Genomic DNA, 461,373 nt, shown 5'->3' with positions numbered 1-461,373 from the left:
CTGCATCGCGCCACACGCGCTGCCCGTCGATGCTCAACGCTTCGTGCCGCACGTCGGATGCGGGAATCGGCTTCAGGACCGTACTCATGTCGTCTCCTTCCTGGTGCAGCGTGATCGTGGCCACGCTTTCGGTTAATGCGGCGCGGCCTGGCGCACCACGACCAATCCTTCGTATTCGAGGCAGCGGCACAGCGTCGACCACGCCGACGTAGCGGGCCATGCACGCGCGCCGGCGTCGATGCGAATCGGCTGCCCGAATTCACGCGCCGCGCACGCGAGAAGCGTGTGCGCGATGCCGCTGCGCCGGTAGGCGGGTTCGACGTATAGCCGCATGAGCGACGGCGATCGGCCATCACCGCCACCTGCGTCATCGATGTCGAGTTCTCCGATCGCGTCGCCGTCGCGATACGCGACGAACGTCTTGCCTGCATCGTCGAACACGATGCGGATCACGCGCTCGCAGCGATCCCTGAACACGACGACGTGCATGGCGTCCCTCTCCTTTTCATCACGCTGCAGGCGAACGCGATGCACGCACGCCCTCCTGCGCCCGCGTACCGGGGAGTTATCCGGATCGTCCGGGCGCGACGAGTTGAGTATCGTCTTGCCACGCCGGCGCGCAGTAGTGCCAGACAACACATTTCATTGAGTCCACATCCGCGCCGCGACGCGCGTATTCTCGCGAAACCGCGCCACTCGCGGGCCACGTGCACACCACGCGCACCGCCTCGCGTTTCCCGTACCGATCACAGGAGGAAGCATGTCGAGTCGTACCCCGACCGCCTTATGGGCCCAGCAGTTCCGGCGGTCGTCGGCGTCGAGCCTGCAGGACCAGATCCGGCGGATGCTCGTGGCCGCGATCCTCGACGGCCAGCTCGCCCCCGATGCCGCGCTGCCGTCGAGCCGCGAGCTTGCCGACCAGCTCGGCGTCGCGCGCAACACCGTCGTGCTCGCGTACCAGATGCTCGTCGAAGAGGGCTACCTGATCTCGCGCGAACGCAGCGGGCACTTCGTGAACCCGAAGATGCTCGAAGGCGTGCCCGGCTTCGCGCAGGCCCGGGCCGGCGCGCTGCCCGCCGGTGGCGACGACGTGCCCGGACGCCCCGCCTGGGAAAAGCGCATCACGCATCCGCCGTCGAGGCAGCGCAACATCGTGAAGCCCGCAAACTGGCAGCACTACGAATTTCCGTTCATCTACGGGCAGTTCGACCAGTCGCTGTTTCCGACCAACGACTGGCGCGAATGCTGCCTGAAGGCGCTGTCGGTGATGGAGATCCGCAACTGGGCCCCCGACCTGATCGAACGCGACGACGAATCGCTGATCCAGCAGATCCGCACGCGCGTGCTGCCGCGGCGCGGCGTGTTCGCGATGCCCGACGAGATCGTCGTCACGAACGGCTGCCAGCAGGCGCTTTACCTGATCGCGGACCTGCTGTGCGGCAAGCACACGACGGTCGGTTTCGAGAACCCCGGCTATCCGGATGCGCGCAACATCTTCGAGAACCGCGACGCGCGGCTGCTGCCGCTGCCGGTCGACGGCCACGGGATCGCACCCGATGCGCTCGGCGATACGCTCTCGCGCTGCGACTACGTGTACGTGACGCCGAGCCATCAGTGCCCGACCACCGCGACGATGCCGGTCGAACGCCGCCGCGCGCTGCTCGATTGCGCGCAGCAGCATGACTTCGTGATCATCGAGGACGACTACGAGAGCGAAAACACGTTCTCCGGCACGCCGCATCCGGCATTGAAGAGCCTCGACACGGCCGACCGCGTGATCTACGTCGGCAGCCTGTCGAAGACGTTCGCGCCGGGGCTGCGGCTCGGCTACGTGGTCGGGCCGCGCGAGCTGATCCGCGAGTTGCGGGCGCTGCGGCGGCTGATGGTGCGCCATCCGGTTGCGTATATCCAGCGGGCGTTCGCAACCTTTCTCGCGCTCGGCCATCACGACGCGTTGCTGCGCCGGCTCGCGCATGCGTACAGCGAGCGCTCGCAGGCGCTGATGGCTGCGCTCGACACGCACTTGCCGGAAGCGCGCTACGTGCCGGTGACGGGCGGCGCGTCGTGCTGGGTCGAGGGGCCGCCATGGCTCGACGCGGCGCGGCTCGCGGTGGACGCCCAGGAGGCGGGAATTCTGATCGAGCCTGGCGGCGTGTTCTTCATGAACGACGACAGCAACGCGCGTCGATGCTTCCGGATGGGGTTTTCCGCGATTCCGCTGGAGCGGATCGAGCCGGGCGTGCGGGCACTCGCGCAATGTGTGCGGGGGCAGAAGCCCGATCAGTGAGAGAGGCCCGCGATGTCGCGGGCTTTGTCAGGATGGCGTGTAACGTCAACGCCCGGCAGGGGTGGGGCTCGAGGTTGAGCAACAATGGTCCGGGCATCCCGGACCCACATTGACCTCCACGCGCCGCCCGCTTTGATCGATCTCGGGAACCGGCTGGTAGATTCGACCGATCAATGCGCTTCGCCTGCCTTTGATCGCGAACTGGTCAAGCGCATTCATGACGTTTTCAGCGCGTCGGTACGCCAACTGCTGCGCGTTCCGTTCCGTCGATTCCGAAAGCCCTACAAGCCAGACAACATCGATAATCGGAAAGCGATTGCGTAAATCGCTCGACCATGCTGACAACCGTGCCAGTTCGGTCCTGGACATCTCGCTTGAATCACTTTCAAAGCGAATGTCGATGTATTGACCGGGATGGTTTTTTGGCCCTTCGCACGCAAGCGCTGTCTGCGCAAGGATCAACGCGAGCACGACAGCAGCCAGGAAGTTAGTCGCCATCTACGACGTACCCCGCGATGCTTTCAGCATTGTTGATCGCCAAATCCGGATGTGATCGCCCCCATGCTCGTTGCTGTCGTTGCGACGACGAAGCCTCCCGTCGTCGTCGGGTCGCCGTTTCTGACTGCGCGTCGCGACATAGTCGATTCCTCGAATGAAGTTGGTAAAAGGCCGATCGCACGTCTGCGCTCCCGACTTGATCGGCAGCGCTTTACGTCAACTGAATCGGGCGATGGTCACGCAGACCCAACGAAACATTGAGCGAAGAAACCGCGCGCGGACCAGCAGATACTCAAGCTGTCAGTCGACCAAGCAGCACATTGAATTTCGGATTATTTCGATTTCATTCGATCGAATTCGAACAACTTCGACCCTCCCCTTTAATCCAAAAAATCAATTCTTACTTTTCACATAAAAACGCCTGCCCCCTCTGAAAATCATCTCGACACCTCCGCATACTTTGATACCCAGGGAAATAATCAAAAAGTGTGACGCAAGCCACCCTCTGCCGCCCTGCAGATAAGCATCCGACTCTGGCCCAAGCGAAACCTCCCGACTGGCGCTACCGCCAAAAACGAGCGCTCACTAACGTGTCGATACCGCGTGCCGCATGCGCGCCAGCGCCTTGCGCACCGCCCATCATTCGACAGGAGACACGTTATGTCCGACACGCTCACCGCCCCCGTCACGGCCGCCACGCTCGCGGCATTTTCCGAAGCATTCAACCGGCACGACGCCAACGCGTTGATGGGCTTCATGACCGAGGACTGCGTATTCGACGCGGCCGGCGGCCCCGACATCCACGGCACGCGCTTCGTCGGCCGCGACGCGGTACGCGCCGCGTTCGAAGCCGTGTTCAAGACCTTCCCCGACGCACACTGGGGTCACGGTCGCCACACCGTCGCCGGCGAGCGCGGCGTCTCCGAGTGGGTGTTCACGGGCACGCACGCCGAAGGCTGGCGCATCGAGGCCGAAGGCTGCGACCTGTTCGAATTCCGCGACGGGCTGATCGCCGTCAAGCGCGCGTTCCGCAAGGAACGGCCGAAACAGCCGGCCTGAGCGTGCGCCTCGCGCGCCACTCGGGCCACCGCCCCCCGCGCGCATTTTGAAACGAATCATTTCATTTCATTCCACATTCGCCGACAGCGGGCGGAATGACTTGACCGGCCTTCCCCAGCAAATAGCATCTGGAACAAGACGTTCCGTTAATTGAACAATCGGAGACAACCCATGAGCGAACAATCCACTTCCCTGCGTGCATCGGCCAACGGTCCGCAGGACATGACGCCGTCCGAAGCCTTCGTCGAAACCCTCGCGGCCAACGGCGTGACCGACATGTTCGGCATCATGGGCTCCGCGTTCATGGATGCGATGGACATCTTCGCGCCGGCCGGCATCCGCCTGATCCCGGTCGTGCACGAACAGGGCGCGGGCCACATGGCCGACGGCTACGCGCGCGTGTCGGGCCGCCACGGCGTCGTGATCGGCCAGAACGGCCCCGGCATCAGCAACTGCGTGACCGCGATCGCGGCCGCGTACTGGGCACATAGCCCGGTGGTGATCGTCACGCCGGAAGCCGGCACGATGGGCATCGGCCTCGGCGGCTTCCAGGAAGCGAACCAGCTGCCGATGTTCCAGGAATTCACGAAGTACCAGGGTCACGTCACGCACCCGGCACGGATGGCCGAATTCACCGCGCGCTGCTTCGACCGCGCGCAGGCCGAGATGGGCCCGACGCAGTTGAACATCCCGCGCGACTACTTCTACGGCAAGGTCAAGGTCGAGATTCCGCAACCGCGACGGCTCGACCGCGGCGCCGGCGGCGAACAGAGCCTGGACGACGCGGCCGCGCTGATCGCGCAGGCGAAGTTCCCGGTCATCATCTCGGGCGGCGGCGTCGTGATGGCCGACGCGATCGAGGAATGCAAGGCGCTCGCGGAACGGCTCGGCGCGCCGGTCGTCAACAGCTACCTGCACAACGACTCGTTCCCGGCAAACCATCCGCTGTGGTGCGGCCCGCTCGGCTACCAGGGCTCGAAGGCTGCGATGAAACTGCTGTCGCGCGCCGACGTCGTGATCGCGCTCGGCTCGCGCCTCGGGCCGTTCGGCACGCTGCCGCAGCACGGGATGGACTACTGGCCGAAGGACGCGAAGATCATCCAGATCGACGCGGACCACAAGATGCTCGGCCTCGTGAAGAAGATCTCGGTCGGCATCTGCGGCGACGCGAAGGCCGCGGCGATCGCACTCACGCAACGCCTCGAAGGCCGCACGCTCGTGTGCGATGGCTCGCGCGGCGAGCGCGCCGACCAGATCGCGACGGAAAAGGCCGCGTGGGAAAAGGAACTCGACGACTGGACGCACGAGCGCGACGCATTCAGCCTCGACATGATCGAGGAGCAGAAGCACGAGAAGCCGTTCAGCGGCGGCCAGTACCTGCATCCGCGCCAGGTGCTGCGCGAACTCGAGAAGGCGATGCCCGAGGACGTGATGGTGTCGACCGACATCGGCAACATCAACTCGGTCGCGAACAGCTACCTGCGCTTCAACAAGCCGCGCAGCTTCTTCGCGGCGATGAGCTGGGGCAACTGCGGCTACGCGTTCCCGACGATCATCGGCGCGAAGGTCGCCGCGCCGCACCGTCCGGCCGTGTCGTATGCGGGCGACGGCGCGTGGGGCATGAGCCTGATGGAAACGATGACCTGCGTGCGCCACAACATCCCGGTCACGGCCGTCGTGTTCCACAACCGCCAGTGGGGCGCGGAGAAGAAGAACCAGGTCGACTTCTACAACCGCCGCTTCGTCGCGGGCGAACTCGACAACCAGAGCTTCGCGGCGATCGCGCGTGCGATGGGCGCCGAAGGGATCACGGTCGACCGCCTCGAGGACGTGGGCCCGGCCCTCAAGCGTGCCATCGACATGCAGATGAACGAAGGCAAGACCACGATCATCGAGATCATGTGCACGCGTGAACTCGGCGATCCGTTCCGTCGCGATGCGCTGTCGAAGCCGGTTCGGATGCTCGACAAGTACAAGGACTACGTGTAATGCCGCGTCGCTGACGCACCCCCGTTGCCGGTCGCGCGCCCCTCTCGCGCGGCCGGCCCTCCGGCCGGACGCCGTGCCCCGTGCGGGCCGCCGCATCCGGCCGTTTTTCCTTTCCTATCCGAGCGAACGATGAAAGCCCTCGACCGCATTCTCGAATCCGCGCGCCGCCAGCCGATGCGCATCGCGCTGTGCGAAGCCGACGATCCGCGCGTGCTGCAGGCCGCCGCGCGCGCAACGCGCGACGGCATCGCCCGCATCGTGCTCGTCGGCAACCGTGCGGCGATCCACGCGGCGGCCGCGCGCGACGCGATCGATCTCGACGGCATGACGCTCGTCGATCCGGCCAGCGCCGCCCAATGCGATGCCTATGCGGACGCGCTGCATGCGCTGCGCAAGAGCAAGGGCATGACGGCCGATGCCGCGCGCGACGCGGTGCTCGATCCGCTCTGCCATGCGAACCTGATGGTACGGCTCGGCGATGCGGACGGCTCGGTCGCGGGCGCCGTGCATGCAACGGCCGACGTCGTGCGCGCGGCGATCCAGCTGATCGGTGTCGATCCCGCGTTCCGGATCGTATCGAGTTTCTTCCTGATGATGCTGTGCGAACCGTTTCACACGATCAAGGGCGGACTGATCTTCTCCGACTGTGCGCTGGTCGTCGATCCGGATGCCAATCAGCTCGCCGAGATCGCGATGGCCGCCGCCGACAGCGCGCACGCGCTGCTCGGCGAGGAACCGCGTGTCGCGATGCTGTCGTTCTCGACGAGTGGCAGCGCGCATCACGCGGCGGTCGACAAGGTGACGGCCGCGACCGCGCAGGTACGCGAACTGCGCCCGGCGCTTGCGATCGACGGCGACGTGCAGCTCGACGCGGCGATCGTTGCGGAAATCGCCGAGCGCAAGATCGCGCATTCGCAGGTGGGCGGCCACGCGAACGTGCTCGTGTTCCCGAGCCTCGAAGCCGGCAACATCGGCTACAAGCTCGCCGAGCGGATCGGTCGCGCAAAGGCCGTCGGCCCGCTGCTGCAAGGCTTGCGCCGGCCCGCGAACGACCTGTCGCGCGGCTGCAGCGCCGACGACGTGTATCACGTGATCGCCGCAACCACCGTGCAGGCGCAGGCGGCCGCGCAGCGCGCCGCGACCGGCGAGGCCGCACACGCATGACAGCCGACAAACTGGCGATCCTGATCGCGGTGATCGGCGCCGGCAGCTATTTCCAGACCGTCACCGGCTTCGGGCTCGGGATGATCGTGATGGGCGCGACGAGCGGCTTCGGTCTCGCGCCGCTCGCCACCGTCGCCACGCTGATGAGCGTCGTGTCGCTCGCGAACGGCGCGACCGCGCTGCCCGGCCGGCTGCATCACATCGACTGGCGCGCGGTGGGCGCGGCGACGCTCGGCATCCTGCCGTCGGTCGTCGCGGGCGTGCTGCTGCTCGAATGCCTGAGCCGCTCGGCGGCCGACCTGCTGCAGCTCATTCTCGGCGCAGTCGTGCTGTACGGCGGCCTGAGTGCGGCGCTGCGGCCGGCGCCGCTCACCGAGCGCTCGGACAACCGCAGCTTCTTCGTCAGCGGCCTGTTCGGTGGCTTGCTGAGCGGGATGTTCGGCGTGTCGGGGCCGCCGCTGATCTTCCAGTTCTACCGGCAACCGCTGACGCTCGTGCAGATCCGCTGCGCGCTGATCGTGCTGTTTACGACGACCTCGGCCACTCGCGTGCTGTACAGCGCGTGCGAAGGCCAGCTCGATCGCGACATCTGGCTGCTGGCGGCGATCGCGACGCCGGTCGTGATGCTCACGACGGTGGCCGCGCGCCACTACCCGCCGCCGCTGTCGCCGGTCGCGCTGCGCCGGCTTGCGTTCGGCGTGCTGATGGCGATCGGCATCGGGTTGATCGCGACGTCGCTGCCGCCGCTGCTGCGCGGCGCGTGATGCCGCGCGGCGCATGCCGCAGCGAACCGGCCTGCATACGGCATTCGGTCGAGACGCGTGCGTGTTGCCGCATCCGCCTTGCAGGCCGTCGCCTGCTTCATCGCCGCGCGCCGATCCAGCGCGCGATTTCGACGAGCCGCTTCATGTCCGGCGCTGATGCAAGGTCGATCGCGAGCCGGTGCCGGTAATACGGGCCGAGATCGAGCCCGACGCCGAGCCCGAGCACTTCGACGCGGCCAGCCGCCTCCTGGCGCGCGACCACCTGCTTCAGATGGTTGTCGAGGTAGAACGGATCGTTCGCGAGCGCCGTGGCGCCGTCCATCGGGCTGCCGTCCGAGATCACGACGAGGATCCTGCGCGCCTCCGGCCGCGCCGCAAGCCGCGCGCACGCCCATTCGACCGCTTCGCCGTCGACACCCTCACGGAACAGATCGGCCTTGAACAGCGCGGCGATACCCGTGCGCGCATGCCGCCAGCGCGTGTCCGCATCCTTGAACACCAGGTGGCCGGTTTCGTTGAGCCGGCCCGGATGGCGCGGCCTGCCGCGCGAGAGCCAGTCCTGCCGCGCGCGGCCGCCGTTCCATGCGAGCGTCGTGAAGCCGAGCACTTCGGTCGCGAGACCGGCGGCATCGCCCGCGCGGGCCAGCGTGTCTACCATCAGCGCGACGCCATCGATCCACGTCTTCATCGATCCCGAACAGTCGACCAGGAACGCGAGCGCGCAATCGGCATGCGGCCGCACGCGTTCGAGCCGGAACAGCCGCCGTTCGGCCGGCGAACTGACGAGCTGCGCGAGCCGGCGGCCGTCGAGGCGGCCATGTTCCTCGCCGAACGACCAGCCGTCGGCCTGCGGCACGACGAGCGCCGCACGCAGCACACGTGCGAGCCGCGTGACGTTGATCCGCTGCGCGGTGACCTGGCCGTCGAGCCGGTCGCGGTACTCGCGCAGCAGTGCCGCGCGGATCTGCGCGGCCGGCCGGAGCTCGCGGTCGTAACGCGTCGTATAAGCACGGTAGACGGCATCGCCGCCCTGCAGCACGGCGCTGTCGCCCGTCTCCACGAGGGCCGGCAGGTCGATGCCCGTGTCGTCGAAATCGACCCACAGCGAGAAATTCGTCAGCGCATCGTCCTGCTCGCGCGCGTCTTGCGTCTCCGTTTCCACGACGGCCGCGCGCGCATCGCGAATCATCGATGCAATGCGCTTCGCAAGTGTCAACGCATGTTCCGCGAATGCGCGCTGATCGTGCCGGCACCGCTTGAGCCCCGCGAGCTGCACGCCGATCTCGGGCACGATCGCCGCGCGCGACGCTTCGATCAGGTCTTCCGTCTCCTCGAGCACGGGCCACCCCGTCAGCCGCGACCATGCGATCTGCGCGACCGTGTAAACAAGGATTCCGACATGCGTATCGGCCTGTCCCGACCGATGGAACGCGCGCGACCAGGTGTCGAAACGATGGCGCAGGTTCTGCACGACGCCGCGCATGGCGGGTGGCGCCAGCGATTCGCAGCGCAGTTGCTCGAGCATTTCGAACAGCACGCGTTCGAGCGGATCGTCGCCGGACAACGCGCGATGCAGGTCCGCATCGGAATGCAGGATGCGCAGCGCGGCGCCGTCGGCCGCGCCGCGCCACGACGCGAGATCGTCGTCGGCCGCCTGCGCGCGCAGGTGCGGCGCATGGATCGGCAGTGGCCGCAGGTCGCGACACACGCGGCCCGCACGGTAATGCAGCGCCGCGTCGCGTGTCAGTGCACGCACGGTCGACGCGCCCAGCGCTTCGCGCGCCGATGCGCGGCGCGCGGCGTCGCGATCGGCGCTCACCGCCCCGCTCCCGGCTCGCCGCCGCCGGCACGCGACGCGACCGCCAGCTCCTCGCCGAAACAGCGCTGGTAATACTCGGCGACGACCGGCCGCTCGGCGTCGTCGCACTTGTTCAGGAACGTGAGCCGGAACGCGAGCGCCGGATCGCGGAAGATCTGGCAGTTCTCGGCCCAGTTGATCACCGTGCGCGGCGACATCAGCGTCGACAGGTCGCCGGTCGCGAAGCCGTTGCGCGTCAGCTCCGCGAGGCTCACCATCGATTCGAGCAGCGGGCGGCCGGCTTCGTCCGCGAGTTCCGGCACGCGTGCGCGCACGATGCCGATCTCCTCGTCGCGCGGCAGGTAGTCGAGCGTCGCGACCACGTTCCAGCGATCCATCTGCGCATGGTTGAGCATCTGCGTGCCGTGATAGAGCCCGTTCAGGTTGCCGAGCCCCACCGTGTTCGCGGTCGCGAACAGCCGGAACGACGGATGCGGATGGATCACGCGGTTCTGGTCGAGCAGCGTGAACTTGCCGTCGCGCTCGAGAATCCGCTGGATCACGAACATCACGTCAGGCCGCCCCGCATCGTATTCGTCGAAGATCAGCGCGACCGGACGCTGCAGCGCCCACGGCACGATCCCTTCCTGGAATTCGGTCACCTGCACGTCGTCGCGCACGACGATCGCATCCTTGCCGACGAGATCGAGCCGGCTGATGTGGCCGTCGAGGTTCACGCGCACGCACGGCCAGTTCAGCCGTGCCGCGACCTGCTCGATATGCGTCGACTTGCCGGTGCCGTGCATCCCCTGCACGAGCACGCGGCGATTGCGCGCAAATCCCGCGAGGATCGCGAGCGTGACGTCCGGGTTGAAACGGTAGGCGTCGTCGATATCGGGCACGTGATCGTCGCGCGCGCTGAACGCCGGCACCATCAGGTCCGAATCGAACCCGAAGCGTTCACGGACCGACACCATGCAGTCCGGCTTGTTCGCCACCCCATCCATTGCGTTGCGCTCCTGTCGTTGCTGATCGCGCAGGCATCGATCCTCGCACCCGCGCCAGCCGTGTTTACGGAACGATTCGTTCCGTTGCCGAAAGTTCGGACCGGTTCAACGGGCCCGCTGCCCCGCGCGGCCGGCCTGCCGGGCCGTTCGGTACAATGGCCGCAGTCCAGTTTCCGGAACGCCTGCCATGCTGCCCGCGGATACGCCCACGCTGCGCGCCTTCGCGCTGCTCGAACATCTCGTCCAGGCCGGCGATGCCGTGTCGCTCGCCGATCTCGCGCGCGACGTCGATATCCCGAAGGCATCGCTGCACCGGATGCTTGCGTCGCTCGAAGCCGGCGGCCTCGTGATCCGCGAGCCGGGTCGCAAGAACGCGTACGCGATCGGCCCGCGCCTCGCGCGGCTCGGCACCGGCGTGATGCTGCATGCCGGCGCGCGCCGGCTGCGCCACGCGATCCTCGAACGGCTCGTCGCCGATCTCGGCGAAACCTGCAACCTGACCGCGCTGCACGACACGGAAGTCGTCTATCTCGACCGCGTCGAGGCCGACTGGCCACTGCGGCTCGACCTGAAACCCGGCTCGCGCGTGCCCGCACACTGCAGCGCCAGCGGCAAGCTGCTGCTCGCGCTGCTGCCGCGCGACGAGCGCGCCGCGCTGGTGCGCGCGCTGGCGCTGCCGCGCTACACCCCGAATACGATCTCGGATCCCGAACTGCTCGAAGCCGAACTCGACCGCACCGCACACAAGGGCGTCGCGATCGACAACGAGGAATTCGTCGCGGGCATCGTGTGCATCGCGGCGCCGATCGTCGGCGACAACGGCACGTGCATCGCTGCGGTCGCCGTGCATGCGCCCGTGTCGCGCGCGCCGCTGTCGCGGCTGCTCGACCACGTGCCGCGCCTGCAGGAAGCGGCCGGCGCGCTCGCTCAAACGTTCTAGTTCCCGCACGGCGTGGCGGCGCGCACGCAACGTCATGACGCGCGCTGGTAGTAGATGTTCTGCGGATGCCGCGCATCCGCGAAGAAGAACCAGCGTTCCGCGACCAGCCCCGCATACTGGATCACGAACGCGGCGCCGAGCGCGACGGCCGCCGCGACCGACGTCGGCGCGAGCGCGCCCGCGCCGGTCAGCGCGAACGGCACCGCGAACGCGCCGATCAGGAAGCCGGCCTTCACTGCCCGCAGCGTGCCGTTGCCTTGCCCGTGAAAGAACTCCCGCGTATTGAACGCGCTGGCCGTGAAGCCGCGCGACTTCTGTTCGACCTTCGCATGGCGGATCCCGGTCGCGCTCTGCACGGTCGACTTCGGCCGCAACCGGGCATTGCGCGCAAGCGACGCGAGCCGTGCCACGCCACCGGCGAGCGTCAGTGCGCACGCGGCCACGGCGAGGCGGCCGACCAGCGCCGGCGCGAGCCACGCGGCGCAAGCCGTCGCCAGCGTGCAGCCCGACGCGCAGCCGAGCAGCACGAAGTTCACGAGCGTCAGCGGGCTCGCCCATTCCTGCAGGAACCGCAGGCACGCGTAGATCATCGCGGTGCACACGAACAGCACGACACTTGCGAGCGCGCCCACCGCGCCGATCAGCAACGTGCCGGGCCAGCCGAACAGGTGTGCCGCGCCATACGCGAACGCGCACGCGAGAAACACCGGCAGCGCGATACATTCGCGTGACAGCCACGACGTGCGCCACATCGCGATCGCGCGCCATGCGCGCTCGGGGTGGCCGAGATGGAAGAACGACGCGAACAGGCCGAGCACGCCGAGCACGACCGACAGCGCGGCACCCGTCACGTAGAACGACGCAGCGATATCGACGCCCGCCGCGCGCGCAAGTGCCTCGACGGTCACGAGCGTCAGCAGCAGGCCCTGTGCGGCACCGCACAGCGTGGTGAGGAAAACGACCGAAAAGGCTGGGCGCATGGGAACTCCGTTTTTTCGTATGAATGAAGGGCCTTGCGCTCAGCGCTGCGTCGCGAGCGACACGAGATCGATGTCGCCGCGCGCCGCGCGGGCTTCGAACGACGCGTCCTCGTCACGGCCGTTCGACGCGCTGCCGCATCCGCCGCTACTCCCGCAACCGCACGACGCTTCGGTCTTCACGCGCGGCAGATAATGGTTCGACGGTCGCGTGCCCCATTCGGGCATCAGCGCATAGCCGCCGCGTTCGCGGATCGCACGCGACACGTCCGATTCGGGATCGTGCACATCGCCGAACAGCCGCGCCGACGTCGGGCAGGCGAGCACGCAGGCCGGTTTCCGGTCGCGTTCGGGCAGCGCTTCGTTGTCGATGCGGTCCGCGCACAGCGTGCACTTCGTCATCTCCTTGCGGCCTTCGTCGAGCTCGCGCGCGCCATACGGGCACGCCCACGCGCAGTACTTGCAGCCGATGCACTTGTCGTAGTCGACCAGCACGATCCCGTCCGACTTGCGCTTGTAGCTCGCGCCGGTCGGACAGACGGGCACGCACGGCGGATCCTCGCAGTGCAGGCACGATTTCGGGAAGTGGATCGTGTCGGTCATCGGGAACACACCCGCTTCGTAGGTCTGCACGCGGTTGAAGAACGTGCCGGACGGATCGTCGTCGTACGGGCGCAGATCGGCGAGACTGCCGGCTTCGCCCGACGTGTTCCATTCCTTGCAGCTCGTTACGCAGGCATGGCAGCCGACGCATACGTTCAGGTCGATGACGAGGGCCATCTGGGTCATGGTTGCGCTCCTTCGATCAGCGGTCGTCAGACTGAGGGCCGGCCGACGTCGCGCGCCGCAGCCGCGCGGCGAATGCGCCGGTTCCCGCGAAATATGCCTGCACGCGCTGCAGCACGCGCGGCGTGCCCGGCAGCGCCGGCATCGGCGCGAACTGCGGCAAGGTCGTGGCCGCATCGGCTTCGGCTGGATAGATCCGCACCTGCACGTCGTACCAGCCGGCCTGCCCCGTGACCGGATCGGAGTTCGACAGGCGTGCGCCGTCGCGCGCCGCATCCGGCAACTCGTCAGTAATCACGTGGTTCAACAGGAAGCCGCGCTGCGACTCACCCGCTTGAGGCCCGAGGTTCCACGCGCCGGCTGCCTTGCCGATCGCGTTCCAGGTCCAGACGGTGCCGGGCTCGACGGCCTCGCTGTAGCGCGCGCGACAACGCACCTTGCCCCACGGCGATTCGACGTAGATCCACGCGCCGTCGTCGATCTGCTGCGCGGCGGCCGTCACGGGGTTCACGAACAGATGGTTCTCGCCGTGGATCTGCCGCAGCCACGCGTTCTGCGAATCCCACGAGTGGTACATCGCCATCGGCCGCTGCGTGATCGCCGCGAGCGGATAGCGGCTCGCATCGGTCAGCCCGCTTTCGAGCGAGCGATGCCAGAACGGCAGCGGATCGAAATAGCGTGCGATGCGCTCGCGCAGATGATCGGGCGGCTGGCGGCCCGACGTGCGGCCCTGCGCGGCGAGCCGGAATTTCTGCATCACGTCCGAGTAGAGCTGGATCACGATCGGCACGCCGAACTTGCGCATCCCGTTGTCGACCGCCCACTGCATGTACGGGCCATTGCAGTTGCGCATGTACTGCAGCGGCTCCGGCAACCGGTGGTGGTACACGCAGTTGTTCTCCGCGTAACGCTTCCACTGGTCGGGGTTCGGCTCGCCGACGACGGCCTTGTCGCCGTCCTTGCCGCGCCAGCCGATCAGGAAGCCGGTGCCCGAATCGGGCGCGGTCTGGAAGTTGACGACGAAATCCGGATAGTCGCGGTATTTGCGCTGCCCGTCCGCCGTCGTGAAGGCCGGAAACTTCAGCCGGCTCGCGAGCTCGATCAGCACTTCCTGGAACGGCTTGCATTCGCCGGTCGGCGGCACGACCGGCACGCGTACCGAGTCGACCGGCCCGTCGAATTCGGAGATCGGCCGATCGAGCACCGACATCACGTCATGCCGTTCGAGGTAAGTCGTGTCGGGCAGGATCAGGTCGGCGAACGCCGTCATTTCAGACGCGAACGCATCGCACACGACGAGGAACGGAATCCGGTATTCGCCGTCGTCGCGCTTGTCGACCAGCATCTTGCGCACTTCCGTCGTGTTCATCGACGAATTCCACGCCATGTTGGCCATGAAGATCAGCAGCGTGTCGATCGGATAGGGATCGCCGCGCCATGCATTGGTAATGACCGAATGCATGAGCCCGTGCACCGCGAGCGGGTATTCCCACGAGAACGCCTTGTCGAGCCGCGCGGGCGTGCCGTCCGGATGGACGAACAGGTCCTCGGGGCCAGCGGGCCAGCCGAGCGGGCCCGTGGCAAGCGGCGTGTTCGGCCTGATCTGCGCCGGGTCGTTCGGCGGTTTCGCCGACGGTGGCACCGCGCGCGGATACGGCGCCTTGTGCCGGAAGCCGCCCGGCCGGTCGATCGTGCCGAGCAGCGACATCAGCACGGCGAGCGCGCGGATCGTCTGGAAGCCGTTCGAATGCGCGGCGAGCCCGCGCATCGCATGGAACGCGATCGGCACGCCCTTCACCGACGCGTGCTCCTTGCCCCACGAATCGGTCCAGCGCACCGGCAGCTCGATCGCGTGGTCGCGCGCGACCGTCTCCATCTCGCGGGCGAGGCGGCGGATCGTGTCGGCCGCGATGCCGGTGATGTCGGCCGCCCATTCGGGCGTGCACTCGGCCACCTGTTCGCGCAGCAGCGTGAACGACGGCGCGACGGGCGTGCCGTCGTCGAGCGTATAGCGGCCATCGAGCGCCGGCTCCGCGCCTTCCGTGTGATGCAGCACCGCGCGGTTCGTCTTCGTGTCCCACCACATCCGGTTCTGCGGATACAGCGCGTTGACCTCCGGCGCGCCGGCGTCGCGCACGAACAGCCCGAACGTGTCGGCGCCGTCGCGCTGGTCGACCAGCTCGGCCGCATTCGTGAAGCGCGACACGAATTCGAGGTCGAACGCGTTGCGCGCGATCAGCTCGTGCATCAACGCCATGAACAGCGCACCATCGGTGCCGGGGCGAATCGGAATCCATTCGTCGGCGATCGCCGCGTAGCCGGTGCGCACCGGATTGATCGCGATGAAGCGGCCGCCCGCGCGCTTGAACTTGCCGAGTGCGATCTTCAGCGGATTCGAATGGTGGTCTTCCGCGGTGCCGATCATGAAGAACAGCTTCGCGTAGTCGAGATCGGGGCCGCCGAATTCCCAGAACGAGCCGCCGATCGTGTAGATCATCCCGGCCGCCATGTTCGCCGAGCAGAATCCGCCATGCGCCGCATAGTTCGGCGTACCAAACTGTTTCGCGAACAGGCCGGTGAGTGCCTGCATCTGGTCGCGGCCGGTAAACAGCGCGAATCGCTTCGGGTCGGTAGCGCGCAGGTGCCCGAGGCGCTTTTCGAGCACGTCGAATGCGACGTCCCACGACACCGGCTCGAACTGCGCGTCGCCGCGCTCGGCGCCCGGCTTGCGCATCAGCGGCTGCGTGAGCCGCGCGGGCGAATACTGCTTCATGATGCCCGACGAACCTTTTGCGCAGATGACGCCCTGGTTCAGCGGATGCGCGGGATTGCCGTCGATATAGCGCACCTCACCGTCGCGCAGGTGCACGCGGATGCCGCAGCGGCATGCGCACATGTAGCACGTCGTCGTCTTGATCTCGGCCTGCTCGTCGCGCTCGCGTGCCCGATGTTCCATCGTCTGTCCTCGTTCGCGAATGAGGGCGCGCCCTGCCGGGGCGCCCCCGTGAATCGGTCATTCATGCTATGCCGGCACGCGGCCGACATAAAGTCGCATCCTCTGATCGGTGCTATCGGCAGGCCCGATAGTTGCACCAACAATCCATCGGATCGGGCCGGCAGTCGCATGCGCGAAGGCCCGGCTTGCATGCCGGGCCTTCGGCGTCATGCGTGGCCGCGCATTACCGCGGCGGATAGGCGAGCAGTTCGCTGTCGTCGAGATGCTCGCGGCGGCTGCGGCGCGTCAGCCCGTAGGCGACGACCAGCACACCGAGGCTGGCGACGCCGAGCCACAGCGGCTTGCGCTGGTCCGGGATGAACGCCATCGCGACGAGGATGCCGACCATGCCGATGATCGCAACCCAGGTCAGGTACGGGTACGCCCACATCTTGACGCGCAGCTTGCTGGCGGCCACCGGGTCGAGACGCTTGCGCAGGCGCAGCTGCGAGAACGCGATCAGCACGTACACGAACAGCGCGACGGTGCCGTACGAATTGACGAGGAACGCGAACACGGTATCGGGCGACACGTACGACATCACCACCGACACGTAGCCGAACACCGTGCCGAGCAGGATCGCGCGCACCGGCACGCCGCGCTTGTTGACCTTCGCGAGCGCGGCCGGCGCGTCGCCATGGCGGGTCAGCGCGAACAGCATCCGCGACGCCGCATAGAGGCCCGAGTTGAGGGCGGACAGCACCGCCGTCAGCACGATCGCGTTCATCACGTTGGCCGCGGCCGGCAGGCCCATCACTTCGAGTGCGCTCACGTACGGCGTGGCCATCTGATGCGAATTCCACGGTACCAGCGCGACGACGAGCGCGACCGAGCCGACGTAGAACACCAGCACGCGCGTGATCACCGAATTGGTGGCCTTCGCAACCGCTTTCGCCGGCTCCTTGGCCTCGGCCGCCGCGATCGTGACGATTTCAGCGCCGAAGTAGAACCCGGTGGCCGCGACCGCCCCGCTCATCACCGGCCCGATGCCGAGCGGCATGAAGCCGCCGTGGCCGAGCAGCGTCGGCAGCACGGCCGTCGTGTGCATCGACGCGGGCCACAGGCCGAGCACGTAGAGGCCGCCGAGGAACAGGAACACGATGATCGCGCCGACCTTGATCGACGAGAACCAGAATTCGAATTCGCCGTAGCTGCCGACCGAGATCAGGTTCGTGAGCGTCAGCACGACCAGCAGCGCCAGGCTGATGATCCACGCCGGTGTATCCGGCAGCCAGAACTGGATCAGCTTGGCGCCGGCCACCGCTTCGAGCGCGACGACGATCACCCAGAAATACCAGTACATCCAGCCGGTCAGGAAGCCCGCCATCTTGCCGGGCCCACGCCAGTTGCCGAACGCGAGCCGTGCGTATTCGTAGAACGAACCGACGGCCGGCATCGCGCAGGCCATCTCGCCGAGCATCCGCATCACGAGCACGACGAGCCCGCCCGTGATCAGGAACGACAAGATCGCGGCCGGCCCGGTTTGCTGAATCACCACACCGCTGCCGACGAACAGCCCGGCACCGATCACGCCGCCAAGCGCGATCATCGTCATGTGGCGCTGCTTGAGCCCACACTTCAGGTCACTCTGGTTCGAGGGTTGCATGTCTTCTCCATATCCAGTTGTCCGGACGCCGCCCGCTTGCCACCGTCGGGTGAGCGCGGGCGCCGCCGGCGACGGCGCGTGCAGGGGCGCCTGCAGCCCCGGCCGCACGGATTTCTGTTGCTTTTATTGTGTTGGACAGCCGGGCGCGGGTTACGTCACGCCCGGCGATGAGCACTGCGTTCAGGGCTTTTCGTCATTCCTGAAGTACGACAGGTAGAGCATCCGCTGCCCGATGCGCCGGAACGGCGCGAACGGGTGGCCAGGCAGCGGCGACGTGAAGATCGGCAGCGTCTGGCGTGCCCCCTTCCCCGCGATCTGCTCGGCCAGCCGGCGGCCGGCCTGCTGCGAGTACGACACGCCGTTGCCGCCGTAGCCGAGCGCGTAGTACACCGACTGCCGCGGGTCGGGCTGGCACACGCGCGGCATCATGTCGTGGCTGACGTCGACCCAGCCCCACCATGAATAATCGATCTCCACGCCGCGCAGCGCGGGAAACTTGCGCGCCATCCCTTCCTTCAGCAATTCCAGATGACGCGGGTTCGGCGCATCGTCGCCGGTGATCGCGCTGCGACTGCCGATCTGCAGACGGCGATCGGGCAGGAACCGGTAGTAAAAGCGCAGCGTACGCGTGTCGGTCAGCACCTGCGTCGTGCGGAAATTGCACGCGTCGATCTCCGCGTCGGTGAGCGGGCGCGTGACCATCGAGTTCGACAGGATCGGCATCACCTTGCTGCGCAGCGACGGATGCAGCGTCTGCGCGGTGTACGCGCCGGTCGCGATGCCGACCGCGCGGGCCCGCACGACGCCGCCGGGCGTGCGCAGGTGATGCACGCCATCGATCGTCTCGAAGCCGAGCACGGGGCTGCTTGTATGCACCTTCGCGCCGGCTTCGCGCGCGAGGCGCAGGTAGCCGAACGCGAGCTTCAGCGCATGGATGCCGATGCCTTCCGGCTCGTGCAGCGCGCCGGCCGCCTCGTGGTCGTTGATGAATTCGCGGCGGAAGGTTTCCGCGCTCAGCAGCTCCGACGGATAGCCGAACACGTCCTTCCACACCTTCGCCTCGGCCGCGAGCTTCGCCATGATGCGCGGACGGTGCGCGATCAGGAAATGGCCGCCCGGCTGCGGGTCGCAGTCGATTTCCGACACGAGCGACTTGAAGTGCTCGAAGCCTTCGAGGATCTCGTCGTGCATCTTCAGCGCGACGTCCTTGCCCCAGCGCTCGATCCACTGCGAGCGCGACAGCCGGCCCGACGCGTTCTGCCCCTGCCCGCCGTTGCGGCTGCTGCAGCCCCAGCTCGTGCGGTTGGCTTCGAGCACGACGGCCTTGATGCCGTGGTCCCGCGCGAGGCACAGCGCGGTCGCGAGGCCCGTATAGCCGGCGCCGATGATCGCGACGTCGACATCGAGATCGCGCGTGACGGGGCCGTCGTCGGGCGGCGGGGTGCCGGCCGTCGCGACCCAGTAGGTCGGCGCGTACTGCTTGCCGCACCCGGGCCCCGGCGACACGAGCGGATCGTAGGTCGGGTCGTAACGCGTATCGTTCGGCCGGCCGCCGGCGAAGGCGCTCGCGGTGCGTTCGATGGATGAGGTCGACATGGTCATACCTCCGACGCTGGCGTGCCCGCCGCGCCGCAACGGGCGCACGAGGCGATTCGACTGACTGATGCGGGGCGCGCGCTCGCCGCACGGGCGAATGCTGCCGACTGCGTGTTGGTCATGCCTGTCTCCTGATCGTTCTCTTCGGGTCGATCGTGTGCAGATGCTTCAATGCGGCGATCTGTCGAGGAAAGTGTAGGCAGGCCGATTTTTCACAGGTAGGGCCAGTGGACCGGATTCGCTTGGACCAGCGCGCGGGCGGCCGAGTGGCGGACAACAGCGGGCGACCGGCGGTGGGCGACGATCGGCTGCGGTCGCGGCGCGGGCGCGGCACCGCGAGGCAACCGGGACGCCGAACGGCGTGCCGCATCGGACAACCGGCTGACCGGCCGACGGCAACGGTCAGCGGCACGGACGCGGCACCGACCGACGACCGCGCCGCCGATACGACCCCGCGCCGCACCCCATCCCATCCACCCTGCCCGCCGTCACATCGCGCGCGCCGCGACGCCGGCCACGCCGCCGCGCTTCTCGATCGCCCGCGCGGACACGATCGACAGGAGTGCAGACAACATCACGTAAACCCCGACGAGCCACGGCGCCCCGCCGTTCACGCGCAGCAACGCGGTCGCGACGATCGGCGTGAGGCCGCTCGCGAAGATGCCCGACACCTGGTAGACGAACGAGATGCCCGTGTAACGCACGTTCGCGTCGAACAGCTCCGCGAACAGCGCGGCTTCGGGCCCGTACGCCATCGCGTAGAAGATCCCGAACGGGATCACCAGCGCGAGCCACACGGCGGGCAGGTTCGTCGATTGCGTCTGCAGCAGCCAGAATGCGGGCAGCACCGACAGCCCGCACAGGGTCGCGCCCCACCGGTACACACGCGCGCGGCCGAGCCGGTCCGACAGGCTGCCGAACACGGGGATGAACACGCACATCACCACCGCCGCGCTCATCACGCCGAGCAGCGCGTCGCCGCGCGAGATCGACAGGTTGCGCGTCATGTAGCCGATCGAGAACACCGCGAACACGTTGAAGAACACGCCGTCGACATACCGCGCGCCCATCCCGAGCAGGATCGCCTGCCGATAATTTCCAAGCAGTTCGACGATCGGCAGCTTCGTATCGCGCCGCTGGCGCTTGAGCGCGACGAATTCGGGCGTATCGGCCACGCGCGTGCGGATGTAGAAGCCGACCGCGACGAGCAGCAGCGATGCCGCGAACGCGACGCGCCAGCCCCACGCGAGGAACGCGGCGTCCGGCAACGCACGCGACAGCGCCGCGACCACACCGGCCGCGAGACACAGCCCGATCGCGAGCCCGATCTGCGGCAGGCTCGCATACAGCCCGCGCCGGTGCGGCGGCGCGTACTCGTAGGCCATCAGCACCGCGCCGCCCCACTCGCCGCCCAGGCCGATGCCCTGCAGCACGCGCAGCGTCAGCAGCAGCACCGGCGCCCACATGCCGATCTGCGCGTAGGTCGGCAGGAACGCGACGCCGGCCGTCGACACACCCATGATCAGCATCGTCAGGATCAGCGCGGACTTGCGCCCGACGCGGTCGCCGAGATGGCCGAACAGCAGGCCGCCGAGCGGCCGCGTGACGAAGCCGACCGCGAACGTCGCATACGCGAGCATCGTCGACACGAACGCGTCGCCGGCCGGAAAGTACTGCTTGTCGAACACGATGCCGGCGACCACGCCGTACAGGAAAAAGTCGTACCACTCGACGGTCGCGCCGATCACGCTGGCCGCGGCCACGCGTCGGACGACCCGGGAATCGATTGCCATGCGAGCTTCTCCAGGTAAGGATGCGCCGCAACCTGCCCCGGCGCCGTGCCGGCGGGGGCATCGATAAACGCGCGGCGGCCGTCCGGGCGCAGGAGCACGGGCCGCGCGGGTGGATGGGCGGCGATGCCTTACGCGAGCGCCTCGGCGGCTGGTGCAGCGCTGCGGCCGCGATCGGCCGCGCGTGCATCCTCGAGGATCATGTCGGACGCCTTCTCGGCGACCATCACGATCGGCACGTTGGTATTGCCCGATACGAGGGTCGGCATGATCGAGCAGTCGACCACGCGCAACCCGCGCGTGCCGTACACGCGCAGTCGCTCGTCGACGACCGCGAGCGGATCGCTCGCGACGCCCATTTTCGCGGTGCCGGATGGATGGAAGATCGTCTGGCCATATTCGCGGCAGAACTCGAGCAATTCGTCGTCCGTCTGCGCGTCCGCGCCCGGCCGCACCTCGCGCTTCATCAGCGGTGCCATCGGCTCGGCCGCCGCGACGCGCCGCGCGAAGCGCACGCCGGCCACCGTCGTGCGGCGGTCGCGCTCGGTGTCGAGATAGTTCGGCTGGATCGACGGCGCGTCGCGCGCATCGTCGGTGCGGATTCGCACGGTGCCGCGCGATTCGGGCCGCAGCTGGCAGATCGAATACGTGCAGCCGGGAAACGCATGCACGCTGCCGCCCGCCGAATCGGCCGACAGCGTCGAGAAATGGAACTGGATGTCGGGCGTCACCGATTCGTCCGGCAGCGCACGGCAGAACATGCCGCCCTGGTTGATGCCGATCGCGAGCGGGCCGCCGCGGAACAGCGCCCATTGCAGCCCCATCTTTGCGCGGCCGACCCACGAATGCAGTTCGTCGTTGGTCGTGATCGGCTTCGTTACTTCGTAGATCAGACGAATCTGCAGATGATCCTGCAGGTTCTCGCCAACGCCCGCGCGATCGGCGACGACCGGAATCCCGTGCCGGTTCAGCAGCGCGGCCGGCCCGACGCCCGACACCTGCAGCAGTTGCGGCGATTGCAGCGCGCCGGCCGCGAGGATCACCTCGCGCAACGCACGCACCTCGCGAACCTTGCCATGCTGGACATAGCGCACGCCGGACGCCTGCGCGCCGTCAAACAGCACCTTCAGCGCCTGCGCATCGGTTTCGACATGCAGGTTCGGCCGCCCGCGCGCGGGCTTCAGGTAGGCCACCGCCGTCGAGCAGCGCAGTCCGTTGCGCGTGGTGAGCTGGTAATAGCCGACGCCTTCCTGGTCGCCCGTGTTGAAATCGTCGACCGTGCGCACGCCGAGCCGGTTCGATGCGGCAACGAACGCATCGACGAGTTCGTGACGCTGCCGGATCACGGACGCCCAAAGCGGGCCGCCGGTGCCGCGTGTCGGCCCCTCTCCGAGCGTGTTGTGTTCGAGCCTGCGGAAATACGGCAAGCACTCGCGCCAGCTCCAGCCGCGATTGCCGAGCGCGGCCCAGTGGTCGTAGTCCTGCTGCTGCCCGCGCACGTAGATCAGCCCGTTGATCGAGCTGCAGCCGCCGAGCGTGCGGCCGCGCGGCCAGTACAGGCGGCGGTTGTGCATGTTCGGATCGGGATCGGTGTGGAAGCCCCAGTTGTACACGGGGTGGAACATCGTCTTGCCGTAGCCGATCGGCACGTGGATCCACATGTAGTTGTCGGCGGGACCTGCTTCCAGCAGGCACACCGTATGGCGGCCGCCGTCGGACAGCCGGTTGGCGAGGACGCAACCGGCCGATCCCGCGCCAACCACCACATAGTCGAAGCTGCGTGTCATACGTGTCTCCGTCCCGGGGTATTGGAAAAATCCGGTATGTTTTGTCCAAATTTATTGAGCACACGGAACGCATACAAGCCGATTTATTGTCCACGGCGCGAATGTGGTACAAAAACCGTTCAATTCGTTTCATTTCCATCGCATACCATCCCGGGACGCACGCCGATCCCGACGGAGGAGACACATGCGCGAAACCGCCCCCGCGCCGCCCGACGGCGCGCTCGCCGACGACGCGCGCGTCCTGCGCGCCCTCGCCGTGCTCGAAGCGCTCGCGTCGGCCGGGCAGCCGTACACGCTGTCGCAGCTTGCCGCGCGGCTGCGCATTCCAAAGGCGACGCTGCTGCGCCTGATCGAGTCGCTCGAAACGCGCGGCTACGTGATCCACATGCCCGACTCGCGCGGCCACGACCGCGGCATCGCGCTCGGCCCGCGTGCCGCGCAGTTCGCGCTCGCGGCGCTGTCGAACAACACCTTCACGCGCGGCTGCCGCTCGGTGCTGCGTGCACTCGTCGACGTGCTCGGCGAAACCTGCAACCTCACCGCGCTCGATGGCGACACGGTGCTGTATGTGGAACGCGTCGAGACGACCGAGCCGCTGCGGCTCGAGATGCGGCCCGGCATGCGCGTGCCGCTGCATTGCACGGCGAGCGGCAAGCTGTTCCTGTCGCAGATGAATGCGCTGGAGCGCAACGCGATGCTCGCGCGGCTCACGCTGAAGAAGATGACCTACCGGACGCTGACCGACGCGCAGTTGCTCGCGGCCGAGCTTGACCGGCTCGCGGCGCGCGGCGTCGGGATCGACAACGAGGAATTCGTGCGCGGAATGGTGGCAGTTGCGGTGCCGGTGAAGGATGCCGCAAGCGGTCGCGTGCTCGCGGCGCTCGCCGTGCATGCGCCGACCGCGCGCGCGACACTCAACGATTTACTGGAGAACGTGCCGAAGATGCGGGAGGCGGCTACGCGGCTCGCGCCGCTGTTGCATGCGAGCGATGGCGCGCCGCCGGGTTGACGCGGCTGTGCGCGGTCACGCGGTCACGCGGTCACGCGGTCACGCGGTCACGCGGTCACGCAAGGTGATAACGCAGCCAGAAGGTTTCACGGCATGCGTTGTCGAACGTCATCCGCGTCGGGCCGATCGGTTGCGCATCGGGATGGCGGAGCACGTCGTAGTCGATCCAGCATTCGGCGCACAGCAGATCGGACGGCGCGCGGTCCTGCTCGACCGAGCGGCGCACGATCGCGCCGTTGTCGAAGCGGTATTCGGTTTCGTCGCGCGTGACCTCGACATCGTCGTCGGTCCAGCGCTCGTGCGACGTTGCATGCGACACGATCGACACCGGGCCCGCGAGCCCGTGGATCGCGGCGATATAGGAAATGAGCTTGTCCATGGCGAGGCGGCAACGAAACGGATGGCCGCATCGCGCAACGCATGCCGCGCGATACGGCCCGAGCGGCGAGTATAGCCGCGCGCCGAAGACCTTGCCGCCGGCGGGGTTTCGCGCGCTACGCCTCCAGCGCGAGCACCGCGAACGTCGCGAGCCAGTGCTCGCCCATGTAGTCGCCGGCCACGTGCGCGAGCGCGCTCGCGAGATGCCGGTCGGCCGCATCGAGCAGCTTCGCGCGTCGCGCATCGCCTTCCGGCAGCGCGCCGGCGAGCGAACGCTGGCACCACGCGCGGCTCAGGTTCAGCCCGTCGAGGTGCGCGATCTTGCCGTCGCTGCGATCGCTGACCGTTGCCGGCTCGAACAGCGTCGCCGGCTCGCCGCGCGCAAGATCGGGCAGGAAACGCGCGAACCAGCCGTCGAATTCGGCGGCCGGCAACACGCGCCGCATCAGCTCGGCTTCCATCAGCGCCGGCGACAGGAATTCGTCGCCCGACGGCTCCCACGCCTGGCAGGCGACGTCGTTCAGGTGCCAGCGCTTCGCGGTATCGACGATCAGCGCCGCAAGCCCGTCGCGCTGCGTATCGCGCGCGAAGTCGAGTGCGAGCGCCAGCGCGAACGCGGTGTTGAAGTGCGTGCCGACGCGCAGCGGATAGGTCGCTTTCGGCAGGAAGGTTTCGAAGCGCGCCACGAACAGGTCGGTGAGCGGCGCCATCGTCTTTGCCCAGCGCGCGGCCTGCGGCAGCGCGCCCTTCAGCGCGAGCCGCTCGAGCTGCGCGGCGAGCGCGAGCAGCCACGCCCAGCCGTACGGCCGCTCGAAGCCGGCGTTGTGCGGCAGCGCGAGATACGCGCGCTCGCCGGCGACGTTCGCATCGGTGAAGTGCGCATCGACGATCGCGATGATTCGCTCGGCCTCGGGCAAGGCCCGATAGCGTTCGAGCATGCGCAGCACGAGCCAGTAGCCGTGCACGCACGAGTGCCAGTCGTAGCTGCCGTAGAAGATCGGGTGCAGCGCGCGCGGCGCCTGCACGTCGTGCGGCCCTTCGAGCGAATGCGTGAGCTTGTTCGGGTATTCGCGGGTCAGGTGCGCGAGTGCGAGCGACGCGAATGTCGAGGCGAGTTCGGGTGTGAGTCGGTCGGTCATGAGCATCTCGTCCATCGGGTCAGAAGCGGAGTCACAAGCGGACTCAGAAGCGGAAAGCGAACGCGTACATCAGCAGCGTGTTCACGGCCAGCAGCAGCACGGCCGTCGGCCATTGCGCCTTGATCACGCCGTTCTTGTCCTTCAGCTCGAGCAGCGCCGCCGGCACGATGTTGAAGTTCGCGGCCATCGGCGTCATCAGCGTCCCGCAGAAGCCGCTCAGCATCCCGATCGCGCCGACGATCGCCGGGTTGCCGTGAAACTGGTGGACGATCAGCGGCAGGCCGATGCCGGCCGTCATCACCGGGAACGCAGCGAAGCCGTTGCCCATGATCATCGTGAACAGCGCCATGCCGACCGTGTAGGCCGCGACCACCGCGAACGGCGAATCGATCGGCACCCACTCCTTCACGAGCCCCGACACCACGCCGCCGACGCCCGCGACCGCGAACAGCGCGCCGAGCGCCGCGAGCATCTGCGGCAGGATCGCGGCCCAGCCGACCGCGTCCATCGTGTGGCGAGCCTCCTTCACCGCATGCACCGGCGAATCGCGCAGCATCGCGAGCGCGACGGCGAACGCGACGAGCGTGCCGAGCACGAGCGAGATCAGCGTCACGCTCTTCTGGTCGACGAACGGCACGTGCTTCAGCGCGAAGGTGCCGATCAGCGTGACGACCGGAATCAGCAGCGCGGGCAGGAACAGCTTGTTGCCGAAACGCTGTGCGAGCGTCTCGCGTCGCAGGGCCGCGGCCTCCCCGGCTTCGTCGGACTTGCCGCGCCCGAGCTTGCCCGAGCCGGCAATGACCGCGAGCGCGATCGCGAGGCAGCCCATCACGAAATGCGGCAGCAGCGCACCGAACAGGAACGTGAGCGCGTAGATCGCCCAGAACGCGAAATTGACGACGCGGCGCGGGTTCGTGCGATCGGTCAGGTTGAAGCATGCAAATGCGGCGAACATCAGCCCCGCGAGCGTGTACAGCGATTCGAGGCCGATCATCGCGCGCCCTCCTGCGCCAGCAGGCCGCAGCCGCGCGCCAGCCGGCGGTCGAGCAGCGCGAGGCGCGCGCAGTGGATCAGCAGCGCGGCGATCGCGGTCGGAATCGCCCACACCGACAGGTGCAGCGGCTCGATGGAGATCCCGTTCTGCTCGAGAAAGCCCTTGATCAGCAGGATCGACTGGATCGCGATGAAGATGTCCTCGCCGAAGAACACGGCGACGTTGTCGGCGGCCGACGCGTGTGCGCGGATCTGCTGGCGCACCGACTCCGGCAGCTCGCCGTCCCGGTTGACGGCGGCGGCCTCGGCCATCGGCGCGATCAGCGGCCGCACCATCTGCGCATGGCCGCCGAGCGACGTGAGGCCGAGTGCGGCCGTCACCTGGCGCAGCACGAAGTACAGCATCAGCACGCGGCCCGTGGTGGCCGCCTGCACGCGCGAGATCATCCGCTTCGCCTGCTCCTTGAGCCCGTTGCGCTCGAGCAGCGCGATCACCGGCAGCGTGAGCCAGATCAGCCCCATGTAGCGGTTTTCGGTGAACGCCTTGCCGAACGCGCTGACGATATCGACGAGATTCAGCCCGCCCGCCAGCCCTGTCGCAAGCCCCGCGATCGTGACCACCAGCAGCGCGTTGAAGCGCAGCGCGAAACCGATCACGACGATCGGCACCCCAATCAGCACCAGCATTGCCCCTCCTTGTGATGGATGCGCGGCGCCGTGAAGGCGCGCCGCCCGCCCGGTTTCGACCGGCTTCAGGCGGAAAAATCTAACACGAGACTTTATCGATAAAAAGTCGACAATTTGAGGCTTCGGGTAAACGTTGAAATCAACGCCACGTTGCGTCGCCCGTGTGTCCGGGGTGTTTCGGCGGGACGATTCGCGGCGGGTGGCGGGTGGCGGCAACGCGCGCGCGGCACGCACGATTCCGGCCGGCGTGCCGGGGATGGCCCGCGCCCCGCCGCGTATGGCGGAGCGTCGGTGCGCCGACTACACTGGAAGGCATCGCAACGTTCGGGAGAGCCGCCATGATTGACGTATTCCAGACCATCGGCAGCCGCGCGTTCTCCGCTCATCTGGCGAAGGACGGGATGGTGACGCTGATGGAACAACGCCATGAAGTCGATCGCGTGACGCTCGCGACCGCCTATGCCGCGCTCGTCGAGGAATCGGAGCAGGAAGCCGACCTGCTCGACGCAACGGTCGAAGGGATGATGCGCGCGCTGATCCAGGGGTACGCCCGCAGCCATTGAACGACTGAACGCGCACCGGGCGCGGTGCGCCGGCCTGCTCGCGGCCGGCTCGCCGGTGCCTGCGCGTGCGCCCGTGCCGGGCGCCGCCCCTCCCGCCGTCACGAACGCGTCGGCGACGGATTGCCGCGCGGCCGCATCATCCGGCACATCGCTGTCCGGCGTCCCGGGCGGCAAGAAATGCCACCTGGCCATCGAGGAAAGGGTCGGAACCGACGCAATGCGCAATTTTTTCGATTGCCGCCGCTCGCGCCGCATGACAGCATTCGGGGCGTCGCCAGTCCAAAAGAATTCCGTGCCGTCCGCCCGCCGATGCCGTTCGGCGGCGCCGACCGGCGCTGCCTTTCATGAACCCGGCCCACATCCAACACTACGAACCGACCGGAGTATCCCGCTTGTGAACATCGGCATCGTCAACGACCTCCCGCTTGCCGTCGAGGCGATGCGCCGTGCGCTCGCGCGCCGGCCCGAGCATCGCGTGCTGTGGGTCGCGACCGACGGCGCGCAGGCCGTCGAACTGTGCGCCGCGCAACCGCCCGACGTCGTGCTGATGGACCTGATCATGCCGAAGTTCGACGGCGTCGAGGCGACGCGGCGGATCATGCGTTCCAGCCGCCCGTGCGCGATCCTGATCGTGACGAGCTGCATCGGCGCGAACGCGTGGCGCGTGTTCGAAGCGATGGGAGCCGGCGCGCTCGATGCGGTCGACACGCCGCGCCTCGGCGAAGCCACGGGCGGCGACACCGCGCAGCTGCTGCTCGCGAAGATCGACCAGATCGGCCGGCTGCTCGAGGCGCCCGGCGGTGTCCGCGCGGCCGGCACGGCCTCGCGCGCGAGCGGCGGCCCGCTGATCGCGATCGGCGCGTCCGCCGGCGGCCCCGGCGCGCTCGCGTCGATCCTCGGCAGCCTGCCGGCCGACTTCAGCGCGCCGATCGTGATCGTCCAGCACGTCGACCGCGCGTTCGCCGAAGGAATGGCGCAATGGCTCGACGGCCAGACGCCGCTGACCGTGCGCGTCGCGCACGAAGGCGACCGCCCTCAGCCGGGCGTCGCGCTGCTCGCGGCGACCGACGATCACCTGCGCATCACGCGCACCGGCACGCTCGAATACACGCGCGAACCGGCCGCCACGCCGTACCGGCCGTCGGTCGACGTGTTCTTCAACAGCCTGACCGAGCGCTGGCCGGGCCGCGTGATCGGCGTGCTGCTCACTGGCATGGGACGCGACGGCGCGATCGGCCTGAAGGCGCTGCGAATGAAGGGCTGTCACACGATCGCGCAGGACGAGGCGACCAGCGCCGTCTACGGCATGCCGAAGGCGGCCGCGACGCTCGGCGCCGCGCGCGCGATCCTGCCGCTCGAGCGCATCGCGGGCGAGCTGGTGGCACTCGCGCGGATCTGATCCCGATGAAACCCTGTCACACCCATCGCTGCCCTGGCGCAACCCTGCATCAATCATGACTAGCGACTTCACCCGCGCGCCCAGCGGCCTGCATGCGGCGTTCGACGCCGCGCACGCGACACCCGCGCCGCATGCCGACGCCCCCGCGATGGTCCTGCTGGTCGACGACCAGACGATCGTCGCGGAAGCCGTCCGGCGCGCGCTCGTCGACGAGGACGGCATCGACTTCCACTACTGCCCGCGCTCGGACGACGCGCTGGCGACCGCGATCGAGACGCGACCGACCGTGATCCTGCAGGATCTCGTGATGCCCGGCACCGACGGGCTGAGCCTCGTGAAGGCGTACCGCGCGAATCCGGCGACGCGCGACGTGCCGATCATCGTGCTGTCGACGCAGGAAGAGCCCGTGATCAAGAGCGCCGCGTTCGCGGCCGGCGCGAACGACTACCTCGTGAAACTGCCGGACCGCATCGAGCTGATCGCGCGGATCCGCTATCACTCGCGCTCGTACATGAACCTGCTTCAGCGAGACGAGGCCTATCGCGCGCTGCGGCAATCGCAGCAGCAACTGCTGGAGGCCAATCTCGAGCTGCGGCGCCTCACGCATTCGGACGGCCTCACCGGGCTGTCGAACCGCCGCTATCTCGACGAATATCTGGCCGCCGAATGGCGGCGCGGCACGCGCGAGCGCAGCGAGCTGTCGCTGCTGATGATCGACGTCGACAACTTCAAGCTGTACAACGACACGTACGGCCACGTGTCGGGCGACGGCGTGCTCAAACAGGTCGCGACCACCATCGAACGCTGTCTCGGGCAGTCCGGCGATCTCGCCGCGCGTTTCGGCGGCGAGGAGTTCGCGGTCGTGATGCCGGCCACGTCGCCGGGCGCCGCGCGGCTGCTCGGCGAGAAGATCCGCCTCGCGGTCGAGTCGCTGCGGCTCGAGCACGCGCACTCGTCGACGGGTCGCCACGTGACGATCAGCATCGGCGGCGCGAGCATCGTGCCGGCCGCCAGCCTGCCGACGACGTCGCTGATCGAGGCGGCCGATCGCGCGCTGTACCGCGCGAAGCACGACGGCAAGAATCGCGTCGAGGTCGATGCGCCGCCCGCACCGCCAGCTCCCGCTGCCCCACCGGACGGCGGCGGTTTCGCGTGAACCCCTAGACGGCGACGAGCCGGCGTGCGTAGTCGGCCGGATCGAGCGGCCTGCCGAACAGGTACCCCTGCTGCATGTCGCAGCCGATCTGCTGCAGGAACCACGACTGCGCCTCGGTCTCGACGCCTTCGGCCGTGACCTTCATCCCGAGCGAATGCGCCATCGCGACGACGGCCTGCGTGATCGCGACGGAGTCGCGATGATCGGGCACGCCCGACACGAATGAACGGTCGACCTTCAGGTTGTGCAGCGGAAAACGCTTCAGGTACGCAAGCGACGAATAACCGGTGCCGAAGTCGTCGACCGAGATCCGCACGTTCATGTCCGTGAGCGCCTCGAGCATCGGCAGCACCGTGTCCGTGTCGTTCATCAGCAGTCCTTCGGTAATCTCCAGTTCGAGCGCGCCCGGATCGAGCCGCGTCTGTTCGAGGCAGCGGTCGACCGATTCGACCAGCCCATCGTGGAACTGCCGCGGCGACAGGTTGACCGCCAGCATCAGGTCGGGTGCGATCGTGCGGCGCCATTCGGCGGCCTGCCGGCAGGCCGTTTCGAGCACCCACTGGCCGATCGCGACGATGAGCCCGCTATCTTCCGCAACCGGGATGAATTCCGCAGGCGACATCGGCCCGAGCTCCGGGCTCGTCCAGCGCAGCAGCGCTTCGGCACCGACCGTGCGGCCGCTGCGCGCGTCGACGACCGGCTGGTAGACCAGCCGCAGCGCATCCGAGGCGATCGCGCGCCGCAGCGACTGCTCGATCGCGAAGCGGCGCTGCAGGCGCAGGTTCAACTGCGCGGTGAAGAACGTGAAGTGGTTGCGGCCGCGCTGCTTCGCGTCGTACATCGCGGAATCGGCGTTGCGCATCAGCGTGGCCGCATCGTCGCCGTCGCGCGGCGCGACGCTGATCCCGATCGACACGCCGAGCCAATACTCGTTGTTCGCGATCGCGAACGGCTTCGCGATCGTGTCGATCACCTCGCGCGCGAGCACGGCGAGCGCGTCGGGATCGTCGCAATCGTCGACGAGGATCACGAACTCGTCGCCGCCGACGCGCGTGAGCGAATGACGCCCGCCCCCGCAGGCCGCGAGGCGCGCCGCGACGCTGCGCAGCAGCGTGTCGCCGGCGTCGTGCCCGGCCGTGTCGTTGACCTTCTTGAAGCCGACGAGATCGATGAACAGGATCGCGACACGCGCGGCCCCTGCCGCCGCATCGCGCGCGCCGAACAGCTCGCGCATCCGGTCGGAGAGCCAGCGCCGGTTGTAGAGGCCCGTCAGCGCGTCGCGCGTCGCCAGATAGCGCAGTTGCTGCTGCGCTTCGCGCACGGGGCCGATGTCGTGAAACGACACGAGCACCGATTCGGGCTGCGTCTCGCCCGGCTTCACGATCGGCACCGCGTTGCCGCGCACCCAGATGACGTCGCCGTCGGCGAGCCCGAAGCCGACCGTGTAGTCGAGCTGCGGCATGGCCGTGGTGAACGCGCGCCGGCTCGGCCAGTCGTCGGGCGCGACCGGCGTGCCGTCCTCGTACAGCTTGTACAGGATCACCGTCGACAGGCGGCGGCCGACGAGGTCGCCCTTCACGCGCATCATCCGGTTCGCGCTCGGATTGCTCGCGACCACCACACCGTCGGGCGACACGACGAGAATCCCTTCGTTCAGGCTGTTGACGACCAGGCGGTGATGTTCCTCGCTGCGCACGAGCTGCCGCGCGATCGAGTCCTGATGCACCGCGAGGCCGACGCTGTTGCCGATATCGCGCAACAGGTCGGTTTCCGCGTCGGTGGGCCGCCGCGGCGTGCGGTGATAGACAGCGAACGCGCCGAGCACGGTGCCCGCGTCGTCCAGAAACGGCACCGACCAGCAGGCACGCAGGCCGAGCGGCAACGCGAGCGAACGAAAGTCGGCCCACAGCGGATCGGTTTCGATGTCTTCGACGGCGATCATCCGCCGCTCGTACATCGCCGTGCCGCACGAGCCCGCGGCGGGCCCGATCGATGCCCCGTCGATCGCCGCGCTGTACTGCGCGGGAAGCGACGGCGCGGCACCGACGTGCACGTGCACGCCGTCCGCGTCGAGCAGCAGGATCGTGCACGAGGCGCCGTCGCCGAGCAGTGCCTCGGCGCGCCGGCAGACCTCGACGAGCAGTTCCGGCAGCGGTGTGTTGCGCGTGATCAGCCTCAGCACGCTCTGCTCGGATGCGAGCACTTCCGCCGCGAGGCCGAGGCTGTAGCGAGAACTTTGCGGTTCGGTATTCAAGCTGAATCCTGCCGTCAGTTCGACCGGGTCTGATGCGCCCGATTCGTGAGCGATGCTTCGTGCCGTTTTCCGCGCCGGGCTTAGCGACCCCGGTGCGTCCCCATTCCGGCGCGCCCCTGATGCGCACCAAAATACATTTAACACCAATCCGTGCAGCCCTGCGCGTCGCTGCGCATCAGTGCTTACGCGCGGTCGCGGCCGGCCTGCCGCCGGAACCCGATTCGTCAGATGATTGCGCCGCCGTCAGTCCTTGCGGATATGTTCGGCGAGGAAGTCGATCAGCAACCGCACGCGCGGCAGGAGCCCGCGCCGGGACGGAAACACCGCGTGAATCACGCCGCCCTTCGGCGCCCACCCCGGCAGCACGTCGATCAGCGTGCCGTCGCGCAGGGCGTCCTCGACGACCATGCACGGCAGCTGCACGATGCCGACGCCGTGCATCGCCGCGTCGCGCAACGCGTGCATGTCGTCGGAGATGTAGCGCGGGTGATGGCGCAGTTGCGCCTGCTCGCCGTTCGGCCCGATCAGTTGCCACACATGATGCCGCGGCGGCCCCCAATCAAGGCTCGGTTCGCCGGCCAGCTCGGCCGGTTCGGTCGGCACGGCGCGCCCGTTCAGCCACTGCGGCGCGGCCACCAGCCGCTGCGGGCTGTCGGCGAGGATCCGCATCACGAGGTCGCTGTCCTCCAGCGGCGGGAAACGCACGCGCAGCGCCAGGTCGAAGCCTTCGCTCAACAGGTCGACGCGGCGGTTCGTCGCTTCGAGATGCACGTGCACCGCCGGATGGATCGCCATGAAGCGCGCGATGAGCTCGCTCACGCGATATTCGAGCAGCGCGGTCGGGCAGCTCACCCGGACGATCCCGCGCGGCTCCGCGTGCCGGCGCTCGATCACCTCGCGCGCCGCGTCGGCTTCAACCAGCACCGCGAGGCAGCGCTCGTAGAATTCGCGGCCGGTTTCCGTGACCGTGAAATGACGCGTCGTCCGCTGCAGCAGCCGCACGTCGTATTGCGCTTCCAGCGCGGCGATGCGCCGGCTCAGCGTCGACTTCGGGACATTCAGCACGCGCCCCGCCTGCGTGAATCCGCCGTGCTCGACCACCTTCACGAAATAGTAGAGGTCGTTCAGGTCATCCATGATTGTTCCACCCATAGAACACTGACGGCATTTTAAGGGGCTGGAAACCCGTTTGTTGCGCGAATAGCATCTTTATTCGATGGCCAAGCCGGCAGCATTCGCCCGCCGTGCAACCGCATCGGACGTCTGCGACGGCACGGGCGTACCGCCGCGACGACGATCCCGACGCCACGGCGGCACTCCCCCGGACCGTCGGGATTTCTCCCACTTCCTGCTCTGTCTCTGGAGGCAACCATGGCAAGCGAACCGATTCGCGATCCCGCGAACGACCACCTGCTCACCCCGCAGAACGCGGCGTTCATCGTCATCGATTACCAGCCGGTCCAGGTGAACTCCATCGCGTCGATGGATCGCCAGCTGCTGATCAACAACATCGTCGGCGCATCGAAGGCCGCGGTCGCGTACAACCTGCCGATCGTCCACTCGACCGTCAACGTGAAGACCGGCCTGAACAAGCCGCCGATCCCGCAGTTGCGCGCCGCGCTCGAAGGCTATCCGACCTACGACCGCACCAGCATCAACTCGTGGGAAGACGTCGAGTTCCGCAAGGCCGTCGAGGCCACCGGCCGCAAGAAACTGATCATGACCGCGCTGTGGACCGAGGCATGCCTGACCTTCCCGGCACTCGACGCGCTGAAGGCCGGCTATGAAGTCTATGTGGTCGTCGACGCGGTCGGCGGCACGTCGGTCGCCGCGCACGAAGCCGCGCTGCGTCGCATCGAGCAGGCCGGCGGCCAGATGATCAGCGTCGCGCAGCTGTTCTGCGAGCTGCAGCGCGACTGGGCGCGCAGTGAAACCGTTCCCGCGTTCATGAAACTGTTCATCGAAACCGGCGGCACCGCGGGCATCCAGTTCGCGTACGACAAGAGCTGATTCCGGCGCGGACCCGATACGCGTCGCGGCCGCAAGCGCGCGTTGCGTGACTTGACCCGCCCGAGCCGGTCGGCCCGGGCGGGTAGCGCGCCGACGGGTAAGCCTTCTCCAGCGCGGCCCCGAGATCCGCGTCTGACGCCGTGCCCGCCCTCCCGGGCACCTTCGATGCCGCACCGCGCGCTTCACTCGCGACGACACGGCCAGCCGCGTTCGCGGATACGTGCTTCAATGTCGTTCGAACCGGCGTCGCGCGTTGCCAGCCCGCCGCGCATCGCCTCCCCCGACCGACCTGCACGGAATCCCATGACGAACCCTGCCGACATCAAGGCGCTCGTTTTCGACGTGTTCGGAACGATCGTCGACTGGAGAAACGGCGTCGCGCGCGAAGCCGCCACGTTCCTGGCGCGCCATGCGCCGGATCGCGATCCGTTCGAATTCGCCGATACATGGCGCCGCGAATATTCGCCGTCGATGGAGGAAATCCGCAGCGGGCGCAGGCGCTACGTGCGGCTCGACGTACTGCATCGCGAGAACCTCGTGCGCACGCTCGACCGCTACGGGATCGACGGCGTGCCCGACGCGGAGATCGACGCGCTCAACCTCGCGTGGCACCGGCTCGATCCATGGCCCGATTCCGTCGCCGCGCTGCAGCGGCTGAAACAGCGCTACATGATCGCGCCGCTGTCGAACGGCAACATCCGGCTGATGGTCGACGTCGCGAAACACGGCGGCCTGCCGTGGGACGCGATTCTCGGCGCCGAAGTCGCGCACGCGTACAAGCCGTCGCCGAAGGTCTATACCGAAGCGGTCGAGATTCTCGGCGTCGCGCCGGCCGAGCTGTGCCTGGTCGCCGCGCACAACGGCGATCTGGCCGCCGCGCGGCAACTGGGGCTCGCGACCGCGTTCGTGCTGCGGCCGACCGAACACGGGCCGAACCAGACGACGGATCTGAAAGCCGACGGCGCGTGGGATTTCGACGTCAAGGACCTGCACGAACTCGCGGACCGGCTCGGTTGTCCGGGTTGACGCACGGCCACGTGCCCGGATGGCGTTCGCGACGTGAACGTGCAAGCGTCACCGCGGCCCGGTTACGTTCGTCGTCGTAGCTGATCGACACGGGACGGTTGGCCCGTGACGCACCGCCGCGCTCAATCCCCGATGAATCGCAATTGCTCGGACTCTCCCATCAGCAATGCCCGATTCGCGTCCGCCGCCGCGCGCAGGTAATCCCACAGCGCCGTCACGCGGCGCAGCTTGCGCAGGTCCTCGCGACACGTCAGCCAGAAGCACCGCGTGACCACCACGTCGTCCGGCAGCACCGGCACCAGCGCCGGCTGCGTGGCCGCCATGAAGCACGGCAGGATCGCGAGCGCGCCGCCCTGCAACGCCGCGAACACCTGCGCGATCACGCTCGTCGTGCGCAATCCGGCGGTCGCGCCGGGCACCGCGCGCTCCAGGTACAGCAGCTCGCTGCTGAACGCGAGATCGTCGACGTAGCTGATGAACGCATGGTGCGCGAGATCGTCGGTGCAGGTAATCGGCGCGTGGTTCGCCAGATAGTCGCGCGTCGCATAGAGCCGCAACTGGTAGTCGCACAGCTTCGTGACCACGTAAGGCCCGCGCTCGGGCCGCTCGAGCGTGATCGCCAGGTCGGCCTCGCGCTTCGGCAGGTTGACGAAATGCGGGACCGGCAGCAGATCGACCGTCACGTGCGGGTGCTCGACGCGAAACCGCGCAAGCTGCGGCGCAAGGAAAAAGCAGCCGAACCCTTCGGTCGACCCGATCCGCACGTGGCCCGACAGCGCCTCGCCGGTATTCGCGACCTGGTCGCACGCGGACTGCACGGTCGTCTCCATCGCATCCGCATACGCGACGAGCCGCTGCCCCTCGGCGGTCAGCGTGAAACCGCCGGAGCGTGACTTGTCGAACAGCAGCGTGCCCATCGCCGCCTCGAGCGCGCGAATGCGCCGCGCGACGGTCGTGTAGTCGACGCCGAGACGCTTCGCCGCCCCGCTCGCGCGCTGCGTGCGGGCGACTTCGAGGAAGAAGCGCAGGTCGTCCCAGTTCAGGTTGCCGGAAACCGGCTCGGTGGCGTGTCGCATCTGCGGGAAAAAGGGCAGGAATCTCCGGGCCGGCCGTCGATATGCATAAATGCACATCCAACCGGTTTTCTTGTCGGTACATTGTGGATCTGCGCATAACTATACTCGACCGTGACCTGCGGACCATGAGCCGCGGGCAAAAAATACGGAGACACCATGCAGACACGATCCACCCTCGATGAGCATGCAGCCGTCGCGACGCCGGCCCCCGCCCGCACCGCGAGGCACTACCTGCTGGCCGGCTGGGCCAGCATGGCCGGCACCACGATCGAGTGGTACGACTTCTTCCTCTACGGCACCGCCGCCGCGCTGGTGTTCAACCGCATCTTCTTCCCGTCGCTGGACCCCGTCGTCGGCACGCTCGCCGCGTTCGGTACGTTCGCGGTCGGCTTCATCGGGCGGCCGATGGGCGGCATCGTATTCGGCCACTTCGGCGACCGCATCGGCCGCAAGTCGATGCTCATGATCACGCTGCTGCTGATGGGCGTGCCGAGCATGATCATCGGGCTGATCCCGTCGTACGACCGCATCGGCTACTGGGCCGCCGCCCTGCTGATCGCGATGCGCTTCCTGCAGGGGATGGCGGTCGGCGGCGAATGGGGCGGCGCGGTGCTGATGGCCGTCGAACACGCGCCGAAGGGTCGCAAGGGGCTGTTCGGCAGCCTGCCGCAAACGGGCGTCGGGCTCGGGCTGATCCTCTCGTCGGTCGCGATGGCCGCGGTGGCCGCGCTGCCGGAAGCCGACATGCTGTCGTGGGGCTGGCGCGTGCCGTTCCTCGCGAGCATCGCGCTCGTCGGCCTCGGCTGGTTCATCCGCGCGAAGGTGCCCGAGTCGCCGGACTTCGAGAAGATGCAGCGCCAGGGCAAGGCCGAGAAGTCGCCGGTGACGGCCGCGCTGCGTCGCCATCCGCGCGAGGTGCTGACGATCGTCGGCGCGCGCGCCGCAGAGAACACGTGGTTCTACATGGTCGTCACGTTCGCGCTCGCCTATGCAACGCAGCAGTTGCATCTGCCGAAGGCCGAAATGCTGCACGCGATCACGGCCGGCGCGGCGCTGTCGCTCGTCACGATGCCGCTGTGCGGGCATCTCAGCGACCGCATCGGCCAGCGCCGGATGTTCGCGATCGGCCTCGTGCTGATGTGCGCGTTCGCGGCACCGTTCTTCATGATGCTCGGCACGCAGCAGACGTCGTACGCATGGTGGGCGATCGTGCTCGGCCTCGGCGTCGTGTTCCCGATTCTTTATGCACCGGAGTCGCTGCTGTTCGCGCAGCAGTTCCCCGCGGAGATCCGCTACAGCGGCATCTCGCTGTCGGTGCAGCTCGCCGGCGTGATCGGCGGCGGCTTCGCGCCGATGATCGCGACGTCGCTGCTCAAGGCCGGCGGCGGCCAGCCGCACTACGTGATCGCGTACCTCGTCGGCTTCGGTGTGTTCGCGCTCGTGTGTACCGCACTGATGCGGCCGGCACGTCCCTGACGCATCGACACACGCCGGCCCGTCTTTACCCGGTTTTCCATACGACTTGCCGTCCGCCGTGGCTGCACGCGCGACGGACGCAAGCCACCCCTTTTTCGTCGCACCATCGTTTCCCGGAGAGTTCCATGAACGCCGCAGTTCCCCAGACCACCCTCGCCCTGCCCACCGCCAAGCTGCTGATCGACGGCGCGTTCGTCGATTCGCAAAGCGCCGAATGGGGCGACATCGTCAACCCCGCGACGCAGGAAGTGATCGGCCGCGTGCCGTACGCGACGCTCGACGAGGTCGATGCCGCGATCGCGTCCGCGCAGCGCGCTTTCCAGACCTGGAAGACGACGCCGATCGGCGCGCGGCTGCGCATCATGCTGAAGTTCCAGGATCTGGTGCGCCGCAATCTCGAACGGATCGCGCACACGCTGACGGCCGAGCAGGGCAAGACGCTGCCCGATGCGCAGGGCGACATCTTCCGCGGCCTCGAAGTGGTCGAGCACGCATGCTCGATCGGCACGCTGCAGCAAGGCGAATTCGCGGAGAACGTCGCGGGCGGCGTCGATACCTACACGCTGCGCCAGCCGATCGGCGTGTGCGCGGGCATCACGCCGTTCAACTTCCCCGGCATGATCCCGCTGTGGATGTTCCCGATGGCGATCGTGTGCGGCAACACGTTCGTGCTGAAGCCGTCCGAACAGGATCCGCTGTCGACAATGCAGCTCGTCGAGCTCGCGATCGAGGCCGGCGTGCCGCAAGGTGTACTGAACGTCGTGCACGGCGGCAAGACGGTGGTCGATCGCCTCTGCACGCACCCGGACATCAAGGCGATCTCGTTCGTCGGCTCGACGCGCGTCGGCACGCACGTGTACAACCTCGGCAGCCAGCACGGCAAGCGCGTGCAGTCGATGATGGGCGCGAAGAACCACGCGGTCGTGTTGCCGGATGCGCATCGCGAGCAGTCGATCAACGCGCTGGTCGGCGCGGGCTTCGGCGCGGCCGGTCAGCGCTGCATGGCGACGTCGGTCGTCGTGCTGGTCGGCCGCGCGCGCGACTGGCTGCCCGATCTGGTCGAGAAGGCGAAGGCGCTGAAGGTCAACGCCGGCGCCGAAGCCGGCACGGACGTCGGCCCGGTCGTGTCGAAGGCGGCGAAGGCGCGCGTCCTGTCGCTGATCGACGCGGGCGTGAAGGAAGGCGCGGCGCTGCTGCTCGACGGCCGCGACGTGAAGGTGCCCGGCTACGAGCAAGGCAACTTCGTCGGCCCGACGATCTTCTCGGGCGTGACGACCGACATGTCGATCTACACGGAAGAAATCTTCGGGCCAGTGGTGGTCGTGATGGAAGTCGACACGCTCGACGAAGCGATCGCGCTCGTGAACCGCAACCCGATGGGCAACGGCGTCGGCCTCTTCACGCAGAGCGGCGCGGCCGCGCGCAAGTTCCAGAGCGAGATCGACGTCGGCCAGGTCGGTATCAACATCCCGATCCCGGTGCCGGTCCCCTACTTCAGCTTCACCGGCTCGCGCGGCTCGAAGCTCGGCGATCTCGGCCCGTACGGCAAGCAGGTCGTGCAGTTCTATACGCAGACGAAGACGGTCACCGCGCGCTGGTTCGACGACGACGCGACGGCCGGCGGCGTGAACACGACGATCGCGCTGCGCTGATTGCGAAGCATGGGACCGGGCGAAGCGCTTAAGCGTCTAGTTCGGTCGACCGCGAAGCATGGGACCGGACCAAGCGCTGAAGCGACAAGTCCGGTCGACCGCGAAGCATGGGACCGGGCGAAGCACTTAAGCGCCAAGTCCGGTCGACCGCGAAGCATGGGACCGGACTAGGCGCTAAAGCGCCAAGTCCGGTCGACACTGGAGCCTGTACATGGAAATTGCATTCATCGGACTCGGCAACATGGGCGGCCCCATGGCCGCCAACCTGCTCAAGGCCGGACACGCCCTGACGGTGTTCGACCTCGACGCGAACGCAGTCGACGCCGCGACGCGCGCGGGCGCGACGGCGGCCGCGTCGCCGCGTGAGGCGGCCGCCCGCGCGTCGCTGGTGATCACGATGCTGCCGGCCGCGCAGCACGTGCGCGCGGTTTATCTCGGCGACGACGGCGTCCTGGCCGGCGCGCGCGCCGGCGCAACGTTCGTCGACTGCAGCACGATCGATCCGGGCACCGTGCGCGCAGTGGCCGACGCCGCCGCGCAACGCGACTTCCCGCTCGCCGATGCGCCAGTGTCGGGCGGCACCGGCGGCGCGCAGGCCGGCACGCTGACCTTCATGGTCGGCGCGGAAGGCGCGCTGTTCGAGCGCATCCGCCCGGTACTGCTCGACATGGGGAAGAACGTCGTGCACTGCGGCGGCACCGGCACCGGGCAGATCGCGAAGATCTGCAACAACCTGCTGCTCGGGATCTCGATGATGGGCGTGTCGGAAGCGATGGCGCTCGGCGCCGCGCTCGGCATCGATCCGGCCGTGCTGGCCGGCATCATCAACACGTCGACCGGCCGCTGCTGGAGCTCGGACGCATATAACCCGTACCCGGGCGTGAACGACGCGGCGCCCGCCGCGCGCGGCTACTCGGGCGGTTTCGCCGCAAACCTGATGCTGAAGGATCTCGGGCTCGCGACCGAAGCCGCGCGCAGCGCACGGCAGCCGGTGTGGATGGGCGCGCTCGCGCAGCAGCTTTATCAGTCGATGAGCCAGCAGGGGCTCGGCACGCTCGACTTCTCCGCTTGCGTGAAGCTGTACGAAGCGCACCCCGCGTAACGCGGCCGACGGACGTGCGCCGACCCGCGATGCCCATCAATGGCACCGCGGGTCGATTCACTTCCGGAGCAGCGCGGGCGCGCAGGCCGCGGCCGCACGGGCGACGCAGCGCTTATCCGCGCGGGTTCGACGCCGTCTCGAAGGTCGGATGGCACTCGAACGCGAGTTCCGAGCGCGCGTCGACGCGGCGGCCGCCGGTCACGGACTCCTGCTTCAGGCTCGCGCGCATGCCGCGCTGCGTGCAATAGTTGGTCGCTTCGTTGACGGCTTTTTCATGGGCGTCGGCCCACGTCGTCGACACGCCGAGCGTGCGCGTCGTCACGGTGAAGACGTTCGGGTTCGACGTCGTGGTCACGTCGGAAGCGGTCGAACACGCGGCGAGCAAGCATGCAGCGGCCGCGATGGTCAACCCTCGCAGGGATCGAAAAGGTACAGGGATGGACATGGGAGGCAAGCGCACGTCGATTCGACGGCATTGAGCAACATAGGCGACAGTATGCCTGCCCGATTGCCGGAGATCATGCCCTTTTCGGTGAACACATTGTTTCGAATGGTTAAACGATGGGTGATCCAGGCAAGATTTACGGGCCGCGTCGCGCCTGGCGTTGCCCCGTGAGTCGCTTTTCCCGGCCGCCGTGCGCCTTCTTCACGTGCGCCGGTCAGTGCGAGCGCGCCTGCCGGATTCTCGCCGAGGCCTCCTCCAGGTTTTGCCACGCCGGTTGACCGGGCGCGTAGCGCGCGCGGATATATGCGGCGAGCTCGGCCATCTGCCGGTCGTCGAACGCGTCGCGGAAGCCCGGCATGTAGCCGAGCGCGTCGGTGGCCGGATGGTCGATCCCGTCGTGCAGCACACGCAGCAGGTTGTCGGGCGCCGCCTGGCTGACGCTCGTGTTGAGCCCCATCAGCGGACGCACGCCGAAATGCCCGACCCCGCCCGATTCCGCGTGACACACCGCGCACGCGGCATCGAACGCACGCCGGCCGCTCTCGAGGCCGAGCGTCGCGACGGTTTCCGCACCGTGCGCACGGCGGGTCGCCGCGTCGGCCGCCATGGCCGCATCGACGGGCGGTGACAGCGACGTCAGGTAATGCGCGATCGCCCGAACGTCCGATTCGGGCAGCGCCGCGAGCCCCGCGACGACCGGCGCCATCGGCCCGGCCGCGACGCCGTGCTGGGCGGAGAAACCGGTGCGGAGGTAGTCGAACAACGCGCCTTCGGTCCACGGCACCGGCGACGCCGGCGACGCGATGAGCGGCGGCGCGACCCATCCCTCGGCCTCGCCGCCGGCCAGGTACGCGCGCCCGCCCTGTTCCGCGCCGAGCGCGTTGCGCGGCGTGTGGCACGCGCCGCAGTGCCCGGCGCCGTCGACCAGATACTTGCCGCGATTCCACGTCGCGGAGCGCGCCGGGTCCGGTGCGAACGGCCGCGCATCGTGAAACAACCAGTTCCATCCGGCGACGAGGCGCCGCTGGTCGAGCGGGAACGGCAGCTTCGTCTTCGGCGGTGCATGCGTCACCGGCGGCTGCGACATCAGATAGGCATAGAGCGCGAGCAGGTCCGGCTCGCTCAGCTTCGCGAATGCGGTGTACGGAAATGCCGGATACAGATGCGATCCGTCGCGGCCGATGCCTTCGCGCATCGCACGCGCGAACGCCGGATACGACCATGTGCCGATGCCGGTTTCCAGATCGGGCGTGATGTTGGTCGTGTAGATCGTGCCGAACGGCGTGTCGAGCGCGAGACCACCCGCGTTGGGCGCCCCGCCGGGCGCGGTATGACAGACCGCGCAATCGCCGGCGAGCGCAATCAGGCGGCCGCGTTCGAGCGTCGCCGCGCTCCACATCGCGCTGTCCGCGCCGCCCGTCGCGACCGGCGCAATCGGCGCCGGGCCCGGCAGGATCGCGCACGCGAGCCCGATCAGCCCGCCGACCACCCCGCCCGCGCCGCCACCGGCCAGCCAGCGGCGCCAGCGCGATGACGCACGACGCGGCGTGCCGGAATGGCTCTCACCTGAATCGACCGGCACCGGCCGGGCCAGCGCCTCGCGAATGCGCGCAGCATCGAACGGCGGCGCGCGAAAACGCACGCCCGTCGCGTCATGCAGCGCGTTCGCGATCGCAGCCGCGGCCGGCGCAGCGGCCTGCTCGATCCGTTGCGCATCGTATGCCGACAGCGACCGGATGCGATCCGCGCCCGGTGCGGCGGCGTCGAACGCGACGAGTTCATGCGCGATCGCATCCGGCGCGACATCGCCGCCGGTCTCGTCATGGGCCGGCCGTGCGGACAGCCGTGCGCCCATCACGCGCGAAATCGCCGCCTCGATCTGCCATGCGGGCAAGCCCGCCATCGACGCCTGCCCAGGTTCGCCCGCGCCCTGCCCGGCGACGACGCGGCGCACCGCGACGTCGCCCGTCGCGCGATCGACGTCGAGATCGACGACCCACGCGGACCAGTGGTGGGCGTTGTCACCGCCCGCATCGGTTTGCGGGTTTTCGTCCGCGGACAGCGCATCGGGCGCACCGGCACCGTCGAACGCAAAGCCGCGTCCGCTCAAGCGGTCAGGCATGCGCGCCGTCGCCGGTTCGCCCCACGCGGCGCGTTCGCTGACCATCCGGATAATCTCGCGCGGCCCTGCATCGCGCGACGCATCGAGATGCTGCAGACGCAATGCGACCGGATCGCGCTTCAGCGCACCGGCCAGCTCGTCGACGAACGATTCGCGCGCGAATGCGTGCGCGTGGCCCGGAATCGTGTGGTGGGTGTCGGCCATCTCGATCGACGTCTGCGCATGTCGATAGACGAACGGCGACGATGACGTCGACGCCCCGCCCTCCGCCGTCGTCCGCCGCGCGTCCGCCACCGTGCATGCCTGCGCGTGATAGCGCCACGTCGTCATCCTGCCGTCGGCGGCGGTCCGTGTTTCGACATCGAACGACGCCTGCGCGCGCGCATCGCCGATCGGCCACTCGTAACGCGCGCGATGCGTGCGCGCCGCGTCGTCCGCACGCCGCGCCGAACCCACCGCCACTTCATCGCATCGCACATCGCCTGCATCCGTTTCGGGCTGCGCGAGCACGCTCGGGTCATGCTTCATCGCCGTCGTCCCGCAGATAGCGCGCGGCCCGATGCACCGCGCGGATGATCTCCAGGTGCGTGCCGCAGCGGCAAAGATTGAAGCGCAGCGCGTCGCGGATCGCTGCATCGTCCGGCGACGGATTGCGGTCGAGCAACGCTTTCGTGCTCATGATCATCCCGTTGAGGCAATAGCCGCACTGTGCGGCCTGCTCGTCGATGAACGCGCGCTGGATCGGATGCGGCGCCTCGCGCGCGCCGAGCCCTTCGAGCGTGGTCACGTCGCGCCCGTGCGCGGCGGCGGCCGGCACGACGCACGCGCGTGTGGCCTGCCCGTCGACCAGCACCGTGCACGCGCCGCACTGCCCGAATCCGCAGCCGTACTTCGGGCCGTTGAGCGCGCAGTCGTTGCGCAGGATCAGCAGCAGCGGCGCGTCGGGCGCAGCTGCGTCGAACGTGTGCGGCATGCCGTTCACGCGAAAAGCGAGCGGCCGCGACGGGGAAGCGGGATGGGACATGAATGGGTCCGGAATGGGGGCGCGGGCCGGAAGACCGGCGTGCCAATGCCTGGGGCCGGCGGCGGGCACGGCCGCCGGCTCGCGATGGCCGGCGTCGCGCACCCGCTCACGTATAACACGCCGAAATGCGCGCGTATCGCCGCATCGATCGACGATACGGCGGCGTGGCATCCGGCTCGGACACGGCGCGTGTCAGGCGACGGCCGCCACGTTGCCGCGCGACGGCGACGGCGACACGAGCGGCACGTCGAACACGTCGTAGCCGAACACCCACGACGGATCCTCGTCGGTGCGCAGCCAGGTGTTGTTGTGCGACACGAGCTGCACCTTCGACGCGCGTGCCGCGCGATTCGCCTCGTACAGCGCGAACGCGCCTGCGTGATCGCCGATGCCGACTTCGTCGAGACAGCGCGCGAGCATCGCCGCATCCTCGATCGCCATCGCCGCGCCCTGCGCCATGTGCGGCTTCATCGGATGACACGCATCGCCGAGCAGCACGAGACGGCCTCGGCTCCACAACGGAAGCGGGTCGCGTTCGAGCAGCGGCCACTTGGTGATCGAGGGCGACACGTCGATCAGATGCTGGATGTCGGCATGGAAACCCGCGAACGCTTCGCGCATTTCATCGCGGCTGCTGTCGACCATCGACACGCCTTCCGGCCACTCGGCCTGCGGCACGCCCGTCACGTAGTAGTACTCGTCGCGCTTCTCGGTCACGTAGTAGACCATCATGTGACGATCCTCCGACCACCACTTCACGCACATGTCGTACGGCTTGTTGCCGAGCAGCGATGCCGGGAACACCGCGCGATGCGCAACGTAGCCCGTATAGCGCGGCGGTTCCGCGCCAAGCAGATGCTCGCGAATCCGCGAATTCACGCCGTCCGCGCCGACGACGATGTCGGCCGTCTCGACGCTGCCGTCGGTGAATGTCAGGCGCACCGCGTCTCCGGTGTCCTCCACCGACGCGAGCCGCTTGCCGAAGCGGATCGTGCCGGGCGTCACCGCCTGCGTCATCAACGCATGGAAATCGCCGCGGTGCACGGTCAGGTAGCTCGCGCCATAGGTCGTGCGCGCGTAGTCGCCGAGCGGAATTTTCGACATCACGTCGGCCGTCCGCCAGTCGCGGCTGTACCAGCAATCCGGATGGGAACCCATCTTCTCCAGCGCGTCCTCGCAGCCGATGCGCCGCATGATCTTCATCACGTTCGGGCCGAGATGAATGCCCGCGCCGAGGCGCGAGAACGCCGGCGCCTGCTCGTAAAGCGCGACATCGTAGCCGCGGCGCTGCAGCAGCGCCGCGGCGGCCGTGCCGCCGAGACCGGCGCCGATGATTGCGATACGGGGTTTGCTCATGCGGATCTCCTGATCGTGAGCCCGTCGCCGAACGCGGTACGAGAACGGGCGGATTGAATAGCGTGTATGTAGCGTATACACTCAATTTATTCAGGACAAGCGGATTGTTTTTGGCAATCCCGTTATTCGGGAAAACACCAATAAATTCACGAATTCATACACTCATCAACGATGACGGTCGGACGGAAATCTTTTTGATCCATTGTCATTTTCAAATGTACACACTAGACTTTGCTCGAAACCAGGCGATCTCGCGCCAGCGTGCCGCCCCACTCTTACCGACACGGAGCCTCCCGTCATGAACAAGACCTACCGCATCGGCCAGATCGTGCCGAGTTCCAACACGACGATGGAAACCGAGATTCCCGCGATGTTGCGGTTGCGCGAGGCGATCCGGCCCGAGCGCTTCACGTATCACTCGAGCCGGATGCGGATGAAGAAGGTCGTCAAGGAAGAACTCGCGGCGATGGATGCCGAATCCGACCGCTGCGCGGTGGAGCTGAGCGATGCGCGCGTCGACGTGCTCGGCTACGCGTGCCTCGTCGCGATCATGGCGATGGGCCACGGCTATCACCGCGTGTCTCAGGCGCGCCTCACGAAGCACACGGCGGACAACGGCGCGCAGGCGCCCGTGCTGACGAGCGCGGGCGCGCTCGTCGACGCATTGAAGGTGATCGGTGCGAAGCGCATCGTGGTGGTCGCGCCGTACATGCTGCCGCTGACCGAACTCGTGGTCGACTACATCCGCAACGAAGGCTATGACGTGATCGCGTACCGCGCGCTCGAGATTCCCGACAACCTCGAAGTCGGCCGTCACGACCCGGCACGCCTGCCGGACATCGTGAAGACGCTGCCGTACCAGGACGCCGATGCGATTGTCCTGTCCGCGTGCGTGCAGATGCCGTCGCTGCCGGCGGTCGCGAAGGTCGAGGCGATGACGGGCAAGCCCGTGATCACGGCCGCGATCGCGACGACCTACGCGATGCTGCGCGAACTCGATCTCGAACCGGTCGTACCCGGCGCCGGCGCGCTGCTGTCCGGCGCGTACTGAGCATCCCGCCACTTCGGAGCCTCTCCATGCCCTCGACTTTCCTGTACGGCGCGAACGTCCGCGCGAACGGCATCCGCCAGCACTATCTGCACTACGGCGGCGCGACGGGCGCACGCGCGTCGCGCCCCGCGATCGTGCTGATTCCCGGCATCACGAGCCCCGCGATCACGTGGGGCTTCGTCGGCGACGTGTTCGGCGCGGCGTTCGACACCTATGTGCTCGACGTGCGCGGCCGCGGGCTGTCCGACGCGTCGCCGTCGCTCGACTACGGCCTCGACGCGCAGGCCGACGACGTCGCGGCGCTCGTCGCCGCACTCGGCCTGCCGCGCACGAGCCTCGTCGGCCATTCGATGGGCGCGCGGATCGCCGCGCGCGCGGCGCTGCGCGGCATCGGCGGGCTCGAGTCGGTCGTACTCGTCGATCCCCCGGTGTCGGGCCCGAACCGCCGCGACTATCCGGGCAAGCTGCCGTGGTACATCGACTCGATGGCGCTCGCGCGCGCCGGCACCGACGCCGAAGGGATGCGCGCGTTCTGCCCGACCTGGACCGATGCCGAACTGCAACTGCGCGCCGAATGGCTGCATACCTGCGACGAGCGCGCGGTGCGCACGTCATACGAAGGCTTCCACACCGACGACTTCCACGCGGATGCCGCGCGACTGACCGTGCCGTCGCTGCTGATCACGGCCGAGCGCGGCGACGTGGTGCGCGACGACGACGTCGCCGAACTGCAGCGCGCGACGCCGTCGATGCGGCACGTGCGCGTGCCCGACGCGGGCCACATGATTCCGTGGGACAACGCGGCGGGCTTCTACGCGGCGTTCGGCGATTTCCTCGGCGCGCCGCTCGCGGCCTGATCGCGCGGCGCCCGCCCCTTTCTTTCACGCCTTTACCGGAGCCGACGATGCCAGTCAGCGATACCCAACTGATCGACGCGTGGAAGCAGGTCCTCACGCTGTCGCGCCTCGAACCGGGCCAGACCGTCACGATCCTGACGAGCGCGGCCACCCATCCGCAGACGCTGTCGTGCGCGCTGATCGCGACGCAATCGATGGGCGCGATCGTCAACCGGCTCGACCTGCCGCCCGTCAATGGCGACAAAGCGTTCAGCCGGGACCCGCTCGCGTATCTCGGCACGACGCCGCTGACCGGCAACAAGGCCGCGATCGCCGCGCTGCGCGAGAGCGACCTCGTGCTCGACCTGATGACGCTGCTGTTCTCGCCCGAACAGCACGACATCCTGAAAGCGGGCACGAAGATCCTGCTCGCGGTCGAGCCGCCCGAGGTGCTGGTGCGCATGGTGCCGACGCTGGCCGACCGTACGCGCGTGCTCGCCGCTGCGAAAAAAATCGCTGCCGCGCGCGAGATGCGCGTGACGTCGGCCGCCGGCACCGCGCTGGTATGCCCGCTCGGCGAGTTTCCGCCGACGGCCGAATACGGCTTCGTCGACGCGCCGGGCCGCTGGGACCACTGGCCGAGCGGCTTCGCGCTGACCTACCCGAACGACCGCACCGCGCGCGGCACGATCGTGATCGACCGCGGCGACATCCTGCTGCCTCAGAAGCACTACGTGAGCGAGCCGATCGCGCTGACCGTCGAAGGCGGTTACGCAACGCGCATCGAAGGCGGCGTCGACGCCGACCTGCTGCGCGACTACATGGAAACCTTCGCCGACCCCGAAGGCTATGCGATCTCGCACATCGGCTGGGGGTTGCAGCCGCGCGCCCGCTGGTCGACGCTCGGCCTGTACGACCGCGAGGCGACGATCGGGATGGATGCGCGCGCGTTCGAAGGCAACTTCCTGTTCTCGCTCGGCCCGAACAACGAAGGCGGCGGCAGCCGCACGACGACCTGCCATATCGACATCCCGCTGCGCCGCTGCACGGTCGAGCTCGACGGCGAGACCGTCGTGCGCGAAGGCCGCGTGACCGACCAACCCGCCTGACAGACGAGTGCCCGACACCATGACCGATCTTTCCCACCACGCCGAAGCGAACGTCTACCGCCAGCAGGGTTTCGGCACGCCGCTGCCGCCGCACGGCAACATAGGGCTGCTGATCGTCGACTTCGTGGTCGGCTTCGCCGATCCCGCGACGTTCGGTGGCGGCAACATCGCGCCGGCGATCGCGCGCACGACGCGGGCGCTCGCGCTCGCGCGCGAACGCGGCTGGCCGGTCGCGCACAGCCGCATCGTGTATGCGGACGACGGCAGCGACGACAACGTGTTCTCACTGAAGGTGCCGGGCATGGCGACGCTGACCGAGCACCATCCGAACAGCGCGATCGTGCCCGAACTCGCGCCCGCCGCCGGCGAACTCGTCGTGCGCAAGACCGTGCCGTCGGCGTTCTTCGGCACGCAGCTCGCACCCTGGCTCGCGCAGCGTGCGGTACAAACGCTGCTCGTTGCCGGCGCGGTGACGAGCGGTTGCGTGCGCGCGAGTGTGGTCGACGCGATGTCGCACGGGTTCCGTCCGCTCGTGCTCGCAGATTGCGTCGGCGATCGCGCGATCGCGCCGCATGACGCGAACCTGTTCGACATGCAGCAGAAATACGCGGCCGTGATGCCGCTCGACGATGCGATCGCGGCAATCGATGCCGTGCGTGCGCGCTGAGCCACCGCGCCGCGCGGGCGGCGGCCTGGCCGTCGCCCGCCCCCCCTCACCCGCCCGTGATTGACGCTGAGGTTTTGGCGACCTAGATTGACCGCGTGCGCCGTCGCGCAAGCCCAGGCCGTCACCCCGCGCGCGGCACGCCGCGTCCGCGCACCAAAGCCCGCGCGCCCGCCGACCGCCCCTCCCCGACAGGACACCTCGATCGTGAACCGCTCCGAACTGCTTGCGCGCGACGGCTGCCTGACCGTGATCCGGCCACCCGCGCCGCCCGTCAAGCCGGCGCCCGGCCAACCGGGCAGCCTGTCTTCGTACGTGCCGGCGCTGCCTGAGGTGTTCGTCGCGATTCTCGACGACGGACGCATCCTCGCGTTCAACGGCCACGTCGATCTCGGCACCGGCATTCGCACGTCGCTCGCGCAGATCGTTGCCGAGGAACTCGACGTGCCGCCCGCGCGCGTGACGATGGTGCTCGGAGATACGGCCGCGACACCGAACCAGGGTCCGACCATCGCGAGCGCGACAATCCAGATTTCCGCGACGCCGCTGCGTTGCGCGGCCGCGCAGGCACGGCACGCATTGCTGGCGCTGGCCGCCGAGCGTTTCGCCGTCGACCTCGCGCAGTTGAGCATCGACGACGGAACGATCTCCGCGCCGGCACACGGGCACGCCGCGACGTTCGCCGCGCTCGTCGCGGGGCACCGCGTCACGCTGACGCTCGACCCGGGCGCCCGCACGAAGGACCCCGCCCACTACCGGATCGTCGGCCGATCGTCGCCGCGCGTCGACCTGCCCGCGAAAGCAACGGGCCAGCTCACGTTCGTGCATGACATGCGCGTGCCGGGCATGCTGCATGGCCGCGTCGTGCGGCCGCCGTATGCGGGCCACGACAGCGGCGCGTTCGTCGGCACGTCGCTGGTCGACGTCGATCGCGCGTCGGTCGCCGACGTGCCGGGGCTCGTCGCGGTCGTCGCGATCGGTGATTTCGTCGGCGTCGTCGCCGAGCGCGAGGAACACGCGATCCGCGCGGCGCGCCAGCTGCGCGTCACGTGGCGGCCGCATCCCGCGCTGCCGCCGCTCGATACGCCCGCGGCCGCGATCGCCGCCGCGCCCGCGCAACGCCGCGTGCTGCTCGACGAAGGCGATGTCGACGCGGCACGCACGCAACCCGACACGATCACGGTGTCGCGCACCTATGCATGGCCGTTCCAGATGCACGGCTCGATCGGCCCGTCGTGCGCGCTCGCCGACTATCGCGCGCCGGGCGACGGCCGGATCACCGTATGGTCCGGCACGCAGAACCCCGTATCGCTGCGCTACGACCTCGCGACGCTCGTGGCGCGCGACGAGGCCGATTTCGACATCGTGCGAATGGAAGCAGCCGGCTGCTACGGCCGCAACGGCGCGGACGACGTATGCGGCGACGCGTTGCTGCTGTCGCGCGCGGTCGGCCGTCCGGTGCGCGTGCAACTGTCACGCGCGGACGAACATCTGTGGGAACCGAAGGGCGCCGGGCAATTGATGCGGGTGACGGGCACCGTGACGCGCGACGGCCGCCTGCTGGGCTACGACTTCACGACCCGCTATCCGTCGAACGACGCGCCGCTCCTCGCGACGCTCCTGACCGGCGCGATCGCACCCGAGCCGCGCGTATTCGAGATGGGCGACCGCACGGCCGTGTCGCCGTATGAAAGCCCGAACCGTCGCATAGTCTGCGAGGATCTCGCGCCGCTCGTGCGCGCATCGTGGCTGCGTGGCGTGTCGGCGTTGCCGAACTCGTTCGCGCACGACGCGTTCGTCGACGAATGCGCGGCGCTGGCCGACATCGATCCGCTCGCGTTCCGGCTTCGGCATCTCAAGGACACGCGCGCGAGCGAACTGCTGCAGGCCGTGGCCGATCGCGCGGGCTGGACGCCGCGCGCGGGCCGCAACCATGAACACGACGGATCGCGCGTCGTGCGCGGACGCGGCGTCGCGTATGCGCGCTACGTGCACAGTCGCTTCCCCGGTTTCGGCGCGGCATGGTCCGCATGGATCGTCGACCTGAGCGTCGATCGCGTGTCCGGCGAAATCCGCATCGAACGCGTGACGGTCGGCCAGGACACCGGCACGATGATCAACCCGGACGGCGTGCGCCACCAGATTCACGGCAACGTGATCCAGGTATTGAGCCGCACGCTGAAGGAGCGTGTGCGGTTTGCCGAAGGCAAGGTCGCGTCGCGGGAATGGGCAAGCTATCCGATCCTGACGTTCGACGAAGTGCCGGAGGTCGACGTGGTGCTGATGCCGCGGCAAGGCGAGCCGCCGCTCGGCGCGGGCGAATCGGCGTCGGTGCCGGGGCCCGCCGCCGTCGCGAACGCGCTGTTCGACGCGACCGGCGTGCGCTTCTACGCGCCGCCGTTCACGCCCGAGACGGTGCGCGCCGCGCTTCGCGAGGCCGGCCGGCTTCCCGGTATGAAAGCGCCTGTCGCAGCACGCGCCGTGTAAGGGTGGTATGCGTCGAGGGCTGGACCGCGCCGCGCGTCACGCGTCGCCGTCGGCCTCCATCATCTTGCGCAGCAGGTACTGCAATGCGACGCGCTCGCCCGGATTGAGCGGCCCGTACGTGCGCTCGGTCACCTGCCGCGCGAACGGCACCGTGCGGTCGATCAGCGCGAGGCCTGCCGCGGTCGCGCGCACGATCAGCTTGCGGCCGTCGTTCGGGTCGGGCAGCACCTCGATCAGCGCGCGCGTCTTCAACCGATCGACGACGCCGCGGATCGTCGCCTGGTCGATCGCGGTCGCCTTGACGATGTCGTTCAGCGAACACGCCTGCTTTTCCTTGACCGCGCACAGCGCGACGAACTGCGCTGCCGTCAGGTCCGAATCGGGGATCGCTTCCTGGAAGATCGCAACGTGCCGCTGGTAGGCGCGGCGCAGCAGGTGCCCGACCTGGTCGTGAAAGTCGTAGGAATCCTTGGAAGACGCCATGAAGATGAAGGCCCGCGCGGCATGAATGAGAAAGGCAAGCAGTGTACACCCTCAAATCGGCACGATCGTTCGCGCGCCGGCCGCTTCGTTGCGGTACGTCAGGTTCGTCGCGCCCTTTCCGTCTTTCACCTGACGATTGCCCGACCGTGCAGGCCCGCTCACGAACATCGCACCGCGGGGCCAGCCATTCGCGCCGTTCGGCGGGTCGCCGGATGCACGAAGCCGGGCGCACGTATGCGCAGCGTCAGAGCACTTGCGTGCATACACTTCACTTTTGAGTGCACACGCACGAATTTCGTGCATCCGGACCCGTTCATGACGCTCACGGAGATACGTGCATTTTTCCGAATAATTCCCCGAAAAACATGAGGTTTATCCGGCCCATCGAGCGATTTTCATCCATCCGTTTTCATGCCTGTGCGATTCCGTATTTTCTAGTGTGTACGCTATGTAATTGGCGTGCTATACAGACTCCAGCGCGCGGTGAATCTTCGCTCGCGTCGAACGGCCACCCACTTCATCCGTCACATTCGAACAGGGGCAATCCCATGTCTACCGCACACCCGAGCGCCGCCGTCTCCGCCGACGACACGCTGCACGGCGCGCTCTACCGCAAGGTCACGCTGCGCCTGATCACGCTGTTCTGCCTGTGCTATTTCGCGGCCTATCTCGACCGCATCAACATCGGGCTCGCGAAGCTGCAGATGCTCGACGCGCTGAAGTTCAGCGACACCGTGTACGGGCTCGGCGCCGGCCTGTTCTTCGGCGGCTACATCCTGTTCGAAGTCCCGAGCAACCTGGTGCTGCAGCGCGTCGGCGCGAAACTGTGGATCGCGCGGATCATGATCACGTGGGGCCTGCTGTCGGGCGCGACGATGTTCGTGCAGACGCCGATGCAGTTTTACGTCGTGCGCTTCCTGCTCGGTGCCGCCGAAGCCGGCTTCCTGCCCGGCGTGCTGTTGTACCTGACGCAGTGGTATCCCGATGCGCGCCGCGCGCGGATCGTCGCGCTGTTCATGGTCGGCCTGCCGTTGTCGAGCATGATCGGCAGCCCGATTTCCGGCTGGATCATGCGCGCGTTCGACGGCGCGCACGGGCTCGGCGGCTGGCAGTGGCTGTTCCTGCTCGAGGCATTGCCGTCGGTGCTGCTCGGCTTCGCGGTACTGCGCTGGCTGCCCAACGGCATCGAAACCGCGCACTGGCTGAACGCCGACGAAAAGCGCGCGCTGCGCGCGAACCTCGACGCCGACCCGTCCGGCAACAAGAGCCATGCGCTCGGCCGCGCGTTCACCGACCCGAAGGTGTGGGCGCTCGGCCTCATCGACCTGTGCGTGCTGCTCGGGCTGTATGCGGTGAGCTTCTGGCTGCCGACGATCCTGCGCGACACCGGTGTGAAGGACGCGTATCACATCGGCTGGCTGATGGTGATCCCCAATGCCGCGGCCGTGCTCGCGACGCTATATTGCGGCGCGAGCTCCGACCGTGCGCGTGAGCGCCGCTGGCATATCGTCGTGCCGTTCCTGGTGTCGGCCGTCGCGCTCGCACTTGCCGCCGCGTCGTCGCACGGCACGCTCGCGACCGTGCTGCTGTTCTCGTTGATCAACGCGGGCGCGGCCGCCGCGATGCCGGTCGTCTGGGCGTTGCCGTCCACGTTCCTGAAGGGCTCGGCCGCGGCCGGCGGGATCGCGTTCGCATGCTCGATCGCAAACCTCGGCGGCTTCGGCAGCACTTATTTCATCGGCTGGCTGCGCGACACGTTCCACTCGCAAAGCGCGGGACTGTATGGCTTCGCCGCATGCATGCTGGTCGGTTGCGCACTCGCGCTCGCGTATCCGGCGAAGCTCGTGAATCGCTGATGCACATCACGCGCGCGGCGCCGCCAGGTCGTCGCGCGACTGCACGATTCTCCCCATATCGATGCGCGCGCAACGATACGCGCGAAAATCGTCGCCCGCAGCGCACAACGGTCGACGTTTGAAACGCCCTTGCGGTGCGCGTCGCTCTCTCGCTGGTTGCATCGCCTTTTTACAAGCATGCAACCCGGACTCGCACGATCCGGCACGGCACGCCACTGCACTGCGTGCCACACCTTCGCCATACGGGCGCGCGCACCGATTCCGTCGCGCGGGCACGTCGCTTGCGACATCCGTGCGCCCGCCACCCCGGCGGACGGCAATTCCTTCCTTCAATCCGGCGCTGCGTACCGCGCGATGCCTCGCGCGGCAATACCGCATCGCAATCAGGCTCCCTGAACGAGAGGACGACAATGAAATCCATTCGAACGATAGTGGCCCTGTGCTCGGTCATTTCCGTGCTCGCGGCATGCGGCGGAGACGGCAACGACGTCGGCACCGAACTCGGCATCTCGAAACCGCAGGCGCGCTTCATCAACGCGGTGCCGGCCGGCCCGAATCTCGATTACTACCTGAATGCGAAGGTCGACGCGTCGGGTGTCGCGTACAAGGGCGTGACCCGCTATCACGACATCGACTCGGGAACGACGACCGCAAGCTACGACATCTCGGGCACGACCGCGACGGTCGCGTCGCAATCCTTCGGCGCGGCGAACGGCCATCACTACACCACGATCGCGTTGCCGAGCACGTCGTCGGCGATTTCGGTGATCGACGATCCGTTCGACAAGAAGCTCCTGTCCGACAAGGCGCGCGTGCGCAGCTTCAACGCGTCGCCGAACGCGCAGAACGTCGACGTGTACGTCGTGCCTCCCGGCACCGACATCAACGCGCAAAGCCCGACGCTGGCGGGCGCGGCGTATCAGAACGCCGTGCCGGCCTCCGGACAGGATTCGATCTACCTGAACGGCGGCAGCTACCAGGTGATCGTCACGACGGCCGGCAGCAAGACGCCGATCCTGAAGACCGCGCCCGTGAGCATCAACAACAACGCCGACTGGCTGCTGGTGACGATTCCGTCGGGCGGCATCGGCGACGTGACACCGAACGACGTCCACGTGCTCGTTGCGCAAGGCAACGATGCGGACACGTCCGCGCAGGAACTCGGCCCGCAGTAATGGCCATCGGCGGACCGCCGGCCGGCGGTCCGCCCGGCACCCGTCGATACGTCAGTCGGTCCGCTCGAGGCGGATCACGTGCTCGGCCCGTGTGCTGTCGCCATGCTCGACATCGACGTCGCCGACATACCGGACGCGCCAGCCCGGCCGCGTCGCGATCTGCGGCACGTTACCGCCCGGCCGGCTCTCGATCCCGCCGAGCCCTTCGTCGGGCGTGTCGACCGCGTCGTCGAGCGACGCGTTCGAATAGATCACGTTGTCGTGCCACTCGGTCGCGCCTGCGCGCGCCTCCAGGCCCTTGCCGTCGACGTCGACCGTGTTGTCCGTCATCGCCATGTTGGCGTTGTCCAGCGTGACGATCCGGCCGGCCGCGCGACGCACGGGGTCGCCGCTGTCGACCGCATGTGCGTCGACGTCGATCGGCGGCAGGCCGGTCGGCATTTTCGCCGCGACCGCCTCCGGCGTCAGCGGCCGCTTCGCGACCTCGGCAGCCTGGGTCGCCGCATCCGGCATGTCGCCGGCCGCCGGCGTCTTCACCGGGCTCTTCTCGATCTGTTCTCGCTGCTGTTCCGGGGTTGGATTCGATTCCGCGTTCTGCATCGCACCTCCTGCTCCCGACGGCGTGCGCCGGCATGACGCAGCCGGCGCCGCGCCGGGAATCGCTACAACGGTCCTTGCAAATCTTTCACGCGCGGCGCACTGTCCGCGCGTCCTGGGACGCACGTACCGAGCCGCAATGCCGCCACGGCGGCACACGGGCAACCTGCCCGCGCACGCCGCGCGCACCCGCCGATCAGCCGCCGCTTGCGCCCGTTGGCGCGGATGCCGCGCCCGGCATGCTCGCCTCGCCGCCGGCCGCGCCGCTGCCCGGCATGCCCGACGGTGCGGTGGACGGCGCCGGCGCCATGCCGCCGGTGGCGCTCGTGTCCGAACTCGCGCCGGTGCCCGTGTCGCTCTTTTTCTGACAACCCGCACCCGCTGCCAGACCGGCGATCAGGATGCCGGCGAAGACGGCCCGCGATACGTGACGAATGGAATATCGCTGCATGACACCTCCGCTGATGTCGATGTGGATGGAACCCGCCGATACGCAATTCGCATGCCTCGCCGCCGATCCAGCCCCATTCATTTTTCAAATGACGCCTACCCGAATATTTAATTTCCCATCGCCGTGCCCGCCGCCCATACTCGCGAACAAATCCGAGACATAACGTCCACGGCGGCCGGGCCCGCGCTGCGTGCACACGCTGCCGGTTCGCGCCCCGCACATGGAAGGAGACAAGGCGTGCAACTGGAAGCCACCCACCGCGCGGGCATCGTGCCCGGCGCGGACGACGCATTGCATCGAACCGATACGGCCACGCGCGATCTCGCGCTGAGCCCGCGACTACACAATGCCGACCTTGCGCCCACCAAGGCCGAGGGCCGCACCTGGGGCCGCTACAGCATCTTCGCGCTGTGGACCAACGACGTGCACAACATCGCGAACTACTCGTTCGCGATCGGACTGTTCGCGCTCGGCCTGTCGGGCTGGCAGATGCTCGCGTCGCTCGCGATCGGCGCCGTGCTCGTGTATTGCTTCATGAACCTCACCGGCTACATGGGCCAGAAGACCGGCGTGCCGTTCCCGGTTATCAGCCGGATGAGCTTCGGCATCTACGGCGCGCTCTTGCCCGCGATGATCCGCGCGGTGATCGCGATCGCATGGTTCGGAATCCAGACCTATCTCGCATCGGTCGTGCTGCGCGTGCTGCTCACCGCGATCTGGCCAGGCCTCGCCGCCTTCGACCAGGATGCGATCCTCGGGCTGTCCACGCTCGGCTGGATCACGTTCGTCGCGATCTGGCTGGTGCAGATCGGCATCCTCGCTTACGGGATGGAGATGGTCCGCAAGTACGAGGGGCTCGCCGGCCCGGTCATTCTCGTCACGACGCTGTCGCTTGCCGCATGGATGTTCAGCCGCACCGGCGGCCATCTTGCAATGTCGATCGGCAAGCCGATGACCGGCCTGAAGATGTGGATCGAGGTGTTCGCGGGCGGCTCGCTGTGGCTCGCGATCTACGGCACGCTGGTGCTCAACTTCTGCGATTTCGCGCGCTCGTCGCCGAGTGCGAAGACGGTGCGGGTCGGCAACTTCTGGGGCCTGCCGGTGAACATCCTGGTGTTCGCGGCGATCAGCTTCGTGCTCGCGGGCGCGCAGTTCAAGCTGAACGGCCAGATCATCCACAGCCCGACGGAAATCATCGCGACGGTGCCGAACAAGCTGTTCCTCGTGCTCGGCTGCCTCGCCTTCCTGATCGTGACAGTCGCGGTGAACATCATGGCGAACTTCGTCGCACCGGCCTTCGTGCTGACGAGCCTCGCGCCCCACCGCCTGACGTTCCGCCGCGCAGGCTTGATCAGCGCGACGGTCGCGGTGCTGATCCTGCCGTGGAACCTGTACAACAGCCCGGTCGTGATCGTCTATTTCCTGTCCGGCCTCGGCGCGCTGCTCGGCCCGCTGTACGGCATCATCACGGTCGACTACTGGCTCGTGCGCAAGCAGCGCGTGAACGTGCCGGATCTCTATACCGAAGCGCCGACCGGCGCCTATTTCCATACGCACGGCGTGAACCGCAAGGCGCTTGCGGCCCTCGTGCCGTCCGCGCTGATCTCGATCACGCTCGCCGTCGTGCCGGCCTTCAGCGCGATGACGCCGTTCTCCTGGCTGCTCGGCGCGGCCATCGCGGGCAGCGTGTACTGGCTGACGGCCGATCGCAAACGGCAATACGAGGAGCGCTCGGGCGAACACATCGCGGTCGCCTGCGCCCGACACTGAACGCAGCAGACGGAGTGCACCGATGAGAATCCTGGTAGTCAACGTCAACACGACCGAATCGATCACCGACGCCATCGCCGCGCAGGCGCGCGCCGCCGCATCGCCCGGCACGGAGATCGTCGGGCTGACGCCGCGCTTCGGCGCGGAGTCGGTCGAGGGCAACTTCGAGAGCTACCTCGCGGCGATCGCCGTGATGGACCGCGTGTTGAGCTACGACGAGCCATACGACGCGGTGATCCAGGCCGGCTACGGCGAACACGGCCGCGAAGGGCTGCAGGAACTGCTGACGGTGCCCGTCGTCGACATCACCGAAGCGGCCGCGAGCGTCGCGATGCTGCTCGGCCACCGCTATTCGGTCGTCACGACGCTCGACCGCACGGTGCCGCTGATCGAGGATCGCCTGAAGCTCGCCGGACTCGATGCGCGTTGCGCATCGGTGCGCGCGAGCGGTCTCGCGGTGCTCGAACTCGAGGAAAACCCGGCCCGCGCGATCGAGTCGATCGTCAACCAGGCCGCGCGCGCGGTGAAGGACGATCACGCGGAAGTGATCTGCCTCGGCTGCGGCGGGATGGCCGGCCTCGACCGACAGATCGAGGAATGCACGGGCGTGCCCGTCGTCGACGGCGTGTCGGCCGCGGTCGCCCTCGCCGAGTCGCTGGTGCGCCTGAAGCTGAAGACGTCGAAGGTGCGCACGTATGCGCCGCCGCGTCCGAAGCGGATCGTCGGCTGGCCGGGCACCTTCGCCAGATGACGGGCCGCGCAAACGCGTAGCGACATGCGGGACGCACCGGAGCCGAACGGCCTTGCCCTCGACGCGTCCGACGCAACGGGCGCGCTCGACGTGCTGGACGCGCGGCTGATGCGCATCCTGCTCGTGCTGCTCACCGAGCGCACCGTGTCGCGCGCAGCCGTGCGGCTGAACATGTCGCAGCCGGCGACGAGCGCCGCGCTCAAGCGCCTGCGCACGCTGCTCGGCGATCCGCTGCTGGTGCGCAGCCGCTACGGGATGGTGCCGACCGAGTTCGGCGCGCGGCTGATCGAGCCGCTGCGCAACGCGCTGCGCGTGATCGACTTCATCCGCATCCAGCAGCCGACCTTCGACGCGCGCACGTCGGTGCGCACCTACCGGATCGGCTGCCCCGACTATCTGAACGTGCTGTTCGTGCCGAAGCTCGTCGCGCTGTTGCGCGAACGCGCACCGAACGCGCAGCTCGTGTTCCATCCGCTCGGCGACGGCTTCGACGACGAACGGGCACTCGCCGATGGCGAGCTCGACGTCGTGATCGACAACCGCCCCGCCCGCTCGTCGCGGTTCCGGCAGGACGACCTGTTCGACGATCGCGTCGTGTGCCTGATGCGCGCGACGCATCCGCTCGCGCGGCGCGGCGCGATGACGGCCGCCGAATTCGCGCAGGCGCCGCAGCTGTGCCCGACGCCGTCGTGGCTCGAAGCATCCGGCGCGATCGACCGGCAGCTCGAACGCGTCGGCCTGCAGCGGCGGATCGTCGTCACGCTGCCGCACTTCGAACTCGCCGCGCATGCGCTGGTGCGCTCCGACCTGATCCTGACCACCACGTACCGGCTCGCGCGCCACTACGCGAAGCTGCTGCCGCTCGGCGCGGTTGCGCTGCCGGCCGAGCCGCCCGACATCGTGTACCGGATGACGTGGAACGAATCGGGATCGTGCGTCGACGGCGTGCGCTGGCTGCGCGCACTGATCGCCGAAGCGACGCGCAACTGGCTCGACGCGGAGGCCGCACAGCCGTCCGTTGCGGCGGTCGCCGCGAACGTGGACGCGGATGCGGACGCGCGAACGAACGCGCCGATCGCCGACGCCCCGCCCGAACCGACGCGGCGCACACGCCGCCGGCAGGCGACGCATTGCGGTACATCGCAGCGATCGCGCGTCGCGCGCGCGGCGCGCATCCATCGCCTCGCGACGAAGCCGCGCTGAATCGCACGCTCGATGGCTCGGCGCCGTCGCGTGCAACGGGGGGGCGCGTATCGCAGCATCCGTCACGCGTCGCGCATCGGTTGCGCAAGCAACTTGCATGCAATGGCAGCGGCAGCGAGCGCGAGCACGCCGCTCGCCGTCAGCGCGGCGGCGAATCCGCGCGCAAAGGCCACGGGCGCCGCATTCGCGAGCGTGCGCGCGGCCGACGGCGGCACGTGCGCAAGCGCCTGCGCGAGATCGCCGGCCAGCAGGCTCGACATGAACGGCGCATCGACGAACGCGCGCACGTCCGGTACGGCGGACAGCATCCGGTCGAGTTGCGCGTGCGTGCTGGCGGCCAGCACCGCGCCGAGCACGCCGACGGCCGTCACGATCGCCGAGAAGCGGGTGGTCGTGCTGATGCCCGACGCCATCCCGGTCCGGTTCGGCGGCACGCACGCCATGATCGCCTTCTGCGTGTCGCCGTTCATGATGCCGGCGCCGCAGCCCGTCACGAACATCCCGAGCGCGACGAGCCGGTAGTCGCCGCCGGCCGTCAGCGCCGCCGTCGCGAGATTGCCCGCGCCGATCAGTGCGAGCCCGCCCGTCAGCACGCCACCGGACGACACGCGCGCCGCGAGCATGCCGCCGAGCGACGGTCCCGCGATCATCGCGAACGCGAATGGCAGCATCCCGAGCCCCGCGTCGATCGCGGACATCCCGAACGCGTTCTGCAGGTACAGCGGCAGGAACGTCATCATTACCTGCGCGCACGCCGCATAGCCGAACATCGCGAGCACGGCGCCGACGAAGCGGGGCTGGCGGAACAGCGCGAGATCGATCATCGGCCGCGCCTGCCAGCGCTCCGCGCCGATGAATGCGGCCAGCAGCGCGGCGGCGAGCGCGAACCGGCCGAGCGTCGTGGCCGAAAGCCAGCCGTTCGACGGCGCGCCGATCAGGGCCGCGATCGCGCACGCGAGCGCCGTGCCGAACAGCAGGCTGCCGGCGGTGTCCACCCGTTTCGCATGCGGGTCGCGCGACTCGTCGATCGCGACGTGCGCGCCGACCGCGAGCAGCACGCACACCGGCAGGTTCAGCAGGAACACCCAGCGCCAGCCGATCCACTGCGTGATCGCGCCGCCGACCAGCGGCGCGACGGCCGTCGCGATCCCCATGCACATCCCCCAGATCGCCCACGCGCGGGCCCGTTCGCGCCCGTCCGGAAAGCGGTTCGCGATCACCGCGAGCGCGGCCGTCAGCAACAGCGCGGCCCCGCCGCCCTTCACCGCGCGCGCGGCGATCAGCCAGCCGGCCGACGATGCGATTCCGCACCCGAGCGACGCGAGCGCAAAGAGCGCGAGCCCCGCGCCGAGCATGCGTTTGCGCCCGAAGCGATCCGCGAGCCCGCCGGCCGGCAGCAGGCATGCGGCGAACGCGGTCATGTAGGCGCTCACGACCCACTCGATGTCGGCGAAACTCGCATGGAAGCTGCGCGCGATGCTCGGCAGCGACACGGCGACGACGTTCGTGTCGAGCACGATCAGCGAGCACGTCGCCGAGGCGACCGCGAGCGTCGCGGCGGCCGACCGGCGGGCACGCGCATGCGCGGCGGCGGGCGCGCCCGTGCGCGAGGCGGGAGAAGACTGGGACATCGACGGCTCCGGAGCAAGGGGGATGCGCCGTATGCTAGGCTGGCCCCGTATTGCCTGTCATTGACATACCCATGCAGTTTCATTGACTAAAATCGCAATCATGAATCCGCTCGAATTCCGTCACGTGCGCGCGTTCCTGGCGGTCGCGCAGCACCTGCATTTCGCCCGCGCGGCCGACGCGCTCGACATGGCGCCGCCCGCGCTCACGCGGCGGATCCAGGAAGCCGAGCGGCTGCTCGGCGTGCGGCTGTTCCAGCGGTCGCGCCGAGCGGTCACGCTGACGGCGGCCGGCGAGGCGTTTTTCGCCGAGGCGAGCGCCGCGTTCGCGCATCTGCAGCGCGGCCGCGAACTCGCGACGCTCGCCGAGCGCGGCGAGCTCGGCCGGCTCGAAATCGGCTACGTGTCATCGGCCGTCTATTCGGGCACGCTGCAGCGCACGGTCGGCGCGTTCCGCGCCGCGCATCCGCGCATCGAGCTGAACCTGCGCGAGGTGCCGATGGACGACGTCGCGAAGCAACTCGACGCGGGTGGGCTCGACCTCGCGTACGTGCGCCCGCCGTTACCGTTGCCGGGCGGCCTGCGGATCGTCACGCTACAGCGCGACGTGTTCGTCGCGGCAGTGCCGGCCGATTCGCGCTACGCGGCGATGACCGCCGTTCGAGCCGCCGATCTCGCCGACGCACGCTTCGCGGTGCCCGAACAGGAACGCGGCACGCTCGAAGTCGCACGCCGCGGCCGCTTCGCGCCGGTGATCGCCGCGCGGCCGGGCGGATTGCTTGCCGTGCTCGCGTGCGTATCGGTGAACGGCTGGGTCGCAGTGATCCCGGATGCGCTCGCCGGCTGCGTGTCGTTGCCGGGCGTCGTGTACCGGCCGATCGCCGGCAAGCCGATCACGTCCGAACTCGCGCTCGCGCACCGGCGCTTCGAAAAGGCACCCGCGGTGCGGGCCTTCCTGCGCACCGTTCCGGCCGCGGGTTAGGGCCGTTCGCGCTAACAACGGGCTGCCGCGGACCCTGGACATTCCGGCGCGCCGCCGTCGAGCCTGCACCGTAGCAGCCGCGGCCTTGGCCTCTCCCCGCCGCCATGCACCGCACTCACGCGAATAAACGAATAAGCATTTCGCGATTCGATGTTTGCCGGCGCGAAACCGATTCCGTAACCTGCCCGGCAGCCGCGCGGCGTGCGCGCGGATCACCGAGGACCCGCCGTCGATGACTTCTTCCCCCGCCCCGGCCCGCCGCCGCGCCCTGCTGCGCGTGGCCGCCCTGGCCGCCGCACCGCTGCTCGGCAGCGCCGCACTGCCCGTGCGCGCGGCCGACCCCAACCTGTCGAACGTCACCCTGGTGCTCGGCGATCAGGCCGGCGGCCTGCGCGCGCTGGCCGACGCGTCACGCGTGCTCGACGGCGTGCCGTACCGGTTTCGCTGGGCGAATTTCCAGGGCGCGGCACCGTTGTTCGAAGCGCAGCGCGCGGGCGCGATCGATCTCGCGCCGGCCGGCGACCTGCCCGTCCTGACGGCCGCGCTCGGCGATCCGGCGTTGCGGATCGTCGCGACGCGCGTCGGCTCACCGGCGTCGCTCGGCATCGTCGTGCAGCCCGATTCGCCGGTGCGCACCGTCGCCGACCTGAAGGGGCGCACCGTCGTCGTGTCGTCGGCGCGCGGCAGCATCTCGCAATACCAGCTGTACGGCGCGCTCCGCGAACATGGCCTGGCACCAGGCGACGTCGACGTGCGCTTCGTGCTGCCGGTCGATGCGTTCGCCGCGTTCGAGGCGAAGCAGATCGACATCTGGGCGACCTTCGATCCGTATTACGGGCACGTGGTGCGGCGCGGTGCGCGCATCGTGCGCGACGGCAGCGGGATCAATTCGGGGCTCGCGTTCCTCACGTCGCCGGTCGACACGCTCGACGATCGATCGAAGCGCGCGGCGCTGTCGGACGTGCTTGCGCGACTGGCGCGCGCCGGCCAGTGGGCCTTGTCGCACCCTGTCGATTACGCGGCCGTCTATGCTTCGCTCACGCGCCTGCCGCGCGATGCGGCCGCCGACATCGTGCGCCGGGCGGCGCTCGCGCAGCGCGGCGTCACCGGCGCGGATATCGACGTGCTGCAGCGTGTCGCCGACCGCGCAGCCGCGGACGCGATCCTGCCAAAGCGCGTCGACGTCGCGTCGATCGCGGTACGCAACCTGTCGGCCGCATGACCGGCTTCGCGCGCGCTCAACGCGGCTTCGACATGTCAAGATCCGGCACGTCGTCGCCGAACGTCGACGCGACCAGCGTGCGCATCGCGGCGACCAGCAGCGTCGGCCCCGACTGGTTGAACGTGCAGCGCTCGCCCGCCGCCGGCACGGCCCGATGCAGCACCGCGCGCCACGCGCCGTGCCCGCCGTCGCGCTCGAACGCGCCGAACGGCAAGCGCTCGACCAGCGGGCCGCCGTCCGCCCACGACGACGACGGCGCATACGGCACCGGCATGCCACCCGGTTTGTGAATGACCGTGCACCCCGCGGCGTCGACGCGCGGCGCGCCGAGGTCTTCCGCCATCGCCACCCAGAAATCGAGCGGCGCACCGGCCAGGTCCTGAACCTGCATCGCGCCCTCCAGCGGTCTCGAAAACGTCATCCTAGCGCCACCGCGCGCGATTCGCAGACAACCGCCGTCCGATGTCTTCCCCGGTGAACCAGTCCGGCGCGCAAATCAACCGATACGTGTTACGAATCGGCGATTCCTGCCTACAATGAACGCAACGCCTGTCGTCCGCTACGCAGTGGACGAGCAGGCCGGAACCGACTTCACGCCGAACCGGGCCGCGCGCGTTCGGCAAACGACAACCGGAATCATACGGTGCAGCTCCGGCCGGATCTCTCGGGGGACCGCAGCATGTCCACGCACGCCAGGAAGCCGCTGATATCGCTCGTCGTGCCGTTTCACGACGAAGAGGAAACGATCGACGCATTCTTTGCAGAAACGCTGCCCGTTCTCGAGTCGATCGCCGGGGTCCGCTTCGAGATCGTCTGCATCAACGACGGCAGCCGCGATCGCACGCTCGACCGGCTGGTCACGGTCGCCGGCCGCGACCCGCGCGTGCACGTCGTGGATCTCACGCGCCGCTTCGGCAAGGAAGCGGCGCTCACCGCGGGCCTCGACGAGGCCGCCGGCGCCGCGGTGATCCTGATCGACGCCGACCTGCAGGACCCTCCCGCGCTGATTCCCGCGATGATCGAACACTGGCGCGGCGGCGCCGAAGTCGTCGCCGCGAAACGCACCGACCGGATGTGCGATCCGTACCTGCAGCGCGCGGCGGCGACGCTCTACTATCGCGTGCACAATGCGCTGTCCGAAGTCGAAATGCCGGAAAACGTCGGCGATTTCCGCCTGATGGATCGCGAGGTCGTCGATGCGCTGCGCGCGCTGCCGGAGCGGCGGCGGTTCATGAAGGGGCTGTTCGCGTGGGTCGGCTTTCGCACCGCGATCGTCGAATACACGCGCGCGCCGCGCAGTGGCGGCCGCTCGAAGTTCTCCGGATGGCGCCGCTGGAACTTCGCGCTCGAGGGCATCACGAGCTTCAGCACCGTTCCGCTGCGCGTATGGACCTACGTCGGCCTCACGTTCGCGATGCTGTCACTCGTGTATGGCACCTTCATCGTGGTGCGAACGCTGCTGTTCGGCAATCCGGTGCATGGCTACCCGTCGCTGATTTCCGTCGTGCTGTTCGTCGGCGGCATCCAGCTGATCGGCATCGGCGTGATCGGCGAATACCTCGGCCGGATCTATCACGAGTCCAAGCAGCGCCCCGTCTATCTCGTGAGGCGGCGCTACCGTGCCGAGCGCGATGCCGCCGGGCAGCCGGCATCGAAGCTGCTGCAGTTCCCGATGAAGCGTGCGAACTCGGCACGTCGCCGGACGGCGCTGCCGGCGGCAACCGGCGCCGCCGCTCGCAAAGCGTCGTTCAAGTAGAACCGGGCGGCGGCAATTGGACATTCCCCGGCAATTATTGCGCTCGGCGGAGCGCCCGGTCGTCGCGTGGCTCACACCGCGACGCGTCGTCCTGTACAGCATGCTGATGCTGGCGTTGTCCGCGCTGTTCATCGCGATCTGGATATCCGTCGTGCGTCATGCACACGGCGGCGTCCTGTCACGCGCCGGCGCCGACTTCTCGGTGTTCTGGTCCGCGTCGTACGTCATGCTGCACGGCTCGCCCTCGCAGGCATACGATTTCTCGGTATTCTCGCGGCTGTCGGCCGAGCTGTTCCCCAACCTTCGTCGCGACGCCTTCGCCCCGTGGCTGTACCCGCCCACTTATCTGCTGCTCGTGACGCCGCTGGCGCTGCTGCGCTTCGCACTCGGTTATCCGCTGTTCGTCGCGTTCGGCGTCGCCGTGCTCGGCCTCGCCGCGTGGCGCGTATCCCGTCTCGGCATGATTCCCGGCGCATGGCGCGCCGGCATGGTTGCGCTGCCCGTCGCGCCGTGCGTGTTCGTCACCGCGGCGCTCGGGCAAAACACGTTCCTGACAGCATCGTGCGCGGCGCTGGCCGTCCACTGGGCCGAGCGGCGGCCGATGTTGGCGGGGCTTTGCATCGGACTGCTGTCCGTCAAGCCGCAGATGGCGCTGCTGTTCCCGTTCGTGCTGGTGGCGACACGCGCATGGCGCACGATCGCGTGGGCTGCGCTCGCCACCGGCACGTTCGTCGCGCTGAGCGTCCTGGTCTGCGGGATCGAGTCGTGGCGCCAGTTCGTCGCCAGCGCGGGCCTCGCACGCTCGATCGTTCTCGAACACGGCGTCGTGTTCTGGCTCGCGTCGCCGACGCCGTTCGCGGCGTTCCGGCTCTCGGGCGTGCCGCTCGGCGCCGCGTATGCGGCACATGCGTGCATCGCCGCGATTACGATCGCGGCCGCCTGCATCGCATGGACGCAGTCGCGCGACACCCGCGTGCGCGCGGCCGTGCTGACGGTCGCGACGCTCGTGGCCAACCCGTACCTGTGGCACTACGAACTCACATGGCTCGCCATCGCGATCGCCTGCATGCTGTCGATCGGCTGGCGCGACCGCTGGCTGCGCGGCGAACAGACCGCGATCGCGCTGATGTGGGCGCTGCCGATCGCCGAATACCTGAACCCGTGGCTGCAGCTGCCGCAGATCGGCCCGGCCGTGACGCTCTTCGCGCTGCTCGTGCTGCTGCGCCGCGCGCGCCACGACGCTCACAGCGCGAGCCGCGGCGGCACGTATACACCGTAGTACGGCCCGACGCCCGTCGCGACGCCGGTCATTTTCACGCCGGCGACGAAGTGCCCCTGGATGTACTTGTATGTGCCGCCGAGCGACACGTCGATGTGGAACGCCGCGAACGCGACGATCGGCACGTAGGTGCTGCTCGCCGTCTGCGTAACGACCGGCAGCACGACCGTCGTGCCGACCGGCACCGACGTGTAGAGCGTCGCCTTCACGCCGGTCGCGAGATAAATGCTGTCGCCAATATTGAGCGTCGTCGGATTGCCGGTCACCATCAGGCCGCCCATCGTCGTCGTGTCGCTCGCGGTCGACTGGAACGACGTCCACTGGCCCCCCATGCACAGCGAGCCATAAGTCTGGCCGTTCGTGATCGTAAACTCGTATGGCAAACCCGTCAGCGGATTGATCAGCGGCTGATTGGTCAGCGTGTTCCAGTACTGGTTGTACACGCACTGGTCGATCGCGACCGGAAAGAGCCCACCCGCCGCGACCCCGCCCGGCGCGGCGAGCACCGCGATCGCGGTCGCGCTGCCGGACGCGCCGGCAATGCCGAGCAGCCCGCCGAGCAGCAGCGGAATCGAGCCGCCGTTCACACCCGGCGCGCGCGATACCGTGACCTGCACCGCCGGCACGTCGTACGAGCCGGGCGTGATCGTGGTCGGCTGCATCGTTGCGGGACTGCGCGTCACGTTCCAGTACCCGGTCGTCACCGCGCCGGTCGCCAGCGGTGCGCCGGCCGCCGCGTTCTGCGCGATCACACCGTTCGCAGCCGGCGCGGCCTGCGACCAGTTCAGCGCGCCGCCGCTCGGCGACATCATCGCGTCGGCCGCCGCAAGTGCGGCCGCGTCGGCGGCGTTCTGCAGCTGGTTGCGTACCGTGGCTACCCACGCGATGTCGATCGCCAGCGCGCCGAACGAGAGCAGCGGAATCAGGAACATCAGGAAGAACAGCGCGACGGAACCGCGCTCACGCACTGCGCCGATCCCCGGCGTGTCGGCTGCGTCATTCATAGAGCATCACCGAGCTGGCCGAGATCGTCACCGGGCCGGTCAGCGCACTGAATGCCGAACCCAGCACCAGCCCCGAATATGTGTAGGTCACCGTCACCGTCAGCGCGGTGCCCGACGTCGTGCCGTTCGCCTGTGTCACGGTCACCGTCGGCGTCGTCGCGGTGCCGCCGGTAATCAAGCTGTTCTGCGTGTAGCTCGATGCGACGCTTGCGATCTGTGCCGTGGTCAGCATCGGCACGCGCAGCACGACGCCGGCACGCGCGGCTTCGCGGCTCGCGTTCGTGATGACGGCCTTGTCGCATAGCAGCAGGCTCGTGTCGATGATGCCGATCAGCACCATCAACAGGAACGGCAGCATCAGCACGAATTCAAGCGATACGACGCCGCGCGCGCGGCGCGCGCCCATCGCCCCGCGTGTCATTTTCCGGCCTCCGCGGCGTGCGGCACCGCGCGCGGCTCGAGCGCGGCGCCCGTCGACGGGCGTGCGGCGGCGGACGCAGGGCGCGACGCGAGTTGCGCGCGCACTGCCTGGTACACGCGCAGATTGTCAGCCACCGCCGACGCGGGCAGATCCGCGGACAGCAGCTTCTTCGCCGAATCGGTGTTGCCGAGCACGCCATACGCGAACGCGAGATTCTGGCGCGCCTGCCACGGCGCATCGGGCAGCCCGGCCACGTCGAGCAACACGTTCACACCCTCGCGCGGCCGGTTGCCCAGCACGAGCGAAAGCCCGAGGTCGACGCGCAGCCCCTGCGCGTCCGGATGCGCGCGCAGCGCATCCCGGTACACGGCCTGCGCGTCCTCGTGGCGGCCCTGAAGATCGAGCACCGTGCCGAGCCCTTCCGCCGCGAGCGGAAGGTTCGGCTGCGCGGCCAGCAGGTCACGGTAGCGCCGTGCGGCCTCGTCGAGCCGACGCTGCCGCAACGCGACCCGCGCAAGCCCGATCTGCGGCCCGAGTTCGGCGGGTGCCTGCTGCCGTGCCTGCTCGTAGAGAATTCGCGCGCGCTCCAGATCGCCGGCGCGGTAGTTGACGTCGCCGAGCCCCAGGCGCGCCGGGAGCGAATCGGGATGCCGGGCAAGCACCTTCTCGTACAGCGTCGACGCGAGATCGACGTTGCCGCCGGCAAGCGCGCTATCGGCAATGCGCAATTCGGCCTGCGGGTCGTCGCTCTTGTGCGACAGCGCCGGCCGCGTCTGGATGCCCGGCGCGCAGCCGCCGGCCAGCACCGGCAACGCGGCCGCGAACGCGAACGCACGGAAGACGGATCGTGTCATTTGAATACCTCGAGCAGGCGGATCGCCGCCGGGCCCGCCGCGATCAGGCCGACCGTCGGCAGGATGAACAGCATCATCGGCAGCGTGATCTTCGGCGCGAGCTTCGCGGCCTGTTCCTCGAGCGCGACGATCTGCTCGGTCCGCTCGCTGCGCGACAGCGTCCGCAACGCCTGCGTGATCGGCGTGCCGAATCGCTGCGATTGCGTGAGCGTCGTGGCAAGCGAGCGCGCCGACGCGAAGTCGACGCGCATCGCAAAGTGCGTGAGCGCTTCGGCTACGTTGCCGCTCAGCGTCAGCTCGTCCGCGCACACCTTCAGCTCGTCGGCGAGCGGCGGGCAAATGCGCTCGAGTTCGCGCGCGACACGTCGCACGCCCGATACGAGGCTGTTACCGGCCATCGTGCAGATCACCAGCAGGTCGAGCGCATCCGGAAAGCACGCGGAGATGATGCGCCGGCGCCGTCGGATCATCGCGCCGAGCACGTATTCGGGCACGATCACGCCGATCACGAACGCGGCGACCATCGCCAGCGCCCGGATCACGAAGTATTCGCCGAAGCGTGGAATGTACGGGCTGAACACGATCGCGACGCCCGCGAACAGCACGCCGCAACTCAGCTTGATGCCGATCATCGACGACACCGCACGCCGCTCGCGAAAACCCGCGCGCGTCAGTTGCAGCGCGAGTTTCACGCGCTGCATCGGGTCGAGCACGGGCAGCCGCTCACCGAGCTGCGCGAGCCGCCGCGTCAGGTCCTGACGCACCTCGCCCGGCTGCAGCCGCCCCGACGCCAGCGACAGCGAACGTTGCCCGGCCGCCTGCTGCACACGCTCCGCGATCCGCCGGCGTGTGCCGCCGCCGGGCGGCACGAGCGCCGCCGCGACGCACGCGAGCAACAACAAAAGTTCAAGGCCGCGGGCGGCCAGCATCGACATCGTCATCGCGCGGTATCCAGTTTCGAGATCTTGCGAATCGTCAGCAGTCCGATCGTCAGCAGCACCGCGGCGATCGTCAGCATCACGCGTCCGGCATGCGTGTCGAACAGGAGCATCACATACGCGCGATTCACGAGAAACAGCGCACCGATCATCACGAACGGCACCGCCGAAATGATCTTCGTCGTGATCCGCCCCTCGGCGGTCAACGCACGCGTCTTCAGGCGGATGTCGCGGCGCGTGCGGATGATGCTCGACAACTCGTCGAGCGTTTCGCCGAGACTGCCGCCCGTCTCGCGCTGCAGCAGCAGGTAGACAGTGAAGAACGAGAAGTCCGCGATCATCAGCCGGTCCGCCGCGAGCGTCAGCACGTCCTTCAGATCCGCGCCGACGCGCAGGCTGTCGCCCATCGTGCGGAAGGTCGAGCGCACCGGCTCCGCCGCGCTGTCGCCGACCGTGCTGATCGCCTGCGTGACCGGAATGCCCGCGCGCACCGCCCGCACGATCAGATCGATCGCGTCCGGGAACGCTTCGAGAAAGCGCAGCCGGAACCGCTCGACCAGCGCGCGGTAGCTGGCGCGCATCGTCACCAGCGGCAGCCCGACGTAGATCAGCGGATGAACTACGCGCGGCAGCGCGACGAGCTCCACCACCACGATCGCGGCGATCGCTCCGGCGAGCGTGCCGGCGACGACGATCCGCATCCCGCGTTCGCCGCCGACCGCACGCACGCGCGTCACATAACGCTGCAGCCACGCGCGCGCGCGGCTTTGCCGGCGCGGCAGGTTGAACAGCGCGACGCCGGGCGCCGCGGCCGCACCGGACTCCCGGCCGGCCAGCGATGGTGCAAGGTGCCGCATCCGCGCGCGTATGCGCTGCTCCGGCGTATGGCGCGCACGCTCCAGCAATGCGGACAGCGCGAGGCCCGCCGCGAGGATCACGACGAACGCGCCGATCGCGAACAGATCCGCGGCCCTCATTGCCGGAATACCTCGGAAAGCGCGTCCTCGACACCGTAGTACGCGGCGCGCGGCGCGAACGCCGGCCGCAGCGACGACGCTTCGAACACGCCCTTCACCACGTCCCGCGTCGTGTCGTCTCCCTGACGGAACGCGAACAGATCCTGCGTGATCACCACCTCGCCCTCCATCCCGACGATCTCGGTGATCCGGGTCACGCGGCGCACGCCGTCGCGCATCCGCTCGACCTGCACGAACAGGTGAACGGCGCTCGCGATCTGGCGCCGGATCGACAGCAGTTGCAGGTTCGCGTTCGCCATCATGACCATGCTTTCGAGCCGGCTGATCGCGTCGCGCGGCGAGTTCGCATGGATCGTCGTCATCGAGCCGTCGTGCCCCGTATTCATCGCCTGCAGCACGTCGAACGCCTCCGCGCCGCGGATTTCGCCGAGGATGATGCGATCGGGCCGCATCCGCAGTGCGTTGCGCACGAGGTCGCGCTGCGAGATCCCGCCGAGCCCTTCCGTATTCTCCGGCCGCGTCTCGAGACTGACGACGTGCGGCTGCAGCAGTTGCAGCTCGGCCGCGTCCTCGATCGTCACGATCCGTTCGTGCTCCTCGATATGTTGCGAAAGCGCGTTGAGCAGCGTCGTCTTGCCCGAACCGGTACCGCCCGATATCACGATGTTCAGCCGGCACGCGCACGCGACCTTCAGCACCTGCAGCATTCCGTGCGAGATATTGCCCTGGTGCGCCATGCGCGCGAGCGTGATGTCGCGCTTCGCGAACTTGCGGATCGAGATCGACGCGCCGCGCATCGCGATCGGCGGCAGGACCACGTTCACGCGGCTGCCGTCGGCGAGACGTGCGTCGACCATCGGGCTGCTTTCGTCGACGCGACGCCCGACCGCCGCCGCGATCCGCTGCGCGACACTCGTCACGTGCGCGTTGTCGCGAAACTTCAGCGGCGTGAGTTCGAGCCGGCCTGCGCGCTCGACGTACACCTGGTCGGGTCCGTTCACGAGAATGTCCGAGACGGTGTCGTCGGCGAGCAGCGGTTCGATCGGCCCGACACCGAACATGTCGTTCAGGATCGCGTCGACGATCAGCACCTGCTCGCCCGTCGTGATCTTCAGACGTTCGCGCTCGACGGTGTGCGCGGCCACCTGTTCGATGCCCGCACGCACTTCGTCGCGCGTCTTCATCAGCGCCGCCGACATGTTCATCGACGAGAACACCGCGTTGCGAATCGCATCGAACTTGCCGGAGCGAATGAGCGCCTCCTGGGTTTCGGCCGCAGCGAGCGCGCGCGCGGATGCGGACGCCGGGCTCGCGGTCGGACCCGTGCCTGGGCTCGCGCTTGGGTCCGGTCCGGGCGCGCCGTCGCGCGGCGCGGCGGGCGCTCCTGCCGGCGCAGGGTCCGGCGTCGACTGCTTGCGGGTACCGAACGTCACGATCCCTTTCTCCATTTGACGAAGCGCGCGTACCACGGCTCGGCGACGGCCATCGATTCGCCGGTGATGCCGTTCGCGAGCAACCGGATCTCGTCCAGGAAGCCATGACGTTTCGCGCGCTCGATCGGTTCACCGAGGTTCTCGGCGACTGCGAGCGGCTGCGGCTCGTGCGGCAGCTCGCGCAGCCTCACGCCGCCGAATGCGTCCTCGAAGTCGGTCTGCGCGACGCGCCCCTTGACCGGTTCGAGCGGGTTGTTCAGCATCATCGACAGCAGCCGATCGCCGGGCAGCTCCTTCACGAAGCGCGCAAGCCGCGCGGCTTCGTACGCGGCGTGCACCGAGCGGTCGGCGACGATATAGACGAGATCGGATACCCCCAGCGCGTCCTCGAACAGCTTGCCGGCGCGGATACCCACGTCGAACAGCACGTAGTGAAAGCGGTCCTTCAGCATGTCGACGAGCAACGCGAGCGCGTCGTCGCGCAGCGGCGCGTCCTCGCCGTACGCCAGTTCGGCCGACAGCACGTGCAGGCGGTCGCCCTTCGTGACGAACATGCGGTCGAACAACGCGTCGTCGGGACGCTGCTCCATGTTCAGCAATTCGATCAGCCCGTTGTTGCTCGACAGCCCGAGCATCGAGTTCGCGCCGCCGCCATGCAGGTTGAGATCGACGTACGCGACGCGGCGGCGCTTCTCGCCCGCCAGGCAGCGCGCCAGACTCACCGCGATCGTGGTCGCGCCCACACCGCCGCGCGCGCCGACGAAGGCGACGATCTTGCCGGTGCGCGCCTGCACGACCGATTCCGTCGCGGTCAGCGCGCGCCGCATCAACTCGACGGTCAGCGGCTTCACGATGTAGTCCTGCACACCGATGCCGAGCAGGTTGCGGAACAGCCCGACATCGTTCTGCGTGCCGATCGCGATGACCCTCACCGACGGATCGCACACGTCGGCGAGCCGCATCAGGTCCGATACCGGCAGCACGGAATCCGACACGTCGACGATCAGCTGGCGCGGTGAGCGCTCGTGCTGCTGCAACAGCCGGATCGCGTCGTCGCAGTTGCCCGGCTGCACATGGGCGCGCGTGATCGACAGATCCTGTGCGACGCGCCGGATCACGTCTTCGCTGCCGGCATCGGACACGACCGCGACGAGATCCGCCGCTCCGGCTGCGGCGGCACGCTTGGCGTTCTGGCGGTCGAGGACGTTCATGGGCGGCATCGCGCTTCGCATCGGAAATGGGTCAATGGCCGGGCGAGCCGGTCGTCGTCAACGTCTTGTCGGGTGCGGGCTGCTTCACGCGATCCTCGACGTAGCGGCGCACGGCATCGGCCGCGACTTGCGCGTCCGCGCCGCCGTACGGAACGGGCGCGACGAGGTCCTCCGGGCGCGCGAGCATTGTCGCGAGATTCGTGTAGGTCGCGCAGCCGAACGGCACGCCGGGCCGCCCGAACCCCGCATCGACGAGATGCGACGGCTGCATCAGCTTCGCGCAGTCGGGCGGCACCGCGTGCACGCCGTCGAAGCCGATCGCGCGCGCATCGGGCAGGTTGATCGGCGGCGGCGCCGACAGGCAGCCCGCCAGCGCCGGCGGCAACAGGACGAAGACGATGGTTCGAATTCGCATGCGCGCTCCTCCGGTCAGTACACGAAGCCCGCGGCGCCGACGAGGCGCGGCGTGTCGCCCGACAGCAGGTCGATCCCGAGATTGCGCTGGATCGCGAACTCGAGATCGCTGCTCGGCCGCGCGACGGTGTCGAGCGCCTGCTCGAGCTGGCCGGGGCCCGTCGGCTGCACGATGTACGGCGTCACGATCACGACGACCTCGGTCTTGTTGTCCTGGAAGTTCTTCGACGAAAACAGCCGGCCGATGATCGGCAGCCGGCCGAGCCCCGGGATCTGCGACACGGTATCCGCCGTCTGGCTCTGCAGCAGCCCGCCGATCGCGAAGCTCTGCCCGCTCGACAGCTCGACCGTCGTGTCGACGCGTCGCACGGAGAGTCCCGGCACCGTGACGCCGCCCGTCGTCACGCTGTTGCTCGTATCGATTTCGCTCACCTCCGGCCGCACCTTCAGGCTGATCCGATTGTCGGCGAGCACGGTCGGCGTGAAATCGAGCGACACGCCGAACGGCTTGAACTCGACCGTGATCGCGCCGGTCGTGGTGCCGGCCTGCGCGACCGGAATCGGAATTTCGCCGCCGGCGAGGAAGCTCGCGGTCTGCCCGGACATCGCGGTGAGATTCGGCTCCGCCAGCATCGTGATCAGCCCTTCCTGGTCGAGCGCATCGAGCACGACGTCGATCGACCAGCGCCCCGCGTGGAAACCGCCGAGTATCGAATACGCGCCGGTCGGCGACAGGTTGAACAGCTTGGTCGTCGGATCGATCAGCGTGCGCCCGTTGAACAGTCCGCCGACGAAGTTGCCGGCCGCGCCGAGCGAGCTCCAGTTGATGCCGAGCTGCTGCGTGACGTTGCGGCTCACCTCGGTCACGCGCACGCGCAGGTTCACCTGGATCGGGCGCGACAGCGTGAGCCGGTTGACGATCTTTTCCTTGTCGTTGAGATAAGGCGTGAGCGACTGCATCACGGCGTCCGCGTCGGCTGCGCTCGGCACCTTGCCCGACACCATCAGCGAGCCCGGCGCGCCGGACACCGACAGCTTCAATTGCGGAAAGCGGCTGTCGAGCACCGCCTGCAGCGACGCGGTGTCGACCTGCACGATCACCGTGCGGCGCAGGATCGGTCGATGGTTCGCACCGAGCGCGATCAGCGTGGTGGTGCCGGCCTTCTTCCCGAACACGAACACGGTGCGCGGCGACGGCACCTGGATGTCCGCGATGCTCGGGTCCGCGACGAACATCGCGGTCGCGGGTTCGGGCAGCGACAGCATCTCGCCCTTGCCGGTCGCAATCGACAACGCCGCGCCGGCGTCCGCCGCCTGCGCGCGCTGCGCAAGCGCGACGCCCGGCGCGACGATGCAGGCCAGGCACCAGAAAGCGATCCAACGAACCATGCGCACCATGCGTCTTCCCGTCAAATGCCGGCCGCCGGGCGGCCAGCCCGAATCGTCATCCCGTCACTGCGGCACGGACGCCCGCGGCGCTTGCGCCGTTGCGTCCGCGGCGACATTGCCGCCCGCAGGCGCAGCCGGCGCAACCGGCATGCCTGGCGTGGCTGGCATGCCCGGCCAACCGGACGGCAGCGGCGGCAAGCCCGGCGTGCCGATGCCGCTGCCGCGCGACCCGTCGTCGACCGACGAGCCGCGATAGATCACGACCGTATTGCCCTGCGATGGCGGCCGCGCGCCGCCGTCCGTTCTCCCGGACGGTACCCGCGCCGCGTCGCGGGCCGCGCGCGACACGTCGCCGGCCCACACCGGCGGCGTATCGGGCTCCTGTTCGTCGCCGCCCGCCGCCTGGCGGCGATCGCTCGTCGCAAAGCTGCGCAACGCCAGCGACAGCGAGCCGAGGCGCGTCGCGACCAGCACGACCTGAGCGGTGCGCGGCGCGACCTCGAGCGTGACCGTGCGCGCGCGGACCGGCACGTCCGGCGCGCTCGCGGGCGTCTTCGCACGCTGGAATTCCGAGCCGACCGCGAGCACGCGCGCGCGCCGCACGACCGTCTCCGCTTCGAACGTGCCGGGCGTCGTCGCGGAACCGCCGATCTCCTGCGTGAGCACCACGTCGACGAAGTCGCCCGGCTGGATCAGCCCCGCATTGCCCGACACGTCGTCGACCGGCACCGAGATCGCCCGCATGCCGGGCTGCAGCGCGGCCGCGAGAAAATCCGGCGCGCCGGCCGCAATCACGTTGTCCGCGCGGATCGGCGCACCGGCGTCGACACGGTTGCGCAGCAGCGCGCCTTTCAGGTCCGCGCCCGGTTGCGACTCGACGAACGCACCGGCCGGCACCTGCGTGCGCGGCATGCGCTTCCACGCGAGATCGTTGTCGCGCAGCAGCAGCCCTTCGGGCAGGTCCGCCGCAGCGACGCGCACGCTCACCTCGGCCGCTTCGCCGGGCGCCGACGGCGTGGACGCGGCGACGTACAGCTGGCGCAGGATGAACGCGCCGATCGCGGCGGCGATGATCAGCACGGCCATTCTCAGGGGTTTGGGCATGGCGGCGCGCGTCCCCCGGCCTAGGTAAGCGAAACGGCGTGAGGAAACGGCACCCAGACGGCCAGCGCACCGCCGAGCGCGAGCGCGATGCCATACGGCACGCCGCGCGGCGCGATCGCACGTGCCGGCGCGGTGTGACGCCGCCATGCGACGGCCGCGAGCGCAGCGACGCCGTACAGGGCGCCGCTCGCGGCGACGATCGTCAACACCGGGAACGCGAGCGTCGGGCCGGCCCACAGGAACACCGCCGCCGCCAGCTTCACGTCGCCGCCACCGATCCAGCCCGCATGACGCAGGCCGGCGAACAGCAACAGCATCGCCGCGGCGGTCGCCACGTGACCGGCGAGTTGCGCGAGCCCGTCGCGCGCGAGTGCCGCCGCGATCAGATACAGCATCGCGAACGCCAGCACGGCGCCATTGGACAAGCGCCGCTCGCGCAGGTCCTGCGTCGCGAGCAACGCCAGCACGAGCGTCGCCGCCGACTGTACGAGAAAGAGCATCGGAGAGCCGTCCGTCGGCGCGCCCCGGCTGGATACGTCGTACCGCTGCGGATCCGTGTGTCCGCCGACGGCGCGCGGGTTCAGGAGATCAGATCAACGCCGTGACCTTGTTGATCAGCGCGGTGAACACGGCCGGCAAGCCGCCGGACGTGCTGCTGAGAATCACCCCGACCGCCGCCAGTGCGACAACGACGATGCCGGCCAGAACCGCGTATTCGAGCGAGCTGACACCACGTTCATCGCGCAGCAAGGTCTTGACGTATTGCAGCATGACAACCTCCGTGTGGCGGGGTCGGTGATCGACCGTTGAATGTAATGACGCGGTGTTACACGGGGTGGTGCGCACGGCGTTCCCCCATTCTTGACTCATGCGGCGGCCTCGGCATCGGCCGTGCGCATTCCCCGCAATCCATTCGATCGCTGCACGTGCGGTGTACGGCAACGGCATTGGCCGCTACATTCGCGCGTCTGTCGCAAGGCCGCATTGACACGATGCGGATCACGCCAATTCGTCTAGGGTATAGACAATTTTTTGGATGAATTCAAATAATTTGGCGTCGGAATGCATTTATTGGCGGAGCGCGTCAGCGATGAAATACGCGCACGTCATTTACCGCTTTTTCCTCGTGGAGCGGCAGACCGGTCACGGCTCGAAGTAAGAATGTTAATGCCCGGACGGGTCATTTCTGCCGCCGTGCAATTCGATGATTTTTATTCAGTTTTTCGAAATGCAGCGCGCTCCGCATTTGAGAATTCAGAACAAACTCTCGCGTGCGTTGCCCGGCATTCTTTTCGTGCACGCCAGCACGATCAGGAAAATATTGCACGCCGCGGTCGCACTGAACCGACCTCCGCGCCGACAGCCGGCGCACGCGCGCCGGCTTCCCTTCCTCAATCCAGCCAGACACCGTCGAACCGGTGCCCGCCGAGCGGCGAGAACGTCACCCCGTGCACGCGCTTCGAGATCGGCAGCGACACGATCGATGTCGCGATCGGCGTGAACGGCACCTGATTCTTGAACACGACCTGGGCCTGCTCGTAAAGCGACGTGCGTTTCGCGACGTCCGCGTTCGTGCGTGCCGCACCGACGAGCCGCTCGAAATCCGCATTGCACCACTTCGCGAGGTTGCTGCCGTGCACCGCGTCGCAGCCGAGCAGCGTGCCGAGCCAGTTGTCGGGGTCGCCGTTGTCGCCCGACCAGCCGTACAGGATCGCGTCGTGCTGCCCGTCGCGTTTCGCGCGGCGGTTGTACTCGCCCCACTCGTAGCTGACGATCTTCGCGCGCACGCCGATCCTCGCCCAATCCTGCTGGATCAGTTGCGCCATCAGCTGCGCGTTCGGGTTGTACGGGCGCTGCACCGGCATCGCCCACAGCGTCAGGTCGAAACCGTTCGGGAATCCTGCTTGCGCGAGCAGCGCCTTCGCCGCGGCCGGATCGCGCGGCGCGTCCTTCAGACGCGGGTTGTACGACCATTGCGCGGGCGGCATCGGGTTCGTCGCGATCGTCGCGTCGCCGTTGAATACGGTCTTGATGATCGCCGTCTTGTCGATCGCGATGTCGAGCGCGCGCCGCACGTCGACACGATCGAGCGGCGGATGCTGCGTGTTGTACGCGACGAAGCCGACGTTGAAGCCCGTCCCCGAAAACAGCGTCAGCTTCGGATCACGCCGCACCGTCTCGAGATCGGCCGGCCGCGGGAACACCGACACCTGGCACTCGCCCGCGGTGAGCTTCTGCAACCGCACGGCCGGATCGGGCGTGATCGCGAACACGAGATGCGCGAGCTTCACGTCGTCCGGCTTCCAGTAGTCGGGGTTCGCGTCGTAACGGATCGTCGCGTCCTTCTGGTACGCGCGCAGCTGGAACGGCCCCGTCCCGACCGGGAACTGGTTGATGTCGGCCTCGCGATGGCGCGCCGTCAACTGCGACGCGTATTCGGCCGACAGAATCGACGCGAACGCCATCGCGAGATTGCGCACGAACACGACGTCGGGCGACTTCAGCACGAAGCGCACCGTATCGTCGTCGACTTTCTCGATGCGCTCGATGTTGCGGTCGAATCCGAGATCGCTGAAGTACGGGAAGCTGACCGGATAGGCCTTGCGGAACGGATCATCGGGGTCGAGCATGCGGCGGAACGTGAACACGACGTCGTCCGCCTGGAACGGCCGCGTCGGCTTGAACCACGCGGTCGTCTGGAACTTCACGCCGCGCCGCAGGTGAAACGTGTAGACGCGCTGGTCGGACGACACGTCCCAGCTCGTCGCGAGCGACGGCGCGAGCTCGAGCGTGCCGCGCTTGAACTGCACGAGCCCGTTGTAGACGGTGTACGTGCTCGCGTCGAAATCGGTGCTGGTCGTGTGCTGGCCGGGGTCGAAGCCGGCCGGGCTGCCTTCGCTGCAGAATACGAGCGTCTTGCCGGCCGGCGCCGCGAACGCGTGCGCGACCGCGCCGGCGAGCAGCAGCGACGCGGCCATGCCGCGCAGCGCTCCAACCGCAACGGATGCGGGCCGCGCACGATGCGCGGCGAACGAGACGAATGGAATCTTCATGGTGGCGATCAAAGGACTGTCATGCGAATGACGACCGCCGATCTTCGCGCGCCGCCCGCCGATCGCTTACCAATTAATTCCGCGTTGCTTATCGCAGCGGATGCATCCCGCTGCCGCTGCATGAAGATGTCCGCGCGAGCGTCGAGGACATGCCGGCGGAGTCCGGCTGCCATGCGCCGCCGTTGTGCGTCATGCAGCGACGCCATTCGCGCACGGCCTTCCGGCCCCCTGCAGGTTCTCCGGAATTGGCGCATCGTATCGGCTGGTCAACGCCAGCACCGGCGCGCGGGGATTCGCCCGCGTGCACGTTGCGGCACGGCGTGCCCGTCGGCGCGCCACCCCTTCCTGGAGGACCCACGATGTCGATCAGCCCCGATACGCCCTCTCGTCCGGTGAAGTCTCCGGGCCCCGATCACCCGATCACGATCGAACCGCATCCATCGCGCGTCGTGGTCAAGGTGGCCGGCAAGATCGTCGCCGATACGCGCCACGCGCTGGCGCTGCGCGAAGCCAGCTATCCGGTCGTGCTGTACGTTCCGCGCGAGGACGCCGACATGGCGCTGCTGCAACGCACCGACCATGCGACGTACTGCCCGTACAAGGGCGATTGCGCGTATTACTCGATTCCCGTCGGCGGCGAACGCGCGACCAACGCGGTGTGGACGTACGAGCATCCGAACCCGGCCGTCGAATCGATTCGCGCGCACCTCGCGTTTTACCCTGATCGCGTCGACTCGATCGAGGAAAGCCCGCTCGGCACCGATTGAGTGCGGCGACGCCCTGCCGCCTCGTCGTTCACGTATCGTCCGGCCGCTGATTTGCATATGCGGATTCATTGGTTGGCTGCCGATTCGCGCGGCCGTATCGTCGTGCATCCGGCGCGGGCCGGCCGGCCGCGCGCAGCGCACGCATCCGGCTGCGTCATGTGCCGGTCGCGCCGCAAGTGCGCTTCCGTGAACCCGTCAGCAGGACGCCTCGATGAACGACACACCGTACGCAGATCTTGAAACGACCCCGGCAAATCCGCGACGCCGCCAGTGGCTGCACGGCGCGGCCGCCGGACTGGCCGGGCTCGCGCTCGGCCCGCTCGCGGGCACGCCTGCACTGGCGCAGGGCAGCGACAAGCGGCTGCGCATCGGTTTCCAGAAATACGGCAACTTCGTCGTGCTCAAGGCGCGCGGCACGCTCGAGAAGCGGCTCGCGAGCCAGGGCGTGACGGTCCAATGGCTCGAGTTCCCGGCCGGCCCGCAGTTGCTCGAGGGGCTGAACGCCGGCGCGATCGACGTCGGCACGGTCGGCGAGACGCCGCCGATCTTCGCGCAGGCCGCGGGCGTCGATTTCGTCTATCTCGGCAACGAACCGCCCGCGCCGCACGGCGAGGCGATCGTCGTGCTGCCCGATTCGCCGATCCGAACCGTCGCGCAGCTGCGCGGCAAGAAGGTCGCGTTCAACAAGGGTTCGAACGTCCACTATCTGCTCGTGAAGGCGCTGGAGCATGCGGGCCTCACGTATGCCGACATCCAGCCGATCTATCTGACGCCCGCCGACGCGCGCGCCGCGTTCGTGCAGCGCAGCGTCGACGCGTGGGTGATCTGGGATCCCTACCTGGCGGCCGCCGAACGGCAGCTCGGCGCACGCGTGGTCGCGAACGGCGACGGGCTCGTGCGCAACACACAGTACTACCTCGCCGCGCGCAAGTATGCCGTCGCGCAGCCGCAGGTGCTGCGCACGCTGCTCGACGAAGTCGACGCGGTCGATCGCTGGGGACGCGACCACGTTCAGGAAGTCGCCGCGCAACTGTCGCCGCTCGTCGGCCTCGACGCGCCGACGCTCGAAGTCGCGCTCAAGCGCACCGGCTATGGCGTGCAGCCCGTCACCGATGCGACGCTCGCGTATCAGCAGAACATCGCCGACGCGTTCAGCGCACTGAAGCTGATTCCCGGCAAGGTGACGGTTGCCAACGCACGCTGACGCTGCGTCGCGTCAGGGCGAACACGTCGCGCCGGTCCGCCACCACTCGTCGTAATCGGTAACGAGGCCCGCATCGTCGACGGCGATATCGGCCGCATACGTGCCGCTCTCGTAGCGGTAAACGGGCTCCGCCGTGCGCGTATAGCGCTGCTCGCCGCGCACGATCTCGAACGCCGGAAATCGCAGCCAGGCCGTATGGATGACGGCCGACGCGCCGACCGCCAGCCCGAGACGCCGGATCGGCAGCGTATTGGTCGACGGACTGAAGCCGAGATCGATGTCGGTCGCGCCCGCAAGGGCCGGCGCGTCGACACTGTCGATCGTCCAGCGCCCCGCGTCGCGCTCGATTGCGAATCGCCGGGCCGGCGCTGCGCCGAGCCAGACCGTCACGTGCACCGATCGCGTCAGCCAGTCGGCACCGCACGCGATCGAATAGTCGACGCGAAACGGCGTGCCGTCGATCGCGCCCGCCACCGCGCCCGACAGGTCGATGCCCGCGCGCGTCTCGACGAGCCGGCACCATTCCGCCGCGCGCCAGGTCTGCGTGACCTGCCACGCGACGCATCGCGTGCGCGCTGCTTCGTCCCGTTGCGTCATGTCGTCTCCCGTCGATTGCATGAACCGGATTTTCGCTCACGGTATCGGTGATCTCATGCGCCCTTGGCGCGTGCCGCCGAACCAATACCGAGTATCGGTTCGTCGCGCATCCGCCCGGCACGGTCGACCGCGTGCTGGTGGCCGCCCCCGCCAGTCCCGACCGCTTCGGCCCGATCGCAACGAAGGCCGATCTGGTGGAGCACCCGTTCATCCACGTCAAGTGCATCCTCGCGAACGAGCAGTTGCCGCTGCAGAGCGAAGACAACAAGCTCGAATACGCGCGGACCCGGACGGTGAGGACGACGAGTCATTGGCGTCCGATGTTCGACACGATCCTGGCCTGCGGCGGCATCGGCGTCGTGCAGGCACAGGCCTGCGTCAATGCGCTCGCGCGCGGCAAGTCACACGCGCCGCATCACCATGCCTGCCGATAGATCGCCAGCGCATCGGCTTCCGTGACTTCGCGCGGATTGTTCACGAGCAGGCGCGTCTGCAGCATCGCGTCCGACGCCATCCTCGGCAGGTCGCCCTCGCCGATGCCGACCTCGCGCAGCGTGCGCGGAATGCCCGTCGCGACGATCAGGCGATCGATCTCGTCGATCAGCGCCTGCGTCCTCGCTTCGTCGCTACCGCTCGCCGACGGCGCGACGATCGCCGCGAGCTCCGCATACAGCGGCGCGGCAGCCGGTGCGTTGAAGCGCAGCACATGCGGCAGCACGAGCGCGTTCGACAGCCCGTGCGGCACGTGGAAAATGCCGCCGACCGGATAGGCCAGCGCATGCACGGCCGCGACCGGCGCGTTCGCGAATGCCTGGCCGGCGAACATCGCGCCGACCAGCATCGCTTCGCGCGCGTGCCGATCGCGGCCGTCGTCACAGGCCTTCAGCAGGTTGCGCGACAGCAGCGTCAATCCCTGCACGGCCAGCATGTCGGACACCGGATTCTTGAGCCTCGACGACGTATAGGCCTCGATCGCATGCACCATCGCGTCGATGCCCGTCGCGGCCGTTGCCGCGCGCGGCAGCCCGAGTGTCAACTCGGCGTCGAGGATCGCGACGTCCGCGAACAAGTGCGGCGACACGACGCCCATCTTGCGCGCCTCGCCGACCGTGACGATCGACACGGCCGTCACTTCGGAGCCGGTGCCGGCCGTCGTCGGCATCTGCACGAGCGGCAGCCGCGACGTTGCAACCTTGTCGACGCCGTACATGTCGGCCAGCGCCTGCCGCCCCGGCGCGAGCACCGCGATCAGCTTCGCGACGTCCATCGACGAACCACCGCCGAGGCCGAGCACGATTTCCGCATCGGCCGCCACCGCCCGCGCGGTCGCCTCGAGCACGACGTGCTCGGGCGGATCGGCGATCACGTCGTCGATCACGGTCACCTGCCAGCCGTGCGCGGCGAGGCTCTCCAGCGCGGGCGCAAGCACGCCGCTGCGATGCAGGAACGCGTCCGTGACGACGCATAGCCGCGCGAGCGCCGGAAAGCGTTCGCGCAACAGCGGGCCGAGCCGGCGCGCGGCGCCGAATTCGACGATCTGAGTCGGAACGGTACGGAATTGAAACGGGTTCATCGGGCGTCTCCCGGTGGCGTCGCCGTGCCGGTGTCCGGCTGCACCATGTAGCGCGTCACGTCGCGGCGATCGAGCAGCGGAATGATCGCGCCGACACCGATCCGCTGGAAATGCGGCGTTTCCCGATGAACGTCGAGGCCGTCGGCATCGCTGTAGCGCTCGAGGATCACGATGTGGTCGGGATCGACCGGCGACCGGAAGTACGCATAGTCGAGGTTTTTCGGCTCGGTGCGCGTGGCCGGCGCGAGTTCGGCCAGCAGTTCGATCACGCGGTCGCCGTTGCCGGGTTTCGCGAAGAAATGCGCGATGACCTGCAGGTAAGGTTCGTTCATGCTGCGCTCCGTATTCGCCAGCGGCCCGTCATGACGGGTCGTCATTCCACAATGCGCGGTTGCTCGTCGAAGGTGGCGCTCGGCGGCCCGACACGATGCCGACGCCCAGACGTCGCATTGTATTGAATCGGCGCCGTGCGCGCAGCGCATCGTCACGCACGCGGCGGCAGCGCTTCGCGCGACCGGTTCGCGGTGGGTTCGTCGCATGCCGGCGCGATGCCCTGGCCGGCCGGCTTTGCCCGCGTCACGCGCGCCGCTGCTCCGGCCGCTACCACGGCACGGTGCGCCCCTGGTAATCGAGGTATTCGAGCCCCGCGCGCCGTTGCTTCTCGATCAACACGTTCACGAGGCTCGGCACGCTTTCGTCGATCGTCAATCGCGCATCGGGCCCGCCGAGTTCCGTGCGGACCCAGCCCGGCGCCATCAGCACCATCGCGCGCGGCGTGCCGGCCTGACGCGCCGCGAAACTGCGCATGAACTGGTTCAGCGCGGCCTTGCTGCCGCGGTAGACCTCGCGCATTCCGCTCACGTTGTTCGCGACACTTCCCTGCCCCGACGACATCGCGCCGATCAGGCCGTCCGCGGTCACGAGATCCTGCAGCGCCTCGATCACGCGCATCGGCGCCAGCGCATTCGTGATCATCACGCGCACGAATTCGTCGGTCGTGACTTCGCCGATCGTTTCGTTCGGATCGTTGGTCGTGCCGGCGTTCACGAACAGCATGTCGAAGCGCCGGCCCGACAAGCGCGCGCGCAGCGCGGTCAGCTGTTCCGGCTCGCAGATGTCGAGCGTCTCGACCTCGAGCCGTCCGTCGAAGCGTTCGGCGAGCGCGTGCAGCTGCGTGCGCCCCGATGCCGCGCGCACGGTTCCGGTGACGTGCCAGCCCTTGTTCAGGAACTGTTCCGCCATCGCAAGCCCGAGGCCACGCGAGGCCGCGACGAGCAGGATCGATGGTGTCCTGGGGTTCGATAAAGTCGATTGCATGGATTTCACCTTTGCCGGCGTTCGTCATCCAGCCACTATAGGCGTGCACCTTCACATGCACCAGACGCACCGAACTCAATCAATAGTTGCATTAAACGCCCTGTCACGGCGTGCGATGCCGTATGCTGTCCGGATGGAAGACATCGACCTGAACCTCGTCACCGCGCTCGACGTGCTGCTGACCGAAGGGAGCGTGACCGGCGCCGCGCGCCGGCTCGGACTGAGCACCTCCGCGATGAGCCGCACGCTCACGCGGCTGCGCACCGCCACGGGCGACCCACTGCTCGTGCGCGCCGGACGCCGGCTCGTGCCGACGCCGCACGCATCGGCGTTGCGCGATCGCGTGCATGCCATCGCGAGCGATGCCCGTGCCGTGCTTCGTCCAGCCACGGCCGATCTCGACATGGCCACGCTGTCGTCCACGTTCACCATCCGTGCGGCGGCGTCGTTCATGGACATGCTCGCCGGCCCGGTGGTCGCCGCGATCGGCGAAATCGCACCCGGTGTGCGCGTGCGATTCGTCGCCAGGCTCGACCGCGATCCGGGGCCGCTGCGCGACGGCATGGTCGACCTGGAAATCGGCAAGCGCGGCGACGACGCGCCCGAACTGCACACGCGCGAGCTCTTTCACGACGGACACGTCGCGGTGGCACGCGCCGGGCATCCGCTGTTCGCGGCGGCCCGGATCACGCCCGCGCGCTACGCGGCCTGCCGTCACGTGATCGCATCGCAACTCGGCGACTTCGGCGGGCCGGCGAACGGTCCGGCAGACACGCTCGCGCCCGCCCAAATCGTTCAGGTCGTGGTGCCCGGCTATCCCGATGCGATGCGCGTCGCGGCCGGCACCGACCTGATTGCGCTCGTGCCGCGCTCGAGCCTCGGCAACGCATTCACGCCGGGGCTCGTGGACGCGCTGGGGCTGCGCACCTTCGCGATACCGGTCCGGCTGCCCGAGATCCTGATCTCCGCGCTCTGGCATCCGCGGATGCAGCGCGACCCGGTGCATCGCCGTCTGCGCGATGTCGTCATCGACGTGTGCAAACGCGCGTATCCGGCGGCCCGCGCACCGCGCGCACGGGCGCGCGGCACGCAAACGGGCGCCGCCGACTGAAGCATCACGATCCGCACGCAACGCCCGCGCCTCACACCAGCCGGCCGCCCCCGTCGATGTGCAGGATCTCGGCATTCATGAAACGGTTGCCCAGCAGGAACGCGATCGCTTCCCCGACTTCATCGGCGCGACCGACGCGGCCGCCCGGCAACGACGACGCGGCCCCGCCGAGGATCGCGTCGCGCGCTTGCGGGCCGAATGCGTCGTACAGCGGCGTGTCGACGAAACCGGGCGCGACGACGTTCACGCGAATCGGCCTGAGCTCCAGCGCAAGCGACTGTGCCAGCGCCTCGACGCCGCGCACGGCGGCCGCGATGACCGACGTGCCCTGCCCGGACGGACGGTCCGCCAGTTGCCCGCCAGCTGTCCGCCGGAGCGCCCGCCGGGCCGCACGCGCTGACAAACCGGGGCGGCGCCACGCCCTCGACGACACGGATCCGGCACCGCTTTCCCGAATCCCGACCATTGCATCGCGCCGGGGGCGCCAGCCGGCCCTTCGGCTAAAATGCCGCACTTTCCATCCTGTCCGGCCCGCTCGCCATGCAACCCGCCTCCCCCGCCCGATCTGCCTCCCACGGCACCGACGACGCCGATTCGTCGCGCGACCTCGTTTATGGCCCCAATGACCGGCCCGCGCCGATGGTCGCCTTCGTCGCCGCGCTCCAGCACCTGCTGGCGATCATCGTGCCGATCGTCACGCCCGGCCTGCTGATCTGCCAGGCGCTCGGCGTATCGAGCCGCGATACGACCCTTATCGTGTCGATGTCGCTGGTGATTTCCGGTATCGCGACCTTCGTGCAGTGCAAGCGCTTTGGTCCGCTCGGCGCCGGCCTCCTGATCGTGCAGGGCACCAGCTTCAACTTCGTCGGCCCGCTGATCGCCGGCGGCAGCGTGATGGTCAAGCAGGGCACGCCGGTCGAGACCGTGATGGCCGCGATCTTCGGCGTCGTGATCGCCGGCTCGTTCGTCGAGATGGGCGTGTCGCGCATCCTGCCGTTCGTGAAGCGCCTGATCACGCCGCTCGTCACCGGCATCGTGGTGTTGCTGATCGGCCTCACGCTGATCAAGGTCGGCCTGATCAGCATGGGCGGCGGCTACGGCGCGATGGCCAACGGCACGTTCGCGAGCGCCCAGAACCTGACGCTGTCGTGCCTCGTGCTCGGCACGATCATCCTGCTGAACCGCGTGCCGATCGTGTGGGTGCGCAGCACCGCGCTCGTGATCGCGCTCGTGATCGGCTATGCCGCGGCTGCGGTGCTGGGCCGCCTCGACTTTACCGGCGTGCATCAGGCCGCGCTGTTCCAGGTCCCGACGCCGCTGCACTTCGGCATCGGTTTCTCGTGGTCGCTGTTCGTGCCGATGCTGATCATCTACCTCGTCACGTCGCTCGAGGCGATCGGCGACGTCACCGCCACCAGCAAGATCTCGAAGGAGCCGGTCGAGGGACCGGTGTGGATGCAACGGATCAAGGGCGGCGTGCTCGTAAACGGCGCGAACTCGCTGCTGGCCGGCGTGTTCAACACGTTCCCGAGCTCCGTGTTCGCGCAGAACAACGGCGTGATCCAGATTACCGGCGTCGCAAGCCGCTACGTCGGCATCTGGATCGCGGGCATGCTCGTGGTGCTCGGCCTGTTCCCGGTCGTCGCGGGCGCGCTGCAGGCCGTGCCCGAGCCCGTGCTCGGCGGTGCGGCGATGGTGATGTTCGGCGCGGTGGCCGCATCGGGCATCAACATCCTGTCCGGCATCCATCTCGATCGCCGTGCGCTGCTGATCATCGCGGTGTCGCTCGCGCTCGGCCTCGGCGTGTCGCAAGTGCCGGATATCCTGAACAGCCTGCCGCATGCACTGAAGAACGTGCTGGAATCGGGCGTCGCGACGGGCGGCATCTGCGCGCTCGTGATGAACTGGTTCTTGCCGGAACAGAAGTAACGCTACGGATTCCATCGCAACGCGGCCCGACCGACGGGCCGCGGCGCGCTCGGCGGCTCCCGCTTGGACGGGCGGCCGACTCTCGCTAGAATCGGATCATGCCTCAAGCTCCCGTCCCCACGAATACGCCGGAAGCCAGTGCGGTTCCCGTCAAGGAACGCGCAACCGTCGTCTGCTACCGCGAAGAACAGGTCTTGCTCGTTGCGCGCGTATCGTCGCGCTGGGCGTTGCCCGGCGGCACGATCAAGCGCAGCGAAACGCCGCTCGAGGCTGCACATCGGGAACTGCTGGAAGAAACCGGCATCGTCGGCCAGAATCTCGTCTATTCGATGCAGTTCACCGGGCTCGCGAAGGTGCACCATGTGTTCTTCGCGGAAGTCGGCCCGGAGCATACGGCCCAGGCCAGCAACGAGATCGAGACGTGCAAGTGGTTTCGTATCGACAACGTCGATGCGCTGCGCGCGAGCATCCCGACGAAGCGCATCGTCGAGCTCGTCTACCGGCACGAAATCCTCAAGTAGGTAGACACCCCATCCCCACCGGCTCGCGCGAGCCGATATCATGCGCCCACGGTCCGTCGTCGCGTTCCCTTCCGAGCGAGCTGCAGATGAACAGTGCGTACACCTACCGCGGATACACCATCGATGTCCGCTGCGAATTCCGGCTAGACGAACCGCGCGACCACGCGCCGCCACCCGCCACGCTTCGGTTCGGGTTCGTGGCGGTCGTGCAGGTTCGCGCGGCCGGCTGCGCGCCGCGCCTGCTGGCGCCGGTCCGGCTCGGTGACGATGGCGGCCGCCTGTTCGACGACACCCTCAACGCGTTGCGCGCGGGCCGGGCGGCCGGCGAAATCATCGTCGACGACCTGCTGGTCGATTCCGGCTCCACCGACGGGCGCGCGCATTCCTGAGCCGGCGGTCGGCCTGGAGCGTTCGGCGCGGAGACGGTGCCCCGACGCTCAGTTCAGGCGTTTTCGTCGTAGTTCGTGCGTGGAATAGACGACGAGGAAGATCCCCAGCATCGCGACGCCGGATGCCATGAAGTCGTTTACGGTTCCCATGCTGTTCAGCGATTTCGGGAAAATGCCGAGACTCAGTCCCGCGGCAGCCAGGATTACGCCTGCCGCCACACCCCACACCGGTCCGGTGGTCTTTTCGATTGTGTTTTTCATACAGCATCCGTCTACAGTCGTTACCTGAACGGTGGCGGCGCAGGGCGCACGCGACTACCGTTCGTGCTTCGACTATAGCGGCGAAATAATCGGGGTGGATTCAGTGCTTTCACCGATCAAGTTTTCGCCGATCGCGAAACGGGCCGTGTTCCCGGACGTAATTCATTCGCCGCGAACCGCATTACCGGCCCTTGCATCGCAAATACCGATCGAGAAGCGTCAGTCCTTACGCTCCGACGCAGAATTTACGGTTCGTTTCAAAACTGTCCATACTGTGGGCAATTCCCGACGCTATGCTTCGTTGCACCCACAATAACTTCGGAGGGGGACAAGACAATGAACAAGACGTTCTGGAAGGCCGCACTATGTGCGGCAGCGGTGCCGTTGGCGCTCGCAGGATGCGGCGGCGGCGATGACGGCAGCCCGCAAACCGGCACGCTGCACGTCGCGATGACCGATGCGCCTTCATGCGGCTTCGATCATGTCTTCATAACCGTCTCGCAGGTCCGCGTCAATGCGAATGGGAATGCCTCCGACAACGACGCCGGCTGGTCGACGATCACGCTGGCGACACCACAGAAGATCGACCTGCTGTCGCTGACCAACGGCGTGCTCGCCGATATCGGTCAGACCGCGCTGCCGGCGGGCCAGTATCAACAGGTCCGCCTGGTTCTCGCGCAGAACCAGGGCAATACCCTCGCGAACTCGGTCGTTCCGACCGGCGGCACGGAACAGGCGCTCGCGACGCCGAGCGCAACGCAAAGCGGCTACAAGATCATCCAGCCTTTCACGGTTCAGCCGAACACGCTCGTCGACCTCGTGCTCGACTTCAACGCGTGCAAGTCGATCGTCCAGCGCGGCAACGGCACGTACGCACTGAAGCCGGTCGTCACCGCGATCCCGACCGTCGTGAGCGGTGCGATCTCCGGTTACGTCGCATCGGCCGAAGCAGGCGCGACCGTGTATGCGGAACAAGGCGGCAAGGTGGTCCGCGGCACGGTTGCCGACGGTACCGGGAAGTTCGTGCTGTCGCCGCTGATCCAGAGCTCGACGCAAGGCAACTACGACGTCGTGATCGTGCAGAACAACTTCGCGTCAGGCATCGTGCGCTCGGTTCCTGTCGTCGTGAACACGACCACGGCGGTGTCGGCGTCGAACGCGCCGATCACGCTGCCGGCATCGACGATGAGCACGGTCAGCGGCACGGTGACGGCAAGCGCCGACGCGTTCGTGCGTGCATTGCAGACCGTCGATGCAAACGCGTACGAGATCACGTCGATCAACGCGAACATGGATACGGGCGCCTATGCGCTCAACGTACCCACGGCCGCGCCGATCGTCGGCACTTACTCGGGCTCGCTGCCGGTCGCGCTGGCTGCGTCGCCGGGTGCCGCGGCACAATATACGATCGAGGCGGACGCAGCGTCGGGCGCAACGCAATCGACGAACGTCAACGCAACGACCAGCCAGTCGAACGTCAATTTCAGCTTCTGACGCGTCGGCAGCATCATCGAAAGGGCCTCACGGCCCTTTCCTCAATAAACGGGAGAACGAAGTGAAGAAAGGGGTTATCGCATTGCTTGCAGCGGCGAGCGTGGTCGGCGCGCTCAGCGGGTGCGTCGCATACGTGCCGGGCCCACCGGTGGTCGTTGCGCCGCAAGGCGGACCGGGGAACGGGTTCTGCCCGCCCGGACAGGCAAAGAAAGGCAATTGCTGATTGCACGAGGCCCGCGTATCGCGGGCCTTCGATTTTCAACAGTGCCGCAACGGGTACGCGGCGAACCCGGTCAACGCTGCGCCTGCCACGATCACCATCTCGGCGGCCGTGATCAACCGGCCCCTGACGGTCGCAATCCGGGCGATGCGGAGATCCATCGCGTCGATCTCGCGCCTGAGCCCGGGAAGGACCGTTCCGCCTACGGCCGGCTGCGGCGAGACGATTTCCAAAGTGCTTGTCGTCTGGAGCAAGGACAATGCGCTTTGCTCGCTACGAGTCAGCGCGAATATCGACCGGATCGGCCAGACCGCCTGGACGCGCTCTTCGCCACGAACAACAACCCACCGTCGTGGCCCTTGCGTGTCGAGGACGTCGCGCCGAATCGTCACGACAGCGCTGATGGCAGTATGGTCGTGAAAGCGCTCCTGATCCTCTGGCTCAAAATCCTGGGCGTGCTCATCGTAGCGGAACTGGTCCTTGCCACGACGCTGCAATGGGACAGCGCACGATGCCCTATTCTGCAGCGATTGAATAATTCGCATCGCGGTGCGAGTTGAGTCCCGCCGTTGCTTCGCGTTGCAATACTTCCTATTCTTCAGCACATAGCATCGCTCGGGAGATCAGGAATGAAGCGCCCGAACTATCGGTTACTTACTGTGCCTCTCGTCGGGCAACGAAGAAATTCCGACGGTGAGTGGCTGACGCTCGATAACGGCGACGGCAAAGGCCCGCAACCACATGGAGACATGGCTTGCTGGTACGCAGCCGCGTGCATGGTTTCATATTACTTTCGTCCAGGGCCACGGCTTGGCTTACCGGATGTATGGCGCAAGGATCAGGGGATGGCCCAAGCGTCCATCTCGAAGCTTATCCGTGTCGAGGGCCTCATGCCCCTCGATCCCCCGAAGCCATTCAAAACAGAAGTCACAACGGAGTGGTTGGAAGACGCTCTATGGAGATACGGTCCAATCTGGGCCGGCGGCGCCTTCCACATGGGGCAGCAGCATGCCATCGTCGTGACTGGAGTCAAGGATACAGTTGTCTTTTACAACGACCCTTGGGAGCCGGCCGCAAAGACCATGGATATCAAAATGTTCCGCAGCGCACTGGGCCCCCACGACAATTGCTTATTGGTGAAGGGCTCACTCAAGACGCACTATTAAATACTCCATTCCGCGCAGTCGGGCAACGACGACCCCGTCCACGATACCGATATATTCAGTCGGCTGTTGTCGGCTTTGGGTCGCGTGCATTGGAGCATCATCGCGCGCCTTCTATGAATAATCACCAACGCGTGATATCTCAAGACGAGTTCTGTCGAGGTACCGTCGTCGCTACCGTCAAACTCGATCCAGCGCAATCCGGGCGGAGCCAGCAGACGCCGTTGACCTGAACGCCGGCTGTCTCCTCGTGCCAGTCAGCATGCAACAGGTCCTGCTAACGTTCTGGGAGGAACACAGTGGCCTGCTTCACGCTACTTCCAGGGCAAATAGAAGCCGGTGCACCTCTGCCGCGCGTGGCTGCGGACAGTTCGCTCCTATACCGCTGCATCGCATCGGCCATTGTCTACCCCTGCATGAATGTCCGCATCAGCCGGAGCTGGCGTGCCGACCTGCCTGGGTGATTCACCAAGCATGGCAAGTGCCGTTTCGAAACATTGGCGGCCTCCCCACAGACGGCAATCGCGAATGGCGTACAGGTAGTGACTACGCATGGCGTCGAAGCCCGCATTTGCCGATATGCATATCGCGTCCCCGATGGGTCAATTCAGCGTGGACATCAACAGCGTCGGTCGATTTAGGTGGCGCCGGACTGGATACCGAGTATGCTGGAAGCTCATCAGGAGCACTTCATGACTCCCCACGATGTGATCACTGTTTTCGAACAACTGAACGCCGAAGGAAGAGCGATGATCGACATGGACCACGCCTGCGCAGGCTTTGCTGGTTGGCTGGCAGAGGCATGGAACACATTGAGCGAGGAAGACATCGCCCTGCTGACGTCTATCGGTGCGACTCTGTATCGAGAAGGGTACGCGCGGCGATACTAGGCGAGCTCAAGGGCCAGACTTGAAAGTTCGCCCGGCAAGGATAAAGGGCGTATAAGGATCGTATGGCCACCCCTCCCGTCAATGCCGAATCGATTCTGGCTCTATTCCAGCTAGTTGCAGGGCATGAAGAGTACCGAACGTCCGGCGAGCCGGGAACGATGACGGCGCTACTTGCTCTCGCCGAGCAACTGGCCACCAATCACCAGACGATGTCTGAGGCGAGCTGGGATGCGGCCGTTCGTGTCGGCGGTTTGCTGCTGCGAGCGGAGATGATGAACAACGATGCTGACATGGTAGCGCTCGAGCTTCTAAGTCGGCTGCGGCGCCGGAAATGAAGCGCCCGGCTTGCAGGCACTCCGTCAATCGGATGTCGCTCGCAGTCGCCTCATCATTCGGGAAGTGACCACGCGTCTTGATGATCTTGCGCAGTTGCGTGATCAGACTTTCAATCGCATTCGTAACCGGCATGATATCGCCAGTGCCTCGCGTTCCCTCCGCCTTCGCGCGCTTCGATTAGATCCACCGCCTCGACGTACCCCCACCTGAACGCTGAACACCGACGCACCCGAGTCATCGACGCGTATCTTCCGCGGTCGACGCTGCGCACGCGTGGCGACCTGGATTTTCCGTCAACCGCGCAGTGAAATATCGGTGCCGTATCGAGAGCGCGCAACCTTGATGAGACATGTGCCGACACTATAATTCTTGAAGGTAGATTCGCATTCGAACGGTCATTCCGAACTCATCGAAAAAAAAGGACGCATTGCCCCACCATCCTGTCCGGTCGTCGGATCGGTAAAGTATGATGGTTGCCCCGTCCCGCCAATTCCCGCTGCGCCCATATCGGCCGGATTCTCCATCGTCAGCCGCGCGCGAGCGCAGGAGCCACGCATGCTGGACAACCCGCCCATTACCGAAAATCACCTGCTTGCCGCGCTGCCAGAAGATGAACGAGATCACCTCGCCCCTCACCTGACCCTTGTCGACATGCCGTTGGGAAACGTGCTGTACGAGTCGGGTGGCCAGCTTCATCACGTCTATTTTCCGACCACGTCGATCGTTTCCCTGCTGTATGTGATGGAGGACGGCTCTTCCGCTGAAATCGCGATCGTCGGCCATGAGGGCATGATCGGCGTGGCGCTGTTCATGGGCGGCGAAACGACGCCGAGCCGCGCCGTGGTACAAAGCGCGGGGCAAGCCTACCGGCTCGACGCGCGCATCCTGAAAGAAGAATTCCGGCGCGGCAATTCGATGCAACGCCTGTTGTTGCGCTATACCCAGGCGCTCATCACGCAGATGGCCCAGACCGCGGTGTGCAACCGGCATCACTCGATCGATCAGCAACTGTGCCGCTGGCTGCTGCTCAGCCTCGACCGCCTGCCTTCGAACGAGCTGCGCATGACGCAGGAGCTGATCGCCAACATGCTGGGCGTGCGCAGGTCGGGAGTAACGGAAGCGGCATTGAAGCTGCAAGACGCAGGCCTCATCCGCTACAACTACGGCCATATCGAAGTGCTGGACCGCCCCGGACTCGAAAAGCGCGTGTGCGAATGCTATGGGGTGGTCAAACGCGAATTCGATCGCCTGCTTCCCGACCTGAAGCGACTCTAGCCGCTATCGCACCGCAGATTTCCGTGACGCTCCCGAAGGCGCGAAACCGGAGGATCGACACCTTCGCGCTCTCGACGAAACGGATTACCTACCTTCAGGCTACCCAGTATTCCGGTCACGCAACGCGCCGATCAGCGCCGCGCAACCTGCGCTATCGGTGCTTGATGTGGTGCGACTTCCGGTGATGCTTTCGATGAGCCGGGCGGGAAATCATCCGGGTGACACCGCCGATCGATGGCGGATCACTGGCGGGGAACGTCCCCTCGACCGCCTCGTCGACATTGCGTTCGCTCTTGCCACCGTTCGTATGCTGCTCTCGATACCTGCTGCGCATATCCACCTCCGTGGAGCTGAGTGCCGGATGAGGCTGGCCCGGATTCGACGGGCTGCGTGCTGACAACACGCCAGCGTGGAATGCCGCCGGTCACAACGCCAGCATAGGCCCGATCTGAATATTCCGCCGGGCACGCGCGCGTTACGCCGCAACACACCGGACACCGCGGGACGAACACGCTCGCGGCTTCGCATCGCCGTCGCATCGACCGGGACCTCGACTCAACCGGACCGCGCTGACAAACACACAGCCGGTCCGCGCACGCTCCGGAGCCGCTCCGGTTCTGCTCGTCACGCGCACCGACAAACCGTCGGCATCGGACAGACTGAGCCCGCGCGTAGAGCTATGCCACCTGACCGAATTCACCGCTGCCCCAATGAGGCCCGGTAGCTCATCAACGTGTCAACCCTAACTTATTCGCCGTCCTCATGATAGCGTCAGGTTGGATGTCGCGACATGCCTGCAGGAGGGCCGACCTAGTGCCTCCGTTCGCGCTTTGTACGGTTTCGTACCGCATCGGCCATTCGTCGCGTGTAGCGTTTCAAATATGCCGGCCATCCGAGGGGACGCGCTCGGCAAGAAACGCTCCGCATCAGCGGACGAACGGCTGGATGCCACCGCACGGCAGGCATGTCGGCCGGATCAGCAAAGCGCCGGGCATTGCTCTGGCGAGGACATCATGTTGCGAAGCATCCGAAAGCTGCACGGCGACACGGTTCGAGCGAAGGACGGCGATATCGGGCACATCCGCCAGGCCTACTTCGACGATGACAACTGGTGCATCCGTTACCTCGTCGTCGAGATGGGCGACTGGCTGCACGACAGGCAGGTGCTGATCTCGCCGTATTCCGTCACGCATGCCGAGTTCCGCACGCTATATGTCAACCTGACGCAACAGCAAGTGAGAGATAGCCCGAATCTGGACACGCACAAGCCGGTATCCCGCCAGCACGAAATCGAGATCCTGCGTTACTACAACTACCCGACTTACTGGGGCGGGCCGAACCTTTGGGGAATGGGCGCATACCCGGCTTTCGATCCCGCGGGGCCGTCGCAGGACCCTGAAGCGGGCGATCCGCTTTTCTCGGGCACCGCCCCGTCCGGCGCACCGGCGGATACGCATTTGCATAGCACCGGCGAGGTCGACAGATATCGGCTCGAAGCCACGGACGGACATATCGGCCACGTGTCGGACTTCATTTACGACGACGAAGCGTGGGTGATCCGCTACCTGGCGATCGACACGTCGAGCTGGTGGTCGACCGGCAAGGAAGTGCTGATCGCGACCCACTGGCTCGACCACGTGGACTGGTCAACGAAAACGGTATCGACCACGCTCACGCGCGATGCAATCCGCCGGAGCCCTCTATACGACGATTCGCAGCTCGTTCATCGAAGCTACGAAATCGAGTTGCATGAGTTCTACGGCAAGCATGGTTACTGGAACGCAGACCGATAACACAGACCCGCGCGAGGGGCAGCGAACGCAACCCGACCCCGTGCAGGATATAGCGTAACCGGACGCCAGGGAGCACCCGTATGACCTCAACCCGTTTCCCGTCAACCGAAGATTCGCTACTCGATGCGCTCTGCATGAATACGCTACGCTTCCTGTCGATCGATACCGTGCAGAAAGCGGCGAGCGGCCATCCGGAGCGCAGCCTCACGCGCCGGTTGTCGAAAGGACGATCGGTCCACTCGCCAGCCTCGCAGTCAGCGAGGACGGCGCGACGCCGTGTTCCAGAATCGATTCCAGCGGTAATCGCTAGAAGCCCCAAGGCGAAGGCGCACCGAGCGTGACGCGCGGCGAGCGCGACGCTATCCACGCAGGACATTCAAAGTGACCGAAACGATTGGATGCCTCATCTTCGGGGCCCTGCTGATTTTCATGGGACTCATCGGATCATCGCTCAAGCGCCTGCCGCTGAGCGCGGCCATGGTGTATCTCGGGATCGGCTTTCTGATCGGACCGGCCGGCACCGGCTTCCTGTCGCTGACATTGCCGGACGACGTCACGCATTTGCGCATCGCTGCCGAAATCGGCTTGCTGATCTCGCTGTTCGCGATCGGCCTGAGGCTGCGCGTTCCGCCCGCCGATCGCCGCTGGATGCTGCCGCTGCGGCTTGGCGTCGTCGCGATGATCTTCACCGTCACGGCGATCGCCGCGCTCGGCGTGCTGGCGCTGCATTTGAGTCTCGGCGTCGCGGTACTGCTGGGCGCGATGATCGCGCCGACGGATCCCGTGCTCGCTCATGACGTCGGCGTGCGCGACGCGGGTGACGTCGAACTGGTGCGTTTTTCCTTATCCGGCGAAGGCGGAATCAACGACGGCACCGCCTACCCTTGCGCGGTGATCGGCCTGCTTGTGTGCGGGTCTGGCACGATGTCGGAGCTTCACTTGAGCATGGTCGGCGGCATTGCATGGGGTGTCACCTCCGGCGTGGGCGCCGGCTGGCTGCTGGGCTTTGCCACCGCCCGGCTCGTCGCATTCCTGCGCAGCCGGCACGGCCAGGCCCTCGGCCTCGAAGGGTTCTTCGCGCTGGGCCTGATCATGCTGTCATATGGCGTGGCGCTCGCCATTCATGGCTACGGGTTCCTGGCCGTGTTCGCCGCGGGCGTCGCGATGCGGCGCGTCGAGCATCGCACGAGCGGCCGGAAGACGTCGAAAGAGACGGTCGGCGTCGTGGACAGCGAGGATGTCGAAGCCACCTCCACCGACCCCGACAAAGCTCATGCCTTCGTCGCTGAATCGGTCATGGGATTCACGATCGAGCTGGAACACATCGCCGAAGCCGTGCTGATCCTGCTGATCGGCGCGCTCGTCTCCCGCTATTGGACCGATATGCTCACCTGGACGGGCGCGGCCGTGGTTGCGTCGCTGCTGTTCGTCATCCGGCCGGCCGCCACCTGGCTTGCGCTGATCGGTTCCCGGGCGTCGCGCCACCAGCGCCGGCTGATTGGCTGGTTCGGCATCCGTGGCGTGGGTTCCCTGTATTACCTGATGCTGTCCCTCGAGCAAGGGCCGCGCGCGGAAGTGTTGCCGCTGGTTCCGCTGGTACTGGCCCTGATCGCCGTGTCGATCGTGCTGCACGGCATTTCAGCGACACCGCTCATGCGCCGCTATGCGTGAGATCCGGGCGGACGCCGTGGGGCGCTGCATGCCGGCGTCGAGCGATCCAGTCGCGATGCCCCCGGCGCCGGTTCGTCACGTGCATCGACTCTTTCGATCTCAAGGTGGACGAGCGCGAGCGTGGAGTCTGTCCGGCAAAGTACCGGGCGCACGCGGGTCACGGCGGACATCGCCGAAAAAAGCATCTGCATGAAGATTTGAAGCGACGCTAACCGCCACTGCACGGCATCGTACCGACTCCCCCCTTTTTCTCGCCCATTCTGTGTCTGCACGCATTCGCGGCAGTGGTCGATATCGATACACGGCACGCTCCAGTCAGGAGGATCTATGAAACAACATTCAGGCACACCACTTGATCAACGCGATCAGGCGACCCGGCAAAAGCAGCGGGAAGATCTCGCCCGAGCCGACATCGAGCGGTCCGAAAGGCGCGTCCGTCAGGATGCCGGCATCAATTCGAATGCGAGCAAGTGGCGCTATTTGCGCCCGGACAATCGGGCGAAATGAGCGGCACGTGCACGCGCCATGGCACGCCGGTGTCCTGTATCGCAGGTCGCGGGCGGCCCGGGATAATCACGCATACCGGCGCAGGCGCATCGAGAAATCGGCGATCGCCTTGATGCCGCTCCGCTCCGCGCAACGGCACCAATCCTGCAACTGAACCAGCAATTGCTCGTGCGACGCGTGTGACCACGTCCATAGCTCGAGCAACGCCTCGTACATATCGACGTACACGCGCATTCGCCGGTTGGCATTGGGGCTCGTCAGCGCCCGCAGATCGGGCTTGCCCCGATGGCCCCAGGCCTGGCGCAGCCAGCGTTTCATGGCGAGCGCGAACGCGCGCTTGTCGTCGCGGCTCATGTCCTTGATGCGGCGAAGCTCCCGCCGGCAGGCGGGTTCGAGCATGCGCGCATAGGCGGCCATCACCGCATGCCGGTTGCGGATGACCGCTTGCAGCGTTGCGTCGTCGACCACTGCCTTGTTCGGGAGCAGGCGCGGCTGCGTTGCGACGCGCCGAACGGTCGCCAGTCTCAACGCCGCCAGCAGGCGGATGTACAGCCAGCCGATGTCGAACTCGAACCATCGGTTCGACAGCCTGGCGGACGTCACGTATGCGTGGTGATTGTTATGCAGTTCTTCTCCGCCGATCAGGATGCCTAGCGGGAAGAGGTTGGTGCTCGCATCGGGCGTCGCAAAATTCCGGTAACCGCTGAAGTGGCCGCAACCGTTGATCACGCCGCCGGCCCAGAACGGAATCCACATCATCTGGATCGCCCATGCCGCCACGCCGGGGAGCCCGAACAGCCCGACGTCGATCACGGCGAGCAGCCCGACGCCGAGATTCGGATAGCGGGCATAGACATGACGTTCGAGCCAGTCGTCCGGCGTGCCCGATCCATACCGGCGCAGCGTTCCCTCGTTCCGCACCTCCTCCCGGTACAGTTCCGCGCCGCGAAGCAGCACGGTCGCGAGGCCACGGGTTCGCGGGCTATGCGGATCCTCCGGGGACTCGCTCCTCGCGTGATGCTTGCGATGCACCGCGACCCACTGCATGGTCAGCATGCCGGTCGTCAACCACAGCCAGAACCGGAAGAAGTGGCTGACGCACGGATGCAGATCCAGCGCCCGATGCGCCTGACAACGGTGCAGGTACACGGTCACGCTGATGATGGTGACGTGCGTGAGCGCGAACACGACCCACGCAAGCTGCCACCAGGACAGCCTCAGCCCGCCGTTCAGGAGAAATGCCGACATACCGGTCGCACTCCGGGTCACGCCCGTATCCACGCGCTTCGCCGTGACGGCGAGTGCGCGTACCGATTCCCTACCCTTCGGCCGGCCTATTTCCCGACCTGGTTGCCGACAACGCCGCCGACGGCCGCGCCGCCCACCGTGCCCAACGCACTGCCGCCCGTCAGGACCGCGCCGGCGACGCCACCGACACCCGCCCCGATCACGGTATCCGTTCCGCGGCGGGACATACCGCCGCAACCCGCCAGCACGACAATCGTCAACGTGACTATCGCCATCTCGACTGCCACGGAATGTAGCTTTCTCATGATCATCCCCTCGGGTTGCCGCCGCGCCGTCCGATCCGGCACGACGCACGGAAGCCCATGCGCTGACATCCCGATGAAATTCGGGACGTCGGTTCATGATGGGCGGTACATCGCGCGCAGTCCGTCCGCTAACGTACCGGCCCGGATGCCGACCTGTCGCCTCACAGAAGCACCGCTTGCGCCGCCCCCAGCGTCACGACCACGCGGTGGCGCCGGCCGTCGTCCACGAGTCGTACCGCCACTTCGCCGGCGGCGAGCCGCACACCATCCGCGACGAGGCTGGAGACGCCGCTGCTGACGGCGTCGGGATTCTCGACCACGACGTCGTAGTGCGCCGCCCCGTGACGCAGCGTGGCCCTGAAGCCCGGCCAGGACCGCGGGATGCACGGTTGAACGGACAGCATGTCGCCATGCTTGCGCAGGCCGAGCAGGCCTTCGACGCCCGCGCGATACAGCCAGCCCGCCGAGCCGGTGTACCAGGTCCACCCGCCCCGGCCGACATGCGGCGCGACCGAATAGACGTCGGCCGCAACCACGTATGGTTCCACCCGATAGCGATTCGCGCCGCTGCGCGTGCGACTGCGATTGATCGGATTGAGCAGTGCGAACAGATTCGCGGCACGATCGCCGTCGCCCATTTGCGCGAACGCGAGCACCGACCACGTGGCCGCATGCGTGTACTGGCCGCCGTTTTCCCGGATGCCCGGCGGATAGCCCTTGAGATAGCCGGGATCGACCGGCGAGCGATCGAACGGCGGCGCGAACAGCAACGCCAGGCCATCGTCGCGGCGGATCAGTCGCGCGTCCAGCGCGCCCATCGCCTGCGCGGCGCGCGCCGGGTCCGCCGCGCCCGACAGCACGCTCCACGACTGTGCGATCGAGTCGATCGAACATTCGGCGTTGCCGGCCGCGCCGAGCGGCGTGCCGTCGTCGAAGTAGCCGCGCCGATACCACGCGCCATCCCACCCCGCATCGGCGAGTGCGTCGCGCAACGCGTCGGCGCGCGTCAGCCAGCGCACAGCCAGTTCGCCCGAGCCGCGCGCCGTGGCGAGCGGGGCGAACGCCGTGAGCGTCGCATGCAGGAACCACCCGAGCCAGACACTTTCACCGCGTCCGGCCTCGCCGACCCGATTCATGCCGTCGTTCCAGTCGCCCGTGCCGATCAGAGGCAGACCATGCTCGCCGAAATGCGCCAGACTGCACTCCAACCCGCGCGCGCAATGCTCGAACAGCGACGCGCTCGTCTCCGAGATGCGCGGGATGAAGAACGCGTCGTGCTCGTCGGCGGCCAGCGGTCGTCCGTCGATGAACGGAATCGACGCATCGAGAATCGCCCGGTCGCCGCTGACGTCGACGTAGTACGCAACCGCATGGGCGAGCCAGACCCGGTCGTCGGAGATCCGCGTGCGGACGCCGCTGCCGCTTTCGGGCAGCCACCAGTGCTGCATGTCGCCCTCGGGAAACTGGCGCGCCGCCGCCCGCAGCAGATGCTCGCGCGTCAGGGCCGGGCGGGCGACCGCGAGCGCCATGCCATCCTGCAGCTGGTCGCGAAAACCGTACGCGCCGCTCGCCTGATAGAAGCCCGCACGCGCCCAGATCCGGCACGACAGCGTCTGGTACAGCAGCCAGCGATTCAGCATCAGATCCATCGCACGATCAGGCGTTTCGACCTGAACGGCGCCGAGCGTCTCGTCCCAGAACGCCGTCACGGCGGCGAATATCGCGTCGAGATTCGCCTGACGGTAATGCGCGATCAACTGACGCGCCGTTGCCGCGTCGGCGCCTTCGCCGAGCAGCAAGACGATTTCGACGCTGCCGCCGGGGTCGAGATCGACCGTGGTCTGCAACGCGGCACACGGGTCGAGCCCGGCGCCGACGCGGCCCGACAACGGCGACGCGCCGGCCCTGCCCGGAAAACCGGCGGGATCGCTCAGGACGCCATTACGGCCGATGAACTCGCGCCGGTCGGCGCTCCACGAGGTTTGCAGGCCGCATAGATCGGCGAACGCCACTCTGCCGCGATACACCTGGCTCCAGTCGTTGCGGGCAAACAGCGCGCCGGTGGGCGGATCGATCTCGCTCGCGGTGTGCGGCGCCGAGGCGCTGCGCGACGCACCCATCGCCCACTCCGCATAGATTGCGACGGACAGCCGGCGGGGCCGGTCCGACAGGTTGCGCAGGCTCAGGCGGGAAATCTTGACGGGATCGTCCAGCGGCACGAACTGCAGCAACTCGACGGCGACATCGGCGGCGGAATGCGCAAACCGGCTGTAGCCCTGGCCATGACTCGCCACGAAAGCGCTCGCGCTCGGCGCGTCGTCGCCGATGGAACCCGCCTGCGGCCCCCAGCGCACGCCCGTCTCGTCGTCGCGGATGTAGAACACTTCGCTCGGCGGATCGGTGACCGGGTCGTTCGACCACGGCGTCAGCGGATGCTCTCGGCTGTTCGTCACCCAGGTATAGCCGCCCCCCTCCGCCGATGTCAGGAAGCCGCACGATGGATTCGCGACGACGTTGACCCACGGCATCGGCGTGCATTGACCGGGCTGCAGGATCACGACGTATTCGCGGCCGCCGCGCGCGAAACCGCCGATGCCGTTGAAGTATTCCAGACCGGCGCCGGCCTGTGCGCCCTTCGGTGGGGAAATCGCGGGCGGTGGCAACGGCGGGCTCGCGGCATCCGGGCGTGCGGGCAGCGGCGAAGCCGCGAGGCGCCGCAACTGGTCCACCAGCCGGCCGTTGCGCGCGGCGAGCACGGCCCGCGCAACGGCCGGAAACAGTGCGCGCGCCGCCACCGCCATCAGGTCCTCGCGCAGGACGAAAATATTGCCGCGTCCGGCTTCGCCCGGCGGCTGCCGGGGCCGCACCAGCCCTTCGAGCGCCGCCTGCAAATCCTGCACATACGACGCCGCGCGCTCGTTGATAATGACCAGATCGACCTCGAGCCGCTTCATTCGCCAGTACTCGTGCGCGCGAATCAACTGCCGCACCATGGCGATGTGCTCGATGTCGTCGATCCGGACAAGCAGTATCGGCAGATCCCCCGATACGCCATGCGTCCATAACGGCGACGCGCCCACGCCACCCGCCGCCGATATCGCCGCGGCATGGCGCAGCAGCGCGGCGGAGCCCGGCCGCATCGACGCATCGCTGTAGAGCATGTATCCGGCCAGCTGCTGGAACAACGCGGCCTCGTCGAGGCTCACCGCGCTGTGCCGCAGTTGCACCTGCGCCTGGGTCCACGCGAGCATCGCCGCACGCGCGAACGATTCACCGTCGCGATGCTTGTCGACCAGATCGAGCAACTGCGCGCGCGAATCCGCGACGATGGTCCAGTAGACGATGCTCGCCTTCGCGCCCGGCTCGATCCGCAACTGCCGCCGCAACGTGAACGCCGCGTCCAGCACCGCGCCTTCGGAAGCACTCAGCGCACGCCGTTCGGTCAGCGCAAGCGGCAAGCGAACGCTGCGTCCGCGTCCGATGACACGCAATCGATCGGTATCGAACTCTTCCGCGCCGACGGTTTCGCCGGAGGTCACCGCCAGATGAGCGGCCCACACCTCCGCCTCGTTCGGCGCGCGCTTGCGGCGCGTCGCCAGAATGGCGCCGGACGCCGGCATGTACTCGGTCTCGATGAACAGCTTCGAGAATGCGGGATGCGCGTGATCGGCGGCGGCTGGCGCGAGCACGATTTCCGCGTACGACGTGAATTCGATCACGCGCGGCCGGGTGCCCGTGTTGGCCACCGACACCCGGCGCACCTCTGCATCATCCTCGGCTGATACCACCACCTCGAGCGACGTCGTCAAGGTGCCGTCGCGACGCACGAACTCGGCGCGATCCTCGGTGAACGTCACGTCGTAGCTGTCCGGTACCACGCCAGTGGGCTGCCACGTGGCCGACCAGACGTCGCCGTTCTCGGCGTCTCGCAGATACAGATAGCTGCCCCAATCGTCGCGCGTCGCGTCCTCCCGCCAGCGCGTAACGGCCAGATCGTCGCGACGGCTGTAGCCGGACCCCGCGGCCGTGAGCATCACGGCGTAACGGCCGTTGGACAGCAGATGCGTGACGGGGGTGGGATCGTTCGCGGACAGCAGGCGCCGCGCGACGCCGGCATCGATCCCATGCATCCTGCCGGCGGGGCGCGTGTCGACCCGCGGCCTCCCTGCCGCGACCCGGCCCGGCACCCGCTCCTGCAACAGCAGCTCGGTGGCTCGAACGGCCGGTTCCGCATGGAAGAAGGTGCGAATGCGCCCGCCCAGCAACGCATTGGCGATCGACACGATCGACATGCCCTGGTGATGCGCCATGAACGCCTGCACGATGGCAACCGGCATGCCTTCCGGCACGCGCGCGGGCGTATAGTCGAGCGCTTCGTAGAAGCCGAAGCGCCCACACGCGCCGGCCGTACGCAGCCGTTCGAAGTTGCACGCGGCGGCATGCGGCGCGACCATCGCCGCGAGCGCGGTCGCATAGGGCGCGACCACCAGGTTCTGGTCGAGATCGCGCTTGAGCCCCAGCTCCGGCACGCCGAAGCTCGAATACTGATAGGTCAGCTCGATGTCGCGCGTGTTGTATGCCGACTCGGACATGCCCCACGGCAGGCGCAGCCCGTCACCATAGGCGATCTGCTGTCGCACCACCAGGTGATTGGTGCGTGCAAGCAGGCTGCTGTCCGGCGCGCGCATCACGAGCGACGGCATCAGGTATTCGAACATCGATCCCGACCATGAGATCAACGCCGCGCCGTGCCCGATCGGCGTCGCCAGACGGCCTAGCCGGAACCAGTGGCGCGCCGGAACATCGCCCTTCGCGATCGCGACGAAACTCGCCAGGCGAGCCTCCGACGCCAGCAGATCGTAGTTGCCCGGATCGAGTCGTCCATCGGCCACCGCGTAGCCGATCGACAGCAGGTTGCGCACCGGGTCGAGCAAAAAGCCGAACTCCATTGCATAGGCCATCTGCAACGCAGTATCGGCCAGCACCTGAAGACGCTTGTTCAGCACGTCCGCCTCGTCCGGCGTGCGCGTCGCATCACGGCAATGCCCTTGCACCACGTGCTCCAGCGCCTGCGCCCAGAACAACACGTCGTCGACGTCGCCGCCTCGCACCCGGCCGATCTCGTCCATCAGCGCGCGCGCGACATCGGCGACTGTCGCAGCGAGGATCGTGATCGCGTTCCATTCCGTCGCGGCGAGCATGTCCTCCAGTTCGGTCGCGGCCCGCTCGAATTCGCCGTGCAAGGTCGTGCGGGCGTCGCCATCCCGGCACACGGCCTTGCGCAACAGCGCCAGCGTATCGCCGATCCCTTCATGCGCGGCCTGCCGTCCCACGCCAGCGGGCTGATTCGCCCACGCCCGGCAACCGTTGCCGAGCGCGATCAGGTGCCCGGCGAGATTGCCGCTGTCGACCGTCGACACATACCGCGGCTCGAGAGGCCGCAGGTCGCGCGTGTCGTACCAGTTGTAGAAATGGCCACGATAGCGCGACATCAGCCGCATCGTCGCGAGCGTCGCCTCCAGACGCGACACCGCATCCAGCGTGCCAAGCCAGCCGAACTCGCGGGCGCTGACGACGGACAACAGGTACAGCCCGATATTGGTAGGCGAAGTCCGGTGCGCACAAACGGGCTTCGGGTTCTCCTGGAAATTGTCCAGCGGCAGCATCTGATCATCGGCCGTCACGAACGTCTCGAAATAACGCCAGGTCCGGCGCGCGTCGCGCCGCAGTTGACGCGCATCGTGCGACGTCACCGCCAACTCGCCCGCCGGCCGCGGTGCGCGGCTCAACCAGTAGGCGATCGCGGGCGCCGCGAGCCAGACTAGCGCGAACGGGGCGGTCAGCCACCCCGCATGACGATCGACGCGCCAGCCCACCATCAGACTGGCGGCCGCGCCAAGCAGCGCGAGCGTCAACCCGCCGCGCATCTGCAGATAGGTGGACGCCAGGGTCCGGCGGTCGCGTGCGCCAGCTTCGGCCGCCGTGGTCCACTCGAGCAGGTGGCGATGGCTGATCCCCAAGCGAAACAGCGTGCGCGCGATCGCGTCGCCCATCGACCACGCCTGCTGCGGCAGCATGACGATCGACAGGCCGAACCGCGTCAGCGCGAACTGCAGCTCCGTCGACCACGCATGGAGCACGCTGCGCGTGGTCATCTTCACGTGCGTGCGGCGCCAGCGCGGCACCAGTCCGCTCATTACGGGCAACAGGAACGGCAGCGCGATCGTCACCAGCACGAAGGCACTCCAGCCGAGCGATACGGGGAGCGGCTGCATCCATCCGGCCAGCAGCGCGATCAGCATGGCGGGCGCCGTGAGCGTGCGGCGCAGGTTGTCCAGCATCTTCCAGCGGCCGACCGCCGTCAGCGGTTCGTGGCCGAAGATCAACCACGGCAGGAGTTGCCAATCGCCGCGCGCCCATCGGTGCAGGCGTCCCGCCGCGACGTCGTAGCGCGACGGCGACGCTTCGACGACCTCGACATCCGACGCCAGCCCGGCCCGCGCGAAAATGCCTTCGAACAGATCGTGACTGAGCACCGTGTTCTCCGGCACACGGCCGGCGAGCACCGCCTCGAACGCATCGACGTCGTAAATGCCCTTACCCGCATAGGAGCCTTCGTCGAACAGGTCCTGATAAATGTCCGACACGGCCGACACGTAAGGATCGATGCCGTGCGCGCTCGACGACACGCGCTGAAAAAGCGACCCCTCGTCGCCGTTCGCGAGGGACGACGCAACGCGCGGCTGAAGCACACCGTAGCCTTCGACGATGCACCGGCTCGCCGGGTCGAATACCGGCCGGTTGAGCGGGTGCGCCATCTTGCCGACCAGGCGCCGCACGGTATCGCGCAGCAGCCGCGTATCGGCATCGAGCGTGATCACGTAGCGCACGTCAGGCGGCACGCGCGGCGGTTGGCCTCCCGGCGCGACGAACGTCGTGTCCGACGCCCCGCGCAGCAACCGGTTCAGCTCGTGCAGCTTGCCGCGCTTGCGCTCCCAGCCCATCCAGCAGCGTTCGCCGTCGTTCCACACGCGCTTGCGATGCAGCAGCAGAAAGCGTTCGCTCTCGCCCGGCGCCGGCGGATAAAGGCCATTCAACCGGTCGATACCCGCCATCGCGAATGCCAGCAGCCCGTCATCGCTGTCGGTGTGCGGGGTGGGTGCATCCACCCAGTCGGAGAGCAGTGCGAAGTAAAGCGTGCCATCGGGGCTCGCCAGGTGATGAATTTCCAGTTGCTCGATCTGCTCGGCGAGCGCCGCTTTCGTCGTCAACAGCACCGGCACCGCGACCAGGGTGCGCAGGTCCGGCGGAATGCCGTCAAGCAACGCGAGGCCGGGCAGGATCTTCGCGCCGACATCGCGCATCACGCTGCGATTGACGAGCGCGACCGCCGCATCCAGCGCGGGTAGCAGGCCAGCGACGCCGAGCCAGATCAGCCAGTGACCGGGCGGCTCGATGCGAGTCAGCCACGCCAGCATGGCCGTCAGCAGCAGTGCAGCAATTAGCCCGATACGACCGAGATAGCCGCCGAGACCGGCGCGGCGCGTCAGGCGTCGCAACCACAACGCAACGGGCGGCCGATAGCCGATCTCCGCCTCGAATGCGGCGCGGCCGTCCGCCAGCAGGTAGTAACCTGGATCCGTCTCGCGCCCCGGCACGGCACCGGCGGCCAGCGTGCCGCGCGTCCCCTGCGCCGCCGCATCGGCGACGACGCGGCGGGCAATCTCGAGTTCGCTGACGGGTGCGCCACGGGCAAGCACTTCAACCGCGTCGCGATACAGGTTACGCGTGGGGAAATCCATCTCCGCGAAGCCCGGGTGATTACGCAGCACTTGATCGACCAGGCTGATGCGCTCGAACAAAACGGTCCAGTCCACTTCCGAAATCAGCCGCATGCTGGTGATCACGTTGCGCACGGTCAGACTGGCTGCGCCCTGCTGATGGTTGACGGAGGCGACGATCTGATCCGGCGTCGCGCCGCGTGCCGCCAGGTGCCGATGCAGCCACGCCAGTGCCGGCGCGACGGCCGGATCGGGATCGTGCAGCCGCTGAATCAGCTGCACCGCGAACGCATCGTGCAATACGGCCTGTTCGTAACGGGTGACGAGCGGCTCGGCCTCCACCCGCGCATGCCCGCGTTCGCCCAGCAGGCGATCCGCAAGTGCGTCGGCGTCGAGCCGCGCGCGCCGGTCGTCGATGATCTGATCTGCGAGTCGCCGCAGGTTTTCGATCAGCACGATCCGCAACGTGATCGCCACCGCCCACAGTTCGCCGATCGTCAATGGTTCCACCGCCTGATAGGCAAGCATGAACCGGCATAGCATATCGGGATCGAAACGGCTGTCCGTATGGGCGACGAATGACCAGTTGATCTCGAACACGCGCGGATAACCGGCAAACGGCCCGTTGCCGAGCTTGGGGAGTTGCCGGTAATAGCGCGGGGAAAGATCGTCGCGGATCTGCCGCACCTGCTCCGCGACGAGATAGTAGTTGTCGAGCAGCCACTCCGCTGCCGGCGTGATTTCTTCGCCGCGCGCGTCTGCGGCCACGGTGTTCCGGTACGCCTTCAGCAGATGATCCGCGTTGTCCTTCAGCCGCGTCGCCAGAGACGGGCCAGAGGCCGCCCCGGGAACTACCTTCTGCGCACGCGCCAGAATTCCCGCATGCTGCGCCAGCCGTTCATCGCCGAGGAACTCCTCGCGAATCGGCCGTGCATTGCTCCATGGCGATGTCCGGCGTCGCGAAACACGCGCAACGGGAATCTTCAAGGCCCCTTCTCCCGAATGACCACTCCATCCGCCCAGGCTTCACGCCCGAAGCGTCGCACCGTCAAACCGCTTCCGACAGCGATTTCACGTCGGGTTCGAAACGCACCGCGACGTGCGGTGCAGATCGGTCGGTGGCATTCGCACACGCCATCGACACGAATGCATCGCGAGTCGTGTGCAGCGCGCTCGCCTTCAGGTCGATGTCGCGCACAATGCATTTCGGTAGGCACAGCTCGATCCTCACGGAACTCGAGGTCATGCCGGTCAGGTCGATATCGAAGAACCGCCAGATTCCATCACCCACGTCGATATCCGACGCCTGCAATATCGACATATCCGTGGTCGGCGGCGGTACAAGACGCTCGGAACGGTCATAGTAGGCCCTGACCTGTCGCGCCGCAGCCACCAGCAACTCGTCATACGAGTCACCCTCCACATCGATTTCCGGAAAATCCGGAAGCGCGCCGTGATAGCGAGGATTCCCGCGCCGCGTGATATAGACCGGATATTTCATGACGCGCTCCTGACGGAAAATGCAACGAAAGTCATCATGCATGGCGGGGCTCGACGAATCTGTACGCTGAAGAACAGTCTGCGCGGCGCGTTTGATCGCGCTTGAGGTGCGAGGGACGCGATCCCGCACGCCTGGCCTGTATACGCCGTCGTCCATGTACGGCAGCGTACCGACTGCCGAAGCGGGCAGACGCATGGTGGTAGTTCACGCGCAGATTGGCGATGGACCGTGGACTTCATGACGAGGGGGACGTCGTGATGGACGTAGGCCGTTGCGCCCCCGTTTCGCCTCATATCGTCTGCGCTGTTTGATTCGACTCAAGCAGTACAAGCCTGAACCATGACGCAACGCGATTCCCTGACGGAGCCGTTTGATGAAAGATCACCCGAAGCGAGAAAAAAATACCAAGGACAACCAACAAGAACAGGCTGAAGCGCGCGCAACCGACGACGGCATGCCGGTCGTGAGTCCGCAGCGAAAAAAGCGGTATCCCCTTTTGTGGAAAGCCGTCACGCCCAGACGATATATTTCCGACGCAAGGAAACGTCTCGGCATGGGTTTTCTATCGACCCTGTAACGTTTCCGTAGTCAACCTCCTCGCACTCAAACAGAACGGGGAGCCGCCCCAGCAAGGCGGAACGGGAAGCCGGCCGAAACGCCGGCTTTTTTCCTTTGCACGTCGCCCGTCACGATGAACGGCGCTCGGTCGATTCTGATTCCGAGTTCGATGGTGGACAGCCTGAACCCGGTTCTGGCATTGGCGATTGCCGTGCACGACGTGACCGATTCGACTTCGGTGCCGACGCTCAAGACAGCAGCATAGAAGTGCGACGGCATGTCGACGGCCCTGGCTATCGGAAAACCAGCGGCCGCAGTCGTGTTGCGCCGGATCAATGCGCCGCAAAAAATCGGTAAAACAATTGCTTAATCCATTCCACCGCGACCAAATAGCAGAGCAGCATTACCAGTAGAATCAGGAAGAACTGCGGCGGGGGTGCGACGAAGCCGAAAAGCGCTGCAATCGGCATGAAGGGCAATGCGCCGGCGATCAGCACGACCGCGAGCGAGGTAATTGTCAACACACGGCTTGGCCGACTCTTGAACGGACTGCCCTGCGTTCGAATGATAAATATCACCAGCACCTGAGTGGCAATCGATTCAATGAACCAGCCCGTGTGAAATAGCGCCTCGCCCGCATTGAACACCTTCAGCATGATGAAGAACGTCAAGAAATCGAAGACCGAGCTCACTGGGCCGACCACCCACATGAAATTTCGAATGAACTTCGTATCCCAATGCTTGGGATGAGCAAGAAAATCGTCGTCTACGTTATCCATCGGAATAGGCAATTCCGAAACATCGTAAAGCAGATTGTTGAGGAGAATCTGCGCCGGCAGCATCGGCAAAAAGGCGAGAAACATCGTTGCGCCCGCCATGCTGAACATGTTGCCGAAATTCGAGCTGGTTCCCATCATGATGTACTTCATGATGTTGGCGAAGGTCCGTCGGCCCTCCAGGACGCCAGCACGCAATACGTTCAAGTCTTGCCGCAGCAAGATCATCGCTGCCGCCGCCTTGGCCACGTCTACCGCGCTATCGACCGAAATACCGATATCCGCGGAATGAAGCGAGGGTGCGTCATTGATCCCGTCGCCAAGATAACCGACGGTATGTCCTTGGGCTTTCAGGTTCAGGATGACGCGGTTTTTCTGCGCGGGCGTGACGCGGCAAAGCAGGTTGGCCTTCTTGATCTGCACCGCTAGCGCGGTATCGTCCATTTGCTGCATTTCGTTGCCGGTGAGTACCCCCGTGACTGGTACGCCAAGTTGTGTAAACACGTGTCGGGTGACCAGCTCACTGTCACCGGTGACGATCTTGACGTCCACGCCGATTTCCGCCAACTCCTTGAGCGCCTTGGACGCGCTGGGCTTGGGGGGATCGAGGAAGGCCGCAAAGCCGGCGAAGATCAGCTCGGTTTCGTCACTCAGACCCGCGTGCAAGCAGTCCGACGCGACCGAACGCCACGCGATGCCAAGCACTTTGAAGCCTTCTCGCTCAAGGCTGTCGTGCAATGCCTGGATGGTCGCCAGCGTGGCTTCATCCAGAGGTTGCGTCCCCAGTGCTTCTCCACGCGCGTATTGTGTGGACAGTCTGAGAATATCCTCCGGCGCGCCCTTTACCACCAGCAACCGCTGCTGGGCATCATCGAGCAACACCGACACACGCCTGCGCTCGAAATCGAACGGCACTTCGTCGATCTTGCGCCAATGACCGACCTCGATCTCGGTGTGCTCAAGGATGGCGGCGTCCAGGGGGCTTTTGAGGCCGGTTTCAAAATAGCTATTGAGGTAAGCCAACTGCAGCACCTGCGCGCTGTCTCGCCCTTGCACATCCAGATGCCGTTCCAAATGGATGCGTGCCTCGGTCAGCGTGCCGGTCTTGTCGGTGCACAGCACGTCCATGCTGCCGAGGTTATGAATCGCAGCGAGCTGCTTTACGATGACATGCTGCCGGGCCATGCGCAGTGCGCCACGCGAGAGCGTTACTGTAACCACCATCGGCAGGAGTTCCGGCGTCAGCCCGACCGCAAGCGCGATAGCGAACAGAAACGACTCCAGGAAGGGGCGATGGAAGAGCGCATTGACCAGAAACACAAAAAGCACCAGCAGCACGGTCAGGCGCATGATCAGCATGCCAAAACTATGCGTACCCAGCTCAAAAGCCGTGGGCGGAGCCTTTTCCACCAGCGAATCGGCGATGCTGCCAACGGCGGTATCCGAACCAATCTGGCACACCATCGCCCTTGCCATCCCGCTTATGGCGGACGTTCCCATGAAGACGGCGTTTTCGGCCTGACTGAGGTCGCCCGTCGGCTCAGCGAGGTCGGCTGCATGTTTCTCAACTGGGTAAGATTCGCCTGTCAGCAACGCCTGGTTGACAAAGAAATCCTTAGCCTCGATCAAGCGGCAATCGGCCGGCATGAGATCGCCAGCGGTAAGCAGAACCACATCGCCAGGAACCAGCGTGGCGATCGGCACGTCCTGTGGATGTCCATCGCGTATCACCGTTGCGCGAACGGCAACCGTTTGTTTGAGCTGTTCCGCAGCCTGCCCGGCCCGATACTCCTGAACGAAATCCAGGGTCACGCTGACAAGAACGATGACCCAAATGACCACGAATCCGGTGACCTCGCCAGTCAGCGCCGACACGGCACTGGCGGCGAGCAGGATCATCACGAGGGGATTCCTGAAGTGATTCAGATACTGTAGCAACAGGGACCGTTCACCGCGCGAGCGCAGTGTATTGGGGCCGAAGCGCACTGCCCTTTGGCGTGCTTCCGACTGGCTCAAGCCCTCACCCGATGATGCTAAATCGGCCTGGAGTGCAGCAGAAGGCTGGTTCCAAAAGTAAGATCCCGGCTGATCCATTGCGTACACCTTATGCGGAAACTGCGCGTTCGCGCCAGGCAACCGAAGACTGCTCGAGGTCCAAACGTCAGCACAAGAGGCTGTGACGGCCCCGAGGTTCGCCGTGAGCGGCAGCGTGCCTGTTGCGGTTCTTGTCGATGGATTCCCGGAGATCTATGACTGTTGATTTGTACCAAATCTTGACCCATGGAGGGTCAGGATTCGGTGCAAATCAACAGTCTGCGCCATTTGAGTGATGAGCGCCTGGATGTAGCGCAACAACAGTCGCTGCATCGACGCGCCTTGGCGGAACTCGTCTTTCAGGGCGCGTGCGAAATTTGCACAGGAACTACTTCCGGCAATGCTGCCAGAAAATGATTCTCGATGATGGATTGCTGACCAGACACACGTCACTCGTGATGCGGCCTCTACCACATGCTCCGGCGACGCGAGGCGTTGCGCTTAGGACTCGAGTTCGCGAAGCAGACGTTGCGCGAGGATCTTGGCGTCTTCCAGCGCGAGATCGTACTGCTCTCTGTCAGTATCAGTCTGGTATGGGGAATCATCGTTCGGCCCTTCAGCGGCGCGGCGCAGATACACATATCCCCGGAACGTACCGTGAGCAGATTCCATTACACGAATGCGTGCGCAATGTGTTGTTGTACTGAATATGAGATCGTCCATGATGGCCCTTCATTCATATTTTGTCATCCTATCACTCCGGGCGATCAGGAACATCACCTTGATTCCAGACAGATAGATGCCGAGTCGCTCTCGGCTTCTTTCAGGGCGGGGACCCGTGCGCAAATTTTGCGCCACAATTTATCCGGACGGCAGCCGGTCATTACCGCTGCGGTTTACTGCAGTCGAATTCTCGTCGACGTATTACTCCTGAAATCGGTACAACCAGATACGGCCCCATCAGTTCAACGACGGACTGCCGCCTGCTTTTGCGGAAGAAAAGCTTGACGCAGCATCCGGGATGAGTTGACCGCCACACTTCCTCCGTGGCCCTGTGAAACCGCATGACCTGCGGCCCCTCACCACACTCGCATTGCCATTATCGAACTCAAGAACGATCGTGCATCGCATGGCGGCTCCGCATCTCGACGTTAGCGAGCGATGCGCTTCCACGCGGACGATTCCCGGTCCTTTTAACGGCTTCCGTCAACACCAAGATCCAGCAGCTGGTGACGTAGCGCAAAGCGAACCATGTCTGATTCGTTATTCAGGTCCAGTTTTTCCAGAATGCGCGACTTGTATGTGCTGACTGTCTTGATGCTGAGGTCCAGGCTTCCGGCCATCTGCGAAATCGATTGTCCTGATGCCAGGCCGACCAGGATCTCGAACTCCCGCGCGGTCAGGCGATGATGTGCGAGCGCCTCACTGTCGCCGTTGGTGACTTGCGCCAGCAGATCGCCCACCATCGTGCTCACGTATACCCCACCGTCGGCAAGCTTTCGAACCGCGTCGATCAGGTCCGACCGCGAGCAAGTCTTCGAAAGATATCCCGAAGCCCCGGCCCTGAACGCCCGCACCGCATGGGTCTGTTCGGACTGCGCGGTCAGAACGAGCACCCGAACCTCCTGATGCTCCTTCTTGATTTTCCTGATGAGTTCGACCCCGTGAATGCCGGACATCGCCAATCCGAGCGACAACACGCGCGGCTTCACAGCGCTCACGAGTTCGAGCGTGCCGGCGCCATCTGTGGCTTCACCGGCGACCTCGACGTCGTCAACGTCCGCGAGGACGCTACGCACACCTGCCCGCATGACGGCATGTGCGTCGGAAATCACCATTTTGATCATGGCAAACACCCATTCATTCGGCAAGCGAACCAACCCGCGATGGCGGGCGATTTACTGGCACTGATTTGTTTTAAAGCATGGGATCGGGGATGCGTCTGGTCTGCACGCTGCCGTACAAAGTCCGGCGGCACGGACCGAGCGCCGCGACACGCGCACCTACGGCGACGCAAGGGTCCTTCGAATCCGGTGCGAATATCGAGCGATACCCCGAAGTGGCCCCCCCTTGATCCAGATCAGCACGCAAGGCGGGCAGGTGCCGATGCTGTTCATACGGCGTCAAGAGTGTTCCAGCCTGCCGTACAACGTCATCTATACACACGCCAAAGGAGGTCGCCATGCGCACCGAACGGATAAATGAGCTATGGGCCGAATTTGATGACCTTGCTTCGAAAAGCGAAAGCGAGGATGTTCAATTTCTGATCCGGGCGATCAAGCTGCATGCAGAGCTGGTGAATGCCCGACTCGCCGCGCTCGAGGCGTTGGGCGGCGTCAACGTTCAAACCAAACCGACGTAATGTGCGACCGGTGTCGGGTGGCCGGGCCAGATTCATCCCGGCGCCTGTTTGCTCCGGCGGTGATCCCGCCGGTGCTTGCCGTACGGCCCCCTGCCCCTGGCCGCCACCGCTCGCCTAGCTGCGGCGGTTACCAAAGAGCCGCATCAGCATCAGGAAGAGGTTGAGAAAGTCGAGATAGAGCGCAAGCGCCCCCAGGATCGCCTTCTTGCCGGCGATCTCGTATTCTTCGTCCGCTATGTAGATGCGCTTGATGCGTTGCGTGTCGTACGCGGTGAGTCCCGTGAACACGAGCACGCCGATCACGGAAACGACAAACTGCAGCGCCGACGAAACCAGGAAGAGATTCACGACCCCCGCGATGATGATGCCGATCAGTCCCATGAACAGAAAGGAGCCGAAGCGCGAGAGATCGGCCCGTGTCGTGTAGCCATAGAGGCTCGTTGCACCGAACGTGGCCGCGCTGATGAAGAAAACGCGCGCAATGCTCTCGCCCGTATACACGAGGAAGATGCCGGAAAGGGAGAGCCCGACCAGCGCGGCGTAGGCCCAGAAACTGATCTGCGCCGCGCCGAAGCTGATGTGCTCGATGCGGAAGCTCAGAAACATGACCAGCGCCAGCGGTGCGAGCAGCAGCACCCAGAAGAGGGGTGTTCCGGCGATCGACCGGTAAAACCCGGTTGACGCGCCGAGGTACGCAACGGCACCCGTCAGCGCCAGGCCCCCGGCCATATAGTTGTAGATGCGCCGCACATACTGCCGAAGGCCGACGTCGTCGCCGCTCAATACGCGCTGCGACTCTTCTGCTCGCGCCCCCTGTCGAAAGTCATTTCCCATCGTCGATTCTCCTCGGATCGCAGTCGTGCGGCCGTGCTTCGTCCTGGCCACGCCCATACTCAATCTCGCCCCTCGGGCAACCGAGCACCTTGACTCACATCAAGCCCATCCGGCGCCGTACCCGCATTACAGGGCCTCGCGCGCTTGCGAATTGCAGCAGCGCGATACGGCGTCCTCGAACGTCGACAGAGGTGTCAACCAATCTTCCCAAGGGCTTTTCCATGCAACGCAGCACACAGGATTCGGATCGAGCCGCTCGCCAACGCGTGGCCGGCATCGATCGGGACAGCAGCCGGTTCTATCTGGTCGGCGGCGGCATCGCATCGATGGCGGCGGCAGCCCTTCTGATCCGGGACGGCGCCATGCCGCGCGATGCGGCGCTCGAGCGTCATGCGATGCAGCACTCGAGGTTCGACGACCAGGACGGCATCTGACAGCCGACGGCAGGCGCTTACCCACGCTGGAGCACCCGGGCGACGCCAACGAGGGTTTTCAAGCGCCGTAGCCGTTGTCAGCATCCTCCTACAGCCGTTCTCCAAACCCTACGTGACTTTCCATCCCTGCCGATTTCGGTCTGGCCGCGCGCGAACCATACTGATTCATAGGGAGTTCCGGGCGCCGATCATGCCGTCGCCAGCGTCGCGCGACAATGGCGCAGCACTGTTGTTCCGCGTACCGGATCGCGGCCGTCGCACAGACTAAATCGCCAGATTCCGAACTGTGCACGGCCTGCAAATGACCAGGAACGAATTTTTCGGCCAGATCGACCGCGCCACTGCATGACGCACCATCCATGCAGTGGCGCCGCACCCGACCGAGTGACGAGGAGCAGATCATGCCGACCGCCCAAGCCCACGAAAATGCCCGTCCCGCCGTCGCGTACGGGATGACGCTCGCACTTCATCCCGTCGATCGGGACGAGCGATTGAAGCACCCCGGCGCGCATTGCTCGACCTGCTCGGTCCGTTCGGCGTGCATGCCGGCGGAACTCGACGATGCAGACCTGGCCATCCTCGACGAGGTCGTCTGCACGACCCGCTCGGTCAAGCGGGGCGAGTCGCTGTTCCGCGCGCACGATACGTTCCAGAGCCTCTATTCGGTCCGCACCGGCTCATTCAAGACGATCGTCATGCATCGCGACGGCCAGGAGCAAGTGACCGGATTCCAGATCGTCGGGGAAACGCTCGGTCTCGACGGCGTGTGCAGCGGGCGTCACAACGGCGATGCGATCGCGCTGGAGGACAGCACGGTCTGCATCATCCCGTTCGGCCAGCTGGAGAAGGTTTGCGCCAAGGTGCGGTCGATGCAGCACCATCTCCACAAGATGATGAGCGGCGAGATCGTGCGCGAGTCGGGCCTGATGATGCTGCTTGGCACGATGTCGGCGGAACAGCGAGTCGCGGAGTTCCTGCTGAACCTGTCCGAACGCTTCAAGGCGCGCGGCTATTCGTCGGCGGATTTCAACCTGCGCATGACGCGCGAGGAGATTGGCTGCTATCTCGGCATCAAGCTCGAAACGGTCAGCCGGATGCTGTCGAAATTCCAGCGCGACGGACTGATCGCGCCGCACGGCAAGCAGATCCATATCATCGATCTGGCCGGGCTCGCGCGCGTCTGAGCGCTGGCCGCCGCCTAGCCTCCCGGTTTCGGCCCCGGATACCGGCCCGCAGCGTCCGGCGACCGCATGCGCAGGCTCAGGCGACGGATCGCGAATATCCGCAGGTAATCATGCACGCGGGCATCTTTCGTCAGCGTCGCGATTTCGTCGTCGAGCATCCGTCGCAACGCGTCATCCGAAATCGACAGGTCGCGCGCCAAGGCCGCCAACGACGCGAACAACCGATCCTGGTTCATCACCGCCCTCCCGCAAGGCCAAGGCCTTCATCCACGGTCGTCCTGGCTGAATCCATTGATACGCGCGGCAGCGCCACCGCGCTTGACATGAGTCAACAAGCCCCTGATCGATGCGCGGCCCTGACCGCGGATCCAGCCGGCCGGCGAGGGTGTTCCGGAGTTTGACTTGCGTCAATCGCCGACCTGGGACCACGCATAGACTGGATAACTTGCCGGACACCGCGCGATGGCGAGCGCTCGTGTGACACGCATGCCGGGAGACCTGCCCGCACTCGCGTGGCTCGCGGTTGGGACGGCGTCCGCCAAGGTGCCGGCGCCCGCCGCGCTCGTCGACCCGCATCAATGCATGTTCTGCCACACCGCCGACATGTCGTTCCTCGCACCGTCGTTACACCAGATCGCGGACCGGTATCGGGACACACCGCGTGTCGAGGACTTGCTCGCGAACAAGCTGAGACTGGGCGGCCGCGCGCACTGGGGCGACACCGCGATGCGGCTGCCCGCCGAGCGTGGCGGCTCGCTGTCCTCCTGGCACGCGCATACGTTGACTCGCTGAGTCATGAGCCAGCAAAAACGTCGGCCGACGGTGACGGCGGCCGCCCTCCTTCATCGATTCGGAGCCCATCGTGCGAATCACCCTGCATCTCGATACTTTCGCCTGCGACAACCCTTCCGCCTATGCCATTCTCTGGATCGACACGGCCATGGGCCGCTGGTCGCGCGAAGGTCATGCGGGGATGGACCTGCCCGCGTGGGGGACGCTCGTCCGCGACGGCAGCGCCACCCTGATGACGGGCCCCGACAACGCCGGCGCCCTGTGCTGGCTCGACGATTTCGGCCTCGACACACCGTCCGCGCTGTTCGAAGGCCAGGCCGGCATCGCGCGCTGGCTGCGCGATGCCCGGCAGGCGCCCGTGCCTGGCGAATGGCGGGTGCAGTGTGTCGACGATACGGCGGAGATCCCGGAGCACGAGATATTCACGGGCGACGAAGAAGATTAGCCGGACAGGCGGCGCCGGCTGCGCCGCCCCCGTCGCCCTGGCGGATCGACTCACGCCAGGCGAACCGCGGCGGACCGAAGCGTCGTGCCACGGCGAATCGCGTCCGATGCGCGGAACGTGTCAGCGCGGGTTCTCGTGGGTTTCGGCGGCGGCGGTCCCGGCGAGCTGCCACTCCGCAAGATCGAACGCCCGCTGCAGCGCGTCCAAGGGATCCGCGCCCGTCATATGCGGAATGGGACGGAATTCCCCGTTGCGGGTGATCAGATCGAGTCGTACGTCATACGTCGGCTCGCGGGCCGACATGCCCATGGCCTCGATCGCGAGATGGCAGCCGGCCAGTTGCGTACAGAACGGCTCGAGGCGCATCAGCTGGATGCTCGCTTCCGCCTCCAGCCGAGCCGACCCGGCGAAGCCGAAGTAAGCGATCTGCATCCCGATTCCCATGTTCCGCTCCTGTTGATCGCACCGATTGACGGCGAGAGCCGGTTCTTCATCTTCAGTGTGGTGCGTTCGCAATGCCCGATTTCGTGCATCCATCTTCCGTGGCGCTGGGTTTGCATCGTTGATATGAGTCAAGCGACGGACATCGCCGCACGCTGTCCGCCAACCCGCGCCGGTCTCGAGAAATCGTTGCCGAGCATCCAGCCGGGCGGCGGCGCGTCGGGAACCCGCTGCCGGCGCGTTCAGCTGGAGACAGTGCCGGCATCGGCGATCTGCGCCGGCAACTGCCGCAGGCCCGATCGGTGCGCGGGTCGGACAACCGGACCTTCGGCAACACGCACGGCTGGACCCGCACGAAAGCCGGGGCGGTTTCATCCCGGGCGCCATCAGGCATCCGGCTACAGGCGATCGCGCCGGACCCGCACGACTCGCGGGATCGCCGGCCGCCGCATCGCGATCAATCCCCCGACGCCGGAACAACAGGACAGCATGCCGACATAGAGCGCCCAGCCGTCGTGGGCCAGCATGGCGTGCACCGTTGCGATGAGCCCGGCTTGCGACGCGAAGATCGCAACGTTGGCAAAACACTGGCGAAAATCGGTGGGAAACATGCCGCTCTCCTGGAAAGGGATGACGACTACGACGTTTAAGGCATCCTCATGGGTAGCCCGGGCCGCGGAAATCATCGGCACCGGACAGCCGGCCACGCGCGGGAACCGCACGGCCGCGCTGCCCGGCACTGCGCGCCGGATGCCGCGGCGGCGGCCTGCAAGACGGCAGACCGGGTTCTGCCCCCGCCCGCGCCGCCTGCCGCACGAAACCATCGAACGCGGCAGGCGTAGCCACACGTTCATCTTCGAAGCTTCGGAATCCGCAGCGTTGACTTTTATCAAGCGCTGACACCGTTCCGGCTGTCCGTAGAAAAAACGCGGTGCCGCCCGGATTGCCCGACTGCGCCGTCGACGACTCGCAGCGTCCCCCGTTCACGCCAGGCGATGCCGACCGCCTCGATCGCGCAGTCGACGCCGATCCCGTCGGTCAAGGTCAAGGTCATGATCTCGCCGGCCGTGTCGCCCGCGCGAGCGTCGATGCAGTCGGTTGCGCCGAACCGGCGCGCAACCTCGAGCCGGTTCCAGTCGGGATCGATCATGATGATCCACCCGCTTTGATAAGCATGCCGAATTGACATACCGTGGATGAGGACTCGGTGAAAATCAACACGCGATCTGCATATAGAGGCCACCGCCTCCCCGACCCGCAGCGCGCTGAGTCGATGCAACCGTCGTCCAGCCATGTCGCCCTCCCTACCCACCAACCCACATCGCTACCCGCACTTCGTGAGGAAATCGTGCGGGACGTCAACGGTAGCCGCGAGCACGCCGCCACCCGCAAAACGCTTTGAAATCAGCGATGCAGAGGACGTCACCGGAAGAGATCGGAACAGGCCGGAAGGCCAATGTGGCGGAAGGCAGCAGGAGTCGAACCTACCCGGGAGTGTCTGACACCCCCAACCGGATTTGAAGTCCGGCCGTACCACCGGATACGAATGCCTTCCGTGGGAAAAACAAAAGAACGACGAGCGCCTACGCCTGTATACCCACCCAACCGCTGTCAGGCCGCAGGAAGTGAAGATCGCGGTGGAAGCGAGTATACCCAACCCGATCGAAGAATTCGAGAATCTGGATCGCGCGCTTGCGACCGAGCCCGGTCGCGTCGCGAAACGTCGCCGCATCGAGCCCGCCACCGCGCGTCGGGGCGAGAAGCGCCACCAGCCCGGCCAGCTCGCGCACGATATCCGCGTGATAGAACAGGTCGCGCACGACCTGGTGCACGTCGCCGCGTCGCGCGAGCTTGCGCAGCAGCGTGCGCACGGCATCCTCGGCCGCGCCCGTGTCGCGCGCCAGATCGCGGACCCACGGCGGATCGAAGCGCCCCGCACGAATCAGCGGCAGCAGTTGCCGCGCCAGCGCTTCCTCGCGCGCATCGAAACTCACCGAATGCGACGGCAGATGCAGCCACGGCCCGCTTCGCGCAACCTCCCCGCCATCCACCAGCGCATCGACCAGCGCACGCCACAGCGCATCGCCGACGAGCGGCGCCGCCATTCGCCGCAGGCGCGCCGCATCGAGCCCCTGCTCGTCCGGCATGCGCTCGTGATACGCGCGCAGCGTGTCGATCGCCCGCGCCTGCAGCGTATGCCAGTGTGCGCGCGCGATCACCGCGCCGTCGTTCGACGCGCGCTCGCGCTGGCCGATCGCCAGGGCGTCGTCCGGCAACGCGAGCGCGCCGGGCGCGAAGCCCGTCAGGTGCGTGAGCATCGTGCGTGCGATACCGAGCGGCGCCTGCGCAAGCAGTGCATCGAGCCGCCCTTCGTCGAGCCATGCCGCCAATGCGTCGAGCCATGCGCGACGCGCGGGCGTGCGGCGTTTGCGCGCGGGACCGAACGGGTCGAGCACGCGGCCGCCGCCGACGGTGCGCGTCGCCTGCGGATTGCGGACGATGAAGCGATCGCCCGGCAGCGCGAACACGGGTTCGTCGAACACCAGTTGCACGCGCATCTGCTGGCCGGCCGCGAGCGTATCGCCGTCGAGCAGCGCGATGTGCGCGACGCGATGCAGCGTGCCGAGATGCACGTGCAGCGGCGCCCAGTGCGTCAGCGTGAGCCCCGCATCGGCCAGCAACTTCAGGTCGACGTCGAGACGCGGCGACGTCGCGACGAGCCGCGCGTCCGCGACGGTATCGCCACGCTCGACGTCCGCCTTGTCGATGCCGGCCAGGTTCAGCGCGCAGCGCTCGCCCGCGCGGCCCGTGTCGACCGGCCGGTTCTGCGCATGGATGCTGCGCACGCGCGCGGCGGCGCCGGTGCGCACGATCGCGAGCGTGTCGCCGGTCGCCACGCGGCCCGCGAACGCGGTACCCGTCACGACGGTGCCCAGCCCGGCGAGCGTGAACACGCGATCGACCGCGAGCCGGAACAGGCCGTCGTCGCGGCGTGCACGCCACGCGAGCGCCGCATCGGCGAGATGACGCTTCAATGCGGCGACACCCGGATCGTCCGCGCGCGTCGCGCAGGTTTCGAAGATCGGCGCGCCGTCGAGCGTCGTGCCGTGCAGCCACGCGGCAATCTCGTCGCGCACCGCCGACAGGCGTGCGGCGTCGACGCGATCGCACTTCGTCAGCGCGACCGCGCCATGCGTGATGCCGAGCAGTTGCAGGATCGCGAGATGCTCGCGGGTCTGCGGCATCACGCCGTCGTCGGCGGCGATCACGAGCAACGCGAAGTCGATGCCGCACGCGCCGGCCGCCATCGTATGAATCAGCTTCTCGTGGCCCGGCACGTCGATCAGGCCGAGCACGTCGCCATTCTCGAGCGGCGTATACGCATAACCGAGTTCGATCGAGATGCCGCGCGCCTTCTCTTCCTTCAAGCGATCGGTATCGACGCCCGTCAGCGCGCGCACCAGCGTCGTCTTGCCGTGGTCGATGTGCCCTGCGGTTCCGACGATCATGCAGCCGGCCCCGCGACCTGCACGCATTGCGCGACGAATGCCGCTTCATCTGCCGCTTCGAGGCAGCGCAGGTCGAGCCGCAGCGCATTGTCGGCGATGCGGCCGATCACCGGACGCGGCCATTCGCGCAGTTTCTTTTCGAGTTGCGCGAGCGCCCGGCCGCCGCGCTTGCCGTCCGACGTGCGCACGACGAGCCCGGCGCTCGGCAACTGATCGACCGGCAGCGCACCGCTGCCGATCTGGCTGAACATCGGCTCGACCGTCACGTCGAAACCGCTGTCGAGCGCGGCCTGCAACGCCGGGCGCACACGTTCGGCGGCCTCGGCGATATCGCGCTGCGGCCGCGTCAGCAGGCGCAACGTGGTGAGCCGCTCGCGCAGGAACTCCGGCGCCCGGTAGAGCCGCAGCACGGGTTCAAGCGCGGCGAGCGTCAGCTTGCCGACGCGCAGCGCGCGCTTGAGCGGATGTTTCTTGATCTTCGCGACGAGCGCACGATCGCCGACGATCAGGCCGGCCTGCGGCCCGCCGAGCAGCTTGTCGCCGCTGAACGTGACGAGGTTCGCGCCGGCCGCGACCGTCTCCTGCACTGTCGTCTCGTGCGGCAGGCCCCATTGCGACAGATCGGCGAGCGTGCCGCTGCCGAGATCGACGGCGACGGGCAGCCCGTGCTCGCGCGCGAGCGGCGCGAGTTCGGCCAGCGTCACTTCCTTCGTGAAGCCGCTGATCGCGTAGTTGCTGCAGTGCACCTTCATCAGAAGCGCGGTGCGCGGGCCGATCGCGTCCGCGTAGTCGCGCAGATGGGTGCGGTTGGTGGTGCCGACCTCGCGCAGCCTTGCGCCCGCGCGGCTCATGATGTCGGGGATGCGGAATGCGCCGCCGATCTCGACCAGCTCGCCGCGCGACACGACGACTTCCCGCTTCGTCGCGAGCGCGGACAGCGCCAGCAGCACGGCCGCCGCGTTGTTGTTGACGACGGTCGCGGCTTCCGCGCCCGTCAGTTCGCACAGCAGATCGTCGATCAGGTCGTCGCGATCGCCGCGACGACCCGTGGCCAGATCGAATTCGAGGTTGACCGGCCGAGTGAGCACGTCGACCACCGCGCGCACCGCGTCGTCGGGCAACAGCGCGCGCCCGAGGTTCGTGTGCAGCACGGTGCCGGTCAGGTTGAACACGGTACGCATCGCGCCCGTGCTCTGCGCGGCCAGCGTGCGCGCGACGGCTGCGGCGATGCGCGGCTCGTCGAGCGGTTCGGCGGCCGCCGGATCGTGCTGCGCGGCGGTACGCCAGCGTTCGAGCTCGGCGCGCACTGCGTTCAGCACGCGCGTGCGGCCATAGTCGGCGAGCAGCGGTTGCAGCGGCGCCGACGACAGCACACGCTCGACCGACGGCACGCGCGCCAGCACGGCATTCAGTTCATTCAAACCCGGTTCGGTCACGTCGTGGTGGCTCCAGTCTCATGCTTCGCAGTCGGCCGGCGCCGGCGCTCGCGCACCGCCCCGGCGACTGCCGTCAATCCGCTTCCCGCGAGACGTCCGGCCACAGCAGCGGGTTCGGCGAACTGCGCTGGTAGCCGGCCTCGTTCATCAACAGGTCGAGCGTGAGACTCGCGAGATCGTCCGCCAGCGGCTCGAACTCGTAGTCCTTGTCCTGATAGCCGATCTTGCGATAGGTCTTGCACTCGTCGCACGATTCGGCCTTGACGGCTTCGCTGCCACCCTCGATCCCGTGATACGCGATGCCCTTCGTCGAGTCGCAATGCGAGCACTTCGTGCGCACCATGTGCCATTCGGTCGTGCACAGCCCGCATTGCAGGAAGCGGTAGCCCTGGTACTGGCCGCCGACCCGCACGACGCTCGCGACCGGATGCGTGCCGCACACGGGGCACAGCCCCGGCTGGTCGAGGTACGGAACGTCGGCCGGCGAAACGCGGCTGGCGAGATCCGTCCAGACGACCTGTAGCGCCGCCATCAGGAACGGCGCGGTGGCCGGATCGACTTCGGCGAAGCGCAGCGCGAGGACCGCGTCGGCCTGCGCGTCGAGTTCGGCGGGCGCCATCAGGCGCAGCCGGTCGAGCAGCTTCGCGAGCTGCGGGTTGACCAGCCCGGCGCCTTCTACCCGGTCGAGCAGTTCGTACAGCACGGCGCGCCAGCGCGGGTCGCGCTCGCTGCCGAGCGCCGGCACGAGCGGCATCGAATGCTGCTGAGCACGTGCGATCGCTTCCTTCGACGGCAGCGGCAGCTCCAGCGTCTGCAGCGTCGCGTGCTGCGCATCGGCGACGGTGGCCATCAGCCGCAGGTAGCCGCTGATCGGGTTCAGGTCGGCCAGCTTGCGCAGCCGCGCGGCGCGGGCCGAGAACGCGGTGGCGCGCTCCGGCAGGCGAAAGCGCGGGATGGCCGAATGATCGAGTGCCGAGATCTCGGTCGGTTCGAGAATGCGTTGTGTCACAAAAATGTCTTCCAAATAAACAAGCGCCGACAGGTCGGCGCTTCGGGCGGTTCCGACGGCTGACGGGCCGGCCCGCCGCGATCGGCGAGCCGCCCCGCTCCGGTGCGTTATTTCACGCTTTCACGGAACCACTTCGGGTGATGCTTGCGAGCCCAGCCCAGCGTGACGGTGCCGCGCACCATCGCGCCGATCGAGCCCTTCACCCACAACGCCGCGTAAATGTGCACGATGATGCTCGCGATCAGCACGAAGGCCGCCACGGCATGCACGACAGCGGCCGCGCGGATCACCCCGATCGGGAAGTAGAACGAGAAGTAGCGCCGCCAGATCACCACTCCCGACAACAGCAGCAGCAGCAGGCACGCCACCAACGTAAAGAATAGCAGCTTCTGCCCGGCGTTATAGCGCCCGACAGGCGGCAGCTTGTCTTCCTGGTTGGTCAGCACGTCGCCGATCTGCTTCAGCCACTGCCGGTCGTCCGCGTCGAGCGCATTGTGGTGCCAGAAGCGCACCACCAGGATCGCGAACGACACGAACATCACGAGGCCGACGAACGGATGCAGGATCCGCGTCCACTGGCCGCCGCCGAACAGTGCGGTGAGCCAGAACATCGACGGATGGAACAGCGCGAGCCCGGACAGCGCGAGCAGCACGAACGTGATCGCGGTGATCCAGTGGTTCGTGCGCTCGTTCGCCGAGTAGCGGACGATCAGGTTGGGGTCGTCGTGCTTCATTTTCCGTCCTCCTTGATGCGTCGCGCCTCGTCGCGGGCGGCGGCTTCCTCGTCCTCGCTGACCTCGTTCGGACCGACCCGGGTGTAGTGGAAGAACCCGGCCAGCGCGGTGAGCGCGAGACCGGCGACCGCGAGCGGCTTCGCGATGCCCTTCCACAGCTTCACCATCGGGCTGATCGACGGATTGTCGGGCAGCCCGTGGTACAGCGACGGCTTGTCCGCGTGGTGCAGCACGTACATCACGTGCGTGCCGCCGACGCCCTGCGGGTCATACAGCCCCGCATGCTCGAAGCCGCGCTCCTTCAGGTCCTCGATCCGTTCGGCCGCGTGCTGCTTCATGTCCTCCTTGGTGCCGAACACGATCGCGCCCGTCGGGCAGGTCTTCACGCAGGCCGGTTCCTGGCCGACCGCGACACGGTCGGAACAGAGCGTGCACTTGTACGCGCGATGATCCTTCTTCGAGATCCGCGGGACGTTGAACGGGCAGCCGGTCACGCAATAGCCGCAACCGATGCAGTTCTCCTCGTGGAAATCGACGATCCCGTTGTTGTACTGCACGATCGCGCCCGGCGACGGACACGCCTTCAGGCAGCCCGGATCCTCGCAATGCATGCAGCCGTCCTTGCGGATCAGCCACTCGAGGTCGCCTGCCGGGTTCTCGTATTCGGAGAACCGCATCACCGTCCACGAGTGCTCGGACAGGTCGGCCGGGTTGTCGTACACGCCGACGTTGGTGCCGACCTCGTCGCGCAGGTCGTTCCACTCCATGCATGCCGTCTGGCATGCCTTGCAGCCGATGCACTTCGATACGTCGATCAGCTTCGCGACGCTCCCGGTCACCGGTTCGCGCACCGTGGGCGGTGGCGTCGTGGTGGCCGAGACGCGCTTGATATCCAGCGATTGCAATGCCATCTCGTCCCCCTTACGCCTTTTCGACCTTCACCAGGAACGACTTGAATTCCGGTGTGTACGAGTTGCCGTCGCCTACGGACGGAGTCAGGGTATTGGCGAGATAGCCAGGCTTCGTCAGCCCCTTGAAGCCCCAGTGCAACGGGATGCCGACCGTCTGGACCTTCTTGCCCTCGATCGTCAGCGGCTTGATCCGCTTCGTGACGAGCGCGACCGCGACGATGTAGCCGCGCTTGGACGACACCTTCACGCGATCGCCGTGCGCGACGCCGACTTCCTTCGCGAGATCTTCGCCGATCTCGACGAATTGCTCGGGCTGGATGATCGCATTCAGCCGCGCATGCTTGGTCCAGTAGTGGAAATGCTCGGTCAGCCGGTAAGTCGTCGCGACGTGCGGGAACTCCGACACCTTGCCGAACGACGCGCGGTCGTCCGGGAACACGCGGGCAGCCGGGTTGTTCAGCGCCTGCGGGTTGTCAGGGTGCAGCGGATTCGCCGCGAGCGGCGTCTCGAACGGCTCGTAGTGCTCGGGGAAAGGACCTTCGTTCATCCCCGCGCGGGCGAAGAAGCGCGCGACGCCTTCCGGATTCATGATGAACGGACCCATCCCGTTTTCGGGCGGCTCGTCCGCCTTGAAGTCCGGCACGTCGGCACCCTTCCACGCACTGCCGTTCCAGCCGATCAGCTTGCGGGTCGGGTCGAACGGCTTGCCGGCGACGTCGCACGACGCGCGGTTGTACAGGATCCGCCGGTTGGCCGGCCACGCCCACGCCCAGTTCAGCGTCTGGCCGATGCCGGTCGGGTCCGAGTTGTCGCGCCGCCCCATCTGGTTGCCGGCCTGCGTCCAGGCACCGCAGAAGATCCAGCAGCCGCTCGCGGTCGTGCCGTCGTCCTTCAGCTGCGCGAACGCGGCGAGCTGCTCGCCCTTCTTCACGAGCGTCTTGGTCGGATCCTTCGGGTCGGGCAGATCGGCGAGCGCCTTCCCGTTGAACTCCATCGCGAGCTCCTCGGGCGTCGGGCTTTCCGGGTTCGCATACGGCCAGGTCAGGTTGACGATCGGGTCCGGATACTTGCCGCCGTCCGTCTGGTACATCTTGCGCATGCGCAGGAACAGCCCCGCCATGATCTCGAGGTCGCTCCTCGCCTCGCCCGGCGGCTCCGCGCCCTTCCAGTGCCATTGCAGCACGCGGCTCGAACTGACGAGCGAGCCGTTTTCCTCCGCGAAGCACGTGGTCGGCAGACGGAACACCTCGGTCTGGATCTTCGACGCATCGACGTCGTTGTAGTCGCCGTGATGCTTCCAGAACTCGGAGGTCTCGGTCGCGAGCGGATCCATGATCACGAGCCATTTCAGCTTCGCGAGGCCTGCTGCCGTCTTCACCTTCGACGGCGCCGCCGCGAGCGGGTTGAAGCCCTGGCAGATGTAGCCGTTCATCTTGCCGGCATTCATCAGCTCGATCGCCTGCAGCAGGTCGTACTGCTTGTCCAGCTTCGGCAGGTAGTCGTAGGCCCAGTTGTTCTCGGCAGTCGCCGCATCGCCCCACCACGACTTCATGAAGCTGACGTGGAAAGCCTTGTAGTTCTTCCAGTAGCTGAGCTGGTTCGGCCGCAGCGGCATTTGCACGCGCTTCTTGATGTAGCCGTCGAAATCCTGCTCGGCCTGCATCGGCAGCGTCATGTAGCCCGGCAGCAGGTTCGACATCAGCCCGAGGTCGGTCAACCCCTGGATGTTCGAGTGGCCGCGCAGCGCGTTCATGCCGCCGCCGGCGATGCCGATGTTGCCGAGCAGCAGCTGCACCATCGCGCCGGTGCGGATGATCTGCGCGCCGATCGAATGGTGGGTCCAGCCGAGCGCGTACAGCACCGTGCCGGCGCGGCCGGGAACGGCCGTCGTCGCGAGCATTTCGCACACCTTCAGGAATTTCTCCTTCGGCGTGCCGCACGTCTGCTGGACCATGTCCGGCGTATAGCGCGCGTAGTGCTGCTTCAACAGGTTGTACACGCAGCGCGGATGCTGCAGCGTCGGGTCGACCTTCACGAAGCCGTCATCGCCGCGTTCGTAGTCCCAGGTCGATTTGTCCGGGTACGCGTGTTTCTCCGCGTCGTAGCCGGAATAGATGCCGTCGTTGAACGCGAAATCCTCGCGCACGATGAACGAGAAGTCCGTGTAGTTCTTCACGTACTCATGCTGGATCTTGTCGTTCGTCAGCAGATAGTTGATCACACCGCCCAGGAAGACGATGTCGGTGCCGGTGCGGATCGGCGCGTAGTAGTCGGCCACCGAGGCCGTACGCGTGAAGCGCGGGTCGACGACGATCAGCCGCGCCTTGCGGTGCGCCTTCGCCTCCGTTACCCACTTGAAACCGCACGGATGGGCCTCGGCTGCATTGCCGCCCATCACTAGAATCACGTCCGCGTTCTTGATGTCGACCCAATGGTTCGTCATCGCTCCACGGCCAAACGTCGGGGCAAGACCTGCCACCGTCGGGCCATGTCAGACACGCGCCTGATTGTCGAATGCGAGCATCCCCAGACTGCGGATGGTCTTGTGGGTCAGGTAGCCGACCTCGTTGCTGCCCGCCGACGCGGCCAGCATGCCGGTCGTCAGCCAGCGGTTGACCTTCGCGCCGTCTTCGGTCGTCTCGACGAAGTTCGCGTCGCGGTCCGCCTTCATCAGCTTCGCGATCCGGTCGAGCGCGTCGTTCCACGAGATCGGTTCCCACTTGTCCGAGCCGGGCGCCCGGTATTCGGGATGCGTCAGGCGGCTCGGGCTGTGGATGAAGTCGATCAGGCTCGCGCCCTTCGGGCACAGCGTGCCGCGATTGACGGGATGGTCGGGATCGCCTTCGATATGGATGATGCTCGGCTGTGCATTCTTCGCGCCGTCACCGAGGCTGTACATCAGGATGCCGCAACCCACCGAGCAATACGGGCAGGTGTTGCGCGTTTCGACTGTGCGCGCCAGCTTGTACTGTCGGACCTCGGCGAGCGCTTCCGTCGGAGAAAAGCCCATCAGGGCAAGACTCGATCCGGCAAGCGACGTGGCCGTCACCTTCAGGAACTGGCGCCTGGACATTTGTAGCATGATGGTCTCGGCGTTTTTGTGGGGTGAGGTGAAACTGAAAGGAATTATAGACAGTTCAGGCAACTATGATCGAATCCTCGGATCAATACCGATGTGTCTGATCCCGCCGATGTCCTTGCGTCAAACGCCCAACCGAACCGTCATGAAACGACAGATTACGTCCGAAGCCACCCGTCTCGCACAACAACAGGCCAACTGGGCACTCAACGCGTTCAAGCGCTTCTCGTCCGACCGCTGCTCGGCGATGGCCGCGAGCATCGCGTTCTTCTCCGCGTTTTCGCTCGCGCCGACGCTCGTGATGGTGATCGCCGTGGCCGGCTGGTTCTACGGCGACGACGCCGCACGCGGCCAGGTATTCGAGCAGGCGCATCAGCTGATCGGCGACGACGCGGCGGCCAGCATCCAGACGATCGTGCAGAACGCCCATCGCGCGGGCGAGCGCGGCGGAATCGCGACGCTGATCTCGTTCGCCGCGCTCGCGATCGGCGCGTCGGCGACGTTCGCGTCGCTGAACACCGCGCTGAGCGTGATCTGGCCGAGCACGGAAAGCCGCTGGTCGAGCATGCTCGGGCTCGTGCGCGTGCGGCTGGTTTCGTTCGGGCTCGTGCTCGGCGTCGCGTTCCTGCTGATCGTGTCGCTGGTGCTCGACACCGCGATCACGTTCATCGGCACGTGGCTGCTCGGCGATTCGCCGTACGTCGCGATCACCAACCTGCTGCAGTTCTTCGTCGGCATCGCGGTGCTCGCGGGCGCGTTCGCCGCGCTGATGAAGTTCCTGCCCGATGCGCGCGTCGCATGGCGCGACGCGATGACCGGCGGGATCGTGTCCGCGATCCTGTTCTCGGGCGGCAAGAAGCTGTTCGCGCTGTATCTCGCGCGTGCGGGCACGGCAAGCGCATTCGGCGCGGCCGGATCGTTCGCGGTCCTGCTGATGTGGCTGTACTTCTCCGCGGCCGTGCTGCTGCTCGGCGCGGAATTCGCGGCCGCGCGCGGCGATGCGCATCGGCGCGGCGGCAGCGATGCGGCCGTGTCCGCACAGACGGATCGCGCAAGCGGCGACTGATTCCCCACGTATTGCTTCGCGCGCACCGCGCGCATCGTGTCGCCGCCCTACGCGACCGCCGCCCTTTGCGCAACCACCCGGCCCCGCCGGGCATTCCTGCACGTTGATGCGCTCTTTACATAGGCAGGCGATGCGCGCTGCGAAGGCAAACGTTTGCATACCTCGATTTCCGTGCGCGAACCCGCGAAACTTGCCCTTCTCCTGCCGGGCGCATCACCCGCTGCAACAATCGCAGCGCAGCAATTGTCAACTATTTCAAAAAGAGGAACAGTCCTTGATGTGCTTGATATATATGGACTTTTTCCCGCTGTTACCTTTTCGAGACACTTTATTTTTTAAGCTTTCTTGCATGTATGGCACTGAGCTATTCTCCAATCCGCAACAAATAACGAATGACGATTCATTTGCGTGGAGATACTCAACGATGAAGAAACTCGCACTCTCGACCCTCTCGCTCGCCCTGCTGGGCGCCGCCGGCGCTGCTCACGCTCAGTCGAGCGTCACGCTGTACGGCGTGATCGATACGTCGATCGCATGGGTTCACGGCAACAACGGTCAAGCCAACAACTCGTGGCAAATGCTGTCGGGCAACCTGCAAGGCAGCCGTTGGGGCCTGAAAGGCGCTGAAGACCTCGGCGGTGGCCTGAAGGCGATCTTCCAGTTGGAAAACGGTTTTGATCCGGGCACCGGCCACCTGAACCAGGGCGGTCGCATGTTCGGTCGTCAGGCGTACGTCGGCCTCGAAAGCAACCAATACGGCACGCTGACGCTCGGCCGCCAGTACGACCCGCTGGTCGACCTGGTCCAGGCAGTCACGGCTGACAACTACTTCGGCAGCGTGATGGCAACGCCGGGCGACGTCGACAACAACGACAACTCGCTGCGCGTCAGCAACGCAATCAAGTACACGTCGCCGGTCTGGGCAGGCTTCCAGGTCGAAGGCATGTACGCCCTCGGCGGCGTTGCAGGCAAGACGGGTTCGGGCCAGACGTGGTCGGTCGCAGCTGCATACAACAACGGCCCGGTCGGCGTTGCAGCAGGCTACTTCTACGCAGCCAACCCGTCGCCGACGACGGCTGTCGGCCGCGCAGGCTGGGGTTCGACGACGTCCGACGCGATCTTCGACGGCCCGATCAACTCGGGTTACGCAACGGCGAAGTCGATCGCCATCGCGCAAGTGGCAGGCCAGTATGCTCTCGGCCCGGTGACGTTCGGCCTCGGCTACAGCAACGCACAGTACAAGCCGGACGCATTCTCGGGCTTCGGTTCGACCGAAAAGTACAACACGGGCCGCGCGTTCGTGACGTACCAGGTCACGCCGCCGCTGCTGCTGGGCCTCGGCTACTCGTACACGAAGGCGAGCGGCGACACGTCGGCGAAGTACCACCAAGTCGGCGTTGGCGCAGACTACTCGCTGTCGAAGCGCACGGACGTCTACCTGGTTGGCGCATACCAGCACGCGAGCGGTACGCAGCTCGTCGACGGCGTGCAGCAGAGCGCGCAAGCGTCGATCGCTTCGTACGGCTTCGCCGGCAAGAGCTCGGCCGAGCTGGTCGCGGTCGGCATTCGCCACAAGTTCTAAGAAGTACGTTTCCGGTGTGCATGGCGTCTCCGACGCCATGTCGCCGAACTGCAAAACCAGTCACCGGCTTCGGCCATGGCTGGTTTTTTTTCGTCCGTTGCCGGCGGCGCCGTGGCGGGCGATGGCCGCGGTCGGCACTCTGGTTACGGCAACCGGCCGGGAGCGGTTCCTGAGCCGCCTGTCGCGCGCTGGAAGCCTGTCCGGAGGCATCCGGACACCCCTCGCTGTCCGATGGCTGCATACGGCCGGTCAGGCGCGCGTCACCACGCGGACCATCAGATATCCCTCTTGACGCGTGACAACGGGATCCGGCATCGCAACGGATGCTTGTCCGTGCACCCTTGCCGATTTCGATGCCGTGACGCGAAGCACTATGCTTCGACGTGTCGATTTCGACGGCCTTCGCCCGTCGTATCGATGGCGGCACGCGGATTGCGCCGTCCCTCATCGACATCCGACAGGAGACGCTCCATGACGATTCAGAAGATCACGCCGTTCCTCTGGTACGCGACGGAAGCCGAAGAAGCCGCGGCCTTCTACGCCGGCATTTTCCCGAACTCGCGCGTCGTGCGCGTCACGGCGGTAGCCGGCACCAGCGGCACCCGGATGGTCGAATTCGAGCTGTTCGGCCAGCCGTTCATCGCGATGAGCCACCCGCGCACCGAGACGTTCAACCACGCGATCTCGCTGATGGTCAGTTGCGCCGACCAGACGGAGCTCGACCGCTACTGGAGCGCGTTGCTCGACAACGGCGGCACGGCCGACGGCTGCGGCTGGCTGCGTGACCGCTTCGGCGTCTCATGGCAGATCGTGCCCGACGCGCTGATCCCGATGATGGCCGACCGCGACGAGGCCAAGGCGGCGCGCGTGGCCGCGGCCATGATGCAGATGACGAAGTTCGACGTCGCCACGCTGAAGGCCGCCTACGCCGGCACGGCGGGCTGACGAAGCACGCGCGCTGCGGCCTCCTTCGCGCGGGCATCGGCACGCCTGTGGAGCGCGTGCGATACGCGCATGATCGCGGTCGTCGACGCGGTTGCCTCGCGCCGCGATGCAATCGCGGGCTGCGGCCGTTCGCGCGCTGCTACGCCGACAACATGGCTTCGACGATCCGTCGCACGGAACGCACGAATGCGGCGACCTGTTCGCCCGACAACAGCGTGTCGGCACCCTCACCGCCGCCGCGCAGATAGACGGTGCGCGCGGCCGACAGGACGGGCCGGTACGTGTCGGGCAGGCGCGCCGGCGCTCACGTCGCGGCGACATCCTTCGGCGCGATCCCGCCGGTTGCGGCGCTGTACCGGATGCGTGCGAGCGCGAGCACGATGTTACATTCGTCGCCGCACTAGTCCGGCTCGGCATCCCACTGCGCAACCGTGAAGTCGCTTGCGGGCACCGCGTCGAACCGTGCGGCCGCGCGCGGCCCGCGCAGCGCAACGTCGTGCTGCCGCACCTTGGTCAACAGAATCGCCAGATCGTGATCGACGCACGCCGGCTCGACGATACCCGCGCGACACACGCGCAACGCGTGGCGATGCGCAGCCGCGCGCCGGCACGAACACGACGATCCGGCCATCCGTGCAAGCGGCCCGCAACACCGGATGCGCATCACGTCATGCCGTATCCGCGCCATGCGATGTCAACGCGGCCGCGCGATTTGCGCGGCGCAATAAAAATCCCCGCACGCTTTCGCGTACGGGGACCGTCGGACATCGCAACGGCCGCCGCATTCGGCGACCGTTACGCGGCATTACGCAGCCGCGTCCTTCAGCTTCTTCAGCGCACGTGCCTTCACGCGCACGCTGGCCGGCTTTGCCGGGAACCAGCGCTCTTCGCCCGTGAACGGATCCTTGCCGAAGCGCTTCTTCTTCGCCGGCACGACTTGCGCCGTGATCTTCAGCAGACCCGGCAGCGTGAACTCGCCTGCGCCCTTCTTGTGAACCGAGCCCAGCACGACGTTCTCGAGTGCGACGAGCACTGCCTTGACCGCCTTCACTTCGACAGCTGCGCGCTCAGCGATGTGCGTTGCGAGCGATGCCTTCGTGAACTTGTCCTTCAGCGGCGTCGGAGCAGCCGGTGCTGCCTTCGCGACAGCCTTCTTGGCCACTACTTTCTTCGCGGGCGCAGCCTTTTTGGCAGCCACTTTCTTGGTGGCCGGTGCGGCAGCCTTCTTGGCCACCTTTTTTGCGGAAGTCGCCATGTTTCTCCTACCAGGTGTGGTCGTTGGATACACGAAGCGTGCAACGCGCGCGCTTCAACGCCGGATTCTACAAGCGCCTTGACGCTTCGTGGAGTACTTTTATGCGTTTTCGCGGGGTTTCCCGCAGGTTTTGTTGCGCGCGACCGACTTCGACGGCACGCCAGGGTCTGTTTACGCCTGGAACGCGCATGCGCAAACAGACCCTGGCATCGAAAAACGCCTTCACGTATACGTCCAAACGCGTCCGATCGCGAATTACGTTCGATATTTGCGCACCTATACTGACTTCGCTCAGTGCCCCGGATGCCTTCATGCGCGAAGTCAGATACGTCAAAGGACTCGACGGCCTGCGAGCCATCGCCGTCATCCTCGTTTTCCTGTCCCACAAGGGCCACGTCCTCGCTGTCGACGTGGGCAAGCTCGGTGTGTGGACGTTCTTCTTCATCAGCGGATTCCTGATCGTCGGCGAACTGCATCGCAATCGTCAGGCGATCGAGTGCGGCGCGATGACGCGCCGCCATGCGCTGGCGCTGTTTCTCGCGAAGCGCGCGCTGCGGATCTTTCCCGTCTACTACCTGCTGCTCGCCGCGCTCGCGATCGCGCACGCGCTGTTCTACCAGCGCGGCGTCGATCTCGGGCTCGCGTGGCACGCCACGTTCCTGTCGAATTACTGGATCGGTGCCGTCAAGGACGGCTGGCCGGGCTCCACGTCGCACTTCTGGAGCCTCGCGGTTGAGCAGCAGTTCTATCTGATTGCGCCGCTCACGCTGCTCGCGGTGCCGGCCGCACGCCACGTCGTGCTCGGCGTCGCGGCCGTCGCGCTCTGCGCGTTCGCGCATCTCGCGCTCTACGCCCTCGACGCGTCGCCGGTGCTGATCTACGCGTTTTCCCCGTGGAATTTCGCGCTGATCGCGCTGGGTGGCGTCGGTGCGATGGCGCTCGCCGATCGCGGCCAGGACGTCGTCCGCCGCATTCCGCCCGGCTGGCTAGGCGCCGCCGGCGTCGTGTTCTTCCTCGCACTGCCCGCGTTCACGATGCTGCCGGACGTCGTCACGGGGCTCGCGGATCTCGGCCTGTCCGCGTCACTCGGCGCGCTGATGCTGTGGATCGTCACCGAACCCGACCATCCGGCCGTGGCACTGCTCGACTGGGCACCGCTCGTCTATCTCGGCACGATCAGCTACGGCTTCTATCTGTTCCACAACCTGATTCCGGCACGTTTCGGGGAGATGCCCGCGCTGTTCGCGCACGTGCCGATGCCCGCAATCGTCCGGGACGTGCTGCCCGAACTGCTGCAGTTCGCGCTCGCCGTGCTGCTTGCCCATCTGTCGTGGCGCTATCTGGAAAAGCGCCTGCTCGACTTCAAGAAGCCGATCGCCGCGATGCTGGACCGGTACTTCGTCGCGCGGCCGAGCACGTCGCCGCGCTGAGCGCGATACCGGCTCGGACGCGACGCAGCCGGTAAGCAACCGTCGCTCATCAGGCCGCAAGCGACCGGCGTGTCGGCACCGGTTTCATCGCCGCGATGTCCCGCATCCGGCGCACCATGCAACGCGCTCGAGCCGACGTCACCGTCTGGCGGCATACCAGAATCGTCGCGCACGCACCCGCTGGAATCCGCCCGAAATCAGCATCGCCGCTCACCCGCCGCCGCACGCCCGCGCTTCGTCCACACGCAAAAAAGCCCCGACGCACGAGGCAGCCGGGGCCAACGGAACAACCACCACCTGAAACAACGGAGCAGCGCGGCTGCTTATGCGACAGCAGCCAGCGCGGGCAGACAGGTACGCAGGTACGCCTCGAATTCGCGGCTCACTTCCGGATGCTGGAGTGCGAGTTCGACGGTCGCCTTGAGGTAGCCGATCTTGCTGCCGCAATCGAAACGCGTGCCGTAGTAGCGATACGCGAGCACCTGTTCGTTCGCGAGCAGCGTCTGGACCGCGTCGGTCAGCTGCAACTCGCCGCCGGCGCCCGGCTTGAGCTTGCGCAGGTGATCGAAGATCGTCGGCATGAACACGTAGCGGCCGACCACGCCGAGGTTCGACGGCGCGTCTTCCGGCGCCGGCTTCTCGATGATGCCCGACAGCTTGATGATGTCCTCTTCCCACTCGCGGCCTTCGACGACACCGTACGAGCGGCTGTCCTCGCGCGGGATCGTCTCGACCCCGATCACCGAGCTGTGATAGTGGTCGAACACGTCGACAAGCTGCTTGAGCACCGGCTGTTCGCCGTGCAGCAGGTCGTCGGCGAGAATCACCGCGAACGGCTCGCCGTGCACGAGCTTTTCCGCGCACAGCACCGCGTGGCCGAGACCGAGCGCTTCCGGCTGGCGCACGTAGAAGCAGTTCACATTGCTCGGCTTGATGCCGCGCACGAGTTCGAGCAGCTTTTCCTTGCCGCGCGCCTCGAGTTCGGCCTCGATCTCGTACGACTTGTCGAAGTGATCCTCGATCGCGCGCTTGCTGCGCCCGGTCACGAAGATCATCTCGGTGATACCGGCGTTGATCGCTTCCTCGACCGCGTACTGGATCAGCGGCTTGTCGACGACGGGCAGCATCTCCTTCGGGCTCGCCTTCGTTGCCGGGAGGAACCGCGTGCCGAGACCGGCGACGGGGAACACGGCCTTGGTGACTTTCAACATGTTCGCATCCTGGTTGCGTTGACTGCGCCGCGTCACTGGACGACCCGGCGCGATTGTTTTTCGAACGGCATATCGAGAACCGCAGGCACGGCCAATTCCACTCCGCTCATTTTCGATATGGACCTATTGCCCATGTTTCCGGAAAATGGATAATCCGCGCACCCGGTCGATATTGCCGAACCCAGCGCCGAAACATAAACAAATTACCGATTTTCCGGATACAAATTCTTACGATTCGAATTCCTCGATATACGGGACGCCGCCCCGCTCGAGGCCCGGGCGAATCGGCTCGTTCTTCAGCGCCTCGCGGTACGCCGACAGCACGGCCATGACCAGCAGTACTGCCGCGCTCGCGATCCAATGCATGTCCATCTTGCCGCTCCTTGCATCAATCAACTGGAGCTTCAAACTATCAGAAAAAAATCGGCAAATAATTGTGGCGGCGACGGAACCGCTTTCAGACCGGAATAAAACCACCATCTGAAACATCATTATTTCCCGGCGAGATTTTTTTATTCATTCGATCGAATTCTTGCGCATTACGATTGGACCATCCCCTTCATCCGTCGCAAGGAATCGAATCGCATGCAAGCTTTCAGCGGATCGTCTTTGACCGCGCCACCCGTCGCCGACCACAAGGAACACGTGATCGACGCGATGCGCGGGTTCGCGGCGCTGCTCGTCGCCTATTTCCACTGCCGCCAGGTCGTCTGGGTCGGCATGCAGAGCTTCCATCACGCTTACGGTCATGCGCTGAGCCCGAGCGTGATCGCCGGCTACCTGACCTTTCCGTTCGCGTGGGGCTCCGCCGGCGTGCCGATCTTCTTCGTGATCAGCGGCTACTGCATCCACCGCAACGCGGCGCTCAAGCTCGCGGCCAACCCGGCGTACCGGCTCGACGCGCCGAACTTCTGGGCGCGCCGCTTCGCGCGCATCTACCCGGTGCTGCTCGCCGCGCTGCTGTTCACGCTCGCGATGGACGCGGTCAGCCTGCAGATCGCGCCGGTCAGCCACAAGATCCGCGACGTCGGCCTCACCGCGTTCCTCGTGAACCTGTTCTCGCTGCAGGGCGTCGCCGGCTACACGTACGGGTCGAACGGCGCGCTCTGGACGCTGTCGCTCGAAGTGCAGTTCTATGCGATCTACCCGCTGCTGTTCGCGCTGCGCCGCCGGATCGGCATGCCGGCCATCGTGGCGGCCGTCGCGCTCGTCAACGTCGCGTCGGCGTGGCTGCTCGAACGGCACGACCTGCAGTTCTTCACGTCCTACTGGCTGTCCTGGACGGTCGGCGCGTGGATCGCCGACGTGCGCGCGCAGCCGGCGCGCGGCACGGCCGCCGTGCCGTCGCGCGCCTGGTATCTCGCGGCCGCCGCGCTGCTGGCCGCGGGCTGCGGCGCGTTCCATTTCGGCCAGTACGGCGCGTTCCAGCTGTGGGCTGCCGGCTTCGCGTGCTTCCTGTACCGCGCGCTCGCCTGCCCGCCGCGCCCGACGCCGCTCTTGCGCGTGCTCGGCTGGTTCGGCGACTTCAGCTACTCGCTGTACCTGATCCATCTGCCGCTGTTCGTCTGCCTCGGCTCGGTGCTGTTCCACTCCGAACTGCAACTGTCGATCTGGCCGTCGATCGCGTTCATGGCCGCCGCGATTCCGGTCGCCTACGTGTTCTACCGGCTGTTCGAACGCCCCGCGATGATGTGGTCGGCCAGCCTGAAGCCGACGCGTGCGGCCCGCGTCGTGGCACCGGCACCCGAACGGGCTGTCTGAGCGCGCCATTACCGGCGCTCCCTGCCCCCGCGCGGCCTCAAGTCGTGCGGGGGCATTTTCATGGGCGTGACGCGCGCGGGGGATGCATTTGCGCGTCGGGTGCGGCTGGTATGACGCACCGAAGTGCACATGCGGCGTCACACGCCGCCCGGGCGGCTGCACTACCGTCGCATCGCCCGCCCCCTCGCCGGCCTCACCGCATGGCCTCACGGCGTTCCGTGAAGCAATGCCGATCCAGACGGCGAGGGTTCCCCCAAGGCCCCGTGCGCGAACGCATCACCAGCTCGCCTCCGGCAACCCGCGCCTGACGCGTATCAGGCTCCCGCCCGCCCAAAAAGCGGAACCCTCATGCAGCACACCGCCGCATGAGGGCCCGTTTCCCGGCGCATGGCGTCGATTCGCGCCGCCGCACCGCACCTACCGCTTCTTCGCCTTCGCGGCCTTCGCCGTATCCGCGAGGATCTTCTCGACCCGTTCCACATAGGTCTCGGTGCCGAACCGGCGCACCGCGGTCGCCCGCCCGCTCGCGACGAGCCGCTCACGCAGCGCGGCGTCGTGCCGCAGCCTGCCCAGCGCATCGGCCAGCGCGGCCGCATTGCCCGGCTCGCACAGCAGCCCGTTTTCGCCGTCCTCGATGATCTCGACGACTCCGCCCGCGCGGGCCGCAACCACCGGCCGCCGTGCGAGCATGCCCTCGACGATCACGCGCCCGAACGGCTCCGGCGTGATCGACGTATGCGCGACCACATCGACCGCCTTCATGCACGCGGCCACGTCGCGCTGGAAGCCGAGGAAGTGCACGCGATCGTCCATCCCGTGACGCGCGACGATCTCGTGCAGTTGCGCCGCATATTCGTCCTCGCCGAACAGCGGCGCGCCGACCAGCACCACGTGCATCTCGGGATGACGAGCCGCGGCCTCCAGCAGCAGGTGCTGCCCCTTCCAGTGCGCGAGGCGGCTGAACGAGCCGACCAGCCATGCGTGCTCCGGCAACCCGAAGCGCGCGCGCAGCGCGGCCTGGCTGGTCGTGTCCAGCGCGTCGAACGGTTCGGCCGAAATGCCGTTGAACACGACGTCGACGTGCTGCGGCGTGAAGCCCGTCAGCGCACGGAATGCCTGCGCGGACGCGTCGGAGTTCGCGATCACGCGCGTGACGCCGAACCGCGCGCAGTACTTGATCGCCATCAGCTGCTTGCTGCCGAAATGGTCGCCGCTGACGATGTCGCGCAGGTGCCAGACCACCGGCTTGCGCGCGAGCCGCCCGGCCAGCGCCGCGACCACCATCGCGCGCTGCGTGTTCGCGTAGATCACCTCGGCCCGGCGTGCGCGCCGTGCGACGTCCCGCACGAGCGTGAAAAGCTGCTTCAACGCGCCGGCCGACACGCCGCCCTCCTTGCGTACCCCGGCGAGCGCGCCCTGGTCGAGCACGTCGACGCGCGCGCCGATCTCGTCGAGCGCCGCGCGGAACGGGCCGTCGTCGAACAGCACCACGTCGGCGTTCGCGCGCATGTGCTTCATGATCTCCAGCAGCGACAGCTCCGCGCCGCCGAGCACACCGCTCTGGTCCAGCACGAGCGTCGCCGGGCCGCGCGCGGGCGGCATCGGCGCGACGGCCGTGCCGCGCTGCGCGGTCGAGCCGGGCAGCGCCGCCTCCACGTAATCGAGAAAGCGCCGCCGGAACGTGTCGGCGGAGAAGCGCTCCGCATTCGCGCGGCACGCGTGCGGCGTGAAGCGCTGCGGCGCACGTTCGAAATCGTCGACCGCCGCGACGATCGCGTGCGGCGTCTGTTCGTCGAAGAACAGCCCGGTCGGATTCGCGTGCGAGCACGGTTCGAGCACCGTCTCGAGCGCACCGCCCTTGCCGTATGCGATCACGGGGGTGCCGCATGCCTGCGCCTCGACCACCGAGATCCCGAAATCCTCCTCGGCGGCGAACACGAACGCCTTCGCGCGCCGCATCCGGTCGTGCAGCACCGCGAACGGCTGATAGCCCATGATCTCGACGTTCGGGCCGGCCTTCGCGCGGATCTTCTGCATCTCGGGGCCGTCGCCGATCACCACGAGCTTGCGCTCCGGCGTGCGCGAGAACGCTTCGACGATCAGGTCGATCTTCTTGTACGGCACCATCCGCGACGCGGTCAGGTAGAAATCGTCCTTCGCCTCGTTCAGCGAGAAGCCGTCGACGTCGACCGGCGGGAAGATCACCGCCGCGTCGCGGTGATACACCTTGCGGATGCGTCGCGCTATGAAGGCGGAGTTCGCGACGAAGCCGTCCACCGCGTTCGCGGTGCGCGTGTCCCAGTTACGGATGTAATGCAGGATCATCCGCGCGAGCAGCGACTTCGGCCCGTGCGTGAGGTTCGACTGTTCCAGATACTGGTGCTGCAGGTCCCACGCGTAGCGGATCGGCGAATGCACGTAGCTGATGTGCATCTGGTCCGGCCCGGTCAGCACGCCTTTCGCGACCGCATGGCTGCTGGAGATCACGAGATCGTAGTCCGACACGTCGAGCTGCTCGATCGCGAGCGGCATGAGCGGAAGGTAGCTGCGGTACTTGGTGCGCGCGAACGGCAGTTTCTGGATGAACGAGGTCGTCACCCGCTTGCCGCGCACGAACGCGCGATCATCGAGAAAATCGACGAGGCTGAACAGGTCCGCGTCGGGAAAGCACGCGACGATCTGTTCGAGCACGCGCTCGGCGCCGGCGTACGTGACGAGCCAGTCGTGGACGATCGCCACGCGCAGCGGGCGCGACGCATCGCGTGCGCCCGCCTGTGCGGCCGGTTCGGCCCGGCGCAGCGCGGCGGTGTCGCCGGCTTCGGCCACGGCGGCACCGGCCGTGGCGAGGTTCAGGATGGCGTGTTCCGCCAGATCGCGATTCATACGGTTTTCCTCGCATTGAGACGGACGAACAGGTCGCGCACCAGCGCGCGCAGGGCCGGCGTCATCGTGAACGACCACGCAAGGTTCAGCACCAGCACGACCGCGCAGAGGCCGATCGACTCGCCGAGCCCCGACCACGCTTGCGCGAGAAACAGGCTCGCGAGCAGGAAGGCGAGATGCGCGAGCATGTCGAGCACGATCGCGCGCATCCGGATCGCCGACAGGTAAAGCAGCACACCGTAATCGACCAGCGCGCGGGTCGCGACGACCACCGCCGCGCCGATCAGCCCGAAGTGATGAATGCCGAACCACAGGCCGCCGACGAAGAACGGCATCTCGACGAGCCCGGCGAACGCCGCCCGGGCCGGATTGACCTGCGACTGGATCAGGATCCGCGTGACGCTCGCCTGGCCGACGAGCCATACGCTGATCACCAGCACGCGCCCGACGGGCGCCGAATGCGCGGCGAGATCGGCGCCGACCCACAACGTGAGGAACGGCGCGAGCGCGAAGATCGCGATGATGCCGACCGGCGTGAACACGCCGTTCAGGAATTCGAGCGACTGGCGCGCGAGCGTGTCGGCATGCTCGCGGCCGACTGCCGACAGGCGCGGAAACAGCGTGCGCACCAGCGCGTTCGGCAGCATGTTCAGCCGCGTGACGAGGTTCTGCGGGACCGTGTAATAGGTGACGAACTTCGCGCCCATGCCGGCGCCGAGCATCACGCGATCGAGCGTGTCGGCAATCATGCTCGTCGTGCTCGCGATCAGCATCCAGCCGCCGAAGTTGAACAGCCCTTTCGCGGTGCCCCACTGCGGCGGATCGATGCGCCGGATCCCGAGCACCTTGATGCTTGCGTGACCGAGCATCACCGCCGCGATCAGCCGCGCGACGACGGCCGCGGCCAGCACCGTCTGCAGGTTCGGCGCGATCCACCATGCGGCGCCGAGCGGCAGCAACTGGAACAGGAACGTGCCGATCGTCTGGTTCGTGTTGAACACGCCGAACCGTTCGGCACCGTTGATCGCGCCGGCGAACACCCACGACACGTTCGCGAGCGGAATCGCGAGCGCGAGCCACGGCAACGCGAGATACACCTCGTGCTGCATCGCCGCCGACACCTTCGTGAAATACGCGGTGTAGACGAACGCGCCGAAATAGATCAGCAGGCCGCCAACGATGCCGGTGCCGAGGTTCAGCCAGAACGCGCTCCAGAAGACCCGCGCGCTTTCGTCCGCGTTGCCGCTCGCGAGCGCCTTCGAGATGTGGTTCTGCGCGGCCATGCTCATCCCGAGATCGAGGATCCCGAAATAACCGATCAGCGTCCACACGAGGCTGACGACGCCGTAGCGTTCGACGCCCAGTGCGTGGATATATGCGGGCACCGTCACCAGCGACACGAAGGTCGGCAGGATCAGCCCGATGAAGTTGATCGAAACGTTCTTGAGTATGCCTTTGTCCATGCTTCTGCCTTGTGTGACGCCAACGACGACGGCGCGCCGCCCGTCACGGTTTCCAGCGATACATCAGCACCTTGCCGCGCGCGTCTTCCTCGACGAACACCAGGTATTCGCCGTTCTCGCGCCGGAACGCGCTGATGCCGAACGGCACGTCGACCCAGCCCGACGCCTTGCCGACCTCCGCGCCCGGGCTCATCACGCCGACTTCCTTGCCGGTTTCCTTGTCGTACACGTGGATCTTGCCGACCGGCTCCACCGTGAAGATGTAGCGGCCCTCGACCGTGATGCCGATCAGGTCGAGGATCGGCTTCGCGTCGAGCTGCCACGGCAGCGCGACCGTGTAGCGCACCACCGGCGAGCCGGTCGACCACTTGTCGAAGCGCACCAGCACGCGGCCGACTTCCTTGTTGATGCCCGGCTGCGGCGGCGCGTCGGCCGTGTAGCCCGTCACGTACAGCGTGTCCGTCTGCGGCTCGTAGATCGCGCGGCGCAGCTGCGTGAACGGCTGCGGCATCGGATAGGTCGTGACCTCGTCGTACGAGTAGATCGGGTTGCCGGCCTTGTCGATGCCGCCGTAACTGAAGCGGTGTATGCCGCGCACGTCGCTCGTGCGCCAGATGTCGCCCTTCGTGTCGACCCACCAGCCCCAGCCGCCCGCCTTTGCCTTGCCCGTCGTGTTGGTCGTGAACTCGTCCTCGTCGAGCCGGCCGTTGCCGTTCGCGTCGCGCCAGATCCAGTCGCCGCCCGGCGGCTTGTTCGGCACCTTGTCGACCGGCCGCGCGCGGCCCGCGATCAGGCCCGACGGAATCGCCACCTCGCCGTCGCGCTTCGCATCGAAGCGGTAGATCTTCAGGTGATCGGCGTACATGTCGGTCAGGTACAGGAACGTGCGGCCGTCGACGCGCCGCGCCATCGGCATGCCCGGATACTGGTCCGTGTGGAACACGGGGTCGTCCGGATACTTGAAGCGGTTCGACAGGAATCCGACATATTTCCAGTCCTGGCCCGGCGGCTTCGACAGGTCGAGCTCGAAGCGCTTGTTGCCCGTATACACGCTGTTCGGCCGCGCGGGGTCGAGCCACGCGCCGTCGACGAACAGCAGCCCCTGCACCTGCCAGCGGAGCTTGCCGTCCGGCGTGTAGCTTTCCAGCACCGCGCCCAGCCCCGCGCCGATCGTGTCGTGGCGCGGCCCGATCCCGTTCATCGACACATAGATGTTGCCGGCGCGATCGACGCCCACGCCCGTCAGCCCGTTGAAGCGCTGCGGCCCCGGACGGCCAGGCACCGGGCCCGCGAAGATTCCGCCGCGCTCGCCGAGCGTGCCCGACGGCGCATAGCCCTTGCCGCCTTTCGAGAAAATCAGGATCTGCTGGCGCGGCCCGTTGTCCGCGACGAGCACGCGCCCTTTCGCGTCGACCGCCACGTCCACCGCATCGGTACCTTCCGGCAGCGGCGGCGCGTCATCGAGCTTGCGGCCGTCCGCGCGCACGTGCACGAGATGCGCGGGCCCGCCGATCGTATCGGTGAGCAGCCACAGCGTGCCGTCGCCGGCGAGCGCGATGCGGCCCGGCTCGTGCGCACTCCACGTGGCCTTCTTCTGCATCGTCTCGGCGTCGTACACGTCCACCGCGTCGTGCGACGGATTCGTCGCGAACAGCGTCTTGTCGTCGGCCGCGAGGCCGCCGACTTCCGCCTTCGCCTCGCCCACTTCCGACCGGGCCGGGGCCGGCACCTCGTTGACCATCATGAAGCTGGCGGCCATCCGCGCGCGACCGGCATCGGCACGTCCGCCAGGCGCGACCTGCGGCGCCGCGCGGAACGGCGCCGGCTGCTTCATGTCGCCGATCGTGCGGCGCGAAATGCCGAACCACTGCTTGCCCTTGTCCGGCCAGATGCCGGGCGACTGCAGATGGCCGCGCTCGTTGCCCACGCCGATCGCGACGTACGCATACTTGCCGTTCACCGCGACCGCGTTGCCGCCGAGGTTGCCCCAGCCGTGCGTGCCGCCTGCGAAGCCGAGCATCTTCCCGTCCTGGTAGACGCTCGCCTCGGCGCCGCTCTCGTCCCACGGCGCGTTCGTATACACCTTGCCGTCAGGTGTCACCGCGATCGCGCGAATGTCGATCTGCGTCCAGCTGCCGTCGCCATAGCCGAACGTGTTGCCGATCCACGACGTGGTCGCGGGCAACACGGTTTCAGCCGGTGCGGCGCTCGCGGACAGCGCCGCGCATACCGTCATGCCAACCAGAATCAGACGTCGCAATGCGCTCTCCAGACTCGATACGGAAGCGACCGGCGCCGCGGCATGCTGCCTGGCCTGATGCCCTGTCGCTAAATAGGTTTCAAACGTCGCGATGCAGGTTACAAGCAAAAATAATCACAAGAAATTTGGAAATATTTGGGGATGTTTCGAGCTGAAATATCGAGCCGGAACAACGAGAAATTGGCCCGGCAAAGCGGAAATATCGACCGCCTTTCGCGCGGCGATCCGTAGAAAATGCCGCTCCGGCCCGCGCGCCGGGGCGCGTAGCCTGCAAACCTTTCATGTCGCGATTGAAACAACCGGCATTCGAATGTTTTCAGCCGGATAAATGACATGCGTTTTTTTGCCGATTTCTTTTCCCTAGAATCGATTTCGATTCAATATTTCATTTAAACGCATGCATTACGTTCACGCATCGGATGCGCGGCGCGCCGCGGCATCGGCCGCGCGTCGCGAAGGAGCGGCGCGATGACGGGCATCTCGCGCACCACCGACCTCGCCCCGCCGCAACACGGCCGCATCGTGCAGCTCGACGGGCTGCGCGCGATCGCCGTCGGCGCCGTGTTCCTCCAACACGCGCTGAAGGCGCCGCTATGGATGGGCGTCGACCTGTTCTTCGTGCTGAGCGGCCTGCTGATCACCGGCATCCTGCTCGATCGCAAGGCGCGCGGACAGTCGTACTTCAGCCACTTCTACGCGCGCCGCGTGCGCCGGATCCTGCCGCCGTACGTGCTGCTGCTGATCGTGTCGACGCTGCTGTTCGGCGCGAGCTGGCTGCCGCACTGGCCGTGGTTCGCGTTCTTCTCGACCAACATCGGACTGTCGCTCGGCAGCATCGGCCACGACAGCCTGAACGTGCTGTGGTCGCTCGCCGTCGAGGAGCAGTTCTACATCTTCTGGCCGTTCGTCGTGCTGTGGTGTTCGGAGCGAGCGCTGCTGTGGATCGCCGCCGCGCTGATCGTCGCGGCGCCCGTGCTGCGCGCGATCGCGACGCCGTGGTTCGATTCGTTCTGGCCGATTTACTACCTGACGCCGTTCCGCATGGACCTGCTCGCCGCGGGTGCGCTGCTCGCGATCGTGCTGCGCCGCGACCGGCGCGCGCTGGAGCCGTTCTATCCGCTCGCGATCGTCGGCGCACTCGTGTCGCTCGCGATCCTCGGCTGGCTGCACCTGTCGTTCCCGCGTTTCCGCGCGGCGAACACGCCGCTGTCGAACGCCGCGCTCTACAGCATCTCGCTGCTGCTGTGCACGTCGATCGTCGTGATCGCGCTGCGCGGACGCGGCCTCGTGCAGCGCGTGCTGACGAACCCGCTGCTCGTGTACGTCGGCACCGTCAGCTACACCGTCTACCTGATTCACCTGAGCGTGCTGTACGCGCTGTGGCCGTTGCACCTGAACCGCTTCGTCACGGCCGCGCTCGCCCTCGCCATCACGCTCGCGTACGCCACCGTGAGCTGGTACGGCTTCGAGCGGCGCCTGACGCGCGGCCCCGCACGCACCACGGTGCCCGCCGCCGCGCGCACGACAGCCTGACTTTCTCAATCCATCGATTCGACCAGGACATTGCCATGAGCCAAACTCGCAAGAAGGCCATCATCACGGGGATCACCGGACAGGACGGCGCCTACCTGACCAAGCTGCTGCTCGACAAGGGCTACGAAGTCACGGGCACCTACCGCCGCACCAGCTCGGTGAACTTCTGGCGTATCGCCGAGCTCGGCGTCGATACGCACCCGAACCTGTCGCTCGTCGAGCACGACCTGACGGATGCCGGCTCGAGCCTGCGGCTGCTCGAACGCACGCAGCCCGACGAGCTATACAACCTGGCCGCGCAGAGCTTCGTCGGCGTGTCGTTCGATCAGCCGGCGACGACCGCCGAGGTCACCGGCATCGGCCCGCTGAACCTGCTCGAGGCGATCCGCGTGGTCAGCCCGAAGACGCGCTTCTACCAGGCATCGACGTCCGAGATGTTCGGCAAGGTGCAGGCCATTCCGCAAACGGAAACGACCGCGTTCTACCCGCGCAGCCCGTACGGCGTCGCGAAGCTGTACGCGCACTGGATGACCGTGAACTACCGCGAGTCCTACGACCTGTTCGGCTGCAGCGGCATCCTGTTCAACCACGAATCGCCGCTGCGCGGCCGCGAGTTCGTCACGCGCAAGATCACCGACACCGTCGCGAAGATCAAGCTCGGCAAGGCGACCAAACTCGAGCTCGGCAACCTCGACGCCAAGCGCGACTGGGGCTTCGCGCTCGAATACGTCGAAGGGATGTGGCGAATGCTGCAGGTCGACGAGCCCGACACCTACGTGCTCGCGACCAACCGCACCGAGACCGTCCGCGACTTCGTGCAGATGGCGTTCGCGGCGGCCGGCTACCAGATCGAATGGACCGGCAAGGGCGAACAGGAACGCGGCCTCGACGCGTCGAACGGCAACGTGCTCGTCGAAGTGAATCCGAAGTTCTACCGCCCTGCCGAAGTCGACCTGCTGATCGGCTGCGCGGACAAGGCCAAATCCAAGCTCGGCTGGGCGCCGGAAACGACGCTCGAGCAGCTTTGCCAGATGATGGTGGAAGCGGACCTGACGCGGAATCGTCACCATGACACGTACTGATGCCGGACGCTCGTCGCGCCGGGCATTCGTCACGGGCCTGACGGGCTTCACCGGCCGCTACATGGCGCAGCGCCTCGAGGCGGCCGGCTACGACGTGTGGGGCACCGTGGCGCCCGGCGCGGCGCGGCCGGACGATCCGGCGTTCGCGAACTGCACGCTGCTGCCGGTCGACCTGCTCGACGCGCAGGCGATGCGCGCGGCGGCCACCGATGCGCGACCCGATGCGGTCGTGCATCTGGCTGCGCGCGCACACGTCGCGCAGGACGAGCCGTCGCAGACTTACGCGGTCAACATCGTCGGCACGCGCAACCTGCTGGCCGCGCTCGCGGGTCTCGATCGCCGTCCGTCGGCGGTGCTGCTCGCCAGCAGCGCGAACATCTATGGCAATTCGACGGCCGGCGTGCTCGACGAAACCGTCTCACCCGCCCCCGCGAACGACTATGCGGTCAGCAAGCTCGCGATGGAATACGCGGCGAAGCTGTGGGCCGACCGCCTGCCAATCGTGATCGCGCGGCCGTTCAACTACACCGGCGTCGGCCAGGACGAGGCGTATCTGCTGCCGAAACTCGTGTCGCACTATGCGCACAATGCGCCGCGCATCTCGCTCGGCAATCTCGACGTGAGCCGCGATTTCTCCGACGTGCGCGACGTGACGACCGCCTATCTGAAGCTGCTCGAAACCGCGCCGGCCGGCGAGACGTTCAACGTCTGCTCGGAGCGCGCGTATTCGCTGAAGGAAGTGCTGGCGATGCTGTCGCGGATCGCCGGCTACGTGATCGACGTGACGATCGATCCACGTTTCGTCCGGCACAACGAAGTGAAGCGCCTGAGCGGGTCGCGCGACAAGCTGCGGCGCGCGGTGGGCGAGCTTCCGGTGACGCCGCTCGACGACACGCTGCGCTGGATGATGGAAGCGATGCGTGACGTGCATCGGCCCGCGCAGGCCGGGCACGCCGGCTGATTGCGTCAACGCGCGCGGCGCCGGCCAAAAAACGACGGGCCGCTCGATCAGATCGAGCGGCCCGTCGTCATGTCGGCCCTGTAACCTGCCGCCGCGCTCAGCCCGCGAGACCGCGCGCGAGATCGTTGCGCAAGTCGCCCGCGTTTTCCAGGCCGACCGCGAGGCGGATCAGCCCTTCGGTGATCCCCGCAGCCGCACGCGCTTCCGGCGTGATGCGGGCATGCGTCGTCGTCGCCGGATGCGTGATCGTCGTGCGCGTGTCACCGAGGTTGCCGGTGATCGAGATCAGCTTCGTGCTGTCGATCACGCGCCACGCATTCGCGCGCTGCTGCTCCGGCGTGTCGCCCTTCAGCTCGAACGACACGATCGCGCCGCCCGCCTTCTGCTGGCGCTTCGCGAGCTCGTGCTGCGGATGCGATTCGAGCCCGGGATAAAACACGCGCGCGACGGCCGGGTGCGAATCGAGCCAGCGCGCGATTTCCAGCGCGTTCGCCGACTGCTTCTCGACGCGCAGCGACAGCGTCTCCATCCCCTTCAGCAGCACCCACGCGTTGAACGCCGACAGCGTCGGCCCCGCGCTGCGCACGAACGGGAACACCTTGCCCATGATGAATTCCTTCGAGCCGACCAGCGCGCCGCCGAGCACGCGGCCCTGCCCGTCGAGGAACTTCGTCGCCGAGTGCATCACGACGTCCGCGCCGAGTTTCAGCGGCTGCTGCAGCACCGGGCTGCAGAAACAGTTGTCGACGACGAACAGCGCGTTCGCGGCCTTCGCGATCTTGCCGATCGCCTCGATATCGGCGAGTTCGGTCAACGGGTTCGACGGCGTTTCGAGGAAGAACATCTTCGTCTCGGGCCGTACCGCTTCCTGCCATGCGTTCAGGTCGGTCGGATCGACGAAGGTCGTCGTGATGCCGAACTTGCTGAAGATCTGCGAGAACATCCCGAGCGTCGAGCCGAACAGGCTGCGCGAGCTGACGAGGTGATCGCCCGCCTGCAGGGCGGACATCACGACCGACATGATCGCGGCCATGCCCGACGCCGTCGCGATGCAGGCCTCGCCGCCTTCGAGCGCGGCGAGACGATCCTGGAACATGGTGACGGTCGGGTTCGTGAAGCGCGAATAGGTGAAATAGTCTTCCGAATTCGCGAAGCGCTCGGCCGCCTCGGCCGCGCTCGCGAAGCAGAAGCTCGACGTGAGGAACAGCGCTTCCGAATGCTCGTTGAAGTTGCTGCGCAACGTGCCCGCGCGCACGGCGAGCGTGTCGAAGTTGAGGGAGTCGTCCATGTTCCGTTTTCCGTATTCGAGGGTCGCGTCGCAGGTCATGCGTCGGGCGCGAACCCAGCCACAAAATCAGGCCAAAACAAAAAGCCCGCTATGCGTCGGCATCAGCGGGCTTCGGTGCGGTACGACAGCGATCGACTCGGGCCGACTGCCGCCGGCCTTCGCTTTAGCTGTTTTGGGAAGTCGCCCCGCGTCCGCAAGCTGAATCAAATCGACGCACGGCGACATCCTATCACGCTTCGTCGGAAGCGTGCGGCTGCATCACTCGACCGACAGTTGCAGGTTCATCTGCGAACGCGCGGCATCGCCGGCCGTGTCGCGATCAGCCTGCGACGCCGGTGCGAGACGCGCGCGCTCGATCGCATCGAGGTACTCGGGCGTCACGGCGCCGGTGATGTAGTTGCCGTCGAAGCACGACGCCTCGAATTGCTCGAGCTTCGGGTTGATGTCGCGCACCGCGCGGCGCAGGTCGTCGACGTCCTGGTAGATCAGGTGGTCGGCGCCGATGATCTTCGCGACTTCCTCGTCGGTGCGGCCGTGGGCAACCAGCTCGCCGCGCGTCGGCATGTCGATGCCGTACACGTTCGGGAACTTCACGGGCGGTGCCGCCGACGCGAAGATCACCGACTTCGCGCCCGCATCGCGCGCCATCTGCACGATCTCGTGCGAGGTCGTGCCGCGCACGATCGAGTCGTCGACGATCAGCACGTTCTTGTCCTTGAACTCGATGCTCATCGCATTGAGCTTCTGGCGCACCGACTTCTTGCGCACGGCCTGGCCCGGCATGATGAAGGTGCGGCCGACGTAGCGGTTCTTGAAGAAGCCTTCGCGATACTCGACGCCGAGCTTCGCGGCGACCTGCATCGCGGCCGGACGCGACGAATCGGGAATCGGCATCACGACGTCGATCGGCACGTTCGGCAGCTCGCGCTTGATCTTCTCGGCGAGGTAGTCGCCCATGCGCAGGCGCACGTTGTAGACGGGCACGCCGTCGAGGCACGAATCCGGACGCGCGAGATACACGTATTCGAACATGCACGGATTCAGCGTCGGGTTCTCCGCGCACTGCTGGCTGTGGAAGTTGCCGGCCTTGTCGATGAAGATCGCTTCGCCCGGCTGCACGTCGCGCACGAATTCGAACCCGATGCCTTCGACCGCCACCGACTCAGACGCCACCATCCACTCGGTGCCGTGTTCGGTCTCGAGCTTGCCGATGCAGAGCGGGCGAATGCCGAACGGATCGCGGAACGCGAGCAGGCCGTAGCCGGCGATCAGCGACACGATCGCGTACGAGCCCTGCAGGCGGCGATGCACGCCCGCGACCGCCTTGAACACCGCGGCCGGATCGAGTTCGAGGCCCGTCGTCGACAGCTGCAGCTCGTGCGCGAACACGTTGAGCAGCACTTCACTGTCGGAATTGGTGTTGATGTGCCGGCGGTCGATCCGGAACATCTCGTCCTTCAGCTGTTCCCAGTTCGTCAGGTTGCCGTTGTGCGCGAGGATGATCCCGAACGGCGCGTTCACGTAGAACGGCTGCGCCTCGGCTTCGCTCGACGCCGAGCCCGCCGTCGGATAGCGGACCTGGCCGATGCCGAAGGTGCCGGGCAGGCTGCGCATGTTGCGCGTGCGGAACACGTCGCGCACCATGCCGTTCGCCTTGTACATGTGGAAATTGCTGCCGTCCGCCGTCGCGATGCCCGCTGCGTCCTGACCGCGATGCTGCAGCAGCAGCAGGCTGTCATAGATCAGCTGATTGACCGGGGATTGGGAGATAACGCCTACGATGCCGCACATGGCATGTCCTTCAGAATGACAAAATCGGTTCCGTCCTGCCCGGCCGCGTCGTCACACGCGTACGTACTGGGCCATGCCGTCGGGCAGGAGCTGCTTCAGCTCATGCACGCCCTGTTCGGCGAAAGGACGCAATAGCGCATTGCGCCAGAAATCCTGTTTGGGCAATTCGGTCAGCCCGGCCGCCGCGACCAGCAGCACCACCAGCACGCAGCCGCGGACGAGCCCGAACATCATGCCCAGCGAGCGATCGACTCCGCCGAGGCCCGTCGCCTGCGCGATCCGCGACAACAGCGCGTTCGCGACACCCGCGACGAACACCACGCCGATCACGATCAGCGCGAACGCCAGCACCCACTGTGTCAGCGCGCCGCCCGGCCAGTTCGCCGGGATATATGGCACCACCAGTCCGACATAGCGGGCCGCGATCGCAATCGCCGCGATCCAGCCGATCAGCCCGAAAATCTCCGAGACGAAACCGCGCCACGCGCCACGCAGCGCGGACAACGCGATCACCGCCAATACAGCGTAGTCGAAAGCCGTCAGCATCGCACGTTACTGCGTGAGTCCGGCTTCGCGCACCTTCGCAATCGCGGCGGACGCCGCCGCGCGATCCGCGAACGGGCCGGCACGCAGCAGTGTAGCCGTGCTGCCGTCCGCCTGCTTGCGATGCTCGACATATGCGGGCACCCCCGCCGATTTCAACTTGGTGGCCCACGAACGGGCCGTCGTGTCGTCCTTGAACGAACCGAGCTGCACCGCGAAGCGCGCGCCGGCCGACGGTGCGTCGCCGCTGTCGGCCGCGGCGTCGGCGTTCGCGACCGTCGCGGGCGCCGGCTTCGGCGCGGGTGCGGCCGCGGCCGGCTTCGCAGCGGGCTTCGGCGGCGTCACATTCGCCGTGGTCGCCGGGGCCGTGGTATCGGGCTTCGCGGCCGGCTTGGCCGCATCCTTGGCCGCCGGCGCGGGCACGGCCGCCACGGCGACATCGGATGCCGGAGGCTCGTCATGCGCGACGCCCGCCTGCACGTCGGACGCGTCGTCGTCGCGCGGCGCGACCGCCTGATGCGCGGGCCGGTTCGGGATGTCGATCGCGATGTCGTCCGTCACCGGCTTCGGGTGCGAATCGAGCACCATCGGCAGCACGATCACCGCGGCGACGACGAGCGCGATCGCGCCGACGAGACGCCGGCGGGCGCGTTGCTTTTCTGGAAGGGTCGGATCGAGGAGCAGTGCGTCCGATTCCGGACGCTCGGTGCGGCGCGTGCGTCGCTCGACGCGTTCAGTGCGCTCCGTGCGCACATTCCGGGAGGCCCCGGTACGACCGCCGCGCCGCGGGGGCGCGTCGTCGTCTTTCTTGCCGAACGAGAAAATTCCCATGAATGGCTGAGTCCGAAACTGCCCGTCAGTCAGTGTTGCTGCGATTTCCGGTAGGCCATCACACCTGCCACCGTATGGAAACTGCCGAAAACCACGATTCTATCATTCTCGGATGCTCTTTTTAGTGCATCGCGAAATGCTTCGGCGGGCGACGCGAACCGCGTCACGCTCGAATCGGCCCCCTCCTCCACGCCGACCTTGCGCAGCGCGGCTTCGAGCTGCTCCGCGCTCGCCGCGCGCGGCAGCGGCAGGTCGGTCACGCACCAGTGGTCGACCTCGCCCTTCAGGTGCCGCAACACGCCGTCGATGTCCTTGTCGTGCATTGCACCGAACACCGCGTACGTGTACGGGAAGAAGCCCATGTTGCCGAGATTTTGCTCGAGCACGGCCGCCGCATGGGGGTTGTGCGCGACGTCCAGCACGATCGCCGGCTTGCCGGGCAGCACCTGGAAGCGGCCCGGCAGTTCGACGTTGGCGAGCCCGAGCCGGATGTCCTGCGCGGACACCGGCAGCACCGGGCGCAGCGCCTCGAGCGCGGCCAGCGCGGCCGATGCATTGATCAGCTGATTCGCACCGCGCAGCGCCGGATACGCGAGCGCCGGGTAGCGCTTCTCGCGACCGAGGTAGCTCCACTGCTGGCGCTCGGCGCCCGCTTGCGCCTCGTAGCGGAAATCGCGGCCGACGAGCCACAGGTCGGCGCCGATCGCTTCGGCGTGATCGATCAGCGTTTGCGGCGCGGCCGGATCGCCGCAGATCGCCGGCTTGCCGGCACGGAAGATCCCCGCCTTCTCGAAGGCGATCTTCTCGCGCGTGTCGCCGAGGTATTCGGTGTGATCGATGTCGATGCTCGTGACGATCGCGCAATCGGTATCGATGATGTTGACCGCATCGAGCCGGCCGCCGAGGCCGACTTCGAGGATCACCGCGTCGAGCCCGCGCGACGCGAACAAATGCAGGATCGCGAGCGTCGTGAATTCGAAGTACGTGAGCGACACGGGCTCGGGCAGCGACGTACGCGCTGCCTCGACGGCTTCGAAGTGCGGCAGCAGCTCGGCGTCGCTGACCTGCTGGCCGTTCACGCGCGCGCGCTCGCCGAATTCGAGCAGGTGCGGCGACGTGTGGCAGCCGACCTTGTAGCCCGCGCGCACGAGGATCGTCTCGAGGAACGCGCAGGTCGAGCCCTTGCCGTTCGTGCCGCCGACGGTGATGACGGGGCACGCGAATTCGAGCTGCAGCGCCGCCTTGACCTGCCCGATGCGGGTCAGGCCCATGTCGATGCCGACCGGGTGCGCGCGTTCGAGATGCGAAAGCCACGCGTCGAGAGTGGGAAAAGTGCTCATCGGTTCAAATCTGGATCGGGACCGCCACTACGCCAAAAAACGAAGCGCGCCGCCTGACGCTGAAGCCAGGCGACGCGCAGTGTTCACAACCTCGCGCCAATCAGGCCAGCGCGTCGGCCGGTTGCCGCTGCAGAAGCGCGAGCAGTTGCGCGATCTCGTCGCGCATCTTGCGGCGGTCGACGATCATGTCGATCGCGCCCGTCTTCAGCAGGAATTCCGCGCGCTGGAAGCCTTCCGGCAGTTTCTCGCGAACCGTCTGCTCGATCACGCGCGGGCCGGCGAAGCCGATCAGCGCCTTCGGCTCGGCGATCACGACGTCGCCGAGGAATGCGAAGCTCGCCGACACGCCGCCCATCGTCGGGTCGGTCAGCACCGAGATGAACGGCAGCTTGGCTTCTGCCAGCTTGGTCAGCATCGCGGTGGTCTTGGCCATCTGCATCAGCGACAGCAGGCTTTCCTGCATCCGTGCGCCGCCGGACGCCGTGAAGCAGATGAACGGCACTTGCTGCTCCAGCGCATTCTGCGCGCCGCGCGCGAAACGCTCGCCGACGACCGAGCCCATCGAGCCGCCCATGAACGAAAACTCGAAGCAGGCCGCGACGACGGGCAGCGTATGGATCGCGCCGCCCATCACGACCATCGCGTCGGTCTCGCCCGTTTCGTCCATCGCTTCCTTCAGACGATCGGGGTACTTGCGGCTGTCCTTGAACTTCAGCGAGTCGACCGGAACGATTTCCTGGCCGATTTCATAGCGGCCTTCCGGATCGAGCAGCCCGTCGAGACGCTCGCGCGCACCGATGCGCATGTGGTGATCGCACTTCGGGCACACGTGCAGGTTCGCGTCCACGTCGTTGCGGTACAGCACGGCCTCGCAGGACGGGCACTTGACCCACAGGCCTTCCGGAATGCCCTTGCGGCTTTTCGGATCGGTCTGCTTGATCTTCGGCGGCAACAGTTTGTCGAGCCAGCTCATCGTATGGTTTCCTGTTCCGTGGCGGGGCGGGCCGACCGGCCCGTTCCCGCTTCCTGTGTTGTGTTTATCGCGCCGTCTTGCCGGCGCCGTCCAGGGCGGCGCGCAGCTCGGCGATGAAAGTCTTCAGCGCGGCGACGGCGCCTTCCGGCGCGGCGCTCTCGAGCAGTTGCACCAGCCGGCTGCCGATCACGACGGCGTCCGACACTTCGGCCACCGCGCGCGCCGTTTCGGCGTCGCGGATGCCGAAGCCGACGCCCACCGGAACCGGCACGCGCGACTTGATGGCCGGGATTTTACCCGCAATGCTCGAAACATCCAGATTTCCGGCGCCGGTCACGCCCTTGAGCGACACGTAGTACACGTAGCCGCTCGCGATCTTGCCCACGTCGGCGATGCGTTCGTCGGTCGACGTCGGCGCGAGCAGGAAGATCGGATCGATCTGCGCGGCGCGCATTTTCTCGGCGAACACGCCCGCTTCCTCGGGCGGATAGTCGACGACGAGCACGCCGTCGACGCCGGCCGCCTGCGCCTCGGTCGCGAACGTGTCGACGCCCATCCGCTCGATCGGGTTCGCATAACCCATCAGCACGACGGGGGTTTTCCGGTCGGTCTCGCGGAAGCGCTTCACGTCGGCGAGCACGCTCTTGAGCGTGACGCCGCGCGCGAGCGCTCGCTCCGACGAGCGCTGGATCACCGGGCCGTCGGCCATCGGGTCCGAGAACGGCACGCCGAGCTCGATGACGTCGGCGCCGCCTTCGGCGAGCGCGTGCATGAATTCGACGGTTTTCGCGGGATCGGGGTCGCCGGCCGTGATGAACGGGATCAGGCCCTTGCGGCCTTGTTCGGCGAGTGCGGCGAAGGTCTGCTGGATACGATTCATGGCAATTTTCCTTTGTCGACCGGAGTTAGCGCTTCAGCGCTTACTCCGGTCCCATGCAAAGCAGCGATCGGCACAGCGGCGGCGCGACTCACGCGCACGCCGGCGTGGCGAGCGCGTTCACGCGCTCGTGCGCGATCGCGCAATAACTTTCGTTGATCTCGTAGCCGACGAAGTGGCGCCCCTGCCGTGCGCAGGCCACCGCGGTCGTGCCGCTGCCCATGAACGGATCGAGCACGCGGCCGCCCGGCGGGCAGCTTGCGAGCACCATCCGCTCGATGATTTCCAGCGGCTTCTGGGTCGGATGATCGACGCGCTCCGCGTGCTGCCGGTGCAGGCGCGAGACCGACCAGACGTCCTTCGGGTTGTAGCCCATCTCCAGCCACTTGCTGCCTTCGAACAGCTTGCGCGAGCGGGCCTTCTTCGTGTCGGCGTCGTATGGGATGCGGACCGGATCGAGATCGAAGTAATACGCCTTGGAAACCGCGAAAAAGCCGATGTTGTCGTGCACCGACGTGAAACGGCGCGTCGTGCCGCCCATGCTCGGCACGCGCCGGTCCCAGATGATCTCGTTGACCATCGTGAGCTTCGTCTTCAGGAAGCTGAAGATTTCCGGCGCGTACTGCCACGTGCAGAAGATGTACATCGACCCGCTCGGCTTGAGCTTCGGGATCGCGAGTTCGAGCCACTCGCGCGTCCACGCGAGAAAATCGTCGCCCGAGCGCTTGTCCGAGTCGTTGCCATAGTCCTTGCCGAGCCCGTACGGCGGATCGGCGACGATCAGGTCGATCGACGCATCCGGCAGGCGCGCGGCTTCGGACATGAAATCGCGGTTGTGCAGCTCGATCCCGGACGGCAACGCGCACGGCACGGCGACGGCAGACTGCACCGCCTCCGCTTCGCTCGCGGCGCCGCCGCCCGGTTGTTCGATCAGGTCACGCATCGGTCGGGGTCAGAGCGCGATGCCCGATCGCTCGGCGACCGTGTGCATGTCCTTGTCGCCGCGGCCCGACAGGTTGACGAGGAGGATCTTGTCCTTGGACAACGTCGGCGCGAGCTTCACGGCGTACGCGATCGCGTGGCTCGACTCGAGCGCGGGGATGATCCCCTCGATCCTGCAGCAGTCGTGGAACGCCTTCAGTGCCTCTTCGTCGGTGATGCCGACATACTGCGCGCGGCCGCTGTCTTTCAGCCATGCGTGCTCGGGACCGACGCCCGGATAGTCGAGCCCGGCCGACACCGAATGCGTCTCGATGATCTGGCCGTTGTCGTCCTGCAGCAGGTACGTGCGGTTGCCGTGCAGCACGCCGGGGCTGCCGGCGATCAGCGACGCCGCGTGACGGCCCGTGTCGAGGCCGTCGCCGGCCGCTTCGACGCCGATCAGCTGCACCGACGTGTCGTCGATGTACGGATAGAAGATGCCCATCGCGTTCGAGCCGCCGCCGACGCACGCAATCACCGCGTCCGGCTGCCGGCCGGCGAGTTCCGGCATCTGCACCTTGCACTCGTCGCCGATCACGCGCTGGAAGTCGCGCACCATCGCCGGATACGGGTGCGGGCCCGCGACCGTGCCGATGATGTAGAACGTGCTTTCGATGTTCGTGACCCAGTCGCGCATCGCTTCGTTCAGCGCGTCCTTCAACGTGCGCGAACCCGATTCGACCGGCACGACCGTCGCGCCGAGCAGCTTCATCCGATAGACGTTCGCGGCCTGGCGGCGCACGTCCTCGGCGCCCATGTAGACGATGCACTCCATCCCGAAGCGCGCGCAGATCGTCGCCGTCGCGACGCCGTGCTGGCCGGCGCCCGTCTCGGCGATCACGCGCTTCTTGCCCATCCGCTTCGCGAGCAGCGCCTGGCCGATGACGTTGTTGATCTTGTGCGCGCCGGTGTGGTTCAGGTCCTCGCGCTTCAGGTAGATCTGCGCGCCGCCGAGCATCTCGCTCCAGCGCTGCGCGTGATAGATCGGCGACGGACGACCGACGAAATACTTCAGTTCCCGCTCGTACTCGGCGACGAAATCGGGGTCATGACGGAATTTTTCATACGCCGCGCGCAGTTCGTCCAGCGCGTGAATCAGCGTTTCGGCGACGAACACGCCGCCATACGGGCCGAAGTGGCCGTGATCATCAGGAAGGTTGTACATGGTGTCACTCTCGATCGGTCGGCGCGCCCCGCTGTCGGGGCCGCACCGGCTTGCATCACCCGGCGTCCGCTTCGCGCACCGCGCGTACGAACGCCGCCATCCGGGCGTGATCCTTCACGCCCTTCGCGCCGTCCACTTCGATGCCGCTCGAGACATCGACAGCAAACGGACGCAACTGGCGGATCGCATCACCGACGTTTTGCGCGTTCAAGCCACCACTCAAAACGGCCCGATGCGCGAGCTCTGCGGGAATAAGTGACCAATCGAAGACCTTGCCGCTACCGCCGTAGTCCGGCACCAGGGTGTCGAACAGGAGGCCGCGCGCTTTCGAATAATGAAGAGCCGATTCTACCAAATCGGCCGGCTGCGTCGAGGGGCCGACGCGCACCGCGCGCAACCACGGCAGGCGCGCCGCGCGGCCGAGGGCGTCGCACTGCGCGGGCGTCTCGTCGCCGTGGAATTGCAGCATCGTGAGCGGCACGTCGCGCACGACCGCGTCGATCTCGGCTTCGGTCGCGTTCACGAACAGTCCGACCACCGACACGAACGGCGGGGCGACGCGTGCAAGCTCGGCTGCCTGCGCGATCGACACCGCGCGCGGGCTCTTCGGATAGAACACGAGGCCGATCGCGTCGGCGCCGAGCGCGGCGGCGTGCAGCACGTCCTCGGGGCGCGACAGGCCGCACAGCTTGATGCGCGTACGCGGTGCGAGGCCACCCGCGGCGGGAGTCGAAGAAGACACGGCGTGATTCGTCATGGTTGTGGGTCCAGGTCGGCCCAGACGCTGCTCCACGGCACGCTGCCGAGCTGCGCGGGCGGGACGGCGAATTCCGCCGGGTAGCCGACATGGGCGAGGTACAGCCCGTCGGCCATGAACGTGGGCGCGGCGAGATTGCGGTCGCGCCCGGCCAGCACGTCGGCGAGCCAGTCCGCCGGGTAGCGGCCGCGGCCGACCGCGACGAGGCAGCCCATCAGGTTGCGCACCATGTGGTGAAGGAACGCGTTCGCGCGGAAGCGGAAATGAATGAAGTGGCCCGCACGCCGCACGTCGATCTGGTACAGGTGTTTGACCGGCGTTTTCGACTGGCATTCCGACGACCGGAACGACGAGAAGTCATGCTCGCCGATCAGGTGCGCGGCGGCGGCGCGCATGGCGTCGTCGTCGAGCGGCGTGTGGATCCAGCCCGCCCGGCCAGCCAGCATCGGCGAGCGCACGGGATGTACGTACAGCGCGTAGTAGTAGGTGCGTTCGAACGCCGAGAAACGCGCATGGAACGTGTCCGGCATCGGCTTCGCCCACTGCACGGAAACGGTCGGCGGCAGGAACGCGTTGGTACCGCGCACCCACGAGAAATCCGCGCGGTCGAGGTCCGTGTCGAAATGCGCGACCTGCCCGAGCCCGTGCACGCCCGTATCGGTCCGTCCCGCGACCGTCGTATGCAACGGCACGCACGCGAATTCGCCGAGCGCGCGCTCGAGCGCGTCCTGCACGGTCTTGCCGTGCGGCTGCGCCTGCCAGCCACAGAACGCGGCGCCATCGTACTGAATCCCCAGCGCGATCCGCATCACGCCTCGTCCGCCAGTTTCGCGAGCATCGCGCGCGCATCGTCGCGCGTCGCGGCGTCGTTCGCATCGACGACTTCCTGCAGCAGCGTGCGCGCGCCGGACAGGTCGCCCAGCTCGACGTACTCGGATGCGAGATCCAGCTTGTTGCGCGCGATGCGCGCAAGCTCTTCCGGTGTCAGCGCGGGCAGCACGGCGCCCGGCGCGGACGGCAAGTCGAGATCGAAATCCAGTTTCAACGCACCGAACTGCGCGCCGCCGAGCGGCGGCAGCGACGACGGCGCGGATGCGCCACCCGCGTGCGGCGCGGGCGTTGCCGCATCCGGATCCCAGTCGAACTCGTCGTCCTGGTCGGCCGGGTGTTCCGGTGCCGGATCGTTCGCACCAACGGGCGGGTGCGACGCGGGTTGACCGTTAGTTGCGATTCGATCGCTTTCGGCTTGATCTTCCGGGGCGGCCGGCTCTTCCGCCGTACGCGGCGGCAGCGGCATGTCGAGGCTGTTCAGCGCGCTGATCGCGTTCTGCATCAGCGCCGCGTGCTGCGCGTCGTGCGTCGCCGGCGCGGCAGGTGCTTCGATCGGCTCACCCGGGGGCGTCTCCGCGATGGGCTGCGCGTCGTGCGGTGCCGCCTCTGCAGCGCCCGCCAGCGCGGCAGGCGCTTGCTTTTGATCGTCTTGCGTCGTTGCCGCTTCCGGCGACGAAGGCACGTCGAGATCGCGCGTTTCGGCCACCTCTGCCGCTACCGCGGCGGCCGAAACGAGATTCACATCGGCGGCTGCGTCGCGTGCGACCGGCGTCTCGGGAAGAATCGGCGGCACGGGTTCGACGGACGACGAGGCGCTGGTATCCGAAGCAGCCGCCCCGCCGGATTCCGGAGTGAGCGCATCGGCGCGCCGCGCTTTCCGGCGCTTGCGCCAAGCAAACCCGGCCGCGAGAACGACCACGGCCGCGCCGGCAGCTGCGGCCGGGCGCCAGTCGATCTGTTCGGAACCACGCGCGGACGGCGTCGCCACCACGGGCACGGCCGGCCGCACGGGTGCCGATGCCGGCTGCGCCGCACTGGCGGCCACGCCGGACGCCGCCTCGCTCGCGACGGGCGACGACGCGGCAGCAGATGCGCCGTCATTCGCAGCGGGACGCGGGGCAGCAGGCGCCGGCGCGGGTGCAACGTTGTTCGTCGCGGCCGGCTTGCCAATGCCGTGTTTCTGCAGCTCCATCAGCACGCGGTTCTTCAGCGCGAGCAGTTGCTGCAGGCTCGACGGCCGCGGCTGCGATGCGCCCGCGACGGGTGCCGCCGCGGATGGTTCGTGCATGCCTTGAGCCGGGCCGCCCTGCGCGGGCGGGATGGCGGCATCGCTCGCGGACGACGGAGTCGCGGACTGAATCGCGCCGCTCCACACGTGCGGCCCGCTCGCACCGGCCGCAGGCGCGGCCGGCTGAACCGGTTCGACCGTCGACGCGCCATGCGCGGCGGATGCTGCGGACGCGCCGGTCGAAGCCGACGCCCCTGCCACGACCGCCGCCGCGACGCTTGCGCCGCTGACCGGTGCCGCGTGCGCAGCCGGTGCGGCCGGCGCCGTTTGCACGGCCGACCCCGGATGCGGCGCGGACGCACCATGCTGCGCAGCCGCGACCGTACCCGACGCGGCGGCCACCGCGGACGCTGCCGATGCACCGGAAGCACCGGCCGCCGCGAGCGCCGCGCCCGTCGCGTCGAGCGCCGGCACCGTCAGCGTCGCGCCGACTTTCAGGCGGCTCGGATCGCGCTTCATGAACGCCTGCGGGTTGGCGTCGAACAATGCGCGTCCGGCGCGCGCGAGCACGCCCGGATCGTGCGACTGCGTGGCCGCCTTCGCGAGATCGTTCAACGACTGGCCCGGCTGGACCGTCACGGTAAGCGGCGCGGGACCGCCTGCGGCGGAAGCCGGCAGTTCGACGGCGCCGGTCGCCCAGGCCGACGCGGCCGCGCCGAGTGCCAGGATCGCCAGCGCGCCACGCACGGCGCGCGACAGACGGGACTGACGCGGAAACAAGGAAATTCGGGACATCGTAGACTCAATCGCCGCGCGCGGGCGCGGCTCGGATTCGCGTAGGGAAGCGTCAATAAAATCGCCGCAGAAATGCAAAAGCGTCGCGCAGAACGCGACGCTTTTGGCGACTCCGCGCGTCGTAACCGCATAGTTTACTTCACGCGATCGGGTTCCGGCCGAATTCGTCGCCGGCGGATGCGGCCGTCCATGCCGGCGCATCGGCGCGACCGTTACCCGCACCGCGCCGCCGGCGCGCGAATCGCGCGACGGCCACGCCGATTCTCACCATCAATCGCGCACGGCAGTTTTATCAAAAACGGATCATCAATCAATGAAAATTGTGGCAACCGCATCGCCCCCGACATGAATTCATGTCCGTATGGATCGCGTCCCGTCCCGCTCACAAGCGTCTCGTTTCGCGCGTCTGCCGCGGCGCCAACCAATAAAAAAACGCCTGCCGCCCCGCGAAGGGCTGGCAGGCGTTTCGCGTCGCGCGCCGACGGGGCACGCGCGGCGCAGCCCGATTCTTACTTGTCGAGCAGGATGCGCAGCATGCGGCGCAGCGGCTCGGCCGCGCCCCACAGCAGCTGGTCGCCGACCGTGAACGCCGACAGGTATTCGCCGCCCATCGCGAGCTTGCGCAGGCGACCGACCGGCACCGTCAGCGTGCCGGTGATCTTCGCCGGCGACAGGTCGCGCATCGACGCTTCGCGCTCGTTCGGCACGACCTTCACCCAGTCGTTCGCCGACGCGAGGATGCCGTTGATTTCGTCCAGCGGGACGTCCTTCTTCAGCTTGATCGTCAGCGCCTGCGAATGGCAGCGCATCGCGCCGATCCGCACGCACAGCCCGTCGACCGGGATCGAACCCGGCTCGCCCATGGCCGGCTTGCCGAGGATCTTGTTGGTTTCCGCGCCGCCCTTCCACTCTTCCTTCGACATCCCGTTGCCGAGATCCTTGTCGATCCACGGAATCAGCGAACCCGCGAGCGGCACGCCGAACTGGCTCGTCGGCATTGCGTCGCTGTTCATCGTCGCGAGCACGCGGCGGTCGATGTCGAGAATCGCGGAAGCCGGATCGGCGAGCTGTTCCTGCACCGAACCGTGCAGCGCGCCCATCTGCGACAGCAGTTCACGCATGTTCTGCGCGCCCGCGCCCGATGCGGCCTGGTAGGTCATCGCCGTCATCCAGTCGACGAGGTTCTCGCGGAACAGGCCGCCGAGCGCCATCAGCATCAGGCTGACCGTGCAATTGCCGCCGACGAAGTTCTTCGTGCCCTTGACGAGCGCGTCCTTGATCACGTCGAGGTTGACCGGATCGAGGATGATGACCGCGTCGTCCTGCATCCGCAGCGACGACGCCGCGTCGATCCAGTAGCCGTTCCAGCCTGCCGCGCGCAGCTTCGGGAACACGTCGTTCGTATAGTCGCCGCCCTGGCACGTGATGATCACGTCGCACTTCTTCAGCTCGTCGACGTTGGTCGCGTCCTTGAGCGTAGTCTCGTTTTTCGCGAACGACGGCGCCTTGCCGCCCGTATTGCTGGTGCTGAAAAACACCGGCTCGATCAGGTCGAAATCACCTTCTTCCTGCATGCGCTGCATCAGCACGCTGCCGACCATGCCGCGCCAACCTACGAGACCTACGTTCATGACTAACCCTTTGAATGGAGCTTCCCCGCCATTTCCGCCCCCGGCGTGACCGCGCGGGGAAACAGGCGGGCACGACGGACGATCAGCGTTTAATGATCGTTTTCGTGGTAATGGTTTTCGTGATGACGATGGCGCGCGTACCCACACGGGCAGTGTTGCCGTGGAGTTTCAGGACCGGGGAGATCAGGGAAATCAGCGCCATCGTTCGAGTCTACACAAAGCCGGTTGGCCGCACAACGGCCAACCACGCGCGAACCGGCCGATTTCGCGGCCCGTTCGCGCCCTTTCCACAATTCACTGCATTACTGCATTGCCGTGCGCGTTACAGCGCGGCGACCACCGCGTCGCCCATCGCCGCCGTGCCGACCTGCTTGCAACCCGGCGTCGCGATGTCGCCCGTGCGATAGCCTTGTTCGAGCACCGTTTTCACCGCGTGCTCGATGCGATCAGCCTGCTCCGCGCGATTCAGCGAGTAGCGCAGCAGCATCGCGGCCGACAGGATCGTCGCCAGCGGGTTCGCGATGCCCTTGCCCGCGATGTCCGGCGCCGAACCGTGCGACGGCTCGTACAGGCCCTTGTTGTTCTTGTCGAGCGACGCCGACGGCAGCATGCCGATCGAGCCCGTCAGCATCGACGCTTCATCCGACAGGATGTCGCCGAACATGTTGCCGGTCACGATCACGTCGAACTGCTTCGGCGCCTTCGCGAGCTGCATCGCCGCGTTGTCGACGTACATGTGCGACAGCTCGACGTCAGCGTATTCCTTCGACACGTCGATCATGATGTCGCGCCAGAACTGCGACGTTTCGAGCACGTTCGACTTGTCGACCGACAGCAGCTTCTTCGCACGCTTTCGCGCGGCCTGGAACGCGACGTGCGCGATGCGGCGCACTTCCGGTTCCGAATAGCGCATCGTGTCGAAGCCTTCGCGCTCGCCGGCGAACGGGCCGTCGGGAGCAGCGCGCACGCCGCGCGGCTGGCCGAAGTAGATGTCGCCGTTGAGTTCGCGCACGATCAGGATGTCGAGGCCCGCGACCAGCTCGGGCTTCAGCGGCGACGCGTCGACGAGTTGCGGATAGCAGATCGCCGGACGGAAGTTCGCGAACAGCTCGAGATGCTTGCGCAGCCCGAGGATCGCCTGCTCGGGGCGCAACGCGCGCTCGAGCGAGTCGTACTTCCAGTCGCCGACCGCGCCGAACAGGATCGCGTCGGCTTCCCTCGCGAGTTTCAGCGTCGCGTCCGGCAGCGGATGGCCGCTCGCCTCGTAGCCCGCGCCGCCGACCGGCGCCTGTTCGAGTTCGAACTTCTCGTCGAGGGCGTTCAGCACCTTGACCGCTTCGTTGACGATTTCCGGACCGATGCCGTCGCCGGGCAGCACTGCAATCTTCATGCGTTATTCCTGACTGGGTAGGTATGAATGGCAGGTCGGCGAGCGCGTCATGCGCGCCCGCCCGGAGGCAATCTCAGCCGACCAGCTTGTTGTTGAGCCACGGCTGCTTCGCGAGCCGCTCGGCTTCGAACTGGCGGATCTTGTCCGCGTGACGCAGCGTCAGGCCGATGTCGTCGAAACCGTTCACCAGGCAGTACTTGCGGAACGCGGTGATGTCGAACGCATACTCGCGGCCGTCGCCCGTGCGCACGACCTGCGCGTCGAGGTCGATCGTCAGCTGATAGCCGTTGAACGCGTACGTCTCGTTGAACAGGTGATCAACCTGCTGCTCGGTCAGCACGATCGGCAGCAGCCCGTTCTTGTAGCAGTTGTTGAAGAAAATATCGGCGAAGCTCGGCGCGATGATCGCGCGGAAGCCGTACTGCTGCAGCGCCCACGGCGCGTGCTCGCGCGAGCTGCCGCAGCCGAAGTTCTTGCGTGCGAGCAGCACCGATGCGCCCTGGTAGCGCGGCTGGTTCAGCACGAAATCCGGGTTCAGCGGGCGCTTCGAGTTGTCCTGGCCCGGCTCGCCGTGATCGAGGTAACGCCATTCGTCGAACGCGTTCGGACCGAAGCCCGTGCGCTTGATCGACTTCAGGAACTGCTTCGGGATGATCGCGTCGGTGTCGACGTTCTCGCGATCGAGCGGCGCCACGACGCCGGTATGCACATTGAATTTTTCCATGATCCGTCTATCCGGTTGAGGGCCGGCATTCAGCCGGCGCACATCGACAAATTCTCGGCGGATGTCACTCCGCGGCGCGCTGCAGCGCGTTGCCGGCGGCATTGACGTCCTGGCCGAAGCCTCGGACGGTATTGCAGCCCGCAAGGCCGAAGCCCAGCCCCGCAAGCGCCAGCGCGGCAACCAGCCGCGCGATGAGCTTCGATGCCGTCACGCGTTACCCCAGCTTGCGAATGTCGACGAAATGGCCTTCGATCGCCGCCGCCGCCGCCATCGCGGGGCTCACCAGGTGCGTGCGGCCGCCCGCGCCCTGCCGGCCTTCGAAATTGCGGTTCGACGTCGATGCGCAGCGCTCGCCCGGATCGAGCCGGTCGGCGTTCATCGCGAGGCACATCGAGCAGCCCGGCTCGCGCCATTCGAAGCCCGCATCCGTGAACACCTTGTCGAGGCCTTCGCGCTCGGCCTGCGCCTTCACGAGGCCCGAGCCCGGCACGACCATCGCGAGGCGCACGTTCGATGCGATGCGGCGATTCAGCTTCTTCACGACGTACGCGGCCGCGCGGATGTCCTCGATGCGCGCGTTCGTGCACGAACCGATGAAGATCTTGTCGACCTTGATCGACTCGATGGGCGTGTTCGGCTCGAGCGCCATGTAAGCCAGCGCGCGTTCCATCGCGTCGCGCTTGACCGGATCCTTCTCGCGCTCGGGATCGGGCACGCGACCGTCGATCGACGTGACCATTTCCGGCGACGTGCCCCACGTGACCTGCGGGACGATCTCGGCCGCGTTCAGCTCGACGACGCGGTCGAACTGCGCGCCTTCATCGGACTTGAACTCGCGCCAGTACACGACGGCCTGATCCCATTCCGCGCCGGTCGGCACGAACGGACGGCCCTTCAGGTAGTCGATCGTCGTGTCGTCGACGGCGACCATGCCCGCGCGCGCACCGGCTTCGATCGCCATGTTGCAGACGGTCATCCGGCCTTCCATCGTCAGCGCACGGATCGTCGAGCCGCCGAATTCGATCGCGTAGCCCGTGCCGCCGGCCGTGCCGATCTTGCCGATGATCGCGAGCACGATGTCCTTCGCGGTACACCCGCGCGGCAGGGCACCCTCGACCTTCACGAGCATGTTCTTGCTCTTTTTCTGCAGCAAGGTTTGCGTCGCGAGCACGTGCTCGACTTCCGACGTGCCGATACCGTGCGCGAGCGCGCCGAATGCGCCGTGCGTCGACGTGTGCGAATCGCCGCAGACGATCGTCATGCCCGGCAGCGTCGCGCCCTGCTCCGGCCCGATGATGTGCACGATGCCCTGGCGTACGTCGTTCATCTTGAACTGCGTGATGCCGAAGGCGTCGCAGTTCGCGTCGAGCGTGTCGACCTGCAGCTTCGAGACCGGATCGGCAATGCCGTGGCTGCGATCCGTGGTCGGGACGTTGTGATCCGACACGGCCAGGTTCGCGCTGATGCGCCACACCGGGCGGTGCGCGACGTTCAGCCCTTCGAACGCCTGCGGGCTCGTGACTTCGTGCAGCAGCTGACGGTCGATGTAGAGCAATGCCGTGCCGTCGTCCTCGGTGTGGACGACGTGGGTATTCCACAGTTTGTCGTAGAGAGTCTGTGCCATGGGTATGCGGGGTCGTTGTGACTACAAGCCTTGCGGATGCGGTCGATTATGCCACGCAGAACGCGCCACGGCGCAGGCCAGACGCGAAAAAACCCATTAAAAACAGTGGTTTGGCTGGTAGTGCCAATACCTGTATCGGCATTACCAGCCAAACGGCGGCATCGGACGCCGCGACGCCCCGCGCTCGCGATGTTCGCCTCGAGGCCGGTTCCGGCATACGATGGGACGACGTGCATTCGCACGTCCCAACGGTCAGGACCCGGAGCCCACGACGATGAAGCTCGGCATCAACCCATCGCTTGCCCGCCTGGACGACGAAGGCACGCTGTTCACGACGCTGTTTCGCCACGGCACGCTCGACGTCGAGCTGTACCGTCCGCGCGGCGAGGACCTGCAGACGCCGCATACGCGCGACGAGGTCTACGTGATCGCCGCCGGCACGTCCCGCTTCGTCGTCGACGGGCGCGAATGCAGCGTCGCGACGGGCGACGTGTTGTTCGTCCCCGCATTCGCGTCGCACCGTTTCGTCGGTTTCTCCGACGATTTCTCGACCTGGGTGTTCTTCTACGGCCCCGAAGGCGGCGAACGCGACGAGCGCGGTGCGTGACGCGCGGCAAGCGCCGCGCTTCCCGCACGATCTCCTAGACTGTCTATTCGCAACGGGCGGCGCGGCCGCCCTCCCCGCCATCACGATGCGCGCATCGCCCGGCGCATCGACCGGACAGGAGCACGGCATGCAATACGAACTTTATTACTGGCCAGAGATCCAGGGCCGCGGCGAATACGTGCGGCTCGCGCTCGAGGCGGCCGAGGCCGACTATGTCGACGTGGCGCGCGAATCGGGGCGCGGCATGGGCGTATCGGCAATGATGCGGCTGATGGACAGCACGAAGACCGAATGCGTGCCGTTCGCGCCGCCGTTCCTGAAGGCCGGCGATGTGCTCGTCGGACAGACCGCGAACATCCTGCTGTTTCTCGGCGCGCGGCTCGGGCTCGCGCCCGACGACGAAGCCGGACGCCTGTGGGTGCATCAACTCCAGCTGACCGTCGCCGATTTCGTCACCGAGATCCACGACACGCATCACCCGATCGGCAGCGGCCTGTACTACGAGGACCAGAAAGCCGAGGCCGCCGAGCGCGCGGCCGATTTCCTCGCGCACCGCCTGCCGAAGTTCCTCGGCTACTTCGATCGCGTGCTCGAGCAGAATCCGCACAAAGGCGGCTATATCGCCGGCGGCGCGCTCAGTTATGCGGACCTGTCGATCTTCCAGCTGATCGAAGGGCTGCGCTACGCGTTCCCGAAGGCGATGAAGCGCGCGGAGCGCAAGGTCGAGGGGCTCGTCGGCCTGCACGACCGCGTTGCACGGCATCCGCCCGTCGCGCGCTATCTGGCGTCGGCGCGCCGCATCCCGTTCAACGACATGGGGATCTTCCGGCACTATCCGGAGCTGGACCGGTAGCGCCGGACGCCACGTCAGTCGCCGTAGCGATAGCGGCTACGCATCGCGTCGAGCGGATTGCTGTCGGCGAGCGTCCCGCCGAGACTGCGGATCACCGCGCTCGCCGCGTTGATCGCGGTCTGCACCGCGCCCTCGATCCAGCCGCCCGTGAACGAGCAGCAGCAGCCGGCCAGGTAGATGCCTCGGTCCGACGACGGATCGGCGGCCGTCTGGAACTGATAGAACAGCGCCTGCGAGTGAATGTCCTCGCCCGGATAGTTCAACTTGAATGCCCCGAGCGCATAGCGGTCCGACAACCAGTCGTGGCTCGTGACGTTGCGCGCGTAATCGTCGTCGAGCGGACGCAAGTGTGCGGCGAACGCCGGCGAAACGATGCCGATCTCGGCGACGAGACGCTTGAACCGCTCGACCTTGTCGGTGAGCGACAGGATCTTGTGCGAATCGTCCTCCCACGTGTAGCTGATCAGCACGACGCCGTGCGCGTCGGGATCGTCGGGCGCGTAGTCGAGACAGTAGATGCCGCGCGCCAGCGTGTCCGTCTGAATGTTGTGCGGCAGCCCGTGCTTGAGCCAGAACTTGTCGCGGGTCAGCACGAACAGCTTCGACGAGCTGACCATGTGCGTCTCGTTGATCGCGCGAACGACGTCCGGTGCGAACAGGTTCGCGATGCCGGTGATGCCCATGCCGACCTGCATCGCCCGCGTCGTGGTCGCGACGATCACGCGGTCGAATATGTGCGTCGCGCCGTCGTCGAGCGTGAGCGCAAAGGTGTCGTCCGGCTGCTTCGCCACGTGCCGCACGGCCGCATGGACGATGCAATCGCGCACCCGCACGCCGTGCCCGCCATCGTCGATCAGTCCCTGCGCCAGCGCGAAGATGCCGGCCGGGATAAGCCGCTGGTCGACTTCGAGCTCGTTGACCACGATCCGCAGGATTTCGAGGAACGATGCGCGATAGACCGGCTGGAAGCCGCCCGAGCCGATGCCGAGCGTGCCGAACAGGCGCAGGTCCTCGCCCTTGCGCCAGCGCGCGCCGCCCGGCGGCGTCGCGCCCGTGAAGATCTTGACGATCGCCGAGTAGAACGACTCGTCGCCGAATCGGTCGATGTACTGCTGCCAGCCATGCCGCGCGTCGTCGTAGCGATGCGCGCGCAGCTGCGCTGTCAGTTCGGCCGGGGCGGGCAGCCGCGTGCCGTCGTCGAGCCGCACGCCGTCGCGAATGAACGCGCGCCAGCCGCGGTCGACGCGATCGAACAGCGCGGGAGGCGCATCGCCCGCGGGCCAGCGGTACGCACGGCCCTGATAGTGGATCTCGGTGTCGACGATGCCCGGATCGGGAAACGCGGATGCACTGTCGACGCCGAATCGCTCGAGATAGTGGTAGAGCGCGGCCTGCGACGGCGGGAAACGCATCGCGCCCATTTCGGCGAGCAGGTGCGGATGATCCGGATTGATCGACTGCGACAGCAGGCGCCCGCCCACGCGCGCGCGGTTCGCCTCGAACACGACGACCTGCCGTGCACCTGCGCGCAGCAACTCGCAGGCGGCGACGAGGCCGCCGACGCCCGCGCCGACGATCGCGATCCGCGCGTCGCGTGCGCACTGCGCCGGCAGCGTGCCGAGGTGCCCGCCGGTGCGCGACAGGAAGGCGCCGTAGTCGTACAGCGTGTCGATGTACGGCAACGTTTGCGTCAGGAATTCAGGAGCATTCATGTGGTCGGGAACGAAAAAGGACGTGCTGGCCGCACGCGGTCAGACAGGCAGGTGGATGCTGCCGTGCGGCGCGTCGGCATTGACGAGATCGACACGCTTCACGCGGATGCGCAATGTGTCGTCGCATACCGCAAGTTCGTGCGTGTACCAGCCGGCGAACAGCGTCTGCTCGTCGCGTCGCGTTTCGACGTAGTGAAACGGCGTGCGCAGCACATAGGCGCCGCGCCCGTGGTCGGCCCGATCGACATGCGGCTGCTGGAGCAGATGATGACCGCGACTCGCCGGCTGCTGCGAGAACGTCCGGCGTCCGGCCAGCCGCTCGATGCGGATGCGCAGCAGCAGCAGGTCCTCGTCCATCAGCGCGCCGTGCAGCCCGGTGTCGGGCTGGTCCGGCGACAGCGGCATCCAGTAACGCGCGTCGTCCGCGTAGAGCGCGAGCCATTCCTCATAGCGCCGCTCGTCGAGCAGGCGTGCCTCGCGATAGACGAACGCGACGAGCTCATCGTTTGGAAATGCGCGCATCTGCGGCCTCCTGCGTCGATACGGGCGCGATGTACTGCAGCCATGCCCGGAACTGGTTGCGGATCTGCTGCTCGCTGGTGCCGTTCGTTTCCGACGTCGGCTGCGCGAATTCCTGGGGATCGAACAGCCGCCCGACATGCACCCAGTCGCGCGCCTGCGTGGCGAGGCCGCGCTGTGCCCGTTCGTACATTTCGAGATCGTCGTGCGCGACGATCGACGTCGGCGCGTTGATGAGGCGGTTGTAGGCGAGCGTGCGCTCGAACAGCGAATCGGGCGCGCCGACGAGACGAAACGACCACGACTCCACCAGCGTGCGGTCGACCGCCAGCGGCTTGAATACGCGCAGGATCTGGATCGGCCCTTTCACCATCGCATTCGGAAACAGCACCGTGTTGTGACGCACCTCGCCCAGAATCCGCGCGGCGCGCGCTTCGCCGTAGGCCGCGATCATCTTCTCGTGATAGCCGGGAATCGGCGTGTAGCGCGCGTGAATCGAATCGGCGGTGCCGGTGTGACCATGTCCGTTGGGCCACACGCGCAACCCCATCTGCTCGAAGAACGCGTGCGGCTGGATGAACGGCTCCAGCAGCTCGACCGCCATCGGCTTCGCCTGCTGCGTGCCGTCACGCTCCCACACGCGCACGGCCGTGCCGGCCGACGACTCGTGCGCGACCATCGGATGACAGGTGTCGGTCTGATTCTCGACCAGCATCTTCCAGTTGCATCCGTGCACGTAGCGGAACACGCCGCCCGCCACTTCCACGCGCCCTTCCGGCGAACGATCGACGAGGTTGTCGAGCGACGACAGCGCGTTGCCGAAGTACGCATCGAAATCGACACCGGACTGACTGAGGCGGCAGAACACGAAACCGCGATGCTCATGGCTCGCGCCGACCGCCTGCATGCCCTTGCTCGCCTCGCACGATTCGAAGCCCGTGTTTTCGTAGCCGCGCCGCAGCGGAATCGCGTAGAGGCTGCCGTCGGTCCGGTACGACCATGCGTGGTACGGGCAGCGGAAGAATGTGCCCGTGTTGCCGCAGGCATCCGTTACGAGCTGCGTGCCCTTGTGCGAGCAGCGGTTGTGCAGCACCCGCACCGAACCGTCGACGTGGCGCACCATCACGACCGGCTCGGCGCCGATCGTCGTCGTCACGTAGTCGCCCGTGGCCGGAATCTGGCTGACGTGGCCGACATAGACCCAGGTGTTCCAGAACAGATGGCGCATCTCCAGCTCGAAGATGCGCGGCGACAGATAAAGGTCCTTGTGCACCTCGGTATCGCGCACGAGCGAAGCCACCGCATCGGTGAACGATGGTGCCGTCATGCGCGCCCCCGACTGCGGACGCGATGCGGCCGCGCGTCCTCGCGACGCGCAATGTCGATTGCTTTTATTGTCATCTCTCAGGTTCTGGTTGGTATGCCGCTCGGAGGAGCGTGTGCCTGCCGCCGCGCGACGGGCGGCAGGCGTTACGGGTAACGGTCAGCCCGTCACCGGCGTCTCATGCAGGCGCAGCCAGCCGATGCGGCCATCCGTGTCGCGCTCGAACACGACGGTCGAACGGCGCACGGTTCGCCGCCCTGCTGCGTCGGTCTGCGTCTCGCGATAGGCGATCGTCGCGCCATCCTGCCACGCGCTCACTTCGTGCAGTTCGTCGATCGCGATCCGCAGGCCGGGCCGCGCGCCGAAGCCGCGCGAGAACAGGATGTCGATATCCGCGTAGTCGAGCGCATGCCCGTGCAGCGAGATCATCGAGAAGTCCCGCGAAAAGCGCGCGAGCAGCGGCGCGAGCCCGTCGCGCGCCGCTCTGCCGGACAACCATTGCTCGATGTCGACGTGTGCGTCGACCACTTCCTGGAAAAACGGGTTTGACGAATTCATCTCGAAACTCACGATCGTTGAGAAGCCGCACGCCCGGCGGGCGCACGGTGCGCGGCGAGGCGCGCGACGAACGGCAGCGGCAGCAGCGTCGCCAGGGTGGCCAGGCCGAAACATTGCCGGTACGGCAGCGGCCCGTCGTCTCCGTGCAGCGACAGCAGGAAGTTCAATGCGCTGCCCAGCACCGCGACGCCGAGGCAGAAGCTCAGTTGCCGGTTGATGTTCCAGAGCGCGCTCGCGTCGCCCATTCGCGCGGCGGGGACATCCAGAAACGCCGCGCTTTGCGACGTGCTCGTGCACATGCTGGCGCCGAGCCCCATCGCGACGAACGCGAGCACGCGCCCGGCCTCGAAACCGGCAAGCGGGGTCGCGAGCAACACGATCCCAAGCGCGTCGATCGCGATCCCGCACATGAACAGCGGCTTCGGCCCCCACTTCGGGAAACAGCGGCGCGTCGTCGCGATCGCGACGAACGACGCGATCGCCCATGGCACCATCAGCGCGCCCGTGTGCGTCGCGCTGAGCCCGAGCGCGTTCTGCAGATACAGGGCGGCGACGAGGTTCACGCCGGTGAACACGCCCGGCACGCACAGGTAGACGATCAGCCCGATCCGCAGCAGCGGCTGCGCAACCAGGCGCAGGTCGAGCAGCGGCGCAGCAGCCCGGCGCGCGTGCGCGGCATACGCACCGCCGGCGACGAGCGCGATCGCGAGCGCAACGAACGCGTCGCGACCCGCGCCCGGCTGTCCCGCGAACGTCAGGCCGAGCAGCAGCGCAACGAGCGCCGCGGCGCTCAGCCCGAGGCCGCGCACGTCGAGCGCCGGCGGGCTGCCATCCGGTTCGTCGGCCGGCAGCCACGCGAACGCGAGCATGCTCGTGACCGCGGCGAGCGGCAGCATGCCGAAGAAGATCGCCCGCCACGACACGCGATCCACGACCACGCCGCCCAGCGCCGGCGACAGCGCCGGCACGAGCAGCGCGACCATCATCACGATCGACGTCAGGTGCGCCCGCGCGTCGGGCGGATACGCGCGATAGGCCATCGTCTGCCCGACCGGGATCAGCAATCCGCCGCCGAGCCCCTGGATCAGCCGCCACGCCAGCAGTGCGCCGATCGACGCCGACAGGCCGACGCCGAGGCTGCCGAGCGCGAACAGCAGCAGCGACGCGATCAGCAGCCGGCGCTCGCCGAAGCGTCGCGCGAGCCACGTGCCGAGCGGGATCACGACCGTCAGCCCGAGCACGTACGTGTTGCCGATCCACGCCAGTTGCGCGATCGACGCGTGCAGCTCGCGCTGGATCGTCGGATAGGCGGCGTTGATGACGAACATGTTGGCGAGATCGATCGCGAACCCGAGCAGGTAGACGGCGGCGATTTTCGAGCGATCGGTCATGGCGGCGGAAAACGAACGAAACGCCGCAGTGTAAGGTTCGCCGCGCACGTCGATAAGCCCGGCCGGACGGCAAGACTGGTCGAAAAATTTTGACAATCAGGGCACCATGTCGGTTTTCCGTCTCGTATCCGACACGCCATGGTGAGTCTCGATCGTTTCGCCGTCTTCCGCGCCGTCGTGGAAGCAGGGTCGTTTACGGCCGCCGCTGCCCAGCTGAACCAGGCCCGGGCTGCGGTGAGCTTCAACATCAAGCAACTGGAGGCCGAACTCGGCGTCACCCTGCTCACGCGCACCACGCGGCGCGTCGAGCTGACCGACGCGGGCGAGCGCTTCCTTGCGCGCTGCCTGCGCGTGCTGGAGGAAGCCGAAAGCGCGATCGAGGATGCGCGCAGCGAGCATGGCGGGATGCACGGCGTGCTGCGGGTGACGTCGACCGTCGAGTACGGGACGATGGTCGTCGCCCCCGCGCTGCACACGTTCATGCAGCGGCATCCCGCGCTGCGCGTGCGGCTCGAAACGCATGCGTCGCAGGTCGACCTGGTGCGCGAGCGCGTCGACGTGGCGATCCGGCTCGGTCGCCTCGAACAGTTCCAGGATCTGCCGTACCGCGGCGCGTGCCTCGCGACGTACGAAGTGCGACCCGTTATCGCGCCGTCACTGCTCGCCGCGGCCGGCCTGTCGCACATCGACTCGCCGGACACGCTCGCCCGGCTGCCGCAGCTCGGCCATACGCGGCTCGAGCGCATCGCCACGTGGCCGCTCGCCGATCGCGACGGCAACCCGCACGCGTTCCGGCCCGGCGCCAAGCCGCGCGTCGTGGTCGACAACGCGTCGGTCCTGCGCGTGCTCGCGCGGCAGGGCAGCGGTGTCGCACTGCTGCCCGAATGGCTCGTGCGCGACGATCTCGCGAGCGGCGCGCTGGTCGATGCGCTCCCCGGCTACCGGTTTCCGCCGCAGGCGGTCTATGCGCTGTACCCGTCGACCCCGCACGTGCCGCAGAAAGTACGTGCATGGGTCGACTTCATGAAGGCATATCTCGCCTGAACGCGGCGTGAACGCGGCAGGAGCGCGGCGACTCACGCGCGCGCCGTATCGTCCCGCAGCAGCGCGTCGATCCGCCGGGCGATCGCGAGCAGACGGCGATCACCGCCCCATGGCCCTTCCAGCATCAGCCCGACCGGCAGCGCCGTTTGCGCGGAGCGTCCGGCCGGGATCGAGACGGACGGCACGCCGGCGAGCGTCGCCGGCGAAGTCTGGCGTACGACGCGCGCGAATAGCGCCGCATCCTGCGCAGCGGTCATCGCGGCCGTGTCGTCGAGCGACGGCGGCTCGCCCGGCACCGTGGGCATCGCGATGCAGTCGACCGGCGTACCGAACGCGTCGTCGTACCAGCGCACGAGACGCTGACGGCACGCGATCGCGTCCGCATACGTCTGCGCATCGACCGGCGCGGACACGAACGAACGGAAGATCGCGCGCACGTCGTCGCTCGCGATCCGCTCGACGAACGTGTCGAACGGGATGCCGAGCCGTTCCGCCGCGAAACGGCGCCAGTATCGGTTTGCCTCGTATCCCGCGAGCGGAAAGCCGCATGCTTCGCTGGCGTCGTGCAGCGGCATCGCCGGCAACGGCACGAGCGTCGCGCCGGCCGCCGCGAACGACGCGAGCGCACGCTCGATGCAAGTGGCGACGCCCGGATCGAGCTCGTCGAAGTACGGAGCACCCGGCACACCGATGCGCAACTGCGGCCATTCGGGTGCGGTCGCCGTGCTGTCGTCGCGCGTCAGCACCGCGTCGAGCAGCAGCAGATCGTCGATGCCATGACCGATCGGCCCCACCGTGTCGCGCGTGGGCGACAGCGACAGCACGCCGTGCGCCGAATAGCGCTGCGCGGACGGCCGCAATCCGTAGACACCGCAGAATGCGGCCGGAATCCGCACCGAGCCGCCCGTGTCCGTAACGAGACCGAACGGAATACCGGCCGCGACGGCCGCCGCCGTGCCGCCGCTCGACCCGCCGGCAATATGCCGCGGATCATGCGGATTGCCGACTGCGCCGAAGTGCCGGTTGCCGCTCGTGATGCCGAACGCGAGCTCATGCATGTTCGCCTTGCCGAGCGGCACCGCGCCGGCGTCAAGCAGGCGCCGCACGGTCAGCGCGTCCGCGGCCGCCCGGTAGCCTCGCACCGCCGGGCTCGCGCCGAGCGTCGGCATCCCGGCGGTATCGAGGTTGTCCTTGATCACGAACGGCACGCCGGCAAGCGGCAGCGCGGCGCCTTGAGCGACGCGCGCATCGACGTGCTCGGCCGTGCGGCGCGCGAGTTCGTCATTGACGTGCACCATCGCATTGAGCGGCGCGATCGCCTCAAGACGCGCGAGCGCGTCGTCGGCGAGGTCGACAGCGCGGCGCTCGGCCGTGCGCACGGCATCGGCAAGCTCGTGCACGCAGGCGGCGGAAACGAATGAAGGGGAAGAAACGCGGGTCGGCTGTGTTGTCATGTTGTGTGCTGGACGCGGAATCGATCGGGAAACGCGCAACGTGCCGGAGGCCCTCTCCGACACGCTGCGCGAACGCGATGGTATCCCGGCCCGCGGCCGCACGCACACGATGCGCCGCGCGCCTACCGCTCGCGCGTTTCCTCCGCGTCGCCGACCGGGCGCGTCAGCCACGGCCCGATCTCCATCTCCTCGTACCGCACGAGCCGGCTCTTGCGCGCGCGGCGATACGCCCACCAGATCGCGACGAACAGCGGGATCCATACATAGATCGACAACACTTCCATCCAGTCGATGCGGGCGGCGAAGAACGCCTGGTAATCCTGCCCGAGCGAGATCACGATGCAGATCGCGATCGCGAACAGCGGCCCGAACGGGAACCACTTCGCGCGATACGGCAGTTGATCGAGCCGGTAGCCCTGCTTCAGAAAGCCCTTGCGGAACCGGTAGTGGCAGACCGCGATGCCGAGCCACGCGATGAAGCCGGTGATGCCGACCGTATTGAGCAGCCACAGATAGATGCGCTGGTTGTTGGTCAGCGACGTGAGGAAGCACAGCCCGCCCACCGCCATCGTCGCGTAAAGCGCGTTGCGCGGCACGCCGCCCGGCGACAGCGTCGCGAACATCGCGGGCGCACGGCCTTCCGCCGCGAGGTTGTACAGCATCCGCGTGGCCGCATACGTGCCGGAGTTGCCTGCCGACAGCACGGCCGTCAGGATCACGAGGTTCATCGCGCCCGCGGCGAGCGGAAAGCCCGCATGGCTGAACACGAGCGTGAACGGGCTCACGCCGATGTCGGTCACGTCGCTCTTCAGCAGGTTCGGGTCGGTGTACGGCACCAGCAGGCCGATCACGAAGATCGCGAGCACGTAAAACAGCATGATCCGCCAGAAGATCTGCTTCACCGCGCGCGGGATCGTCTTGCGCGGGTTTTCCGATTCGCCGGCCGTGATCCCGACCAGCTCGGTGCCGAGAAACGAGAAGCCCGCGATCAGCGCGACGCTCATCATCGCGTGCACGCCGCCGACGAACGGCGCATCACCGGTCCTGAAGTTGCGCCAGCCGACCGGATGCCCGTTGCCGAGCAGGCCCGCCGCGATCAGCAACCCCGCCGCGATGAACGCGATCACGGTGACGACCTTGATCAGCGAGAACCAGTATTCGGATTCACCGAAGCCGCGCACGGACAGCGTGTTCAGCAGGAAAATCAGCACCAGGAACCCCGCGCCCCACCAGATGCCCGGCACGGCTGGAAACCAGTAGCGCATCACGATCTGCCCGGCGACGAGTTCGATCGCGATCGTCACTGCCCAGCTGTACCAGTAGGTCCAGCCGAGCGCGACGCCGAAGCCTTCGTCGACGTACTTCTCGCCGTAGATCGCGAACGAGCCCGACACCGGCATCAGCGCCGCCATCTCGCCGAGCCCGGTGACGACGAAGTAGACCATCAGCCCGATCGCGACATACGCGGCGATCGCGCCGCCCGGCCCCGCCTGCGCGACCGACGCGCCCGACGCGACGAACAGCCCCGTGCCGATCGAGCCGCCGATCGCAATCATCGCGATGTGACGGCTCTGCAGCCGGCGCTTCAGCGCCGTCCCGGACGGCGCGGCCGTCTCCACTGCCGCTTGCAAAGCATCCATAGTGTTCACCCTGATTGGATTCGGGCCGCTCCAATTGATTCGGAATACCAATCGATCAGCCCGGTTATTCGCGTCGAAAACCAGTCCTGCACACCGGGCCGCACGGCCGAGTCAGACGACGCTGCGCTTGATCGCCTGCAACTCGGCCGTCGTCACGATCTTCTCGATCCGGAACCGCTGACTCTCCAGCCACATGTTCGCGATCCGCCGGTATTCGTCGAGATCCTCGCATGCGAGCCGCACCAGAAAATCGAACGTGCCGCTGACGAGCCAGCAGTCGAGCACCGCCGGGTTGTTCCGCATCTCGTCCTCGAACGGCGCCTGCGAACGCCCGTGGTCGGCCAGCACGATCTGCGCGATCACGACGATCGGCTTGGTCGCACGCGGCGCCTTGATCACCGCGCGATAGCCTTCGATCACGCCGAGCGCCTCGAGCCGCTCCACGCGGGCCTGGCATGGGCGCGGCGTGAGGTTCACGAGCTCCGACAGCTTCCGGTACGAGATCCGTCCGTCGGTGCGCAGGATGTCGAGGATCCGGAGGTCGATCTTGTCGAGCTGCATCTTCTTGTCGGTCATCGGCGTTCGCTCCGGTCGGGTCGTGGCTGGTGCGCGGAGCATCTCCTCCAGTTCCGCGCGGGGGCCACATTATCCGGCTGAAGCGGCCGCGCGCCAATCGGCTAGAAGCGCAGCGACAGGCAGGTCAGGCCGCCGTCCATCTTGCGGAATTCGCTCGTGTCGATCACATGTAGCGGCAGTCCGAGCGAGCCGATCGCGTCGTGCACGCGCGGATAGCCGGCCGGTGTGATCAGCGTGCCGTTCACGCGCAACGTGTTGCCCGCGTATTCATCGGCGGCCGAGACGGCGATCCGGCGGTAGTCCGCGAACGCCGGATGCTCGGCCAGCGCCTCGGTCACGAGCAGCGTGTCGTCGCCGAGCGCGTTGACCACCGATTTCAGATGCAGGCCGGCGCCGACCGGCACCGCGACAACGGCATAGCCGTAGCGCGACACCAGCGACTCGAACGCGGCGATGCCCTCGGCATCGGTGCGGCCCGTCAGGCCGATGTAGAAGCGCTTGCCGACCTGCATCACGTCGCCGCCGTCGAGGCGGCCCGCCTGCATCGGCAGCAGATCGCGATGCGCGCCGAGCGCTGCTTCGATGTGTGCCGTCTCGCCGCGCCGCGCGGGTGCTCCGGGGCGCGTGATCACCGCGAATTCGGGGGTGACGACGGCGACGTCCTCGACGAAGTGCGAATCGGGGAACGCTTCCAGCGGCGGCAGTTCGGTCAGTTCGACGCCGAGGCCGCGCAGTGCATCGCAGTAAGCGTGGAACTGCGTGAGCGTCTTGTCGTAGTCGGGCGCGCCGAGCGCGGCGGTGGTGAGACCCGCGCCGCAGGACGGCGCGGGACGGCGAACGATCGCTTGCGTGAATTGCATCGACTCCTCCATGGTCACGCTGCCCCCGTGCGGCGCACGGGGCAGCTGCGTTGTGTCCGGACCATTATCGGAAGCCAAATTGCGCAATTCGCGTCGAATTCGGGCGTGCCCGCAGCCGATCGCGTCGAATTGCAGGAGGGACGCAGCGGATTCGGCAGACGGCTGGCGTGCGCGGCGCAAACGCGCCGTACGCGGGTACCGGAGCGGCTGACTCGTCCGCTGCGTCCGTTATGCAGCGACAGGCACGAACCCCATTTGCGCACGCCCCAGCGCCGTCAGATTGCCCTCGCCGCCTCGTCCGTCGAAATCGACCTCGAAATGATCAGCCGGGAAATCGGGCGGGCTGTCGCCGCGCAGGAACGCGAGCCGCTGGCGCTGCAGGTACGCGTCATTCTTCGCGCAACCGGGCGCCGCCGCAATGTACATCACGTTGCTGTCGCCGCTGCCGCGATGCGCATCCTCGACGGCATGCACGACGTCGCCGTGCCAGAACACCGCATCGCCCGGCTCCATGTGCGGGATCGGCACCAGCGCGTCGAGCAGCAGCGCATGCCATTCGGGCAAGATCGACAGCGCGCGCCCCGGACGCGCCCCGCACAGGTCGTCGTCGGCGACGTCGTCCTGCAGCGCACGCAGCACGACGTACGCCATTGCGTTCGAGACCGGGATCAGCTGCAGCGTGCCGTCGCCGGGCCCTTGCGGCGTCAGTGCGGTCCAACCCTGGAACGTGCGGAACATCGAGCACACGGCCGGCGACGGAATTTCCTCGACGTCGGGGCGGAACGCGGCGTCGAACGGATCGTAATCGCGCCAGCGGCCGGCCAGCACGTGGCGATAGACCTGCCGGAAATTCGCGCCGAGCCAGCGTTCGACCGAACCGCCGTCGACGTGCGGCGACAGTCCGAGCGACGTCGAGCCCGGCGGCCGGCGGCGGATCCGGTCCGCGTAGGCCGGCACCTGGTCGGGATCGAAATTCCCGCGCGGGCCGTCTGCATGACGCCACAGGCGGTTCAGGAACACGCGTGCCTGCGTGAGGGCCGGCGACTGGCGCGCGGCCACCTGCGGCTTCGACCAGTAGACGCCGTAGATCTGCGGCTTGCCCGACGCGAGATTGCCGAAATAACGGTCCTCGGCACGCGCATGCAGCCGCTCGGCGAAGCGGTTCGCATCAAGATAGGCGCCGATCTCGTCGTTCCAGTCGCGCGCCTGCTGCGCGTCGAACACACCGCGGATCACCGCCGCGCCATGCGTACGGATCGCGGCGACCGCCTGCGGATCGACGGTGCCGTTCGCGATATCCGCGAATCGCAGCACCGGAATCACGTCGCGGCCTTGCGCGTGCGCGCGGCGGATCGCGTCGACCTGCCGAGCGATGTCACCCTCCAGCTCGCGGAACGTGGCCGCGTAACCGGGCAAATCGGCGCGCAGCGCCCTTTTTGCCGTGCGGATCGCGGCCGGCAGATCGTCAATCGTCAGGTGCATCGTCGTCTCCTCGCTGAATCGTGTGTCGTGGTGAGCATTCAGCGTACGGCCGACGCGTCGCCGTCATCGACACTATCCGGTCAACTATCGATACAATCCTGACAATCACTCGCTACTCGGGACGATGGCAGACCACGCACAGCTTGTTGCCGTCCGGGTCGCGGAAATACGCGCCGTAGTAGTCGGGGTGATAGTGCGGCCGCAGGCCCGGCGGCCCGTCGCAGGTGCCGCCCTGCTGCAGCGCGAGCGCATGACAGCGGTCGACCTGCGCGCGCGTCGGAGCGGCGAACGCGATCGTATGGCCGTTTCCCGGTTCGGGCGCGAGGCCGTCGAGGGGCGGGCCGAAGAAGAACAGCGGCCGGTCGGTATCGGCCGGCATCCAGCCCGACCAGCCGTCCGGCTCGCTGAACTTCAGACGCAGCCCGAGTTCCGCGAACAGCGGCGCGTAGAAGTCGTACGCGCGCGCGGTATCGCTGACGCCTACGCAAACATGTGAAAACATGGCATCGCTCCCGTCGTGACGATCGATCACGATCATGCCACGGCGCGTTGCCTCGCTCGACCGGAGATCGCGATGAAGCCGCAATACGAGCATGTGACGTTCGCCACCGGCTGTTCGATCCGCGTGTATCACCGCCAGCTCGCGCGCATCCCGTTCGAATGGCATCGCCACCCGGAATACGAACTGACGCTGACGCTCAACAGCCGCGGCCAGCGCTTTATCGGCGATCACGTCGCGCGCTACGCGGACGACGATCTGGTGCTCGTGCCGCCGAACCTGCCGCACACCTGGTCGTCAAATGCGCGCATCGATCGCGATGCGCCCGAGGTCGCGCTCGTCGTCTGGTTCGACGGCGACTGGGTGCGACGGCTCGCCGACTGCTGCCCCGAATACGCGCCGCTGCGCTCGCTGCTGCGGCGCGCGGCGCCGGGCCTGCGCTTCGACACCAACACGGCCCGCGCGATGCGCGCACGGCTGCCGCAGCTGCTCGACCCCGCTCCGCGCGTACGACTCGCGGCCGCGCTCGACACGCTCGCCGATCTCGCGGAAGCAGGCGGCGAGCCGCTCGCCACCGCGCATGCGTACGGCCGGCCCGACGGCACGACACCGCGCGCCGACGCGGCCGCACCCGAAGCCGAGCGCCTTGATCGCGTGCTCGATGCGATCGACCGGCGCTTCCACGAACCGCTGCGCATCGATGCGCTCGCCGCCGCCGCGCACATGTCCGAGCGCACGTTGCAGCGCCTGTTTGTCCGGCATCTCGGCGAAAGCGTCGGCCGCTACGTTCAACGGCTCAGGCTTGCGCACGCGTGCCGTCATCTCGTCGGCACCGATTGGCCGATCACGACAGTGGCCGCGCGCTGCGGCATTCCGAATGCCGCGAACTTCAACCGCCAGTTCCTCGCCGCGCGCGGAATGACGCCGGGCGCGTACCGGCAGTTCTTCCTGCAGCACGGCCACGCGCCCGACGAAGACGCGCCGGCGCTCGACACGCGGCCGCCGTCGCTGGAGCGTCGCGCGAATCCGGCGCACAAATGAAAACACCCCGGGGGGATAAACCCACCGGGGTGTCGGGGCGTTGCGATTGCCCGGCGCTAGCGGCCTTGCAGCCGTTCGCGCCGCGCACGACTTAACGTGCGTTGAGCGGCTTCGCTTCGCGCGGCGTGTCGCCGATGAACAGCTGACGCGGACGGCCGATCTTCTGTTCCGGATCCGCGATCATTTCGTTCCACTGTGCGATCCAGCCGACCGTACGTGCCATCGCGAAGATACACGTGAACATCGACGTCGGGATGCCCAGCGCGCGCTGGACGATACCCGAGTAGAAGTCGACGTTCGGGTACAGCTTGCGCGACACGAAGTATTCGTCTTCCAGCGCGATCTTCTCGAGCTGCATCGCGAGCTTGAACAGCGGGTCGTCGTGCAGGCCGAGTTCGTTCAGCACTTCGTAGCACGTTTCGCGCATCAGCTTCGCACGCGGGTCGTAGTTCTTGTACACGCGGTGGCCGAAGCCCATCAGCTTCACGCCCGAATTCTTGTCCTTCACCTGCTTGATGAATTCGGGGATGTTGTCCGGCGAACCGATCTGCTCGAGCATGTTCAGCGCGGCTTCGTTCGCACCACCGTGCGCCGGGCCCCACAGACATGCGATACCGGCAGCGATACACGCGAACGGGTTCGCGCCCGACGAGCCGGCCAGTCGGACCGTCGACGTCGATGCGTTCTGCTCGTGATCGGCGTGCAGGATCAGGATACGGTCGAGTGCGCGGACGAGCACGTCGTTGACCTTGTACTCTTCGCACGGGTTCGAGAACATCATGTGCATGAAGTTCGCGCTGTACGACAGTTCGTTCTTCGGATAAACGAACGGCTGACCAATGCTGAACTTGTACGCCATAGCGACGAGCGTCGGCAGCTTCGCGATCATGCGGATCGCCGACACTTCGCGGTGACGCGGATCGTTGATGTCGAGCGAGTCGTGATAGAACGCCGACAGCGCGCCGACGGCCGCCACCAGCACCGCCATCGGGTGCGCGTCGCGGCGGAAGCCACGGAAGAAGAAGTGCATCTGCTCGTGCACCATCGTGTGCTTCGTGACGGTGTCGACGAATTCCTTCTTCTGCGCCGCGTTCGGCAGTTCGCCCTTCAGCAGCAGGTAGCAGGACTCGAGGAAGTCTGCGTTCTGCGCGAGGTTGTCGATCGGGTAGCCGCGGTACAGCAGTTCGCCCTTGTCGCCGTCGATGTACGTGATCGCCGAATTACAAGCTGCCGTCGACATGAAGCCCGGGTCGTACGTGAACTTACCGGTCTGGCCGTACAGCTTGCGGATGTCGATCACGTCCGGGCCCATCGTACCCTTGTAGATCGGCATTTCGACGCTCGGCGAGTTGTCGCTGAACGATAGCGTGGCTTTAACATCAGACGGAGTCATGGCACATCCTCAATCGAAATAAAGAAACGGGATTCGATAACGGGCGTAACGCGTTACACGTTGCGCAGCATCTCCAACAGCCGGTGAATGTCCGGGCTGTCTAGGTCGCCTTCTGGTTCCTTGCGCGCGAGGAGCAAGTCCATCAGGTCGTTGTCGCTCAGATCGAGCAGGCGCGACAACGCGCCTACGTCTGCATCGGTGAGGTCATGCTCGTATCTGCTGAAGAAACGCTCGAAGATGATGTCGTTTTCCAGCAGACCCCGCCGCGCGCGCCAGCGGAGGCGCGCGCGACGGTGCGGGTCGGATTGATGCGAATCGTCGCTCATCACAAACGTCAAACCGCGCGACGGACCATCAGTTCCTTGATCTTGCCGATCGCCTTCGTCGGGTTCAAGCCCTTCGGGCAAACGTCGACGCAGTTCATGATCGTGTGGCAACGGAACAGACGGTACGGGTCTTCCAGGTTGTCGAGGCGCTCGCCGGTGGCCGTGTCGCGGCTGTCCGCGATGAAGCGGTAAGCCTGCAGCAGGCCGGCCGGGCCGACGAACTTGTCCGGGTTCCACCAGAAGCTCGGGCACGACGTCGAGCAGCTCGCGCACAGAATGCACTCGTACACGCCGTCGAGCTCGTCGCGCTCTTCCGGCGACTGGAGGCGTTCCTTCTCCGGCGGCGGCGCGTCGTTGATCAGGTACGGCTTGATCGAGTGATACTGGTTGAAGAAGTGCGTCATGTCGACGATCAGGTCGCGCACGACGGGCAGGCCCGGCAGCGGACGCAGCACGATCTTCTGCGGCAGGTCGTTCAGGTTCGTCAGGCACGCCAGACCGTTCTTGCCGTTGATGTTCATCGCGTCGGAGCCGCACACGCCTTCGCGGCACGAGCGGCGGAACGACAGCGTCTCGTCCACGGCCTTCAGCTTCACCAGTGCGTCGAGCAGCATGCGCTCATGCTGGATCTCGAGCTCGTACGTCTGCATGCGCGGCGCCGCGTCCTTGTCCGGATCGTAGCGGTAGACTTCAAAAATGCGTTTTGCCATTTCGGATTCCTTTGACTCGGCTTAGAACGTGCGCGGCTTCGGCGGCACGGAGTCGACCGTCAGCGGCTTCATTTGAACCGGCTTGTAGTCGAGGCGATCGCCTTCGCTGTACCACAGCGTGTGGCGCAGCCAGTTGTCGTCGTCGCGGTGTTCGTAATCGCTGTGGGCGTGCGCGCCGCGGCTTTCCTTGCGCGCTTCCGCCGACACCATCGTCGCGCGCGCGACTTCGATCAGGTTCTCCAGCTCGAGCGCTTCGACGCGCGCGGTGTTGAACACCTTCGACTTGTCCTTCAGGTGGATGCTTTCCACGCGCGCCTTCAGGCCGGCCATCTGATCGACGCCTTCCTTCAGCAGTGCCGACGTGCGGAACACGCCTGCGTGCTTCTGCATCGTCGCGCGGATGTCGTTGGCGACGTCCTGCGTGTACTCGCCCGAGGCCGACTTGTCGAGCTTGTTCAGACGCGCCAGCGAGAATTCGCCTGCATCGGCCGGCAGCGGCTTGTGTTCCTTCTGGTTCTTCACGTGCTCGACGATGTGGTTGCCGGCCGCACGGCCGAACACCACGAGGTCCAGCAGCGAGTTCGTGCCGAGGCGGTTCGCGCCGTGCACGGACACGCACGAGCATTCGCCCACTGCGTAGAAGCCGTTGACCGGTTCCTTGTGATCGCGCGACGTGCCGACGACCTGACCATGGATGTTGGTCGGGATGCCGCCCATCTGGTAGTGGATCGTCGGAACGACCGGGATCGGTTCCTTGATCGCATCGACGTTCGCGAACTTCAGCGCGATTTCGCGGATCGACGGCAGACGCTTCATGATCGTCTCGGCGCCGATGTGCGACAGGTCGAGCAGCACGTGGTCCTTGTTCGGACCGACGCCGCGGCCTTCCTTGATTTCCTGGTCCATCGAACGCGACACGAAGTCACGCGGCGCCAGATCCTTCAGCGTCGGGGCGTAGCGTTCCATGAAGCGCTCGCCGTTCGCGTTGCGCAGGATGCCGCCTTCGCCGCGCACGCCTTCGGTGATCAGCACGCCCGCGCCGGCCACGCCGGTCGGGTGGAACTGCCAGAACTCCATGTCCTGCAGCGCGATGCCCGAGCGCGCGGCCATGCCGAGGCCGTCGCCGGTGTTGATGAACGCGTTGGTCGATGCCGCGAAGATCCGGCCTGCGCCGCCCGTCGCGAACAGCGTCGTCTTGCCTTCCATGATGTAGACGTCGCCCGTCTCCATCTCGAGGGCCGTCACGCCGAGCACGTCGCCTTCCGCGTCGCGGATCAGGTCGAGCGCCATCCATTCGACGAAGAACTGCGTCTTCGCCTCGACGTTCTGCTGGTACAGCGTGTGCAGCAGCGCGTGACCGGTACGGTCGGCGGCCGCGCACGCGCGCTGGACCGGCTTCTCGCCGTAGTTCGCGGTGTGGCCGCCGAACGGACGCTGGTAGATCGTGCCGTCCGCGTTACGGTCGAACGGCATGCCGAAGTGTTCCAGTTCATACACGACGTTCGGTGCTTCACGGCACATGAACTCGATCGCGTCCTGGTCGCCGAGCCAGTCGGAACCCTTGATCGTGTCGTAGAAGTGGAAGTGCCAGTTGTCTTCGCTCATGTTGCCGAGCGACGCGCCGATGCCGCCCTGTGCGGCCACCGTGTGCGAACGGGTCGGGAACACCTTCGACAGCACGCCGACCGACAGGCCCGCACGCGACAGTTGCAGCGCTGCGCGCAAGCCCGAGCCGCCCGCGCCGACGATCACCACGTCGAACTTGCGGCGCGGCAGGGAAGTTTTGATTGCAGCCATTCTTTACACTCTCCAGAGAATCTGCGCGGCGTAGCCCGCACATGCGAGCAGCCAGACGATGGTCAGCGATTGCAGCAGCAGGCGCACACCGACGGGCTTCACGTAGTCCATCCAGATGTCGCGCACGCCGACCCATGCGTGGTAGAAGAGGGAAAGCAGCGTCACGAAGGTCGCGAGCTTCATCCATTGCGCGGAGAAGATCGATGCCCAGCCTTCGTACGAGAAGTCGTGCGCGCCGAAGAACAGGACGAGCAGAATGACCGTGTAGACCGCCATGATCGTGGCGGTGACGCGCTGCGCGAGCCAGTCGCGCAGGCCGTAGTGAGCGCCGACGACGAGGCGCTTCGAGCCGATTCGGTTATTGGCTGCCATTTTCTTAGAATGCTCCGAACAGTTTGAGTGCCATGGCGATCGTCAGGGCGATCGAGACGACAAAGACGACGACGGCCGTCCGCTTGCCGCCTTCCTTCGAGACGGCGTCATGGTTGACGTCCATCAGCAGGTGGCGAATGCCGGCGCAGAAATGGTGGAGGAACGCCCAGGACAGCGCGAGGACGATCAGCTTGACGACGATGTTGGAGAGGAAAGCCTTGAAGACTTCGAAGCTGAGCTCGGAGGTGAGACTCTGATCGAAGAGGAACAGCAGGAACGGCAGGAACAGGAACAGCAGCGCGCCGCTGACTCGATGGAGGATCGACAATATCGCCGCCAAGGGCATGCGATATTTCATCGTGATATCGCCGAATCCGATGTTCCGGTATTCCGGCCTCGGCTTTCTTACTGCGTCAGTCATGCTAGACCCCTACTATGTTGTCACACTAATCCGCGATTTTAGCGCCTTTTTATATCGCGCTGCAGCGAAAGTCTGCTCTGGATCATTACGCGAACGGGAATAAAGGCGGCCCGAAACGTGCTACGCGAACATGGGGAGTACGCGCACACGCTGCTTGTGCCGATACGTCGTCAGCTCAAGTCATTCTGATAGTAATACCCGGTTGTGACATACCAGCCGCGTCGCACTTCCACCGGCCGGTCTCCGTATGTATAGGACACGCGCTCGACCGATAGCAAAGGAAAACCGGCCGGCACGTGCAGCAGGTCGGCCACCGCCGGCTCCGCCGCCACCGCGCGAATCTTCTCCGTCGCGCGGATCATCCGCGTGCCGAATTCCGTCTCGAACATCGCGTAGAGCGGCCCCTTGTACTCGCTCAGCCGCTCGAACGTGAGCCCGCGGAACATCGCGCCCGGCAGCCAGATCTCGTCCAGCACCGTCACTTCGTTCTCGAACTCCAGCAGGCGGCGCACCTGCACGACGGGGTCGGCCGGCTTCAGCTCGAGCTGCCGCGCGATCTCGGCCGGCGCGCGCAGGCGCCGGCATTCGAGCAGGCGGCTCACGTGCGGATGCTCGGCACCGTCGTCGGCCAGCAGACGCAGGAAGCGGAACTGCGCGCGATCTTCGTTGTGCGTCGCAACAAAAGTGCCCTTGCCCTGCCGCCGGACCACGAGGTTTTCCGCGGCCAGTTCGTCGATCGCCTTGCGAACGGTGCCCTGGCTGACCTTGTAACGGGCCGCGAGCTCCACTTCGCTCGGAATGATTTCGCCCGGCTTCCACTCGCCGGACTCCAGGCTTTGCGTGATCAATGACTTGATCTGCTGGTATAACGGGCTGAAGGTCGGCGACGGCGACGCGACAGGCGCCGGCACGGAATCGGCCGCGCCCGGCTGCCCTGGGCCGCCTGCGCCGGTCGGATTCGCGTTGTTCGCCTGGTTCGATGTCATGGCGCGCATTTCATCACAAACCGCGCTTTTCCGTCCACTCAAATTCCGCAAAACATCTGTCTTATATAAGACATATGATACCGTTTGACTTTGGGCCCGTCGGCTCCTACACTCCGGGGCGAGCAAGGGTTCGCGGGTGCAAAACGCGTCCCCGGCTACGTGCCACGGCCGTCTCCAGGTTCACCGCGTCTGCCTTTCGCGAGTCCTCCGCCCTGCTTCAATGCAACGCTACGCGTAACGCGCATAGAATGGCGTTTTGCCTAGCGTCCACCGCTTCACCCGTCCTGGAGATTTTCAATGGCTAAGCCCGCAAAGCGCGTTGCCGTCACCGGCGCCGCAGGTCAAATCGCTTACTCCCTGCTGTTCCGCATCGCGAACGGCGACCTGCTCGGCAAGGACCAGCCGGTCATCCTGCAACTGCTCGACCTCCCGCAAGCCCAAGCCGCCGTCAAAGGCGTCGTGATGGAACTCGACGATTGCGCGTTCCCGCTGCTCGCGGGCGTCGTGATCACCGACGATCCGAAGGTTGCATTCAAGGATGCAGACGTCGCGCTGCTGGTCGGTGCACGTCCGCGCTCGAAGGGCATGGAGCGCAAGGACCTGCTGTCGGCAAACGCCGAGATCTTCACGGTCCAGGGCGCCGCGCTGAACGAAGTCGCGAGCCGCGACGTGAAGGTGCTGGTCGTCGGCAACCCGGCGAACACCAACGCGTACATCGCGATGAAGTCGGCACCGGATCTGCCGAAGAAGAACTTCACGGCCATGCTGCGCCTCGACCACAACCGCGCGCTGTCGCAACTCGCAGCGAAGTCGGGCAAGCCGGTCGCATCGATCGAGAAGCTCGCCGTGTGGGGCAACCACTCGCCGACGATGTACCCCGACTTCCGCTTCGCGACCGTCGAAGGCGAGTCGCTGCTGAAGCTGATCAACGACGACGTGTGGAACCGCGACACGTTCATCCCGACCGTCGGCAAGCGCGGCGCGGCGATCATCGAAGCGCGCGGCCTGTCGTCGGCAGCGTCGGCAGCGAACGCGGCGATCGACCACGTGCGTGACTGGGTCCTCGGCACGAACGGCAAGTGGGTCACGATGGGCATCCCGTCGGACGGCTCGTACGGCATCCCCGAAGACATCATCTACGGCGTGCCCGTCACGTGCGAAAACGGCGAGTACAAGCGCGTCGAAGGCCTCGAAATCGACGCGTTCTCGCGCGAGAAGATGGACGGCACGCTGGCCGAGCTGCTCGAAGAGCGCGATGGCGTCGCCCACCTGCTGAAGAACTAAGCAGACTGCACGGCCTGGCCGCCTCCGGGCGGCCCGGTCACGGCACGGGCGGCGGGCCGGCAGCCGGCCCCGCCGCCCGATCCGATCCGGGCACGTTTTGCCGCTCCAGGCGCCCCGCGCGCCGGCCCAGAACGCGCCCGAATCCGATTTTCTCCACGTTGCCCGCCTCCTTGACGTAGAAGAGATGTCCGCGCTCACTCCTGCACAAGTGCTGTACGACGGGGCGTCCCCGCCCGCGATCCTGCCCTGCTGCGATCACTACGCGGGCAGCGAGAAGCTGATGCGCAAGTCGCTCGCGCTCCAGGCCGAACTCGGCCCCGTGTTCGACATCACGCTCGACTGCGAGGACGGCGCGGCCGTCGGTCAGGAAGCCGCGCACGCGGAGCTCGTCGCCGAATTCCTCGGCAGCGCCGAGAACCGCTTCGGGCGTGTCGGCGTCCGCATCCACGACTTTTCCCACCCCCACTGGCGCGACGACGTGCGCATCGTGCTGCGCGCCGCGCGCGCGCCGGCCTACGTCACGCTGCCGAAGATCGCGAGCGCCGCCGACGCGGCCGAGATGATCGCGTTCATCGAAGGCACGCGCCGCGAGCTCGGCCTCGCGCAGCCGATCCCGGTCGACGTGCTGGTCGAGACGCACGGCGCGCTTGCGCAGGCGGCCAGCCTCGCCGCGCTGCCGCTGGTCGGCACGCTCAGCTTCGGGCTGATGGACTTCGTGTCCGCGCATCACGGCGCGATTCCCGATGCGGCGATGCGCTCGCCCGGCCAGTTCGACCACCCGCTCGTGCGCCGCGCGAAGCTGGAAATCGCCGCGGCCTGCCACGCGCACGGCAAGACGCCATCGCACAACGTGACGACGGAAGTGCGCGACATGGCCGTCGTCGCCGGCGACGCGGGCCGCGCGCGTGACGAGTTCGCGTTCACGCGGATGTGGAGCATCCATCCCGCGCAGATCCGCCCGATCGTCGACGCATTCGCGCCGCGCACCGATGAAGTCGCGCTGGCCGCCGAGATCCTGCTGGCCGCGCAGGCCGCAAACTGGGGCCCGACGCGCCACGGCGATACACTGCACGACCGCGCGAGCTACCGCTATTACTGGTCGGTGCTGCGCCGCGCACGGGCGACCGGCCAGCCGGTGCCGGCCGAGGCTGCGCCGCTGTTCGGCCCGGCCGCCGGAGACGGGCGGTGAGCGCGCGCCGACACACGCATTTCATCGAATCACCGGAGCGTGAACCCGCGACAGGTTTGCGAAACGACAAAAAACGTAACGGAGCCCGAAAACCTGAAATATGCGCGGCCAAATAGGTGAAAATAGCGGCCGCTGCGCGCTTCCGGGGCGCGTGCAGTTTCAAACCGGCCGACGGTGTCTGCCGCCGGCCCTTGTCAACTGATTATCGAAAGGTTCTGACTCCATGAAGAAACTCCTGATCGCTACCGCCATCGGCGCGTTGTCCGCCACGATGCTGGTGTCGGCTCCGAGCGCGTTCGCCCAGGATACGGCGACGACCGCGAAGAAGACGGCCAAGCGCCCGGCGCCGGCCAAGCGCATCATCCCGCGCAGCAAGAAGGCGCAGGCGCGTGCCGCTGCCAAGGTCGATCCGGTACCGGACGGCGCGGTCAAGTGGGCCTGTAAGGAAGGCCTGTCGTTCGACCTCGCCGGCGACATGAAGCGCGACCAGGTCGTCACGGTTCACTGGGCGAAGAAGAACTACAAGCTGCCGCGTCAGGCCACGACGACGGGCGCCGACACGTTCTACGATCCGGCAGCTGGCTTCAAGCTGGTCGTGATTCCGAGCAAGGCGATGCTGTTCTCCGACGCGAACGGCGGCGAGCGCCTCGCGGACGAGTGCGTGACGTCGGAAATGGCGCAAGGCACGCCGGCACCGACGCAGTCGAACGAGCTGAAGCCGGCAACGAACTAAGCACGTTTCCCCCGGCCCCTCGATGTCCGCCCCGGTCTCCAACGTCCGCCCTGCTCCGGATACGGTACTCGTCGATATCGTCGACTACGTGCTGAACACCGGAATCGACAGCGCGCTCGCGCTGGAGACGGCGCGTCATTGCCTGATCGACACGCTCGGATGCGGACTCGAGGCGCTCTCCTACCCTGCCTGCACCAAGCTGCTCGGCCCCGTCGTGCCTGGCACGATCGTGCCGAACGGCGCGAAGGTGCCCGGCACGTCCTTCCAGCTCGATCCCGTCCAGGCCGCTTTCGACATCGGCGCGATGATCCGCTGGCTGGACTTCAACGACACCTGGCTCGCCGCCGAATGGGGGCATCCGTCCGACAACCTCGGCGGAATTCTGGCGACTGCCGACTGGCTGTCCCGCACGGCCGTCGCGGCCGGCAGGAAGCCGCTTGCCATGCGCGACGTGCTCGTCGCGATGATCCAGGCCCACGAGATCCAGGGCTGCCTCGCACTCGAAAATTCGTTCAACGCGGTCGGGCTCGACCACGTGCTGCTCGTCAAGGTCGCGTCGACGGCCGTCGTCGGCCGCCTGCTCGGACTCACGCGCGACGAGCTGATCAACGCGGTATCCAACGCATTCGTCGACGGCCAGGCGCTGCGCACGTACCGCCACGCGCCGAACACCGGTTCGCGCAAGTCGTGGGCGGCCGGCGACGCGACGTCCCGCGCGGTGCGCCTCGCGCTGATCGCGAAAACGGGTGAAATGGGCTACCCGTCGGCGCTGACCGCGAAAACCTGGGGCTTCTACGACGTGCTGTTCGACGGGCAGCCGTTCCGCTTCCAGCGCCCGTACGGCACGTACGTGATGGAGAACGTGCTGTTCAAGATCGCGTTCCCCGCCGAATTCCATGCGCAGACGGCCGCCGAGGCCGCGCTGAAGCTGCACGCGCAGCTCGCCGCGGCGGGCCGCACGACCGACGAGATCAGCCGGATCACGATCCGCACGCACGCGGCCGCGATCCGCATCATCGACAAGCAGGGTCCGCTCTCCAATCCGGCCGACCGCGACCACTGCATCCAGTACATGGTCGCCGTGCCGCTGCTGTTCGGCCGGCTGACCGCGGCCGATTACGAGGACACGGTCGCCGCCGATCCGCGCATCGACGCGCTGCGCGCAAAAACCGTGTGCGTCGAGGATCCGCAGTTCACGAAGGATTACCATGACCCGGCCAAACGATCGATCGCGAATGCGCTGACGATCGAATTCGCGGATGGGTCGAAGCTTGCCGAAGTGGCGGTCGAATACCCGATCGGTCATCAGCGACGCCGTGCGGACGGCATCCCGCTCCTGGTCGAGAAGTTCAGGACCAACCTCGCCCGGCGCTTCCCGGCAAAGCAGCAACAAGCGATTCTCGACGTGTCGCTGGACCAGGCAAAGCTCGAAGCGATGCCGGTCGATGAGTACGTCGACTTGTATGTGATATAGGGGGCTGTTTGCGGATGAAACGGACATGCGAATGCCCCAAATCGGCCGCAGGACAAGAAGTGAGGAGCGCCGTTTGGCCGTGCCAAACAAGTGGCGAACGACGCCGTCATGCGGCCGATTTGGGGCATTCCCGTGGAATAAAGTTTAAATTTGGGGTTGCCCCGAGAAAGGCCGCTCGCTGCGTCACGCTCCTTGCGAATACGTCCGGTGTTCGCTGCGTCGCAGTCCTCGCGAGCGGCCTTTCTCGGGGCAACGCATGTCCGTTTCATCCGCAAACAGCCCCCAGGTCATCTACAGGACTCTTTGTTTCCTAGCCTTAAACCCAGGAAAATCACCATGGCCCACAATCTCCACAAGACCCTCAAGGAATTCGACAGCGGTTCCGGCAAAGGCAAGTTCTACTCGCTGCCGCAGCTCGGCAAGGAACTGAAGACGAAGATCGAGCGCCTCCCGGTGTCGATCCGTATCGTGCTCGAGTCCGTGCTGCGCAACTACGACGGCAAGAAGATCACCGAAGAACACATCGAGCAGCTCGCGAACTGGAAGCCGACCGCGAAGCGCGTCGACGAGATTCCGTTCGTGGTGTCGCGCGTCGTGCTGCAGGACTTCACGGGCGTGCCGCTGCTCGCCGACATCGCGGCCATGCGTGGTGTGGCAGAGCGTTCGGGCAAGAACCCGAAGAAGATCGAGCCGCTGGTCCCGGTCGATCTCGTCGTCGATCACTCGGTCCAGATCGACTACTTCCGCCAGAAGGACGCGCTCGACCTGAACATGAAGCTGGAATTCCAGCGCAACAACGAGCGCTACCAGTTCATGAAGTGGGGCATGCAGGCGTTCGACACGTTCAAGGTCGTGCCGCCGGGCGTCGGCATCGTCCACCAGGTGAACCTCGAGTATCTCGCGCGCGGCGTCCACAAGAAGGCGGACGGCGGCGACACCGTGTACTACCCGGACACGCTCGTCGGCACGGACAGCCACACGACGATGATCAACGGCATCGGCGTGGTTGGCTGGGGCGTGGGCGGCATCGAGGCGGAAGCCGGCATGCTCGGCCAGCCGGTGTACTTCCTGACGCCGGACGTCGTCGGCGTCGAGCTGAAGGGCAAGCTGCGCGAAGGCGTGACGGCCACCGACCTGGTGCTGACGATCACCGAAATGCTGCGCAAGGAGAAGGTCGTCGGCAAGTTCGTCGAGTTCTTCGGCGAAGGCACGAAGTCGCTGTCGCTGCCGGACCGCGCGACGATCGGCAACATGGCGCCTGAATACGGCGCGACGATGGGCTTCTTCCCGGTCGACGAAAAGACGATCGATTACTTCGAAGGCACGGGCCGCACGAAGGCCGAAATCGCCGCGTTCGAAAACTACTTCAAGGCACAGAAGCTGTTCGGCATTCCGAAGGCCGGCGACATCGACTACACGAAGACGGTGACGCTCGACCTGGCAACGGTCGCCCCGTCGCTGGCCGGCCCGAAGCGCCCGCAGGACCGCATCGAGATCGGCAACGTCAAGTCGACGTTCACCGACCTGTTCTCGAAGCCGGTCGCGGAAAACGGCTTCGCGAAGAAAGCGGACGACCTGAACGCGCAGTACACGACGAGCAACGGCGTCGACGTGAAGAACGGCGACGTGCTGATCGCCGCGATCACGTCGTGCACGAACACGTCGAACCCGAGCGTGCTGCTGGCCGCCGGCCTGCTCGCGAAGAAGGCCGTCGAAGCCGGCCTGACCGTCGCGCCGCACATCAAGACGTCGCTCGCGCCGGGATCGCGCATCGTCACCGAGTACCTGACGAAGACGGGCCTGCTGCCCTACCTCGCGAAGCTCGGCTTCGAAGTCGCCGCCTACGGCTGCACGACCTGTATCGGCAACGCGGGCGACCTGACGCCGGAACTGAACGAAGCAATCACGAAGAACGACATCGTCGCGGCTGCGGTGCTGTCGGGCAACCGCAACTTCGAAGCACGTATCCACCCGAACATCCGCGCGAACTTCCTCGCGTCGCCGCCGCTCGTCGTCGCCTACGCGATCGCCGGCAACATCACGCGCGACCTGATGACCGAGCCGGTCGGCAAGGGCAAGGACGGCTACGACATCTACCTCGGCGACATCTGGCCGACGAGCGAGGAAATCCACGCGCTGCTCAAGTTCGCGCTCGACCCGAAGAAGTTCGAGGACAACTACTCGAAGCTGACCAAGAAGGGCGACCTCTGGAGCAAAATCGAGGGCGAAACGGGCCAGGTCTACGACTGGCCGAAGTCAACCTACATCGCCGAGCCGCCGTTCTTCGGCAACGACTTCTCGATGGAGCCGGCGGATTCGATCCCGACGGTCAAGGGCGCGCGCGCACTGGGCATCTTCGGTGACTCGGTCACGACCGACCACATCAGCCCGGCAGGCTCGATCAAGGAAGACTCGCCGGCAGGCAAGTGGCTGAAGGAAAACGGCGTGCAGAAGGCCGACTTCAACAGCTACGGCTCGCGCCGCGGCAACCACGACGTGATGATGCGCGGCACGTTCGCGAACGTCCGGATCAAGAACCTGATGATCCCGGTGAAGGCGGACGGCACGCGCGTCGAAGGCGGCCTGACGATTCATCAGCCGAGCGGCGAACAACTGTCGATCTACGATGCGGCGATGAAGTACGTCGCGGCCGACACGCCGACCGTCGTGTTCGCGGGCGAAGAGTACGGCACGGGCTCGTCGCGCGACTGGGCCGCGAAGGGCACGCAACTGCTCGGCGTGAAGGCCGTGATCGCACGCAGCTTCGAGCGGATCCACCGCTCGAACCTGGTCGGCATGGGCGTGCTGCCGCTGCAGTTCAAGGGCTCGGACAGCGTCCAGTCGCTCGGCATCACCGGCGAGGAGACCTATGACATCGAAGGCCTCGGCGACGACTTCAAGCCGCAGCAGGACGTCACGCTCGTGATCCACCGCAAGAACGGCGAAGCGACCCGCGTACCGGTGCTGCTGCGCATCGATACGCCGATCGAAGTCGACTACTACAAGCACGGCGGTATCCTGCCGTTCGTGCTGCGCTCGCTGCTCGCAGCTTAAGCGCCCTGCTGTTGCAGGTGCCGCAGCCGCCTCGCGGGCGGTTGCGGCCGATTTGGATGCCCGACCTCGTGTCGGGCTTTTTTTGCCTGCTCGCTACGCGATGCCGTCGCGTGTCCGGCGTGTCACGCCGCCTTTTCGCCGCGCGCCTTCGCGCCCGCTCCTCGCGTGTTCTTCCTCAGGTGGGTGCGGTTGTATTCGATCGCCGCGCGCACGAGGGCCTTCAGCGCCCGCTTGTCGATCCGGTCGCCTTCGAGGAAATCGATCGCGCGCCGCGCATTGCCTTCGAGGCCCGCATTGAACAGCCCGCCAGGATCGGGCAGCTGTGCGCCGTGCATGAACGTCAGCTTCACCTTGCCCTTGTGCGCATTCGCGACCGCGATCATCCCGTCGCACGACCACACCGGGCTGCCCATCCATTTCCATTCCTCGACGATGCCGTCTTCGGCAGCAAGGATCGTCTCGCGCAGCTCGGCGAACGTCTTGCCTCGCCAGTCGGTGATTCCCGCGATCAGCGCGTCGATGCGTGCCGACGGCTCCAGGTCCGATGCGCTCATGCCCCGGCCTCCGGTTCTCCATCGGGCCGCGCCAGCACCTGTTCGAGCGATTCGAAGAACCGCACCCAGCCGTGCTGCGCACCGCGATACGCCTGTTCCTGATCCGCGCGGAAGCCGGCCTGCTCCATGCGCAGCAGCGTGCCACCCGGCGTCGGCGTGAGCGTCCACGTGACGACACTTTCCAGGCCATACGCGGCCCATGTATAGGACAGTACGCGCTGCGGCTCGATCGTCAGCACCGTGCAGTCGACCGAACCCCAGTCCGCGCGGAAGCTGAACGCGCGGCCCGCGACGGGTTCGAAGTCGCTCTGCATCAGCCACGCCTCGATCAGGTGCGGTTGCGTGAGCGCACGCCAGATCTTCTCCGGCGGATGCGACAGTTCCCGTTCGACGACGACGGAGCGCGTTTCGGTAGTGGCGTGGTTCATTACTGATCCATCCTTTTGAGCAGATCTTCGAGGGCGTCGAACCGGGTCTGCCAGAAGCCGGCCATCTGGCTGGTCCAGTCGATCAACGGAGTCAGCGCCTGCGGCTGCGCGCTGTAGTGCGTCTGCCGGCCTTCGTGACGGTCGCTCACGAGCCCGGCCTGCTTCAGTACGCCCAGATGCTTCGATACCGCCGGCTGCGACACGCCTGCATGGGCCGTGAGCGCGGCGACCGTCAACTCGCCCTCCTCGCACAGCCGCTCGAAGAGCGCGCGGCGCGTCGGATCGGCAAGTGTCCTGAAAAGCAGGTCGTGAGCGCTTTGCATGTTCAAATCAATAACTCGATGGTTATGGATTGAAGAATAGCCGCCGAACGAAACGCGTCAAGGAGGCGTTTCGCGGCGACATCGTTCGATCCCGCAGCGCACTCGTTCGCCGGAGCGAGCCGAGCGGCAACGAACCGGCTCGCGATGGACATCCGGCGCGCGCCGAGTTGGCGCCATCGTCCGCATTCGAGCATTTCCTCTAATCCGCTCACCTGACCTGCGAACCGAAAGCACGCTGCAAGACTCGGCTACGGGCTGTTCCACAGTTCGGGAAACGCTCGCGATCGACCGGCCCCTTTTTTGTGCATCCGCGCGTCGCGGCGGCGTCGCGTTGCCATCATGGCGGCGTCTGACCACATAGTGCAACGCGCGGCGCACCCGCGCCCGATCGCACGCGAAGCGCTCTCGCGGCGATTCGCTCCGCAATCGCGCGCATTCCGATACCGCAACGTACGAGTCATGCGTGCAAACGTCGTCGACCGCAGCGCGATCGCGTCGCGAACCGGTTCCTTTTGCCGGCATCGATGCCGCGTGTACCGACGACGCCGGCGCATGCGCGCGAACACGCCGATGTCAGAACTGACAGCTATGGAAACTGGCAGCTACCGGAACCGCACCGACGCCCTACGCTCGTCACCGCTCGCGGCCCCACAAGGGCCGGGGGCTCCAGCAACGTCGCCTCTCCTAAAAAGGACTCCCGATGAAAAGGAACGCCCGGTTTGCCCTGCCCCTTCCGTCGCCCCGCCGCCTTGCATGCGTGTGGCCGCTCGTACTCGCCGCCGGCGCCGCACACGCGACGACGGACTGGGTCGACACCCACACGAAGACCTTTCTGACCGGCCCGCAACTGATGGCGCGCAGCGCGGCGCCGTCGCTCGAACTCGCGGCCGGCGAGACGACCGACGTCGTCGTCAGCCTGAAGCTGCGCAATGCCGCGCAGCTCAAGCAACTTGCCCGCGACGTGAACCGGCCCGGCAGCTCGCATTACCGCCAGTACCTGACGCACGAGCAGTTCCTCGCCAGCTACGCGCCGACCGACGCGCAGGTGAAGTCGGTCGTCGACTATCTGCGCAAGAGCGGCTTCGTGAACATCGAAGTGGCGCCGAACCGGCTGCTGGTGTCCGCGCGCGGCACGGCAGGAACGGTGAAGACCGCGTTCAACACGTCGCTCGTGCACTTCCAGTACGCGGGCCGCTCGGGCTTCGCGAACGCAGCGACCGCCCAGGTGCCACGCGCGCTCGGCGACGTCGTCGGTTCGGTGCTCGGGCTGCAGAACGTCGCGCGTGCGCATCCGATGCTGCGCGTCGGCAACGTGGCGAAGCCGCAGGCGCTCGCGGCCGGCACGGCCACCGGCCACTATCCGAAGGAATTCCCGGGCCTCTACAACGCGACCGGCGTGCCGACCGCGGCCGGCGTGACCGTCGGCATCATCACGATCGGCGGCGTGTCGCAGACACTGCAGGACCTGAAGCAGTTCACGTCGAGCAACGGTTACGGCACGGTCACGACCCAGACCGTCAAGACCAACGGCACCGGCACGAGCGGCAGCTACAGCGACGACCAGGACGGCCAGGGCGAATGGGATCTCGACAGCCAGTCGATCGTGGGCTCGGCCGGCGGCCAGGTCGGCAAGCTGGTGTTCTACATGGCGGACCTGAACGCCTCAGGCAACACGGGCCTCACGCAAGCGTTCAACCGCGCGGTGTCGGACAACACCGCGAAGGTGATCAACGTGTCGCTCGGCTGGTGCGAAACCGACGCGAACGCGGACGGCACGATCGACGCCGAAGAGCAGATCTTCACGACGGCTGCCGCGCAGGGCCAGACGTTCTCGGTATCGTCGGGCGACGAAGGCGTGTACGAGTGCAACAACCGCGGCTATCCGGACGGCGCGAACTACACGGTGTCGTGGCCGGCCGCGTCGCCGCACGTGCTCGCGATCGGCGGCACGACGCTGTACACCACGTCGGCGGGCGCATTCTCGAACGAAACGGTGTGGAACGAAGGCCTCGACGGGAACGGCAAGCTGTGGGCCACGGGCGGCGGCGTCAGCACGGTCCTGCCGGCACCGGCGTGGCAGTCGGGCAGCAATCGTCAGTTGCCCGACGTGTCGTTCGACGCCGCGCAAAGCACGGGCGCGTACATCTACAACTATGGCCAGCTGCAGCAGATCGGCGGCACGAGCCTCGCCGCACCGATCTTCACCGGTTTCTGGGCGCGTCTGCTCGCGGCGAACGGCACGGGTCTCGGCTTCCCGGCCGGCAAGTTCTACGCGGACATTCCGTCGAACCCGTCGCTCGTGCGCTATGACGTCGTGTCGGGGAACAACGGCTATCAGGGGTACGGCTACAACGCAGGCACCGGCTGGGATCTGACGACCGGCTTCGGCAGCCTGAACATCGCGAACCTCAACAAGCTGATCCAGACGGGCGGCTTCTGAGCGTGATGCGAAGGCCGGCGCGCGGCGGTCGTTTGCCGTGCGCCGGCCGGGAAACTCTCGGGCAGCGGGTACGCGCGGAGCGCTACTCCGTCGCCCGCTCCTTCGCCGGCATCGCCTCGACCGATGCAACCGGCGCGCCGGCCCGATGCGACGGCGCGAAGAGCCGCAGCCCACTCGCGACGCTCGCGGCGCCGGCAAAGCCCGCACCGAGCATCAGCGCGAGCGTCGGCCCGTGACGCCCGGCGATCCCGAACGACAGCGCGACGAGCGCCGCGCCGGTAGCCTGCCCGATCAGCCGCGAGGTCGCGATGATGCCGCTCGCGCCGCCGCTGCGCTCGGGCGGCGCGCTCGACATCAACGCCTTCAGGTTCGGCGACTGGAAGAAGCCGAAGCCCGCGCCGCACAGCATCATCCGCCAGCCGATGTCGATGACGTTCGGCGCCGCCGGCAGCGCAGCGAGCGACACCATTCCAGCGCTCAGCAGTGCGAGCCCGATCGCGCCGAGCAATCCGGGAGGATAACGATCGGACAGCCGGCCCGCGATCGGTGCGGCAAGCGCGACGATCGCCGACCATGGCGTCATCAGGAAGCCAGTCTCCACCGCGTCGCGATGCAGCACGGTTTCGAAGTAGAACGGCAGCGATACGAACGCGAGCCCCTGCGCGGCGAACGCGCACACGGCCGTCAGCGCGGACAGCGTGAACACCGGCCGACGGAACAGGTCCACCGGCAGCATCGGCGCCGGGTGCCCAGCCTGGCGGAGGATCAGCAGCGACCCGAACGCGAGCGCGACCGCGGCAGCCGCGAACACGACGGACAGCGGCCCGCGCTGCGCGAATTCGCCGAGCGCGAAGATCAGTGATGCAAACGTGATCACGTTGAACAGCGCGGCGAGCGGATCGAATGCATGCTTGCCGCGCGCCGTCTGCGGCAGCGACGGAATCGCCACTGCAAGCGCGAGCACGCCGAGCGGCACGTTCACCGCGAACAGCCACGGCCATGCGGCCACCGACAGGATCAGCGACGCGATCGTCGGCCCCACGGCGAACGACACGCCGACGACCAGTGCGTTGAAGCCGACGCCGCGCCCGAGCCGATGCGCGGGAAACAGGTTGCGGATCAGCGCGACGTTCACGCTCATGATCGCGCTCGCGCCAAAGCCCTGCACGATCCGCGCCGCTGTCAGCTGCGGCAGCGTCGCTGCGAGCGAGCAGCCGAGCGACGCGAGCGTGAACACCGCGAGGCCCGCGACATACACGCGCTTGTGACCGACGATGTCGCCGAGCGACGCGAACGGCAGCAGCGTCGCGACCATCGCGAGCTGGTAGGCGTTGATGATCCACACCGACGCGGCCGGCGACGCGTGCAGGTCGGTGGCGATCGCGGGCAGCGCGGTGTTCGCGATTGCCGTGTCGAGCGTCGCGAGCGCGACGGCCAGCAGCACGGCGGACATCGCGCGCCAGTTGACGGCCGGCTCCCGGGCGCCGGCAGGGGATGCGAATTCGGACAAGATGAGGCTCGGCTGACGAGCGACGCGCGGCGTCGCGGATTGAGCGGCGCGGCACCGGGCGCCCCCTGCTGCAAGAACGGAACGCGCGATGTCGCGAGCCGTATTGTTGCAGAGCCTCATCGAGCGTGCAGGCAACCGCGTCGCCAGTCAGCGAAACGAAAGCTTCCGTGCACCGCGTCGAGTGCGAGGCATCGTTGAGACCGCAACGATCGACGATACGGCGGCCGCTGCGGTTCCGGCCGTCAAGACACCGCGCGTCGCGCGTTGCGTCCGCGCAGCCATTCGAGCGCGAGCAGCAGGCTCGTCGAGAAAATGATCAGGATCGTTGCGAGCGCGGCGATCGTCGGGCTGATGTTCTCGCGAATGCCGGTGAACATCTGGCGCGGCAGCGTCGTCTGGTCCGCGCCCGCGAGGAACAGCGTGACGACGACTTCGTCGAACGACGTCGCGAACGCGAACAGCGCACCCGACATCACGCCCGGCGCGATCACCGGCAGCGTCACGCGGAAGAACGTCGTGACGGGATTCGCGCCGAGCGACAAGCTCGCACGCACCAGGTTCTGGTTGAAGCCCTGCAGCGTCGCGGCCACCGTCGTCACGACGAACGGCACGCCGAGCGCCGCGTGCGCGGCGATCAGCCCCGTGTAGGTATTCGCGAGGCCGAGCGGCGCGAAGAACAGGTACATGCCGACGCCGACCACGACCACAGGTACGATCATCGGCGACAGCAGCACGGCCATCAGGAGCCCCTTGCCCCGGAAGTCCGCCTTCGTGAGGCCGATCGCGGCGAGCGTGCCGAGCACGGTCGCGACGACGGTCGCCGACGGCGCGACGATGAAACTGTTCTTCGCGGCCATCCGCCACTCGTCCGACGCGATCAGATTCTCGTACCAGCGCATCGAGAAGCCCGGAATCGGATAGACGAGGAACGTGCTCGACGAAAACGACAGCGGCACGATGGCAAGCACCGGCAGGATCAGGTACAGCAGCGTCAGCACGACGAGCACGCGTAGCGCGACATACCACGCGCGCTCGACGAACGACATGTGCGGCGCGAACAGCGGCCTGGCGAGTTTCATGGTCGGCATCCCCTTCCCGTTTCGTTGCGTGTTGCTGCTCGACCGCTCAGCCGAGGCTCACGTTGGTGCGCGTGAAGCGCCCGTACACCGCATACAGCACCAGCGTCGCCGCGAGCAGCAGCCCGCCGAGCGCGCACGCCATGCCCCAGTTGATCGTCACGTTCGTGAAGTACGCGACGTAGTAGCTGACCATCTGGTCGTTCGGCCCGCCGAGCAGCGCGGGTGTGATGTAGTAGCCGATCGCCAGGATGAACACGAGCAGCGCGCCGGCGCCGACGCCCGGATAAGTCTGCGGCACGTACACGCGCCAGAAGGCGGCGAACGGATGGCTGCCGAGCGACACGGCCGCGCGCTGGTATGTCGGCGGGATCGACTTCATCACGCTATAGAGCGGCAGGATCATGAACGGCAGCAGGATGTGCGTCATCGAGATGTACACGCCGACGCGATTGAACAGCAGCGTCAGCGGATGCGAGATCAGCCCGCTGCCGATCAGCGCCGTGTTGATGAGCCCTTCGCTCTGCAGCAGCACGATCCACGCGGCGACGCGCACGAGCACCGAGGTCCAGAACGGAATCAGCACGAGGATCATCACGAGGTTCGCGCGGCGCTCCGACAGCGTCGAGATCCAGTACGCGAGCGGATAGCCGAGCAACAGCGCGAACAGCGTGACCGCGACGCCGATCACGAACGTGCGGCCGAAGATCGAGAGATAGATCGACTGATCGGGATCGGCCTGCACGATCTGGCCGAAGCCGTCCTGCTTGTGGTCGAGCGCGGCGAGCAGGTAGAACGGCGACAACTGGCTACCGTTCTTCGCGATCGACTGCCAGTACGCAACGTCGCCCCAGCGCGAATCGAGGTCGATCAGTTTCGCGCGCGTTTGCGCGGGCGTCAGTGCCGCGTCGTTGTCGCCTTTCAGCGGCATCGCGCGCGCCGTCTTCGCGACGAGCGAGCGGTAGCCGGGAATCTCGGTGTTCAGGCGCCGCGCGAGTGCGCCCATCGCCTCGCTGTCGGCGACCTTCGTCATGTCGGCCGCGAGCGCGACGTACGCGGCGTCGGCCGGCGGCGCCTTGCGGTCCCATCCCGACAGCGCGGCGATCGTGTTCGGCAGCGCGGTCGCGATCTCGGGGTTCTGCACCGCGCGCGTAAGCAGCGTGCCGATCGGCACGACGAAAATGAGCAGCAGGAAGATCGCGAGCGGCGCGATCAGCAGCAACGCCATCGTGCGCTTGCGGGCCTCGGCGGCCTTCAGCTCGCGCTTGAGCGCGGCTGATGACGGCGAGGAAGGAGCGATCGTCATCGTGTTCAACGGTTCTCTCCGGCCGGGCTCGATCCGGCGGAATGCCGCACGACGCAATTGATGCGTCGTGCGGCAGGTTGCATCAGGACACCTGAGTAGCGGTTACTTCGTCGCCCACGCGGCGAAGCGCTGCTCGAGCTCGTCGCTGTGGTCGGTCCAGAAGCCGATGTCTTCCAGCACCGCGTTCTTGCCGTTGGCCGGCGAGTTCGGCAGGTTCGCGAGCGTCTTCGCGTCGAGCGACTTGATCGCGGCGACGTTCGCGGGGCCGTACGCGATGTGCTGCGCATACCCTTGCTGCGGCTTCGGCGTCAGCGTGTACGCGATGTACTGCTCGGCCAGCGCCTTGTTCGGCGAGCCCTTCGGAATCGCCCAGTAGTCGAGGTCGTAGATGCTGCCGTTCCACACGACCTTCAGGTTCTTGCCTTCCTTCTGCGCGGCGTCGATACGGCCGTTGTACGCGGTCGACATCACGACGTCGCCTGCCACCAGGAACTGCGGCGGCTGCGCGCCCGCTTCCCACCACTGGATGTACGGCTTCAGCTCGTCGAGCTTCTTGAACGCGCGGTCCTGGCCGGCCTTCGTGCCGAGCACCTTGTACACGTCCTTCGGCGCAACGCCGTCGGCCATCAGCGCGAACTCGAGGTTGTAGCGCGCGCCCTTGCGCATGCCGCGCTTGCCGGGGAATTTCTTCACGTTCCAGAAATCGGCCCAGCCGGTCGGCGCGGTCTTCAGCTTGTCCGCGTTGTACGACAGCGCGGTCGACCACACGAAGAAGCCGACGCCGCACACCTGCGGCGATTCGGGAATCAGGTCGGACTTCTTCGCGATCTTCGACCAGTCGAGCTTCTCGTACAACCCTTCGTCGCAGCCGCGGTTCAGGTCGCCCGATTCGACTTCGACCACGTCCCAGTTGACGTGCTTCGCCTCGACCATCGCCTTCACTTTCGCCTGCTCGCCGTTGTACTCGACGGCCGTGACCTTGTTGCCGGTCGCCTTTTCGAACGGCTGGTTGAATGCGGCCTTCTGCGCGTCGCCGTTCGCGCCGCCGAAGTTGACGACCGTGAGTTCGGCCGCGGTGGCCGATGCGCCGACGACGGCGAGCGCCAGTGCGAGCGCGGTGCGACGCGCGGTAGAGCTTGCTCCGTTCATGATGGTTCCTCTCCTCTCGTGGTGGAAGTGGGCAGTTGTTGTTGACGACGTGCTGCGATAAAGCGGGAAAACCTGCGTCAGGCGAATATGCGCAGATGCTCGGGCGCGAATGCGAGCGATACCGGCGCGCCGGGCGAGAACGCATCGAGCGCGCCCGTGCCGAGCGGCACCTTCACGAAGCATTCGTCCTGGCCCGGCAGCGCGCAGCGCATGCGCACGTGATCGCCGAAATAGATGAGGCTGCGCGCTTCGCCGGTCACGCGGTTGGCGGTGCCGTTCGCGTGCCCGTTCGCGAGACTCATGCGTTCGGGGCGGATGCACGCGACGGCCGGCGCGCCTTCAGCTGCGTCGCCGATGCGGCGACCGACGAGCTGCGTGCCGTCGTCGAGCCGGAATTCGCAGAATTCGCCGTCGACGCGCGCGATGGTGCCGCGCAGCCGGTTGCTGTCACCGATGAAGTTCGCGACGAATTCATTGCACGGCGATTCGTACAGGCGATCGACGGTATCGAGCTGCTGCACGATGCCCTTGTCGAACACGGCGACGCGATCGGACATCGTCAGCGCCTCCCCCTGGTCGTGCGTCACGTAGACGAAGGTCACGCCGAGCTTCTCGTGCAGCGCCTTCAGTTCGTACTGCATGTGTTCGCGCAACTGCTTGTCGAGCGCGCCGAGCGGCTCGTCCATCAGCACGAGCTTCGGCTCGAACACGAGCGCCCGCGCGAGCGCGATGCGCTGCTGCTGGCCACCCGACAACTGCGCCGGATAGCGTTTCGCGAAACGCTCCATCTGCACCATCTTCAGCGCATGTGCGACGCGCTCCGCGCGCTCGGCCGCCGGCAGCTTGCGCACCGACAGCGGATACGCGACGTTCTGCTCGACCGTCAGATGCGGAAACAGCGCGTAGTTCTGGAACACCATGCCGATGTTGCGCTTGTGCGGCGGCACGGTGTTCAGCAGTTCGCCGTCGAGGCGGATCTCGCCGCCCGTCGGAAACTCGAAGCCCGCCAGCATCATGAGGCAGGTGGTCTTGCCCGAGCCGGACGGCCCGAGCAGCGTCAGGAATTCCCCTCGGTGGATATCGAGGTCGAGCGATTTGACGACCAGCGTCTCCCCGTCGTAGGTCTTCCGCACGCCGCGAAAGCTGACGATCACATCATCGGACTTCATCGTGGCTGTCCCCTTGCTGCGCGACAAACGTTTTTGAGATGGGCCCACTATACGGTGCGTACGGTTCTACAATAGGGAACCATTTCAATATTACTAGTAGGACCACTTTGGATACCGTGATCCTGGCCGACTGGCTCTCCGCCCGTCTCGACCGCAGCTCGTCCGAGCCGATGTACCGGCAGTTGTTGCAACTGATGCAGCAAGCGATTCTTACCGGAGAATTAGGGCCAGGGACAAAGCTGCCCAGTTCACGCACCCTTGCGGCAGATCTGTCGATCGCGCGCAATACCGTGCTGCACGTGTACGACCAGCTGACAGCCGAAGGCTATGTGCTGACGACGACCGGGAGCGGCACCTACGTGGCCGACACGCGCCCGGACGCGGCCGCGATCCGCGTGCCGGGCGCCGCGCCGCCGTCCGACGCCGGTGCGGCGGCGCAGCAGGACGCACAAGGCAGCCTGTCGATGCGGGGCCGGCAGTTGATCGAGCATGCGGGCGTGTCGCGGCGCCAGTGGGGCGCGTTCATGCCAGGCGTGCCGGATGTGTCGGAATTCCCGAGCCGGACATGGAGCCGCCTGCAGGCGCGCCTGTGGAAAGAAGCGAATCCCGAATTGCTGACCTATTCGCCGGGCGGCGGCTACCGGCCGCTGCGCCGTGCGCTCGCCGATTACCTGCGCGTCGCGCGCTCGGTCAAATGCTCGCCGGACCAGGTGATCATCACGACCGGCATCCACCAGTCGATCGACCTCGCGGTGCGGCTGCTATCCGACATCGGCGATCGTGCGTGGGTCGAGGAGCCGTGCTACTGGGGCGTGCGCAGCGTGCTGCAGGCGACCGGCCTCGCGCTCACGCCGGTGCCGGTCGACCAGGAAGGCATCGATCCGAGCGCGAGCGACATGCAGCATCCGCCGCGGCTCGTGCTTGTCACGCCGTCGCACCAGTATCCGCTCGGGATGGTGATGAGCCTCGCACGGCGCCGGATGCTGCTCGAGTACGCGCGCCAGCATCGCTGCTGGATCATCGAGGACGACTACGACAGCGAATTCCGCTACGGCAGCCGCCCGCTCGCGTCGCTGCAGGGGCTCGACGACGGCGGCCGCGTGATCTACGTCGGCAGCCTGGGCAAGATGCTGTTCCCGGGCCTGCGGATGGGCTACATGGTCGTGCCGGAGCATCTGGTCGACACGTTCCGCACCGGGTTGTCGGAACTGTATCGCGAGGGCCAGCTGATGCAGCAGGCCGTGCTCGCCGAATTCATCATGGACGGGCACCTGACTTCACACGTCAGGCGGATGCGCACGCTGTACGGCGAGCGCCGGCAATTGCTGATCGATGCGATCCATGCGCGCTTCGGCGACGCGCTGCCCGTGATGGGCGACGAGGCCGGCCTGCATCTGGTGCTCGGCCTGCCCGACACGTGCGACGATCGCGCGGTCACGCAAAGCGCATTCGACGCGGGTGTGATCGTGCGCCCGCTGACCAGCTACTACAGCAGCCTGGACACCGCGCGGCGCGGGCTGCTGCTCGGCTATGCGTGCGTCGCGCACGAAGGCATCGGGCCCGCGTTCGACACGCTCGCGGCTACCATCGAACAGCATCTGCCGCGGCACTTCACGCGCGCGGCATGACCGCGTGCGTCACTGCGCGGCAGCCGTGCCGCGGTCGAGCGACGCCGCGCGGATCGCTTCGCCGGGCTTCGTGAACATGCGCTGCCGCAGTGCGGCGATCTGCGCGTCGCGATCCTGTGGCGACAATCCGGCCGCGCCGATCTGCGCACGCTGCGCCGCATAGTCAGCGTAGCGGCTCTGCCACGATGCGTCGTCCTGCTGCATCTGCGCGACGCGCGCGGCGGCTTCGGGGCCGAGTGTCTGCGTCAGTTGCGCGCGCATCGCATCGGGCGTCGCCCCGCTCTTTTGCAACTGCGCGATCTGGTCGATCGCGGCCTGCTGCCGGTCGGCCTTGTTCCGTGCCGCGCGTTCGTCGGCGGGCATCTGCTGCGCGAGCGCCGCGAGCCGCTCCGCCTTCTGCGCATCCGTCAGCGTGCGGTCCTGCGCAATCTTCAGCCGCGCGAGATCGTAGCGCTGCCGCCACTGCTCCGCGCCGAAGAACGGCTGGCTCCAATCGCCGAGCGTGCGCGACGCGATCGACGCGCGCTGATCGAGCGCGAGCTGCAACGCACCGAGATCGGACTTGTCGACCGCGCCCGCCTCCGGCAGCTTCGCCAGCGCGTCGAGATACGCACGATATCGATGCCAGACGTCGAGCGCCTGGGGTTGCGCGGCCGTGCCGTCGAGCTGTGCGGCAATCTCGCGCACGACGAGTGCATCGAGCGCGGCCGCGTTCAGGTCGCTCCGCGCGGTCAGGCAGTAGTCGAAGAAATCGCGCACCGCGCGCGACTTCGCGAGATGGCCGCCGGCATCGAGCGGCAGCCTCGGCGCACTCGAACCGTCAAGCGGCGGCGGCAGTCCCGCGCTCGCGGGCAATGCGGCCTGCGGCGGTGCGGCGCTCGTGCCGCCGAGCACTGCCGCGCCGGCCGACACATGCACCGCGTCGGCGCCGCGCTGCGATGCCGTGCCGCTCCAGATCGCGACGCCGGCGATCGCCGCCAGCCCCACCGCGCCGTAGACCGCAACGCGTCGCGCGAGCGGCGCGCGTCCTTCACGTGCCGTCATCGATCACACGCCCGCGAGCTTCAGCCGGTTCGCATGCGTGCGGATCACCGCGACCGGATCTTCCGCATTCGCGCCGCGCACGCCGAGCAACTGGTTGATCTCATCGAGATGGTTCCATTTGTAGCTCGTGCTCAGCACCTTCCCGTACAGCGCACTGCACTTCGACACGAGCCCGTCGTTCTGGCCCGAGGCGCGATTGATCATCACCGTGCCCGTGCCGAACAACGCAAGCGTCGACAGGTCCAGCGCGTTTGCCGGGTCGATCAGCGGAATCGTGCTGGTATCCGTCGCGCCCGTCACGCCGAACGCGGAAATGGTCGGCTGGATCGCCGTGCCGGCCCACGAATACAGCAGGTGCGTATTGCCACCGACGGTTTCCGTCGGCGCACCCGTCTGGCAGCTGCCCGGCGCGCCGAGGCCCGCGCTCGGGTAATTCTGGTTGTACGTGGCGGCCTGGGAAGTCGTCAGCGTCTTCAGTGCGGCGAGCGCGTCCTGGTTGGTGTTGTTGCTGCTGCTCGTCAGGATCCCGAACACATTGACGAACGCTGCGATCACCGACGACGACAATCCGGTCGGATCGTAGGCGAGTACGCTCTGCACGAAGTCTGCGAACTCCGAGCCGCGATGCGGCGTGCCGATCGTCGTCACCGACGCGACGAGATCGGGTGCGACGGCCGCGACATAGCGCGACGTGAGGCCGCCCTGGCTGTGACCGACCAGGTTCACCTTGGACGCACCGGTCGCGGCGAGCACCGTCTTGACGTAAGCGAGCAGTTGTTCACCGCGCCCGTTCGGCCCGTCGTCGCTCTGGAATCCCGACAGGTTCGCGACGTAGACGGTCGCGCCATGCTGCTGCAGGTCCTCCTGGATGCCGTACCAGTACTCGAGCACGCCCGCGTACTTGTCGGTGCCGGTGAGCCCGTGCACGAGGATGATCGGATAACGCGTCGTCGCGTAGTCGTCCGCCGGCGCGGTTGCCGCCATCGCCGCGTGCGTCGTCGCGAGCGTCATCAGCGCGGTCGTCCCCGCGAGCGGCGCAACGCTCATCGCGCAAGCCACTGCCCCTGCCACCACCCTGGAACGCATCGATCTGGCCATGCTTGTTCTCCTGATTATTGTGTTGCCGGTGCGAATGAGATCGGTTCGACGCGCACGGCAGGTCGCGAACGGTCGCGGGCAACGTGTGCGTCGAATGCGGGAGTGAATCACGAGTCGCGAACGTTTGCGCCCTGACTAGATACGGTTCTCTAATCGGTTGACGCGCCCCGCCCATTCGGGCGGGGCTGCGTTCACGCGTGCGCATGCTGCATCGCACACGCGCGCCGCGCGTTACAGCTTCGCGCTCACACGCAACCATGCCGTGCGCCCCGGCTCCATCACCGGCGCGTTCGCCGGATAGCCGAAGCCCGCGTTGCCGGCGAGGTTCAGGTGCTCGGTGTAGGCCTTGTCCAGCACGTTGTCGACGCCGACCGAGATCTGCACCTTCTTGCTGACGTTGTACTGCGCATGCAGCGACAGCACGCCGAAGCCGGCGCTCGGACCGAAGTCCTTGCCCACCACATTGCCTTCGTTCAGGGCATAGCGATGCTGCGGCGCAACGACTCGCCACAGACCGCCGGCCGACCATGCGCCGCGGGTATATTCGAGCCCGAAGCGCGCCTCGAGCGGCGGCATCTGCGGCAGCGGATCGCCGCTCGTCGCGTTACGCCCCCACGCATACGCGAGCGACGTCTCGACGCGCAGCGGTGCGACCGGCCGCCACGACACGCCGGCTTCGCCGCCCATGATCTGCGCGTTGACGTTGGTCGCCTGCGTGGTCGGCCCCATCATCCCTGCGGCGTAATTGAACAGGATGTAGTCCTGCACATATCCCGCGTAGGCCGACACCCACGCATCGAACCGGTCGCTCTTGTACTGTGCGCCGATGTCGAGCTGCGTGGTCTTCTCCGGCTGCACCGCCGAGAACGCGTTGATCGAACCGGCCGGCCCGCGTTTCGCGGAGAACAGCTCCCAGTAGTCCGGATAGCGTTCCGCGTGACCGATCCCCGCGTACCACGTGACCGGCAGCGCCGCGAGATCGCGCTCGTACCGCACGAAACCGCTCGGCAGCACGCGCGCGCGATCGTCGCCGAAGGTCGGGTTCGGCTTGCTCGCCATCATCCCGCTCGTCGTCGTACGCTTGTCGCGCGCGCTCGCGTAGTCCACCCGCGCGCCGCCGATCACGCGCGATGCATCGCTCGCATACCACGTCAGTTCGCCGAACGCGCCCGCGTCCCACATCGTCGCCTGCGCATCCCACGGCTGGTCGCCGTAGTTCTGTCGCCCCATCGCCGAGCGGGCATCGAGCCGGTTCGACTGCGCATCGACGCCGGTCACGAGCTTGAAGTCGTCGCCGAAACGGAACGTCGCGGCCGCCCGCGCACCGAGCGTGCGGCGCCGAACCTCGGATGCCATTCGCATCGGCATGCTGCTGGTCGGGTCGGGCTGCCGCAGCGTGTAGTTGTCCATCACGTGGTCGGCTTCGTTGTAGTACACGCGCGCTTCGATCCGGTCGAGCACGTCGCCGAGATGCCGCTTGTCGAACGAGAGGCCGAACGTCTCGCGGCGAAAATGCGCGCCATCCATGCCGCGCCCCGCGTAGCGCGCATAACCGTCACCGGTGCCCGCCGTCAGTTCGACGCGCGTGTGATCGTCGGGTGTCCAGCCCAGCGCCGCGTCCGCGTTCCACTTGTCCCATTGCGACGGCACGGTGTTGCCGTTGCCATCCTCGTAGTCCTGCGCATGTGCATGGTTCGCGGTCACGCGGCCGTAGACATCCGGCGTGCCGGCCGTCACGTCGACGTTCTGGTCGTTGCGGCCGAACGATCCGCCGACCAGGCTGCCGTCGAAGCGCACGCCGGGGCGGTCGAAACGCGGCGTCACGCGTTCGAACAACACGGTGCCGGCCGATGCGCCGGGACCGTACAGCACGGTTTGCGGGCCCTTCACGACGGTGACCTTGTCATAGCTTTCCGGCGCGATATACGAGGTTGGCGCATCCATCCGGTTCGGGCACGCGCCGAGCGTCGGCATCCCGTTCGCGAGAATGTTCAGCCGCGACCCGAACATCCCGCGCAGCACGGGGTCGCCGTTCGTCCCGCCGCTGCGGATCGACGTGAAGCCGGGAATCGTCTTCAGGTAGTCCGCGCCATCACTCGCCGGCAGCGGCTGGCGCGGCGTCTTCGGATCCGTGACGACGACGAGCGGTGTCGTCAGCGGCGATGCAACGACCTCGACGGGCGGCAGCAGCGCGGCCGCGTCGTCCGTCGGCGCACCGGCGGCCTGCGCGGATTCGGCCGCGGCCGCGGTCATCGCGCCGACGGCCAGCGCGGGAACAGTGAGTTTCAGCATGCGCGGCACGCGCCGCGCACGGGAATGGCGCGCCGCCCTCGGCGCGCGCAAGGAAAGAATGGTCATGATCGAAAGCCCGAGTGACGCCCTCCACGCGACCTCGACAGACCGCACGGATATCGGCGATGAATGGAACGTAAAACAGCGCGTCAGGCGCGCTCGGGCGGTGCGCGTGGGTACGCGCGCGGATAGCGGTCGGCGCGTGCCGCGACCGCATGCGGCGCGGTGGCGGAAACGGCATGAGGGGGGACGAAGGCGAACGATACGGCGGCCGCGCCGCCGATCGCGGGACTGTGCGCGAAGAAGCCGCAATAGCCGCACGCATCGAGATGCAGTGCATGGTCCTGCGCGCGGCCCGCATCGGGCGCGCGGTGTGCGCCATGTTCTGCACTGCAGACGATTGCGTCGGGGGTGGCTGCCTGCGCGATGCGCCACTGCGACACCAGCGGTGCCGCGATCGCGAGCCAGATCGCGAACACGCCGAGCCAGGCGGTCAGGTGACGATGTCGGTGCAGCATGCGCGGCGATGCGTAAGCGGAATGTAAAAGCAGCCGAGATGTTACAGAATGTTCGCCGCGATGGCCAGTCGCGCATTGCGGTAAACGGACCGGGGGCGCATGGTTGCTGATACAACCATGCGCCCCCGGCTGCTGCGCGGCTTCAGCGCGCGGCAATCACGGTGCCATGCGTCGCAGCACGTCGTCGCGACGGATGAAGTGGTGGTAAAGCGCGGCCAGCGCATGCAGGCCGATCACGAAGTAGAACGCGTTACCGATCAGTTCGTGCGCTTCCTTGATCGTCGGCCGCAGCGCCTTGTCCGGGCCGAACAGCGTGAACGACACGCCGATCCAGTCGAGCGACACGGGCTTGCCGCCCATGTTGACCAGCATGATGCCGAGCAGCGGCTGCGCGATGATGAATACGTACAGCGCGAAATGCGCGAGCTTCGACATCCACTTGAGCAGCGTCGTCTGCGGAATGGCGTCCGGCACGCGGCTGATCATCCGCCATAGCACGCGCAGCACCGACAGCACGAGCACGAAGGTACCGGCCAGCAGGTGCACGTTCATCCAGAACACGCGACTGTCACTGCCTTTCGGTCCGCGAATCTCGATGGCCAGATAGGCCAGCGCCACCAGCAGGAAGATGGCCCAGTGGAAGAAGATCGCGGGTGAGCTGTAGCGCGTCTGTTTCGCGAGGATGTTTTTCATGCTGTGTCTCGAAATTTCTCGTGTGGTATGCGGGGCAGACACACGCCGCGGCTGACGGCACCCCGGCGGTTGCCCCGATTGTAGCCTCACGCGCGACCATCGTTGTGCGACCGGATCAAATATCCGAGGAATCCGCGCGGCCCGTCCACTGGCCCGCATATGGAAAGTCCGAATCGCGCGGGCCTGCGGCTGTGGCACGATGAAGCTTTGGTGCGACGTTGCGCGGGCATCATGAGCAAAGCGTTCTTCGTTGCGGCCTACCGGCTGATCGCCGCGTTGCTCGCGGTGTCGACCACGCTGCACAGCGTCGCAGGCTACTGGGGCATGCCTGCCGTCCATCTCGGCAACTACCTCAGCTACTTCACGCAACTGAGCAGCCTCTATGCCTCGGCCATGCTGGTCGTGGGGCTGTCGCGTGTCACGCGTCCCGGCTCGGCGCGCTACGAATCGATGCGCGGCGCCGCCGTGCTCTACATGCTGATCACCGCGATCGTCTACGAGCTGCTGCTCGCCCGGCTCGATGCGTTGCGCCACGTCACGCCGGCCCTCAACAACTGGGTCCTGCACCGGATCGTGCCGCTCGTGGTGCTGTGCGACTGGCTGTACGTGGAACCGCGCTCGCCGATCGCGTGGCGCAGCGCGTTCGCGTGGCTCGGTTTTCCGGTCGTCTATCTCGGCTATACGCTCGTGCGCGGCGCGCTGGAGAACTGGTATCCCTACCCGTTCGTCGATCCGCGGCCGCACGGGTACCTGCCGGTCGCGATCCAGTGTTCGCTGATCGCGCTCGGCGCGGCGGGACTCGCGCTGGGCATTCGCTGGCTCGGCAATCGTGCGCGGCAGTCCGGCACCGCGGAGCTCAAGGAAGGGTGAAGACGGGAACGTGTGCGCCGCACGGCGCACACGTCGTGACGCGGCGCGTCAGCCGCCGTTGCGCGGCAGGAAGTTCATCGGATCGACGACCTTGCCGTTCTGCCGGACTTCGAAGTCGAACGTCGCGCGACCGCTCGCGTCGGTGCCCATCTCGGCGACCGGCTGGCCTGCACGCACTGCATCGCCTTCGTTGACGAGCAGCTTGCCGTTGTGCCCGTAGGCCGTGATGAGCCCGTTGTCGTGCTTCAGGATCACGAGCGGGCCGTATGCCTTGACGCCAGACCCGGCATAGACCACGCGCCCGTTTGCCGCGGCCCGCACCGAACGGTCGGGCCCGGTCGCGGCGATCACGATGCCGCGCGTCTTGCCGGCCAGGAATGGCGCGGCGACCATACCCGTGGCCGGCCAGGCCAGCGAGCCCGGTTGCGCGGCCGCGGCGGGCGCCTGCCCGAGCGAGGTCGAGGTAGGCGGCGGCGCGACGCGCAGCACCTGGCCGGGCGACAGGGCGTCATTCGGCGACATGTGGTTCCAGCTGGCCACGTCCTGAACGCGCTGCCCGTAGGCGGCGGCGACGCCGGCGAGCGTGTCGCCCGGATTCACGCGGTAATAGCCGGCAATCACGCCCGGCGTGGCGACCGACGCCGGCGTCGACGGTCGTACCGGCTGCCAGCTGTCGGTCCACGGCGTCATCGTACAGCCCGTCAGCACGGCGGCCGCGGCGACGAGCGCCGCCTGCGGCAACCAGCGCGCCAGCGCATCGTGGATCGGAATCGTTTTTCTCAAGGGTCCTCCCGGATTTGCGTCGTTGCGCCGCCCACCGCCCTCCGGCGTGCGACGCACGATGTCCGGCCAGGCGGCCGGACCAACCAGTATCCGACCGCTCTCGCGGCCGTCAGTTTCCACGGCGGGACGTCGGCGCGAACGGGCTCATCGGCCCCTTTTTCGCGCCATTTTCGTATCGCCCCGGCCGTCAAAGATACCATCTGTCGTGGACAGGACCGCGGCAGGCGCCCGATCCGGCAACAATCTTGCGGTATCGCCGACGCGTGTCGGCGGGCCGCGAGCCCCATCGCGCGCGGCGTCCGGAGGCTTCAGGCCACGGTTCCACGGCCGCCAGCCGTGTCGCACCGATGACTGCCGCCCCGCTGCCGGCCGCCTCCTATACTCGGAGGTGCACCGCACGATCCAGCGATAACGAGGAGAAAACCATGAACAATGCGACGTTTCTGTCCGTGCAGCTCAACGCCGAGGATTTCGCCGGTTCCAGCGGCCTCGTCGAATTGCTCAACCGGCACCTGTTGTTCGCGGCGGACGTCGCCGAAGCAGCGGACGCACTCGTCCAACTGGCGAGCGTCGCGCACCTGAGCGGCGCCACCCGGCACAGCGTCGAGCTGCCGGTGCTCGCGATCGAGCGGCTGCGCGACGCGCTCGACACGCTGAGCGGCTACGACGAGGCCTGGCTGCAGGCGCTGGAGCCGGCCGACGCGCTGTTCCGGGACATCGGCCGCGGACCACGGCCGCTGCATTGACACGACGGGTGCCGCCAATGAAAACAGCCCCTCGTTCCGTGATGCGGAACGACGGGCTGCGGGTACTGCGTGGGGTCGCATCGGGCCGCACATGCGGCCGGCGATCGATGACGATTAACGACCCTTGTAGACCGGTGCGCCATCCGACACGCGCTTGACCTGCCAGCCGGTCTTGGCGGCCGCCGGAGCGCCCGATTCCTGCTGGGCGGCCGGTTGCGCACCGTAGCCGCTCGTATCGGCAGCGGCCACGTTCTGTTGCGGGTTCACACGGGCTTCAGCTGCCTGGATGCTTGCCGGGTAGTCGGTACGGTCGCTGCCCAGCTTGTAGCCGGCCTGTTGCAGTTGGGCCAGTTCGGCCTTCACCTGCGCACGGGTGACGGGGGCGTTCTGTTGGGCGAACGAGACGGCAGGAACGGCGAGGACAGCAGCAGCAGCGAACGTTGCGATCAGCGATTTCATGATTACCTCCGGGATTTTTTTGCTCCGCCGCACACACCATGTCTGCAGCGATTGAACAAAGTTTAGTCCCGAGATCACCTAGGGAAAACCATGAAAGAACGAAAACACTGTTTCCTCGGAGCCAACAATTCCGGGATCCGGGAACGAAAAACCCTACTCAAAGAATAGAATTTCGCAACAATACCGTCCTCGCCAGCCGGTCACGACCAGTTCGCGTGGAAGCTGCCCGGCCGGTCGGTACGCTCGAACGTATGGGCGCCGAAGAAGTCGCGCTGCGCCTGCACAAGGTTCGCCGGCAGCCGCTCGGAACGGTAGCTGTCGAAGTACGCGACCGCCGACGCGAACGCCGGCACCGGCACGCCTGCCTTTACGGCAGCCACCACGACGTCGCGCAGCGACGCCTGGTAATTCGCGGCGATGTCCTTGAAATACGGGTCGAGCAGCAGGTTCGCGAGCGCCGGATCCTTCGCGTACGCGTCGGTGATCTTCTGCAGGAATCGCGCGCGGATGATGCAGCCCGCGCGGAAGATCTTCGCGATCGTCCCGAGATCGAGGTTCCAGCCATACTCTTCGGACGCCATGCGCAGTTGCGCGAAGCCCTGCGCGTACGAGATCACCTTGCTCAGGTACAGCGCGCGGCGCACCGCTTCGACGAACGCCGCGCGATCGCCGTCGAACGACGCGGCGGCCGGGCCCGACAGGATCTTGCTGGCCGCGACGCGCTCGGTCTTCAACGACGACAGCACGCGCGCGAACACCGACTCGGTGATCAGCGGCAGCGGCACGCCCAGATCCAGGGCGTTCTGGCTCGTCCACTTGCCGGTGCCCTTCTGCGCGGCGCGATCGAGGATCACGTCGACGAGGTGCTTGCCGGTTTCTTCGTCCTTCTTGCCGAAGATCTTCGACGTGATCTCGATCAGATAGCTGTCGAGCTCGCCCTGATTCCACTCGGTGTATACCGCGCCGAGTTCGTCGTTGGTCAGGCCCGCGACGTCCTTCAGCACGGCATAGCTTTCGGCGATCAGCTGCATGTCGCCGTATTCGATGCCGTTGTGGACCATCTTCACGTAGTGGCCCGCACCGTCCGGACCCATGTACGCGACGCACGGCTCGCCGTCCGACGGGGCCTTCGCGGCGATCTGCTTGAGGATCGGCTCGACCAGGTCGTACGCGTCGCGCTGGCCGCCCGGCATGATCGACGGGCCGCGCAGCGCGCCCTCTTCGCCGCCGGACACGCCGGTGCCAATGAAGTGCAGGCCCGATTGCGCGAGTTCCTGGTTGCGGCGGATCGTGTCCGTGAAGTGCGTATTCCCGCCGTCGATCAGCACGTCGCCCTTCTCGAGCAGCGGCTTGAGCGATGCGATCGTCGCATCGGTCGCTTCGCCGGCCTTCACCATCATCAGGATCCGGCGCGGCGTCTCGAGCGACGCGACGAACTCTTCGAGGGTATAGGTCGGTACCAGATTACGGCCGGGGAATTCGGCGATCAGTTCGTCGGTTTTCTCGCGGCTGCGGTTATACACCGACACCGCGTAACCGCGGCTCTCGATATTGAGTGCGAGATTGCGGCCCATCACCGCGAGCCCGATCACACCGATTGCTTGTTTGCCCATTAGTCAATTCTCCGGAAAAAACAGGGCGCGACCGAACCGGGTCGCGCGCACAGGCGAAAGGATAGTGGAAACCCGGCTGCGATGCGCGCTTGCGTGTCACTGCTCCGCGTGCGGCAGGCGCCTGAACACGACGCTCAGGTTGTTCGCCGGCATCTCGACGACCTCGATGCAGTCGAGCCCGCGGTCGAGGCCGAGCGCGACGACCACCTCGAGATCGCGAACGCCCCACGACGGGTCGCGGCTGCGCAACTGCTGGTCGAACGCTTCATTGGACGGCGCCGTGTGCCGGCCTTCGCGGCGATACGGTCCGTACAGGAACAGCACGCCGCCCGGACGCAGCACGCGCGACGCGCCGGCGAACAGTGCGTCGGTGCAGGCCCACGGCGAGATGTGGATCATGTTGATGCAGACGATCGCGTCGAACGCCGCGGCCGGCCACGACGCATCGCGCACGTCGAACGCCAGCGGCTCGGCCAGGTTCGCGAGGCCGGCATGCGCGACCCACGCGGCGATCGAGCGGCGCGCGTGTGCGTCAGGATCGCTCGGCTGCCAGCGCAGCGCCGGCAGCGCCTGCGCGAAATGGACCGCATGCTGCCCGGTGCCGCTCGCGATCTCAAGCACGTCGCCGCTGGCCGGCAGCACGCGACGCAGCACGTCGAGGATCGGCCCGCGATTGCGCTCGGCCGCCGGCGCCGACAGCCGCGCGGACGGATCGGGCGAGGACGTCGGCCCGGTCACGATGCGTGCTCCGGCGCGCCGCCGGCGACGCCCAGCCGCGCGTTCAGCGCGTCGAGCGCGGGCGCGCAACGCGCCTCGACCTTCAGCGTCAGCATCGGATCGGCGCGCGTATGGCCGAGGTTCAACGCGGCGACGGGCTTGTTCTGCGCCTGGGCCCACACGCAGAACCGGTAGCCGGAATACACCATCAGCGACGAGCCGACGACGAGCAGCGCATCGGCCGCATCGAGCGCCTGCGACGCCAGTGCAACGCGTTCGCGCGGCACGTTCTCGCCGAAGAACACCACCGCCGGCTTCAGCAGCCCGCCGCAGGCCGGGCAGGCCGGGATGCGGAACGTGTCGAGCGCGGCCAATTCGAGGTGCGCGTCACCGTCGGCGGCGGGTTCCGCCTGTGTGCCCAGCAGCTCGGGGTTGTCCGTTTCGAGCAAGGTCTGGATCGTCGCGCGCGCGTGATGCGCGCCGCAATCGAGGCACGTGACGCCGTTGATGCCGCCATGCAGTTCGATCACGTCGCCGCTGCCTGCACGCTGGTGCAGCCCGTCGACGTTCTGCGTGACGAGGCGCTCGATCCGGCCGGTGCCGCCGAGCCGCGCGAGCGCGACATGCGAGCGGTTCGGCCGCGCACGGCCCACCACGGGCCAGCCGATCATGCTGCGCGCCCAGTAGCGGCGGCGCGCGGTGTCGGAACCGAGGAATTCGTGGAGCTGGATCGGCGGCGAGCGCATCCATTGACCGTTGCGGTCGCGATAGCCGGGAATGCCGGAATCCGTGCTGATGCCTGCACCGGTCAGCACGAGCAGCCGCGGATGGCGCTCGACGAACGCGTGCAGCGCATCGAGCGCGGCCGGATCGAGGCTGGCGGATGAGGGGTCGGGCAAGGCGATGTCGTTCATGTTGGCGGCGCGTGATCGGGCGCGGTGGCAAGCCGTGCGGCCAGCGCGCCAGCACATGATACAGAACGCCGGGAGATCGGGCCGGCGGCGCGCGCGACACCGGCGCAGCAAAAAAAGACGCCCATCGACCACATGGCGATGGGCGCTCCAACAATTGATCCATCGGGGTAGTGGATCAACTGACAGCACAATGTCGTCGGATCCACCGCGGCGCCGCCGGCGGACCTTTCCCCTGGACTACACCTTCGATTTCCCGATGTCGGGCGGATCGCCGCGCGGCGGTGCGTGCGGCAGGCACACGCATGCGTCGCGCTCGGCACGCAGGCGTTTCGCGCGTCGGCATGACGATCCATATCTCATGATTGATTGCCCATCCACGTGCTCGGCGGTTCATCCCCGACGGCCGACTGGCACCGGTCGGCCTGGTGCGTCACGCCTGCACGTCGTCGTTCGGAACGAACCCGGATTGTTGGGATGGAACGAAAAGCCGCACGCTCATGTCACCGCAATCAACGGTGAAACGAATTCTCGGGCAGGTCGGCGATTCATTTTTGCAACACGACACGTTGCGATTCGGTCTGTTCTCATTCTCTTGTCCCCGTCTTCGATGCGTCCGACCCACTGAAGCGATGGCCGGCCCTCTACCGCGCCGGCGATCGCGCTCACGGCACACACAGATATGCAAGGAGCGCACCATGCTTCGCGGCGCAAGGCGGCGCGGCCGGTGAAGTGACCCCGATGCAGATCGGGCGGCGACAGAAATGCGTGAACGTTTCGAAAGTGAAACGACGGGAAACGGCGCGCGCGATCGGCGGACGGGGCGCGGCGCCGGTGTTGCAGGAATGTGACGTGTGCACCGGCGAGACGTCTGCACCTGCACGACACCCGACGATCCACTTACAATCGCCCGCCCGTGGCCGCGCATGCGTGGTCGAGCGCGCACGTGATCCGAGGCAACCCATCCCGGAGGCCCGCCGTGATGCCCGACTCCTCGGCGGTCCTGCATAGATCGGCGTGCGTCGCCTCAACCGTGCGAGCGCCGCCGAACACGAACAGCACCGTGCCCGCCACAAGACCGGCCACCACTTGCCGAGGACAGTTCATGCCGATTGATTGCCCGATGACCGAAGGCGCCGATCATGCCGGACCCGCCGATGCCGCCGTGTATCGCTCGCCGCGCGTCGTAAGCGTCGTGCAAACACGCTAGCATGCGAACACCGTACGGAGCGCGCCCGCTTCGCCCCGTCTTCAAGGAATGGACATGCCCCTGCCCGCCTCCGGCCGCGCCGACGTCGCGCAGCGCATCTTCTCGGCCGAGCGGCTGTCGATCGGCCTGACGCTGCCGCTGCTGCGCAGCGGCCGGACCGTCGCCGATTTCAACGAGCAGCTCGAACTCGCGGCGCGGGCCGATTCGCTCGGCTTTCGCGCACTGTGGATTCGCGACGTACCGCTGAACAGCGCCGACTATCCCGACCCGGTCGGGCACCTCGATCCGTGGGTGCTGCTCGGCGCGCTCGCGTCGCGCACGCGCCGGATCGTGCTCGCCAGCGGCGCGATCGTGCTGCCGCTGCGACATCCGCTGCATATCGCGAAAGGCGCGCTGTCTGTCGCGACGCTGTCCGGCGGGCGCTTCATCCTCGGCCTCGGCTCCGGTGACCGGCCGCCCGAATATGCGGCGTTTGGCGTCGATGCTCAAACGCGGCGCGACCGGTATCGCCGGCATTGGGACATCGTTGCGGCCGCGCTCGGCGTGCCGTCCCGCGTGCTGCCCGACGAAACACCGCCGGACGCGCCCGACTTCACGCTGCTGCCGCGCGGCGATGCCGCGGTGCCGATGCTCGCGGTCGGTTCGGGCGGACAGAGCGTCGACTGGATCGCTCGGAACGCGATCGGCTGGATGACGTACCACCGCGATCCGGACACGCAGCGTTCTCGTTATTCGATGTGGCGCGCGGCCGTCGACCGGCTGGCTCAACCGGGCTTTCGCGCATTCGGCGTGTCGATGCGGCTCGATCTCGATGCGAATCGCGATGCGCCGGCCCGCGCGCTGTCGCTCGGCTACGCGACCGGACGGAATGCGTTGGTCGGCATCTTGCGGGACATGCGCGCAGCCGGCACGCACCACGTCACGCTGAATCCCGGCTCGGACCGGCCCGTGCGCGAGGTCATCGAGGAAATCGCCGAGCACGTGCTGCCGATCTTTCACGACGAGCAGGGCTGATTCATCAGGAATCCGGAGTTCGCTGCATGTAGCCGCAGTCGTGGTTTGCACCGAATCGATGTGCCGGCGAGCACGTTTCGTTCCCGACCCGCCACGTCGCAAGCGAAAATTCGTCGGCGGAACTATTCGGGTCCGTTCGCGATCATGTTAACTTCCGTCCATCGTCCAGACCGGCGGGCCACTTTTCGATGTGCGCCCGCATGCCTCCCCATGCGACATTTCCTGCTCGGCTGGCTGCTCGCCGCCGTCGTATCGATCGCCCACGCGGCTACCCCTGCACCAGCCGCCCCATCGGCGGCCTCCGGCGCCGTGCCGGCATTGACGCCGCAACAGGCTCAGCAGGCCCTCTCCGTCCTGCAAAATCCACGCGAGCGCGAGCAGGTCGAAACGACGTTGCGCGCGATCGCGGCCGTCGGCGTGCTGAGCACGCCCGCGCTTCCGGCGAGCGCCGCGACACCGGCCAGCGCGGCATCCGCCGCCCCAGCCGCGCTCACGACGAACGGGCTCGCGTCGATGCTCGTCCGGCAGGGGGCACATTGGGCCGGCGAAATCGGCGCCGCGCTGAACGAATCGCTGCGCTCGCTGCTCGATGTCGGCTCCGTCGGCCGCTGGTGGCACGAGCGGCTGGTGCGAACCGACGAACGCGCGGACCTCACGCGCGCGATCCTGGTCATCCTCGCCGTGCTCGTGCCCGCGTTCGTCGTCGAATGGTTCGCGAAGCGGCTCCTGCGGCGCGCGCTGGCCGCCATGGGCACGCGTCGGGCCGAATCGTCGCGTCGGGCCGAGCCCGAGCCAGCCGGGCCGGACGACGCCAGCCCGTCAGCGCCGGCCGACGCCAGCGCCGGCGCCGACGGCACCGCCGCACCCGATACGTCGTCGCAAGGCCGTGGCCATGCGCGGCGCCACACCACGCTGCTGCGCCGGATGCCGCGCGCGCTGGTCAGCCTCGCGCTGCGCGTGGTGCCGCTGCTGGCGTTCGTCGGTGTCGCGAGCCTGACGATGTCGGTGCTCGACGGCGGCGGCACGCCGACCGAAACCGCACTCGAATCGCTGATCGACATCTACGTGATCTGCCGCCTCGTGACGATTGTCAGCCGGCTGTTCTTCCAGCCCGATGCACCGCAATTGCGGCTGCTGCACGTCAGCGACGCATGGGCCGCGATCGCGCAGCGCTCGATCGCGCGGATCGCGATCGTCGTCGGCGTCTGCACGGCCGCGGTCGAGATCGCCGCGAGCTTCGGCCTCAGCGACGCCGGTCACGTCGCGCTGCTGAAAGCCGTCGCGCTCGTCGGCCACTTGATGATCTCGGCGCTGATTCTCAGGTGCCGCCAGCCGGTCGCCGCCCGCATCCGCGCGGCCGGCGACGATCGGCCGGCCTTCGCGATGATCGGCAACGCGCTCGCCGACGCGTGGGCGCCCGTTTCGGTATTCGTCGTGATGGCGCTGTGGTTCGTGTGGGCGCTCGACGTCCACAACGGCTACCGCGTGCTGATCACGCTCGGCGGCCGCTCGATCGCCGCGATGATCGGCATGCGGATCGTGTCGATCGTCGTGTTCGGTGCGCTCGCTCGACTGTTCCAGCGCCGCGACGACGATCGCACGCTGGTCCACCTGCACGCGTACCGCTACTACCCGCTGGTGCGCCAGATCGTGTCGGCGGTGATCGCCGTCGCGACCGTCGTGGTGCTGCTGCAGATCTGGGGCGTGCCGATCTTCCACGCCTTCCAGACCGGCACGATCGGCCATCGGCTCGCGTCGGCGCTGATCACGATCGCGATCGCGGCCGTCGTCGCGCTGATCGTATGGGAAGCCGCGAACATCGCGATCGAGCGCCGCCTGCAGCAGTGGACACACGAAGGCAACCTCGTGCGCGCGGCGCGGTTGCGCACGCTGCTGCCGATGCTGCGTTCGCTGCTGTTCATCATGATCGCGCTCGTCGTCGTGCTGACGGGCCTCAGCGAAATCGGCGTGAACATCGGTCCGCTGCTCGCCGGCGCCAGCATCTTCGGCGTCGCGCTCGGCTTCGGCTCGCAAAAGCTCGTACAGGATTTCATCACCGGGATCTTCCTGCTGATGGAGAACGCGATGCAGGTGGGAGACTGGGTCACGCTCGCCGGCGTGTCCGGCACGGTCGAATACCTGTCGATCCGCACCGTGCGGCTGCGCGCGGGCGACGGGTCGCTGTACACGATCCCGTTCAGCTCCGTTACGACCGTCAACAACACGAATCGCGGGCTCGGCAACGCAGCCGTCAAGGTCAGCATCGCGTACGGCCAGGACATCGATCGCGCGATCGAGACGCTGAAGGAGATCGGCGCCGCGTTGCGCGACGATCCGAATTACAAGGACGGCATCCTGTCGGATTTCAGCTACTGGGGCATCGACCAGGTCGACGGCGCGACGATCGCGCTGGCCGGACAGATCCAGTGCAAGGACTCTGCGCGCTGGGGTGTGCAGCGCGAATTCAACCGGCGTATCGCGGTGCTGTTCCGCGAACGCGGAATCCGGATCGCGAATCCGCAGCGCAGCCTCGTCGCGTATGACGACGGTTCGCGGCCCGTGGCGCCCGAGAACGATGAGAATGGTGGCCCTACCGCCGGCACCCCGGTCGCCGAGCCGCCACCGCGTGCTGCACCGGAGCGCAAGCCGGACTGATCGTGCGGATGCCGTTGACCCGGCCACCGCGCGTCGCGCCGTGCCTGTGCTCGTGCCATCGAACGACCGATAGCCGCGCTCGACGCGCGGCGGTTTTCATCGCGCGCTGAACGCGCTTCGCCGCATTCGCCGGGGCGGCCCGCTCGCCACCCGATGCGCCGCGCGGCACATGCCAGTGTTCGCGCAGAACCCGCGTCTGATCCGCAATGGTCGCCATCAGCAGCGCGCGGCACCTTCACCGCTAAACGATCCCAATCGAGCAGTTGCAGCGTGGAACGCGGCACGAGGGTGGAATACCGTCAACTGGCCGAACGGACTCATCGCGCGCAACTGGTTGTCGCCGTGCTGATCGTCAGCATCGCCGCACTAATCGTCGACACGTTGTGTCATCCGGTCGCTTCGCCGCGCGATGCGATCCATCACGATGCGCCGACCCACCCCGTTCTCGCGACGAGCCGTCGATCTGATCAGGTTGAGTCGCCGGACGCGCCCGACGCGCGTCGAACCCTGCGTTCCGGGACGGAAAACGGGCACGAGAGATTCGAATGATTTCTCGAATACGGTTCGTGCATTACGAATCGAATCGCAAATTATCCGAAGGACGGAGCTGCAATTGCACCCGGTTTCTGGTTTGAAAATTACAAAATGCCTCATGACTTTTCAAAAGCATTTCATCCAATTTCATTTAACTTTGTTTCATATAATCAGAAAAAGTTTGACACCGAACTTTCGTTCTTGATACCGTCCGATGCAAGCAATCCGACGAACTGCAGACCACGCAATCGTTCCCGCTCAACGCATCTCGCTTCCGCCGCACCGAAGTTCTCGCCGCCGACCGTCGCTTCTTCCGTTGGCGCATGCAACATCCCGATGCATTCATTGGGCAGCTGCCGTCCGGCAGCAGGCCGAAGGACTGAACCAGATGAGCAGGATACCGAAACTTTTGCTCTAGCTCGCCTGCATCAGGCCTGCCGGCGCGGCCGGGTCGCATCGCGGCGCAGCGCCCCCGTTACCGAGCATTCCAGCATTTCGCCCCCGGAGGATCACCATCCATCCGGGTCGGGCGAAAGGCCCCGTCGCGTCCGCGCCATCCGCGCGAGCGCGGCGGATATCGGCGGCGCACGATCCGCGCCGCCGTCGACCGTTGTTGTTCGTGCAGTTCGATGTTCAACCGGAGGGGTAATTCAAAATGAATCAGGTTGCAGACAAGAAACTAAAGCACATCCGCATCGCCAAGCTCGCCTTCGCCGCAGCAGCAGCCGCTTCGTTCGGCATGACGGCCGCCCATGCCGCACCGGCCGCCGGCTGGACGGAAACGCGCACCAAGGGATTCCTGCCGCTCGTCCAGCAAGGTGAAAGCAGCAGTACCGCCGGCGCGCCGGCGGCCAGTACCGCCGCCGCTGCCGCGGCTGCCACCGAGATGGCGCCCGGCGAATCGATCGACATCGTGCTCGGGCTGAACCTGCGCAACGAAGCGCAACTCGACCAGTACCTGCACGATCTGCATACACCCGGCTCGCCGCACTACAAGCAGTTCCTCACGTCGGCGCAGTTCGCCGCGCAATACGCGCCGACCGACCAGCAGGTTGCCTCCGTCGTCGCGCACCTGCGCCAGGCCGGCTTCGTCAACATCGTGGTTGCGCCGAACCGCCTGCTCGTGTCCGCGTCGGGCACCGCGGCAACGGTCAAATCGGCGTTCCGCACGACGCTCAAGCGCTTCACGCGCAACGGCCGCAACGTTTACGCGAACACCGATGCCGCGCAGGTGCCGAACGCAATCTCAGGCATCGTCGGTGCCGTGCTGGGGCTGCAGAACGTCGAGCTCATGCATACCGGCGCGGGCAGCAAACCGCAAGGCAACACCAGCAACCTGACGATTCCGGCAGGTGCATCCGCGGTGCCGCACTACCCGACGGAATTCTCGTCGCTCTATGGCGGCGACGGCACGCCGACGGCCTCGCAAACCACCGTCGGCATCATCTCCGAAGGCGACCTGTCGCAGACGGTCAGCGACCTCAACACGTTCGCCGCCAACAACGGCCTCGGTACGATCAGCAGCAGCGTCGTGCAGACGGGTCCGTCAGGTAGTTCGTACACCGATACGTCCGGCACCGTCGAATGGAACCTCGACAGCCAGTCTATCGTCGGCGCTGCCGGCGGCAGCGTGAAGCAGGTCGTGTTCTACGTGGCGCCGTCGATGTCGCTCACCGCGATTACCGCCGCGTACAACAAGGCGGTGAGCGACAACGTCGCGAAGGTCATCAACGTGTCGCTCGGCGTGTGCGAATCGTCCGCGTACAGCACCGGCTCGCAGGCGACCGACGATACCATCTTCAAGCAGGCCATCGCGCAAGGTCAGACCTTCTCCGTATCGGCCGGCGACCACGGCGCGTACGAATGCGCGAGCGGCACGCCGTCGCGCTCGACCTACACGGTGAGCGAGCCCGCGACTTCGCCGTACGTGATCGCAGTGGGCGGCACGACGCTATTCACCAACACGTCGACCAACGCATACAACAGCGAAATCGTGTGGAACGATCCGAGCTGGCAGCCGGGCACCGTATGGTCGACGGGCGGCGGCTACAGCAAGTACGAAGCCGCGCCGTCGTGGCAATCGTCGAGCCTCACCGGGTCGACCAAGCGCGCACTGCCGGACGTCGGTTTCGACGCCGACCTGCGCACCGGCGCGATCCTCGTGGTGAACGGCCAGACGTCCGATACGCTTTGGGGCTCGGGCTACCTGAACAACGAAGGCGGCACGAGCCTCGCCGCACCGATCTTCACCGGCATCTGGGCGCGGCTGCAATCGGCCAACAACAACGCGCTCGGATTCCCGGCGTCGAGCATCTACAAGTACTTTCCGAGCAATGCGGCGCTGGTGCACGACGTGACGTCCGGCAACAACGGCAGCGGCACGTACGGCTACAAGGCGAAGGCCGGCTGGGACGCGACGACGGGCTTCGGCAGCGTGAACATCTCGAAGCTGAACACGTTCATCCAGAGCACGTCTGATTTCGCGCGCTGATCGCGCGATGAATGGTGCGGTTTCCGGGTGCGGGTCGTTTTGCGCGCCCGGAGCCGCATCAGCGCCAGTGCGCGCACGGCCTCCGGATCGACGCTGCGCGTCGGCACACGCCGCCCGCGGTCGTCGCGGGCAAGCGAAATCACAGCTGCGATTCGATCGGAAACAAGCCCAGAAACCATACTTCCATGCGCCGCGCCGCCGATACTTCCGGTTCGTGATCGAGTTCGGTCACTTTCCCGTCCGCGTCAGTCTGAATCCACTTGAGCCGCCCCTTCCCGGCCGGGTCGGTCCTCGATTCGACTCGCCACGCGATTTGATCGAGCCGCGGCTCCAGGTCCGCCGCGACTTCCGACGCAATCGCCGCGCTCTCGCAGTAAACGCCGATCTCGGTATTGAGATTCAGCGAACGCGGATCGAGATTCATCGAACCGATGAAGATGCTCTTGCGATCGAACACATAGGTCTTCGCATGCAGCGAAGCACGCGACGAGCCGATGATGACCTGCTTCGAAATGCTCTTGTCGCCGGACGGCCGCCGTTCGTAAAGCCTCACGCCGGCTTCCAGCAGCGCACGCCGATAGCGCCGGTAGCCGGCATGCACGGCCGCGACGTCGGTCGATGCGAGCGAGTTGGTCAGGATCGTCACGCGCACGCCGCGTGCCGTGAGCGCGTGCAGGCGTTCGACCATGTCCTTGCCCGGCACGAAGTACGGCGACACGATCAGCAGCTCCTGCTCGGGCCGCAACGCGAGTGCGCGCAGTTGCGGCATGAGGTGTCCGTCGCTGTCCTTCGGCGAGCGTGCGATCTTCGCCGGATCGTCGTACAGGACCGTCGCCTGGCCCCAGGACAGCTCGGTGCCCTGCCCGTGCACGATCTGGTCGAGCCTGTGTCGCGCCTCGAGCACGTACGGATTGTCCTCCATCGCGCGCAGGTAATCGCGCAACCGTTCGCGCTCCCGGTCGAGGCCGCCCGGCGCCGCGTCGTGCCCGACCAGCGCATCGATCGGATACGCATACGGTGAATTCCAGAACGTATCGAATTCGGTCGAGATGTCGTTCACGACGGGGCCGTGCACGACCACATCGAGATCGCCGAACTCCAGCATCGACGACGCGCCGAAATATTCGTCTCCGATATTGCGGCCGCCGACGATCGCCGCCTGGTTGTCCGCGATCATCGCCTTGTTGTGCATGCGCCGGTTGACGCGGGAGAATTCGAGCACCGTGCCGACCTTCTTGAAGTGGCGTGTGGCGACTGGATTGAAGAGCCGGATCTCGATGTTCGGATGCGAACTGATCTCGAGCAGCTTTTGGTCGTCCGCATTCGTCCCGAGATCGTCGAGCAGCGCGCGCACGCGAACCCCGCGATCGGCCGCACGGATGATCGCATCCGCGAGCTCGTGCCCGGTCAGGTCGTCGTGCCAGATGTAGTACTGAAGGTCCAGTGAGCGGTCCGCGCGATCGGCGAGCAGCACGCGCGCATCGAGTGCATCGACGGGATCGCGCAGCAGATGAAACGCGTCCTGCCCCGGATGGGCGGCGGCCTGCTGACGGAATGCGACGCCGAGGCGCGTGGTTTCCGTATCGGTAAATGCGTGCGTTGGCGCGCGACCGGCCTGCGGCGGCAGGCTGGCGCATGCGGCAAGCATCAGCAACGACAGAATCGCACTCCACGAACGCAACGTGATCATGATGGCCGCCCCCACTGTCGGGCGAAGTCTGTTTGTGTTTGTTCTGGCTGCCGAACGGAACGCGGCGCTGCCCTGCGGTTCGCGCACTCGACGATTCTCGATCGTGCGCGCCGACCGCGCTACAGCATACTTCGATGATATCGGGACGGCACGCTCCGCGCGTTTTCCCGGTGGCGGCGATGCGACACGCGACGCCGGCGTGAACGCATTCAACACGCTCGACACATTCAGGCAGCGCGCAAAAGAAAAACCCGCGAAGCCTTGCGGCGTCGCGGGTTTCGAGACTTCCTTGGATAGCCTTGGAAGGGAATCTGGTGGGCCCCCCGGGAGTCGAACCCGGCACCAACGAATTATGAGTTCGCTGCTCTAACCAAGCATGAGCTAGGGGCCCAGACAAGAAGCAACGTGTGCTACATGCCACTCCGGCAACCAAGCCGGGCCGGCATTGTAACAACAAAGACGCTAAAGAGGACAAACGCCACCGGTATCACGCGGATACCGGCGGCGTTCGCAAGTAAGACGCTGGAAATCAGTTCCCTTCGAGGAACGACTTCAGCTTGTCGGAACGGCTCGGGTGACGCAGCTTGCGCAGCGCCTTTGCCTCGATCTGACGGATCCGCTCGCGGGTGACGTCGAACTGCTTGCCGACTTCCTCGAGCGTGTGATCGGTGCTCATCTCGATACCGAAGCGCATCCGCAGCACCTTCGCCTCGCGCGGCGTCAGCGAATCGAGCACGTCCTTCACGACGTCGCGCATGCTTGCATGCAGCGCGGCATCCGCCGGCGCGACCGTGTTGTTGTCCTCGATGAAGTCGCCGAGATGGGAATCGTCGTCGTCACCGATCGGCGTTTCCATCGAGATCGGCTCCTTCGCGATCTTCATGATCTTGCGAATCTTGTCTTCCGGCATCTCCATCTTCTCGGCGAGCGTTGCCGGATCCGGCTCGAGACCGGTTTCCTGCAGGATCTGCCGCGAGATGCGGTTCATCTTGTTGATCGTTTCGATCATGTGAACCGGAATACGGATCGTGCGCGCCTGGTCCGCGATCGAACGCGTGATGGCCTGGCGAATCCACCACGTCGCATAGGTCGAGAACTTGTAGCCGCGACGGTATTCGAACTTGTCCACCGCCTTCATCAGGCCGATGTTGCCTTCCTGGATCAGGTCGAGGAACTGCAGGCCGCGGTTCGTGTACTTCTTCGCGATCGAAATCACGAGACGCAGGTTCGCCTCGGTCATTTCACGCTTCGCCTGACGTGCCTTCAGTTCGCCGGCCGCCATCTGGCGGTTGGTTTCCTTCAGGTCCTTCAGCGGCAGCACGACGCGCGCCTGCAGGTCGAGCAGACGCTGCTGCTGTTCGCGGATCGCCGGGATATTGCGCGACAGGACCGCGCTGTACGAATGACCTTCGGCCGCGATCTTCTCGGCCCAGTCGAGATCCGTCTCGCTGCCAGGGAAGCGCGCGATGAATTCCGAACGCGGCATGCCGCACTTGTCGACGACGATGTGCAGAATCTGGCGCTCGACCTGACGCACTTCGTCCACTTGCGCACGCAGCGTGTCGCACAGACGCTCGACGGTACGCGCAGTGAAGCGGATCGTCATCAGTTCGGTCTGGATCGTTTCCTGCGCCTTCAGGTAGGACTTCGACTTGTAGCCTTCCTTTTCGAACGCGCGGCGCATCTTGTCGAACCACTCGCTGATCTGCGAGAACTTGTCGAGCGATGCGCGCTTGAGGGCTTCGAGCTGGGCGGCGTTGGCGGTTGCCTGGGCGGCACCGTCATCATCCTCCTCTTCCTCTTCTTCCTCTTCCTCTTCGGCTTCCTCGTCCTCGTTCTCGATCGCTTCGGCTTCCTTCGCCGAGAAACCGTCCGTATCGGCGGAGTCCGAAGCATTCGGATCGAGCAGGCCGTCGACGAGTTCGTCGACGCGGATCTCTTCGTTCGCGACGCGCTCGGCCATCGCGAGGATGTCGGCGATCGTCGTCGGGCACGCGGAAATCGCCATCACCATGTGGCGCAGGCCGTCCTCGATCCGCTTCGCGATCTCGATTTCGCCTTCGCGCGTGAGCAGCTCGACCGTGCCCATCTCGCGCATGTACATCCGGACCGGATCGGTCGTGCGACCGAATTCCGAATCGACGGTCGACAGCGCGACTTCCGCTTCTTCCTCGACTTCATCGTCCGACGACGCGGCCGGCGCGTTGTCGTTCAGGAGCAGCGTTTCCGCGTCCGGCGCCTGCTCGTAAACCGCCACGCCCATGTCGTTGAACGTGCCGATGATGCCTTCGAGGGCTTCGGTCTCGGTGAAGTTGTCCGGCAGGTGGTCGTTGATTTCGGCATACGTGAGGAAGCCACGCTCCTTGCCGAGCTTGATCAGCGCGCGCAGCTTCACGCGGCGCTCTTCGAGCTCCTCGGCCGTGCCGGGCGTGCTCGTCGCGAACGCTTCCTTCAGCAGCGCCTTTTCCTTGGCGCGACGATCGCGCACCTTGGATTTGCCCGGGGCAGCCGCGGCTGCGGGCTGCTCGTCGCTCTGATTTGCGTCGTCATCGACGGATACTTCGTTCAGCTTTTTGGTCATGGAGTTCGCCGTACCGGCTATATCGACTCGCGGCTGCTGGACGACAGCCGGTTGAACCGTGGGTGCATGAGTAGTACGTACTGCCGTTTCGTCCGCGGCGGCAGTCGTGTCCCTTGCGCTTTTCGCACTTGCCCGCTTCGCCGCCGGCTTGGCCGGCCCGGAGTCGGGTCTGGCGGCAGCCCGTGTTCTGGCTGCCGGCGCCGGCGCAGCCTGAGCAGTGCCGGCCGCGGTTTTCTTTCCTGCCGGGGCTGACGTGGCTGAAGACACTGTCCTGGTGGAAGAAGCAGACTTGGCCGCTGTGACCTTCGTGGTCGGCTCCGTCGAGCCCTTGCCTGTTGCTTTCTTTCCGCCTGTCGTCTTTGCCATCGCGAATCTCGCCTCTGCTTAGAAAACAAACCGCTGGAAACCTTATATTATAGCACGCTGGGGCGCCCTCTCTTGGCGCCCCGGCCGCCTACAGCCCGAGCCGACGCTTCATGTCGGTTCGCTGCTGGTTCAATTCCGTCAATTCCGCCAGTTCCTCGGGTGTGAAGGTGGACTGCCGCGCAAGCCGATCGAGCCGGTCGCAGCAGGCGTCGTAGCGCATCTTGAGCACCGCGGCCTGCAGCTCCTCCCCCGCGATCCGTTCCTGTTCACGCTGCCGCTCGGGCACCGTCTCGTCTTCCGGATTCTGTAACAGCAAATCGCGGACGTTTTCATCATAGTCCAGAATTTCGCGGAAGATTTCCTCGTAAGTCGCGCCGTTCGAGGACGTCCGCAGGACATCCGACAGCAGCCGGAACTCCGCGCCGTCGCCCAGCGCACGCGCATGCTCGACGACTTCGGCGAACAGCTCGCCGATCCGCGGCAGCGCGCGCAGGGTCGCAAGCTGTTCGTCGTCGAGCTGCGACGCGATCCGCGGATGCATCACGAGCGTACGCAACGCGCGCTTTTCGCTGTCCGTCACACGCCGCCGCTCGCTGCGCGCGGGCGCCTGGCGCGCCGGCGCCGCGATGCGCGCATCGACATCCGACAGCGCCGCGACTTCCTCGAACGGGATATCGAGCCGGTCGGCGAACATGTGCATGATCTGCGCGCGCAACGCGTTCGCCGGCAGCGCCTGCAGCAGCGGCTTCGCGTCGAACAGCGCCTTCGCTCGACCTTCCGGCTGGTCGAGCGCCTTGCCGGCAATTGCTTCGTTCAACAGAAATTGTGACAGCGGCATCGCGCGCTCGACCTGCTCGGAAAACGCGTCCGCGCCGAATTCGCGTACGTAGCTGTCCGGATCGTGCTCGGACGGCAGGAAAAGGAATCGGATCGTCCGGTTGTCCGCCGCATGCGGCAGACACGCCTCGAGCGCGCGGCGCGCCGCACGCCGGCCGGCCGAGTCGCCGTCGAAGCTGAAAATGACCGTGTCCGTCTGACGCAGCAACTTCTGCACATGGATCGGCGTGCACGCCGTGCCGAGCGTCGCAACCGCGTTCGGGAAGCCGAGCTGCGCGAGCGCGACGACGTCCATGTAGCCTTCGACGACCAGCACGTACTTGCGCTCGCGGATCGCAAGGCGCGCCTCGAACAGCCCGTACAGCTCGCTGCCCTTGTTGAACAGTGGCGTTTCGGGCGAATTCAGGTACTTCGGCTCACCGCTGCCGAGCACGCGGCCACCGAACCCGATCACCTGCCCCTTCACGTTGCGAATCGGGAACATGATCCGCTCGCGGAACCGGTCGTAGCGTCGCGCGACGCCCTGTGCATCGGTTTTCTCGCTGACGATCACGAGCCCGGATTCGACGAGCGAGTCGTCGCGGTAGTCCGGGAACGCGGTTTCGAGGTTCTGCCAGCCGTCCGGCGCATAGCCGAGCCCGAAGCGCGCGGCAATCTCACCGGTCAGGCCCCGGTTCTTCAGATACTGGATCGCGACGGTCGCGCCGCGCAATTGCTTGCGGTAGTAGTCGCACGCGGTGGACATCGCGTCGGACAGCGCGGTCGCGACCGATTTCGACACGGGCGCCGGATAGTCACCGCCACCCGCACCGCCTCCGCCGCGCATGGACGGCTCGTGCGGCACGGTCAGTCCGACCGATTGCGCGAGCTCCTGCACGGCTTCCGGGAACGTGAGCCCCGCATGCTCCATCAGGAAACCGATCGCCGTGCCGTGCGCGCCGCAGCCGAAGCAGTGATAGAACTGCTTGGTCGGGCTGACGGTAAACGACGGGCTCTTCTCGTTATGGAACGGGCACAACCCCATGAAGTTGGCGCCGCCCTTCTTGAGCTGCACATACCGGCCCACCACGTCGACGATATCGACGCGGTTCAGCAAATCCTGCAGGAACGAATGCGGAATCACCGTGGGATCGAGCGAAAAAAAGACAATACGACGCCCCGGCGCACGCGCATGCGGCGCGCCGGGAAGCGGGTTTTACTTCGACAGCGCGGCCTTGACCTGCGCGGAAACGGCCGTCATGTCGGCCCGACCGGCAAGCTTGCCCTTCAGCACGCCCATCACCTTGCCCATGTCCTGCGGGCCGGCCGCGCCCGTTGCCGCGACAGCGGCCTGGACTTCGGCAGCCACTTCGGCGTCCGAAAGCTGCGCGGGCATGTAGGCGCCCAGCACGGTCAGCTCGGCCTGTTCCTTCGCGACGAGATCGTCGCGGCCTGCGGCTTCGAACTGGCTGATCGAGTCCTTGCGCTGCTTGATCATCTTGTCGATCACGGCGGTGATGCCCGCGTCGTCGAGGGTCACCCGATCATCGACCTCGCGCTGCTTGATCGCGGCCATCAGCAGGCGAATCGTCGCCAGACGCTCGCTTTCCTTCGCGCGCATCGCGGCCTTCATGTCTTCGCTGATCTGCTCTTTCAAACTCATCTTGCACCCGGGATGGAAACGTGATTTCAACGCCCGCGAACGGGCGTCAACACAAAAACCCGCTTGGGACTAAGTCTCAAGCGGGTTGCTCGAATCCGGCATCGGCGACTCGCAGCCCCAGATCGAGGCCGATCGTGCGGAGGTCGCCGGTGCGCCGCTCAGTGAATCGCGCGGCGCTCAATCGTTCAGTACAGCTTCTTCGGCAGCGTCTGGCTGCGGATCCGCTTGTAATGACGCTTCACTGCGGCAGCCTTCTTGCGCTTGCGCTCGGCGGTCGGCTTCTCGTAAAACTCCCGCGCACGAAGCTCGGTCAGCAGACCGTTCTTCTCGATCGTGCGCTTGAAGCGGCGCATGGCGACTTCGAACGGCTCGTTTTCTTTAACGCGAATGATCGTCATGATCCGACACGAATAAAGGTTTGCAGGGAAGACTTGCAAGTATAGCAGAGCGCCGCGCAAAGACATAAGGGCCTGCCCCCGTCAATGGGGGGCCCACGCAGCCGTGTCAGGCGCCCCGCGCAAACTCCGCCGCCGCCTGCCCGGCCGCCGTGCCGGATGCCCACGCCCACTGGAAATTGTAGCCGCCGAGCCAGCCCGTCACGTCCACCGCCTCGCCGATGAAGAACAGCCCCGGCACCCGCGCGCTCATCATCGTCGCCGACGACAGTTCGCGCGTATCGACGCCGCCCTTCGTCACCTCGGCCTTCTTGTAGCCCTCGGTGCCGTTCGGCGTCAGCGTCCAGCCGGACAGCGCATCGCCGATCTGACGCAGCATCTTGTCGGGCAGGTCCGCGAGCCGCGCGTCCGCCGCGACGCGATGCGTGTCGAGCCACACGTGAGCGAGGCGCGACGGCACCCAGTCCGCGAGCAGCGAACCGATCTGGCGCTTCGACGTGCGCTTCGCGTCGAGCAGGTCGGCCACCACGTCGCGCTGCGGCAGCAGGTCGATGCGGATCGGGTCGCCGGATTGCCAGTAGCTGGAAATCTGCAGGATGCCGGGGCCCGACAAGCCCCGATGGGTCAGCAGCAGATCCTCGACGAATTCGCCGCCGTGCTTCTTGTCGCCGGTCGACACGCGCACTTCGACCGACACGCCGGACAGCGCCGCGAACGGCTCCCAGTCCCGCTGCGCAAAGGTCAGCGGCACGAGCGCGGGCCGCGTATCGACGAGCTTGTGGCCGAACTGCTTCGCGAGCCGGTAGCCGAAGTCGGTCGCGCCGATCTTCGGGATCGACAGTCCGCCGGTGGCGACGATCAGCGCGCGTGCGCGGATCGGCCCCGCCTGCTGCGTGTCGAGCGTGAAGCCGTCGGCCGGCGCGTGGCGCACCGCGTCGACGGCCACCGGCCGGCGCCAGGCAATCCCGCCCGCATCGCATTCGTGCTTCAGCATGTCGATGATCGCGTCGCTGCCGTGATCGCAAAAGAGCTGCCCCTTGTGCTTTTCGTGCCAGGTGACGTGATGGCGCTTGAGCAGCCCGAGGAAGTCGCGCGGCGTGTAGCGCGCAAGCGCCGAGCGCGCGAAATGCGGATTCGACGACAGATAATTGTCGGGGCCCGCATGGAGATTCGTGAAGTTGCAGCGGCCGCCGCCCGAGATGCGGATTTTCTCGGCGAGCCGCGGCGCGTGGTCGATCAGCACCACGCGGCGGCCGAGTTGCCCGGCGACTGCGGCGCTCATCATCCCGGCGGCGCCCGCGCCGATCACGGCGATATCGTAAGTTTCCATGGCGCGGATTGTACCTGCCTGGCCGCGCACCCGGGCCGCGCCCCAGCGGCGGCAGGCCCTCGCCTGCTATAATTTGCGGTTACGTTTACCTTTGTGCGGCGCGCTCGACGCAGCTCGCACCGCCTCTACCCATGCTCGTTCTCGGCATCGAAAGCTCCTGCGACGAAACCGGCCTCGCGCTCTACGACACGCAGCGCGGCCTGCTCGCGCATGCGCTTCATTCGCAGATCGCGATGCACCGCGAATACGGCGGCGTCGTGCCCGAGCTCGCATCGCGCGACCACATCCGCCGCGCGCTGCCGCTGCTCGAGGAAGTCATGGCGCAAAGCGGCACGCGCCGCGAGGACATCGACGCGATCGCATTCACTCAAGGCCCCGGCCTGGCCGGCGCGCTGCTGGTCGGCGCGAGCATCGCGAATGCGCTCGCGCTGGCATGGAACAAGCCGACCGTCGGCATCCATCACCTCGAAGGCCACCTGCTGTCCCCGCTGCTCGTCGACGAACCGCCGCCGTTCCCGTTCATCGCGCTGCTGGTGTCGGGCGGCCACACGCAGCTGATGCGCGTGACCGATGTCGGCGTGTACGAGACGCTCGGCGAGACGCTCGACGACGCGGCCGGCGAAGCATTCGACAAGACGGCGAAGCTGATCGGCCTCGGCTACCCGGGCGGCCCGGAAGTGTCGAAACTCGCGGAAACGGGCACGCCGGGCGCCGTCGTGCTGCCGCGCCCGATGCTCCATTCGGGCGATCTCGACTTCAGCTTCAGCGGCCTGAAGACGGCCGTGCTCACGCAGATGAAGAAGTTCGAGGCGGCAAAACTCGAAGGCGAAGCGCTCGAACGCGCGAAGGCCGATCTCGCGCGCGGCTTCGTCGATGCAGCCGTCGACGTGCTCGTCGCAAAGTCGCTCGCCGCACTCAAGAAGACGAAGCTCAAGCGCCTCGTAGTGGCGGGCGGCGTCGGCGCGAACCGCCAGTTGCGGGCCGCGCTGTCGGCCGCCGCGACCAAGCGCGGCTTCGACGTGCACTATCCGGATCTTGCGCTCTGCACCGACAACGGCGCGATGATCGCACTCGCCGGCGCATTGCGGCTCGGCCGCTGGCCCGAGCAGGCGAACGCCGACTACGCGTTCACGGTGAAACCGCGCTGGGATCTCGCGTCGCTCGCACGCTGATTCGCACGACGCACCGGCACGCACCGGACATCACCAGCCAAAACACAAAGGCCGCTCGATCGAGCGGCCTTTTCCGTTACAGCGGCACAACGTCACGCAGCGTGCCGCTTGTCGCGTTCGATCAGCGCATACGCGCTGTGATTGTGGATCGACTCGAAGTTCTCGGCTTCGAGCACGTAGGCGACGACGCGGTCGTCCGCATCGAGACGCTGCGCGACGTCGCGCACCAGATCCTCGACGAACTTCGGATTTTCGTACGCACGCTCCGTGACGAACTTCTCGTCCGGACGCTTCAGCAAGCCCCACAGCTCGCACGACGCTTCCTCTTCCGCGATGCGGATCAGCGCCTCGACCGGCAGGTCGGCCGCGAGCTCGGCGTCGATCGTCACGTGCGAGCGCTGGTTGTGCGCACCGTACTGCGAGATCTTCTTCGAGCACGGGCACAGGCTCGTCACCGGCACGAGCACCTTCAGGAACAGGCGCGCTTCGCCGTTGCGGCTTTCGCCCGCGAGCGTCACTTCATAGTCGAGCAGGCTCTGCACGCCCGACACCGGTGCCGTCTTGTTCACGAAGTACGGGAACGTGACCTCGATCCGGCCGGCCTCGGCTTCCAGCTTCTCGAGCATCGACGCGAGCATCGAACGGAAGCGCTCGACCGTCAGCGGCGCACGATTCTCCTCGAGCAGCGCGACGAAGCGCGACATGTGCGTGCCCTTCTGATCGGCAGGCAGGCGCACGTCGAGATTCCAGACGCCGACGGTCGGCTGCACGTCGCCGCTCTCGGTGCACACCGTCAACGGATGCCGGACCGCCTTCACGCCCACGCGCTGAATCGGAATCTGGCGGGTATCCACCGTGCTCTGCACGTCGGGCATCACGAAGGCGGGATTCATCTGGTTCATCTTTTTCAATCCTTGTAAGCCGCGCGTCCGACGACGCGCACGCCGCGTCATGCGGCAGCCGGAAAAGCAACATGGGCCCGCAGGCCCATGTTTTCCGCATCAATGTAGACCGGTTGCGCCAGTCGCACCGACGCCGCCCACAGGCGGCGCCAGCTTATGCGACGCGCTTCGCCTGACCGGCGACATCGGCCGCCGCGTTGAGGAAGCGTTCGCGAATCGATTTCGCGATGCCCGCGCCGTCAAGGCCGCATTGCGACAACAGCTTTGCGTGGTCGCCGTGATCGACGAACTGGTCAGGGAGGCCCAATTGTAGTACGGGTCGGATAACCCCACTCTCCATCAGGGCTTCCACGCAGGCCGAGCCCGCGCCGCCCATCACGCAACCTTCCTCGACCGTGACAAGGTAGTCGTGCGTCTCGGCGAGTTCGCGCACGAGCGCGGCATCGACCGGCTTCACGAAGCGCATGTTCGCGACCGTTGCATCGAGCTCCTCGCCTGCCACAAGCGACGGCGCAACCATCGTGCCGAACGCGAGGATCGCAACGCGCTTGCCTTCCGGCTGCGACGTGCGGCGACGCACTTCACCCTTGCCGAGCGGAATTTCGGTGAATTCCTTCACCGTCGCCACGCCCGTGCCCGCGCCGCGCGGATAACGCACCGCGGTCGGGTTCGGCTGCTGAAGCGCCGTGTGCAGCATCTGGCGGCACTCGTTCTCGTCGGACGCGGCCATGATCGTCATGTTCGGAATGCAGCGCATGAAGGCGAGATCGTACGCGCCCGCGTGCGTCGCACCGTCCGCGCCGACGAGGCCCGCGCGGTCGATCGCGAACACGACCGGCAGGTTCTGCAGCGCGACGTCATGGATCAGCTGGTCGTACGCACGCTGCAGGAACGTCGAGTAGATCGCGACAACGGGCTTCAGCCCTTCGGTCGCGAGGCCGCCCGCGAACGTCACCGCGTGCTGCTCGGCGATGCCGACGTCGTAGTAGCGATCCTTGAAGCGCTTCTCGAACTCGACCATGCCCGAGCCTTCGCGCATCGCGGGCGTGATGCCGACGACGCGCGAATCGCGCTCGGCTTCATCGCACAGCCATTCGCCGAACACTTGCGTATACGTCTTCTTCGCGGGCGTGGCCGACGGCTTGATGCCTTCTGCCGGGTTGAACTTGCCGGGGCCGTGGTAGAGCACGGGATCGGCTTCGGCGAGCTTGTAGCCCTGGCCTTTCTTCGTCACCACGTGCAGGAATTGCGGGCCGCGCAGTTCGCGGATGTTCTGCAGCGTCGGGATCAGCGAATCGAGATCGTGACCGTCGATCGGGCCGATGTAGTTGAAGCCGAACTCTTCGAACAGCGTGGCCGGCACGACCATGCCCTTCGCGTGCTCCTCGAGCTTGCGCGCGAGTTCGAGCACCGGCGGCGCGACGCTCAGCACGCGCTCGACGCCCGCACGCGCGGCCGCGTAGAAGCGGCCCGACATCAGGCGTGCGAGATGGCGGTTCAGCGCGCCGACCGGCGGCGAAATCGACATGTCGTTGTCGTTGAGGATCACGAGCAGCTTCGCATCCTCCGACACGCCCGCGTTGTTCATCGCCTCGAACGCCATGCCAGCCGTCATCGCGCCGTCGCCGATCACCGCGATCGAGAAGCGGTCGTCGCCGTTCAGCTGGCTGCCGATCGCCATCCCGAGCGCCGCCGAGATCGACGTGCTCGAATGCGCGGTGCCGAACGTGTCGTATTCGGACTCGCTGCGGCGCGGGAAACCCGAGATGCCCCCGTACTGGCGCAGCGAATGCATTTGGTCGCGGCGGCCCGTCAGGATCTTGTGCGGGTAGGTCTGGTGACCCACGTCCCAGACGATCCGGTCGTTCGGCGTGTTGAACACGTAGTGCAACGCGATCGTCAGCTCGACCGTCCCGAGGTTGGACGACAGATGGCCGCCCGTCTTCGACACGCTGTCGAGCACGAACGCGCGCAGTTCATCCGCGAGCGGTTGGAGTTGGCGACGATCGAGGCGGCGCAGATCCGCCGGGTCGTCGATGGTTTTCAGCAAGTCGTACATCGTCGTTCCATTGTAGGAAATCAAACGCGCCCGCATTCTATTGCACGCACCGTAGCGTGTGCGCAGCGGCGGGCTTCGCGTCAGCTGACCCGGTTCACCACCAGGTCGGCAAGTTCGGCGAGACGCTGTGCGCGTGCGCCGAACGGTTTCAGCGCATCGTGCGCTTCGGCGCGCAGCTGGGCCGCGAGCTCACGCGATGCGTCGAGGCCGAGGATCGATACGTAGGTCGGCTTGTCGTTCGCCGCATCCTTGCCTGCCGTCTTGCCGAGCGTCGCCGAATCGGTCGTGACGTCGAGAATGTCGTCGACGACCTGGAAGGCCAGACCCACGGCGCCCGCGTAAACGTCGAGCGCGGCCATCGCTTCCGCCGACGGCGTGTCGCCGGCCAGCGCACCCATCCGCACGGCGGCACGCAGCAGCGCGCCCGTCTTCATCCGGTGCATCGTCTCGAGCTGTTCACGCGTCAGCTTGAGGCCGACGCTCGCCAGGTCGATCGCTTGCCCGCCGGCCATGCCGATCGAGCCGCTCGCCAGCGCCAGCTCGCGCACGAGCGCAGCCTGCTGCACCGGAGTCAGTGCCACGGCGTCGGTCAGCGCGACGAATGCCTGCGACTGCAGCGCATCGCCGACCAGCAGCGCCGTCGGCTCGTCATACTGCACGTGCACGGTCGGCTTGCCGCGTCGCAGCGCGTCGTCGTCCATGCACGGCATGTCGTCGTGCACGAGCGAGTAAACGTGGATCATCTCCAGCGCCGCCGCCGCTGCGTTGCGCGCCGCTTCGGTCGCGCCGGTCAGTTCGCCTGCTGCATGGCACAGCAGCGGGCGAACGCGTTTGCCGCCGCCGAGGACCGCGTAACGCATCGCTTCGTGAAGCTGCGTGGGCACCACATTATCAGCCGGCAAATAGTGGCCGAGTGCGTCCTCGACACGGTCGAGCACGGACCGCATCCATTGTTCGAATGTCATAGATCGTCGTCTTCGCCGTCCGTGGCGGCCGTGCCGGACGAAAGCGGCTTCAGGGTCGCGCCGTCCAGCACGCGAACCTGCTGCTCCACTTTCTCGAGCTGCTGTTGGCAAAACGCAACGAGGGTCGCACCGCGGCGATACGCCGCCAGTGAATCCTCGAGGCTCAACGCGCCGCCTTCCATCCGTGCAACCAGCGTCTCGAGTTCCGCGAGCGCCATCTCATAATTGTCCGGCAACGGTTCGGTGCCATTGCCGGGCGGCGTGGCGCCTGGGGATGCGGTTTTCGCCATGGACGAGGGTGTCAAATTTCAAAACAAGTCGGACATTCTACGGCAAAAGAGAATTCTCCGATCTGCCGACGTGGGCACCCCGGCACATCTTCCGGCCCCATCTTCGACACACGGGGTGCGCACCCCGATTGTCTCCCGACAAAAAATTGACACAAATCAGGCACTTAATCCTAGCCTTGCGAGGCGAACCGGGTATAATTGCCCGTTTCCCTAAATCGATTTTTCGATGGTTGGGTTGTTCACTGCTTTCACGCTAACACCGGGAGTGGGAATGTCCAATCTGAGCGATGCGCTTCAGTTGAAGTCGGCCCACAGCCAGCTTCCAGTCACTGCATATTTCGATGAGGCGCTCCTTGAGCGCGAGATCGAAACCCTCTTCAAGAAAGGACCTCGTTACGTCGGGCACGAATTGATGGTGCCCGAGGCGGGGGATTATTTTGCGCTGCCGTCCGAGAAGGAAGGTCGCGTGCTGGTCCGCAACCCGGCGAACCAGATCGAACTGCTGTCGAACGTGTGCCGTCACCGGCAGGCGATCATGCTGAACGGGCGCGGCCACACGCAGAACATCGTGTGTCCGCTGCACCGCTGGACGTACGATCTGGAAGGCCAGCTGCTCGGCGCGCCGCACTTCCCCGACAAGCCGTGCCTGAACCTCGGCAAGAGCCCGCTGCAGAACTGGCAGGGGCTGCTGTTCGAGGCCGAAGGCCGCAACGTCGCGCGCGATCTCGCGAACCTCGGCACGAAGCATCACTTCGACTTCTCCGAGTATCACTTCGATCACTTCGAAGTGCACGAGTGCGATTACAACTGGAAGACGTTCATCGAGGTCTACCTCGAGGATTATCACGTCGTCCCGTTCCATCCGGGCCTCGGCAGCTTCGTGTCGTGCGACGATCTCAAATGGGAGTTCGGCGACTGGTACAGCGTGCAGACGGTCGGCGTGCACAACGCCCTCGCGAAACCGGGCAGCGCGACCTACCAGAAGTGGCACGAGCAGGTGCTCAAGTTCCGCAACGGCGTGCCGCCGGAGTTCGGCGCGATCTGGATGGTCTACTACCCGGGCCTGATGATCGAGTGGTATCCGCACGTGCTCGTCGTGTCGTGGCTGATTCCGCGCGGGCCGCAGAAGACGACCAACATCGTCGAGTTCTATTACCCCGAGGAAATCGCGCTGTTCGAACGCGAGTTCGTCGAGGCCGAGCGCGCCGCCTATATGGAAACGGCCATCGAGGACGACGAAATTGCGATGCGGATGGACGCGGGCCGCCGCGCACTGATGGCGCGCGGCGAATCGCAGGTCGGGCCATACCAGAGCCCGATGGAAGACGGCATGCAGCACTTCCACGAGTTTCTGCGCCGCCACCTCGGCGACATCTGACCGCGCGCGGCGCGCCAGCGCCGCATGGCATTCGGCATATCAAAAGACGGGTTTCGGCCCGTCTTTTTTTGTTTAGACTTGGAGTATCAGGCCGTTTGCACTCCAGGGAGCCGTCATGCCACACACCCACTACACCACGCTCATCTCCGCAGCCAATCTCGCCGAGCGGCTGGCCGCGGCGCCGGGCAGCGTCGCCGTGTTCGACTGCCGCTTCGACCTCGTCGATCCGGGCGCAGGCGAAGCCGCCTATGCGGCCGGCCATATCCCCGGCGCGCAGTATCTCCATCTCGACCGCGACCTGTCCGGCCGCAAGACCGGCACCAACGGGCGCCATCCGCTGCCGACCCGCGACGCATTCGCGACGCTGATCGCCAGCCGCGGCGTCAAGCAGGGCCAGCAGGTCATCGCCTATGACGCACAAGGCGGCGCCTATGCGGCGCGGCTTTGGTGGCTGCTGCGCTGGCTCGGGCACGATTCCGTCGCGCTGCTCGACGGCGGCCTGCAGGCATGGGAAGCGGCCGGCCAGCCGCTGACCACCGACGTGCCGCATCCGGCCGCCGGCGACTTCCGCGCGACGACCCCGCTCGAATCGACGGTCGACGCGGCAGCCGTGCTCGCGAACGTGACGTCGGCCACGCGCGTCGTGATCGATGCGCGCGCACCGGATCGCTATCGCGGCGAAAACGAAACGATCGATCGTGTCGGCGGCCACATTCCCGGCGCACGCAACCGGTTCTTCAAGGACAACCTGGCCGCCGACGGCCGCTTCAAGACCGGCCATGAGCTGCGCGAGACATTCACCACGCTGCTGGCCGGCACCGAACCGAACAGCGTGATCCTGCAATGCGGGTCCGGCGTGACCGCATGCCACAACGCGCTCGCGCTCGAAATCGCGGGGCTGCATGGCGCGTCGCTGTATCCGGGCTCGTGGAGCGAATGGAGCGCCGATCCGTCGCGTCCGATCGCGACCGGCCCGAACCCGTAAGCACCTGCGCGGCGCGACGACAAGGCGGCGGCATCTGCCGCCTTGTCGTTCACATCACGCCGTACTTGTGGAACCACTCGATCGCGCGCTTCCAGCCGTCCTCGGCGTCGCCCTTCACGTAACTCGGCCGATAATCGGCGAAGAACGCGTGGCCGGCATCCGGATACACGACGATCTCCGATTGACGCGCGAGCTTCGAATCGCTCGTCTGGATTGCCTTGCGCATGTCCGCGAGCGACGCCTGCGTGATGTTCGTGTCCTTCTCGCCGTACAGCCCGAGCACGGGTACCTTCAGCAACGACGCATGATCGACCGGATTGAACGGCGTCATCTCGTCGGTCGTGCCCTCGACGAACCCGTACCATGCGACGGCCGCGCGCACGTGCGGATTATGCTCCGCGTACAGCCACGCCTGGCGGCCGCCCCAGCAGAACCCCGTCACGCCGAGACGCGACAGGTCACCGCCGTTCTTGCCGGCCCACGCGACGGTCGCATCGAGATCCTCGGTGACCTGCCGGTCAGGCACCTTGCTGATGATGTTGTCGAAAAGCTCCTTCATCGTCGGATACTTCGACGCATTGCCCTGGCGCGCGAACAGGTCCGGCGCGATCGCCAGATAGCCGAGCTTCGCGAAGCGGCGGCAGACGTCGGCGATATGCGCATGCACGCCGAAGATCTCGTGGATCACGATGACGACCGGCAGGTTCGTCTTGTCGACCGGCTGCGCGCGATACGCGGGGATGCTCGCGTCGCCCGAGCGGATCTCGATGGTGTCGACGTCCAGCCCGGTGCTGTCGGTCGTGATCGTCTGCGCCGACACGGGCAGCACGGCCGCCGCGAAGGTGCCGCCCAGCGCGGCCTGCATGAACTTGCGGCGCGAGAACGGAACGTGGGGAACCAGGCTGTCGACTTCGGGTTTCAACATGAATGCACTCCTCGATTGGGCACCGCCGTCGCGGCCAGGGACTCGACCCGGCGTCATGCCGGCGGACGGCGCGGATGTCGCGGCGGTTGGCACCCCGCCGCAAGCGGAAACCCGGACAAGATGCCCAATAATCCGTTGTCGCGTCAACTGTCAGATGTGTAAGACTCGATTACGACGGTGTCATGCGGTGGCATCCAAAGGTATCGACAACCGCGGCACCCCGGCCCGGCAAATCCATGCGGGGCACGCATGCGGCGAGCGCCGTCGCGCGCTCGAATGTCCACGGATTGGAACCAAACGATGCGCAATAGCAGGGCCGGTGCGCGAATCCGGGTCAACCGCACTTGAAACGACAACGGGCAGGAAACGCGCTCGATACGCGTTCCCTGCCCGTCGGAGCACGAACCGCGCGGTCAGTGCAGTTTGACGCGCGGCAGCGTCGTGCGGCGCAGCCAGTGCGCGAACGTATCGAGCATCATGCGCGGATAGCCGTGCAGCGCCGCGATGTGCAGGCGGTACAGCGACATGTACATGAAGCGCGCGAACAGCCCTTCGATCAGCATGTTGCCGCCGATCAGGCCGCCCATCAGGTTGCCGACCGCGCTGAAGTGACCGAGCGACACGAGCGAACCAAAATCGCGATATGTGAACTCGGGCAGCTGACGTCCGTCGAGCCGGCAGCCGATCGCCTTCAGCAGAAAGCTCGCCTGCTGGTGCGCGGCCTGTGCACGCGGCGGCACGTTGCGCTCGTTGCCGGGCCATACGCATGCCGCGCAATCGCCGAGTGCGAAGACGTTGTCGTCGGTGAAGGTCTGCAGTGTGCGACGCACGTCGAGCTGGCCGAGCTTGTTGACCTGCAGGCCGTCAAGATTCGACAGCACGGACGGCGCCTTGATGCCGGCCGCCCAGACCGTGAGATCCGCGCGCACCGACTTGCCGCTCGCGGTATGCACGAAACCCGGCGCGACCTCGGTCACACGCTCCGCGAGCATCAATCGCACGCCGAGCTTTTCGAGCAGCTCGGCCGTTGCGGTCGATACGCGCTCCTGCAGCGCAGGCAGAATCCGCGGCCCCGATTCGATCAGCACGATGCCGACGTCGTGCTGCGGGTCGAGCTTGTGCAGCCCATAGACGGACAGCACCTGCGCGGTGTTGCGCAGTTCCGCGGACAACTCGACGCCCGTCGCGCCACCGCCGACGATCACCACCTGGATGCGCGGCTCGTCCGGCGCTCCCGGCGCGGGCTGCGCCGGCGCCTGGTGCTCGGCGCGCATGCACGCGGCGATCAGGCGCTTGCGGAAGCGCTCGGCCTCGCCGACCGTATCGAGCGCAATCGCGTTTTCGGCCGCGCCCTGCACGCCGAAGAAATGCGTCGTGCTGCCGATCGCGATCACGAGCGTGTCGTATTCCAGGTCGCGCGCCGGCAGCAGCTCCTCGCCGTCGCTGTCGTTGACGGGCGACAGGGTGATGCGCTTCGCCGCGCGATCGAGCGAGGTCAGTTCGCCCTGCTGAAACTCGAAGCCATGCCAGCGCGCCTGCGCCGCGTATTCGAGTTCCTGCGTGAACGGGTCCATGCTGCCGGCCGCGACCTCGTGCAGCAATGGCTTCCAGATGTGGGTCGGATTGCGGTCGACGAGCGTGACAAGCGCACGCGCGGGACGATTGCCGCGCGCGCTGTAACGATCGCCGAGCCGCGTCGCCAGTTCCAGGCCGCCCGCGCCTCCGCCTACGATGATGATCCGATGCATCCGATTCCCCCTTTGCGATTCGAAACTGCTGCCGCCGAACGATGCAGACGCGATGCGTCCGCGCCGCCCGCTGGATTAACCGGTTCGGACATCATCGATGTGCAGTTCGAAACACTTCGATGCGCCGATCCCGGAACGCGGGGCGCGCTGCCCCCGCGACAATGACCTGACTGACATGCATTGTCCGGGAGCTTGCGCGTTGACCACAAGCAAACCATCTCGATATTCAGCATCCCTGCAACAATATGCCGCGGGACGCGGGAATCACGCGGGGGTGCGTCAGTGTGCCTCTTCCCAGTTCGCGCCGGCACCCACTTCAGCGACCAGCGGCACCTTCAGCTTCGCCACGCCGCACATCATTTCCGGCAGTTTCTCGCGCACGAGCGACAGTTCGTCGTCGGGCACCTCGAGCACCAGTTCGTCGTGCACCTGCATGATCATCCGCGATGCGAGGTGGTCGCGCGTCAACCAGTCGTCCACCGCGATCATCGACAGCTTGATCAGGTCGGCAGCCGTGCCCTGCATCGGTGCATTGATGGCCGCACGTTCAGCGGCCTGACGGCGCGGGCCGTTGCCGCCGTTGATCTCCGGCAGCCACAGGCGGCGGCCAAAAACGGTTTCGACGTAGCCCTTTTCCTTCGCGGCCGCACGCGTGTCCTCCATGTACTGCGCGACGCCCGGGTAGCGCGCGAAATAGCGGTCGATATACAGCTTCGCCGCATCGCGCGTGATGCCGAGGTTCGACGCGAGGCCGAACGCGCTCATCCCGTAGATGAGCCCGAAGTTGATCACCTTCGCGATCCGGCGCTGGTCGGAGTTGACTTCCAGCGGCGTCACGCCGAACACTTCGGCGGCCGTTGCGCGGTGGATGTCCTCGCCCTGCGAGAACGCGCGCAGCAGCGACGCATCGCCCGAAATGTGCGCCATGATCCGCAGTTCGATCTGCGAATAGTCGGCCGACACGATGCGGTGACCCGGCGATGCGATGAACGCCTCGCGGATCCGCCGGCCCTCGGCCGTGCGCACCGGAATGTTCTGAAGATTGGGATCGTTCGACGCAAGGCGACCCGTTACCGCGACGGCCTGCGCGTAGTTCGTGTGCACGCGGCCCGTTGCGGGATTCACCATGCGCGGCAGCTTGTCGGTGTAGGTCGACTTCAGCTTCGACAGCCCGCGATGCTCGAGCAGCAGCTTCGGCAGCGGGTAATCCTCGGCCAGCTTCTGCAGCACTTCTTCGTCGGTCGACGGGGCGCCGCTCGGCGTCTTCTTCACGACCGGCAACTGCAGCTTCTCGAAGAAGATCTGCCCGATCTGCTTCGGCGAGCCGAGATTGAATTCGCCGCCGGCCAGTTCGTACGCCTGCCCTTCGAGCTCGATGAGACGCGTCGCGATCTCGCTGCTTTGCGCCTGCAGCAGTGCGTCGTCGATGAGCACGCCGGTGCGCTCCATCTTGCGCAGCACGAGCGACACCGGCATCTCGATCTCGCGATACACACGCTCGAGGCCCGGTTCGCGCGCAACCTGCGGATACAGCGCATGATGAAGCTGCAGCGTGATGTCCGCATCTTCGGCGGCGTACGCGGCGGCCTGCTCGAGCGCCACTTCGTCGAAGCCGATCTGCTTCGCGCCCTTGCCGGCCACGTCTTCATACTTGATCGTCTTGACGCCCAGATGACGCAACGCGAGGCTGTCCATGTCGTGCGTGCGGTGCGATTCGAGCACGTACGATTCGAGCATCGTGTCGTGCTCGATACCGTTCAGCGCGATGTCGTAGTTCGCGAGCACCTGCGCGTCGTACTTCAGGTGTTGGCCCACCTTCTTGCGGTCGGCCGATTCGAGCCACGGCTTCAGGCGCGCGAGCACGTCGTCGATCGGCAACTGCTCGGGAAGATCAGGGCCGCGGTGCGCGACCGGAAGATACGCGGCCTTGCCCGGCTCGATCGAAAACGACAGGCCGACGAGCCGCGCGGTCATCGGATCAAGCGAGGTCGTTTCGGTGTCGAACGCGGTCAGTGCGGCCGCATCGATCTTCGCGAACCATGCATCGAACTGTTCCCAGGTCTGGATCGTGTCGTATTCGCGGACGATGTCCGCCGCGACCACCGGTGCCGGCTCGCCTTCCGGCGCGTCGGCGCCGCCGCCTTCGGCGGGCGCGCTGTCGACTTCGCGCAGCCACGTCTTGAAGCCATAGCGCGCAAAGATGTCGCGCAGCAGGTCGCGTGCTTCGCCGTCGCTCTTCAGCGACGCTTCGATCGATTCGAGATGCGGTGCGAGATCGCAGGCCGTGTCGACGGTCACGAGCTTGCGGCCGAGCGGCAGGAAGTCGAGCGCGCGGCGCAGGTTGTCGCCGACCACGCCCTTGATCTCGCCCGCGTGTTCGATCACGCCGTCGAGGCTGTCGTATTGCGACAACCATTTCACGGCTGTCTTCGGCCCGCATTTCTCGACGCCGGGCACGTTGTCGACGGTGTCGCCGATCAACGCGAGATAGTCGATGATCCGCTCGGGCGGCACGCCGAACTTCTCGATCACGCCGCCGCGATCGAGCGTCTCGTTGGTCATCGTGTTGACGAGCGTGACGTGATCGGTGACGAGCTGCGCGAGGTCCTTGTCGCCGGTCGACACGATCACGTTCATCCCGTGCCGCTCGGCTTCGCGCGCGAGCGTGCCGATCACGTCGTCGGCCTCGACGCCCTCGACCATCAGCAGCGGCCAGCCGAGCGCACGTACCGCGCCGTGAATCGGCTCGACCTGCAGTGCAAGATCGGGCGGCATCGACGGACGGTTTGCCTTATAGTCGGCATAAAGGTCGTCACGGAACGTCTTGCCCTTTGCATCGAACACGCAAGCGCTATACTCTGCACTGACTTCCTTGCGCATACGGCGCAGCATGTTGATGATTCCGTAGAGCGCTCCGGTCGGCTCCCCGCCAGGGCCACGCAAATCAGGCATCGCATGGTAAGCCCGATACAGATAGCTCGAACCGTCAACCAATAGCAGGGTCTTACCTTCCAGATTTCGTTCTTCAGGCATTATGAACAAGAGAAAAGTGATTCCGAGTCTGCGTTCGCTCGCAGATCAAGAACGCGCGACGGCCAAGAAGGCGCGCGCATCGTGGCAGATGTTCACGATTATGGCAGAGTTTATCGAGGCGACCGAGTACCTGTCGGAGATCCGACCTGCCGTCAGCATCTACGGTTCTGCCCGTCTCAAGCCCGACACGCCGCACTACAAGCTGGCCGTGCAGATCGCGCGCAAGCTGTCCGACGCGGGCTTCGCCGTGATCTCCGGCGGCGGCCCCGGCATCATGGAAGCCGCGAACAAGGGGGCGCACGCCGGCAAGGCGCCGTCGGTCGGCCTGAACATCGAGTTGCCGCACGAGCAGGCGGGCAACCACTACCAGGACATCTCGCTGCGCTTCCGCCACTTCTTCACGCGCAAGGTAACGTTCGTGAAGAACTCCGACGCGGTGATCGTGATGCCGGGCGGCTTCGGCACGCTCGACGAACTGTCCGAGGTGCTCACGCTGATCCAGACGAAGAAGTCGCGCCTCGTGCCGATCATTCTTGTGGGTAGCACGTTCTGGCAGGGGCTGCTGCAATGGTTCCGCGACCAGCTGATTCCGATGGGCCTCATCAATCCGGAAGACATGGATCTGATGCAGGTAATCGACGATCCCGACCAGGTGCTCGACGCCGTGCTCGCGTTCTACGAGGACAGCGGCGAGGAAGAAGGTGCGGACGGCGAAGACCATCCGCCGCGGCCCGAAGAAGACCGCATGTTCTATCTGTAATTCGATCGATGCGATGGCCGGCCTCACGGCCGGCATCGCGTCTCCTGCGCGGCAGGCACGGTAATTCCGCCACCCGTCGCGCGTCATTTTGTAACGCCGTATTAATCCCGCCGCGCAGCCGCGCGCCGGCGAATGTCAAATCCGGGCAGCCTGCATCGCGCAATGCGGTCGACGCCTCCCATGCGTGGCCCGCCATTGTCAAATCATGCAGCCTGTCATCGATCCGGCCGGCGCATCTGACGTCAATCCGACGTAACAAACCCGTCTCGCCTTTTTCGCGCGGCGCCTGCACACTGCATCTCGTCGGCGTGGCGTCCCCCGGTGGAACGATCCCCCCTCGCGTCCATCGCGTCGCGCCGGCCTTTTGACAACGACATCACGGAAAACAACATGAAACACTCGCTGATCGCCCTCGCCTTCGCCGGCCTCGGTCTTTCGCTGTCCGGCCTCGCCCAAGCCGTCAACGTCGACGTCAACATCGGCACGCCCGCGCCGGTCGTCGTCGCGCCCGCGCCTGTCGTGGTCGCTCCGGGGCCTGCGGTCGTGATCGGCTGGCACGGCGATCGTTACTGGGACGGCCGCCGCTACTGGGAGCGTCGCGAGTGGGAAGATCATCAGCGCCATCGCGGTCACGGCGGCTACCATTGCCCGCCGGGACACGCGAAGAAGGGTGAGTGCTGAGCATCTGAGTGCGGGGTCGATCGGGGTCGCGCACCGCAGGACAAAGAACAAGGCCGCACGTGAACGAAAGTTCGCGTGCGGCCTTTGTCGTTACGCCTGCGGCTTGCGCGGCATTCGCCCGTCGGTGCTCGGCGGTCTCCAGCCATTGGCCAGTTCAGCCATCAACCGAAGCCGATGCTGATGCTGCGTGTACCAGCGTCACCGCCCGTTTGCGCGCAGCCTCTCTGCCCGCGTGATCGACTTCAGGTCCGAACAGCGTTTTCTCGACGATGATCGATTCGATGTCGGTGATACCGATGAAGCGCAGCCACGCTTCAAGAAACGGCCGCTGAAAATCGAACGACTCGGCAGGGGTGTTCGATTGCCTTGAATAGTCGAGGCCTCTCGCATAGATCACGACTGCTTTCTTGCCGTTCAGCAATCCCGCTAACCCACGCTCGTCGAATGAGAAGAGGACGCCGCGGTGGGACACGGCGTCGATGAAATGCTTGAGCTTGTATGGGATGGAAAAATTCCACAGCGGCACGGAGAACAGCAGCGTATCCGCGTCGTGCATCCGCTGCGCCAGCTGCCGGAAACCTGCCCACGCTTGCTGCTGGCCTTCGCTGAGCGGTGTACCGCTCAAGTCCGCGTATTTGGCATCGAGCGCATCGCCGTCGAGCTCCGGCAATGGCATCGCCCACAGGTCGAGCACGTCGACCCGATGCTCCGGATGCGCGTTGCGCCAGGCTTCCAGATACGCGCGCGCAACGTCGAGTGATGCGGACCGCGACTTGCGCGGGGAGGATTCGATATGCAGCAAGGTCGACATGAAATGACTCCTGACGGGTTGACGGCCCTCATCAGAACATAGTTCGATTCAAAATATAAACGAAGTATCATCGCGTTACTCAGTAGCATTCGCACTGTATTTCGGGGCATGTCATGTTCGATACCGTTTTGCTGCGCTCTTTCGTGACCGTCGTCCAGGAAGGCGGGTTCACGCATGCCGCGGCCCGTCTGAATCTGACGCAGTCCGCGGTCAGCGCGCATCTGCGGCGCCTGGAAAAACAGACCGGCCGTGACCTGCTCGTGCGCACCACGCGCTCGGTCACGCTCACGGTGGACGGCGAACTGCTGCTGGGTTACGCGCGCGCCATCCTCGCGCTTAATCAGGACGCGCGCGCGCAACTGCTGCGCGAACCGAGTGCAGGCGCGATCCGCGTGGGGCTGTCGGAAGACCTCGCCAATGTCAGGCTGATGCATGTGATACAGGCGTTTGCCGTGCGGTACCCGCGCATCGCATTCAGCATCAGAGTCGGTATCCCGGGCGAATTGCTCCAGGCGCTGGATCACGGTGAACTGGATGTGGTGATGGGTGGACGGTGCCATGACGGGCCCACCGGACGCGTACTCTGGCGCGAGCCGCTTGTGTGGGCCGGTGCGGATTGGATGTCGCTCACGCCTGGCGTACCGGTGCCGATTGCGCTGCTGCCGGAACCCTGCCCGTATCGTGAGGCCTCGCTGGCAGCACTGGCCCGCGCGGGCGTGGATTACCGGATCGTGCTCGTGTGCCCGAGCGGCGCCGGCCTGTGCGCCGCCGCGCACGCGGGCTTTGCGGTGACACCGATCGTGCACACACAACTTGCGCACGGCTTGCGTGCGATCCCGCCGGATGCCGGCCTGCCGGCCCTGCCCGATGTCGAGTTCACGATGTTCGCGGCGCCGGGCGCGTCGACCAGGGTTGTCGACGAACTGGGCAACGCGATCGTGCTGGCATTCGCACACAAAGGATGACCACGGTCATCGCGGCGACACGGTTGGGATTTTCGCGGCCAGAGGCATACGCATCGTCATCGGTTCACGAAATTCCACGAAGAACCCTAAAAAAGCCGCCAGCACCGTAGTGTCTGGCGGCTTTCTTTCGCGGCTGACCGCGCGTCAGAAATCGAGCTGCGCGGCCGTGATGCCAAGCGCGGCGGCGATCTTCTCGCGCGTCGACTTGCGCAGCTTCTCGCTTCGCTCCTGCTGCGCGTATGCGCCTGGCTGATGCCGAGTCGGGCCGCGATATCGGCCTGCGTCAGTTTCAGATGTTCGCGCCATGCGCGCAGCGGCGTCGCCCCGTCAATTGTGGCGCTGATCACTTCGTGCGGGATCAGGTCGCGCTCCTCTTCGTGCTGCGCCATGTAGTCCGCTTAGGGGATCACCACAAAGGCCGGCGCTCCGTCCGGCGCGTTGATGATTTGGATGTTGGTACGTGCGTTCAGATCCGCACGCACTTCCACGACCTGTGGGCGAAAGCACTGACCGATCTGAAACCGCAGCGGGGGGCCGCGGCAGCGCAATCACTGGCCGGCCACACGACCGAAAGAACGTGAAGTAGAACGCGTTCAACCCGTTCCATTGACGCGTTCAAGTTAGACACCGACTCCCATGTTGGACGCGAAGGCTCCCCGGATCATCCGGGGAGCCTTATACCGCAAGGGCTTATTACTGAAACGCCACTTCCGCGAAGCTCCGAAGTTTGCGGCTATGAAGCTTGTCGAGCCCGTTCGTGCGCAGAATCTCCATCGCCTTCACGCCGATCTGCAGATGCTGGTCGACCTGGCCGCGATAGAACGTGTCGGCCATGCCCGGCAGCTTCAGCTCGCCATGCAGCGGCTTGTCCGAGACGCACAGCAGCGTGCCGTACGGCACGCGGAAACGGAAACCGTTGGCGGCGATCGTCGCACTTTCCATGTCGAGCGCGATCGCGCGGCTCTGCGACAGCCGCTGCACGGGCTCGCGGTGATCGCGCAGTTCCCAGTTGCGGTTGTCGACGCTCGCGACCGTGCCCGTGCGCATCACGCGCTTCAGTTCGGCGCCTTCGAGACGCGTGACCTCGGCCACGCCGCGTTCGAGCGCGAGCTGTACTTCGGCGAGCGCCGGGATCGGCACCCACAGCGGCAGGTCCGCATCCAGCACGTGATCCTCGCGCACGTAACCGTGCGCGAGCACGTAGTCGCCGAGGCGCTGCGTGTTGCGCAGGCCCGCGCAGTGACCGAGCATCACCCAGGCATGCGGACGCAGCACCGCGATGTGATCGGTGATCGTCTTCGCGTTCGACGGACCGACACCGATGTTGACCATCGTGATCCCGCTGCCGTCCGCGCGCTTCAGGTGATACGCGGGCATCTGCGGCAGCCGCGGCGGCGCGGCGCCCTCGGCCGGCTCGCTGCCGAGGTTCGCGTTGTACGTGATGACGTCGCCCGGCTCGACGAACGAACTGTACTGGCTGCGGTACGCGCGCACGTCGGGATCGGTGCTTTCCGTCATCAGCGTGCGGCCGAGCTTCACGAATTCGTCGATATAGAACTGGTAGTTCGTGTAGAGCACGTAATTCTGGAAGTGCGTGGGCGATGTCGCCGTGTAGTGACGCAGCCGGTGCAGCGAGAAGTCGACGCGCGCCGCGGTAAACAGCGCGAGCGGATGCGGCTCGCCGGGTGCCGGCTCGAACGTGCCGTTGACGATGCGGTCGTCGAGGTACGACAGGTCGGGCGTGTCGAAGATGTCGCGCATCGCGAGCAGCCGGTCGCGGTCGAGCTCGCCTTCGAGGTGAATGCCTTCGGGAAACGCGAAGTGAACCGGAATCGGCTGCGACGACACGCCGATCTCGATCTTCACATGGTGGTTCTTCGACAGCAGGCGCAGCTGCTCGCGATAGTAGTTCGCGAACAGGTCGGGACGCGTGACGGTCGTCTCGAACACGCCGGGGCCCGCGACGAAGCCATACGAACGGCGCGAATCGACGTGCGTGTTGACGTCGGTACGAATCCGCACGAACGGGTAGCACGCGCGCACGTGCTCGGTGATCGATTCATGGCGGCGATAACGCGCGAACGCGTCGCGCAGGAAGCCGGTATTGGTGTCGTAGATGGCCGACAGCCGCGCGACGGCGGCAACGGAATCGTCGAATGCTTCGACGGGCGGGCTCTCAGGCGTCAGCACCCGATGCCGGCGGCTCAAATCGTTCTTCATTTTCATCACCTCGTCTGATCGGACGACATTACCACGGAACCCGGTCACGCTCATGGCCGCCCGCTCGCACGCCGCTTGCACGCGAGGGCCGGGCCGCGCGCAGTATTTGCTAAAATCCAAAGGTTCACTGGAGACTCATCATGAAGCCGCTCATTCTCGTCGCCGCTGCCGCCGTGCTCGCTGGCACGTTTGCCGCCGCCTACGCCGCCGGCGGCACGCCCGACGCCGACACGCAGGCCCGGGCCGAGGCCAACGAAGCCGCCGGCCTGCCCGATCTCCGCAAGATCAACCGGCCCGGCGCCGAAGTCACGTCGAAAGTCGACTTCGCCGACATTCGTCGCACGCCGAGCTTCCATGAAAAGAGCAAGAACGGCACCGAGGTCACCGAGTATCGCGATCGCGGCAAGCCGGTCGAGATCGACGTGAAGTCGAACTTCGGCACGCGCTACCAGATGAGCTCGACGCTCGACACCTCGCCGAAGCCGCATGACGCGGGCGTCCCGATCACGCGCCTGCCATCGGTCAACCTCCGCTACTGATTTCCTGCCGCGCCGCGTCGATCCCGACGCGGCGCACCGGCTTTCCCTTCACCTCCTGTCGCGCCGCACGCCGCGCGCGTGCCGACAACTGACCAGACGCATCTCGCATGGCCGTTTTCACCGCTGTTTCCGACTCCGATCTCGCGCAATGGATGCGCCACTACGAACTGGGCGACGTGCTGGCGTTCCGCGGCATTCCGTCCGGCATCGAAAACAGCAACTTCTTCCTGACGACGACGCGCGGCGAATACGTCCTGACGATCTTCGAAAAGCTGACGGCGGAACAGCTGCCGTTCTACCTGGACCTGATGCGCCATCTGGCCAGCCACGGCGTGCCGGTGCCGGATCCGGTCCCGCGCGACGACGGCGCGCTGTTCGGCGAACTGCACGGCAAGCCGGCGGCGATCGTCACGAAGCTCGACGGCGCCGCCGAACTCGCACCGGGGGTCGAACACTGCATCGAGGTCGGGCAGATGCTCGCGCGCCTGCATCTCGCGGGGCGCGACTATGCGCGCCACCAGCCGAACCTGCGCAGCCTGCCATGGTGGCAGGAGAACGTGCCGGCGATCGTGCCGTTCATTTCCAAGGCGCAGCGCACGCTGCTCGAGGACGAACTCGCGCACCAGACCGCGTTCTTCTCGTCGGACGACTACGCGGCGCTGCCGAGCGGCCCGTGCCACTGCGACCTGTTCCGCGACAACGTGCTGTTCGCGCACGCGGCGCCCGGCACCGGTCACGACATCCGGCTCGGCGGCTTCTTCGATTTCTATTTCGCGGGCTGCGACAAATGGCTGTTCGACGTCGCGGTGACCGTCAACGACTGGTGCGTCGACCTCGCGACGGGCGTGCTCGACGTCGCGCGCGCGGACGCGCTGCTGCGCGCGTACCAGACGGTCCGGCCGTTCACGGCCGAAGAGCGCCGCCACTGGAGCAACATGCTGCGCGCGGGCGCGTACCGCTTCTGGGTATCGCGCCTGTACGACTTCTACCTGCCGCGCGCGGCCGAAATGCTCAAACCGCACGACCCCGGTCATTTCGAACGCATCCTGCGTGAGCGTATCGCCCACACGCCCGCGCTTCCCGAGACCCATACCGCATGCAACTGATCGAAGTGCCCGCGAAAGCGGGCTATGTCTGGTTCCGTCAAGGTATCTGGCTGTTCCGCCGGAACCCGCTCGCGTTCATCACGCTGTTTTTCACGTACCTGCTGGCGATCACGCTGGTGTCGATGGTGCCCGTCATCGGCGCGGCGCTGCCGCTGCTGTTCATCCCCGGCATCGCCGTCGGCTTCATGGCCGCGTGCCGCGACACGGTGGCCGGCAAGCCGGTGATGCCGACGATCCTCATCGACGGCTTTCGCTCGTACGGCTCCGTGACGACGCAGCGGCTGCTCGTGCTCGGCGTGGTCTACGTCGCGCTGATGGTGCTGGTGTTCGCCGCGTCGTCCATCGTGGACGGCGGCGGGCTGCTCACCATGATGCTGGGCGCGACGAGCGAAACGAGTCCGACGCCGGAAGCGCTTGCCGCCCAAGGCACGCTCGGCGCGCTGCTGCTGGCGACGCTGCTCTACGCGCCGGTCGCGATGTTGTTCTGGTTCGCGCCGGTGCTCACCGCGTGGCACGACATCCCGCCCGCCAAGGCGCTGTTCTTCAGCATCGTCAGTTGCTGGCGCAATCGCGGCGCATTCGTGGTGTACGGGCTGCTGTGGTTCGGCGTTGCGCTCGGCACGTCGTTCGGCCTGTCGCTGCTGCTGCAGGCGCTCGGCGCCGGCGCCTACGTGCTGACGATCATGATGCCGGTGACGATCATCATCGTGACGATGATGTACTGCTCGTTCTATGCGACCTATCGCGGCTGCTTCGGCGTGCAGGAACCAGGGGCCGCGACGCCCGCCTCGGGCCGTTGAGCCGGGCCGTCGCGTCGGGCCGTTCACGCAGACTCGGCCGGCGCACGCCGCCGGCCGCCCCAACCTTCACGCTGCCCCCTGTTCAATCGAATCTGTTGCGCGCAAAATAATTTGCATGCAAATCATTAGCGCGTCCGCCGCGCCACCCGAATCATGGACCGCCTGCCCCCGCTGCCCCAGACGCTCGACGAGCAACTGTGCTTCGCGCTCTATTCGACTTCGCATGCGATGACGAAGGCGTACAAGCCGCTGCTCGACAAACTGTCGCTGACCTATCCCCAATATCTGGCGATGCTCGTGCTGTGGGAACGTGACGATATCGCGGTGAAGGATATCGCCGCCCGCCTCGACCTCGACCCGGCCACCGTCACGCCGCTGCTGAAGCGGCTCGAGGCGCTCGGCTACGTCGAACGCGTGCGCAGTGCGACCGACGAGCGCGTCGTGAACGTGCGCGTGACGACGGAAGGCCGAGCGCTGAAGCTCAAGGCGCGCTCGGTGCCAGCCGATCTCTTTTGCGCGATGCAGCAAACGCCCGAGTTCCTGGTCAGGCTGCGCGCGGATCTCCAGCAATTACGCAACGCGCTGTCGGCCGCCAACGAAGGCTGACGGCACGTCGATCTCAAACAGGCCCGGCACTGCCGGGCTTTTTCATCAAATTTCATTTGCACACTAATCATTTGTGTTCTATATTTCTTTCGTGGCCGGCGACACCCCGTCCGACCGGACCGCTTCCTACCATTCTTCCGACAGGAGCTGCACCATGAACATTCTGTACAAGACCAGCGCCACGAGCACGGGCGGCCGCGACGGCCGCGCGGTCTCCGCCGACAACAAGCTGGAAGTGAAGCTGGCCGCGCCGCGCGAGCTCGGCGGTACGGGCGCGGAAGGTACCAACCCGGAGCAGCTGTTTGCCGCAGGTTACTCGGCTTGTTTCCTGAGCGCGATGAAGTTCGTCGCCGGCCAGAACAAGCAGGCGCTGCCGGCCGACACGCAAGTGACCGCGGAAGTGGGCATCGGCCCGAACGACGCCGGCGGCTTCGGGCTCGACATCGAACTGCGCGTGTCGCTGCCGGGGCTCGACAAGGCCGACGCACAGGCGCTGGTCGACAAGGCGCACCACGTGTGCCCGTACTCGAACGCGACCCGCAACAACGTGCCGGTGCGCCTGACGGTCGTCTGACGCAACGCGCGGCACCGAATGCAAAAAGGGCGTGTGCGGCTGCTCGCCACACACGCCCTTTTGCGCGATTCGCCGGGCCGGCTGGTGAGCCGGCCCGCGCTGCGCTGCTTAACGCGAGCCGAACGAGAACGGACGGTTCATCGCCGCTTCGCGATCGATCTTGCGCATGCGGAATTCGAGATCGTAGATGTCGGTTGCTTCGGCCAGATAGGCATCGGCGCGCTCTTTCGCAGCCTTTTCAGCGTTCTTGGTCAACATCAGGAAGAGGTGGCTCAGCAGGTACATGTTTGATCTCGCAATCCAAAGGTTCTTTGACTAGGGTTTTCCCGAATTATAGGGAAAACCCTAGGCTTTGGCCAGCGTCGATCAGACGGTGCGTCGTTCGGTCGCCACAGTGCGCCGATTCTCTTCGAAAAATGACCAGATCATCGCGCTCGCATCGGGACCGACCGCCGCATGAAACGGCACTGCTTCGTCGCCGCCCGCCCAGGCATGATCGAGCCCTTTCACGTGACAGAGCCGCACGATCGACTCGCCATCGCGACGCACGTCGGTGATCTGCGCGCCAGCCTCGCGCGTTTCCACACGCTCGCCGCCGCGCAGTGCGCCGCGGCTGTCCGCGAGCCCGTTCAGGCGCATGAACTGCACCATCAACTGGTCCGCATTCTTCGGCGCGACGACATGGTCCCGGTCGCCCTGCACGATCAACACGGGCATGCCCGGATACGCCCCCGCATCGACCAGCGTGTCGACCACCGCGGCCGGGTTCTGCCGCAGGCCGCGCCGCATCACGTCCATCGCGCTGATCCCGGAATTCGCCTCGCCGAGCGCGGGGCCCGAGTGCAGCGCCACAGCCGCGAAGCGATCCGGGTGGTGCAGCGCGAGCAGTGCTGCCAGGCCCGCGCCGGCCGACAGCCCGGCGACGTAGACGCGCGATGCGTCGAAGCCGTGCTCGTCGACGAGGGCGTCGACGAGCGACGCGGCCGCGTCCGCCTCGCCGCGACCCGCGCGGTCGGTGTCTTCGTACCAGTGCCAGCAGCCGTGCGCGTGCGCGCGCAGCGACTGCTCCGGATACAGCACCGCGAAGCCATGCTTGTCGGCCAGCAGGTTCATCCGGGTGCCCTGCGAGAACTCGTCGACCGATTGCTGGCAGCCGTGCAGCATCACCACGAGCGGTATCGCACCGCGCCGACGGCCAGGTGGAACGTACAGCCCGTAGGCGAGCTGCTGGACCAGGCGACCGAGCGCGGGCGCCATCGGATGCTCGCCGCGCGTCCACTCGCCGGCCGCCCATGCAGCCGCGCGCGGCCGCACGCGCGACTCACGCGGCGGGGACAGATCGGTTGCGGCGGGCGACGCGGCGGCCTCGAGCGTATCGCGCGCGATACGCTGTGCATCACGTGCCGCTCGTTTGGCGGCCGGAGACAGCATACGTTTCATGCCGCCCAGCCATACCTTCGTCAGACTTTTGGTCATCGATCGGGCTCGCGTTCAGGAAAAATAGGGATACAACACTCGGTGGATCGTTCGACTTTGTGCAATGCACCATAGCATTGTTTATGGGATTTTTCCTGCACGCGGATAGTTCCCCCGCGGCGCAAAAAACGGGCCTCGAGCATACGCGGCGCTATACTGGGGTTTAGCCGCTTGTATCCGTTGTAGTCGTTCTCTCCGGCTCGCGCGTTGATTTAAGCATTCGTCCCGCCTCTGCTCGTTCCTCTCCCGATGTTCGACCTGTCCTCTCACCTGTGGATCACGATCACCGCGTTCGGTGGCGCCGGACTGACCTTGCCGCTCGCGATCACGATCGCCGTGTGGCTCGCGCTCGGCTACTCGTGGCAGCGTGCGGCCGCGTGGCTCGGCGTGCTCGCCGTCGCGATCGGGGTCGTCGCGCTCACCAAGATCGCATTCCTCGGCTGGGGCGTCGGCATCCGCGCATGGGACTTCACGGGATTCAGCGGCCACGCGATGCTGTCGACGTCGGTCTATCCCGTCGCGATCTTCCTCGCGCTGATCCGCACGCGCACGACGGTGCGGATCGCCGGCATCGCGCTCGGGCTCGCGGCCGGCATCGCGGTCGGCGTGTCGCGCGTCGCGCTCGACGCGCATTCGCCGTCCGAATCGATCACCGGCTGCATCGTCGGCGCGATCGCCGCGCTGGCATTCATCGCCGGCTCGTGGCACGCAGTGCCGCACCGCTGGTCGGTGCCGGCGGTCGTCGTGAGCCTCGCGCTCGTCACCGTCGCGCTGCACGGCGTCACGGTGCCGTCGCATCGCTGGGTCACCAGGGTCGCGCTGGAACTGTCGGGGCACGAGCGGCCGTTCGTCCGTGCCCGCTGGAAAGCCAATCCCCACTACCGGCCCGCATTGCAGCCGTCGTCGCTGCCCCGCACCGGATCGCCGCCGTTGCTGCACGCGTGACGGGCCGCGCGCACGTCATTCCCGTCGCCATTCAGGCCTGAAGATTTCATGCGCGCCGTCGCATGAACGGTATGTCGAGCGTTATAACCCGCCCTATATTACGATTACGGTTCCAACCATTCCATTCGAACGACCAGTCCATGCGCTCAACCGTCCGCCCGCTTCGCCGCACCCTGCTCCGCCTGCTGCCGCTCGCCGCGCTTGCCGCGGCCGTCTCGTTCAGCGGGCCGGCTTCCGCTGCCGACGCGCTGGTCGTGTCGGCGGCGGCAAGCCTGACGAATGCGTTCAAGGCCGTCGGCGATGCTTATCAGAAGCAGCATCCGGACACCAAGGTGCTGTTCAACTTTGGCGCGTCGGACGTGCTGATGCAGCAGATCGCCAAGGGCGCACCGGCCGACGTGTTCGCATCGGCCGACCAGAAGGCGATGGATCGTGCGGTCGGCGAAAAGGTCATCGTGCCGGGTACGCGCCGCGATTTCGCGGCGAACTCGCTCGTGATGATCGTGCCGGCCGACAGCCACGTGGCCGCGCCGACGTCGCTGAACGACCTGACGGCGCCCGGCGTGAAGCGCATCGCGTACGGCGACCCGGCGTCGGTGCCGGTCGGCCGTTACACGGAAGGCGCGCTGCGTGCGGCAGGCGTATGGGACGCCGTCAGCGCGAAGGGCGTGCTGGCCGCCAACGTGCGCCAGAGCCTCGATTACGTCGCACGCGGCGAAGTCGACGCCGGCTTCGTATTCGGCACCGACGCGGCGATCATGCCGGGCCGCGTGAAGGTGGTGCTGACCGTGCCGACGCAGACGGCCATCACCTATCCGATCGCGGTGGTCAAGGACAGCCGCCATGCCGCACAGGCGCAGTCGTTCATCGACTTCGTCGCGTCGCCGCAGGGCCAGGCCGTGCTGGCCACGTTCGGCTTCAAGCCCGCGGGCAAGTGAGCGCAGCATGATGCAGGACGCCTGGGTGCCGCTGCTGTTGTCACTGAAGGTCGCCGGCTGGGCGACCGCGCTCGACATAGTGCTCGGCGTCGCCGCCGCCTTCCTGCTCGCGCGCTGGCGCTCGCCGATGCGCGACGTGGTCGATTCGCTGTTGACGCTGCCGCTCGTGCTGCCGCCGACGGTGCTCGGCTATTACCTGCTCGTGCTGCTCGGCCGACGCGGCGTGTTCGGCGCATGGCTCGACAAGCTCGGCATCGAACTCGTCTTCACGTGGCAGGGCGCGGTGATCGCATCGATGGTCGTCGCGTTCCCGCTGATCCTCAAATCGGCGCGCACGGCGTTCGAAAGCGTCGATCCGCATCTCGAGCGCGCGGCACGCACGCTCGGGCTCGGCGAAGCCGCGGTGTTCTTCCGCGTGACGCTGCCGCTCGCCACGCGCGGCATCCTGGCCGGTGCGCTGCTCGCCTTCGCGCGCGCGCTCGGCGAATTCGGCGCGACGCTGATGATCGCCGGCAACCTGCCCGGCCGCACGCAGACGCTTTCGGTCGCGATCTATGCGGCGGTGCAGGCCGGCGACGACAGCACGGCCAACTTCCTCGTGCTGGTGACGTCGATCACCTGCGTGCTCGTGCTGCTCGCGACCGGCTGGCTCGTGCCGTCGCGCGCCGGGCGGAGCCAGCTGACATGACGCGCCTGCCGCATCCGTACCGCCGCGCCTCACGGGTCGCGGCAAAACGCCTTCCCGACGCGCGATCGGCTTCCCGCACGCGCGGCGCGGCACGACGGAGACCGGCATGAGCGTCGCCGTCGACATCCGCAAGACCTACGTGAATGCGGAGCGCCGCTTCACACTCGACGTGTCGTTCACGGCCGCCACGCAGCGCGTGGTGCTGTTCGGGCCGTCCGGCGCGGGCAAGAGCATGACGCTGCAGGCGATCGCCGGCCTGCTGTCGCCCGACGAAGGCACGATCGCGCTGAATGGCGAACCGCTGTTCGATTCCGCGCGCGGCATCGACGTGCCGACCCGTGCGCGCCGCGTCGCCTACCTGTTCCAGGACTATGCGCTGTTTCCGCACCTGAACGTGCGCCAGAACATCGCGTTCGGGCTCACGTCGGGCCTGCGCAATCCGCGTGCGAAGGCCGTGCCGCCCGAAGTCGCGTACTGGCTGCATGCGTTCGAACTCGACACGCTCGCCGGGCAATTCCCGTCGCAGCTGTCGGGCGGACAGAAGCAGCGTGTCGCGCTTGCCCGCGCACTGGTCGCGCAGCCGCGCATCCTGCTGCTCGACGAACCGTTCGCGGCACTCGACGGCGCGATGCGCCAGCGCATGCGCCACGAGCTCGCCGAACTGCAGGCGCGGCTCGATATCCCGATGGTGCTCATCACGCACGACCCCGACGACGTCGCCGCATTCGGCGACCAGGTCGTGCAATTGAGCGAAGGACGCGTGCAGGCCGCCACGCCGCACGCCGAGTGGCCGACGCGCGTCACCTGATCGCGCGAAGGCGGTGGCCCAAGCGGCCACGTTTGACCTGAGAGAAGCCGCACTGGCGGCACAAGCTGAAAACGGGATCGAAGCCGGCGCCTCGCGTACGTTGGGCGGCGCCGGTTTCGCCTCGCCCGCCCACGGTCATCGCCGGAAACGGCCCACACCGCCGCCGCGCGCAATCAGCCCGTCACCGCGAGAATCACGCTCGATGCCTTGAACAGCGCGATCGCACGCCGGCCGGCGTCGAGTTGCAACGCCCCGACGCTGTCGTTCGTGACCACGGCCGTGAGCGTCCCGCCGCCGTCGAGCGCCAGCGTCACCTCGCTGTTCACCGCGCCCGCCGCGACGGTTTCGACCGTCCCGTACAACTGGTTGCGTGCGGATACCTTCAGAGACGCTTCGGCTCCGCCTTCGTCGTCGACGGCCAGCACGACCCACGACGCCTTCACGAGCGCGCACGCATCCGCGCCCGGCCGCAGGCCGAGCGCATCGGCACTTTCGTGCGTCAGCACCGCGACGATCACCTGCCCGCCGGGCAGCACGAGCGTCACCTCGTCGTTCACCGTGCCGCGCACGATCGACTCGACCTTGCCGAACAACTGGTTGCGCGCGCTCGTCTTCATCCCGATCCGGCCGATCAGTGCCCAGTCGACGTCGAAACCGGACACCGCCGCGCTCGCGGCGTCGATGAAGCGGCGATGCTCGCGCTCGATCGTGCGGAACGCGGCGATCAGCGACGTTGCGCGCGGCGTCAGCGTCGTGCCGCCGCCGCCCTTGCCGCCCGTCGAGCGCGTCACGAGCGGCTCGCCGGCCAGGTTGTTCATCGTATCGATCGCATCCCACGCGGCCTTGTAGCTGAGGCCGACGGCCTTCGCCGCGCGCGTGATCGACCCGGTGTCGCCGATCGCGGCGAGCAGCGCGATGCGGGTGGCGCCGCCGAGCGTCTGCTCGCCCGCGCGCAGCCACAGTTCGCCGCCCAGCTCGAGCGGTCCGGCAGAAGAGGAAGGAGGCGACGCGTCGCTCATCGGTCTGTCTGAAGAAAACGGGGGGCCATTATAGTGAGCGCGCGCTGCTCAACGCGGCTTGCCATCCAGCTTCGGCGGGCGCAGGCTCGCGAGCAGCGTCTCGGCGTCCCTCGCCGCGCGTTGCTCGAGCGCGGCGCCGTAGCCGCGCACGAAACCCAGCTGGTAAGCGGGCGCCGCCAGTTGCTCGAGATGATGCAGCGCGACGATCGTGTCGTTCGCCTCGCCAAGCACGCTCTGCACGCGCGCGAGCGTCTTGACCGTTTCGTTGCGCGTGCGGCGCGATGCCAGCGACGCGAAGAATTCGAGCGCGTAGCGCAGCCGCTTCGTGTCGATCCGCACCTGGTGCCGCGCGGCCGTGTCGAGCGACGTGAGCGACGGCGATGCATACAAGTGACCGAACAGCCGCCGCACGCGCTTGGTTGCGTGACGCCGCAGCGACGGTGCATCGTCGTCGGCATCGGTCGGCGGTAGCGCAAGCCCGCTCAGCCACTCGAGCCACCCGAGCGTCAGTCGCGCATAGCGCGCCGAATGCAGCGCCTGGCGCAGTTCGACGCGCGCGGCCATCGCCTGTACGCGCGCGGCGTCGAGCGTGCCGTCCCAGTCCGCGCTGCCGCCGTCGGCCGCGATCAGCGCGGGCAGGCTCTCGGTCGAGAACACGTCCCAGTCGCGCACAGTGCCGAGCAGCGCCGCAAGCCAGCTCAAGTCGACGCCGAACGTGTCCTGCCATTGATCGTCCGCGAAGCGCGGGAAGAAGCGCATCAGCGTACGCAGCCGCCGCAGCGCGACGCGCATCTGGTGCACGAATTCGGGATCGTCGCGGTCGAGCACACCGCCCTCGTTGCCGAGCCATTGCGCGGCGATGTCACCCGACAGCGCGAACAGCGCTGCCCGCTGCGTGCGGATGCCGGTCAGGTCGACGAGTTGCGCCTTGACCGGCCCGGCGACGGCAGGCTCTCCCGCGCACGCGCGATCGATCACGCTGGTCAGCTGCACGAACGCGGGCCATGCGCCGCTGAGCTCGCGCGCGGCGGCAAACAGCGCGCGCAGCGCGGCCATGCGTGCGGCGGCGGTTTCCCAGTCGGGTGCCGCGAGGCGCAGCTCGACATGGCGGCGCGGCGGCTCGGTGCCGCCGTGCAGGGTGATGTCGTCGAGCGTCATCTCGACCACCACGCCGCTGTCGTCCGCCCAGCGCCCGCGCCGCCGCTCGCTGACGAGCCGCGGCGGTGCCGGCGCCGACGATGCGGCAACCGCCGCTTCGTCGACGGCGCCGGCCGTCACGCGGTCGCCGTCGCCCGTGGCCTCCGCGGATTCCGAATCGGCGATCGGCACCGACACCGGCGTGGCCACGACGATGCCCGCATGCTCGGCATCGAACAACTCACGCGCCACGACACCGGGCGCGAATGCCTTCGTGCGCGACGCGACGACCCGCCGCCCCTGCGCGTTCGACTCGATCCACGTCCACCAGCACTCGCCGGGGTTCGTCTCGGCTTCCTCGACCTGGCACGGCTCGATCGTCACGCGCTCCTGGCCGCGCCGCATCCGCACCTGCGGGCAGATCCGCCAAGCACGAACGAGTTCGGCACCGAAGTCGCGCTGCTCGCCACGGGCCCGGCTTCCCGTCTTGACCGGCCAACCTTCCAGCGACAGGCACAACACGATTTCCAGCACACGCGACATGGAGGCTCCTGCACATGAAGAATCGCCGGCGCATCGTCCGCGCCGGCGTCGCCCGTGAAGCAGCTTCCATAGTACACGCCGCAAAATCGCGCGGGAGACGACCTGGCCCTGTCGCGCCTGTCGCGCATCAAACGACGTATCAGACGACGTATTGCGCGATGCCGTTGCCGAACGACCAGTCCTCCTTCAGCACTTCGACGAGACTGATGAATACGTCCTGCGGCCGCACGCCGGGCTGCCGCGCGAGGTTTTCGGCGATGGTCCGGTACAGCGCCTGCTTCTGCTCGAGCGTGCGCGTGTTGTTCGCCGTGATCTGGATCATCACGAGATCGTCGCTGCGTTCGATGTCGAGGTAGTGGCGGCCGAACACAAAGTTCTCGACCGAATGCTCGGTCACGACCATGAAGATGTCGTCCTCGGGCACGTTGAACGTGTGCATCAGCGCGCGATGCACGCCGTCGACGAGCGCCGCACGGTAGGCGGCCGGTTTGCCTTCGCGCACTGCGATACGGGTGAACGGCATGATCCTGCTCCTTTCGGTGACGTTGAAAAATGGAAACGCCACGTCAGGTTAGGCGCGCGTGACTATAATGAACAGTCATCAATCAATATTTCATTCATTTACGTTTGAAATGAAAGTCCTCGACCTCGATGCGGTGCGCGCGTTCGTGCTGGTCGCCGATCTCGCGAGCTTCACGCGCGCCGCCGACGCGCTCGGCATCACGCAATCGGCCGTCAGCCTGAAGCTGAAACGGCTCGAAGCGCACCTCGGCAAGCCGCTGCTCGCGCGCACGCCGCGCGTCGTCAAGCTGGCCGCTGACGGCGAGAACTTCCTGCCCGCCGCCCGCGTGCTGCTCGACGCCCACGATCAGGCGCTCGGCGCGATTTCGGCCGGCACGCACCGCCTGTCGCTCGGCGTCAGCGAACACGTTGCGGTGCCCGACCTGCCGGCCGTGCTGACGAGCCTGCACCGGCAGGATCCCGGGCTGTCGCTGGAAATGCACCTGGGCACGTCGGCGAGCCTGATCGTGCAATACGACGAAAGGCGGCTCGACGCGGCGATCGTGCGGCACGAACCAGGCGAGGATCCTCCGCGCGACGACGGCACGCTGCTGTTCACCGAACCGCTCGCGTGGCTCGCCGCGCCCGACTGGACGCCGCGCGCCGGCGAGCCGCTGCCGCTCGCGGTGCTGGCCGGGCCGTGCGGCGTGCGGGCCGCCGCGCTGCGCGCGCTCGAGCATGCCGGACGGCCGTGGCGCGAGCGCTTTACGGGCGGCGGCGTCGCAGCGGTCACGGCGGCCGCCGCAGCCGGGCTCGCGGTCTGTCCCCTGGCGCGGCGCGTCGCCCCGCGCACGCTGGTCGACGTCGGCGCGAAATTCGGCTTGCCACCGCTGCCGCACTCGCAGGTCGTGCTGTATTCGCGGGTGCGCGACGCCCGCGCGGCGGCCGCACTCCGAAGGTTTTCCGACAGCCTTGCAATCTCGGCGTAAACTGATCGGTTCCGCCGTTCGCAATCTTCCGAAGAATTCCGATGAAGCCCGAAGCCCGCAAGCACCTCCGTGCCAACCTGCTGATGCTCGCCGCCGCCGCGATCTGGGGCTCGGCGTTCGTCGCGCAACGGCTGAGCCTCGACGTGATCGGGCCGTTTCTGTTTACGGGGCTGCGCTTCCTGCTCGGCGCACTGGTGTTGATCCCGCTGCTGACGTTCAACGCGGGCTCGCGCGCGCAGCTCGCGGCGATTCGGCGCGAGCCGGCGCTGCTCGCGCCGGGCCTCGCGCTCGGCGGGCTGCTCGCCGTATCGATCTCGCTGCAGCAGTTCGGCCTGCAGTACACACGGGTCGCGAACGCTGGCTTCATCAGCTCGCTGTACGTCGTGATCGTGCCGCTGATGGGCGTGTTCGCGCGCCACCGGATCGGCGCCGGCACGTGGTTCGGCGCGCTGCTCGCGGCGATCGGCCTGTACTTCCTCAGCATCGACGAGCATTTCTCGGTGCTCTACGGCGACTGGTTCCAGCTCGCGGGCGCCGTGATCATCGCCGCGCACGTGATGGCCGTCGGCCATTTCGCGAAGCGGCACGATCCGCTCGTGCTCGCGTTCCTGCAGTTCGTCGCATGCGGCGCGCTGTGCCTCGCGGCCGGCCTCGTGATCGAGCCGGTCAGCGTCGCGATGCTGCGCAGCGCGCTGCCGACGCTGCTGTACGGCGGGCTGCTGTCGGTCGGCGTCGGCTATACGCTTCAGGTCGTCGCGCAGCGCAATGCGGCGCCCGCGCACGCGGCTGTGATCTTCAGCATGGAGGGCGTGTTCGCGGCCATCGCGGGTTGGGCCGCGCTCGGCGAGACGCTGACGCTGCGCGCGCTGGTCGGCTGCGCGCTCATGCTGGCCGGCCTGCTCGCCTGCCAGCTGCTTCCGAACGGCGACGCCCGGAAAAAGGACGAGGACGCGCTGCCGGCGTGACGCGCGCGATCCCTATAATGGCGGTTCGCGTGTTTTTCATGCCAACCGCTTCCGACAGGCCAGCTCCGTGACGTCCAATTCCGTCGATCCCGCCGCCGACCTCCTGCGCGAACGCGCAGCGCACTATGCCGCCGAGGCCGCGCTGTTCCTGCGCGACCAGGCGCTGTCCACCGCATCGCACGACCTGCGCAGCCCGCTGAACGCGATGCACAGCTGGGCGTACGTGCTCGAGCGCCAGCTCGCCGGTGCCGACCCGAACCTGCAACGCGCGCTCGCTGGCATCCGCGCAGGGATCGACCAGCAGGTCGCGCTGATCGACGACGTGCTCGACGCGCCGCGCGCCGCAACACGCACACTCGCGATCGCCGTGCAGCCGTTCGCGCTGCGCCCGCTGCTCGACGACACGCTTGCGCTGGTGCGCTTCGCGCTCGCCGACGCGCGGCGGGTGACCATCGACGCGACGCTGCCCGACGGCGAACCGTCGCTGACCGCCGATCGCGAACGCATCGCGCAGGCGTTCTGGACGATGCTGACGACGGCCGTCGAAGCCAGCGCCGCCGGTAGTCGCGTGACCCTCACATGCACGCGCGACGGCGCGCTGTGCGTCGCGCACGTCACCTGCGACGTGAACGCCGACGCCCTCGCCGATCCCGCGCTGCCGCACGCATTCGAACCGTTCGCCCGCCACGAGATGCTGCGCGCGCGCGACGCGAAGCGCGTCGCCGGGACGCTCGCGCTGTGCCAGCGTGTCGCCCTCGCGCACGGCGGCACCTTCACCCACACCCCGTTCGCCGACAACTCCGCCGTCACCCTCTCGCTCTGCGTCCCCTGCGAGGCGCAGGTGTAAGCGATCGGCAGCCCGAATCATTACACTTCACTTTCAGGCCCTATACTGATGGGCCTTTCATGACTGGAGCGATTCTTTGTTACAGATCTTCGCGCTCATCGGCGCGTTGTTCCTGGTGGCCCTGAACGGGTTTTTCGTCGCAGCCGAATTCGGCCTCGTCAAACTGCGCGCGACGCGCGTCAAGACACTTGCCCGCAAGCACGGCCTGCGCGGGCGCATCCTCGCCATCGTGCACGGCCGGCTCGACGCCTATCTGTCCGCCTGCCAGCTCGGCATCACGCTCGCGTCGCTCGGCCTCGGCTGGGTCGGCGAGCCGGCGTTCGCGGAACTGATCGGCCCGCTGCTCGACCTGATCGGCGTGCAGTCCGAACGCATCGTGCACCTGATCTCGCTCGTGTTCGCGTTTTCGCTGATCTCGTTCCTGCACATCGTGGTTGGCGAGCTCGCCCCGAAATCGATGGCGATCCGCCAGTCGGAAAAGGTCGGCCTGTGGGTCGCGCTGCCGCTCTACGCGTTCTACTGGGCGATGTATCCGGCGATCTGGGTGCTCAACAGCAGCGCGAATGCGGTGCTGAAGCTCGCGGGGCTGTCGGCCGACCACGGCGGCGATGCGCACTACTCGACCGACGAGCTGAAGCTGATCCTGCGCAGCCGCCGCAGCGCGGGCAACACGGCTCAGCCGGCCCGCGGCACGTACTCCAACGACGAGTGGAACACGCTCGCGCATTCGCTCGATTTCTCGTCGATGACGGTATCGGACCTGATGCGGCCGGCCCATGAAATGATCGGCCTGCGCCGCGACCTGCCGCTGCCCGACAACATGGAGATCGTCGCGCGGCATCGCTTCAGCCGCTATCCGCTGTTCGAGGATGCGTCGCGCGAAGAGGTGAGCGGGCTGATCCACCTGAAGGACCTGCTGCTCGCGCGTCATGCCGGGGCGGCGCTCGAGGACCTGTCCGACTACGTGCGCCCTGTGCAGTACGTGAAGCCCGACACGCCGGCACTCGACCTGTTCCGCCGCTTCCGCAAGGGCGCGCCGCACTTCGCGCTGGTCGGCAACAAGGGCGAGAAGCCGATCGGCTTCCTGACGCTCGACAACCTGCTCGGCGCGCTGGTCGGCCAGATCCACGACGAGTTCCGCCAGGGCGATGCAGACTGGAGCCGCCTCGACGACGGCACGCTGATGGGCAAGGGTAGCCTGCCCGTCGTGTCGCTCGAGCAGGCGCTCGGCATCGACATCGACGAAGGGCGCGCGGAATCGGTCGGCGGCCTCGTGATCCAGGCGCTCAGCGATTTGCCGACCGAAGGGCAGCGCGTGTCGTTCGATCGCTTCGACGTCGTCGTGAAGAAGATGAACGGGCCGCGCATCGTGCTGGTGCGCGTCTACCCGAAGATCGCGAAGGAGGCGGACGAATGACGGCCGCCGCTCGCCGCGCGCGATGAGTCCGACGTTGCCGCGCTGCTACGTGATCACGCCGGAGCCGGCGTCCGCGTCGGCCGCCGATTGCCACGCGTTCCTCGACAGGCTGTCGGCCGTGCTGGCGCGCGGCGAGACGCTCGTGCAGTTGCGCGTGAAGTCGTTCGATGCAGACGCGTTCGCGCGGCTGGCCGCCGATACGCTTGCGCGCTGCGACGCGGCCGGCGCGCAACTGATGCTCAACGGGCCGATCGATGTGGCGGGCGTGATGCAGCTCGACGGCGCGGGCTGGCACCTCGACGGCGCCGCGCTGCGCGCGGTCGCGCAACGGCCGCTGCCGGCCGCGCGCGTCATGTCGGCCGCATGCCACGCGGCCGACGATCTCGTGCTGGCCGCGCGCGCGGGCGTGGATTTCGTCACGCTGTCGCCCGTATTGCCGACACTCAGCCATCCTGGGGCGCCGACGCTCGGCTGGACGCGATTCGCCGCGTTGGCCGCGCAGGCCGCGATGCCGGTCTATGCGCTCGGCGGCATGACACGTGCGCATCTCGGCGAAGCGCGCCGCCACGGCGCGTACGGCGTCGCGGGCATTCGCAGCTTCTGGTAAGTGCGGCCGGGTGCGCCAGCATCCGGCCGGCCGCAGGCATCATGCGCCCGGAACGGGACGCATTGCGTGCCGTGCGCTGCCGTCGATCCGGCGCACGTCGTGCGTCAGCGCGTACCGGTTGACGTCGCCCGTCAGCCACGCGACGAGCGAATACGGCGGCAACTCCCCTTCATCGACCCGGTCGCGTGCGCGTGCCGGCGTCTCGAACACGACCTGCCCGCTCGGCGCATCGAACGGCACCGCGTCGGGCGACAGGTTCAATGCGATGGTCAGCGTCTCGTCATCGGCGAGCCGCCATGATGCAAGCAGCGCATCGGCGTCCCCGTCACCGCTCGCCTTCAGCGCATGCGCGTCCTGTGGCCGGCAATCGGACAGCCGCGGCGCAATCAGCTTCGCGCGCACCGCGAGCGCCGACTGCACGAAATGCGCACGATCGACATCGCGCGCGGTTTCGTCGAAGATCAGCGGGATCTGCGGCGTGAGCAGCGATAGCGCAAGCGCCGCGAGGTCGGGAGTTTGCTCGTGGTCGCCATGCTCGCTTTCGCGCCATGCGCCGTCGGAGAGCACCAGCGACGTGAGCGACAACCCTTCGGCGCCTGGACCGTCGCCCGCCGTGGCCGGCTGGAATGCCGCGCCTGCCGCGGTCAGCGCGCGAGCAAGCGTGTGGATCGACTGGTTCGGCGAAATCCCTTCGTGCACCGACACGTCGCGCCCCGTCAGCCGATGCAGCGCGCGTTCTCCGCAACCGTTCAACTGCGCATCGAAATGCGTATCGGCCAGATGCACCGGATGACGCTCGCTGCCGAGCACGAGGTGGATCATCCGGTCGGCCGGCACGGCCGCGCGCACGCGATCGGCGATCTCCCGCAGCCACGACGTGCCGATCCGGTCGGCCTCGCGCAGCCGCAAGCCGTCGCAACGGTATTCGTCGATCCAGTACAGCGCGTTGTCGCAGAAGAAGTCGCAAACCTCCGGATGGTCGAGCGCGAGCGGCGGCACCTGCAGCGGATCGTCGCGCGTATGAAAGAACGGTGCCGCGTAATGACGCAGCGCGTCGGTGCCGCTGCCGAAGCGCGCGTAATCGAGCTCCAGCAGCACCGCGAGACCGTAGCCGTGCGCATCGTCGATCAGCGCCTTCAGTGCGTCGGGGCCGCCCTCCGCCGCGAGCGGCGCGAATGGCAGGCTGTCGTGCGGCGACGCGAGCAACTCCAGCGCGGTTACGCCGAGACGGGCAAGCTGAGGCAACCGGCGGCGCACGCCGTCGAAGCCGCCGACCGCGTGCGGACGAATCGCGTACAGCGCAATGCCCTCCCACGGACGTCCGCGCCAGAACGTGTTGTGCCACGTGAATGCGCGCGGATCGACGACCTCGCTCGGGCCGTTGAGCCCGTCGGGTTGCGAACGCGATGCGGGATCCGGAATCGACGTGACGTCGTCGAGCCGATAACGGTAACGCGCGCCCGCACCGCATTCGACGAACGCCTCGAACCAGTGCGGACCGGCCGCCGTCATCGGGACGAGCGTCGGGCCCATACCGGTATCGAGTTCGAGCTGAACATGCGTGCTGCCCGGTGCCCATACGCGGAAATGCGTGCGCGGCGACGTCCCGAGCGCGCCGCAGGGCTGCGCGCCGGACGGCAGGCAGTGAATGTAGTGCTGCGCATACGGATCGTGCGGACAATCTGACATCATGCGCTCCTCGTGCGTGCCGAGCGGCATGGCCGCGCGGTCGGCGCGGCGCATCGGGGCCCGGCATGCGACGGCCAGGCAGGGGGGAAGAAAAGTATGCGCCGGTTTCACGGCCGCGATGCATCGACTCCTCACATTTTTTAATGCGAATCGACCCCGTCAATCGTTGCGCATGTGGCGCGCCGAGTCGGGTAGTCCGCATACCGGAATGGCCGCTCGCCTTGTTGCGCGGCCGACCCGCGCTTACGCTCCGTGCGATGCGCGTGGGCACCCCGTCCGCGCCCGAACCCGAGGAATCCGCCATGTCGCTCCCCGCCAGCGCCGCGAAGTTCGATCCGGCACGCGCGCACGAATACGCCGAACAATCCCGCATCGCGCTCGCCGGCTACGACGCGTGCCACGAGCTGGCCGCGTGCATGCTCGCATCGGCGATCGGTGTGCCGCAGGCGCGGCTCCTCGTCGTGGGAGCAGGCGGCACCGGGCAGGAAATCTGCGTACCCGCGGCCCTGGAACCCGGCTGGCAGTTCACGGCCGTCGATCCGTCCGCGCCGATGCTCGCGCTCGCGCGTGCCAACGTCGAAGCGGCGGGGTTCGCCGCACGCACGCAATTCGTCGAGGCCGGCGTCGATGCGCTGCCCGATGCGCCGGCCTTCGACGGCGCGACGCTGATCGGCGTGCTGCATCACGTCCCCGGCGACGCGGCGAAGGCCGCGCTGCTGGATGCGATCGCGCGCCGCCTGAAGCCCGGCGCACCGCTCGTGATCGCGGGCAACTATCGCCGCTATGCGGACCACCCTCGCCTGCTCGACGCGTGGCAACAGCGCTGGCGGATGAAGGGCGCGACGCCCGACGCCGTGCGTGCGCAGCTGGCGAAAATCCTGCAGGGCGCCGATCCGCCGGCTGCCGAGGAAGCCGTGTTCGCGTTGCTGCACGATGCGGGCTTCGATGCGCCGCTGCGCTTTTTCTCGAGCCTGTTCTGGGGGGCGTGGATCGCGATGCGGCGCGGCGCGTGACCACGAGAAACGGCACGAGGCGGCACGCACACGGCAATCGCGTGCTTTCTCGAAGCGATCCTCGCGCGGCCCGCCGACCGCCGCACGCTCGAGCGTGGCAGTGCGTACGAACGGCTCAAGTCACCCGCGTCAGCTCAACAACCCTGCCGCGACGTTGATCGACAGCCCGAGCACGGCCATGTTGAAGTAGAACGACAGGATGGACTGCGCGAGCACCGCGCGCCGAGCGGAACGGTTCGCGAGCGACACGTCGGCCGTCTGCGACGCGACCGCGAGCGTAAACGCGAAATACAGGAAATCCCAGTAATCGGGCTCGGGGTTACGGTCGGGGAACCGCAGCGCGCGATCGCCGCTCGGCGAGCCGTAATAGAGCCGAGCATAGTGCAGCGTGAAGATCGTCGGAATCAGGAACCATGCGCCGAACAGCGTCGCGCCCGTGACCGCGTAATGGCCGAGCCCGGCGCGAAAGCCCACGTTCTTCGCGGTCGCGAGTTCGATCGCGATCGCGGCGACGCTCGCGACCGTCGCGATGCAGATGACCGTCAGCACGGTCGTCGCGCTCTCGTCCTCGCGGATCGCGATCTCGCGCACCTGGTGATGATGCGCGGTGACCATGCGCACCCACATCAGCACGAGATACAGCCAGATCGTGCAATCCCAGCCGATCAGCGCGCGCGCGGTCGGCCTCAACTGCCACGGCAGCAGCACCGCGCACAGCACGCCGGCGGCGAAGGCGGCGACCATGCGCGGCCGATTGCGTAACACCTGCGGATAAAGCGTCATCGTACGATTCCGAAAGCGGATGGAAAGGGTTCAGCCGGCGTGCGAACGGCCCGCTGCGCCGTGCCGGGCGGTACCGCCCCGATTATCGCCATTCCTGCATGACGTTGCGATGGGCGTGAGCGCCTAAGATATCGGGATGACTCCCGTCCTCTGCCATCATCCCGCGAACGCGGCCGGCCGCGACTTCGTCGTCGGCGATCTGCACGGTTGCGTGGATGTGCTGCGCGCGCTGCTGCACGACATCGGCTTCGACCCGGCTCGCGACCGGCTGTTCTCGGTCGGCGATCTCGTCGATCGCGGCCCCGCGTCCGAAACCGCGCTCGAGCTGCTCGATCGCCCGTGGTGCCACGTGGTGCGCGGCAATCACGAAGAAGTGCTGAGCCTCGTATCGCGCGGCAAGCTGTCGCCCGATGCGTGGCGCGGAATCGGCGGCGACTGGGGCGCCGATCTTCCGCCGGAACGGCTGCACGCGCATGCGGCACGCGTCGACGCGCTGCCGCTCGTGCGCGTGATCGGCGACGGCCCCGTGCGCTTCAACGTGCTGCATGCGGAATTCTTCGGTTCGGACGCCGAACTCGACACGGGCAGCTATTCGCCCGACGTGCGCGAGCGGCTGATCTGGGGGCGCGACCTGGTGCAGGGGCTCGCCGACCCGGCCCGGCAGGCCGGCCTGTCGCTGACCTGCACCGGCCACACGCCCGTGCGCGCGCCGCAGCGCATCGGCGCGCAATGGTTCATCGACACCGGCGCGTTCGCACCGTCCGGACGCCTGACGATCGTCGAGCCGTGCACGGGCGAGACGTGGTCGCTCACCCAGGCCGACGCGCGCGCACGTCATGCGGGCGACCTGCCGCTGCCTTAAGGCCTGATCACGCCAATGACGGGGCTTGGGGCCGGCAGCGTTCATGGCATGCCCGACGCGCTGGCTAGCCGACCTGGTTCAGTTCGAACACCGCATCGATCGCGGAACCGTTCCAGTTGTATTCGAGATACGCCGCGTGATGGCAGTCGCGCAGCAACGTCGTGCGGAACGCCGCGAGACACTCGCCGCGCGGATCGCGCACCGACGGATAGACGATCCCCGCGCCGCCCGCATTGCGCACCGTGCGACCGAGCGCCTGCCCGGCGCTGTAGTCGAGCGGATCGAGCAGCCCCGGGCTGCGCTGCGGCCACGTGCGCACGTCGGCGACGTCGCCCTGCGCGTACACCGTGTACAGCCGCATCTGCTGGCGCATCGGCGCCTCCTTCGTCGCGGCCAGGAACAGCCCGCTGTGATAGCGCGTCTCGGCGATCGCCGTATCGCGCGACCGTCCGCAGTAGAACACGCCGTAGCTGCCGTCGGAAAAGCGGCTGCCCTGCGGATTCAGGTGCGTGAACGCGGCCATGATCGGCCCCCAACCCGGGCCGTAGCGACGCTCGGCCGGCGGCACGAGGTCGAGCGTGCCGACTTCGTTGCGGATGCGGTCGTTGGTCAGCGATTCCAGCGCATAGAGCGCGTCGAAATCCTCGGCGGCCGCCACGCGGTCGAACAGGTTGATGGCCGGAAAACGGGTGGGAATCACGCGATAGGCAGGTGCCCAGTCGACGACGGTCGTGGGCCAGTGTTGTACTTCTTCAATCGGCATCGTCACGCCCAGCCACCCCGCATCGCGTCGAGATATTGACGGACGGCAACCAGGTCGCCGACGTTGCCGGCGAGCATGCGGTCGAGCGCGCGCTTGCCGCCGAACGGTGCGGCGTCGTTGGGCCGCTTGACCCAGGTGTCCGCCGCGGCCGGCTGCGGCAGCAGGATCTGCAGCGCCTTGTAGATGCCGAGCAGCAGCGATAGCCGCTCGAGCGTATCGCGCGGCAGGCGGGCCGATTCAGGCGCGGCCTTCCACTTGAAGAACGTCGAGCGGCCGGGCGACCCGAGTAGCACGATCTGTTCGTCGATCGTCAGCTCCCAGTCGCGCGCGATGTTGAAGAACGCACGCAGGCCGGCCGCCGACATCCGCGCGACCGAGGCCTGCCGCGGGGCGGAATGCGAATCGAAAGCGGGCTGTGACATGATCGTTAGTCTCGAAACGAATTTACTAACAAGATTAGTCCATTTTCGCATTTTTGCAAGGGTCGCCCCCCCAAGGCGTCGGCATTCCGTCCGAAGGATCGATATTTTTTGTCCATTCTGGACTGTTATTTTATTTTCTGCGTTAATGAGCGTGCGGACAGCGCACCGGGACGCGGCGCGTCCCCCGCAGCAACCGTGTCGCCCAGAACCGGATAGACCACGCCAAGGAACCACCATGAAGAGACTGATTGCCGCCGTTTCGATCGCCCTGCTCGCGGTATCGGCAGGCCCCGCCGTCGCGAAGGACTGGACCACGCTGCGCTTCGGCACCGATGCCAGCTACGCGCCGTTCGAATCGAAGGCGCCCGACGGCAAGCTCGTCGGCTTCGACATCGACCTCGGCAACGAGATCTGCGCACGGCTGAAGGCGAAGTGCGTGTGGCTCGAGAACGATTTCGACGGGATGATCCCGGCGCTGAAGGCGAAGAAGTTCGACGCGGTGCTGTCGTCGATGTCGATCACGCCGCAGCGCGCGGAACAGATCGGCTTCACGACGAAGATCTACAACCAGCCGACGCGGCTCGTCGTGAAGAAGGGTTCGCCGCTGCTGCCGACGGCCGAATCGCTGAAGGGCAAGTCGATCGGCGTCGAACAGGGCACGACCCAGGAAGCGTATGCGAAGGCGTACTGGGCGAAGCAGGGTGCGAACGTCGTGTCGTACCAGAACCAGGACGGCGTGTATGCGGACCTGACGTCGGGCCGCCTCGACGCCGCACTGCAGGACGAGGTGCAGGCCGCGATCGGGTTCCTGAAGTCGCCGCGCGGCGCGGGCTACCAGTTCGTCGGGCCCGAACTCGTCGACGAGAAGGTGCTCGGCATCGGCGCCGGCATCGGGCTGCGCAAGGAAGACACCGACCTGAAGGCGAAGATCGATCGCGCGATCCTCGACATGGTCAAGGACGGCACGTACAAGCGGCTCGCGTCGAAGTACTTCGACTTCGACATCTACGGCGGCTGAAGCGGCGCCGCGCGCGGACGGGTGCGATACCCGTCGCGCGCGGTCTGACCGCCCCTCCCCTGCTCGCCGGACGGCGACGCCTCCCTGACGTTCGCCGTCGCGCCGGTTCATCGTCCGTATCGCGCATCCGGACGCCGCACGTCATTCGCATTGCAAACGGATCACCTGCTCTGGCGACAGCAGGCGCTCGACGCCGTCAATAAGCGAAGATCGGGCGCCGGGGAACCGGTGCCCGCGTGCACATCCCCATGCGGATCGGGTTGGCGAGCGAGAAAGCGCCGGCCCGGCGCGGATGACCGGGTATCAGCCGGATCCGCCTCGCACCGGGCGCGGAGAGGTGGCCTGTCGACGCATGCCGGCCGGCAGCAAGATGCGCGGTCGACCGGCGATGGGTCGAATCACTGCGATCGCGGCCTGCCGGCCGCTGCGTGTGGCGATCGTTCGTCATTTTTCTACCCCGTATTCGATCCGTAGCTTGTACCGGCAACCGGACACAGCCGGCGCCCCGACGATCCGTCGATAACGGCCCATGCCGTTCGGAGCAGGGCTATGCTGCCCGTCCGTCCGGTCATCCCCGTGGACTGCGTCCTTGCCGGTCCTCGCATGATTCGCTGCCGGACCGGCCGGACGCCACGTCATCGACTTTCGCACCTCAAACTCCGCAAGGAGCGGGCCAGCTTCGTTCCGGGCCGGCCGCACAAGGCTTTCATCGGACAAGCCCGCGACCGGAACGGGCGGGAAAGGCAGGACGTTGCGAAACTGAAACATGCGGGGCGCGGGCGGGCGCGCCCGTGTGGCGGCGATGCCTTGCCGGACAAGGCGCACGGACGATCCGGAATATTTTCCCGGCACGGGCGGCACGCCGCCGCGCACGTTTGCCGGGTCGATCCGGGTGGCCGCCGGCACGAAACGTTTCACGCTCTTTACATGGCGCCGGACGCCCGCGCACGGGACGGCCGTGGACGCTTCCCGCCGTCGTTCAGCCGACTCGCTGATGGTCGGCGTCGTCGGGCGGCACGCCGTCCTTTCCGCCGTTGTTGTCGTGGTCGTTGAGCCCGTGCTCGATCATCATCCGGTAAAGCGTGACGCGCGAGATGCCGAGTTCGGCGGCGGCCTTGTTGATCCGGTGATCGTTGCGCAGCAGCGCGTTTTCGATCGCGGTGCGCTCGGCGAGCGAACGCGCCTGCTCGAGCGTCACGGGCTCCGTTTCGCCCGGGACCTCGAGCCCGAGGTCGTGCGGCGTCAGCAGCCGGCTCTCGGCCATCACGATCGCGCGGCGCACCCGGTTGATCAACTCGCGCACGTTGCCGGGCCACTCGTAGCGGCGCATCGCGTCGAGCGCGGCCGAGGTGAAGCCGCTGATCTTGCGGCCGCTGTCGGCCTTGTATTTCTGCAGCACGTAATGCGCGAGGATGTCGATGTCCTTGCCGCGCGCACGCAGCGGCGGCTCGTGAATGCGCAGCACGCAGAGCCGGTGATAGAGGTCCGCGCGAAAGCGTCCGGCTTCGACCGCGCCGTCGAGATCCACGTGCGTCGCCGAGATGATCCGCACGTCGACCGGAATCGACTCCTGGCCGCCGAGCCGCTCGATCTTCCCTTCCTGCAGGAAGCGCAGCAGGCTCGCCTGGCTTTCGATCGGCATGTCGCCGATTTCGTCGAGAAACAGCGTGCCGCCGTTCGCGGATTCGATCCGGCCTGCGCGCCGCTGGTTCGCCCCGGTGAATGCGCCGCGCTCGTAGCCGAACAGTTCCGACTGCAGCAGGTGATGCGGAATCGCGCCGCAGTTGATCGCGACGAACGGCCCCTTGCCACGCACCGAGCGCTCGTGGATCGCGAGCGCCGTCAGCTCCTTGCCGGTACCCGACTCGCCGGAGATGAACACGCTCGCGTCGGTCTTCGCGACCTTGCGGATCGTGCTGAACAGCTGCTGCATCGCTTCGCAGTTGCCGATCATCCCGTGCTCGCCGATCGACGCCGCGTACGCCGCGCCGTCGACGCGATCGAGCGCGGCCATCCCGCGCGCATGGCCGAGCACGTGCGAAATCCATTCGTACGGCAACGGCAGCGTCACGTAATCGAAACAATAGCTGCGGATGAGTTCGCGCACGGCAACGCCGATCGTGACACCGGCCTGCGCGACGGAAATCCAGCCGATCGCCGGCTGGCTCAGGCACGCTTTCAGCGCGGGATAGTCGCGCGACGTGAAGCCCGAGAAATCGACGAGCCCGGCTGCGACATTCACGCCGGACGTCATGTTCTGCGCGGCGCCGGCCGTCTTCGCGACCGAGATGTCCCAGCCGAACTCCCGCAGTTGCGCCAGCAACGGCTCGTCCGGCGAACGCATGATGACGAACAGCTTGCGCCCAGCCTCAGGAGCGGTAACGGACACGGGCGGCATCTCGGACGCCGCCGTCCCGCTTGCGTCGGGTGACCTTGCAACCATCGTTGTTCCCCGCTTGGCGTTGGTATCGTGCGCCGGCTCGCCGCCGCATCCGAAGGACCTCGATCGAACCGACATATTGGCCGCATTTCCGTCCGAATAAAATCCCCCCGGGCAATAATCGCGCGCCGGGCGGATCCTTTCATGAACGGTATATCGGCGCCGCCGGTGCGCGGCTAGATGGGTGATATCCCGGTGGCGAGGCGGGTGCGGAAACATGGCCGTACGGATATCGGGCGCGCGAAGCCGCGCCGGTGCGGGCGCGCCGGTACGACACGCGACGCCGGGCATGTGGAATCGGCCCGGCGGCAAACGCCGGCGCGGCCCCGGCGGCGGTACCGGCACGCGCTCGCGCAACCGTTTTCCGCTTGACGCCGGTCAATCGTCAGAAGAAGTGGGGATGATGCACGAACGCAACACGTGCCGCGCGGCGTGGCGGCGTCAGCGCCCCGATGCGAGCGGCGCGAGTGCGTGAGCGCGGCCGCGTCCGGCCGACGCGCCGTCGTGTTCTCCGTAGGCGGCGGCGAGCGTGTCGACGCGCGCGAGGTGGTGGCGATTGTCGTGGTCCCACGGATGGAAGCCGGGCCGGAAAAAGCTCAGCCATTCACCCGCGATGCGCGGGAACAGCCCGCGGCGCGGCCCGTACAGGAATGCAATCATGCGCAGCATGCCGCGCACACGATGCCTGATGTCGCGATCGCGCGACAGCAGCGTCACGTGCATCAGGAACACCGTCGGCCAGAACGTCAGCGTCGTCACCAAGTACACGCCGACGCGGATCAGGTAGCGGCGCAGGCCCGGTTTCATCACGGCGTTCCACACGTCGTAGGACACGGCCTTGTGCTCGGTTTCCTCGAGCGCATGCCACAGCCACATCTGCCGGTAGCCTTCGACCGAGCCGTCCAGGCGCGTCGGGTCGCACAGGAGCCAGTCCGCGAGCATCGCCGTGTAGTGTTCGGCGGCGACCGTGTGCGCGAGCTGCACCGAATGCGGCAGCGTGCGCTTCATGAAGCCGAGCACCGTCCATACTCGCTTGTCGAGCTTGCGCGCGGGCAGGCGGTTGGCCTGCATCAGCTCGTTGTATTCGACATGCTCGCGCGTATGCATCGCCTCCTGGCCGATGAAGCCGAGCACCTGCCGCTTGAGCACCGGGTCGTCGATCCGGTCGCGATAATTGCGCACCGAATCCATGAAAAAGCGTTCGCCGGCCGGAAACAGCAGCGACAGCGCGTTGAAGAAGTGGGTCACGTGCGGGCCGAGCCCATGCCAGTCCTTCGCGCGCTCGACCGGCAGGTCGAAGCGCAGGTCGCGGCGCACTGGCATCACCTCGGCTGCAATGGCTGAAGCGGCTGACTTCATGTTCGTCGTTCTCCTGGTTTTCGGGTGGCCCGCCAGCCGTCGCGGCCTTGTCGGCGCGGGCCCGGGCAGCGCATCGCGCAACGCCGAAATCTTGACATCGATAACTGTAAAGATAGGCGCCGGCCGGCGCCGCGCGCAAGCCGCGCGGTAGACGCGCGCTTCCAAACAGCGCACGGTCGGCAGCGCGGAAAAAACGAGGTTCGAGCGGCATTCGGCCGCGCCGGGATTCGAACGCGCACGCCGGTACGCGACCGGCAGCCAGACGGCGCACGCACGCGCCGAAACCGGCACACACACCCCGCGCGACGGGCGTTTCGCGGGATCACGCGGCGCCGCCCGACGTGACGCCGAGCAGCCAGGTGGCACCGATTCATACGCGCGCCCCGTTCGCGCGGCGCAACCCCGTCGATCCGGTTCGCGAAAAATTCAAACGCGCGTTCCATTCGCGTTCCATTCGCGTTTCAGGCGGAATGCAAGACCACCACCGCGGCCGGCGCGCGATCGGCATGCCGCGGGGCGCTTGTCGCGTAAGGCGGCCCCCTGCCCGCTCGCCTACAATAGCGGTTTTACCCAACCCCTTTCAGGAGAAGTCATGTCTGTCACCACGACCGCATCGGGCCTCAAAATCGAAGACCTGACCGAAGGCAGCGGCGCGGAAGCGCAAGCCGGCCAGACCGTCAGCGTCCACTACACGGGCTGGCTGACCGACGGTCAGAAATTCGATTCGAGCAAGGATCGCAACGACCCGTTCGCGTTCGTGCTCGGCGGCGGCATGGTCATCAAGGGCTGGGACGAAGGCGTGCAGGGCATGAAGGTCGGCGGCGTGCGTCGCCTGACGATCCCGCCGCAACTCGGCTACGGCCCGCGCGGCGCAGGCGGCGTGATCCCCCCGAACGCGACGCTCGTGTTCGAAGTCGAACTGCTCGCCGTCTGACGACGCCGTCGGCCGACGTCCTTCCGATGGAACGCATCCCGTCTCCCGCCATCGCGCTGCGCCGTTACGACACGTGCGAAGCGTCCGACGTGCACGACTTTCATCAGGTCGTGATCGGCGTCGACGGCGCGATGGTGATGGCGGTGGACGGCGTCGGCCAGCGCATCGACCGGCACGCGGCGTGGCTGATTCCGGCCGGCGCGCGCCACGATTACTCGGGCCTCGGCGAGAATCGCCAGCTCGTGCTCGACTTGCCCGCCGCGTCGCTCGCGGTGCCCCAGCGGCTGTTCGACAGCGCGCGTGCCGTGTCGATCGACCCGGCGCTCACGTCGCTCGTCGCGCAGGTCGCGGCGGCGGCCGCGCAATTCGACGGGACAGCCGGCGACACGCAGCGCGCGCATCGCTTCCAGTGGCAGGCCGCCGCGCGTCTGTGCGACGCGCTGCTCGACAATGCCGGCCTCGCCGCGCCCGCGGCGGGCCTGGATTTCGCGCGCATCGACCGCTGGCTGCGCGCGCGGCTCGCGGAACCACTGCGCATCGCCGATCTCGCCGCGCACTGTGGTTACGGAATGCGCCGCTTTCATCAACTGTTCGTCGACGCGTTCGGCGAAACCCCGCATCGCTACCTGCAGCGGCTGCGGCTCGACGCCGCCGTCGTGCTGCTGGCGGACGGCCGCCATCCGCTCGTCGACATCGCCGGCATGGTCGGCTTCGCCGACCAGAGCACCTTCACGCACGCTTTCAAGAAGCGCTTCGGCGTCGCACCGGGGCGCTGGCGCGGCGAGCGGCACTGAGCGCTCGCGCGCGTCGCCCGGCGTGCCGGAAAGCCGTGTCACGGCTCGCTTAGCCTCACGGCCTCCGTTCCCCTGTCGCGCGGCGGTCGGCAAGCCGGCCACATCGCGACGGTATCGACGCTTCACGCCTCCCTGAAACGTCGCCCGCCCGTCGCGTCCTACGATGGGCGCATGGATACGACCACGCGCTCCCCCGCCTTTCCGCCCGGGCTCGCCCGCATCGTCGCGACCGTCAGCATCGGCTTCGTCGTCACGCAACTCGACGTAACGATCGTCAACATCGCGCTCGCGCATCTGGCCGGCGATCTGCATATGCCGGTCGCCGGCCTGCAGTGGGTCGTCGATGCGTATACGCTCGCGTTCGCGGTGCTGATGCTGTCGGGCGGCGCGCTTGGCGACCGCTTCGGCGCACGCCGCATGTACGTCGTCGGCCTCGTGCTGTTCGCACTCGCGTCGCTTGCGTGCGGCGCCGCCATCGCGCCCGCGATGCTGATCGCGGCCCGCGCGCTGCAAGGCGTCGGTGCCGCGGCGATGCTGCCGAATTCGCTCGCACTGCTCAACGATGCGTGCCGGCATGATCCGCCTCTGCGCGCCCGTGCCGTCGGCTGGTGGACTGCCGCGGGCTCGATCTCGATCGCGGCCGGCCCGGTCGTGGGCGGCCTGCTGATCTCAGCATGGGGCTGGCGCGGCATCTTTCTCGTAAACCTGCCGCTGTGTGCGGCGGGGCTGGCGGCCACGTTCGCATGGGTGCCCGCGCGTCACATCGGCGCTGCATCGAAGCAACCGGCGACGCCCGTGCGCACCGCGCGGGCACTCGACCTGCGCGGTCAGTTCATCGCGATCGCGATGCTGACCGCGCTGACCGCCGCCGTGATCGAATGGCAACCGCTCGGCTTCACGCATCCGGTCGTCGCCGGCGGCTTCGCGCTCGCGGCGCTGGCCGGGCTCGCGTTCGTCGCGGTCGAGTCGCACACCGCGATGCCGATGCTGCCGCTGTCGCTGTTCCGCCGCCGCACGTTCAGCGCGGCTGTCCTGTTCGGAATCTGCGTGAACCTCACGTACTACGGCACCGTGTTCGTGCTTGCGCTGTACCTGCAGCGCGTGCGCGGCGAATCGGCGTGGCAGGCGGGGCTCGCGTTCCTGCCGCTCACGGGCGGCTTCCTGCTGGCGAACCTCGCGAGCGGCCGCGCGGTCGCGCGTCACGGCCCGCGCGCGCCGATGCTCGCGGGCGCGCTGGTTGCCGCGCTCGGCTACGGCGCGCTGCATTTCATCGATGCGTCGACGCCGCTGCCGCTGCTGCTCGTGCCGTTCCTGCTGATTCCGGCCGGCATGGGCTTCGCGGTGCCGGCGATGACGACGGCCGTGCTCGCGTCGGTCGAGCATGAGTGCGCGGGTATCGCATCGGCGGTGCTGAACACCGCACGACAGACCGGCGGCGCGATGGGCGTCGCCGCGTTCGGCGCGGTCGCGGGCAACGGCGCCGCGTGGCAGACCGTCGAGGGCCTGCATGTCGAAACCGGTGTGTCGGCCGGGCTGCTGGTCGCGGCCGCGCTGCTCGCGACGCTGGTCAGGCCGGACGCGCATCGCGGTGCATCCGGTGCGCGTCGCGCGGCGTCGGCAGCCGATTGAACGGTGCGGTCGGCCGTCATCGGGCGCGTGACCGGTGCGTCGACGCCGCGAAGCGGACACGATCGGTTCTTGCGTCCCGTGGCGAACGAACACTCACGCCCGCGTCCCGCCCCCCTCGTCGCCCACCTTCCGCACGACCGTCTCCGCCGCCTTCAGCGGCCGGCCGTCGTCGTGCCGAAGCGCGAGCTTGCGGATCGCCCGGCCCGTCTTGCGCTCGACCAGCACCGAATGCAGCTCGCCGCGCTCGAACAGGTTTGCCTCGCCCCACTGCCGCAACATCACGATCACTGGAAACAGCCCCTCGCCCTTCTTCGTCAACGCGTACTCCTGATATGCGCTGCCGTCCGACGCGGGCACGACTTCGAATACGCCTGCGTCCACCAGCATCCTGAGCCGGTCCGACAGGATGTTGCTCGCGACGCCGAGGCTCGCGCGGAAATCGCCGAACCGGCGCACGCCGTCGAACGCATCGCGCACGATCAGCAATGCCCAGCGATCGCCGACGATATCGGTCGCCCGTGCCACCGGGCACGGCGAATCCGCGAGACTTTTCTGCCTGGCCATATTGCTCTCCGCTGTCGCGCCGGCACCTTCGCGGGCCGCCGGCTGTCCGTGCGCGGGCCCATCGCCCGCCGTCACACAGGTTGCATTTTAAAACCACTTTTCCTACACTCACACTAGTTTCAAATTGCAACCACTTGAGTGAGCGTGAGACACCCCATGGAATCACCCAGTTCAGGAACGGTCGCGTCGAACGCGACGTCGCGCACCGCTCGTCCGATCGCCGTCTCGCGGGTGTCGACGGCGCGCGTCGTGCTGCTCGCCGTCTGCTGCGCGGCGAGCGTCGCGAACGTGTACTACGCACAGCCGCTGCTCGACTCGATCGCACATGACTTCGGCGTATCGCAGGCAGCGGTCGGCGGCGTCATCACCGCGACGCAACTCGGCTGCGCGCTCGCGCTGCTGTTCGTCGTGCCGCTCGGCGACCTGCTGAACCGCAAACGCCTGATCACCGTTCAACTTCTGCTGCTGACGGCGGCATGCATCGGCGTGGCCGCCTCGCCGACGCGCATCGCATTGCTGGCCGGCATGGTCGCGGTCGGGCTGCTCGGCACCGCGATGACGCAAGGGCTGATCGCCTGCTCGGCCGCGCTTGCAGGCGCCGGCGAGCGCGGCCGCGTGGTCGGCGCGGCGCAGGGCGGCGTCGTGATCGGCCTGCTCGCCGCGCGCGCGCTCGCGGGCGTCGTCACGGATGTCGCCGGCTGGCGTGCGGTTTATCTGGTGTCGGGCGCGCTCGCGATCGCGATGCTGGTCGCGCTGGCGCGGCTGTTGCCCGATGCGGACGCGCCGCGCGCGCGCATCGGCTACGCGGCGCTGCTCGGTTCGATGGTCACGCTGCTGCGCGACGAGCGCGTGCTGCGTGTGCGCGGGGCGATCGCACTGCTGCTGTTCGCGGCGTTCAGCATCTTCTGGAGCGCGCTCGTGCTGCCGCTGAGCGCACCGCCGCATGCGATGTCGCATACGCAGATCGGCGCATTCGGTCTGGTCGGCGCGCTGGGTGCGGCAGCCGCCGCGCGCGCCGGCCGGCTTGCGGATCGCGGCCTTGGCGAAGCCGCGACCGGCACCGCGCTCGCACTGCTCGCGCTCTCGTGGCTGCCGCTCGCGTTCGCCGGTACGTCGATCGCGCTGCTGGTCGTCGGCATCGTGCTGCTCGACGTCGGTGGGCAGGCCGTCCACGTCGTGAACCAGAGCATGATCCTCGGCGCGCGGCCCGATGCGCACGCGCGCCTTGTCGGGTGCTACATGCTGTTCTATTCAGTCGGCAGCGGGCTCGGCGCGATTGCGTCGACGATGATGTATGCGCACGCCGGATGGATCGGCGTCTGCGGGCTCGGGGCGGCGGTCAGCGTGGGTGCATTCGCCGTATGGGCCGTGACGCTCCGGCGTGCATGACGCGTGTCGAAGTGTCGAACACCGAGCGCGAACCGCGGCCTGCCTCGCACGGAACGAAAAAAAACCGGCTCGCCCGGATCGAGCGGCCGGCATGCGGACCGGACGCATGCGCGTGCGCCGGCCCGACCGTCGCGGCGGCGTGCCGCGTTCGCTTACCCCGCCGCCTGGATCGCCTCTTCGTACACGCCGGCGACGCGGCGCGCGATCACCGCGTTGTCGAAATGGTCGCGCGCGTAGCGCTTGCACGCGGCCTCGTCCGGCAGCGTGATCGCGCCCGACAGCGCGCCGCCGAGCCCTTCCGCGATCGCATCCGCGCCCGTCGACGGCAGCACGAGATCGTCGGACAACCCGGCCACCGCCTCCGGCAGCCCGCCGACCGGCGTCACCAGCACCGGCGTGCCGGACGCCAGCGATTCGACCGTGATCAGCCCGAAGCCTTCGAGCGCGACCGTCGGCACGACGCTGACCGTCGCCGCGCGGTACAGCGCCGCGAGATGATGGTCGGGCACGAACCCGAGCAGCTTCACGTTGTCCTGCAACCCAGCGTCGTCGATGCGCTGCTGCAGTTCCTCGCCGATCTTGCCTTTGCCGGCGATCAGCAGCAGCACGTCCGGGTGACGGTGCTTGACGAGACCGATCGCGTCGATCAGGTCTTCCAGCCCCATGCGCCGCACGAGCCGGCGCACGGCCAGCACGATCGGCCGGTCCTGCGGCAGTTGCAGCTTGTGCCGCGCCTCGGCCGGCGTGAGCGGCGTATCGAACTGCGCGGTATCGACGCAGCCGGGAATCACGCGCACGCGCGACGGATCGATGCCGTAGCGGTTCGTCAGGATCTGGCCGAAGGCCTGCGACAGCACGATCAGGCGCGACGAGCGCGTATAGACGGCCTGTTCGAGATAGCGCTTCGCGCGCTGCCCGAGCGACGCGGCGCCCTCGACCTGGCTTTCGTCGGCCCACGGCCCCTGGAAATGCGACACCTGCGGAATCCCGCGCGTCACGTCGAGGCCCGGGAACGTGTACAGCGCGAAGTGCGACGAAATCACGTCCGGACGCTCGCTGCGGATCTCGTCGCGCAACGCGCGGCGCGCGGCGAGCATGCGGCGCGCAAGCGGCTGCGACGCGGGTCCGAAGCCCTGGATCGCACCGCCCGTGTCGTCGGCGACCTTCGGCGAGCCGGCAACGAGCCCGCGCACCTCGACGCCCGCACCGGGCAGCGCGCCGACGAGCGAGTAGTACATCCGGTCGAGGCCGCCCGCGCGTTCGGGGAACCAGTGCATGCCAATCTGCAACGATTTGATCGGCCGGGAAGATTGGGACATTACGACTGCTCCTGCGTAACCGCATGCTCGACCCGCTCGAAGGCGGACGGCTGCGAGGGTTGGCCGATGCGCCGGTATAGCGCGACATACTGGGCGCCCATGTGGGCCCAGCCGAAACGGGTCATCAGTTCGCGGGCCGCGTCGCCCATCGCGCGACAGGTGTCGCGCGACGCCGCGAGCGAGCCGATCGCCTGCGCGAGCGCGGCCGGATCGTCGGGGTCCTCCAGCACGATCCCGCAGTCGCGCGTAATGATTTCCGCGCCGCCGGCGGTGCGCGCGGTGACGACCGGCAGCCCGGCCGCCATTGCTTCCAGCAGCGACAGGCTCATCGCTTCGTAGCGCGACGGAAACACGTAGGCGTCGACCGAGCGCATCAGCGTCGGCATGTTCTTCACGAGACCGAGGAAATGCACGCGCGAATCGATGCCGAGCGCGCGCGCCTCGTCCGGATACGGGCTGCCGGGCAGATAGCCCGCCACCGCGAGATGGACGTTCGCCGGCAGCTTCGTCAGCGCCTTCAGCACGGTGCCGAGGTTCTTGCGCGGCGTGCGCAGGTCGCCGACGAACAGCAGCAGGAACGCATCGTCCGGCAGCTTGAACGCCGCGCGATCGGCCTGCGCGCCCGCGAACGCGCTGCCGTCGACGCCGTTGTAGATCACGCTGATCTTGCCGCTGTCGATGCCGAGCCCGGCGATCTCGTCGGCCACCTTCTGCGACACGGCCGTGATCGCGCGCGAACGCCGGTACGCCCAGCGCTCGAGCGCCGTATTCACGCGCGTGTAGACGTACTGGTAGGCCGACCACATCCCCTTCGTCAGCCCGAACGGGTAATACGGGCTCTTGAACCAGCCGCCGTGCACGAAGTGCGCGGTATTCACGTCGGCCTTGATCCACGAAATGAAGCCGTTTACGTGCAGCACGTCGTACTCGCTGCGATGCGCGCGCAGCCACCACGCGCTCTTCAGCGCGAACACCTGCTGCTTGACGAGATTCGACGGCCAGAAGCCGCCGACCTTCACTGGCACCCAGCGCACGCGCGGGTCGGCAAGCAGCTCGGGCGCGACATGCGACGCGACCAGCGTGACCTCGTAGTTCTCGGCCAGCGCCGCGCGCGCGATTTCGTAATTGACGCGGCCCTGCCCGTCGTTATGTCGCACGACGTGCGTGACGATCGCGATTCTCAATGGTCGCCTCCCCGTGAACGCGCGGCGGCCAGCAGGCGCTGTGCCTTCTGCCAGTGCGCCGCGGATAGTATTGAAAAAATGGCCGTGAACAGCAGCAGGCCGCCCGTGCCGATCAGCGAGTTCGTGAACACGAGCATCGCGAACACCGACAGGCACAGGCTCAGGCATGCGCCGACGAACTTGTCCTTGCGCAGCTTGAACGCCGCGCGCAGGGTGCGGGCGAGCAGCATCACGACGCCCGACAGGTACAGCAGCGTGCCGGGCCAGCCGAGCACGAACGGCACGTTCATCACGCCGCTGTCGAAGCTGCCGTACTTGCCGAGCTCGCCGCTGTCGCTCGACAGCTTGGTGGACGCGCCGGTCGCGCCCATCCCCTCGCCGGCGACGTCGGTGAACGCCGTTTGCGCGAAGGTCGCGTAGAACTTGTTGCGGTCGTCGTAGCTGCGGTCGTCCTTCAGGTTCGTGATCGATTGCAGGCGCGCGCCGAGGCGGTCGGCCACCGGCCCGACGGTCAGCAGCGGCACGCATAGCCCGACCAGCACGACACCGCTGATCAGGATCCGCATCCGCACGCGGTTGCTCGACTGCACGAGCTGGATCGCGAGCGCGATCACCCAGCCGCCCCAGGTCGAGCGCACGAGACACAGCGCGAACGACACGAAGCCGGCGGCGCCCGCGAACCAGCGGACCTTCTGCGGCGCGGCGAACACGAACACCAGCGCGCCCATGATCGCGAACGCGAACGGCCCCGACGAGTTCATCGTGCTGAAGACGCGGACACCGTACGGCACCGGCTCGCCCTGCGAACCCATGTCCGACCCGATCATCCACAGCACGTCCCACTGCGGCATCACGAAGTACTGCACGACGCCGTACACGCCCATCACGAGCATGCCCCACATGAACGTGGACAGCAGCACGTCGCGGTACTCGGGATAGTCGCGCGAGTTGACCATGATGTGAAAGCCGATCAGCACCGGGTACACCCAGTTCGCGAGGTCGTAGGTCGCGGCCATCACGCCGCTCGACACGATCCCGACCAGATATGCATACGTCAGCCCGAACAGCATCAGCAGCACGGGAATCCCGCGCCGCTGCGCAAGCACGCGGTAATGCCTGAGCAGCCCGAACCCGGCGATCATCGTCACCGCGAGCGGCGCGACCTGGATCAGGCTCGTCGGCGTGAACGCGCCCTTCGACCAGTCGGCGAGACGTCGAACTTCGGGGCTCAGGAACCACACCCACCACATGAAGCCGACGTAGCGCGCCGGGCTCTTGAAATACAGCCAGATGCCGACCGCGATGGCCAGCACCGGAAACGCGAGCGTCAGCACCTTGCCCTGGTGAATGGCGATCAGCGCGGCGGTAAACGTCCACAGCCCCGCCTGCCCGACCCAGTGCTTCGGTTCGGGCAACCGGCTGCGGCTGCGCGACGGTGCGCGTTCGGCGGCAATCGTACTCATCGATCCGTTCTCACCGCGACGACGGGCGCGAATCCGCGAGCGGCATCGCGAGACCGGCCGCCGCCGGCGTGCGACGCCGGCGCAGCATGTCGCGCGTGATCCGCACGTGCTGTTCGGCGAACGCCTGCGTGGTCAGGTCGCGCTCGCGCAGGCACGCGGCCGCGGCACGCGCGCATTCGAGCGCGGCGGCCGGATCGGCCACGAAGCGATCGGCGGCCTGGCGCATCGCCGCTGCGTCGAACGCCGGCACGTAGGCGGCCGTATCGTGCGGGAAGTAGTCGCTGAGCCCGCCGACGTCGGACACGATCATCGGCTTGCCGACCGCCGCCGCCTCGAGCATCACCGTGATGCCCGACGCGTGGAAGTTCGGCCGCAGCGGCACGACGATCACGTCGGCCCACGCGTACAGTTCGTGCTGCTTCGCGAGGCCCGACGCCGAGCCGATCTTCACGTTCGGTGCATGCCACTCGCGCGGCACGCGGCGCCGCGTCGCGAGCCGCACGTCGTAGCGCTCGTCGCCGCCGAACGCGGCGAGGAACGTGCGCCAGTCGCGGTCGCGGTCGTTGCCGATCGCGGCGATCCGCAGCGGCCGGTTCGGCTGCCACTGCTGCGGCTCGGTGAGCGGGAAGTCCTGCGTGTTCAGCCCGTAGTAGACGAACTCGGCCTCGCGCCCGAGAAAGCGGCGGCACAGCTCGGCGTTGTCGCGGGCGAGCGTCGTCAGCGCGTCGGCCCGCGCGAGCAGCTTGCGGTACAGCCAGCGGCGCGGGCCGCCGAACGTGTTCCACTTGTCGAACAGCCACACGCTCTGCGCGAGCAGCAGCGGGCGCTTGCCTTGTGCGCCGGCGAGCTTCAGGATCAGCGCGGCGGCGAGATGCTCCTGCTCGGTGTGCGTCCAGATCACGTCGGTGCCCAACAACGCCGCGCGATTGCGCCACGCATGCACGACGTCGAAGCCAAGCGCTGCCTTCAGCGCACGGCGCACGAGGCTCGCGACGCGGTTCTCGCGCCGGTCCTGCGAATAGGTCAGCCGGAATTCGTCGGATTCCGCGTGGTGATAGCCGTACAGGCAGCCGATGTTCTCGCCTTTCCGGTAAGTACGCGGATCGGCGCCGTAGAACAGGTGGACGTGAACCTTCGTGGAATTCATGCAAGCCCTCCGGGGATGGCCGCGCGTCGTGCGCGCAGCCCGTTCAAGACGTCACCGGCGGCATCGCCGCACGATGGGGGGCAAGGTCGGCGCGGCGCGCATCGCGTGCGCCGCGGCGCACCGCGCGCCAGTGCTCGCGCACACGGTCGCGCCGCGCGGTATGCAGCGACAGCAGCACGTGCGCGAAGCCCGGATAGACGCGCGTGCCGATCAGCGTCCACCACCACCAAGCGATTTCGCGCCGCACCGGCGGCAGATGCTCGCGCAGGATCAGGTGCAGGTTGTACGCGCCGTTGCTGATCGCATTCAGCGATGCCGCATCGCGCCGGTCGTCGTCGAAACGCTCGGCCGGAAAATGATCGACCGCGATCGCCGGGTCGTAGACGAGCTTCCAGCCGTCACGCTGCACCTGCATGCTGAAACCCATGTCGTTGTGCACCTGCGCGCCGGCGCCGCGCAGCCGCGTGTCGAAGCGCAGACGTTCGATCGCGGCGCGGCGGTAGCTCATGTTCGCGCCCTTGAGCATGTCGACTTCGCGCGCGCCGCCGACGCCCAGATGATGGTTGCCGACGATCTTGCCGGACAGCGTGAGCTGGCCGACGAGCTCGCGCGACTCGTCGAGCACGCGGCCCTTCTCGTGCACCCAGTCGCGGCCGCCGACCGCACCGACGCGCGGATCGGCCAGGAACACGGCTTCGACGCGCGCGAGCCAGTCGGCGCGCGGCGCCGCGTCGTCGTCGGTGATCGCGACGATGTCGCCGCTCGCCGAGTCGAGCCCCTTGTTCAGCGCGGCGACCTGCCCCGGCACGTCCACCGGCACGATCCGCAGCGGCAGCATGCCGCCGACCGCTGGATCGGCGAGGCGCTCGTGCGTGGCATCGTCCTCCGGGCGCGCGACGACGATCACCTCGTCGGGCAGCCGCTGCTGGCGCTGCAGCGCCAGCAGGCAGCGCGCGAGGTCGGCGGGACGCCTGTAGGTCGGAACGAGCACGGAAATTTTCATCGAGGGTTCTCCAGTCGGCCGGGCCGGCGCTGCGCACGCCGGCCCGGTTTCGTGCAATGCCGTCAGGCGCTCAGGTATTCGTGGACGGCCGCATAGCCGCGGCCGTAGCCGCGCGCCTTCGGCGGCACGCCGTTGAAGATCCCGCCTTCCAGATCGACGCCCGCGGTACGCAGGCGCTTGATCGCGTCGGCGATCTCGCCTTCGGTATGCATGCCCGAGCGCAGCACCAGGAAGGTCGCGCCGGCCATGCGGCCGATGATGGTCGCGTCGGTCACCGCCAGCACCGGCGGCGAGTCGATCAGCACGACGTCGTAGCGCTTGCCGAGCCCTTCGAGGTATTGCGGCAGGCGCGTCGACATCAGCAGCTCCGACGGGTTCGGCGGGCGCGTGCCGGCCGAGATGAACGACAGGCCCTGCACCGGCGTCTCGCGGATCGCCTCCTCGAGCGGCGACTGATCGCTCAGCAGTTCGGACAGACCCGGCTGCGCGGTGAGGCCGAAGTAGCGGTCGAGCATGCCGCGACGCATGTCGGCGTCGATCAACAGCACGCGCTTGCCCGAATGCGCGAGCAGCACCGCGAGGTTGACCGTCAGGAAGCTCTTGCCGATGCCCGGCGTCGGGCCGGTCAGCACGATCACGCGGTTCTTCGCATCCATCATCGCGAACTGCATCGCGGTGCGCAGGCTGCGCATGCTTTCGACGCTCAGGTCCTTCGGACGCAGGCTCGCGAGGATCGGCCGCGCGCGGCCGCCGCCCTTCTCGGCCATGGCGTCGAGCTTCACCTGCTCGGTGCTTTGCGGCACCAGTCCGTAAAGCGGCAGGTTGAACGTGCGCTCGACGCGATCCGGATCCTCGATGCCCTGGAACAGGTTGCGGCGCAGGAACACGACGCCGGTGCCGAGGATCAGCCCGAGGAATACCGCGGCCGACAAGATCAGCACCTTCTTCGGCTTGACCGGATCGCCCGGGCGCAGCGCGGAATCGACGAGGTGGATGTTGCCGCCCGTGCCGGCCTTCTGCACCGACAGCTCCTGCACGCGGTTCAGCAGCAGCACGTAGATGTCCTCGGCGACCTTCGCGTCGCGCTGGAGCTGGACGGCCTTCACTTCGGTCGCCGGCAGGCTGCGGAAGCGGTTGCTGAACTTGTCCTTCTCGCCCTGCAGTTCCGCGAGCTGCTGCTTCGCGGCGATCACCATCGGGTGCGAATCGGTGAAGCGCTGCGCGAGCGATGCGAGCTGCAGGCGCTGGGCCGCGATCTGCTGCTCGTACTGCACGCTGCCTTCGAGGTAGACCTTCGCCTCGTCGCTCGCGTTGATCGAGCCGGACGTGCGCTGATACTGCGTCAGCGCGGCTTCCGCCCGCTCGAGATCGGACTTCAGGCGCGGCTCCTCGCCCTTCAGGAAGTCGAGCATCTTGGTCGCTTCGGCCTGCTTCGCGATCACGTGCTGGTTCAGGTACGACTGCGCGAGCGCGTTCGCGATCGCGGCGGTCTGGTCCGGGTCCTTGCCTTCGAGCGAAATCTGCACGACGCCCGTCTGCTTGCCCTGCTCGGACACCTGGATGCCCGACTGGAAGCCGGTGATCGCGTCGAGATCGTTGTAGCGGACCACCGTGAATTGCGTGCCCGGACGCGCGACCAGCTTCTGCACAAGCAGCGTCACGCCGCCGCCCTGCTCCGATTCGCCGACACGGCCCGACAGCAGGCGGCTGCCGTTCGCGTCGACGAGCGTGTAGGTGCCGTTCGGACCGGCCGTCAGCGTCAGCTTCTTGCCTTCGAGCGCGGGCACGACGTTGATCGTGTCGATGTCGGCGACTTCGCCGCCCCATGCGTACGACCGCAGGCCGAACCAGGCGCGCGAAGGCTCGCCGGGCGTCGCGACGCGCGCGGACAGGCTGCCGAGCAGCGGAATCGTCTTCGGCACGACCGAGAAGTTCAGCTTGAACTGCTCGACGACCGGCGTGACGACGCCGCGGCTCTTGATGATCTCGATTTCCGCGTCGGTCTGCGCTTGCTGCGGGCCGCTGTTGATCGTCGCACCCGTCTGCGTCTGCGTGAGCGCCTGCGACGTGTTGTCGTTGCTCTCGACCCGCACGTGCACATCCGCCTGATACACCGGTTTCGCGATGTAGCAGTAGAGGCCGGCGAGCGCGATGACGGTCACCGCGATGCCGAGCAGCAGCCAGATGTCGTCCATCAGCACCTGGAGCAGCTGGCCGAGGACGACGTCCTCTTCCTCGGTTTTCGCGGTCAGATCCGCGTAGGCGTGTTTTGCTTGCGTGTTCACCATTCGTTCCCGCTTGAGTGGTGCCGGGGGGCAGACGCCACCCCGGCGGGCTATCAGCGCGTGATTTGCCGCATGTAGAAGATCGTCTGGATCGTCGGCAGCACCTGCTGCAGCACACGGTTGAACTGCACCGAGCTGGCCGTGCTGACGTAAACGACGTCAAGCGGCTGGAGCGGGAAGCGGCTCGACAGCATCAGCGCATCCGGCTGCGTCATGTCGAGACGGAACACTTCCGGCTTCGTCGGGTTGTCACGCATCCCGCGCATCACGTAGATCTTGCGCGGGTTCGCATCGGTGTCGAGGATGCCGCCGCCGGCCGTCAGCGCGTCGGCGATGGTCAGCCTGCCCTTGAGCATCGGCACCGTGACCGGCGTCTTGACCTCGCCCATGATGAACACGCGGCTGTCGCTGCGGTCCGGCACGTTGACGATGTCGCCCTGCTGCAGCATCACGTTCTGCTTCACTTCGCCGCGGTCGAGCACGCCGTTCGCGTCGAGCGTGTAGAGCTTGCCGTCGCGCGTCAGGCGCACGCGCTGCAGGTCGGCCTCGGCGGTCGAGCCGCCCGAGCGCGAGATCGCGTCGACGAGCGTCAGCGGCACGTCGCTCATCGCGAGCGGGCCGGGCGTCTTCACCTCGCCCGTCACCTGTACCTTCTGGCTGCGGAACGACAGCACGCGCACATCGAGCTGCGGATTCTTCACGTAGCGCGCAAGGCGCGTGGCCAGCTCGTCGCGCGTCTGCGCGATCGTCTTGCCCGCCACGTGGATGCGGCCGACGAACGGGAAGAAGATCGTGCCGTCGGCGGCCACGGTCTGGCCGTACGGATCGGCCTGGCCCGGCAGCGACGACGAATACGGCTGCTGCAGCGCGCCCGCGATCGTCTGCGTCGTGTTGCCGCCGCTCGAGAACGACTGGCCCTGCGGCGTCGTCAGCTCGGGGTGGTCCCACACGGTGACGCCGAGAATGTCCTGCGGGCCGATGCGGTAAACGTACTGCGACGGATCGGTGTAACGGCCCGGCGGCAGCGGGTGTTCGACCTGCTGCTTCTGCAGCTGATCCATCACCAGCTTCGCGTCGATGTAATGAACCGGATAGGTTTCGGCCTGACCTTGCCGGCCTTCGTCCTTCAGGTTCGACGAGTCGAGATAGTTGCCGGGCGCAGTCGCGCAGGCCGACAGGAAGGTCGTCATCGCGACGGCGAGCGCCAGCGGGCGCATGGGACGTTTCAGCATAGTTTTTGCAGCCATCCTTGAACCAGACGTTCGATCAATGAGTAGCTCTCGCGATAGTCGGCCTCGGGGCCGCCATGCGGATCCGCGATCTCGGCGTCCTCCCACTTGCCCAGCAGGTGAACCTTGCCACGCGCGAACGGATCGACCGATTCGACGGCCTTGATCTGTTCGCGCTCGCTGACGAGAATCAGGTCGGCGTCGCGCACGATCCGTCGCGACAGCCGTCGCGACCGGTGCGTCGTCGCATCGACGCCGCGCTCGGCGAGCAGTTGCCGCATCACCGGATCGATGCCGTCGCCGTCGTTCGCACGCACGCCGGCGGAGTGGAACGTCACGCGCGGGCCGCCGCGCGACGCCGCGTGCGACTTGAACAGCAGTTCCGCCGCCGGGCTGCGGCAGACGTTCGCATGACAGACGATCAGGATGTTCCGGAACATGGCGTCTCGATTCGGGTTACGGGTAACGGCGACGCGCGGGTCACGCGTTCGCGCGCGCGGCGCCCGGCACGCGGGCGGCGACGGCCTGACGCGAGCCGGGGCGGCCGATCGGGTGGTATTCGATGCCCTGCTCGCTCATCGTCTCCGGCTCGTACAGATTGCGGCCGTCGAAGATCACCGGCGATTTCCATTGACGGCCGAGCGCGACGAAATCCGGGCTCTTGAACGCCTTCCATTCGGTGACGATCACGAGCGCGTCGGCATCGCGCGCGGCCTGCGCCTCGTCGTCGACGAACGTGAGACGCTCGAGCCAGCTCGGGTGATCCGCGAGATCGAGCGCGAGCACGCGACGCGCTTCCTGCTGCGCGACCGGGTCGTACGCCGCGATGCGCGCGCCGCGCGACAGCAGCTCGGCGATCAGCTCGCGGCTCGGTGCCTCGCGCATGTCGTCGGTGTTCGGCTTGAACGCGAGCCCCCAGATGGCGAACGTGCGGCCCGTCAGGTCCTCGCCGAAGCGCGCGACGATCTTGTCGGCAAGCACGCGCTTTTGCGTCGCGTTGACCGACGACACGGCCTTCAGGATCTGCAGCGACTGGCCGTGCTCGTCGGCCGTGCGGATCAGCGCCTCGACGTCCTTCGGGAAGCACGAGCCGCCGTAGCCGCAGCCCGCATACAGGAAGTGATAGCCGATGCGCGGATCGGAACCGATCCCGCGGCGCACCGCCTCGATGTCCGCGCCGAAGCGGTCGGCCAGGTTCGCCAGTTCGTTCATGAACGAGATGCGCGTCGCGAGCATCGCGTTCGCCGCGTATTTCGTGAATTCGGCCGAGCGCACGTCCATGTACAGCGTGCGTTCGTGGTTGCGGTTGAACGGCGCGTAGAGCTTCTTCATCAGCTCGCGCGCGCGCTCGCCCGGCACGTCGTCATCGCAGCCGATCACGATGCGGTCCGGCCGCGTGAAATCGTCGACCGCCGCGCCTTCCTTCAGGAATTCCGGATTCGACACGACGGAGAACATCGGGGCGTCGCCGCCGCGCTTCGAGAGTTCCTCGGCCACCGCCGCGCGCACGCGCTCGGCCGTGCCGACCGGCACCGTCGACTTGTCGACGATCACCTTGAAGCCCTTCATGTAGCGGCCGATGTTGCGCGCCGCCGCGAGCACGTACTGCAGGTCGGCCGAGCCGTCCTCGTCGGGCGGCGTGCCGACCGCGATGAACTGCACGTCGCCGTGCGCGACCGCGGCCTCGATGTCGGTCGAGAAGCGCAGGCGGCCCGCCGCGCGGTTGCGCGCGATGACTTCCTTGAGGCCCGGCTCGTGGATCGGCACGCCGCCGTTGTTCAGGACGTCGATCTTTGCCTGATCGACGTCGAGACAGAACACGTCGTGCCCGATGTCGGCGAGACAGGCGCCGGTGACAAGACCTACGTAACCGCTGCCGATGATAGTCAGATTCATGATGTGTCGGACCTCGTGACCAATGATTCGAAATTCGTGAAACCGGAGTGTCTGCGCGGGACGAAACCGCGTCAGTAAGCGTTGCTGCCGGTGAAGCCTTTCCAGAGCGTCAGCACGACGATCTTGATGTCGAGCCAGAACGACCAGTTCTGCATGTAGTACAGATCGAGCTTCACGCGTCCCATCATCTTCTCGATCTGGTCGGTCTCGCCGCGAAAGCCGTTGATCTGCGCCCAGCCGGTGATGCCCGGTTTGATCCGGTAGCGGAACATGTAGCCCTTCACCAGATCCTTGTAGATGTCGTCGTGCGCGAGCGCATGCGGACGCGGACCGACGACCGACATCTCGCCCTTCAGCACATTGATGAACTGCGGCAGTTCGTCGAGGCTCGTGCGGCGCAGGAAGCGGCCGACCGGCGTCACACGCGTGTCGTTCTTGGTGGCCTGCGTGACCTGCCCCGCGACTTCCTGATGCACCTTCATCGAGCGGAATTTGTAGATCTCGAACTCGTGGCCATCGATGCCCTTGCGCTTCTGGCGGAAGAACACCGGCCCGCGCGACGTGAGCTTGATCAGACATGCGATCAGCAGCATCACCGGCGCGAGCGCGGTAAGCGCCGCCAGTGCGAACAGCCGGTCGAACACGAACTTCGGCAGGATCCGCACGTCGGTGATCGGCGACGCCGCGAGGTTGATCGCCGGCACGCCGAGCACCTCGACCACTTCCTGGTTGAAGAACGACAGCGTGCGCACGTCCGGAATGAAACGGATGTTCACGAAGTCGTGGCGGAACACCGTCACGATCTGGTGAATCCGGCGCTCCTCCGTGATCGGCAGCGTGAGCCACAGCTCGCTGATCGCGCGGCTGCGCACCAGCCACACCAGCGATTCGAACTGCCGCTCGATACGCACGTCGTCGAGCGCGACTTCGCCCGGTACTTCGCTTTCGTCGTACACGCACACCGGGTTGAAGCCCGCTTCCGGACGCGCCCGCATCTGTGCGATCAGCCGCCGCGCCGCCGGCGTGCCGCCGACGATCGCCACTGCCTTCAGGTTGTAGCCGCCGCGGCGCAGTTGCCGGAGCACGACGTGCACGCAAGCCTTGGAGCCGGCGAGCAGCGCCATCGTCACCACCGCCCAGTAACCGAGCCACAGTCGCGACAGGTCGCCCGACTGGTGGAAGCTGAAACTCATCAGGATGCCCGCGAGCTCGACCACCAGCCACGCGAACGCGACGCGCCCCACCAGACCGACGAGACGCTTGCCGCGCCACGACTGGTAAATGCCGATGGCCGGAAAGAACACGACGACCAGCAGGCAGTCGAACAGCACCGTCGTGCGCTGCAGGTCGTTGAGCCAGATGCTGCCGCCGTGCAGCGCGGCGGCGATCAACGCCCCCAACACGACCATCGCAATATCGATGACTCTCGCCAGCACGCTCAACATGTCTGCTTCCTCTTTGAACAGGCGTTTGCCGAACAGCTCCTCGTGCAGCCCGTGCCGCACCTTCGATTCAAACGTTGCATGACGCTATTGAAGCGACAAGAAAATCGCTCCTCAAGCGCTCAAGTATTTCGAAAAATAATCGGAAATTCTTGCCGCGACATTTCCGAATTAAATCGGCACGTTTTCCCGAATCGATCGTGAATCGGGATTTTTTCGAGAACTTTACGGTTCCCATGAACCCTTTTCAGGACGGGGCTCCAGCCCGATTCGTCGAATTATTTTTTATTTTTTTATTTGCATCTCATGCCATCGAAGAAAAATTTTCCTGATACGTGCGCGTCGAATATCGCGCAAATCGCGCCGGTTTTATTGTCGATTTACTTCATGCTACAAACAGACACTGACTTCAATCGAGGAGAGTGTCATCATGAATGCTCCGGCCGTGGCAGCCGATACGCGCCCTTCTTCTTCCGCCGCTACCGACGCCGCGACGCGGGTCGCGGTGCAGCCGGTGATCCTTGCAGGCGGTTCGGGCACGCGTCTGTGGCCGATGTCGCGCGAACACTATCCGAAACAGCTGATCGGCCTGCTCGGCGATCATTCGCTGCTGCAATCCACCGCGCTGAGGCTCGACGGCCTCGCGACCGGTCATCCGCTGAACGACGACGTGCTGATCGTGTGCGGTGAGGATCACCGCTTCACGACTGCCGAGCAACTGCGCCTGACCGGCAAGCGTGCATCGATCATGCTCGAGCCGCTCGGCCGCGACACCGCGCCCGCGCTGACGCTCGCCGCGCTGCGAATCGTCGCCGGCGGCGGCGATGCCGTGATGACCGTGATGCCGGCCGACCACGCGGTGGCCGACCAGCCGCGCTTTCATGCGGCCGTCGCGGCCGGCGTGCACTGCGCGGCCCAGGGCAAGATCGCGACGATGGGCATCGTGCCGGGCCGTGCCGAAACGGGCTACGGCTACATCCGCGTCGGCGCGCCGCTCGGCGACGCCGCTACCGGCAACCTCGACGTGCGCCGTCTCGACCGCTTCGTCGAGAAGCCGCATCTCGAACTCGCGCAGCAGTACGTCGCGTCCGGCGAATACTGGTGGAACAGCGGGATCTTCATCGTGCGCGCGTCGGTGTGGCTGAACGCGATCCGCCAGCTCGAACCCGAGATCCTCGCAGCCTGCGAGCAGGCCGTCGCAGGCGGCAAGGACGACGGCGACTTCTTCCGCGTCGACCGCGACGCGTTCGCCGCGTCGCCGTCGAACTCGATCGACTACGCGGTGATGGAGCGGCTCGTGAACCTGCCGCAGCTGTGCGAAGGCGTCGTCGTGCCGCTCGACGCGGGTTGGTCGGACGTCGGTTCGTGGGACGCGATCTGGCAGATCCTGCCGAAGGACGAAGCCGAGAACGTCGGCCGCGGCCACGTGCTGTTCGAAAACGCCGAATCGACTTTCGCGCATTCGGAACACCGGCTCATCGCGTGTGTCGGCACGCGCAATCTCGTCGTCGTCGAAACGCCGGACGCCGTGCTCGTCGCCGACAAATCCTGCGTGCAGGACGTGAAGAAGATCGTCGGGCGCATCAAGGCCGAACGCGGCGCGGAAGCGACCGATCATCGCAAGGTCCATCGCCCGTGGGGTCATTACGACTCGGTCGACATGGGCGAGCGCTTCCAGGTGAAACGCATCGTCGTGAAGCCGGGCGCACGACTGTCGCTGCAGATGCACCATCACCGCGCCGAACACTGGATAGTCGTGCGCGGCACCGCGCGCATCACGCGCGGCGACGAAACCTTCCTGCTGTCGGAAAACGAATCGACGTACATCCCGCTCGGCGTGTCGCACCGTCTCGAGAACCCGGGCAAGATGCCGCTCGAGCTGATCGAAGTGCAGTCGGGCGCGTATCTCGGCGAGGACGACATCGTCCGCTTCGACGATACCTACGGTCGCCAGTGATGCCACGCCTGCCGGGCGCGCCGCCTCGACGGTGCGCCCGGCATCACGGGCATGCCGAAGACAAAAAAACGCGCGGGCGTCGTGACGGACGACGACCCGCGCGTTTTCGTTCGGACGACGATCAACCTACGCGATACGCGTATTCGCGGCGGTCCGCCTGCACGGGATCGTTGCGGCTCTCGGACAACGCGCCCGCACGACGCTCGGCGATGAAGCGCTTGATGTCCGACTCGGCACGTGCCAGCTCGGACAGGCCGGCCAGCACCTCGCTTTGCGGCGCACGCACCGGTTCGTCGCTCGCCCCGTGGCGATCGATCCACTGACGCGCCCAGTCGAGCGCGTACTGCTCCGCTTCCTCCGGATCGGTGAAACGCGGGCCGATCAGGCCCGAGCGCTCGACGCGCCGGTCGTCCTGCGTGATCTCGGCCCACGCGCGGTACATCAGGTTCTGCACCGGTTGCGCGCTGCCGCAGATCGTATAGCCACGGTATTCGTCGACTTGCGGCTCGGCCGCGGCGAAGCTCGCGGCGGACGGACGCCCGTGACGCAGCCCCGCGGGCTGCGCGCCCGGCACCGCGAACGATGCACCGCGCGACGCGTCGTCGGCGGCGTTCGGCATCGCGGTCAGCGTCGCGCCCTCGCCATCCCAAACGTTTGCCTGAGCGACCGGCAGCTGCCACGACTCGGGGTTCTGCCAGAACACGCCGCGCAGACGGTCGTTGTCGGGCACGGGCTCCGCGCGGCATGCCGGCGCGACCGGCACCGGCGGCGGCGGCACGTACGCGAACGTGCGCCCGCTGAACTGGGTGAGCACGTCGATCATCTGCAGCAGCGTGCCGTTCGCGAGCCACTCCTCGTAGCGGCGACGGCACGTCGGCCCGGACGGATAGCGCCCGGGCAGTTTGGACCACGCTTCACCGGTCGTCAGGATCCAGAGAACCGCGTTGGCGACAACGCGCGGTTCGGCTCGCGGACGGCCTCGACGGTTCAGCCGAATGGGTTCATCGGCGATCAGCGTTGAAAGTCGAAACCACTCTTCATCGTTAAGCTCATCGAAGAACATAGTCGATTTCTCCACGCAGCCAGGCCGGGGCTGCGATTGTCGGCGCCGTCGTCACGCATCGCGTCACGGGGCGGCCCGGTTGCACATTATGGTTATCCGGTCGTTGTGCATGCCGGTGCGACACCGCACTTTCACGGTGCCGCCATTCACGGCAATGGCGCACAAACTACGGTCTCACTCCAATGTGGGAATTTTTGTGCACGAAGCATACCATCCTCAGGGTTTATCTCAATATGACAATGACTTAATGTTACGCACTGAAACAACCTGCCATGGATGCGCAATCCATTTACGCTTGAATTTTTTTACGCGATCGTTATGCGGGGCGCTGGAAAGCCCCGTCTGGCGGGGCTCTGCGGGGTGCGGATGCGGCCGGTCCGGCAGGCCGCCCGACTTGTTCCGACCCTTGCCTGAAACAATTCCGGGAATTGCCGCCGAAAATCGGTAAATCAGGGAAAAATTCGTAACAAGATATTCACGGATCGGTAAATCGTTCAAACTCGATTGAACTGAATTTTCCCCGTGCACAATCTTTTTATTGTTTCTCTGCGAGTAGTGAAAGCGGTCGCGGGTCGATGCACATCGTCTCCCGGCATGCAAGCGTCGACGGGTCTGTTACATCCTCGGCGTAGCAGACAGCCGACAGTGGCGGGCGCAACGATCGGGCGCCGCGTTCCGGGTCGGAACGATGGGGAATCCGCGCGATACGGAAAGCGGCACCCGGCCGCACGCATCAGCGCAGATCGCCGGCCAGCGACGCGGCGACGTCCGCGTCCACCCGTTGCGGCGGCATCGTGTAGGCCGGGTGATCGCAGCCGATCGACAGCGTCGCGCCGCCCTTGAGCGCCGCGCGCATCGGCTCGCCCAGTTCGAAGCGCACGAAATGCACGGCCGAGGTCTTCTCCGCGTTGTCGCGGTCCAGATCCTCGTCGGCGATCGCATAGACGTCAGGGTGCCCGTCGACCCGCAGGTACACGCGATCCTCGACGCCGATCAGCCGCGCGAGCGCCGCCCGCCGTTCGGCCTCGTGCTCGTATTCGATCTGCAGCGTTGCCTTCAGGTTGGTGCCGTCGGGCACGAGCGGCAGATAGGCTTCCAGTTCACCTTCGATGCCGGCCTCGTCGAAGATCTTCTCGATGTGCAGCATTTCCTGGATCTGGTAGCGGATCGTGGTCTCGTCCTCGAACAGCAGGCGCAGATGGTTGCCCAGCGCCACCGCGCGGCGGCGCTTGTACGCGACGAGCCGCGCGTGTTCGGTCTTGCGGATCTTCGCGTACGCTTCGAGCGTCAGCAGCGAGTCGCGGGTCAGCGTCATGGCGTGTCCTTGGATAGCGTCGATGTCTTCGTGGCGCGGCCGGTTCAGATACCGTACGCGCGGCGCAGCAGCGTCAGCGGATGCGCGAGCGGCGCGGCGGGCAAGCCTTTCTCGTCGATGCCCTGCACGATGTGATGCCCGGCGAGCGCGCAGTCCGACGACACGACATCCGGCTTCGGCTCGGCCATCGCCTTGAACACCGGCGCACCGATCCGCATCGCGTCCGCATGGAAGGCCTTTTTCACGCCGAACGTGCCCGCATGCCCCGAGCAGCGCTCGACGACGTTCACGCGCGTATCGGGCACGAGCGACAGCGTGTCGGCCGTCTTGCGGCCGATGTTCTGCACACGCGCGTGGCACGGCACGTGATACGACACGGTGCCGAGGCCCTGCTTGAAGTCGGTCTTCAGCAAACCGTCGCGATGCCGCGCGATCACGTATTCGAACGGATCCCAGAATGCATCGGCCACCGCGCGCACGGCGTCGTCGCCGGGAAACATCAGCGGCAGTTCGCTCTTGTACATCAGCACGCAGCTCGGGATGGCGCCGATCAGCGCATAGCCTTCGCGCGCATAACGCTCCAGCACCGGAATGTTCACGGCCTTCTTCGCGGCGACGCCCGCAAGGTTGCCCTGCTCGAGGAGCGGCATCCCGCAGCACGCTTCGCGCGTGACGAGCTCGTACGGGATCTCGTTGTGCGCGAGGATCGCCAGCAGGTCGTGGCCGATCCCCGGCTCGTTGAAGTTCACGTAGCACGTCGCGTAAATCGCGACCTTGCCGGGCGTGCGTTCGCCGTCACGTACCGGCAGCCCGTCCGAGCGCTTCGCGGCACGCCGAAACTTGCGCGGCGCGAACTCCGGCAACCATGCGTTGCGATCGACGCCGAGCGCCGCCTCGAGCGCGTGGCGCGCCGGCGGCGTACGATTCACCGCGTTCACCGTCTGCGTGACGATCGGAATGCCCGCGAAATGCCCGAGCGCGTCGGTGTTCGACAGCACCTTGTCGCGCAGCGGCGCCTCTCCGCGGTTGTAGCGCGCTGCCTTGCCGCGCAGCATCAGGTGCGGGAAGTCGACGTTCCATGCGTGCGGCGGCACGTACGGGCATTTCGTCATGTAGCAGAGGTCGCACAGGTAGCACTGGTCGACGACCTTGCCGAACGCCTCCTTCGGCACTTCCTCGATGTCGCCCATCGGCGTTTCGTCGACGAGATCGAACAGCGTGGGAAACGCGCCGCACAACGACACGCAGCGCCGGCACCCGGCGCAGATGTCGAACACGCGCGTCATTTCCGCATCGATCGCGGCCTGGTCGTAGAACGCTTCGGACTGCCAGTCGAGCGGATGCCGCGTCGGGGCTTCGAGACTGCCTTCCTTGTGTGGCATGGGGCGCTCCAGCGTAGCGCGCATGCGCGCGGACTCGCCGCCCGCGTGATGCGGGCAGCGATCGACGCACGGCCGGCCGCAGGATGTCCGGCCGGGCCGTGCTGCCTTGCTGCCGGACCCGCGTCAGTCGACGAGTGCGTCGAGCGCCTTCGTATATCGGTTGGCGTGGCTGCGTTCTGCCTTCGCGAGCGTCTCGAACCAGTTCGCGATTTCGTCGAAGCCTTCGTCGCGCGCCGTCTTCGCCATGCCCGGATACATGTCGGTGTATTCGTGCGTCTCGCCGGCGATCGCCGATTCGAGGTTCAGCCGCGACGAGCCGAACGGCAGCCCCGTCGCCGGATCGCCGACTGCCTCCAGGTATTCGAGGTGGCCGTGCGCGTGGCCCGTTTCGCCTTCGGCAGTCGAGCGGAACAGCGCGGCGACGTCGTTCTGGCCTTCGACGTCGGCCTTCGAAGCGAAATACAAATAGCGCCGGTTCGCTTGCGATTCGCCCGCGAATGCGGCCTTCAGATTCTCTTCGGTCTTGCTGCCCTTGAGTTGAGCCATGTGTGCCTCCGTTCGAGCCGGCGCGGCCGCGTGCGAAGCCTGGCCGATGATGTATGTGGGGCACGAAGCGTATGCCGGACGCGCACGCTTCGTGCCTTTTAATCTAGGCGCTGGCGTTCGCATCCCCCAATAGGCTTTTTCAATCCGCGCGATAGCGGAGGGCGGGAATAAGGGACAAGTTGGCGGGCGCGTCGCCGGGTGGGTCGGCGTTTCGCTCGAGATTCGGCTTCCGGGCTTCCGGCGCCACGGCCGGTGCACTCGCACCGGCGTCGCTCGTCATGCGTCACGCATCCGTCGCACGCTTCAGCAGCAATTCCCTTTCGCGTTCGTTCCGGGTCAATTCCGCCGCACGACGGAACTCGACCTTCGCTTCGTCGGCGCGGCCGAGCTTCGCGAGCAGGTCGCCGCGCACGCTCGGCAGCCAGTGATAGCGGGCGAGCGCCGGATCGTCGCGCAGCACGTCGACGATTTCCAGTGCCGCGGCGGGCCCGAACGCCATCCCCACCGCCACCGCGCGGTTCAGCTCGACGACCGGCGACGGCGCGACTTCCGCAAGCGCGTCGTAGAGCGCGACGATTTGCGCCCAGTCCGTTTCCGATGCGTGCCGCGCGCGCGCATGGCACGCCGCCAGCGCGGCCTGCAGCGCGTACGGGCCACGCATGCCCCCGAGCTTCGTCGCCCGCTCGAGCGCGGCGAGGCCGCGCCGGATCAGCAGCGGATCCCAGCGGCTGCGGTCCTGGTCGAGCAGCAGCACGGGCCGCCCCTGCGCATCGGTCCGCGCGTGCATGCGCGACGCCTGCAGTTCCATCAGCGCGACGAGCCCGAGCACTTCGCTTTCATCCGGCACGAGCCCCGCCAGCACGCGGCCGAGACGCAGCGCCTCGTCGCACAGCGCCGGGCGCGTCCAGTCGTCGCCCGTGGTCGCCGCATGGCCTTCGTTGAACACCAGGTAAATCACTTCGAGCACCGACGCGAGCCGCGCGGGCCGCGCATCGGCGGCCGGTACCTCGAACGGCACGCGCGCCGCCGCGAGCGTGCGCTTCGCGCGCACGATGCGCTGCGCGATCGTCGGCTCGGGCGACAGGAACGCGCGCGCGATCTCGCTCGTGGTCAACCCGCCGAGCAGCCGCAACGTCAGCGCAACGCGCGCGTCGGTCGACAGCACCGGATGACACGACGTGAAGATCAGCCGCAGCAGGTCGTCGCCGATATCGTCGGCGCTCGCATCGGCGAGTGCGTCCGCGATGTCGGGGACGACATGCGCTTCGAGCGCGTCCATTTCATGCCCGAGCTGGTCGCGCTTCGCCGCATGCAGCGACTCCTGCCGGACACGGTCGAGCGCGCGCCGCTTCACGGCCGTCATCAGCCACGCGGCCGGGTTGTCGGGCACACCGTCGACGGGCCAGTGCTCGAGCGCCGCGACGAGCGTGTCCTGCGCGAGCTCCTCGGCCACGCCGACGTCGCGCACCACGCGCGCGGCGCGGGCAATGATCTTCGGCGCCTCGATCCGCCAGACCGCTTCGATCGCACGGTGAGTCGCCTCACGCGTCACGACGCCTGCCCCTGGGCGGACGCATCCAGCGGCATGGCCATCAGCTCCCATGCGTGACCGTCCGGATCGTCGAATCCGTGGCCGTACATGTTCGGATACTCGCGCGGCGCTTGCGGCGCGGACCCGCCGGCCGCGAGCGCCTTCGCGACGATCGCGTCGACCTCGGCGCGGCTGTCGCACGACAGGCACGACAGCACCTGCACCTGCGTCGCCGGATCGACGATGGTCTTGCCGGTGAAGGTCTGGAAAAACGGCCGCACGAGCAGCATCGCGAAAATCGTGTCGCTGATCTTGATGCAGGCGGCCTGTTCGTTGGTATAGGCCGGCACGACCTCGAAGCCGAGTGCCTGGTAGAACGTCTTCGAGCGCGGCAGGTCGGCCACGGGCAAGTTGATGAAAACCATCTTGTGCATGACGGATGCTCCGGTGAGATTGGATTCGCGCAGAATCAGGCGTGGGTGCGGCCGACGTGGAGATCGCGAAACCGCTCGACCGCGTCGCTCGGTGTGAGGTCGTCGAGCTCGAACAACGGCCGCACCTCGATCTCGCAGTCCATTTCGGCACCGAACGGCGCCGGAAACCGGCGCGTCCACTCGAGCGCCTCGTCGCGCGAGCGCACCTGGATCAACGTGTAGCCGGCAATCAATTCCTTCGTCTCCGCGAACGGGCCGTCGACTACGGTGCCCTTGCCGCCGGTGTACCGCACGCGCCAGCCGCGCGCGCTCGGCCGCAAGCCGTTCGCATCGAGCAGCACGCCGGCCCTGGCCAGTTCCTCGTGGTAGACCGTCATCGCCTCGACCAGCCGGTTGTCCGGCAACGCATCGGATTCGCTGACGGCGTTCGCCCGGATCATGATCATGAATCGCATCGCTCACTCCTTGTCATCGGTGAAAAGGGCGTCCGCTCATCGGCGCCTTATCCGGACGACGGGCGGCAGACCGCCGGATCGACGTGCCGCGCGACGAATCAGGGTAAATACCGAGACGCAGCTGTCACAGGAAGCACGGGCCGACCGCGCGCACTTCGACCGTGCACCACTGCGCGGCCGGACACTGGCGCGCAATCTCGATCGCTTCGTCGCGCGTGTCGACGTCGACGATGAAGAAGCCGCCGACCATTTCCTTCGCCTCGGCAAACGGGCCGTCGACGAGGCGCGTCTCGCCTTCGCGCACCTGCACGCGCGTCGCGCGTTCGGAGCGCTCCAGCGACTCGACGCCGCGCAGCACGCCGCGCGCTTTCAGCGTCTCCGCGAAATCGACCATTCGCGCGTACAGCGCCTGCCCGTCTTCGAGCGTGCGTTCGGCGCGCTGGCCGGTCGGTTCGACAATCAACAGCATGTAGGACATGGAATTCTCCTGTGGGGGCCGTGCGCGCAAGCGTTCGGATCGCAGGCCGGAACGACGTGTCAGATGCGAAGCGTAGCAGCCTTGGCCGGCCCTGCCGTCATCGTTGGCCGTTCGGCACTGGCCTGATGGCCAATTCGATCACAACACGCGATGTTGCCGTCAGGATGCTTGCACGAACCTTCGAATTTTCTTCTCGTGGAGCGCGCCTTGTCACGCCTGCCGCCGCTCATGCTTGCCGCCTCGCTCGTCGTCTCCGCTGCGCGCGCTCGAATCCAGTCGTCAGCGACCTGGCGCTGGACGACAGTGCCGCCTGAGCCGTCGCGGGCACAAACCCTGCTCCACGAAGAAATGGACGACTAGTGCAATTGCATGGGTCTGGCAGATGCAACGGCACTATTTACCTGACGCATCGCGCGACGCCATATTTACCGGACTTTCATGTCGCGCAACGGCTCGCTACGCCGTTTTGCCCGATGCGCGAAATTTTTTCAACCACTGCCCCGCCCCGTCGCGCGGGGCTTCCCGGGAAACTTGCCGACGAATTGAAAATTTGTCTCGAAACTCAATTGGCTGATGTGAATCACATTGGTTGCTGGGATTGGTCTTATCTTCAAATTGGCCTGCAAATCCGGCCAGCAAATCAAATCCAAGGAGGATAAACATCATGGCGCTCACTGACTCGATCGAACACAAGCTGGACCGCGGCCTGTCCGATATCCGTCGTACCGGCCGGCGCGTGGGACGCTCGGCGCGCTCGGCCGCCCGCGACCTGCATGCGGACGTATCGGACGATCTGCGCGGGCTGGTCGATGAACTGGAAGACCTGCTGAAGAACGACGGCGACGGCGATATCGCCGCGCTGCGCAAGCGCGTGCAGTCACGGCTCGACGAAGCGCGCAGCACACTCGACTACGCGTCGGGCTCAGCGGCCGCCCGGCTGCGCGATTCGGCCGAGCGCGTGTCGCAAGCCGTGCACGACAACCCATGGCAGACGGCGGGCGTCGTCGCGGGCCTCGCGTTCGTCGCAGGCCTGCTGCTTGCCCGCCGTTGAACGGGGCTGGCCGCCCATCCGTTCTCAACCCGACAACGAAGGAGAAACGCCATGCAGAAGTCTCTCGCCCTGAAAGCCGCCGCCGCCGTCATGCTCGGCAGTCTCGCCCTTGCCGGTTGCACCACCACGCCGGACAAACCCGACAACGCATCGGCCAGCGCGTCGAAACGCGAGTCGATCGATGCGAGCGTGAACGCGACGCTGTCGCGCCTCTATTCGACGGTGCCGGGCTCGCGTGAGCTCGTTGCGAAATCGCGCGGCGTGCTCGTGTTCCCGAACGTGCTGCAGGCCGGCTTCATCGTCGGCGGCCAGTCCGGCAACGGTGCGCTGCGTGTCGGCGGCAGCACCGTCGGCTACTACAACACATCGTCGCTGTCGGTGGGCCTGCAGGCCGGCGCGCAATCGAAGGCCATCGTGTTCCTGTTCATGACGCAGGATGCGCTCGACTCGTTCCGCAAGTCCGAAGGCTGGTCGGCCGGCGCCGACGCCTCCGTCGCGGTGGTGAAGGTCGGCGCGAACGGTGCGGTCGACTCCAATACGGCCACCGCTCCAGTCGAGGTGCTTATCCTGACCAACGCGGGCCTGATGGGCGACCTGTCGGTCAACGGCACCAAGATCACCCGGCTCCACATCTGACGCGTCGACACGGCCCCACGGCCGATTCGCTTCCCGGCAACGCCGCGACTCCGGTCGCGGCGTTTTCGCGTGCGCCGCGCGCGGCGGCTATGATGGCGGCACCTTTGCGGGCATACTGCCCATCGGGCCGCCCTGCGCGCGCTTCACCGCGAACCCGTGACGTTCGCGAGCCGATCGCGCCCGAGGCAACGAGATTCAATCAAACCAGGCATCAATCTGCGCGAACCATCCATGGAAAGCGGACACGACCACCAAAAATTCTTCTATTTCCTGCTGTTCGCGGTCACCGTCGGACTGTGCTGGATACTCGCGCCGTTCTCCGGCGCCGTCTTCTGGGGCACCATTCTCGCGATCCTGTTCCAGCCGGTGCAGCGCTGGCTTGCCGCGCGCTTCGGCAAGCGGCGCAACCTCGCCGCGCTCGTGACGATGTCGCTGATCATTCTGATCGTGATCCTGCCTCTCGTATTCGTCGCGGCGACGCTCGTGCAGGAAATCGCGTACGTGTACCAGGAGCTGAAGAGCGCGCAACCGAATTATTCGCAGTACTTCCATGACATCATTCACGCGCTGCCGACGTCGATTCAGAACCTGCTGCAGAAATACGGGCTGACCAACATCCCCGGCATCCAGAAGAAGCTGACCGACGGTGCCGCGCAGATCAGCCAGTTCGCGGCAACCCAGGCGCTCAGCATCGGCCAGAACACGTTCCAGTTCGTCGTCAGCTTCGGCGTGATGCTGTACATGGTGTTCTTCCTGCTGCGCGACGGCGGCGAGATCGGCCGCCGCGTGCGCCGCGCGATGCCGCTCGACGAAGAGCACAAGAACCTGCTGCTCGCGAAGTTCACGACGGTGGTACGCGCAACCGTGAAGGGCAACATCGCGGTCGCGCTCGTGCAGGGCGCGCTCGGCGGCCTGATTTTCTGGATCCTCGGGATCGAGGGCGTCGTGCTGTGGGGCGCGCTGATGGCGTTCCTGTCGCTGCTGCCGGCGATCGGCGCAAGCCTCGTGTGGGTGCCCGCCGCGCTCTACTTCCTCGCGATCGGCGCGATCTGGAAATGCGTGATCCTCGTCGCGTTCTGCGTCGGCGTGATCGGCCTCGTCGACAACCTGCTGCGCCCGATCCTCGTCGGCAAGGACACGAAGATGCCCGACTGGGTCGTGCTGATCTCGACGCTCGGCGGGATGGCGCTGTTCGGCATCAACGGCTTCGTGATCGGGCCGCTCGTCGCCGCGCTGTTCATGGCGAGCTGGGATATTTACGCGCGAGCCGAACAGGGCGAATGACGCAACGCGTCACGGATGTCGAATCCTGATCACGACGGGCGCCACGGCGCCCGTTTCCATGTCCGGCTCCGCGACCGTCAGCACGCCGCCATACGGGCCGACACGATACGCGCGCCCCGAATCCAGCGGCACGATTCGATCGTCGCGCGCATCGCGCCATGTCGCGCGAACCTCCGCTCCCGCGGGCCGCGAAAGCGGCTGGCCATCGAGTTCCACGAGCGCCACATGCGCGCCGGGCAGGCGCCGGCCATGCGCATCGAACCGGAGTGTCGCCGCGGTCGCACGGCTTGACGCCCCGATCGACGGCGCGTCGAATCTCACGTCGTACAGATCGACGAGCGCACCGCTGAATCGCACGATGCCATTCGCGTACACCGGCTCAGCCGCACCCGCGCCCGACATCGCGAATGCGATGCCGAACCCGGCTGCGACGCTCCGCAGTCTGGCGTCGATGCACCGCTTCGTTCGATCGCGCACCGCCGCCGGTGCTACCGGCCCCGTCTTCGTTTGCATGTTTCGCCTCCCGTTTTTGCCGTGCAAATGAAAAACGGCGGCGTGACGCGCATGTCACGCCGCCGTTTGCTGGCAATTACTTTAAGGAGAGCGGCCGGAACGATATATGGGATACGTCCTAAATTGATCCCGGACTATGCAGACTCAACCCGCGCGAGCGCGGCAGCTCATGCGTCCGGATCGACGCGCAGCACGAGCTTGCCGCGATGGTCGCCGTCGAACAGGCGATTCAGCACGTCGGGCGCATTCTCGAGCCCGTCTGCGACGGTTTCCTCGGCCTTGAGCCGGCCGTCGCGCAGCCATCCGGCGAGCGTCTGCACGGCTTCGCGGCTCTTGCGGTAGTCGAGGATCAGGAAGCCGCGCATCGTGATCCGCTTCGAGATCAGCACGCCGACGTCGTCCGCTGCGCGGCCGCTGTTGTAGTTCGAGATCACGCCGCACAGCGCCACGCGCCCGCCGATCACCATCCGCGACAGCACCGCGCGCATCACCTCGCCGCCGACGTTCTCGAAGTTTACGTGCACGCCGTCCGGCGTCGCTGCCTTGAGCTGCTGACGAAAATCGTCGGCCTTGTAGTCGACGGCCGCGTCGAAGCCGAGCGTCTCGGTCAGGTAGCGGCACTTGTCCGCGCCGCCCGCGATCCCCACCACGCGCGCGCCGTGGATCTTGCCGATCTGGCCGGCGATCGAACCGACCGAGCCGGCCGCCGCCGACACGACGAGCGTCTCGCCGGGCTGCACCGGCGCGATGTCGGTCAGCCCGTAATACGCGGTCAGGCCGCTCATCCCGCACGCGCCGAGCAGCGTCGGCAGCGGCAGGCCCGACTGCGCGGGCAGCTTCACGAGCTGCGCGGCCTGGTCGGCTGGCACGACCGCATAGTCCTGCCAGCCGACCAGCCCCTGTACGAGATCGCCTGGCGCGAAACCCGCATGGCGCGACGCGACCACGCGCCCGATGCCGAGCGCGCGCATCACCTCGCCGATCGCGACGGGCGGCAGGTATTGCGGCACGTCGCTCATCCATACGCGGTTGGTCGGATCCATCGACAGATACAGCACGCGCACGAGCACTTCGCCGTCGGCGAGCGCCGGCACCGGTGTTTCGACGAGCGAAAAGTGTTCGCGGCCGACCCGCCCTTCCGGGCGCGTCTTCAGAAGCAGCTGGCGGTTCACGGGTGTCGACATGATGTTCTCCTCCGGTTGTTGTCGTCGATGCGCGTCAGACCGCGCACATGCCGCCGTCGATCACGAGTTCGGCGGCCGTCACGAAGCGGCTTTCGTCGGATGCCAGATAGACGGCCGCATGCGCGACGTCGTCCGGATCGCCGAGCCGGCGCAGTGGAATGCCGCGTGCGAGCTTGCGCGTCGCATCGCGTTCGCCGAGCGACTGGAACAGCGGCTCGACGATGCCCGTGCGAATGAATGCCGGGTGAATCGAGTTGCAGCGCACGTCGAGCTCGCGGCGCGCGCAGTCGATCGCGACCGACTTCGTCAGCGACGCGACCGCGGCCTTCGACGCGTTGTACGCCGTGAAATCCGGCTCGACCTTGAACGCGGCCACCGACGAGATGTTGATGATCGACGCCGGGTGGCTTGCGCCCAGGTACGGCAGCGCGTGCTTGCAGCCGAGCACGATGCTCTCTACGTTGATCGCCATCACGCGCCGCCATTCGTCGAGCTGGATCTGCGCGGGCGCGCCGATCGACCCGACGCCGGCATTGTTGACGAGCACCGACACCCCGCCCATCGCCTCGTTCGCCTGCGCGAGCAGCGCCTGCCAGCGCGCCTCGTCGCGCACGTCCTGTGTGGCCGCGAACGCCACCGGCGCCGCGTGCCCCGCGTTGAGTTCATGCGCGAACGCGTCGAGCACCGCCGCGTCGGCGATGTCGGTCAGGAACACGCGCGCGCCCTGCTCGACCATCCGGCGCGCAATCGCGCGGCCCAGGCCACCGGCGGCGCCAGTGATGTACGCGCACTTGCCTGCGAGGCGCGGGGAAACGACTGTCATGGAACCTGCTCCTATCGTGAATCGTCGAGGCGGACCGGTGCCGCGACGGCGGTTGCCGTGCGCCGGCCGACCGCCGCATGGTTTGCGCGAGTATAGCGAGCCGGCCGCACCGCGCCGGACAAATCGGGCAAGCCGCCGCTGCGGCCACGATCGAACGAACGCCAGCGTACGCGATTGCCGGCGATCGATGAAATGAATATTCGTAATGCCCAGTCATAGACACGGTTCATGACCTTCGTATCTCCGGGCGACGGGACGAGCCTGTTCCGCGCGCCGGAATCACCGCGAATATCGATTCAATGAAGGCAGAACGCCGGATTTTGACAATGACGAGGAAAGAACGGGATGAGAGTCGGAGGTGCCGCCACCGCGGGTGACCACCTCACCTGACACCGTGACACCGGGGGCGCTGGCGCCCCGGAAAGAACGGCCATCAGGACCCGTTGCCGGACGTGCGCATGAATGCGCAGAACTGCGGGGAATGCGTATCGATCATCTGCTGGAACGGTGCGCGATTCCCGTACGCGATGCCGGACACGAGGAGCAGGCAGACGGCTGCGATGCGCGGCGAGACCGAGCGCTTGTGCGACCGATCGTAGATCCGCAGGAACACCAGCGCGACCAGCGCGCCGAGCAGCCAGCCGACGACGACTTCGGGAATCGTGTGCGAATGGTCGAAGACGCGCGCGACGGCCGTCACCGCGCCGACAGCGAGGCCCGCCGCCACACCCGGCACCTTGTCGGCACGGAAGGCCTGCCACAGCATCGACAGCGCGACGGTCCACACGGACGTCGACAGCATCGTATGGCCGCTGATCACGCGGAAGTCGAACTGCGGGATTTCGACACCGCAGCCCGCATAGAGAATCTTGGTCGCCCCGACCAGGCTCATGCCGGCCGCGAGCAGCACGATCCAGCGCACCGCGAGCCGCCAGTCGGACAACGCGAGCCAGACCGCGCAGGTCAGCGCGACCGGCAGGGTCAGCGCGGCGTCGCCGATGTTGCTGATTTCACTCCACATAACGGACGTCGAACGGCTGGCAAAACGCGCAGTTTAACGCACGCGCGCCACGTGCCTGTTTCAGCCTGTGACAGGCTGTATCAAGCCGCGACACCCGTAATCAGCAGCAGGTTCGTGCCGGTGATGACGGCGAACAGCGTCCACGCGGCGACCTGCATCCTGCGGCCGATCGCATGCTCGCCCATCGTGTCGCGATCGCTCACCGAGCGGATCAGCGGCCACATCGCGAACGGCAACTGCAGGCTCAACAGCACCTGGCTCCAGACGAGCAGTTGCCCGACCGAGTTCTCGCCGAGCCACAGCACGCCGATCAGCGCGGGCATCAGCGCGAGCCCGCGCGTGATCAGCCGGCGCTGGTAGCACGGGATTTTCGTGTGCAGGAAGCCGTCCATGATCACCTGGCCGGCGATCGTGCCGGTCAGCGTCGAGCTTTGCCCCGACGCGAGCAGCGCGATGCCGAACAGCAGCGCGGCCGCGCCGCCCGCGATCGGCGTGATCAGCCGGTACGCCTGTTCGATGTCGGTCACGTCGTGCTGGCCGGTCGCATGAAACGCCGCACCCGCGACGACCAGGATCGCCGCATTGACGAGCATCGCGACGAACAGCGACACGCAGGTGTCGATCCGCACCAGCGCGAGCGTGTCGCGGATCAGGCCGCGCGCGCCGCCGACGACATGACGCGTCTGCACGACCGACGAATGCAGATACAGGTTGTGCGGCATGATCGTCGCGCCGACGATACCGAGCGCGAGCACGATCGCGTCCTTGCGGTCATGGCCCGGATCGCCCGGCACGAGTCCCGCCGCGACCGCATGCCAGTCGGGAGGCGTGATCGCGACCTGCGCGACGAAGCAGAACGCCATCGTCGCGATCAGCCCGAGCACGATCGCCTCGATCTGCCGGACGCCCTTGCCCTGCAGCCCGAGGACGATCACCGTGTCGAGCGCGGTGAGCACGATTCCCCACGCGAGCGGCACGCCGAGCAGCAGCTTGAACGCGAGCGCGCAGCCGAGCACTTCGGCGATGTCGCACGCGATGATCGACACCTCGGCGGTCACCCACTGCACGATGCGGCCGAAGCGGCCATAGCGGTCGTAGCTGGCCTGCGCGAGATCCTTGCCCGCGACGAGGCCGAGCCGCGCGGCGAGCATCTGCAGAAAGATCGCGGCGAGGCTCGAGAACGCCACGACCCACAGCAGCGAATAGCCGAATTGCGAGCCGGCCTGAATGTCGGTGGCCCAGTTGCCGGGATCCATGTAGCCGATCGCGACCAGCAGGCCCGGGCCGAAGAAGCGCTTGAGCTTCATCCAGCGCGACGCGCCGGCGTCGATCGTGATGCTGCCCTTTACTTCCGACGGGCAGAAGGGGGCGGTGGCGGTAGTGGGGAGCAAGGGCATGGAAACCGGGGATCGTGATCGCGACACGGTGATTTTACGGTCATCCGCCCCGTTTTCTCCCGCGCATCGACACGCGCGCCCCGGCTCGCCCGCTCGCCGCCGGATTTCGCGGGCCGCGGCACGAGTTGCGGATCGGCCGCGCCGGCGCCGTTCGTCAGGATCCGCTCGCGCTCGGCGACGCGAAATTCGGTCGGTGATACCTGCAGGCGCTGGCGAAACAGCTTCGCCAGACGCTCGCCGCTGCCGAAGCCCGTGCGCCGCGCGACCTTGTCGGCCGGCAGCGTCGTGTGGATCAGCATGTGGCATGCGCGCTCGAGCCGCACGTGCTGCACGAACTCGGTCGGCGTCACGCCAATTTCCTTCTTGAAGCGCCGCAGGAAATTGCGCTCGCTCATCGCGGCCGTCTGGGCGACTTCCGCGATCGAAATGCGGTTCGCGCTCTGCGCGCGCAGCCGTTGCGCCGACATCCTGATCGACGGGCTCGCGCTCAGCTCGCGAAACGCCCACATCGACTGCGCGTAGCGCTGCTCGACCGGCCGCATCAGGTTGCTGGCGATTTCCTGCGCGGCGCTGTCGCCGAGATCGGCGCGGAACATGTCGAGCACGGCCGCGAACACGTCGGCCTCGCCTGCCTGCAGTTCGATCGTGGCCGCCGCGCCGCGCGCGCGACCGGTGCGCGCGTGACCGGCATCCGTCTGCCGCTGCGACGCCGCGAGCGTCGACAGATCCATCGCATCGACGATCCATCGCGCATGCCGGCGGATGTCGCTCAGGCGACGCCGCAATGCATCGTTCCAGTTGATCGACGCGCGGTCGCCATGAAGATGAATGAACGCGAGTGCACGAGGGCCGTGCTCGTCGCCGAGCGGATCGGCGGCGATCTGCACGCCCGACGACGACTGCAGCAACCCCCCGCTTTCCGATACGTACTTCAACTCGTAATCCGCACTGAACGCGTGCAGGCGATTCGCCAGGTTGAAGGCCTCGCCAAGGCGCGCGGCCTGCGCCAAGGAAAACCCCGTACTCAAATAGATTACGACCCACCTCTGATCTGCTGCTTCCACTGCCAAGCCCCCGGACTTTTTCGACTTCTTGTAATACCGTCGAACTGTCAGGCTTATATTTGGTTTGAACTCGTGCGACAGCGACGGCTATTTCGAAATATGAAGCGACGGCATCTTAGCCGAACGGGTCGTGTCTTTGGCATGAAATGGCAGACCGGGACAGTATGATGGCGGATTTCAACAGGCTGTCGCCGACCGCTGGTGCGGCCGCGCGGAAATGCGCATGCCGATGGGCAGGCTCGCATCGTGCGCATGATTCGCGTCGCGCATCGGATGCGCGCACGCACGTATCGTGCTCGATCGTCATCGACACGCATCGATCGTCGCTCTGATGCACGCACCCGCGTTCCGTTGTTCGCGCATCCCGTAGAATCGCTCCACCGTCCACCACGCCGACTTCGTCCGTGCCCGCCGATCATCGTCTCGACCTGAACCTGTTCCGCGTGCTCGATGCCGTCTACGTGCACGGCGGCATCGGCGCGGCCGCCCGTGCGCTGCACCTGACGCAGCCGGCAGTCACGCATGCGCTCAACCGTCTGCGCGCGCATTTCGACGACCCGCTGTTCGTCCGCCAGGGCAACCGCGTCGTGCCGACCGAGCGCACGCGCACGATCATCGCGGACGTGCAGCTTCACCTCGCCGGCCTGCAACGCGCCGTGCGCGCCCCGTCGGCATTCGACCCGGCGACGCTCGACCTGAGCATCGCCGTCGGCATTCGCGACGTGCTCGAATCGATCGCGCTGCCGCAGATCGTCGCCGCGTTCGCCGACGAAGCGCCGGGCCTGCGATTCGTGAGCCGCCGCATCGCGGTGCACGACATCGAACGCGAACTCGCGTCAGGCAATCTCGATCTGGTCGTCGATCGACGCGTGCAGACCGGTCCGCGCATCGCGACCGAACACCTGCTCGACGATTCGCTCGTCGTCGCGATGCGGCACGATCATCCGTTGACCGGCGGTCCGCTGCGGCGCGGCGACTATTTCGCCGCAGGGCATGTCGCGGTGTCGTCGCTCGGCGAACCGCAATCGCTCGACGTGCTGCTCGGCAACGACGGGCGCCTCCGTCACATCCAGCTCGTTTGCCAGCATTACTTCGCCGCCTGCCAGATCGCCGCGACGGGCGACCTGCTGCTGACGCTGCCGCGCACGTATGCGCTGCGCATGGCGGCGATGCTGCCGATCGCCGTGCAGCCGCTGCCGCTACGGCTCAAGCCGTTTCCGCTGCTCGCGTACTGGCACGAGTCGCGCGAAACCGACCGCGCGCACCAGTGGGTGCGCGAACGCGTCGCCATGCTCGTGCGCCGCAGTGCCGGCGTCGCCGGCTGATCCTGGCGAGCCCCGCCGACGCGCGCAGCGCCCACGATTTTCCGCGAGACGGTATGCTGGCGGCTCGTACGCCGCATCGTCGCGGCCGCCTCTTTCCCCGCTTGCCGGAGTTCTTGCCATGCCGCTCATCCATGCTGCCGCCACCCTCGCCGCCGACGCACCCGACTACGTCGTCCAGCTGCAGGCCGGCACGCACGCGCTGACCGGCGACGAAGCGCCGCGCGAAGGCGGACAGGGCCTCGGGCCGGCGCCGTTCGAGTTCGTGCTGGCCGGCCTCGCGCAATGCACGGCCGCGACGCTGCGCATGTACATGCAGCGCAAGACGTGGCCGGCCGTGCGCATCGACGTGCGCACCGAACTGCACGCCGATCGCGAAGGGCAGCAATACGTGCGCCGCGTCGTGACGCTCGACGGCCCGCTCGACGATGCGCAGCGCCAGCGGCTCGCGGAAATCTGCGAGAAGACGCCAGTGACGCTGTTCATCAAGCGCGGCACGCGCATTGAAACGACGCTGAACTGACGGGACGACGCACCGCGCCGCACACGATCGATACGCAACAAGTGAAACGGGCGGGCCGCGCACGATGCGCGGCCCGCCCGTTTGCGGATGTCGTCCGGCGTTTACAGTCCGAGCGCGGACAGGTCCAGCTTGCCGTCCTTCACCGGCGGGCACCAGAAATACGCGCCCGTCAGCGGTCGCGTGAAACGGAACAGGCCGTCGACGATGCCGTCGTCCGCGCCGCTCATCCGGCGCATCTGCACGTCGAACGCGCGGAACGAACGGCCGAACGCGACGAAGTAGAGCCCCGCGCGGCGCGCGTCGGACCACGGCGACGAACGGCGCAGCATGAACGCCTCCGGCTCGAAGCTCTCCTGCGCGGTGCGCTTCACGTGCGCGAACTCGGGCGCATCGTCGAGTTCCTCGTTGTCCGAGCGGCGGCGACCGATGATGTGATCCATGTCGCCGGACGCAATGCGCTCCATCTGGTCGAAGTCGTGCAGCCATTGCTGAACCGCGACGAAGCTCGAACCGTCGAGACCCGCGCCCTGCCCCGTGACGATCGCCGCGGCCAGCGCGTCGTCGCCGCTCGGGTTCTCGGTACCGTCCTCATAACCCGACAGGTCGCGATCGTTCGAATAGCGGAACCCGTCGACCGCGTCCTGCAGCGCGAACGCCGGCGCAAGCGCCCGTTCGATCGTCCGCGCACGCAGCACGAGCTCGCCGCGATCGTCGCCGCGCAGCCAGACCCAGACGTCGGCCGGCGTGATCGGCAGCGTGCGGTCGTTCACCGCGAACGCCGGATATTCGGTGAGGCCCGGGACCGGACGCCCGAGGTGTGCGGCCAGCGCCTGTCCGAAGCCCAAGACCGTGTCGCGCCCGTCGACGAGCTCGCGCAAAGCCCTCAGCGCCGCTGCCACGTTGCCGTCGTTCGAAATCGTGAAAGTGAGGTATCGGGCCGCCGTGTCGATCGGAGCCAGGATGCCTTGCTGAACGTCGCTCATCGTTTCCTCAGGAATGTATCGGGGTGAATCCGCGGGGCCGCAGCGGCCGGCGCGCAACGGCAAAGTGTAATCGATGCGGCCCGCCGACCCGTGCGGCACCGCACCGCGGAATCCGCACGAAAAAGGGCCGAAACCCCGAATACTAACCGTATCGACGCTGCAACGCGGCATTCGTCAGACGTTGCAGCGACTCCGGCACTGCTGATAAAATCCCTTCACGTCTTTTCGGCGTCCTTTCAACCGTTCACTTCAGGGAGGTGCAGATGTTCCGAATGCCAGCAGCCTTCCCGAACGTGGTCCCACGGCGCGGCTGATCCAGCCCGTCGTCCGCGCCGGCTCCCGAGTGCTCCGCTAACTCGACGGCCCGCGCATTTTCCGACAGTCCGTTTCGTTTCGCCCGCGTCGTCCGCGCGGCCGGACTGTTGCGTTTTCGACGTTCTCCGAACCGGAAAGTCCCGTCGCGCGATGCGCCGGGCAACGATACATGACCAGAAAAACCACCCATCAGGGCGGCCAGGCATTCCAGGCCGTCTTCGGCTTCACGTTCCGCTACTGGCGCAAGCAGCCGGTACGCATCGCGACGATCACGACCTTGGCGCTGCTCGGCGCGCTTGCCGACGTGCTCACGCCGCTGTTCGCCGGGCGCCTCGTCGATGCGCTGTCGATCGGCCTGACCGACCGCGCCGCCGCGTGGCATTCGGCCGTCGTCGCGTTCGGCACGCTCGCCGCGCTCGGCATCGGCGCGACGCTGCTGCGGCAGGGCGTCTATCTGAACATCATTACGCTTACGCTGAAGATGATGAGCGAGATCGCCGCCGCGTCATTCCATCGCGTGCAGCGTTTCTCGACCGACTGGCACGCGAACAGCTTCGCGGGGTCGACCGTGCGCAAGATCACGCGCGGGATCTGGGCGCTCGACCTGTTGAACGACACCGTGCTGATCGCACTGCTGCCGTCGGTCACGATGCTCGTCGGGGCGACGGTGCTGCTCGGCACGCACTGGCCGGTGATGGGGTTCGTCGTCGGCGCGGGTTCGCTGCTGTACATCTCGGTGACGGTCACCGTGTCGCTCGGCATCGTCGCGCCGGCCGCGCGGCTCGGCAACATGTGGGACACGCGCATGGGCGGCGCACTCGCGGACGCGGTGAGCTGCAACGCGGTCGTCAAGGCGTTCGGCGCGGAAACGCGCGAGGAAGCGCGGCTCGCGCGCGTGATCGGCAAGTGGCGCCAGCGCACGCGCCGCACGTGGGTACGCGGCACGCTCAACGGCGGGTTGCAGGGTGCGATGCTCGTCGCGATGCAGGCGGCGATGATCGGCGTGGCGCTGCGGCTGTGGGCGAACGACGAAGCGAGCGTCGGCGACATCGCGTTCTCGCTGACGATGTTCTTCATGCTTCAGGGCTACCTGCGCGACGTCGGAATGCACATCCGCAACCTGCAGCGCTCGGTCAACGACATGGAAGAGCTCGTCGCGCTCGAGCGCCAGCCGCTCGGCATCGACGATCTTCCCGGCGCGCCGGCGATCCGGATCGGGCAAGGCGAGATCCGCTTCGAGCACGTGACGTTCCGTTACGGCAACCATCCCGTGCCGCTGTACGACGACTTCTCGATGCGCATCGCGCCCGGCGAGCGTGTCGGCCTCGTCGGCCATTCCGGGTCGGGCAAGACGACGTTCATCAAGCTGATCCAGCGTCTGTACGACGTGTCGGGCGGCCGCATCACGATCGACGGCCAGGATATCGCGCAGGTGCGGCAGGATTCGCTACGCAGCCAGATCGCGATCGTCCAGCAGGAGCCCGTGCTGTTCCACCGCACGCTGGCGGAGAACATCGCGTATGCGCGCCCCGACGCGAGCCGTGCGGAGATCGAGCGCGCCGCGCGTCTCGCCAGCGCGCACGACTTCATCGTCGCGCTGCCGGACGGCTATGACACGCTCGTCGGCGAGCGCGGGATCAAGCTGTCCGGCGGCGAACGCCAGCGCGTCGCGATCGCGCGCGCGTTCCTCGCGGATGCACCGATCCTGATCCTCGACGAAGCGACGTCGAGCCTCGACAGCGAAAGCGAGGTGCTGATCCAGCAGGCGATGGAGCGGCTGATGGTCGGCCGCACGACGCTCGTCGTCGCGCACCGGCTGTCGACGGTGCGCTCGCTCGACCGCCTGCTCGTGCTCGATCGCGGCAAGGTGATCGAGGAAGGCAACCACGACGCGCTGATCCGCATCGACGGCGGGATTTATCGCCGGTTGTTCGAGCGGCAGGCGCTGGAGCTGGCGAAGGGCCTGATCGATTCGCCGCAGCGCACGGTCAACGGCGATGCCGGCCCGCGGGGGCAGCCGGCGGAGGCTTGATGGCAACCCGATTGCGGCCGGACGTGCGGTGCACTGCCACCGCGCTTCCGGCCCCGACGCCGCCCGCCGCGATCACTTATCATACCGGCCAGGCAATTTGCGACCAAAGGCGGATCATGTTTACAGGCATTGTTCAGGGTGTTGGCGTCATCAAGGCCATCAAGGATCACGGCGAACTGAGAACGTTCAGCATCGAATTCCCCGAGCGGTTCACCACCGACATCGAGATCGGCGCGAGCGTCTCGGTCGACGGCGTCTGCCTGACGGTGACGACCATCCACTCGCCGCTGCTGATCGACTTCGACGTGATGTTGCCGAGCCTGAGAATCACCACGCTCGCCGACCTGACGACCGGCGCCCGGGTCAACGTGGAACGGGCCGCGAAGGACGGCGCGGAAATCGGCGGGCATCCGCTGTCCGGTCACGTCGACTTCATGGGGACCATCCTGCATATCGCGTCGTCCGAACACAACCGGATGATCCGCATCGGCGTGCCGGCCGATTTCAAACGCTATGTGTTCGCGAAGGGCTATATCGCGATCAACGGCTGCAGCCTCACCGTATCGGACGTCAATCGCGACGAAGGGTGGTTCGAAGTCTGGCTGATTCCCGAAACGCGACGCGCGACCACCTTCGACGCCAAAGGCGTCAACGACAAGGTCAATATCGAAATCGAGCGCAGCACCCAGGTCGTCGTGGATACGATCCGGGAGTCGGTCAAGGAAACGCTCGGGGAACTGACCGGTGTCGTGACGACCTTGCTCGCGGAGAAAGGCATCGACATCGAGGAACTGCTCGCGCGCAACGTCGCGAAACTGCCGAAGGCGTGACGGACGCGCCCCGTTCCCGGTGATCGGCGCGATCACCGGGTGTCTGTTTCCGTCGACACACGGCGGTCGGCCGCCCCGCCCGCGCCGTCAGTCCGCCTCCACCCGCGCCCCCTTCCCCACCGCCACCCGCTGCGATCGATAAATCCCCGCGTGTCCGGAAAACAGATAGGCGACCACGCAGGCGACGATCGCATAGACGCCGATATCCGCGCCGAACAGTTCGATCGCCATGATCGTCGACGCGACCGGCGTGTTGGCCGCGCCCGCGAACACCGCGACGAAGCCGAGCCCCGCGAGCACCGGCACCGGCAGCGCGAGAACCTGGCCGAGCGCGTTGCCGAGCGTCGCGCCGATATAGAACAGCGGCGTCACTTCGCCGCCCTTGAATCCCGACGCGAGCGTGACGACGGTAAACGCGAACTTGCCCGCGAAATCGTAAGCCGGCAGCGGCCCGTGAAACGCGGCCTCGATCGTCGGGATCCCGAGCCCGAGATACTGCGGCACCTTCAGCACGGTGGCGGCCACCGCCACCAGCGCGCCGCCGAGCACCGGCTGCAGCGGCGCGTAGCGCACGACGCGGCGAAACCATGCGCTCAGCGCATGCGTCGCGAACGCGAACAGCCGGCCGACGACGCCGAACGCGACACCCGCGACGACCGTCGCGATCAACCCCGAGGCCGACACGGCCGGCACGAACGGAATCGCATAAACGGTGTGATGCACGCCCCACGCGCGGCACACGATGTCCGCGACGATCGCCGACGCGACGCAGGTCAGCAGCGCGTCGTACCGCACGCGGCCGATCGCGAGCACCTCGAGCCCGAACACGGCGCCCGCGAGCGGCGTGCCGAATACCGACGAGAACCCGGCCGCGATGCCGCCCATCAGCAGCACGCGCCGGTGCTCGCGATCGAGCCGGAACAGGTGCGTGACGCGATCGGCGAGCGCGCCGCCCATCTGCACGGCCGTGCCCTCGCGGCCCGCCGACCCGCCGAACAGGTGCGTGACGACGGTCGCGACGAGCACGAGCGGCGCCATCCGCTTCGGCACGAGCGCTTTCGGGTCGTGAATTTCGTCGATCAGCAGGTTGTTGCCGCGCGCGACCGACTGGCCGAACCGGTGGTAGACCCAGCCGGTCGCGAAACCGGCTGCCGGCAGTCCCCACAACAGCCACGGATGCGCGACACGCGTGCCGGTCGCCCACTCGAGCGCGATCAGGAACCACGCGGAAGCCGTGCCGGCCAGCGCACCAAGCAGGGCGGAGAGCGCGAGCCAGCGGCACACGTAGCGCACGGTCGCGAAAAAATCGGCAGAAGTCGAGAAAAACATGATTTCCAGATTCGACGGGACATCAAAACCTGGGCGGCAGAATACCGCATGGACGGCCTGCGACCTCCTGACAACCCAGGAACACGCAGGCATCATCAGCCGGGTCACCGGCGGTTGAGGGCCGAGCCGCGCGCGACGCGCCGGGATCGACCGCAGGGAGGCATGCCATCTCCGCAGGCGGTAATTGTACGCGACGCCGCGCGGCGCGCGCAATGCAGCCCCGCCGGGGCCGCCGCGCGCCGTCAGTCGCGCGGCATGCGCGTCACGCGCGAGATCAGCTGCGGCGCGATTCGCTCGAGCGGCAGGATCGCCGATGCGGCACCGATCGCCGCGGCCGCCTTCGGCATCCCGTAGACGGCACTCGTCGCCTCGTCCTGCGCGATCGTGTAGCAACCCTTCGCACGCATCGCCTTCAGCCCCAGCGCCCCGTCGCGGCCCATTCCGGTCAGCAGCACGCCGAGCGCGTCGCCCTGCCAGCCGTCGGCGACGCTGTTGAAGAACACGTCGATCGACGGCCGGTACGGCGTCTCGGCCGGATGCCGCGTATAGCCGAGCACGCCGCGCGGCGACATGTACAGGTGATCGTTGGTCGCCGCGAGCAGCACCTCGCCCGCCCGCGGCACACTGCCCTCCCTCGCGACCCGCACGGGCAGCTGCGTATAGCCGTCGAGCCACTCCGCCATGCCGACCGCGAACGCCTGGTCGACGTGCTGCACGATCACGAGTGCAGCCGGAAAATCGGCCGGCAGCGCACGCAGCAGCGCGGTGAGCGCGGTCGGCCCGCCCGCCGACGCGCCGATCGCGACGAGCGTCGGCAGGCCGCGCGCGGGGGCCGGGCCGGGCGGCACGAGCGTCATGGTCCGGCTTTCGAGCAGCCGGCCGATCTGGTCGATCTTCGCGAGCAGCGCCTGCGGCGACGCGTCGGTCGACAGCCCGAGCGCGAGCGTCGGCGTGTCGACCGCATCGAGCGCGCCGGCACCCATCGCCTCGTAGACCGACGACGTGTTCGCGCTGACGCTGACCGTCACGATCAGGATCGCGCACGGCGCGCGCGCCATGATCTGCCGTGTCGCCTCCACGCCGTCGACCTTCGGCATCACGAGATCCATCAGCACGAGATCGGGCGGATGGGCAATGCAGAAATCCACGGCCTCGTCGCCGTCGGTCGCGACCCACAGCACGCGGTGGTCCGTGCGCAGCGCGAGCACGCGGCGCAGCGCCTCGACGGCCAGAGGCAGATCGTTGACGATGCCGATGTTCATCCGCGTGCGTCCCCGATCAGGTCGTGCACCGCATCGAGCAGCGCCTCGTCGTGGAAACTGCTCTTCGCGAGGTAGTAATCGGCGCCGGCATCGAGCCCGCGCCGGCGATCCTCGTCTCGATCCTTGTACGACACGATCATCACCGGCACGCGCTTGAGCATCGGGTCGTTCTTGATCAGCGTGACGAGTTCGATACCGTCCATGCGCGGCATGTCGACGTCGGTGACGACGAGATCGAACGCGTCGCTGCGCACCGCGTTCCAGCCCTCCATCCCGTCGACCGCGACCGTCACGTCGTAGCCGCGCTTTTCCAGCAGCTTGCGCTCGAGCTCGCGCACCGTCAGCGAATCGTCGACGACGAGCACGCGGCGGCGGCGATCGACGAGCGCGAGTTGCGGATCACGCGTGAGCCGCGCGAGCTGCCCGCCACGCACGAGCTTGTCGACCGAGCGGATCAGGTCCTCGACGTCGACGATCAGCACCGGGTCGCCGTTCTCGAGCAGCGCGCCGGCCGCGATGTTCTGGATCTTGTGCAGGCGGCTGTCGAGCGGCTGCACGACGAGCATCCGCTCCCCGAGGAAGCGGTCGACCGCGACGCCATACAGCTCGGGTTCACCGCCGACGACCACGACCGCCGTGCTCGTGCGCGCGACGTCGGGCTCGCCCGCGTCGAGCAACTGGTGTGCGGCGACGAGGCCTGCGCGCCGGCCGTCGAACGGGAAATGCGGCTGCCCTTCGAGCACGTCGATATCGTCGTGCGCGAGTTCGAGCGTGCGGCGCACGTGCGCAAGCGGAAACGCGTACGGCTCGCCGCCGACCTCGACCAGCAGGCTGCGGATCACCGACAGCGTGAGCGGCAGCTGCAGCACGAAGCGCATGCCCGCGCCAGGCTCGTTGAAGATGCGCACCGCGCCGCGCACGCCGCGCACCATTTCCTGCACGGCGTCGAGGCCGACGCCGCGCCCCGACACGTCGGTCACCGCATCGCGCATCGAGAAGCCCGGCAGCAGCAGGAATTCGAGCAGTTCGGGATCGGACAGCCGCGCGGCCGTCTCGTCGTCGGTCAGGCGCTGGCGCACGACCGCCGCGCGCAACGCGTCCATGTCCACGCCCGGCCCGTCGTCGATCACGCTGACGAGCAGCGAGCCGGCGCTGTGGCGCGCCTCCAGGGTGACGCTCGCCTCGGCCGCCTTGCCGCGCGCCCGGCGCGCGTCGGGCGATTCGACGCCGTGATCGATCGCGTTGCGCAGCAGGTGGCCGAGCGGCGCGTCGAGCAGGTCGAGGATGTCGCGATCGACCTGCGTGCCTTCGCCGACGATCGAGAAGCGCACCTGCTTGCCGAGCGAGCGCGCGAGATCGCGCACGATGCGCGGATACGCGCGCGTCGCGTCGCCGAACGGCCGCATCCGGCACTGCAGCGCCTCGTCGTACAGCTGCTCGGCGATGTGCGTGCTGCGCCGCTCGAAGCGATCGAATTCGTCCATGCGCTCGGCGAGCGAGCGCTGCAGGTCGTTGAGCATGTGCCGCACTTCGTTCACCGACGCGAGCACGCCCGCGTCGAGATCGTCGGCAAACTGTTCGTACAACAGATCGAGCGACCGGGCCGCATCGCGCTGCGCGCGCTTCACGCGCAGCATCGACTCCGCGAACGGCTTGAGCCAGCGCGATTCGACGAGCGACTCGCCGGACAGGCTCAGCAGCCGGTTCAGCGTATCGGCCCGCACGCGGCGCATTGCACCCGCGCCGGCCGCGCGGCCCGCCTGGACCGGATCGGGCACGGCCGCCGACACCGCGAGCGGCGGCACCGCGGCGCCGGCCCCCACGGATTCGTTCGCGGCGCCGTCGTGCTCGCGAAGCGGCACGACGAACGGCGGTGCCGGCGGCGGCGCGAACGCCGGGGCCGAGGCCGGCATCGCGTGCGCGCCGTCGGCACCTGTCAGCGCCAGCGCGAACGCCTCGATCTCGGTCGACGACACGGGCTGCGCCTCCGGATCGGCGACGCGCACCAGCAGGTCGACGCCGGCGAGCAGCACATCGATGTGCGTGGCCGTCAGCGCGATCGTGCCGGCCTGCGCGGCGACGAAGCATTCTTCCATGCGCCCCGCGATGTCGACACCGAGCGGCACGCCGACGATACGTGCGGCACCCTTCAGCGAATGCGCGGCGCGCATGCACGCCTCGAGCGCGACGGAGTCGGGCTCGCCCGATTCGAGCGCGAGCAGGCGTTCCGACAGCGCCTGGGTCTGCGTGCGCGTCTCCTCGCGATACAGCTCGAGCAGCGACAGGTGGCTCAGATCGTCATCGCCGCTCATCGCATGCTCCGTGTCACGGCGTCGAACAGCCGATCGTCGTCGAGCAGGCCTACCGACTTGCCACGCCACGACAGCACGCCGCGCGACAGGCCGGCGCTCGCGCGCCCAACCGTCGCCGGCACCGGCACCCATTCGGATGCGCCGAAGCGCAGCACGCCCTCGACTTCGTCGACCGGAAACACGACCGGCTCGCCCTGATGCGCGGCGACCAGCAGCCGCGTGAAACGGCCGTCGCCACCGCCGTTGCCCCCCTTGCCCGCGTCGAGGCCGAGCAGCGCGCCGATCGAGATCGCGATGCGCAGCGTACCGCGAATGTTGACCACGCCGCGCACGGCCGAATGCCGGCGATACGGCAGCGAATGGATCGGGCGCGTGCCGGCGATCTCGCGCAGCACACCGATCGGCAGCGCGAGCCATTCGTCGGCGACGCGAAACACCAGCGCCGCCTGGCATGTATCGTCTTTGCCGTGCGCGCGGGTCGCGTCGAACGCGCTGATCCGCTGCGTGGCGTCGGCCATCTCGGCGATGGCGAGCGGGCGTTCGAGCAGCTTCGCCGCGTGATACGCGTAGACCGGACAGTTCAGGCAGCGCAGGCAGTCGGCCAGCCGCTCGCACGAGCGATCGCCGCGTGTGCCAATCCGGTTCCAGCAATCGTCGACGCCGATCGTCGTGTCGTCAGTGGCAACGGCGTCGCGGTTCATTCTTTCCTCGGTCATCCCGATGTCGGCTCCCAACCCGTATTCTCGTTATCCGGCCGAGCGCCGCGCACGCTCGAGCAGCCATCGCGCACCGGCGCCGTCGCCGCCGACGTCGAGCAAGGTCGCGAGATGCGTCAGCGCTTCGTGGTGCGTCGGCCGCAGATACAGCGCCTTCCGGTAGAAGTCGCCCGCTTCCGCGACGCGCCCGCGCGCATCCGCGATCAGCCCGTTCAGGTAAAACGCGTCGGCGTGCGGCCCGGCGTGCGCGGAGAACTGCGCGAGCACGCGCTCGGCCTCGTCGAATGCGCCCGCATTGGCCAGCGCCTGCGCTTCCTCGAGCGTCGGTGCGGCGCTGTCGGCGACCGGCGCCCCCTTCGCGGGCATGTCGGCCACGTTGGCCACATGCGCCGGCGAGTCGACGCGCCAGTCGGCCCGCGGCTCGGGCGCCGTCGGGCGCTCGGCCGGCGCGAACGCGGCGCGCGACGGCGCGGCATCGCTCCACGTCGGCGGCACGACGGCCAGCAGCGGGCGCGTCGCGGCCGGCGGCACCACAGCGAAGCGCTCGCCGCGCCAGTACGGCGCGATCGCGGGCATCGGTGCCGCATAGCCGTCCGCCGCGGCACCACCGCGCGCGCGATGAAACGCGAACGCCAGCGGCACGCGCGCCGAGCGCATCCCGTGCCGCATCGCGACGCCCGTTTCGGCGGGGCCGACGAACAGCATGCCGTCGTCGGCGAGCGAGCTTTCGAGCGAATCGATCACGCGATCCTGCGCGTCGCGGTCGAAATAGATCAGCACGTTGCGGCAGAACACGAAGTCGTAGCGGATGCCCGTGTCGGTGCCCGGCTCGACCAGGTTCGCCTGGCGAAACTGCACGCACGCGCGCACGCGCTCGTCGAGCAGCCAGCCGTCGGCGACCGGCGTGAAGTAGCGGCTGCGGAACTCGGTCGTCGTGCCGCGAAACGCATTGCGCCCGTAGCAGCCGAGCCGCGCCTGTTCGATCGCGCGCGCGCTCAGGTCGATCGCGTCGATCGTGAAGCTGGCCGGATCGAGCCCGGCGTCGAGCAGCGCCATCGCCGCCGAATACGGCTCCTCGCCGGTCGAGCACGGCGCGCTCAGCACGCGGATCACGCGCCCGGGCATCGCGGCAAGCCGCTCGGCCGCGAGCCGCGCGAGCGTCGCGAACGCCTCGCGATCGCGGAAGAACCACGTCTCCGGCACGATGAACAGTTCGATCAGCGCGCGCCGCTCGTCGGCCGACGCGTTGAGCTGCTGCCAGTAGGCGTCGAGCGCTTCCGGCGTAACGGGCGGCCGCGCCGCCGACGGCAGCCGCTCGCCGTCGCCCTGCAGCGCCTGCACGCGCTCCGTCAGCGCGCGGCTCAGGAAATCGTTGCCGAGCGAATCGGGGTCGATGCCGGTCTCGCGCAGCAGCCAGCCGCGAAATCGCGAATCGGACTCTTTCATGCGGATGCCCCTCCGTGGCCCGGCAGGTCGTCGAACAGATACAGGCGCGCCACGTCGTCGATCAGGTCGGACACCGAGACCTGCTGCACGATCCCGTCGGGCGTGTTCGCGACGCGCCCGAGCCAGCGCGTGCGCGCGGTCGATACGCCGCTGGCGCGGAACGCGGTGCGGTCGATCCGCAGCGTCTGCGTCGCGCGTTCGACGATCAGGCCGATCACGCGATCGCGGTCGAGCTGCCCGACACGATAGCGAGCCATCACCAGCCGCGTCGAGCGCAGCGCATGCGCGCGCCGTCCGAGCGCCAGCATCGGCACGTCGATCACGGGCACGGGCTGACCGCCGCGCATCAGCAACCCGGCAATCCATTCGGGCGCGCCGGGTACGGCCTTGGTGGTTGCAAGCGGCAGCACCTCGTCGATGTCGGCCGCATCGAGCGCATAGCGCTCGCCGTCGAGCTCGAACATCAGGAACAGCGCGTGCGCGCCGCCGTGCGCCTCGGCGCGCATCACGCGTCGACCTTGAAGCGTGACACGCTGGTGCGCAACTGGTTCGCGACGAGCGTCAGGTCGTCGATCGCCTGCGACGACTGGCGCAGCGATTCGGCCGTCTGCTGCGCGGCTTCCGACAGTTGCGACAGCGCCTGCGTGATCTGCTCGGCACCGTTCGCCTGGGTCTGCATCCCTTCGTTGACCATCTGGAAGCGCGGTGCGAGCGTCTGCACCTCGGCGATGATCTGCGACAGCTGCCCGCCGACCTGCTGCACGTCGAGCATCCCGCGGCGCACTTCCTCCGAGAACTTGTCCATCCCCATCACGCCCGCCGACACGGCCGACTGGATCTCCTTCACCGTCTGCTCGATGTCGTACGTCGCCACCGCCGTCTGGTCGGCGAGGCGGCGGATCTCGGTTGCGACGACCGCGAAGCCGCGGCCGTACTCGCCGGCCTTCTCGGCCTCGATCGCCGCGTTCAGCGACAGCAGGTTGGTCTGGTCGGCCACCTTGGTGATCGTCGCGACGACCTGGTTGATGTTCAGCGCCTTCTCGTTGAGGATCGCGAGCTTCGCGTTCACCGAACCGGCCGCGTCCATCACGCTGCGCATCGTCTCGCCCATCCGCGTGAGGCCGCTCTGGCTCACGCCCGCGAGCGTCGCCGACTGCTCGGCCACGCCGGCCACCTCGTTCATCGTGCGCAGCAGGTCGCGCGACGTCGCGAAGATCTCGCGCGAGGTCGCACCGATCTCGGTCGTCGTCGCCGCGGTTTCGTTCGCGGTCGCCTGCTGCTCGCGCGACGTCGCCGCGATTTCGGCGACCGACGTCGTCACCTGAAGCGACGACTGCTGCGCGCGCGCGACCAGCTCGGTCAGCTCGTCGGCCATCCGGTTGAAGCCCGACTCGAGCGTGCCGAACTCATCGCGGCGGCGCAGGTCGAGGCGGCGCGTCAGGTTGCCGGTGCGCATCACGTCGTGCACCTCGACGAGCCGCGCCATCGGCACGGTGACGGAACGGTACAGCCCGTAGCCCAGCCCCAGCGCGGACAGCAGCACGATCGCCAGCGCGGTCGCGAGGACGATCTCGGTGTCCTGCCCGGATTGGCGGATCAATTTCGCGGACTGGTCGGCGAACTTGCGGTTTTCCTGCACCAGGATATTCGCGTTGCGCACGACCTCGGCCCACGCAGGCTGCACCTTCGCATAAGCGGCGACGGCCCCCTCGCGCGACACGCGGCTCTTCTGCACCGCGTCGTTCAGCAGCGGCAGATAGCGGTCGAAGGCACCGCGAAACGCCGCGAAGCGCTGGCGGTCGTCATCGCGGAACGTCGTGTTCTGGTAATCGACCGACAGCGACTCGACCTCCTTGAGCGTCTCGCCGATCCTCGCGAAATCACGCTGCACGAGTTCGGGATCGGTATCGACGAACGTCGCCTGCTGCAGCATCGCGAACGATTCATTGACCGTCCCGCGCAGCGACGCCGCCAGATACACGCCCGGCAGCGAGTCGCGTTCGATGCTGACGGCCTCGGCGTTGATCGCGCGCAGGCGCTCGTAGGACACGCCGGCCGTCACCAGCATCAGCACGAACAGCACGCCGAAGCTGAACAGGATACGGTTGCCGAGCGTCAGCCGGGCGGCGCCGATCGTCGGGTGCAGGCTTTCATTGGTCGCGCGGGGCGTCACGGTGGCCATGTTCGTTATGGGCTTTCTAAAATCAGCGTTGAAAAAAACCGCGCCCGCCCGCGCGCCGGACGGCGCGCCACGAGCGCATCGGGGTCTCTCGGGCAGCGCGGCACCGGGCCGCGCCGCGAAATCATCGGTCCGCTTGCGCCGGCAGCCGAAGCGCGACCATGAAGCCGCGCACCGTATTGCGCATCAGGATCTGACCGCGATGCCGCGCGGCCGTCGCGCGGACGAACGCAAGCCCGAGGCCGAAGCCGCTGCGCGCCGCGCCATGCACGGATTCGAGCCGCACGAACGACTCGGTCGCGGCCGTGCGTTGCTCGGGCGCGATGCCGGAGCCGGCGTCCTCGACGCCGATCAGCCACGCACCGTCGTCGTCGCTCAGCGTGCAGTGCACGTCCGTGCCGGCCGGGCCGTACTTCAGCGCGTTGTCGATCAGGTTTGCGACCGCGCGCGTGAGCATCATGCGGTCGCCCATCGTCACGCACTCGGTGTCGGGCACGTGGGCAACGACCCGGCTGCCGAATCCGGCCGCCTTCTCCCACAGCTGGTCGACAGCGTCGAGCACGATCTCGTTCAGACTCAGGACCTCGTGCGCGCGGCGTTCCGACTGCGCGCGGGTCAGGTGGATGAAGCCGTCCGCGAGCGCGAGCGCGCGCCGTGCGTGGCCGGCAATGCGCTCCATGATCGGCGGCATGTCGCCGTGCTCGGTCCGGTAGACCTCGAGCAGCGCGAGGATCGACGTCTGCGGCGAACGCATGTCGTGCGACAGGAAATCCAGCGCTTCGTCGCGCTGGCGCGACATCAGGTACGAATTCGAGTGATAGCGGATGCGCGCGGTCAGCTCCATCGCGTCCGGGAGCTTCACGAGGTAGTCGTTCGCCCCGGCGATGAACGCCTCGCGCTTGACGATCGGCTCCTCCTTCGCCGACAGCACGATGATCGGCACGCGTGCGGTCTCGGTGTTCGCGCGCCACGCGCGAACGAGATCGAGGCCGTCGATTTCCGGCATCACGAGATCCTGCAGGATGACCGTCGGCTTCACGTCGCGCGCGACCGCCATCGCCCGATGTGCGTCGGTGCACACATGCAGGTCGATATCGTGCTCGCTGCGCAGCGCGCGGCGGATCACCTCGCCGACGAACGGCTGATCGTCGACGAGCAGAACCGATAGCCCGGACTCGAGACAATCCAGCGCATTTTCACCGCCGGATTCTTTCATAAATACCGTTTCAAACGCCAAATCTCCAATTGATTCTTTCATAGGAGTTGTTTATCCGACTTGGACGCCATCTTAAATATGGCGGCGAAGAAATCCGCCTATTGCTGCCGATCTGGCCTGTCGGCATTGCCTCGCGGGGATCCGAACGCCGATTTCACCCCGACGACGGTCGCATTACCTCCGCGCGCTTTCTCTCAATAAAGATAACCGGCTGATTCTAAATGAAATTAGAACACAGCATCTATCTCCTTCCGGTTTAGTTTTGCCAAATATGGTGAAAGAGCGGGATTCAGTTAAATCAGATCATTTCCGGACGCGAAAGACGATAACGTTTGCGCAGCCGGCGCCGCGAGGTTTGCATGCGCTGCAAGCCGTCGTATCGAACGTTTTGGGGCCGGATTCCGATGCGATGAAATCGGCAGAGATGGAGGGGGAAAATCGCGCGCCGCGACCGGATCGGCGCGACGCGAAGGCTCGCGGCACCGCGCGCCGAACCCGATTTGCGCGGCCGGTTACCCGCGCGCGTGCTGCGCGGACACTTCCTGCAGGTCGAGATCGCGCTCGAGCATGTGCAGCATCTCGTCGTGAATGCGGCCAGAACGATGCAGGCGCAACAATTCCACACGCCCGGCCTTGATCGCGGCCAGCACGACATCGTAGTGCGCGATGCGTACCTCCGCCGGATAAGCAGGCTCGTTCTTCGCCCGCTCGGTCAGTTCCGCGCGATACGTGTATTGCTCCAGCAGGCGCGGGTGAATCACCTTGCCGCTCTCGTCGCGCACCAGCGGCTGGATCGCCGCGAGCTGCGCAGCCTCGATATGCGCCCACGCCTGCGGCTCGGTCAGGTGATGCGCGGCGCGCTCTTCGCGCTGAGGCAGGCGCAGCAGCCGGATCAGCGGCCCGATGGTCGTGCCCTGCATGAGCACGGTGACGAGGATCACCGCGAACGACGCGACCAGGATCACGTCGCGGCCCGGCATCGCCTCCGGCAATGACAGCGCGATCGCCAGCGTCACGACCCCGCGCATCCCGGCCCAGCTCATGATCGTCGCGGCCTTCCAGTCGGGTGCGACACCACGCCGAATGATCCCGCGCACCGGCATCTTCAGCGCCTCGACCGCATAGATCCACACGAAGCGCGACACGACCACCGCCACCAGCACCGCGAGCACCGGCGGGACCATCGTCGCGAGCACCTGCTCGAAGCCGCCGAGCCGGTGGATCGCACCGCGCAGCGACAACCCGATCAGCACGAACACCAGCGCTTCGAGCAGGAACACGATGACCTGCCAGAACGCGGTGCCGCGCGTGCGCACGGCCGCCGAGAACACCTCGTGCTGATGCCAGCCGACGATCATGCCGGCCGTGACCGTCGCGATCACGCCCGACACCTCGACCATCTCGCCCGCGATGTACGCGATCCAGCCGGCGATCACCGCGACGGTGATCACCAGATAGTCGTCATCGAGCAGCTTCAGGAACCACACGACGAGCTTTCCGACCAGGAAGCCGACCACGACGCCGCCGAGCCCGAGTTCCGCGAAGCGCACGACCGCGTGCTCGAGGCTGAACGCACCCGTCAGCGCGGCGGCGACCGCGAAGCGGAACAGCACCAGGCCCGCCGCGTCGTTCAACAGGCTTTCCCCTTCGAGCAGCACCATCAGCCGGCGCGGCAGCGCGACGCGTTCGAGCACCGCCTTCGCGGCCACCGCGTCGGGCGGCGACACGATCGCGCCGAGCGCGAAGCACGCGGCCCACGGCAGCGACGGCACGACCCAGTGCACGGCGAAACCGACCGCGAACGTCGTGAACACCACCGCGCCGATCGCGAGCATCAGGATGCCGCCGACGTTGTGCTTGAACTCCTCCCACACCGAGAAATACGCGCCGTCCATCAGCAGCGGCGGCAGGAACACGAGCAGCACGAGTTCCGGATCGAGGTTGATCGGCGGCAGGCCGGGAATGAACGCAATGCCGATGCCGCCGATCAGCAGCGCGGCCGCAGGCGGCAATCGCAACCGCTTGGCGATGCATTCGAGCGCGACGATCGCGAGGAATGACAACAGAACCAGTTTGAATGCCGAGACGGGGGACATGAATCGATCTCGTGAAGAATGAATGCGCACGCCAGCCGATGTCGTACCCCGGTTGGCCAATTCGCGCGATTACATCACGATGCGATGCGTGCAGTCGAGCGCGTTCGGCGAGCACGGCACGCGGTGCCGTCACGATGGCGCACCGCCCGGGCGGCGCCGCGCCCGTCGGTGCACGCCGAAACGAAAACGGCACGCGGGCCTGCGTGATCGCCTGCCCGCGTGCCGTCATGCCGCATCCCTTCGCGCTAGCGGCGCCTCACGACCATCAGGCGCGGCTCGGTCATGTCCTCGATCGCGTAACGGATCCCTTCCCGGCCGAGCCCCGAATCCTTCACGCCGCCATACGGCATGTTGTCGACACGGAACGACGGGACGTCGTTGATCACGACGCCGCCCACCTCCAGCTCGTCCCACGCGCGCTGTGCATGCGCGAGCGAATCGGTGAACACGCCGGCCTGCAGCCCGAAGTCGCTGTCGTTGACGCGCGCGAGCGCATCGTCGAAGCGCTCGAACTTCTCGAGGATCGCGACGGGACCGAATGCCTCCTTCCGGTACAGGTCCTGTTCGCGACCGACGTTTTCCAGCAGCGTCGCCTCGAACATCGCGCCGTCGACCTTGCCGCCCGCGACGATCTTCGCGCCCGCCGCGACGGCCGCCTCCATCCAGCCGGACAGCCGGCGCGATTCGGATTCGGAGATCATCGGGCCGACGAACGTCGACGGATCCTTCGGATCGCCCATCTTCAGCGAACACGTCTTCGCGATCAGCTTGTCGCGCAGCGCGTCGTACAGATCCGCATGCACGAGGATCCGCTGCACGCCGATACAGCTCTGGCCCGACTGGTAATACGCGCCGAACGCGAGACGCTCGACCACGTAATCGAGCTGCTCGCGCTGGTCCGCGTCGACGATCGCCGCCGCGTTGCCGCCGAGCTCCAGCACGACCTTCTTCTTCCCGGCCTTCTCCTTCAGCGCCCAGCCCACGGCCGGCGAACCCGTGAACGACAGCAGCTTGAAGCGCTCGTCGGTCGTGAACAGGTCCGCGCCGTCGCGATGTGCGGGCAGCACCGAGAATGCCCCCTTCGGCAGGTCGGTTTCGGCGAGCACCTCGCCGATGATCAGCGCGCCGATCGGCGTGCGGCTCGCGGGTTTCAGCACGAACGGACAGCCTGCGGCCAGCGCGGGTGCGACCTTGTGCGCGGCGAGGTTCAGCGGGAAGTTGAACGGCGAGATGAACGAGCACGGGCCGATCGGCACGCGCCGCGTATAGCCGGTGTAGCCTTGCGCACGTGCCGAGATCTCGAGGTTGATCACCTCGCCGTCGATGCGCACCGACTCCTCGGACGCGACACGGAATGTATCGATCAGCCGCGTCACCTCGCCCTTCGAATCGTTGATCGGCTTGCCGGCCTCGATGCACAGCGCCTCCGCCAGCTCGTCGAAGCGCTCGCGAAAGCGCGCGACGCAGTGGTCGAGCACCGCCTGTCGCTTGTAGGCCGGCAACTCGCGCATCGGCTTCGCGGCGCCGACCGCCGCGCCGATGGCCGCATCGATCGCCTTCGCGTCGGCGAGCGCGACGCGCGTCGCGACCTTGCCGCTGAACTTGTCGGTCACTTCCAGATCGGTGTTCGCGTAGACGGCTTCGTTGGCCAGATAGTACGGATAGGTATCCTTCAGCATGGAACGACTCCTTCCTGTGAACGGGGAATTCAGAGTTGCGCGGACAACCGCTTGATCTCGCGGTTCAGCACGCGCTCGTTGTCCGAATAGTCGATCGGCACGTCGATCACGTGCACGCCAGGCGACGAGAAGCACTCGCGCAGCAGCGGCTCGAGATCGTCGGCCGCTTCGACGCGATGCCCGTGCGCGCCGTAGCTTTGCGCATACGACACGAAATCGGGGTTCTGCAGCGTCATCGCGAAATCGGGGAAGTTCATGTTCTCCTGCTTCCAGCGGATCATCCCGAAGGCATCGTCGCGCAGAATCATCACGACGATGTCGAGCTTCAGTCGCACGGCGGTTTCGAGTTCCTGCGAATTCATCATGAAGCCGCCGTCGCCGCACACGGCGATCACCTTGCGCTGCGGATGCACGATCTTCGTCGCGATCGCCGACGGCAGGCCCGCGCCCATCGACGCGAGCGCGTTGTCGAGCAGCAGCGAGTTCGGCTCGTGCGCACGCCAGTAGCGCGCGAACCAGATCTTGTACATCCCGTTGTCGAGGCAGACGATCCCGTCGGTCGGCAGCGCGTTGTACAGGTCGTTCACGATCCGCACCGGGTACATCGGGAAGCGCGGGTCGTGCTGGCCCTTCGCCAGATGCGCGTCGAAATGCTCCTTGATCATCGCGAAGCGGGCGAAATCCCAATGCGGCTGCGGCGCGATCGCCCCCTTCATCTGCCACACCGCGTTCGCGATGTCGCCGACCACCTCGATCTGCGGGAAGTAGACGGGATCGACCTGCGCACCGAGGAAGTTCACGTGGATCACGGTCTTGTCGTCCGTGCGCATGAAGAACGGCGGCTTCTCGATCACGTCGTGGCCGACGTTGATGATGCAGTCCGCATGCTCGATCGCGCGGTGCACGAAGTCGCCGTCGGACAGCGTCGCGTTGCCGAGCCACAGCGGATGCGTTTCGTCGATCACGCCCTTGCCCATCTGGGTCGTGAAGAACGGGATGCCCGTCTTGTCGACGAATTCGAGCAGCATCTTGCAGGTCGTCTTGCGATTGCCGCCCGCGCCGATCATCAACAGCGGGTGGCGCGCGGCCTGGATCGCGTCGACCGCGTGCGCGACCGCCTTCTCCTCGGCCACCGGCCGCCGGCTGTAGCTGCGCGGAATCGGCTTGCCGTCGCCCTCCTCGTGCGCGATGTCCTCCGGGAGTTCGAGGTGCGCGGCGCCCGGGCGCTCCTCCTCCGCGCGACGGAACGCCTCGCGCACCGCCGACGGAATGTTGCCGATCGACACGATCTGCCGCGTGAACTTCGTGAGCGGCTGCATCATGCCGACGACGTCGACGATCTGGAAGTGACCCTGCTTGCTGGACTTGATCGGCTTCTGCCCGGTGATCATCAGCATCGGCATGCCGCCGAGCTGCGCATAGGCGGCAGCCGTCACGAAGTTGGTCGCGCCTGGCCCGAGCGTCGCGAGACACACGCCGGTGCGGCCCGTCAGGCGGCCGTAGGTGGCGGCCATGAACCCGGCCGCCTGCTCGTGCCGGGTCAGCACGAGCTTGATCTTCGATCGCCGCAGCGATTCGAGCAGATCGAGGTTTTCCTCGCCGGGGATGCCGAACACGTACTCGACACCTTCGGCTTCCAGCGCCTTCACGAACAGATCCGATGCTTTCATGGGGGACTCTCGGTTGATGCCGCCTGCCCGGCTTACGGGCGCGCGACGTTCAGAACGCGCGCCGGCCTACGGCACGCGGACGCTTTACCTACTGGACACTGACCACGGCACTGCCCGCCGCGCAACGCACGGCGGCGCCTCCCTGTGCAGGAGGACAAACGGATTCGCCCGCGCGCGGCAAGCACGCACGGGCGGCAAGGACGTTTTTGATTGTAGACGGATTCGCGGAATTCCGACTTCGGCCGAATGGCCGGGTCCGGCCGCGCGAAAGGATCGGCCTGACGGCCAATTCGACGTCAAACGGCGCGCGCGGCCGTATTGCGGAGGCATCCGATTTCATTCATCAACATGTAAACCATGGTTTACATACTGCGATCCATGTCCTGCCGTGCGCCACGTTCAATTTCCGGACAACCGACCGGCCGCGCCCGCATCAATGCAGCCACTCCGCCGCCCAGCGCGGCACCAGCGAGACCAGATACAGCCCGAGCCCGATCAGCCCGCCGACCAGCGTGCCGTTGATGCGGATGTACTGCAGGTCCTTGCCGATGTTCAACTCGATCTGCCGCGACATCTCGCGCGCATCCCAGTTGCGCACCGTATCGCGAATATGACGCATCAGGAAATCCGCGAAATCCGGCGCCATCTCGTGCACGGCCTTCTCGATGTGCTCGTTCAGCGACGCACGCAGCGCCGGGCTCTGCGCGAGCCGCGCGCCGAGCCAGCCGCCGAGCGTCGCGGCCTGCCGGTGCAGCGTCGAATCGGGCCGCGCGAGATCGGCCTTCAGCCATGCGCGCAACTGGTCCCACAGATCGCGCACATAGTCATTGAACGCGTCGCCGTCGCGAATGTAGCGCTTGATCTCGTCACCCTTCGCGATGAACGCAGGGTCATGCTTCAGCCGCTCGGTGAGCCGCACGACCGTGCGGTCGAAGCGCTGCCGCAACTCGTGCTCCGGATCGGCCGCCACGCCCTCGAGCACGCGGCTCACCGCGCTCGCCAGCATGCGCGCGCCGTTCTCGCCGAACCACTGCGTCGGCATGATCTTCTCGACCTTCGGGTATTGCGTCTTCAGCCATTCGACGATGAAGCCCGCGATCACTTCACGGTTCTCCTCCTTGTCGAGCACGTCGACTACCTGCTCGATCGCATCGTCGAGCAACGCCTGGTGGCGGCCGTCCTTCGTCAGCGTGTCGAGGATCGCGCCCAGCGATTGCGACAGGTCGATGCGGTCGATCACCGCGCGGAACGCGTCGTGGACGAACGACTGGATCCGCGCATCGTCGGTCATGTCGAGCGCGAAGCTCATCAGCTTCGTCACGTAGCCGCCGAGCGCGTCGGTGTTCGCGGGCTCGCCGAGCCATGCGCCGAGTTTCCGTGCGGGATCGTGCTGGCGGATCTGCGCGACGAGTGCGTCGGGACCGAGGAATTTCTCGCGCACGAACACCGCGAGGTTGTCGGCGATCTTGTCCTTGTTCTTCGGGATGATTTCGGTGTGGCGCGACACGAACGGAATCGGCACGCGGCGAAACAGCGCGACGACCGCGAACCAGTCGGCGAGCGCGCCAACCATCGCGGCCTCGGCCACCGCCTTGAAACCGTCGACCCACGGGCCGCGCGGCAGCAGGATCGTCGTGACGAATACCGCGACCGCGGCCAGCAGCAGCCATAGCGCGCGGCGCTTGCTGCGTTTCAGTTCGAGGGCTTTATCTGGCGTCATGGGCGACCGGTGAAACGGCAATGCCGCTAATATGCACCGATCGCCGGCCCTCGACAAACCCGCGCGCGTTGCCCGGGCCGGAAAGGTCGTCCGGAACAGGTCACGCTCGACGTTTCAGCTACCCGGCGCGAACACGGCCTCGCCGGCCGCGTTCGCGCACTGCCTCAGAGAAAGGTCTTCAGGTTCACCGCCGGATCGGCGAGCTTCGCCGGATCCGGCACGGCGCCTGCCGCGATCAGGCGCCGCGATGCACCGATGTCGCGCCCCAGATTCGCCGCCGCCACCGCAGCGATCTTCCCGGTGTCGTCCAGCCCGAACACCGTGAACGGCCCGCTCGCGGGATCGCCACGCACGACGATCGTTCGCTCGCCGCCGAACAGCCCGAGCATCTGCAGGTTGCAATCGTACTGATCGGACCACAGCCAGGGCAGCTCGGCATACGTTTCGTCCGCCCCCAGCAGGTTCGCGGCCGCGACCGCCGGCTGATTCTCGGCGACCTGCCACGACTCGATCCGCACGTGACGCCCGAGCAGCGGATTGAAGTGCATCGTCACCTCGCCCGCCGCGAAGATCGCGGGATCGGCCGTCCGGCATCCCGCATCGACACGGATACCGTTGTCGACCTCGAGGCCGGCCGCCTGCGCGAGTTCGACGTTGGGCACGACGCCGATGCCGACCACGACGATATCGGCCTGCACGTCGCCGCGATCGGTCTCGACGATCGCGCCGCCGCCCGGTGCGCGGCGAATCGCGCGCGGCAGCGTCGCCATCTGGAAGACCACGCCGCGCGCGTCATGCAGTTGCCGCGCATACGCGCCGACGACTTCCGGCAACGCACGCTGCAGCAAGCGCGCAGCCGGGTCGATCACCGTCACGTCGCAACCGAGCTGGCGTGCCGCGGCCGCCACCTCGAGGCCGATGAAGCCGCCGCCGAGCACCGCCACGCGGCGCCCCGGCGCGAGCTGCGCGCGCAACGCACGCGCGTCGGCAACGGTGCGCACGTAATGCGGGACGATGCCTTCGTCGACCGGCCCGCCGAACGCACGCACGCGCGAACCCGTCGCGAGCACGAGGCGGGCGAACGGCAACGTCGCGCCGTCGTCGAGCCGCACACGCTGCGCATCGCGCTCGATCGCATCGACGCGCGTGCCGAGCCGCAGCTCGATGCGCTGCGCGTCGTACCATGCCGCATCGCGGATGAACGCACGCTGCTCGCCGCCGTCGCCCAGCAGCGCGTCCTTCGACAGCGCGGGCCGGTCGTACGGCAGTTCGCGCTCCGCGCCGATCATCACGATGCGTGCGTCGGCGTCGCGCGCGCGCAGCGCCTCGGCCGTGCGCCGCGCCGCATGGCCGGCACCGACGATCACGAACGGGTCAGCCGACATTGACTTCCACCTGACCTTCGACGATCCGGATCGGATAAGTGCGCACCGGCTCGGTGATCGGCGCGCACTTCGGCGCACCCGTGCGAATGTCGATCAGCCCCTGGTGCAGCGGGCATTCGACGCAACCGTCTTCCACATAGCCTTCGGACAGCCGCGCGTGACCATGCGAACAGAGGTCGTGCATCGCGAACAGTTCGTCGCCGATCCGGAACACCGCGATCGGCTTCTGGCCGGCGACGCGCGCCGCCGGTTCGTCTTCGGAGAATTCGTCGAATGCGCCCAGCGGATGCCATTCGGCGAGCGTTGCTTCGGTCATGTCGTTTCCTTGGCTGTCAGATCGGGGTGGCGAGCAGCGTCTGCACGCGCGACGTGTCGTAGATCACGCGCTTGGTCTTGTAGCGCAGCCCGTCGGGCGTGCGCACGACCGTGTCGTAATACTTGCCGGCCTGGTACACGTTCGATTCGCCGTTGCTGCGCGTCTGCACGACCACGTAATTGCTCTCCGTGTCGATCTCGCCGTCGCGCTCCGCAACGATCGTGAGCCCCGACGTCATGTGCCGGTACGTGTGCTCTTCAAAGATGTTCGCGTGCCGCAGCGACACCACGCGGTCGCGCAGCATCCGCTGGTTCGTGCAGTGGACGATCCCGACCGGCAGCCCGAGATCCGCGTTCTCCTTCGGCACGATCTCGTATGTGCAGTCCTCGGTGAACATTTCCGGCCAGTGTTCGAGCCGGTCGTTGTCGAGGTGGCCGATGTAGCGGTTCTGGAGCATGTAAATCTCGAACCACGTCTTCATGTCTTCCGTCAGGTTTTCCATCATTGCGCGCTCCCGCTTCGATAGCCCATCAGCTTCTGGTACCCGACCCAGAACTTGCGGATCAGGCTTTCGGTGATCACCGTGTCCTGCTGATCCGGGTTGCCGCGCGACATCTCGATCACCGACGTCGCGTCGGCGTCGCGCACCGTGCCGCGCTGCACCAGCTCGGTCGCTTCCGTGTCTTCCATCGAGATGTAGCCGGCCGGCCCGACCAGGTTCGCCTGCTTGATGCGCAGCGCGCGCAGTTCGGGCGTGTCGTCCGCGTAGCCGAAGAAGTGGAAGATCAGCTCGAAGTTGTCCGGCCCCTTCGGCAGGATCTGGCGCGCGACCAGCGTGTTGTGGATCTGCTGGATCACGAGCTGCGGAAAGATCGGCTGGATATGGTTCGTGCAGTCCTCGTCGTATTCCGACACGAGATCGAGGATCGATTCGTCTTCCAGATGGAATCCCTCGTCGAACGAGCGGATGTTCTGCTGCTTGTACGCGGCCGACGTGTCGTCGTTCGTCTTCGTCACCGTGATGATGCTGTGCAGCCCGTGGTTCGCATCCGGAATCGAGCGCGCCTTCATCCCGACGCGGAAGATGTTGAAGGTCGTATGGAACAGGTGCAGCATGCTCGCGTGATACGGATCCTTCACGTTCTCCATGTACAGCTTCCAGTTCGACTTCGAATACTGGCGCGTGCAGCCGAGATACTCGATCGGCTTGTGGAAGATCCGGTCGATCCACGGACGCATCTGCTCGCCGAGATAGTCGGGCAGCGGCGCCACTTCATCGCTGAAAGTCGCGAACACGAGCCCGCGATAGCTGTCGACGCGCAGCTTGCGCAGCCCGTGCTGCTTCGGGTCGAAGTCGGCCGGCATCCCGGTCATCCCCTTCTGGCCGCGCCGGAACGGCACGCCGAGCAGGTTGCCCTGGTTGTCGAAGCTCCACTGGTGATAGACGCACGTGTGCGAGCTCGCGTTGCCGCGCGACTTGCGGCACACCTGCGCGCCGCGGTGCGCGCAGCGGTTCACCCATGCGGACAGCGTGCCGTCCTCGGTGCGCGTGACGACGACCGGCGTGTCGCCGACGAACGTGCTCTTGAAGTCGCCGGCGTTCGGGATTTCCGCTTCCAGCGCGACGAAGTTCCATGTCGGCCCGCGGAAGATGCGTTCCTGCTCGCGTTCGTAGACGGCCTGCGAGCTGAACACCTTGTACGGCACGCGCGAGCCGTCGTCGTGCGGAAAGCGCACATCGGACGCGTCGTCGCGCGCGGCGAATACGACGGGCGATTCTGTCTGCTCCATGTCGGACTCCTTCTGGTTCCGTTTCGTTGATTGCATGGAGCCGATTTTTGAAAAGCTAAAATTCGGCGTCTATCCGGAAAGTGCGATTGCGGCGGCGCAATATCCACTTTCGGCGGATTTCTGCGCTAGCATGGCGACACACGCGACCCGAGCGCGATCCCGACCCATTCGTCGGATCGAAGCGCCCGTCGTTCATACCAAGGCTGATGCCCATGTCCCCAACGTCGTTCGAGCCGCTTGCGCTGCGTGCGCACCGGCTGTTCGAATCCCGCGATCTCGACGAGACGCGCGAGCGGATCTCGCGCGTGATGCAGCCGCACGCGCTGCTGCCGAGCGGCCGCGTGCAAGGCGCATCGCATATGGATTTCGTGCGGCTCGGCGGGCTCGGCATCGGCACCATCGCGTTCGGCGACGCGATGCGCGTGCAGGTCGACGCCGTCGACGGTTATTACCTGCTGATGTTCTGCCTGTCCGGGCAGGCGGAAGTCCACGCGATGGGGCGCCGGCTCGGCGTCGACGGGCAGACCGGCGTGCTGTGCGCGCCCGGCGAGCGCTTCGACGCGGTGCTGTCCGCCGATTGCGAGCAGTTCGTGCTGCGCATCGATGCCGCGACCGTCGGTTCGCTGACCGGCGACCCGCGCGCGATGCTCGACCCCGTGCTGCACATCAGCGATGCCGCGCTCACCGCGTGGCGCCAGCAGCTGATGCTCGTCGCCCGCTCGCCGGCGCTGCTCGAACGGGCGAACGCGAACCCGCGCGTCGCGTCGCAGCTCGAGCATCTGCTGATCGATTTGCTGATCGAAGGCCACCCGCCGTCGGTACCGAGCGCGCGCCAGGATCCCGCGCCGGGCTTCGTGCGGCGCGCGCAGGAGTTCGTGAACGCACACTACGCGCAGCCGTTGCAGCTCATCGATATCGTCCAGGCCGCCAACGTACCGGAGCGGACACTGCGTGACGCCTTCCTGCAGTTCCGCGGAATGAGCCCGATGCAATACCTGCGCGCGACGCGACTCGAGCATGCGCGGGAGTTGCTGCGCGGGTCGGTGTCCGAGCGACGGATCGCCGATATCGCGCTCGATTGCGGGTTCACGCACCTCGGGCGATTCGCGATCGCGTACCGGGAGAAGTTCGGGGAGTCGCCCTCGGAGACGCTCGACGGGAAGCGGTAAGTGGTGAGTGGTCGCGGGGACGCTGGCTTGCCGGTTACCGGCCGGCCCGGCTTGCCGGCTCGCTGTCCGCCTGCATCAGCGGCAGATGACATCGCATCGCGACACCCGCTCCGCATTCGCCTTGGCGCGCCGAATTTGACCGTTAGTTGCAGTCAATACGGAAACGACCGTCCCTACGCTGCCGGCGCAATCATCTCCCGCGCGATCGCGCAGAACGCGGTCGTCGCGGCGCTTTCGCCGTGCAGCCGGCGGCTCATGATGATCGGCGACGTCGCCGTGGGTTCCGGCAGCCGCCGGTAGACGACGCCCTTCACGCGCACGCCTTCGACGCTTTCCGGCACCAGCGACACGCCCACCTGCGCGGCGACGAGCCCGAGCGCCGTCTGCAGTTCGCGCACCTCGTGCACGGCCGCCGGCACGAGCGCGCCGTCGCGCAACGCGGACAACTGCTGGTCCGCGAAGCTCGGCCGCGGCGTGCTCGGATAGACGATCAGCGTCTCGTTCGCGATGTCCGCGAGCGTCAGCGGCCGGCCCGGATCGGCGAGCGGATGCCCGACCGGCAGCGCCGCGATCAGCTTTTCCTCGATCAGCGCCTCGCGCACGAGCTGGTCGTCGTCGAAGCGCAGGCGGCCGAACCCGACGTCGATCCGCCCGCCCTTCAGTGCCCCCAGTTGCTCGAGCGTGAACATTTCGATCAGCGACAGCTCGACGCCCGGGTGCGCCTCGCGAAACGCGCGGATCACGTCCGGCAGCGCGCCGTAGAGCGTCGACGGCACGAAGCCGATCACGATCCGCTCCGACAACTGCGCGAGCCGCCGCGTCAGCGGGCCGAGCTCGTCGGCCTGTTCGACGACGCGCGTCGCCTGCGCATAGAACACGCGGCCCGCGTCGGTCAGCTTCAGCGGCCGCGCGCCGCGCTCGAACAGCGGCAGCCCGACCTCGTCCTCGATCGCCTGGAGCTGGCGGCTCAGCGGCGGCTGCGTCATGTGCAGGCGCTCCGCCGCCCGCGTGATGTTCATTTCCTCCGCGACGGCGATGAAATACCGGAGCTGGCGCAATTCCATTTCATGCCTCAAAGGTATGGAAGTAGTCGGAAAGAGTGTTGGACGCCGCTCGGCGGAAATTCCTACCATGTGCACCAACAGGAGGAATCGCATGATAGCAACTACCGCCACCATCGAACGCGTCGAGACGCTGCTCGTCGACGTGCCGACGATCAGGCCCCACAAACTGTCGGTCGCCACGATGAATTGCCAGACCCTCGTGCTGGTTCGCGTTCGATGCACGGACGGTATCGAGGGCGTCGGCGAGGCGACCACGATCGGCGGTCTCGCGTATGGCGAGGAAAGCCCCGAGAGCATCAAGGTCAACATCGACACCTACTTCGCACCGCTGCTGCAAGGCATGGACGCGACGCGACCGGGCGCCGCGATGGCGCGTGCGCGCAAGCTGTTCCAGGGCAACCGGTTCGCGAAATGCGCGCTCGAAACCGCACTGTTCGACGCGCAGGCGCGCCGCCTCGGCGTGCCGCTGTCCGAGCTGTTCGGCGGCCGCACGACCGATGCGGTCGACGTGGCGTGGACGCTCGCGAGCGGCGACACGCAACGCGACATCGCGGAAGCCGAGGCGATGCTCGACGCGCGCCGCCATCGCGCGTTCAAGCTGAAGATCGGCTCGAATGCGGTCGACGACGACGTCGCGCACGTGATCGCGATCAAGCGCGCGCTCGGCGAGCGCGGCGACGTCCGCGTCGACGTGAATCAGGCATGGACCGAAACCGACGCGATCCGCGCGGGCGCCCGACTCGCGGAGGCCGGCGTGAGCCTCGTCGAACAACCGATCGCGGCGACCAACCGTGCGGGGCTGAAGCGCCTCACGCAACTCGCGCAGATTCCGATCATGGCCGACGAGGCGCTGCACGGTCCCGTCGATGCATTCGCGCTCGCGCAGGACCGTGCGGCCGACGTGTTCGCGGTGAAGATCGCGCAATCGGGCGGCCTGCTCGGTGCGGCGAGCGTCGCATCGATCGCGTCGGCCGCCGGCATCGACCTGTACGGCGGCACGATGCTCGAAGGCGCGGCCGGCACGATGGCGTCCGCGCAACTGTTCAGCACGTTCGGCTCGCTGAAATGGGGCACCGAGCTGTTCGGCCCGCTGCTGCTCACCGAGGAAATCCTCGTCGAGCCGCTGCGTTACCAGGATTTCAAGCTGCACCTGCCGGCGACGCCCGGCCTCGGCATCACCTTCGACTGGGCCCGCATCGAACGGATGCGACGCGACGCCCGCTGATCCCGCATGACACGACAACCGAAACCGGAGACACTGATGAACAAGCAAGCCATCGACGCCCTGCTGAAAACCTTCGACGACGCCGCGGAAAAGCCCGGCAACCCGCGCGTGCGCGCGATCGTCAACCGGATCGTGAAGGACATCTGCTACACGATCGAGGACTTCGACGTGCAGCCGAGCGAGTTCTGGACCGCGCTCAACTACCTGAACGAAGCCGGCCGTGAATTCGGGCTGATCGCCGCGGGCCTCGGCCTCGAGCGCTTCCTCGACGTGCGGATGGACGAGGCCGAGGAGAAGGCCGGCTTCCAGGGCGGCACGCCGCGCACGATCGAAGGGCCGCTGTACGTCGCGGGCGCGCCGGAATCGGTCGGCCATGCGCGTCTCGACGACGGCACCGATCCGGGCCAGACGCTGATCATGCGCGGTCAGGTACTCGGTCAGGACGGCGCGCCGATCGCGAATGCGCTCGTCGAGGTGTGGCACGCGAACCATCTGGGCAACTATTCGTACTTCGATCAGTCGCAGCCGGCGTTCAATCTGCGCCGCTCGATCCGCACCGATGCCGAGGGCCGCTACAGCTTCCGCAGCGTGCTGCCGGTCGGCTACAGCGTGCCGCCGGGCAGCAAGACCGAACAGCTGCTCGATCAGCTCGGCCGCCACGGCCATCGTCCGGCGCACATCCACTTCTTCGTTTCCGCGGACGGATATCGTAAGCTGACGACGCAGATCAACATCGAAGGCGACCCGCACATCTGGGACGACTTCGCATTCGCGACCCGCGAAGGGCTGATCCCGAAGGTCAAGCAGGCCGAGGGCGCGCAAGGCAAGCCGTATGGCATCGACGGGCCGTTCGCGCTGATCGACTTCGATTTCTCGCTGCTCAAGGACAAGCAGGACGTGCCGGCGAGCGAAGTCGCGCGGGCGCGGGCGCAGGCCTGAGCGGCCGTCCCGTTCGACGAATCGACAACGCAAGGAGCACAGGATGCTGTTTCATGTGGAAATGACCGTCCGTCTGCCGACGGACATGGATCCGGTCAAGGCGGCCACGCTGAAGGCCGAAGAGAAGGCGATGTGCCAGCGGCTCATGAACGAAGGGACCTGGCGGCATCTGTGGCGTATCGCGGGGCAGTATGCGAACGTGAGTATTTTCGATGTGGAAAGCGTGCAGCAGCTGCATGACCTGTTGAGCCAGCTGCCGTTGTTTCCGTATATGGAGATGGAGGTGCGGGCGCTGTGCCGGCATCCTTCTTCGGTGCGGGAGGATGATCGGTAACCAGGCGGTCGAGCACGGACAAAACGGGCGGCCTGCGATCGCATTGCGGGCCGCCCGTTTCATTTCGACATCCGCAGCGTCGGATCAGGTTGCCGCGCGGCTACTTCTGCGCCCCCATCTTGTCGGCGACGTTGTCGCCATACACCCTCCGTCGCGACGGATTCGCTGCGCGGTCCGTGCGGGCCTATTGCGCAGACGCGTCGCGTCGATCTCCGGAAACGACTCGATTTGATTGCAGGCGCCGATAGGCCCACACCGCACTTTCCCGCGACGGCCTCTCACGCGCAATCAATACGCGTGCGCAAGATGAGCGGCAAATCCCTCTTTGCCCGGCGCGATCTCCGCCTTCAGCGTCAGCGCCGGAATCTCGTAGTCGCCCGCATTCTGCCGCCGGAACGGAATCGGCTGCGCGGTCCACAGTTCGTCCAGACGCTTGCCGAGCGCAGCACGCGTTTCGTCGAAGCGCACGTCGTTCATCCGCCCCGTCCGGTAAATCACGAACGGCGGCAGCACGTCGAACCCCGGGTAATACAGGATCCCGTGCTGGATCGGAAACAGCACGTCGTCGATCGGCCCGTTGATGCCGCGTGCGCTGTAGTGCGACTCCCAGCCGCCCGTCGTGACGATCACCATCGCCCGCTTACCCGCCAGCGAGCCCTCGCCGTAACGGTCGCCCCAATGCTGGTCGGAGTGTTCGCCGACGCCGTACGCGAAGCCATACGCATACACGCGCTCGACCCAGCCCTTCATGATCGCCGGCATCGAGAACCACCACAGCGGAAACTGCAGGATCACCGCGTCGGCCCACTTCAGCTTGGCCTGTTCGCGCGCGATGTCGTCGCGCTGCGTGCCCGTTTCGAACGCGCGCTTCGAATCGAGCGCGGGATCGAAGCGCGCGTCGGGCGCACGGTCGGTCACGTCATGCACATCGAACGCGGCCTTCCAGTTCATCGCGTACAGATCGGTCACCTGCACGGCATGGCCCGCGGCTTGGAGATGCTCGACCGCGAAGTCGCGCAGCGCGCCGTTCAGCGAACGCGGTTCCGGATGGGCATAAACGATCAGCACATTCATGTTCGTCACTCCGTTGATTGAATGACTGCAGGATGCCGTCGCCGACGGTATATTGGAAATGAATTCCCGACATCCCAGGTATAGCCATGAACAATCTCAGACGACTGGATCTGAACCTGCTGGTCACGCTCGACGTGCTGCTCGCCGAGCACAACGTCACGCGGGCGGCCGAGAAACTGAACATGTCGCAGCCGTCGGTCAGCGTGCAGTTGCAGAAACTGCGCGATCTGTTCGGCGATCCGCTGCTGCTGCCGGGGCCGCGCGGGATGCGGCCGACCGCGCGCGCGGAAACGCTGCGCGCGCCGCTACGGGATGCACTCGAAGCAGTCGAACGCGCGGTGCTGACGGCCACGCCGTTCGATCCCGCGACCGCGACGAACACGTGGCGCGTGGCCGCGACCGACTATGGCGAATCGACGATCGTCCTGCCCGCGCTGAACACGCTGCGATCGGCCGCCCCCACGACGCGACTCGCCGTCGTCGAGCTCGTGCCGCCGCGCATCGAGCAGGACGCGGAGCGAAACGGCATCGACCTGGCCTTTCACACGACAGAAGGCTCGCCGGAGGGGATGCGGCGCCTGCCCCTGTTCGTCGAGCGCTACGTGCTCGTCGGCCGCGCCGGTCATCCGAAGCTGAAGCGGCGCCCGACGCTCGCGCAGTTCGGCGCGCTGGAACACGTGATCGTGTCGCCCGACGGGGGCGGCTTCTTCGGCGTGACCGACGAAACGCTCGCGAAGGCGGGCGCCGCACGGCGTGTCGTGCTGTCCGTTCCGCATTTCCTGTTCGTGATGTCGGCCGTCGCCAGCACCGATCTCGTCGCGATGCTGCCCGAGCGGCTGGTGCGCGACGTGCGCGCGCTGCGCGTGGTGGAGGCGCCGGTCGAGGTGCCCGGCTACGAAATGTCGATGCTCTGGCACGAGCGCGTGCATCGCGATCCCGCGCATCGGTGGTTGCGGGAGACGATCGCGGCGTCGGTGTAAATCGTTCGCGAAAGCCGCGCGGTACGCGCGTCGGCCAGCGTCGCCGCCGCGCTCGCCCCCGTGCCGGCAAGCAGACATGCATTCAGGACTTGAAACCGCCTCGAACACTGTATATATTTACAGTGCTTTTGCACCATTTGACCCGAATTCCGTCATCCATGACGGACGGACTTTTGTGAGGCGACCATGTTCCAGTCATCCGCATTCGATCCCGAGCAACCCGGCTTCAACCCCGCGCACTTCGAGCGTGCCGCGCAGCGGGCAGTCGTCGACCTGCAGCGTGTCGTCGGCGGCCCCGCGCAACGCGCGCTCGGCCTGCGACGCCGCACGCATCCGGCCGCCGTCCGCACAATGAGCTGGCAGGCGCTGCTGAACGTCGAGGAACTCGCGTTCTCGAATACCGGTTTCCTGAGCCGCAACGATCCGACCGTCGTCGATGCGTTCATCCGCCTGCGCGATAGCCGGCTGGTCGCAGCGGATGTCGAGGAGCCGGTCGACTGGCGTCGCGACGACGACGACCTGCCGGCCGTCTACCTGATCGTCAAGGCGATGCTGGAAGCGGAAGAGGAAGAGCGGGCCGAAGCGGCCTGACGTCCGCCGGCCGGTGGCGAATGGCGTTCTGCCAGAATCGCGTCGCCACGTTGCATGGCGACGCGGTGCATCCTTTCCAGGTCGTCCGCATGCCCCGGCACGTCGAATGAATCACCGCGCGGGAAGTCGCGAGGCGTCGCGCAGGCGGGCCATCGCCGCGTGACGCACTCCGCCGCTTCGCAACCCGGAACGGCGCCCGTTACAGCCGCGCCGCGAGCCGCGAGCCCTGATCGATCGCCCGCTTCGCATCGAGCTCGGCGGCCAGTTCCGCACCACCGATCAGATGCACCGAGCGTCCGGCCGCCTGCAACGGCGCAAGCAGCGCGCGCTGCGGTTCCTGCCCCGTGCACAGCACGATCGTGTCGGCTTCGATCAGTTCATGATCGGTGCGCTGCTCGCCGTACGATACGTGCAACCCGCGCGCATCGATCAGTTCGTAGTTCACGCCGCCGATCATCTTCACCTGCTTCATCTTCAGCGTCGCGCGGTGAATCCAGCCGGTCGTCTTGCCGAGCCCCTTGCCGAGCGGCGCGGCCTTGCGCTGCAGCAGCGTCACTTCGCGAGCCGGCGCCGCGACCTGCGCGCGCGTCACGCCGCCGCGCGTCGCGGCCGGATCGGTCACGCCCCACTCCGCTTTCCACTCTTCCAGATCGAGCGTCGGCGACTCGCCGCCTTGCACCAGATATTCGGCGACGTCGAAGCCGATGCCGCCGGCGCCGACCACCGCGACACGCCGGCCAACAGGCTGCCCGCCGGCCAGCACGTCGATGTAGCTGAGCACGTTCGGCCCATCCTGGCCGGGAATCTTCGGGTCGCGCGGCGCCACGCCGGTCGCGAGCACGATCTCGTCGTAGCCGCCGGCGATCAGGTCGCTCGCGTCGACGCGACGATTCAGGTGCAGGTTCACGCCGGTCAGCTCGACCTGACGGCCGAAGTAACGCAGCGCTTCGTCGAACTCCTCCTTGCCCGGAATCCGCTTCGCCATGTTGAACTGGCCGCCGATCTCCGGCGCCGCGTCGAACAGGTCGACGTGGTGGCCGCGCTGCGCGAGCACGGTCGAGCACGCGAGCCCGGCCGGCCCGGCGCCGACCACCGCGATGCGCTTGGGCTGCTGCACGCGCGTATAAACCAGCTCGGTCTCGTGGCATGCGCGCGGGTTCAGCAGGCATGACGCGATCTTGTTCTTGAACGCGTGATCGAGACACGCCTGGTTGCAGCCGATGCAGGTGTTGATCTCGTCTGCCCGGCCTTGCGCGGCCTTGACGACGAACTCGGCATCCGCGAGCAGCGGGCGCGCCATCGACACCATGTCCGCGCAGCCGTCCGCGAGAATCTGCTCGGCCACCTCGGGCCGGTTGATCCGGTTGGTCGTCACGAGCGGAATGCCGACCTCGCCCTTCATCTTCTTCGTCACCCACGCGAACGCGCCGCGCGGCACGGAGGTCGCGATCGTCGGCACGCGCGCCTCGTGCCAGCCGATCCCGGTATTGATGATGGTCGCGCCCGCGCGCTCGACGGCCTTCGCGAGCTGCACGGTCTCGCTCCAGTCGCTGCCGTCCGGAATCAGGTCGAGCATCGACAGCCGGTAGATCAGGATGAAGTCGCGGCCGACCGCCTCGCGCGTGCGCTCGACGATCTCGATCGGCAGCCGGATCCGGTTCTCGTACGAACCGCCCCACTGGTCGCTGCGCTTGTTCGTATGCATCGAGATGAACTGGTTGATCAGGTAGCCCTCGGAGCCCATGATCTCGACGCCGTCGTAGCCGCCCTCGCGCGCAAGCTGCGCGCAGCGGACGAACGCGCGGATCTGCCGCTCGACGCCGCGCGCGCTGAGTTCGTGCGGCGCGAACGGCGAAATCGGCGACTTGATCTTCGACGGCGCGACCGCGAACGGGTGGTAGCCGTAGCGGCCGGTATGCAGGATCTGCAGCGCGATCTTGCCGTCGTCCGCATGCACGGCATCGGTGATCACGCGATGGCGCCGCGCGCCGGCCGACGTCATCAGCGTGCCGCCGAACGGCTTGGTCCAGCCGGCCACGTTCGGCGCGAAGCCGCCGGTCACGATCAGGCCCACGCCGCCGCGCGCGCGTTCGGCGAAATAGTCGGCGAGCCGCGGCAGCGTCTTGCGGCTGTCCTCGAGGCCCGTGTGCATCGAGCCCATCAGCACCCGATTCTTCAGCGTGGTGAAGCCGAGGTCGAGCGGCGCGAGCAGGTGGGGAAAGGAAGTCGTCATGGTGAGTCTGCCGATAATCGATACGTGCCATCGTAGGCCGCGCGCCGCCTTGAACGTGAGGGGGCAAACAGCCATAATGCTTGTCATTTCCGGCCAAATCGACATGACCTCCCCGTCACGCAAGGACCACCTCGGGCTACGCCGGCCGACGATTCCGGTCGCCTATACGCGCCTGCTGCTGCAGGCGCTCGCCGAGCGCGGCGTCGATCCGGCCGCCGTGCGCGCGGGAACCGGGCTGCGCGACGCCGTGCTGGCCGAACCGGACGCGCGCGTCGCGCCGTCGCAATGGGGCCGGCTCGTGCTCAACGCGATCGAGATCGGCGGCGATCCGGGCATCGGGCTCGCGTTCGGGCTGCTGCTGAAGCCGACCGTGCACGGCTTCCTCGGTTATGCGACGCTGACCGCGCGGGACATCCGCGAAGCACTGGTCGTCACGCAGCGCTACTTCCGGATGCGCAACCGCCAGTATCGGCTGACCTATGCGGAGGACGAACACGGCGCGACGCTCGAACTGCACGGCGTGCAGGCAAGCCCGGTGCTGCAACATCACGTGATGTTCGAGTTCGTGCTGACGGGGCTCGCGCAGAACATCTCGCAGTGGTCCGGGCGCGCATCGCCGCCGATCGCGCTGCGCTTCGCATGGCCGCAGCCCGATTACTTCGCACGCTATCGCGACCAGCTGCCGCCGGTCGAATTCGGCTGTGCGGCGAACGCGCTGTGGATCGCCCGCGACGTACTCGACTGGCCGCTGCCGCTCGCCGACGAAGTCGCGCACCGGCAAGCGCTCGTGCAGGTCGAGCGCGAGTATGCGCAGGTGCGTCAGGAGGAAGGCGATCTCGTCGAGCGCGTGCGCGCGGAACTGGCGCGAACGGCCGGCAACTATTCAAGTCCGGAGGCGCTCGCCGACGCGCTGCTCGTGTCGACGCGCACGTTGCGGCGCCGGCTCGAGGAAGCCGGGTCGAGCTACCGGCAACTGCTCGACGAAGCGCGGTTTCGCGACGCGAAGCAGTTGCTGTCCGCGTCGGATCTCGACCTGAAGACGATCGCCGAGCGGCTGCAGTTCACCGATCCGGCGAATTTCACGCGGGCATTCCGGCGCTGGGCCGGGCAGACGCCGAGCGCCTATCGGGAAGCGGCCGCCGCGACCACGCGCGAATGACCGGCGAACGCAGGCGGCACTAGCCGCCCCGCCGGGATTTCATCGTCGGGTCGAACGGCAATCGGCCGCTTCGTGCCGAGCACGATCCTGCGTTCGGCGTTCGGCGTTCGGCGTTCGGCGTTCGGCGTTCGGCGTTCGGCGTTCGGCGTTCGGCGTTCGGCGTTCGGCGTTCGGCGTTCGGCGTTCGGCGTTCAGCCTAATTGTATGGGCCGAAATCCGGCGGCCCGCACGACCGGGCGGCAAGAAATGCGCTGTCGCTCGTGCGGGAAGATCCGCTGCACACCCGCTTCCTCCAAGCCGGCGAGCGCGTGACGCGTCAGCTGCCGACGTCGATCCGCGCGCAGCCGTCACCCTCGCCTGCCTCGATCCGCACGTCGCCCGTCGCGGCGACGATCGCGTCGTACACCGCATCGGTCACGCACACCACCGGCACCGCGATCGCATACAGTTCGGCGGCGACGATCGCGCCGATCGAGATGATCAGGTCGCGCTCCTTCAGCACGATCCCGACCGGCCCCGTGCCATTGCGCACCGCTTCCGCGAGCACGCTGCTGCTCGAACTCGATCCCTTCGCGTGCGGCATCACCATGATCCGGCCGGCCAGGCTGGCGCCCGCCTGCGGATGCCCGCGATCGACGATCCGCCCCGCGCCCGAGTCGTAGCCGCCCCAGAAGCTGAGCGGCTTGTCGAGCACGATCGTCTTCGCGCATGCGCTGCCCGGCACGAGCGTATCGCCCGTCAGTTTCCGAACCATTGCTTCAGTCATCGAATCGCACCTTTCCTTCGAACGCGGAGCGCACGCACTCGCGCATGCTGCCGTACGCCACCGTGACGCCAATGTTCGCGGGCGCGTACGACGCCCACTTCCCCGAGTTCGTCATCACCAGGCCCGACAGCTGTTTCATCACCGGCGTGATGTACGTGCAGGTGTCGACGACGATCTGGATGCCGCGCGCGTCGAACTTGCCGGCAAGCCCGAGCTCGTCCAGTTCCCACAGGATGAAGCGGCTCGTGTTCACGTAGAAATCGCACTTCGGCTTGCCGTCGAACTGGTCGAGCAGCGCGTCGAGCGTGCGGAATTCGGCCAGCGAGAAGTGCGGCGTGCCGAGCGCGACCGCGACGAGCGCATCGCCGGCCGCACCGTGGTTCAGCGTGCGGCGGATCTCGTCGAGATCGGCCATCGCGACATCGACGGTTCGCTGCGCCGCCTGCCCGTGCAGCGCGGCATCGAGCGTCGGCGCCTCGGGCGTGACGCCCACCGCATGGAACAGCGCGACCGCGCCGCTCGATGCGGCGGCCGCGCCGAGCGCCTTGAGTTCGTCTTCGGTGGTGTCTGCCGGCAGCCCGACGATCGCCGGCACGGTTGCACCGGCGATCCGGCCGATCAGCAATCCGAGCGCCGCGAAGTAGATGTCGCGCGACGGCCGGTTGCCGAAATCCGGCGCGTTGAACACGATCCGTGCCGCGCGATTCGATTCGACGTGCAGCCCCGCATACGGCGCGCGCCCGGTGATCGCGGCGGCCAGATCGAGAAAGTCGCCGTAGCGGCTGGTGCGCGCGCCGAGCACCGAGTTGGCGAACACGATCGCATTGGATTCGGCCCACGCGATCTGCTCGCCCAGCCGCGGACGATTCTTCAGTTGATATGGTGCGCACGTGAAGCTCGACGCGCAGCCGAGCTGGAGATGCGCGTCCATCAGGCGTTGCGCGTCGCGCTGGATCGTGCGGTCGCCGTGATACAGCTCGGGATGGATCAGGTCCAGCGACCCGACGTTCAGCGTGGTCGGCACCGCGACCCGCGCGCCTGTGTCGACGAAATATTCGACGAAGTCGAGGCTGGTCTGGCCGTGGTAAAGACAGCCGTCGATATGCGCGGACGTGATGTCGATCAGGTGCGGCGCCGACATGACTTCGGCCGTGCGCGCGACGATCCGCATCGCGCGCGCGACGCCGTCGCCGAAGGCGCCGCGCAACATCGCGTCGTCGCGCTCGCTCAACTGCAGCATGGGGAGGCTCCTCGTGTCTCGTCCGGTGGATCCGGATCGCTTTTGTCATACTACCGCGCGCGTTGCGCCTATCGCTGCGCCGTCAGGCTGAACAGCTCGTCGCGCAGCGCCTTGGCGCGGCCGCGGCCGAATTGCGTCTCGAACTCGTCCTGCGCGGCCTGCCACGCGACTTTCGCCTGCGCGTAGGTGCGCTCGCCGAGCTTCGTCAGGCTGAGCGCGTGCGCGCGCGCGTCATGCTCGGATGCGGCCGCGGCAACGAAGCCGTCGCGCTGCAGCGGCTTCAGCGCGCGCAACAGCGTCGTGCGATCCATCACCAGCGTGTCGGCGAGTTCGCTCATCACCAGGCCGGGCCGGTGCGACAGATTCGCCATGATCGAGAACTGCGCGGGCGTGACGCCGACCGGGGCCAGATGTCGTTCGTAAAGTTGCGTGACGAAGCGCGCCGCCTGACGCAGCGCGAGGCAATTGCAGGCCTGGGCGATCTGGATATCGTTCATGATCGGCAATTTATATGTGCATATGCATAAAGTCAATGTACACTCCGCCGTAACATGGCCGGGCCGGCCGCGTGCATCGGGCGCCCCGCCATCGCCTCGAGGAGACGGACATGGACTACATCGACAAGCTGCGGATCTTCCGGTCGGTGGTGGAAATGCGCAGCTTCACGCGCGCCGCCGACATGCACGGCCTCGCGCGGCCGGTCGTGTCGCGGGCGGTCGCGGATCTGGAGGCGCGCTTCGGCAGCCGCCTGCTGCACCGGACCACGCGCCAGGTCTCGCTGACCGAGACCGCCGAGCGCATCTACGAACGCTGCGCGGCCGTGCTCGACGAACTCGATTCGCTGGAAGCGCAGGCGCAGTCGCACACGCGCGAGCCCGAGGGGCTGCTGCGCCTCGTCGCGCACACGACGGCCGCGCTCAACCGGCTCGTGCCGCTGATCGCCGGCTTCAAGGCCGCGCATCCGAAGGTGCGCCTCGACGTCACGCTGACCGAGCGCCCGGTCGACCTCGTCGGCGAAGGCTACGACATAGGCATCGTCGTGCCGTACATGCTGACGAGCGAGACGACCGTCGTGCGGCTGGTCGAACGCATACCCGTCGTGATCGTCGCGACGCCCGCGTATCTGCGCACGCATGCGCGTCCCGAAACGCCGACCGACCTCGCCGGTCATGCGTTCATCCCGATGTCGCCGTCGCTGCGCCGGCCCGCGCTGTCGTTCCGCGTCGACGGTGACACGCTGGTCGTGCCGTTGAGCTTCGACATCTCGTCGAACAGCCCCGTCTTCAACCGCGAAATGGTGATGCATGACTTCGGTATCGGCGTCGTGCCGAGAACGCTCGTCGAAGCAGAGCTCGCGTCGGGCGCGCTCGTGCAGTTGCTCGACGGTGCCGACCTCGTCGACGCGTTCGTCGAAATCAAGCTCGCTTACGCGAACCGCGCGCTGCTGCCGGCGAAGGTCAAGGCGTTCATCGACTACACGGCCGCGTACTGCGACCGCCAAGGCGGGATTGTTCCGGCCGCTGCCTGATCCGGCGCAAAAACGCGCCGTTCCATCGTCGATTGGTACAGCCACGGCACCAATCTGATCCCGCACCGCCACTCGCTTCAGGCCGCTCTGCCACCTAACATGTGCACATGCACAAGACCACGCTTACCGATGACGATTGCTTCGCGGTCCGGCAAGCCGCCCGGCGGATCTCGCAGTTCTACGAGCGCTACCTGTCGCGGGCGGGCGTCACGCCGTCGCAGTACAGCATTCTCGCGCTGCTGAGGGAGCGCCCGGGCGTAACGATGGCGATGCTGTCGGCGGTGCTGGTGATCGAGCGCACCGCGCTGTTGCGCGCGCTCAAGCCGCTGGTCGGCGCGGCGCTGGTCACGGGCAGGATCGAGCCGCGTTGCCGCCGCCAGACGTTCGCGCTGACCGCGCAAGGCGAAACGAAGATCGCCGAAGCACAGGTGCACTGGCTCGCCGCGCAGGAGGCGTTCGAGCAGCGGTTCGGGTCGGCGCAGGCCGCCCGCCTCAGAGACGAATTGTTCCGGATCACGCACAACCTCCCGGAACGCTAACCCCCTCCCCGATCGGCGACGCATCGTCGGTCGCTTCAGTAAGTGCATATACATAGGTGATTCGATGGAAACGACCCAAGCCGCCGCCTCCCGCGAGGCAGCCACAACCGACCGGCCGGCAAGGCAGCAGCGCCGCGTGCCGTGGATGCGCATCGCGGTGGCCGCCGTCGTCGTCGCGGTCGCGGCCGCGGCGCTCGACTGGCTGTTCGTGCTGCGCTTCCAGGAAAGCACCGACGATGCGTACGTCGGCGGCGATGTCACGGTCCTCGCGCCGAAGGTAAACGGCTTCGTCGACAGGATTCTCGTGACCGACAACCAGCGCGTGAAGGCCGGCGACGTGCTCGTGCAGCTCGATGCGCGCGACTACGATGCGAAGCTCGCGCAGGCGACCGCCGAAGTCGACAGCGCGCGCGCCGCGGTGGCCGAACTCGAAGCGAAGCAACAACTTCAATACGCGGTGATCGGCCAGCATGCCGCGGACAGGAATGCGTCGTCGGCAGAGCTCACGCGTGCGTCGTCCGACCGTGTGCGCTACCGCGAGCTCGTGAAATCCGATGCGGTGTCGAACCAGATCGTCGAACGCGCGGATGCCGACTATTCGAAGGCGGATGCGGCCGTCGCGCGCAGCGACGCCGCGCTGCTCGCATCGAAGCGGCAGCTGGACGTGCTCGGCGCGCAGCTCACCGATGCGCGGGCCCGCGTGAACACGGCACTCGCTGCGCAACGCGTCGCGGCGCTCAACGTCGAGTACACGACGATCCGCTCGCCCGTCGACGGTTACGTTGGCAACCGCACGGGCCGCGTCGGGATGCTCGCCAACGTCGGCGTGCCGCTGCTGACGGTCGTGCCCGTGTCCGGGCTGTGGATCGACGCGAACTTCAAGGAAGACCAGCTGCGCAAGATGCGCGCCGGCGATCGCGTCGACGTCGCGCTCGACGCGTCGAGCACGCGCCTGCACGGCCGCGTCGACAGCCTGGCGCCCGCGACCGGTGCGACCTTCAGCGTGCTGCCGCCCGAGAACGCGACCGGCAACTTCACGAAGATCGTCCAGCGCGTGCCGGTACGCGTGCATCTCGATCCGCAGCCGGGCATCGAGCATGTGCTGCGTCCAGGCCTCTCCGCGGTCGTGACCGTGCATACCGACCACGCGAACTGAACGGGAGCCTGAGATGACCACCGCCTTTTCCGGCGACCCCGCGTCGCAGCCGACGAAGCAGCGCGTCTTCGCGTTCGCGCTGATGTGCGTCGGCTTCTTCATGGCGACGCTCGACATCCAGATCGTCGCGTCGTCGCTGCGCGACATCGGCGGCGGCCTGTCCGCGAGCCAGGACGAGTTGTCCTGGGTGCAGACGGCCTACCTGATCGCCGAGATCATCGTGATCCCGATGTCGGGCTGGCTGTCGAAGGTGATGTCGACGCGCTGGCTGTTCGTCGCGTCGGCCGTCGGCTTCACGATCACGAGCATGCTGTGCGGGCTCGCGTGGGACATCAACTCGATGATCCTGTTCCGCGGGCTGCAGGGTGCGCTCGGCGCCGCGATGATCCCGACCGTGTTCACGACCGCGTTCGTGCTGTTTCCGGGCAAGCAGCGGCTGATCGCGTCGACGACGATCGGCGCGCTCGCGTCGCTCGCGCCGGCGATCGGGCCGGTGATCGGCGGCTGGATCACCGATCAATGGTCGTGGCACTGGCTGTTCTACCTGAATCTCGTGCCGGGCATCGCAGTGGCCGCGCTGGTGCCGCGCTACGTGCACATCGACGAACCCGATCTCAGCCTCATCAAGCGCGGCGACTATCTCGGCATCGCGCTGATGTCGGGCTTCCTCGGCTGCCTCGAATACGTGCTGGAAGAAGGCCCGCGCAAGAACTGGTTCAGCGACGATGCGATCGTCATCTGCGCGTGGATCTCCGGCATCTGCGGCTTCCTGTTCATCGTGCACGCACTGACCGCGGAAGACCCGATCGTCGACCTGCGCGCGCTCGCCGTGCGCAACTTCGGGATCGGCAGCCTGCTGTCGTTCGTGACGGGCATCGGGATCTTCGTCACCGTGTTCCTGACACCGCTGTTTCTCGCGCAGGTGCGCGCGTTCAGCTCGCTGCAGATCGGCATCGCGCTGCTGTCGGTCGGTGCGTTCCAGCTGCTCGCGCTCTGCGCGTATGCATTCGCCGCACGCTACCTCAGCATGCGCGTGCTGCTCGTGTTCGGGCTGATCTGCTTCGGCCTCGGCTGCTACCTGTATACGCCGATCACGCATGACTGGGGCTGGCGGGAGCTGCTGCTGCCGCAGGCGCTGCGCGGCATCGGCCAGCAATTCAGCGTGCCGCCGATCGTCACGATGGCACTGGGCTCGCTGCCGCAGTCGCGGCTGAAGTCGGCGAGCGGCCTGTTCAACCTGATGCGCAACCTCGGCGGTGCGATCGGCATCGCGGTGAGCGCGACGATGCTCAACGACCGGCTCAACTTCCACTACCTGCGCCTGAACGAACACGTGAGCGCGGGCGAGCCGCAGGTCGCGTCGCTGCTCGACCGCCAGGCCGCGTACTGGACCTCGGTGGCCGGCAACACGCTCGATACCGCGCAGGCCGGCCTCGCGAACCTGCATCGCCTGATCTATCGCGAAGCGCTGACGCTCACCTACGCGGATGCGTACTACGCGCTGTCGCTGTGCTTCGTGGTCGCTCTGGTTGCCGTCGCGTTTTCCCGTCCCATCACCCTGAACGCGCCGCCGCCGGACGCGCACTGAAGCCAAGGTCGTCATCATGAAAAAGCTACTCGTCGCGCTGGCCGTCAGCGCATTCGCCGCAGGGTGTGCGGTGCAGCCCGCGCAGCACCCGGCGCTGCACGATTCCGTGCAATCGCTCGCGCCCGCCGCGTGGGACACCGACGTGCCGCGTGCGGACATCGCCGCCGCCGCATGGTGGGCGCAGTTCAACGATCCCGTGCTCGACCGGCTGATCGCGACCGTGCTCGACGGCAACCTCGATCTGCAGGCCGCGGCCGAACGCGTGAAGCAGGCGCAGGCGCTGACCGTGCAGAAGCGCGCGGTGCTGCTGCCCGAACTCGACGCGACCGCGCGTGCGTCCGACGCGCGCCAGAACACGCCGCCGCCGCTCGGCTATGTGCGGCAGGCCGGCGCGGGACTCGCGCTGAGCTGGTCGCCGGACGTGTTCGGCGGCGAACGGCTCGACCTGCTGGCCGCGCAGGCCGAGCTGGTCGGGCAAAAGCACGCGGAAGACGCGATGCGGCTCGCGCTCGCGGCCGATGCGGCCTCGGCCTATGTCGACCTGCGCTGGGCGCAGCAGGAGCTGAAGATCCTCCAGGACAACGCGGCGATCCGCCGGCATGCGCTCGAACTCACGCGCAAGCGGCAGGCGTTTGGGCTGTCGACGGAGCTCGACGTCACGCGCGCGCAGAACCAGCTCGATGCGCTCGAAGCGCGGATTCCGCCGACGCGCGCGCAGATCGCGCATCAGCTCAACCTGATCGCCGTGTATTCGGGCCGCACGCCCGAGTCGAACGACCGGATCATGCTCGCGCAGGCCGGCGCGATTCCGGCGCCGCCTGCCGGGTCGCCCGCCACGCTGCCATCGCAGGCGCTGCTGCGCCGGCCGGACGTGCTCACCGCCTACGCACAGGTCGAGCGGCGCGCGGCGCAGGTCGGTGTCGCGAAGGCCGAGCGGTATCCGAAGTTCTCGCTGAACCTGACGGACGGGATTCTGGCCGCGTCGTATCTCGGGTTGCCGACGCTGACCGACAACCTGTTCAGCGCGGCGTTGAGCGCGACGAGCCCGATCTTCAACGCGGGGCGAATCACCGCCGACATCACGCAAAGCGAAAGCCGAATGCGCGAGTCGGAACTCGGGTTGCGGCAGACGATGCTGCAGGCGCTGCGGGAAGTCGAGGATGCGCGTGCGAACCTCGTCAGCAGCGATGAAGCGACGCGGCGCCTCGACAGCGCGCTCTCGGCGTCGGACAAGGCGCTCGGGCTGGCGAACCAGCTCTATAAGGGCGGCGCGACGGATTTTCTGGACGTGCTGTCGGCGCAGGAAGTGTATCTGCGGGATTCGGATGCGCTCAATCAGGTCCGGCGAGAGCATGCGCTGGCGGCGGTCGCGTTGTATCGATCGCTCGGCGGCGGGTGGAGCAGGAACGAGGCGGCGGGTGAAGCGCAGGCCGTGGCCGCCGCTGCCGCGCAGGATTGACCACGGCCGCCGTGCGACGCCGGCGCCGTCGTCCGTGCGCGGGAGGCCGGGCGTGCGGCGCGATCAGCCCGCGTCCGGCCACCGGTAACCGATCACCTCGCTCACCGGATACGCAAGTTCGCGCACCTCTTCGAGCTGATTGCCGCCGAACAGGTGGACACGCTCGTCGTCGTGACGCAGATAGAACCCGACGTGCCCCTTCCAGCTCGCGGGGTCGTCGCGCGTCAGAATCGCGATGCAACCGTACACCGGGCGCTCCAGCGGCCGCCCCCATTCGAGCCACGAACGCGCGAGCGCCGACCCCGTGCCGCGGATGCCGGCATGCGTCATGCACCAGTTGACGAACGACGAGCACCACGAAATCTTGTCGTCGTAGCCGACGAGGTTCGTGTGGTTGTTGTACTCGACGATGCGCGGATTGATGCTGCCGGGCGGGAAGCGGCGAATGCCCAGCTCGGCCAGTGCGACGGCCATCCACGGCGGATGGCCGGCTTGCGGGTTGCCCTCGGGGTTCGATCGGATCACGACGGTCTCGATGGAATGCGGGTGGAATATCGCTCAATCTTCGCACGAAGGCGTGGGTATGGCGGTGTCGGTTCGGGCCGCCCCGAGCGTACCGGTCGAGCATTGGGGTTCCGCCGTCACTACGAACGCCGTCGACTTTCCGGATTTCCGACACAGAAGAAAACAATCGGCCGGATTCTTTTGCATTCGTGCAGGGAACCCTGATTCCGGTGCGAGCCGTTCCGCCAGATCGATTACCATCCGAACGATTCGCCGATTTCCAAAACACATCCTACGAACAAGGGGCCACGCGCCATGACTACCCGCTCGGACGACGCGTTGCCGCCCCGCACTGACGACGCGTCGAAGCAATCCGCCCCGGACACAAGCGCAAAACCGCGAGTCATCGCGCTGCCTGCACACCTTCGACAGATACCGACATGCAAAGGAATTCCAGATCGGTTCAATACCTATCTGCTGAATATCGGTTTCATGCTGTTTTTCGGTACGATGTTCGCCGGATTGCTCGTTGCGCCATTCGACGATGCATCCTCCTCGCGAGCCGGGTTCATCGGTTTCGTTCTATGGCTTTGCATTCTGGCCTGCCTCGCCTGGGCGGTGGTGATCGTGATTCGCGCGACGATGAATATCGGCGGCTGGTTTCAAGTCGACGCAACCGGCTTCCGATATGGCGTCGGCAAGCACTCGGACCAGGCGGCCCTGCAGCAGGAACGGTGCATCGAATGGCGTGAAGTCGTGCGGAACGAGGACATGTGCTGCGACGTTGACTTCAACCCGCCTTCCCGAGTGACCATGAGCGCGGCGAACTTCCAGTTCTGGCGACAAAGTGGGAAGCGCGAACCGGCGAAGCGATACACACTGCGCACGAGCCTCGTGGATTACGACGCCGACGACGCCATTCGCTGCGTTCGCTTCAAAAATCGTCACGAATTGCTTGTCGCACTGCTGTGCGGCCTCGCACATCAGGGGTTGCGTTTCAATCCGAGCGCATTCATTGCCGCAGGAATTCATCCCGAAACGTGGCAGCCGCTCGCAAAGGCGCGACGCCCGGCCATGATCTATTTTGCGATCGTCGCCGCACTCGGGCTGCTTGCCTTCTGGACATGGGGGCGCCTGTCGCTGCCATTTTCGCTGGCGATTCTGCTCGTCTCCTTCGCGTACTACTGGACCGAGGGCAAGTACGATTTCTCTCCGGACATCAAGCACTATCCACGCGATCCGATTGTGTTCCGGATCGACGGCGACACGTCTGCCTTCAACCCGGAATCGTAACGGCGCGGGCGATCGCGCATGAATCGCCTTCGTTCGCCTCTGCCGTCACGGGACCGCTCAGCCTCGCGCCGAGTGATCTCCCGAGGTACATTCATTCTGGTTACGCGTCACCGCTGGTTCTGATTGCGCCCGAGCGCTCTAGGCAAATCAATGACCTGCGTGACCGGGCCCGAAGACGTCCAATCCAACGCATGTTTGCGTGTGCACCGCGAACATCCGAACACTCGCTTTTCCAATAGTTCGGGTTACATACGATACTAGTGGGAACTGCGCGGGCGGCCCACTGCGACGAAAGGTGTGCTGTCGTTATGCGACCGCCGCAAGCTGCGTGACAAGCTAAATCTTCGCGTTGCGCAGTCGCAGTGCGTTCGAAATGACCGAAGCGGAGCTTAGACTCATTGCAAGTGCGGCAATCATCGGCGAAAGCAGCAAACCGGTGAATGGATAAAGTACCCCTGCCGCCAGCGGAACCCCAAGTGCGTTGTATACGAACGCGAAGCCAAGATTTTGCTTCATGTTCGCGACGGTTGCCTCGGACAGCTCTCGAGCACGCGCGATACCGCGCAAGTCGCCCTTGACGAGGGTCACCTGAGCGCTGCTCATCGCCACATCCGTGCCTGTTCCCATGGCCACGCCGACATCGGCCTTGGCAAGCGCGGGGGCGTCGTTTATGCCGTCTCCGGCCATTGCGACAACGTGCCGGGCTTGCTGAAGCTGTGTCACCAAGTTGAGCTTGTCTGCAGGCTTCACCTCGCCATGGAATTCGTCGATGCCAAGCTTCCCGGCCACGGCCTTGGCAGTGACTACACCATCACCGGTCGCCATCACGACTCGAATGCCGTTTTCCTTCAACGTCAAAAGCGCTTCCGGCGTTGTCGTCTTTATCGGGTCCGCGACTGCCAGCAGTCCGGCCAAACTGCCATCGACCGCCAAGTACATGACACTGGCGCCTTGCGCGCGCATGCCGTCCGCCTCCCTGGCCAGCGATTCGACGGATACCGCGTCAGTCTGCATCAGCGCGGTGTTGCCAAGCGCAAGTTTCCTGCCGGCGACAAGTCCTCTCACGCCGATACCCGTAGCGGATTCAAAATTTTCCGTGCGGTCCAAAGTCAGCTTCTTCTCACGGGCAGCCGCAACGATGGCCGCAGCAAGCGGATGCTCACTACCTTGGTCGAGACTCGCCGCCAGACGAAGTACTTCGTCGGTTGTGTATCCGTTTGTGCCCACGGCTCGCTCGAACGCTGGACGCCCCTCTGTCAACGTCCCCGTCTTGTCGACGATGAGCACATCGACCTTGCGCAGATTTTCGATCGCGGCCGCATCTCGAAAGAGAATCCCGGTTGTGGCTCCTTTGCCGCTTGCAACCATGATGGACATTGGCGTCGCAAGCCCCAGCGCGCAGGGGCAAGCAATGATGAGCACCGCCACCGCATTGATGAGACCGAACACCCAGCTGGGCTCCGGCCCAAAGATGCCCCACACGAAGAATGCCAGAAGAGCGGCACTGACGACGCCGACGACAAACACGCCGGCCACCTTGTCGGCCATACGCTGCAGGGGGGCACGGGACCGCTGCGCCTGCGCGACCATCTGCACGATTTGCGACAGGACAGTCTGGGAGCCGACCTTTTCCGAGCGAATGACGAGACTGCCTGTCGCGTTCATCGTTGCGCCGATGACGTGGTCGCCAACGCGCTTCGTGACGGGAATGGGTTCGCCGGTAATCATGGACTCGTCGAGCGAACTCGAGCCATCCGTCACCACGCCGTCCACGGGGACTTTCTCGCCTGGCCGCACGCGAAGCAGGTCTCCCACATGCACATGGGACAACGGAATGTCTTCCTCGGAACCATCCGGGCTGATGCGTCGGGCCGTCCTGGGTGCGAGCCCGAGCAGCGCCTTGATGGCCGCGGATGTTTGCGAGCGGGCCTTCAGTTCGAGCAACTGCCCGAGAAGCGTCAACGAAATGATGACTGCCGCTGCTTCGAAATACACGCTGACCCGGCCGTGCGCACGGTACGTTTCAGGAAACACGCCGGGGAAGATGGTGGCGATGACACTGTAGATATAGGCCGCCCCTGTCCCGAGCCCGATGAGCGTCCACATGTTGGGGCTGCGGTTCACGAATGAGCGCATGCACCGCTCGAAAAACGGAAGGCCCGCCCACAGGACGACTGGCGTGGAGATGAGGAACTCAACCCAGCTTTCGGTGCCGGCTCCCATCAATCGCAGGCGATGGCCAAACATCGCCAGCACGAAAACGATGACTGTCAGTGGCAACGTCCACCAGAATCGGCGTCGAAAATCGACCAGTTCCGGATTCTCGCCTTCGTCGATGCCGGGCAGAACCGGCTCCAACGTCATGCCGCACTTCGGACATTGCCCAGGATGGTCCCGGCGAATTTCCGGGTGCATCGGGCACGTGTAGATGGTGCCCTCAGGCACTGCTCGTGGCTGCTCAATGGTCGAGGGCTCGACGTACCTGGACGGCGCAGCCTGGAATTTCGTCAAGCAAGCCTGGCTGCAGAACGCGTACCACTTGCCATCGTGTTCGCAGCGCAAGCTTGACTCATCGGCCACCGTCATTCCACAGACGGGGTCGCGAAGCGAATCTGCGGGTCGAACGTGCTCATCCTGGCCATGTTGGTGAGGCGCATGCGCGTCGTGGCCGTGGCCGGCGGATTGGTCGTGCTTGTCCGTCTCGCGTGCGTGATGCTCGCCCGATGACAAGTGCTCAGAAATCCGTGGGTGATCAAGCTTGTCTTCGCCGGGTTGGCCGCTCATTTGACGCTCCTTTGCTCACCCGTTCCGCTTCCATTGAGGCTCTTCGCCCTGCGCGTTCGATATTGACGTGACGGCCGTGCTACGACGTGAGTTACCTTTACCGAGACTAGCCGGCACCTCGGTTGCGTACAGTGCGTACTATATTGTCAAATCATCAGAGGGCGCCACCGACGACGGAGCAATGTGTCGGGCATCATCATCTGCATCATATCCATGCGCATTTCCATGCTCCCCTGCCGCGATGACATCGGCATACTGGACGAGTGAGCACTCGTCATTTCCATCATGCACATGCCGTTTTGCATGACTTTCATTTGCTCGTCCATCAGGGCAACGCGTTCTTGAGGCGTCTTGGCGTTCGTCATCTTTTCGTGCATGACGCGCATGGCCTGCATTTGGTCGTCCGCTTCGCGGTTTGACTTGATCGGCGCTTTTTCGGCTGCTTTGTTCGGATGATGGGCATCGTCGGCGGCCGCCGCCGTACCACCGATTGCAACGGCACTGACCATGCCGACAGTCGCAATTGCAATTGCGAGTTTTTGCGGGAATGCCGCCTTGTTCTCCGTGAGCATGGTTCTTGAGCGCTGGTCGAACCCTAGAATCACTCTATGCCGACGCCCCTTCGATGGCTTGACGTGGCTCAACGGATCACGCATCGAATTCTTCATATGTAGCGCGGCCGTAGAGCCGACATGCGACCGAGACGGTGCATCACTCCGGGCACGCTCGACAATGCAGCATTGACGTGCATCAACCCTGCGACCGCCGAGCTACATACGATAGGCAGTGCACCGGTGAGCGGCGGAATGCCGGGGAATACAGGACAGAGGCGCGTCCATGTCGACAAATTTCGCAGCAATCTCCACACGGCGCCGTCTGGCCCGCGCACTTCTGACAGGCGCATTGGCGCTGAGCCTGCTGTCTCTCTCAGGGTGTGGCTATAACGCCATCCAGAGCGAAGACGAACAGGTGAAAGCCAGTTGGTCAGAAGTTCTAAATCAGTATCAACGGCGTGCCGACCTTGTTCCCAACCTCGTCAACACAGTGAAGGGGTACGCGGACCAGGAAAAGGAAGTGCTGGTCCGTGTGACTGAGGCCCGGGCGCAAGTGGGTTCGATTCGCGCCACACCCGAACTCATTGCCGACCCGCAGGCTTTCGCAAAGTTTGAAGCGGCACAGGGGCAGCTCACGTCGTCTCTGTCACGTCTGCTCGCGGTATCGGAGAACTATCCGCAATTGAAGTCGGATGCGAACTTCCGCGACCTGCAGGCGCAGCTCGAGGGTACGGAAAATCGCATTGCCGTGGCCCGCAATCGATACATTCGCGCCGTCCAGACGTACAACACGACGGTACGCTCCTTCCCGAACAATTTGACTGCAAAGGCATTCGGCTATCTGGAACGTCCCAACTTCTCGGTGAGCAACGAAGCCGAGATTTCCAAACCGCCGCGGGTCGACTTCGGTTCGACGCCGGCATCTGCAGGCAGGGGTTCCAATTGAACGTGTTCCGGCTGGCGACGGCCGTCGTCTTGGCTTTCTTTTTCTTGGGGGCTGCCTGCGCCCATGCCGACGTCGTTGTCCCGCCGCTGACATCGAGAGTAACCGATGAGACTGGAACCCTGACCAGCGACCAGATGGCCAGCCTTGAGAAGACGTTGAGAGAGTTCGAGGCGAAAAGAGGAGCGCAGATTTCAGTTCTCGTCGTTCCGACCACGGAGCCCGAAACCATCGAACAGTATTCGATGCGAGTCGTCGAGCAATGGAAGCTTGGGCGCAAGAATGTCGACGACGGCGCGCTCCTGATTGTCGCCAAGAACGACCGAACGCTTCGAATCGAGGTCGGATACGGCCTCGAAGGCGTGCTCACCGACGCGACGAGCAATCGCATCATCAACGAGGCGATAGTTCCGCGGTTCCGAAACGGAGATTTCTACGGCGGCATCACTGCCGGCGTCGACGGCATGATGCGCGTCACCAGCGGCGAGCAGTTACCTCCGCCGCAGCGGCGATATCAGACGAGCGACGGCGCCGGACGGTTGCTTCCGGTCCTCTTCCTCCTGACGGTCATGGCGGGCGGCCTTCTGCGCGCCATGCTCGGGAGACTGCCGGGTGCGGCCGTTACGGGCGGAGTCGTCGGAGTGCTCGCATGGGTTTTATCGGGGGCGCTCTTTATCGCCATCGCGGCAGGGCTGATGGCGCTGCTCTTCACGTTGCTGGGCGGCGGGATGGGAGCGGCGGGTGGGCGCTTCATTGGCGGTAGCGGTGGCCGTTTCGGTCGTGATTCGAATCGCGACATCTTTCGCGGAGGCGGCGGAGGCTTCGGCGGCGGTGGCGCATCGGGACGGTGGTGAGCATGGACCTGAAACGCCTGTTCCGGCATCTCTTCACGACCCACTGGCGGGTCAACAGCGCATTCTCACGGCGGGAGCTTATCGCTATTGAAGAGGCTGTACGTATGAGTCATCGCGCGCACGTAGGTCAAGTCAGGTTTGCTGTAGAGGGTGCGCTGCACATCCGCGCATTACTGAAGGGCACATCTGCGAGGGACCGTGCCATCGAGGTTTTCTCGGACCTCCGGGTTTGGGACACGGAGCACAACAACGGCATTCTTATCTACCTGCTTCTTGCGGACCGCGACGTCGAAATCGTCGCGGACCGCGGCATCCACGCCAAGGTGGATGGCCGCGAATGGGAAGCGATTTGCCAGGCCATGGAGGCGCACTTCCGGCAAGGCCGTTATCGGTCCGGTGTTCTGCGAGGTATCGAGCAGGTGACCGAGCTGCTGCAAAAACACTTTCCACGTCACGGCCCGCGGCTCGATGATCTTTCGAGTGCGCCCGTCGTGATGTGAGTTCCGCCGCTTGACATCGGTTCTCTTCTCGGGCGGAAATTGGCAGCATCAGCGCCCAAGAGATGTCTTGTTGCCTTCCCGATCGCGCGTTGTCCTGTCCGTCAATTCGGGCCAAACTCCTTTGCCAGTAAGGTGTAAAGGAGAGTGCAACGGGTTGCCGTCTGCCGAAGTGGCTGACTATCGCTTCTTTTGTGCCAAGCGTTTTCGACGCTTTCTGCTGTATTCGCTTCCTGCAGCTTGCGTAACGCATTGTCCGAGTACCTCGGATGTCGCTGACTACCACACTCGAACACCAGCATGTTTGCCGGGTTCGGATCCACATCGACGTAGTCCCGTAGAGCCTTACACTTTTGGGGCGGCAAGCTTTAGCTTCTCTGCCACGTGTTGATGACTTAGGTAGTACTTCTTCTGAAAGGCGCCTTCGCGAATGGCTGCCGCCGCATCGGGATGCATCGCCTGAAACAACGCGTACGGGAGCGCCTTGTTTCTTTGTGAACCGCACCTTGACGGTTGGGCCTTCGCCAGCGACGTCGCTGGCTAACCCGTTGACATTAATTCTGGTTACGCCATGTCGGGCAACGCTCATCGCCAGGCAGGAGCCTCCGAAACCGAAACCGAATCGAGGCCCCGTAACCGAAATTGATGCAACTCGGCAGTCTCGTCGACATCGCACCACCCGCTACTCTACCGTCACCGATTTCGCCAGGTTCCTCGGCTTGTCGATATCCGCGCCGCGCAGGCACGCGGCGTGATACGCGAGCAGTTGAAGCGGCACGACGTGCAGGATCGGCGACAGCAGCCCGTAGTAATCCGGCATTCGCAGCACCGACACGCCTTCGCTGTTATCGATCCGCGTATCGGCATCGGCGAATACGTAAAGCTGCCCGCCCCGCGCCCGCACTTCCTGCATGTTCGACTTGAGCTTCTCGAGCAGCGCGTCGTTCGGCGCAATCGTCGCGACCGGCATTGCGTGCGTCACGAGCGCAAGCGGCCCGTGCTTCAGTTCGCCGGCCGGATACGCTTCCGCGTGGATGTACGAAATCTCCTTCAGCTTCAGCGCCCCTTCGAGCGCGATCGGGTAATGCAGCCCGCGCCCGAGGAACAGCGCGTTCTCGTGCCGCGAGAATTCCGCGGCCCAGCGCTCGATCTGCTGTTCGAGCGTGAGCACATCCTCGAGCGCGCTCGGCAGCCGTCGCAACTGCGTCGTATAACGCGCGAGCTGCGCATCGTCGACGTAGCCGCGCAGCCGGCCGAGCGTCACCGCGAGTATGAACAGCGCGACGAGCTGCGTCGTGAACGCCTTGGTCGACGCGACGCCGATTTCCGGGCCCGCGCGCGTCAGGAACCGCAGGCCGGTCTGACGCATCATCGCGCTGGTCGGCACGTTGCAGATCGCCAGCGTATCGATGTGGCCGAGCGCCTGCGCATACTTGAGCGCGGCGAGCGTGTCGGCAGTCTCGCCGGATTGCGACACGCTGACCACCAGCGTATTCGGCAGCGCGAGCGCGTCGCTGTAACGGTATTCGCTCGCGATCTCGACCTGCGCGGGCAGCCGCGCGATCGTCTCGAGCCAGCGGCGCGCGGTCAGGCCGGAATAGTGACTCGTGCCGCACGCGAGAATCAGCACGTTGTCGATCTGTTCGAACGCGCGCGCTGCATCCGGGCCGAATATCGCCGGATCGAACAGCCCCGCATCGGGAATCGTCGCGGCCACGGCCTGAGGTTGCTCGAAAATCTCCTTCTGCATGAAATGCCGGTACGGCCCGAGCTCGACCGCGGCCTGCGCCGACGAGACGGTCTGGATCGGGCGATCGACCGGCGTGCCGCCGCGCTCGAGGATTCGCACACCGCCCGGCGTCAGTTCGACGATGTCGCCTTCCTCGAGAAAGATGAAGCGATCGGTGATGCCGGCGAGCGCGAGCGCGTCGGACGCGAGAAAGCATTCGTCATCCTTCAGACCGACGACGAGCGGCGATCCCACCCGCGCGCCGATCAGCCGCTGCGGCTCATGCTTGCTGAACACCGCGATCGCGTAGGCGCCGTGCAGCTGCGACGTCGCATCGCGCACGGCGGCGAGCAGATCGCCGCGATACTTGCTGTGGATCAGATGGGCAACGACCTCCGTATCGGTCTGACCATCGAACTGGTAGTTCTCGTCAGACAGTTGCCTGCGCAACGTTTCATGATTCTCGATGATGCCGTTGTGCACGAGCGCGATTTCGTCGCGCGAGAAGATCGGATGCGCATTGCAGGTCGCGGGCGCGCCATGCGTCGCCCAGCGGGTGTGCGCGATGCCGGTGCTGCCGGACAGCCCGGCGCTGCGCACGTGCGCGTCGAGATCGGCGACGCGCGACACGCTGCGCTCTCGGCGCGCCTGCCCGTCGACGACGGTCGCCACGCCGCATGAATCGTAGCCGCGATATTCGAGGCGGCGCAAACCTTCAATCAGAATCGGAACGATGTTCCGTTGCGCGACCGCGCCGACGATGCCACACATGACACGTCTCCTTCCCTGTTTCCGTTCATCGACCGTGCGCCGTCGTGTCAGCGCGATCCGGTCACCGTTACCTCCGCCGTCGTGAACCCGCATTTGGCGGGTGCGAGCGGATCGGTCATCCGGCTTTCGAATGCCAGGTACAGCGCTTCCTCCAGTACGTTCCAGTGCGCGCCATGACGGTACGGGCCCGAGCGCGCATACCAGCAGGCGACGGTGCTCCAGTCGTTCATCTTGTAGGCGACCAGCGCGATCAGCCCCCACGGAAAATCGGAGCCGGCGAGTTGCATCCAGGTCTTGCCGTACTTCTGCATCCACTGCGCATAGATCGTCTCGTTCGACTGGTCAGGCACCTGGATGCCGGACAGGATCGGAAAGATCTGCGCGACTTTCGCCGGATAGAAGCTCGTGTCGCTGATCTTCTGCGTGCTCGCGCGAAAGCCGGATTGCGTGCCGCGCCAGAACACCTTGACGATCGCGGACGACAGCCGGTCGGCGCGCTGGCTCCACGGCCCCGCATGCACGTAGTCGGCGCGGCGCACGTAATACGCGGCGAGCGCCTGGAACGCGCTGTGCACCTCGACGTTATCCATCAGCAGCGCGACATGCAGCGACGACGAAATCTGATAGACGCCGCTCGCCTTGTCGAGCAGCGTGTCCAGGTGCGCGCCCGCGCGGTTCAGGCTGAGTTCCCAGGCCGCCGGCATCCCGTCGGGCGGCGCAAAGCGCGCGAGCAGCTCGATCCAGGTCGCCATCATCGCGTCGTCCGCGTCGGCTTCCGCGCACGGGCTGGTCAGTCCGCTCTTCACGCAGAAGCGGTCGAATCCGCCGTCCAGACGCTGGCGTGGCAACACCCATGCGATCCATGCGAGTGCCGCCTGACGGGCATCCATGCGAGTGTCGGCGGCGGCAAGCAGCGCCTTCGCCGCGAAATATGGATCGATGCCGGCGCCGTTCAGGCGCACGGTGATCGCACCGTCCGGGCGTTGATACAACCCGTTCAGCTGAAGTTCGGCGGCGCCCGCGTGCAGCACGGAGCAGCACGCGGCGACGCAACAGGCAACGCGCCACGCATGGCACTGCCTGACGAAGGCCGCCACGCACGCGCGTGCGGCCGGGAAAAGCGCGGGCCGGTTCATGATGGGGGGGCTCCTGCGCGGTAGTCCTGCGCAATTCGCCGGGCGCGGCGTTGGCCGCGTCGCGCGCCGGCGAGTGTATCGATGTTGCGGCTCAGTGCACCTTGGCGCTGGTGAACTTGAGGCTGGTGCCGCTATTCGCGGTTACGAGCCAGTACGTCGAGTCGGTGATATTCACGCTGCCGCTGCCTTGCGTGATGATCGGCAACGCATACGCAGCCTTCGGCAGCAGCCACGTCATGTTCGTCAGGCTCGTCGGGTGGCTGGCCGAGAATGCCCAGCCGCTGCCCGTGTCGGTGGCCGACCACGTGACGTTCAGGCGCGCCCGGTCGAAGATCGTAATGTCGCTCATCGTGTACCAGCGGAACTGTCCCGCGAGCTTCAGCATATTGGCTTGCGTGAAGATCGCGGACAACGTCGACGGGTAGAACGACGCGCCATACGGGTGCGCATAGATCAGCCGGCTCGTGTGGTTCGCGACGACGAAGTTCATCAGCGCGGCGTACCAGTTGTTCACGTCGGTCGTCGGCACCGCGTACTGCTGGAATTCCTCGAACGTCGCGTACTTGCCGAACGGCATCACGGGGTAAGCCCACAGGCCCGGGTTCAGCAGCGCACCGTTGCGATATGCGCGGGTCGGTGCCGAGCCGGTGTGACCGGTGAAGTAGTACCCGTTGAAGCCATTGCTTTCGAGCCAGTTCACCGACCAGGTCGGCGTGTTGCCTTCCGGCGCCGCGTACTCGACATCGGGCAGGGCCGTCGCGGCCTGAACGGCCTGGTGGTTCATCACGAGGTACTGCGTGAACGTGCTCGCGTTCGTTTCGCTCGCATTCGCCCCCCAGTAGTCGTGAATCCAGCCGCCGTGGCTGCCGACGCGATGCCCCCTGCTGGTGAAGTACTTGAGGAGATTCTGCGCCGTCGGGTTGTTGGCGAGATTGATGCCGTCGCCGTCGCCGAAAGTCGCTTCGTCGGGCCCGGCAGTGACCACGATCGAGAACGGTCCGTTGTTCCACACGCCGAGGCTCTTCAGATAGAGCGCCGGCTGGATCTGGTCGCCCGCGCAGAAGTGCCAGTTGAACACGAGCCCGGCCTGCGCCTTCGGCAGCGGCGACAGCGACGGCAGGTTCAGCATCTGCGTGCCGAAATAATGCAGGTAACCGTGGATCAGCATCCCGTCGGTCTGGCCGTCGAGGTAGGCGAGCGGCAGGTTGACGAACAGCACGCCGCCGTTGCCGTACGGGTTGTAGCCGGACACCAGCCCGAAGGTCGGCGACGTCAGGATCGTCGTGCCCGAATACGTGCCCTGCGTCACGAAGCTCGGATAGGTCAGAAAGCCGTACACGTAGCCGGAGATGCCTTCGAGCGTGTCGGTGGTGGCCAGCGTGGACGCAAGCGCGGTCGTGGTCTTGCTGGTCGAGGTGCTCAGCAGCGAACCGGCGCTATACGTGGTGGTCTTCTTCAGCTTGCCGGTCACGGTGCCGGTCAGCTTCGGCAGCGTCTGGGTCAGCACGCCGCTGCCGGTGGGCGGCGTCGTGTACTGGAACCATGCCTGGTGGTTGTAATTGGCGAGGCCGCCCGGGTTCGACGGGCTGGCGGGCAGGAACAGCGCGTTGGTGCCCGACGTCGACGCAGACGTCTTCGACGAGCCGGAGCTGCTCGTCGACGCGAACGAAGTCGTAGGGCTGGCGGCCGTGGTCGCCGAAGTCGTCGTCGTCCATGCCATCGACTTGCCGGGGGGCACCTGCAGCGTGCGCAGCCAGCTGCTCATGCCGGTCACGTTGCCGAGGCCGATCATGTTGCCGCCGTATTGGTCATACAACACGTAGTCGACGCCGACCATGTTGCTGAAACGAGACTTCGGGCTCACGTAGAATCCGGCCGAATTCAGTACGCCGAAATCGTAGACGAGCATCACCTTGCCGCCGTTCAGCGCGTAGTTCTGGATCGCCGTCACGAGCGTGTCGTCGGCCGTCGTATGAACCTGGTCCGGCAGGATCAGGCCGGGATACTGCGACAGCGACGACCCGGCGGCCATGAACTGGCTGTCGGTCATCACCTTGATCTGCAACCCTTCCTCCTGCGCGGTATCGAGCCACGCGGACACGCGAGGATCAGGCAGCGTCAGCGTGTCGGGCACCAACAGGAGAAGCTGGTTGGTGGCCGCCCGAACGCCGCCCGGACTGAACGCGAACGCCAGCGCGAACAGCGCGAATAGTATCCGCAAGAACTTGCCTGACTTTGCCAACATGGTGTGCTCCTCGCTCAAGGAATGGGTGGCGCCACAGCAGCGATGAGCGTGCCGCCAGCTCGGCCCACCTTGCCCGGTAGATGTGTGCGGTTGCCCAGTTCGTCGAACATCGAGAGACGTCGGCCATCGGCGGCCGAGCCGTCTTTTCCGTTGGAAACGAATCGATGCGACGCAGGAAGAGAAGCGAACAACGTGCCATTGGCTCCGGAAGCCCTGTCGTGCTCGCTCCGTGCGTCGCGTGCCGTGCGGTGCGGCAAAAAACGCGGCCGATTCGTTTCACCACTGATACGGCGGCGTTTTCACGCGCCATCAGCGCGAATCGTCGGACGGATTCGTCAGCGAGCCGGGCCAGCTCGCGCAGTAGGTGTAGAGCGTGACGAGCAGGCCGATCAGCAGCGGGCCGCCGAGGAGGAAATAGCAGAACGGCAGGAACAGCAACGAGCCATGGTGGATGACAACCGCGTGCAGCAGCATCACGAACGGCAGCGCAAACACGAAGTAGCCGACCACGAGAAGCGATGCGGCGATCTTCTGCAGCAGCGTGAAATCGAGCGGATAGTACAGCGCCGCCATCACCAGCGGAATCAGCGTGATCGCCGCGCCGTGCAGCACGAACATGTCACGCAGATGCAGCATCGGCAAATACGGGAACGCGCCCGGTGCGAACCAGAAATACGCGCAGATCAGCAGCTGCGTGAAGCTCGCGATACGTAACAGATATGCAACGGGCAACCAGTTCGCACGCCGGAAGAACGACGCGCCGAAGCCGATCGCGCATAGCACGGCGGTCACGGCAAGCTGCGTGCCGCTCGGCATTCGCGCGGCGAGATCGATCGACAGCAGCAGTACGCGCGGCGCATCGGGCGGGTAGCCGATCACGATCACGTGCAATGCCGGATCGATCTCGTGCGCCCCCCACGTCATGACCGCGCGCCAGTAGCGCCACGCGAGCGGCAGACCGAGCCACAGCAACGCATAGAGCGTCGGGGTCAGCAGCACGATCGACATCAGCCAGCGCTGCGGATGCGGGTGGATCCGCAGCGAACGGTCGACGGAAGGACGGACGGGATGCGTCTGCATGGCGTCCGCTCCCGCTACCAGCGATAGAACACGCTCAGCTCGCCGCCGATCCGTGAATAGTAGGGGTTATGGTAGTAGTCGAACTCGACTTGCGTACCCCACTTGCGCGTGAACCAGTAGCGCCATTTCGCGCTCATTTCATGACTGCGGAAATCGGCGATCTGCGAACCGGATCCGGTGACCTGGTACGCCTCGCGCCCGAACCCGCCACGCAGCGTGATCACGCTCTTGCCGACCTCGCCGTAGGTGACCGCGCCGTAGTATTGCGGCGCCTTCACCGACCCCGGCGAATCGACCGTGTAGTTGGTACCCGCCTCGAAGATCCACTTCGGCAGCGCATACCAGATCAGGCCCGCGTGATACAGCTGATCCCTGTGGCCGCTGCGGTTCCATGCATAGCCCGCGCCCAGCGACACGATCAGCGACCGGTTGGACAGTAGCTTGCGGTTGATCGAGAGGTCGACGCGCGCGCTCGGCAGGATCGTCCCGGACGTGGTGCCGGAAAAACCGATGCCGCCGAACCAGTCCGGTCCCAGGTCCTGCACATACGTCAATGCGCCCAGCTGCGTGCTCTCGCCGAAGCGATGCAGCTGCGCCAGCTCGCCGAGTATCGTGCGACCACCGTCCTGATAGACGCCGCGCACGTGCACGCCGTACCAGTCGCCATACCCGTGCGTCAGGTGTGCGCTGGACACGCCGAGCGACATCTCGGCATGCCGTTCGCTCGGCGCCTGCACGTGCGCGATCACGGCGTCTGGCAACGGCGGCCGGTTCGTATCGTCAGGCGAGAATTCCGCGAGCGACGTGCCGTCCGGCAGGCCATCGGCGGACACGCGCACGAACGCGGGCGTGTCGAGCATGCGCGGCACGATGACGGGCACGGCGGCGTCGGGCGGCTGCGCGGGTGCCGGCGCGCCGGCATCATCCGGCTGCGCCGCGAGCACCGGCAGCGGGCCGACGGCAACGCCGCACAGCACCGCCAGTGCGGCGACCGGTGCGCGCGAGCGGCGACGGCGGGATCGATCGGACATGGAGGTGCTCCTTAACGGGATGCATGGAACCAGCCGCTGCGGCATGCGACGAGGTCGCCGTGCACGCATGCATGGCCGACGACCGAGACGTCGCGCGCACAGGCGCTGACAGGATGACCGGTGACGCCGATGCGCGCGCCGGTCAGACGCAGCAGCCCACCAGCCGACACGACGCCGTCGATGCAGCTGCCGCTGGCGAGCAGCACGTCGTCCCGCGCGAACACCGAGCCGTGCAGGAATGCATGGCGCTCGAGCTCGACGCGATGCGCCTTGACGCTGCCGCGCAGCACGCAGCCGTCACCGAGCACCAGCGTGCCGTCCACGACGAGGTTGCCCTGCACGACCGTATGTGCGGGCAGACGCACGTCGCAGGAGAGCAGGTAGCGGCCGTGCACGTAGCGATGCGGCAGCCTGGAAAAGTGGCGCGTCAGCGAGACCGCACGGCGCGGCGCGACGGCCGTATCGTCGGCCGGTAGCACCGGCACCTTGCCGAAGACGATCGGCTCGCCGTACAGGCACGCGAAGCCGCCGGCACCATGCAGGTATACCGTCCCGCCCACCACGACGCCGCGCAGCACCGCGCTATCGACGTCGATATGCGGCGCGTGTGCGAGCATGCCGATCGTCGCGCCGGCATGAACGTCGATGCGCTGCTCGGCGAACGCATACGTGGCCCGCGCGCCGCGGTCGAGCGTGATCGCGCGATCGGCGTACAGCACGTCCTCGCAATGCTCGTCGTGCACGACGCGGATCTCGTCGTCATGCCGGACCAGGAGCCCGAGCGCGTGCCACGGCGCCGTCGCGGACGAATCGGCCGGCCGCGCACCGCCCACGTGCACGCGCAGCGCATCGCGCCAGCGCGCGGCGAGCAGCGCCTGATCGACGAACGGCCCGTCGCCGATCGGCAGTGCCGCCACGTCGCTGCGCCGGATCAGCTCGTGCAGCAGCGGCAGGAACGGCAGGCTCAGCACGCCAGCCACCGGCACCATCACATTGAAGGTCGTCATCGTTCACCGCCCCGGTTTCAGTTGCCGGCGAAAGCGCTCGGTCTTGTCCCATTTCAGTTCGCGCCGCAACGCGGCATCGAGCACGAGCCCCCATAGCGCGGAGACCACGGCCGCGATCGTCACGCAAAAACCGACCACGTTGACCGGCACGAGCCGCAGGCGCGTCGCGCGACCGTCGAGCCGCGCGGCGACGACGATCTCGAAGAACACGCCGAAGTTGCCGAAGGTGCTGAACGCGAACAGCGCGAACAACGACACGAGCAGGCCGAGCGCGGTCGAGTTGACGCCATTGAGCAGATAAAGCGTGATCGCGGTGCCCCACGCGATCGCGAGCAGCGCGGGCATCAGGAACACGCCGAGCAGCAGCGCGCCGTCCAGCCGGCAGCGCCGCGAGATCAGCGGATTGCGCAACACCGGACCGAAATAGCGCAGCAGCGTCTGGTTGTGCCCCTTCGCCCAGCGCGTCAGTTGCCGCGCGCGCACTGCCCAGCGCTCGGGCACTTCCTCATAGCATTCGGCGTGATTCAGGTAGACCGTGCGCCAGTCGCTCAGCAGCAGGCGATAGGTCATGTCGGTATCCTCGGCGAGCATGTCGTCGCACCATCCGCCGACCGCATCGAGCGCACCCTTGCGGATGCCGCCGACCGTGCCGCCGTACTGCGGCACCAGGTTCAGGTTGTTGCGCGCCTGCTGGTTGACCTGATAGCCGCCCGCGCGCTCGAGATCGAGCAGCCGCGCGAGCAGGTTGCTGTCGGCGTTCTGCGGCACGACGCGGCCCATTACCGCGCCGACTTCCGGATCGAAGAACGGCGCGACGAGTTCCTTCAACAACCCGGGACGCGGCAGGTAGTCGGCATCGAACACCACCATGATGTCGCCGCGGATGAAGCGCAGCGCGTCCTTCAGCGCGGCCGCCTTGCCCGGCTTGCCGCTCTCGCGGTGAAACGGCTTGATGAGCTCGGGCGCCAGCGCTTGCACCTCGTCGATCAGCGCGCGCGTGTTGTCGGTCGAGCGGTCGTTGACCGGGATGATCGTCAGCCGGTCGTGCGGATAGGTCGTCGCGAGCAGCGCCATCAGGCAATCGACGACGACGGCTTCTTCGTTGTGCGCGGCGACGAACACCGTGAGCCGCGGCCATTCGCCGTGGGTCACCGCCTGATAAGGTGCGTGCTGCGGCTTGAACAGACGGTCGAGACTGAACACGTAATGCCGCGCCGCGTAGACGCAGGTCAGAAGCGTGAACAGCCACAGGTAGGCGACACCGGGGATCAATAGCCAGTCGGGATCGAACGTGACCGGCTCGGTATGGGCTGGCGCCGGTTCGAGCAACGCGTCCGCGTCGGTCGACGCGCGCACCGCGAACGGCGCGGCACCGACATACGCGGTGCTGCGCTCTGCCGCGCCTGCGGCTGGCATGCCGATGCGCACCGCGTCGACGAACGGCCGCGATGCGGTGTCGTGCACGACCTGCGAGCAGGCCAGCACGATCAGCAGCAGGATGCCTTCGACGCAGAGCGACACCGTCCGACGGTTCTTCATGTCCTGGCCCCCGTGCCGGCGACGGCGGCAGCCGAGCGCTTGCGCCCGGGCCGTGAATCGCGCGGATGTCAATGGGAAGTGGCCGCACGTTCGTCGTGCAAGCGCGGGCGTCTTCCGCGCCGGACGAAAGTGTCGTGCCGCTTTCCGGATTCGTTGCTTTGGCGTCCCTGTCCGTCTGCTGTCGTTGGTACACGTCGGAACGCACCTGTCCGCCCAGAACAAGCAAGCGGCGAGCCATCGTCCGCCGGGCCCCGTGCGGCAAGGACCGACGATCAGGCAGCGGGCGCGGCCGGGGCGGCAGCCGAGTGTTTTTGATTCACCGGCGAATCAGCTTTTGGCACGGCATGTGCGGTCGGCATCGCGATCCGTTCGCGTTGCGCGGCGAATTGTCTGTTCATCGCACGTGCGTCGCCTCGAACGATGCCGCTTCGCGACGCGGTCAGTCGCGAAGCGCCGGCGCACGGACCCCGGCCGGGAAACGTGCGCGCTACCACCGGCGCGCGCGCCGGAAGGCCGTCATGCGGGCACGCCAGCCGCATTCCGGCCACGCGTTACAGATACGCAACATTTCGCGCCTGTCGACTCGGGCAGCGCGAGCGATGCGGCACGACGGGCAAGTCATTAGTCCATGAACCGATCAGGATGATCCGCGTCGCGCCTTTCATTGCCCAGACAAAATTCGCATATCGAATCGATTCAATGCGCTTCGAAAGACGGGTACCGTTCGAGCGGCAGTCGACGCTCGAGCCACGCCGCCATTCTTCGAATGACGCGACCGGACCGCTCGCGCGCACGGTCGCCCGTTTATCTGCACCGTGGCCGTCCACCGATGTGACCTCCGTAGCAGTTGTGAAACGTTCCGTAGCGAACCGCGCGTGCCGCGCGAATCGGACCCGGACGCAGGGGCCGCTGGTTTGAATATTGCTGTATGGAAAGCGGGATCACCTTCACGGTGCGCCGGCGCGCGGCAACGCGAATCGTGTGACGGAAGGACGTGGCGATCGACACAGTGAGGAACGCTCATGACGTGATTGACGAGGTTCAAGGGGACCTCCGTAGTCCGACGATTGCGTGGCGGAGACCGCGCGGACAAGAACGGTGCGCTCGCCCCGCCACATCGCTGAATGTCGCGCGGCCGATGCCGGCCGGCGTGGCCGCACGCGGGGACGGGATGGGTCGCCTGCAACCAAGCTTGGCGCCAAATGCCGGGGCTTCCGGCGCGAAGATGCTCAACGAGGAAAACGATGAAGAAGATCTTGCTTGTATTCGGGACCCGGCCGGAAGCCATCAAGATGGCGCCGCTCGTCCGCGCGCTGAAGTCGCGCAAGGATGTCGACGCCCGTGTGTGCGTTACCGCCCAGCATCGGGAAATGCTGGATCAGGTCCTCACCTTGTTCGACATCAAGCCAGACTACGATCTCAATCTGATGCGCCAGAGCCAGACGCTGACCGACGTGACGACCGGCATTCTTCAGGCGATCGGGATCGTCTTCGACGACTTTCACCCCGACGTCGTCCTGGTGCACGGCGACACGACGACGACGCTGGCCGTCAGTCTCGCGGCGTTCTACCGCTATCTGCCGGTCGGACACGTGGAAGCGGGCCTGCGCAGCGGCGACATCTGGTCGCCGTGGCCGGAGGAATTGAATCGCCGCGTAACCGATGCGGTGTCGTCATGGCATTTCGCGCCGACCGGCCAGGCACGCGACAACCTGTTCAGCGAAGGCGTGCCGGTCGGCGCGGTCGTGATGACGGGCAACACCGTGATCGATGCGCTGCACGACGTCAAACGCATGCTCGACCACGATTCCGTGCTCAACGACAAGGTCGCCGCGCACTTTCCTTTTCTCGATCCGTCCCGCCGCGTCGTGCTGATCACCGGCCATCGCCGCGAGAGCTTCGGGGAGCCATTCCGGCATTTCTGCGAGGCACTCTTCACGCTCGCCAACCGCTATCGCGATGCGCAGTTCGTCTATCCGCTGCACCTGAATCCGCACGTGCGCGAGCCGGCGCGTGCGCTGCTCGGCAGCGTGCCGAATATTTACCTGATCGAGCCGCAGGAATACCTTTCGTTCGTATTCCTGATGTCTCGCGCGTATTTCATCATCACCGATTCAGGCGGCATCCAGGAGGAAGGGCCTGCGCTCGGCAAGCCGGTGCTCGTCACGCGCGAGACGACCGAGCGGCCCGAAGCGATCCAGGCCGGTACCGCGCGGCTCGTCGGCACGGACCAGGAGCGAATCGTCTGGGAGGCGTCGCGGCTGTTCGACAGCGAAAGCGCGTACGAGGAAATGGCGCGCGCGAGCAATCCGTATGGCGACGGCCATGCGAGCGAGCGGATCGTTCACGCGCTGATGCATTCGCCAGGCGCGACTGCGAAGGCGACGAGCTTTTCGCTGGGGGCCGCCGAGATGCCGTTCAACGCGCTCACGCTGGGGTTGCAGGCGTTGCGGTCGCCTTGAATCCGGTCATCGGACGATATGCCGACGGGCGACGACGCGCGATGTCGCCGTCCGTCGTTGGTCGGATACGCCGTCCCTCGCCGTCGAATCGCGCCGTGCGAACGCCGACCGCTGCCGTCCGCTACCGGACCACGGCATCGGCCATCGATTGCGCCAGTGCGACGAGCCGCGGGTAGATCCGCTGTGACACCACCTGCCTGGCGAAACACGCCTGCCGCGCGTCCTCGGGCACGCGCCCCACGCTGCACGCCACGATCGGGCGCAGCGTCACGCTCTTCCACTGGATATAAACCCGTTCGCCCTGCCGGACCGACACGGCCAGCGTGTTCGGCCCGTCCGGCACGCCGTCCTGGCTTTCACCCAGCAACCATGCCTTCACCACGCCGTCGGCCGGCTGCCGCTTGACGGGCAACTCGGCGAAGCGAAACGCAGCGGCGTCGTCGCTGAATACGTCCGTGTAAAGCGTTTCATTGTCGAGAATCGCGGCCACGTCGTCCGTCGGCTTGATGCCCGCGTCCGCCGTGCTCGCCCACGCCTTCAGCAGCGGAACCGTCGTCACGACGAGATTCGTCTTGCCGTCGGCCGACTTGAAGGCCAGCCCGTCCGGCCCCGGCGGCACCCCGTCGACAGGGCCGACGCTCTGCACCGTGCCCGCCGCCTTCGCGGCAAACCCTTTCGCCCGCACCGTGCCGATGAGCCGGGCGAGCCGTGCATTCACGTCGGCCGTGTACTGCCGGTCGACACTCGGCCGATCTTCCGTTCGCGCCGCCGCCACGGCCGCCGCGGCCTTCTTCCGATAAGCAAGATACGAATCCGCCGGTGATGCGATCACCTTCGCCCCGACTGCGGCGAGCACCGCCGCGACCACCACCGCCCCTACCCCGACCTTCAGTCTTGAAATGCGCTTCATTTTTATGACGTACCGAATCCCGCGCCGACAGCGAAAACGTCTGCCGTGATCCCGCGGCCGACGTCCCTGAGAAGCGCATCATTCTAACGTCGTGCGCGCTTCATTCATCAACCTTGAATGCCGATACCAGCCGCGTCAGTTCCGCCGCCTGCTGCTTCAGGCTTTCCGCTGCCGCCGCGCTTTCCTCCACCAGCGCCGCATTCTGCTGCGTCATCTGATCGAGCGACTGCACCGCGTCGCCGATCTGGTCGATGCCGGCGCTCTGTTCAAGGCTCGCCTCGGCGATCTCGCTCATCATCGCGCTGACGCCCTGCACCTGCGATACGACGTCGCTCATCACCTTCCCGGCCTCGCTGACGAGCCGCGACCCGGCGTTCACCGTCCCCGCGCTGTGCTCGATCAGCGCCTTGATCTCCTTCGCCGCCTGCGCGCTGCGCTGCGCGAGGTTGCGCACTTCCGACGCAACGACCGCGAACCCGCGTCCCTGCTCGCCGGCGCGTGCGGCCTCGACCGCCGCATTCAGCGCGAGGATGTTGGTCTGGAACGAGATGCTGTCGATCATCACGATGATCTCGGAGATTCGCTGCGACGCATCGCTGATCTGCTCCATCGTCGTCACGACTTCACTCACGACGTGCCCGCCGCGCGTCGCCGTATCGGACGCGCCGGTGATCAGCTTCGCGGCCGTCGTCGCGGTTTCGGTGTTGTTGCGCACGACCGCCGTGATTTCCTCCATCGACGAAGCCGTCCGCTCGAGGTTGCTCGACTGCCCTTCGGTCCGCTCGCTGAGGTCCGCATTGCCCGATGCGATCTGCGCGGATCCGGTCGCGATCGACGCGGACGCAGCGCGAATGCGGTGGACGAGCGTCGACAACGACGACACGAAGCGGTTGAACGCGTCCGACAGCTGGCCGATCTCGTCCTCGCTCTCGACCGTCATCCGGCGCGTCAGGTCGCCCTGGCCGCTCGCGATCTCCGACAGCAGCGTCGCCGCACGGCGGATCGGCGCGGCGATCGCGCGTCCGACCAGCCAGATCACGACCAGCGCGACGCCGAGGCCCGCGACCGCGGCGACCAGCGCCGCGCTGCGAATCGCACGCGTCACCGGGCCGAGCAGTTCGGCCTGCGGCACTTCGACGACCACATACGCATTCAGCTCCGGAATGAACGACGTCGCGATGAAGCGCGCACCGCCGTCGCCGTCGTAGCTCAGGTACGCATACGGCTTGCCGGCCAGCAGCGTCGACGACGCATCACCGGGCAGCCCCGGTTCGTCCTTCAGGAAGTGCTTGCCGTCGATCAGCGACGTATCGCGATGCATCATGATCGCGCCGTCGGGCCGCACGAGGAACGCGAACCCGGTATCGCCGATCCGGTACGCGGCGATCCCCTTCGCGAGCGCATCGACGGACAGGCTCATGCCGGTCGCGCCGACCGGCGTGCCGTCGAGTTCCACGCGGCTGTTGATGAACATCATGTAGCCGCCGGCCGTGACCTCGCGATCCATGTTCACTTCGTAGGTCTTGCCCGACGCGAGGAAGGTCGCGAGCCACCGATCGTTGTCGGTGACCTTCCGCTGCAGGCCGGCCTCGTTGTAGTAGTTGCCGCTCTTCACCGACACCCACTGCACGGACGCCGCCTTCTGCTCGTCCTTCACGTTCCTCGCCAGCTCGGTCCAGCTACGCGTGCCGGCGTCGGGCTCGCCGTCGGCTTCCCATTGCAGCAGGAACGCATCGCGCGCGAGGACGCGCGACGCGGCGATCGGCCCGGCCATCTGCCGCTGCACGTCGGCGCGGATGCCGCTCACGGCCGTCGGCAGCTCTTCGCGGACGACGCGATCGCGCACGGCGTTGCCGATCAGGCGGACACTCAACCCGCTCGAGATCGCGACGAACACGAGCAGGCAGCTCGTCATGCTGAGAACCAGCTTGTTCTGAATGGACAGCGTGCGCCAGAAATGCATGGGGAACCCTCGATAACCGCTCGGTCTGAGCCAGCTTGGGTTATCGGCAGGCGCGCGCGGAATCGCATCGCCGGGTTCACATGTTCGTCATGCGGGATCCGATATGTCGTTGACGGATGACCGTCGCGCGCCTGTCGAGGCTCGCACGCTCAATACGCGACGAAGATCGTCACGCGCCGGTTGCGCGCCCGCGCGGCCGCATCGTCGCCCGCGACGAGCGGCTGCGTATCGGCCCGCCCGATCGCGGCGAGCCGGTGAGGTGCGACGCCGCGATCGGCCAGATAGCGCACCACGCTGCCCGCCCGCGCGGACGACAGCTCCCAGTTCGACTCGTATTTCGCGTTCGCGATCGGCACGCTGTCGGTGTGCCCTTCGACGAGAATGTCGCCGGTCGCATGCTCGCTCAGCGCCTGCGCGATCTGGCTCAGCACCGGCGTCGCATCGGACAGCAAACGTGCATCGCCGACGTTGAACAGGACCTTCGCGTCGATGCCGATCTCGATGCCGTGCGGCGCGCGCACAAGCGAGATGCGCCCGTTCGACTTCAGCGCGTCGAGCGATGCCAGCCATGCGGGGGCACGCTCGGGCATCGCTGCGCCCGGCGCGCTCGCGGTCCCGCTGTCGTGCCGCGCGAGCGTCTGATAGCGCGCGTCGAGCGCGTTGTATTTCGCGAGCTGCAGCACGTACAGCGCGAGAAACAGAACCATCAGCGTCGTGATGAGATCCGCGTAGGAAATCAGCCAGCGTCCGGACTGCGTGCCTTCGGCTTCGTCGTCGCGATCGGCGGCGGCCGAGCCCGCCCGCGCGCCGTCAGTTCGAGCGGTCATGTCGAAGCTCCCGGTGCGTCATGCGAGAGACTCAGCCGCGCGGCCGCGCACGTCGCCGGTCAGCCGCGTCTCGATCGTATGCGGCGATTCCTTGCGCGAGATCGCGAGCAGGCCGTCGAGATAGAGCTTGCGGAAACGCAATTCGCTGTCGATCTGCGCGCGCAGCTTGCCGTAGAGCGGCAGAAACACGAGGTTCGCAAACGCGAGGCCGTAGAGCGTCGCGATGAACGCGACCGCGATGCCCGGCCCGAGCTGCGCCGGTTCGAGAATGTGGCTCGTCACCTGGACCAGCCCGAGCACCGAGCCGAGAATGCCGAATGTCGGCGCATAGCCGCCGGCCTGCTGCCACACGCGCGCGGCCGCGAGCCGGCTGCGCTCGTATGCGTCGAGCTCGCGGTGCAGCGCGTCCTCGAGCACGGCGGTCGACACGCCGTTCGCGAGCAGTTCGAGCCCGCGCCGCGCGAACGGATGGATGCCGCTCACGTCCATCGATTCGAAGGCGAGCAACCCGTCGAGCTTCGCGCGATCGCCCCACTCCAGCAGGTCGGTCAGGTGCTTGCGGTCGACTTCCTGCGCACGCACGAACGCGAGTCGCAACTGTTTCACCGCATCGAAGAACCGCGCCCACGTGTTCTGGATCATCACCGCGCCGAGCGTACCGCCGAGCACGATCACGAGCGCCTCGAACTGGAACAGCGTCGAAAAATGTCCGCCTTCCAGTGCGAAGCCGAATACGATGGCCGCGCCGCCGAGCAGCACGCCGGCCAGGGTCAACAAGTCCATAGGTGTCTCCGTCGGTCGCGCGTCACACGTCGGATGAAGCCAGCGGCACCGGTGCCGCACCTGCCGCCGGCGCCTTGGCCGCGCGCACGGCATCGAGCACGCGCCGTTCGATCTCCTCGATCTCGATCGGGTCGAGCTTCAGCTCACGGCGCATCACCCACGACACCTCGTTGCGCCGCGCTTCCGTCATCACGGAGAACAACTTGTCGGCCACCGCGCGATCGTCGAGGCTCGCGATCAGCTTTGCGAGATCGTACGTATCGAATGCGCTGATCACATCGAACAGCGTTCGCTGATCGACCCACACGATATCCTCGAGCGCACGCACGTCGCCGCCGGCGCGCGGGCTGCGCCGCGAGAAATACGCAACGCCTTTCTGCTCGACGTAACCGAGCACTTTCGACTTGCGGAACGCGAACACCTCGTCGGCGATCTCGCCGTGCGACAGCTTGTTGAGCAGCAACTTCCGGTCGACGCCGATCAGCGCCTCGAGATCGGCCAGTTCGATCAGTTCGAGCTCGCTGTTGATCGACAGGTCGAGATCGTGATCGGCGACCTGCTGCGCGCGATCGACCACGCGCGCGGCATCGAACGTGACGACCTGGCGCGCATCCGATGACGCCGAGTAATCGACCGCGCCGCCGGCATGGTCGGCCTGCGCGGCTTCGATCGTGACGAGATTGAGCTTCTCCATGCGGCGCAGCATCGCAAGCACGTGCGGGCGCGAATGGCCGGCGATCGCGCGACAGCGGCGAATCACGTCCGCGAGCGGCACCGATGCCTCGGCCGCTTGCGCCTGCATCGGCCGCCGCGACCACGCGTCGTCCGATCCGCGCGTGTCGGCACCCGCCATCAGCGACAGCACATGCGCATACGACAGCACGCCCGGCATGAAGTCCGCGTGCGTATAGGTCGCGAGCTGGTCGTCCTTGCGCTTCACGCGCCGGATCATCGTGCGCACGACGTGACGGAGCAGCGCCGACACGTGCTCGATTTCCTCGTCGAGCAGCGCGGCCGGCACGACCGTGAGCTGACAGAACGACAGCGCCTTCGCCGTATGCGCGCGCGGCTCGGATGAGAGCAGCGCGGATTCGCCGAAGAACTCGCCGCGCCCGAGCGTCGCGACGACGACACGCTTGTCTTCGCAGCGCGTCGACAGCTCGACCTTGCCGTCGGCGATCAGAAAGATGACGGGCTCGCCGGCGAAGCCCTCCGAGTAGATGATCTCGCCGGGCGCGGCCGTACGCGTCCAAGATTGCTGACGATTCAAGTTGGTTCCCCTGCTGCGCTGGTTGTTGCGGACTGCGCGTCGCATGTCACATGCATGCGATCGACAGTCGTCCCCGTGCCCGCTTAACGTCATCCGGACCGGCATCCTTTAGGGAATTCGTGCTCGTTTCCAGCGAAAATCAACGTGAAACGTTTGCGAGCTGCACGGCCGCAGCGGTGATTCGTTTCGATGGACGTGCCTGCGTCCGATTCAGGGCACGAAGGTGCGTCGCGCGTCAGAACTCCATGTCCAGTTCGTCGATGTCTTCCTGCTCTGCTTTTGCGGCATCGATCCACTCCGCGACGAACGGATGCGCGAGGATGCGCATGCAGTACTCGGCGATATCGGGTTCGAGTTTCACGTCGTAGGTCAGGAATCGCGTGACGACCGGCGCGTACATCGCATCGGCGACACCGATCCGCTCGCCGAACAGCCAGGGGCCGCCGTATGCGGCCAGACAATCGCGCCAGATCGTCACGATGCGTTCGATGTCGTGCTGCGCACGCGACCAGATCCGGAAACCGGGAAAATGCGCGCGCAGGTTCATCGGCAGCGCGGAGCGCAGCGCGCTGAAACCGGAATGCATCTCGCCGCAGATCGACCGGCAATGCGCGCGTGCATGCCGGTCGTCGGGCAACAGTTGCGCCTGCGGCCGGATCTCGTTCAGATATTCGGCGATCGCGAGCGTGTCCCACACCCTGCTGCCGTCGTGCGTCAGGCACGGCACGAGGATCGACGGCGACAGCAGCAGCAGTTCCGCGCGCGATGCCGCGTCGATCGGCGCGCTGACGGTCTCGAACGCGAGCCCGCTCAACCTTGCGAGCAGCCAGCCGCGCATCGACCACGACGAGTAGTTGCGGCTGCTGATGGTCAACGTCGTCTGTCCGGTAGCTTCCATGTCGCTCTCCTGCTGATTGCCGTTCGTGCCCCTGCACCGAAAGCGCGCCGCGTCACGCGAACCGCACCACGCCAGTGCGGCGCGTTCGCCGAACTGGCGCATTGCCGCACAGTGGCGCGACACGGCCGTTACCCCGAACCGCTGCCGTTGCGCGTGGCGTTCGGCCGTCCGGCTGCACCGAGCCACATGTGTCGCCGTGTCCGTCGCCGTATTCGCAAACCGCGTGCAACGCGCGTGCCAGCCGCATGCTGGCATACGGCTTGCCTCGCTCCATGCAACGTGACGCAACGAGCGAAGACCATGAACCTGCTTGCCTATCCGTTCTACCAATGGTCTGCCGAATGCCTGCGTCCGGCGCGCGCATGGGCGGCCGCCACACGCGCGACGATGTCGATGTGGCCGCCCGCCACGTCGACGCCGACGGGCCGCATGGTCGACGCGCTGTGCGAACTGCTCGAATGCTGCGCGTTCTCGCACCGGCGCCCGCCGTTCGGCATCGCGTCGGTCGTCGTCGACGGCGAATCGGTGCCGATCGTCGAGGAAGCCGCGGCGGCCACGCCGTTCGGCACGCTGCTGCATTTCCGCAAGGCGCGGCCGGTTGCGCGCCAGCCGCGCGTGCTGATCGTCGCGCCGATGTCCGGGCATTTCGCGACGCTGCTGCGCGGCACCGTCGACACGATGCTGGCCGATCACGACGTGTACATCACCGACTGGCACAACCCGCGAGACATCCCGCTTTCGGCCGGGCGTTTCGGCTTCGACGAATACGTCGGGCACGTGATCGATTTCATTCACCAGATCGGCCCGGACGCGCACGTGCTCGCGATCTGCCAGCCGACCGTCGCAGCGCTGTCGGCCGTCGCGCTGATGGCCGCCGGCGGAGATCCGACCCAACCCGCGAGCCTGACGCTGATGGCGGGGCCGATCGACTGCCGCGTGAATCCGACGAAAGTCAATGCGCTCGCCACGAGCCGGCCGATCGAATGGTTCGCGCGCAACCTGATCAGTGTCGTGCCGCCGGGCTTCGTTGGCGCGCAGCGTTGCGTGTACCCGGGCTTCGTGCAGGTCGGCGCGTTCATGTCGATGAATCCCGATCGCCATGCCGCTTCGTTTGCCGACCTCTACTACGAGCGTGCGAAAGGCGACTTGGCGAAAGCCGACACGCTGCGCCACTTCTACGACGAATACTTCGCGACGGCCGATCTCACCGCGGAGTTCTATCTGGAAACGGTCGAGAAAGTATTCCAGCAATACGCGCTCGCGCGCGGCGAGCTGATGGTCGGCGACCGGTTGGTGGAACCGGCGGCGATCCACCGCACCGCGCTGCTGACGATCGAGGGCGAGAAGGACGACATCTGCGCCGTGGGCCAGACGGTGGCCGCGCAGGAGCTGTGTTCCGGATTGCCGCCTTACCTGAAAACGCACCACGTGCAGACGGGCGTGGGTCACTATGGCGTGTTCAACGGCAGCCGTTGGGAAACGCAGATCTATCCGATCGTACGTGCGACGATCCATGACAACGAACCGTACGATCGCAGCGCCGATACGGACGGCGGAGCGAGCGGCGCGCACTACGTGACGCTGCGGTCATTGCTCGACGCGCGCGCGGCCGGTCACGATGCGGCGGCGACCGCGATGCAATCCGATCGCGTGCACTGAACGCGCGCGGTACGGCAGCGATGTACGCGGCACATCGGCGCTGCAAACGAATCGCCCCGCACGGATGGCGGGGCGCGATGTCGGTCAGTGCGCGAGCGGCCAGGGCTCGCGCATGCCGTCGATATTACGAACAGGCCTTGCCGTGCGATGCGTGGTAACCCTTCGCCTTCGCATCGGCTTCCGACATGTAGCTGCCGTGCTTCGTCTTGCCGTAGTACTTGTCGGTCGAGCAGTGGTAGACCTTCGTGCTGTCGTTGGCCCACACCTTGCCCGCGCCGCCGCCGGGCGCCGCTGCCGCGGTCGTCGCGGGCGCGCTCTTCGCCGGTGCCGCGCCCGATGCGGCGGAAGCGGAAGCCGCGGTCGCGGGGGCTGCGGCCGGTGCGCTGGCCGCGGCTGCCGACGATGCGCCGTACCACGTCTTCACGCCCTTGTGACCGGCGCATGCGCCCTTCTTCGACGCGCCCGAGTAGAACGAACCGTCCTTGCACAGCCCGGTCGTGCCGGCCGGCGCGCTGGCCGGAACCTGTGCGAACGCACCGATCGACATGCCCATGCCCGCGACGAGCGCGGCGATCAACATCGTCTTTTTCATAGTCCTCTCCTGATTTGCCTGAATGGGAACAACGTCCCGACGCGATGCGGGGAATACCGCGCCGCGGGTCAACGGACCCAGCGGCACACGCGGTGATGGTGGTGATCGAAATGGCACACGCGGTGCGAATGGGCTTCGGCCAGCGCCGGCACGAGCACGGCGCAGGCGACGGCCGTCACGGTCAGGATCTTCGCGATGCGGGTCATGACATTCTCCTGGGTAAGCCAGCCGGCGCTCCGGCTGTTATACCCTTAACGCCGGCCGCCGATGCGCCGTGCACCGCACCCGTGTCGAATTGACGATCTTTGACAGCGTGTAACGAAACGTCACGCGTGACTGACAAACAACCGTCAGTTCTTTCCATTTCATTACATGGCGAATGCTTTGGATATCGAATGACCGAAGCAGGACGAGGTGTCCGGACAAGATCAATAAAAAAACCGCCCGAAGGCGGTCTTTCACAGGCACGTGGATGCCTCGCGTGCGAAACAACGGAGGCTACGCGCCCGCGTCGCCCCATGGCGTCGGCGCAGGCACTTCGCATGGCCCGTCGACGTCGATCGACTTGAAATCGGCCGGCCCGACGATCTCCAGATACTCCATGTCGGGCGAATAGTCGAACAGGTAATGCACGATTCCCGGTGCCTGGTGCACGCAGTCGCCGGCGTTCACCAGCGTCTCGCGGTCGCCGTACATGAAGCGCGCCCAGCCCTTCAGCATGATCACGATGTGGAACTCGGCCTCGTGACGGTGCCAGCCGGTGCCCGCCGCCGGTGCATGATTCGCCCTGACGAGTTGCGCGACGACCTTGCCGTTCGTCGCGGCCGCGATGCCGAGATCGCGATACAGGAAGAAGTCGCGCAGGCCTTCGCCTTGATACGCGGTGTCCTGCGGCCTCACGTGGGAAAACGCGGTAGGGGTCGGCGTGCTCATCGCGGTGCTCCTCGATCGAAAGAGTCATCCGGGACAAGCATTTAGCGTTCCAGGCCGCAGCAGCGCCCGCTTACTTGAGCCGCCCCGACAGGAACTGCCCGAGCCGCTCGCTCTTCGGATTGACGAGAATCTCCCGCGGATCGCCCTCTTCCTCGATCTTCCCCTGGTGCAGGAAGATCACGTGGTTCGACACGTTGCGCGCGAAGCCCATCTCGTGCGTGACGACGACCATCGTGCGGCCCTCCTCGGCCAGCTTCTGCATCACCTTCAGCACTTCGCCGACGAGTTCCGGGTCGAGCGCCGACGTGGGCTCGTCGAACAGCATCACCTCCGGTTCCATCGCGAGCGCACGCGCGATCGCGACACGCTGCTGCTGTCCGCCCGACAGGTGCGACGGATACATGCCTTCGACGCGCGGCGCGAGGCCGACCTTCTCCAGATACTTGCGCGCCCGCGCGACGGCCTCTTCCTTGCCGATCCCGAGCACGGCCATCGGCGCCTCGATCACGTTCTCGAGCACCGTCATGTGCGCCCACAGGTTGAAGTGCTGGAACACCATCGACAGCTTCGTGCGCATGCGCTGCAGCTGCTTCTGGTCGGCCACGCGCAGCGAGCCGTTGCGGTCGCGCGTGGTCTCGATCGGCTCGCTGCCGATCGTGATCTGCCCCGAGCACGGCTGCTCGAGGAAGTTGATGCAGCGCAGGAACGTGCTCTTGCCGGAGCCGCTCGAGCCGATGATGCTGATCACGTCGCCGGCCTTCGCCTTCATCGACACGCCCTTCAACACCTCGTTGTCGCCGAATTTCTTGTGCAGGTTGTCAACGGTGAGCTTGTACATGCTTGGTCCTTCCTTGCGAATCTTGCGAATGCGTTAATGGCCGCGCGGCGACAGGTACGCGAGCCAGCGCGTCTCGAGCTTGCGGAACGCCCAGATGAGCGCGAACACGACGATGGCGTACAGCACGGCCGCGATGCCATAGGCCTGGAACGACATGTACGTGGCGGAGTTGACATCGCGCGTGACCTTCAGGATGTCGGGCACGGTCGCGGTGAACGCGAGCGTCGTCGCGTGCAGCATCAGGATCACTTCGTTGCTGTAGCTCGGCAGCGAACGGCGCAGCGCGGACGGCAGGATGATGCGCGTATAGAGCTTGAAGCGCGACATCCCGTAAGCCATCCCGGCCTCGATCTCGCCGGCCGACGTCGCCTTGATCGCGCCCGCGAAGATCTCGGTCGCATACGCGCATTCGTTCAACACGAACGCGAGCAGCGTGCAGTTCATCGCGTTGCGGAAGAACGTGTCGAGCAGCACGTGGTTGTGCACGACCTGCAGGCTGTAGATGCCGGTGTAGCACATCAGCAGCTGCACGTAGAGCGGCGTGCCGCGGAACACGTACGTATAGAGCCACACCGGGCCGGAAATCCAGCGGTTCGACGACGCGCGCGCGATCGCGAGCGGCACGGCCAGCGCGAAGCCGAGCGCGATCGACACGACCAGCAGCCACAGCGTGATCGCCAGGCCGCTGAAGCGGTAGCCGTCGGTGTAGAGATAGCTTTGCCAGTACTGGCTGATGAGTTCGATCACAGTGCAAGCCTCCGGACGCCCACGGAATAACGCTTCTCGAGGTGGTGCAGCACGACGTTCGACACCGTCGTGATCGCGAGGTAGATCGCACCTGCCGCGAGCGTGAAGAAGAAGAAGTCGAGCGTGCTCTTGCCGGCGTCCTGCGACGCCTTCACGACATCGGCGAGGCCGATGATCGACACGAGCGCGGTGGCCTTCACGAGCACCTGCCAGTTGTTGCCGATGCCCGGCAGCGCGAAGCGCATCATTTGCGGGAACATGATCCGGTGGAACACGCGCCAGCCGCTCATCCCGTATGCGAAGCCGGCTTCGAGCTGGCCGCGCGGCACCGCGAGGAACGCTCCGCGGAACGTTTCGGTGAAATACGCGCCGTAGATGAAGCCGAGCGTCACGACGCCGGCCACGAACGGATCGATGTCGATCTGGTCCCAGCCGAGCAGGTCGGTCGCGTCGTTCAGCAGGATCTGGATCCCGTAGAACAGCAGCAGCATCAGCACGAGATCGGGCACCGCACGGATCAGCGTCGTATAGAACGTGCCGACCGACCTGAGCACGCGGTTGGTCGACAGTTTCGCGCCCGCGCCCGCGAGGCCCAGTATGAGCGACGCGGCGAGCGACAGCACCGCGAGCTTCACGGTCTCGACCGTGCCGGCCCACAACAGCGGGCCAAATCCTTGGAAGATCATGTTTGGGATCCAGAACGATGTGGCTGGATTGTCAATAGCCATTACCCGCGCATCAAACGATATCTGCGCATTACCTGATGTCGTCCGCTCATCAAGCCGGACGCGTCATGCGAAGCAGGCGGCACCCGGGAATCGACACGACACGGCGCGCCGCAGCGGATGCGCGCCGCATCGACGGTCAGCCGCCGTAGACGTCGAATGCGAAGTACTTCTTCTCGAGCTTCTTGTACGTGCCGTCCTTGATCATGTCGGCGATCGCGTGGTCGATTTTCGCCTTCAGGTCGGCGTCGTCCTTGCGCAGCCCGATGCCGGCGCCGTTGCCGAGCGTCTTCGGATCGTCGATGTCCTTGCCGGCGAATTCGAAGTTCGCGCCGCGCGGCGTCTTCAGGAAGCCGAGGTCGGCCTGCACCGCGTCCTGCAGCGCGGCGTCGAGGCGGCCGGACATCAGGTCCTGGTACACGCCGTCCTGGTTCTGGTAAGGCACGACCTGCACGCCCTTCGGCGCCCAGTAGGCCTTCGCGTAGGTTTCCTGGATCGTGCCCTGCTCGACGCCGACAGACTTGCCCTTCAGCGATTCGGCCGTCGGCTGCAGGTTCGCGCCTTTCTTCGCGACCAGGCGCGTCGGTGTGTTGAACAGCTTGTCGGAGAACGCGATCTGCTCGGCGCGCGCCGGCGTCATCGACATCGACGACAGCACGCCGTCGAACTTCTTCGCCTTCAGCGCCGGGATCATCCCGTCGAAGTCGTTCTCGATCCACACGCATTTCGCCTTCAGCCGTGCGCAGATCTCGTTGCCGAGATCGACGTCGAAGCCGACGACCTTGCCGCTTGCGTCCTTCGATTCGAACGGCGGGTAGCTGGCGTCGACGCCAAACCGGATCGTCGACCAATCCTTGGCGTGGGCACCGACCGCGAGGCAGGCAAGGGCAATACTGAGCGCGAGTTTCTTCATGGCGTTCCTGTCATAGGCGAACTGGGCACGGGTCCGGTCGGGCGTCGCCGCCGCGAACCGTTCCAACCCGGAAGCCACCCGTCCGGTGACTCCCGAAGTTGTACATACAACTTTGCCTTTTTCAGGTCACCGCCAGCAATCCGTGTTTATCTCTAATTGTCGGCGGATTGTTTCCATGAGCGAATTTCCCTTATATTTCAATTCGCTACAGATTACATGCAGATGAAATCCAGCTTTCTGTGTGGCTTCGGCACGTCGTCGTCGCGTCTGCATTTGTCTATACTTTTCCGCCTGTCGCGCTCGCCGACGCGGTGGCCGCGGTCCGTGCGGCCCCGGCGGGCCCCCGATGGGCGCTCCGGATGCAGGCCGGAATAACCCGAATCCCGGGCCCACAGTCGGGCCCGCACCGCGTCGAACCCGGTACACTCCGCCCGAACACCGCACGAAGGCCGGCCCGCGACGGCACGCGGCCGCCGTCTCTTGAACAGCAATGCAATGACCACACCGATCTATCAGGAAATCAAGGACTTCATCCTCGCGCGCATTCATGCGGGCGAGTGGGCGGAAGGCGACCAGGTGCCGTCGGAGAACGAGCTCGCGCGCGAATTCAACGTCGCGCGGATGACGGTCAACCGCGCGCTGCGCGAGCTGACGGCCGAACAGGTGCTCACGCGCACGCGCGGCTCGGGCACGTATGTCGCGTCGCCGAAATACGAATCGACACTGGTCGCGATCCGCAGCATCTCGGATGAAGTCGCCGCGCGCGGCCATGCGTATCGTGCGCAGGTGCTGGAGGTCGGCGCGGCCGTCGCCGACGCGAAGCTCGCCGACGAGCTGCAACTCGACACCGGCAGCCCGATCTTCCATTCGCGCGTGCTGCACTTCGAGAACGACACGCCCGTGCAGCTCGAGGAGCGCTGGGTCAACCCGGCCTGCGCACCCGAATACGCGCTGCAGGACTTCACGACGACGACGCCGAACCAGTACCTGACGCGCGTCGCGCCGCTGCAGCGGGTCGAATACCGGATCGAGGCTGCGATGCCCGATGCGGCAACGCGCCGGCACCTGACGACGGACGAACGCGAGCCGTGCCTGCTGCTGCATCGGCGCACGTGGTCGCAAGGGATGGTCGCGTCGGTGGCCAATCTGTGGCATCCGGGCAGTCGCTACCGGTTCACCGGGCATTTCTGACGCGGGGCGGACGCGTTCAGCGCACGCCGGGGCGCCCCCAGCGCTCGATCGCGCCGACCGCCAGCCCCACCCCGTCCTCCCGCGCGATCCGCGCACCGAGTTCGGCGGCACGCGCTTGCGTGTCGGCTCGTGCCGCGAACGCGATCGCGCGTGCAAGCGCCGCGGCGTCCACACGCCGCCCCGCCACCGGCGCATCGGCCACACCGGCGCGTTGCAGCCGGCTCGCCCAGAAGAACTGATCGCCCGCGAACGGCACGACGACAGACGGAATGCCCGCCCGCGCGGCCGAATGCGTGGTACCCGATCCGCCGTGATGGATCGCCATCGATACATGCGGAAACAACCGGTCGTGCGGCGTCTCGCCGATCACGCACACATGCGCCGGCAGCATCGACACATCGATGCCGCTCCAGCCCGGATAAAACAACGCGCGCCGGCCGTCGAGCGCCTGCAACAGCGCGTCGACCATCGCGGCCCGGTCGAACCCGGCCATGCTGCCGAAGCCGATATACACGGGCGGATCGCCCGCGTCGAGAAAGCTCGACAGCGCGGGCGGCGGCGTCCACGCCGGCGCGTCGACGCGCCACTGACCGCATGCCAGCACATGCGCCGGCCAGTCGGCCGGATCGGCCAGCAGCGCGGGCGACACGCCGTACAGCATCGGATGATCGGTCCATACGCCCCGGCGCGGCGGCAGTCCGCAAATGCTGGCGCGCGCCGCATTGGTCGCCCGCCTGAACGCGTGCCACAGCAGCGCGTTCACGAACCGGTGGCTCGCGCGATTCAGCCAGCGCGGCACCTTGCCGGGTGGCAGAAACGGCGACGCGAACGTCGCGGTCGGCGTGATCGGGATCATCCCCGTACCGATCGCCGGCACGCCGCGATACTCGGCAACCGATAGCCCGACGAACGACGCCAGCCCCGACACCAGGATCGCATCGCAACCGGCCGATGCGGCCGCGACTTCGCGCATCCATGCCGCCGTGTTCGCATTCGCGATCGCCGCGAGCGCCTTCGACGTGTCGTTGAAACCGCCGCGCCCGCGCACCGCTTCGGACAACGCACCATCCGGCGCGATCGCCGAGCGGATGTCGCCGGACAGCGGCTCGCAAGGCACGCCGAGCGCGGCGGCCGAACCGAGCGTCGCGACGTCGGCCAGCAACCGGACCTCATGGCCGGCATCCAGCAGCGCGCGGCCGAGCGCCGCGAGCGGGCGCGTGTCGCCTTCGGTGCCGTAAGTGGCGATGACGAGCTTCATGCGTGGCTCCTCCTGCATGATTCAGGCGAGTGGATTCATAAAAGTGCACGTCGTATACTAATGCAATTCGTGCACTTTCAGTCGATACCGAACCATGCCAACGACGACCGACGATCCGGGCCGCCGCGCACGCAAGCGCATCCAGATGCTCGCGCATCTCGCCGACACCGGCGCACGCCTGTTCGATGCGCACGGCTACGACGCAGTGACGATGGAACAGATCGCCGCGCAGGCCGATGTCGCGAAACGTACGCTGTACAACCACTTTCCGACGAAGGAGGCCGTGCTCGCGCACTGGCTCGAAGGCGAACTCGCGCGCGACCTCGCGCACCTGCAGCGCGACGTCGCGCGACGGAAGACCTTCGCGTCGCGGATCGCCTGCGTGCTCGACGCGTCGGCCGCATGGTGCGAACAGCATCCCGTGTATCTGCTCGCATACCTGCGGCATCGGTTCCTGAGCATCGGAGTGGCGCAAGCGGAAAGCGGCGAGGATGGCGGCGGCGATATCGCGCTCGTGTGGCAGCAACTGATCGCGGCCGGACAGCAGGCGGGCGAACTGAACCCGGCGCTGGCGGCCGACCAGCTCGCCACGTGGTTCCATCACCTGTATCTCGCGGCGATGCTGCGCTGGCTGACCGTGCCGGGGTTGTCGCTGAAGCGGGAATTCCAGTCGGTCGCGAGGCTGTTCGTCGAAGGCGCGCACGCGAAAGCGTGAGCGCCCGCGCAGGCGACGCACGGTCGGGAAGGTGCGTCCGCATCGAACGTGCACCGCGCTCACGCCATTCGCGCGCACGTCGAGCGCACTGCGCGCCGGCCGGCGATCCGGAACGCCATCGGGAACGGCAGGTGCCCGGCGCTGCCGGCGACACGCAGCCGGCGGACACACCGCGCACCGCGAGCGGCGGCCGTTGAAGGCATCGCGTGATGCGGAGGGATTTTTACAACGATCGCACGGACGGGATGCCAAATTTCCCGCGCAGCAGTATGCTGGTGCCGTACGACCGCGCACGATGCCTCGGGCAATCCCTTAGTCCGCACGTCGTCGCGCCGCCGTCGCGACCGCAATCATGCGTTGCAAGGAGGGCTTCTTGATGGCTACCACGCATCCGCACTTCCACCTCGAACTACGGCACGCCACCGCGCCGACGTATTTCATCAGCTACCTGTTTCCTGCCTTGCTGTTCGTCTACGAACTGCTGCGCGTCGGCCAATGGATCCGCGATCACGGGATGCAATTCGCCGTGTTCAAGCAGATGGGTTACGAGTATCTGCTGATGCTGCTGTTCGTCGGGCTGCAGATCGTCGTCGAGGCGGTCTTCCTGCTCGGTGCCGCGATGCGCCGTGACAATCGCGACTTCGAACACCGGCTGCCGAACGTGGTTCTCGGCATCGGCTGCTCGATCGCGATTCTCGCCGTCGACCTCGCAATCCAGCTGTCGTTCTGAGCACCGGCGGGCCGGGCCCGCCGGTTGCATCGCACGCCCGCGCCCGGGCGTTCAGGCGAGCGCGTCGCGCAGGAACGTCGCCACGGCCGCGAGTACGTCGTCGGTCCGCTCGCGATGCGGCATGTGTCCGCATCCGTCGAGCAGCAGGAACGACGACGGCCCCGCGACGCGCGCGGCGATCCGTTTCGGATGCACGTCCGACCCGTATTCGTCCTGCTCGCCGTGAATCGCGAGCGTCGCGCAATGCACGCGCGGCAGTTCGTCGTCGAGACTCCAGTCGCGAAACGCCGGCGACAACCACGTGTCGACCCACGCACGCAGCACCCATTCGGCCTTGTCGCCGTGATAACGCGCGAGCCGGTCGAGCTGGCCGGGCGCGTCGAACTGCTGCCCCGCCTCGCGAATGCCGTCGCGCGTGCGATCCTCGACGAACGCCTGCGCGGAGACCGTCACCAGTGCGCGGCAACGCGCCGGATACGCGGCCGCGCATCCGACCGCCATGCCGCCGCCGACGCTGTGCCCGAACGCCACGAACGCATCGATACCGAACCGCTCGAGCAGCGCATGGAATCCGTGATCGGCCTCGTCGCGCACGAACGTCATGCCGAGTTGCCCCCGATGACGATCGGACCGCCCGAAGCCCAGCCGGTCGTATGCGATCACGTCGCGCCGGGCGGCGCGTGCGAGTTGCGCGGGGAAGTCGCGCCATAGTTCGACGCAGCCGAGCGAATCGTGCAGCAGCACGATCGGTGCGACCGGCGCAGGTGCGGCCTGCTCAGGTGCGACCGGCGTAGGTGCGGCCGGTGCCCGCGCGGGCACGCCGCGCCAGCGCTTCGCGAAGAGACGCCCTTGCGGCGTCTCGACCCAGGTCTCCTCGGTCACGATTTCAGTCATGTGTGTCGTCGTCTGCATGAAGGCGGCCGCACGCGGGCGGGCCGCATCGAATGCCGACGATGGTGGCCCGGCGACCCACGCGGCGTCAAGCAAGGCCCCACCGCCCGCACGCTCATTCGGGCTGCGGCGGCAGATACTCCATCTGCGCTTCGTCGTACAGCCGGTAGATCAGCGCCTGCATCGCGCGGATGTCCTCCGATTCGTCGAGCATCCGCATGCTCATGATGATCGGCGACACGAGGTTCGGATCGTCGAGCGGCTTGTAGCTGATATCGTCGCGCTTCAGGCCGTACACGCTGTGCGGCACGACCGACACGCCCTCGCCCATCGCGACGAGTCCGAGCGCGATCTGCAGTTCGCGCGTCTCGTAGATCTTGCGCGGCTGCAACGCGCGATCGTGAAAGGCGGCGAGCACCTGGTCCGCATAGCTCGGCCGCGGCGCCTTCGGGAAGATGATCAGCGTGTCGTTCACGAGATCGTGCAGCGACAGCACGGGCTTCGCGCCGTCGAGCACGTGACCGACCGGCAGCGCGACGATCATCCGCTCCTCGCGCAGCACGACGCGCCGCACGCTCGGATCCTCGTGACGGATGCGCCCGAACCCGACGTCGATGCGCCCTTCCTTCAGCGCCTTGATCTGGTCCATCGTCGACATCTCGTGCAGGCTCAGCTCGACGGCCGGATACTCGCTGCGAAAGCGCCGGATGATCTTGGGCAGCATCCCGTACAGCGTCGAACCGACGAACCCGACCGACATGCTGCGCTCGATCTTGCCGACCCGCTTCGTCATCGATTCGAGCTCGGTCGTCTGCGCGAGCAGCTGCACCGCGTGCGAATAGAAGAACCGCCCCGCGTCGGTCAGCTTCAGCGGCCGCGCGTTGCGCTCGAACAGCGGCACGCCGAGCGCCTCCTCGAGCTGCTGGATCTGCCGGCTGAGCGGCGGCTGCGCGATGTGCAGGCGCTCGGCCGCACGCGTGAAATTCCGCTCCTCGGCAACCGCGACGAAGTAGCGGAGATGTCTCAACTCCATTTTTCGATCCCTCCCGGACCGGCAACGGACGTTCATTCGGCCCCGCGCAGACGCGTGCCGAGCCGGTCGTCCCGTGATCGCCCGATCCCGATGCCATGACGATACCTCAGCCCGCGCCGAAACCGGCGCGAGCAGCGTCGTGCCGCCCTCGCGTCCGGCACCGCGCAAAGCAAAACGGGAAGCCGCCAGGCTTCCCGTTTCTTCATCGACGCCGCGTCGCGGCAGCGTCTCGACCGCGCATCACGCCTCGGTCGCGTACAGCGCATCGCGCTGCGCGTCGCTCAACGAGTCGAGCGGCACGTCCGGCAGCCGATAGCAGATCATCGCGCCGTACAGCTCGGCCAGGCAGTTGCTGCCGGCGTCGAGCGCGTAGCCGTCCTCGCCGTCCGGCGCCGGCGGATACACTTCGCGCCACGCGTTGATCGCGGCTTCGATTCGCACGATGGAAACGGGTCCGGCCTTCCGCTCGGCGGGTGATGCACTCATGGATTCCTCTGGGTTGCGCGCTCCGCGGGCCGTGCCGGCGCGGCGGAACGATGGAAACGCCGGGCGCCGCCGGCCGCCGCGAGAGGCACGCGCCGGATGCCCGATCCGCGCCGCGCTCGTCGCGCCGGCCGGGCCGTGTGGCCCGGTAGGGTCGGGCAATATAACCGGCTTTGACCCCGTGCAGGGGAAAGCGGACAAAAAAAACGGGAAGCGTGCGGCTTCCCGTTTCGTTGCGCCATCGCGCGGCCACGTGCCGCGCCGGCATCAGCCCGCGGTTTCGCGGTTCTCCACGCGCTGCAGCTGCGCGCCGCGGCTCGCGGCGACCCACGGTGCGATCTCCATGTCCTCGTAACGCACGAAGCGGCTCTTGTTCAGGAACCGGTAGCCGAGCCACACGACGAGGAACAGCGGAATGCCGACATAGGTCGCGGCCACACCCGCCCAGTCGATCCGATTCGCGAGAAACGCCTGATAGTCCTGGCCGAGCGCGATCACGAGACACAGCACGAACGCGAACAGCGGGCCGAACGGGAACCACTTCGACTGGTACGGCAGCTGGTCGACCGCGTAGCCTTGCGTCACGTAGCCCTTGCGGAACCGGTAGTGGCTGATCGCGATGCCGAGCCACGCGATGAAACCCGTCATCCCCGACGTGTTCAGCAGCCACAGGTACACCGTCTTGTCGCCGTACAGCGACGTGAAGAAGCACAGCGCGCCGACGGCGGTCGTCGCGTACAGCGCGTTGCGCGGCACGCCGCCCGGCGACAGCTTCGCGAACAGCTTCGGCGCGCGGCCTTCCGTCGCGAGGTTGTAGAGCATCCGCGTCGACGCGTACATGCCCGAGTTGCCGGCCGACAGCACGGCCGTCAGGATCACCGCGTTCATCACGCCGGCCGCGAACGCGAGGCCCGCGTGGCGGAACACCAGCGTAAACGGACTCACGCCGATGTCGGTCACGTCGCTCTTCAGCAGGTTCGGATCGGTATAGGGAATCAGCACGCCGATCACGAAGATCGCCAGCACGTAGAACAGCAGGATGCGCCAGAACACCTGACGCACGGCGCGCGGGATCGTCGTGCGCGGGTTCTCCGATTCGCCGGCCGCGACGCCGATCAGCTCGGTGCCCTGGAACGAGAAGCCCGCGATCATCGCGACGCCCATCAGCGCCGGCAGGCCGCCCGCGAACGGCGCGTCGCCGATCGTCAGGTTGCCCCAGCCGTTGCCCGGCGCGCCTTTCAGAATGCCGAAGATCATCAGCAGGCCGACGCCGATGAACGCAACCACGGTGACGACCTTGATCAGCGCGAACCAGTATTCGGCTTCTCCGAAGCCGCGCACGGTCAGCGCATTGAGCAGGAACATCACGCCGAGGAACGCGGCACTCCACCAGACGCCCGGCACGTCCGGGAACCAGTAGTGCATCACGAGCTGCGCGGCGACGAGTTCGACCGCAATCGTCACGGCCCAGTTGTACCAGTAGTTCCAGCCGAGCGCGAAGCCGAAGCCTTCGTCGACGTATTTCGCGCCGTAGGTCGCGAACGAGCCCGACACCGGCATGAACGCAGCCATTTCGCCGAGGCTCGTCATCAGGAAGTAGACCATCAGGCCGATCAGCATGTAAGCGACCATCGCGCCGCCAGGGCCGGCCTGCGAGATCGACGCGCCGGACGCGACGAACAGGCCCGTGCCGATCGAGCCGCCGATGGCGATCATCGTCAGATGGCGCGCCTTCAGCGCGCGATGAAGCTTGGGTGGGTTCGCGGACGAACCGGGTTGGTCGGAATTCGGAATTGCGGACATAAACGAGACGAACGTTGAGCGGGCCGGCATCCGGAGCCGGCGCATGCGGGATCGGGGCGCGGCGCGCCGCCTGCTGCGATGCATTCGATGCAGCCCCGATACGCGTTGCGCGCCGGGCGCCTGCGGCGAAGCGCGGATTCTACCTGATTCGCCGCGGGGGCAGCTGAGCGCCGAACGCCCCGCCGCCGCATGCAGACGCAGCAGAATCAACAAGTTGGACACGGCGGGGCGACGAGACGGCGGCATGGCTGCGGGTTGCGCGGTACAGGTCATGCCATTCGAGTGGTCATCCGCGATGGCGAACCGTGCAAGGCGAAATCGTTCCGGCGCAATCGCCCGATCCTGTATTAAAACGACAAATCGATCCGCAAGCGCCGCCAATAATCAGACAAAATACCGGCCACTCACAATTGATTCAAATCAAACTGACACCCGGCTCACAGTAATGGTGTGTAATCGTTCCGAATCGCGATCGGCGCATGCATGTTTTGCATCGCGCGGCGAAATTCCGGGATTCGCGAGATAATGCCGATTAATGCGAATTAATCACTGCGCGGAATCGTCTACGACGCAAATTCCCGCCGCCCACCCCCGAGGATGAAGCCACACACGCCGCTCGCCACGGCGCGCCGTCATACCGCGTCGGCCGTGGCACGCATTCTGTCGCCCCGCGGCGTACTCGTCGCGGGCATCATGCTGCTCCTGTTCAGCTGGGGACTCTCGACGTCGCTTTTAATCGAGGCACGCCACGACGCATACGATCATGCGGTCGAAAATGCGCGCAACCTGATGCTGCTGATCGAGCGCGATATTTCCCGCAATATCGAACTGTATGATCTGTCGCTGCAAAACGTCGTCGACGGCCTCGCCGATCCGGAACTGATGGCTTTGCCGCCGCACCAGCGTCACCGGCTGCTGTTCGACCGCGCCGCGAGCGGCGCGTATCTCGGCGCCATTTTCGTCATGGATCCGCACGGCAATATCGTGATCGATTCGGCCGAATCGCCGCCGCGACAGGGCAATTTCGCCGACCGCGAATATTTCGCCGTGCATCGCGACCGGCTCGCGCAGGGCCTCTTCATCAGCCGGCCCTATGCGTCCCGGCTGCGCGGCGGCGCATTGACGATCGCGCTCAGCCGACGGATCACGCTGGCCGATGGCCGCTTCGGAGGGATCGTCGTCGGCACGCTCAGCATCGACTACTTCCGCGCGCTGCTCGACGGTCTCGCGGTCGGCAAGCACGGCAGCGCGGCGATCGTCGAGGACAACGGCGCGCTCGTGTCCCGCCTGCCGTTCGATGCGCGCGTGGTCGGCCTCGACCTTCACAACGCCCCGCTCTTCATCGAGGCGCAGCGCAGCAGCGAAGGCGCGTTGACGGGCGTCGGCGCGATCGACGGCGTGCGGCGCATCTATGTTTACAAGCATCTCGCGAATCTGCCGCTGGTCGTCGACGTCGCGCCCGCCGAGATCGACATCTACGCGTCGTGGCGCCATCGCACGATCTGGACCGCCGTGCTGATGGCCCTGTTTACCGTGTTCATCGCGTGGGGCTCGCTCGCGCTGTCGCGCGAACTCAAGCGCCGGCAGATCGCCGAGTCGAAGCTGTACCGGCTCGCGCACACCGATTCACTGACCGGGCTCGACAACCGCGGCACGTTCGACACGGTGCTCGCGAAGGAAGCGCTGCGCGCGTCGCGCAGCGGCCGCCCGCTGTCGGTGCTGTTCGTCGACGTCGATCATTTCAAGGCGTTCAACGACTACTACGGCCACCTCGCCGGCGACGATGTGCTGCGCCGCGTCGCGCAATCGGCGTCGCGCTGCCTGCGCCGCGACAGCGACCACGTCGCGCGCTACGGCGGCGAGGAATTCGTCGTCACGCTGCCGGACACCGATGCGCGAGGCGCGGCGACCGTCGCCGAAGGGATCCGCCGCGCGATCGCCGGGCTCGACATCGCGCACGGCCGCAGCCCGTACGGGCACGTGACGGCGAGCATCGGCGCCGCGACCGCCGCCGGCGGGCGTATCGACGCCGCGACGCTGCTGCGGCAGGCCGACGAGGCGCTGTACCGCGCGAAGTCCGGCGGACGCAATCGCGTATCGAACGCCGAGGCAAACACCGCCGACGCGTAACGCGGCGGCCGGCGGCCGGCGGCGCCCGCACCGCGTCGCCGTGGACAGCCCGCGCGCGTTCGGCTAGCGTTACGTCAGCTGCGCGTGCGGCGCGGCGCCGGCCCGCGCGAGCCGCCCGCGCGTATTCCGGCCACCCCGCCGGCCATCTCCGCTCCGTCATGAACGCCCAGCTTCCTGCCCGACTGCCGCCGCTCCTGCGCCACGCCCTCCGTCCCCTGCTGGACCCTTACCGCCGCTACCGGCACGCGAAGCTGATCCATGCGGCGCGCGTCGCGCTTGCGATCCTCGTGTCGATCGCCTTGTCCACCGGGCTGCGCGTGCCGCACGGCGAATGGTCGACGATCACCGTGCTGATCGTCGTCGGCGGGCTGCAGCACCACGGGAACATCCGCAAGAAGGCGGCCGAGCGCGCGCTCGGCACGTCGATCGGCGCGCTCGCGGGGCTCGGCCTGATCCTGCTCTACTCCGTGCTGCACGCGCCGTTCGCGATCTACTTGCTGATGGCGATCGCGTGCGGATTGTGCGCGTATCACGCGATCGGCAAGGCCGGTTACATCGCGCTGCTGTCGGCGATCACGATGGTGATCGTCGCCGGGCATGGCGACAACGAAATCGTCGACGGCCTGTGGCGCGCGGTAAACGTCCTGACCGGCATCGCGATCGCGCTGGCGTTCTCGTTCGCGCTGCCGCTCTACGCGACCTACTCGTGGCGCTACAAGCTCGCCGATGCGCTGCGCGCGTGCGCGGCCGTGCATACGCGGCTCGCGGGCGACCGCCGCGTGAGCGACGACGCGCACCTGAAGGAAATGGCCGCGCTGAGCGCGCTGCTGGTGCAGCTGCGTTCGCTGATGCCGTCGGTGTCGAAGGAATGCGAGATCTCGGTCACGCACCTCGAAGCGATCCAGCGCAGCCTGCGCCTGTGCATCGGCTACCTGGAGATCCTGTCGAGCACGGTGCCGGCCCGCGACGACGTGGCTGCCCGCGAATACATGCGCTACGAAATGAAGGCCGTGAACCGGCGCATCCGCGACACGCTCGTCGGCGCGAGCCGCGCGCTCAAGGTCGGTACGCCGAGCCGGCTCGCGGCGCGCCGCCGGCCGGCCGAGCCGCCGCACGACATGCCTCCGCCGCAGTTGTCGGGCTACGTGTCGATCACGGCCAAGCTGGCCGGCGAAGTGGATCAGTTGCGGGAGAAACTGCTCGATACCGCGCAGGCGTGGAATATCTGAAGGTCGCGGGACGCCGGGCTCCACGCCAAAATCTTTCATAATCCTTTCGGTGCGGCGGGCTCGCATCCCGACGGCGGCTGCCCCGCCCTTCAGCCGATCCGGCCCCGGAAGCGCGGCCCGCGACGGCGCTCGGCCGCGACCGTTTCGGCCGCCGCTCGGCGCCGGTTTGCGCGGCGTTCTCCGCCTGATTCGCCGCCCGCCGGGCCCGCCGCGACAGGCCCGACAACGTATTGGCGCGAAAATCAGGTCTTGCCCCAACTTCCCGGACAGCCGATACTCGCATATTCCGCGAAATACGATCCCACCGGCTTCAATCCACGGTAATTCCTATGAGCACGATTCTCGAAAGCCTCCCGACCGGCCAGAAGGTCGGTATCGCCTTCTCCGGCGGCCTGGACACCAGCGCCGCGCTGCACTGGATGAAACTGAAGGGCGCCGTCCCGTACGCATATACGGCGAACCTCGGCCAGCCCGACGAAGACGATTACGACGCGATCCCGAAACGCGCGATCGAATACGGCGCAGCCGGCGCCCGCCTGATCGACTGCCGTGCGCAGCTCGTCGCCGAAGGCATCGCCGCGCTGCAAAGCGGCGCGTTCCACATCACGACGGCCGGCGTCACGTACTTCAACACGACGCCGATCGGCCGCGCCGTGACGGGCACGATGCTCGTCGCCGCGATGAAGGAAGACGGCGTCAACATCTGGGGTGACGGCAGCACGTACAAGGGCAACGACATCGAGCGTTTCTACCGCTACGGCCTGCTCGTGAACCCGGATCTGAAGATCTACAAGCCGTGGCTCGACCAGACGTTCATCGACGAACTCGGCGGCCGCGCCGAAATGTCCGAATTCATGAACCAGGCCGGCTTCGCGTACAAGATGTCGGCCGAGAAGGCGTATTCGACCGACTCGAACCTGCTCGGCGCGACGCACGAGGCGAAGGATCTGGAAAGCCTCGAGAGCGGCATCAAGATCGTGAACCCGATCATGGGTGTCGCGTTCTGGCGCGACGACGTGAAGATCGCCGCCGAGGAAGTGACGGTGCGCTTCGAAGCAGGCCAGCCGGTCGCGCTGAACGGCGTCGAGTTCAAGGACCCGGTCGAGCTGCTGCTGGAAGCGAACCGCATCGGCGGCCGCCACGGCCTCGGCATGAGCGACCAGATCGAGAACCGCATCATCGAGGCGAAGAGCCGCGGCATCTATGAAGCCCCGGGCCTCGCGCTGCTGTACATCGCGTACGAGCGTCTCGTCACTGGCATCCACAACGAAGACACGATCGAGCAGTATCGCGAGAACGGCCGCCGTCTCGGCCGCCTGCTGTACCAGGGCCGCTGGTTCGACCCGCAGGCGATCATGCTGCGCGAAACGGCGCAGCGCTGGGTCGCGCGCGCGATCACCGGCGAAGTGAAGATCGAACTGCGCCGCGGCAACGACTACTCGATCCTGAGCACGAAGTCGCCGAACCTCACGTATCAGCCGGAACGCCTGTCGATGGAGAAGGTGGCGTCGACGTTCTCGCCGCGTGACCGGATCGGCCAGCTGACGATGCGCAACCTCGACATCACCGATACGCGCGACAAGCTGCGCGTTTATACGCAGGTCGGTTTGCTCACGCCGGGTGAATCGTCGGCGTTGCCGCAGATCAAGGGCGATAGCGGCGAGTAAGCAAGCCGTTTTCGCGAGCGGCCGGGCGGCGTAAGAACCGCCCGGCCGCATGCAGCACTCCCCTCCCGCCTTTCTTCAGGCACTGCCGGATTCGGAACGCGCATCACGACGATCCTGCAGTCGCATCAGGATCATTTCGATGCCGTGGCCGTCCCGGTCACAGTCGCAGTCGCAGTCGTCGCAACCGCAGTCGTCGTCGCAGCCGCAGCCGCCGGCGTGCGTGCCAGATCCTGACCGATCGTGTCCGCGACCGACTTCTCGCACGACTTGATCCCTTCCACCGACTTGTCGAAATTCTTCTCGAGATCGCTGAAGCTGCCGTACGTATAGGCGAAATCGCTGTCGATGTGGACGCTGTTCGACTTGATGTCGTAGCCGCACGCGAACGTCTTGAAATAGATGTCCTGCTTCGTCTTCGCGTCGAGAATGCGCGCGCGGACGACCACCCACGGAATGTAATCGGGCTGGTTGGGCGGCGAGATATAGCCGAACGACGTGAACCATACGTTCATGATGGCATCCGCGTCGGTCTGGATCGCGGAGTAGTCGTCCGACTTGCCGTCGTCGGCGAGCTTCGCTTTCTGACCGTCCAGCTTCACGACCTGATAGCCGTTGCTGGTAAGGCGGCCCGTGACGCCGTCCACGATGTCCGGCGCGAACACGATCTTGCCGGCCGCCACGTGATCCGTATAGGTGCTCGTATGGCTCGCGTTGACGGCGCTTTGCGCGAGCGCGCCGATCAGGCCGAACCCGCCCGCCGCGCCGCCGATATTGACGACCGCGACACGCTTCGGCTCGTTGACTTCGAGGATCGCGATCGAATGCAGCTTCTGACGTGCTTCGGGCTTCATGTCGGTGTTCGGCAACGTGACGCAGCCGGACAGCAGCGTCACGAGCAGGCCGCAACCGAACAGGGTGGCTTTGGATGAGTTCTTCATGCAGTGAGTGGCTTTTTGTTGTTGACGGAACGTTTTCGCCGAGCCGTCGCACGTGGCGTGACGATGCTGCGCGCGAGTCGGCCGTATGCTTATTGTTTGATGACCTGACCGTAGGCGTCGAAGCTGTAATTGGACGCGCGCAGCGCCGCCCGGCAATTGTCGTGCGGCTCGAGTAATACTTTGGTGAGCTACCGAGAAAGGGTAACGGCGGGGGTCAAGGTTTCTTTAGGGCGCTTCGTCGAATAATTTTTCTAATCGCTTCGGCATTACAAACAGATTGCATGTCGAGGCACAATGCAGGCGTTCCGATCCAGCACGCCTTCATGATTCCTCCAGCAAACCCGCCTCGCACCGTCATTCACCTGAACGGCCCGATCAACAGCGGCAAGACGACGATCGGTCGCGCGCTCGCCCGCGTGCTGCCGGATGCGCGCTTCATCGACGGCGACGATCACGCTGCCCCCGAAGACGCACCGTTCGACGTGCAGTGGGCGATCGCGCTGGAGCGCCTCGTCACGCAGATCGCGCAGGCCGGAGAACGTCATCTGGTGATCGCCTATCCGATCGGCGAAGCCGAATTCGCACGGCTGCGCGCGGCCTGCGATGCGCGTGATGCACGGTTGATCGTCGTCACGCTCGCGCCGCCCGAGGCGATCGCGGCGTCGGATCGCGGCACGCGGGTGCTGACGGAATGGGAGCGGCAACGTATCGCCGAGATGTATCGGGAAGGGTATGCGGCGCGCGCATTCAGCGATTGCGTGATCGATACGTCGAAGGCATCGGTAGATGCATGCGCGCGAGAAATTGCGCAACGCGTCCGCGCGTCGCACGCATAGCGGCAACGCCCCGGCGAACGATTCGCGACCACCGCCTCACGCCGCGTAGTGGGCGAATGCCTCGTTCACGCGATTGCCGGCTCCGAAGCGGAACACCTCGACCGCGCCGCGTCCGTTTGCGCCGCGATAGTGAATGGCGACGCTGTCTACGCCCGCCAGCACCGCAATGAACTCGAAACGCAGGTCCGGAATGAGTTGCAGCGCCTTCGCCCAGTACGCGCGCACCGCCGCCTTGCCATGCAGGCATCCGCTCGGCTCGCCCGCGATCCGCACGATCATCGGTGAATGCATGACGAAGGCGTCATCGTAGTGCGACAGGATGCGGTCGAGATCGTGCGCGTTCCATGCGTCGATCCATTCCTGCGCGAAGTGCCGCGCGAATGCGTCGGTGATGGGTTCCATGCGGCTCGTCGTCTCCATATCGGGCGCGGCGTGAATGCCGGCCCGTGCGCCCCAGTGTATCAGCGGCCGCACGGCTTCCGCGCACTCGCCGCCGCTGGCATGCGCCGCTCTCAATGTTGTTGCCGCACCCCCGACACGCCCTGCTCGCGCGCCCCCTTGCGACTCAGCAGCAGCGTGACGACCGCCGACACCGCGAGCGTGCCCGCCACCAGGTACAGCCCGGCCGCATACCCGCCCGTCAACTGCTTGAGCCAGCCGATCGCGAATGGCCCGACGAACCCGCCGAGGTTGCCGATCGAGTTGATCATCGCGATCCCCGCGGCCGCGCCGGCGCCTGACAGGAACGCGCTCGGCATCGCCCACAGCGGCGCCTTCGCGGCGCTGATCCCGATGTTGACGACGACCAGCGCGAGCACGGTCAGGAGCGCGGTGTTCGCCTGACCCGCGAACACGAAGCCGATACAGGCGAGCACGCACGGAATCACGACGTGCCAGGTGCGCTCGCCGGTGCGATCCGAATGTCGTGCCCATCCGATCATCGCGACCACCGCGGCAATGCTCGGGATGCCGGTCAGCAAGCCCGTCTGCAACGCGGTGAAGCCGAACTGCTTGACCATCAGCGGCGCCCACAGGCCGAGCGTATAGAGGCCCGCCGACGTGCCGAAGTAGATCAGCGCGAGCGCCAGCACGCGCGGGTCGCGCAGCGCCTGCCACGCGCCGGCCGTGTGTCCGGCATGCGTGTGCCGCGCGTCGGCCTCGTACTTCAGCTTCGCGATCAGCCAGTCGCGCTCGTCCGGCTCCAGCCACGCGGCCTTCGACGGCGCATCGGTCAGGCACTTCAGCACGACGAAGCCGAGCGCGACCGCGGGCAGCGCCTCGACGATGTAGAGCATCTGCCAGTCGGCGAGGCCGAACATCGGTGGCATCTGCATGATCGCGCCCGACAGCGGCGAGCCGATCGCGGTCGAGATCGGCGCGGCCGCCATGAACCACGCGGCGGCCACTGCGCGCTGCTTCGCGGGAAACCACAGGCTCAGGTACAGGATGATGCCGGGAAAGAAACCGGCTTCCGCAACGCCGAGCAGGAAGCGCAGCATGTAGAAGCTCGTCGGCCCGGCCGCGAACGCGGACACCGCCGACACGATGCCCCACGTGATCATCACGCGCGCGATCCAGATGCGGGCGCCGACACGATGGAGAATCAGGTTGCTCGGCACTTCGAAGAGAAAGTAGCCGATGAAGAACAGGCCGCCGCCGAGTCCGAACGCAGTCGGCGACAGGCCGATCGCCTTGTTCATCGTCATCGCCGCGAAGCCGACGTTGACGCGATCGAGAAAGCTGACGAAGTAAAGCAGCATCACGAACGGAATGATGCGCCACATCAGTTTCCGCGCGACGCGGGTTTCCAGATCCGCTTGCATGTGTCTCCTCCTTCGAGGTCGGGCCGCGCGCTGTCCGCACGAGCCCCGTGGGTGCTTGCCGGCGTCACGACGAATCGTGTGCGCCGGCGCCCGGCTCACGTCGAATGCGCGAGTCGCGGGCAGGAAAATCCGGTGAGCGGTGAACGGAAGGCGGCCGGCTGCGCACGCGCGCTGCCGGCGCAGTCCGTGCTGCCGTCAGGCTGCGACCGCCGCGTGCGCGACGCGCTCGCAGACGGCCGCCGTCACCTGCGCGGTCGTCGCGCTGCCGCCGAGATCGCGCGTATGCAGCGACGGATCGGCCGTCACCGCCTCGATCGCCTGCATCACGCGCGCCGCGGCTTCCGTCTCACCAAGATGCTCGAGCAGCATCACGACCGACCAGAACGTGCCGACCGGATTCGCGAGGCCCTTGCCCATGATGTCGAACGCGGAGCCGTGGATCGGCTCGAACATCGACGGATAGCGGCGCTCGGGATCGATGTTGCCGGTCGGCGCGATGCCGAGGCTCCCGGCCAGCGCGGCGGCGAGATCGCTGAGGATGTCCGCGTGCAGGTTGGTCGCGACGATCGTGTCGAGCGACGCCGGGCGGTTCACCATGCGCGCGGTCGCGGCATCGACGAGTTCCTTGTCCCACGCGACGTCGGGGAATTCCTGCGCGACCTGCTTCGCGATCTCGTCCCACATCACCATCGCGTGACGCTGCGCGTTGCTCTTCGTGATGACGGTCAGCAGCTTGCGCGGACGTGACTGCGCAAGCCGGAATGCGAAGCGCATGATGCGCTCGACGCCGGCACGCGTGAGGATCGACACGTCGGTCGCGGCCTCGATCGGATGCCCCTGATGCACGCGGCCGCCAACGCCCGCGTATTCGCCCTCCGAGTTCTCGCGCACGATCACCCAGTTCAGGTCGTCCGGCCCGCAGCGCTTCAGCGGCGCATCGATGCCGGGCAGGATGCGCGTCGGGCGCACGTTCGCGTACTGGTCGAAGCCCTGGCAGATCTTCAGGCGCAGGCCCCACAGCGTCACGTGATCGGGCACGTCGGGGTCGCCCGCCGAGCCGAACAGGATCGCGTCCTTGCCGCGCAGCGCATCGAGGCCGTCGGCCGGCATCATCGCGCCGTGCCGGCGGTAGTAATCGGCGCCCCAGTCGAAATCCTCGAACTCGAACGCAAAGCGGTCGCTGCCGCGAGCCAGCGCTTCCAGCACCTGCTTGCCGGCCGGCACCACTTCCTTGCCGATGCCGTCGCCGGGAATGGTCGCGATACGGTAGGTCTTCATGCCAACATCCTCGATTGATCGTGAGCGTGAACGCACTTTACCCAACTGGAAGTGCGTGAACCGGTGCTAGACTCAAAGCATCTTTAACTTCAATTCACGAATCCCGTCATGACGGATACCGTCCAGCCGGCCGATCTCGCCTTTTTCTCGACGCTGGCCGCGTCCGGTAGCCTGAGCGCGGCCGCGCGCGAACTCGGATTGACGGCGGCGGCCGTCAGCAAGCGGCTCACGCAGATGGAACGGCGCGCGGGCGTGACGCTCGTCAACCGCACGACGCGGCGCATGATGCTGACCCCCGAGGGCGACGTGTATCTCGACTACGCGCGCCGGATCCTCGATCAGATGGACGAGCTGGGCGAACTGCTCGGCAGCGCGAAGCAGCGGCCGAAGGGGCTGCTGCGCGTGAACGCGACGCTCGGCTTCGGACGCAGCCACGTCGGCCCGGCGATCTCGCGCTTCGTCGCGCGCTATCCGGAGGTGTCGGTGCAGCTGCAGTTGTCGGTGATGCCGCCGCCGCTCACCGACGACGCGTTCGACGTGTGCATCCGCTTCGGCGAGCCGCCCGATACGCGCGTCGTCGCGCGGCGGCTCGCGCCGAACCGGCGGCTGCTGTGCGCGGCGCCCGCGTATATCGCGCGACACGGGACACCGGGCACGCCGCACGAGCTGACGCGGCACAACTGCATCGGCATCCGGCAGGGCGACGAAGGCTACGGGGTCTGGCGGCTGACGAGCGGACGCGGCGCGGCGCGCAACACGGAAGCCGTGCGGATCAACGGCAACCTGACGACGAACGACGGCGAGATCGCGGTGAAGTGGGCGCTCGACGGACACGGGATCCTGATGCGCGCCGAGTGGGATATTCGCGACTATCTGGCCGACGGGCGTCTCGTCGTCGTCCTGCCGGACTACGAGACCCCGAGCGCGGATATCTATGCGGTGTATGCGCAGCGGCATCAGATGTCCGCGCGGATACGGGCCTTTGTGGACTTTCTGGCGGAGGAGCTTGGCGGGTGACGGGCGGTGGGCGGCGGGCGGAGCGGGCATGGGTGCCGGAAACGCTGATATTCTGGCGAATCGACCGCTGAATGATCGGAAAATCTGCGCCGCCGCATCATCGCTCGCCGCTGCGCCAACCTTGCCGGAGCCGCCATGTTCGACCTGACCACGCTGACCACCTTCACAGCCGTCGTACTGGGTCTGTTCCTGATTCCCGGCCCCGCCGTGCTGCTCGTGTTGAGCCGCACCGTGCAGGGCGGCCGCAAGACCGGCATCCTGACCGGGCTCGGCGTCGCGAGCGGCGACTTCGTGCATACGCTGTTCGCGGCGGTCGGGCTGTCGGCGCTGCTGATGACGTCGGCGCTCGCGTTCAACGTCGTGAAGCTGGTCGGCGCCGCGTACCTGATCTACCTCGGCGTGCGCGCGCTGCTCGACAGGCCGTCCGATCCGTCGCTGCCGAAGGTGTCGCCCGTCACGCCGCTGAAGGCGTACCTGCAGGCGATTCCCGCCGAAGTCCTGAACCCGAAGACCGCGCTGTTCTTCCTCGCGTTCATGCCGCAGTTCGTGCATCCGGAACGCGGCTCGACGTTCGTGCAGTTCGCGGTGCTCGGGCTGATCTTCGTCGTGCTCAGCTCGCTCTACACGACGCTGATCGCGTGCTCGATCCGCCCGCTCGGCCGCCTCGTGAAGCGGCTTGCGTGGCTCACGCGCTGGCAGGGGAAGATCATCGGCTCGATCTTCATCGCGCTCGGGCTGCGCGTCGCGGTCCAGCAGCGCTGACGCGCGCGCCGGCGCGGCCGGCTGGCTCGCGTGCGATCTCGACGGCCTGCCGCCGGTGAGCGGTCGAATGCGGCGCCCGCCTGACTACCTCGCGCCCAGCGCGTCCCGCACGCCGTCCCAATCGAGCCCGAACCGCGCCAGATACTTGCGCAACCGGTCCGCGTCGTTCGGCTGCTTCTTGTTCTGCCGCGACACCGCGAACAGCGCGCGGCCGGCCTCCGACAAGCTCGCCGATGCACGGCACACGTCGAGCACGCGTTCGAGCTGCGCGCGGTCGAACAGGTCGAGTTCCGCCGCACGCGCGCCGAATACCGCGTCGACGCATCCGTCCGACGCACTTGCGCCGCCCGGCTGCGACCACGTGCGCATCAGTCGCTCGACCTCCTGCTCGGCAATCGTCTCGGTAATCCGCCCCGCATCGGCGAGCGTCGCCATCCGCGTGACCGATGCGGACAACTCGCGGAAGTTGCCGGCCCATGCCGCGCGCGGCGATGCCGCGAACGCGAGATAGCGCCGCTTCGCTTCCACGTTGAACCGCACCTGCTCGCCCTGCTCGCGGCCGAAGCGATCGAGCTCGAATTCGAGGTTCGGCTCGATGTCCTCGCGCCGTTGCGCCAACCCCGGCAAGTCGTACGTCCACAGATTGATCCGCGCATACAGATCCTCGCGGAACGTGCCGGCCGCCACCATCTGCCGCAAATCGCGGTGCGTGCCGGCGATCAGCTCGAAATCGCTGGCCACCTCGACGTCCGCGCCGACCGGCAGGAAGCGCTTCTCCTCGATCGCCTTCAGTAGCATCGCCTGCTCGTCGAGCCCGAGTTCGCCGATTTCGTCGAGAAACAGCAGGCCGCCGTCCGCCGCGCGCAGCAAGCCCGCACGTGCGGACTGCGCGCCGGTGAACGCGCCCTTCACGTGACCGAACAGCGTCGACATCGCCGCGTCGCCGCGCAGCGTCGCGCAGTTGATCTCGATGAACGGCCCCGCGAGCCGATGGCGGCCGCGCTTCAGTTCGTACACCCGTTTCGCGAGAAACGACTTGCCGGCGCCCGTCGGACCGACGAGCAGCATCGGCGCGCGTGAGCGCACGGCCACGCGCTCCAGTTGCTCGATCAGCGCGTTGAAGCGCGCGTTGCGCGTCGCGATGCCCGCCTTCAGGAACGACACCGTCTCGTCGCGCTCGCGCGTGAAGCGCTGTGCGATGCGGTTGTAGCGCGACAGGTCGAGATCGATCACCGACACCGTGCCCGGCCCGCTCGGCCCCTCGTCGGTCTGCTTCGGCGGCCCCGTCTGCACGAGGCGCGCGGGCAGGTAGCGCGCTTCCGCCAGCAGGAACCAGCAGATCTGCGCGACGTGCGTGCCAGTCGTGATATGGACCAGGTAGTCCTCGCGGTCGAGGTCGAACGGATAGGCGCGCGCAAAGTCGTGCAGCGTCGCGTAGACCTCCTCGAAATCCCACGGGTCGTGGATGGTGACCGGCGTGAGCCGCACCTCGGTATGCGGCGACAGGTTCGCAAGATCGTCGCGCACCTGATTGGCGAGGCGCGCGTAGCCAGGCGGATGCAGCAACTCGAGCCGGTCGATCGCGAAGTCCGGCTGCATGCAGAGCGACACCGTCGGCCGCCACTTGCGGTAGCGGCGCGGCGCACGGCCGCCCTGGTCGAGCACGGTGCCGAGAAAGCCGATGGCGACGGTCTTGCGCATGTTTATCTCATGGGATAAAAAACGATCCGATTGTATCGGAACTCAGCGACGACGCGATACGGCGGCCTTCCCTCCGCAATCATCGGAAATCATGAATTGTCCTTTCTCTTCAAAGGCTTGATCGCATTCCCCGCAGCCTGCCCCGCCCGCTGGCACGCTCCTCGCTAAATAGAAGACGCCGGATGTCCCGCTGGCCCGCGAGCCAGGGTTCATAAAGCCCTGCTGGTGCGCCGCCGCCGAACCTGGTTCGTCGCGGCAGCGCATGCCGCCATGGACAGATGAAGGCAAAGGGGCGCGCGAGGCAGCCTTGTCCGGGTTCGAATCCCGGAGCGCCCACTGTTCGGAAGCTCATTCAGGTGGAGCAGCCGGCGCGAGCCGGTGTGTGGCGGGTTCGAATCCCGTCCGAACCCCGTCCGCAAGGACGGTCTGTCGATAGAAGCAGTACCCGCCGGTGCGGGCCGACAGGCCCGCCGCGCGTCGGACCGGTTGCGGTTCCGCGCGATCGGCCGGGCGGCCGGACGGCCCGCGCGAATGCGCTCGACGACGCGATGCAGGATGCGTCGCCGCGTGCAGCCGCGCCGGACCCACGCGCCGCCCGCCCGATCGCGTCGCACCCCGATCCGTGCGATGCGTGTCGCCCGGCGGCCATTGAAGAAAAGGACAAGAATATGTGGAAGCGTCATGTGGTGAAAAAGAACGAACGCGCGCTGCTGATGAATGAGGGCGATTTCGTGAAGGTGCTGGAACCGGGCGTGTTCAAGGCCTTCGATCCGTTCAAGCGTCTGTCGGTGCAGACCACGCGTCTCGACGCGCCGCTCGCCGACGCGGCATTGGCCGACTACCTGCGTCACGACGCACAGGACGTGCTCGCGCAACACTTCGTCGCGATGGATCTGGCCGACGACGAAGCGGGCCTGCGTTACGAAGACGACGTGCTCGTCGAGATCCTGCCGCCCGGCACGCGCCGGCTGTACTGGCGCGGCCTCATCGCCCATCGGCTGGAGCGCGTCGACCTCGCGCAGGACAGCATGCTGCCGGCCGCGCTCGCGAAGCGCATCGCGCAACCGGCGCTGCGTGCGCGCGGCGTGGCGGGCCTGACGGGCGTGCTGCTGGCGCAGGTGCCGGCGTATCACGTCGGTGTGCTGAAGATCGACGGCAAGATCGAGCGGCTGCTGGATGCGGGTGTCGCAGCGTTCTGGCGCTTCAACCGCGATGTCGCGGTCGAGCTCGTCGACCTGCGCCTGCAGGCGCTCGAAGTCGCCGGCCAGGAAATCCTGACGCGCGACAAGGTCGCGCTGCGGCTGAACCTGTCGGCAACGTGGCGCTATGCGGACGTGCTGCATGCGTTCGGCCAGTTGCAGAAGCCGGTCGAACATCTGTATCGCGAACTGCAGTTCGCGCTGCGCGCGGCGGTCGGCACGCGCTCGCTCGACGAGCTGCTGGAGGACAAGCAGGCGATCGACGACATCGTGATTGCCCAGGTGCGCCCGCGGCTCGAGCAATCGGGCGTGGACGTGCGCAGCGTCGGCGTGAAGGATATCGTGCTGCCGGGCGACATGAAGACGATCCTCGCGCAGGTGGTCGAGGCCGAAAAGGCCGCGCAGGCGAACGTGATCCGACGCCGTGAGGAAACGGCGGCGACGCGGTCGCTGCTGAACACCGCGAAGGTGATGGAAGAGAACCCGACCGCGCTGCGGCTCAAGGAGCTGGAAACGCTCGAGCGCGTCGCGGAACGGATCGACCGCATCTCGGTGTTCGGCGGCCTCGACCAGGTGCTGAACGGACTCGTCAGCATCAAGGGCGCGTGATGCTCGAAGCAAACGGCGCGGCGCATGGGTGCCGCGCCGCAAGAATGAATCAGGTGAACCAAATGACTGACATGGATTATCAGGTGATGGAACTGGCGAACGGCAAGCCGGTGAAGATGTGGACGCAAGGCGTCGCGGTCGAGGACGACGCGCGCGCGCAATTGCGCAACACCGCGCAGATGCCGTTCATCTTCAGGCACGTCGCGGTGATGCCGGACGTCCACCTCGGCAAGGGCTCGACGATCGGCAGCGTGATCCCGACGAAAGGCGCGATCATTCCGGCCGCGGTCGGCGTCGACATCGGCTGCGGGATGATGGCCGCGCGCACGACGCTCACGGCGTCCGACCTGCCGGACTCGCTCGGCGGGCTGCGCAGCGCGATCGAACGCGCGGTGCCGCACGGCCGCGTGCCGGGGCGCCGCGATCCGGGTGCATGGGGCGATCGCACGCCGGCCGCCGTGACCGAGTCGTGGAAGTCGCTGCTGCCGGGCTTTCAGCGGATCGTCGACAAGTATCCGAAGCTGGAGAAGACGAACCACTATGCGCATCTGGGCACGCTCGGCACGGGCAATCACTTCATCGAGGTGTGCATCGACGAAGCCGATCGCGTGTGGTTCATGCTGCACAGCGGCTCGCGCGGCGTCGGCAACGCGATCGGCAGCCTGTTCATCGAGCTCGCGCAGGCCGACATGCGGCAGCACATCGCGAACCTGCCGGATCGCAACCTCGCGTATTTCACCGAGGGCAGCCGCCACTTCGACGATTACGTCGAAGCGGTCGGCTGGGCGCAGGACTACGCGCGCCGCAACCGGCAGGCGATGATGGAAGCGGTGATCGGTGCGGCGCGCGGCGTGATCGCGAAACCGTTCGCGGTCGACGAGCACGCGGTGAACTGCCACCACAACTACGTGCAGCGCGAACGCCACTTCGGCGAGGACGTGCTCGTGACCCGCAAGGGCGCGGTGTCCGCGCAGAAGGGGCAGCTCGGGATCATTCCGGGCTCGATGGGCGCGAAGAGCTTCATCGTGCGCGGGCTCGGCAATCCGGAGAGCTTCTGTTCGTGCAGCCACGGCGCCGGCCGCTCGATGAGCCGGACCGAGGCGAAGCGCCGCTTCACGGTCGACGACCAGGTGAGAGCGACGCGCGGCGTCGAATGCCGGAAGGACGCGGGTGTCGTCGACGAGATTCCGATGGCCTACAAGGACATCGATGCGGTGATGGCGGCACAGCGCAGCCTCGTCGAAGTGGTGCACACGCTGCGCCAGGTGGTGTGCGTGAAAGGATAGCGCGGCGCGCGGCCGAAGGCCGGGCGGCCGCGCGCAATGAAAGGGAAACGACAAGAATGAAAACGGAAAAGGCAATGACAACCGTGCGCAGCGCACATCCGGTCGACCCGGCCGTGCGTGCGCGCGTGATGGCGGAACTCGCGGAAGTCGAGCGCCGCCACGACGTGAGCGTGCTGTTCGCATGCGAATCGGGCAGCCGCGGCTGGGGCTTCGCATCGCCGGACAGCGATTACGACGTGCGCTTCGTGTACGTGCACCGGCGCGACTGGTACCTGAGTGTCGAACCGCAACGCGACGTGATCGAGCGGCCACTCGACGACGAACTCGACGTAAGCGGCTGGGAGTTGCGCAAGGCGCTACAACTGCTGCGCCGGTCGAACCCGACGCTGCTCGAATGGCTCGACTCGCCTGTCGTGTATCGCGAAGACGCGCGCTGGGCGCCGCGGCTCAGGTCGCTGGCGTCGGCGTTCTTCTCGCCGGTGCGCGGGCGCCATCACTACCTCGCGATGGCGAAGAAGAACTTTCGCGGCTACCTGCAAGGCGACACGGTGCGTTACAAGAAGTACCTGTACGTGCTTCGGCCGCTGCTCGCAGTGCGCTGGATCGACATGGGGCTCGGCATGCCGCCGATGCGCTTCGCGGCGCTCGTCGAAGGCACCGTGCACGAACCGGCGGTGCGCGCGGAACTCGATGCGTTGCTCGCGTTGAAGATGAGCGCGAACGAAAACGAATACGGGCCATGCCGACCCGCGATCCACGCGCTCGTCGAGACGATGCTCGCGGATGCCGAACACGATCGCGAATACAAGCGACCGTGGGGTGACGTCGCGATGCTCGACAGGTTCCTGCGCGACGTGGTCGACGGTCGGTGAAAAACGAACGGCGCGATGCCCGCAGGCATCGCGCCGTTTCCGCATCGGGACGCGCCCGGCCGCGGCCGGTGAGCAATGTGCGCGCCGCACACGCGCGCCGCCGTCACCTCACTCGCCGACGATCGAAATCGAGAACCCGTCCCAGCCCTTCTGCCCGACCGTCTGCACGGCCGTCGTCGTGAGCTTCGGCTCGGCCACGAGACGCGCGAACCCTTCCCTCACGCCGACCGCATCAGGCTCGCGATTGTCCGGATCGGCCACGCGCCCGCCGCGCACCACATTGTCGACGACGATCACCGTACCGGGCCTCGACAGCTTCAACGCGGCGTCGAGATACACGGCGTTGTTGTCCTTGTCCGCATCGATGAAGATGAAGTCGAACGGCGCCTCCCCCGCGTCGACGAGCCGCGCGAGGCTGTCTTTCGCGCTGCCGACGATCACCGACACCACGTCCGCGAACCCGGCGCGCGCGATGTTCCGCGTCGCGACCTTCGCGTGCTCGGGGTTCAGTTCGAGCGTCACGAGCGTGCCGCCCGGCGGCAACGCGCGCGCGAGCCAGATCGTGCTGTAGCCGCCGAGCGTGCCGACTTCGAGGATGCGCCGCGCGCCCCGAATCGTCGCGAGCAGTTGCAGCAGCTTGCCCTGGTTCGGCGCGACGTTGATCGCGGGCAGCCCGGCCGCGTCGCTGGCCGCAAGCGCGGCGTCGAGCACGTCGTCGGACGGCACGAGCGTCGCGGAGAAATACGCATCCACCCTGTTCCACTGATCCTGATCCATCGCGCACCCTTCGTCTGCGGAAAAACGCATTCTATGCGCGACGGCCCCATAAGCAACCAACCATTCGTTCTAAGGGCAACCGCGCACCTGCTCCTATAATCGCTCGACCACGACAACAACAGACGGAGCACCCATGACCGATCAGGCCTCTTCGAACTGGCGCCTCGAAACCATCGCCGTGCACGGCGGCTATCGCCCCGACCCGACCACGCGCGCGGTCGCGGTGCCGATCTACCAGACCGTTGCGTACGCATTCGACGACACGCAGCACGGCGCGGACCTGTTCGACCTGAAGGTCCAGGGCAACATCTACACGCGAATCATGAACCCGACGACGGACGTACTCGAGAAGCGGATCGCCGCGCTCGAGGGCGGCATCGGCGCGCTCGCGCTGGCGTCGGGTCAGGCAGCGGTCACGTACGCGATCCAGACGATCGCCGAAGCTGGCGACAACATCGTGTCCGCCAGTTCGCTGTACGGCGGCACCTACAACCTGTTCGCGCATACGCTGCCGCAATACGGCATCACGACGCGCTTCGCCGATCCGCGCGACCCGGCGTCGTTCGAGCCGCTGATCGACGCGCGCACGAAGGCGATCTTCGCGGAATCGGTCGGCAACCCGCTCGGCAACGTGACCGATATCGCCGCGCTCGCGGAAGTCGCGCATCGCCACGGGATCCCGCTGATCGTCGACAACACGGTGCCGTCGCCGTACCTGCTGCGCCCGTTCGAACACGGTGCGGACATCGTCGTGCACTCGCTGACGAAGTATCTCGGCGGCCACGGCACGAGCCTCGGCGGCGCGATCGTCGATTCGGGCAAGTTCCCGTGGGCGCAGCACGCGGACCGCTTCAAGCGGCTCAACGAGCCCGACGTCAGCTATCACGGCGTCGTGTACACGGAAGCGTTCGGGCCGGCCGCCTATATCGGGCGCGCGCGGGTCGTGCCGCTGCGCAACATGGGCGCGGCGATCTCGCCGTTCAACGCGTTCCAGATCCTGCAGGGCATCGAGACGCTCGCGCTGCGCGTCGAGCGCATCAGCGACAACGCGCTGAAGATCGCGCAGCATCTCGCGCGCCACGAACACGTCGAGTGGGTGAACTACGCGGGGCTGCCCGATCACCCGGATCATCCGCTCGTCGCGCGCTACCTGTCGGGCCGTGCGCCCGGCATCCTGACGTTCGGCGTGAAGGGCGGCCGCGACGGCGGCGCGAAGTTCCAGGACGCGCTGAAGCTGTTCACGCGGCTCGTCAACATCGGCGACACAAAATCGCTCGCCACGCATCCGGCCTCGACGACGCACCGCCAGCTGTCGCCGGCCGAACTCGCGAAGGCCGGCGTGAAGGAGGAAACGGTGCGGCTGTCGATCGGCATCGAGCACATCGACGACCTGCTCGCCGATCTCGACCAGGCGCTCGCGCAGCTGTGACCCGACGCGGGCGTGCCGACACGCCCGCTTCAAATGTCTTGACCTTGAAGCGGCTTCAAGGTGTCCAATCCCCGGTTGATGCCGGGGCGACGCCCGGCACGAAACCGCCGTGCGCTGCAGCGCCCGCTGCGGCGCGCTCCACTGCCGAGGCCCCATGACACCGACCGCGAAGCTCGCGCTGCTCACGTTACCGCCGCTGCTGGCGGCCTGCTTCGGCGCCCTCGCCGCCGCATGGCGCGCACCGGGCCCGAAAACGTCGAGCGTCATCCAGCATTTCACCGGCGGCATCGTGTTCGCGGCGGCGGCGCTCGAGTTGCTGCCGCAGGATCGCGCGCACGCGCTGTTTCCGGTCGTCGTCGGCTTCGTGTTCGGCCTCGCGCTGATGCTCGCGATCCGTGCGCTGTCCGGCGCGGTCGAAACGCGCTTCGAGGACGCGCGGCTACCGGTCAGCCTGATCATCGTCACCGCGATCGATCTCGTCGTCGACGGCCTCGTGCTCGGCATCGCGTTCTCCGCGAGCGACGAAAGCGGCATCATCCTGACCATCGCGCTGACGCTCGAAGTGCTGTTCCTCGCGCTGTCGGTCAGTGCGGCGCTGGCGTCGGCAGGCGTCGGCCGCTTGCTCGCGATCGTCGTGCCCGTTGCGCTGGCCGCGCTGCTGAGTATCGCTGCCGTCGCCGGCAATGCGGCGTTCGCGGGGCTGCCGGCGAATCTCTACGCGGCGCTGCTCGGGCTCGGCACGGTCGCGCTGCTCTACCTCGTCACCGAGGAACTGCTGGTCGAAGCGCACGAAGTGCCGGAGACGCCATTTGCAACCGCCGCATTCTTCATCGGCTTCATCGTGTTCTTCCTGATCGAAGGTTCGGTGAAGACCGGCTGAAGCGCGAGCGTCACCACGTCGTCGCGGCCGTCGGATACGTATCGACGATGCGCGTGCCGTTGACGGGCGTCACGCCCTCATTGCGCAATGCGGCCCACAGGTCGATCGCATGTTCGCGCGACTTGCGGCTGCCGTCGTCGGTCAGCACGTTCAGCGCGATCACTTCGTCGCGCGTGGTGAGTTGCAGTTGTTCCTTCAGTTTGCGCGACTGATGCGACGCGGTACGGACCTCGCGGAGCACGATCCGCTGCTCGGCGAGCGGTGCCGGCGCAGCGCCCGCAGCGGCGGGCAGCAACGTCAGCTGCCCGTTCCCGACTTCGCATTGCCCGCGCGTGAACGTCGCGCTCCACTCGCCCGCCGGCACCGCCGCGAACTCGCAGCGCATCCGTTCGCTGGCGCGGCGGCCGACGTCGTGCTCCGGCGCATGCGACAGCGCGCGTTCCGGCCAGCCGGCCGCCATCGCGCCCGTCGTCGTCAGGCACGCGGCCAGTAGGATCGCTTTCATCATGTTGCGCATCGTCCATTCCTCCTCGCAAAAACATCAACGCACCGCGAAGCTGTCGTCATGCGCATCGACGACCGGCGCCGATTCGCCGCGATGCACCGTCGAGCGATGGATTTCCTGATTGCGGGCGATGGTGGCCGGGCTCGGCGGATAGTCGTGCTTCGGACTCGGGATCACGCCGTCGTGGCGGGCGCGCAGCAGCTCCTGGCGCACTTCCTGCCGGGTCCTGGACTGCGCGGTGGCCGACTGCGAGAAAGCGGCGATCGACAGCGTGGCAATGGCGATCGAAATCAGGGGTCGTCGCATGTTCATGAAATTGGCTCCTTGTCCGGAATGGGTAACGTGAGTTCCAAGATTGATCCGGCGTCGGTGCGCGATCATGAACACGGGATGACGATTTCGTCATCGCGCGCTTCTCCGTTTATCGTAGTACGAAGCAAATCAACGGGATGCTTCGGCACACATGACGCGCGGACGACAGCGGCTTCTTCAACTATCCGGCGAGCGCGAGCCTGCTCATCGGCGTCGGCTACCGCTACACGAAAGCCCGTGGCGATACGAGCGCTACCTATCACCAGGTGTCGGCCGGCGCGGACTACGTGCTGTCGACACGCGCCACTCTCTATGCGGTCGGCGCGTGGCAACGCGCGAACGTCGAGCAACGCACGTTCGACGGCGGCACGCAGACGGCGCAGGCGTCGATCGGCTCCTACGGCTACGACGGCACGTGCACGCAATGGATCGTCAATCTCGCGCTGCGCCATCGCTTCTGATCGGGGCAGCGGCAACGCGCGGGCTCGCGCGTGACGAAAATTTCATCTTCCGATCAGGTTCGCGATGGATCGTGTCGCTACGATCGAATGCGCGACGGGCGATGCCCGTCGCAATCCACGCAAGCGGATCGCTGTCACACGGCACGATTACGCGTTCGGCCCGGACACAGCGTGTGCCGGGCCTTTTTTCGTACGTGTGACGGATCAACGCGTGACGTTGCGCTTCGGGAACAGGCACGGATGCGTCTTCACGTAGAAGTTCGGATTGCCGCAGCGATGCCCCGCATAGTCGATCTGCTCGCCGGGCATCAGGCCGGTCGGCACTGAATTGCGCGCGGCCTTCGGTGCGGACGATCCGGCCATTCCGGTATCGGAACGGGACGAAGCGCAACCGGCGACCAACGGGGCAATCAGCAGGGCAAACAACGACAGGCGAATGGCGAGGCGATCCACGGTTGGGTCCGGAACGAAAGTCGAAACGAGACCGCCCGCCTTCCATGCCGGCGCGGCGAACGGTGCGCATGCCGTCGACACCGTCGGCCGTCGGCAAGCGCCATGCTCCGCTCTCCGCTCATCGCACGCATGACCCGAACATGACGATTGCGTCATGTCGGCGCGGCCCGCACGTTGCACACGCCGCCACGCAATCTGACGGATTTTTCATCTGCCGATCACGGTCACGCTCGGCTGTTTTCGCATACTGGGTCCATGGATCGCCACCCGGCGGCCTCACCAAGGAGAACTCCATGAAAACGGTCAAACTCGCTGCCCTGTTCGTCACCGCGACGCTGTCGCTCGGCATCGCCTCGCAAGCCGCGTTCGCGCAAACTCAAACGCAGGGCAAGACCCGCGCGGAAGTCATCAACGAACTGAAGCAGGCGCAGCACGACGGCGTGGTGCCGACGAGCAAGACGCAGTACCCGCCGGCCAGCGAGATCGTCGCGCGCAACAAGGAGCTTCACGGGCTTTCGGTACATGCCGGCGAGAAGGCCCCGCAGGCCGACAATCACGACAGCCTCGCGACCCGCTGATGGCGGTCAGGCGCGGGCGCTGCCGCGCAATCGCAGGCAGCGTGCCGCGCACCGCCGTATCGCAGCGAACGCGCGGCCGTGCCGGCGTGCGATCTCAAGCATGGGCCGCCGGCACCGTGTTCGGCGCGACCGGCGGCCGCTGCGGAAAACGCAGCCAGAATGTCGTGCGCCGGCCCGGATCGCTGTCGACGCCGCATTCGCCGCCATGATTGTTCATGATCGACCGGACGATCGCGAGGCCGAGGCCCGTCCCCGACGCCGAATTGTGCCGCGACGGATCGACGCGATAGAAGCGCTCGAAAATCCGCGCGACATGCTGCGCTTCGATGCCCGGCCCCGTATCCGATACGGCGATCGTCGTCGCGCCGGCCTGTTCCGAACAATCGATCGTCACGACGCTGCCGCGCGGCGCGTACGCCAGCGCATTGGACAGCAGGTTGCTCAACGCGCGCTGGTACAGCGTGAGATCCGCATCGACCCATGCGTAACCGTCGACCTTCACCGACACACCCGCATCCTCCGCAAGCGGCTCGTAATAGCCGGCGACACGCGAGGCTTCTTCGGCCGCATCGAGCCGCCGCACGTCGATCGACGTGCCGGCCTGCTCCGAGCGCGCGAGGAACAGCATGTCTTCGATCATCCTCGACAGCCGCTGATACTCGTCAATGCTCGACTCGATCACGCTCCGGTATTCGTCCGCGCTGCGCGGCTGCGACAGCACGACCTGCGCGGCCGCCTGCAGGTTCGTGAGCGGCGTGCGCATGTCGTGCGCGAGATTCGACGAGAACTGGCTCAACCGCGTAAACGATTCGTCCAGGCGAGCAAGCATCCCGTTGAACGCATGTTCCAGCTCCTTCAGTTCGCCTGACGTATCGAGTTCCGGCAGCGGATGAGCCAGGCGGCTCGTCGACATCTGCTCGGCCCGCGCCGCGAAGCGCCGGAGCGGGCTCAGCCCGAGCGCCGCGATGCCGTATGCGATCGCGGCCGCCAGCACGACGCCGAACACCTCGATCACGACGATCGTATAGGCATGCGTGCGCAGCAGCAGCACGTCGGCGCTGCGGTCGTACTGCACCGCGACGCGCACGACGGGCGCGCCCGCGCCGGCGAGCGGCACGGTCATCACCAGATACTGGTGCCGCACGCCGGGCGGCGCGACGAATACCGGGAGGCGGCCCGCGTCCGTCGACAGCAGCGGCGCGTAGGTCCGGAATCCCGGCGTGCCGACGATGCGCGTGCCGGCCGCATCGTAGATCGCCAGGTCCATGTTCGGATGCCCATGCAACTGGTCGACCCACATATCGGGGTTGCGCGCAACGTCGGCCGTCGAACGCGCTTCCGCCAGGTGCGTGCCCAGCGCGGCCGAAATACCGGCCATCTGCTCGGCCGCCGTCGTCTCGATGCGATTGCTCAACGCCTCGTACAGCGCGACGCCGCTCGATGCGAGGATCACCGACGTCGACAGGATGATCAGCGCGGTCAGGCGTCCGCGCAGCGTGCGCGGCAGCAGGCGCGCGATCATTTCGCCGCGCCGTCGCGCACTTCGAGCACGTAGCCCATCCCGCGCACGGTGTGGATCAGCTTCGGTTCATAGGCGTCGTCGATCTTCGAGCGCAGTCGCCGGATCGCCGAATCGACGACGTTCGTATCGCTGTTGAAGTTCATGTCCCACACCTGCGACGCGATCGTCGCGCGCGGCAGGATCTCGCCTTCGCGACGCATCAGCAGCCACAGCAGCGCGAATTCCTTCGCGGTCAGCAGGATCGTGTCGCGCTGCCGCATGGCCTTGCGGCGCGTCAGGTCGAGTTCGAGATCGGCCACGCGCAGCGTGTTCGAATCGCGCGGCTGGCCGCGCCGCAAGATCGACTTGATGCGCGCGGTGAGTTCGACGAAGTCGAAAGGCTTGGCCAGGTAATCATCGGCGCCGAGTTCGAGCCCCTTCACGCGATCACCGACATCGTCGCGCGCGGTGAGGAACAGCACGGGCGTCGACTTGCTGCGGCGCAGGTTCTGCAGCAGCGTCCAGCCGTCCTGCCCCGGCAGCATCACGTCGAGCACGAGCAGGTCGTACTCCTCGGTCTCGGCCTGGTGCTGGCCCGTGATGCCGTCCTCCACCCAGTCGACGACATAGCCGGCTTCGGTCAGGCCCTTGCGCAGATAGGCGCCCGTTTTCGGTTCATCCTCGACAATCAGAATTCGCATCACGCATTACCCTTGAAGAAACCCAGCCGCCGCAGCACGCCCGCGCCGAACCCGCCGCGCAATACCGCGCGCCACGACACCGCGTGGCTCACGCGGTACAGCACCGGCAGCACCAGCAGCGTCAGCGCCGTGGACGACAGGATACCGCCGATCACGACCGTCGCAAGCGGGCGCTGCACCTCGGCGCCGGTGCCGGTCGCGAACGCCATCGGCAGGAAGCCGAGCGACGCGACGAGCGCGGTCATCAGCACGGGCCGCAGCCGCGTGAGCGCGCCTTCGCGCACGGCCGCGTCGAGCGGCATCCCTTCGTCGCGCAGGTTGCGGATGAACGAGATCATCACGAGGCCGTTGAGCACGGCAACGCCCGACAGCGCGATGAAGCCGACCGCGGCTGTGATCGACAGCGGAATCCCGCGCAGCCACAGCGACACCACGCCGCCGCTCAGCGCGAACGGAATGCCGGTGAACACCAGCAGCCCGTCCTTCACGTTGTTGAACATCACGAACAGCAGCACGAACACCATGAACAGCGCGAGCGGCACGACGAGCTTCAGCCGCTCGCTCGCACTCTGCAACTGCTCGAACTGGCCGCCCCACGACACCCAGTAGCCGGCCGGCACGCGCACGTCCTGCTGCAGCTGCTCGCGCGCGTCGGCGACGAACGAGCCGACGTCGCGGCCACGCACGTTCGCGCTGACGACGACGCGCCGCTTGCCGTCCTCGCGGCTGATCTGGTTCGGGCCCGGCGCGACCTCGATCGTCGCGAGTTCGGCCAGCGGCACGTACGGCGCCTGCGCGAGCGGCGCGCTGGCGCCCGCGGCCGGCGCGGGCAGCGCGATCGGCAGCCGCTTGATCGCCTCGATGTCGGAGCGCAGCTCGTCCGGCAGCCGCACGACGATGTCGAAGCGCCGGTCGCCCTGGAACAGCGTCCCCGCCTTCTGCCCGCCGACGGCCGCGGCCACCGTATCCTGCAGGTCGGCGACCGTCACGCCGTAGCGCGCGAGCTTGTCGCGGTCGAGGTTGACGGTCAGCACGGGCAGGCCGGTGGTCTGCTCGACTTTCACTTCGGAAGCGCCCGGCACCTTCTGCAGCGCGGCCGCGATCTGCTCGCCGGTCTGGTTCAGCACCGCCATGTCGTCGCCGAAGATCTTCACCGCGACGTCGCTGCGCACGCCCGAGATCAGCTCGTTGAAGCGCAGCTGGATCGGCTGCGAGAACTCGTACGCGTTGCCCGGCAGTTCCGCGAGCGCCGCCTCGATCTCGCGCACGAGCCGATCGCGCGGCTTCTTCGGGTCGGGCCACTGGTCGGCCGGTTTCAGCATGATGTAGCCGTCAGACAGGTTCGGCGGCATCGGATCTGCCGCGATCTCGGCCGTGCCGGTGCGCGCGAACACGCGCTCGATTTCCGGGAAGCGCGCCTTCAACGTCTTCTCGATCGCCTTCTGCATCTCGACCGACTGCGACAGGCTCGTGCCGGGAATCCGCAGCGCGGCGACCGCGAGATCGCCCTCGTTCAGGCTCGGGATGAACTCGCTGCCGAGCCGCGTCGCGAGCCCGAGCGTTGCCAGCACGATCGCACCGGCGCCGAGCATCACGCGCGCGGGGCGCGTCATGAACGCGGCGAGCACCGGCTCGTACGCGCGCCGCGCCCAGCCCATCAGCCGGTTCTCCTTCTCCTCGACCCGCTCGCCGATGAACAACGCGACGGCCGCCGGAATGAACGTGACGGTCAGCACCATCGCGGCCGCGAGCGCCATCACGACGGTCACGGCCATCGGATGGAACATCTTGCCTTCGACGCCGGTCAGCGCAAAGATCGGCAGGTACACCACCATGATGATCAGTTGCCCGAAGATCAACGCGCGCCGCGCTTCCTGCGACGCGCCGAACACTTCCGCAAAGCGCTCGTCGCGCGTGAGCGGCCGCCCGGCCGCCGACTGAGCATGCGCGAGCCGCCGCACGCAGTTCTCGACGATCACCACCGCGCCGTCGACGATGATCCCGAAGTCGAGCGCACCGAGGCTCATCAGGTTCGCGCTCACCTTCGCGTTGACCATGCCGGTGAAAGTCATCAGCATCGACAGCGGAATCACGAGCGCGGTGATCAGCGCCGCGCGGATGTTGCCGAGGAACAGGAACAGCACGGCAATCACCAGCACCGCGCCTTCGAGCAGGTTCTTCTTCACCGTCGCGACGGCTTTCTCGACGAGCACCGTGCGGTCGTACACGGGAATCGCCTTCACGCCGGCCGGCAGCGTTCGGTTCACGTCCTCCATCTTCGCGGCGACGGCCTTCGCAACGGAGCGGCTGTTCTCGCCCATCAGCATGAACACCGTGCCGAGCACGACCTCCTCGCCGTTCGACGTCGCGGCGCCGGTACGCAGCTCGCGGCCGATGTCGACCTGCCCGACCTCCTTCATCCGCACCGGCACGCCGCCGACGTTGGTCAGCACGATGTTCGCGATGTCGTCGACGGTGCGCGCCTGGCCCGGCACGCGCACGAGATACTGTTCGCCGCGCTTTTCGATGTAGCCGGCGCCGACGTTGTCGTTGTTGCGCTCCAGCGCGCGCACGACGTCGGCGAGCGTCAGCCCGTACGACATCAGCTTCGCCGGATTGGGCGCGACGCGGTATTCCTTCACGTAGCCGCCGATCGAGTTCACCTCGGTCACGCCGCGCACGTTGCGCAGCTGCGGCCGGATGACCCAGTCCTGCAGCTCGCGCAGGTCGGCCGCCGTATAGCGCGTGCCGTCGGGCTTGCGCGCGTTGGCGTCGGCCTCGACCGTCCACAGGTAGATCTCGCCGAGGCCGGTCGACGTCGGCCCCATCGCGGGTGCGATGCCGGCCGGCAGCTTGTCCTTCGCTTCCTGGATGCGCTCGTTGACGAGCTGCCGCGCGAAATAGATGTCGGTGCCGTCCTTGAAGATCACCGTGACCTGCGACAGCCCGTAGCGCGAAATCGAGCGCGTCTGTTCGAGGCCCGGCAGCCCGGCCATCATCGTCTCGATCGGGTAGGTGATGCGCTGCTCGGCCTCGAGCGGCGAGTAGCCGGGCGCGGCCGTGTTGATCTGCACCTGCACGTTGGTGATGTCGGGCACCGCATCGATCGGCAGCTTCTGGTAGCTGAACACGCCCAGCGCGGCCACGGCCGCGATCGCCAGCATCACGAGCCAGCGGTGCGCAATCGCAAAGCGGATCAGGCGTTCAAACATGGCAGGATTCCTTGAGGCGGGGACCGGCCACTGCGTGGGCCGTCGGTGCGTGACGTTCATTCATGTTCCGCACTCCCCTTGCCGAGCTCGGCCTTCAGCACGAAGCTGTTCGAGGCCACATATTCCTGGCCCGGCTTGAGCCCCTTCAGCACTTCGGTCGCGCGTTCGTCGCGCCGCCCCGTCTCGACGGCCTGTGCGACGAAGCCCTTCGGCGAGCGCACGAATACCGACGGCACGCTGTCGACGTCTTGCAGCGCGTCGCTCGCGACCGCGAGCGCAACGGCCTGCTTGCCCGCGTCGACCGACACGTTCACGAACATTCCCGGCCGCCACACGCCGTCCGGGTTCGGCAGCACGACGCGCGCGGGCGCGGTGCGCGTCTGTTCGCCGAGCAGCGAGCCCACGTAAGCGATCGGGCCGCTCGAGCGCGATTCGAATGCGGTCGCGCTGACGGTCGCATCGCGGCCGACACGCACGTCGTTCAGCCGCTGCGCGGGCACGGCCATCTCGGCCCACACCGTCGACAGGTCGGAGATCACGAACATGCTCGCGTCGGCCGCGATCGCTTCGCCGGGCGTCGCATGCTTCTCGACGATCGTGCCCGCAAACGGCGCGCGCAACTCGTAGCGATTCAGCGCGCCCGCGCCCGCCGGCGCGTTCAGTGCGGCCAGTTTCTGCCGCGCGTTCTGCACGGCGATCTCGGCCTCGCGCAACTGAACCTGCGCCTGCTGATAGTCCTGTTCCGCCGAGATGCGCTCCTGCCACAGCGTGCGTTCGCGTTCATAGGTCGCGCGCGCACCCGACAACCGGCGTTCGGCGGTCAGCAGTTCGCTGCGACGGTCCGCGAGATCGGTGCTCGCGATCACGGCCAGCACCTGCCCCTTCGCGATGTTCTGCCCGAGCGACACCGACACCTGTTCGACGATGCCGGCCACGCGCGGCACGACGTGCGCGGTGCGGTCCTCGTTGAATTTGATCTCGCCCGGCAGCTGGAACGGCGTGGCGATCTGCGCGGGGCCGGCCTTCGCCAGCGCGATCTTCGACGTCCGCAATTGCGCGTCGGTCAGCGCGATCGCGCCGTCCGTGCGGGCGAACGGGAACGACGCGGCCTGGTTGCCCGCCTTGATGTCGATCGTCGCGTCGAACACGTGCGGCTTCGCGATCGACTGCGCCGAAACGAACTTCTGGCCCGCCGCGTCGAAACGCATCGGTTCGTGCGAGCGGTCGTACCGCACCAGCGTGCCGGACACGGCAACGCCCGTGTCGACCGGCTTGCCGTCGACGAACGGATAGACGACGAGCCGCGCGTCGCCAGGCTTTTCCGTCATCACGATCTCGACGGACAGTTTGCCGCGCGTGAGCACGACGCCACCGTGCGAGCCGGTGCCAACGCCGTCGGCCGCCTGTGCAGCTTCGGTGCCCGCGGGGGCGGACACACTGCCTCGCGTGACGGCGAGCGCGCCGAGCACGATCCCGACGCCGCCGAGCAAGGCCGCTGCAATGATGAAGATTCTGCTGCGTGACATGATGATCCTTCAGGTAAGAAGCGCGGCTATTGCGCGCCGGCCGCGAGCGGCGTGCCGACGAGCCGACCGATGTCGGCGCGGGCCGCATGCGCGTCGGCGAGCGCGCGCACGTATTGCGATTGCCCCTGGAACAGCGTGCGCTGCGCGTCGAGCACGTCGAGGAAGCTGAACTTGCCGAGCTCGTAGCCACGCGACATCGCATCGAGCGCGCGCCGCGCGCCGGGCAGGATGTCGGTCTTCAGCCGCCGCGCTTCCTGCGCCGCCGCGTCGAAATTCGCATACGCCTGCGTAAGTTCGAGCCGCAGCCGCGTACGTTCGCGGTCGAGATCGGCATTCGCGCGCTCGGCCTTGTGCGTCGCTTCGAGCAGCGCGCCGCGGTTCGTGTCGAACAGCGGAATCGGAATCGACACGCCGACGACCGCCTGGTTGTCGGGCACGCCGCCGGTCGTCACCCGCTTCACGCCGGCGCTGACCGTCACGTCGGGAATACGCCGCGCGCGTTCGAGCGACACGGCCGCGTTCGAGCGCAGCATCTCCGCACGCGCGACGCGCGCGAGCGGCGCGTCTTCGAGCTGCGCGGTCAGCGCCGACAGCGGCTCGACCGCAGGCACCGTTTCCAGATCCCCGAGCGCGACGCGCCGGTCGCCGCGCGCTTCACCCATCGCCGCATTCAGCTTCTCGCGCGCGACGTCGACACGGCCGCGCGCGGTCGTCACCTCGATCTGCACGCCGGCCGCCGCCACCTGCGCCTTGGTCGCCTCGACCGGCGACACCTTGCCGGCCTGCGCGCGGCGCCCCGCGAGGTCCGCCGAGCGCGCGGCGATCGCGGCCGACTCTTCGGTAACCTGAAGTTGCCGCTGCGCGGCAAGCAATCCGTAGAACGCCGCGATCACATCGGCGCGCACAGCAGCAACCTGCTCGTCGAGCGACGCATTCGCGGCCTCCCGGCCGTACGATGCGACGTCGAGCCGCGCGCGACGTTTGCCCCCGAGTTCGAGGGTCTGGTTGATCAACGCGGTCGACGTGCGTTCCGCGCGGCTGAAGCCTTCCTGCAGGAACGACACTTCCGGATTGGGACGTGCGCCGGCCTGCATCAGCGCGCCGGCCGATGCATCGACGTCCGCACGCGCGCCGCGCAGTGCCGGGTTGTTGCTGGCTGCCGCCGCGAGCGCGTCGGACAGCGTCAGCGACGGGGAAGAAGATGTGTCGGACGGCGGGGCGGCACCGGAAGCCGTCGGGGCCAAGGCCTGGGCCGGTGCCGCGACCTGCAGCGACTGCGCATGGGCCGTCGCGGCCGTCGCGAAGACGACGGCCGCGGCGAGGGTGAGCTTGAGCATGTTCGGTTCTGCGATAACGGTTCGCACCGATGCTACGGATCGGGTGCAGTGCGAACATGAGCCGAAGATGACAATTCCGTCATGTTGAATGCGACGGAGTGCGGACGTGCGGCGTCCTGCGGCAGCAGGATCCGCTTCGTAGATCGGACGGTTTCAGTGAATGTGCGGTGCGATCGCCGCGCGGAAGAAAAATGAGGCCCGGCCAGCCGACACTGCCGGCTCGTCAATGTCCGGCACGCAGCGTTACACGCTGCCCCGCTTCGCGCGCCGGCGTTGCACCAGCCAGTCGAGCAGGTCTCGTCCGTCGCGTTCGCCGAACCAGCGCGCGTGCCCGAGCAGGTAGCCGTCGTACGCGATGTCGACGATCGCCGGGGCGTCGATGATGCACCCGAAATACGCGACCTCCGACAGCGCGAACTCCACATGCACGATCGGCAGCATCGCGACCAGCGCCGCGTACGCATCGTCGCTCAGCGGTTCGAGCGATTCGTAGCCGTCGAGCAGCGCATCGATGTGCGCGTATTCGATGCGGCGCGCATCGGCCGGCGCCATCCAGTCGATCGTATTGCGCTCGATCGCCAGCGCGACGTCCATCACCGCGCACGTGCGATCGGACAGGCCGAAGTCGAGCACCGTGCGCACCCGCGCGCCGGGGCCGGCATCGGTCCACAGCAGGTTCGACGCATGCCAGTCGCCGTGCGTCCACAGCGGCGGCAGCGCGGGCAGCAGCGGCACGAGGCGCGCATGATACGGGCCGATCGCATCCGCCACATCGCCACGCCAGTCGCGCGTGCCGAGCGCGCGCACCAGCAGCGGCTGCGCATCGACCCAGCGTTCGAGCGCGCCCGCCAGATCGGTGGACGACAGCACCCGGAAACTCGACAACAGCGTGCGCACGGGCCGCGCCGGCGCATCGTAGCCGGCCGACGCGCGATGCAGTTCGGCCAGTGCGCGGCCGGCTGCGTACGCATGCGAAGCATGGGTGAACGGCTGCCACGACATCACGCCGCGATACGAGTCGACACCGGGCGCGACCGCGTGCACTTCGTAGGTCCAGTCGCCGGATGCAAACGCGGTCGCACCGTCGCGACCGGCGAGCACGTGGGCGACCGGAATGCCGCGTTCACCCAGATGCGCGATGAAGCGATGCTCTTCCTCGAGCCCGGCGACATCACGCAGGCTCACGTGATGACGCTTGACGAACAGTGTGCGCTCGTCTGTCGTGCGCACCAGCACGGCCGCCGAGAACGGCCGCGGGCTGTGCCACGCAAGCCGCGCCGGCGCGCCGACGCCATCGATCCGCGCGAGCACGCCCGCGACTTCGTCGTGCGTCATCAGCGGCCAGTCGCGTTCGGCCTGCTCGCCGTCGACGCCGAATTGCGGCGGGGCGACGTCCCGCGCGGCGGCAGCGTCACGCGACGCAGGCGCGTTCGGCTCGAGAGGAAATGTCATGGACGACGCAGCTCCGTAGTTGAATCGGCCCGTGAATCAGCCCGCCGGGCTTGCCGTTGCGCGCAGCGCGTCGGCCGTCCGGCTCCAGTCGCGCCAGCCGATGACGGCGAGCGCGATGAACAGCGCATAGAGTCCGGCCGTCAGATACAGTTCCTTGAACACGAACATCCCGACGTACACGACGTTCACGACGATCCACAACCCCCACGACGCGATGTAGCGCCGCGCGGTCCAGTATTGCGCGACGAGGCTGAACGCGGTCAGCGACGCGTCCACGAACGGCAGCGCCGCATCGGTCCAGCGCGCCATCATTCCGCCGAGCAGCGCGCTGCCGACAACGGCCGCGATCAGGTCGGGCAACATCTGCCGGGGCCGCACGCCGGTGACGGGCGCGACGTCGCCTGCCGGCGCCGCGCCGCCGCTCGCCTCGAGCGTACGCTGCGCGATCCAGCGGCGCCAGCCGTACACCTGCAGCACCGCGAACGCACCCTGCAGCAGCATGTCGGAATACAGCTTCGCGTCGAAGAAGATCCAGCCGTACAACGCGACCGACGCGAGCCCGACCGGCCAGCACAGCATGCGCCGCTTCGCGGTCAGCCAGATCGCGAGCGCGCTGACGATCACGCCGGCGATTTCGAGTGGGGACATCGTCTGTACTCTCCTGGTTGGCTGCCGGGGCCGCGCATCACGCGGCCGGGTCCGGACGATCAGAAATCATAGGTCAACGATACGCGGGCGGTGCGCGGCGCGCCCGGGAACAGGTACGCGTCGCCCTGCTGCTCGCCCGCGTCGCGCCAGTAGAACTTGTTGAACAGGTTGTCCACCGACACGCGCAGCACCGTGCGATGGCCCGCGATCTTCGTCGTGTAGCGCGCGCCGAGATTGAACACGAACCACGACGGCACGCGCGCGGTGCCCTCTTCGTTCGCGTTGCGGCCCGCGCTGTATTCGACGCCGCCGAGCATGTTCAGTCCCGCGACGCCCGGTACCGCGTAGTCCGCATACAGCGACGCGCGCAGCGCCGGCACGTTGATGATCTGGTGCCCTTCGTACGCCGGCGACCCCGAATCGTACGCGCGCGCGCGAATCGCCGCGACGCTCGCCGTCAGCGACAGCCGCTCCGTGAGCCGTCCGGCCGCGCCGAGCTCGATCCCCTGGTGGCGCTGCGTGCCGCGCTGCACGAAGGTATAGCTCGTGCCGGACGCATCGGGATCGGCGAACTGGAACGGCTTGCTGATCGAGAACACGGCGGCCGTCAGACTCAGCCGGTCGAGCCAGTCGTATTTCGCGCCGAGCTCGAACTGGTGCGATTCGACCGGCGGCAGGAACGCATACGCGTTGGTCGCGCGCACCGGCGCCTGGTCGCCGAGCGACAGCGCCTTGCTGTACGACGCGTACAGCGACAGCACGTTCACCGGCTTGTAGACGAGCGCGACCTGCGGCAGGAACACCGAGCGATCGGTGTGCGTCGCATCGCCGTCGAGGCTGCTCCAGCTGCGCTGGCGCAGCAGCACTTCCTTGCCGCCGGCGAGCACCTGCCAGTGTTCGCCGATGCTGATGCGGTCGAGCCCGAACACACCGTACTGCCATGAATCGAGCTGCGGATACGACGGCCCGGCCGTATTCGGCGACGGCGCGAACGCGACGTCGGGCCCGTAGACGTTCTCGCTGCCCACATAGTCGTACACGGCGTTCGCCATGTGCACGACGCGGCGCTGCACGCTCACGCCGAGCGTCAGTTCATGGCGCAGCGGGCCCGTTGCGAACTTGCCCGTCGTCACCGCGCGCAAGTCGTCGTTGCGACGGTATTCGCCGGGGCTGCGGAAGTCGTAGACGTCGTAGTCGCCGTTCGCGCCGAAGAAGAACGGCGACGTCGTGCCGGCCGCACAGCTCGCCGCGTAATAGCAGCCGTACGCGAACGCGCTGTTGTCGTCGATCATCGTGCGGCTGCGGCCCGCCGCGACATACGCCTTCCAGTCGTCGTTGAACTGGTAGTCGAAGCGCGCGTTCAGGTTCAGCGCATCGGTCGTCACAGGTTTCGCCCACGGCTGCGTGCCGAGCGCCTTCGACGTCGTCTTGACCGACGGCACGACGGTGCCGCCGAGCAACTGGTAGCCGGGCGCGGAACGCTGGATCCACTGCTGGAATTCGGCGTTGAGCTGCAGGCTCGCGCGCGGGCTGATGTCCCAGTCGGCGGCGATCGAGCCGAACGTGCGCCGTCCGTTCGTGCCGTCGATGTACGAGTGCATGTTCTCCTTCGCGGCATTGATCCGGAACCCGAACTGATGGTCGGGGCCGAAGCGGCGGCCGAGATCGACGGCCGCCGACGTCGAGCCGCGGCTGTCGACGCCGCCCGTCACGCTCGCGACGTTCGCCGAGCGCTTCGAGACGAAGTTGATCACGCCGCCCGGTGCGACCACGCCGCTGTCGATGCCGGCCAGCCCTTTCAGGATCTCGACGCGCTCCTTGTTCTCGAGCGGCACGTTCTGCTCGCCGGACACCGTCAGACCGTCGATCCGGATCGCACTCGCGAGATCGACCGGGAAGCCGCGGATCGCGAAGCCTTCGAAATAGCCGACCGGCGCGTAGTCGTTGACGACCGATGCGTCGTTGCGCACCACGTCGCTCAGGCGCTTCGCCTGCTGGTCGTCGATCTGCGCGCGCGTGACGACGTTGACGGACGCCGGCGTGTCGCGCAGCGGCGCATCGTCGAGCCCCGTGACCGATGCTTCGCGCGCACGAAACGTGTTCTCGCGCGCGCCGGTAACCGTGATCGTCGGTAGCGCTGCACTGCCGGCCGCATCGGCGTCCGGCGCCAGTGCGTCGCCCTGTGCCGCAGCGGCCTGCGCCGCGAAAAGCGTGATGCCGAGACCGACGCCAAGCCCGGCCTTCGTGCGCCGCCGCCGTGCGGGCGCCGCTGTTGTTCTATTCACCGTCATTGTTCTGGATGGAAAACTCGCCACTCGACCCTGTCGAAACACTCGAAACTCGTTATGCAGCCGCGAAGCGCGACCTCGCGCAAGAATCCGCAACGGTCCCTGCGGCCGCCGGGCACGAACGTCGACACGACATTCGCCAGACGAGTCGGACGATCGGGCCGCATGCGTGCCGATCGATCGGGAAAGCGCAGGATGGGACATCGGATGACGATGACGCGCCGGGCAACGACGCAGCCGTCGACCGCTTCGTCGGGGGCGTGTCGGGCGGACGGCGGCATCGCGCGGTCTTGTCATGCGGGGGGACGCTTCGAACGCCCCGTTACGGGCGCGACGTACTTGCGCGCGCCATTCGCTGGAACGGCGGCGTGCCCGTCGCGCACGACATCGCGGCGCGGCGCGCATTTTACCCCGGGCGGGGCCGACCGCCCTCGAATCGGGCAAATCGGAGGCGTGGAAGGCGGGAACGGAAACCGCGCGACTCACGCGGCACGGCGACGGTGTTGATGTGCGCGTGACTGGCGTTGTGCGCGGCCATGTCGATGACCGGCACAGTCACGTGCCGGTCACGCGGCCGGAAACCGGAGCGGGAACGTTCGCCCGCCCGCGATTCGGCGGTCGGTCAGAACCCCTGCATCGTCGCGGTCGGATCGACGACCAGATGCACGACACCGTAGATGACCGCGCCGACGAGCAGCGCGAGCACGATCGCCACGAACGGCAACAACGTGTAGTTGACGTTCGCGAGATCGGCGGCGTGCGCCTTGCTGTTGCGTACGCCGAAGAAACTCCACAGGACCAGCTTGATCATGCCGAGCAGTTTCATGGTTGTGCTCCTTTCATCGAATCGGTTGACGCTATCGTCGATCCGACCGGCATCCGAAAAAAGAAGCAGTTGCGCGCGCTTTTCACGCAGCAGGCCGTCTGCGGCGGCATGTCGCATGGGTTGTTCAGCGGTCGAGCACAAGCGGCTCCGTGGCACCTTCCGCCGGCCGCGCGACGCACAGCAGCGCGCAGCCGGGTTCGACCGCCGCATCGGGCGGCTGCACGTAATCGACCGCACCGGACAGCACGCGCGTCGCGCACGTACCGCACGCCCCCGACCGGCATTCGGACGGCACCGCCACCCCCTGGTCTTCGGCGAATTCGAGCAGCGTACCGTCCTCGGGCGTCCAGGCGGCGGCGTCGCGCGCCGAGCGGCGGAACACGACGGGCATGCTTGCCACCGCCGCCGCTGCCGTGCGGGCCACGCTGCGCACGACGCTCGACGGCCCGAACGCCTCGAAGCGGATCCGCTCGTCCGGCACGTTCAGCGCGCGCAATCCGTCGTACAAATCGCGCATGAACGCGGACGGCCCGCACAAGTAGAAGTCGTAGTCGTCGAACGGCAGGATGCGCTTCAGTTGCACGACGTCGATGCGGCCCGGTCGCGCCGCGCCGTCGCGCTGCGGCCGGCTGTCGAACCAGTGCAGCGATACGCGGGCGTCGGCGTCCGCGATGCGCGTCAGTTCCGTCGCGAACGGCCGGTCGGCCGTATCACGCGCGCCGTGCACGAACACCACGCGGCGCGACGGCGCGTCGTCGGCCAGCGCGCGGCGCAATATCGCGATCATCGGCGTGATGCCGATGCCGGCCGACACCAGCACGGCCGGACGCGGGCTCGCGACGTCGAACGTGAAACGGCCGCGCGGCATCTGCGCGTCGATCGTCATCCCGGCGCGCGCATGGTCGTGCAACCAGGCCGATACACGTCCTTCGCGCTTCACGGTGATCCGGTAATGCGACGCGCCGGGCGCATCGGACAGCGTGTAGCTGCGGATCGTCGGTACATCGCCGTCCGGCAGCGCGACGCGCAGCGTCAGATGCTGACCGGCTTCGTAGGCCGGCAACGCGCCGCCATCCGCCGGTTCGAAATGAAACGAGCGGATCGCGCGCGCTTCGTCGACGATCTTCGCGACGCGCAGCGGGCGCCAGGTGGAGGGCGATGCCGATGCCGATGCAGAAGCCGATGCCGATGCCGACGATGAGACAGACGCCGCCACCGCCCCGCCCGCGCTCGCCGCCCCCGCCATCCCCGCAAACTGCGGCGCCCGCTCGACCGCCGACCACCGGAACGGCAGCACGCCGCGCGTGCGCCGCACTTCCCGCACATGAAACCGCACGACCCGCTGCGCGCCGTCGAACGACGCAACGAGCGGCCCGTCCCACACGATCTCCGCCCGCGCGGCGACATACAGCAGGTCGCCGCTGTCGAAGTCGACGAACAGCAGCCCCGCGCGCGGATCGTGCTGCAGGTTGCCAAGCGTGTTGAAGAAGCGATTGCCGCTGAAATCGGGCGTCGTCAGCGTCTGCGCGTCGTCGACGCGCACGAAGCCCGGCATGCCGCCGCGATGCGACACGTCCGCGCCGCGCGCGGCGCCCGCACCGGCCGACGTGTTCGCACTCGCGACGAAGAACGTATCGGCCTGCGCGAGCAGCGCGCGGTCGGCATCGGTCAACCGATCCGACACGTCGGCCTCGCCGAGCGCATCGCCTTCGCGCGCCACGAACGTCGGCTTGCGCCCCTGGATGTACTTCGCACAGTTGCCGAAGCTCTGCTCGACCGCGATCGTCAGCGCACCGCCGTCTACCGCGCGCACGATGCCGTTCACGCGATTGCGCCGGCGCGTGTCGAACTCGATCCCGAGCCCGCCGAGCGGCGCGCCCGGCTGCCACGCGCCCGCCAGCGGATCGCCGGGCAGCGCATCGCCGTCGATGCGCAGCGTGCGCGCGTCCGGCGCCGTCACGAAGCCGGGCATCCCGACCCGCAGCGTCGCCCACGGCTGCCCGCCCGCATCGACGCCGCCGAGCACGAAGAACGGCAACTGCGCAAAGAACGTCCGGTGCTGGTCCGGCATGAAGCGGCGAATCCCGCGCCGGCCGGCCGTGCCTGCGGCCTCCGTCACGCCCGCGCGCTGCTGCACGGCAAGTTCGCCCGCATGAAACGGCGCAACGTCGAGTTCCCAGCCCGGTACGGCGGCGGTCGGCGTGGTCATCGCGTTCTCCCGGTAAAGGCGCGGCTTCGCGTCAGGCGGCAAGCAGGCCGGCGCGGGTCGGCGGCATCGCGACGAAACCCGGCAGGGCCTCGACGCGGGCGAGCCACGCGCGCACGTGCGGATACGGTTCCAGCGACACGCCGCCTTCCGGCGCGTGCGCGATGTACGTGTAGGCGGCAATGTCGGCGATCGTCGGCTGCGCGCCAGCGGCGAACGGCTTGCCGGCGAGTTCGCCGTCGATCACCGCGAGTACCTTCGCGGCCGTGCGCTTGGCGGCGTCGTGATCGAGCGGCGCGCTGAACACGGTGACGAGCCGCGCGGCGGCCGGCCCGGACGCGATCGGCCCGGCCGCGTACGACAGCCAGCGCTGCACGGTCGCCGCGCCGGCGGCATCGTCGGGCAGCCAGTGCGCGTCGCCGTAGCGCTTCGCGAGATAGACGAGGATCGCGTTCGAATCGGCGAGCACGGTGCCGTCGTCGTCGATCACCGGCACCTGGCCGAGCGGATTGAGCGCGAGGAACGCGGGTTCGCGCTGCGCGCCGGCCGCGAGGTCGACGTCGATCGTCTCGAACGGCAACCCGAGCAGCGACAGGAACAGCCGGACGCGATGCGCGTGCCCCGACAACGGAAACGAATAGACACGAACCGGACGGGCGGGCTTGCTGGCGGCGGGCATGGAAAGGCTCCTGGATCTCGCGCCGCCGGGAATCGGCGACGAACGGCCCCAGCGTAGCGCTCGCCGTTCACGTCCAGAAGACGGATAATCGCTGAAACATTATCCTCTCCCATAGGACAATCGACGATGGCCGATCTGCGCGACGTGAACCTGAACCGGCTGGCGATCTTCGTCGCGGTGGTCGATGCCGGCTCGCTGACGGCCGCGGCCGAACGGCTCGGCCTCGCGAAAACGGTCGTCAGCACGCACATGCAGCGGCTCGAATCCGAGGTCGGCGCGAACCTGCTGGTGCGCACCACGCGGCGGCTGAGCGTGACCGATGCGGGGCGCGCGTTCTACGATGCGTGCCGCGACATCGTGCGCGCGACCGAAAGCGCGCTCGACGCGGTGTCGTCCGACACGGGGCCGCTGCGCGGCACGCTGCGGGTGAGCGTGCCGATCGACTATGGCTCGCTGGTCGTCGCGCCGGCCATCGTCGCGCTGCGCGACGCGCATCCGGGCCTCGACGTCGAGCTGATCGCGAACGACCGCATCGTCGATCTGGTCGCGGACAATCTCGACGTCGCGATCCGCATCGGCCGCCTCGCGGATTCGAACTATCGCGCGGTGCAGCTCGGCGAGTACGAGAAATGGCTGGTCGCGAGCCCCGCGTTCGTCGCGCGGCACGGGCTGCCGCGCGATCCGGATGCGCTCGCCGCGCTGCCGTTCGTGATGCTGTCGACGCTGTCGCGCCCGCATACGCTCGAACTTCACGACCCGAGCGGCGGCCACGCGTCGGTGCGCTGCATCGCGCCGGTCGTGTCGAACACGGCGACGGCCTGCCGTGCAATCGCGCTCGCGGGCGGCGGCTTCGGCCTCCTGACGGATTTCTCGATCGCGGAGGACGTCGCGGCCGGCCGGCTCGTCCGGCTGCTGCCCGCATGGCGCTCGGCGCCGGCCGGGATTCACGCGGTGTATCCGTCGACGCGGTTGCCTTCGCCGAAGGTGCGTGCGTTCATCGATGCGATGAAGGCGAGGATCGGGGACGCGCGGTCGGTGATGGCGGCACGATCGAAACGCTCGAGGGGGTGAAGCGTCGGATGGCTTCGCGACGCAACCGGATGCGAATCGCGCAAGTCCGCTCGTCGCCGCATCCTAGCCCGCTTCCCGCAACGTCCCCAGCAGCACCTTCCTGCAACTCGCGACCATCTGCGCCTCCGGGTCGCGATAGCCGGTGAGCAGCCACGCCGCGCCGACGTTCGTCATCGCGCCGACCAGCGCGAGCCCGACCAGCCGCTGCTCGGTGCGCTCGGCGGGCGTCACGGCCTCGCCCGTCGCGCCGATCGCCATGATCAGCTTGCCGAAGTCGATCAGCATCCGCTGATACGTCATGTCGGTGTCGGCGCTCACGCCCATCACCTCGAGCAGCAGCACGCGCGCCGCGCACGGGTCGCGCAGGAATCCGAAGAATGCGGCGAGCCCCGCATCGATGCGCTCGCGCAAATCGCCGCCGCGCTCGGCCACTGCCCGCTCGACCGCGTCGTGCAACTGCTGCGCGTGATGCAGGTAGGTGCAGCGCAGCAGATCCTCGGTGCTGTCGAACGCCGCATAGAAATAGCGGTCGTTGAGCTTCGCTTCCTGGCAGATCGACCGCACGGTCGCCTTGCGGAAACCGACCGTGCCGAACACGCGCGTCGCCGCACGGATCAGCGCATCGCGCCGCTCGGCGGCCCGCACCTCGGGCGCCACGCCGCCGTATGCCCGGCCCCGTTTTTCCGTTTCGAGTGCTTTCTCCATTTCGCTATTTGACATCAGGACACCCGAAAACTAAAGTGGTGACGAACAACACCACAATAAGCGCGCCGCCGACGCAGCGCAAGCGGAACGGGAGGAACGACGGATGAAGGGTTTTTCCGGCAAGGTCGCCGCGATCACGGGCGCCGGTTCGGGCATGGGCCGCAGCCTCGCGGTCGAGCTCGCGCGGCGCGGCTGCGACGTCGCGCTCGCCGACGTCAACGAGGTCGGGCTCGCCGGCACGGCGGCCGCGTGCGCGACGCACGGCGTGCGCACGAGCACGCGTCGGCTCGACGTCGCCGATCGCGATGCGGTGTTCGCGTGGGCCGATTTCGTGCGCGCCGAACACGGCAAGGTCAACCTGATCTTCAACAACGCGGGCGTGTCGCTGGCCGCGAGCGCGGAGACCGCGCGCATCGCCGATCTCGAATGGATCGTCGGCATCAACTTCTGGGGTGTCGTGCACGGCACGCAGGCGTTCCTGCCGCATCTGCGCGCGTCGGGCGACGGGCACGTGATCAACACGTCGAGCCTGTTCGGGCTCGTCGCGATGCCGACGCAAAGCGCGTACAACGCGACCAAGTTCGCCGTGCGCGGCTTCACCGAGGCGCTGCGGATGGAGCTCGAACTCGACGGCGCGCCGGTCAGCGCGACCTGCGTGCATCCGGGCGGCGTCGCGACCAACATCGTCGACGCGAGCCGTGTCGACACCAGCATCCGCGCGCTCACGGGCCAGGACGAAGCAACCCACCGCCGTCAGGCGAATCGCCTGATCAACGCGACGACGGCCGACGATGCCGCTCGGCAGATCCTCGCCGGCGTCGAGCGCAACGCGCGCCGCGTGCTGGTCGGCGCCGATGCCCGCCGCCTCGACAAGCTCGCGCGCCTGCTCGGCGCCGGCTACCAGCGGCTGGTGCTGCGCCACGTGCGCCGTGCCCGCGCACGCAATCTCGGCCGCACGAATGCACCGACCGCGCTCCCGACCACACCGACCAAGGACGCCGCATGACCTCGACGACGACCGACCGGCGCGATGCGCCGTCCGCCTGCGGCGACAACCGCGACCTCGACGTGCTGATCGTCGGCGCCGGCCTGTCCGGCATCGGTGCCGCCTATCACCTGAAGCAGCGCTGCCCGTATGCGAGCGTGGCGATCGTCGAGGCGCGCGACGCGATCGGCGGCACCTGGGATCTGTTCCGCTATCCCGGCGTCCGTTCGGATTCCGACATGTTCACGCTCGGCTACAGCTTCCGCCCGTGGCACAGCGACAAGGCGATCTCGGACGGCCAGACGATCCTCGACTACATCCGCGACACCGCGCGCGCACACGGCATCGACAAGATGATCCGCTACGGCCAGAAGGTGGTCGCGGCCGACTGGGATTCGAATCGCGCACGCTGGACGGTACGCATCGAGCGCACGCGCGACGGCACGGTCGACACGCTCGCCTACACGTGCCGCTTCCTCTACATGTGCAGCGGCTATTACGACTACGACGGCGGCTACCTGCCCGACTGGGCCGGCATGGACTCGTTCGAAGGCCGAATCGTGCATCCGCAGCAATGGCCGAAGGACCTGTCGTATGCAAACCGGCGCGTCGTCGTGATCGGCAGCGGCGCGACGGCCGTCACGCTCGTGCCGTCGATGGCGGCCGATGCGAAGCACGTGACGATGCTGCAGCGCTCGCCGACCTACATCGTGTCGCTGCCTGCGCGCGACAAGATCGCGAACGCGTTGCGCCGCGTGCTGCCGTCGAGGCTCGCGCACCGGCTCGTGCGCATGAAGAACGTACTGCTGACGATGTACCTGTACAACGTGTCGCGCCGCAAGCCCGAGCAGACCAAACGGTTCATCATCCGCGCGGCCGGCAAGCAGCTCGGCCCCGACTTCGACGTTGCGAAGCATCTGACGCCGCGCTACATGCCGTGGGACCAGCGCGTGTGCCTCGTGCCGAACGGCGACCTGTTCAAGTCGATCCGTGCGGGCCGCGCCTCGATCGTCACCGACGAGATCGAGCGCTTCACGCCGACCGGCCTGAAGCTGAAGAGCGGCCAGCAGCTCGACGCGGACGTGATCGTCACCGCGACCGGGCTGAAGGTGAAGATGCTCGGCGGCGCGCGCGTCACGGTCGACGGCCGCGCGGTCGATCTGCCGCAGACCGTGTCTTATAAGGGAATGATGTACAGCGACGTGCCGAACCTCGCGTCGTCGTTCGGCTACACGAACGCGTCGTGGACGCTGAAGGCCGAGCTGATCGCGCGCTACGTGTGCCGGCTGCTGAACCACATGCGCGCGAACGGCTACGACACCTGCGTGCCGCGGCTCGGCGCCGGCGACCTCGGCGACGTGCCGGCCGTCAACCTGAGCTCGGGCTACATCCAGCGCGCGGCCGGCATCCTGCCGAAGCAGGGGCATCGCAAGCCCTGGAAATTCCACCAGAACTACGTGCTCGATCTCGCGTCGCTGAAGTTCAGCGGGCTCGCCGATTCGGCGATGCAGTTCGAACGCCGCGCGAAAGCCGGCCCGGCCGCCGCGCCGGTTGCCGAACCCGTACTCGAATCCCGTTGAGGCCGACATGACCCATACGCTCCACCTGATCCAGAACGTGCTGCTCGGCGTCGTCGCGGTGCTCGCCGCGCTTGCGCTGTTTTCCGGCTACGTCGCGCGCCGCGTGACGCGCGCGTTTCCGCCCGAAGGCCGCTTCGTCGACATCGGCGGCGACCACATCCATTACGTCGAATACGGCAGCGGCCCGCCGCTCGTGTTCGTGCACGGGCTCGCCGGGCAGTGGCGCAACTTCGCGTATTTGCCGCTCACGCGGCTCGCGCAGCACCATCGCGTGATCCTCGTCGACCGGCCCGGCGCCGGCCGCTCGCTGCGCGGCGCCAGTTCGCAGGCGAACGTGTTCGCGCAGGCCCGCACGGTCGCCGCGTTCATCGACGCGCTGAAGCTCGACCGGCCCGTGCTCGTCGGTCACTCGCTCGGCGGCGCGATCGCGCTCGCGGTCGGGCTCAACCATCCGGAGCACGTCAGCCGGCTCGCGCTGATCGCACCGCTGTCTCACGAGCAGACCGAGCCGCCGGCGCCGTTCAAGCCGCTGATGCTGCCGTCGCCGCTGGTGCGCCGCTTCGTGTCGTGGACCTTCGCGATCCCGTTGACGATCCTGACCGGCCGCAAGGCCGTGAGCCAGGTGTTCGCGCCGGAAGCCGTGCCGCGCGACTTCCCGGTGAAGGGCGGCGGATTGCTCGGGCTGCGGCCGCACGTGTTCTACGCGACGGCGACGGACCTGCTGTCGGCGCCCGTCGACCTCCCTGCGATGGAGCGCCGCTACGCGGACCTCTCGTTGCCGGTCGACGTGCTGTATGGCCGCGCCGATCCGATCCTGAACTGGCGTACGCACGGCGAAGCGCTGGCGCGGAAGTCGGCGCGCGTGCGGCTGAAGGTCGTCGAAGGCGGGCACATGCTGCCGGTCACGATTCCGGACGCGACGGCCGACTGGCTGCTCGAAGTCGCCGCCGCGCCGGTCGAGGCGCCGACGCAAGGCGCGCACGTCGAGCATTGATCGTCAGCGGGCCTGACGGCTGGCATGCGCCGTCTGCCGGTCAGGCTTCGTCGTCGGGCAGCGACAGCCCGAGCTCCGTCATGACCTCGCGCGCGCTGCGGAACGCCTCGACCGCGGCCGGCGCGCCCGCGTACAGCGCGCTATGCAGCAGCACCTCGCGAATCTCGACGAGGCTCGCGCCGTTGTTGAGGGCGCCACGCACGTGGCCCTTCAGCTCCGTGCTGCGGCCGAGCGCGGCCAGCATCGCGCAGGTACAGAGGCTGCGCGTCTTCAGGTCGATCCCGCCGCGCTGCCACGTACTGCCCCACGCGTGCTCGTTCAGCCAGTTCTGCAACGGACGCGAAAAACCGTCGAGGTCGCGCATCGCGCGCTCGACGAACGCCTCGCCCATCACCTCGGTGCGGCGCGCCTTGCCCTGCTCCCTGTCCTGTTCGCTCATGTCGTGTCCCTGTCTTGAGTCGTGGCCGCTTCGGCGTCGCCCGCGGCCGGGTTGGTTCACGTCATGTTCCCGGCGCACGGGCGTTTCGTCAAAGACGCCGGCCTCGGGTCGCGGCCGGCCACGTCACACACGGAACGTCGGGTCGAACGCTACGTAACATCCGGCCCGGCGTTACGGTTCCTTACGGGAACATCACAGCGAGCGCGTCAGCGCGTCTGGCGTCTCCGTCGCGCGAAACCGCCATTCCTCCGTTTAAATCGCGCCGATATTCCCGATTCCCACAACAATGCGCTGACGCATTTCGCGAAAGGTGTCATGGCGCGGAATTTGCAGTGATGGCCCGGACACAACTTCCAATGTCGAGGCCACCATGCACCATTACTTGAAAAAGACGGCGGTATCGCTGGCCGTCCTGTCGCTGCTCACACTGTACGGCTGCGGCTCGGTCGACGGACCGGTCACACCGTCGATCAAGCCGAGCTCGTCGGGTACGTCCGGCGGTGGTACCTCGGGTACCTCCGGTACGTCGGGTAGCTCCGGTACGTCGGGCACTTCCGGCACGTCGGGCACTTCCGGTACGTCGGGCACCTCCGGTACGTCAGGCACTTCCGGCACGTCGGGTACCTCCGGTACGTCCGGCACTTCCGGTACATCGGGCACTTCCGGTACGTCGGGCACTTCCGGCACGTCGGGCACTTCCGGTACGTCGGGCACTTCCGGCACGTCGGGCACTTCCGGCACGTCGGGCACCTCCGGTACGTCAGGCACTTCCGGCACGTCGGGCACTTCCGGTACGTCGGGCACTTCCGGCACGTCGGGCACTTCCGGTACGTCGGGTACCTCCGGTACGTCGGGTACCTCCGGTACGTCGGGCACTTCCGGCACGTCGGGCACCTCCGGTACGTCAGGCACTTCCGGTACGTCGGGCACGTCGGGCACGTCGGGCACCTCTGGTACGTCGGGCACCTCCGGCACGTCGGGCACTTCCGGTACGTCGGGCACCTCCGGTACGTCGGGCACCTCCGGTACGTCGGGCACCTCCGGCACATCAGGCACCTCCGGCACGTCGGGCACTTCCGGCACGTCGGGCACCTCCGGTACCTCCGGCACCTCCGGCACCAACGTCACCCCGCTCGGCAACGTCCTCCAGCAAACCGGCACGCTCGTCACGGCACTCGGCACGACGGTCGCGAACGGCGGTTCGCAGATCGGCGGCGTGCAAGTTCCGGGCACGAACCCGACGACGGCCACCAGCATCGGCAACGCGGTCACCAGCCTTGGCAACGGCGTGCAGTCGCTCGGCAACGGCGTCGCGGCCGGCCTCGGCTCGATCGGCGTGTCGCCGAACCCGCTCGGCCCGACGCTCACGTCGACCACCGGCCTGCTGACCGGCGCCGGCAGCGCGGTCAACAACCTCGGCAACGCGGTGACGAGCCTCGGCACCGGCCCGCTGTCGCCGCTCGCGCCGGCCACGACTCTGGTCGGCAGCCTCGTCAACACGGTCGGCACGGCCGTCAACTCGACCGCATCGGCGCTGAACACGGCGCTGAACAGCGCGCCGGTCCAGCAACTCGAGACGCAGCTCGGCAGCGTGATCAACCCGATCACGAATACGCTGACCGGCGGCGTCACGACGCCTGGCGCGACGCAGACGCTCGGCGGCGTCACCCTGCTCGGCGCCCCGCTCAACGGCCTGCTGAGCACGCTCGGCAGCGGCCTCGGCCTCGCCGGTTCGCAGATCGGCAGCGCGACCGGCAACCCGGTCGGCACGGGCGCCGGCAACAGCGTGTCACAACTCGGCAACACCGTGGCATCGGCCGGCGGCCTGTTGTCCGGCGGCAGCTCCAGCAGCGGCAGCTCCAGCAGCGGCACCAATCCGCTCGCGCCGATCACGGGCCTGCTCGGTTCGCTGACGGGTGCGCTCGGCGGCGGCAGCAGCTCGAGCGGCTCGGGTGGCACCAGCGGCACCAGCGGCGGCCCGCTCGCGCCGATCACCGGCCTGCTCGGCTCGGTGACGGGCGCGCTCGGCGGCCTCGGTTCGAGCGGCACGGGCGGTACCAGCGGCACCAGCGGCTCGGGCGTCGGCGGCCTGCTCGCGCCGATCACCGGCCTCGTCAACTCGCTGACGCCGCTCGGCGCAAGCCTCACCGGCACGGTCACGACGCCGGGCGGCGGCCTGACCGGCAACCTCGGCGGTGCGTTGACGAGCGGCCCGGTCGGCACGCTGACGGGTTCGCTGACCTCTGCAGCCGGCACGCTCGGCGCAGTCGGCACGGCCAGCCCGAGCGGCGCGGCGGGCACGGTGACGACGCCGTCCGGCAGCGGCACCGTCACGGCCGGCCTGACCGGCAGTTCGAACGGCGGCAGCACGGCTGGCGCGACCAACCTGCTGGCGCCGGTGACGAACCTGCTCGGCGGTCTGCTCGGCGGCACCACCCCCAAGAAGTAACGCTTCACGTATCAGAACCACAGGCCAATGGCCGGGCAGATACCAAACCAAAGCCCGGCCGATGGCCGGCGTCACCCGCCAAGCGGGGGCGCCGGCCGTCATCCCGACGAGGATCCGATCATGAACTCCACCATCGACGGCATCGCCGCGGTCCAGGACCGCCCGCCCCGTTCCGCCACGCCATTCCGCGCGGGCCTGCTCGGCATCGCGGCCGGCCTGTTCGCGCTGTGGACAACGCGCGACCAGCCGGGCCTCGACGCGGCCACCCGTGCGGTCATCGCGAGCCTCGCGATCATCGGCACGATCGCGCTGCACGAAATCTTCATCTCGCGCGTCTACCTGCGCCCGAGCGCGGGACTGTCGCGGCAGGCCGTGCGCCCGCTCGGGCTCGCCCGTGTCGCGACGCGGCTCGGCGCGCTGACGTCGATCTACGCAGGCATCGGCGTCATCTACTGGCTCCTGCCCGAATATCACGGCGCGTTCTACCTGCCGTTCTGGTCGCTGCTGCGCTCGCTCGCGCCGTACGTGATCGTCGCCGCGCCGTTCTACTTCGCGTGGATGGATCGCCACCAGCGCGAAACCGACGACGCGTACCTGCTGTGGGGCCGCTTCCTGTTCCGCCACGAGCAGCCCGCGAGCTGGCAGCCCGTGCGCGAGATGCTTGCCGGCTGGGGCGTGAAGGCGTTCTTCCTGCCGCTGATGACCGTCTACCTGTCGAAGGACGCCGATCACCTGAGCGCGTCGCTCGCGCACGCCGTGAACGCGCCGATGACGATCGCGACCTTCGTGTTCCTGTACGACCTGTCGTTCACGATGGACCTGATGTTCGGCACGGTCGGCTACCTGTGCACGTTCCGCATCCTCGACAGCCACGTGCGCACCGTCGAGCCGACCACGCTCGGCTGGGTCGCCGCGCTGATGTGCTACCAGCCGTTCTGGTCGCTGATCTCGAACAACTACATCCGCTACGAAGGTTCGCTGTTCTGGGACAACTGGCTGCTGTCCGCGCCGACGCTGCGCGTGATCTGGGGTGCGGTGATCATCCTGCTGCTGATGACCTATGCGCTATCGACGATCTCGTTCGGATTGCGGTTCTCGAACCTCACGAACCGCGGGATCATCACATCGGGCCCGTACCGCTTCACGAAGCATCCGGCATACATCACGAAGAACCTGTCGTACTGGATGGTGTCGGTGCCGTTCGTCGAGCCGCTCGGCTGGCAGGTCGGGCTGATGCACTGCGCGGGGCTCGTCGCGGTGAACCTGATCTACTACACGCGGGCGAAGACGGAGGAGCGGCATTTGATGCGCGATCCTGACTATCGCGCGTATGCCGAGTGGATCGCGCAGCATGGGCTGTTCGCGCGGATCAGGCAGGCGTTCGGGGGGCGGCGGGCGGTGTGAGGCGGTCTCGCGATCATCGGTTCGATGAGCGCCTCGATCATGGAAGCCCGGCGGAACGCGTGCGAAAAAATGAGGCGATTTCGCACGTGTTCCTGAGCGGATACACCTGAAGCCGAACGGCGACGCGCAAAGTCAGGACCGCACCGAGGCCCCCCTTGCGACCAATTGTCGCGAAACACCCCGATTCCCCGCGTTTCGTCGCTTTTCTCCCGCAGTCCGGTTGCCCGCCCTGTGCCCGTCGCGTATGGTGCTGACCGTCTGCGCGCGGGCCATGCCCGCTGTCACCGTCTCCGCGGCACCGCCCTTCGGCGCCGCGCGTTCATGAGGAGAGAGGCGTGATCCACAAAGTCCTGATCCTGTTCGCACTCTGCATCGCGGGCCTCGCCGCGATCGCCGCCGGTTTCCAGCACATCCCCAGCTGATTCGCGGCCCCGGCTCGCTCGCCGAGCCCGGGGGCCGCTGCCATTTCCTTTCCCATTGCAATGAACCTCTTTCCCGATGCGCCCGGGACGGGCGCCTTTTGCCATGCGTATCGACGTACAGCATTCCCAGCACGACATCGACGATGAACTCGACACGCTCTACGCGCGTCTGCACCAGCCGGGCCATCGCCTGCACGGCCTGCCGGCCGTCGCGCTCGGCGACTCGGGCCTGGTCGTCCGCCACCGCGAGGCCGACGGCGAATACTTCCTTTACGTCGAGGATCCGTCGGCCCGGCAGCTCGCCGGCTACACGATCTTCAACCGGCTCCCCGAACTGCCGCGCCGCGCGGACCGCTACCTGCGCGCGCCGCATACGCGGCTGCGCGGGTCCGCGCAACGCAAGGGGCTCGCGACGACGCTGTATCGATGGGGGCTCGACGCGGGCCTGTGCCTGATCAGCGGCGCACGTCAGTCGATCGGCGCGGCGCAGTTGTGGACCGCGCTCGCGCACGACTACCGGCACGGCTTCGTCGACGTCGAAGGCCGCGCGCTGCGCTATCTCGGCGAAGCCGTCGCGGACGACGTGTACGGTGCGCTGCATACGCGCCGGCTGTTGCTCGGCAACGGATGGACACTTGGCGACCTGGCACGCGCAACCGGGATGATCGATACGCTCGCCGCGGCGTGTCAGGACGTGAAGTTTCCGCAGGAAGATCGTGAATGGCAGCACCTGCGCCGCGTCGCGAACGCGCGCCACGTCGCTCACGCACCGATGCGATAATCCGTCGGATCCGCGCGGCGTCGCCGCGCAAGCCACCATTCCCTACGCTCCTCGATGGCCACCGAACCCCGAGCCGATTCCGAGCGCCGCATCGACATCGTCGCGCTGTGCGGCAGCCTTCGCGCGCAGTCGTACAACGCGGCGCTGCTGGATGCAGCCGCACGCGTCGCGCCGCGCGGGATGCGCATCACGCGTTTCGATCGTCTCGGCGAGTTTCCGCTGTTCAATCCCGATACCGAATATCCATCGCCGGCCGCGGTGCGCGACCTGATCGAGCGGCTGAACGCCGCGGACGGCGTGCTGATCGCGAGCCCGGAATACGCGCACGGCATGACGGGCGTGATGAAGAACGCGCTGGACTGGGTCGTGGGATGCGAAGCCGTGGTGTACAAGCCGGTCGCGGTATTGAACGCGTCGCCGCGCGCGACGCATGCGGACGCGGCGCTGCGCGAAACGCTGTTCGTCATGTCGGCGCGCATCGTCGAGCGCGCGTCGATCACGCTGCCGATCCTCGGCAGCCAGCTCGACGCTGCGGGCATCGCCGCGCATCCGCCGTTCGCGTCGGCGCTGACCGACGCGTTGCATGCACTGCGCGCGGCGATCGACGCGCAGTCGCCGGGTCGCTAGGCGACGACCGACGTGGCTGAAAGCGTGTGTTATCGCGCCTTGGTGCGCGTGGTCTTCCTCGCGGGTTTCGCCGGCTTCGCGGCCTTCGCGCGCGGCGCTTCCTTCTCGAGCTGCGCGCCGCCGCCGGCGAGATCCTCGAGCCACGCCAGCGCATCGATGTACGACAGGAATTGCTGCAGGTATTCCGGCGACAACTCGCGCATCGTCGCGAGCGACCGATGCACGAGGCTGTTCGAATTGAGCGGTCCCGCGTTGCGCGGCACCTGGTCGAGCGACTGGCGATACTGCTGTTCGGTGCGGACCTTCGACCACATCGTGCGGAAGTAATCGATCAGCGCGGGATCGATCCCGCGCCTGTCGGCCTGCGCATCGCGCGCGAGCTGCTCGACGAGCCCGCCGAGCAGGCTGCGCGCGGGCGCCGGTGCGGTTGCTTGCGCCGTCCCGCTCGCGGCTGACGTTTCGCCGGCTCGCGAGACAATCTCCGCAAACGCTTCCAGCAGCGTCGCGAGCCGTGCATCGAGCAGGGCGCGCGCGTCGCCGTCGAGCGCGGCCGCGCGTCTCTCCAGCGCGTCGAGCCGATGAAAGCGCACCGGATCGAGCCGGTCGGCGCCCTGCTCGCGCCACGCGTCGAGCGTCGCGCGCACGTGCGTCGCGTCGTCCGTCACTTCGCCCGCCCTCCGTTCGATGCGGTCTTGCGCGGCACCGGCGCGATCTCCACGCGGCGGTTCTTCGCGCGGCCTTCGTCGTCCGCATTCGAACTGACCGGCTGCTCGGAGCCGAACGCAGCCGCAAACACCGACGGCGCCGGCACGCCGGCGTCAATCAGTGCACGCGTGACCGTCAGCGCGCGCTTGGCCGACAGTTCCCAGTTGTCCGCGAACTGGCGGTTGCCGGCGCGCACCTGCTGGTCGTCGGCGAAGCCGCTGATCATCAGGATCTCGTCGCGCGTCTTCAGGTACGCGGCCAGCGGCGTGGCGAGCGTCTTCAGCAGATCGCGGCCCTCGGGCTGCAGCTGATCGGAATTCAGCGCGAACAGCACGCTGCCGCTGATGCCGATCCGACCGTTCACGAGCGTCACGCGGCCGGCCGCGAGCGGCCCGGCGAGTGCTTCCTCGAGCGATTTGCGCTGCTGCGCCTCCTGCTGGCGCGCACGCACGGCTTCCTCGAGCTTCGACGTGAGCTGCAGCTGCATGCCGATCACGCCGACGAGGACGAGCACGAACGCGCCGAGCAGCACCGACATCAGGTCGGCGAACGCGGGCCACACCGGCGCGGAAGGCGCGCCGTCGTCGATTTCGTCGTGCATGCGTTACGCTCCGACCGATGCCCGCCGACCGGCGATCTGCTGCAGGTCCTCGACGATCTGCTTCTGCGACATCATGCTCAGGTCGATCACCTCGCGCGCCTGCGCGACGTAATACTCGAGCTGCTCGTCGCTGCGCGCGAGCGATTTCTCGAGCGCGGCCTCGATGCGCTGCAGGTGGTTCAGCAGCTTGTCGTTCGATTCGCCGAACACCTGCACGGCCGCACCGAACGCATCGCCGAGGCTCGCGACCTCGACCGCTCCCGCCGTGACCTGTGCGGCCACCGAATCGAGCTTGCGCGTTTCGGCATCGACGGTGTCGTTGAAGCGCGCGCCGACGCGGTCGAGCAGGTCGGCCGACGTGCTGACGAGCGCGTCGATCGCGGTGCGCTGTTCGGTCGACGCGTGGTTGACCGCGCCGAGCAGCGTCTCGAGCGTCGCGAGCAGGCGGCTGCGCTCGTCGAGCATCGCGGTGTCGCGCACCATGCTGTCGGACAGGCGCTGGCGCAGTTCGGCGACGACGTCGGCCGCGGCCTTCGGCGCTTCCGACGCGGCCTGCACGAGGCGCGAAATTTCGTTGATCGTGTCGCTCGCGTGCACCTGCGCCTGGGCGGTGATGTCGTTCGCGGTGCGGGTCAGCGTGTCGCAGATGTCCTGCTGGCGCGCCGCAGCCTGTGCGCTCGTCTGCGCCCATTCGTCGCGCAGCGTGGCGGCCATCGCGGCCAACGAGTCGTTCCATGCCGCCAGACGTGCTTCGTCGCGTGCGGCCAGCTGCGTTTGCAGGCTCGCGTGCGATTCGCGAATCGTCGACAGCAGGTCGGCCGAGCGTTGCTCGAACGTCGACGCTTGTGCCGTGAGATCGCGCGTCGTTTGTGCGAGCGCGTCGCAGATTTCCTGCTGACGGCCCGCGCTGTGCACGCCCGCACGCTGCCATTCGTCGCCGAGCTTCGCTGCCATCGCGGCCAGCGAATCGTTCCATGCCGCCAGACGTTGTTCGTCACGCGCGGCCAGTTGCGTTTGCAGGCCCGTGTGCGATTCGCGAATCGTCGACAGCAGGTCGGTCGAGCGTCGTTCGAACGTCGACGCTTGTGCCGTGAGATCGCGCGTCGTTTGTGCGAGCGCATCACAGATTTCCTGCTGACGGCCCGCGCTGTGCACGCCCGCACGCTGCCATTCGTCGCCGAGCTTCGCTGCCATCGCGGCCAGCGAATCGTTCCATGCCGCCAGACGTGCTTCGTCGCGCGCGGCCAGTTGCGTTTGCAGCCCCGTGTGCGATTCGCGAATCGTCGACAGCAGGTCGGCCGAGCGTTGTTCGAACGTGGACGCTTGCGCGGTGAGATCGCGTGTGGTTTGTGCAAGCGCGTCGCAGATTTCCTGCTGACGGCCTGCGCTGTGCACGCCCGCGCGCTGCCATTCGTCGCCGAGCTTCGCTGCCATCGCGGCCAGCGAATCGCTCCATGCCGCCAGACGTTCTTCGTCGCGCGCGGCCAGTTGCGTTTGCAGGCCCGTGTGCGATTCGCGAATCGTCGACAGCAGGTCGGTCGAGCGTCGTTCGAACGTCGACGCTTGTGCCGTGAGATCGCGCGTCGTTTGTGCGAGCGCATCAC

410 protein-coding genes, 2 tRNA genes, 7 pseudogenes and 1 riboswitch (1 of these 420 only partly in view) are annotated in these 461,373 nt (G+C 67.0%); of the genes and pseudogenes, 154 read left to right on the top strand and 265 right to left on the bottom strand.

The genetic code is table 11. The features are described 5' to 3' along the window. Both phnY and LGM71_RS12155 read right to left on the bottom strand, forming a co-directional pair. Positions 1–88, bottom strand: the start of a protein-coding gene (gene phnY / locus LGM71_RS12160) for a phosphonoacetaldehyde dehydrogenase (protein ID WP_226114947.1). 1,367 nt of this gene lie to the left of the window's left edge; the window shows 88 of its 1,455 coding nt (coding positions 1–88); the start codon lies at positions 86–88; its stop codon lies beyond the left edge, outside the window. 44 nt (positions 89–132) lie between these two features. Next, positions 133–489 carry a GNAT family N-acetyltransferase gene (locus LGM71_RS12155; RefSeq protein ID WP_226114946.1) on the bottom strand — a complete coding sequence of 119 codons (357 nt, stop codon included), beginning with the start codon at positions 487–489 and terminating at the stop codon, positions 133–135. A 271-nt stretch (positions 490–760) separates the two neighbouring features. On the opposite strand from LGM71_RS12155, the gene LGM71_RS12150 reads away from it, so the two are divergent. Further along, positions 761–2,287, top strand: coding sequence for a PLP-dependent aminotransferase family protein (locus LGM71_RS12150; RefSeq protein ID WP_226114945.1), 1,527 nt, complete (start codon positions 761–763; stop codon positions 2,285–2,287). 45 nt (positions 2,288–2,332) lie between these two features. Here the strand turns inward: LGM71_RS12150 and LGM71_RS12145 are convergent, their stop codons facing one another. Next, positions 2,333–2,785 carry a hypothetical protein gene (locus LGM71_RS12145; protein ID WP_226114944.1) on the bottom strand — a complete coding sequence of 151 codons (453 nt, stop codon included), beginning with the start codon at positions 2,783–2,785 and terminating at the stop codon, positions 2,333–2,335. 660 nt (positions 2,786–3,445) lie between these two features. Here LGM71_RS12145 and LGM71_RS12140 point away from each other — a divergent pair. The 4 genes from LGM71_RS12140 (at position 3,446) to LGM71_RS12125 (ending at position 7,761) form a co-directional block, all read left to right on the top strand. Beyond that, the gene (locus tag LGM71_RS12140; RefSeq protein WP_059598809.1) at positions 3,446–3,844 is read left to right on the top strand and encodes a nuclear transport factor 2 family protein; all 399 of its coding nucleotides are present in this window, start codon (positions 3,446–3,448) and stop codon (positions 3,842–3,844) included. Positions 3,845–4,015: 171 nt separating this feature from the next. Beyond that, the gene (gene xsc / locus LGM71_RS12135) at positions 4,016–5,833 is read left to right on the top strand and encodes a sulfoacetaldehyde acetyltransferase (protein WP_059598808.1); all 1,818 of its coding nucleotides are present in this window, start codon (positions 4,016–4,018) and stop codon (positions 5,831–5,833) included. Positions 5,834–5,962: 129 nt separating this feature from the next. Beyond that, positions 5,963–6,997 carry a phosphate acetyltransferase gene (gene pta / locus LGM71_RS12130; RefSeq protein ID WP_226114943.1) on the top strand — a complete coding sequence of 345 codons (1,035 nt, stop codon included), beginning with the start codon at positions 5,963–5,965 and terminating at the stop codon, positions 6,995–6,997. Further along, positions 6,994–7,761, top strand: a complete 768-nt coding sequence (locus LGM71_RS12125; protein ID WP_059598806.1) for a sulfite exporter TauE/SafE family protein — start codon at positions 6,994–6,996, stop codon at positions 7,759–7,761. Before pta ends, LGM71_RS12125 begins: the two co-directional genes overlap by 4 nt. A 97-nt stretch (positions 7,762–7,858) precedes the next feature. Here the strand turns inward: LGM71_RS12125 and LGM71_RS12120 are convergent, their stop codons facing one another. Further along, positions 7,859–9,580, bottom strand: a complete 1,722-nt coding sequence (locus LGM71_RS12120) for a cobaltochelatase CobT-related protein (RefSeq protein WP_226114942.1) — start codon at positions 9,578–9,580, stop codon at positions 7,859–7,861. Further along, positions 9,577–10,566: an AAA family ATPase gene (locus LGM71_RS12115; RefSeq protein ID WP_151049635.1), complete on the bottom strand. Its 990-nt coding sequence runs from the start codon at positions 10,564–10,566 to the stop codon at positions 9,577–9,579. The genes LGM71_RS12120 and LGM71_RS12115 overlap by 4 nt, the downstream gene beginning before the upstream one ends. 187 nt (positions 10,567–10,753) lie before the next feature. Between LGM71_RS12115 and LGM71_RS12110 the strand changes: the two genes are divergently transcribed. After that, positions 10,754–11,506, top strand: a complete 753-nt coding sequence (locus LGM71_RS12110; RefSeq protein WP_226114941.1) for an IclR family transcriptional regulator — start codon at positions 10,754–10,756, stop codon at positions 11,504–11,506. 32 nt (positions 11,507–11,538) lie between these two features. Here the strand turns inward: LGM71_RS12110 and LGM71_RS12105 are convergent, their stop codons facing one another. From LGM71_RS12105 to LGM71_RS12075, 7 genes are all read right to left on the bottom strand, one after another. Beyond that, positions 11,539–12,486 (bottom strand): dimethyl sulfoxide reductase anchor subunit family protein, encoded by a 948-nt coding sequence (locus LGM71_RS12105; RefSeq protein WP_226114940.1) that lies wholly within the window; start codon positions 12,484–12,486, stop codon positions 11,539–11,541. Between the two features lie 39 nt (positions 12,487–12,525). Then, the gene (locus tag LGM71_RS12100) at positions 12,526–13,272 is read right to left on the bottom strand and encodes a 4Fe-4S dicluster domain-containing protein (RefSeq protein ID WP_124904463.1); all 747 of its coding nucleotides are present in this window, start codon (positions 13,270–13,272) and stop codon (positions 12,526–12,528) included. A 16-nt stretch (positions 13,273–13,288) separates the two neighbouring features. After that, positions 13,289–16,225 (bottom strand): molybdopterin oxidoreductase family protein, encoded by a 2,937-nt coding sequence (locus LGM71_RS12095; protein WP_226114939.1) that lies wholly within the window; start codon positions 16,223–16,225, stop codon positions 13,289–13,291. A 223-nt stretch (positions 16,226–16,448) separates the two neighbouring features. Then, positions 16,449–17,870 (bottom strand): amino acid permease, encoded by a 1,422-nt coding sequence (locus LGM71_RS12090; protein ID WP_059598799.1) that lies wholly within the window; start codon positions 17,868–17,870, stop codon positions 16,449–16,451. 180 nt (positions 17,871–18,050) lie between these two features. Next, positions 18,051–19,466, bottom strand: a complete 1,416-nt coding sequence (locus LGM71_RS12085; protein ID WP_124904469.1) for an NAD(P)/FAD-dependent oxidoreductase — start codon at positions 19,464–19,466, stop codon at positions 18,051–18,053. A 488-nt stretch (positions 19,467–19,954) separates the two neighbouring features. Next, positions 19,955–21,259, bottom strand: a complete 1,305-nt coding sequence (locus LGM71_RS12080; RefSeq protein ID WP_226114938.1) for an MFS transporter — start codon at positions 21,257–21,259, stop codon at positions 19,955–19,957. A 128-nt stretch (positions 21,260–21,387) separates the two neighbouring features. Next, positions 21,388–23,043: a GMC family oxidoreductase gene (locus LGM71_RS12075; protein WP_226114937.1), complete on the bottom strand. Its 1,656-nt coding sequence runs from the start codon at positions 23,041–23,043 to the stop codon at positions 21,388–21,390. Between the two features lie 184 nt (positions 23,044–23,227). Between LGM71_RS12075 and LGM71_RS12070 the strand changes: the two genes are divergently transcribed. Continuing rightward, positions 23,228–24,052 carry an IclR family transcriptional regulator gene (locus LGM71_RS12070; RefSeq protein WP_059598796.1) on the top strand — a complete coding sequence of 275 codons (825 nt, stop codon included), beginning with the start codon at positions 23,228–23,230 and terminating at the stop codon, positions 24,050–24,052. A 55-nt stretch (positions 24,053–24,107) separates the two neighbouring features. Here LGM71_RS12070 and LGM71_RS12065 read toward each other — a convergent pair whose 3' ends face one another. The 4 genes from LGM71_RS12065 to LGM71_RS12050 form a co-directional block, all read right to left on the bottom strand. Continuing rightward, on the bottom strand, positions 24,108–24,431 hold the full coding sequence (locus LGM71_RS12065) for a hypothetical protein (RefSeq protein WP_059598795.1): 324 nt from the start codon (positions 24,429–24,431) through the stop codon (positions 24,108–24,110). A gap of 115 nt (positions 24,432–24,546) precedes the next feature. Then, the gene (locus LGM71_RS12060; protein ID WP_151049649.1) at positions 24,547–25,569 is read right to left on the bottom strand and encodes a DUF2891 domain-containing protein; all 1,023 of its coding nucleotides are present in this window, start codon (positions 25,567–25,569) and stop codon (positions 24,547–24,549) included. A 43-nt stretch (positions 25,570–25,612) separates the two neighbouring features. Then, on the bottom strand, positions 25,613–26,563 hold the full coding sequence (locus LGM71_RS12055; protein WP_124628333.1) for a DUF979 domain-containing protein: 951 nt from the start codon (positions 26,561–26,563) through the stop codon (positions 25,613–25,615). Continuing rightward, positions 26,560–27,249, bottom strand: a complete 690-nt coding sequence (locus LGM71_RS12050) for a DUF969 domain-containing protein (RefSeq protein WP_226114936.1) — start codon at positions 27,247–27,249, stop codon at positions 26,560–26,562. Before LGM71_RS12050 ends, LGM71_RS12055 begins: the two co-directional genes overlap by 4 nt. A 338-nt stretch (positions 27,250–27,587) precedes the next feature. Between LGM71_RS12050 and LGM71_RS12045 the strand changes: the two genes are divergently transcribed. From LGM71_RS12045 to LGM71_RS12035, 3 genes are all read left to right on the top strand, one after another. Then, positions 27,588–27,812 (top strand): hypothetical protein, encoded by a 225-nt coding sequence (locus LGM71_RS12045; RefSeq protein WP_039357299.1) that lies wholly within the window; start codon positions 27,588–27,590, stop codon positions 27,810–27,812. Positions 27,813–28,206: 394 nt separating this feature from the next. Further along, positions 28,207–29,211 (top strand): chemotaxis response regulator protein-glutamate methylesterase, encoded by a 1,005-nt coding sequence (locus LGM71_RS12040; protein WP_124628337.1) that lies wholly within the window; start codon positions 28,207–28,209, stop codon positions 29,209–29,211. A gap of 55 nt (positions 29,212–29,266) precedes the next feature. Beyond that, the gene (locus LGM71_RS12035; RefSeq protein WP_319000382.1) at positions 29,267–30,367 is read left to right on the top strand and encodes a diguanylate cyclase; all 1,101 of its coding nucleotides are present in this window, start codon (positions 29,267–29,269) and stop codon (positions 30,365–30,367) included. Between the two features lie 4 nt (positions 30,368–30,371). Here the strand turns inward: LGM71_RS12035 and LGM71_RS12030 are convergent, their stop codons facing one another. Together LGM71_RS12030 and LGM71_RS12025 are read right to left on the bottom strand one after the other, a co-directional pair. Then, a complete protein-coding gene (locus tag LGM71_RS12030) occupies positions 30,372–32,621 on the bottom strand; it encodes a putative bifunctional diguanylate cyclase/phosphodiesterase (protein WP_226114935.1) in 2,250 nt (749 codons plus the stop codon). 243 nt (positions 32,622–32,864) lie between these two features. Next, positions 32,865–33,758, bottom strand: a complete 894-nt coding sequence (locus tag LGM71_RS12025) for a LysR substrate-binding domain-containing protein (RefSeq protein ID WP_226114934.1) — start codon at positions 33,756–33,758, stop codon at positions 32,865–32,867. A 234-nt stretch (positions 33,759–33,992) separates the two neighbouring features. Here LGM71_RS12025 and LGM71_RS12020 point away from each other — a divergent pair, with 234 nt between their 5' ends. After that, positions 33,993–34,631, top strand: coding sequence for a hydrolase (locus LGM71_RS12020; RefSeq protein WP_059679170.1), 639 nt, complete (start codon positions 33,993–33,995; stop codon positions 34,629–34,631). Positions 34,632–34,934: 303 nt separating this feature from the next. Further along, positions 34,935–35,657 carry a haloacid dehalogenase type II gene (locus LGM71_RS12015; protein ID WP_059598787.1) on the top strand — a complete coding sequence of 241 codons (723 nt, stop codon included), beginning with the start codon at positions 34,935–34,937 and terminating at the stop codon, positions 35,655–35,657. Positions 35,658–35,779: 122 nt separating this feature from the next. On the opposite strand, the gene LGM71_RS12010 is transcribed toward LGM71_RS12015, so the two are convergent. Next, positions 35,780–36,733: a LysR family transcriptional regulator gene (locus LGM71_RS12010; RefSeq protein ID WP_124628345.1), complete on the bottom strand. Its 954-nt coding sequence runs from the start codon at positions 36,731–36,733 to the stop codon at positions 35,780–35,782. A 156-nt stretch (positions 36,734–36,889) separates the two neighbouring features. Here LGM71_RS12010 and LGM71_RS12005 point away from each other — a divergent pair, with 156 nt between their 5' ends. The 3 genes from LGM71_RS12005 to mmsB all read left to right on the top strand — a co-directional run bounded on the left by LGM71_RS12005 (position 36,890) and on the right by mmsB (position 40,963). Beyond that, positions 36,890–38,209, top strand: coding sequence for an MFS transporter (locus tag LGM71_RS12005; RefSeq protein WP_226114933.1), 1,320 nt, complete (start codon positions 36,890–36,892; stop codon positions 38,207–38,209). Between the two features lie 125 nt (positions 38,210–38,334). Then, positions 38,335–39,861, top strand: coding sequence for a CoA-acylating methylmalonate-semialdehyde dehydrogenase (locus tag LGM71_RS12000; RefSeq protein ID WP_226114932.1), 1,527 nt, complete (start codon positions 38,335–38,337; stop codon positions 39,859–39,861). A gap of 211 nt (positions 39,862–40,072) precedes the next feature. Continuing rightward, positions 40,073–40,963 carry a 3-hydroxyisobutyrate dehydrogenase gene (mmsB, locus tag LGM71_RS11995; RefSeq protein ID WP_174908276.1) on the top strand — a complete coding sequence of 297 codons (891 nt, stop codon included), beginning with the start codon at positions 40,073–40,075 and terminating at the stop codon, positions 40,961–40,963. A 112-nt stretch (positions 40,964–41,075) separates the two neighbouring features. Here mmsB and LGM71_RS11990 read toward each other — a convergent pair whose 3' ends face one another. The 4 genes from LGM71_RS11990 to LGM71_RS11975 form a co-directional block, all read right to left on the bottom strand. After that, positions 41,076–41,408 carry a hypothetical protein gene (locus LGM71_RS11990; RefSeq protein WP_059524879.1) on the bottom strand — a complete coding sequence of 111 codons (333 nt, stop codon included), beginning with the start codon at positions 41,406–41,408 and terminating at the stop codon, positions 41,076–41,078. A gap of 214 nt (positions 41,409–41,622) precedes the next feature. Then, positions 41,623–44,058 (bottom strand): c-type cytochrome, encoded by a 2,436-nt coding sequence (locus LGM71_RS11985; protein WP_226114931.1) that lies wholly within the window; start codon positions 44,056–44,058, stop codon positions 41,623–41,625. Next, complete coding sequence (locus LGM71_RS11980; RefSeq protein WP_124628354.1) at positions 44,048–44,554, bottom strand: (2Fe-2S)-binding protein; 507 nt, start codon at positions 44,552–44,554, stop codon at positions 44,048–44,050. Before LGM71_RS11980 ends, LGM71_RS11985 begins: the two co-directional genes overlap by 11 nt. 192 nt (positions 44,555–44,746) lie before the next feature. Then, positions 44,747–45,910 (bottom strand): FAD-dependent monooxygenase, encoded by a 1,164-nt coding sequence (locus LGM71_RS11975; protein WP_226114930.1) that lies wholly within the window; start codon positions 45,908–45,910, stop codon positions 44,747–44,749. Positions 45,911–46,208: 298 nt separating this feature from the next. On the opposite strand from LGM71_RS11975, the gene LGM71_RS11970 reads away from it, so the two are divergent. From LGM71_RS11970 to LGM71_RS11950, 5 genes are all read left to right on the top strand, one after another. After that, positions 46,209–46,961, top strand: a complete 753-nt coding sequence (locus LGM71_RS11970; protein WP_174908265.1) for an Asp/Glu racemase — start codon at positions 46,209–46,211, stop codon at positions 46,959–46,961. A 26-nt stretch (positions 46,962–46,987) separates the two neighbouring features. Further along, entirely contained in the window at positions 46,988–47,818 is an 831-nt protein-coding gene (locus LGM71_RS11965; protein ID WP_226114929.1) for an alpha/beta fold hydrolase, read from the top strand. Positions 47,819–47,865: 47 nt separating this feature from the next. Beyond that, positions 47,866–48,906: a hypothetical protein gene (locus LGM71_RS11960; protein ID WP_059598778.1), complete on the top strand. Its 1,041-nt coding sequence runs from the start codon at positions 47,866–47,868 to the stop codon at positions 48,904–48,906. Between the two features lie 19 nt (positions 48,907–48,925). Next, on the top strand, positions 48,926–49,573 hold the full coding sequence (locus tag LGM71_RS11955) for an isochorismatase family protein (RefSeq protein WP_226114928.1): 648 nt from the start codon (positions 48,926–48,928) through the stop codon (positions 49,571–49,573). Positions 49,574–49,777: 204 nt separating this feature from the next. After that, entirely contained in the window at positions 49,778–52,057 is a 2,280-nt protein-coding gene (locus LGM71_RS11950) for a xanthine dehydrogenase family protein molybdopterin-binding subunit (protein ID WP_226114927.1), read from the top strand. Between the two features lie 36 nt (positions 52,058–52,093). Here LGM71_RS11950 and LGM71_RS11945 read toward each other — a convergent pair whose 3' ends face one another. Continuing rightward, on the bottom strand, positions 52,094–52,540 hold the full coding sequence (locus LGM71_RS11945) for a MarR family winged helix-turn-helix transcriptional regulator (RefSeq protein ID WP_059598821.1): 447 nt from the start codon (positions 52,538–52,540) through the stop codon (positions 52,094–52,096). Positions 52,541–53,088: 548 nt separating this feature from the next. Here LGM71_RS11945 and LGM71_RS11940 point away from each other — a divergent pair. Both LGM71_RS11940 and LGM71_RS11935 read left to right on the top strand, forming a co-directional pair. Then, positions 53,089–54,396: an MFS transporter gene (locus tag LGM71_RS11940; protein ID WP_226114926.1), complete on the top strand. Its 1,308-nt coding sequence runs from the start codon at positions 53,089–53,091 to the stop codon at positions 54,394–54,396. A 410-nt stretch (positions 54,397–54,806) separates the two neighbouring features. Next, on the top strand, positions 54,807–55,571 hold the full coding sequence (locus LGM71_RS11935) for a DUF4397 domain-containing protein (protein WP_059598774.1): 765 nt from the start codon (positions 54,807–54,809) through the stop codon (positions 55,569–55,571). Positions 55,572–55,622: 51 nt separating this feature from the next. Here LGM71_RS11935 and LGM71_RS11930 read toward each other — a convergent pair whose 3' ends face one another. Next, positions 55,623–56,171, bottom strand: a complete 549-nt coding sequence (locus LGM71_RS11930; protein WP_124628370.1) for a DUF3005 domain-containing protein — start codon at positions 56,169–56,171, stop codon at positions 55,623–55,625. 32 nt (positions 56,172–56,203) lie between these two features. Between LGM71_RS11930 and LGM71_RS11925 the strand changes: the two genes are divergently transcribed. The 4 genes from LGM71_RS11925 (at position 56,204) to LGM71_RS11910 (ending at position 60,343) form a co-directional block, all read left to right on the top strand. After that, positions 56,204–56,536, top strand: coding sequence for a hypothetical protein (locus LGM71_RS11925; protein WP_226114925.1), 333 nt, complete (start codon positions 56,204–56,206; stop codon positions 56,534–56,536). Positions 56,537–56,856: 320 nt separating this feature from the next. Further along, on the top strand, positions 56,857–58,389 hold the full coding sequence (locus tag LGM71_RS11920) for an NCS1 family nucleobase:cation symporter-1 (RefSeq protein WP_226114924.1): 1,533 nt from the start codon (positions 56,857–56,859) through the stop codon (positions 58,387–58,389). A gap of 22 nt (positions 58,390–58,411) precedes the next feature. Next, positions 58,412–59,140 (top strand): aspartate/glutamate racemase family protein, encoded by a 729-nt coding sequence (locus LGM71_RS11915; protein WP_226114923.1) that lies wholly within the window; start codon positions 58,412–58,414, stop codon positions 59,138–59,140. Between the two features lie 24 nt (positions 59,141–59,164). After that, positions 59,165–60,343: a LysR family transcriptional regulator gene (locus LGM71_RS11910; protein ID WP_226114922.1), complete on the top strand. Its 1,179-nt coding sequence runs from the start codon at positions 59,165–59,167 to the stop codon at positions 60,341–60,343. A 62-nt stretch (positions 60,344–60,405) separates the two neighbouring features. Here LGM71_RS11910 and LGM71_RS11905 read toward each other — a convergent pair whose 3' ends face one another. Next, positions 60,406–61,974 carry an MFS transporter gene (locus tag LGM71_RS11905; RefSeq protein ID WP_226114921.1) on the bottom strand — a complete coding sequence of 523 codons (1,569 nt, stop codon included), beginning with the start codon at positions 61,972–61,974 and terminating at the stop codon, positions 60,406–60,408. Between the two features lie 100 nt (positions 61,975–62,074). On the opposite strand from LGM71_RS11905, the gene LGM71_RS11900 reads away from it, so the two are divergent. After that, on the top strand, positions 62,075–62,953 hold the full coding sequence (locus tag LGM71_RS11900) for a LysR family transcriptional regulator (RefSeq protein ID WP_226115145.1): 879 nt from the start codon (positions 62,075–62,077) through the stop codon (positions 62,951–62,953). 232 nt (positions 62,954–63,185) lie between these two features. Then, entirely contained in the window at positions 63,186–64,175 is a 990-nt protein-coding gene (locus LGM71_RS11895) for an ABC transporter substrate-binding protein (RefSeq protein ID WP_226114920.1), read from the top strand. A 16-nt stretch (positions 64,176–64,191) separates the two neighbouring features. On the opposite strand, the gene LGM71_RS11890 is transcribed toward LGM71_RS11895, so the two are convergent. After that, on the bottom strand, positions 64,192–64,566 hold the full coding sequence (locus tag LGM71_RS11890; protein ID WP_124904554.1) for a phage protein NinX family protein: 375 nt from the start codon (positions 64,564–64,566) through the stop codon (positions 64,192–64,194). A 288-nt stretch (positions 64,567–64,854) separates the two neighbouring features. Between LGM71_RS11890 and LGM71_RS11885 the strand changes: the two genes are divergently transcribed. Together LGM71_RS11885 and LGM71_RS11880 are read left to right on the top strand one after the other, a co-directional pair. Continuing rightward, positions 64,855–65,931, top strand: coding sequence for a glycosyltransferase family 2 protein (locus LGM71_RS11885; RefSeq protein ID WP_059598769.1), 1,077 nt, complete (start codon positions 64,855–64,857; stop codon positions 65,929–65,931). A gap of 16 nt (positions 65,932–65,947) precedes the next feature. Further along, positions 65,948–67,210 (top strand): glycosyltransferase family 87 protein, encoded by a 1,263-nt coding sequence (locus LGM71_RS11880; protein ID WP_185715896.1) that lies wholly within the window; start codon positions 65,948–65,950, stop codon positions 67,208–67,210. Here the strand turns inward: LGM71_RS11880 and LGM71_RS11875 are convergent. The 13 genes from LGM71_RS11875 to LGM71_RS11815 all read right to left on the bottom strand — a co-directional run bounded on the left by LGM71_RS11875 (position 67,174) and on the right by LGM71_RS11815 (position 80,008). Then, positions 67,174–68,214 carry a TadG family pilus assembly protein gene (locus LGM71_RS11875; protein ID WP_124628380.1) on the bottom strand — a complete coding sequence of 347 codons (1,041 nt, stop codon included), beginning with the start codon at positions 68,212–68,214 and terminating at the stop codon, positions 67,174–67,176. The genes LGM71_RS11880 and LGM71_RS11875 overlap by 37 nt on opposite strands. Then, entirely contained in the window at positions 68,207–68,635 is a 429-nt protein-coding gene (locus tag LGM71_RS11870) for a TadE/TadG family type IV pilus assembly protein (RefSeq protein ID WP_059598766.1), read from the bottom strand. The genes LGM71_RS11875 and LGM71_RS11870 overlap by 8 nt, the downstream gene beginning before the upstream one ends. Further along, a complete protein-coding gene (locus LGM71_RS11865) occupies positions 68,632–69,489 on the bottom strand; it encodes a tetratricopeptide repeat protein (RefSeq protein WP_226114919.1) in 858 nt (285 codons plus the stop codon). The genes LGM71_RS11870 and LGM71_RS11865 overlap by 4 nt, the downstream gene beginning before the upstream one ends. Beyond that, positions 69,486–70,430 (bottom strand): type II secretion system F family protein, encoded by a 945-nt coding sequence (locus LGM71_RS11860; RefSeq protein WP_226114918.1) that lies wholly within the window; start codon positions 70,428–70,430, stop codon positions 69,486–69,488. The genes LGM71_RS11865 and LGM71_RS11860 overlap by 4 nt, the downstream gene beginning before the upstream one ends. After that, a complete protein-coding gene (locus tag LGM71_RS11855; protein WP_124628386.1) occupies positions 70,427–71,404 on the bottom strand; it encodes a type II secretion system F family protein in 978 nt (325 codons plus the stop codon). Before LGM71_RS11855 ends, LGM71_RS11860 begins: the two co-directional genes overlap by 4 nt. Then, entirely contained in the window at positions 71,401–72,837 is a 1,437-nt protein-coding gene (locus tag LGM71_RS11850) for a CpaF family protein (RefSeq protein ID WP_226114917.1), read from the bottom strand. The genes LGM71_RS11855 and LGM71_RS11850 overlap by 4 nt, the downstream gene beginning before the upstream one ends. Continuing rightward, the gene (locus LGM71_RS11845; RefSeq protein WP_124628390.1) at positions 72,834–74,057 is read right to left on the bottom strand and encodes an AAA family ATPase; all 1,224 of its coding nucleotides are present in this window, start codon (positions 74,055–74,057) and stop codon (positions 72,834–72,836) included. Before LGM71_RS11845 ends, LGM71_RS11850 begins: the two co-directional genes overlap by 4 nt. A 22-nt stretch (positions 74,058–74,079) precedes the next feature. After that, positions 74,080–74,463 carry a CpaD family pilus assembly lipoprotein gene (locus LGM71_RS11840; protein WP_124628392.1) on the bottom strand — a complete coding sequence of 128 codons (384 nt, stop codon included), beginning with the start codon at positions 74,461–74,463 and terminating at the stop codon, positions 74,080–74,082. 14 nt (positions 74,464–74,477) lie between these two features. Next, complete coding sequence (locus LGM71_RS11835; protein WP_124904530.1) at positions 74,478–75,860, bottom strand: type II and III secretion system protein family protein; 1,383 nt, start codon at positions 75,858–75,860, stop codon at positions 74,478–74,480. A gap of 54 nt (positions 75,861–75,914) precedes the next feature. Next, positions 75,915–76,955, bottom strand: a complete 1,041-nt coding sequence (gene cpaB, locus LGM71_RS11830; RefSeq protein ID WP_226114916.1) for a Flp pilus assembly protein CpaB — start codon at positions 76,953–76,955, stop codon at positions 75,915–75,917. Positions 76,956–76,975: 20 nt separating this feature from the next. Continuing rightward, on the bottom strand, positions 76,976–77,455 hold the full coding sequence (locus LGM71_RS11825) for a prepilin peptidase (RefSeq protein ID WP_226114915.1): 480 nt from the start codon (positions 77,453–77,455) through the stop codon (positions 76,976–76,978). 88 nt (positions 77,456–77,543) lie between these two features. Next, complete coding sequence (locus LGM71_RS11820) at positions 77,544–77,726, bottom strand: Flp family type IVb pilin (protein WP_044843866.1); 183 nt, start codon at positions 77,724–77,726, stop codon at positions 77,544–77,546. A 620-nt stretch (positions 77,727–78,346) separates the two neighbouring features. After that, positions 78,347–80,008, bottom strand: a complete 1,662-nt coding sequence (locus LGM71_RS11815) for an ABC transporter substrate-binding protein (RefSeq protein WP_174908221.1) — start codon at positions 80,006–80,008, stop codon at positions 78,347–78,349. A gap of 359 nt (positions 80,009–80,367) precedes the next feature. Here LGM71_RS11815 and LGM71_RS11810 point away from each other — a divergent pair, with 359 nt between their 5' ends. Both LGM71_RS11810 and LGM71_RS11805 read left to right on the top strand, forming a co-directional pair. After that, complete coding sequence (locus LGM71_RS11810; protein ID WP_124628402.1) at positions 80,368–80,775, top strand: DUF427 domain-containing protein; 408 nt, start codon at positions 80,368–80,370, stop codon at positions 80,773–80,775. 211 nt (positions 80,776–80,986) lie between these two features. After that, complete coding sequence (locus LGM71_RS11805; RefSeq protein WP_059598755.1) at positions 80,987–81,979, top strand: sulfonate ABC transporter substrate-binding protein; 993 nt, start codon at positions 80,987–80,989, stop codon at positions 81,977–81,979. A 12-nt stretch (positions 81,980–81,991) separates the two neighbouring features. Here LGM71_RS11805 and LGM71_RS11800 read toward each other — a convergent pair whose 3' ends face one another. Beyond that, positions 81,992–82,576, bottom strand: coding sequence for a putative glycolipid-binding domain-containing protein (locus LGM71_RS11800; protein WP_226114914.1), 585 nt, complete (start codon positions 82,574–82,576; stop codon positions 81,992–81,994). Between the two features lie 131 nt (positions 82,577–82,707). On the opposite strand from LGM71_RS11800, the gene LGM71_RS11795 reads away from it, so the two are divergent. Next, positions 82,708–83,010, top strand: coding sequence for a hypothetical protein (locus tag LGM71_RS11795; RefSeq protein WP_226114913.1), 303 nt, complete (start codon positions 82,708–82,710; stop codon positions 83,008–83,010). Here the strand turns inward: LGM71_RS11795 and LGM71_RS11790 are convergent. The 3 genes from LGM71_RS11790 to LGM71_RS11780 form a co-directional block, all read right to left on the bottom strand. Then, positions 82,992–84,149: an iron-containing alcohol dehydrogenase gene (locus LGM71_RS11790; RefSeq protein ID WP_059598752.1), complete on the bottom strand. Its 1,158-nt coding sequence runs from the start codon at positions 84,147–84,149 to the stop codon at positions 82,992–82,994. The two genes, LGM71_RS11795 and LGM71_RS11790, sit on opposite strands and share 19 nt — an antisense overlap. Next, positions 84,146–84,481 carry a putative quinol monooxygenase gene (locus LGM71_RS11785; protein WP_124628409.1) on the bottom strand — a complete coding sequence of 112 codons (336 nt, stop codon included), beginning with the start codon at positions 84,479–84,481 and terminating at the stop codon, positions 84,146–84,148. The genes LGM71_RS11790 and LGM71_RS11785 overlap by 4 nt, the downstream gene beginning before the upstream one ends. Before the next feature lie 268 nt (positions 84,482–84,749). Continuing rightward, positions 84,750–85,466, bottom strand: coding sequence for an SDR family oxidoreductase (locus LGM71_RS11780; protein WP_151048742.1), 717 nt, complete (start codon positions 85,464–85,466; stop codon positions 84,750–84,752). A 133-nt stretch (positions 85,467–85,599) separates the two neighbouring features. Here LGM71_RS11780 and LGM71_RS11775 point away from each other — a divergent pair, with 133 nt between their 5' ends. Further along, on the top strand, positions 85,600–86,577 hold the full coding sequence (locus LGM71_RS11775) for a LysR family transcriptional regulator (protein ID WP_226115144.1): 978 nt from the start codon (positions 85,600–85,602) through the stop codon (positions 86,575–86,577). Between the two features lie 31 nt (positions 86,578–86,608). On the opposite strand, the gene LGM71_RS11770 is transcribed toward LGM71_RS11775, so the two are convergent. Continuing rightward, the gene (locus tag LGM71_RS11770; protein ID WP_226114912.1) at positions 86,609–86,980 is read right to left on the bottom strand and encodes an SDR family oxidoreductase; all 372 of its coding nucleotides are present in this window, start codon (positions 86,978–86,980) and stop codon (positions 86,609–86,611) included. Positions 86,981–87,117: 137 nt separating this feature from the next. Between LGM71_RS11770 and LGM71_RS11765 the strand changes: the two genes are divergently transcribed. The 3 genes from LGM71_RS11765 (at position 87,118) to LGM71_RS11755 (ending at position 89,416) form a co-directional block, all read left to right on the top strand. Then, a complete protein-coding gene (locus LGM71_RS11765; protein ID WP_226114911.1) occupies positions 87,118–88,506 on the top strand; it encodes a nucleobase:cation symporter-2 family protein in 1,389 nt (462 codons plus the stop codon). 98 nt (positions 88,507–88,604) lie between these two features. After that, positions 88,605–89,027, top strand: coding sequence for an NUDIX hydrolase (locus tag LGM71_RS11760; RefSeq protein WP_226114910.1), 423 nt, complete (start codon positions 88,605–88,607; stop codon positions 89,025–89,027). Positions 89,028–89,113: 86 nt separating this feature from the next. Continuing rightward, positions 89,114–89,416, top strand: a complete 303-nt coding sequence (locus tag LGM71_RS11755) for a hydrogenase maturation factor (protein WP_151048745.1) — start codon at positions 89,114–89,116, stop codon at positions 89,414–89,416. A 48-nt stretch (positions 89,417–89,464) separates the two neighbouring features. Here the strand turns inward: LGM71_RS11755 and LGM71_RS11750 are convergent, their stop codons facing one another. Continuing rightward, on the bottom strand, positions 89,465–89,677 hold the full coding sequence (locus LGM71_RS11750) for a hypothetical protein (protein ID WP_059598746.1): 213 nt from the start codon (positions 89,675–89,677) through the stop codon (positions 89,465–89,467). 336 nt (positions 89,678–90,013) lie between these two features. On the opposite strand from LGM71_RS11750, the gene LGM71_RS11745 reads away from it, so the two are divergent. Beyond that, complete coding sequence (locus LGM71_RS11745) at positions 90,014–91,171, top strand: DUF4382 domain-containing protein (protein WP_124628419.1); 1,158 nt, start codon at positions 90,014–90,016, stop codon at positions 91,169–91,171. Between the two features lie 258 nt (positions 91,172–91,429). On the opposite strand, the gene LGM71_RS11740 is transcribed toward LGM71_RS11745, so the two are convergent. Then, complete coding sequence (locus tag LGM71_RS11740; RefSeq protein ID WP_226114909.1) at positions 91,430–91,936, bottom strand: hypothetical protein; 507 nt, start codon at positions 91,934–91,936, stop codon at positions 91,430–91,432. A gap of 84 nt (positions 91,937–92,020) precedes the next feature. On the opposite strand from LGM71_RS11740, the gene LGM71_RS11735 reads away from it, so the two are divergent. From LGM71_RS11735 to LGM71_RS11720, 4 genes are all read left to right on the top strand, one after another. After that, positions 92,021–92,557 carry a papain-like cysteine protease family protein gene (locus LGM71_RS11735; RefSeq protein ID WP_226114908.1) on the top strand — a complete coding sequence of 179 codons (537 nt, stop codon included), beginning with the start codon at positions 92,021–92,023 and terminating at the stop codon, positions 92,555–92,557. Positions 92,558–93,219: 662 nt separating this feature from the next. Continuing rightward, on the top strand, positions 93,220–93,444 hold the full coding sequence (locus tag LGM71_RS11730; RefSeq protein WP_413226871.1) for a hypothetical protein: 225 nt from the start codon (positions 93,220–93,222) through the stop codon (positions 93,442–93,444). A gap of 62 nt (positions 93,445–93,506) precedes the next feature. Continuing rightward, positions 93,507–93,779 (top strand): hypothetical protein, encoded by a 273-nt coding sequence (locus LGM71_RS11725; RefSeq protein ID WP_226114907.1) that lies wholly within the window; start codon positions 93,507–93,509, stop codon positions 93,777–93,779. Positions 93,780–94,335: 556 nt separating this feature from the next. Further along, complete coding sequence (locus tag LGM71_RS11720) at positions 94,336–95,055, top strand: Crp/Fnr family transcriptional regulator (RefSeq protein ID WP_124628431.1); 720 nt, start codon at positions 94,336–94,338, stop codon at positions 95,053–95,055. 151 nt (positions 95,056–95,206) lie between these two features. Here LGM71_RS11720 and LGM71_RS33285 read toward each other — a convergent pair whose 3' ends face one another. Then, positions 95,207–95,389, bottom strand: coding sequence for a hypothetical protein (locus LGM71_RS33285; protein ID WP_082728783.1), 183 nt, complete (start codon positions 95,387–95,389; stop codon positions 95,207–95,209). Between the two features lie 679 nt (positions 95,390–96,068). Here LGM71_RS33285 and LGM71_RS11715 point away from each other — a divergent pair. The 3 genes from LGM71_RS11715 to LGM71_RS11705 all read left to right on the top strand — a co-directional run bounded on the left by LGM71_RS11715 (position 96,069) and on the right by LGM71_RS11705 (position 99,026). Further along, positions 96,069–96,848: a PRC-barrel domain-containing protein gene (locus tag LGM71_RS11715; protein ID WP_226114906.1), complete on the top strand. Its 780-nt coding sequence runs from the start codon at positions 96,069–96,071 to the stop codon at positions 96,846–96,848. Positions 96,849–97,229: 381 nt separating this feature from the next. Next, positions 97,230–98,519 (top strand): cation:proton antiporter, encoded by a 1,290-nt coding sequence (locus tag LGM71_RS11710; protein ID WP_226114905.1) that lies wholly within the window; start codon positions 97,230–97,232, stop codon positions 98,517–98,519. Between the two features lie 327 nt (positions 98,520–98,846). Continuing rightward, positions 98,847–99,026 carry a hypothetical protein gene (locus LGM71_RS11705; RefSeq protein WP_124628434.1) on the top strand — a complete coding sequence of 60 codons (180 nt, stop codon included), beginning with the start codon at positions 98,847–98,849 and terminating at the stop codon, positions 99,024–99,026. A 66-nt stretch (positions 99,027–99,092) separates the two neighbouring features. On the opposite strand, the gene LGM71_RS11700 is transcribed toward LGM71_RS11705, so the two are convergent. The 4 genes from LGM71_RS11700 to LGM71_RS11685 form a co-directional block, all read right to left on the bottom strand. After that, positions 99,093–100,274 carry a fatty acid desaturase gene (locus LGM71_RS11700; protein WP_226114904.1) on the bottom strand — a complete coding sequence of 394 codons (1,182 nt, stop codon included), beginning with the start codon at positions 100,272–100,274 and terminating at the stop codon, positions 99,093–99,095. Positions 100,275–100,360: 86 nt separating this feature from the next. Continuing rightward, entirely contained in the window at positions 100,361–100,585 is a 225-nt protein-coding gene (locus LGM71_RS11695; RefSeq protein ID WP_174908190.1) for a glycine zipper 2TM domain-containing protein, read from the bottom strand. 155 nt (positions 100,586–100,740) lie between these two features. Beyond that, entirely contained in the window at positions 100,741–109,347 is an 8,607-nt protein-coding gene (locus LGM71_RS11690) for a GH36-type glycosyl hydrolase domain-containing protein (RefSeq protein WP_226114903.1), read from the bottom strand. Positions 109,348–109,408: 61 nt separating this feature from the next. Beyond that, positions 109,409–109,861 (bottom strand): type II toxin-antitoxin system HicB family antitoxin, encoded by a 453-nt coding sequence (locus LGM71_RS11685; protein WP_226114902.1) that lies wholly within the window; start codon positions 109,859–109,861, stop codon positions 109,409–109,411. A 373-nt stretch (positions 109,862–110,234) separates the two neighbouring features. On the opposite strand from LGM71_RS11685, the gene LGM71_RS11680 reads away from it, so the two are divergent. Further along, positions 110,235–110,438 (top strand): hypothetical protein, encoded by a 204-nt coding sequence (locus tag LGM71_RS11680; RefSeq protein WP_226114901.1) that lies wholly within the window; start codon positions 110,235–110,237, stop codon positions 110,436–110,438. Between the two features lie 26 nt (positions 110,439–110,464). Here LGM71_RS11680 and LGM71_RS11675 read toward each other — a convergent pair whose 3' ends face one another. The 5 genes and pseudogenes from LGM71_RS11675 to LGM71_RS11655 all read right to left on the bottom strand — a co-directional run bounded on the left by LGM71_RS11675 (position 110,465) and on the right by LGM71_RS11655 (position 115,076). Next, positions 110,465–110,698, bottom strand: a complete 234-nt coding sequence (locus LGM71_RS11675) for a hypothetical protein (RefSeq protein ID WP_226114900.1) — start codon at positions 110,696–110,698, stop codon at positions 110,465–110,467. 53 nt (positions 110,699–110,751) lie between these two features. Beyond that, positions 110,752–113,289 (bottom strand): magnesium-translocating P-type ATPase, encoded by a 2,538-nt coding sequence (gene mgtA, locus LGM71_RS11670; RefSeq protein WP_226114899.1) that lies wholly within the window; start codon positions 113,287–113,289, stop codon positions 110,752–110,754. A gap of 201 nt (positions 113,290–113,490) precedes the next feature. Continuing rightward, a pseudogene (locus LGM71_RS11665) lies at positions 113,491–113,601 on the bottom strand (Crp/Fnr family transcriptional regulator); the annotation flags it as partial. A gap of 129 nt (positions 113,602–113,730) precedes the next feature. Beyond that, positions 113,731–113,952, bottom strand: coding sequence for a hypothetical protein (locus tag LGM71_RS11660; protein ID WP_059599497.1), 222 nt, complete (start codon positions 113,950–113,952; stop codon positions 113,731–113,733). 470 nt (positions 113,953–114,422) lie between these two features. Beyond that, entirely contained in the window at positions 114,423–115,076 is a 654-nt protein-coding gene (locus tag LGM71_RS11655; RefSeq protein WP_226115143.1) for a response regulator transcription factor, read from the bottom strand. 335 nt (positions 115,077–115,411) lie between these two features. Between LGM71_RS11655 and LGM71_RS11650 the strand changes: the two genes are divergently transcribed. After that, entirely contained in the window at positions 115,412–115,591 is a 180-nt protein-coding gene (locus LGM71_RS11650; protein ID WP_226114898.1) for a hypothetical protein, read from the top strand. 114 nt (positions 115,592–115,705) lie between these two features. Here the strand turns inward: LGM71_RS11650 and LGM71_RS11645 are convergent, their stop codons facing one another. Then, positions 115,706–116,425 carry a Bax inhibitor-1/YccA family protein gene (locus LGM71_RS11645; protein WP_226114897.1) on the bottom strand — a complete coding sequence of 240 codons (720 nt, stop codon included), beginning with the start codon at positions 116,423–116,425 and terminating at the stop codon, positions 115,706–115,708. 266 nt (positions 116,426–116,691) lie between these two features. Between LGM71_RS11645 and LGM71_RS11640 the strand changes: the two genes are divergently transcribed. Continuing rightward, entirely contained in the window at positions 116,692–116,859 is a 168-nt protein-coding gene (locus tag LGM71_RS11640; protein ID WP_226114896.1) for an oleate hydratase, read from the top strand. Between the two features lie 401 nt (positions 116,860–117,260). Next, a complete protein-coding gene (locus LGM71_RS11635; RefSeq protein ID WP_124904847.1) occupies positions 117,261–118,043 on the top strand; it encodes a helix-turn-helix domain-containing protein in 783 nt (260 codons plus the stop codon). A gap of 14 nt (positions 118,044–118,057) precedes the next feature. Here the strand turns inward: LGM71_RS11635 and LGM71_RS11630 are convergent, their stop codons facing one another. After that, a complete protein-coding gene (locus tag LGM71_RS11630; protein ID WP_124904845.1) occupies positions 118,058–118,279 on the bottom strand; it encodes a DUF3562 domain-containing protein in 222 nt (73 codons plus the stop codon). A 226-nt stretch (positions 118,280–118,505) separates the two neighbouring features. On the opposite strand from LGM71_RS11630, the gene LGM71_RS11625 reads away from it, so the two are divergent. Together LGM71_RS11625 and LGM71_RS11620 are read left to right on the top strand one after the other, a co-directional pair. Further along, on the top strand, positions 118,506–118,835 hold the full coding sequence (locus LGM71_RS11625) for a c-type cytochrome (protein ID WP_413226868.1): 330 nt from the start codon (positions 118,506–118,508) through the stop codon (positions 118,833–118,835). Between the two features lie 70 nt (positions 118,836–118,905). Further along, positions 118,906–119,280, top strand: a complete 375-nt coding sequence (locus tag LGM71_RS11620; RefSeq protein ID WP_124629801.1) for a DUF3564 family protein — start codon at positions 118,906–118,908, stop codon at positions 119,278–119,280. Positions 119,281–119,400: 120 nt separating this feature from the next. On the opposite strand, the gene LGM71_RS11615 is transcribed toward LGM71_RS11620, so the two are convergent. The 10 genes and pseudogenes from LGM71_RS11615 to fdnG form a co-directional block, all read right to left on the bottom strand. Next, on the bottom strand, positions 119,401–119,712 hold the full coding sequence (locus LGM71_RS11615) for a hypothetical protein (RefSeq protein ID WP_226115141.1): 312 nt from the start codon (positions 119,710–119,712) through the stop codon (positions 119,401–119,403). A gap of 407 nt (positions 119,713–120,119) precedes the next feature. Beyond that, positions 120,120–120,614, bottom strand: a complete 495-nt coding sequence (locus LGM71_RS11610; RefSeq protein WP_151050448.1) for a DUF2964 family protein — start codon at positions 120,612–120,614, stop codon at positions 120,120–120,122. A gap of 56 nt (positions 120,615–120,670) precedes the next feature. Next, positions 120,671–120,892 (bottom strand): annotated as a pseudogene (locus LGM71_RS11605) (alcohol dehydrogenase); the annotation flags it as partial. Positions 120,893–121,180: 288 nt separating this feature from the next. Further along, positions 121,181–121,276 (bottom strand) — tRNA-Sec (locus LGM71_RS11600). Positions 121,277–121,304: 28 nt separating this feature from the next. Next, positions 121,305–123,230, bottom strand: coding sequence for a selenocysteine-specific translation elongation factor (selB, locus tag LGM71_RS11595; protein WP_226114895.1), 1,926 nt, complete (start codon positions 123,228–123,230; stop codon positions 121,305–121,307). Beyond that, on the bottom strand, positions 123,227–124,666 hold the full coding sequence (selA, locus tag LGM71_RS11590) for an L-seryl-tRNA(Sec) selenium transferase (RefSeq protein WP_226114894.1): 1,440 nt from the start codon (positions 124,664–124,666) through the stop codon (positions 123,227–123,229). The genes selB and selA overlap by 4 nt, the downstream gene beginning before the upstream one ends. Before the next feature lie 73 nt (positions 124,667–124,739). Continuing rightward, complete coding sequence (gene fdhE / locus LGM71_RS11585; protein WP_226114893.1) at positions 124,740–125,675, bottom strand: formate dehydrogenase accessory protein FdhE; 936 nt, start codon at positions 125,673–125,675, stop codon at positions 124,740–124,742. Between the two features lie 107 nt (positions 125,676–125,782). Continuing rightward, positions 125,783–126,409, bottom strand: a complete 627-nt coding sequence (locus tag LGM71_RS11580; protein ID WP_039370262.1) for a formate dehydrogenase subunit gamma — start codon at positions 126,407–126,409, stop codon at positions 125,783–125,785. Continuing rightward, the gene (fdxH, locus tag LGM71_RS11575) at positions 126,406–127,320 is read right to left on the bottom strand and encodes a formate dehydrogenase subunit beta (RefSeq protein WP_059679246.1); all 915 of its coding nucleotides are present in this window, start codon (positions 127,318–127,320) and stop codon (positions 126,406–126,408) included. Before fdxH ends, LGM71_RS11580 begins: the two co-directional genes overlap by 4 nt. 10 nt (positions 127,321–127,330) lie before the next feature. Further along, complete coding sequence (gene fdnG / locus LGM71_RS11570) at positions 127,331–130,402, bottom strand: formate dehydrogenase-N subunit alpha (RefSeq protein WP_226114892.1); 3,072 nt, start codon at positions 130,400–130,402, stop codon at positions 127,331–127,333. Positions 130,403–130,544: 142 nt separating this feature from the next. On the opposite strand from fdnG, the gene LGM71_RS11565 reads away from it, so the two are divergent. The 3 genes from LGM71_RS11565 (at position 130,545) to LGM71_RS11555 (ending at position 133,992) form a co-directional block, all read left to right on the top strand. Further along, the gene (locus LGM71_RS11565; protein ID WP_226114891.1) at positions 130,545–131,465 is read left to right on the top strand and encodes a YihY/virulence factor BrkB family protein; all 921 of its coding nucleotides are present in this window, start codon (positions 130,545–130,547) and stop codon (positions 131,463–131,465) included. Positions 131,466–131,889: 424 nt separating this feature from the next. Next, complete coding sequence (locus tag LGM71_RS11560; RefSeq protein ID WP_124628460.1) at positions 131,890–133,047, top strand: porin; 1,158 nt, start codon at positions 131,890–131,892, stop codon at positions 133,045–133,047. Positions 133,048–133,518: 471 nt separating this feature from the next. After that, positions 133,519–133,992 carry a VOC family protein gene (locus tag LGM71_RS11555; RefSeq protein ID WP_059599529.1) on the top strand — a complete coding sequence of 158 codons (474 nt, stop codon included), beginning with the start codon at positions 133,519–133,521 and terminating at the stop codon, positions 133,990–133,992. A gap of 304 nt (positions 133,993–134,296) precedes the next feature. Here LGM71_RS11555 and LGM71_RS33395 read toward each other — a convergent pair. From LGM71_RS33395 to LGM71_RS11545, 3 genes and pseudogenes are all read right to left on the bottom strand, one after another. Further along, positions 134,297–134,377 (bottom strand): annotated as a pseudogene (locus tag LGM71_RS33395) (aminoglycoside adenylyltransferase domain-containing protein); the annotation flags it as partial. A gap of 15 nt (positions 134,378–134,392) precedes the next feature. Beyond that, positions 134,393–134,623 carry a hypothetical protein gene (locus LGM71_RS33390; RefSeq protein WP_413226867.1) on the bottom strand — a complete coding sequence of 77 codons (231 nt, stop codon included), beginning with the start codon at positions 134,621–134,623 and terminating at the stop codon, positions 134,393–134,395. 174 nt (positions 134,624–134,797) lie between these two features. Then, positions 134,798–135,247, bottom strand: a complete 450-nt coding sequence (locus LGM71_RS11545; protein ID WP_011548077.1) for an HU family DNA-binding protein — start codon at positions 135,245–135,247, stop codon at positions 134,798–134,800. A 311-nt stretch (positions 135,248–135,558) separates the two neighbouring features. Between LGM71_RS11545 and LGM71_RS11540 the strand changes: the two genes are divergently transcribed. Then, a complete protein-coding gene (locus tag LGM71_RS11540; RefSeq protein ID WP_226114890.1) occupies positions 135,559–136,677 on the top strand; it encodes an acyltransferase family protein in 1,119 nt (372 codons plus the stop codon). A gap of 323 nt (positions 136,678–137,000) precedes the next feature. Here LGM71_RS11540 and galU read toward each other — a convergent pair whose 3' ends face one another. Together galU and LGM71_RS11530 are read right to left on the bottom strand one after the other, a co-directional pair. Further along, positions 137,001–137,888 (bottom strand): UTP--glucose-1-phosphate uridylyltransferase GalU, encoded by an 888-nt coding sequence (gene galU, locus LGM71_RS11535; RefSeq protein WP_047901323.1) that lies wholly within the window; start codon positions 137,886–137,888, stop codon positions 137,001–137,003. A gap of 228 nt (positions 137,889–138,116) precedes the next feature. Next, a complete protein-coding gene (locus tag LGM71_RS11530; RefSeq protein WP_006479318.1) occupies positions 138,117–138,260 on the bottom strand; it encodes a hypothetical protein in 144 nt (47 codons plus the stop codon). A 213-nt stretch (positions 138,261–138,473) separates the two neighbouring features. On the opposite strand from LGM71_RS11530, the gene LGM71_RS11525 reads away from it, so the two are divergent. Beyond that, the gene (locus LGM71_RS11525) at positions 138,474–139,649 is read left to right on the top strand and encodes an acyltransferase family protein (protein ID WP_226114889.1); all 1,176 of its coding nucleotides are present in this window, start codon (positions 138,474–138,476) and stop codon (positions 139,647–139,649) included. Positions 139,650–140,066: 417 nt separating this feature from the next. On the opposite strand, the gene LGM71_RS11520 is transcribed toward LGM71_RS11525, so the two are convergent. The 4 genes from LGM71_RS11520 to LGM71_RS11505 form a co-directional block, all read right to left on the bottom strand. Then, positions 140,067–142,532 (bottom strand): glycosyltransferase family 4 protein, encoded by a 2,466-nt coding sequence (locus tag LGM71_RS11520; RefSeq protein WP_175814943.1) that lies wholly within the window; start codon positions 142,530–142,532, stop codon positions 140,067–140,069. Then, on the bottom strand, positions 142,529–143,995 hold the full coding sequence (locus LGM71_RS11515) for a flippase (protein ID WP_124628472.1): 1,467 nt from the start codon (positions 143,993–143,995) through the stop codon (positions 142,529–142,531). The genes LGM71_RS11520 and LGM71_RS11515 overlap by 4 nt, the downstream gene beginning before the upstream one ends. A gap of 43 nt (positions 143,996–144,038) precedes the next feature. After that, positions 144,039–146,231: a hypothetical protein gene (locus LGM71_RS11510; RefSeq protein ID WP_226115140.1), complete on the bottom strand. Its 2,193-nt coding sequence runs from the start codon at positions 146,229–146,231 to the stop codon at positions 144,039–144,041. A gap of 103 nt (positions 146,232–146,334) precedes the next feature. Next, entirely contained in the window at positions 146,335–146,538 is a 204-nt protein-coding gene (locus LGM71_RS11505) for a hypothetical protein (protein WP_174908127.1), read from the bottom strand. Positions 146,539–146,723: 185 nt separating this feature from the next. On the opposite strand from LGM71_RS11505, the gene LGM71_RS11500 reads away from it, so the two are divergent. The 3 genes from LGM71_RS11500 to LGM71_RS11490 are packed head-to-tail and all read left to right on the top strand — an operon-like array spanning position 146,724 to position 149,831. After that, complete coding sequence (locus LGM71_RS11500; protein WP_124628476.1) at positions 146,724–147,788, top strand: acyltransferase family protein; 1,065 nt, start codon at positions 146,724–146,726, stop codon at positions 147,786–147,788. Positions 147,789–147,823: 35 nt separating this feature from the next. Beyond that, the gene (gene gmd, locus LGM71_RS11495) at positions 147,824–148,870 is read left to right on the top strand and encodes a GDP-mannose 4,6-dehydratase (protein WP_059524769.1); all 1,047 of its coding nucleotides are present in this window, start codon (positions 147,824–147,826) and stop codon (positions 148,868–148,870) included. Next, positions 148,857–149,831 (top strand): NAD-dependent epimerase/dehydratase family protein, encoded by a 975-nt coding sequence (locus LGM71_RS11490; RefSeq protein ID WP_226114888.1) that lies wholly within the window; start codon positions 148,857–148,859, stop codon positions 149,829–149,831. The genes gmd and LGM71_RS11490 overlap by 14 nt, the downstream gene beginning before the upstream one ends. Positions 149,832–149,928: 97 nt before the next feature. Here LGM71_RS11490 and LGM71_RS11485 read toward each other — a convergent pair whose 3' ends face one another. The 18 genes from LGM71_RS11485 to leuC form a co-directional block, all read right to left on the bottom strand. After that, positions 149,929–151,119, bottom strand: coding sequence for an O-succinylhomoserine sulfhydrylase (locus LGM71_RS11485; protein WP_226114887.1), 1,191 nt, complete (start codon positions 151,117–151,119; stop codon positions 149,929–149,931). A 258-nt stretch (positions 151,120–151,377) separates the two neighbouring features. After that, positions 151,378–152,910: an amidophosphoribosyltransferase gene (purF, locus tag LGM71_RS11480; protein WP_059599539.1), complete on the bottom strand. Its 1,533-nt coding sequence runs from the start codon at positions 152,908–152,910 to the stop codon at positions 151,378–151,380. 51 nt (positions 152,911–152,961) lie between these two features. Further along, on the bottom strand, positions 152,962–153,456 hold the full coding sequence (locus tag LGM71_RS11475; RefSeq protein ID WP_059524763.1) for a CvpA family protein: 495 nt from the start codon (positions 153,454–153,456) through the stop codon (positions 152,962–152,964). Between the two features lie 6 nt (positions 153,457–153,462). Continuing rightward, positions 153,463–154,284, bottom strand: a complete 822-nt coding sequence (locus LGM71_RS11470) for an SPOR domain-containing protein (protein ID WP_226114886.1) — start codon at positions 154,282–154,284, stop codon at positions 153,463–153,465. A gap of 29 nt (positions 154,285–154,313) precedes the next feature. After that, positions 154,314–155,624 carry a bifunctional tetrahydrofolate synthase/dihydrofolate synthase gene (folC, locus tag LGM71_RS11465; protein WP_059599541.1) on the bottom strand — a complete coding sequence of 437 codons (1,311 nt, stop codon included), beginning with the start codon at positions 155,622–155,624 and terminating at the stop codon, positions 154,314–154,316. 100 nt (positions 155,625–155,724) lie between these two features. Beyond that, the gene (gene accD / locus LGM71_RS11460) at positions 155,725–156,597 is read right to left on the bottom strand and encodes an acetyl-CoA carboxylase, carboxyltransferase subunit beta (protein ID WP_044843820.1); all 873 of its coding nucleotides are present in this window, start codon (positions 156,595–156,597) and stop codon (positions 155,725–155,727) included. Positions 156,598–156,661: 64 nt separating this feature from the next. Further along, a complete protein-coding gene (gene trpA / locus LGM71_RS11455; protein WP_226114885.1) occupies positions 156,662–157,477 on the bottom strand; it encodes a tryptophan synthase subunit alpha in 816 nt (271 codons plus the stop codon). Positions 157,478–157,565: 88 nt separating this feature from the next. Further along, a complete protein-coding gene (locus LGM71_RS11450; RefSeq protein WP_226114884.1) occupies positions 157,566–158,417 on the bottom strand; it encodes a DNA-methyltransferase in 852 nt (283 codons plus the stop codon). 9 nt (positions 158,418–158,426) lie between these two features. Continuing rightward, the gene (trpB, locus tag LGM71_RS11445; protein WP_059599544.1) at positions 158,427–159,620 is read right to left on the bottom strand and encodes a tryptophan synthase subunit beta; all 1,194 of its coding nucleotides are present in this window, start codon (positions 159,618–159,620) and stop codon (positions 158,427–158,429) included. Between the two features lie 55 nt (positions 159,621–159,675). After that, positions 159,676–160,377, bottom strand: coding sequence for a phosphoribosylanthranilate isomerase (locus tag LGM71_RS11440; protein WP_226115139.1), 702 nt, complete (start codon positions 160,375–160,377; stop codon positions 159,676–159,678). Beyond that, a complete protein-coding gene (truA, locus tag LGM71_RS11435; protein WP_059599546.1) occupies positions 160,374–161,186 on the bottom strand; it encodes a tRNA pseudouridine(38-40) synthase TruA in 813 nt (270 codons plus the stop codon). The genes LGM71_RS11440 and truA overlap by 4 nt, the downstream gene beginning before the upstream one ends. Beyond that, positions 161,186–163,231, bottom strand: a complete 2,046-nt coding sequence (locus LGM71_RS11430; protein ID WP_226114883.1) for a FimV/HubP family polar landmark protein — start codon at positions 163,229–163,231, stop codon at positions 161,186–161,188. Before LGM71_RS11430 ends, truA begins: the two co-directional genes overlap by 1 nt. A gap of 509 nt (positions 163,232–163,740) precedes the next feature. Next, positions 163,741–164,862 (bottom strand): aspartate-semialdehyde dehydrogenase, encoded by a 1,122-nt coding sequence (asd, locus tag LGM71_RS11425; protein WP_059466419.1) that lies wholly within the window; start codon positions 164,860–164,862, stop codon positions 163,741–163,743. Between the two features lie 82 nt (positions 164,863–164,944). After that, positions 164,945–165,064, bottom strand: a complete 120-nt coding sequence (locus LGM71_RS11420) for a 3-isopropylmalate dehydrogenase (RefSeq protein WP_124628490.1) — start codon at positions 165,062–165,064, stop codon at positions 164,945–164,947. Positions 165,065–165,184: 120 nt separating this feature from the next. Then, the gene (leuB, locus tag LGM71_RS11415) at positions 165,185–166,252 is read right to left on the bottom strand and encodes a 3-isopropylmalate dehydrogenase (RefSeq protein ID WP_175814931.1); all 1,068 of its coding nucleotides are present in this window, start codon (positions 166,250–166,252) and stop codon (positions 165,185–165,187) included. A gap of 73 nt (positions 166,253–166,325) precedes the next feature. Beyond that, a complete protein-coding gene (leuD, locus tag LGM71_RS11410) occupies positions 166,326–166,976 on the bottom strand; it encodes a 3-isopropylmalate dehydratase small subunit (protein WP_059599548.1) in 651 nt (216 codons plus the stop codon). 64 nt (positions 166,977–167,040) lie between these two features. Continuing rightward, on the bottom strand, positions 167,041–167,187 hold the full coding sequence (locus LGM71_RS11405; protein WP_059450800.1) for an entericidin A/B family lipoprotein: 147 nt from the start codon (positions 167,185–167,187) through the stop codon (positions 167,041–167,043). A 3-nt stretch (positions 167,188–167,190) separates the two neighbouring features. Continuing rightward, positions 167,191–168,600, bottom strand: a complete 1,410-nt coding sequence (gene leuC / locus LGM71_RS11400; RefSeq protein ID WP_226114882.1) for a 3-isopropylmalate dehydratase large subunit — start codon at positions 168,598–168,600, stop codon at positions 167,191–167,193. Positions 168,601–168,874: 274 nt separating this feature from the next. Between leuC and LGM71_RS11395 the strand changes: the two genes are divergently transcribed. Together LGM71_RS11395 and LGM71_RS11390 are read left to right on the top strand one after the other, a co-directional pair. After that, positions 168,875–169,207: a cupin domain-containing protein gene (locus tag LGM71_RS11395; RefSeq protein ID WP_059599549.1), complete on the top strand. Its 333-nt coding sequence runs from the start codon at positions 168,875–168,877 to the stop codon at positions 169,205–169,207. Positions 169,208–169,334: 127 nt separating this feature from the next. Further along, a complete protein-coding gene (locus tag LGM71_RS11390; RefSeq protein ID WP_226114881.1) occupies positions 169,335–170,060 on the top strand; it encodes a glutathione S-transferase in 726 nt (241 codons plus the stop codon). A 14-nt stretch (positions 170,061–170,074) separates the two neighbouring features. On the opposite strand, the gene LGM71_RS11385 is transcribed toward LGM71_RS11390, so the two are convergent. From LGM71_RS11385 to LGM71_RS11365, 5 genes are all read right to left on the bottom strand, one after another. Further along, a complete protein-coding gene (locus LGM71_RS11385; protein WP_226114880.1) occupies positions 170,075–171,772 on the bottom strand; it encodes a flavin monoamine oxidase family protein in 1,698 nt (565 codons plus the stop codon). Positions 171,773–171,811: 39 nt separating this feature from the next. Continuing rightward, entirely contained in the window at positions 171,812–172,294 is a 483-nt protein-coding gene (locus LGM71_RS11380; RefSeq protein ID WP_226114879.1) for an aromatic-ring-hydroxylating dioxygenase subunit beta, read from the bottom strand. Next, positions 172,272–173,618 (bottom strand): aromatic ring-hydroxylating dioxygenase subunit alpha, encoded by a 1,347-nt coding sequence (locus LGM71_RS11375; RefSeq protein WP_226114878.1) that lies wholly within the window; start codon positions 173,616–173,618, stop codon positions 172,272–172,274. The genes LGM71_RS11380 and LGM71_RS11375 overlap by 23 nt, the downstream gene beginning before the upstream one ends. A 156-nt stretch (positions 173,619–173,774) precedes the next feature. Beyond that, positions 173,775–174,173: a DUF4440 domain-containing protein gene (locus LGM71_RS11370; protein ID WP_226114877.1), complete on the bottom strand. Its 399-nt coding sequence runs from the start codon at positions 174,171–174,173 to the stop codon at positions 173,775–173,777. An 8-nt stretch (positions 174,174–174,181) separates the two neighbouring features. Beyond that, positions 174,182–175,564, bottom strand: coding sequence for an MFS transporter (locus LGM71_RS11365; protein ID WP_226114876.1), 1,383 nt, complete (start codon positions 175,562–175,564; stop codon positions 174,182–174,184). Between the two features lie 138 nt (positions 175,565–175,702). On the opposite strand from LGM71_RS11365, the gene LGM71_RS11360 reads away from it, so the two are divergent. Beyond that, the gene (locus LGM71_RS11360; protein ID WP_226114875.1) at positions 175,703–176,608 is read left to right on the top strand and encodes a LysR family transcriptional regulator; all 906 of its coding nucleotides are present in this window, start codon (positions 175,703–175,705) and stop codon (positions 176,606–176,608) included. Between the two features lie 32 nt (positions 176,609–176,640). On the opposite strand, the gene iaaH is transcribed toward LGM71_RS11360, so the two are convergent. The 6 genes from iaaH to LGM71_RS11330 all read right to left on the bottom strand — a co-directional run bounded on the left by iaaH (position 176,641) and on the right by LGM71_RS11330 (position 183,122). Then, a complete protein-coding gene (gene iaaH, locus LGM71_RS11355; RefSeq protein ID WP_226114874.1) occupies positions 176,641–178,062 on the bottom strand; it encodes an indoleacetamide hydrolase in 1,422 nt (473 codons plus the stop codon). Positions 178,063–178,184: 122 nt separating this feature from the next. Beyond that, the gene (locus LGM71_RS11350; RefSeq protein WP_124904773.1) at positions 178,185–179,702 is read right to left on the bottom strand and encodes an amino acid permease; all 1,518 of its coding nucleotides are present in this window, start codon (positions 179,700–179,702) and stop codon (positions 178,185–178,187) included. A 111-nt stretch (positions 179,703–179,813) separates the two neighbouring features. After that, positions 179,814–180,278: an Lrp/AsnC family transcriptional regulator gene (locus LGM71_RS11345; RefSeq protein WP_059524722.1), complete on the bottom strand. Its 465-nt coding sequence runs from the start codon at positions 180,276–180,278 to the stop codon at positions 179,814–179,816. Between the two features lie 101 nt (positions 180,279–180,379). Continuing rightward, on the bottom strand, positions 180,380–181,138 hold the full coding sequence (locus tag LGM71_RS11340) for a dimethylarginine dimethylaminohydrolase family protein (protein WP_124904771.1): 759 nt from the start codon (positions 181,136–181,138) through the stop codon (positions 180,380–180,382). Between the two features lie 228 nt (positions 181,139–181,366). After that, a complete protein-coding gene (locus tag LGM71_RS11335) occupies positions 181,367–182,620 on the bottom strand; it encodes a DUF1479 domain-containing protein (RefSeq protein WP_226114873.1) in 1,254 nt (417 codons plus the stop codon). Positions 182,621–182,732: 112 nt separating this feature from the next. Continuing rightward, positions 182,733–183,122 (bottom strand): VOC family protein, encoded by a 390-nt coding sequence (locus tag LGM71_RS11330; RefSeq protein WP_124904767.1) that lies wholly within the window; start codon positions 183,120–183,122, stop codon positions 182,733–182,735. A 72-nt stretch (positions 183,123–183,194) separates the two neighbouring features. On the opposite strand from LGM71_RS11330, the gene LGM71_RS11325 reads away from it, so the two are divergent. Beyond that, positions 183,195–184,160 carry a helix-turn-helix domain-containing protein gene (locus LGM71_RS11325; RefSeq protein WP_226114872.1) on the top strand — a complete coding sequence of 322 codons (966 nt, stop codon included), beginning with the start codon at positions 183,195–183,197 and terminating at the stop codon, positions 184,158–184,160. A gap of 91 nt (positions 184,161–184,251) precedes the next feature. Here the strand turns inward: LGM71_RS11325 and gltA are convergent, their stop codons facing one another. The 7 genes from gltA to LGM71_RS11290 form a co-directional block, all read right to left on the bottom strand. Continuing rightward, positions 184,252–185,553, bottom strand: a complete 1,302-nt coding sequence (gltA, locus tag LGM71_RS11320) for a citrate synthase (protein WP_050011289.1) — start codon at positions 185,551–185,553, stop codon at positions 184,252–184,254. A gap of 53 nt (positions 185,554–185,606) precedes the next feature. Next, positions 185,607–185,879 carry a succinate dehydrogenase assembly factor 2 gene (locus LGM71_RS11315; protein ID WP_011355742.1) on the bottom strand — a complete coding sequence of 91 codons (273 nt, stop codon included), beginning with the start codon at positions 185,877–185,879 and terminating at the stop codon, positions 185,607–185,609. A gap of 8 nt (positions 185,880–185,887) precedes the next feature. Next, positions 185,888–186,589 (bottom strand): succinate dehydrogenase iron-sulfur subunit, encoded by a 702-nt coding sequence (locus tag LGM71_RS11310; protein WP_011658352.1) that lies wholly within the window; start codon positions 186,587–186,589, stop codon positions 185,888–185,890. Between the two features lie 21 nt (positions 186,590–186,610). Then, a complete protein-coding gene (gene sdhA, locus LGM71_RS11305) occupies positions 186,611–188,386 on the bottom strand; it encodes a succinate dehydrogenase flavoprotein subunit (protein WP_124629841.1) in 1,776 nt (591 codons plus the stop codon). 3 nt (positions 188,387–188,389) lie between these two features. Further along, positions 188,390–188,758 carry a succinate dehydrogenase, hydrophobic membrane anchor protein gene (sdhD, locus tag LGM71_RS11300; RefSeq protein ID WP_006399546.1) on the bottom strand — a complete coding sequence of 123 codons (369 nt, stop codon included), beginning with the start codon at positions 188,756–188,758 and terminating at the stop codon, positions 188,390–188,392. 4 nt (positions 188,759–188,762) lie between these two features. Further along, positions 188,763–189,179 carry a succinate dehydrogenase, cytochrome b556 subunit gene (sdhC, locus tag LGM71_RS11295; RefSeq protein ID WP_059601793.1) on the bottom strand — a complete coding sequence of 139 codons (417 nt, stop codon included), beginning with the start codon at positions 189,177–189,179 and terminating at the stop codon, positions 188,763–188,765. 170 nt (positions 189,180–189,349) lie between these two features. After that, positions 189,350–190,174, bottom strand: coding sequence for a GntR family transcriptional regulator (locus tag LGM71_RS11290; RefSeq protein WP_082728923.1), 825 nt, complete (start codon positions 190,172–190,174; stop codon positions 189,350–189,352). Positions 190,175–190,462: 288 nt separating this feature from the next. On the opposite strand from LGM71_RS11290, the gene LGM71_RS11285 reads away from it, so the two are divergent. The 5 genes from LGM71_RS11285 (at position 190,463) to acnA (ending at position 197,899) form a co-directional block, all read left to right on the top strand. After that, complete coding sequence (locus tag LGM71_RS11285; protein WP_044843799.1) at positions 190,463–191,449, top strand: malate dehydrogenase; 987 nt, start codon at positions 190,463–190,465, stop codon at positions 191,447–191,449. Positions 191,450–191,633: 184 nt separating this feature from the next. Beyond that, complete coding sequence (locus tag LGM71_RS11280) at positions 191,634–192,638, top strand: HpcH/HpaI aldolase/citrate lyase family protein (RefSeq protein ID WP_124904753.1); 1,005 nt, start codon at positions 191,634–191,636, stop codon at positions 192,636–192,638. A 223-nt stretch (positions 192,639–192,861) separates the two neighbouring features. Further along, a complete protein-coding gene (locus tag LGM71_RS11275; protein WP_124621213.1) occupies positions 192,862–193,371 on the top strand; it encodes a hypothetical protein in 510 nt (169 codons plus the stop codon). A gap of 22 nt (positions 193,372–193,393) precedes the next feature. Further along, positions 193,394–194,845 (top strand): bifunctional 2-methylcitrate dehydratase/aconitate hydratase, encoded by a 1,452-nt coding sequence (locus LGM71_RS11270; RefSeq protein ID WP_124904751.1) that lies wholly within the window; start codon positions 193,394–193,396, stop codon positions 194,843–194,845. Between the two features lie 336 nt (positions 194,846–195,181). After that, positions 195,182–197,899, top strand: coding sequence for an aconitate hydratase AcnA (gene acnA / locus LGM71_RS11265; RefSeq protein ID WP_175814915.1), 2,718 nt, complete (start codon positions 195,182–195,184; stop codon positions 197,897–197,899). Positions 197,900–198,021: 122 nt separating this feature from the next. Here the strand turns inward: acnA and LGM71_RS11260 are convergent, their stop codons facing one another. From LGM71_RS11260 to LGM71_RS11250, 3 genes are read right to left on the bottom strand one after another with little or no spacing between them, the layout of a single operon-like run. Then, a complete protein-coding gene (locus LGM71_RS11260) occupies positions 198,022–198,453 on the bottom strand; it encodes a DUF1801 domain-containing protein (protein ID WP_226114871.1) in 432 nt (143 codons plus the stop codon). After that, a complete protein-coding gene (locus tag LGM71_RS11255; RefSeq protein ID WP_226114870.1) occupies positions 198,450–198,881 on the bottom strand; it encodes an SRPBCC family protein in 432 nt (143 codons plus the stop codon). The genes LGM71_RS11260 and LGM71_RS11255 overlap by 4 nt, the downstream gene beginning before the upstream one ends. Further along, positions 198,881–199,204, bottom strand: a complete 324-nt coding sequence (locus LGM71_RS11250) for an ArsR/SmtB family transcription factor (protein WP_151050426.1) — start codon at positions 199,202–199,204, stop codon at positions 198,881–198,883. The genes LGM71_RS11255 and LGM71_RS11250 overlap by 1 nt, the downstream gene beginning before the upstream one ends. A 700-nt stretch (positions 199,205–199,904) precedes the next feature. Between LGM71_RS11250 and LGM71_RS11245 the strand changes: the two genes are divergently transcribed. Next, positions 199,905–201,644: a protease pro-enzyme activation domain-containing protein gene (locus LGM71_RS11245; RefSeq protein ID WP_226114869.1), complete on the top strand. Its 1,740-nt coding sequence runs from the start codon at positions 199,905–199,907 to the stop codon at positions 201,642–201,644. 82 nt (positions 201,645–201,726) lie between these two features. Here LGM71_RS11245 and LGM71_RS11240 read toward each other — a convergent pair whose 3' ends face one another. From LGM71_RS11240 to LGM71_RS11220, 5 genes are all read right to left on the bottom strand, one after another. Then, positions 201,727–203,154 (bottom strand): MFS transporter, encoded by a 1,428-nt coding sequence (locus LGM71_RS11240; protein ID WP_226114868.1) that lies wholly within the window; start codon positions 203,152–203,154, stop codon positions 201,727–201,729. A 242-nt stretch (positions 203,155–203,396) separates the two neighbouring features. Further along, the gene (locus tag LGM71_RS11235) at positions 203,397–204,233 is read right to left on the bottom strand and encodes an ABC transporter permease (RefSeq protein ID WP_059525632.1); all 837 of its coding nucleotides are present in this window, start codon (positions 204,231–204,233) and stop codon (positions 203,397–203,399) included. Positions 204,234–204,279: 46 nt separating this feature from the next. After that, a complete protein-coding gene (locus tag LGM71_RS11230; RefSeq protein ID WP_174908687.1) occupies positions 204,280–205,536 on the bottom strand; it encodes an ABC transporter permease in 1,257 nt (418 codons plus the stop codon). A 102-nt stretch (positions 205,537–205,638) separates the two neighbouring features. After that, positions 205,639–206,685 carry an ABC transporter substrate-binding protein gene (locus tag LGM71_RS11225; protein ID WP_059601773.1) on the bottom strand — a complete coding sequence of 349 codons (1,047 nt, stop codon included), beginning with the start codon at positions 206,683–206,685 and terminating at the stop codon, positions 205,639–205,641. 77 nt (positions 206,686–206,762) lie between these two features. After that, positions 206,763–207,854, bottom strand: a complete 1,092-nt coding sequence (locus tag LGM71_RS11220) for an ABC transporter ATP-binding protein (RefSeq protein WP_059601771.1) — start codon at positions 207,852–207,854, stop codon at positions 206,763–206,765. Between the two features lie 107 nt (positions 207,855–207,961). Here LGM71_RS11220 and LGM71_RS11215 point away from each other — a divergent pair, with 107 nt between their 5' ends. Beyond that, positions 207,962–209,482: a PLP-dependent aminotransferase family protein gene (locus tag LGM71_RS11215; protein WP_124621198.1), complete on the top strand. Its 1,521-nt coding sequence runs from the start codon at positions 207,962–207,964 to the stop codon at positions 209,480–209,482. A 9-nt stretch (positions 209,483–209,491) separates the two neighbouring features. Here the strand turns inward: LGM71_RS11215 and LGM71_RS11210 are convergent, their stop codons facing one another. The 5 genes from LGM71_RS11210 to LGM71_RS11190 form a co-directional block, all read right to left on the bottom strand. Beyond that, the gene (locus LGM71_RS11210) at positions 209,492–210,526 is read right to left on the bottom strand and encodes a lipase secretion chaperone (RefSeq protein WP_226114867.1); all 1,035 of its coding nucleotides are present in this window, start codon (positions 210,524–210,526) and stop codon (positions 209,492–209,494) included. A 3-nt stretch (positions 210,527–210,529) separates the two neighbouring features. Further along, positions 210,530–211,624 carry a triacylglycerol lipase gene (locus tag LGM71_RS11205; RefSeq protein WP_226114866.1) on the bottom strand — a complete coding sequence of 365 codons (1,095 nt, stop codon included), beginning with the start codon at positions 211,622–211,624 and terminating at the stop codon, positions 210,530–210,532. A 231-nt stretch (positions 211,625–211,855) separates the two neighbouring features. Continuing rightward, a complete protein-coding gene (locus tag LGM71_RS11200; RefSeq protein ID WP_226114865.1) occupies positions 211,856–213,982 on the bottom strand; it encodes a TonB-dependent copper receptor in 2,127 nt (708 codons plus the stop codon). 83 nt (positions 213,983–214,065) lie between these two features. Next, on the bottom strand, positions 214,066–214,434 hold the full coding sequence (locus LGM71_RS11195) for a DUF2946 domain-containing protein (RefSeq protein ID WP_059601761.1): 369 nt from the start codon (positions 214,432–214,434) through the stop codon (positions 214,066–214,068). Between the two features lie 156 nt (positions 214,435–214,590). Then, a complete protein-coding gene (locus tag LGM71_RS11190) occupies positions 214,591–215,127 on the bottom strand; it encodes a cytochrome b (protein WP_226114864.1) in 537 nt (178 codons plus the stop codon). 231 nt (positions 215,128–215,358) lie between these two features. On the opposite strand from LGM71_RS11190, the gene LGM71_RS11185 reads away from it, so the two are divergent. After that, positions 215,359–215,997 carry a Pr6Pr family membrane protein gene (locus tag LGM71_RS11185; protein WP_124621186.1) on the top strand — a complete coding sequence of 213 codons (639 nt, stop codon included), beginning with the start codon at positions 215,359–215,361 and terminating at the stop codon, positions 215,995–215,997. A 48-nt stretch (positions 215,998–216,045) separates the two neighbouring features. On the opposite strand, the gene LGM71_RS11180 is transcribed toward LGM71_RS11185, so the two are convergent. Next, on the bottom strand, positions 216,046–216,780 hold the full coding sequence (locus LGM71_RS11180; protein ID WP_226114863.1) for a peptidoglycan DD-metalloendopeptidase family protein: 735 nt from the start codon (positions 216,778–216,780) through the stop codon (positions 216,046–216,048). A 425-nt stretch (positions 216,781–217,205) separates the two neighbouring features. Here LGM71_RS11180 and LGM71_RS11175 point away from each other — a divergent pair, with 425 nt between their 5' ends. Further along, complete coding sequence (locus tag LGM71_RS11175; protein ID WP_226114862.1) at positions 217,206–217,526, top strand: hypothetical protein; 321 nt, start codon at positions 217,206–217,208, stop codon at positions 217,524–217,526. A 114-nt stretch (positions 217,527–217,640) separates the two neighbouring features. Here the strand turns inward: LGM71_RS11175 and LGM71_RS11170 are convergent, their stop codons facing one another. Together LGM71_RS11170 and gndA are read right to left on the bottom strand one after the other, a co-directional pair. Continuing rightward, positions 217,641–217,985 carry a DUF4148 domain-containing protein gene (locus LGM71_RS11170; protein WP_044845294.1) on the bottom strand — a complete coding sequence of 115 codons (345 nt, stop codon included), beginning with the start codon at positions 217,983–217,985 and terminating at the stop codon, positions 217,641–217,643. Between the two features lie 200 nt (positions 217,986–218,185). Next, positions 218,186–219,598, bottom strand: a complete 1,413-nt coding sequence (gene gndA / locus LGM71_RS11165; protein ID WP_059601753.1) for an NADP-dependent phosphogluconate dehydrogenase — start codon at positions 219,596–219,598, stop codon at positions 218,186–218,188. Between the two features lie 6 nt (positions 219,599–219,604). Between gndA and LGM71_RS11160 the strand changes: the two are divergent. Further along, a pseudogene (locus LGM71_RS11160) lies at positions 219,605–219,679 on the top strand (6-phosphogluconate dehydrogenase); the annotation flags it as partial. Positions 219,680–219,694: 15 nt separating this feature from the next. Here the strand turns inward: LGM71_RS11160 and LGM71_RS11155 are convergent. Both LGM71_RS11155 and LGM71_RS11150 read right to left on the bottom strand, forming a co-directional pair. Beyond that, complete coding sequence (locus tag LGM71_RS11155; RefSeq protein WP_226114861.1) at positions 219,695–220,336, bottom strand: DUF938 domain-containing protein; 642 nt, start codon at positions 220,334–220,336, stop codon at positions 219,695–219,697. After that, complete coding sequence (locus LGM71_RS11150) at positions 220,333–221,229, bottom strand: NAD-dependent protein deacetylase (RefSeq protein WP_226114860.1); 897 nt, start codon at positions 221,227–221,229, stop codon at positions 220,333–220,335. Before LGM71_RS11150 ends, LGM71_RS11155 begins: the two co-directional genes overlap by 4 nt. Before the next feature lie 1,261 nt (positions 221,230–222,490). Between LGM71_RS11150 and LGM71_RS11145 the strand changes: the two genes are divergently transcribed. From LGM71_RS11145 to LGM71_RS11130, 4 genes are all read left to right on the top strand, one after another. Further along, positions 222,491–223,450, top strand: coding sequence for an LLM class oxidoreductase (locus tag LGM71_RS11145; protein ID WP_059601862.1), 960 nt, complete (start codon positions 222,491–222,493; stop codon positions 223,448–223,450). Between the two features lie 210 nt (positions 223,451–223,660). After that, positions 223,661–226,105, top strand: a complete 2,445-nt coding sequence (locus LGM71_RS11140; RefSeq protein WP_226114859.1) for a mechanosensitive ion channel family protein — start codon at positions 223,661–223,663, stop codon at positions 226,103–226,105. 270 nt (positions 226,106–226,375) lie between these two features. Beyond that, entirely contained in the window at positions 226,376–226,654 is a 279-nt protein-coding gene (locus LGM71_RS11135; protein WP_226114858.1) for a hypothetical protein, read from the top strand. Positions 226,655–227,294: 640 nt separating this feature from the next. Then, positions 227,295–229,130, top strand: coding sequence for a protease pro-enzyme activation domain-containing protein (locus LGM71_RS11130; protein ID WP_226114857.1), 1,836 nt, complete (start codon positions 227,295–227,297; stop codon positions 229,128–229,130). Positions 229,131–229,269: 139 nt separating this feature from the next. On the opposite strand, the gene LGM71_RS11125 is transcribed toward LGM71_RS11130, so the two are convergent. The 7 genes from LGM71_RS11125 to LGM71_RS11095 all read right to left on the bottom strand — a co-directional run bounded on the left by LGM71_RS11125 (position 229,270) and on the right by LGM71_RS11095 (position 237,980). Next, complete coding sequence (locus tag LGM71_RS11125; protein WP_124621175.1) at positions 229,270–230,820, bottom strand: phospholipase D family protein; 1,551 nt, start codon at positions 230,818–230,820, stop codon at positions 229,270–229,272. 312 nt (positions 230,821–231,132) lie between these two features. Continuing rightward, positions 231,133–231,211 (bottom strand) — tRNA-Ile (locus LGM71_RS11120). Positions 231,212–231,349: 138 nt separating this feature from the next. Continuing rightward, positions 231,350–233,767, bottom strand: a complete 2,418-nt coding sequence (gene rpoD / locus LGM71_RS11115) for an RNA polymerase sigma factor RpoD (protein WP_082728921.1) — start codon at positions 233,765–233,767, stop codon at positions 231,350–231,352. An 88-nt stretch (positions 233,768–233,855) separates the two neighbouring features. Beyond that, positions 233,856–235,727 carry a DNA primase gene (gene dnaG, locus LGM71_RS11110; protein ID WP_226114856.1) on the bottom strand — a complete coding sequence of 624 codons (1,872 nt, stop codon included), beginning with the start codon at positions 235,725–235,727 and terminating at the stop codon, positions 233,856–233,858. A 72-nt stretch (positions 235,728–235,799) separates the two neighbouring features. Further along, positions 235,800–236,246: a GatB/YqeY domain-containing protein gene (locus tag LGM71_RS11105; protein ID WP_059524656.1), complete on the bottom strand. Its 447-nt coding sequence runs from the start codon at positions 236,244–236,246 to the stop codon at positions 235,800–235,802. A gap of 185 nt (positions 236,247–236,431) precedes the next feature. Continuing rightward, positions 236,432–236,644: a 30S ribosomal protein S21 gene (rpsU, locus tag LGM71_RS11100; RefSeq protein WP_006479415.1), complete on the bottom strand. Its 213-nt coding sequence runs from the start codon at positions 236,642–236,644 to the stop codon at positions 236,432–236,434. 106 nt (positions 236,645–236,750) lie between these two features. Beyond that, positions 236,751–237,980, bottom strand: coding sequence for an NAD(P)/FAD-dependent oxidoreductase (locus LGM71_RS11095; RefSeq protein WP_319000385.1), 1,230 nt, complete (start codon positions 237,978–237,980; stop codon positions 236,751–236,753). Positions 237,981–238,102: 122 nt separating this feature from the next. Between LGM71_RS11095 and tsaD the strand changes: the two genes are divergently transcribed. Continuing rightward, on the top strand, positions 238,103–239,143 hold the full coding sequence (gene tsaD, locus LGM71_RS11090; RefSeq protein WP_151048552.1) for a tRNA (adenosine(37)-N6)-threonylcarbamoyltransferase complex transferase subunit TsaD: 1,041 nt from the start codon (positions 238,103–238,105) through the stop codon (positions 239,141–239,143). Positions 239,144–239,235: 92 nt separating this feature from the next. On the opposite strand, the gene folE2 is transcribed toward tsaD, so the two are convergent. From folE2 to LGM71_RS11070, 4 genes are all read right to left on the bottom strand, one after another. Further along, on the bottom strand, positions 239,236–240,045 hold the full coding sequence (gene folE2 / locus LGM71_RS11085) for a GTP cyclohydrolase FolE2 (protein WP_226114854.1): 810 nt from the start codon (positions 240,043–240,045) through the stop codon (positions 239,236–239,238). Positions 240,046–240,199: 154 nt separating this feature from the next. Further along, positions 240,200–242,104, bottom strand: coding sequence for a 1-deoxy-D-xylulose-5-phosphate synthase (gene dxs / locus LGM71_RS11080; RefSeq protein WP_059601729.1), 1,905 nt, complete (start codon positions 242,102–242,104; stop codon positions 240,200–240,202). Between the two features lie 80 nt (positions 242,105–242,184). Further along, positions 242,185–243,069 carry a polyprenyl synthetase family protein gene (locus tag LGM71_RS11075; RefSeq protein WP_059601727.1) on the bottom strand — a complete coding sequence of 295 codons (885 nt, stop codon included), beginning with the start codon at positions 243,067–243,069 and terminating at the stop codon, positions 242,185–242,187. Further along, complete coding sequence (locus tag LGM71_RS11070; RefSeq protein WP_006479428.1) at positions 243,066–243,359, bottom strand: exodeoxyribonuclease VII small subunit; 294 nt, start codon at positions 243,357–243,359, stop codon at positions 243,066–243,068. Before LGM71_RS11070 ends, LGM71_RS11075 begins: the two co-directional genes overlap by 4 nt. A 271-nt stretch (positions 243,360–243,630) precedes the next feature. On the opposite strand from LGM71_RS11070, the gene LGM71_RS11065 reads away from it, so the two are divergent. Next, positions 243,631–244,737, top strand: coding sequence for an aromatic ring-hydroxylating oxygenase subunit alpha (locus LGM71_RS11065; RefSeq protein ID WP_226114853.1), 1,107 nt, complete (start codon positions 243,631–243,633; stop codon positions 244,735–244,737). A 115-nt stretch (positions 244,738–244,852) separates the two neighbouring features. Further along, positions 244,853–245,722 carry a sulfurtransferase gene (locus LGM71_RS11060; RefSeq protein WP_124906248.1) on the top strand — a complete coding sequence of 290 codons (870 nt, stop codon included), beginning with the start codon at positions 244,853–244,855 and terminating at the stop codon, positions 245,720–245,722. Positions 245,723–245,771: 49 nt separating this feature from the next. On the opposite strand, the gene LGM71_RS11055 is transcribed toward LGM71_RS11060, so the two are convergent. The 3 genes from LGM71_RS11055 to polA form a co-directional block, all read right to left on the bottom strand. Next, complete coding sequence (locus LGM71_RS11055) at positions 245,772–246,647, bottom strand: dienelactone hydrolase family protein (RefSeq protein ID WP_124906250.1); 876 nt, start codon at positions 246,645–246,647, stop codon at positions 245,772–245,774. A gap of 413 nt (positions 246,648–247,060) precedes the next feature. Next, entirely contained in the window at positions 247,061–248,395 is a 1,335-nt protein-coding gene (locus LGM71_RS11050; RefSeq protein ID WP_059601719.1) for an NAD(P)/FAD-dependent oxidoreductase, read from the bottom strand. 279 nt (positions 248,396–248,674) lie between these two features. Further along, positions 248,675–251,428: a DNA polymerase I gene (gene polA, locus LGM71_RS11045; protein ID WP_174908638.1), complete on the bottom strand. Its 2,754-nt coding sequence runs from the start codon at positions 251,426–251,428 to the stop codon at positions 248,675–248,677. A 1-nt stretch (position 251,429) separates the two neighbouring features. Here polA and LGM71_RS11040 point away from each other — a divergent pair, with 1 nt between their 5' ends. Both LGM71_RS11040 and LGM71_RS11035 read left to right on the top strand, forming a co-directional pair. Further along, the gene (locus LGM71_RS11040) at positions 251,430–252,188 is read left to right on the top strand and encodes a TIGR00730 family Rossman fold protein (protein WP_059601715.1); all 759 of its coding nucleotides are present in this window, start codon (positions 251,430–251,432) and stop codon (positions 252,186–252,188) included. Positions 252,189–252,578: 390 nt separating this feature from the next. Next, complete coding sequence (locus LGM71_RS11035) at positions 252,579–252,869, top strand: hypothetical protein (protein WP_226114852.1); 291 nt, start codon at positions 252,579–252,581, stop codon at positions 252,867–252,869. A 154-nt stretch (positions 252,870–253,023) separates the two neighbouring features. Here the strand turns inward: LGM71_RS11035 and LGM71_RS11030 are convergent, their stop codons facing one another. Beyond that, entirely contained in the window at positions 253,024–253,680 is a 657-nt protein-coding gene (locus LGM71_RS11030; protein ID WP_226114851.1) for an FMN-dependent NADH-azoreductase, read from the bottom strand. Between the two features lie 113 nt (positions 253,681–253,793). Between LGM71_RS11030 and LGM71_RS11025 the strand changes: the two genes are divergently transcribed. After that, positions 253,794–254,645 (top strand): LysR substrate-binding domain-containing protein, encoded by an 852-nt coding sequence (locus tag LGM71_RS11025; RefSeq protein WP_226114850.1) that lies wholly within the window; start codon positions 253,794–253,796, stop codon positions 254,643–254,645. Positions 254,646–254,789: 144 nt separating this feature from the next. On the opposite strand, the pseudogene LGM71_RS11020 reads toward LGM71_RS11025, so the two are convergent. Both LGM71_RS11020 and LGM71_RS11015 read right to left on the bottom strand, forming a co-directional pair. Beyond that, positions 254,790–255,034 (bottom strand): annotated as a pseudogene (locus LGM71_RS11020) (helix-turn-helix domain-containing protein). A gap of 304 nt (positions 255,035–255,338) precedes the next feature. Further along, positions 255,339–256,865, bottom strand: coding sequence for an AMP nucleosidase (locus LGM71_RS11015; protein WP_059601858.1), 1,527 nt, complete (start codon positions 256,863–256,865; stop codon positions 255,339–255,341). A gap of 140 nt (positions 256,866–257,005) precedes the next feature. Here LGM71_RS11015 and LGM71_RS11010 point away from each other — a divergent pair, with 140 nt between their 5' ends. The 5 genes from LGM71_RS11010 (at position 257,006) to LGM71_RS10990 (ending at position 260,490) form a co-directional block, all read left to right on the top strand. Then, positions 257,006–257,404: a hypothetical protein gene (locus tag LGM71_RS11010; protein ID WP_124621159.1), complete on the top strand. Its 399-nt coding sequence runs from the start codon at positions 257,006–257,008 to the stop codon at positions 257,402–257,404. A gap of 107 nt (positions 257,405–257,511) precedes the next feature. Beyond that, on the top strand, positions 257,512–258,510 hold the full coding sequence (locus LGM71_RS11005) for a homoserine kinase (protein WP_226114849.1): 999 nt from the start codon (positions 257,512–257,514) through the stop codon (positions 258,508–258,510). Then, positions 258,501–259,310 (top strand): BPSS1780 family membrane protein, encoded by an 810-nt coding sequence (locus tag LGM71_RS11000; RefSeq protein ID WP_059466514.1) that lies wholly within the window; start codon positions 258,501–258,503, stop codon positions 259,308–259,310. The genes LGM71_RS11005 and LGM71_RS11000 overlap by 10 nt, the downstream gene beginning before the upstream one ends. 153 nt (positions 259,311–259,463) lie before the next feature. Further along, a complete protein-coding gene (locus LGM71_RS10995) occupies positions 259,464–259,916 on the top strand; it encodes a MarR family winged helix-turn-helix transcriptional regulator (RefSeq protein ID WP_059601701.1) in 453 nt (150 codons plus the stop codon). Positions 259,917–260,070: 154 nt separating this feature from the next. Continuing rightward, on the top strand, positions 260,071–260,490 hold the full coding sequence (locus LGM71_RS10990; RefSeq protein WP_031399791.1) for an organic hydroperoxide resistance protein: 420 nt from the start codon (positions 260,071–260,073) through the stop codon (positions 260,488–260,490). A gap of 108 nt (positions 260,491–260,598) precedes the next feature. Here the strand turns inward: LGM71_RS10990 and LGM71_RS10985 are convergent, their stop codons facing one another. After that, positions 260,599–260,775, bottom strand: coding sequence for a DUF3563 family protein (locus tag LGM71_RS10985; RefSeq protein ID WP_069228557.1), 177 nt, complete (start codon positions 260,773–260,775; stop codon positions 260,599–260,601). An 81-nt stretch (positions 260,776–260,856) separates the two neighbouring features. Continuing rightward, positions 260,857–261,966, bottom strand: coding sequence for a PHB depolymerase family esterase (locus tag LGM71_RS10980; RefSeq protein WP_226114848.1), 1,110 nt, complete (start codon positions 261,964–261,966; stop codon positions 260,857–260,859). Positions 261,967–262,215: 249 nt separating this feature from the next. Between LGM71_RS10980 and LGM71_RS10975 the strand changes: the two genes are divergently transcribed. From LGM71_RS10975 to LGM71_RS10960, 4 genes are all read left to right on the top strand, one after another. After that, positions 262,216–262,911 (top strand): phosphatase PAP2 family protein, encoded by a 696-nt coding sequence (locus LGM71_RS10975; protein ID WP_124621154.1) that lies wholly within the window; start codon positions 262,216–262,218, stop codon positions 262,909–262,911. A 140-nt stretch (positions 262,912–263,051) separates the two neighbouring features. Further along, positions 263,052–263,849, top strand: coding sequence for a molybdate ABC transporter substrate-binding protein (modA, locus tag LGM71_RS10970; protein WP_124621152.1), 798 nt, complete (start codon positions 263,052–263,054; stop codon positions 263,847–263,849). A 10-nt stretch (positions 263,850–263,859) separates the two neighbouring features. After that, positions 263,860–264,537, top strand: coding sequence for a molybdate ABC transporter permease subunit (gene modB / locus LGM71_RS10965; protein ID WP_059601856.1), 678 nt, complete (start codon positions 263,860–263,862; stop codon positions 264,535–264,537). A gap of 106 nt (positions 264,538–264,643) precedes the next feature. Then, positions 264,644–265,345 (top strand): sulfate/molybdate ABC transporter ATP-binding protein, encoded by a 702-nt coding sequence (locus LGM71_RS10960; RefSeq protein WP_124901302.1) that lies wholly within the window; start codon positions 264,644–264,646, stop codon positions 265,343–265,345. Between the two features lie 173 nt (positions 265,346–265,518). Here the strand turns inward: LGM71_RS10960 and LGM71_RS10955 are convergent, their stop codons facing one another. The 3 genes from LGM71_RS10955 to LGM71_RS10945 all read right to left on the bottom strand — a co-directional run bounded on the left by LGM71_RS10955 (position 265,519) and on the right by LGM71_RS10945 (position 268,567). Continuing rightward, positions 265,519–266,364, bottom strand: coding sequence for a TOBE domain-containing protein (locus LGM71_RS10955; RefSeq protein WP_226114847.1), 846 nt, complete (start codon positions 266,362–266,364; stop codon positions 265,519–265,521). Between the two features lie 48 nt (positions 266,365–266,412). After that, entirely contained in the window at positions 266,413–268,044 is a 1,632-nt protein-coding gene (locus LGM71_RS10950) for a CHAD domain-containing protein (RefSeq protein WP_226114846.1), read from the bottom strand. Between the two features lie 139 nt (positions 268,045–268,183). Continuing rightward, positions 268,184–268,567 (bottom strand): tautomerase family protein, encoded by a 384-nt coding sequence (locus LGM71_RS10945; protein ID WP_226114845.1) that lies wholly within the window; start codon positions 268,565–268,567, stop codon positions 268,184–268,186. A gap of 109 nt (positions 268,568–268,676) precedes the next feature. Here LGM71_RS10945 and LGM71_RS10940 point away from each other — a divergent pair, with 109 nt between their 5' ends. The 5 genes from LGM71_RS10940 to LGM71_RS10920 all read left to right on the top strand — a co-directional run bounded on the left by LGM71_RS10940 (position 268,677) and on the right by LGM71_RS10920 (position 273,370). Further along, positions 268,677–269,534, top strand: coding sequence for a LysR family transcriptional regulator (locus tag LGM71_RS10940; protein ID WP_226114844.1), 858 nt, complete (start codon positions 268,677–268,679; stop codon positions 269,532–269,534). Positions 269,535–269,575: 41 nt separating this feature from the next. Next, entirely contained in the window at positions 269,576–270,499 is a 924-nt protein-coding gene (locus LGM71_RS10935; protein ID WP_226114843.1) for a DMT family transporter, read from the top strand. Positions 270,500–270,566: 67 nt separating this feature from the next. Continuing rightward, positions 270,567–271,346, top strand: a complete 780-nt coding sequence (locus tag LGM71_RS10930) for a sensor histidine kinase (RefSeq protein ID WP_174908609.1) — start codon at positions 270,567–270,569, stop codon at positions 271,344–271,346. A 76-nt stretch (positions 271,347–271,422) separates the two neighbouring features. Next, on the top strand, positions 271,423–272,763 hold the full coding sequence (locus LGM71_RS10925; RefSeq protein WP_124621138.1) for a hemolysin family protein: 1,341 nt from the start codon (positions 271,423–271,425) through the stop codon (positions 272,761–272,763). A 22-nt stretch (positions 272,764–272,785) separates the two neighbouring features. Continuing rightward, positions 272,786–273,370, top strand: coding sequence for a thiamine phosphate synthase (locus tag LGM71_RS10920; protein ID WP_226114842.1), 585 nt, complete (start codon positions 272,786–272,788; stop codon positions 273,368–273,370). A gap of 39 nt (positions 273,371–273,409) precedes the next feature. On the opposite strand, the gene LGM71_RS10915 is transcribed toward LGM71_RS10920, so the two are convergent. Beyond that, a complete protein-coding gene (locus LGM71_RS10915; protein WP_124901496.1) occupies positions 273,410–275,059 on the bottom strand; it encodes a DUF3459 domain-containing protein in 1,650 nt (549 codons plus the stop codon). A gap of 302 nt (positions 275,060–275,361) precedes the next feature. On the opposite strand from LGM71_RS10915, the gene LGM71_RS10910 reads away from it, so the two are divergent. Then, positions 275,362–276,072: a class I SAM-dependent methyltransferase gene (locus tag LGM71_RS10910; protein WP_124901310.1), complete on the top strand. Its 711-nt coding sequence runs from the start codon at positions 275,362–275,364 to the stop codon at positions 276,070–276,072. A gap of 129 nt (positions 276,073–276,201) precedes the next feature. Here LGM71_RS10910 and LGM71_RS10905 read toward each other — a convergent pair whose 3' ends face one another. After that, on the bottom strand, positions 276,202–276,855 hold the full coding sequence (locus tag LGM71_RS10905; protein ID WP_059601672.1) for a DUF1345 domain-containing protein: 654 nt from the start codon (positions 276,853–276,855) through the stop codon (positions 276,202–276,204). A gap of 136 nt (positions 276,856–276,991) precedes the next feature. Here LGM71_RS10905 and LGM71_RS10900 point away from each other — a divergent pair, with 136 nt between their 5' ends. Next, positions 276,992–277,717: a metallophosphoesterase gene (locus LGM71_RS10900; RefSeq protein ID WP_226114841.1), complete on the top strand. Its 726-nt coding sequence runs from the start codon at positions 276,992–276,994 to the stop codon at positions 277,715–277,717. 64 nt (positions 277,718–277,781) lie between these two features. Here LGM71_RS10900 and LGM71_RS10895 read toward each other — a convergent pair whose 3' ends face one another. Together LGM71_RS10895 and LGM71_RS10890 are read right to left on the bottom strand one after the other, a co-directional pair. After that, positions 277,782–278,480, bottom strand: a complete 699-nt coding sequence (locus LGM71_RS10895) for an RES family NAD+ phosphorylase (RefSeq protein ID WP_226114840.1) — start codon at positions 278,478–278,480, stop codon at positions 277,782–277,784. Between the two features lie 2 nt (positions 278,481–278,482). After that, positions 278,483–278,902: an MbcA/ParS/Xre antitoxin family protein gene (locus LGM71_RS10890; RefSeq protein WP_059601665.1), complete on the bottom strand. Its 420-nt coding sequence runs from the start codon at positions 278,900–278,902 to the stop codon at positions 278,483–278,485. 235 nt (positions 278,903–279,137) lie between these two features. On the opposite strand from LGM71_RS10890, the gene LGM71_RS10885 reads away from it, so the two are divergent. Next, entirely contained in the window at positions 279,138–279,920 is a 783-nt protein-coding gene (locus LGM71_RS10885; protein WP_059466532.1) for an ABC transporter substrate-binding protein, read from the top strand. Between the two features lie 444 nt (positions 279,921–280,364). Here the strand turns inward: LGM71_RS10885 and LGM71_RS10880 are convergent, their stop codons facing one another. From LGM71_RS10880 to LGM71_RS10870, 3 genes are all read right to left on the bottom strand, one after another. After that, positions 280,365–280,838, bottom strand: a complete 474-nt coding sequence (locus LGM71_RS10880) for a hypothetical protein (RefSeq protein WP_226114839.1) — start codon at positions 280,836–280,838, stop codon at positions 280,365–280,367. Between the two features lie 61 nt (positions 280,839–280,899). Next, positions 280,900–282,363 carry a sigma-54 dependent transcriptional regulator gene (locus tag LGM71_RS10875; protein WP_124621126.1) on the bottom strand — a complete coding sequence of 488 codons (1,464 nt, stop codon included), beginning with the start codon at positions 282,361–282,363 and terminating at the stop codon, positions 280,900–280,902. A 438-nt stretch (positions 282,364–282,801) separates the two neighbouring features. Beyond that, complete coding sequence (locus tag LGM71_RS10870; protein ID WP_226114838.1) at positions 282,802–283,719, bottom strand: metal-dependent hydrolase; 918 nt, start codon at positions 283,717–283,719, stop codon at positions 282,802–282,804. Between the two features lie 592 nt (positions 283,720–284,311). On the opposite strand from LGM71_RS10870, the gene LGM71_RS10865 reads away from it, so the two are divergent. The 3 genes from LGM71_RS10865 (at position 284,312) to LGM71_RS10855 (ending at position 287,076) form a co-directional block, all read left to right on the top strand. Then, positions 284,312–284,653 carry an FKBP-type peptidyl-prolyl cis-trans isomerase gene (locus LGM71_RS10865; protein ID WP_059601657.1) on the top strand — a complete coding sequence of 114 codons (342 nt, stop codon included), beginning with the start codon at positions 284,312–284,314 and terminating at the stop codon, positions 284,651–284,653. A 26-nt stretch (positions 284,654–284,679) separates the two neighbouring features. Next, positions 284,680–285,447 (top strand): AraC family transcriptional regulator, encoded by a 768-nt coding sequence (locus tag LGM71_RS10860; RefSeq protein ID WP_226114837.1) that lies wholly within the window; start codon positions 284,680–284,682, stop codon positions 285,445–285,447. A 171-nt stretch (positions 285,448–285,618) separates the two neighbouring features. Beyond that, entirely contained in the window at positions 285,619–287,076 is a 1,458-nt protein-coding gene (locus LGM71_RS10855; protein WP_226114836.1) for an MFS transporter, read from the top strand. A 93-nt stretch (positions 287,077–287,169) separates the two neighbouring features. On the opposite strand, the gene LGM71_RS10850 is transcribed toward LGM71_RS10855, so the two are convergent. Further along, positions 287,170–287,640 carry a winged helix-turn-helix transcriptional regulator gene (locus LGM71_RS10850; protein WP_226114835.1) on the bottom strand — a complete coding sequence of 157 codons (471 nt, stop codon included), beginning with the start codon at positions 287,638–287,640 and terminating at the stop codon, positions 287,170–287,172. Between the two features lie 156 nt (positions 287,641–287,796). On the opposite strand from LGM71_RS10850, the gene LGM71_RS10845 reads away from it, so the two are divergent. After that, entirely contained in the window at positions 287,797–289,029 is a 1,233-nt protein-coding gene (locus LGM71_RS10845) for an MFS transporter (protein WP_226114834.1), read from the top strand. A 152-nt stretch (positions 289,030–289,181) separates the two neighbouring features. Here LGM71_RS10845 and LGM71_RS10840 read toward each other — a convergent pair whose 3' ends face one another. From LGM71_RS10840 to LGM71_RS10795, 10 genes are all read right to left on the bottom strand, one after another. Then, positions 289,182–290,348 carry a glycosyltransferase family 4 protein gene (locus LGM71_RS10840; RefSeq protein WP_124621117.1) on the bottom strand — a complete coding sequence of 389 codons (1,167 nt, stop codon included), beginning with the start codon at positions 290,346–290,348 and terminating at the stop codon, positions 289,182–289,184. Further along, positions 290,348–291,532, bottom strand: coding sequence for a glycosyltransferase family 4 protein (locus tag LGM71_RS10835; protein WP_226114833.1), 1,185 nt, complete (start codon positions 291,530–291,532; stop codon positions 290,348–290,350). Before LGM71_RS10835 ends, LGM71_RS10840 begins: the two co-directional genes overlap by 1 nt. Continuing rightward, positions 291,529–292,995 (bottom strand): O-antigen ligase family protein, encoded by a 1,467-nt coding sequence (locus LGM71_RS10830; RefSeq protein WP_059531583.1) that lies wholly within the window; start codon positions 292,993–292,995, stop codon positions 291,529–291,531. The genes LGM71_RS10835 and LGM71_RS10830 overlap by 4 nt, the downstream gene beginning before the upstream one ends. A gap of 10 nt (positions 292,996–293,005) precedes the next feature. Further along, on the bottom strand, positions 293,006–294,142 hold the full coding sequence (locus LGM71_RS10825) for a glycosyltransferase family 4 protein (protein WP_059601642.1): 1,137 nt from the start codon (positions 294,140–294,142) through the stop codon (positions 293,006–293,008). Between the two features lie 43 nt (positions 294,143–294,185). Further along, a complete protein-coding gene (locus tag LGM71_RS10820) occupies positions 294,186–295,145 on the bottom strand; it encodes a glycosyltransferase family 2 protein (protein WP_124621113.1) in 960 nt (319 codons plus the stop codon). Between the two features lie 62 nt (positions 295,146–295,207). Then, positions 295,208–297,433, bottom strand: a complete 2,226-nt coding sequence (locus LGM71_RS10815; protein ID WP_124621111.1) for a polysaccharide biosynthesis tyrosine autokinase — start codon at positions 297,431–297,433, stop codon at positions 295,208–295,210. 50 nt (positions 297,434–297,483) lie between these two features. Continuing rightward, the gene (locus tag LGM71_RS10810) at positions 297,484–298,662 is read right to left on the bottom strand and encodes a polysaccharide biosynthesis/export family protein (protein ID WP_124621109.1); all 1,179 of its coding nucleotides are present in this window, start codon (positions 298,660–298,662) and stop codon (positions 297,484–297,486) included. Next, complete coding sequence (locus LGM71_RS10805) at positions 298,656–299,099, bottom strand: low molecular weight protein-tyrosine-phosphatase (RefSeq protein WP_059531598.1); 444 nt, start codon at positions 299,097–299,099, stop codon at positions 298,656–298,658. The genes LGM71_RS10810 and LGM71_RS10805 overlap by 7 nt, the downstream gene beginning before the upstream one ends. Before the next feature lie 40 nt (positions 299,100–299,139). Continuing rightward, positions 299,140–300,555, bottom strand: coding sequence for a UDP-glucose dehydrogenase family protein (locus LGM71_RS10800; RefSeq protein WP_059531601.1), 1,416 nt, complete (start codon positions 300,553–300,555; stop codon positions 299,140–299,142). A 71-nt stretch (positions 300,556–300,626) separates the two neighbouring features. Further along, complete coding sequence (locus tag LGM71_RS10795) at positions 300,627–302,000, bottom strand: undecaprenyl-phosphate glucose phosphotransferase (protein WP_124621107.1); 1,374 nt, start codon at positions 301,998–302,000, stop codon at positions 300,627–300,629. Positions 302,001–302,427: 427 nt separating this feature from the next. Here LGM71_RS10795 and LGM71_RS10790 point away from each other — a divergent pair, with 427 nt between their 5' ends. Next, on the top strand, positions 302,428–303,954 hold the full coding sequence (locus tag LGM71_RS10790; protein ID WP_059601636.1) for a mannose-1-phosphate guanylyltransferase/mannose-6-phosphate isomerase: 1,527 nt from the start codon (positions 302,428–302,430) through the stop codon (positions 303,952–303,954). A gap of 121 nt (positions 303,955–304,075) precedes the next feature. On the opposite strand, the gene LGM71_RS10785 is transcribed toward LGM71_RS10790, so the two are convergent. The 9 genes from LGM71_RS10785 to LGM71_RS10745 all read right to left on the bottom strand — a co-directional run bounded on the left by LGM71_RS10785 (position 304,076) and on the right by LGM71_RS10745 (position 311,824). Beyond that, complete coding sequence (locus LGM71_RS10785) at positions 304,076–305,017, bottom strand: transposase (RefSeq protein WP_124621104.1); 942 nt, start codon at positions 305,015–305,017, stop codon at positions 304,076–304,078. A 733-nt stretch (positions 305,018–305,750) separates the two neighbouring features. Next, a complete protein-coding gene (locus LGM71_RS10780; protein WP_059601633.1) occupies positions 305,751–306,332 on the bottom strand; it encodes a DUF3501 family protein in 582 nt (193 codons plus the stop codon). A gap of 44 nt (positions 306,333–306,376) precedes the next feature. Then, the gene (locus LGM71_RS10775; protein WP_226114832.1) at positions 306,377–307,714 is read right to left on the bottom strand and encodes a heterodisulfide reductase-related iron-sulfur binding cluster; all 1,338 of its coding nucleotides are present in this window, start codon (positions 307,712–307,714) and stop codon (positions 306,377–306,379) included. 123 nt (positions 307,715–307,837) lie between these two features. After that, entirely contained in the window at positions 307,838–308,260 is a 423-nt protein-coding gene (locus LGM71_RS10770) for a rubrerythrin family protein (protein ID WP_059466550.1), read from the bottom strand. A gap of 283 nt (positions 308,261–308,543) precedes the next feature. Beyond that, the gene (locus LGM71_RS10765; RefSeq protein WP_124621098.1) at positions 308,544–309,812 is read right to left on the bottom strand and encodes an RNA polymerase sigma factor; all 1,269 of its coding nucleotides are present in this window, start codon (positions 309,810–309,812) and stop codon (positions 308,544–308,546) included. Continuing rightward, positions 309,809–310,225 carry a VOC family protein gene (locus LGM71_RS10760; RefSeq protein WP_059601629.1) on the bottom strand — a complete coding sequence of 139 codons (417 nt, stop codon included), beginning with the start codon at positions 310,223–310,225 and terminating at the stop codon, positions 309,809–309,811. Before LGM71_RS10760 ends, LGM71_RS10765 begins: the two co-directional genes overlap by 4 nt. A 35-nt stretch (positions 310,226–310,260) precedes the next feature. After that, positions 310,261–310,680, bottom strand: a complete 420-nt coding sequence (locus LGM71_RS10755) for a YciI family protein (RefSeq protein ID WP_059466553.1) — start codon at positions 310,678–310,680, stop codon at positions 310,261–310,263. A gap of 124 nt (positions 310,681–310,804) precedes the next feature. Continuing rightward, on the bottom strand, positions 310,805–311,158 hold the full coding sequence (locus tag LGM71_RS10750; RefSeq protein ID WP_059466554.1) for a YciI family protein: 354 nt from the start codon (positions 311,156–311,158) through the stop codon (positions 310,805–310,807). Positions 311,159–311,614: 456 nt separating this feature from the next. After that, positions 311,615–311,824, bottom strand: a complete 210-nt coding sequence (locus tag LGM71_RS10745; protein WP_226114831.1) for a hypothetical protein — start codon at positions 311,822–311,824, stop codon at positions 311,615–311,617. Here LGM71_RS10745 and LGM71_RS10740 point away from each other — a divergent pair. The 3 genes from LGM71_RS10740 (at position 311,823) to LGM71_RS10730 (ending at position 314,129) form a co-directional block, all read left to right on the top strand. After that, positions 311,823–312,209, top strand: coding sequence for a DUF883 family protein (locus LGM71_RS10740; RefSeq protein WP_059531622.1), 387 nt, complete (start codon positions 311,823–311,825; stop codon positions 312,207–312,209). The two genes, LGM71_RS10745 and LGM71_RS10740, sit on opposite strands and share 2 nt — an antisense overlap. Before the next feature lie 51 nt (positions 312,210–312,260). Further along, the gene (locus LGM71_RS10735) at positions 312,261–312,845 is read left to right on the top strand and encodes a YSC84-related protein (RefSeq protein ID WP_059601628.1); all 585 of its coding nucleotides are present in this window, start codon (positions 312,261–312,263) and stop codon (positions 312,843–312,845) included. A 231-nt stretch (positions 312,846–313,076) separates the two neighbouring features. Then, on the top strand, positions 313,077–314,129 hold the full coding sequence (locus LGM71_RS10730; RefSeq protein ID WP_059678859.1) for an AI-2E family transporter: 1,053 nt from the start codon (positions 313,077–313,079) through the stop codon (positions 314,127–314,129). 9 nt (positions 314,130–314,138) lie between these two features. Here LGM71_RS10730 and LGM71_RS10725 read toward each other — a convergent pair whose 3' ends face one another. The 7 genes from LGM71_RS10725 to LGM71_RS10695 all read right to left on the bottom strand — a co-directional run bounded on the left by LGM71_RS10725 (position 314,139) and on the right by LGM71_RS10695 (position 320,077). Beyond that, positions 314,139–314,642, bottom strand: coding sequence for a thioesterase (locus tag LGM71_RS10725; protein WP_226114830.1), 504 nt, complete (start codon positions 314,640–314,642; stop codon positions 314,139–314,141). A gap of 167 nt (positions 314,643–314,809) precedes the next feature. After that, positions 314,810–315,826 carry an NADP-dependent oxidoreductase gene (locus tag LGM71_RS10720; RefSeq protein WP_059601622.1) on the bottom strand — a complete coding sequence of 339 codons (1,017 nt, stop codon included), beginning with the start codon at positions 315,824–315,826 and terminating at the stop codon, positions 314,810–314,812. A gap of 34 nt (positions 315,827–315,860) precedes the next feature. After that, complete coding sequence (locus LGM71_RS10715) at positions 315,861–316,649, bottom strand: SDR family oxidoreductase (protein WP_124901326.1); 789 nt, start codon at positions 316,647–316,649, stop codon at positions 315,861–315,863. An 11-nt stretch (positions 316,650–316,660) separates the two neighbouring features. Further along, positions 316,661–316,879, bottom strand: coding sequence for a hypothetical protein (locus LGM71_RS10710; RefSeq protein WP_174908564.1), 219 nt, complete (start codon positions 316,877–316,879; stop codon positions 316,661–316,663). Between the two features lie 203 nt (positions 316,880–317,082). After that, positions 317,083–317,670, bottom strand: coding sequence for a phosphatase PAP2 family protein (locus tag LGM71_RS10705; protein WP_226114829.1), 588 nt, complete (start codon positions 317,668–317,670; stop codon positions 317,083–317,085). Positions 317,671–317,750: 80 nt separating this feature from the next. Further along, positions 317,751–319,067 carry an Nramp family divalent metal transporter gene (locus LGM71_RS10700; RefSeq protein WP_059601616.1) on the bottom strand — a complete coding sequence of 439 codons (1,317 nt, stop codon included), beginning with the start codon at positions 319,065–319,067 and terminating at the stop codon, positions 317,751–317,753. Further along, a complete protein-coding gene (locus LGM71_RS10695) occupies positions 319,016–320,077 on the bottom strand; it encodes a helix-turn-helix domain-containing protein (protein ID WP_124901329.1) in 1,062 nt (353 codons plus the stop codon). The genes LGM71_RS10700 and LGM71_RS10695 overlap by 52 nt, the downstream gene beginning before the upstream one ends. A gap of 458 nt (positions 320,078–320,535) precedes the next feature. On the opposite strand from LGM71_RS10695, the gene LGM71_RS10690 reads away from it, so the two are divergent. Both LGM71_RS10690 and LGM71_RS10685 read left to right on the top strand, forming a co-directional pair. Beyond that, complete coding sequence (locus LGM71_RS10690; RefSeq protein WP_124621076.1) at positions 320,536–321,456, top strand: LysR family transcriptional regulator; 921 nt, start codon at positions 320,536–320,538, stop codon at positions 321,454–321,456. A 118-nt stretch (positions 321,457–321,574) separates the two neighbouring features. Continuing rightward, entirely contained in the window at positions 321,575–321,976 is a 402-nt protein-coding gene (locus tag LGM71_RS10685; RefSeq protein ID WP_059466564.1) for an OsmC family protein, read from the top strand. A 101-nt stretch (positions 321,977–322,077) separates the two neighbouring features. Here LGM71_RS10685 and LGM71_RS10680 read toward each other — a convergent pair whose 3' ends face one another. Beyond that, on the bottom strand, positions 322,078–322,959 hold the full coding sequence (locus tag LGM71_RS10680; protein ID WP_226114828.1) for a Dyp-type peroxidase: 882 nt from the start codon (positions 322,957–322,959) through the stop codon (positions 322,078–322,080). A gap of 484 nt (positions 322,960–323,443) precedes the next feature. Between LGM71_RS10680 and LGM71_RS10675 the strand changes: the two genes are divergently transcribed. Next, positions 323,444–325,306: an ABC transporter ATP-binding protein gene (locus LGM71_RS10675; protein ID WP_226114827.1), complete on the top strand. Its 1,863-nt coding sequence runs from the start codon at positions 323,444–323,446 to the stop codon at positions 325,304–325,306. Between the two features lie 116 nt (positions 325,307–325,422). Further along, complete coding sequence (locus tag LGM71_RS10670; RefSeq protein WP_059601605.1) at positions 325,423–326,136, top strand: riboflavin synthase; 714 nt, start codon at positions 325,423–325,425, stop codon at positions 326,134–326,136. Between the two features lie 87 nt (positions 326,137–326,223). Here LGM71_RS10670 and LGM71_RS10665 read toward each other — a convergent pair whose 3' ends face one another. The 16 genes from LGM71_RS10665 to andAc form a co-directional block, all read right to left on the bottom strand. After that, positions 326,224–327,465: a voltage-gated chloride channel family protein gene (locus LGM71_RS10665; protein ID WP_124901333.1), complete on the bottom strand. Its 1,242-nt coding sequence runs from the start codon at positions 327,463–327,465 to the stop codon at positions 326,224–326,226. A gap of 79 nt (positions 327,466–327,544) precedes the next feature. Beyond that, a riboswitch (Fluoride riboswitch) is annotated at positions 327,545–327,647 on the bottom strand. A 60-nt stretch (positions 327,648–327,707) separates the two neighbouring features. After that, positions 327,708–328,727: a chemotaxis response regulator protein-glutamate methylesterase gene (locus tag LGM71_RS10660; protein ID WP_226114826.1), complete on the bottom strand. Its 1,020-nt coding sequence runs from the start codon at positions 328,725–328,727 to the stop codon at positions 327,708–327,710. Further along, a complete protein-coding gene (locus tag LGM71_RS10655; RefSeq protein ID WP_059601599.1) occupies positions 328,724–331,039 on the bottom strand; it encodes a hybrid sensor histidine kinase/response regulator in 2,316 nt (771 codons plus the stop codon). The genes LGM71_RS10660 and LGM71_RS10655 overlap by 4 nt, the downstream gene beginning before the upstream one ends. Then, positions 331,036–331,740 carry a chemotaxis protein CheW gene (locus LGM71_RS10650; RefSeq protein ID WP_059601596.1) on the bottom strand — a complete coding sequence of 235 codons (705 nt, stop codon included), beginning with the start codon at positions 331,738–331,740 and terminating at the stop codon, positions 331,036–331,038. The genes LGM71_RS10655 and LGM71_RS10650 overlap by 4 nt, the downstream gene beginning before the upstream one ends. 45 nt (positions 331,741–331,785) lie before the next feature. After that, a complete protein-coding gene (locus LGM71_RS10645) occupies positions 331,786–333,201 on the bottom strand; it encodes a CheR family methyltransferase (RefSeq protein ID WP_226114825.1) in 1,416 nt (471 codons plus the stop codon). Further along, positions 333,198–333,707 carry a chemotaxis protein CheW gene (locus tag LGM71_RS10640; protein ID WP_239007130.1) on the bottom strand — a complete coding sequence of 170 codons (510 nt, stop codon included), beginning with the start codon at positions 333,705–333,707 and terminating at the stop codon, positions 333,198–333,200. The genes LGM71_RS10645 and LGM71_RS10640 overlap by 4 nt, the downstream gene beginning before the upstream one ends. After that, a complete protein-coding gene (locus LGM71_RS10635; protein WP_226114824.1) occupies positions 333,707–335,383 on the bottom strand; it encodes a methyl-accepting chemotaxis protein in 1,677 nt (558 codons plus the stop codon). Before LGM71_RS10635 ends, LGM71_RS10640 begins: the two co-directional genes overlap by 1 nt. A 121-nt stretch (positions 335,384–335,504) precedes the next feature. Further along, positions 335,505–336,638, bottom strand: a complete 1,134-nt coding sequence (locus LGM71_RS10630) for a hybrid sensor histidine kinase/response regulator (protein WP_059601589.1) — start codon at positions 336,636–336,638, stop codon at positions 335,505–335,507. A 470-nt stretch (positions 336,639–337,108) separates the two neighbouring features. Continuing rightward, a complete protein-coding gene (locus LGM71_RS10625) occupies positions 337,109–338,692 on the bottom strand; it encodes a Na+/H+ antiporter (protein ID WP_059601587.1) in 1,584 nt (527 codons plus the stop codon). Positions 338,693–338,937: 245 nt separating this feature from the next. After that, positions 338,938–340,371, bottom strand: coding sequence for an aldehyde dehydrogenase family protein (locus LGM71_RS10620; protein ID WP_226114822.1), 1,434 nt, complete (start codon positions 340,369–340,371; stop codon positions 338,938–338,940). 29 nt (positions 340,372–340,400) lie between these two features. Next, positions 340,401–342,041 carry an acetolactate synthase large subunit gene (locus tag LGM71_RS10615; RefSeq protein WP_226114821.1) on the bottom strand — a complete coding sequence of 547 codons (1,641 nt, stop codon included), beginning with the start codon at positions 342,039–342,041 and terminating at the stop codon, positions 340,401–340,403. Between the two features lie 433 nt (positions 342,042–342,474). Then, positions 342,475–343,761, bottom strand: a complete 1,287-nt coding sequence (locus LGM71_RS10610; protein WP_226114820.1) for a DUF445 domain-containing protein — start codon at positions 343,759–343,761, stop codon at positions 342,475–342,477. A gap of 164 nt (positions 343,762–343,925) precedes the next feature. Further along, the gene (gene andAa / locus LGM71_RS10605) at positions 343,926–345,146 is read right to left on the bottom strand and encodes an anthranilate 1,2-dioxygenase system ferredoxin--NAD(+) reductase (RefSeq protein WP_226114819.1); all 1,221 of its coding nucleotides are present in this window, start codon (positions 345,144–345,146) and stop codon (positions 343,926–343,928) included. After that, positions 345,136–345,462: an anthranilate 1,2-dioxygenase ferredoxin subunit AndAb gene (gene andAb / locus LGM71_RS10600; protein WP_124621049.1), complete on the bottom strand. Its 327-nt coding sequence runs from the start codon at positions 345,460–345,462 to the stop codon at positions 345,136–345,138. Before andAb ends, andAa begins: the two co-directional genes overlap by 11 nt. A gap of 16 nt (positions 345,463–345,478) precedes the next feature. After that, positions 345,479–345,967, bottom strand: coding sequence for an anthranilate 1,2-dioxygenase small subunit AndAd (gene andAd / locus LGM71_RS10595; RefSeq protein ID WP_059601577.1), 489 nt, complete (start codon positions 345,965–345,967; stop codon positions 345,479–345,481). Next, positions 345,964–347,253: an anthranilate 1,2-dioxygenase large subunit AndAc gene (gene andAc, locus LGM71_RS10590; RefSeq protein ID WP_151048358.1), complete on the bottom strand. Its 1,290-nt coding sequence runs from the start codon at positions 347,251–347,253 to the stop codon at positions 345,964–345,966. The genes andAd and andAc overlap by 4 nt, the downstream gene beginning before the upstream one ends. 212 nt (positions 347,254–347,465) lie before the next feature. Here andAc and andR point away from each other — a divergent pair, with 212 nt between their 5' ends. Next, on the top strand, positions 347,466–348,422 hold the full coding sequence (gene andR, locus LGM71_RS10585) for an anthranilate 1,2-dioxygenase regulatory protein AndR (RefSeq protein ID WP_059601572.1): 957 nt from the start codon (positions 347,466–347,468) through the stop codon (positions 348,420–348,422). Positions 348,423–348,595: 173 nt separating this feature from the next. On the opposite strand, the gene LGM71_RS10580 is transcribed toward andR, so the two are convergent. Then, positions 348,596–349,486 (bottom strand): LysR family transcriptional regulator, encoded by an 891-nt coding sequence (locus tag LGM71_RS10580; protein WP_059601570.1) that lies wholly within the window; start codon positions 349,484–349,486, stop codon positions 348,596–348,598. A 91-nt stretch (positions 349,487–349,577) separates the two neighbouring features. Here LGM71_RS10580 and LGM71_RS10575 point away from each other — a divergent pair, with 91 nt between their 5' ends. The 3 genes from LGM71_RS10575 to catC are packed head-to-tail and all read left to right on the top strand — an operon-like array spanning position 349,578 to position 351,984. Beyond that, positions 349,578–350,711, top strand: coding sequence for a muconate/chloromuconate family cycloisomerase (locus LGM71_RS10575; protein WP_059601568.1), 1,134 nt, complete (start codon positions 349,578–349,580; stop codon positions 350,709–350,711). 36 nt (positions 350,712–350,747) lie between these two features. Further along, positions 350,748–351,650: a catechol 1,2-dioxygenase gene (gene catA / locus LGM71_RS10570; RefSeq protein ID WP_124901343.1), complete on the top strand. Its 903-nt coding sequence runs from the start codon at positions 350,748–350,750 to the stop codon at positions 351,648–351,650. 43 nt (positions 351,651–351,693) lie between these two features. Beyond that, on the top strand, positions 351,694–351,984 hold the full coding sequence (gene catC / locus LGM71_RS10565) for a muconolactone Delta-isomerase (protein WP_011355923.1): 291 nt from the start codon (positions 351,694–351,696) through the stop codon (positions 351,982–351,984). A gap of 288 nt (positions 351,985–352,272) precedes the next feature. Here the strand turns inward: catC and LGM71_RS10560 are convergent, their stop codons facing one another. Then, positions 352,273–353,058, bottom strand: a complete 786-nt coding sequence (locus LGM71_RS10560; RefSeq protein ID WP_226114818.1) for an NAD(P)H-dependent oxidoreductase — start codon at positions 353,056–353,058, stop codon at positions 352,273–352,275. An 86-nt stretch (positions 353,059–353,144) separates the two neighbouring features. On the opposite strand from LGM71_RS10560, the gene LGM71_RS10555 reads away from it, so the two are divergent. Both LGM71_RS10555 and LGM71_RS10550 read left to right on the top strand, forming a co-directional pair. Beyond that, positions 353,145–354,038, top strand: coding sequence for a LysR family transcriptional regulator (locus LGM71_RS10555; RefSeq protein ID WP_226114817.1), 894 nt, complete (start codon positions 353,145–353,147; stop codon positions 354,036–354,038). 186 nt (positions 354,039–354,224) lie between these two features. Continuing rightward, positions 354,225–354,629: a DUF2471 family protein gene (locus LGM71_RS10550; protein ID WP_059601528.1), complete on the top strand. Its 405-nt coding sequence runs from the start codon at positions 354,225–354,227 to the stop codon at positions 354,627–354,629. Between the two features lie 199 nt (positions 354,630–354,828). Here the strand turns inward: LGM71_RS10550 and LGM71_RS10545 are convergent, their stop codons facing one another. After that, the gene (locus LGM71_RS10545) at positions 354,829–356,862 is read right to left on the bottom strand and encodes an NADPH-dependent 2,4-dienoyl-CoA reductase (RefSeq protein WP_151048354.1); all 2,034 of its coding nucleotides are present in this window, start codon (positions 356,860–356,862) and stop codon (positions 354,829–354,831) included. A gap of 76 nt (positions 356,863–356,938) precedes the next feature. On the opposite strand from LGM71_RS10545, the gene LGM71_RS10540 reads away from it, so the two are divergent. Then, positions 356,939–358,021 (top strand): AraC family transcriptional regulator, encoded by a 1,083-nt coding sequence (locus LGM71_RS10540; protein ID WP_174908528.1) that lies wholly within the window; start codon positions 356,939–356,941, stop codon positions 358,019–358,021. Positions 358,022–358,337: 316 nt separating this feature from the next. Here the strand turns inward: LGM71_RS10540 and LGM71_RS10535 are convergent, their stop codons facing one another. From LGM71_RS10535 to LGM71_RS10525, 3 genes are all read right to left on the bottom strand, one after another. Further along, on the bottom strand, positions 358,338–358,787 hold the full coding sequence (locus LGM71_RS10535) for an aconitase X swivel domain-containing protein (protein WP_124901348.1): 450 nt from the start codon (positions 358,785–358,787) through the stop codon (positions 358,338–358,340). Beyond that, complete coding sequence (locus LGM71_RS10530; protein WP_226114816.1) at positions 358,780–360,027, bottom strand: aconitase X; 1,248 nt, start codon at positions 360,025–360,027, stop codon at positions 358,780–358,782. The genes LGM71_RS10535 and LGM71_RS10530 overlap by 8 nt, the downstream gene beginning before the upstream one ends. Before the next feature lie 68 nt (positions 360,028–360,095). Further along, positions 360,096–360,524, bottom strand: a complete 429-nt coding sequence (locus tag LGM71_RS10525) for a MarR family winged helix-turn-helix transcriptional regulator (protein ID WP_059601516.1) — start codon at positions 360,522–360,524, stop codon at positions 360,096–360,098. A 110-nt stretch (positions 360,525–360,634) separates the two neighbouring features. Between LGM71_RS10525 and LGM71_RS10520 the strand changes: the two genes are divergently transcribed. The 5 genes from LGM71_RS10520 (at position 360,635) to LGM71_RS10500 (ending at position 366,297) form a co-directional block, all read left to right on the top strand. Further along, a complete protein-coding gene (locus LGM71_RS10520; protein WP_059601513.1) occupies positions 360,635–361,555 on the top strand; it encodes a LysR family transcriptional regulator in 921 nt (306 codons plus the stop codon). 107 nt (positions 361,556–361,662) lie between these two features. Continuing rightward, the gene (locus LGM71_RS10515) at positions 361,663–362,094 is read left to right on the top strand and encodes a MarR family winged helix-turn-helix transcriptional regulator (RefSeq protein WP_059601511.1); all 432 of its coding nucleotides are present in this window, start codon (positions 361,663–361,665) and stop codon (positions 362,092–362,094) included. Between the two features lie 64 nt (positions 362,095–362,158). Then, positions 362,159–363,250 (top strand): HlyD family secretion protein, encoded by a 1,092-nt coding sequence (locus LGM71_RS10510; protein WP_226114815.1) that lies wholly within the window; start codon positions 362,159–362,161, stop codon positions 363,248–363,250. Between the two features lie 13 nt (positions 363,251–363,263). Continuing rightward, the gene (locus LGM71_RS10505) at positions 363,264–364,838 is read left to right on the top strand and encodes a DHA2 family efflux MFS transporter permease subunit (RefSeq protein ID WP_226114814.1); all 1,575 of its coding nucleotides are present in this window, start codon (positions 363,264–363,266) and stop codon (positions 364,836–364,838) included. Positions 364,839–364,854: 16 nt separating this feature from the next. Then, complete coding sequence (locus LGM71_RS10500; protein WP_226114813.1) at positions 364,855–366,297, top strand: efflux transporter outer membrane subunit; 1,443 nt, start codon at positions 364,855–364,857, stop codon at positions 366,295–366,297. A gap of 63 nt (positions 366,298–366,360) precedes the next feature. On the opposite strand, the gene LGM71_RS10495 is transcribed toward LGM71_RS10500, so the two are convergent. Beyond that, positions 366,361–366,771, bottom strand: coding sequence for a TIGR02594 family protein (locus LGM71_RS10495; RefSeq protein WP_175815266.1), 411 nt, complete (start codon positions 366,769–366,771; stop codon positions 366,361–366,363). A gap of 345 nt (positions 366,772–367,116) precedes the next feature. On the opposite strand from LGM71_RS10495, the gene LGM71_RS10490 reads away from it, so the two are divergent. Further along, entirely contained in the window at positions 367,117–368,094 is a 978-nt protein-coding gene (locus LGM71_RS10490; RefSeq protein ID WP_226114812.1) for a hypothetical protein, read from the top strand. Positions 368,095–368,430: 336 nt separating this feature from the next. On the opposite strand, the gene LGM71_RS10485 is transcribed toward LGM71_RS10490, so the two are convergent. Both LGM71_RS10485 and LGM71_RS10480 read right to left on the bottom strand, forming a co-directional pair. After that, on the bottom strand, positions 368,431–370,878 hold the full coding sequence (locus LGM71_RS10485; RefSeq protein ID WP_226114811.1) for a heavy metal translocating P-type ATPase: 2,448 nt from the start codon (positions 370,876–370,878) through the stop codon (positions 368,431–368,433). A gap of 146 nt (positions 370,879–371,024) precedes the next feature. After that, a complete protein-coding gene (locus LGM71_RS10480) occupies positions 371,025–371,546 on the bottom strand; it encodes a hypothetical protein (RefSeq protein ID WP_226114810.1) in 522 nt (173 codons plus the stop codon). A gap of 169 nt (positions 371,547–371,715) precedes the next feature. Between LGM71_RS10480 and LGM71_RS10475 the strand changes: the two genes are divergently transcribed. Genes LGM71_RS10475 through LGM71_RS10465 form a run of 3 tightly spaced genes read left to right on the top strand, consistent with a single transcriptional unit; the run spans position 371,716 to position 373,729 of the window. Then, positions 371,716–372,378 (top strand): LemA family protein, encoded by a 663-nt coding sequence (locus tag LGM71_RS10475; RefSeq protein WP_226114809.1) that lies wholly within the window; start codon positions 371,716–371,718, stop codon positions 372,376–372,378. Continuing rightward, the gene (locus LGM71_RS10470) at positions 372,375–373,229 is read left to right on the top strand and encodes a TPM domain-containing protein (protein ID WP_413226863.1); all 855 of its coding nucleotides are present in this window, start codon (positions 372,375–372,377) and stop codon (positions 373,227–373,229) included. The genes LGM71_RS10475 and LGM71_RS10470 overlap by 4 nt, the downstream gene beginning before the upstream one ends. A gap of 2 nt (positions 373,230–373,231) precedes the next feature. Further along, a complete protein-coding gene (locus LGM71_RS10465; protein WP_124621018.1) occupies positions 373,232–373,729 on the top strand; it encodes a TPM domain-containing protein in 498 nt (165 codons plus the stop codon). Between the two features lie 679 nt (positions 373,730–374,408). Here LGM71_RS10465 and glmS read toward each other — a convergent pair. From glmS to LGM71_RS10430, 7 genes are all read right to left on the bottom strand, one after another. Continuing rightward, the gene (gene glmS / locus LGM71_RS10460; RefSeq protein WP_124621016.1) at positions 374,409–376,226 is read right to left on the bottom strand and encodes a glutamine--fructose-6-phosphate transaminase (isomerizing); all 1,818 of its coding nucleotides are present in this window, start codon (positions 376,224–376,226) and stop codon (positions 374,409–374,411) included. 47 nt (positions 376,227–376,273) lie between these two features. Next, positions 376,274–377,362, bottom strand: a complete 1,089-nt coding sequence (locus LGM71_RS10455) for a hypothetical protein (RefSeq protein ID WP_124621014.1) — start codon at positions 377,360–377,362, stop codon at positions 376,274–376,276. A 91-nt stretch (positions 377,363–377,453) separates the two neighbouring features. Continuing rightward, positions 377,454–379,607 (bottom strand): polysaccharide deacetylase family protein, encoded by a 2,154-nt coding sequence (locus LGM71_RS10450; RefSeq protein WP_226114808.1) that lies wholly within the window; start codon positions 379,605–379,607, stop codon positions 377,454–377,456. 309 nt (positions 379,608–379,916) lie between these two features. Continuing rightward, a complete protein-coding gene (locus LGM71_RS10445; RefSeq protein ID WP_226114807.1) occupies positions 379,917–380,687 on the bottom strand; it encodes a hypothetical protein in 771 nt (256 codons plus the stop codon). Between the two features lie 14 nt (positions 380,688–380,701). After that, positions 380,702–381,718: a YaiO family outer membrane beta-barrel protein gene (locus LGM71_RS10440; protein ID WP_226114806.1), complete on the bottom strand. Its 1,017-nt coding sequence runs from the start codon at positions 381,716–381,718 to the stop codon at positions 380,702–380,704. Positions 381,719–381,729: 11 nt separating this feature from the next. After that, complete coding sequence (locus LGM71_RS10435; RefSeq protein WP_226114805.1) at positions 381,730–382,725, bottom strand: polymer-forming cytoskeletal protein; 996 nt, start codon at positions 382,723–382,725, stop codon at positions 381,730–381,732. A 3-nt stretch (positions 382,726–382,728) separates the two neighbouring features. Next, complete coding sequence (locus tag LGM71_RS10430; protein WP_151048343.1) at positions 382,729–384,264, bottom strand: glycosyltransferase family 2 protein; 1,536 nt, start codon at positions 384,262–384,264, stop codon at positions 382,729–382,731. 1,244 nt (positions 384,265–385,508) lie between these two features. Here LGM71_RS10430 and wecB point away from each other — a divergent pair. Then, on the top strand, positions 385,509–386,726 hold the full coding sequence (gene wecB / locus LGM71_RS10425; RefSeq protein ID WP_226114804.1) for a non-hydrolyzing UDP-N-acetylglucosamine 2-epimerase: 1,218 nt from the start codon (positions 385,509–385,511) through the stop codon (positions 386,724–386,726). 121 nt (positions 386,727–386,847) lie between these two features. Here wecB and LGM71_RS10420 read toward each other — a convergent pair whose 3' ends face one another. The 6 genes from LGM71_RS10420 to LGM71_RS10395 all read right to left on the bottom strand — a co-directional run bounded on the left by LGM71_RS10420 (position 386,848) and on the right by LGM71_RS10395 (position 393,377). Next, on the bottom strand, positions 386,848–387,636 hold the full coding sequence (locus LGM71_RS10420) for a hypothetical protein (protein WP_226114803.1): 789 nt from the start codon (positions 387,634–387,636) through the stop codon (positions 386,848–386,850). Positions 387,637–387,736: 100 nt separating this feature from the next. Then, entirely contained in the window at positions 387,737–389,599 is a 1,863-nt protein-coding gene (locus LGM71_RS10415; RefSeq protein ID WP_226114802.1) for a methyl-accepting chemotaxis protein, read from the bottom strand. Between the two features lie 149 nt (positions 389,600–389,748). Beyond that, the gene (locus tag LGM71_RS10410; protein WP_059601473.1) at positions 389,749–390,426 is read right to left on the bottom strand and encodes a flagellar motor protein MotB; all 678 of its coding nucleotides are present in this window, start codon (positions 390,424–390,426) and stop codon (positions 389,749–389,751) included. 18 nt (positions 390,427–390,444) lie between these two features. Then, positions 390,445–391,209 carry a flagellar motor protein gene (locus LGM71_RS10405; protein ID WP_059531800.1) on the bottom strand — a complete coding sequence of 255 codons (765 nt, stop codon included), beginning with the start codon at positions 391,207–391,209 and terminating at the stop codon, positions 390,445–390,447. 22 nt (positions 391,210–391,231) lie between these two features. Further along, positions 391,232–392,479, bottom strand: a complete 1,248-nt coding sequence (locus LGM71_RS10400; protein WP_226114801.1) for a Crp/Fnr family transcriptional regulator — start codon at positions 392,477–392,479, stop codon at positions 391,232–391,234. 235 nt (positions 392,480–392,714) lie between these two features. Beyond that, positions 392,715–393,377, bottom strand: coding sequence for a glutathione S-transferase family protein (locus tag LGM71_RS10395; RefSeq protein ID WP_124901368.1), 663 nt, complete (start codon positions 393,375–393,377; stop codon positions 392,715–392,717). A gap of 300 nt (positions 393,378–393,677) precedes the next feature. Here LGM71_RS10395 and LGM71_RS10390 point away from each other — a divergent pair, with 300 nt between their 5' ends. Further along, positions 393,678–395,036 (top strand): polyhydroxyalkanoate depolymerase, encoded by a 1,359-nt coding sequence (locus tag LGM71_RS10390; protein ID WP_226114800.1) that lies wholly within the window; start codon positions 393,678–393,680, stop codon positions 395,034–395,036. Between the two features lie 124 nt (positions 395,037–395,160). Here LGM71_RS10390 and LGM71_RS10385 read toward each other — a convergent pair whose 3' ends face one another. The 7 genes from LGM71_RS10385 to LGM71_RS10355 all read right to left on the bottom strand — a co-directional run bounded on the left by LGM71_RS10385 (position 395,161) and on the right by LGM71_RS10355 (position 399,784). Then, the gene (locus LGM71_RS10385; RefSeq protein ID WP_059503738.1) at positions 395,161–395,628 is read right to left on the bottom strand and encodes a DUF3761 domain-containing protein; all 468 of its coding nucleotides are present in this window, start codon (positions 395,626–395,628) and stop codon (positions 395,161–395,163) included. A 68-nt stretch (positions 395,629–395,696) separates the two neighbouring features. Beyond that, positions 395,697–395,834, bottom strand: coding sequence for an HHHH-motif protein (locus LGM71_RS10380; protein WP_174908495.1), 138 nt, complete (start codon positions 395,832–395,834; stop codon positions 395,697–395,699). 292 nt (positions 395,835–396,126) lie between these two features. Beyond that, positions 396,127–396,561, bottom strand: coding sequence for a cupin domain-containing protein (locus LGM71_RS10375; RefSeq protein ID WP_059601454.1), 435 nt, complete (start codon positions 396,559–396,561; stop codon positions 396,127–396,129). Positions 396,562–396,631: 70 nt separating this feature from the next. Beyond that, positions 396,632–397,399, bottom strand: coding sequence for an ABC transporter ATP-binding protein (locus LGM71_RS10370; protein ID WP_059511632.1), 768 nt, complete (start codon positions 397,397–397,399; stop codon positions 396,632–396,634). Positions 397,400–397,432: 33 nt separating this feature from the next. Further along, complete coding sequence (locus tag LGM71_RS10365; RefSeq protein WP_059601450.1) at positions 397,433–398,146, bottom strand: ABC transporter permease; 714 nt, start codon at positions 398,144–398,146, stop codon at positions 397,433–397,435. Beyond that, positions 398,143–398,832, bottom strand: coding sequence for an ABC transporter permease (locus tag LGM71_RS10360; RefSeq protein WP_059601448.1), 690 nt, complete (start codon positions 398,830–398,832; stop codon positions 398,143–398,145). The genes LGM71_RS10365 and LGM71_RS10360 overlap by 4 nt, the downstream gene beginning before the upstream one ends. A gap of 178 nt (positions 398,833–399,010) precedes the next feature. Continuing rightward, positions 399,011–399,784, bottom strand: a complete 774-nt coding sequence (locus LGM71_RS10355) for an ABC transporter substrate-binding protein (protein WP_226114799.1) — start codon at positions 399,782–399,784, stop codon at positions 399,011–399,013. A gap of 495 nt (positions 399,785–400,279) precedes the next feature. On the opposite strand from LGM71_RS10355, the gene hutC reads away from it, so the two are divergent. Beyond that, positions 400,280–400,975: a histidine utilization repressor gene (gene hutC / locus LGM71_RS10350; protein WP_059466626.1), complete on the top strand. Its 696-nt coding sequence runs from the start codon at positions 400,280–400,282 to the stop codon at positions 400,973–400,975. A gap of 16 nt (positions 400,976–400,991) precedes the next feature. Here hutC and LGM71_RS10345 read toward each other — a convergent pair whose 3' ends face one another. Further along, on the bottom strand, positions 400,992–402,233 hold the full coding sequence (locus LGM71_RS10345; protein ID WP_226114798.1) for a glycosyltransferase: 1,242 nt from the start codon (positions 402,231–402,233) through the stop codon (positions 400,992–400,994). Positions 402,234–402,327: 94 nt separating this feature from the next. Between LGM71_RS10345 and LGM71_RS10340 the strand changes: the two genes are divergently transcribed. Together LGM71_RS10340 and LGM71_RS10335 are read left to right on the top strand one after the other, a co-directional pair. Then, a complete protein-coding gene (locus LGM71_RS10340; RefSeq protein ID WP_226114797.1) occupies positions 402,328–402,948 on the top strand; it encodes a TetR/AcrR family transcriptional regulator in 621 nt (206 codons plus the stop codon). 376 nt (positions 402,949–403,324) lie between these two features. After that, a complete protein-coding gene (locus LGM71_RS10335; RefSeq protein WP_059601439.1) occupies positions 403,325–403,678 on the top strand; it encodes a hypothetical protein in 354 nt (117 codons plus the stop codon). 51 nt (positions 403,679–403,729) lie between these two features. Here LGM71_RS10335 and LGM71_RS10330 read toward each other — a convergent pair whose 3' ends face one another. The 4 genes from LGM71_RS10330 to LGM71_RS10315 all read right to left on the bottom strand — a co-directional run bounded on the left by LGM71_RS10330 (position 403,730) and on the right by LGM71_RS10315 (position 407,888). Continuing rightward, positions 403,730–404,572 carry an alpha/beta fold hydrolase gene (locus LGM71_RS10330; protein WP_226114796.1) on the bottom strand — a complete coding sequence of 281 codons (843 nt, stop codon included), beginning with the start codon at positions 404,570–404,572 and terminating at the stop codon, positions 403,730–403,732. Positions 404,573–404,684: 112 nt separating this feature from the next. Further along, positions 404,685–405,602 carry a LysR family transcriptional regulator gene (locus LGM71_RS10325; RefSeq protein ID WP_059601436.1) on the bottom strand — a complete coding sequence of 306 codons (918 nt, stop codon included), beginning with the start codon at positions 405,600–405,602 and terminating at the stop codon, positions 404,685–404,687. Positions 405,603–405,842: 240 nt separating this feature from the next. Beyond that, a complete protein-coding gene (locus LGM71_RS10320) occupies positions 405,843–406,088 on the bottom strand; it encodes a DUF3717 domain-containing protein (protein WP_006761486.1) in 246 nt (81 codons plus the stop codon). A 264-nt stretch (positions 406,089–406,352) separates the two neighbouring features. After that, positions 406,353–407,888, bottom strand: coding sequence for an amino acid permease (locus tag LGM71_RS10315; protein ID WP_175814796.1), 1,536 nt, complete (start codon positions 407,886–407,888; stop codon positions 406,353–406,355). 597 nt (positions 407,889–408,485) lie between these two features. On the opposite strand from LGM71_RS10315, the gene LGM71_RS10310 reads away from it, so the two are divergent. The 3 genes from LGM71_RS10310 to argG all read left to right on the top strand — a co-directional run bounded on the left by LGM71_RS10310 (position 408,486) and on the right by argG (position 412,914). Continuing rightward, positions 408,486–410,018: a sensor domain-containing diguanylate cyclase gene (locus tag LGM71_RS10310; RefSeq protein WP_124620981.1), complete on the top strand. Its 1,533-nt coding sequence runs from the start codon at positions 408,486–408,488 to the stop codon at positions 410,016–410,018. A gap of 158 nt (positions 410,019–410,176) precedes the next feature. Continuing rightward, a complete protein-coding gene (locus LGM71_RS10305) occupies positions 410,177–411,247 on the top strand; it encodes an FUSC family protein (protein WP_226114795.1) in 1,071 nt (356 codons plus the stop codon). Between the two features lie 329 nt (positions 411,248–411,576). After that, on the top strand, positions 411,577–412,914 hold the full coding sequence (argG, locus tag LGM71_RS10300) for an argininosuccinate synthase (RefSeq protein ID WP_059601426.1): 1,338 nt from the start codon (positions 411,577–411,579) through the stop codon (positions 412,912–412,914). A gap of 131 nt (positions 412,915–413,045) precedes the next feature. On the opposite strand, the gene LGM71_RS10295 is transcribed toward argG, so the two are convergent. Then, on the bottom strand, positions 413,046–413,852 hold the full coding sequence (locus LGM71_RS10295; RefSeq protein WP_226114794.1) for a hypothetical protein: 807 nt from the start codon (positions 413,850–413,852) through the stop codon (positions 413,046–413,048). A gap of 323 nt (positions 413,853–414,175) precedes the next feature. Here LGM71_RS10295 and LGM71_RS10290 point away from each other — a divergent pair, with 323 nt between their 5' ends. Further along, positions 414,176–414,688 carry a shikimate kinase gene (locus LGM71_RS10290; RefSeq protein ID WP_226114793.1) on the top strand — a complete coding sequence of 171 codons (513 nt, stop codon included), beginning with the start codon at positions 414,176–414,178 and terminating at the stop codon, positions 414,686–414,688. A 36-nt stretch (positions 414,689–414,724) separates the two neighbouring features. Here the strand turns inward: LGM71_RS10290 and LGM71_RS10285 are convergent, their stop codons facing one another. The 3 genes from LGM71_RS10285 to LGM71_RS10275 form a co-directional block, all read right to left on the bottom strand. After that, a complete protein-coding gene (locus LGM71_RS10285) occupies positions 414,725–415,090 on the bottom strand; it encodes a nuclear transport factor 2 family protein (protein ID WP_059601423.1) in 366 nt (121 codons plus the stop codon). 110 nt (positions 415,091–415,200) lie between these two features. Continuing rightward, entirely contained in the window at positions 415,201–416,511 is a 1,311-nt protein-coding gene (locus tag LGM71_RS10280; RefSeq protein ID WP_226114792.1) for an MFS transporter, read from the bottom strand. Between the two features lie 195 nt (positions 416,512–416,706). Further along, positions 416,707–417,789 (bottom strand): tartrate dehydrogenase, encoded by a 1,083-nt coding sequence (locus LGM71_RS10275; protein ID WP_226114791.1) that lies wholly within the window; start codon positions 417,787–417,789, stop codon positions 416,707–416,709. Between the two features lie 108 nt (positions 417,790–417,897). Here LGM71_RS10275 and LGM71_RS10270 point away from each other — a divergent pair, with 108 nt between their 5' ends. Both LGM71_RS10270 and LGM71_RS10265 read left to right on the top strand, forming a co-directional pair. After that, the gene (locus LGM71_RS10270; RefSeq protein ID WP_124620967.1) at positions 417,898–418,806 is read left to right on the top strand and encodes a LysR substrate-binding domain-containing protein; all 909 of its coding nucleotides are present in this window, start codon (positions 417,898–417,900) and stop codon (positions 418,804–418,806) included. A gap of 135 nt (positions 418,807–418,941) precedes the next feature. Beyond that, the gene (locus LGM71_RS10265) at positions 418,942–419,568 is read left to right on the top strand and encodes a LysE family translocator (protein WP_059531846.1); all 627 of its coding nucleotides are present in this window, start codon (positions 418,942–418,944) and stop codon (positions 419,566–419,568) included. An 84-nt stretch (positions 419,569–419,652) separates the two neighbouring features. Here LGM71_RS10265 and rtcR read toward each other — a convergent pair whose 3' ends face one another. Next, positions 419,653–421,269 (bottom strand): RNA repair transcriptional activator RtcR, encoded by a 1,617-nt coding sequence (gene rtcR / locus LGM71_RS10260; RefSeq protein WP_226114790.1) that lies wholly within the window; start codon positions 421,267–421,269, stop codon positions 419,653–419,655. 668 nt (positions 421,270–421,937) lie between these two features. Between rtcR and LGM71_RS10255 the strand changes: the two genes are divergently transcribed. From LGM71_RS10255 to LGM71_RS10245, 3 genes are all read left to right on the top strand, one after another. Next, the gene (locus LGM71_RS10255) at positions 421,938–423,077 is read left to right on the top strand and encodes a slipin family protein (protein WP_226114789.1); all 1,140 of its coding nucleotides are present in this window, start codon (positions 421,938–421,940) and stop codon (positions 423,075–423,077) included. Positions 423,078–423,139: 62 nt separating this feature from the next. Beyond that, a complete protein-coding gene (locus LGM71_RS10250) occupies positions 423,140–424,363 on the top strand; it encodes an RtcB family protein (protein WP_319000379.1) in 1,224 nt (407 codons plus the stop codon). Positions 424,364–424,419: 56 nt separating this feature from the next. Beyond that, positions 424,420–425,235 (top strand): nucleotidyltransferase domain-containing protein, encoded by an 816-nt coding sequence (locus LGM71_RS10245; RefSeq protein ID WP_226114788.1) that lies wholly within the window; start codon positions 424,420–424,422, stop codon positions 425,233–425,235. 108 nt (positions 425,236–425,343) lie between these two features. Here LGM71_RS10245 and LGM71_RS10240 read toward each other — a convergent pair whose 3' ends face one another. After that, entirely contained in the window at positions 425,344–426,012 is a 669-nt protein-coding gene (locus tag LGM71_RS10240; RefSeq protein WP_151048419.1) for an O-methyltransferase, read from the bottom strand. Positions 426,013–426,145: 133 nt separating this feature from the next. Between LGM71_RS10240 and LGM71_RS10235 the strand changes: the two genes are divergently transcribed. Then, complete coding sequence (locus LGM71_RS10235) at positions 426,146–427,441, top strand: O-acetylhomoserine aminocarboxypropyltransferase/cysteine synthase family protein (RefSeq protein WP_226114787.1); 1,296 nt, start codon at positions 426,146–426,148, stop codon at positions 427,439–427,441. Between the two features lie 154 nt (positions 427,442–427,595). Continuing rightward, positions 427,596–428,321, top strand: a complete 726-nt coding sequence (locus tag LGM71_RS10230; protein WP_226114786.1) for a ZIP family metal transporter — start codon at positions 427,596–427,598, stop codon at positions 428,319–428,321. A 10-nt stretch (positions 428,322–428,331) separates the two neighbouring features. Here LGM71_RS10230 and LGM71_RS10225 read toward each other — a convergent pair whose 3' ends face one another. Next, entirely contained in the window at positions 428,332–428,829 is a 498-nt protein-coding gene (locus LGM71_RS10225; RefSeq protein ID WP_226114785.1) for a hypothetical protein, read from the bottom strand. Between the two features lie 33 nt (positions 428,830–428,862). After that, entirely contained in the window at positions 428,863–429,207 is a 345-nt protein-coding gene (locus tag LGM71_RS10220; protein ID WP_226115136.1) for a DUF4148 domain-containing protein, read from the bottom strand. A 101-nt stretch (positions 429,208–429,308) separates the two neighbouring features. Here LGM71_RS10220 and LGM71_RS10215 point away from each other — a divergent pair. After that, positions 429,309–429,599, top strand: a pseudogene (locus LGM71_RS10215) (porin); the annotation flags it as partial. A 204-nt stretch (positions 429,600–429,803) separates the two neighbouring features. On the opposite strand, the gene LGM71_RS10210 reads toward LGM71_RS10215, so the two are convergent. Further along, a complete protein-coding gene (locus tag LGM71_RS10210) occupies positions 429,804–429,962 on the bottom strand; it encodes a hypothetical protein (RefSeq protein ID WP_226114784.1) in 159 nt (52 codons plus the stop codon). Positions 429,963–430,345: 383 nt separating this feature from the next. On the opposite strand from LGM71_RS10210, the gene LGM71_RS10205 reads away from it, so the two are divergent. After that, positions 430,346–430,630 carry a DUF4148 domain-containing protein gene (locus LGM71_RS10205; RefSeq protein WP_124620952.1) on the top strand — a complete coding sequence of 95 codons (285 nt, stop codon included), beginning with the start codon at positions 430,346–430,348 and terminating at the stop codon, positions 430,628–430,630. Positions 430,631–430,724: 94 nt separating this feature from the next. Here LGM71_RS10205 and LGM71_RS10200 read toward each other — a convergent pair whose 3' ends face one another. The 11 genes from LGM71_RS10200 to LGM71_RS10150 form a co-directional block, all read right to left on the bottom strand. Beyond that, positions 430,725–432,152 (bottom strand): heavy metal sensor histidine kinase, encoded by a 1,428-nt coding sequence (locus LGM71_RS10200; protein WP_226114783.1) that lies wholly within the window; start codon positions 432,150–432,152, stop codon positions 430,725–430,727. Then, complete coding sequence (gene irlR / locus LGM71_RS10195) at positions 432,149–432,832, bottom strand: heavy metal response regulator transcription factor IrlR (RefSeq protein WP_124901390.1); 684 nt, start codon at positions 432,830–432,832, stop codon at positions 432,149–432,151. Before irlR ends, LGM71_RS10200 begins: the two co-directional genes overlap by 4 nt. Beyond that, positions 432,832–436,044: an efflux RND transporter permease subunit gene (locus LGM71_RS10190; protein WP_226114782.1), complete on the bottom strand. Its 3,213-nt coding sequence runs from the start codon at positions 436,042–436,044 to the stop codon at positions 432,832–432,834. Before LGM71_RS10190 ends, irlR begins: the two co-directional genes overlap by 1 nt. A gap of 56 nt (positions 436,045–436,100) precedes the next feature. Next, positions 436,101–437,570, bottom strand: a complete 1,470-nt coding sequence (locus LGM71_RS10185; RefSeq protein WP_226114781.1) for an efflux RND transporter periplasmic adaptor subunit — start codon at positions 437,568–437,570, stop codon at positions 436,101–436,103. A 26-nt stretch (positions 437,571–437,596) separates the two neighbouring features. Then, positions 437,597–438,907: a TolC family protein gene (locus LGM71_RS10180; RefSeq protein ID WP_226114780.1), complete on the bottom strand. Its 1,311-nt coding sequence runs from the start codon at positions 438,905–438,907 to the stop codon at positions 437,597–437,599. A gap of 243 nt (positions 438,908–439,150) precedes the next feature. Further along, entirely contained in the window at positions 439,151–440,359 is a 1,209-nt protein-coding gene (locus tag LGM71_RS10175; RefSeq protein WP_226114779.1) for a phosphotransferase enzyme family protein, read from the bottom strand. 36 nt (positions 440,360–440,395) lie between these two features. Beyond that, entirely contained in the window at positions 440,396–441,007 is a 612-nt protein-coding gene (gene pnuC, locus LGM71_RS10170) for a nicotinamide riboside transporter PnuC (RefSeq protein ID WP_059531890.1), read from the bottom strand. A gap of 59 nt (positions 441,008–441,066) precedes the next feature. Beyond that, positions 441,067–443,298 carry a TonB-dependent siderophore receptor gene (locus LGM71_RS10165; protein WP_226114778.1) on the bottom strand — a complete coding sequence of 744 codons (2,232 nt, stop codon included), beginning with the start codon at positions 443,296–443,298 and terminating at the stop codon, positions 441,067–441,069. Between the two features lie 619 nt (positions 443,299–443,917). After that, a complete protein-coding gene (locus tag LGM71_RS10160; RefSeq protein ID WP_021164122.1) occupies positions 443,918–444,121 on the bottom strand; it encodes a DUF2970 domain-containing protein in 204 nt (67 codons plus the stop codon). A 124-nt stretch (positions 444,122–444,245) separates the two neighbouring features. Continuing rightward, a complete protein-coding gene (locus tag LGM71_RS10155; RefSeq protein ID WP_226114777.1) occupies positions 444,246–446,330 on the bottom strand; it encodes a pyridoxamine 5'-phosphate oxidase family protein in 2,085 nt (694 codons plus the stop codon). Positions 446,331–446,361: 31 nt separating this feature from the next. Further along, positions 446,362–447,006 (bottom strand): glutathione S-transferase family protein, encoded by a 645-nt coding sequence (locus LGM71_RS10150; RefSeq protein ID WP_124901398.1) that lies wholly within the window; start codon positions 447,004–447,006, stop codon positions 446,362–446,364. Between the two features lie 126 nt (positions 447,007–447,132). Between LGM71_RS10150 and LGM71_RS10145 the strand changes: the two genes are divergently transcribed. Then, positions 447,133–448,077 carry a LysR family transcriptional regulator gene (locus LGM71_RS10145; protein WP_175814744.1) on the top strand — a complete coding sequence of 315 codons (945 nt, stop codon included), beginning with the start codon at positions 447,133–447,135 and terminating at the stop codon, positions 448,075–448,077. Positions 448,078–448,140: 63 nt separating this feature from the next. Here LGM71_RS10145 and LGM71_RS10140 read toward each other — a convergent pair whose 3' ends face one another. Continuing rightward, on the bottom strand, positions 448,141–448,797 hold the full coding sequence (locus tag LGM71_RS10140) for a TetR/AcrR family transcriptional regulator (RefSeq protein ID WP_059601379.1): 657 nt from the start codon (positions 448,795–448,797) through the stop codon (positions 448,141–448,143). A gap of 88 nt (positions 448,798–448,885) precedes the next feature. On the opposite strand from LGM71_RS10140, the gene LGM71_RS10135 reads away from it, so the two are divergent. The 3 genes from LGM71_RS10135 to LGM71_RS10125 are packed head-to-tail and all read left to right on the top strand — an operon-like array spanning position 448,886 to position 452,341. Beyond that, the gene (locus LGM71_RS10135; protein ID WP_226114776.1) at positions 448,886–449,788 is read left to right on the top strand and encodes an SDR family NAD(P)-dependent oxidoreductase; all 903 of its coding nucleotides are present in this window, start codon (positions 448,886–448,888) and stop codon (positions 449,786–449,788) included. Continuing rightward, entirely contained in the window at positions 449,785–451,347 is a 1,563-nt protein-coding gene (locus LGM71_RS10130) for a flavin-containing monooxygenase (RefSeq protein WP_226114775.1), read from the top strand. The genes LGM71_RS10135 and LGM71_RS10130 overlap by 4 nt, the downstream gene beginning before the upstream one ends. A 7-nt stretch (positions 451,348–451,354) precedes the next feature. Beyond that, positions 451,355–452,341, top strand: a complete 987-nt coding sequence (locus LGM71_RS10125; protein WP_226114774.1) for an alpha/beta fold hydrolase — start codon at positions 451,355–451,357, stop codon at positions 452,339–452,341. Between the two features lie 40 nt (positions 452,342–452,381). On the opposite strand, the gene LGM71_RS10120 is transcribed toward LGM71_RS10125, so the two are convergent. Beyond that, a complete protein-coding gene (locus tag LGM71_RS10120) occupies positions 452,382–452,780 on the bottom strand; it encodes a carboxymuconolactone decarboxylase family protein (protein ID WP_059601370.1) in 399 nt (132 codons plus the stop codon). 378 nt (positions 452,781–453,158) lie between these two features. Beyond that, positions 453,159–454,037: a highly repetitive protein gene (locus LGM71_RS33280; RefSeq protein WP_413226861.1), complete on the bottom strand. Its 879-nt coding sequence runs from the start codon at positions 454,035–454,037 to the stop codon at positions 453,159–453,161. Here LGM71_RS33280 and LGM71_RS33275 point away from each other — a divergent pair. The 4 genes from LGM71_RS33275 (at position 453,997) to LGM71_RS10100 (ending at position 458,463) form a co-directional block, all read left to right on the top strand. Then, entirely contained in the window at positions 453,997–455,229 is a 1,233-nt protein-coding gene (locus LGM71_RS33275) for a collagen-like triple helix repeat-containing protein (RefSeq protein WP_319000377.1), read from the top strand. The genes LGM71_RS33280 and LGM71_RS33275 overlap by 41 nt on opposite strands. Positions 455,230–455,349: 120 nt before the next feature. Then, positions 455,350–456,633: an isoprenylcysteine carboxylmethyltransferase family protein gene (locus LGM71_RS10110; protein WP_124620919.1), complete on the top strand. Its 1,284-nt coding sequence runs from the start codon at positions 455,350–455,352 to the stop codon at positions 456,631–456,633. Positions 456,634–457,158: 525 nt separating this feature from the next. Further along, positions 457,159–457,836 carry a histone acetyltransferase gene (locus LGM71_RS10105; RefSeq protein ID WP_174920232.1) on the top strand — a complete coding sequence of 226 codons (678 nt, stop codon included), beginning with the start codon at positions 457,159–457,161 and terminating at the stop codon, positions 457,834–457,836. Positions 457,837–457,890: 54 nt separating this feature from the next. After that, positions 457,891–458,463 (top strand): NADPH-dependent FMN reductase, encoded by a 573-nt coding sequence (locus tag LGM71_RS10100; protein ID WP_226114772.1) that lies wholly within the window; start codon positions 457,891–457,893, stop codon positions 458,461–458,463. A gap of 29 nt (positions 458,464–458,492) precedes the next feature. Here LGM71_RS10100 and LGM71_RS10095 read toward each other — a convergent pair whose 3' ends face one another. The 3 genes and pseudogenes from LGM71_RS10095 to LGM71_RS10085 form a co-directional block, all read right to left on the bottom strand. After that, positions 458,493–459,128, bottom strand: coding sequence for a DUF2894 domain-containing protein (locus LGM71_RS10095; RefSeq protein ID WP_151048401.1), 636 nt, complete (start codon positions 459,126–459,128; stop codon positions 458,493–458,495). Beyond that, a complete protein-coding gene (locus LGM71_RS10090; RefSeq protein ID WP_059601358.1) occupies positions 459,125–459,769 on the bottom strand; it encodes an OmpA family protein in 645 nt (214 codons plus the stop codon). The genes LGM71_RS10095 and LGM71_RS10090 overlap by 4 nt, the downstream gene beginning before the upstream one ends. Positions 459,770–459,772: 3 nt before the next feature. Further along, positions 459,773–461,373, bottom strand: a pseudogene (locus LGM71_RS10085) (DUF802 domain-containing protein); the annotation flags it as partial.

This window comes from Burkholderia sp. AU33545, assembly GCF_020419685.1.
GTDB lineage: Bacteria > Pseudomonadota > Gammaproteobacteria > Burkholderiales > Burkholderiaceae > Burkholderia > Burkholderia diffusa.
This window is presented reverse-complemented; position numbering and strand designations above follow the sequence as displayed.

Coding starts and splice junctions, on each gene's coding strand:
- LGM71_RS12155 (WP_226114946.1), bottom strand. CDS start 489: ATGCACGTCGTCGTGTTCAGGGATCGCTGCGAGCGCGTGATCCGCATC.
- LGM71_RS12150 (WP_226114945.1), top strand. CDS start 761: ATGTCGAGTCGTACCCCGACCGCCTTATGGGCCCAGCAGTTCCGGCGG.
- LGM71_RS12145 (WP_226114944.1), bottom strand. CDS start 2,785: ATGGCGACTAACTTCCTGGCTGCTGTCGTGCTCGCGTTGATCCTTGCG.
- LGM71_RS12140 (WP_059598809.1), top strand. CDS start 3,446: ATGTCCGACACGCTCACCGCCCCCGTCACGGCCGCCACGCTCGCGGCA.
- xsc (WP_059598808.1), top strand. CDS start 4,016: ATGAGCGAACAATCCACTTCCCTGCGTGCATCGGCCAACGGTCCGCAG.
- pta (WP_226114943.1), top strand. CDS start 5,963: ATGAAAGCCCTCGACCGCATTCTCGAATCCGCGCGCCGCCAGCCGATG.
- LGM71_RS12125 (WP_059598806.1), top strand. CDS start 6,994: ATGACAGCCGACAAACTGGCGATCCTGATCGCGGTGATCGGCGCCGGC.
- LGM71_RS12115 (WP_151049635.1), bottom strand. CDS start 10,566: ATGGATGGGGTGGCGAACAAGCCGGACTGCATGGTGTCGGTCCGTGAA.
- LGM71_RS12110 (WP_226114941.1), top strand. CDS start 10,754: ATGCTGCCCGCGGATACGCCCACGCTGCGCGCCTTCGCGCTGCTCGAA.
- LGM71_RS12105 (WP_226114940.1), bottom strand. CDS start 12,486: ATGCGCCCAGCCTTTTCGGTCGTTTTCCTCACCACGCTGTGCGGTGCC.
- LGM71_RS12100 (WP_124904463.1), bottom strand. CDS start 13,272: ATGACCCAGATGGCCCTCGTCATCGACCTGAACGTATGCGTCGGCTGC.
- LGM71_RS12095 (WP_226114939.1), bottom strand. CDS start 16,225: ATGGAACATCGGGCACGCGAGCGCGACGAGCAGGCCGAGATCAAGACG.
- LGM71_RS12090 (WP_059598799.1), bottom strand. CDS start 17,870: ATGCAACCCTCGAACCAGAGTGACCTGAAGTGTGGGCTCAAGCAGCGC.
- LGM71_RS12085 (WP_124904469.1), bottom strand. CDS start 19,466: ATGTCGACCTCATCCATCGAACGCACCGCGAGCGCCTTCGCCGGCGGC.
- LGM71_RS12080 (WP_226114938.1), bottom strand. CDS start 21,259: ATGGCAATCGATTCCCGGGTCGTCCGACGCGTGGCCGCGGCCAGCGTG.
- LGM71_RS12075 (WP_226114937.1), bottom strand. CDS start 23,043: ATGACACGCAGCTTCGACTATGTGGTGGTTGGCGCGGGATCGGCCGGT.
- LGM71_RS12070 (WP_059598796.1), top strand. CDS start 23,228: ATGCGCGAAACCGCCCCCGCGCCGCCCGACGGCGCGCTCGCCGACGAC.
- LGM71_RS12065 (WP_059598795.1), bottom strand. CDS start 24,431: ATGGACAAGCTCATTTCCTATATCGCCGCGATCCACGGGCTCGCGGGC.
- LGM71_RS12060 (WP_151049649.1), bottom strand. CDS start 25,569: ATGACCGACCGACTCACACCCGAACTCGCCTCGACATTCGCGTCGCTC.
- LGM71_RS12055 (WP_124628333.1), bottom strand. CDS start 26,563: ATGATCGGCCTCGAATCGCTGTACACGCTCGCGGGGCTGATGTTCGCC.
- LGM71_RS12050 (WP_226114936.1), bottom strand. CDS start 27,249: ATGCTGGTGCTGATTGGGGTGCCGATCGTCGTGATCGGTTTCGCGCTG.
- LGM71_RS12045 (WP_039357299.1), top strand. CDS start 27,588: ATGATTGACGTATTCCAGACCATCGGCAGCCGCGCGTTCTCCGCTCAT.
- LGM71_RS12035 (WP_319000382.1), top strand. CDS start 29,267: ATGACTAGCGACTTCACCCGCGCGCCCAGCGGCCTGCATGCGGCGTTC.
- LGM71_RS12025 (WP_226114934.1), bottom strand. CDS start 33,758: ATGGATGACCTGAACGACCTCTACTATTTCGTGAAGGTGGTCGAGCAC.
- LGM71_RS12020 (WP_059679170.1), top strand. CDS start 33,993: ATGGCAAGCGAACCGATTCGCGATCCCGCGAACGACCACCTGCTCACC.
- LGM71_RS12015 (WP_059598787.1), top strand. CDS start 34,935: ATGACGAACCCTGCCGACATCAAGGCGCTCGTTTTCGACGTGTTCGGA.
- LGM71_RS12010 (WP_124628345.1), bottom strand. CDS start 36,733: ATGCGACACGCCACCGAGCCGGTTTCCGGCAACCTGAACTGGGACGAC.
- LGM71_RS12005 (WP_226114933.1), top strand. CDS start 36,890: ATGCAGACACGATCCACCCTCGATGAGCATGCAGCCGTCGCGACGCCG.
- LGM71_RS12000 (WP_226114932.1), top strand. CDS start 38,335: ATGAACGCCGCAGTTCCCCAGACCACCCTCGCCCTGCCCACCGCCAAG.
- mmsB (WP_174908276.1), top strand. CDS start 40,073: ATGGAAATTGCATTCATCGGACTCGGCAACATGGGCGGCCCCATGGCC.
- LGM71_RS11990 (WP_059524879.1), bottom strand. CDS start 41,408: ATGTCCATCCCTGTACCTTTTCGATCCCTGCGAGGGTTGACCATCGCG.
- LGM71_RS11985 (WP_226114931.1), bottom strand. CDS start 44,058: ATGAAGCATGACCCGAGCGTGCTCGCGCAGCCCGAAACGGATGCAGGC.
- LGM71_RS11980 (WP_124628354.1), bottom strand. CDS start 44,554: ATGTCCCATCCCGCTTCCCCGTCGCGGCCGCTCGCTTTTCGCGTGAAC.
- LGM71_RS11975 (WP_226114930.1), bottom strand. CDS start 45,910: ATGAGCAAACCCCGTATCGCAATCATCGGCGCCGGTCTCGGCGGCACG.
- LGM71_RS11970 (WP_174908265.1), top strand. CDS start 46,209: ATGAACAAGACCTACCGCATCGGCCAGATCGTGCCGAGTTCCAACACG.
- LGM71_RS11965 (WP_226114929.1), top strand. CDS start 46,988: ATGCCCTCGACTTTCCTGTACGGCGCGAACGTCCGCGCGAACGGCATC.
- LGM71_RS11960 (WP_059598778.1), top strand. CDS start 47,866: ATGCCAGTCAGCGATACCCAACTGATCGACGCGTGGAAGCAGGTCCTC.
- LGM71_RS11955 (WP_226114928.1), top strand. CDS start 48,926: ATGACCGATCTTTCCCACCACGCCGAAGCGAACGTCTACCGCCAGCAG.
- LGM71_RS11945 (WP_059598821.1), bottom strand. CDS start 52,540: ATGGCGTCTTCCAAGGATTCCTACGACTTTCACGACCAGGTCGGGCAC.
- LGM71_RS11940 (WP_226114926.1), top strand. CDS start 53,089: ATGTCTACCGCACACCCGAGCGCCGCCGTCTCCGCCGACGACACGCTG.
- LGM71_RS11935 (WP_059598774.1), top strand. CDS start 54,807: ATGAAATCCATTCGAACGATAGTGGCCCTGTGCTCGGTCATTTCCGTG.
- LGM71_RS11930 (WP_124628370.1), bottom strand. CDS start 56,171: ATGCAGAACGCGGAATCGAATCCAACCCCGGAACAGCAGCGAGAACAG.
- LGM71_RS11925 (WP_226114925.1), top strand. CDS start 56,204: ATGACGCAGCCGGCGCCGCGCCGGGAATCGCTACAACGGTCCTTGCAA.
- LGM71_RS11915 (WP_226114923.1), top strand. CDS start 58,412: ATGAGAATCCTGGTAGTCAACGTCAACACGACCGAATCGATCACCGAC.
- LGM71_RS11910 (WP_226114922.1), top strand. CDS start 59,165: ATGCGGGACGCACCGGAGCCGAACGGCCTTGCCCTCGACGCGTCCGAC.
- LGM71_RS11905 (WP_226114921.1), bottom strand. CDS start 61,974: ATGTCCCAGTCTTCTCCCGCCTCGCGCACGGGCGCGCCCGCCGCCGCG.
- LGM71_RS11900 (WP_226115145.1), top strand. CDS start 62,075: ATGAATCCGCTCGAATTCCGTCACGTGCGCGCGTTCCTGGCGGTCGCG.
- LGM71_RS11895 (WP_226114920.1), top strand. CDS start 63,186: ATGACTTCTTCCCCCGCCCCGGCCCGCCGCCGCGCCCTGCTGCGCGTG.
- LGM71_RS11890 (WP_124904554.1), bottom strand. CDS start 64,566: ATGCAGGTTCAGGACCTGGCCGGTGCGCCGCTCGATTTCTGGGTGGCG.
- LGM71_RS11885 (WP_059598769.1), top strand. CDS start 64,855: ATGTCCACGCACGCCAGGAAGCCGCTGATATCGCTCGTCGTGCCGTTT.
- LGM71_RS11875 (WP_124628380.1), bottom strand. CDS start 68,214: ATGAATGACGCAGCCGACACGCCGGGGATCGGCGCAGTGCGTGAGCGC.
- LGM71_RS11870 (WP_059598766.1), bottom strand. CDS start 68,635: ATGACACGCGGGGCGATGGGCGCGCGCCGCGCGCGCGGCGTCGTATCG.
- LGM71_RS11865 (WP_226114919.1), bottom strand. CDS start 69,489: ATGACACGATCCGTCTTCCGTGCGTTCGCGTTCGCGGCCGCGTTGCCG.
- LGM71_RS11860 (WP_226114918.1), bottom strand. CDS start 70,430: ATGACGATGTCGATGCTGGCCGCCCGCGGCCTTGAACTTTTGTTGTTG.
- LGM71_RS11855 (WP_124628386.1), bottom strand. CDS start 71,404: ATGAGGGCCGCGGATCTGTTCGCGATCGGCGCGTTCGTCGTGATCCTC.
- LGM71_RS11845 (WP_124628390.1), bottom strand. CDS start 74,057: ATGCCGCCCATGAACGTCCTCGACCGCCAGAACGCCAAGCGTGCCGCC.
- LGM71_RS11840 (WP_124628392.1), bottom strand. CDS start 74,463: ATGCGAATTCGAACCATCGTCTTCGTCCTGTTGCCGCCGGCGCTGGCG.
- LGM71_RS11835 (WP_124904530.1), bottom strand. CDS start 75,860: ATGGTGCGCATGGTTCGTTGGATCGCTTTCTGGTGCCTGGCCTGCATC.
- cpaB (WP_226114916.1), bottom strand. CDS start 76,955: ATGCCCAAACCCCTGAGAATGGCCGTGCTGATCATCGCCGCCGCGATC.
- LGM71_RS11825 (WP_226114915.1), bottom strand. CDS start 77,455: ATGCTCTTTCTCGTACAGTCGGCGGCGACGCTCGTGCTGGCGTTGCTC.
- LGM71_RS11820 (WP_044843866.1), bottom strand. CDS start 77,726: ATGCTGCAATACGTCAAGACCTTGCTGCGCGATGAACGTGGTGTCAGC.
- LGM71_RS11815 (WP_174908221.1), bottom strand. CDS start 80,008: ATGAAGATTCCATTCGTCTCGTTCGCCGCGCATCGTGCGCGGCCCGCA.
- LGM71_RS11810 (WP_124628402.1), top strand. CDS start 80,368: ATGTCGATCAGCCCCGATACGCCCTCTCGTCCGGTGAAGTCTCCGGGC.
- LGM71_RS11805 (WP_059598755.1), top strand. CDS start 80,987: ATGAACGACACACCGTACGCAGATCTTGAAACGACCCCGGCAAATCCG.
- LGM71_RS11800 (WP_226114914.1), bottom strand. CDS start 82,576: ATGACGCAACGGGACGAAGCAGCGCGCACGCGATGCGTCGCGTGGCAG.
- LGM71_RS11790 (WP_059598752.1), bottom strand. CDS start 84,149: ATGAACCCGTTTCAATTCCGTACCGTTCCGACTCAGATCGTCGAATTC.
- LGM71_RS11785 (WP_124628409.1), bottom strand. CDS start 84,481: ATGAACGAACCTTACCTGCAGGTCATCGCGCATTTCTTCGCGAAACCC.
- LGM71_RS11780 (WP_151048742.1), bottom strand. CDS start 85,466: ATGCAATCGACTTTATCGAACCCCAGGACACCATCGATCCTGCTCGTC.
- LGM71_RS11775 (WP_226115144.1), top strand. CDS start 85,600: ATGGAAGACATCGACCTGAACCTCGTCACCGCGCTCGACGTGCTGCTG.
- LGM71_RS11765 (WP_226114911.1), top strand. CDS start 87,118: ATGCAACCCGCCTCCCCCGCCCGATCTGCCTCCCACGGCACCGACGAC.
- LGM71_RS11760 (WP_226114910.1), top strand. CDS start 88,605: ATGCCTCAAGCTCCCGTCCCCACGAATACGCCGGAAGCCAGTGCGGTT.
- LGM71_RS11755 (WP_151048745.1), top strand. CDS start 89,114: ATGAACAGTGCGTACACCTACCGCGGATACACCATCGATGTCCGCTGC.
- LGM71_RS11750 (WP_059598746.1), bottom strand. CDS start 89,677: ATGAAAAACACAATCGAAAAGACCACCGGACCGGTGTGGGGTGTGGCG.
- LGM71_RS11745 (WP_124628419.1), top strand. CDS start 90,014: ATGAACAAGACGTTCTGGAAGGCCGCACTATGTGCGGCAGCGGTGCCG.
- LGM71_RS11740 (WP_226114909.1), bottom strand. CDS start 91,936: ATGCGAATTATTCAATCGCTGCAGAATAGGGCATCGTGCGCTGTCCCA.
- LGM71_RS11735 (WP_226114908.1), top strand. CDS start 92,021: ATGAAGCGCCCGAACTATCGGTTACTTACTGTGCCTCTCGTCGGGCAA.
- LGM71_RS11730 (WP_413226871.1), top strand. CDS start 93,220: ATGCTGGAAGCTCATCAGGAGCACTTCATGACTCCCCACGATGTGATC.
- LGM71_RS11725 (WP_226114907.1), top strand. CDS start 93,507: ATGGCCACCCCTCCCGTCAATGCCGAATCGATTCTGGCTCTATTCCAG.
- LGM71_RS11720 (WP_124628431.1), top strand. CDS start 94,336: ATGCTGGACAACCCGCCCATTACCGAAAATCACCTGCTTGCCGCGCTG.
- LGM71_RS33285 (WP_082728783.1), bottom strand. CDS start 95,389: ATGCGCAGCAGGTATCGAGAGCAGCATACGAACGGTGGCAAGAGCGAA.
- LGM71_RS11715 (WP_226114906.1), top strand. CDS start 96,069: ATGTTGCGAAGCATCCGAAAGCTGCACGGCGACACGGTTCGAGCGAAG.
- LGM71_RS11705 (WP_124628434.1), top strand. CDS start 98,847: ATGAAACAACATTCAGGCACACCACTTGATCAACGCGATCAGGCGACC.
- LGM71_RS11700 (WP_226114904.1), bottom strand. CDS start 100,274: ATGTCGGCATTTCTCCTGAACGGCGGGCTGAGGCTGTCCTGGTGGCAG.
- LGM71_RS11695 (WP_174908190.1), bottom strand. CDS start 100,585: ATGATCATGAGAAAGCTACATTCCGTGGCAGTCGAGATGGCGATAGTC.
- LGM71_RS11685 (WP_226114902.1), bottom strand. CDS start 109,861: ATGAAATATCCGGTCTATATCACGCGGCGCGGGAATCCTCGCTATCAC.
- LGM71_RS11680 (WP_226114901.1), top strand. CDS start 110,235: ATGAAAGATCACCCGAAGCGAGAAAAAAATACCAAGGACAACCAACAA.
- LGM71_RS11675 (WP_226114900.1), bottom strand. CDS start 110,698: ATGCCGTCGCACTTCTATGCTGCTGTCTTGAGCGTCGGCACCGAAGTC.
- mgtA (WP_226114899.1), bottom strand. CDS start 113,289: ATGGATCAGCCGGGATCTTACTTTTGGAACCAGCCTTCTGCTGCACTC.
- LGM71_RS11660 (WP_059599497.1), bottom strand. CDS start 113,952: ATGGACGATCTCATATTCAGTACAACAACACATTGCGCACGCATTCGT.
- LGM71_RS11655 (WP_226115143.1), bottom strand. CDS start 115,076: ATGATCAAAATGGTGATTTCCGACGCACATGCCGTCATGCGGGCAGGT.
- LGM71_RS11650 (WP_226114898.1), top strand. CDS start 115,412: ATGCGCACCGAACGGATAAATGAGCTATGGGCCGAATTTGATGACCTT.
- LGM71_RS11645 (WP_226114897.1), bottom strand. CDS start 116,425: ATGGGAAATGACTTTCGACAGGGGGCGCGAGCAGAAGAGTCGCAGCGC.
- LGM71_RS11635 (WP_124904847.1), top strand. CDS start 117,261: ATGCCGACCGCCCAAGCCCACGAAAATGCCCGTCCCGCCGTCGCGTAC.
- LGM71_RS11630 (WP_124904845.1), bottom strand. CDS start 118,279: ATGAACCAGGATCGGTTGTTCGCGTCGTTGGCGGCCTTGGCGCGCGAC.
- LGM71_RS11625 (WP_413226868.1), top strand. CDS start 118,506: ATGGCGAGCGCTCGTGTGACACGCATGCCGGGAGACCTGCCCGCACTC.
- LGM71_RS11615 (WP_226115141.1), bottom strand. CDS start 119,712: ATGCAGATCGCTTACTTCGGCTTCGCCGGGTCGGCTCGGCTGGAGGCG.
- selB (WP_226114895.1), bottom strand. CDS start 123,230: ATGATCGTCGGAACCGCAGGGCACATCGACCACGGCAAGACGACGCTG.
- LGM71_RS11580 (WP_039370262.1), bottom strand. CDS start 126,409: ATGAAGCACGACGACCCCAACCTGATCGTCCGCTACTCGGCGAACGAG.
- fdxH (WP_059679246.1), bottom strand. CDS start 127,320: ATGGCATTGCAATCGCTGGATATCAAGCGCGTCTCGGCCACCACGACG.
- LGM71_RS11565 (WP_226114891.1), top strand. CDS start 130,545: ATGAAACGACAGATTACGTCCGAAGCCACCCGTCTCGCACAACAACAG.
- LGM71_RS11560 (WP_124628460.1), top strand. CDS start 131,890: ATGAAGAAACTCGCACTCTCGACCCTCTCGCTCGCCCTGCTGGGCGCC.
- LGM71_RS11555 (WP_059599529.1), top strand. CDS start 133,519: ATGACGATTCAGAAGATCACGCCGTTCCTCTGGTACGCGACGGAAGCC.
- LGM71_RS33390 (WP_413226867.1), bottom strand. CDS start 134,623: ATGGCCGGATCGTCGTGTTCGTGCCGGCGCGCGGCTGCGCATCGCCAC.
- LGM71_RS11545 (WP_011548077.1), bottom strand. CDS start 135,247: ATGGCGACTTCCGCAAAAAAGGTGGCCAAGAAGGCTGCCGCACCGGCC.
- LGM71_RS11540 (WP_226114890.1), top strand. CDS start 135,559: ATGCGCGAAGTCAGATACGTCAAAGGACTCGACGGCCTGCGAGCCATC.
- galU (WP_047901323.1), bottom strand. CDS start 137,888: ATGTTGAAAGTCACCAAGGCCGTGTTCCCCGTCGCCGGTCTCGGCACG.
- LGM71_RS11530 (WP_006479318.1), bottom strand. CDS start 138,260: ATGGACATGCATTGGATCGCGAGCGCGGCAGTACTGCTGGTCATGGCC.
- LGM71_RS11525 (WP_226114889.1), top strand. CDS start 138,474: ATGCAAGCTTTCAGCGGATCGTCTTTGACCGCGCCACCCGTCGCCGAC.
- LGM71_RS11520 (WP_175814943.1), bottom strand. CDS start 142,532: ATGAATCGCGATCTGGCGGAACACGCCATCCTGAACCTCGCCACGGCC.
- LGM71_RS11515 (WP_124628472.1), bottom strand. CDS start 143,995: ATGGACAAAGGCATACTCAAGAACGTTTCGATCAACTTCATCGGGCTG.
- LGM71_RS11510 (WP_226115140.1), bottom strand. CDS start 146,231: ATGACGGTATGCGCGGCGCTGTCCGCGAGCGCCGCACCGGCTGAAACC.
- LGM71_RS11505 (WP_174908127.1), bottom strand. CDS start 146,538: ATGAAAGGTTTGCAGGCTACGCGCCCCGGCGCGCGGGCCGGAGCGGCA.
- LGM71_RS11500 (WP_124628476.1), top strand. CDS start 146,724: ATGACGGGCATCTCGCGCACCACCGACCTCGCCCCGCCGCAACACGGC.
- gmd (WP_059524769.1), top strand. CDS start 147,824: ATGAGCCAAACTCGCAAGAAGGCCATCATCACGGGGATCACCGGACAG.
- LGM71_RS11490 (WP_226114888.1), top strand. CDS start 148,857: ATGACACGTACTGATGCCGGACGCTCGTCGCGCCGGGCATTCGTCACG.
- LGM71_RS11485 (WP_226114887.1), bottom strand. CDS start 151,119: ATGGACGACTCCCTCAACTTCGACACGCTCGCCGTGCGCGCGGGCACG.
- purF (WP_059599539.1), bottom strand. CDS start 152,910: ATGTGCGGCATCGTAGGCGTTATCTCCCAATCCCCGGTCAATCAGCTG.
- LGM71_RS11475 (WP_059524763.1), bottom strand. CDS start 153,456: ATGCTGACGGCTTTCGACTACGCTGTATTGGCGGTGATCGCGTTGTCC.
- LGM71_RS11470 (WP_226114886.1), bottom strand. CDS start 154,284: ATGGGAATTTTCTCGTTCGGCAAGAAAGACGACGACGCGCCCCCGCGG.
- folC (WP_059599541.1), bottom strand. CDS start 155,624: ATGAGCACTTTTCCCACTCTCGACGCGTGGCTTTCGCATCTCGAACGC.
- accD (WP_044843820.1), bottom strand. CDS start 156,597: ATGAGCTGGCTCGACAAACTGTTGCCGCCGAAGATCAAGCAGACCGAT.
- trpA (WP_226114885.1), bottom strand. CDS start 157,477: ATGAATCGTATCCAGCAGACCTTCGCCGCACTCGCCGAACAAGGCCGC.
- LGM71_RS11450 (WP_226114884.1), bottom strand. CDS start 158,417: ATGCGTGACCTGATCGAACAACCGGGCGGCGGCGCCGCGAGCGAAGCG.
- trpB (WP_059599544.1), bottom strand. CDS start 159,620: ATGTACAACCTTCCTGATGATCACGGCCACTTCGGCCCGTATGGCGGC.
- LGM71_RS11440 (WP_226115139.1), bottom strand. CDS start 160,377: ATGACGAATCACGCCGTGTCTTCTTCGACTCCCGCCGCGGGTGGCCTC.
- truA (WP_059599546.1), bottom strand. CDS start 161,186: ATGCGGATCGCGCTGGGGATTCAGTACGATGGCGCCGCGTTCTGTGGC.
- LGM71_RS11430 (WP_226114883.1), bottom strand. CDS start 163,231: ATGTCCCGAATTTCCTTGTTTCCGCGTCAGTCCCGTCTGTCGCGCGCC.
- asd (WP_059466419.1), bottom strand. CDS start 164,862: ATGAACGTAGGTCTCGTAGGTTGGCGCGGCATGGTCGGCAGCGTGCTG.
- LGM71_RS11420 (WP_124628490.1), bottom strand. CDS start 165,064: ATGGCGCTGATTTCCCTGATCTCCCCGGTCCTGAAACTCCACGGCAAC.
- leuB (WP_175814931.1), bottom strand. CDS start 166,252: ATGAAGATTGCAGTGCTGCCCGGCGACGGCATCGGTCCGGAAATCGTC.
- leuD (WP_059599548.1), bottom strand. CDS start 166,976: ATGGAAAAATTCAATGTGCATACCGGCGTCGTGGCGCCGCTCGATCGC.
- leuC (WP_226114882.1), bottom strand. CDS start 168,600: ATGGCACAGACTCTCTACGACAAACTGTGGAATACCCACGTCGTCCAC.
- LGM71_RS11395 (WP_059599549.1), top strand. CDS start 168,875: ATGAAGCTCGGCATCAACCCATCGCTTGCCCGCCTGGACGACGAAGGC.
- LGM71_RS11390 (WP_226114881.1), top strand. CDS start 169,335: ATGCAATACGAACTTTATTACTGGCCAGAGATCCAGGGCCGCGGCGAA.
- LGM71_RS11385 (WP_226114880.1), bottom strand. CDS start 171,772: ATGAATGCTCCTGAATTCCTGACGCAAACGTTGCCGTACATCGACACG.
- LGM71_RS11380 (WP_226114879.1), bottom strand. CDS start 172,294: ATGCGCGCATTTCCAAACGATGAGCTCGTCGCGTTCGTCTATCGCGAG.
- LGM71_RS11375 (WP_226114878.1), bottom strand. CDS start 173,618: ATGACGGCACCATCGTTCACCGATGCGGTGGCTTCGCTCGTGCGCGAT.
- LGM71_RS11370 (WP_226114877.1), bottom strand. CDS start 174,173: ATGAATTCGTCAAACCCGTTTTTCCAGGAAGTGGTCGACGCACACGTC.
- LGM71_RS11365 (WP_226114876.1), bottom strand. CDS start 175,564: ATGACCGATCGCTCGAAAATCGCCGCCGTCTACCTGCTCGGGTTCGCG.
- LGM71_RS11360 (WP_226114875.1), top strand. CDS start 175,703: ATGGTGAGTCTCGATCGTTTCGCCGTCTTCCGCGCCGTCGTGGAAGCA.
- iaaH (WP_226114874.1), bottom strand. CDS start 178,062: ATGACAACACAGCCGACCCGCGTTTCTTCCCCTTCATTCGTTTCCGCC.
- LGM71_RS11350 (WP_124904773.1), bottom strand. CDS start 179,702: ATGGATGCTTTGCAAGCGGCAGTGGAGACGGCCGCGCCGTCCGGGACG.
- LGM71_RS11345 (WP_059524722.1), bottom strand. CDS start 180,278: ATGACCGACAAGAAGATGCAGCTCGACAAGATCGACCTCCGGATCCTC.
- LGM71_RS11340 (WP_124904771.1), bottom strand. CDS start 181,138: ATGCAATTCACGCAAGCGATCGTTCGCCGTCCCGCGCCGTCCTGCGGC.
- LGM71_RS11335 (WP_226114873.1), bottom strand. CDS start 182,620: ATGCACCTGACGATTGACGATCTGCCGGCCGCGATCCGCACGGCAAAA.
- LGM71_RS11330 (WP_124904767.1), bottom strand. CDS start 183,122: ATGTTTTCACATGTTTGCGTAGGCGTCAGCGATACCGCGCGCGCGTAC.
- LGM71_RS11325 (WP_226114872.1), top strand. CDS start 183,195: ATGAAGCCGCAATACGAGCATGTGACGTTCGCCACCGGCTGTTCGATC.
- gltA (WP_050011289.1), bottom strand. CDS start 185,553: ATGACTCCGTCTGATGTTAAAGCCACGCTATCGTTCAGCGACAACTCG.
- LGM71_RS11315 (WP_011355742.1), bottom strand. CDS start 185,879: ATGAGCGACGATTCGCATCAATCCGACCCGCACCGTCGCGCGCGCCTC.
- LGM71_RS11310 (WP_011658352.1), bottom strand. CDS start 186,589: ATGGCAAAACGCATTTTTGAAGTCTACCGCTACGATCCGGACAAGGAC.
- sdhA (WP_124629841.1), bottom strand. CDS start 188,386: ATGGCTGCAATCAAAACTTCCCTGCCGCGCCGCAAGTTCGACGTGGTG.
- sdhD (WP_006399546.1), bottom strand. CDS start 188,758: ATGGCAGCCAATAACCGAATCGGCTCGAAGCGCCTCGTCGTCGGCGCT.
- sdhC (WP_059601793.1), bottom strand. CDS start 189,179: ATGACTGACGCAGTAAGAAAGCCGAGGCCGGAATACCGGAACATCGGA.
- LGM71_RS11290 (WP_082728923.1), bottom strand. CDS start 190,174: ATGCGCGCCATGACATCGAACCAGGCGAACAACGCGAATCCGACCGGC.
- LGM71_RS11285 (WP_044843799.1), top strand. CDS start 190,463: ATGGCTAAGCCCGCAAAGCGCGTTGCCGTCACCGGCGCCGCAGGTCAA.
- LGM71_RS11280 (WP_124904753.1), top strand. CDS start 191,634: ATGTCCGCGCTCACTCCTGCACAAGTGCTGTACGACGGGGCGTCCCCG.
- LGM71_RS11275 (WP_124621213.1), top strand. CDS start 192,862: ATGAAGAAACTCCTGATCGCTACCGCCATCGGCGCGTTGTCCGCCACG.
- LGM71_RS11270 (WP_124904751.1), top strand. CDS start 193,394: ATGTCCGCCCCGGTCTCCAACGTCCGCCCTGCTCCGGATACGGTACTC.
- acnA (WP_175814915.1), top strand. CDS start 195,182: ATGGCCCACAATCTCCACAAGACCCTCAAGGAATTCGACAGCGGTTCC.
- LGM71_RS11260 (WP_226114871.1), bottom strand. CDS start 198,453: ATGAGCGCATCGGACCTGGAGCCGTCGGCACGCATCGACGCGCTGATC.
- LGM71_RS11255 (WP_226114870.1), bottom strand. CDS start 198,881: ATGAACCACGCCACTACCGAAACGCGCTCCGTCGTCGTCGAACGGGAA.
- LGM71_RS11250 (WP_151050426.1), bottom strand. CDS start 199,204: ATGCAAAGCGCTCACGACCTGCTTTTCAGGACACTTGCCGATCCGACG.
- LGM71_RS11245 (WP_226114869.1), top strand. CDS start 199,905: ATGAAAAGGAACGCCCGGTTTGCCCTGCCCCTTCCGTCGCCCCGCCGC.
- LGM71_RS11235 (WP_059525632.1), bottom strand. CDS start 204,233: ATGAAACTCGCCAGGCCGCTGTTCGCGCCGCACATGTCGTTCGTCGAG.
- LGM71_RS11230 (WP_174908687.1), bottom strand. CDS start 205,536: ATGACGATCGCTCCTTCCTCGCCGTCATCAGCCGCGCTCAAGCGCGAG.
- LGM71_RS11225 (WP_059601773.1), bottom strand. CDS start 206,685: ATGAACGGAGCAAGCTCTACCGCGCGTCGCACCGCGCTCGCACTGGCG.
- LGM71_RS11220 (WP_059601771.1), bottom strand. CDS start 207,854: ATGAAGTCCGATGATGTGATCGTCAGCTTTCGCGGCGTGCGGAAGACC.
- LGM71_RS11210 (WP_226114867.1), bottom strand. CDS start 210,526: ATGACGGCACGTGAAGGACGCGCGCCGCTCGCGCGACGCGTTGCGGTC.
- LGM71_RS11205 (WP_226114866.1), bottom strand. CDS start 211,624: ATGGCCAGATCGATGCGTTCCAGGGTGGTGGCAGGGGCAGTGGCTTGC.
- LGM71_RS11200 (WP_226114865.1), bottom strand. CDS start 213,982: ATGACCATTCTTTCCTTGCGCGCGCCGAGGGCGGCGCGCCATTCCCGT.
- LGM71_RS11195 (WP_059601761.1), bottom strand. CDS start 214,434: ATGCTGCACCGACATCGTCACCTGACCGCCTGGCTCGGCGTGTTCGCG.
- LGM71_RS11190 (WP_226114864.1), bottom strand. CDS start 215,127: ATGAAAAACATCCTCGCGAAACAGACGCGCTACAGCTCACCCGCGATC.
- LGM71_RS11185 (WP_124621186.1), top strand. CDS start 215,359: ATGAGCAAAGCGTTCTTCGTTGCGGCCTACCGGCTGATCGCCGCGTTG.
- LGM71_RS11175 (WP_226114862.1), top strand. CDS start 217,206: ATGAACAATGCGACGTTTCTGTCCGTGCAGCTCAACGCCGAGGATTTC.
- LGM71_RS11170 (WP_044845294.1), bottom strand. CDS start 217,985: ATGAAATCGCTGATCGCAACGTTCGCTGCTGCTGCTGTCCTCGCCGTT.
- gndA (WP_059601753.1), bottom strand. CDS start 219,598: ATGGGCAAACAAGCAATCGGTGTGATCGGGCTCGCGGTGATGGGCCGC.
- LGM71_RS11150 (WP_226114860.1), bottom strand. CDS start 221,229: ATGAACGACATCGCCTTGCCCGACCCCTCATCCGCCAGCCTCGATCCG.
- LGM71_RS11145 (WP_059601862.1), top strand. CDS start 222,491: ATGCCCCTGCCCGCCTCCGGCCGCGCCGACGTCGCGCAGCGCATCTTC.
- LGM71_RS11140 (WP_226114859.1), top strand. CDS start 223,661: ATGCGACATTTCCTGCTCGGCTGGCTGCTCGCCGCCGTCGTATCGATC.
- LGM71_RS11130 (WP_226114857.1), top strand. CDS start 227,295: ATGAATCAGGTTGCAGACAAGAAACTAAAGCACATCCGCATCGCCAAG.
- LGM71_RS11125 (WP_124621175.1), bottom strand. CDS start 230,820: ATGATCACGTTGCGTTCGTGGAGTGCGATTCTGTCGTTGCTGATGCTT.
- rpoD (WP_082728921.1), bottom strand. CDS start 233,767: ATGGCAAAGACGACAGGCGGAAAGAAAGCAACAGGCAAGGGCTCGACG.
- LGM71_RS11105 (WP_059524656.1), bottom strand. CDS start 236,246: ATGAGTTTGAAAGAGCAGATCAGCGAAGACATGAAGGCCGCGATGCGC.
- rpsU (WP_006479415.1), bottom strand. CDS start 236,644: ATGACGATCATTCGCGTTAAAGAAAACGAGCCGTTCGAAGTCGCCATG.
- tsaD (WP_151048552.1), top strand. CDS start 238,103: ATGCTCGTTCTCGGCATCGAAAGCTCCTGCGACGAAACCGGCCTCGCG.
- folE2 (WP_226114854.1), bottom strand. CDS start 240,045: ATGAACCAGATGAATCCCGCCTTCGTGATGCCCGACGTGCAGAGCACG.
- dxs (WP_059601729.1), bottom strand. CDS start 242,104: ATGTACGACTTGCTGAAAACCATCGACGACCCGGCGGATCTGCGCCGC.
- LGM71_RS11075 (WP_059601727.1), bottom strand. CDS start 243,069: ATGACATTCGAACAATGGATGCGGTCCGTGCTCGACCGTGTCGAGGAC.
- LGM71_RS11070 (WP_006479428.1), bottom strand. CDS start 243,359: ATGGCGAAAACCGCATCCCCAGGCGCCACGCCGCCCGGCAATGGCACC.
- LGM71_RS11065 (WP_226114853.1), top strand. CDS start 243,631: ATGTCCAATCTGAGCGATGCGCTTCAGTTGAAGTCGGCCCACAGCCAG.
- LGM71_RS11060 (WP_124906248.1), top strand. CDS start 244,853: ATGCCACACACCCACTACACCACGCTCATCTCCGCAGCCAATCTCGCC.
- LGM71_RS11055 (WP_124906250.1), bottom strand. CDS start 246,647: ATGTTGAAACCCGAAGTCGACAGCCTGGTTCCCCACGTTCCGTTCTCG.
- LGM71_RS11050 (WP_059601719.1), bottom strand. CDS start 248,395: ATGCATCGGATCATCATCGTAGGCGGAGGCGCGGGCGGCCTGGAACTG.
- polA (WP_174908638.1), bottom strand. CDS start 251,428: ATGCCTGAAGAACGAAATCTGGAAGGTAAGACCCTGCTATTGGTTGAC.
- LGM71_RS11040 (WP_059601715.1), top strand. CDS start 251,430: ATGAACAAGAGAAAAGTGATTCCGAGTCTGCGTTCGCTCGCAGATCAA.
- LGM71_RS11035 (WP_226114852.1), top strand. CDS start 252,579: ATGAAACACTCGCTGATCGCCCTCGCCTTCGCCGGCCTCGGTCTTTCG.
- LGM71_RS11030 (WP_226114851.1), bottom strand. CDS start 253,680: ATGTCGACCTTGCTGCATATCGAATCCTCCCCGCGCAAGTCGCGGTCC.
- LGM71_RS11025 (WP_226114850.1), top strand. CDS start 253,794: ATGTTCGATACCGTTTTGCTGCGCTCTTTCGTGACCGTCGTCCAGGAA.
- LGM71_RS11015 (WP_059601858.1), bottom strand. CDS start 256,865: ATGAAGAACGATTTGAGCCGCCGGCATCGGGTGCTGACGCCTGAGAGC.
- LGM71_RS11010 (WP_124621159.1), top strand. CDS start 257,006: ATGAAGCCGCTCATTCTCGTCGCCGCTGCCGCCGTGCTCGCTGGCACG.
- LGM71_RS11005 (WP_226114849.1), top strand. CDS start 257,512: ATGGCCGTTTTCACCGCTGTTTCCGACTCCGATCTCGCGCAATGGATG.
- LGM71_RS11000 (WP_059466514.1), top strand. CDS start 258,501: ATGCAACTGATCGAAGTGCCCGCGAAAGCGGGCTATGTCTGGTTCCGT.
- LGM71_RS10995 (WP_059601701.1), top strand. CDS start 259,464: ATGGACCGCCTGCCCCCGCTGCCCCAGACGCTCGACGAGCAACTGTGC.
- LGM71_RS10990 (WP_031399791.1), top strand. CDS start 260,071: ATGAACATTCTGTACAAGACCAGCGCCACGAGCACGGGCGGCCGCGAC.
- LGM71_RS10985 (WP_069228557.1), bottom strand. CDS start 260,775: ATGTACCTGCTGAGCCACCTCTTCCTGATGTTGACCAAGAACGCTGAA.
- LGM71_RS10980 (WP_226114848.1), bottom strand. CDS start 261,966: ATGACCAAAAGTCTGACGAAGGTATGGCTGGGCGGCATGAAACGTATG.
- LGM71_RS10975 (WP_124621154.1), top strand. CDS start 262,216: ATGTTCGACCTGTCCTCTCACCTGTGGATCACGATCACCGCGTTCGGT.
- modA (WP_124621152.1), top strand. CDS start 263,052: ATGCGCTCAACCGTCCGCCCGCTTCGCCGCACCCTGCTCCGCCTGCTG.
- modB (WP_059601856.1), top strand. CDS start 263,860: ATGCAGGACGCCTGGGTGCCGCTGCTGTTGTCACTGAAGGTCGCCGGC.
- LGM71_RS10960 (WP_124901302.1), top strand. CDS start 264,644: ATGAGCGTCGCCGTCGACATCCGCAAGACCTACGTGAATGCGGAGCGC.
- LGM71_RS10955 (WP_226114847.1), bottom strand. CDS start 266,364: ATGAGCGACGCGTCGCCTCCTTCCTCTTCTGCCGGACCGCTCGAGCTG.
- LGM71_RS10950 (WP_226114846.1), bottom strand. CDS start 268,044: ATGTCGCGTGTGCTGGAAATCGTGTTGTGCCTGTCGCTGGAAGGTTGG.
- LGM71_RS10945 (WP_226114845.1), bottom strand. CDS start 268,567: ATGCCGTTCACCCGTATCGCAGTGCGCGAAGGCAAACCGGCCGCCTAC.
- LGM71_RS10940 (WP_226114844.1), top strand. CDS start 268,677: ATGAAAGTCCTCGACCTCGATGCGGTGCGCGCGTTCGTGCTGGTCGCC.
- LGM71_RS10935 (WP_226114843.1), top strand. CDS start 269,576: ATGAAGCCCGAAGCCCGCAAGCACCTCCGTGCCAACCTGCTGATGCTC.
- LGM71_RS10920 (WP_226114842.1), top strand. CDS start 272,786: ATGAGTCCGACGTTGCCGCGCTGCTACGTGATCACGCCGGAGCCGGCG.
- LGM71_RS10915 (WP_124901496.1), bottom strand. CDS start 275,059: ATGTCAGATTGTCCGCACGATCCGTATGCGCAGCACTACATTCACTGC.
- LGM71_RS10910 (WP_124901310.1), top strand. CDS start 275,362: ATGTCGCTCCCCGCCAGCGCCGCGAAGTTCGATCCGGCACGCGCGCAC.
- LGM71_RS10905 (WP_059601672.1), bottom strand. CDS start 276,855: ATGACGCTTTATCCGCAGGTGTTACGCAATCGGCCGCGCATGGTCGCC.
- LGM71_RS10900 (WP_226114841.1), top strand. CDS start 276,992: ATGACTCCCGTCCTCTGCCATCATCCCGCGAACGCGGCCGGCCGCGAC.
- LGM71_RS10895 (WP_226114840.1), bottom strand. CDS start 278,480: ATGCCGATTGAAGAAGTACAACACTGGCCCACGACCGTCGTCGACTGG.
- LGM71_RS10890 (WP_059601665.1), bottom strand. CDS start 278,902: ATGTCACAGCCCGCTTTCGATTCGCATTCCGCCCCGCGGCAGGCCTCG.
- LGM71_RS10885 (WP_059466532.1), top strand. CDS start 279,138: ATGAAGAGACTGATTGCCGCCGTTTCGATCGCCCTGCTCGCGGTATCG.
- LGM71_RS10875 (WP_124621126.1), bottom strand. CDS start 282,363: ATGGTTGCAAGGTCACCCGACGCAAGCGGGACGGCGGCGTCCGAGATG.
- LGM71_RS10870 (WP_226114838.1), bottom strand. CDS start 283,719: ATGAAGTCAGCCGCTTCAGCCATTGCAGCCGAGGTGATGCCAGTGCGC.
- LGM71_RS10865 (WP_059601657.1), top strand. CDS start 284,312: ATGTCTGTCACCACGACCGCATCGGGCCTCAAAATCGAAGACCTGACC.
- LGM71_RS10860 (WP_226114837.1), top strand. CDS start 284,680: ATGGAACGCATCCCGTCTCCCGCCATCGCGCTGCGCCGTTACGACACG.
- LGM71_RS10855 (WP_226114836.1), top strand. CDS start 285,619: ATGGATACGACCACGCGCTCCCCCGCCTTTCCGCCCGGGCTCGCCCGC.
- LGM71_RS10850 (WP_226114835.1), bottom strand. CDS start 287,640: ATGGCCAGGCAGAAAAGTCTCGCGGATTCGCCGTGCCCGGTGGCACGG.
- LGM71_RS10845 (WP_226114834.1), top strand. CDS start 287,797: ATGGAATCACCCAGTTCAGGAACGGTCGCGTCGAACGCGACGTCGCGC.
- LGM71_RS10840 (WP_124621117.1), bottom strand. CDS start 290,348: ATGTCCCAATCTTCCCGGCCGATCAAATCGTTGCAGATTGGCATGCAC.
- LGM71_RS10830 (WP_059531583.1), bottom strand. CDS start 292,995: ATGAGTACGATTGCCGCCGAACGCGCACCGTCGCGCAGCCGCAGCCGG.
- LGM71_RS10825 (WP_059601642.1), bottom strand. CDS start 294,142: ATGAATTCCACGAAGGTTCACGTCCACCTGTTCTACGGCGCCGATCCG.
- LGM71_RS10820 (WP_124621113.1), bottom strand. CDS start 295,145: ATGAAAATTTCCGTGCTCGTTCCGACCTACAGGCGTCCCGCCGACCTC.
- LGM71_RS10815 (WP_124621111.1), bottom strand. CDS start 297,433: ATGGTGAACACGCAAGCAAAACACGCCTACGCGGATCTGACCGCGAAA.
- LGM71_RS10810 (WP_124621109.1), bottom strand. CDS start 298,662: ATGCTGAAACGTCCCATGCGCCCGCTGGCGCTCGCCGTCGCGATGACG.
- LGM71_RS10805 (WP_059531598.1), bottom strand. CDS start 299,099: ATGTTCCGGAACATCCTGATCGTCTGTCATGCGAACGTCTGCCGCAGC.
- LGM71_RS10800 (WP_059531601.1), bottom strand. CDS start 300,555: ATGAATCTGACTATCATCGGCAGCGGTTACGTAGGTCTTGTCACCGGC.
- LGM71_RS10795 (WP_124621107.1), bottom strand. CDS start 302,000: ATGTTGAGCGTGCTGGCGAGAGTCATCGATATTGCGATGGTCGTGTTG.
- LGM71_RS10790 (WP_059601636.1), top strand. CDS start 302,428: ATGAATGCTCCGGCCGTGGCAGCCGATACGCGCCCTTCTTCTTCCGCC.
- LGM71_RS10785 (WP_124621104.1), bottom strand. CDS start 305,017: ATGTTCTTCGATGAGCTTAACGATGAAGAGTGGTTTCGACTTTCAACG.
- LGM71_RS10780 (WP_059601633.1), bottom strand. CDS start 306,332: ATGACGCTGACCCGCGACTCGCTGCTGACGCTCGAAGCGTACGCGAAG.
- LGM71_RS10775 (WP_226114832.1), bottom strand. CDS start 307,714: ATGCCACACAAGGAAGGCAGTCTCGAAGCCCCGACGCGGCATCCGCTC.
- LGM71_RS10770 (WP_059466550.1), bottom strand. CDS start 308,260: ATGGCTCAACTCAAGGGCAGCAAGACCGAAGAGAATCTGAAGGCCGCA.
- LGM71_RS10760 (WP_059601629.1), bottom strand. CDS start 310,225: ATGCACAAGATGGTTTTCATCAACTTGCCCGTGGCCGACCTGCCGCGC.
- LGM71_RS10755 (WP_059466553.1), bottom strand. CDS start 310,680: ATGCGATTCATGATCATGATCCGGGCGAACGCCGTCAGCGAATCCGAT.
- LGM71_RS10750 (WP_059466554.1), bottom strand. CDS start 311,158: ATGTCCTACATGCTGTTGATTGTCGAACCGACCGGCCAGCGCGCCGAA.
- LGM71_RS10740 (WP_059531622.1), top strand. CDS start 311,823: ATGGCGCTCACTGACTCGATCGAACACAAGCTGGACCGCGGCCTGTCC.
- LGM71_RS10745 (WP_226114831.1), bottom strand. CDS start 311,824: ATGATGTTTATCCTCCTTGGATTTGATTTGCTGGCCGGATTTGCAGGC.
- LGM71_RS10735 (WP_059601628.1), top strand. CDS start 312,261: ATGCAGAAGTCTCTCGCCCTGAAAGCCGCCGCCGCCGTCATGCTCGGC.
- LGM71_RS10730 (WP_059678859.1), top strand. CDS start 313,077: ATGGAAAGCGGACACGACCACCAAAAATTCTTCTATTTCCTGCTGTTC.
- LGM71_RS10725 (WP_226114830.1), bottom strand. CDS start 314,642: ATGCAAACGAAGACGGGGCCGGTAGCACCGGCGGCGGTGCGCGATCGA.
- LGM71_RS10720 (WP_059601622.1), bottom strand. CDS start 315,826: ATGTCGACACCCGTGAACCGCCAGCTGCTTCTGAAGACGCGCCCGGAA.
- LGM71_RS10715 (WP_124901326.1), bottom strand. CDS start 316,649: ATGACAGTCGTTTCCCCGCGCCTCGCAGGCAAGTGCGCGTACATCACT.
- LGM71_RS10710 (WP_174908564.1), bottom strand. CDS start 316,879: ATGAACCGTGTCTATGACTGGGCATTACGAATATTCATTTCATCGATC.
- LGM71_RS10705 (WP_226114829.1), bottom strand. CDS start 317,670: ATGTGGAGTGAAATCAGCAACATCGGCGACGCCGCGCTGACCCTGCCG.
- LGM71_RS10700 (WP_059601616.1), bottom strand. CDS start 319,067: ATGCCCTTGCTCCCCACTACCGCCACCGCCCCCTTCTGCCCGTCGGAA.
- LGM71_RS10685 (WP_059466564.1), top strand. CDS start 321,575: ATGCCGCTCATCCATGCTGCCGCCACCCTCGCCGCCGACGCACCCGAC.
- LGM71_RS10680 (WP_226114828.1), bottom strand. CDS start 322,959: ATGAGCGACGTTCAGCAAGGCATCCTGGCTCCGATCGACACGGCGGCC.
- LGM71_RS10675 (WP_226114827.1), top strand. CDS start 323,444: ATGACCAGAAAAACCACCCATCAGGGCGGCCAGGCATTCCAGGCCGTC.
- LGM71_RS10670 (WP_059601605.1), top strand. CDS start 325,423: ATGTTTACAGGCATTGTTCAGGGTGTTGGCGTCATCAAGGCCATCAAG.
- LGM71_RS10665 (WP_124901333.1), bottom strand. CDS start 327,465: ATGTTTTTCTCGACTTCTGCCGATTTTTTCGCGACCGTGCGCTACGTG.
- LGM71_RS10660 (WP_226114826.1), bottom strand. CDS start 328,727: ATGAACATCGGCATCGTCAACGATCTGCCTCTGGCCGTCGAGGCGCTG.
- LGM71_RS10655 (WP_059601599.1), bottom strand. CDS start 331,039: ATGAGCGGCGATGACGATCTGAGCCACCTGTCGCTGCTCGAGCTGTAT.
- LGM71_RS10650 (WP_059601596.1), bottom strand. CDS start 331,740: ATGAACCGCGACGCCGTTGCCACTGACGACACGACGATCGGCGTCGAC.
- LGM71_RS10645 (WP_226114825.1), bottom strand. CDS start 333,201: ATGAAAGAGTCCGATTCGCGATTTCGCGGCTGGCTGCTGCGCGAGACC.
- LGM71_RS10640 (WP_239007130.1), bottom strand. CDS start 333,707: ATGCGCGCCGAGGCGCACGGCGGCGCGCACGCGCTGTTCCTGATGTTC.
- LGM71_RS10635 (WP_226114824.1), bottom strand. CDS start 335,383: ATGGCCACCGTGACGCCCCGCGCGACCAATGAAAGCCTGCACCCGACG.
- LGM71_RS10630 (WP_059601589.1), bottom strand. CDS start 336,638: ATGAAAGAATCAATTGGAGATTTGGCGTTTGAAACGGTATTTATGAAA.
- LGM71_RS10625 (WP_059601587.1), bottom strand. CDS start 338,692: ATGTCCCCCGTCTCGGCATTCAAACTGGTTCTGTTGTCATTCCTCGCG.
- LGM71_RS10620 (WP_226114822.1), bottom strand. CDS start 340,371: ATGCTGAAGGATACCTATCCGTACTATCTGGCCAACGAAGCCGTCTAC.
- LGM71_RS10615 (WP_226114821.1), bottom strand. CDS start 342,041: ATGAAAGCATCGGATCTGTTCGTGAAGGCGCTGGAAGCCGAAGGTGTC.
- LGM71_RS10610 (WP_226114820.1), bottom strand. CDS start 343,761: ATGACGCCAGATAAAGCCCTCGAACTGAAACGCAGCAAGCGCCGCGCG.
- andAa (WP_226114819.1), bottom strand. CDS start 345,146: ATGTCGGCTGACCCGTTCGTGATCGTCGGTGCCGGCCATGCGGCGCGG.
- andAb (WP_124621049.1), bottom strand. CDS start 345,462: ATGACCGAAGCAACGCTCGCCGAATGGCATCCGCTGGGCGCATTCGAC.
- andAd (WP_059601577.1), bottom strand. CDS start 345,967: ATGATGGAAAACCTGACGGAAGACATGAAGACGTGGTTCGAGATTTAC.
- andAc (WP_151048358.1), bottom strand. CDS start 347,253: ATGGAGCAGACAGAATCGCCCGTCGTATTCGCCGCGCGCGACGACGCG.
- andR (WP_059601572.1), top strand. CDS start 347,466: ATGTCCCCAACGTCGTTCGAGCCGCTTGCGCTGCGTGCGCACCGGCTG.
- LGM71_RS10580 (WP_059601570.1), bottom strand. CDS start 349,486: ATGGAATTGCGCCAGCTCCGGTATTTCATCGCCGTCGCGGAGGAAATG.
- LGM71_RS10575 (WP_059601568.1), top strand. CDS start 349,578: ATGATAGCAACTACCGCCACCATCGAACGCGTCGAGACGCTGCTCGTC.
- catA (WP_124901343.1), top strand. CDS start 350,748: ATGAACAAGCAAGCCATCGACGCCCTGCTGAAAACCTTCGACGACGCC.
- catC (WP_011355923.1), top strand. CDS start 351,694: ATGCTGTTTCATGTGGAAATGACCGTCCGTCTGCCGACGGACATGGAT.
- LGM71_RS10560 (WP_226114818.1), bottom strand. CDS start 353,058: ATGAATGTGCTGATCGTTTATGCCCATCCGGAACCGCGTTCGCTGAAC.
- LGM71_RS10555 (WP_226114817.1), top strand. CDS start 353,145: ATGAACAATCTCAGACGACTGGATCTGAACCTGCTGGTCACGCTCGAC.
- LGM71_RS10550 (WP_059601528.1), top strand. CDS start 354,225: ATGTTCCAGTCATCCGCATTCGATCCCGAGCAACCCGGCTTCAACCCC.
- LGM71_RS10545 (WP_151048354.1), bottom strand. CDS start 356,862: ATGACGACTTCCTTTCCCCACCTGCTCGCGCCGCTCGACCTCGGCTTC.
- LGM71_RS10540 (WP_174908528.1), top strand. CDS start 356,939: ATGCTTGTCATTTCCGGCCAAATCGACATGACCTCCCCGTCACGCAAG.
- LGM71_RS10535 (WP_124901348.1), bottom strand. CDS start 358,787: ATGACTGAAGCAATGGTTCGGAAACTGACGGGCGATACGCTCGTGCCG.
- LGM71_RS10530 (WP_226114816.1), bottom strand. CDS start 360,027: ATGCTGCAGTTGAGCGAGCGCGACGACGCGATGTTGCGCGGCGCCTTC.
- LGM71_RS10525 (WP_059601516.1), bottom strand. CDS start 360,524: ATGAACGATATCCAGATCGCCCAGGCCTGCAATTGCCTCGCGCTGCGT.
- LGM71_RS10520 (WP_059601513.1), top strand. CDS start 360,635: ATGGACTACATCGACAAGCTGCGGATCTTCCGGTCGGTGGTGGAAATG.
- LGM71_RS10515 (WP_059601511.1), top strand. CDS start 361,663: ATGCACAAGACCACGCTTACCGATGACGATTGCTTCGCGGTCCGGCAA.
- LGM71_RS10510 (WP_226114815.1), top strand. CDS start 362,159: ATGGAAACGACCCAAGCCGCCGCCTCCCGCGAGGCAGCCACAACCGAC.
- LGM71_RS10505 (WP_226114814.1), top strand. CDS start 363,264: ATGACCACCGCCTTTTCCGGCGACCCCGCGTCGCAGCCGACGAAGCAG.
- LGM71_RS10500 (WP_226114813.1), top strand. CDS start 364,855: ATGAAAAAGCTACTCGTCGCGCTGGCCGTCAGCGCATTCGCCGCAGGG.
- LGM71_RS10495 (WP_175815266.1), bottom strand. CDS start 366,771: ATGGCCGTCGCACTGGCCGAGCTGGGCATTCGCCGCTTCCCGCCCGGC.
- LGM71_RS10490 (WP_226114812.1), top strand. CDS start 367,117: ATGACTACCCGCTCGGACGACGCGTTGCCGCCCCGCACTGACGACGCG.
- LGM71_RS10485 (WP_226114811.1), bottom strand. CDS start 370,878: ATGAGCGGCCAACCCGGCGAAGACAAGCTTGATCACCCACGGATTTCT.
- LGM71_RS10480 (WP_226114810.1), bottom strand. CDS start 371,546: ATGAAGAATTCGATGCGTGATCCGTTGAGCCACGTCAAGCCATCGAAG.
- LGM71_RS10475 (WP_226114809.1), top strand. CDS start 371,716: ATGTCGACAAATTTCGCAGCAATCTCCACACGGCGCCGTCTGGCCCGC.
- LGM71_RS10465 (WP_124621018.1), top strand. CDS start 373,232: ATGGACCTGAAACGCCTGTTCCGGCATCTCTTCACGACCCACTGGCGG.
- glmS (WP_124621016.1), bottom strand. CDS start 376,226: ATGTGTGGCATCGTCGGCGCGGTCGCGCAACGGAACATCGTTCCGATT.
- LGM71_RS10455 (WP_124621014.1), bottom strand. CDS start 377,362: ATGAACCGGCCCGCGCTTTTCCCGGCCGCACGCGCGTGCGTGGCGGCC.
- LGM71_RS10450 (WP_226114808.1), bottom strand. CDS start 379,607: ATGTTGGCAAAGTCAGGCAAGTTCTTGCGGATACTATTCGCGCTGTTC.
- LGM71_RS10445 (WP_226114807.1), bottom strand. CDS start 380,687: ATGCAGACGCATCCCGTCCGTCCTTCCGTCGACCGTTCGCTGCGGATC.
- LGM71_RS10440 (WP_226114806.1), bottom strand. CDS start 381,718: ATGTCCGATCGATCCCGCCGTCGCCGCTCGCGCGCACCGGTCGCCGCA.
- LGM71_RS10435 (WP_226114805.1), bottom strand. CDS start 382,725: ATGACGACCTTCAATGTGATGGTGCCGGTGGCTGGCGTGCTGAGCCTG.
- LGM71_RS10430 (WP_151048343.1), bottom strand. CDS start 384,264: ATGAAGAACCGTCGGACGGTGTCGCTCTGCGTCGAAGGCATCCTGCTG.
- wecB (WP_226114804.1), top strand. CDS start 385,509: ATGAAGAAGATCTTGCTTGTATTCGGGACCCGGCCGGAAGCCATCAAG.
- LGM71_RS10420 (WP_226114803.1), bottom strand. CDS start 387,636: ATGAAGCGCATTTCAAGACTGAAGGTCGGGGTAGGGGCGGTGGTGGTC.
- LGM71_RS10415 (WP_226114802.1), bottom strand. CDS start 389,599: ATGCATTTCTGGCGCACGCTGTCCATTCAGAACAAGCTGGTTCTCAGC.
- LGM71_RS10410 (WP_059601473.1), bottom strand. CDS start 390,426: ATGACCGCTCGAACTGACGGCGCGCGGGCGGGCTCGGCCGCCGCCGAT.
- LGM71_RS10405 (WP_059531800.1), bottom strand. CDS start 391,209: ATGGACTTGTTGACCCTGGCCGGCGTGCTGCTCGGCGGCGCGGCCATC.
- LGM71_RS10395 (WP_124901368.1), bottom strand. CDS start 393,377: ATGGAAGCTACCGGACAGACGACGTTGACCATCAGCAGCCGCAACTAC.
- LGM71_RS10390 (WP_226114800.1), top strand. CDS start 393,678: ATGAACCTGCTTGCCTATCCGTTCTACCAATGGTCTGCCGAATGCCTG.
- LGM71_RS10385 (WP_059503738.1), bottom strand. CDS start 395,628: ATGAAAAAGACGATGTTGATCGCCGCGCTCGTCGCGGGCATGGGCATG.
- LGM71_RS10380 (WP_174908495.1), bottom strand. CDS start 395,834: ATGACCCGCATCGCGAAGATCCTGACCGTGACGGCCGTCGCCTGCGCC.
- LGM71_RS10375 (WP_059601454.1), bottom strand. CDS start 396,561: ATGAGCACGCCGACCCCTACCGCGTTTTCCCACGTGAGGCCGCAGGAC.
- LGM71_RS10370 (WP_059511632.1), bottom strand. CDS start 397,399: ATGTACAAGCTCACCGTTGACAACCTGCACAAGAAATTCGGCGACAAC.
- LGM71_RS10360 (WP_059601448.1), bottom strand. CDS start 398,832: ATGATCTTCCAAGGATTTGGCCCGCTGTTGTGGGCCGGCACGGTCGAG.
- LGM71_RS10355 (WP_226114799.1), bottom strand. CDS start 399,784: ATGAAGAAACTCGCGCTCAGTATTGCCCTTGCCTGCCTCGCGGTCGGT.
- hutC (WP_059466626.1), top strand. CDS start 400,280: ATGACCACACCGATCTATCAGGAAATCAAGGACTTCATCCTCGCGCGC.
- LGM71_RS10345 (WP_226114798.1), bottom strand. CDS start 402,233: ATGAAGCTCGTCATCGCCACTTACGGCACCGAAGGCGACACGCGCCCG.
- LGM71_RS10340 (WP_226114797.1), top strand. CDS start 402,328: ATGCCAACGACGACCGACGATCCGGGCCGCCGCGCACGCAAGCGCATC.
- LGM71_RS10335 (WP_059601439.1), top strand. CDS start 403,325: ATGGCTACCACGCATCCGCACTTCCACCTCGAACTACGGCACGCCACC.
- LGM71_RS10330 (WP_226114796.1), bottom strand. CDS start 404,572: ATGACTGAAATCGTGACCGAGGAGACCTGGGTCGAGACGCCGCAAGGG.
- LGM71_RS10325 (WP_059601436.1), bottom strand. CDS start 405,602: ATGGAGTTGAGACATCTCCGCTACTTCGTCGCGGTTGCCGAGGAGCGG.
- LGM71_RS10320 (WP_006761486.1), bottom strand. CDS start 406,088: ATGAGTGCATCACCCGCCGAGCGGAAGGCCGGACCCGTTTCCATCGTG.
- LGM71_RS10315 (WP_175814796.1), bottom strand. CDS start 407,888: ATGTCCGCAATTCCGAATTCCGACCAACCCGGTTCGTCCGCGAACCCA.
- LGM71_RS10310 (WP_124620981.1), top strand. CDS start 408,486: ATGAAGCCACACACGCCGCTCGCCACGGCGCGCCGTCATACCGCGTCG.
- LGM71_RS10305 (WP_226114795.1), top strand. CDS start 410,177: ATGAACGCCCAGCTTCCTGCCCGACTGCCGCCGCTCCTGCGCCACGCC.
- argG (WP_059601426.1), top strand. CDS start 411,577: ATGAGCACGATTCTCGAAAGCCTCCCGACCGGCCAGAAGGTCGGTATC.
- LGM71_RS10295 (WP_226114794.1), bottom strand. CDS start 413,852: ATGAAGAACTCATCCAAAGCCACCCTGTTCGGTTGCGGCCTGCTCGTG.
- LGM71_RS10290 (WP_226114793.1), top strand. CDS start 414,176: ATGATTCCTCCAGCAAACCCGCCTCGCACCGTCATTCACCTGAACGGC.
- LGM71_RS10285 (WP_059601423.1), bottom strand. CDS start 415,090: ATGGAACCCATCACCGACGCATTCGCGCGGCACTTCGCGCAGGAATGG.
- LGM71_RS10280 (WP_226114792.1), bottom strand. CDS start 416,511: ATGCAAGCGGATCTGGAAACCCGCGTCGCGCGGAAACTGATGTGGCGC.
- LGM71_RS10275 (WP_226114791.1), bottom strand. CDS start 417,789: ATGAAGACCTACCGTATCGCGACCATTCCCGGCGACGGCATCGGCAAG.
- LGM71_RS10270 (WP_124620967.1), top strand. CDS start 417,898: ATGACGGATACCGTCCAGCCGGCCGATCTCGCCTTTTTCTCGACGCTG.
- LGM71_RS10265 (WP_059531846.1), top strand. CDS start 418,942: ATGTTCGACCTGACCACGCTGACCACCTTCACAGCCGTCGTACTGGGT.
- rtcR (WP_226114790.1), bottom strand. CDS start 421,269: ATGCGCAAGACCGTCGCCATCGGCTTTCTCGGCACCGTGCTCGACCAG.
- LGM71_RS10255 (WP_226114789.1), top strand. CDS start 421,938: ATGTGGAAGCGTCATGTGGTGAAAAAGAACGAACGCGCGCTGCTGATG.
- LGM71_RS10250 (WP_319000379.1), top strand. CDS start 423,140: ATGACTGACATGGATTATCAGGTGATGGAACTGGCGAACGGCAAGCCG.
- LGM71_RS10245 (WP_226114788.1), top strand. CDS start 424,420: ATGAAAACGGAAAAGGCAATGACAACCGTGCGCAGCGCACATCCGGTC.
- LGM71_RS10240 (WP_151048419.1), bottom strand. CDS start 426,012: ATGGATCAGGATCAGTGGAACAGGGTGGATGCGTATTTCTCCGCGACG.
- LGM71_RS10235 (WP_226114787.1), top strand. CDS start 426,146: ATGACCGATCAGGCCTCTTCGAACTGGCGCCTCGAAACCATCGCCGTG.
- LGM71_RS10230 (WP_226114786.1), top strand. CDS start 427,596: ATGACACCGACCGCGAAGCTCGCGCTGCTCACGTTACCGCCGCTGCTG.
- LGM71_RS10225 (WP_226114785.1), bottom strand. CDS start 428,829: ATGATGAAAGCGATCCTACTGGCCGCGTGCCTGACGACGACGGGCGCG.
- LGM71_RS10220 (WP_226115136.1), bottom strand. CDS start 429,207: ATGATCGCGCACCGACGCCGGATCAATCTTGGAACTCACGTTACCCAT.
- LGM71_RS10210 (WP_226114784.1), bottom strand. CDS start 429,962: ATGGCCGGATCGTCCGCACCGAAGGCCGCGCGCAATTCAGTGCCGACC.
- LGM71_RS10205 (WP_124620952.1), top strand. CDS start 430,346: ATGAAAACGGTCAAACTCGCTGCCCTGTTCGTCACCGCGACGCTGTCG.
- LGM71_RS10200 (WP_226114783.1), bottom strand. CDS start 432,152: ATGATCGCGCGCCTGCTGCCGCGCACGCTGCGCGGACGCCTGACCGCG.
- irlR (WP_124901390.1), bottom strand. CDS start 432,832: ATGCGAATTCTGATTGTCGAGGATGAACCGAAAACGGGCGCCTATCTG.
- LGM71_RS10190 (WP_226114782.1), bottom strand. CDS start 436,044: ATGTTTGAACGCCTGATCCGCTTTGCGATTGCGCACCGCTGGCTCGTG.
- LGM71_RS10185 (WP_226114781.1), bottom strand. CDS start 437,570: ATGTCACGCAGCAGAATCTTCATCATTGCAGCGGCCTTGCTCGGCGGC.
- LGM71_RS10180 (WP_226114780.1), bottom strand. CDS start 438,907: ATGCTCAAGCTCACCCTCGCCGCGGCCGTCGTCTTCGCGACGGCCGCG.
- LGM71_RS10175 (WP_226114779.1), bottom strand. CDS start 440,359: ATGACATTTCCTCTCGAGCCGAACGCGCCTGCGTCGCGTGACGCTGCC.
- pnuC (WP_059531890.1), bottom strand. CDS start 441,007: ATGTCCCCACTCGAAATCGCCGGCGTGATCGTCAGCGCGCTCGCGATC.
- LGM71_RS10165 (WP_226114778.1), bottom strand. CDS start 443,298: ATGACGGTGAATAGAACAACAGCGGCGCCCGCACGGCGGCGGCGCACG.
- LGM71_RS10160 (WP_021164122.1), bottom strand. CDS start 444,121: ATGAAACTGCTCGGCATGATCAAGCTGGTCCTGTGGAGTTTCTTCGGC.
- LGM71_RS10155 (WP_226114777.1), bottom strand. CDS start 446,330: ATGACCACGCCGACCGCCGCCGTACCGGGCTGGGAACTCGACGTTGCG.
- LGM71_RS10150 (WP_124901398.1), bottom strand. CDS start 447,006: ATGCCCGCCGCCAGCAAGCCCGCCCGTCCGGTTCGTGTCTATTCGTTT.
- LGM71_RS10145 (WP_175814744.1), top strand. CDS start 447,133: ATGGCCGATCTGCGCGACGTGAACCTGAACCGGCTGGCGATCTTCGTC.
- LGM71_RS10140 (WP_059601379.1), bottom strand. CDS start 448,797: ATGTCAAATAGCGAAATGGAGAAAGCACTCGAAACGGAAAAACGGGGC.
- LGM71_RS10135 (WP_226114776.1), top strand. CDS start 448,886: ATGAAGGGTTTTTCCGGCAAGGTCGCCGCGATCACGGGCGCCGGTTCG.
- LGM71_RS10130 (WP_226114775.1), top strand. CDS start 449,785: ATGACCTCGACGACGACCGACCGGCGCGATGCGCCGTCCGCCTGCGGC.
- LGM71_RS10125 (WP_226114774.1), top strand. CDS start 451,355: ATGACCCATACGCTCCACCTGATCCAGAACGTGCTGCTCGGCGTCGTC.
- LGM71_RS10120 (WP_059601370.1), bottom strand. CDS start 452,780: ATGAGCGAACAGGACAGGGAGCAGGGCAAGGCGCGCCGCACCGAGGTG.
- LGM71_RS33280 (WP_413226861.1), bottom strand. CDS start 454,037: ATGCTGGTGGCCGTCGTCGGGTTCGTGCCCGGAACTTGCACGCCGCCG.
- LGM71_RS10110 (WP_124620919.1), top strand. CDS start 455,350: ATGAACTCCACCATCGACGGCATCGCCGCGGTCCAGGACCGCCCGCCC.
- LGM71_RS10105 (WP_174920232.1), top strand. CDS start 457,159: ATGCGTATCGACGTACAGCATTCCCAGCACGACATCGACGATGAACTC.
- LGM71_RS10100 (WP_226114772.1), top strand. CDS start 457,891: ATGGCCACCGAACCCCGAGCCGATTCCGAGCGCCGCATCGACATCGTC.
- LGM71_RS10090 (WP_059601358.1), bottom strand. CDS start 459,769: ATGCACGACGAAATCGACGACGGCGCGCCTTCCGCGCCGGTGTGGCCC.